Annotated in this window: 368 protein-coding genes, 9 pseudogenes and 1 riboswitch (1 of these 378 running past the window's edge); of the genes and pseudogenes, 183 read left to right on the plus strand and 194 right to left on the minus strand. The window is 70.9% G+C overall.

The genetic code is table 11. The features are described from left to right. Window positions 1-148: 148 nt before the first annotated feature. From OG230_RS00880 to OG230_RS00890, 3 genes are all read right to left on the minus strand, one after another. Entirely contained in the window at window positions 149-1,153 is a 1,005-nt protein-coding gene (locus tag OG230_RS00880; protein WP_328908179.1) for a MerR family transcriptional regulator, read from the minus strand. Between the two features lie 3 nt (window positions 1,154-1,156). Next, window positions 1,157-1,828: a HEAT repeat domain-containing protein gene (locus OG230_RS00885; RefSeq protein WP_328908180.1), complete on the minus strand. Its 672-nt coding sequence runs from the start codon at window positions 1,826-1,828 to the stop codon at window positions 1,157-1,159. A 273-nt stretch (window positions 1,829-2,101) separates the two neighbouring features. Continuing rightward, window positions 2,102-2,395 carry a hypothetical protein gene (locus tag OG230_RS00890; protein ID WP_328908181.1) on the minus strand — a complete coding sequence of 98 codons (294 nt, stop codon included), beginning with the start codon at window positions 2,393-2,395 and terminating at the stop codon, window positions 2,102-2,104. A gap of 468 nt (window positions 2,396-2,863) precedes the next feature. On the opposite strand from OG230_RS00890, the gene OG230_RS00895 reads away from it, so the two are divergent. Continuing rightward, entirely contained in the window at window positions 2,864-3,319 is a 456-nt protein-coding gene (locus tag OG230_RS00895; RefSeq protein WP_328908182.1) for a group II truncated hemoglobin, read from the plus strand. A gap of 439 nt (window positions 3,320-3,758) precedes the next feature. Further along, window positions 3,759-4,901 (plus strand): S1 family peptidase, encoded by a 1,143-nt coding sequence (locus OG230_RS00900; protein WP_328908183.1) that lies wholly within the window; start codon window positions 3,759-3,761, stop codon window positions 4,899-4,901. A gap of 101 nt (window positions 4,902-5,002) precedes the next feature. Here OG230_RS00900 and OG230_RS00905 read toward each other — a convergent pair whose 3' ends face one another. Next, entirely contained in the window at window positions 5,003-6,196 is a 1,194-nt protein-coding gene (locus OG230_RS00905; protein ID WP_328908184.1) for an FAD-dependent monooxygenase, read from the minus strand. Between the two features lie 99 nt (window positions 6,197-6,295). Here OG230_RS00905 and OG230_RS00910 point away from each other — a divergent pair, with 99 nt between their 5' ends. The 6 genes from OG230_RS00910 (at window position 6,296) to OG230_RS00935 (ending at window position 12,916) form a co-directional block, all read left to right on the plus strand. Continuing rightward, complete coding sequence (locus OG230_RS00910; RefSeq protein WP_328908185.1) at window positions 6,296-7,012, plus strand: TetR/AcrR family transcriptional regulator; 717 nt, start codon at window positions 6,296-6,298, stop codon at window positions 7,010-7,012. A gap of 210 nt (window positions 7,013-7,222) precedes the next feature. Then, window positions 7,223-7,630: a YciI family protein gene (locus OG230_RS00915; RefSeq protein WP_328908186.1), complete on the plus strand. Its 408-nt coding sequence runs from the start codon at window positions 7,223-7,225 to the stop codon at window positions 7,628-7,630. An 8-nt stretch (window positions 7,631-7,638) separates the two neighbouring features. Continuing rightward, window positions 7,639-8,793, plus strand: coding sequence for an RNA polymerase sigma factor (locus OG230_RS00920; protein WP_328911640.1), 1,155 nt, complete (start codon window positions 7,639-7,641; stop codon window positions 8,791-8,793). 199 nt (window positions 8,794-8,992) lie between these two features. Further along, window positions 8,993-9,853, plus strand: coding sequence for an ABC transporter ATP-binding protein (locus OG230_RS00925; RefSeq protein ID WP_328908187.1), 861 nt, complete (start codon window positions 8,993-8,995; stop codon window positions 9,851-9,853). Beyond that, complete coding sequence (locus OG230_RS00930; RefSeq protein ID WP_328908188.1) at window positions 9,850-10,830, plus strand: iron-siderophore ABC transporter substrate-binding protein; 981 nt, start codon at window positions 9,850-9,852, stop codon at window positions 10,828-10,830. Before OG230_RS00925 ends, OG230_RS00930 begins: the two co-directional genes overlap by 4 nt. Before the next feature lie 4 nt (window positions 10,831-10,834). Then, window positions 10,835-12,916, plus strand: coding sequence for an iron ABC transporter permease (locus OG230_RS00935; RefSeq protein ID WP_328908189.1), 2,082 nt, complete (start codon window positions 10,835-10,837; stop codon window positions 12,914-12,916). 55 nt (window positions 12,917-12,971) lie between these two features. Here the strand turns inward: OG230_RS00935 and OG230_RS00940 are convergent, their stop codons facing one another. Further along, window positions 12,972-13,631: a class I SAM-dependent methyltransferase gene (locus OG230_RS00940; protein WP_328908190.1), complete on the minus strand. Its 660-nt coding sequence runs from the start codon at window positions 13,629-13,631 to the stop codon at window positions 12,972-12,974. Window positions 13,632-14,057: 426 nt separating this feature from the next. Further along, a complete protein-coding gene (locus OG230_RS00945) occupies window positions 14,058-14,507 on the minus strand; it encodes a spore-associated protein (RefSeq protein ID WP_328908191.1) in 450 nt (149 codons plus the stop codon). Between the two features lie 233 nt (window positions 14,508-14,740). Between OG230_RS00945 and thpR the strand changes: the two genes are divergently transcribed. The 3 genes from thpR (at window position 14,741) to OG230_RS00960 (ending at window position 17,115) form a co-directional block, all read left to right on the plus strand. Continuing rightward, window positions 14,741-15,337 carry an RNA 2',3'-cyclic phosphodiesterase gene (thpR, locus tag OG230_RS00950; protein WP_328908192.1) on the plus strand — a complete coding sequence of 199 codons (597 nt, stop codon included), beginning with the start codon at window positions 14,741-14,743 and terminating at the stop codon, window positions 15,335-15,337. A gap of 290 nt (window positions 15,338-15,627) precedes the next feature. Next, entirely contained in the window at window positions 15,628-16,377 is a 750-nt protein-coding gene (locus OG230_RS00955; RefSeq protein ID WP_328908193.1) for a dienelactone hydrolase family protein, read from the plus strand. A gap of 114 nt (window positions 16,378-16,491) precedes the next feature. After that, window positions 16,492-17,115 (plus strand): SMI1/KNR4 family protein, encoded by a 624-nt coding sequence (locus OG230_RS00960; RefSeq protein WP_328908194.1) that lies wholly within the window; start codon window positions 16,492-16,494, stop codon window positions 17,113-17,115. Between the two features lie 44 nt (window positions 17,116-17,159). On the opposite strand, the gene OG230_RS00965 is transcribed toward OG230_RS00960, so the two are convergent. The 4 genes from OG230_RS00965 to OG230_RS00980 all read right to left on the minus strand — a co-directional run bounded on the left by OG230_RS00965 (window position 17,160) and on the right by OG230_RS00980 (window position 24,981). Then, a complete protein-coding gene (locus OG230_RS00965) occupies window positions 17,160-17,576 on the minus strand; it encodes a universal stress protein (protein ID WP_328908195.1) in 417 nt (138 codons plus the stop codon). A gap of 1 nt (window position 17,577) precedes the next feature. After that, on the minus strand, window positions 17,578-19,077 hold the full coding sequence (locus OG230_RS00970; RefSeq protein WP_328908196.1) for an APC family permease: 1,500 nt from the start codon (window positions 19,075-19,077) through the stop codon (window positions 17,578-17,580). 116 nt (window positions 19,078-19,193) lie between these two features. Next, window positions 19,194-20,414, minus strand: a complete 1,221-nt coding sequence (locus OG230_RS00975) for a saccharopine dehydrogenase family protein (RefSeq protein ID WP_328908197.1) — start codon at window positions 20,412-20,414, stop codon at window positions 19,194-19,196. A gap of 253 nt (window positions 20,415-20,667) precedes the next feature. Further along, window positions 20,668-24,981: a S8 family serine peptidase gene (locus OG230_RS00980; protein WP_328908198.1), complete on the minus strand. Its 4,314-nt coding sequence runs from the start codon at window positions 24,979-24,981 to the stop codon at window positions 20,668-20,670. Between the two features lie 91 nt (window positions 24,982-25,072). Here OG230_RS00980 and OG230_RS00985 point away from each other — a divergent pair, with 91 nt between their 5' ends. Continuing rightward, on the plus strand, window positions 25,073-26,032 hold the full coding sequence (locus tag OG230_RS00985) for a helix-turn-helix domain-containing protein (protein ID WP_328908199.1): 960 nt from the start codon (window positions 25,073-25,075) through the stop codon (window positions 26,030-26,032). A gap of 94 nt (window positions 26,033-26,126) precedes the next feature. Here the strand turns inward: OG230_RS00985 and OG230_RS00990 are convergent, their stop codons facing one another. Together OG230_RS00990 and OG230_RS00995 are read right to left on the minus strand one after the other, a co-directional pair. Next, window positions 26,127-27,512, minus strand: coding sequence for an MFS transporter (locus OG230_RS00990; protein ID WP_328911641.1), 1,386 nt, complete (start codon window positions 27,510-27,512; stop codon window positions 26,127-26,129). A 50-nt stretch (window positions 27,513-27,562) separates the two neighbouring features. Then, window positions 27,563-28,234, minus strand: coding sequence for a TetR/AcrR family transcriptional regulator (locus OG230_RS00995; protein WP_328908200.1), 672 nt, complete (start codon window positions 28,232-28,234; stop codon window positions 27,563-27,565). A 131-nt stretch (window positions 28,235-28,365) separates the two neighbouring features. On the opposite strand from OG230_RS00995, the gene OG230_RS01000 reads away from it, so the two are divergent. From OG230_RS01000 to OG230_RS01015, 4 genes are all read left to right on the plus strand, one after another. After that, complete coding sequence (locus OG230_RS01000; RefSeq protein ID WP_328908201.1) at window positions 28,366-29,247, plus strand: alpha/beta hydrolase family protein; 882 nt, start codon at window positions 28,366-28,368, stop codon at window positions 29,245-29,247. 86 nt (window positions 29,248-29,333) lie between these two features. Beyond that, on the plus strand, window positions 29,334-30,533 hold the full coding sequence (locus OG230_RS01005) for an NAD(P)/FAD-dependent oxidoreductase (RefSeq protein WP_328908202.1): 1,200 nt from the start codon (window positions 29,334-29,336) through the stop codon (window positions 30,531-30,533). 212 nt (window positions 30,534-30,745) lie between these two features. After that, a complete protein-coding gene (locus OG230_RS01010; protein WP_328908203.1) occupies window positions 30,746-31,642 on the plus strand; it encodes an RNA polymerase sigma-70 factor in 897 nt (298 codons plus the stop codon). A gap of 188 nt (window positions 31,643-31,830) precedes the next feature. Then, the gene (locus tag OG230_RS01015; RefSeq protein ID WP_328908204.1) at window positions 31,831-33,063 is read left to right on the plus strand and encodes a PP2C family protein-serine/threonine phosphatase; all 1,233 of its coding nucleotides are present in this window, start codon (window positions 31,831-31,833) and stop codon (window positions 33,061-33,063) included. Between the two features lie 29 nt (window positions 33,064-33,092). On the opposite strand, the pseudogene OG230_RS01020 reads toward OG230_RS01015, so the two are convergent. The 3 genes and pseudogenes from OG230_RS01020 to OG230_RS01030 form a co-directional block, all read right to left on the minus strand. Then, window positions 33,093-33,311: pseudogene (locus tag OG230_RS01020) on the minus strand (PaaI family thioesterase); the annotation flags it as partial. Between the two features lie 111 nt (window positions 33,312-33,422). Continuing rightward, on the minus strand, window positions 33,423-34,325 hold the full coding sequence (locus tag OG230_RS01025) for a GNAT family N-acetyltransferase (protein ID WP_328908205.1): 903 nt from the start codon (window positions 34,323-34,325) through the stop codon (window positions 33,423-33,425). Between the two features lie 288 nt (window positions 34,326-34,613). After that, a complete protein-coding gene (locus tag OG230_RS01030) occupies window positions 34,614-35,843 on the minus strand; it encodes a PQQ-like beta-propeller repeat protein (protein WP_328908206.1) in 1,230 nt (409 codons plus the stop codon). Window positions 35,844-36,360: 517 nt separating this feature from the next. On the opposite strand from OG230_RS01030, the gene OG230_RS01035 reads away from it, so the two are divergent. The 9 genes from OG230_RS01035 to OG230_RS01075 all read left to right on the plus strand — a co-directional run bounded on the left by OG230_RS01035 (window position 36,361) and on the right by OG230_RS01075 (window position 48,548). Then, complete coding sequence (locus OG230_RS01035) at window positions 36,361-37,323, plus strand: glycosyltransferase family 2 protein (RefSeq protein WP_328908207.1); 963 nt, start codon at window positions 36,361-36,363, stop codon at window positions 37,321-37,323. Beyond that, window positions 37,320-38,693 (plus strand): NAD(P)/FAD-dependent oxidoreductase, encoded by a 1,374-nt coding sequence (locus tag OG230_RS01040; protein ID WP_328908208.1) that lies wholly within the window; start codon window positions 37,320-37,322, stop codon window positions 38,691-38,693. The genes OG230_RS01035 and OG230_RS01040 overlap by 4 nt, the downstream gene beginning before the upstream one ends. After that, a complete protein-coding gene (locus OG230_RS01045; RefSeq protein ID WP_328908209.1) occupies window positions 38,686-40,104 on the plus strand; it encodes an aspartate aminotransferase family protein in 1,419 nt (472 codons plus the stop codon). Before OG230_RS01040 ends, OG230_RS01045 begins: the two co-directional genes overlap by 8 nt. After that, entirely contained in the window at window positions 40,101-40,472 is a 372-nt protein-coding gene (locus tag OG230_RS01050; RefSeq protein ID WP_328908210.1) for a hypothetical protein, read from the plus strand. Before OG230_RS01045 ends, OG230_RS01050 begins: the two co-directional genes overlap by 4 nt. Continuing rightward, on the plus strand, window positions 40,469-41,953 hold the full coding sequence (locus OG230_RS01055; protein WP_328908211.1) for a GMC family oxidoreductase N-terminal domain-containing protein: 1,485 nt from the start codon (window positions 40,469-40,471) through the stop codon (window positions 41,951-41,953). The genes OG230_RS01050 and OG230_RS01055 overlap by 4 nt, the downstream gene beginning before the upstream one ends. Then, the gene (locus tag OG230_RS01060; RefSeq protein WP_328908212.1) at window positions 41,950-43,191 is read left to right on the plus strand and encodes an MFS transporter; all 1,242 of its coding nucleotides are present in this window, start codon (window positions 41,950-41,952) and stop codon (window positions 43,189-43,191) included. The genes OG230_RS01055 and OG230_RS01060 overlap by 4 nt, the downstream gene beginning before the upstream one ends. Next, a complete protein-coding gene (locus tag OG230_RS01065; RefSeq protein WP_328908213.1) occupies window positions 43,188-44,957 on the plus strand; it encodes a glycoside hydrolase family 35 protein in 1,770 nt (589 codons plus the stop codon). Before OG230_RS01060 ends, OG230_RS01065 begins: the two co-directional genes overlap by 4 nt. Further along, complete coding sequence (locus tag OG230_RS01070; RefSeq protein WP_328908214.1) at window positions 44,957-47,341, plus strand: beta-galactosidase; 2,385 nt, start codon at window positions 44,957-44,959, stop codon at window positions 47,339-47,341. Before OG230_RS01065 ends, OG230_RS01070 begins: the two co-directional genes overlap by 1 nt. A gap of 142 nt (window positions 47,342-47,483) precedes the next feature. Then, window positions 47,484-48,548, plus strand: a complete 1,065-nt coding sequence (locus OG230_RS01075; protein WP_328908215.1) for a LacI family DNA-binding transcriptional regulator — start codon at window positions 47,484-47,486, stop codon at window positions 48,546-48,548. A 48-nt stretch (window positions 48,549-48,596) separates the two neighbouring features. Here OG230_RS01075 and OG230_RS01080 read toward each other — a convergent pair whose 3' ends face one another. Both OG230_RS01080 and OG230_RS01085 read right to left on the minus strand, forming a co-directional pair. Beyond that, complete coding sequence (locus OG230_RS01080; RefSeq protein ID WP_328908216.1) at window positions 48,597-49,844, minus strand: NAD(P)/FAD-dependent oxidoreductase; 1,248 nt, start codon at window positions 49,842-49,844, stop codon at window positions 48,597-48,599. A 130-nt stretch (window positions 49,845-49,974) separates the two neighbouring features. Beyond that, complete coding sequence (locus OG230_RS01085; protein WP_328908217.1) at window positions 49,975-50,943, minus strand: MerR family transcriptional regulator; 969 nt, start codon at window positions 50,941-50,943, stop codon at window positions 49,975-49,977. 145 nt (window positions 50,944-51,088) lie between these two features. Here OG230_RS01085 and OG230_RS01090 point away from each other — a divergent pair, with 145 nt between their 5' ends. From OG230_RS01090 to OG230_RS01100, 3 genes are all read left to right on the plus strand, one after another. Then, window positions 51,089-51,742, plus strand: coding sequence for an RNA polymerase sigma factor (locus tag OG230_RS01090; RefSeq protein WP_328908218.1), 654 nt, complete (start codon window positions 51,089-51,091; stop codon window positions 51,740-51,742). 9 nt (window positions 51,743-51,751) lie between these two features. Further along, window positions 51,752-52,243 carry a MarR family winged helix-turn-helix transcriptional regulator gene (locus tag OG230_RS01095; RefSeq protein WP_328908219.1) on the plus strand — a complete coding sequence of 164 codons (492 nt, stop codon included), beginning with the start codon at window positions 51,752-51,754 and terminating at the stop codon, window positions 52,241-52,243. Between the two features lie 150 nt (window positions 52,244-52,393). Beyond that, a complete protein-coding gene (locus tag OG230_RS01100) occupies window positions 52,394-54,523 on the plus strand; it encodes an MMPL family transporter (RefSeq protein WP_328908220.1) in 2,130 nt (709 codons plus the stop codon). 93 nt (window positions 54,524-54,616) lie between these two features. Here the strand turns inward: OG230_RS01100 and OG230_RS01105 are convergent, their stop codons facing one another. Further along, a complete protein-coding gene (locus tag OG230_RS01105; protein ID WP_328908221.1) occupies window positions 54,617-55,195 on the minus strand; it encodes a DUF4383 domain-containing protein in 579 nt (192 codons plus the stop codon). Window positions 55,196-55,288: 93 nt separating this feature from the next. On the opposite strand from OG230_RS01105, the gene OG230_RS01110 reads away from it, so the two are divergent. The 3 genes from OG230_RS01110 (at window position 55,289) to OG230_RS01120 (ending at window position 58,933) form a co-directional block, all read left to right on the plus strand. Further along, on the plus strand, window positions 55,289-55,981 hold the full coding sequence (locus OG230_RS01110) for an HAD family hydrolase (protein WP_328908222.1): 693 nt from the start codon (window positions 55,289-55,291) through the stop codon (window positions 55,979-55,981). Window positions 55,982-56,255: 274 nt separating this feature from the next. Then, window positions 56,256-58,403 (plus strand): RNA polymerase recycling motor ATPase HelR, encoded by a 2,148-nt coding sequence (gene helR / locus OG230_RS01115; RefSeq protein WP_328908223.1) that lies wholly within the window; start codon window positions 56,256-56,258, stop codon window positions 58,401-58,403. Between the two features lie 122 nt (window positions 58,404-58,525). Then, window positions 58,526-58,933: a hypothetical protein gene (locus OG230_RS01120; protein ID WP_328908224.1), complete on the plus strand. Its 408-nt coding sequence runs from the start codon at window positions 58,526-58,528 to the stop codon at window positions 58,931-58,933. A gap of 141 nt (window positions 58,934-59,074) precedes the next feature. Here OG230_RS01120 and OG230_RS01125 read toward each other — a convergent pair whose 3' ends face one another. After that, the gene (locus OG230_RS01125) at window positions 59,075-59,950 is read right to left on the minus strand and encodes a sigma-70 family RNA polymerase sigma factor (RefSeq protein WP_328908225.1); all 876 of its coding nucleotides are present in this window, start codon (window positions 59,948-59,950) and stop codon (window positions 59,075-59,077) included. Between the two features lie 87 nt (window positions 59,951-60,037). Here OG230_RS01125 and OG230_RS01130 point away from each other — a divergent pair, with 87 nt between their 5' ends. The 9 genes from OG230_RS01130 to OG230_RS01170 all read left to right on the plus strand — a co-directional run bounded on the left by OG230_RS01130 (window position 60,038) and on the right by OG230_RS01170 (window position 69,625). Continuing rightward, window positions 60,038-60,496 (plus strand): carboxymuconolactone decarboxylase family protein, encoded by a 459-nt coding sequence (locus OG230_RS01130; protein ID WP_328908226.1) that lies wholly within the window; start codon window positions 60,038-60,040, stop codon window positions 60,494-60,496. A 446-nt stretch (window positions 60,497-60,942) separates the two neighbouring features. Next, window positions 60,943-62,133: an MFS transporter gene (locus OG230_RS01135; protein WP_328908227.1), complete on the plus strand. Its 1,191-nt coding sequence runs from the start codon at window positions 60,943-60,945 to the stop codon at window positions 62,131-62,133. Window positions 62,134-62,231: 98 nt separating this feature from the next. Beyond that, entirely contained in the window at window positions 62,232-63,056 is an 825-nt protein-coding gene (locus OG230_RS01140) for an aldo/keto reductase (protein ID WP_328908228.1), read from the plus strand. A 115-nt stretch (window positions 63,057-63,171) separates the two neighbouring features. Beyond that, complete coding sequence (locus tag OG230_RS01145; protein ID WP_328908229.1) at window positions 63,172-64,182, plus strand: aldo/keto reductase; 1,011 nt, start codon at window positions 63,172-63,174, stop codon at window positions 64,180-64,182. A 46-nt stretch (window positions 64,183-64,228) separates the two neighbouring features. Further along, window positions 64,229-64,645, plus strand: a complete 417-nt coding sequence (locus OG230_RS01150) for an SRPBCC family protein (RefSeq protein ID WP_328908230.1) — start codon at window positions 64,229-64,231, stop codon at window positions 64,643-64,645. A 69-nt stretch (window positions 64,646-64,714) separates the two neighbouring features. Next, the gene (locus tag OG230_RS01155) at window positions 64,715-65,134 is read left to right on the plus strand and encodes a hypothetical protein (RefSeq protein WP_328908231.1); all 420 of its coding nucleotides are present in this window, start codon (window positions 64,715-64,717) and stop codon (window positions 65,132-65,134) included. A 177-nt stretch (window positions 65,135-65,311) separates the two neighbouring features. After that, on the plus strand, window positions 65,312-66,058 hold the full coding sequence (locus tag OG230_RS01160) for an SDR family oxidoreductase (protein WP_328908232.1): 747 nt from the start codon (window positions 65,312-65,314) through the stop codon (window positions 66,056-66,058). A 139-nt stretch (window positions 66,059-66,197) separates the two neighbouring features. Continuing rightward, entirely contained in the window at window positions 66,198-66,641 is a 444-nt protein-coding gene (locus OG230_RS01165) for an HIT family protein (protein WP_328908233.1), read from the plus strand. Between the two features lie 143 nt (window positions 66,642-66,784). Next, window positions 66,785-69,625, plus strand: coding sequence for a PDZ domain-containing protein (locus tag OG230_RS01170; protein WP_328908234.1), 2,841 nt, complete (start codon window positions 66,785-66,787; stop codon window positions 69,623-69,625). A gap of 84 nt (window positions 69,626-69,709) precedes the next feature. Here OG230_RS01170 and OG230_RS01175 read toward each other — a convergent pair whose 3' ends face one another. Beyond that, window positions 69,710-70,900 carry an MFS transporter gene (locus OG230_RS01175; RefSeq protein ID WP_328908235.1) on the minus strand — a complete coding sequence of 397 codons (1,191 nt, stop codon included), beginning with the start codon at window positions 70,898-70,900 and terminating at the stop codon, window positions 69,710-69,712. A gap of 133 nt (window positions 70,901-71,033) precedes the next feature. Further along, on the minus strand, window positions 71,034-71,612 hold the full coding sequence (locus tag OG230_RS01180; RefSeq protein ID WP_328908236.1) for a rhodanese-like domain-containing protein: 579 nt from the start codon (window positions 71,610-71,612) through the stop codon (window positions 71,034-71,036). Window positions 71,613-71,682: 70 nt separating this feature from the next. Between OG230_RS01180 and OG230_RS01185 the strand changes: the two genes are divergently transcribed. Continuing rightward, on the plus strand, window positions 71,683-71,961 hold the full coding sequence (locus OG230_RS01185) for a metal-sensitive transcriptional regulator (RefSeq protein ID WP_328908237.1): 279 nt from the start codon (window positions 71,683-71,685) through the stop codon (window positions 71,959-71,961). A 63-nt stretch (window positions 71,962-72,024) separates the two neighbouring features. On the opposite strand, the gene OG230_RS01190 is transcribed toward OG230_RS01185, so the two are convergent. From OG230_RS01190 to OG230_RS01230, 9 genes are all read right to left on the minus strand, one after another. Beyond that, window positions 72,025-72,768 (minus strand): sulfite exporter TauE/SafE family protein, encoded by a 744-nt coding sequence (locus OG230_RS01190; RefSeq protein WP_328908238.1) that lies wholly within the window; start codon window positions 72,766-72,768, stop codon window positions 72,025-72,027. Further along, window positions 72,765-72,911, minus strand: coding sequence for a hypothetical protein (locus tag OG230_RS01195; protein ID WP_328908239.1), 147 nt, complete (start codon window positions 72,909-72,911; stop codon window positions 72,765-72,767). The genes OG230_RS01190 and OG230_RS01195 overlap by 4 nt, the downstream gene beginning before the upstream one ends. A gap of 60 nt (window positions 72,912-72,971) precedes the next feature. Then, window positions 72,972-74,345, minus strand: coding sequence for an MBL fold metallo-hydrolase (locus OG230_RS01200; RefSeq protein WP_328908240.1), 1,374 nt, complete (start codon window positions 74,343-74,345; stop codon window positions 72,972-72,974). Window positions 74,346-74,557: 212 nt separating this feature from the next. Next, on the minus strand, window positions 74,558-75,136 hold the full coding sequence (locus tag OG230_RS01205) for a hypothetical protein (RefSeq protein ID WP_328908241.1): 579 nt from the start codon (window positions 75,134-75,136) through the stop codon (window positions 74,558-74,560). Between the two features lie 145 nt (window positions 75,137-75,281). Beyond that, the gene (locus OG230_RS01210) at window positions 75,282-77,270 is read right to left on the minus strand and encodes a SpoIIE family protein phosphatase (RefSeq protein WP_328908242.1); all 1,989 of its coding nucleotides are present in this window, start codon (window positions 77,268-77,270) and stop codon (window positions 75,282-75,284) included. 271 nt (window positions 77,271-77,541) lie between these two features. After that, entirely contained in the window at window positions 77,542-77,955 is a 414-nt protein-coding gene (locus OG230_RS01215; protein ID WP_328908243.1) for a (R)-mandelonitrile lyase, read from the minus strand. Window positions 77,956-78,005: 50 nt separating this feature from the next. Beyond that, window positions 78,006-78,848 (minus strand): SDR family oxidoreductase, encoded by an 843-nt coding sequence (locus tag OG230_RS01220; RefSeq protein ID WP_328908244.1) that lies wholly within the window; start codon window positions 78,846-78,848, stop codon window positions 78,006-78,008. A gap of 292 nt (window positions 78,849-79,140) precedes the next feature. Beyond that, on the minus strand, window positions 79,141-79,929 hold the full coding sequence (locus OG230_RS01225; protein ID WP_328908245.1) for an MBL fold metallo-hydrolase: 789 nt from the start codon (window positions 79,927-79,929) through the stop codon (window positions 79,141-79,143). Window positions 79,930-79,982: 53 nt separating this feature from the next. Beyond that, window positions 79,983-80,429: a DUF6223 family protein gene (locus tag OG230_RS01230; protein WP_328908246.1), complete on the minus strand. Its 447-nt coding sequence runs from the start codon at window positions 80,427-80,429 to the stop codon at window positions 79,983-79,985. Between the two features lie 229 nt (window positions 80,430-80,658). Here OG230_RS01230 and OG230_RS01235 point away from each other — a divergent pair, with 229 nt between their 5' ends. Next, complete coding sequence (locus OG230_RS01235) at window positions 80,659-81,783, plus strand: sensor histidine kinase (RefSeq protein WP_328908247.1); 1,125 nt, start codon at window positions 80,659-80,661, stop codon at window positions 81,781-81,783. Then, window positions 81,780-82,442, plus strand: coding sequence for a response regulator transcription factor (locus OG230_RS01240; protein WP_328908248.1), 663 nt, complete (start codon window positions 81,780-81,782; stop codon window positions 82,440-82,442). Before OG230_RS01235 ends, OG230_RS01240 begins: the two co-directional genes overlap by 4 nt. Before the next feature lie 173 nt (window positions 82,443-82,615). Here OG230_RS01240 and OG230_RS01245 read toward each other — a convergent pair whose 3' ends face one another. Next, entirely contained in the window at window positions 82,616-84,076 is a 1,461-nt protein-coding gene (locus OG230_RS01245; RefSeq protein ID WP_328908249.1) for a sulfatase-like hydrolase/transferase, read from the minus strand. After that, window positions 84,073-85,032, minus strand: a complete 960-nt coding sequence (locus tag OG230_RS01250; protein WP_328908250.1) for a TauD/TfdA dioxygenase family protein — start codon at window positions 85,030-85,032, stop codon at window positions 84,073-84,075. Before OG230_RS01250 ends, OG230_RS01245 begins: the two co-directional genes overlap by 4 nt. A gap of 519 nt (window positions 85,033-85,551) precedes the next feature. Here OG230_RS01250 and OG230_RS01255 point away from each other — a divergent pair. The 8 genes from OG230_RS01255 to OG230_RS01290 all read left to right on the plus strand — a co-directional run bounded on the left by OG230_RS01255 (window position 85,552) and on the right by OG230_RS01290 (window position 95,357). Then, window positions 85,552-86,757, plus strand: a complete 1,206-nt coding sequence (locus OG230_RS01255; protein ID WP_328908251.1) for an ROK family transcriptional regulator — start codon at window positions 85,552-85,554, stop codon at window positions 86,755-86,757. An 88-nt stretch (window positions 86,758-86,845) separates the two neighbouring features. Then, entirely contained in the window at window positions 86,846-86,929 is an 84-nt protein-coding gene (locus OG230_RS01260; RefSeq protein ID WP_328911642.1) for a putative leader peptide, read from the plus strand. 364 nt (window positions 86,930-87,293) lie between these two features. After that, window positions 87,294-88,886, plus strand: coding sequence for an ABC transporter substrate-binding protein (locus OG230_RS01265; protein ID WP_328908252.1), 1,593 nt, complete (start codon window positions 87,294-87,296; stop codon window positions 88,884-88,886). A 1-nt stretch (window position 88,887) separates the two neighbouring features. Further along, entirely contained in the window at window positions 88,888-89,832 is a 945-nt protein-coding gene (locus OG230_RS01270) for an ABC transporter permease (RefSeq protein ID WP_328908253.1), read from the plus strand. A 5-nt stretch (window positions 89,833-89,837) separates the two neighbouring features. Further along, complete coding sequence (locus tag OG230_RS01275) at window positions 89,838-90,740, plus strand: ABC transporter permease (protein WP_328908254.1); 903 nt, start codon at window positions 89,838-89,840, stop codon at window positions 90,738-90,740. Beyond that, the gene (locus tag OG230_RS01280; RefSeq protein WP_328908255.1) at window positions 90,737-92,593 is read left to right on the plus strand and encodes an ABC transporter ATP-binding protein; all 1,857 of its coding nucleotides are present in this window, start codon (window positions 90,737-90,739) and stop codon (window positions 92,591-92,593) included. The genes OG230_RS01275 and OG230_RS01280 overlap by 4 nt, the downstream gene beginning before the upstream one ends. Next, window positions 92,590-93,567, plus strand: a complete 978-nt coding sequence (locus OG230_RS01285) for a formylglycine-generating enzyme family protein (RefSeq protein ID WP_443051472.1) — start codon at window positions 92,590-92,592, stop codon at window positions 93,565-93,567. Before OG230_RS01280 ends, OG230_RS01285 begins: the two co-directional genes overlap by 4 nt. After that, the gene (locus OG230_RS01290) at window positions 93,564-95,357 is read left to right on the plus strand and encodes a sulfatase (RefSeq protein ID WP_328908256.1); all 1,794 of its coding nucleotides are present in this window, start codon (window positions 93,564-93,566) and stop codon (window positions 95,355-95,357) included. The genes OG230_RS01285 and OG230_RS01290 overlap by 4 nt, the downstream gene beginning before the upstream one ends. 189 nt (window positions 95,358-95,546) lie before the next feature. Here the strand turns inward: OG230_RS01290 and OG230_RS01295 are convergent, their stop codons facing one another. Beyond that, window positions 95,547-96,578: a saccharopine dehydrogenase family protein gene (locus OG230_RS01295; protein WP_328908257.1), complete on the minus strand. Its 1,032-nt coding sequence runs from the start codon at window positions 96,576-96,578 to the stop codon at window positions 95,547-95,549. 97 nt (window positions 96,579-96,675) lie between these two features. Here OG230_RS01295 and OG230_RS01300 point away from each other — a divergent pair, with 97 nt between their 5' ends. The 3 genes from OG230_RS01300 (at window position 96,676) to OG230_RS01310 (ending at window position 98,829) form a co-directional block, all read left to right on the plus strand. After that, window positions 96,676-97,623 (plus strand): GlxA family transcriptional regulator, encoded by a 948-nt coding sequence (locus OG230_RS01300; RefSeq protein WP_328908258.1) that lies wholly within the window; start codon window positions 96,676-96,678, stop codon window positions 97,621-97,623. An 84-nt stretch (window positions 97,624-97,707) separates the two neighbouring features. Then, entirely contained in the window at window positions 97,708-98,208 is a 501-nt protein-coding gene (locus tag OG230_RS01305; RefSeq protein ID WP_328908259.1) for an O-acetyl-ADP-ribose deacetylase, read from the plus strand. 150 nt (window positions 98,209-98,358) lie between these two features. Next, window positions 98,359-98,829 (plus strand): GreA/GreB family elongation factor, encoded by a 471-nt coding sequence (locus OG230_RS01310; RefSeq protein WP_328908260.1) that lies wholly within the window; start codon window positions 98,359-98,361, stop codon window positions 98,827-98,829. 80 nt (window positions 98,830-98,909) lie between these two features. Here OG230_RS01310 and OG230_RS01315 read toward each other — a convergent pair whose 3' ends face one another. Further along, on the minus strand, window positions 98,910-99,545 hold the full coding sequence (locus OG230_RS01315) for a DUF1345 domain-containing protein (protein ID WP_328908261.1): 636 nt from the start codon (window positions 99,543-99,545) through the stop codon (window positions 98,910-98,912). 303 nt (window positions 99,546-99,848) lie between these two features. On the opposite strand from OG230_RS01315, the gene OG230_RS01320 reads away from it, so the two are divergent. Continuing rightward, a complete protein-coding gene (locus OG230_RS01320) occupies window positions 99,849-102,131 on the plus strand; it encodes an FdhF/YdeP family oxidoreductase (RefSeq protein WP_328911644.1) in 2,283 nt (760 codons plus the stop codon). A gap of 28 nt (window positions 102,132-102,159) precedes the next feature. Here the strand turns inward: OG230_RS01320 and OG230_RS01325 are convergent, their stop codons facing one another. From OG230_RS01325 to moaA, 4 genes are all read right to left on the minus strand, one after another. After that, window positions 102,160-103,938, minus strand: coding sequence for an FUSC family protein (locus OG230_RS01325; protein WP_328908262.1), 1,779 nt, complete (start codon window positions 103,936-103,938; stop codon window positions 102,160-102,162). Window positions 103,939-104,029: 91 nt separating this feature from the next. After that, on the minus strand, window positions 104,030-104,476 hold the full coding sequence (locus tag OG230_RS01330) for a molybdenum cofactor biosynthesis protein MoaE (protein ID WP_328908263.1): 447 nt from the start codon (window positions 104,474-104,476) through the stop codon (window positions 104,030-104,032). A 49-nt stretch (window positions 104,477-104,525) separates the two neighbouring features. Continuing rightward, window positions 104,526-104,801 carry a MoaD/ThiS family protein gene (locus OG230_RS01335; RefSeq protein ID WP_328908264.1) on the minus strand — a complete coding sequence of 92 codons (276 nt, stop codon included), beginning with the start codon at window positions 104,799-104,801 and terminating at the stop codon, window positions 104,526-104,528. A gap of 132 nt (window positions 104,802-104,933) precedes the next feature. Next, window positions 104,934-105,929: a GTP 3',8-cyclase MoaA gene (gene moaA, locus OG230_RS01340; RefSeq protein WP_328911645.1), complete on the minus strand. Its 996-nt coding sequence runs from the start codon at window positions 105,927-105,929 to the stop codon at window positions 104,934-104,936. Between the two features lie 538 nt (window positions 105,930-106,467). On the opposite strand from moaA, the gene OG230_RS01345 reads away from it, so the two are divergent. The 3 genes from OG230_RS01345 to OG230_RS01355 all read left to right on the plus strand — a co-directional run bounded on the left by OG230_RS01345 (window position 106,468) and on the right by OG230_RS01355 (window position 110,794). Further along, window positions 106,468-108,759, plus strand: a complete 2,292-nt coding sequence (locus OG230_RS01345) for an FdhF/YdeP family oxidoreductase (protein WP_328908265.1) — start codon at window positions 106,468-106,470, stop codon at window positions 108,757-108,759. 209 nt (window positions 108,760-108,968) lie between these two features. Then, window positions 108,969-109,802: a formate dehydrogenase accessory sulfurtransferase FdhD gene (fdhD, locus tag OG230_RS01350; RefSeq protein WP_328908266.1), complete on the plus strand. Its 834-nt coding sequence runs from the start codon at window positions 108,969-108,971 to the stop codon at window positions 109,800-109,802. A gap of 62 nt (window positions 109,803-109,864) precedes the next feature. Beyond that, window positions 109,865-110,794: a LysR family transcriptional regulator gene (locus OG230_RS01355; RefSeq protein ID WP_328908267.1), complete on the plus strand. Its 930-nt coding sequence runs from the start codon at window positions 109,865-109,867 to the stop codon at window positions 110,792-110,794. Window positions 110,795-110,911: 117 nt separating this feature from the next. On the opposite strand, the gene OG230_RS01360 is transcribed toward OG230_RS01355, so the two are convergent. Continuing rightward, window positions 110,912-111,067 (minus strand): hypothetical protein, encoded by a 156-nt coding sequence (locus OG230_RS01360; RefSeq protein WP_328908268.1) that lies wholly within the window; start codon window positions 111,065-111,067, stop codon window positions 110,912-110,914. A gap of 51 nt (window positions 111,068-111,118) precedes the next feature. Further along, complete coding sequence (locus OG230_RS01365; protein WP_328908269.1) at window positions 111,119-113,623, minus strand: ATP-dependent Clp protease ATP-binding subunit; 2,505 nt, start codon at window positions 113,621-113,623, stop codon at window positions 111,119-111,121. 195 nt (window positions 113,624-113,818) lie between these two features. Between OG230_RS01365 and OG230_RS01370 the strand changes: the two genes are divergently transcribed. The 3 genes from OG230_RS01370 (at window position 113,819) to OG230_RS01380 (ending at window position 116,682) form a co-directional block, all read left to right on the plus strand. Beyond that, a complete protein-coding gene (locus OG230_RS01370; RefSeq protein ID WP_328908270.1) occupies window positions 113,819-115,093 on the plus strand; it encodes a YhgE/Pip domain-containing protein in 1,275 nt (424 codons plus the stop codon). Window positions 115,094-115,191: 98 nt separating this feature from the next. Then, window positions 115,192-116,106 carry a hypothetical protein gene (locus OG230_RS01375; protein WP_328908271.1) on the plus strand — a complete coding sequence of 305 codons (915 nt, stop codon included), beginning with the start codon at window positions 115,192-115,194 and terminating at the stop codon, window positions 116,104-116,106. A gap of 51 nt (window positions 116,107-116,157) precedes the next feature. After that, window positions 116,158-116,682 (plus strand): hypothetical protein, encoded by a 525-nt coding sequence (locus OG230_RS01380; protein WP_328908272.1) that lies wholly within the window; start codon window positions 116,158-116,160, stop codon window positions 116,680-116,682. A gap of 83 nt (window positions 116,683-116,765) precedes the next feature. Here OG230_RS01380 and OG230_RS01385 read toward each other — a convergent pair whose 3' ends face one another. From OG230_RS01385 to OG230_RS01410, 6 genes are all read right to left on the minus strand, one after another. Continuing rightward, window positions 116,766-117,830 carry a serine hydrolase domain-containing protein gene (locus OG230_RS01385; RefSeq protein WP_328908273.1) on the minus strand — a complete coding sequence of 355 codons (1,065 nt, stop codon included), beginning with the start codon at window positions 117,828-117,830 and terminating at the stop codon, window positions 116,766-116,768. 272 nt (window positions 117,831-118,102) lie between these two features. Beyond that, the gene (locus tag OG230_RS01390; protein ID WP_328908274.1) at window positions 118,103-118,846 is read right to left on the minus strand and encodes a glucose 1-dehydrogenase; all 744 of its coding nucleotides are present in this window, start codon (window positions 118,844-118,846) and stop codon (window positions 118,103-118,105) included. A gap of 85 nt (window positions 118,847-118,931) precedes the next feature. After that, window positions 118,932-119,363 (minus strand): DUF4240 domain-containing protein, encoded by a 432-nt coding sequence (locus tag OG230_RS01395; protein WP_328908275.1) that lies wholly within the window; start codon window positions 119,361-119,363, stop codon window positions 118,932-118,934. 85 nt (window positions 119,364-119,448) lie between these two features. Further along, window positions 119,449-119,853 carry a type II toxin-antitoxin system PemK/MazF family toxin gene (locus tag OG230_RS01400; protein ID WP_328908276.1) on the minus strand — a complete coding sequence of 135 codons (405 nt, stop codon included), beginning with the start codon at window positions 119,851-119,853 and terminating at the stop codon, window positions 119,449-119,451. Window positions 119,854-119,912: 59 nt separating this feature from the next. Then, on the minus strand, window positions 119,913-120,740 hold the full coding sequence (locus OG230_RS01405; protein WP_328908277.1) for a M55 family metallopeptidase: 828 nt from the start codon (window positions 120,738-120,740) through the stop codon (window positions 119,913-119,915). A gap of 88 nt (window positions 120,741-120,828) precedes the next feature. Then, window positions 120,829-121,197: a hypothetical protein gene (locus OG230_RS01410; RefSeq protein ID WP_328908278.1), complete on the minus strand. Its 369-nt coding sequence runs from the start codon at window positions 121,195-121,197 to the stop codon at window positions 120,829-120,831. 546 nt (window positions 121,198-121,743) lie between these two features. Here OG230_RS01410 and OG230_RS01415 point away from each other — a divergent pair. From OG230_RS01415 to OG230_RS01465, 11 genes are all read left to right on the plus strand, one after another. Further along, entirely contained in the window at window positions 121,744-122,658 is a 915-nt protein-coding gene (locus OG230_RS01415; protein ID WP_328908279.1) for a TauD/TfdA family dioxygenase, read from the plus strand. Between the two features lie 41 nt (window positions 122,659-122,699). Beyond that, complete coding sequence (glyA, locus tag OG230_RS01420) at window positions 122,700-124,070, plus strand: serine hydroxymethyltransferase (protein ID WP_328908280.1); 1,371 nt, start codon at window positions 122,700-122,702, stop codon at window positions 124,068-124,070. A 208-nt stretch (window positions 124,071-124,278) separates the two neighbouring features. Next, a complete protein-coding gene (locus OG230_RS01425; RefSeq protein ID WP_328908281.1) occupies window positions 124,279-139,134 on the plus strand; it encodes a non-ribosomal peptide synthetase in 14,856 nt (4,951 codons plus the stop codon). Then, window positions 139,134-143,711, plus strand: a complete 4,578-nt coding sequence (locus tag OG230_RS01430) for a non-ribosomal peptide synthetase (protein WP_328908282.1) — start codon at window positions 139,134-139,136, stop codon at window positions 143,709-143,711. The genes OG230_RS01425 and OG230_RS01430 overlap by 1 nt, the downstream gene beginning before the upstream one ends. Continuing rightward, window positions 143,708-145,030, plus strand: coding sequence for a diaminobutyrate--2-oxoglutarate transaminase (locus OG230_RS01435; RefSeq protein WP_328908283.1), 1,323 nt, complete (start codon window positions 143,708-143,710; stop codon window positions 145,028-145,030). Before OG230_RS01430 ends, OG230_RS01435 begins: the two co-directional genes overlap by 4 nt. 13 nt (window positions 145,031-145,043) lie before the next feature. After that, window positions 145,044-146,096: a cupin-like domain-containing protein gene (locus tag OG230_RS01440; RefSeq protein ID WP_328908284.1), complete on the plus strand. Its 1,053-nt coding sequence runs from the start codon at window positions 145,044-145,046 to the stop codon at window positions 146,094-146,096. Next, window positions 146,096-147,361, plus strand: coding sequence for an MFS transporter (locus OG230_RS01445; RefSeq protein ID WP_328908285.1), 1,266 nt, complete (start codon window positions 146,096-146,098; stop codon window positions 147,359-147,361). The genes OG230_RS01440 and OG230_RS01445 overlap by 1 nt, the downstream gene beginning before the upstream one ends. Window positions 147,362-147,365: 4 nt before the next feature. After that, window positions 147,366-147,557 carry an MbtH family protein gene (locus OG230_RS01450; RefSeq protein WP_328908286.1) on the plus strand — a complete coding sequence of 64 codons (192 nt, stop codon included), beginning with the start codon at window positions 147,366-147,368 and terminating at the stop codon, window positions 147,555-147,557. 10 nt (window positions 147,558-147,567) lie between these two features. Then, on the plus strand, window positions 147,568-148,293 hold the full coding sequence (locus OG230_RS01455) for a thioesterase II family protein (protein ID WP_328908287.1): 726 nt from the start codon (window positions 147,568-147,570) through the stop codon (window positions 148,291-148,293). Next, window positions 148,290-149,105 carry an alpha/beta fold hydrolase gene (locus tag OG230_RS01460; protein ID WP_328908288.1) on the plus strand — a complete coding sequence of 272 codons (816 nt, stop codon included), beginning with the start codon at window positions 148,290-148,292 and terminating at the stop codon, window positions 149,103-149,105. The genes OG230_RS01455 and OG230_RS01460 overlap by 4 nt, the downstream gene beginning before the upstream one ends. Before the next feature lie 25 nt (window positions 149,106-149,130). Next, entirely contained in the window at window positions 149,131-151,398 is a 2,268-nt protein-coding gene (locus OG230_RS01465; protein WP_328908289.1) for a M28 family peptidase, read from the plus strand. Between the two features lie 63 nt (window positions 151,399-151,461). Here OG230_RS01465 and OG230_RS01470 read toward each other — a convergent pair whose 3' ends face one another. Further along, a complete protein-coding gene (locus OG230_RS01470; protein ID WP_328908290.1) occupies window positions 151,462-152,706 on the minus strand; it encodes an MFS transporter in 1,245 nt (414 codons plus the stop codon). A 129-nt stretch (window positions 152,707-152,835) separates the two neighbouring features. Between OG230_RS01470 and OG230_RS01475 the strand changes: the two genes are divergently transcribed. From OG230_RS01475 to OG230_RS01500, 6 genes are all read left to right on the plus strand, one after another. Beyond that, a complete protein-coding gene (locus OG230_RS01475) occupies window positions 152,836-153,354 on the plus strand; it encodes an AAA family ATPase (protein ID WP_328908291.1) in 519 nt (172 codons plus the stop codon). Window positions 153,355-153,469: 115 nt separating this feature from the next. Further along, on the plus strand, window positions 153,470-154,069 hold the full coding sequence (locus tag OG230_RS01480; protein ID WP_328908292.1) for a hypothetical protein: 600 nt from the start codon (window positions 153,470-153,472) through the stop codon (window positions 154,067-154,069). Window positions 154,070-154,306: 237 nt separating this feature from the next. Further along, window positions 154,307-154,984 (plus strand): hypothetical protein, encoded by a 678-nt coding sequence (locus OG230_RS01485; protein WP_328908293.1) that lies wholly within the window; start codon window positions 154,307-154,309, stop codon window positions 154,982-154,984. Next, window positions 154,981-155,715: a hypothetical protein gene (locus OG230_RS01490; RefSeq protein WP_328908294.1), complete on the plus strand. Its 735-nt coding sequence runs from the start codon at window positions 154,981-154,983 to the stop codon at window positions 155,713-155,715. Before OG230_RS01485 ends, OG230_RS01490 begins: the two co-directional genes overlap by 4 nt. A gap of 319 nt (window positions 155,716-156,034) precedes the next feature. Then, window positions 156,035-156,466: a VOC family protein gene (locus OG230_RS01495; protein ID WP_328908295.1), complete on the plus strand. Its 432-nt coding sequence runs from the start codon at window positions 156,035-156,037 to the stop codon at window positions 156,464-156,466. 82 nt (window positions 156,467-156,548) lie between these two features. Then, entirely contained in the window at window positions 156,549-157,151 is a 603-nt protein-coding gene (locus OG230_RS01500) for a gamma carbonic anhydrase family protein (protein WP_328908296.1), read from the plus strand. A gap of 45 nt (window positions 157,152-157,196) precedes the next feature. On the opposite strand, the gene OG230_RS01505 is transcribed toward OG230_RS01500, so the two are convergent. Continuing rightward, window positions 157,197-158,120: an SMP-30/gluconolactonase/LRE family protein gene (locus OG230_RS01505; protein ID WP_328911646.1), complete on the minus strand. Its 924-nt coding sequence runs from the start codon at window positions 158,118-158,120 to the stop codon at window positions 157,197-157,199. A 109-nt stretch (window positions 158,121-158,229) separates the two neighbouring features. Between OG230_RS01505 and OG230_RS01510 the strand changes: the two genes are divergently transcribed. The 7 genes from OG230_RS01510 to OG230_RS01540 all read left to right on the plus strand — a co-directional run bounded on the left by OG230_RS01510 (window position 158,230) and on the right by OG230_RS01540 (window position 166,811). Then, window positions 158,230-158,667 carry an Lrp/AsnC family transcriptional regulator gene (locus OG230_RS01510; RefSeq protein ID WP_328911647.1) on the plus strand — a complete coding sequence of 146 codons (438 nt, stop codon included), beginning with the start codon at window positions 158,230-158,232 and terminating at the stop codon, window positions 158,665-158,667. Window positions 158,668-158,724: 57 nt separating this feature from the next. Continuing rightward, on the plus strand, window positions 158,725-160,380 hold the full coding sequence (locus OG230_RS01515; RefSeq protein WP_328908297.1) for a PucR family transcriptional regulator: 1,656 nt from the start codon (window positions 158,725-158,727) through the stop codon (window positions 160,378-160,380). A 192-nt stretch (window positions 160,381-160,572) separates the two neighbouring features. Beyond that, complete coding sequence (locus OG230_RS01520; RefSeq protein WP_328908298.1) at window positions 160,573-161,898, plus strand: MFS transporter; 1,326 nt, start codon at window positions 160,573-160,575, stop codon at window positions 161,896-161,898. A 166-nt stretch (window positions 161,899-162,064) separates the two neighbouring features. Then, entirely contained in the window at window positions 162,065-163,594 is a 1,530-nt protein-coding gene (locus OG230_RS01525) for an SDR family oxidoreductase (RefSeq protein WP_328908299.1), read from the plus strand. Window positions 163,595-163,668: 74 nt separating this feature from the next. After that, window positions 163,669-165,048 carry a cryptochrome/photolyase family protein gene (locus tag OG230_RS01530; protein ID WP_328908300.1) on the plus strand — a complete coding sequence of 460 codons (1,380 nt, stop codon included), beginning with the start codon at window positions 163,669-163,671 and terminating at the stop codon, window positions 165,046-165,048. Window positions 165,049-165,248: 200 nt separating this feature from the next. Beyond that, entirely contained in the window at window positions 165,249-166,505 is a 1,257-nt protein-coding gene (locus OG230_RS01535) for an ATP-binding protein (protein ID WP_328908301.1), read from the plus strand. Window positions 166,506-166,604: 99 nt separating this feature from the next. After that, window positions 166,605-166,811 carry a DUF5988 family protein gene (locus OG230_RS01540; RefSeq protein ID WP_328908302.1) on the plus strand — a complete coding sequence of 69 codons (207 nt, stop codon included), beginning with the start codon at window positions 166,605-166,607 and terminating at the stop codon, window positions 166,809-166,811. Window positions 166,812-166,852: 41 nt separating this feature from the next. Here OG230_RS01540 and OG230_RS01545 read toward each other — a convergent pair whose 3' ends face one another. Further along, window positions 166,853-167,452 carry a TetR/AcrR family transcriptional regulator gene (locus tag OG230_RS01545; protein ID WP_328908303.1) on the minus strand — a complete coding sequence of 200 codons (600 nt, stop codon included), beginning with the start codon at window positions 167,450-167,452 and terminating at the stop codon, window positions 166,853-166,855. A 138-nt stretch (window positions 167,453-167,590) separates the two neighbouring features. Here OG230_RS01545 and OG230_RS01550 point away from each other — a divergent pair, with 138 nt between their 5' ends. From OG230_RS01550 to OG230_RS01565, 4 genes are all read left to right on the plus strand, one after another. Further along, window positions 167,591-169,099, plus strand: a complete 1,509-nt coding sequence (locus tag OG230_RS01550; protein WP_328908304.1) for an APC family permease — start codon at window positions 167,591-167,593, stop codon at window positions 169,097-169,099. 6 nt (window positions 169,100-169,105) lie between these two features. Next, window positions 169,106-169,966, plus strand: a complete 861-nt coding sequence (locus OG230_RS01555) for a carbon-nitrogen hydrolase family protein (protein ID WP_328908305.1) — start codon at window positions 169,106-169,108, stop codon at window positions 169,964-169,966. A gap of 352 nt (window positions 169,967-170,318) precedes the next feature. Next, window positions 170,319-170,474, plus strand: a riboswitch (cyclic di-AMP (ydaO/yuaA leader). Window positions 170,475-170,476: 2 nt separating this feature from the next. After that, entirely contained in the window at window positions 170,477-171,298 is an 822-nt protein-coding gene (locus OG230_RS01560; RefSeq protein WP_328908306.1) for a transglycosylase SLT domain-containing protein, read from the plus strand. 105 nt (window positions 171,299-171,403) lie between these two features. Continuing rightward, window positions 171,404-171,904, plus strand: a complete 501-nt coding sequence (locus OG230_RS01565) for a GNAT family N-acetyltransferase (protein WP_328908307.1) — start codon at window positions 171,404-171,406, stop codon at window positions 171,902-171,904. 99 nt (window positions 171,905-172,003) lie between these two features. Here OG230_RS01565 and OG230_RS01570 read toward each other — a convergent pair whose 3' ends face one another. Beyond that, on the minus strand, window positions 172,004-172,876 hold the full coding sequence (locus OG230_RS01570; protein WP_328908308.1) for a PepSY domain-containing protein: 873 nt from the start codon (window positions 172,874-172,876) through the stop codon (window positions 172,004-172,006). 179 nt (window positions 172,877-173,055) lie between these two features. On the opposite strand from OG230_RS01570, the gene OG230_RS01575 reads away from it, so the two are divergent. The 5 genes from OG230_RS01575 to OG230_RS01595 all read left to right on the plus strand — a co-directional run bounded on the left by OG230_RS01575 (window position 173,056) and on the right by OG230_RS01595 (window position 177,615). After that, complete coding sequence (locus tag OG230_RS01575) at window positions 173,056-173,304, plus strand: DUF6296 family protein (RefSeq protein ID WP_328908309.1); 249 nt, start codon at window positions 173,056-173,058, stop codon at window positions 173,302-173,304. Between the two features lie 192 nt (window positions 173,305-173,496). Next, entirely contained in the window at window positions 173,497-174,258 is a 762-nt protein-coding gene (locus tag OG230_RS01580) for a DeoR/GlpR family DNA-binding transcription regulator (RefSeq protein ID WP_328911267.1), read from the plus strand. Continuing rightward, window positions 174,255-175,202 (plus strand): 1-phosphofructokinase, encoded by a 948-nt coding sequence (gene pfkB / locus OG230_RS01585; RefSeq protein WP_328908310.1) that lies wholly within the window; start codon window positions 174,255-174,257, stop codon window positions 175,200-175,202. Before OG230_RS01580 ends, pfkB begins: the two co-directional genes overlap by 4 nt. Window positions 175,203-175,286: 84 nt before the next feature. Beyond that, window positions 175,287-177,272, plus strand: a complete 1,986-nt coding sequence (locus OG230_RS01590) for a PTS fructose transporter subunit IIABC (protein ID WP_328908311.1) — start codon at window positions 175,287-175,289, stop codon at window positions 177,270-177,272. A gap of 70 nt (window positions 177,273-177,342) precedes the next feature. Further along, window positions 177,343-177,615, plus strand: a complete 273-nt coding sequence (locus OG230_RS01595; protein WP_328908312.1) for an HPr family phosphocarrier protein — start codon at window positions 177,343-177,345, stop codon at window positions 177,613-177,615. Window positions 177,616-177,693: 78 nt separating this feature from the next. Here OG230_RS01595 and lepB read toward each other — a convergent pair whose 3' ends face one another. From lepB to OG230_RS01625, 6 genes are all read right to left on the minus strand, one after another. Continuing rightward, complete coding sequence (lepB, locus tag OG230_RS01600; protein ID WP_328908313.1) at window positions 177,694-178,386, minus strand: signal peptidase I; 693 nt, start codon at window positions 178,384-178,386, stop codon at window positions 177,694-177,696. Between the two features lie 167 nt (window positions 178,387-178,553). Further along, window positions 178,554-178,868, minus strand: coding sequence for a hypothetical protein (locus tag OG230_RS01605; protein WP_328908314.1), 315 nt, complete (start codon window positions 178,866-178,868; stop codon window positions 178,554-178,556). A 145-nt stretch (window positions 178,869-179,013) separates the two neighbouring features. Beyond that, the gene (locus tag OG230_RS01610) at window positions 179,014-179,523 is read right to left on the minus strand and encodes a mycothiol transferase (RefSeq protein WP_328908315.1); all 510 of its coding nucleotides are present in this window, start codon (window positions 179,521-179,523) and stop codon (window positions 179,014-179,016) included. 56 nt (window positions 179,524-179,579) lie between these two features. Continuing rightward, the gene (locus OG230_RS01615) at window positions 179,580-179,813 is read right to left on the minus strand and encodes a hypothetical protein (protein WP_328908316.1); all 234 of its coding nucleotides are present in this window, start codon (window positions 179,811-179,813) and stop codon (window positions 179,580-179,582) included. Window positions 179,814-179,831: 18 nt separating this feature from the next. Then, window positions 179,832-180,506 carry a TNT domain-containing protein gene (locus OG230_RS01620; protein ID WP_328908317.1) on the minus strand — a complete coding sequence of 225 codons (675 nt, stop codon included), beginning with the start codon at window positions 180,504-180,506 and terminating at the stop codon, window positions 179,832-179,834. A gap of 115 nt (window positions 180,507-180,621) precedes the next feature. Further along, the gene (locus OG230_RS01625; protein WP_328908318.1) at window positions 180,622-181,062 is read right to left on the minus strand and encodes a nuclear transport factor 2 family protein; all 441 of its coding nucleotides are present in this window, start codon (window positions 181,060-181,062) and stop codon (window positions 180,622-180,624) included. 97 nt (window positions 181,063-181,159) lie between these two features. Here OG230_RS01625 and OG230_RS01630 point away from each other — a divergent pair, with 97 nt between their 5' ends. Next, window positions 181,160-181,732 carry a PadR family transcriptional regulator gene (locus OG230_RS01630; protein ID WP_328908319.1) on the plus strand — a complete coding sequence of 191 codons (573 nt, stop codon included), beginning with the start codon at window positions 181,160-181,162 and terminating at the stop codon, window positions 181,730-181,732. 28 nt (window positions 181,733-181,760) lie between these two features. Continuing rightward, on the plus strand, window positions 181,761-182,513 hold the full coding sequence (locus OG230_RS01635) for a 2-phosphosulfolactate phosphatase (RefSeq protein WP_328908320.1): 753 nt from the start codon (window positions 181,761-181,763) through the stop codon (window positions 182,511-182,513). Window positions 182,514-182,519: 6 nt separating this feature from the next. Here the strand turns inward: OG230_RS01635 and OG230_RS01640 are convergent, their stop codons facing one another. The 3 genes from OG230_RS01640 to OG230_RS01650 all read right to left on the minus strand — a co-directional run bounded on the left by OG230_RS01640 (window position 182,520) and on the right by OG230_RS01650 (window position 186,987). After that, a complete protein-coding gene (locus tag OG230_RS01640; RefSeq protein WP_328908321.1) occupies window positions 182,520-183,035 on the minus strand; it encodes a DinB family protein in 516 nt (171 codons plus the stop codon). 38 nt (window positions 183,036-183,073) lie between these two features. Continuing rightward, window positions 183,074-183,862 carry a DUF4389 domain-containing protein gene (locus tag OG230_RS01645; RefSeq protein WP_328908322.1) on the minus strand — a complete coding sequence of 263 codons (789 nt, stop codon included), beginning with the start codon at window positions 183,860-183,862 and terminating at the stop codon, window positions 183,074-183,076. Between the two features lie 173 nt (window positions 183,863-184,035). After that, window positions 184,036-186,987 carry a glycoside hydrolase family 48 protein gene (locus OG230_RS01650; protein ID WP_443051473.1) on the minus strand — a complete coding sequence of 984 codons (2,952 nt, stop codon included), beginning with the start codon at window positions 186,985-186,987 and terminating at the stop codon, window positions 184,036-184,038. A gap of 266 nt (window positions 186,988-187,253) precedes the next feature. Here OG230_RS01650 and OG230_RS01655 point away from each other — a divergent pair, with 266 nt between their 5' ends. Continuing rightward, window positions 187,254-188,792, plus strand: coding sequence for a cellulase family glycosylhydrolase (locus OG230_RS01655; protein ID WP_328908324.1), 1,539 nt, complete (start codon window positions 187,254-187,256; stop codon window positions 188,790-188,792). A gap of 16 nt (window positions 188,793-188,808) precedes the next feature. After that, the gene (locus tag OG230_RS01660; protein ID WP_328908325.1) at window positions 188,809-190,542 is read left to right on the plus strand and encodes a glycoside hydrolase family 6 protein; all 1,734 of its coding nucleotides are present in this window, start codon (window positions 188,809-188,811) and stop codon (window positions 190,540-190,542) included. A gap of 90 nt (window positions 190,543-190,632) precedes the next feature. Here the strand turns inward: OG230_RS01660 and OG230_RS01665 are convergent, their stop codons facing one another. Beyond that, a complete protein-coding gene (locus OG230_RS01665) occupies window positions 190,633-191,424 on the minus strand; it encodes a VanZ family protein (RefSeq protein ID WP_328908326.1) in 792 nt (263 codons plus the stop codon). Window positions 191,425-191,533: 109 nt separating this feature from the next. On the opposite strand from OG230_RS01665, the gene OG230_RS01670 reads away from it, so the two are divergent. Beyond that, window positions 191,534-192,034 carry a tetratricopeptide repeat protein gene (locus OG230_RS01670; RefSeq protein ID WP_328908327.1) on the plus strand — a complete coding sequence of 167 codons (501 nt, stop codon included), beginning with the start codon at window positions 191,534-191,536 and terminating at the stop codon, window positions 192,032-192,034. A gap of 244 nt (window positions 192,035-192,278) precedes the next feature. Here OG230_RS01670 and rpmG read toward each other — a convergent pair whose 3' ends face one another. Continuing rightward, window positions 192,279-192,443 (minus strand): 50S ribosomal protein L33, encoded by a 165-nt coding sequence (gene rpmG / locus OG230_RS01675; protein ID WP_328908328.1) that lies wholly within the window; start codon window positions 192,441-192,443, stop codon window positions 192,279-192,281. A gap of 365 nt (window positions 192,444-192,808) precedes the next feature. Between rpmG and OG230_RS01680 the strand changes: the two genes are divergently transcribed. Then, complete coding sequence (locus tag OG230_RS01680) at window positions 192,809-194,242, plus strand: PP2C family protein-serine/threonine phosphatase (protein ID WP_328908329.1); 1,434 nt, start codon at window positions 192,809-192,811, stop codon at window positions 194,240-194,242. Window positions 194,243-194,315: 73 nt separating this feature from the next. Here OG230_RS01680 and OG230_RS01685 read toward each other — a convergent pair whose 3' ends face one another. Continuing rightward, the gene (locus OG230_RS01685; protein ID WP_328908330.1) at window positions 194,316-195,809 is read right to left on the minus strand and encodes a DNA-binding protein NsdB; all 1,494 of its coding nucleotides are present in this window, start codon (window positions 195,807-195,809) and stop codon (window positions 194,316-194,318) included. 231 nt (window positions 195,810-196,040) lie between these two features. Between OG230_RS01685 and OG230_RS01690 the strand changes: the two genes are divergently transcribed. Continuing rightward, the gene (locus tag OG230_RS01690) at window positions 196,041-197,174 is read left to right on the plus strand and encodes an aminoglycoside phosphotransferase family protein (RefSeq protein WP_328908331.1); all 1,134 of its coding nucleotides are present in this window, start codon (window positions 196,041-196,043) and stop codon (window positions 197,172-197,174) included. Between the two features lie 126 nt (window positions 197,175-197,300). Here the strand turns inward: OG230_RS01690 and OG230_RS01695 are convergent, their stop codons facing one another. From OG230_RS01695 to OG230_RS01720, 6 genes are all read right to left on the minus strand, one after another. Next, window positions 197,301-200,387 carry a ThuA domain-containing protein gene (locus OG230_RS01695; protein WP_443051474.1) on the minus strand — a complete coding sequence of 1,029 codons (3,087 nt, stop codon included), beginning with the start codon at window positions 200,385-200,387 and terminating at the stop codon, window positions 197,301-197,303. 62 nt (window positions 200,388-200,449) lie between these two features. Further along, window positions 200,450-201,325 carry a sugar phosphate isomerase/epimerase family protein gene (locus tag OG230_RS01700; RefSeq protein WP_328908333.1) on the minus strand — a complete coding sequence of 292 codons (876 nt, stop codon included), beginning with the start codon at window positions 201,323-201,325 and terminating at the stop codon, window positions 200,450-200,452. Beyond that, the gene (locus tag OG230_RS01705) at window positions 201,322-202,527 is read right to left on the minus strand and encodes an ABC transporter substrate-binding protein (protein WP_328908334.1); all 1,206 of its coding nucleotides are present in this window, start codon (window positions 202,525-202,527) and stop codon (window positions 201,322-201,324) included. Before OG230_RS01705 ends, OG230_RS01700 begins: the two co-directional genes overlap by 4 nt. Then, window positions 202,524-203,531 carry an ABC transporter permease gene (locus tag OG230_RS01710; RefSeq protein ID WP_328908335.1) on the minus strand — a complete coding sequence of 336 codons (1,008 nt, stop codon included), beginning with the start codon at window positions 203,529-203,531 and terminating at the stop codon, window positions 202,524-202,526. The genes OG230_RS01705 and OG230_RS01710 overlap by 4 nt, the downstream gene beginning before the upstream one ends. Continuing rightward, the gene (locus OG230_RS01715; protein WP_328908336.1) at window positions 203,528-204,547 is read right to left on the minus strand and encodes an ABC transporter permease; all 1,020 of its coding nucleotides are present in this window, start codon (window positions 204,545-204,547) and stop codon (window positions 203,528-203,530) included. Before OG230_RS01715 ends, OG230_RS01710 begins: the two co-directional genes overlap by 4 nt. Next, a complete protein-coding gene (locus OG230_RS01720; protein ID WP_328908337.1) occupies window positions 204,544-206,031 on the minus strand; it encodes a sugar ABC transporter ATP-binding protein in 1,488 nt (495 codons plus the stop codon). The genes OG230_RS01715 and OG230_RS01720 overlap by 4 nt, the downstream gene beginning before the upstream one ends. Before the next feature lie 166 nt (window positions 206,032-206,197). Here OG230_RS01720 and OG230_RS01725 point away from each other — a divergent pair, with 166 nt between their 5' ends. Beyond that, entirely contained in the window at window positions 206,198-207,406 is a 1,209-nt protein-coding gene (locus OG230_RS01725; protein ID WP_328908338.1) for an ROK family transcriptional regulator, read from the plus strand. Between the two features lie 48 nt (window positions 207,407-207,454). Here OG230_RS01725 and OG230_RS01730 read toward each other — a convergent pair whose 3' ends face one another. Next, window positions 207,455-208,786, minus strand: coding sequence for an N-acetylmuramoyl-L-alanine amidase (locus OG230_RS01730; RefSeq protein ID WP_328908339.1), 1,332 nt, complete (start codon window positions 208,784-208,786; stop codon window positions 207,455-207,457). Between the two features lie 318 nt (window positions 208,787-209,104). Here OG230_RS01730 and OG230_RS01735 point away from each other — a divergent pair, with 318 nt between their 5' ends. Then, window positions 209,105-211,324: a terpene synthase family protein gene (locus OG230_RS01735; protein WP_328908340.1), complete on the plus strand. Its 2,220-nt coding sequence runs from the start codon at window positions 209,105-209,107 to the stop codon at window positions 211,322-211,324. Here OG230_RS01735 and OG230_RS01740 read toward each other — a convergent pair. The 8 genes from OG230_RS01740 to OG230_RS01775 all read right to left on the minus strand — a co-directional run bounded on the left by OG230_RS01740 (window position 211,306) and on the right by OG230_RS01775 (window position 219,491). Continuing rightward, window positions 211,306-213,534: a glycoside hydrolase family 95 protein gene (locus tag OG230_RS01740; protein ID WP_328911268.1), complete on the minus strand. Its 2,229-nt coding sequence runs from the start codon at window positions 213,532-213,534 to the stop codon at window positions 211,306-211,308. The genes OG230_RS01735 and OG230_RS01740 overlap by 19 nt on opposite strands. A gap of 280 nt (window positions 213,535-213,814) precedes the next feature. Then, the gene (locus OG230_RS01745) at window positions 213,815-214,315 is read right to left on the minus strand and encodes a hypothetical protein (protein ID WP_173310419.1); all 501 of its coding nucleotides are present in this window, start codon (window positions 214,313-214,315) and stop codon (window positions 213,815-213,817) included. Between the two features lie 112 nt (window positions 214,316-214,427). Then, entirely contained in the window at window positions 214,428-214,829 is a 402-nt protein-coding gene (locus OG230_RS01750) for an ACT domain-containing protein (RefSeq protein ID WP_328908341.1), read from the minus strand. 10 nt (window positions 214,830-214,839) lie between these two features. Then, the gene (locus tag OG230_RS01755; RefSeq protein WP_328908342.1) at window positions 214,840-215,457 is read right to left on the minus strand and encodes a CGNR zinc finger domain-containing protein; all 618 of its coding nucleotides are present in this window, start codon (window positions 215,455-215,457) and stop codon (window positions 214,840-214,842) included. 58 nt (window positions 215,458-215,515) lie between these two features. Continuing rightward, window positions 215,516-216,682, minus strand: coding sequence for a thiolase domain-containing protein (locus tag OG230_RS01760; protein ID WP_328908343.1), 1,167 nt, complete (start codon window positions 216,680-216,682; stop codon window positions 215,516-215,518). Continuing rightward, a complete protein-coding gene (locus OG230_RS01765) occupies window positions 216,675-217,727 on the minus strand; it encodes a thiolase domain-containing protein (protein WP_328908344.1) in 1,053 nt (350 codons plus the stop codon). The genes OG230_RS01760 and OG230_RS01765 overlap by 8 nt, the downstream gene beginning before the upstream one ends. Beyond that, complete coding sequence (locus OG230_RS01770) at window positions 217,728-218,675, minus strand: Zn-ribbon domain-containing OB-fold protein (protein WP_328908345.1); 948 nt, start codon at window positions 218,673-218,675, stop codon at window positions 217,728-217,730. 15 nt (window positions 218,676-218,690) lie between these two features. Next, window positions 218,691-219,491, minus strand: a complete 801-nt coding sequence (locus OG230_RS01775) for a crotonase/enoyl-CoA hydratase family protein (protein WP_328908346.1) — start codon at window positions 219,489-219,491, stop codon at window positions 218,691-218,693. Window positions 219,492-219,659: 168 nt separating this feature from the next. On the opposite strand from OG230_RS01775, the gene OG230_RS01780 reads away from it, so the two are divergent. After that, a complete protein-coding gene (locus OG230_RS01780) occupies window positions 219,660-221,276 on the plus strand; it encodes an acyl-CoA synthetase (RefSeq protein ID WP_328908347.1) in 1,617 nt (538 codons plus the stop codon). Between the two features lie 23 nt (window positions 221,277-221,299). On the opposite strand, the gene OG230_RS01785 is transcribed toward OG230_RS01780, so the two are convergent. Further along, window positions 221,300-222,835: an alpha/beta fold hydrolase gene (locus OG230_RS01785; RefSeq protein ID WP_328908348.1), complete on the minus strand. Its 1,536-nt coding sequence runs from the start codon at window positions 222,833-222,835 to the stop codon at window positions 221,300-221,302. Window positions 222,836-223,148: 313 nt separating this feature from the next. Between OG230_RS01785 and paaK the strand changes: the two genes are divergently transcribed. Continuing rightward, window positions 223,149-224,441, plus strand: a complete 1,293-nt coding sequence (paaK, locus tag OG230_RS01790; RefSeq protein ID WP_328911269.1) for a phenylacetate--CoA ligase PaaK — start codon at window positions 223,149-223,151, stop codon at window positions 224,439-224,441. Window positions 224,442-224,588: 147 nt separating this feature from the next. Beyond that, a complete protein-coding gene (locus tag OG230_RS01795; RefSeq protein WP_328908349.1) occupies window positions 224,589-225,467 on the plus strand; it encodes a S1 family peptidase in 879 nt (292 codons plus the stop codon). Window positions 225,468-225,525: 58 nt separating this feature from the next. Here the strand turns inward: OG230_RS01795 and OG230_RS01800 are convergent, their stop codons facing one another. Then, window positions 225,526-227,037 carry an acyl-CoA synthetase gene (locus OG230_RS01800; RefSeq protein ID WP_328908350.1) on the minus strand — a complete coding sequence of 504 codons (1,512 nt, stop codon included), beginning with the start codon at window positions 227,035-227,037 and terminating at the stop codon, window positions 225,526-225,528. Window positions 227,038-227,190: 153 nt separating this feature from the next. Between OG230_RS01800 and OG230_RS01805 the strand changes: the two genes are divergently transcribed. Beyond that, a complete protein-coding gene (locus tag OG230_RS01805) occupies window positions 227,191-229,602 on the plus strand; it encodes a penicillin acylase family protein (RefSeq protein ID WP_328908351.1) in 2,412 nt (803 codons plus the stop codon). A gap of 126 nt (window positions 229,603-229,728) precedes the next feature. Further along, on the plus strand, window positions 229,729-230,964 hold the full coding sequence (locus tag OG230_RS01810) for a GDSL-type esterase/lipase family protein (RefSeq protein WP_328908352.1): 1,236 nt from the start codon (window positions 229,729-229,731) through the stop codon (window positions 230,962-230,964). Between the two features lie 7 nt (window positions 230,965-230,971). Here the strand turns inward: OG230_RS01810 and OG230_RS01815 are convergent, their stop codons facing one another. Further along, on the minus strand, window positions 230,972-232,522 hold the full coding sequence (locus tag OG230_RS01815; RefSeq protein WP_328908353.1) for an acyl-CoA synthetase: 1,551 nt from the start codon (window positions 232,520-232,522) through the stop codon (window positions 230,972-230,974). Beyond that, on the minus strand, window positions 232,519-233,628 hold the full coding sequence (locus OG230_RS01820) for an NAD(P)H-dependent flavin oxidoreductase (protein ID WP_328911270.1): 1,110 nt from the start codon (window positions 233,626-233,628) through the stop codon (window positions 232,519-232,521). The genes OG230_RS01815 and OG230_RS01820 overlap by 4 nt, the downstream gene beginning before the upstream one ends. Before the next feature lie 197 nt (window positions 233,629-233,825). On the opposite strand from OG230_RS01820, the gene OG230_RS01825 reads away from it, so the two are divergent. Then, window positions 233,826-235,700: a serine hydrolase gene (locus OG230_RS01825; RefSeq protein WP_328908354.1), complete on the plus strand. Its 1,875-nt coding sequence runs from the start codon at window positions 233,826-233,828 to the stop codon at window positions 235,698-235,700. A 95-nt stretch (window positions 235,701-235,795) separates the two neighbouring features. Here OG230_RS01825 and OG230_RS01830 read toward each other — a convergent pair whose 3' ends face one another. Next, window positions 235,796-236,875, minus strand: a complete 1,080-nt coding sequence (locus OG230_RS01830) for a LacI family DNA-binding transcriptional regulator (RefSeq protein WP_328908355.1) — start codon at window positions 236,873-236,875, stop codon at window positions 235,796-235,798. Window positions 236,876-237,099: 224 nt separating this feature from the next. Between OG230_RS01830 and OG230_RS01835 the strand changes: the two genes are divergently transcribed. The 11 genes from OG230_RS01835 (at window position 237,100) to OG230_RS01885 (ending at window position 251,024) form a co-directional block, all read left to right on the plus strand. Continuing rightward, window positions 237,100-238,365 (plus strand): ABC transporter substrate-binding protein, encoded by a 1,266-nt coding sequence (locus tag OG230_RS01835; protein WP_328908356.1) that lies wholly within the window; start codon window positions 237,100-237,102, stop codon window positions 238,363-238,365. A 135-nt stretch (window positions 238,366-238,500) separates the two neighbouring features. Continuing rightward, the gene (locus OG230_RS01840) at window positions 238,501-239,343 is read left to right on the plus strand and encodes a carbohydrate ABC transporter permease (protein ID WP_328908357.1); all 843 of its coding nucleotides are present in this window, start codon (window positions 238,501-238,503) and stop codon (window positions 239,341-239,343) included. Further along, window positions 239,330-240,220, plus strand: a complete 891-nt coding sequence (locus OG230_RS01845) for a carbohydrate ABC transporter permease (protein WP_328908358.1) — start codon at window positions 239,330-239,332, stop codon at window positions 240,218-240,220. Before OG230_RS01840 ends, OG230_RS01845 begins: the two co-directional genes overlap by 14 nt. A gap of 54 nt (window positions 240,221-240,274) precedes the next feature. Further along, window positions 240,275-241,039 (plus strand): SDR family NAD(P)-dependent oxidoreductase, encoded by a 765-nt coding sequence (locus tag OG230_RS01850; protein WP_328908359.1) that lies wholly within the window; start codon window positions 240,275-240,277, stop codon window positions 241,037-241,039. Continuing rightward, a complete protein-coding gene (locus OG230_RS01855; RefSeq protein ID WP_328908360.1) occupies window positions 241,027-242,814 on the plus strand; it encodes a heparinase II/III domain-containing protein in 1,788 nt (595 codons plus the stop codon). The genes OG230_RS01850 and OG230_RS01855 overlap by 13 nt, the downstream gene beginning before the upstream one ends. Window positions 242,815-242,817: 3 nt before the next feature. Further along, window positions 242,818-244,803, plus strand: coding sequence for a hypothetical protein (locus OG230_RS01860; RefSeq protein ID WP_328908361.1), 1,986 nt, complete (start codon window positions 242,818-242,820; stop codon window positions 244,801-244,803). Window positions 244,804-244,807: 4 nt separating this feature from the next. Then, on the plus strand, window positions 244,808-245,410 hold the full coding sequence (locus tag OG230_RS01865; RefSeq protein WP_328908362.1) for a DUF624 domain-containing protein: 603 nt from the start codon (window positions 244,808-244,810) through the stop codon (window positions 245,408-245,410). Continuing rightward, window positions 245,407-246,489 (plus strand): right-handed parallel beta-helix repeat-containing protein, encoded by a 1,083-nt coding sequence (locus OG230_RS01870; protein ID WP_328908363.1) that lies wholly within the window; start codon window positions 245,407-245,409, stop codon window positions 246,487-246,489. The genes OG230_RS01865 and OG230_RS01870 overlap by 4 nt, the downstream gene beginning before the upstream one ends. A 47-nt stretch (window positions 246,490-246,536) precedes the next feature. Further along, entirely contained in the window at window positions 246,537-247,640 is a 1,104-nt protein-coding gene (locus tag OG230_RS01875; RefSeq protein WP_328908364.1) for an SGNH/GDSL hydrolase family protein, read from the plus strand. Between the two features lie 11 nt (window positions 247,641-247,651). Beyond that, the gene (locus tag OG230_RS01880) at window positions 247,652-250,045 is read left to right on the plus strand and encodes a polysaccharide lyase 8 family protein (RefSeq protein ID WP_328908365.1); all 2,394 of its coding nucleotides are present in this window, start codon (window positions 247,652-247,654) and stop codon (window positions 250,043-250,045) included. 4 nt (window positions 250,046-250,049) lie between these two features. Then, window positions 250,050-251,024: an acetylxylan esterase gene (locus OG230_RS01885; RefSeq protein WP_328908366.1), complete on the plus strand. Its 975-nt coding sequence runs from the start codon at window positions 250,050-250,052 to the stop codon at window positions 251,022-251,024. Window positions 251,025-251,041: 17 nt separating this feature from the next. On the opposite strand, the gene OG230_RS01890 is transcribed toward OG230_RS01885, so the two are convergent. Genes OG230_RS01890 through OG230_RS01900 form a run of 3 tightly spaced genes read right to left on the minus strand, consistent with a single transcriptional unit; the run spans window position 251,042 to window position 255,820 of the window. Then, the gene (locus OG230_RS01890; protein WP_328908367.1) at window positions 251,042-252,601 is read right to left on the minus strand and encodes a phytoene desaturase family protein; all 1,560 of its coding nucleotides are present in this window, start codon (window positions 252,599-252,601) and stop codon (window positions 251,042-251,044) included. A gap of 51 nt (window positions 252,602-252,652) precedes the next feature. Beyond that, the gene (locus OG230_RS01895) at window positions 252,653-254,905 is read right to left on the minus strand and encodes a serine/threonine-protein kinase (RefSeq protein ID WP_328908368.1); all 2,253 of its coding nucleotides are present in this window, start codon (window positions 254,903-254,905) and stop codon (window positions 252,653-252,655) included. 27 nt (window positions 254,906-254,932) lie between these two features. Then, window positions 254,933-255,820, minus strand: coding sequence for an oxygenase MpaB family protein (locus OG230_RS01900; protein ID WP_328908369.1), 888 nt, complete (start codon window positions 255,818-255,820; stop codon window positions 254,933-254,935). A 206-nt stretch (window positions 255,821-256,026) separates the two neighbouring features. Here OG230_RS01900 and OG230_RS01905 point away from each other — a divergent pair, with 206 nt between their 5' ends. After that, window positions 256,027-257,427, plus strand: a complete 1,401-nt coding sequence (locus OG230_RS01905; protein ID WP_328908370.1) for an MFS transporter — start codon at window positions 256,027-256,029, stop codon at window positions 257,425-257,427. Window positions 257,428-257,518: 91 nt separating this feature from the next. Here OG230_RS01905 and OG230_RS01910 read toward each other — a convergent pair whose 3' ends face one another. Next, on the minus strand, window positions 257,519-258,700 hold the full coding sequence (locus OG230_RS01910) for a 4-hydroxybenzoate 3-monooxygenase (RefSeq protein WP_328908371.1): 1,182 nt from the start codon (window positions 258,698-258,700) through the stop codon (window positions 257,519-257,521). A 168-nt stretch (window positions 258,701-258,868) separates the two neighbouring features. Here OG230_RS01910 and OG230_RS01915 point away from each other — a divergent pair, with 168 nt between their 5' ends. Continuing rightward, window positions 258,869-260,560, plus strand: coding sequence for an IclR family transcriptional regulator domain-containing protein (locus OG230_RS01915; RefSeq protein ID WP_328908372.1), 1,692 nt, complete (start codon window positions 258,869-258,871; stop codon window positions 260,558-260,560). Window positions 260,561-260,590: 30 nt separating this feature from the next. Here OG230_RS01915 and OG230_RS01920 read toward each other — a convergent pair whose 3' ends face one another. Further along, window positions 260,591-261,340: a TioE family transcriptional regulator gene (locus OG230_RS01920; protein ID WP_328908373.1), complete on the minus strand. Its 750-nt coding sequence runs from the start codon at window positions 261,338-261,340 to the stop codon at window positions 260,591-260,593. 58 nt (window positions 261,341-261,398) lie between these two features. On the opposite strand from OG230_RS01920, the gene OG230_RS01925 reads away from it, so the two are divergent. Next, a complete protein-coding gene (locus tag OG230_RS01925) occupies window positions 261,399-262,619 on the plus strand; it encodes an erythromycin esterase family protein (protein ID WP_328908374.1) in 1,221 nt (406 codons plus the stop codon). Window positions 262,620-262,658: 39 nt separating this feature from the next. On the opposite strand, the gene OG230_RS01930 is transcribed toward OG230_RS01925, so the two are convergent. Continuing rightward, the gene (locus tag OG230_RS01930; protein ID WP_328908375.1) at window positions 262,659-263,153 is read right to left on the minus strand and encodes a pyridoxamine 5'-phosphate oxidase family protein; all 495 of its coding nucleotides are present in this window, start codon (window positions 263,151-263,153) and stop codon (window positions 262,659-262,661) included. Between the two features lie 375 nt (window positions 263,154-263,528). Here OG230_RS01930 and OG230_RS01935 point away from each other — a divergent pair, with 375 nt between their 5' ends. After that, complete coding sequence (locus OG230_RS01935; protein ID WP_328908376.1) at window positions 263,529-264,245, plus strand: response regulator transcription factor; 717 nt, start codon at window positions 263,529-263,531, stop codon at window positions 264,243-264,245. A gap of 11 nt (window positions 264,246-264,256) precedes the next feature. On the opposite strand, the gene OG230_RS01940 is transcribed toward OG230_RS01935, so the two are convergent. The 7 genes and pseudogenes from OG230_RS01940 to OG230_RS01970 all read right to left on the minus strand — a co-directional run. After that, window positions 264,257-265,987, minus strand: coding sequence for a sensor histidine kinase (locus OG230_RS01940; protein WP_328908377.1), 1,731 nt, complete (start codon window positions 265,985-265,987; stop codon window positions 264,257-264,259). Window positions 265,988-266,005: 18 nt separating this feature from the next. Then, window positions 266,006-266,278 carry a universal stress protein gene (locus OG230_RS01945; RefSeq protein ID WP_328908378.1) on the minus strand — a complete coding sequence of 91 codons (273 nt, stop codon included), beginning with the start codon at window positions 266,276-266,278 and terminating at the stop codon, window positions 266,006-266,008. 72 nt (window positions 266,279-266,350) lie between these two features. Next, window positions 266,351-268,807, minus strand: coding sequence for a glycoside hydrolase family 65 protein (locus OG230_RS01950; protein WP_328908379.1), 2,457 nt, complete (start codon window positions 268,805-268,807; stop codon window positions 266,351-266,353). After that, a complete protein-coding gene (locus tag OG230_RS01955) occupies window positions 268,804-269,562 on the minus strand; it encodes an HAD family hydrolase (RefSeq protein ID WP_328908380.1) in 759 nt (252 codons plus the stop codon). Before OG230_RS01955 ends, OG230_RS01950 begins: the two co-directional genes overlap by 4 nt. Beyond that, the gene (locus tag OG230_RS01960) at window positions 269,559-270,236 is read right to left on the minus strand and encodes a helix-turn-helix domain-containing protein (RefSeq protein WP_328908381.1); all 678 of its coding nucleotides are present in this window, start codon (window positions 270,234-270,236) and stop codon (window positions 269,559-269,561) included. The genes OG230_RS01955 and OG230_RS01960 overlap by 4 nt, the downstream gene beginning before the upstream one ends. Window positions 270,237-270,250: 14 nt before the next feature. Continuing rightward, window positions 270,251-271,327 carry a zinc-dependent alcohol dehydrogenase family protein gene (locus OG230_RS01965; protein WP_328908382.1) on the minus strand — a complete coding sequence of 359 codons (1,077 nt, stop codon included), beginning with the start codon at window positions 271,325-271,327 and terminating at the stop codon, window positions 270,251-270,253. Between the two features lie 282 nt (window positions 271,328-271,609). Next, a pseudogene (locus tag OG230_RS01970) lies at window positions 271,610-271,845 on the minus strand (MFS transporter); the annotation flags it as partial. A 104-nt stretch (window positions 271,846-271,949) separates the two neighbouring features. Here OG230_RS01970 and OG230_RS01975 point away from each other — a divergent pair. From OG230_RS01975 to OG230_RS01985, 3 genes are all read left to right on the plus strand, one after another. After that, on the plus strand, window positions 271,950-272,408 hold the full coding sequence (locus tag OG230_RS01975) for a hypothetical protein (RefSeq protein WP_328908383.1): 459 nt from the start codon (window positions 271,950-271,952) through the stop codon (window positions 272,406-272,408). Window positions 272,409-272,488: 80 nt separating this feature from the next. After that, on the plus strand, window positions 272,489-272,611 hold the full coding sequence (locus OG230_RS01980; protein ID WP_328908384.1) for a hypothetical protein: 123 nt from the start codon (window positions 272,489-272,491) through the stop codon (window positions 272,609-272,611). A gap of 195 nt (window positions 272,612-272,806) precedes the next feature. Next, on the plus strand, window positions 272,807-273,892 hold the full coding sequence (locus OG230_RS01985) for a helix-turn-helix domain-containing protein (RefSeq protein ID WP_328908385.1): 1,086 nt from the start codon (window positions 272,807-272,809) through the stop codon (window positions 273,890-273,892). Between the two features lie 31 nt (window positions 273,893-273,923). On the opposite strand, the gene OG230_RS01990 is transcribed toward OG230_RS01985, so the two are convergent. The 3 genes from OG230_RS01990 to OG230_RS02000 form a co-directional block, all read right to left on the minus strand. Beyond that, entirely contained in the window at window positions 273,924-275,102 is a 1,179-nt protein-coding gene (locus OG230_RS01990; RefSeq protein ID WP_328908386.1) for an acyl-CoA dehydrogenase family protein, read from the minus strand. 100 nt (window positions 275,103-275,202) lie between these two features. Next, window positions 275,203-276,360 (minus strand): methyltransferase, encoded by a 1,158-nt coding sequence (locus tag OG230_RS01995; protein WP_328908387.1) that lies wholly within the window; start codon window positions 276,358-276,360, stop codon window positions 275,203-275,205. A 118-nt stretch (window positions 276,361-276,478) separates the two neighbouring features. Beyond that, the gene (locus tag OG230_RS02000) at window positions 276,479-276,691 is read right to left on the minus strand and encodes a hypothetical protein (RefSeq protein ID WP_328908388.1); all 213 of its coding nucleotides are present in this window, start codon (window positions 276,689-276,691) and stop codon (window positions 276,479-276,481) included. A gap of 304 nt (window positions 276,692-276,995) precedes the next feature. Here OG230_RS02000 and OG230_RS02005 point away from each other — a divergent pair, with 304 nt between their 5' ends. Continuing rightward, window positions 276,996-277,808 carry an endonuclease I family protein gene (locus OG230_RS02005; protein WP_328908389.1) on the plus strand — a complete coding sequence of 271 codons (813 nt, stop codon included), beginning with the start codon at window positions 276,996-276,998 and terminating at the stop codon, window positions 277,806-277,808. Between the two features lie 49 nt (window positions 277,809-277,857). Here the strand turns inward: OG230_RS02005 and glsA are convergent, their stop codons facing one another. Genes glsA through OG230_RS02020 form a run of 3 tightly spaced genes read right to left on the minus strand, consistent with a single transcriptional unit; the run spans window position 277,858 to window position 280,316 of the window. Continuing rightward, on the minus strand, window positions 277,858-279,210 hold the full coding sequence (glsA, locus tag OG230_RS02010) for a glutaminase A (RefSeq protein ID WP_328908390.1): 1,353 nt from the start codon (window positions 279,208-279,210) through the stop codon (window positions 277,858-277,860). A gap of 13 nt (window positions 279,211-279,223) precedes the next feature. After that, window positions 279,224-279,781: a hypothetical protein gene (locus OG230_RS02015; protein WP_328908391.1), complete on the minus strand. Its 558-nt coding sequence runs from the start codon at window positions 279,779-279,781 to the stop codon at window positions 279,224-279,226. Window positions 279,782-279,821: 40 nt separating this feature from the next. Beyond that, on the minus strand, window positions 279,822-280,316 hold the full coding sequence (locus OG230_RS02020; protein ID WP_328908392.1) for a DUF1269 domain-containing protein: 495 nt from the start codon (window positions 280,314-280,316) through the stop codon (window positions 279,822-279,824). Between the two features lie 137 nt (window positions 280,317-280,453). Between OG230_RS02020 and OG230_RS02025 the strand changes: the two genes are divergently transcribed. Next, window positions 280,454-281,569 (plus strand): baeRF3 domain-containing protein, encoded by a 1,116-nt coding sequence (locus OG230_RS02025; protein ID WP_328908393.1) that lies wholly within the window; start codon window positions 280,454-280,456, stop codon window positions 281,567-281,569. Between the two features lie 141 nt (window positions 281,570-281,710). Further along, window positions 281,711-282,115 (plus strand): hypothetical protein, encoded by a 405-nt coding sequence (locus OG230_RS02030; protein WP_328908394.1) that lies wholly within the window; start codon window positions 281,711-281,713, stop codon window positions 282,113-282,115. Between the two features lie 24 nt (window positions 282,116-282,139). On the opposite strand, the gene OG230_RS02035 is transcribed toward OG230_RS02030, so the two are convergent. The 7 genes from OG230_RS02035 to OG230_RS02065 all read right to left on the minus strand — a co-directional run bounded on the left by OG230_RS02035 (window position 282,140) and on the right by OG230_RS02065 (window position 291,008). Next, window positions 282,140-284,524: a phosphoketolase family protein gene (locus tag OG230_RS02035; RefSeq protein WP_328908395.1), complete on the minus strand. Its 2,385-nt coding sequence runs from the start codon at window positions 284,522-284,524 to the stop codon at window positions 282,140-282,142. A gap of 46 nt (window positions 284,525-284,570) precedes the next feature. Beyond that, on the minus strand, window positions 284,571-285,974 hold the full coding sequence (locus OG230_RS02040) for an NADP-dependent succinic semialdehyde dehydrogenase (RefSeq protein WP_328908396.1): 1,404 nt from the start codon (window positions 285,972-285,974) through the stop codon (window positions 284,571-284,573). Window positions 285,975-286,124: 150 nt separating this feature from the next. After that, complete coding sequence (locus OG230_RS02045) at window positions 286,125-286,610, minus strand: ATP-binding protein (RefSeq protein WP_328908397.1); 486 nt, start codon at window positions 286,608-286,610, stop codon at window positions 286,125-286,127. A 195-nt stretch (window positions 286,611-286,805) separates the two neighbouring features. Further along, on the minus strand, window positions 286,806-288,899 hold the full coding sequence (locus OG230_RS02050) for a xanthine dehydrogenase family protein molybdopterin-binding subunit (protein ID WP_328908398.1): 2,094 nt from the start codon (window positions 288,897-288,899) through the stop codon (window positions 286,806-286,808). A gap of 18 nt (window positions 288,900-288,917) precedes the next feature. Beyond that, window positions 288,918-289,928 (minus strand): FAD binding domain-containing protein, encoded by a 1,011-nt coding sequence (locus OG230_RS02055; RefSeq protein WP_328908399.1) that lies wholly within the window; start codon window positions 289,926-289,928, stop codon window positions 288,918-288,920. Next, the gene (locus OG230_RS02060; protein ID WP_328908400.1) at window positions 289,925-290,515 is read right to left on the minus strand and encodes a 2Fe-2S iron-sulfur cluster-binding protein; all 591 of its coding nucleotides are present in this window, start codon (window positions 290,513-290,515) and stop codon (window positions 289,925-289,927) included. The genes OG230_RS02055 and OG230_RS02060 overlap by 4 nt, the downstream gene beginning before the upstream one ends. 106 nt (window positions 290,516-290,621) lie before the next feature. Next, on the minus strand, window positions 290,622-291,008 hold the full coding sequence (locus tag OG230_RS02065) for a hypothetical protein (RefSeq protein WP_328908401.1): 387 nt from the start codon (window positions 291,006-291,008) through the stop codon (window positions 290,622-290,624). A 173-nt stretch (window positions 291,009-291,181) separates the two neighbouring features. Between OG230_RS02065 and OG230_RS02070 the strand changes: the two genes are divergently transcribed. Together OG230_RS02070 and OG230_RS02075 are read left to right on the plus strand one after the other, a co-directional pair. Then, window positions 291,182-291,514 carry a DUF6479 family protein gene (locus OG230_RS02070; protein ID WP_328908402.1) on the plus strand — a complete coding sequence of 111 codons (333 nt, stop codon included), beginning with the start codon at window positions 291,182-291,184 and terminating at the stop codon, window positions 291,512-291,514. A gap of 144 nt (window positions 291,515-291,658) precedes the next feature. Continuing rightward, window positions 291,659-292,483, plus strand: coding sequence for a VOC family protein (locus tag OG230_RS02075; protein ID WP_328908403.1), 825 nt, complete (start codon window positions 291,659-291,661; stop codon window positions 292,481-292,483). A gap of 2 nt (window positions 292,484-292,485) precedes the next feature. Here OG230_RS02075 and OG230_RS02080 read toward each other — a convergent pair whose 3' ends face one another. Next, complete coding sequence (locus OG230_RS02080; protein ID WP_328908404.1) at window positions 292,486-293,040, minus strand: DUF6328 family protein; 555 nt, start codon at window positions 293,038-293,040, stop codon at window positions 292,486-292,488. A gap of 216 nt (window positions 293,041-293,256) precedes the next feature. Here OG230_RS02080 and OG230_RS02085 point away from each other — a divergent pair, with 216 nt between their 5' ends. Beyond that, entirely contained in the window at window positions 293,257-293,643 is a 387-nt protein-coding gene (locus OG230_RS02085) for a VOC family protein (protein WP_328908405.1), read from the plus strand. A 92-nt stretch (window positions 293,644-293,735) separates the two neighbouring features. Here OG230_RS02085 and OG230_RS02090 read toward each other — a convergent pair whose 3' ends face one another. The 4 genes from OG230_RS02090 to OG230_RS02105 form a co-directional block, all read right to left on the minus strand. After that, entirely contained in the window at window positions 293,736-294,215 is a 480-nt protein-coding gene (locus OG230_RS02090) for a GNAT family N-acetyltransferase (protein WP_328908406.1), read from the minus strand. Between the two features lie 31 nt (window positions 294,216-294,246). Further along, the gene (locus OG230_RS02095) at window positions 294,247-294,651 is read right to left on the minus strand and encodes a J-domain-containing protein (protein WP_328908407.1); all 405 of its coding nucleotides are present in this window, start codon (window positions 294,649-294,651) and stop codon (window positions 294,247-294,249) included. A gap of 87 nt (window positions 294,652-294,738) precedes the next feature. Beyond that, on the minus strand, window positions 294,739-295,674 hold the full coding sequence (locus tag OG230_RS02100) for a hypothetical protein (RefSeq protein ID WP_328908408.1): 936 nt from the start codon (window positions 295,672-295,674) through the stop codon (window positions 294,739-294,741). Between the two features lie 138 nt (window positions 295,675-295,812). Next, window positions 295,813-296,610, minus strand: a complete 798-nt coding sequence (locus OG230_RS02105) for a tyrosine-protein phosphatase (protein ID WP_328908409.1) — start codon at window positions 296,608-296,610, stop codon at window positions 295,813-295,815. Window positions 296,611-296,931: 321 nt separating this feature from the next. Here OG230_RS02105 and mutA point away from each other — a divergent pair, with 321 nt between their 5' ends. The 5 genes from mutA (at window position 296,932) to rho (ending at window position 305,538) form a co-directional block, all read left to right on the plus strand. Next, entirely contained in the window at window positions 296,932-298,788 is a 1,857-nt protein-coding gene (mutA, locus tag OG230_RS02110) for a methylmalonyl-CoA mutase small subunit (RefSeq protein ID WP_328908410.1), read from the plus strand. Next, entirely contained in the window at window positions 298,788-301,028 is a 2,241-nt protein-coding gene (scpA, locus tag OG230_RS02115; RefSeq protein WP_328908411.1) for a methylmalonyl-CoA mutase, read from the plus strand. Before mutA ends, scpA begins: the two co-directional genes overlap by 1 nt. A 12-nt stretch (window positions 301,029-301,040) precedes the next feature. Continuing rightward, window positions 301,041-302,063 (plus strand): methylmalonyl Co-A mutase-associated GTPase MeaB, encoded by a 1,023-nt coding sequence (meaB, locus tag OG230_RS02120; RefSeq protein ID WP_328908412.1) that lies wholly within the window; start codon window positions 301,041-301,043, stop codon window positions 302,061-302,063. A 337-nt stretch (window positions 302,064-302,400) separates the two neighbouring features. Then, on the plus strand, window positions 302,401-304,062 hold the full coding sequence (locus OG230_RS02125) for an ABC-F family ATP-binding cassette domain-containing protein (RefSeq protein WP_328908413.1): 1,662 nt from the start codon (window positions 302,401-302,403) through the stop codon (window positions 304,060-304,062). Between the two features lie 339 nt (window positions 304,063-304,401). Continuing rightward, the gene (gene rho, locus OG230_RS02130) at window positions 304,402-305,538 is read left to right on the plus strand and encodes a transcription termination factor Rho (protein WP_328908414.1); all 1,137 of its coding nucleotides are present in this window, start codon (window positions 304,402-304,404) and stop codon (window positions 305,536-305,538) included. Between the two features lie 37 nt (window positions 305,539-305,575). On the opposite strand, the gene pgm is transcribed toward rho, so the two are convergent. From pgm to OG230_RS02180, 10 genes are all read right to left on the minus strand, one after another. Then, entirely contained in the window at window positions 305,576-307,222 is a 1,647-nt protein-coding gene (gene pgm, locus OG230_RS02135) for a phosphoglucomutase (alpha-D-glucose-1,6-bisphosphate-dependent) (protein WP_328908415.1), read from the minus strand. A 430-nt stretch (window positions 307,223-307,652) separates the two neighbouring features. Next, window positions 307,653-307,829 carry a hypothetical protein gene (locus OG230_RS02140; protein WP_328908416.1) on the minus strand — a complete coding sequence of 59 codons (177 nt, stop codon included), beginning with the start codon at window positions 307,827-307,829 and terminating at the stop codon, window positions 307,653-307,655. Window positions 307,830-308,189: 360 nt separating this feature from the next. Then, window positions 308,190-308,363 carry a hypothetical protein gene (locus OG230_RS02145; protein ID WP_328908417.1) on the minus strand — a complete coding sequence of 58 codons (174 nt, stop codon included), beginning with the start codon at window positions 308,361-308,363 and terminating at the stop codon, window positions 308,190-308,192. A 317-nt stretch (window positions 308,364-308,680) separates the two neighbouring features. After that, complete coding sequence (locus tag OG230_RS02150) at window positions 308,681-309,187, minus strand: DUF1877 family protein (RefSeq protein ID WP_328908418.1); 507 nt, start codon at window positions 309,185-309,187, stop codon at window positions 308,681-308,683. 146 nt (window positions 309,188-309,333) lie between these two features. Further along, window positions 309,334-309,951, minus strand: a complete 618-nt coding sequence (locus tag OG230_RS02155; RefSeq protein ID WP_328908419.1) for a peptidase inhibitor family I36 protein — start codon at window positions 309,949-309,951, stop codon at window positions 309,334-309,336. 70 nt (window positions 309,952-310,021) lie between these two features. After that, complete coding sequence (locus tag OG230_RS02160; RefSeq protein WP_328908420.1) at window positions 310,022-311,023, minus strand: helix-turn-helix domain-containing protein; 1,002 nt, start codon at window positions 311,021-311,023, stop codon at window positions 310,022-310,024. Window positions 311,024-311,162: 139 nt separating this feature from the next. Beyond that, a complete protein-coding gene (couO, locus tag OG230_RS02165; protein WP_328908421.1) occupies window positions 311,163-312,062 on the minus strand; it encodes a 4-hydroxyphenyl-beta-ketoacyl-CoA hydrolase in 900 nt (299 codons plus the stop codon). Window positions 312,063-312,108: 46 nt separating this feature from the next. Then, window positions 312,109-313,053, minus strand: a complete 945-nt coding sequence (locus tag OG230_RS02170) for a 3-hydroxyacyl-CoA dehydrogenase NAD-binding domain-containing protein (RefSeq protein ID WP_328908422.1) — start codon at window positions 313,051-313,053, stop codon at window positions 312,109-312,111. Then, complete coding sequence (locus OG230_RS02175; protein ID WP_328908423.1) at window positions 313,050-315,038, minus strand: acetoacetate--CoA ligase; 1,989 nt, start codon at window positions 315,036-315,038, stop codon at window positions 313,050-313,052. Before OG230_RS02175 ends, OG230_RS02170 begins: the two co-directional genes overlap by 4 nt. Then, entirely contained in the window at window positions 315,035-315,853 is an 819-nt protein-coding gene (locus tag OG230_RS02180; protein WP_328908424.1) for a crotonase/enoyl-CoA hydratase family protein, read from the minus strand. Before OG230_RS02180 ends, OG230_RS02175 begins: the two co-directional genes overlap by 4 nt. 85 nt (window positions 315,854-315,938) lie before the next feature. On the opposite strand from OG230_RS02180, the gene OG230_RS02185 reads away from it, so the two are divergent. Beyond that, complete coding sequence (locus tag OG230_RS02185) at window positions 315,939-316,409, plus strand: MarR family winged helix-turn-helix transcriptional regulator (RefSeq protein ID WP_328908425.1); 471 nt, start codon at window positions 315,939-315,941, stop codon at window positions 316,407-316,409. Window positions 316,410-316,530: 121 nt separating this feature from the next. Here the strand turns inward: OG230_RS02185 and OG230_RS02190 are convergent, their stop codons facing one another. Next, complete coding sequence (locus OG230_RS02190) at window positions 316,531-319,023, minus strand: tetratricopeptide repeat protein (RefSeq protein ID WP_328908426.1); 2,493 nt, start codon at window positions 319,021-319,023, stop codon at window positions 316,531-316,533. Window positions 319,024-319,138: 115 nt separating this feature from the next. Between OG230_RS02190 and OG230_RS02195 the strand changes: the two genes are divergently transcribed. Further along, window positions 319,139-319,573, plus strand: a complete 435-nt coding sequence (locus OG230_RS02195) for a DUF6892 domain-containing protein (protein WP_328908427.1) — start codon at window positions 319,139-319,141, stop codon at window positions 319,571-319,573. 17 nt (window positions 319,574-319,590) lie between these two features. Here the strand turns inward: OG230_RS02195 and OG230_RS02200 are convergent. Beyond that, window positions 319,591-320,503, minus strand: a pseudogene (locus OG230_RS02200) (IS982 family transposase). A gap of 70 nt (window positions 320,504-320,573) precedes the next feature. Between OG230_RS02200 and OG230_RS02205 the strand changes: the two are divergent. Continuing rightward, window positions 320,574-320,963, plus strand: coding sequence for a hypothetical protein (locus OG230_RS02205; protein ID WP_037743720.1), 390 nt, complete (start codon window positions 320,574-320,576; stop codon window positions 320,961-320,963). Between the two features lie 288 nt (window positions 320,964-321,251). Beyond that, a complete protein-coding gene (locus tag OG230_RS02210; protein WP_328908428.1) occupies window positions 321,252-321,632 on the plus strand; it encodes a hypothetical protein in 381 nt (126 codons plus the stop codon). A gap of 81 nt (window positions 321,633-321,713) precedes the next feature. Here the strand turns inward: OG230_RS02210 and OG230_RS02215 are convergent, their stop codons facing one another. After that, window positions 321,714-322,871, minus strand: a complete 1,158-nt coding sequence (locus OG230_RS02215) for a nuclear transport factor 2 family protein (RefSeq protein WP_328908429.1) — start codon at window positions 322,869-322,871, stop codon at window positions 321,714-321,716. Window positions 322,872-322,966: 95 nt separating this feature from the next. Here OG230_RS02215 and OG230_RS02220 point away from each other — a divergent pair, with 95 nt between their 5' ends. From OG230_RS02220 to xdhC, 8 genes and pseudogenes are all read left to right on the plus strand, one after another. Beyond that, the gene (locus tag OG230_RS02220) at window positions 322,967-323,974 is read left to right on the plus strand and encodes a LysR family transcriptional regulator (RefSeq protein ID WP_328908430.1); all 1,008 of its coding nucleotides are present in this window, start codon (window positions 322,967-322,969) and stop codon (window positions 323,972-323,974) included. 214 nt (window positions 323,975-324,188) lie between these two features. Further along, the gene (locus OG230_RS02225) at window positions 324,189-324,371 is read left to right on the plus strand and encodes a hypothetical protein (protein WP_328908431.1); all 183 of its coding nucleotides are present in this window, start codon (window positions 324,189-324,191) and stop codon (window positions 324,369-324,371) included. Further along, window positions 324,364-324,774, plus strand: coding sequence for a RidA family protein (locus OG230_RS02230; protein WP_328908432.1), 411 nt, complete (start codon window positions 324,364-324,366; stop codon window positions 324,772-324,774). Before OG230_RS02225 ends, OG230_RS02230 begins: the two co-directional genes overlap by 8 nt. 394 nt (window positions 324,775-325,168) lie before the next feature. Then, entirely contained in the window at window positions 325,169-327,121 is a 1,953-nt protein-coding gene (locus OG230_RS02235; RefSeq protein ID WP_328908433.1) for an APC family permease, read from the plus strand. A gap of 178 nt (window positions 327,122-327,299) precedes the next feature. Next, window positions 327,300-327,526, plus strand: a pseudogene (locus tag OG230_RS02240) (PucR family transcriptional regulator); the annotation flags it as partial. A gap of 626 nt (window positions 327,527-328,152) precedes the next feature. Beyond that, window positions 328,153-329,616, plus strand: a complete 1,464-nt coding sequence (locus tag OG230_RS02245) for a xanthine dehydrogenase small subunit (protein WP_328908434.1) — start codon at window positions 328,153-328,155, stop codon at window positions 329,614-329,616. Next, window positions 329,613-332,054: a xanthine dehydrogenase molybdopterin binding subunit gene (gene xdhB, locus OG230_RS02250; protein WP_328908435.1), complete on the plus strand. Its 2,442-nt coding sequence runs from the start codon at window positions 329,613-329,615 to the stop codon at window positions 332,052-332,054. Before OG230_RS02245 ends, xdhB begins: the two co-directional genes overlap by 4 nt. Window position 332,055: 1 nt before the next feature. Next, on the plus strand, window positions 332,056-332,865 hold the full coding sequence (xdhC, locus tag OG230_RS02255) for a xanthine dehydrogenase accessory protein XdhC (RefSeq protein WP_328908436.1): 810 nt from the start codon (window positions 332,056-332,058) through the stop codon (window positions 332,863-332,865). Between the two features lie 266 nt (window positions 332,866-333,131). Here xdhC and OG230_RS36355 read toward each other — a convergent pair whose 3' ends face one another. From OG230_RS36355 to OG230_RS02270, 4 genes and pseudogenes are all read right to left on the minus strand, one after another. Further along, on the minus strand, window positions 333,132-334,013 hold the full coding sequence (locus OG230_RS36355; RefSeq protein WP_443051476.1) for an SCO2400 family protein: 882 nt from the start codon (window positions 334,011-334,013) through the stop codon (window positions 333,132-333,134). After that, the gene (locus OG230_RS02260) at window positions 334,010-334,225 is read right to left on the minus strand and encodes a hypothetical protein (RefSeq protein ID WP_328908437.1); all 216 of its coding nucleotides are present in this window, start codon (window positions 334,223-334,225) and stop codon (window positions 334,010-334,012) included. Before OG230_RS02260 ends, OG230_RS36355 begins: the two co-directional genes overlap by 4 nt. 97 nt (window positions 334,226-334,322) lie before the next feature. Beyond that, window positions 334,323-334,676, minus strand: a complete 354-nt coding sequence (locus OG230_RS02265; protein ID WP_328908438.1) for a hypothetical protein — start codon at window positions 334,674-334,676, stop codon at window positions 334,323-334,325. A gap of 456 nt (window positions 334,677-335,132) precedes the next feature. Then, a pseudogene (locus OG230_RS02270) lies at window positions 335,133-335,320 on the minus strand (IS5/IS1182 family transposase); the annotation flags it as partial. Between OG230_RS02270 and OG230_RS02275 the strand changes: the two are divergent. Together OG230_RS02275 and OG230_RS02280 are read left to right on the plus strand one after the other, a co-directional pair. After that, a complete protein-coding gene (locus OG230_RS02275; protein WP_328911652.1) occupies window positions 335,234-335,653 on the plus strand; it encodes a hypothetical protein in 420 nt (139 codons plus the stop codon). The pseudogene OG230_RS02270 and the gene OG230_RS02275 sit on opposite strands and share 87 nt — an antisense overlap. 11 nt (window positions 335,654-335,664) lie before the next feature. Then, complete coding sequence (locus tag OG230_RS02280) at window positions 335,665-336,675, plus strand: hypothetical protein (protein WP_328908439.1); 1,011 nt, start codon at window positions 335,665-335,667, stop codon at window positions 336,673-336,675. Window positions 336,676-336,726: 51 nt separating this feature from the next. On the opposite strand, the gene OG230_RS02285 is transcribed toward OG230_RS02280, so the two are convergent. Both OG230_RS02285 and OG230_RS02290 read right to left on the minus strand, forming a co-directional pair. Continuing rightward, a complete protein-coding gene (locus OG230_RS02285) occupies window positions 336,727-341,094 on the minus strand; it encodes a S8 family serine peptidase (RefSeq protein ID WP_328908440.1) in 4,368 nt (1,455 codons plus the stop codon). A 441-nt stretch (window positions 341,095-341,535) separates the two neighbouring features. Then, window positions 341,536-342,279 (minus strand): nucleotidyltransferase domain-containing protein, encoded by a 744-nt coding sequence (locus OG230_RS02290; protein ID WP_328908441.1) that lies wholly within the window; start codon window positions 342,277-342,279, stop codon window positions 341,536-341,538. 11 nt (window positions 342,280-342,290) lie between these two features. Between OG230_RS02290 and OG230_RS02295 the strand changes: the two genes are divergently transcribed. Continuing rightward, entirely contained in the window at window positions 342,291-342,458 is a 168-nt protein-coding gene (locus OG230_RS02295; RefSeq protein WP_328908442.1) for a hypothetical protein, read from the plus strand. Window positions 342,459-342,484: 26 nt separating this feature from the next. Here the strand turns inward: OG230_RS02295 and OG230_RS02300 are convergent, their stop codons facing one another. The 3 genes from OG230_RS02300 to OG230_RS02310 form a co-directional block, all read right to left on the minus strand. Then, window positions 342,485-343,183 (minus strand): alpha/beta hydrolase, encoded by a 699-nt coding sequence (locus OG230_RS02300; protein ID WP_328908443.1) that lies wholly within the window; start codon window positions 343,181-343,183, stop codon window positions 342,485-342,487. 47 nt (window positions 343,184-343,230) lie between these two features. Continuing rightward, window positions 343,231-344,853 carry an alpha/beta fold hydrolase gene (locus OG230_RS02305; protein ID WP_328908444.1) on the minus strand — a complete coding sequence of 541 codons (1,623 nt, stop codon included), beginning with the start codon at window positions 344,851-344,853 and terminating at the stop codon, window positions 343,231-343,233. Between the two features lie 246 nt (window positions 344,854-345,099). After that, a complete protein-coding gene (locus OG230_RS02310; RefSeq protein WP_328908445.1) occupies window positions 345,100-345,429 on the minus strand; it encodes a putative quinol monooxygenase in 330 nt (109 codons plus the stop codon). Window positions 345,430-345,488: 59 nt separating this feature from the next. Between OG230_RS02310 and OG230_RS02315 the strand changes: the two genes are divergently transcribed. From OG230_RS02315 to OG230_RS02335, 5 genes are all read left to right on the plus strand, one after another. Next, on the plus strand, window positions 345,489-345,848 hold the full coding sequence (locus OG230_RS02315; RefSeq protein ID WP_328908446.1) for a MerR family transcriptional regulator: 360 nt from the start codon (window positions 345,489-345,491) through the stop codon (window positions 345,846-345,848). Window positions 345,849-346,038: 190 nt separating this feature from the next. Then, window positions 346,039-346,671, plus strand: a complete 633-nt coding sequence (locus OG230_RS02320; RefSeq protein WP_328908447.1) for a DUF2461 family protein — start codon at window positions 346,039-346,041, stop codon at window positions 346,669-346,671. Window positions 346,672-347,459: 788 nt separating this feature from the next. Continuing rightward, window positions 347,460-348,452 carry a dihydroxyacetone kinase subunit DhaK gene (gene dhaK, locus OG230_RS02325; protein WP_328908448.1) on the plus strand — a complete coding sequence of 331 codons (993 nt, stop codon included), beginning with the start codon at window positions 347,460-347,462 and terminating at the stop codon, window positions 348,450-348,452. A gap of 46 nt (window positions 348,453-348,498) precedes the next feature. Next, entirely contained in the window at window positions 348,499-349,131 is a 633-nt protein-coding gene (gene dhaL / locus OG230_RS02330; protein ID WP_328908449.1) for a dihydroxyacetone kinase subunit DhaL, read from the plus strand. Further along, window positions 349,128-349,538, plus strand: a complete 411-nt coding sequence (locus OG230_RS02335) for a PTS-dependent dihydroxyacetone kinase phosphotransferase subunit DhaM (RefSeq protein WP_328908450.1) — start codon at window positions 349,128-349,130, stop codon at window positions 349,536-349,538. Before dhaL ends, OG230_RS02335 begins: the two co-directional genes overlap by 4 nt. Window positions 349,539-349,773: 235 nt before the next feature. Here OG230_RS02335 and OG230_RS02340 read toward each other — a convergent pair whose 3' ends face one another. Next, window positions 349,774-353,268 carry a phosphodiester glycosidase family protein gene (locus OG230_RS02340; RefSeq protein WP_328908451.1) on the minus strand — a complete coding sequence of 1,165 codons (3,495 nt, stop codon included), beginning with the start codon at window positions 353,266-353,268 and terminating at the stop codon, window positions 349,774-349,776. A 208-nt stretch (window positions 353,269-353,476) separates the two neighbouring features. On the opposite strand from OG230_RS02340, the gene OG230_RS02345 reads away from it, so the two are divergent. Beyond that, on the plus strand, window positions 353,477-353,986 hold the full coding sequence (locus OG230_RS02345) for an NUDIX domain-containing protein (protein WP_328908452.1): 510 nt from the start codon (window positions 353,477-353,479) through the stop codon (window positions 353,984-353,986). A 386-nt stretch (window positions 353,987-354,372) separates the two neighbouring features. Here OG230_RS02345 and OG230_RS02350 read toward each other — a convergent pair whose 3' ends face one another. Together OG230_RS02350 and abc-f are read right to left on the minus strand one after the other, a co-directional pair. After that, window positions 354,373-355,545 carry a serine hydrolase domain-containing protein gene (locus OG230_RS02350; protein WP_328908453.1) on the minus strand — a complete coding sequence of 391 codons (1,173 nt, stop codon included), beginning with the start codon at window positions 355,543-355,545 and terminating at the stop codon, window positions 354,373-354,375. Between the two features lie 123 nt (window positions 355,546-355,668). Beyond that, window positions 355,669-357,354 (minus strand): ribosomal protection-like ABC-F family protein, encoded by a 1,686-nt coding sequence (gene abc-f, locus OG230_RS02355; protein ID WP_328908454.1) that lies wholly within the window; start codon window positions 357,352-357,354, stop codon window positions 355,669-355,671. 372 nt (window positions 357,355-357,726) lie between these two features. On the opposite strand from abc-f, the gene OG230_RS02360 reads away from it, so the two are divergent. After that, window positions 357,727-358,512, plus strand: a complete 786-nt coding sequence (locus OG230_RS02360; protein ID WP_328911271.1) for an SAM-dependent methyltransferase — start codon at window positions 357,727-357,729, stop codon at window positions 358,510-358,512. A gap of 11 nt (window positions 358,513-358,523) precedes the next feature. Here the strand turns inward: OG230_RS02360 and OG230_RS02365 are convergent, their stop codons facing one another. From OG230_RS02365 to OG230_RS02385, 5 genes are all read right to left on the minus strand, one after another. Beyond that, window positions 358,524-359,711 carry a glycoside hydrolase family 6 protein gene (locus OG230_RS02365; RefSeq protein WP_328908455.1) on the minus strand — a complete coding sequence of 396 codons (1,188 nt, stop codon included), beginning with the start codon at window positions 359,709-359,711 and terminating at the stop codon, window positions 358,524-358,526. A gap of 171 nt (window positions 359,712-359,882) precedes the next feature. Next, window positions 359,883-360,212: a DUF6191 domain-containing protein gene (locus tag OG230_RS02370; protein ID WP_328908456.1), complete on the minus strand. Its 330-nt coding sequence runs from the start codon at window positions 360,210-360,212 to the stop codon at window positions 359,883-359,885. A 136-nt stretch (window positions 360,213-360,348) separates the two neighbouring features. Continuing rightward, on the minus strand, window positions 360,349-361,389 hold the full coding sequence (locus OG230_RS02375) for an NAD(P)-dependent alcohol dehydrogenase (RefSeq protein ID WP_328908457.1): 1,041 nt from the start codon (window positions 361,387-361,389) through the stop codon (window positions 360,349-360,351). Between the two features lie 68 nt (window positions 361,390-361,457). Further along, window positions 361,458-362,234, minus strand: a complete 777-nt coding sequence (locus OG230_RS02380; protein ID WP_328908458.1) for an SDR family NAD(P)-dependent oxidoreductase — start codon at window positions 362,232-362,234, stop codon at window positions 361,458-361,460. Beyond that, entirely contained in the window at window positions 362,231-362,905 is a 675-nt protein-coding gene (locus OG230_RS02385; protein ID WP_328908459.1) for a TetR family transcriptional regulator, read from the minus strand. The genes OG230_RS02380 and OG230_RS02385 overlap by 4 nt, the downstream gene beginning before the upstream one ends. A gap of 343 nt (window positions 362,906-363,248) precedes the next feature. Here OG230_RS02385 and OG230_RS02390 point away from each other — a divergent pair, with 343 nt between their 5' ends. After that, window positions 363,249-363,770, plus strand: a complete 522-nt coding sequence (locus tag OG230_RS02390; protein ID WP_328908460.1) for a hypothetical protein — start codon at window positions 363,249-363,251, stop codon at window positions 363,768-363,770. A gap of 35 nt (window positions 363,771-363,805) precedes the next feature. Here the strand turns inward: OG230_RS02390 and OG230_RS02395 are convergent, their stop codons facing one another. From OG230_RS02395 to OG230_RS02415, 5 genes and pseudogenes are all read right to left on the minus strand, one after another. Then, window positions 363,806-365,011 carry a PP2C family protein-serine/threonine phosphatase gene (locus tag OG230_RS02395; RefSeq protein ID WP_328908461.1) on the minus strand — a complete coding sequence of 402 codons (1,206 nt, stop codon included), beginning with the start codon at window positions 365,009-365,011 and terminating at the stop codon, window positions 363,806-363,808. A gap of 43 nt (window positions 365,012-365,054) precedes the next feature. Then, window positions 365,055-365,306: pseudogene (locus OG230_RS02400) on the minus strand (DUF6191 domain-containing protein); the annotation flags it as partial. Window positions 365,307-365,442: 136 nt separating this feature from the next. After that, complete coding sequence (locus tag OG230_RS02405) at window positions 365,443-366,483, minus strand: NAD(P)-dependent alcohol dehydrogenase (RefSeq protein ID WP_328908457.1); 1,041 nt, start codon at window positions 366,481-366,483, stop codon at window positions 365,443-365,445. A 68-nt stretch (window positions 366,484-366,551) separates the two neighbouring features. Next, window positions 366,552-367,328, minus strand: a complete 777-nt coding sequence (locus tag OG230_RS02410) for an SDR family NAD(P)-dependent oxidoreductase (RefSeq protein ID WP_328908458.1) — start codon at window positions 367,326-367,328, stop codon at window positions 366,552-366,554. Beyond that, on the minus strand, window positions 367,325-367,999 hold the full coding sequence (locus tag OG230_RS02415; RefSeq protein ID WP_328908459.1) for a TetR family transcriptional regulator: 675 nt from the start codon (window positions 367,997-367,999) through the stop codon (window positions 367,325-367,327). The genes OG230_RS02410 and OG230_RS02415 overlap by 4 nt, the downstream gene beginning before the upstream one ends. A 343-nt stretch (window positions 368,000-368,342) precedes the next feature. Between OG230_RS02415 and OG230_RS02420 the strand changes: the two genes are divergently transcribed. Further along, window positions 368,343-368,864, plus strand: a complete 522-nt coding sequence (locus tag OG230_RS02420) for a hypothetical protein (protein WP_328908460.1) — start codon at window positions 368,343-368,345, stop codon at window positions 368,862-368,864. 35 nt (window positions 368,865-368,899) lie between these two features. On the opposite strand, the gene OG230_RS02425 is transcribed toward OG230_RS02420, so the two are convergent. The 5 genes and pseudogenes from OG230_RS02425 to OG230_RS02445 all read right to left on the minus strand — a co-directional run bounded on the left by OG230_RS02425 (window position 368,900) and on the right by OG230_RS02445 (window position 373,093). Beyond that, window positions 368,900-370,105, minus strand: coding sequence for a PP2C family protein-serine/threonine phosphatase (locus OG230_RS02425; RefSeq protein ID WP_328908461.1), 1,206 nt, complete (start codon window positions 370,103-370,105; stop codon window positions 368,900-368,902). Window positions 370,106-370,148: 43 nt separating this feature from the next. Next, window positions 370,149-370,400 (minus strand): annotated as a pseudogene (locus tag OG230_RS02430) (DUF6191 domain-containing protein); the annotation flags it as partial. 136 nt (window positions 370,401-370,536) lie between these two features. Beyond that, window positions 370,537-371,577, minus strand: coding sequence for an NAD(P)-dependent alcohol dehydrogenase (locus tag OG230_RS02435; protein WP_328908457.1), 1,041 nt, complete (start codon window positions 371,575-371,577; stop codon window positions 370,537-370,539). A 68-nt stretch (window positions 371,578-371,645) separates the two neighbouring features. Next, window positions 371,646-372,422 carry an SDR family NAD(P)-dependent oxidoreductase gene (locus OG230_RS02440; protein WP_328908458.1) on the minus strand — a complete coding sequence of 259 codons (777 nt, stop codon included), beginning with the start codon at window positions 372,420-372,422 and terminating at the stop codon, window positions 371,646-371,648. Further along, window positions 372,419-373,093, minus strand: coding sequence for a TetR family transcriptional regulator (locus tag OG230_RS02445; protein WP_328908459.1), 675 nt, complete (start codon window positions 373,091-373,093; stop codon window positions 372,419-372,421). The genes OG230_RS02440 and OG230_RS02445 overlap by 4 nt, the downstream gene beginning before the upstream one ends. 343 nt (window positions 373,094-373,436) lie before the next feature. Here OG230_RS02445 and OG230_RS02450 point away from each other — a divergent pair, with 343 nt between their 5' ends. Next, on the plus strand, window positions 373,437-373,958 hold the full coding sequence (locus OG230_RS02450) for a hypothetical protein (protein WP_328908460.1): 522 nt from the start codon (window positions 373,437-373,439) through the stop codon (window positions 373,956-373,958). A 35-nt stretch (window positions 373,959-373,993) separates the two neighbouring features. Here OG230_RS02450 and OG230_RS02455 read toward each other — a convergent pair whose 3' ends face one another. The 5 genes and pseudogenes from OG230_RS02455 to OG230_RS02475 all read right to left on the minus strand — a co-directional run bounded on the left by OG230_RS02455 (window position 373,994) and on the right by OG230_RS02475 (window position 378,187). Next, window positions 373,994-375,199, minus strand: a complete 1,206-nt coding sequence (locus OG230_RS02455; protein WP_328908461.1) for a PP2C family protein-serine/threonine phosphatase — start codon at window positions 375,197-375,199, stop codon at window positions 373,994-373,996. A gap of 43 nt (window positions 375,200-375,242) precedes the next feature. After that, window positions 375,243-375,494, minus strand: a pseudogene (locus tag OG230_RS02460) (DUF6191 domain-containing protein); the annotation flags it as partial. Window positions 375,495-375,630: 136 nt separating this feature from the next. Next, window positions 375,631-376,671 carry an NAD(P)-dependent alcohol dehydrogenase gene (locus tag OG230_RS02465; RefSeq protein WP_328908457.1) on the minus strand — a complete coding sequence of 347 codons (1,041 nt, stop codon included), beginning with the start codon at window positions 376,669-376,671 and terminating at the stop codon, window positions 375,631-375,633. A 68-nt stretch (window positions 376,672-376,739) separates the two neighbouring features. Beyond that, window positions 376,740-377,516, minus strand: a complete 777-nt coding sequence (locus tag OG230_RS02470) for an SDR family NAD(P)-dependent oxidoreductase (RefSeq protein ID WP_328908458.1) — start codon at window positions 377,514-377,516, stop codon at window positions 376,740-376,742. Continuing rightward, window positions 377,513-378,187, minus strand: a complete 675-nt coding sequence (locus OG230_RS02475; protein ID WP_328908459.1) for a TetR family transcriptional regulator — start codon at window positions 378,185-378,187, stop codon at window positions 377,513-377,515. The genes OG230_RS02470 and OG230_RS02475 overlap by 4 nt, the downstream gene beginning before the upstream one ends. Window positions 378,188-378,530: 343 nt before the next feature. Here OG230_RS02475 and OG230_RS02480 point away from each other — a divergent pair, with 343 nt between their 5' ends. Then, window positions 378,531-379,052 (plus strand): hypothetical protein, encoded by a 522-nt coding sequence (locus OG230_RS02480; protein WP_328908460.1) that lies wholly within the window; start codon window positions 378,531-378,533, stop codon window positions 379,050-379,052. Between the two features lie 35 nt (window positions 379,053-379,087). Here OG230_RS02480 and OG230_RS02485 read toward each other — a convergent pair whose 3' ends face one another. The 3 genes from OG230_RS02485 to OG230_RS02495 all read right to left on the minus strand — a co-directional run bounded on the left by OG230_RS02485 (window position 379,088) and on the right by OG230_RS02495 (window position 382,172). Further along, window positions 379,088-380,293, minus strand: coding sequence for a PP2C family protein-serine/threonine phosphatase (locus OG230_RS02485; RefSeq protein ID WP_328908461.1), 1,206 nt, complete (start codon window positions 380,291-380,293; stop codon window positions 379,088-379,090). Window positions 380,294-380,478: 185 nt separating this feature from the next. Further along, complete coding sequence (locus OG230_RS02490; protein WP_328908462.1) at window positions 380,479-381,255, minus strand: GNAT family N-acetyltransferase; 777 nt, start codon at window positions 381,253-381,255, stop codon at window positions 380,479-380,481. Then, complete coding sequence (locus OG230_RS02495; RefSeq protein ID WP_328908463.1) at window positions 381,252-382,172, minus strand: NADP-dependent oxidoreductase; 921 nt, start codon at window positions 382,170-382,172, stop codon at window positions 381,252-381,254. The genes OG230_RS02490 and OG230_RS02495 overlap by 4 nt, the downstream gene beginning before the upstream one ends. A gap of 695 nt (window positions 382,173-382,867) precedes the next feature. Between OG230_RS02495 and OG230_RS02500 the strand changes: the two genes are divergently transcribed. Beyond that, window positions 382,868-383,740: an RNA polymerase sigma factor SigF gene (locus OG230_RS02500; RefSeq protein WP_328908464.1), complete on the plus strand. Its 873-nt coding sequence runs from the start codon at window positions 382,868-382,870 to the stop codon at window positions 383,738-383,740. Window positions 383,741-383,901: 161 nt separating this feature from the next. Then, a complete protein-coding gene (locus tag OG230_RS02505) occupies window positions 383,902-385,158 on the plus strand; it encodes a sulfite oxidase (protein WP_328908465.1) in 1,257 nt (418 codons plus the stop codon). A 43-nt stretch (window positions 385,159-385,201) separates the two neighbouring features. Here the strand turns inward: OG230_RS02505 and OG230_RS02510 are convergent, their stop codons facing one another. Together OG230_RS02510 and OG230_RS02515 are read right to left on the minus strand one after the other, a co-directional pair. Beyond that, a complete protein-coding gene (locus OG230_RS02510) occupies window positions 385,202-386,104 on the minus strand; it encodes an NAD(P)-dependent oxidoreductase (RefSeq protein WP_328908466.1) in 903 nt (300 codons plus the stop codon). A 56-nt stretch (window positions 386,105-386,160) separates the two neighbouring features. Then, on the minus strand, window positions 386,161-386,805 hold the full coding sequence (locus tag OG230_RS02515) for an adenosylcobinamide amidohydrolase (RefSeq protein ID WP_328911272.1): 645 nt from the start codon (window positions 386,803-386,805) through the stop codon (window positions 386,161-386,163). Between the two features lie 389 nt (window positions 386,806-387,194). Between OG230_RS02515 and OG230_RS02520 the strand changes: the two genes are divergently transcribed. After that, on the plus strand, window positions 387,195-388,250 hold the full coding sequence (locus OG230_RS02520) for a PRC and DUF2382 domain-containing protein (protein WP_328908467.1): 1,056 nt from the start codon (window positions 387,195-387,197) through the stop codon (window positions 388,248-388,250). Between the two features lie 341 nt (window positions 388,251-388,591). Then, a pseudogene (locus OG230_RS36360) lies at window positions 388,592-389,641 on the plus strand (AAA family ATPase); the annotation flags it as partial. A gap of 528 nt (window positions 389,642-390,169) precedes the next feature. Here the strand turns inward: OG230_RS36360 and OG230_RS02530 are convergent. Further along, on the minus strand, window positions 390,170-393,988 hold the full coding sequence (locus OG230_RS02530; RefSeq protein WP_328908469.1) for a S8 family peptidase: 3,819 nt from the start codon (window positions 393,986-393,988) through the stop codon (window positions 390,170-390,172). 189 nt (window positions 393,989-394,177) lie between these two features. Then, window positions 394,178-395,197: a helix-turn-helix domain-containing protein gene (locus OG230_RS02535; protein ID WP_328908470.1), complete on the minus strand. Its 1,020-nt coding sequence runs from the start codon at window positions 395,195-395,197 to the stop codon at window positions 394,178-394,180. Between the two features lie 241 nt (window positions 395,198-395,438). On the opposite strand from OG230_RS02535, the gene OG230_RS02540 reads away from it, so the two are divergent. The 3 genes from OG230_RS02540 to OG230_RS02550 all read left to right on the plus strand — a co-directional run bounded on the left by OG230_RS02540 (window position 395,439) and on the right by OG230_RS02550 (window position 402,218). Further along, window positions 395,439-398,483, plus strand: coding sequence for an ATP-binding protein (locus tag OG230_RS02540; RefSeq protein WP_328908471.1), 3,045 nt, complete (start codon window positions 395,439-395,441; stop codon window positions 398,481-398,483). Window positions 398,484-398,574: 91 nt separating this feature from the next. Beyond that, complete coding sequence (locus tag OG230_RS02545; protein WP_328908472.1) at window positions 398,575-398,904, plus strand: sulfurtransferase TusA family protein; 330 nt, start codon at window positions 398,575-398,577, stop codon at window positions 398,902-398,904. Continuing rightward, entirely contained in the window at window positions 398,901-402,218 is a 3,318-nt protein-coding gene (locus tag OG230_RS02550; protein ID WP_328908473.1) for a S8 family peptidase, read from the plus strand. The genes OG230_RS02545 and OG230_RS02550 overlap by 4 nt, the downstream gene beginning before the upstream one ends. Before the next feature lie 75 nt (window positions 402,219-402,293). Here OG230_RS02550 and OG230_RS02555 read toward each other — a convergent pair whose 3' ends face one another. The 14 genes from OG230_RS02555 to OG230_RS02620 all read right to left on the minus strand — a co-directional run bounded on the left by OG230_RS02555 (window position 402,294) and on the right by OG230_RS02620 (window position 420,646). Next, window positions 402,294-403,226, minus strand: a complete 933-nt coding sequence (locus OG230_RS02555) for a carbohydrate kinase family protein (protein ID WP_328908474.1) — start codon at window positions 403,224-403,226, stop codon at window positions 402,294-402,296. A 13-nt stretch (window positions 403,227-403,239) separates the two neighbouring features. Next, complete coding sequence (locus OG230_RS02560) at window positions 403,240-406,815, minus strand: GH32 C-terminal domain-containing protein (protein ID WP_328908475.1); 3,576 nt, start codon at window positions 406,813-406,815, stop codon at window positions 403,240-403,242. Between the two features lie 74 nt (window positions 406,816-406,889). Beyond that, a complete protein-coding gene (locus tag OG230_RS02565; protein ID WP_328908476.1) occupies window positions 406,890-408,404 on the minus strand; it encodes a glycoside hydrolase family 32 protein in 1,515 nt (504 codons plus the stop codon). A gap of 2 nt (window positions 408,405-408,406) precedes the next feature. Continuing rightward, on the minus strand, window positions 408,407-409,435 hold the full coding sequence (locus tag OG230_RS02570) for an ABC transporter ATP-binding protein (RefSeq protein WP_328908477.1): 1,029 nt from the start codon (window positions 409,433-409,435) through the stop codon (window positions 408,407-408,409). Beyond that, the gene (locus tag OG230_RS02575; protein WP_328908478.1) at window positions 409,432-410,397 is read right to left on the minus strand and encodes an ABC transporter ATP-binding protein; all 966 of its coding nucleotides are present in this window, start codon (window positions 410,395-410,397) and stop codon (window positions 409,432-409,434) included. Before OG230_RS02575 ends, OG230_RS02570 begins: the two co-directional genes overlap by 4 nt. Before the next feature lie 3 nt (window positions 410,398-410,400). Then, window positions 410,401-411,348, minus strand: coding sequence for an ABC transporter permease (locus OG230_RS02580; protein WP_328908479.1), 948 nt, complete (start codon window positions 411,346-411,348; stop codon window positions 410,401-410,403). 25 nt (window positions 411,349-411,373) lie between these two features. Further along, the gene (locus OG230_RS02585) at window positions 411,374-412,351 is read right to left on the minus strand and encodes an ABC transporter permease (RefSeq protein WP_328908480.1); all 978 of its coding nucleotides are present in this window, start codon (window positions 412,349-412,351) and stop codon (window positions 411,374-411,376) included. 79 nt (window positions 412,352-412,430) lie between these two features. Next, on the minus strand, window positions 412,431-414,113 hold the full coding sequence (locus OG230_RS02590; RefSeq protein ID WP_328908481.1) for an ABC transporter substrate-binding protein: 1,683 nt from the start codon (window positions 414,111-414,113) through the stop codon (window positions 412,431-412,433). 70 nt (window positions 414,114-414,183) lie between these two features. Then, window positions 414,184-415,200 carry a LacI family DNA-binding transcriptional regulator gene (locus tag OG230_RS02595; protein ID WP_328908482.1) on the minus strand — a complete coding sequence of 339 codons (1,017 nt, stop codon included), beginning with the start codon at window positions 415,198-415,200 and terminating at the stop codon, window positions 414,184-414,186. Window positions 415,201-415,402: 202 nt separating this feature from the next. After that, window positions 415,403-415,666 (minus strand): type B 50S ribosomal protein L31, encoded by a 264-nt coding sequence (locus OG230_RS02600; RefSeq protein WP_328908483.1) that lies wholly within the window; start codon window positions 415,664-415,666, stop codon window positions 415,403-415,405. 95 nt (window positions 415,667-415,761) lie between these two features. Beyond that, entirely contained in the window at window positions 415,762-417,138 is a 1,377-nt protein-coding gene (locus OG230_RS02605) for an MFS transporter (RefSeq protein ID WP_443051477.1), read from the minus strand. Continuing rightward, window positions 417,135-417,788, minus strand: coding sequence for a winged helix-turn-helix domain-containing protein (locus OG230_RS02610; protein ID WP_328908484.1), 654 nt, complete (start codon window positions 417,786-417,788; stop codon window positions 417,135-417,137). Before OG230_RS02610 ends, OG230_RS02605 begins: the two co-directional genes overlap by 4 nt. 86 nt (window positions 417,789-417,874) lie before the next feature. Continuing rightward, window positions 417,875-418,762, minus strand: coding sequence for an ABC transporter substrate-binding protein (locus OG230_RS02615; protein WP_328908485.1), 888 nt, complete (start codon window positions 418,760-418,762; stop codon window positions 417,875-417,877). 111 nt (window positions 418,763-418,873) lie between these two features. Further along, window positions 418,874-420,646, minus strand: a complete 1,773-nt coding sequence (locus OG230_RS02620) for a glycoside hydrolase family 15 protein (protein WP_328908486.1) — start codon at window positions 420,644-420,646, stop codon at window positions 418,874-418,876. Between the two features lie 176 nt (window positions 420,647-420,822). On the opposite strand from OG230_RS02620, the gene OG230_RS02625 reads away from it, so the two are divergent. The 4 genes from OG230_RS02625 (at window position 420,823) to OG230_RS02640 (ending at window position 426,618) form a co-directional block, all read left to right on the plus strand. Next, window positions 420,823-421,629 (plus strand): SAM-dependent methyltransferase, encoded by an 807-nt coding sequence (locus OG230_RS02625; protein ID WP_328908487.1) that lies wholly within the window; start codon window positions 420,823-420,825, stop codon window positions 421,627-421,629. Continuing rightward, window positions 421,626-423,791, plus strand: coding sequence for a putative bifunctional diguanylate cyclase/phosphodiesterase (locus OG230_RS02630; RefSeq protein WP_328908488.1), 2,166 nt, complete (start codon window positions 421,626-421,628; stop codon window positions 423,789-423,791). The genes OG230_RS02625 and OG230_RS02630 overlap by 4 nt, the downstream gene beginning before the upstream one ends. 869 nt (window positions 423,792-424,660) lie before the next feature. Next, window positions 424,661-425,455: a polysaccharide deacetylase family protein gene (locus OG230_RS02635; protein ID WP_328908489.1), complete on the plus strand. Its 795-nt coding sequence runs from the start codon at window positions 424,661-424,663 to the stop codon at window positions 425,453-425,455. A gap of 302 nt (window positions 425,456-425,757) precedes the next feature. Continuing rightward, on the plus strand, window positions 425,758-426,618 hold the full coding sequence (locus tag OG230_RS02640) for a M12 family metallo-peptidase (protein ID WP_328908490.1): 861 nt from the start codon (window positions 425,758-425,760) through the stop codon (window positions 426,616-426,618). 28 nt (window positions 426,619-426,646) lie between these two features. Here OG230_RS02640 and OG230_RS02645 read toward each other — a convergent pair whose 3' ends face one another. The 3 genes from OG230_RS02645 to OG230_RS02655 form a co-directional block, all read right to left on the minus strand. Continuing rightward, the gene (locus tag OG230_RS02645) at window positions 426,647-426,964 is read right to left on the minus strand and encodes a cupin (protein ID WP_328908491.1); all 318 of its coding nucleotides are present in this window, start codon (window positions 426,962-426,964) and stop codon (window positions 426,647-426,649) included. Between the two features lie 64 nt (window positions 426,965-427,028). Next, window positions 427,029-428,135: a type III polyketide synthase gene (locus tag OG230_RS02650; protein WP_443051478.1), complete on the minus strand. Its 1,107-nt coding sequence runs from the start codon at window positions 428,133-428,135 to the stop codon at window positions 427,029-427,031. A 34-nt stretch (window positions 428,136-428,169) separates the two neighbouring features. Further along, the gene (locus OG230_RS02655; protein WP_328908492.1) at window positions 428,170-429,375 is read right to left on the minus strand and encodes a cytochrome P450; all 1,206 of its coding nucleotides are present in this window, start codon (window positions 429,373-429,375) and stop codon (window positions 428,170-428,172) included. A gap of 266 nt (window positions 429,376-429,641) precedes the next feature. Between OG230_RS02655 and OG230_RS02660 the strand changes: the two genes are divergently transcribed. The 3 genes from OG230_RS02660 to OG230_RS02670 all read left to right on the plus strand — a co-directional run bounded on the left by OG230_RS02660 (window position 429,642) and on the right by OG230_RS02670 (window position 434,951). Then, window positions 429,642-430,934, plus strand: a complete 1,293-nt coding sequence (locus tag OG230_RS02660) for a Dyp-type peroxidase (RefSeq protein ID WP_328908493.1) — start codon at window positions 429,642-429,644, stop codon at window positions 430,932-430,934. A gap of 125 nt (window positions 430,935-431,059) precedes the next feature. Beyond that, window positions 431,060-434,263, plus strand: a complete 3,204-nt coding sequence (locus OG230_RS02665; protein WP_328908494.1) for an alpha-L-rhamnosidase — start codon at window positions 431,060-431,062, stop codon at window positions 434,261-434,263. 97 nt (window positions 434,264-434,360) lie between these two features. Next, a complete protein-coding gene (locus OG230_RS02670) occupies window positions 434,361-434,951 on the plus strand; it encodes a YdeI/OmpD-associated family protein (protein WP_328908495.1) in 591 nt (196 codons plus the stop codon). Window positions 434,952-434,979: 28 nt separating this feature from the next. On the opposite strand, the gene OG230_RS02675 is transcribed toward OG230_RS02670, so the two are convergent. Next, window positions 434,980-435,396 carry an acyl-CoA thioesterase gene (locus tag OG230_RS02675; RefSeq protein ID WP_328908496.1) on the minus strand — a complete coding sequence of 139 codons (417 nt, stop codon included), beginning with the start codon at window positions 435,394-435,396 and terminating at the stop codon, window positions 434,980-434,982. Between the two features lie 283 nt (window positions 435,397-435,679). Here OG230_RS02675 and OG230_RS02680 point away from each other — a divergent pair, with 283 nt between their 5' ends. Then, window positions 435,680-438,697, plus strand: a complete 3,018-nt coding sequence (locus OG230_RS02680; protein WP_328908497.1) for a carbohydrate binding domain-containing protein — start codon at window positions 435,680-435,682, stop codon at window positions 438,695-438,697. A gap of 51 nt (window positions 438,698-438,748) precedes the next feature. Here OG230_RS02680 and OG230_RS02685 read toward each other — a convergent pair whose 3' ends face one another. From OG230_RS02685 to OG230_RS02730, 10 genes are all read right to left on the minus strand, one after another. Then, window positions 438,749-440,758 (minus strand): translation factor GTPase family protein, encoded by a 2,010-nt coding sequence (locus OG230_RS02685; protein ID WP_328908498.1) that lies wholly within the window; start codon window positions 440,756-440,758, stop codon window positions 438,749-438,751. Between the two features lie 136 nt (window positions 440,759-440,894). After that, on the minus strand, window positions 440,895-441,983 hold the full coding sequence (locus OG230_RS02690) for an aldose epimerase family protein (RefSeq protein WP_328908499.1): 1,089 nt from the start codon (window positions 441,981-441,983) through the stop codon (window positions 440,895-440,897). After that, entirely contained in the window at window positions 441,983-443,011 is a 1,029-nt protein-coding gene (locus OG230_RS02695) for a LacI family DNA-binding transcriptional regulator (RefSeq protein ID WP_328908500.1), read from the minus strand. The genes OG230_RS02690 and OG230_RS02695 overlap by 1 nt, the downstream gene beginning before the upstream one ends. Window positions 443,012-443,053: 42 nt before the next feature. After that, window positions 443,054-444,112 carry an ABC transporter permease gene (locus OG230_RS02700; protein WP_328908501.1) on the minus strand — a complete coding sequence of 353 codons (1,059 nt, stop codon included), beginning with the start codon at window positions 444,110-444,112 and terminating at the stop codon, window positions 443,054-443,056. After that, window positions 444,109-445,080 (minus strand): ABC transporter permease, encoded by a 972-nt coding sequence (locus OG230_RS02705; protein WP_328908502.1) that lies wholly within the window; start codon window positions 445,078-445,080, stop codon window positions 444,109-444,111. Before OG230_RS02705 ends, OG230_RS02700 begins: the two co-directional genes overlap by 4 nt. Continuing rightward, on the minus strand, window positions 445,077-446,687 hold the full coding sequence (locus OG230_RS02710) for a sugar ABC transporter ATP-binding protein (RefSeq protein WP_328908503.1): 1,611 nt from the start codon (window positions 446,685-446,687) through the stop codon (window positions 445,077-445,079). Before OG230_RS02710 ends, OG230_RS02705 begins: the two co-directional genes overlap by 4 nt. Before the next feature lie 104 nt (window positions 446,688-446,791). Then, window positions 446,792-447,877, minus strand: a complete 1,086-nt coding sequence (locus OG230_RS02715; RefSeq protein WP_328908504.1) for an ABC transporter substrate-binding protein — start codon at window positions 447,875-447,877, stop codon at window positions 446,792-446,794. 388 nt (window positions 447,878-448,265) lie between these two features. Next, the gene (locus tag OG230_RS02720; RefSeq protein WP_328908505.1) at window positions 448,266-451,544 is read right to left on the minus strand and encodes a LamG-like jellyroll fold domain-containing protein; all 3,279 of its coding nucleotides are present in this window, start codon (window positions 451,542-451,544) and stop codon (window positions 448,266-448,268) included. Window positions 451,545-451,762: 218 nt separating this feature from the next. Next, window positions 451,763-454,198, minus strand: a complete 2,436-nt coding sequence (locus OG230_RS02725) for a GH92 family glycosyl hydrolase (RefSeq protein ID WP_328908506.1) — start codon at window positions 454,196-454,198, stop codon at window positions 451,763-451,765. A 196-nt stretch (window positions 454,199-454,394) separates the two neighbouring features. Beyond that, complete coding sequence (locus OG230_RS02730; RefSeq protein WP_328908507.1) at window positions 454,395-454,988, minus strand: GNAT family N-acetyltransferase; 594 nt, start codon at window positions 454,986-454,988, stop codon at window positions 454,395-454,397. Between the two features lie 106 nt (window positions 454,989-455,094). Between OG230_RS02730 and OG230_RS02735 the strand changes: the two genes are divergently transcribed. From OG230_RS02735 to OG230_RS02745, 3 genes are read left to right on the plus strand one after another with little or no spacing between them, the layout of a single operon-like run. Then, the gene (locus tag OG230_RS02735; RefSeq protein ID WP_328908508.1) at window positions 455,095-457,455 is read left to right on the plus strand and encodes an FHA domain-containing protein; all 2,361 of its coding nucleotides are present in this window, start codon (window positions 455,095-455,097) and stop codon (window positions 457,453-457,455) included. 9 nt (window positions 457,456-457,464) lie between these two features. Beyond that, window positions 457,465-458,082, plus strand: coding sequence for a hypothetical protein (locus OG230_RS02740; protein WP_328908509.1), 618 nt, complete (start codon window positions 457,465-457,467; stop codon window positions 458,080-458,082). A 6-nt stretch (window positions 458,083-458,088) separates the two neighbouring features. Next, a complete protein-coding gene (locus OG230_RS02745; protein WP_328908510.1) occupies window positions 458,089-459,105 on the plus strand; it encodes a serine/threonine-protein kinase in 1,017 nt (338 codons plus the stop codon). A gap of 58 nt (window positions 459,106-459,163) precedes the next feature. Here the strand turns inward: OG230_RS02745 and OG230_RS02750 are convergent, their stop codons facing one another. Further along, window positions 459,164-460,453, minus strand: coding sequence for a streptophobe family protein (locus tag OG230_RS02750; protein WP_328908511.1), 1,290 nt, complete (start codon window positions 460,451-460,453; stop codon window positions 459,164-459,166). 146 nt (window positions 460,454-460,599) lie between these two features. Between OG230_RS02750 and OG230_RS02755 the strand changes: the two genes are divergently transcribed. After that, on the plus strand, window positions 460,600-461,373 hold the 5' portion of the coding sequence (locus OG230_RS02755) for a DUF6777 domain-containing protein (RefSeq protein WP_328908512.1). It continues 573 nt past the right edge of the window; 774 of the gene's 1,347 nt are visible here — the first part of the coding sequence; its start codon is at window positions 460,600-460,602; its stop codon lies off the right edge, out of view.

The following is a 461,373-nucleotide window of genomic DNA, read 5'->3' on the forward strand; positions in this document are numbered from 1 at the left end:
CGCACCACCCTCGACCTACCGGGCACCCAGGAAGGTGACTCCGTACATGGTGCGGCTGCCAACCGGCCGGTGTACGTCGCCGGGAGTGATCACTGCCGTCCGCCCCATGTCCGGTACCCCTTCGCCTCGCGGGCGGCGGGAGCGACCGTCACCGTCCGTCGCGCAGCTGAAGCAGGTACGTCGCAGTCAGCGCAACGGCACGGTCCGCGTCGTGCGACAGCTCTACGAGGGCCCGTGACGCCCTCGTCCCCGGGATGCCCGCAAGCGCCTGGGTCAGCCGTCCGCGGGCAGGCGCTTCAGCAGGGTCGGAGGCGAGGCACTCGACGAGCCCGGACGCGATCCGATCCGCCGTCGCCGTGTCGCTCGCCAGCACGCTCAGCGCATCGGCTGCGTCGGTGTCGTTCCGTCCCTCCACGATCATGTCGACGAGCATCGGAACCGCCTCGGTCACACCACGTGTCCCGAGCGCCAAGGCCGCGTACCCGCGGACCACGACGTCGGGGTTGGCGAGGGCATCCCGAAGCTGCGCGGTGGCCTCACCACCGGGCATCTCGGCGAGGGACTTAACGGCACGTTCCCGTACCGCCGCCACCGGTGAGCCGAGGCCCTCCGCCAGCAGTGCCGGGACGCCGTCATCCGATCGCGCCAGCGCCCATCGAAGGGCCCCGGCGACGTTCGGATCCGTCTCGCTCAGTGCCGCCTCGACCAGGGCCTCCACCGGCACCTGAACCTCGTCGACCGAGGAAAGGGCCGCGCGCTGGCGCGTGTCGGCGCTCTTCGACCCCAGCGCCTGGAGGAGCGCAACGACCTGGAGGACTTCCTCCCAGCCGGCCGGGTCTGCGGCATCGATCCGGCGCAGCCGCGTGAGCAACTCGTTCTCCGCAGCGATGCGTTCGCTTGTCTGACGGATGAGGTCGCCGACGAGCGCCGAGGGCACGAAGCCGGGATCGTCGAGCGCGCGCCCGATCTCACGCAGCGACAGACCCAGCGACCGCAGGCTCTCGATATGGAAGATCCGCCGGATGTCCTGCCCGGAATACTCCCGATAGCCGGAGCCCGTACGCCCCGAAGGACGCACCAGACCGAGCGACTCGTAATGCCGGAGCATGCGGGCACTGACCCCGGACCGTCGCGCCACCTCACCGATCAACACGCTCTATCGTCCCTCCTGGCCGGACCCTCCGAGGGCCACGACGCGCTTCGCCTCCTCGATCGCGTACTCGAATCCGGTGTCCGGGTCGCGCAGCAGCCGTTCCGTGGCAAGCGCATGCGCACGCGCGATCGGGTCAGGGGCCGCCGCGGCGGCAAGCAGAGCCGGCTCGATCACGTCACCCAGCGCGACCAGGGCCCGGCTGAGACTCAGCTGCGTCTCCCGCCCACCGCGTCCGAGCTGCGTCGCCAACACCATGGCCAACGCGGACTCCTCGCCTTCCGGTACGAGCACGACCGCGGCCCGCCAGGCGCTCCGCGCCACCTCGTCGTCGGCGTCGACCAGAACCGTCCGCGTGATGGCCGGCCACGCCTGCGGGTCCCCGATCTTGGACAGCGTGTGCAGCGCCTGGCTCCGTGCCTGCGCGCGCTTCGAGTGGACTTCGCGGAGCAGCTCGGGAAGGGTCATGGACACCGGGTGGCGGGTGAGCGCCCAGGTCAGCATGTCGCGGACGAAGAACTCGGGCTCGACCGCGCATCGCTCGACGAGCTTGTCCACGAAGCGCGGGTCGGGCGCCGTGCCGACCGCCAGAGCAGCCCGCAGCCGCACGTGTGAACGGTCGTCCTCCAACCCGTGGAGCGCTCGCGTCACATCCGTGTCCTGTCTCGTGACCATCATCGAGACCACCTCCTCGGCAAGGAGTGAAGACCCTGTCACCGTGTCAAGGTCAAACAGGTGGCTTCGCGAGGGGGTCCCAAGATTCTGTCGTCGGTGACGCTGCGCGGTGATCCACGGTTGGGTCCGCGAGCGGTGCAACGCTGCATCGACCGCCCGAAGCACCGGCGAGGTATCGCCACCCGCTACGAAAGGACCGCGACCCTCTACCTGGCCGGACTCCACATCGCGAGCATCTTCCTCTGGTCTGCCCGGTGGACCAGAAAAAACCCCGGCTTACTCGCTCTCCAGCGCCGTGCGCACAGCCTTGGAGTCAGCGCTCTTGGTCTCGTCGAGGTTGACCGCCTGATCGACGAGCCAGGTGCCGTGTTCGTCAGGAACGAGCCGCAGCGCGACGTGAACGGTCATGGCGAGCCGCTTGGAGTCCACCGTCATCCCCAGGCCGATTCCCGCCGGGTGCGGACCGAAGGCCGAGACCTCGACCGCCTCACCGGTGCGTACCCGCGCGTCCCGGTTGTCACCGGGTTTGGGCGCCGCAGTAGCTTCGACACACTCGGCGATGGAGTCCATTCCCCAACTCCGCCGCAGGCGTTCGGTCCGGGCCTCGCAGGCAGCCTCCCAATCATGGTCCAATTGAGCCTGCTGATAGGTCCGAGCGGCCTTGATAGCAGCCGGTGCACGCTCCTTGCTCCCACCGTCGCTCGCAGTGCCGTCGGACCCGCCGCAACCCGCCAGCGGCAAGGTCACCGCCATCACGAGCACCCCAGCAGCACATCGCACCCGAGCAGCCACGGCCTGTCCCCCTCACCTCTTGTCGGCCCTTCCAGAACCGGTAGGGGGGATTACAGCACAGGATCAAAGGCCGGTGATCCAAACGATTCTTCTTAGGCGCCCTGGCCGGGCAAGTCCCTTCCCGCCAGGTCGACTTCGCCGGTTTATGCTCGCATTCGAGTCGCTCTGCGGGTTGAATACGCAGAGCTTCGCGCGAAGGAAGCACCACGAGCAGACCAACGTGGCATCCACCCCAGAAGAGGCGGAATGACCGACAGTACGAAACCTCTGATCGAGGCCATCGGCGGCCTTGATGCGCTCCGCCGCCTGAGCAACACCTTCTATGACGGCGTCCTGGCGGATCCGTTGCTCGCGCCCGTCTTCGCCAACTTCAGCCGCACCCATACCGAACACGTCGCCGTCTGGCTCGCCGAGGTATTCGGCGGCCCGACCCGGTTCACCGACGAACTCGGCGGCCACCAGGCTCTGCTGCGCGCCCACCTCGGCCTGTCGATCACCGAGGAGCAGCGCGTGCGCTGGATGGAGCTGATGACAGCTGCCGTCGAGAAGGAACTCCCGGACGACGAACTGCTGCGGAGCCGTGTCATCGAGTACTTCGACTGGGGCACCAAGATCGCCCGCGAGGTGTCAGCCGATCCGGTCGGCACCGATGTCGGTGACCCCGGGCCCACGCCTCGATGGGGCTGGAACGGACTGGCCTGATTCTTTGCCCTCCGCTCTCCGGGTTGACCGAAGGTGCCGCCACCCCGGCCAACGCGGAGAGCGCACGCATGAACCTGGCCGGCCTTCCCGGCGCAACGGTCATGCCAGGGACGCGAAACGGCCCGCACCGGCGGCCCGCTGCGGATGGTCTTTGCCGACGGGCCCGGACGGTACGTCCGGGAAGGAGTTCGGTGAGGGGAGTGGCCGGGGCCGACGTAGCCGCCCCGGGCCGGTCGCCATCGGGCACGACGTCCACGGCGACGTCAGGCCGTGCGGGACCATGATCCACTCCTCCCTCACGCGGGCCCCGCCTGGGGTGACGCCGGCCATGCGACCGATTCTTGGTATGGACCTGACATTACATCGCCGCTAGCGTGACCTCCGGCGCTTCGTTGAGAGCGCTCTCAGCGCGTTCGACCCCCCACCTCTGGAGGCCCTCGTGAACCGCACAACCCCCCTGCGCGCCGCCGCCGCGGCTCTGTTACTGACCGTCGGACTCGGCGGCGCCCAAGTCGGAGCCGCCCACGCCACCCCCACCGCTGCCCCGCCCACGGCCTCGGCCGGACTGGTCGAAGCCATGGGCAAGGACCTCGGACTGACCGCGCCGCAGGCGGCGGAGCGGCTCCGCGCCGAGAAGGCGGCCGCAGCCGTCGAGCGGGACGCCCGGCAGGCCGCGGGCGGCGCGTACGGCGGATCGTGGTTCGAACCGGCCACGGGACGGCTCGTCGTCGGCCTCACCGACCGCACCGAGCAGGCCGACGTGCGCGCCCTGGGCGCCGATACCCGGATCGTCCGCCACAGCGCCGTCGCGTTGGACCGTGCCAAGTCCCGGCTGGACGCGCTCTCCGCGCCCGCCGGCGTGGCCGGCTGGCACGTCGACCCCAAGGCCAACAGCGTCGTCGTCACGGTCGTGCGTACCGAGCGGAACACGCCCGCCGTTCGGTCCTTCGTCGAGAAGGCCCGCGGCAACGGACCCGTCACCGTCGCGGAAACCGCCTCGGCGCCCCGTACGTACGCGGCAGGCACCGTCGGCGGCGACCCGTACTACACCGGCAACGTCCGCTGTTCGATCGGCTTCTCGGTGCACGGCGGGTTCGTGACAGCCGGTCACTGCGGGCAGGCCGGGGCTGCGGTGCGTGGCTGGGACGGGTCCGCCATGGGCACGTTCCAGGGCTCCTCGTTCCCCGACAACGACTACGCGTACGTGAGCATCCACAGCGGCTGGTGGACCGTACCGGTCGTCCTCGGCTGGGGCACGACCTCGGACCGGCTGGTACGCGGCTCCGCCGAGGCCCCCGTCGGCGCCTCGATCTGCCGCTCGGGCTCCACGACGCACTGGCACTGCGGCACCGTCCTGGCCAAGAACGAGACCGTCAACTACAGCCAGGGCGCCGTCCACCAGATGACGAAGACCAGCGTCTGCGCGGAGGGTGGTGACTCCGGTGGTGCGTTCATCAGCGGTGACCAGGCCCAGGGCGTCACCTCCGGCGGCTGGGGCAACTGCTCCTCCGGCGGCGAGACGTGGTTCCAGCCGATCAACGAGATCCTCGGCAGGTACGGCCTGACCCTCCACACGGCCTGACCGATGACCGGTGCACGGTCGCAGACCACGGCCGTGCACCGGGTGGACGACCCGCCGTCGCCGCCGCCACGCGCCACGTACCAGGGCATCGCCAGACCGATTCACCGGCCGACGCGGCTGGGCTCGACTGCGTAGTCGGGCAGGGACACCGTGCTGCTGACCCTCTCCCCCAGCCTGAGCATTCCGTTCAGGAACAACGGACGGGACAACACGGTGTTGCGGAACCGTATGCCGGCGGCCGTGGCGGGCGCGAGGAACTTCCCGGTGCGGTCGCCGCCCGCCTGGCACCCCCTGGCGTAATTCCGGAGCCTGCTCTCGTACCGGGCGAAGGCCACCCGGTGGTCGCCCTGGGCCCGCGCGAGTTCGCCGGCCAGCACGTAGGCGGCGACGACTGCGGTTCCCGTACCCATGCCACCGATCGTGGCGCCACAGGCGGCGTCGCCGACGAGGCACACGCGCCCGGCGGACCAAGTACCCACGTCCGCCCGGCTGATCGAGTCGAAGTACAGGTCGGGGGCCTGGGGCAGCGTCCCGAGCAGTCGGGGCACCTCCCAGCCGAGGCCGGAGAACGCGTTGCCGATCAGGCACTTCTGCTGTTCGACGTCGTGACGGTCGTACGACAGCTCGGACGCGGCGAAGACGACGAACGCCCCTGCCTGCGCCGGGTTCCGATGGTCGGCACCGACGGACACGAACCGCCCCGGAGCGTTGTGGCCGATCGAGCCCTCTCCCAGGCCGAAGTCGTTGGTCAGCTGCCAGGTGGCGGCGTAGTAGCCGAGGTGACTCACATAGTCCTCCTCCGGGCCGAAGGCGAGACGACGGACGTTGGAGTGGAGCCCGTCCGCGCCGATGACCAGGTCGAAGTCGCGCGAGGCTCCGTGTCGGAAGTCGACCCGCACGCCGGAGGAGCTCTCGGTGAGGCCGGTGATCGAGTCGCCGAAGATGTACTCGGTGCGCGGGAGGCTGTGTTCGTACAGCACATGCGCCAGATCACCGCGGAGCACCTCGATGTCACCGCCGGTGAACTCGGCCGGCAGGTGCAGCAGCGTGCGGCCGAGTTCGTCGACGAAGCGCACCGGGCTGCCGCCGGTCCGCATACGGCGCAGTTCGGGAATCAGACCCATGCGCTCCAACACGGTCAGGTGTGTTTCACCTCGGAAGTCGACGGCCTGACCGCCCTGGCGCAGGGCCGGGGCCAGTTCGACGACAGCGGGCTCGAAGCCGTGGCGTCCCAGCCAGTAGGCCAGTGCGGGGCCGGCGACACTCGCGCCGGAGATGAGGACTTTCCTGTTCATGGGCTCCCCCTTCTAAAACTGCGTCCGACGGACACTAATAATTACTGTGTACCTTAGACACAGTAATTTCGGCAAGGCAAGGCAGGAAGGACGGCAGAGATGGGTGGCGAGCACGCCGAGGTGGTGCGATTGCTGTGGGGGCCGCACCCCAAGCCGGCGCGGGGCCCACGGCCGAAACTCGACCTGGACCGCATCGCGCGGGCCGGGACCGAGATCGCCGACTCGGAGGGGCTGGCCGAGGTGTCCATGCAGCGCGTCGCCGCCCAACTGGGCGTGACCAAGATGGCGCTGTACCGGTACGTGCCGGGCAAGGCGGAACTGGTCGCCCTGATGGTGGACGCCGCGATCGGCCCCTACCCGGCAGCGAAGGCGCGGCTCGGTGGATGGCGAGAGCAGCTGGAGGAATGGGCCCGCCAGCTACTCACGGTCTTTCGCCGGCACCCCTGGACGCTGGACGCCATCATCGGGCCACGGATCCCGGGGCCTGGAGAGCTGTCCTGGGTGGAGCACGCCATCTCGGCCCTGGACGGCACGGGGCTGAACGGTGCCGAGCGGATGGACGCGGCCGTCCTGATGGTCGGGCACGTACGCAGCATCAGCCAGCAAGCCCGCGCAGCGGGCCCCGCAGCCAACCCCGAGGCTCACCTCGGCGCCGTCCTCGGCGATCTGATGCAGACGCACAGCGAGCGATTCCCCGCGCTCACCGAGGCCCTCGCGTCAGCAGCCCAGGCCGAGGGACAGGATCAGGCATGGGAGTTCGGTCTGCAACGCATCCTTGACGGCCTGGCCGCCCTCATCGACCAGCGCGCACGATAACCCCGGGCTGGATCGCTCCCGGCTCTTCCTGCCCGCCGCCGCACGGCGACAGCAGGCGTCACTCCTGGACCCGTATCAGTGAGGCAGTCGCGGCGGGTTCATCTGCGGAAGTCAGGAAGTTCGGGCGACGATGTCGAGAACCCGTAGCGGGCTCCGTCCCCGTAGTGAACGCGACCACAAGGGGTCGCATCAGTACCGAGGAGAAGCACCATGGCCAAGTACTTGCTGCTCAAGCACTATCGCGGCGCCCCGGCCGCGGTCAACGACGTACCCATGGACCGGTGGACGCCGCAGGAGATCTCGGCACATGTGCAGTACATGAACGACTTTGCGGCCCGGCTGGAGGAGACCGGTGAGTTCGTCGACAGTCAGGCGCTCACCCCTCTGGGGACCTTCGTCCGCTACGACGGCGAGGGGCGCCCGCCGGTCACCGACGGCCCGTTCGCCGAGACAAAGGACCTCATCGCCGGCTGGATGGTGATCGACGTCGACAGCTACGAGCGCGCCATCGAGCTGGCCGGGGAACTGTCGGCCGCACCCGGGGCGGGCGGGGAGCCGATCCATGAATGGCTCGAAGTGCGCCCGTTCCTGACCTCGTCGCCCACCATCACGGAGTGAGCTCTCCCGTGGACGGGGCCCTGCTCCGGAGCCTCACACCGGGCGTGCTCGGGATCCTCGTCCGCCGTGGTGCCGATTTCGCGGCGGCCGAGGATGCCGTCCAGGACGCACTGGTCGAGGCGATCCGCGTCTGGCCGGCCGACCCCCCTCGGGACCCGAAGGGCTGGCTGGTCACCGTGGCCTGGAACCGGTTCATCGACGCGACCCGGGCAAACACCTCCCGCCGCCGGCGCGAGGACCTCCTCGACCAGGAGCCCACGCCCGGGCCGGCGCCCACGACGGACGACACGCTCCAGCTCTACTTCCTGTGCGCCCACCCGTCACTGACACCGTCGTCCGCGGTCGCGCTCACGCTGCGCGCCGTCGGCGGGCTGACCACCCGCCAGATCGCCCATGCCTACCTGGTGCCCGAGGCGACCATGGCGCAGCGCATCAGCCGCGCCAAACGCATCGTCCGGGAAGTGCGGTTCGACCAGCCCGGCGACGTCGCCACCGTGCTGCGCGTCCTCTACCTGGTCTTCAACGAGGGCTACTCCGGCGACATCGACCTCGCCGCCGAGTCCATCCGGCTCACCCGGCAGCTCGCGGCCTCGATCGACCACCCCGAGGTCGCGGGGCTGCTCGCCCTCATGCTGCTCCACCACGCCCGGCGCGCCGGCCGGACCGCGGCCGACGGCAGCCTGGTGCCGCTGGCCGAGCAGGACCGCGGCCGGTGGGACACGGCAGCCATCGCCGAGGGCGTCGAGATCCTGCAGGCAGCCCTCGCCCGTGACCGGCTGGGCGAGTTCCAGGCCCAGGCCGCCATCGCGGCGCTCCACGCCGACGCGCCCACCGCCGAGGAAACCGACTGGGTGCAGATCGTCGAGTGGTACGACGAACTCGCGCGCCTGACCGACAGCCCGATCGTCCGGCTCAACCGGGCGGTGGCCGTCGGCGAGGCCGACGGGCCACGCGCCGGCCTCGCCGCACTCGCGGCCCTGGACAGCTCGCTGCCCCGCTACACCGCAGCGTCGGCGTACCTGCACGAACGGGCCGGCGACCTCGCGACAGCGGCACGGCTGTACGCCGAGGCGGCCCAGAAGGCAGCCGGTCTCGCCGAGCGCGACCACCTCACGCGCCAGGCCGCCCGGCTCAACACCCGCCGGTTCGCCGACGAGCCGTGACCGGGGTTCCCTCGGCGCGACACGGTCGAGGGAGTGGGGGCGAGGGGCTGTGCCAAGGGTGTGGAGTCATCGGGTCCCGGCGGCGGGACCGCGTTCGGTGCGCCCTCCACGAGCCTTTCGAAGTGTGGCGGGAATTCGTCTTGCGCTCGGTTCCCCAGGCGCCTTCCAACCGCTCATAAGGTTAGGCTAACCTTACGGCGTGATTGTTGGTGAAGAGATCTCCGCGGCCGGACGTGCCCGCGGTCATGAGCTGTCGGCCAGGGGTGTCACCGTGGCCTACGACGGTGTCGACGTCGTGCACGAGGCGTCGTTGACGCTGCGGCCCGGCGAAGTGACCGTCCTGGTCGGTCCGAACGGCAGCGGCAAGTCGACGCTCCTGCGTACGGTGGCCCGCCTGCAGCGCCCCAGAAGTGCCACGCTCGTCATCGACGCCGACACCGACGCGCTCGCCCTGAGCCCTCGTGAGTTCTCCCGGCACGTGGCCCTGCTGACGCAGGGCCGCCCCACGCCCAGCGGGCTGACCGTACGGGACCTCGTCGAGTTCGGCCGATACCCGTACCGGGGGCGATGGGGCAGGACGGACCCGGGTGGCCGGGAGGCGGTGGACCGCGCGCTCGCCATGACGGGTGTCGCGGAACTCGCCGAACGCGGCGCCGAACACCTCTCCGGAGGGCAGCTGCAGCGGGTGTGGCTCGCCGGCTGCCTCGCCCAGGAGACCGGCGTACTGCTCCTCGACGAGCCGACGACCTACCTCGACCTGCGGTACCAGGTCGAACTCCTCGACCTGGTCCGCGATCTCGCGGACGACCACGGCATCGCCGTCGGGGCCGTCCTGCACGACCTCGACCAGGCCGCGGCCGTCGCCAACCGGATCGTGCTCCTCAGCGCCGGCCGGATCACCGCCGACGGCCTCCCCGAGGACGTCCTCACACCACAACTACTGACCGATACCTACGGCATCCGCATCGAAGTGGACACCGACCCCACCACCGGCCGGCTGCGCACCCGCGCGATCGGTCGGCACCACACGCGCAGCGAAAGGCTCAACACCACCTCATGAGACGCCTCCTCCTCACCGCCGCAGCCGCCACCGCCGCGGCGCTCGCCCTGACCGCCTGCGGGACCACCGAGCCCGCCGCCGACGACGCGAAGAAGAAGACCGCCGAACGCATCACCCTCACCGACGCCTCCGGCGCGAAGGTACAGCTCGACGGACCCGCCACGAAGGTCGTCGGCACCGAGTGGAACGTCGTCGAGAACCTCGTCTCGCTGGGTGTCGACCCCGTCGGTGTCGCCGACGTCAAGGGCTACAGCACCTGGGACACCGCGGTCCCGCTCAAGAACGAGCCCAAGGACATCGGCACCCGCGGCGAGCCGAGCATGGACACCATCGCTTCCCTGTCACCGGACCTCATCGTCGCCACCAACGACCTGCCGCCGGCCGCCGTGAAGCAACTGCGGAAGATAGCCCCGGTCCTGGAGGTACGGGCCGCCGACGCCGCGGACCCGATCGGGCAGATGACCGAGAACCTCGACCTCATCGCGCAGGCCACCGGCACCACGGAGCAGGGCGAGACCCTCAAGAAGCAGTTCGAGACGAAGGCCGCCGAGGGCAAGAAGGCCCTCGCCGACGCGGGCCTCGGCGGCGCCGAGTACGCCTTCGCCGACGGCTACGTCGTCTCCAACCAGGTCTCCATCAGGCCCTACACCAGCGGCTCGCTCATCGGCGCGGTCAACGAGAAGATCGGCCTGAAGAACGCCTGGACCCTCAAGGGCGACGAAAGCTACGGACTCGCCACCACCGACGTCGAGGGCCTCACCAAGCTCGGCGACGTCCAGTTCGCCTACATCGGCAGCGACGGCGACAAGAACAGCACCCCGTTCGCCGGCGCCCTCGCCAAGGACTCCGTATGGACGTCGCTGCCCTTCGTGAAGAAGAACAACGTCCACCGGCTGCCCGACGGCATCTGGATGTTCGGCGGACCCGAGTCCATGGGCGCCTACATCGACTCCGTCGTCGAAGCACTGACGAAGTAACACCATGGCCGTCACCGCAACCACCCCCGTCACCCGTCCGCCGGCGGCCACGCCTCCCACGTCCCGGGCGGCCGCGGCCGCGGTGACGGCCGCCCTCGTCCTGCTCGTCGCGGGCCTCGCTCTCGCCGACATCACCCAAGGCACCGCCTCCGTCGGCGCACCCGAGGTCTGGAAAGCCCTGACCGGCCGCGCCGATCCCGCCGACGCGTCCGTCGTCATCGCCTCCCGCCTGCCCAGGATGACCGCCGGACTCCTCGTCGGCGCCGTCCTGGCCATGGCAGGCGCCGCCCTGCAGCAGATCAGCCGCAACGTACTCGCCTCACCCGACACCCTCGCGGTCAACGCCGGCTCCTACCTGGCCCTCGGCCTGACCACCGTCACCGGCCTCTCCCTCCCCCTGTTCGCCTCCTCCGGCATCGCCTTCGCCGGCGGCCTCGCAGCCGCGGCCGTCGTACTGGGTCTCTCCGGCCTGGGTACCGCCACCGTCCGTCTCGTCCTCGCCGGCAGCGCCCTCACCCTCGGCCTCACCGCCGTCACCGAAGGACTGCTCCTGCTCTTCCCCCGGCAGACCGAGGGCCTCTATCAGTGGAACCAGGGCAGCATCTCCCAGAACGGCTTCGACGGCGTCCTCCAGATGGCGCCCATCGCCCTCGCCGCACTCCTGGGACTGCTCCTCCTCTCCCGCCGGATCGACACACTGGCACTGGGTGAAGACGCCGCCCGCGGCCTCGGCGTCCCCGTGCGCGCCACCCGCATCACCGGTGTCGCACTCGCCGCACTCCTGTCCGCCACAGCCGTCACGCTCGCCGGCCCCATCGGCTTCGTCGGTCTGTGCGCCCCCGCTCTCGTACGTCCCCTCGCCCGCAGAGTCCGCGCCCTCACCCGGAGCCGTGCGAGCCTCCCCCTCACGGGCCTCACCGGCGCAGCGCTCGTCCTCGGCTCCGACGTCCTGCTCCGCGCGCTCGTACCCGCCGACATCGCGGTCGCCGTCCCCACCGGTGTCGCCACCAGCCTCGTCGGCGCCGTGTTCCTCATCGTGATGGCCACACGCGTCAAAGACACCACGCAACCCCCCGAAACCGACCGCGTGCGCATCAGAAGCACCGCCGTCCACCTCACCACCACAGCCATCCTGGTGGCCGTACTCATCGCCACCACCGTCGCCGGCGTCCTCCTCGGCGACACCAAACTCCTCCTCGGCGACGTCACGAACTGGGCCCAAGGCTCAGCGGGCCGCACCATCACGTTCATCCTGGACACCCGCACGCCGCGCGTCCTGGCCGCACTGCTCGCCGGAGCCGCTCTCGCCCTGGCCGGAACACTCGTCCAAGCCGTCACCCGCAACCCTCTCGCCGAACCCGGCATCCTCGGCGTCTCCGGCGGCGCCGCCCTCGGCGCCGTACTCCTCCTCACCACACTCCCCACCGCCGGCTCATGGACCATCGCCGGCGCCGCATTCGCGGGCGCCACGATCAGCTCCCTGATCGTCTTCGGACTCGCCGCACGCAACGGCTACCAACAGAACCGTCTCGTCCTCGTCGGATTCGGCGTCGCCACGGGGACGGGCGCACTCATCAGCCTCCTGATCGTCCTCACCGACCCGTTCAACGCCACGAAAGCCCTCACCTGGCTCTCCGGCTCCACCTACGGGCGGACCCTCCCCGACGTACTCCCCCTCGCGGCCGTACTCGCCGCCGCCACACTCTTCGCCCTGCTGCGCCGCACCGAACTCGACCTCATATCAACGGACGAGGACACCCCCAGGCTCCTCGGGCTCAACCTGAGCCGAGCCCGCCTCGCCTTCCTCGTACTCAGCGTCCTGCTCACCGCCACCGCTGTGGCAGCCGCCGGCACCATCGGCTTCGTCGGCCTCATCGCACCCCACGCGGCCCGAGCACTCATCGGTCGCCGACACACCCGCGTCCTGCCCACCGCCATGCTCCTCGGCGCCATCCTCGTCACCACCGCCGACCTCCTCGGGCGCACCCTCATCGCTCCCGCCCAACTCGGCGCCGGACTCATGACCGCCATCATCGGCACCCCCTACTTCCTCTACCTCCTCACCCGTACTCGCACCCGCACGTAGCACCTGGGGTGCGGTACCCGCCCGACACGCGCACGGCCACGCATCCTCTCTTGTCTCACGGCCGTTGTGGCTTCGAAGCGAGAAAGGTCGCCACCCTCCTCTTCGTCCCGTTGCCCGGCTCCTGCACCAACTGCGCGTCGACGACAAGACCGGCCCGGCCCAACAGCGCAGCAATGCGCTCGGCCGGCACCAAGTGGGACTCGTAGGACACCGGATGCCCCCCGTACGCCCGCTCCGGGCGCACGTGCTCGTCCTCTCCCACATGGCCGGCCAGCATGAGGTGTCCGCCCGGCGCCAGCGTGCGAGACAACTCCGCGAACACGACCGGCAACACCTCCGGCGGCGTGTGATGGGCGGAGTAATAGACCAGGATGCCGCCGAGCTCGTCGTCCCCGACCTCCAGCTCGGTCATCGACCCCACTCTGAAGGAAAGCCCCGGATACGCCTGCCGGGCCAGCGCGATCATCCTCGGAGAAAGGTCGATCCCGAATACGGGCACCCCCAGCTCCGCCAGGTACGCCGTGACCTTGCCGGGCCCGCACCCCAGATCCGCGACCGGCCCCTGCCCCGCCACGCGCACCGTCTCGGCGAACGCCGCCAGCATCGCGCGTGACAACGGATCCAACTCCGCAGGGTTCTTGACGAATTCCGCATAGTCGGCGGCAACGGTGTCATACGACTCCCGGACCGCGGCAAGGTAAGAGAGGTCAGTCACGCGGGCAACCCTAACGAGTCGCCTGCGCGGACAGTGGAGTTCCTTGCCGAGGCCAGGCCCCGGCGACCAGGGCCGACCGGACCCGTGTCGGCGGCATTCTCCTTCATGCACCTGTCCTCGAAGGCCATCAGGGTGATCACGCCGTCGTCCAGGGCCGCCGGAACGTCCGCGTCCGCAGCCGAGGTGTCGAGGTCTACTTGTCGACGAGTTCCTCGCTCGTCCGCCGGAAGACCGCCGAGCCCGGGACGGCTGATCCTCTCGGCCACCGGGCCGAGAGGATCAGTGTGCGGTTGGCGACAGGGCCTCCGGCCGCTGCGAGGTCCCGCGCCGCCTGCGACTCATGGCTGACTTCCCGGCAACCGTCGCCGGTTGTGCGGTCGTACTCCGGGTAGCCGCGGCGCGAGACCCCTCGGCCGGGTGATCAGGTCAGCGGATTTCGGTGACCCGGCTCTCCTTGCGCGCTGCGCAGTTGGAGTTCTCCACCGACACGTAGACGTTGGAGATATTGCCGCCCCAGCTCACGCAGTGGCCCTTGCCGTAGACGTAGGCCGGCCCCGCGTACGACGTGAAGTACCCGGAGTCCCCGGCGTACTCGTCGGTGTCCGGTACGTAGATGTACGTGGACATGTCCTTGGCCGTGCCCGGGTTGGCGCGAATGGTCGCGACGCAGTTCTTGCCGTTCGAGGAGTTGTACGTCAGGTAGACGGTGCCCAGCGAGCCGACGGGCACGGAGTTCACGGTCTTGTAGGAACTGCCACAGACCCCCTGCGGTGTGACGTTGGGTGCGGCGGAGGCAGTCGCGCCGAACACGGCCGTGGTTGCCGCCAGCAGCGTGGTCAACGCCCCGACAGCCGCGACATTACGCATGTTTCCCATATTTCCCCCTTGTGTCCCCGAGAGCGGTTTGCTCCCACTTGATGTGACCCCCGAGCGGCGGGGATGGTTGTGCCGGGTGTACACGGAGACGTCGCGTGTACGGATGGACCGGCGCCGTCCTGTCGCCGCCTGCCGAAACACCGCCCCCTCGACATCGCGAGACTCTCGACGCCTCTCCCCCACCACCCGGGCCGCCGTCGCCTCAACCAACCGGATGCGGTACGAAGACGGGTGTGAACGAAAAGATCCAGCCCGCGACCGTTCGCGTGTTCATCGCCCTCGCCCCACCCGACGACGCGAAGGAAGAACTGGCCCAGGAGCTTCGCCCCGCCTATGACACACATCCGGACATGCGGTGGAACCGCATCGAGGACTGGCACATCACCCTGGCATTCCTCGGGGAGCTGCCGGTCGAGACCGTTCCGCTCCTGCGCCCGCCTCTTGCCGGCCTCGCAGCGAACCACCAGCCCCTCTGTCTGGCGCTGCGCGGCGGCGGACACTTCGACGACCGGGTGCTGTGGAGCGGAATCGACGGAGACCTCGACGAGCTGCACAGGCTGGCCGCCGATGTACGTACCGCGGTCAGAGGCTGCGGTGTCGCCTTCGAGGATCGGCCCCTGCGCCCCCATCTGACCCTGGCCCGCGCCCGTCGAGGGGATCGCTCCTCCGCGGCAGAAATCGCCGAAGGGCTCGCCGGATTCACCGGCCGTCGTTGGCCCACCGAACGTCTGCACCTGGTCGCCAGCAACGACGGCCGGGGCCGTGGACCGATCCACTACCGCGACATCGCGGCCTGGGGCCTCGGCAACGGGATCTGCACCGAGTCCTGAACCAACCGGCCAGGGCCGACGAACAGCACTTCTCGATCCGGCAGCGCGCGGCGCCCCGAGGTCCCGACCGGGTTCCGGATGTCCGACCGGGCGGTGGTGGGGCGCTCTCCCTCCTTCCGGCGGCGAGGCGGCGCCGGAGAGGGCCGCCTTCCACGCATTTGGTCAAAGCCCTGCGGGTACGTGCGGGGGTAGGCGAAGATCAACTTCGGTCGGCATCTCCACCGTCCGTACCGATCTCACCCCTGATCGAGGCTGTGCCGTGGCATCAGTCCAAGGAAGGAAACCTCGCCATGCCCACCAAGACGCTGCTGATTCCCACCGCGGACGGCCAGGCCGACGCTTTCGCCGCCTTCCCCGATGACGGCGAGCGGCACCCGGGGGTGCTGCTGTACATGGACGCCTTCGGCGTGCGACCGGTGCTGCGGGAGATGGCCCGCGAACTGGCCGGGCACGGGTACTACGTACTCGTCCCGAACGTCTACTACCGCCACGGCCCGACACCGGTGATCGACCTTCCCGAGCACATCGACAAGGAGGCCCGGCCCGGGCTCTTCGCCCAGCTGATGCCGTTGTTCGAGGCGCACACCCCCGAACGTGCTCTGCGTGACGCCGACGCGTACCTCGCGTTCCTCACGTCCCAGCCCGAGGTCGGCGCCGGGCCGGTGGGCGCGATCGGCTACTGCATGGGCGCCGTCCTGGCCGTGCGTACCGCAGCGGCCCACCCCGACCAGGTGGCCGCCGTCGCCGGGTTCCATCCCTCCCCCCTGGTCACCGAAGCGCCCGACAGCCCGCACCGCGTCCTCCCCAAGCTCGCCGCCCGGGTCCACCTCGGCCTCGCCGAAGGCGACATGACACCCGAGTCCCTCAGCGAGCTCACCCAGGCCCTGCACGCCGCGGGTGTCGACCACACCTCCGAGGTCTACCCCGGCACCGTCCACGGCTTCACCATGGCCGACACCGACGCTCTCAACCCCGCGGCGCTGCAGCACCACTGGGACCGTCTGCTCGCCCTCCTCGGCAGCGCCCTGGCCAACGGCTGAGCTCTCACCCGGAATCCGCACCGCACCGCACTCACCACTTGCCGGTCGGTGAGCGTACGCAGTCGCGTCGTCGAGGATTCCGCCGACGGATCGCTCGCGTCTACCCTCACCTGTATGACGACCGATTGGATAGCGGAGGACCGGCGCATGGCACGGGGGCGGCGCTCCGACGCTCTCGGCTGTCCGCCCACGAGGCAGGTCGTCTCCCCGCCGCCGCTGTCCGAAGCGGAGGTCCGCGAAGCGGAGGCGGAGCTGGGCATCGCGTTCCCGGACCAGTACCGAGCGTACGTGCTCCGGGAGAGCGCCGGCGGCGCGGTGAACCGCCTGTGCCGAACCGCGGCGGGCTGGGGCTGGCAGGGGGACTCCAGGACCAACTACGACCTGCTCACCACCGACTTCCCGCATCCCGACTCCTACCGCGCCTTCGAGATCGAGCTGGACGCGCGCGAGCCTCGGACGCAGGACTTCCCGGACCACCATGCCTACCGAGCGGCGTGGGAGCAGTGGGACGCCGAGTACGGGGTGTTCCAGGAGCGCATGACGTCCGGCGCTGTATTCATCCAGGACAACGGGTGTGGCTTCTCGACCCTGCTCGTCGTCACCGGTCCGCACCGGGGCTCGCTGTGGTTCGACGGCCGGGCCACCTGCGACCTGATCCTTCCTCTGGACCTGGGCGGTCGGCCCGTGTCGTTCGTGGACTGGCTCGCTCGGGAGTCCATGGATCTGCTCGGCTGGTGAAAGCCGAGTCTTTGACGTGAGCCCGCCCGGAGCATCCGGGCAGCTCATTCCTCCGTCGGGACGCAGAGCACCGGCACCGTCGACAGATGCAGCAGCTTGTGCGGGGTGGAGCCGAGCAGGGCCCCGCGCATCGGGCTCTCGCCCCAGGTGCCCACGACGATGACCCTCGCCCCGTGGCGTGCGGCGGCGTCGATCAGCGCCTGTGCCGGATTCTTGTCGATGACCTCGACGGTGGCCGGTACGCCCGCCTCGTCGGCCGCCGCGAGGGCGTGCTCCAGTCCCGTATGCCCGGCCTGGCGGATGGCCTCGTAGTGGGACCTGTACTCCTCGCCGGCGGGGCCGGGGGGCGCCGCTCCGTAGACCAGGACGAGCCGCTCGTCGAACGCGGCGGCCACCTCGACCGCGATCCGCAGGGCGCGTGCGGCTCCGGGGGACTTGTCGTACCCGAGGACCACCGACATCTCAGGACTCCTTGCCGTGCACGAGGTCGGGATCGACCACACTCCGACGCTCGGTCCAGAAGACCGCGGACCGCAGCCGCCACACGACCATGAGCACCACACCGGCGATGCTGATGCAGATGCCGATGACGAGCGGCGGGCCGAGACCGAACCACGAGGTTCCGCTGTAGGAGTTCGCCGGGTCGGACATGTCCATCACCGACCGTACGAGCAGCCAGGTCAGCAGCCCGGCGCCGACCAGCGGGCCGAGACCGATGAGGACGAAGTTGCGCACGCTCTCGGTCAGATGGCGGCGGTAGTAGACCGCGCAGGCCACACCGGTGAGCGCGTAGTAGAAGGCGATGAGCAGGGACAGCGCCGTCAGCGAGTCGAAGAGGGCGTTCTCACTGATCTGGTTCACGACGACGTACCAGGCGATGGCGATGCCGGCCACCCACCACGTGCTCACGTCGGGGGTCCGGAACCGCGGGTTGATGCGCGCGAACTGCGTCGGCAGCGCGTGACGGCGAGCCATCGACAGCGCCGTGCGCGACGCCGGGATGATGGTGGTCTGGGTCGAGGCCAGCGCGGAGGTCGAGACCGCGAGCAGCACGACCCAGTCCCAGCCGCCCATCACCTCACCCGCGAGGAGGGCGAAGATGAACTCCTCCTCCTGGGCGTTGTCGGCCAGGTACGTGGTCCCGGCGAAGGCGACGACCGCGAAGCCGACGGACAGGTAGGTCACCAGCAGAATGACGGTCGACCACACACCGGCCCTGCCGGGAGCGCTGGCGGAGTCCTCGACCTCTTCGGTGAGATTGACGGCCGACTCCCAGCCCCAGTAGACGAAGACGCCCAGCAGCAGCCCGCTCGTGAGGGCGGCGCCGCCCGCCCCGAAGGGGTTGAGCCACTCGGCCGAGGGTTTGACGGAGTCGAACGACGTCGTACCGGCGTAGACGCGGTAGAGCGCCACGATCACGAAGACCAGCAGGAAGGCGACCTGCGCCAGGATGAGAACGTTCTGCACCTTGGCCGACAGCTCCGTCCCGATGACGCAGAGGCCCGTCATCACGAGGATCAGGAGCACGGCGAGAAGCTGGCGCACGAACTCGTTCTCCGCCCAGCTGTCGAGACCGAAGGCCAGCAGGCCGAAACTGACGGCGACATCCGCCAGAGACCCGATCACCAGAACTCCGGTCATCGCGATGGCCCAGCCGCCGAGCCACCCGGTCCACGGGCCCATCGCCCGTGTGACCCAGGAGAAGGTCGTGCCGCAGTCCTGATCGACCTTGTTCAGGTAGTAGAACGCGGAGGCGATGAACAGCATCGGCACGAACGAGGCGAAGAGCACTCCTGGGGCGTAAACGCCGACGAGGGCCACGATGGGACCGATGACGGCCGCCACCGAGTAGGCCGGGGACGTGGCGTTCAATCCGATGACCAGCGCGTCGACGAAGCCGATCGCGTTCGGCTTCAAGCTCGCCGGCGGTGCCGGTCGGGCAAGGTCCTCTGCCTCTGCCATGCTCCCTCGCTCCGGTCATGGGCCTGATGAAACGAGCGAAATATATCTAACCCATGCTATTTGGGCGCTTTCGTCCCCGCATGTCAGTCGGAAACACCCGGATGCCGTCCGGCACCTCACTGCTCGCGCATGCCCCACGGTGCGCCGTACTCCGTCAGCAGATCGAGGAACGGCCGCGGCGGCATGGCCTCGGGGCCCAGCACTCCGCTGCCGCTCCAGGTGCCGCACGCCATGAGTTCGAGGGCGGCGACGGGGTTGATCGCCGTCTGCCAGACGACGGCCTGGGAGCCGTACTCCCGCATGGACCACTGGTTGTCGACCACGTGGTACAGGTAGACCTCTCTCGGCCTGCCGTCCTTGACACCCTTCACCCAGGTGCCCGCGCACGTCTTCCCGTGCATCCGCTCGCCGAGTCCCGCCGGGTCGGGCAGACAGGCGGCGACGACGTCGCGGGGGGAGACCGCGACCCGGCCCGACCCGCTGTTCACATGGACGGGGTCCGTCCGGTCGAGGCCCAGCTTGTGGAGCGTACGGAGCACCCCGATGAACTCGTCGCCGAGACCGTACTTGAACGTGACCCGCCGGGCCTTCAGCCATCGAGGCACCAGAAGCACTTCCTCGTGCTCGACGTTGACGCACTCCACCGGCCCGATGCCTTCGGGGAAGTCGAAGACCTCCGGCTCGCTGAAGGGTGCGGTGGTGAACCAGCCCCGTCCCTCCTCGTACACGACCGGTGGGTTCAGGCACTCCTCGATGGTCGTCCAAATGCTGAAGGACGGGGCGAACTCGTAGCCCTCCACCACCAGATCGGCGCCGTCGCGGATGCCGATCTCCTCGATCTCGTCGAAGAGTTCGTCGGAGGCGTACCGGGCGAACACGTCCGAGAGGCCGGGCTCCACCCCCATACCCACGAGCGCGAGGCGGCCCGCCGCCTCCCATGCGGCGGCCCGTTCGAACTGCGCGTCCCCGAGCTTGACTCCGCATTCCTCGTACGGACGGGACGGGTGCGGCCGGGACAGGGACATCGCCATGTCGAGATAGTGCGCGCCGTGGGCCAGAGCAGCCTCGAACAGGGGCAGTACGAAACGGGGGTCGGTGGCGTTGAGCAGTACGTCGCAGCGGTGTTCCGCGAGGGCGGCCCGTACGGCCGCCGGGTCCGAGGCGTCCAGACGAGCGGCGGTGAACCGGTGCCCGTCGTCCCCGAGAGCCACGACAGCACTCTGCGCCCGACCGACGTCGTAGTCGGCGACCGTCATGTGTTCGAAGAACTGCCGACGGGCGGCGATCCTGGTGATCGCCGTGCCCACGCCTCCCGCTCCGACCAAGAGGACACGCATGAGTGCACCACTCCTTCGCCCTGCTGTTGCGGCAGTGGGCGCACCAGTGCCGTCCGATGGGGCGAGGACGGTAACAGCCGGACGGCCCGGCGGTGGGCAACCGTTCGGGCGATGTCCCCGGTCGGCTGACACCCGTGTTCCGGCGCGTAGTCCAGTTGGACCTGCGACCACGTGGCCGGTGACACCTGGTACGTCGCCACCTCTCACGCCGCCGGACGGGCTCGGAAGGCGAGCCCGTCCGGCGGCGTCCAGGTCAGTCGTCCAGCTTCAGGCGGTGGACACCTCCCAGGTTGGTGCCCACGAACAGGGTCTCGCCGCGGCCGTCCGTTGCCAGGGAGAGGACGTCCGTGTTCTGCAGGCCCTGGGAGATGCTCCGCCAGGTCCTGCCTCCGTCGGTGGAGCGCAGCACACCGCGTGGGCCGTACGGGACTTCGCCCGGATACCAGCGGCTCGTCGTGCCCGCGTACCAGGCGTCGTCGGCCTTGACGATGTCCGAGACCTGGAGGCGCAGTCCGCCCTCGTCGGCCTCGCGGAGCGTCCGTCCGCCGTCCGTGCTGTAGCGCAGGGACCGGCCGCCGACGATCATGCGGGAGCCGTCGAACTCGATGGCCGTGACGTCGCCTTCGGCGCTGCGGGTGACGGTGGCTCCGAAGTCGTCCGAGTAGTACAGGCCGCCGTAGCCGCCGAGCCAGATGCGGGACGGGTCGTCCGGGTCCGCCGCGATGGCCGCGTAGACGTCCCGGTGGTTGCGTTGGCTCTTCCAGTGGGCGCCGCCGTCGGTGGTGGTGTAGACACCGACCGCGTCGGGGCGCTGGAATCCGATGGCCACGCGGTCCGGATTCCTGGGGTCGACCATGAGCGAGGTCGCCCCGCCGGACAGGAGGCCCTTCTCCTGCCAGGTCCTGCCGCCATCCGTGCTCTTCTGCGCGAGGAGGCCCATCAGGGTCTCGAAGGTGCGCCAGAGGACGGTCGGATTCTTGGCGTAGGGCTGGACGAAGGAGACCCGGGTGCCCTGGGTGCCCTCGTACTCCCCCGCGCCCCATTCGGAGCTCTGCGTGGTGAGCCCGGTGCGGTACATGCCGGTCGAGGTGCCTGCCAGCAGTGCTCCGCCGGACACGGCGAGGGCCGGGATGCTTGCGCCCTGCACGCCGATGCGGCGTGAACCGGAGTCACCGGAGCGGTAGATACCGGAGGACGAGGCACCCACCGTGTAGGTGCCGTCGGCCCAGCGGTCGTAGTCGTACACCACCGCGCTGGAGCTCGGCTGCTCGACCGCGGTCCAGGTCCTTCCTCCGTCCCGGCTGATCTCACCGTCGCCGTTGCCGCTCACGATGTCGTAGTAGACGTCGCCCTGAGCGACCGTCACCAGGCCGCGGCCGTCGCGGTACGGGGCGGTCCACTGACGTCCGCCGTCCGCGCTGACGACGAGGCCGCCGCCCTTGCCCAGCACCTGGACGGCGACGAGCTGGTCGTCCGCGTCGAAGCCCGAGATGATCCTCGATCGGTCGGAGGGCACCGAGTAGATCTTCTCGGCGGGCGGCGGGGAGGCGCCGGACAGGCCGCGTACCACCCAGATGTCGCGGCCCGACCAGACGTACAGATCGTCGCCGCCGAAGGCGATCTTCTGGACGGAGCCGGGCAGACCGAAGGTCTCGATCGTCCAGGTCTCTCCGCCGTCCCGGCTGACGAGGGCCTGGCCGTCGTCGGTCTGGGCGACCAGGACCCGGGTGTCGCGGTCGGCCACCAGGTTCCTGTATACGAGGTCCGGGGCGCTCAGCCGCTGCCAGGTCCTGCCGCTGTCGTCGGTCCGCATGATGCCGCCCTGGTTGACGGTCCAGGAGAACGCGCCCAGCGCCGACCACCAGCGCTCGGGGTTCCGCGCGTCGACGACGACGGAGGGCTCGTTGACCGCGGCGCCCATGAACGGGGTGCGGTTCTGCTGCTTCCAGCTCCTGCCGCTGTCGGACGTGAACCAGGTGCCCGGCTTGCCGTACTGGGTCAGCACCGCCTGGCCCGGTTCGGACGGGGAGAGGGTGAGGCGGCCGTCGGCGCTGTTCGGGCCGATGGGCTGCCACTTCTTGCCGTGCGCGTCCTCGGAGGTCACCTCGAACGCGCCCTCGCCGTACGTGCGGACGCCTTCGGAGGTGGTGGCCCCGGTCGTCATCCGGTAGACGCCGGGGCTGTTGCCGACGACGTCGGCGACGTGGAAGTACGGGTCGGCGGTCGGCCGGGTCGTGATCGTGTACGGCTTGCCGCGGGGCGGGTCGACGGTGACCACCGGCGGCGCGGTGAGGGAGACGACCGGGGCGTAGACGTAGACCCTGGCCGGGCCGTCGGTCGGGTCGGGTGTGGCCTCGACGGACATCGGGACGGCCGCCATGAGGTACGGCACGGTCAGGTCCGGGCCGCCCTCGACGCCGACCGAGACGCGGCCCGAGTAGATCCTGCTGGCCTCCGGACGCACCTCGGAGACCGTGACCTGGACCTCGGTGCTGCCGCCGGCCGGGATGTCCACCCGCGCGGGCCGGACGGTGGCCTCGCCCGTCACCTCGACCTCACCGGTGACCGGTTCGTCGCCGCTGTTGTGCAGGGTGACGGTCCGGGACTCCTCGATCCTGCGCCCGTCCATGTCGGGCAGGCGGAACTCGACCGTCGCGGGCGAGGCGGTGAGCCGTACGTCGGCCGCGGCAGCCGTGTCGAGACGGCCGGCGCCCTGTGCGTACTCCTCGATCCCCTTGAGGTGTTCGGCGCTGCCGATGAGGCCGGCGACGAGGTCGGCGGGCGACCTCTCCGGGTGCAGCTGGCGCAGCAGCGCCGCGGAACCGGCGACGAGGGGGGATGCCATCGACGTGCCGGACATCCGCTGGACTCCGGGCTCCCACATCGATGTCGGGACGGTGGAACGTATCTCCACGCCCGGGGCCACGATCTCGGGCTTCAGGCCGAGTGTCGGGCTCGGGCCGCGGGACGAGAACGAGGCGATCTCGTCGGACGAGTCCCGGCCGCTGACGGTGAGTCGGGCGTCCGTGCCCGAGGCGGCCAGCGCGGCCAGGTCCTGGCCCTGGAACTGGTCGACGCCGAGGACGACGAGCTCGTCCATGCGGTAGTCGTCCCCGGACCCCTGTGTGCCGGGGCCGCTGTCCGCTCCGACCAGGACCTCGCCCGGCTTCGCGGCCAGGGACGTGCTGCCCGGCTCGATCAGCGCGGCGGCCGGGTCACTGCCCCGCTGGGACGATCCGGTCCCGATGCCTCCGCTGTCGGGCGGGGCGACCCCGCCGATCAGGGCGACGGCACCGCGCCGTTCGGCCTCCAGGTAGACCCGCTGGTCCTCGGCGTACAGGTCGGCCGGGGAGAGCGCGGGCGGCCACGCGTAGAGAACGGTCCTGCCCCGGACATCGCCCGCGGCCTCCCAGTCCTCCGGAGCGCCGAAGCCGATGTTGACGACGCCGCCGGTGACCGGCTGCTCCGGCGGGTTGGCCGAGGGCAGGCCGCGGTAGGTCGTCAGCAGCTCGCCCTGCCGGCCGTCCGCACCTTCCACGCGCGCCTCGGGGACCCGGATGCCGCTGGTCGAGGCACCGACCGCGAGGACGCCTTCGGCGGCGGCCGGTGAGCCGACGGTGTACATACCGGGGCCGCTGTTCCCCGCTGCGGCGACGACCACCGCACCGGCCGCGACGGCCTCGGTGGCCGCCCGGCCCAGCGGGTCGGTGCCGTCGCCGGGCCCGCCGAGGCTGAGGTTGATGATGTCGGCGCGGTTCGGGTTGGCGGGGTCGATGGCCGCCTCCATACCGGCGATGATGGCGGAGGTCTCGCCGTAGCCGCCGCTCATGACGCGGTAGGCGAGTATCGAGGCGTCCGGCGCCGCGCCGGTGACTCCGCCCTCGCTCGCGGCCCTGCCCGCCACGATGCCGGCCACATGGGTGCCGTGCTCGTCGCCCTGCTGCCCGCCGGGCATCGGATCGGCGTCGCCGTCGACGAAGTCGTGGCCGCCGACGACCTTGTGCCCCTTCCCGAAGCCGCCGCCGAGATCGGGGTGGGTGTAGTCGACGCCGGAGTCGATGACGGCGACGGTGACGCCCTTGCCGGTCACCTTCCGGCCGGCCGCGTCCTCGCGCTCCCACATCCCCGTGTTTCCGACGAGCTCGTTCGCATCGGCGGTCATGACCTTCATCCGGGTGTCCGGGTGGACGGCCTTCACGCCGGGAAGCTTCGCGAGCTCGGCCGCCTCGTCGGCCGTGACATCCATCGCCACCGCGTTGAGGAGCAGCCCCAAGGTGCGGACCTCCTTGGGCTCGACGCCCTTCTCGCCTGCTTCGGCGAGGAAGTCCTTCTGCCGGCCGGCGATCTTCGCGCGCTCGGCCTTCACCTCGGCCGGTGCGGCGTCACGGGCCGCGCCCCGGGGCGCTTCGAGCGCTGCGGCCCCGTCGAGTTCGACGATGACGCGCTGCGTGCCGGGTGCCGGAGCAGCGGCTTCGTCCGCTGCCGCACCGGGTACGGCTGTGAGCAGTCCTCCGAGCACCGCGGCGGTCAGGCCGACGTGTACGGATCTTCGATAAGCATTTCCCATGGATGAGGTCTTACGTCGACAGGTGAGGGTCGGACAACGATTCCCGGCGGCCCATTGCTGCCGCTGGCACAGTTGGGCCACCATCCCGTCCATGAACCAAGAACTGGCCGCGGTCGGTATCGATGCCTTCGACGAAAGTGTGTACCGGGCTCTGTTGGTACGACAGGCCGCGGTGCCGTCGGAGCTGGCCGACGGGCTGGACGCGTCGACCGAGCGAGTGGGCAGGGCCCTCGCGCGCCTCCACGACCGGGGGCTCGTGGGACGGTTGTCCGGGACGCGGCGCCGTTACGCCGCGATCGACCCGCAGCACGCGGTGCAGGCACTCGTCCACGCCCGCACCCTGGAACTGGGCCGGGTGAGGACCGCGGCGGTCGAGCTGTTCCAGGTCTTCGAGGCGGCCCAGCGCGGCGGTGCCGAGGAGGTCGAGATCATCACCGGCATCGAGGCGCTCGGCCGCTGGTTCGTGCGGCTCCAGCAGGAGGCGCGCGAGCAGGTACGGACCCTGGACCGCCCGCCGTACGCCCTCACCACGGCCAACCCGGTGGAGGAGACCGCGATGCGTCAGGGCGTCGTCTACCGCGCCGTCTACGCACCCGAGGCCCTGGAGTGGGCCGGTGTCCTGGACGACATCAAACGGCTGGTCGGCCATGGTGAGGAGGCACGGGTCCTGCCCGGGCTGCGGGTGAAACTGGCCATCGCCGACGACGATCTGGCACTGATGCCGCTCTCGCTCGACATGACGGACGTACGGGCGGCGGTCATCCGGCCCTCCGCGCTGCTGGACGCTCTGGTCGACTACTGGCGGCTGTGCTGGCGGCAGGCCGCACCCCTGTTCGGCGATGCGACGGGCGCCATGGACGACGCACCGGGCGAGGAGGACCGACTGGTGCTGTCCCTCCTGGTCAGCGGCCTCAAGGACGAGGCGATAGCCCGTCAGATGGGCTGGTCGGTACGGACGATGCGCCGCCGGATGAGCCGGCTGCACGAGCTGCTGGGCGCCACCAACCGCTTCCAGGCCGGAGTCATCGCGGCGCGCAGGGGCTGGCTGTGACACAAGGGTGCCGCCGGAGCGGTCCGGGAACCGGCCGCAGGGGCCGCACCGGCCCCACCGGCCCCACCGGCCCCACCGGCCGGAGGGAACCCGGTCATCGGGAGCGGGTGTCGGCCGGTGCGGTCGCTGTGCGCCGGACGTCGCGCGCCGGCCGAGACGGCAGCAGCAGGGCGGGGACCAGACCGAGCGCGGCAAGGGCGGCCAGGACCAGGAGGGCGGGGCCCATGGCCGGGCCGGACATGGCCAGGTCCACACCCGCGCCCGGGGGTGCTCCGGTGGGCGGTCTCAGCGCCATCATGCCGGCGGCGACGGCGATCCCGAGTGTCGGGCCGACGTTCATGGCGGTCTGTTTGAGCCCGCCGACGACTCCCGCGTAGCCGGGTGGCGCGTCGCCGACGACGGTCCCGGTGGCCGTGACCATCACGGCGGTGAACCCCGCGCCGAGTGCGGCGAAGGCTACGCCGGACACCGGCCAGGGGTCAGCCGGACCGAGCCGGGACAGGCCCACGACGGCGAGGACGACGAGGAGTTGGCCCGCGGTCGCGGTGCGACGGGGGCCGTACCGCCGGAGCACGGCAGCGGCGACAGGCGCACCGACGACCATCAGCGCGGTCATCGGGAGAACGCGCAGGCCGCAGGCGAGCGGGCTGAGCCCGAGACCGTCCTGCAGGAAGAACGTGGTCACGAACAGCGCACCGAACATCCCGCCGGAGGTGACCAGCAGGATGGCCATCGATGCCGCCACCGGTACCGAACGTGCCACAGCGGGCGGTACGAGCGGCTGCGCCGTACGACGTTCGTGCCTGACGAGCCCGGCCGCGAGGCCCGCGACGAGGACGAACCCGAGCACCGTCCGCGCAGCCGTCCATCCGTGTTCCGGTACACCGGCAAGTGTGTGGACCAGGACGGCCAGCGTAGTCGCGAAAAGGGCCGCGGTGGCGAGGCCGAACTGCGGCGCTCCGGTGCGCGGCGGCGTCGGCGCCCGGACCGCCAGCGTGAGCGCGGCAATGGCGAGCGCGACCGGGATGTTGACCAGGAACACGGCACGCCAGCCCAGATGTGCGACGAGGACGCCCCCGAGCACGGGACCGGCCCCCGCGGCCACGCCGATCGCGCTGGTACGGATGGCGACCGCCCCGGCGAGCCGGTCGGCGGGGTACACCAGGCGCAGGAGGGCGAGCGTCGCCGGCTGGAGGAGCGCGCCGAACACACCCTGGGCGATACGCAGGCCGATCACCCAGCCGATCCCGGGCGCGAAGGCGATTCCCGCCGAGGCCGCACCGAAGCCGAGCACGCCGACGAACAGCAGCCGCTGGTGTCCGTACCTGTCACCCAGGCGCCCGGCGATGACCAGGAACGCCGCCACCGCCAGCAGATAGCCGGTACTGGTCCACTGAACCTGCGTCACGTTCGCGCGGAGGTCCCGCTGCAGATCAGGCTGCGCCACGAGCAGCACCGTGCCGTCCAGCGCGACGATCATCGCGCCGGCCACGCCGGCCAGGAGCGCGGTGCGCGGTCGTAAGGTCGTCGTCACGGGGTCACCGGGCAGAGGTGAGCGTCCAGCACCGCCACGACGAGCCGGTCGAGTTGGCCGGACGGGCCGAGCGGGCCTTCGCCGGGCGCGGCGTCCGGCGAGGAGGTGTCCAGCACGAGTTGCAGACTTCCCCACCCCCACAGCTGGGCGATGCCGTGCAGGTTGGTCCAGAGCGCCACCGCCGTCACGGCCGGCTGCCGTGCGGGTCCGTGCGGTGTGCCGGACCCGGCCTCCGCGCTCTCCGCACGGTCACGGGTGACGAGTTCGACGATGTGCGCGAACAGCGGGAGAGTCGAGTCGCGCAGTCGCGGGGTGTCCGCTGCGTGCGTCTCGCTGTCGAGCAGATCGTGGCGGAACATCAGCTCGAACATGCCGCGGTGCTCCAGCGCGTACCGGAGGTAGGTCCGCGCGAGCGCCTGCAGTTGGCACCGCGGCGATGCCGCCCCGCCCGTCGCGGCGTCGAATCGGGCTCCGAGGTCCGCGAAGCCCCGACGGGCGATCGCGGAGAGCAGGGAGTGGTGCGTGGGGAAGTACCGGCGCGGAGCCCCGTGGGACACCCCGGCACGGCGTGCGATCTCGCGCAGCCCCAGCGAAGCGGCTCCCTCGGTCATGACGAGGTCCACCCCGACGTCGATCAGCCGTTCCCGAAGAGAGTTCTCACGTTCCATAGACAGTGTCTACCAGCCTGCTGTAGACACTGTCCAGGCCGGGTTCACGGGCAGGCGGGCGGTGACCCGCGACGCGCGATCGGCACCCCGCGACACGGCACCGTGACCGACCGGACCAGGGAGCAGACACCGTGACGGACACCGACCCCACGCCGGATCTCATCCGCGTCACCTTCCCGGACGGCAGCACGACCGACCTCCAGGTACACCGGACGGCGTCGCCCGATGCCGGGGTCGTTCTCTGCCTCCCCGCCATGGGCGTTCGCGGCGACTACTACCGCACGCTCGCCCGCACGCTCACCGAGCACGGATGCCATGTGGTGCTCGCCGACCATCGCGGAACCGGGCGCAGTTCGGTCCGGGCCTCCCGCCGGGTTTCCTTCGGCTACGCCGAGCTCCTGGAGACCGAACTCCCTGCCGTCGTCGACTCGGTCTGCAAGGAGTTCGGCGCCGACCGGATCGCCCTCGTCGGGCACAGCCTGGGCGGCCAGCTCGGGCTCCTCTTCGGCGCGGTGTCGGACCGGGTGAGCCACACGGTGCTCGTGGCAAGTGGCTCGTCCTGGTTCCGCAGGGTGCCGGGCATCGGCGGGGCAGGCCGGCTCCTCGGCCTGCAGCTGATCCTCGTGACGACCCTGCTGTGGGGATATCTGCCGGGATGGTTCCCCTTCGCGGGGCGGGAGGCGAGGCGGCTGGTGCGCGACTGGGGTCACGAGGGGCTGACCGGTCGCTACCGCGTCTCCCACAGCACCATCGACTACGAGGCCGCCCTGGCAGGGTCCACCGTGCCGGCACTCTTCATCACCTTTCCGGGGGACTGGTACGTCCCCGGCGCCTGTGCGTCGCACCTCGCCGCGAAACTCCGCTCGGCCCATGTGACCGAGCGGAGGATTCCGGCGCATAGCCTCGGCCTCTCACGGACCGACCACTTCCGGTGGGCGGCCCGGCCGCATGAAGTCGTACGCGAGGTCGTGGAGTGGCTGCGTACGACAGATCCTGCCCGCCTCCCGAAGTGATCTGGACCACGAAACGCCCTCAGGTGTCACAACGAACGGTGCCGCCGGTGTCTTGTGCGTGAAGCCCTTGAAGCGAAGGAGACACCATGACCGAGAACACCGATGTGGTCGTGATCGGCGGCGGATACGCCGGCGTCATGGCGGCCAATCGACTGACGCAGCGCGACGACGTGACCGTGACGCTGATCAACCCGCGCCCGAACTTCGTCGAGCGGATCCGGCTGCACCAGCTGGTGGGCGGGTCCCACGACGCGGTTGTCGACTACGCGAAGGTCCTGGCCGGGAGCGTCCGGCTGGTGGTCGACACCGTGACACGGATCGACGCGGCCGGACGCAGGGTGACGACGGCGGCCGGGAACACGGTCGGCTACGACTACCTGATCTACGCGGTGGGCAGCGGCAGCGCCGACCCGCGCGTGCCCGGAGCGGCCGAGTTCGCCTACCCGATCGCCGGCCTGGAGGAGGCAGAGCGGCTGCGGCCGGTCGTCGAAGCCGCACCCGCCACGGCGGCGGTGACGGTGGTCGGGGCCGGCCCGACCGGCATCGAGACGGCCGCCGAGCTGGCGGAGACGGGCCGCACGGTGACCCTTGTCTGCGGTGAGGTACTGGGCCCGTACCTGCACGCCCGGGGTCGGCGCTCGGTTGCCGGGCAGCTGGCCGGGCTGGGGGTGACCGTGCTCGAAGGGCCCGACGCGAGGGTGACGGCCGTGACGCCCGATGCCGTGCGCCTCCGCGACGGCCGCGAGCTGCCGAGCACGGTGACCATCTGGACCGCCGGGTTCGGTGTGCCGGACCTGGCCGGCCGCAGCGGGCTGAGCACCGACGCCCTGGGCCGCCTGCTCACGGACGAGACGCTGACGAGCGTGGACGACGCGCGCATCGTCGCGGCCGGGGATTCGGCGGCCCCGTCGGACCTGCCGTTCCGGATGAGCTGCCAGGCCGCGGTCCAGCTGGGCCCGCAGGCGGCCGAGACCGTGCTCAGCCGGATCGCGGGCGAGCACCCCTCACCCGTCGAGGTGGGCTTCGTCAGCCAGTGCATCAGCCTGGGGCGTCGCCGTGGCATCCTGCAGCTCGCCCGGAGGGACGACACCGCCAACAGGTTCTACCTCGGTGGCCGTCCGGGAGCGAAGGTCAAGGAGTTCATCTGCAAGAGCATCGTGTGGCAGCTGCGGTACGAGGCACGTCACCCCGGTGCGCGCAGCTGGTGGGTCAAGGACGCCAAGCGCCAGCAGCTCCTGCGGGCCAAGCGCGACGGGGCACCGGCCGCCGCCGAGCAGGCGGCCTAGGGCCTGCGCGGCCGGTCGGATCGACCGTCGACGGAGCGTGGACCACCGCTCGGCGTGCAACAGCCGTGCGCCGGGTGGTGTCCCGCTCCCTGGCGCGCCCGCAGGTCGGTGAGAATCGAACGGCTACCGCCGGACAGAACCGACGTTGCTGTGGACGCACGCTCAAGGCCCTCGGCAACCGGGGCAGGTCACGAAGGAAGGACCCCCCAGACATGAGCGACCACGCCACCGACCTGGCGACCGAGGCTTTCGTCGCCCATCGCAACCTGCTCTTCACCGTCGCGTACGAGATGCTCGGATCGGCTGCCGACGCCGAGGACGTCCTTCAGGAAACCTGGTTGCGGTGGGCCAAGGTCGACGTGGACGAGGTGCACGACCACCGCGCCTACCTGGTCCGGATCACGACCCGGCAGTCGCTCAACCGGCTGCGCACGATGCAGCGCCGCAAGGAGGCGTACATAGGCCCTTGGCTGCCGGAGCCGCTGCTCACCGCGCCCGACGTGGCCCAGGACGTCGAGCTCGCGGAGAGCGTGTCGATGGCTCTCATGCTCGTCCTCGAAACGCTGTCGCCGACCGAGCGCGCCGTCTTCGTGCTGCGCGAAGTGTTCGAGGTCGGCTACGACGAGATCGCCGCGGCCGTCGACAAGAGTCCCGCGGCCGTCCGCCAGATCGCCCACCGCGCCCGCCTCCACGTCGATGCCCGGCGCCCTCGCCAGGCGGTTTCCCCGCGCGAGACCCGGGCGGCTCTGGAGTCGTTCCAGCGCGCGCTGGAAACCGGTGACCTGCAAGAACTCCTCGACGTGCTCGCCACGGACGTCGTTCTGATGAGCGACGGCGGCGGCATCAAGCAGGCCGCGCTGCGGCCGATCGCCGGCGCCGACAAGGTGGCCCGCTTCATGATCGGTGGGCTCGGCAGGAACGAACGCCCGATCACCGTCGTACCCACCGTGGTCAACGGCAGCCCTGCCCTCCTCGTACACCTGGACGGCGAGATCGACGGCATCATGGCGGCCCGTGTCGAGGACGCCCGCATCACCGGCCTCTACTACGTCCGTAACCCCGAAAAGCTCAACCGGGTCGCATCCGAGACGCCGCTCACCCTGCGGTGAACACCGGTGGCGGAACGGTCACCGGGAAATCGGACACGAGGCCGGTGCGGCACGCCGCGGCCGGTGTCGCCCCCGGGAACCGGCTCCGGGGCGCACGAACGCGTTCCGGCGGCCCCGGCCGGGGAGCGGCTGTCGTGGCATCATGAAAACACCCACGATCGGAATGACGGCGCGCGGGCAGGTGGATCGTGAACGGACCGGTCATCGACTACGAGGCCGTCTTCCAGGCCCTGCCGGCCGCGGTCGCCCTGCTGACCCCCGACCTGGTGTACGCGGACGTCAACGAGGCGTTCCTGTCGATGGCCGGGCGCACCCGCGAGCAGGTTGTCGGCCGCTATCTGTTCGACGTCTTCCCCGACAACCCCAACGACCCCGAGGCGACCGGGGTGCGCAACCTCCGCGCGTCGCTGCAGCGCGTCGCGACCACCGGGGAGCGCGACACCATGGCGCTGCAGCGCTACGACGTGGAGGACTCCCACCGGCCCGGGGTGTGGCAGAAGCGGTACTGGAGTCCGGTCAACGCACCCGTCTTCGCCGCGGACGGGACCATGGTGCTGCTCCTGCACCGGGTCGAAGAGGTCACCGAACTCGTCCGGGCCCGCGACGCCCGGGGCGACAACGACCGCCCCCAGGCCCTCGAAGCCGAGCTCTACACGCGCGCCCGGGAACTGCAGAAGGTCAACGAACGCCTGCGGAAGGCCCATGCCCGCGAACGCGAGGTGGCCCTCCATCTCCAGCGTGCGATGCTGCCGCTGCCCCGGCCCCTCGGTCACCATCGTGCGGCCGTGCGCTATCAGCCCGCCACGGGGGCTCTGAACGTGTGCGGCGACTGGTACGACCTCGTCGACCTGCCCGGGGCGGATCGCACCACAGTCGCCGTGGGGGACGTCGTCGGCCACGGACTGCGCGCGGCCGGAGTCATGGGCCAGCTGCGCAGCGCACTGTCCGCGGCATCCCGGGTAGCCGAGGGGCCCGCTCAGGCCCTGGAAGTCCTCGGCCTGTACGCGCGGTCCGTCGAAGGGGCGGAATCGACCACTGCGGTGTCGGTCTTCATCGACTGGAGCAGGCGCACCCTCACGTACAGCAGCGCCGGCCATCCCCCGCCCGCGCTGGTGGCCCCGGACGGCGCCGTCACCTTCCTCGACGGGGCCACCGATCCCCCGCTCGGCGCCCGCCCCGAACACGTCGCCCGTCCCCAGGCGCGGGCCGCCTACGCCGAGGGCTCCGTCCTCGTCCTCTATACCGACGGACTCATCGAACGCCGCCACGAGGACATCGACACCGGCCTGGAGCGTCTCGCCGTCTCCCTCGCCCGCCACCGCGCCGCCACCCCCGACGCCCTAGCCGACGCTCTCCTGGAAGACCTCATGGCGCCTGCGGGTATCACCGACGACACCGCACTGGTCGTGCTGCGTCTGTGACGACCGGGGAGGCGAAGGAACCTGGTCAGGTCGTCGGGGAACGGCCTCTGCCACCAGCTCGAGAGCGTGTACGCCGCGTAGCCACCGGCGCTGTCGGCGATGGCACTGGTGGCGCCCGCATGGACGTAGCCGTGCTGCTGGGTCACCTCGGGGCGGGCCGGGAGCACGATGTGCACGCGGCCGGGCGCGATGCGGGCTATGCGCGCACCGAGGTGGCTCATCAGCCCCTGGCGGTCGAAGCTCTCCATGATGCGCTTCCGCACGTCGGGGGCGGCCTGTTCTTGTTGCGTCCGGGCTGGAGCGAGCTGCGGGGCTCGGGTTGTCACACCCCGAGCCCCCCAACGCCTCCTGTGTCCGGGTCAGATCAGATCGATGCGTTCCTGGGCGATGGGGTAGCCGACCCTCGCGAAGTGGGCGGCCATCGGAACGTTGGTCTGGTCGGTCCCGGCCACGATGCGGTCCACGCCCTCGTCAGCGAGCTTGTGCGTGGCCTCGACGAGCAGGTCATAGGCGTACCCGTGGCCACGCTGCTCGGGCACGACGCCGATGTAGCCGATGAGAGGGTCTCCGTAGTTGCGGGCGGGGACGCTCAGGCCGACGAGTTCCCCGGCAGGGTTGTAGGCAAGGCGCCACCACTCGCGCGGGCTGGGCAACCAGCGCAGATAGTCCAGTTCTTCCTGGGCGGCCACATCCAGCCCGGACGCGGCGACGGTTCGGCGCACGTGGGCGTCGAGACTGCCCTGGTGGATACGACGGAAGACGTCGAGGATCGCCGCGTCGTCGGGCTCGGGACGGAATTCGAGGCGGCCCGGTCGCGCGGGCACGCCGCAGTCCGGCGTCCAGCGGTAGCGGAACCGCTCGACCAGAGGAGACATGCCTGCGGCGACGGCCGCGTCGATCCGGGCCTGGGCCTGTTCCCGGACCGTCGGGACGTCGCGCCAGCCGGGCGGCAGCTTGAGCGAGTACTCGGCCCGCAGCGGCGAGGCGCGGAGCAGTTGTGCGGCCGCACCGGCGTCCGTGAAGTCGAACCAGTCCAGAGCGACCGGCTTGTCGTCCTTCGGCCCGGCCCACCAAGCTGCCCGCGCCACCACGGCGCCGTCGCGCAGGGCCACCCAGGTCCACTCGGGGCGGTATTCACCGGCGGCGGCCATCCCGCAGTAGGTGTCGCCGAAGGCGGCGAAGCCGACCAGGCCAGGATCGGGCAGGGATTCGAACAGTGCTTCCTCGCCTGCGGCAAGGGGGCGGATGACCAGATCGGTCATGTGAGGGGTCCTTCCGGGGAGCGACGCGCTCCCCTTCAGATCCTCGGCGTCCTCGGAACGGGGTGGGAGCACATGAGAGTCAGTCGGCTCACGGTTCCCACCTCCTTTTTGCGGTCGAGGACGCGAGCGGAGCGTAACAACGTGATCGAATGACCGACAACAGCAATTGGCCTGCCGCACGCACCACACCTCGACCCGCCGAACTGGTCCTGCGGTGCATCGGAACCGCGTCGACCGCTGTACCGATGTGCCCCGAGGCCGGCGTACCGCGCCCGCCCCCGCGCCGGGTCAGACCGCAGGCAATGCGTACAGCCGCTTCCCGTGCATCACCGCGAGCCGCTTGCCCGCCTCCACGACGTACCACTGCTGGATGTCCCCGGTGTTGTCGTTGTACGTCCAGCGCAGCTTCCCGGTCGCGGCGTCGAAGGCGTGCACGCCGCCCTCCTTGTCGAACTCGGTCGCGCCGTACAGAGTGCCGCCCACCTTGGCGAACTGCCATGCCTGCGTGGCCGTTTCCAGCAGGTCCTCGTTGTGCCAGATCTGCTTGCCCGTGCCGGGGTTCACCGCCCACAGGCCGCGCACACTGTCGGACGCGTAGAGCACTCCGTCGCACACCTGCGGGTCCTTGAACTGGCTGAACTCCTCCGTCGCGAGGGACCAGGGCTCCTTGCCCGTCGCCAGATCGAACGCCCGCAGCCGCTGCCCGTCCGCCACGATCACCAGGTCCTCGTGGACGGCGAAGCGGCGGTAGTTGGACTTCCCCATCTTCTTCGTCCACACCTGTCGGCCCGTCGTCGTGTCACGGACGGTCAGGTTCTCGCGGTAGTCCGTGTACACGAGGCGCTTGCCGACGACCGAGGCGGTGATGCCGTACTCCTCGGTGCCCGCGTCGCGCTTCTCGCTCCAGGCCACCTTGCCGGTGGTCGTGTCGATGGCGGCGATCACGTTCGTCGGCGCCGAGAAGTCCTTTTCCAGGATGCCCGCGAGCACGTAGACATGGCGGTCGTCGGCCGCAATCGGGCGCGGCTGCCGGTACGCCTTGCCCAGGCGGCTGCGCCAGGTCTCCTTGCCGGTGGCCGGATCGAGACCCACGATGTCACCGTCGTACTCGGCGCTGGAGAGGTAGAGCGTTCCGCCTCCGACGATGAGCCGGGCTCCGGGGGTCGTGATGCCGGCCCGCGACCACTTCTCCTTGCCGCTGACGACATCCCGTCCCACCAGGGGGTCACCCGACACGAGGACCACGTCCCCGACACGGGCGAGGGCCTGAATTCCGGCCAGATTGTCGTTCGCGGCGTCCGCCCGCCAGAGCGGCTCGGGCGCGGAGCCCGCCGGCGGCGTGGTGAAGTCGTCGCCCTTCCCGCCCCCGCCCGGCTTCGCGCCGCCCGCCGGCTTCTCAGCAGGGTCCTCGGGACCGCACCCCACTAGACCTGCCCCTATGACGGCGAGCCCGAGCCCTGCCCCGGCCAGTTCGAGTATCCGCCTGCGCGATACCGATCCACCCTCGCGTGTCCCCATGGCCCGCTCCCCCGCTTTCGTCCCACCGCGACGCCGTTCACCGGACGTCTTGTGCGCCGACAGGCTAGCCGTCGACTTTCGGCCGAACGCGCGCCGGTACATGATCGGGACAGGGCTGTGAAGCTCTCGTCATCGCGTGACAGCACCGCACGCGACCGCATGTCACGGAGATCCGACGGCCGCTGGACAGAGCGGCTCCGCGGGCGCCGTGACCTTGTCCGTCGTGCCGTCCAGGGGGCCGGCGTCGCGATACGCATCCCTGCACGGCACCCTTCCGGGCGCCCCATCGACGTCACGTCAGGTCTCGTACCCGCATGGCTGTTTGAGGACATTCTCTCGATCGCGGACCCTCTCGCCGAAGAAGGGCGCAAAGCAACGCACCCTCCCCCGTCCCTGCGTTCACGCTTCTTGACGCCGTAAAAGTTACCGGTAACATCAACGGCGCTTCGAGTGACCCTTCGTGTCCGACCGGTGCCCCATCGTCGGTACCGGCGACCAAGTGCAAGGAGTTCATCCTGTGCCACAGAAGAGGCAGACGTCCGGCATCAAGAAACCGAAGATCAGCGTCGTCGTCCCCTGCTACAACGAGATCGACGTCGTCCGGCACACCCACGCACGCCTGACCGGAACGCTGCGCCGGCTCAGCGGCTTCGACTACGAGCAGATCTACGTGGACGACGGCAGCGTGGACGGCACGTGGGAGGCCATCGAGTCGCTGGCCGGGACCGACCCGACCGTCCGGGCCATCCGGTTCAGCAGGAACTTCGGGCATCAGGCAGCGTGCATGGCCGGTCTGCGCGAGGCGGCCGGGGACGCGGTCGTCGTGATCGACGCGGATCTGCAGGACCCCCCGGAACTCATACCGGAGATGGCCCAGTTATGGCTCGACGGCTGGTCGGTGGTGTCCGCACGCCGGCGCAGACGGGACGGGGAGACCCTGTTCAAGAAGGCCAGTGCCTATGCGTTCTACCGGCTGCTCAACGCCATGTCCGACCACGCGCTCGCCCTCGACACAGGTGACTTCCGGCTGCTGGACCGGGAGCTGGTGGCGCACCTGAGCGACACCAGCGACAGGAACCTCTATCTCCGCGGCGCGATCAGCTGGTTCGGCTTCCCGGAAGCCAGCGTCGAGTACGACAGGAACCCTCGTCTGGCGGGGGAATCGAAGTACACCCTGCGCAAGATGTTCGCCCTGTCCCGGCGCGGACTGCTGGCCGGCTCGGTCACTCCGCTGCGGATGTCCACCTGCGTCGGCGCCGCCGCGCTGCTGGGCGGCCTGGGTGCCGCCGTGATCCGGCGTGACCCGAAGCTCCTCGTACGACCTGGGACCTTCGGCGCACAGACCCTCGCCATCGGCATCGTCGGTGAGTACCTCCACGCGGTCTTCCGCCAGGTGCAGGGACATCCCGACTACGTCGTCAAGGAACAGCTCGGCACGCCCTCACGCACCCTCACTGCCAAGGAGCGCATCGCCTCGTGAACTCCGACACCGAAGTACAGCTCGACCCCGTGGACGTCGTCATCGTGGGTGCCGGCTTCACCGGCCTCGCCGCCGCACTCGAACTCGCCGGTCAGGGGCGCAGTGTCCGCGTGCTGGAGCGGGACCCGGCCGTCGGTGGGCTCGCCGCGAGTTTCGACGTCGGCAGTCAGCGGCTTGAGCGCTTCTACCACCACTGGTTCTCCTCGGACAACGAGATGATCGCGCTCTGCGAGACCCTCGGGATATCGCATCTGCTGGAGGCCCACGAGACCCGCACCGGACTCTTCTACGCCAACTCCGTCTACCGGCTGTCGGCGCCCCTGGACGTCCTGCGCTTCGCACCCCTGCCGCTGAAGGACCGCATCCGGCTGGGGCTCCTCGCACTGCGCGCCCGCAAGGTGAAGCACTGGCGGGAACTGGAATCGCTCACCGCCGAGGAGTGGCTGGTGTCTCTGGGCGGACGGCGCGTGTACGAGGTGGTCTGGCGCCCCCTGCTGGAGGGGAAGTTCGGAAAGTACGCCGACCAGGTCGGTGCCACCTGGATGTGGACCAAGCTCCACCTGCGGGGCGGCAGCCGCACACGCTCGGGGCGCGAAACGCTCTACTACATCAGGGGAGGCTGCCAGGCCCTGCTGACAGCCCTCCAGGAGCACCTGGAGTCGATGGGGGTGGACATCCGCACCAGTACCCCGGCCGACTGTGTGCGGGTCGAGGGTTCAGGGGTCACGGGTGTGGAGGCGAACGGCGCGTTCCATCCCGCCCGTCAGGTCCTGCTCACCACCGCGCCCCAGCTGGCCGCCTCCCTGCTGGACCACAAGAGCGCCGACCACCCCGCGGTGCCCGAGCTGCTCCGCCGCTGGCGCGGAGTGGAGTACCTCGGCAACGTGTGCCTCGTCCTGGAGAACAACCGCAAGCTCTCCGACACCTACTGGCTGAACGTCAACGACCCCGACTTCCCCTACGTCGGTGTCATCGAGCACACCAACCTCGACAGCCCCGAGCGCTACGGGGGGAAGCACGTCGTCTACCTCTCCAAGTACCTGCCGACGGACGCCCCGCTGTACCGGATGTCCGACGACGAGGTCTTCGAGTACAGCCTCCCCCACATCAAGCGCATGTTCCCCGACTTCGACCGCAGCTGGGTGGAGCGCTACCACGTGTGGCACGCGGACCACGCGCAGCCGGTGATCACCCCGCACTACACACGGGTGATGCCGCCGGTCGAATCCGGGGTCAGGGGGCTGTACCTGTCGGGAATGGCCCAGGTGTTCCCCGAGGACCGCGGGACCAACTACGCGGTACGCGGCGGGCGTCGCGCCGGCCGCCTCGTCGCCGACCGGCACGCCTCCACCGGGAGCGACCATGTCTGAGCTGCTCACGCTGGACGACGCGGAGAACCTGACCACCGAGCAGGTCCACGACCTGTACCAGAGGTTCGTCAGCCGCAGCCAGGTCTCCCTCATCGGTTCCTTCGGCTTCGGCCGCGATCTGGTCGATCACGCGCAGGGCGCGTGGATCCATCTGCGGGACGGCCGCCGCATCCTCGACTTCACCGGTGGCGTCGGTGTGCTGAACCACGGCCACAACCACCCCCGGCTCCTCACGGCCCGGCGCCGCTTCCAGGAGGCCCGCCGGATGGAGGTGCACAAGAACTACTTCTCCCCGTACGTCGCCGCGCTGAGCCACAATCTGGCGGCGCTGCTCCCCGGCGACCTGAACATCAGCTACTTCCCCAACTCGGGTGCGGAGGCGGTGGAGGGCGCGGTCAAGCTCGCGTACAAGTACCACCGGGGCCGGCGCGGCACCGTGCTGCACACGGACATCGCCTTTCACGGGAAGCTCCTGGGCGCGGGCAGCCTGACCGCGTCCCCGGAGGTCCACTTCCCGTACCCGGGCATCCCCGGGACGGACACCTTCGGATACGACGACGTGGACTCCTTCCTCCTCGCCCTCGACCGGCACACCGACTCCACGGGCGAGAGCGACGTCTACGCCGTCGTGCTGGAGCCGTTCAGCGCCTCCAGCCTGCGGGAGTGCTCCGCCGCGTTCCTGCACGAGGTGCGGCGGGTGTGCACCGAACGCGACATCGTGCTGATCTTCGACGAGGTGTACACCGGCTGGGGCAAGACGGGTGCCCTGTTCCACTTCATGCACCATCCCGGGCTCGTCCCCGACATCGTGACGACGTCGAAGTCCTTCGGTGGCGGGAAGTCCTCGATCTCCGGCTACATCACCCGCGAGCCCCTCTTCCGCGCGGCCTACGACAACCTCGCGGACGCCACGCTCCACAGCACGACCTACTACGGGTTCGGTGAGGAGACCGCCACCGCTCTGGAGGCCGTGGCGATCGCGGTCGAGGAGGACTTCCCCGGCCGGGCCCGTGCGCTGGGCGAGCGCCTCGGCGACGGACTCGCGGGCATCGCGGCGCGGCATCCCCGGCTGGTCCGCGGGGTCAGGGGGCGTGGCGCCCTGCACGGGGTGTTCCTCAACCCGGGGCCCGAAGTCCCCGCCCGGCTGCGGGCCGCCCTGCCGAGCTCGTTGGCCAAGGACCCGCAGGCCCTGGCGAAGATCCTGACCGGGGCCGTGGTCGCCGCCCTGTACCGGGACCACGGTGTGCTGACGTTCTTCGGCTCCAACCGTGCCATCGCCCTGATCGCCTCCCCTCCCCTGGTGGCCCAGGAGGACGAGGTGGACCTCTTCCTCAACGCCCTGGACGAGGTCCTCGACCAGGGCGCGGTCCGGCTGGTCTCCGCTCTGGTGCGCGAGAAGGTGACGGGATGACCGTGACCGCCCGCGCCCTGGGCGCCTCCTCGCTCCCTGTCTGCTGGTCCACCGAGTTCGACGCGTTGAGCTCCCCGCAGGCCCGTGCCCTGGCCGTCGAGCACACCGTGGAGAGCCTGGACCGTATGCCGGCCCCGTACAGGTACGGCATAGCCGTCGCTCTCCGGCTGTTCCCGGTGGCTTTCCGCGTCGCGGCCGGGCACCGGCCCGCCACCGCCACACCGGAACAGGTACGCCGCGGGATGGCCCGCTTGCGCGGCCTGCCGGGCTACGGAGAGGTGCTGCGCGCCACCACCGCCCTGGCCCTGTACGGGGCGTTGGACGGGGCCGGCCACGGGACCCGGATCACGGAACGGGGGGCCCGATGAGGTTCCCGGCACGGCGGGCGGGAACCGTGCGCGAGGTCGAGTGCGACGCGCTGGTCGTCGGCTCCGGTGCGGGCGGCGCCGTAGCCGCCCTCGAACTGGCCCGTGCGGGGCGGGCGGTGACCGTACTGGAGGAAGGCCCCCGGGTCGCCACCCGGGACTTCGGCACCAGCACCCCGGCCGAGTCGATGCGCCGCCTGTACCGCAACGGCGGGGCCACCGCGGTCTTCGGCACCCCCACCATCGCGTACGGCGAGGCGCGGGTGGTGGGCGGCACCACCGTCGTCAACGGGGGCCTGCTCTGGGAACCGTCCTCTGCGCTGCTGGACCGGTGGGCCTCGCTGAGCGGGTACGGCGGGTATCGCGCCCCCGTGCTCGGAGCGCACTTCGCCGGAATCCAGCGCCGTCTGGGCATGATCGTCCAGGAGCACGGGGACGGTAACGAGGACTCCCGGCTGCTGGCGCGCGCCGCCGAATCGCTGGGCTGGCGCTGGCAGCGCCCCCAGCGGGTGGTCCGCGGCTGCGAGCACCGCAATCAGTGTGCGACCGGCTGCCCCAGCGGCGCGAAGCAGAGCATGGCGGTCACCTACCTACCGCAGGCCGAGGAGCTCGGCGCCCGCATCAGCCCCGGTGTGCGGGTGGACCGGATCGTTCACGGGCGGGGGCTCGCACGTGCCGTGGAGGCCACGGACGCGGAAGGGCGCGCGGTCCGCTACCGGCCGCGCACGGTGTTCGTGGCCGCGGGCGCGATCGGGACTCCCGTGCTGCTGCGGCGCAGCGGCATCCACGCCCGGACGGCCGGGCGGCGGCTGGCACTGCACCTCAACCTGAGGACGATCGCCCGGTTCCCCCGTGTCGTCGACGCGGTGCGCGGCACCATGTTCACCGCCCAGGTCCAGGAACACGCCGACCTAGGCATGCTCGTCATGCCGTCCAACCTGACGCCGGGCGGGCTGGGGGCGGCCCTGGCGGGGCGGGACCCGCGCACGGTGAACCGGCTCCTCGACGAGCGTGCGTATCTGGGGATGTTCACCACCCAGGTACGGATGCAGGGGCCGGCGGGCATCGCCGCGGTGGTCGGCCGCACACCGGTTCTGCGTCACGGCATGAACCGGTCCGACCATCACGCCCTGACGCTGGCCTTCCGCCGCACCGCGCGGCTGCTGTTCGCGGCGGGGGCCACCGAGGTACTGCCACCGACGAGTGCGGCCCCGCCCTTGCGAAGCGCCTCGGACGTGGAGGAGTACTGCGCCCGCGTGCGGCCCGGCGACTGGGAGCTGGTCTCCGTGCACGCCATGGCCGGCTGTCCCATGGCCCTGCCCGAGCGCGGCGGGGTCTGCGACGACATGGGCAGGCCGCACGGCTTCGCCAATGTGCACCTCTGCGATGCCGGCGTGCTGCCCGGGGCCCCCGGGATCAGCCCGCAGGGAACGATCATGTCTTTCGCCCACGAGATCGTGGGCCGCCATCTGGAGTCCGTATGACAGAGAAAACCGCACCGCACCAGGCTCCCGGGACCCCAGTGACGCACAGCGTGCCCGCGTTCAGCGGGGCCGCCGTGGTGGCATCCTGTATCGGCTTCGTGCTGATCGGGGCGCTCCAGGCGCTGTACGGACCGGCCATCCCGGCGTTCCGTACGGAGTTCGGGCTCTCCCCCTCCGGGGCCGGTCTGGGGCTCAGCGCACACTTCGTCGGTGGTGTCGCCGGCGTACTGGTCTTCGACCGTCTCTACGGACGGATCGGGAACCGCCGTCTCCTCGGTGGCTCCTACCTGCTGATGGCCGTCGGCGCCGCGGGCTTCGCGGTGGCGCCGAACTGGCCCGTGGGGCTGTTCGCCGCGCTGCTGGCCGGGCTCGGTTTCGGTGGGATCGACTACGGCCTCAACCAGCTCTTCGCCACCGGGTTCGGCCACCGCTCCACCGCGATGCTGAACATCCTCAACGCCCACTTCGGGGTGGGCGCCATCCTGGGCCCCGCACTGATCGGCCTGGTCGGCTCCGAGCACTACCCGGCGGTCTTCCTGGGCTTCGCGGCCCTCACCCTGCCCCTGCTCCTCTGTCTGCGCGGGGTCCGGGACCGAGCGGTGCAGCAGTCCACGGAGGGGGAACCGGGCGCAGCCCCGGCCGCACCTCGCGTCCTCGGCCGCAGTCTCGGCACCGTCCTGGCCGTCTTCGTCGTGCTGTACGTCCTGCACGTCGGCATCGAGGCCGGTGTCGGCGGCTGGGAACCCACGCACCTGGTCACGGTCGGATACGGGGCGGGCGTCGCGGCGACCGCCACATCCGTGTACTGGCTGATGATGACCGTCGGCCGGTTCCTGGTCGCGCCCGTGGCGCTCCGCTTCTCGCCGCAAGCCATCATCACCGTCTCCTGCGCAGGCATGACGGTGTGTCTGTTCGCGGCCGCCGTACCCGCACTCGCTCCTTACGCGTACGCGGGCGTCGGCCTCTTCATCGCACCGATCTTCCCCACCGCGCTGCCGTGGCTGATGGAGGCCGCTCCCCGCGCGCGCCGAGCTGGGGCCCTGGTCATCGCGGCCTCGATGGTCGGCGGAGTGGCCGCAGGACCGGCGCTCGGCAAGGTCATCGAGTGGGCGGGCATCCGGGCGGTTCCCCTGCTCCTGGCCGTCGTCTCCCTCCTGTGCCTCGCGGCCACTCTCTGGCTGATCAGCGCGACCCGTACCTCAACCGCCCTCCCCGCAGAAGGACACATCACGGCATGAGCCCACTCGCCACCACCGCCGACGGCTTCACGCTGCACGGCGAACCCTTCCGGATCATCTCCGGCGCCATGCACTACTTCCGTGTGCACCCGGACCAATGGGCCGACCGGCTGCACAAGGCACGGCTGATGGGGCTGAACACGGTCGAGACGTACGTTCCCTGGAACCTCCACCAGCCGACGCCCGGCACCCTCGACCTCGACGGTCCGCTGGACCTGCCGCGCTACCTGCGGCTGGCCCAGGAGGAGGGCCTGCACGTCCTGCTGCGGCCCGGGCCGTACATCTGCGCGGAGTGGGACGGCGGCGGGCTGCCCTCCTGGCTCACCTCGGACCGCGACATCGCACTGCGCAGCAGCGACCCTCGCTTCACGGACGCGATCGACGGCTACTTCGACCTGCTCCTTCCCGCGCTCGCCCCCTCCATGGCGACAGCGGGCGGCCCCGTCATCGCCGTGCAGGTGGAGAACGAGTACGGGGCGTACGGATCGGACGCCGCGTACCTGAAGCACCTGGAACACGCTCTGCGTTCACGAGGCGTCGAGGAACTGCTCTTCACCTGCGACCAGGCAGACCCCGCGCATCTCGCCGCCGGGAGCATCCCGGGCGTGCTCGCCACCGGCACCTTCGGCGGGAAGATCGAGAAGTCGCTGGAGCGGCTGCGCGCACACCAGGCGCAAGGGCCCCTGATGTGCACCGAGTTCTGGGTCGGGTGGTTCGACCACTGGGGCGAGCCCCACCATGTGCGCAGCGCGGACGACGCCGCCGCGTCGCTGGAGACGCTGCTGGCCTCGGGCGCCTCGGTGAACATCTACATGTTCCACGGGGGCACCAACTTCGGCTTCACCAACGGTGCCAACCACGAGCACACGTACAGCCCCGTCGTCACCTCGTACGACTACGACGCACCGTTGGCCGAGTCCGGAGATCCCGGCCCCAAGTACCACGCCTTCCGAGAGGTCATCGCCCGCCACGCGCCCGTACCCGATACGCCGGTTCCCGCCGCGGCCCCCAAGCTGCCCCCCACCGCCGTGACGCTGGGCCGGCGGACGCCCCTGCTGGGTCGCGCCGGTGACCTCGGCGTTCCCGTGCGTGCCCCGGAACCCCTGCCGATGGAGGCGCTGGGGATGCGCGCCGGCTTCGTGCTCTACCGCACCACGCTGCCCACCGCGGGCGACGGGGTCCTGCACTTCACCCATGGGGTGGGCGACCGGGCCCAGGTCTTCGTGGACGGGGCCCCGGCGGGCGTCCTCGAACGCGAGCACCACCAGGAGAGCCTGACCGTGCGCGTTCCGCGCGCAGGAGCCCGACTCGATGTGCTGGTGGAGAACCTGGGCGGGGTCAACTACGGGCCTCGCATCGGCGACGGCAAGGGCCTTCGGGGGCCGGTATCGTTCGCCGGCGTCGTCCTGCGGGAGTGGGACTGCCACTCCCTGACCCCGGACGGCCTCCGTCACCTGGCGCACGTCCCGCAGCACGAGGCGCAGGACGAGAGGCAGGCAGGCCCGGCCTTCCACCACGGAACCTTCCAGGTCGAAGCGCCCGCCGACACCTTCCTGGCGCTACCGGGCTGGACGAAGGGCCAGGCATGGATCAACGGCTTCGACCTCGGCCGCTACTGGAGCCGCGGTCCGCAGCGCACCCTCTACGTGCCCGGGCCCGTCCTGCGGGACGGAGCCAACGAACTGGTGCTCCTGGAGCTGGACGCCACGGTCACCTCGCAGGCCCTTCTGACCGACGTCCCCGACCTGGGAGTGGAGAAAACCTGATGCGAAACCACCTGCGGCTGCCGCCTCCCGCCGCCCCTCCGCTGTCGGGGCACCTGCCGTTCGAAGACGCGCCGGAGGTGAGCGACCCCATCGAGGTGACCAGCCGTTACCTCACGCGGGGCGGACGCCCCTGGTTCCCCGTCTCCGGCGAGTTCCACTTCAGCCGCTACCCCGCAGGGCAGTGGGAGGAGGAACTCCTCAAGATGAAGGCGGGCGGGATCACCGTCGTCGCCGCGTACGTGATCTGGATCCACCACGAGGAGATCGAGGGCCGTATCCGGTTCGACGGCGACCGCGACCTGCGGCACTTCGCCGAGCTGTGCGCCCGCCACGGTCTCGACTTCGTTCCCCGGATCGGTCCCTGGTGCCACGCCGAGGTCCGCAACGGCGGCCTGCCCGACTGGGTGCTCGACCTGGACTGCACACCGCGCACCGACGACCCCGTCTACCTGGCGCCCGTCCGGCGGTGGTTCGCGGCCATCGGCGACCAGTTGAGGGGACTCGACCGGGCCGGCGGCGGCCCGGTCGTCGCCGTCCAGATCGAGAACGAGCTCTACGACCAGCCCGGCCACCTGCTCACGCTCAAACGGCTCGCCCAGTCCTGCGGCCTGAGCGCACCGCTGTGGACGGCCACCGCCTGGGGCGGCGTCCAACTGCCGCCCGACGAGCTCCTGCCGCTGTACGGCGGGTACCCCGAGACCTTCTGGACCGAGGCACACGGCGGCTGGCCCGACACCTGCCGCAAGCACTTCTTCTTCACCCATCAGCGCGACGACGAGGGCATCGGCGCCGATCTGAGGCCCACGACCGTACGCGGCGGGGAGGGTCCGCCCACCGACCGGTTCCCCTGGGCCACGTGCGAACTCGGCGGCGGCATGGCCCACTCCTACCACCGACGGCCGCGGGTCGACGCGGCCGATGTGGCCGCGCTCGGACTCACCAAGATCGGCTGCGGATCGGTCTGGCAGGGCTACTACATGTTCCACGGCGGTACGAACCCGAGGGGCAAGCTCACCACCCTCCAGGAGTCGCACGCCACCGGCTATCCCAACGACCTGCCGGTCCTCACGTACGACTTCCAGGCTCCGCTCGGCGAGTACGGCCAGTACCGGCCCTCGTACCACGAGCTGCGTCTCCAGCACCTGCTGCTCGCGGACCTCGGGCACCGCATCGCGCCCATGGCCTCCGTCCTGCCCCAGGAACAGCCTGCCGGCCAGGACGACCGCACGACCCTGCGGTGGGCGGTGCGCTGCGACGCCGACGCGGGGTTCCTGTTCGTCAACAACCACCAACCGCACGAGCCGCTGCCCGCCCACCCGGACACCTCCTTCCGTATCGACTGGCCCGACGGCACCGAGCTCTCGCTGCCCAGTGCTCCCGCCACCGTCCCTCCGGGCGCCTCGTTCTGCTGGCCGCTCCGCATGCCGGTGGCGGGGGCACGACTGGACTGGGCGACCGCCCAGCCGGTCTGCCGGGTCGAGAACGACGGGCAGACCGTCCTCGTCCTCGCCGCCGTCGACGGCATCGCGCCCGAACTCGCCCTGGACGCCTCCACGGTGTCCTCGGTGAGCGCACCGAGCGGTGAGATCACCCAGGTCGACGGGCGCGTCCTGGTCACCGGTCTGGCGGCCGGCACCGACGCCCTGGTGGAGATCGAAACCGCCGACGGAGGCCGCGTCGGCCTGCTCGTTCTGGACGCGACCACGGCAAGGAGCGTCTACCGGGGCCGCGCCTGGGACGCCCAACGCCTGGTGCTGTGCCGGGAAGGGGTCGTCTTCGACGACGACGAGGTCCGCGTCCACAGCACTGCCGGGGAACCGTCCTTCGCCGTCTTCCCGTCCCCGCGGGAGCCGTTGAGCGCGACCGGCGCCCAGCTGCGCGCGGAAGCCGACGGAGTCTTCACCCGTTACCGGCTGGCCGCGCAGGAGCCTGCCACGGAGGCGCCCGCGCCGCTCGCCGTCCGGCTCACGAGGCCCGCCGGCCCCGTTCCGGCACCGGCGGCCAACGCCATGGGCCGGGCGAGCGCTCCCGACGACAAGGCCTTCGAGTCCTCGGCCGCCGAGTACCGCCTCGACGTACCGGACGCGCTCCTCGACCGGCCCGAGGGAGTACTCCTGCGGATCGACTGGACGGGCGACGTGGCACGCGCGTCCACCGGCGGGACGCTCGTCGCCGACCAGTTCCAGGCCGGGCAGCCCTGGGAGATCGGCCTGGACCGGGTGGACGCGGGCGCGGCGCGCGCCCACGGGATCACGCTGCGGATTCTCCCCATGCACGCCGAGCAGGACGGAGTGCACCTTCCGTCGGGGGCTGATCACCGGGAGGCCCGTGTCATCGGTGTCACGTGGAGCGCGGTGCGGGCCTGGCCGGTCCGCACGGGTTGAGCCGGTAGGTGAGCGCGACTCCCGGCGGGCCCGGCCGGTCCGCCGGGAGCCGAGCTCGTAGGTGAGCGCGTGGCCGTCCGGCCTATCCTTGATCCGGCCGGACGGCCATGCCCGACGACCGGTGCTCCCGAGGAGAACCACGATGCCCTCAGCCGCTCCCGGCAGACCCTCCCCGGCGGGCCGCAGCCGCCGCAGTTTCGCCGGAACGAAGCCGGTCATGGACGATGTCGCCCGGCTCGCGGGCGTCTCCAAGCAGACGGTTTCCCGCGTCCTCAACGAGAACCCGTCCGTGCGGCCGGACACGCGTACGCGCGTCCTCGCGGCGATGAACGAACTGGGCTACCGGCCCAGTTCGAGCGCTCGCTCGCTGGCGAGCGGCCGTACCCGGATACTCGGCGTGATCTCCTTCGACGCGGCCCGGCACGGCCCCGCCTCCATTCTCACCGCGATCAACCTCGCCGCTCGCGAGGCCGGTTATCTGATCAGTTCCATCGCGCTGCCGCTGTCGGACGCGCACACCGTGATGCAGGCCGTGGAGCGGCTGGCCGCCGAAGGAGCGGACGGTGTCATCGCCATCGCACCGCAGGAGCACACCGACAAAGCGCTGGCCGACGTCGCTCCCGCCCTCCCCCTGGTCACGCTGGAGAGCCACCTCGGCTCGGGCACCCCCGTCGTCACCTCGGATTCCGCCGCCGGGGCCCGCCTCGCGGTCGAACACCTGCTGTCCCTCGGCCACTCCACCGTCCGGCACATCGCCGGGCCGAGCGGCTGGCTCGCCGCCGAACAGCGCGTACTCGGGTGGCGCCGGGCTCTGGAGGCAGCGGGCGCGCCCGTCCCCGCCCCGCTCATCGGCGACTGGAGCGCGAGCTCCGGCTACGCCCTCGGCCGGCAACTCGCCTCCCAGCCGGATGTCACCGCCGTGTTCGCCTCCAACGACCACATGGCCCTGGGAGTTCTGCGAGCACTGCACGAGGCGGGACGCCATGTGCCCGACGATGTCAGCGTCATCGGCTACGACGACATCCCCGAAGCCCCGTACCTGCTCCCGCCTTTGACCACCGTCCACAACGACTTCGCGGAGTCGGGCCGCCGCGCCGTCCACCTGCTGTTGCAGCAGCTCCAGGGGAACGGGGAGAGCGGCGTCAGCTCGATCGTTCCGGTGGAGCTGATCGTGCGGGCCAGCACGGGACCGGCGCCCCGGGGCTGACGCGTTCCGTACGGGTCCACGCCGGGGTTGCGCCGACGGCGGACGAGGTCATCGGCGCGCCAGGTCGGCCAGTACCTCCCGTGCGGCGCGCGTACCCGATGCCATGGCTCCCTGCACCGATCCGGTCGCCCGGTGGTCCCCGCACACGTAGCGGTCCGGGGCGAAGCGGGTGGTGCGGCTGAGCGGCCAGGGCGGCACCATCGCCGGCAGGGCGTCCTTCACCGTGTACGTGGCGACGAGTGTCCAGGCGCTCGTGTCGGTGCCGTACAGCTCGGCCAGGCGCCCGCGCACCGCGGCTTCCCGGCCCGGCCGGTCGCCGTGCAGCACGGAGGTCGACACCAGGGAAACGCCCGGTGGAGCGTAGGTGGGCGTGACCTCGGTCAGGACACACGTGTTGAGGACGGCCGGACCGCTGTCCACGACCAGGGTAGGTTCGGCCAGGGGCGAGGTGTCGGCCGCGTGGTAGTACGTCGTCACCGTACGGCCGTCCGGAACCGGCAGGCCCGGCAGCAGGCGGGCGGCAGTCGGCCAGTCCGTGGCCACGACGACCGTGGACGCCGGCCGTTCGCTGCCGTCCTCGAGGAGCACTCCGGTGTCCGTCAGCGCGGCGACCGGTGTGCCGAGGCGGAGGGTGCCGTCGGGCAGACCGGCGGCGAGCTGGGCCGGCACCGCGCCGATGCCGTCGGCCGGCAGGCACAGGGTGCCCCGCACCATGCTCCGCAGGACGAGGTGGAAGAAGCGGGCGGAGGTCGTCAGCTCGTCCTCCAGGAACACTCCGGACAGGAAGGGCTTCAGCAGGTCCTCGATCGTCCGCGGCGAGATCCCGGCGCGGACGAGAGCGGCCGAGGTCGTGCGGTCGGGCCCGCGCTTGAGTGCGCCGGCGGGGAGCAGGCTGTCACGCGCGGCAAGGGCGGCGAGCGCGGCGAGGTCGCGTGCGGGGAGGACCCGCCCGGGCAGAAGGCTCGCGACGGCCCCCGGACGCCTGGTGGGATCTTCGATCCGCACCTGTCCGGCGAGGGTCCGGGCGAGGACTCCAGGGGTGAACGGCCGCAGGCGCAGGTTCCGCAGGACGAGGCGCCTCTTTGCCTGGGGGTAGGCGGTGTTGAAGACCTGGAAGCCCCGGTCCAGCAGGAAGCCGTCCTTGCGGTCGGTGCGCATACGTCCGCCGACGGCGTCGGAGGCTTCCAGCAACTGGACGCGCAGGCCGGCCCGGCTCAGGTCGAGTGCGCACACGATGCCTGCGAGGCCGGCACCGACGACGAGGGTGTCGGGCGGTGGACGCTGCTGATCGGTCATCATCCGTCTCCTTCACTCTTCGGCGGCTCTTCTTCTGCTCTTCTTCTGCTCTTCTTCTGCTCTTCGACCGCTCTTCTGTCGCTCTTCCTCCGCTTCTCTGCCGCTCATCCGCAGAAGAAGAACCTGATTCTCACCCGCGCACGACGGTTTCCAGGGCAGCCAGCGCTTCGGTGAGTCCCGAGGGCCGCAGCAGGCCAGGCAGCGCGCGCCCGGCCCATCCCGGGCCGAGCGTCAGAACGACCGGAGCCCTGCGGGCACCGCGGACGCCCCACTCCATGGCGGCCACATGCTGGGCAAGCGGCCGGCTCGCGGTCGTACGGGACTGGGCCCAGAGGCAGACGGCCGCGGGCCCGGTCCTGCGCACCGCCTCGACGAGCGCCTCGGCGGGCAGGGCCGCGCCGAACATCGTCACCGGCAGGCCACGTTCGGCGAGCGCGGCGGCGAGGACGTCCAGGGGAAGGGAGTGGTTCTCGCCCGGCACGCAGGCGAGCACCGTCGTGGCGCCCGAGCGCCCGGCCGCAGCCGGTGGGGCACACCGGCGCAGGACACCGGTGATGTGCCAGGACAGGAAGTGTTCGACCTCCACGTACTTTTCGCCGCTGCTCTCCCATTTGCGGCCGACGGCCTGGAGCGTGGGCATGATCACCTCGTTCCAGGCGGCCACCAGACCGTGGTCGGCGACCACCGCGGTGAGCAGTTCGTCGAGGGCGACGGCGTCCAGCCGGAGGGCGGCCCGGGCCAGTCCCCTGCATTCCTGGCGCACGGCGCCGAGCTGAAGACCGGTGCGGGCACGGCTGCGCGCCGCCTCGGGCCGTACACCGCGCGGTTCGGACGCGGCATCGGGAGGAAGGCCCTCCCGGGCCAGCCTCGCGGCCTCCGCGGGCGGCATGCCCGTGGTGGTCAGGGCGCACATCCGCTCGAGCAGGGCGATGTCCGCCGCGGTCCAGCGGCGGTGCTTGCCGTCCGTGCGCAGAGGCGGTCCGACCCCGTACCGGCGGTCCCAGGAGCGGATCGTCGTGGGCGCGACACCCAGTCGCCTGGCCACCTCGCCGGTCGTGAACCCGCCGCCTCGTCGCCCCGTCTCGTCAGGGAGTGTCACCCCTTCACCATACGACGCATAAACGATGCATGTTGCCTGCGTCGTTCGTGCCTCCAAAACTGGCCCTACGCGTGCAGGCGGCCGGTGCCGAAGGCAGAGAACCCCGGAGTCCCGCACCACCCGCCCGGACAGGAGGGACGAGACGATGCGTACCACCGGCAATGCCGCCGTACAGTCGCCGCCCTCCGACGCGACGCCGGGCGACCAGGAACTCGCCCGTAACTTCGTCGGCGCGGACGAGCGCGCCTTCGCGGCGGTCTACCGGCGCTGGAGGCCGCTCGTCCACGCCATGGCGAGCCGCTCCCTGGGCGACGCGCACGAAGCCGAGGACGTGACGCAGCAGGTCTTCCTCGCCGCATGGCGCGGGCGGTCCGGCTTCCGTCCGGAGCGCGGACCGCTCGGTGCCTGGCTCGTCGGCATCACGCGCCGCAAGATCATCGACGCGCTCGCGGCCCGAACCCGGCGCCTGCGGCTCGTCGACGCCGCCGCCCACACCCTGCTTCCGCTCCAGGAGACCGACCCCGCACCCGAGGCCGCCCTCAACCGCGTCCTCCTCGTCGACGAGCTGATCCGGCTCCCGAGCCACCAGCGCGAAGTGCTCCGCCTGGCGTTCTACGAGGACCTCACGCACATGCAGATCGCCGAGCGCACCGGCATCCCGCTCGGCACCGTCAAGAGCCACGCCCGCCGCGGGCTGCACCACCTGCGCCACCGGATCGAGCACAACCCGCCGGCGACGCGTGCGCGTGCCGGGAAAGGGGGTGCGCGCGGTCCGCTGAGCAGGCAGCCGTCTCTATAGGCTGAACGCGTGGCGAGCACCCGAAACACCCAGGCAGCGGACTCCGGCGATCAGGCCCCCGGGCATGAACTTCAGGCGTTCGCGGTGAAACTGCGACAGATGAACGGAGAGATCAATCGCATCGCGCACGCGTTCACCAACGATCAGGGACTGCACGCCACCGACGTGCAGGCGCTTGCCGCGATCCTGGATTCGGAGACGCCTCTCACGCCGGGCCTCCTGCGTACGCACCTCGGGCTCACCTCGGGTGCGGTCACCGCATGCCTGGACCGGCTGGAGAAGGCCGGGCACATCCGCAGGGTGCGGGAGAGCAAGGACCGCCGGGTGGTGCACCTCCACTATCTGCCGGACGCGCGATCGGCCGCTCGCGCTCATTTCATGCCACTCGCCAAGGCAACGGCCCGCGCACAGGAGAGTTTCAGCCCCGACGAGCTCGCGACGGTGCTGCGCTTCCTCGATGCGCTCAACGACGAGCTCGGCCAGGTGCACGAGGGACGCTGAGCAGCTCCCGTCCACGATCCGTCCCACGCGCCGGGCCGGAACACCGGGCGGCCGGGCGAGCAGCCACCCAGTAAAGGGTCGGTCAAGATCTCTCAATGATTGAGATAGTCTTCCATCAAGAGATCTAGAAATTCCTGACCCGGGAGTGCAATGTCCAGCTCCACACGTCTTGTGCGGTGGCTCGTGCCCGTAGCCCTGCTCATCGCCTGGCTCGGTATCGGCGGAACACTCGGCCCCTACGCCGGCAAGCTCGGCGAGGTCGCGACGAACGACCAGGCGGCCTTCCTGCCGCAGAACGCCGAGTCGACCAAGGTGATCGACGCGCAGGACGCCTTCCGCCAGGACGAGACGCTCCCCGCCATCGTCGTCTGGACCGCCGACGGCGACGGCGTGACCACCCAGCAGCGCGAAGCCGCGACCGCCGCCCTCGCCTCGCTCGACGGCGTACCCGGCACGGTGGGCACCCCGTCCGCGGCCATCCCGTCGAAGGACGGGCAGGCACTCCAGGGGGTCGTGCAACTGCGGACCGATCTCGGCGATCGGCTTCCCGTCGTACTGGAGAAGGCCGCCGAGGCGGCGGAACAGGTACCCGGCACCGTCGCCCGGATCGCCGGACCGGCGGCGAGCCAGGCGGACCTGTCGGACGCGTTCGCGGGGATCGACGGCCTGCTCCTCGGCGTCGCCCTCGTGACGGTCCTGGTCATCCTGCTCCTCGTGTACCGCAGCGTCATCCTTCCGCTGGTCATCATCATCGGCGCCGTCTTCGCGCTCGGCCTGGCGTGCGGCGTGGTGTACGTGCTGGCCGAGCAGAACGTCGTGCGGGTCGACGGGCAGGTCCAGGGAATTCTGTCCATCCTCGTGATCGGCGCCGCGACGGACTACGCGCTCCTACTCACCGCCCGCTTCCGCGAGGAACTGGAGCGCCACGAGGACCGCGTGACGGCCATGCGGGCAGCCGTACGCGAGTCGGCAGGCCCCATCGTGGCGAGCGCCGCGACCGTCGCGCTCGGTCTCCTCGCGCTGCTGCTCAGCGACCTCACCAACAACCGGGCACTGGGGCCCGTCGGCGCCATCGGCATCGTGTGCGCCGTCCTCAGCTCCCTCACGTTCCTGCCCGCCGCACTGGTGCTGCTCGGCCGCAGCGCGTACTGGCCGGCCCGCCCGAAGCCGGTCGGCGCCGCCGACGAGAGCGGCAGCGGTCGCGGTGTGTGGCCCCGGGTCGCGGCACTGGTGGACCGCGCTCCCCGCAAGGTCTGGGGCCTGACGCTCGCCGGGCTGCTCGCCTGCGCGGCCTTCGCGCCGACCCTCGACTCCAAGGGCGTCCCGCTGGACGAACTGTTCGTCAACGATGCGCCGTCCGTCGCGGCGCAGGCCGCGCTGGTCAGGCATTTCCCTGGTGGCTCGGGCAACCCGGCCGTCATCGTGGCCGACGCCGGGGCTGTCGACCAGGTGACCGCGGCGGCGGCCGGAACCGACGGTGTGGTGTCGGCGCTGCCGGTGACCGTCTCCGGCCGGCCCGGCGTCGGCGCACCGCAGGTGGCCGAGGGGAAGGTCCGCATCAACGCGACGCTCGAAGCCCCTGCCGACAGCGACGCGGCCAAGGAGACCGTCGCGCGTCTGCGGGACGCCGTGCACGCGGTCCCCGGAGCCGATGCCCTGGTCGGTGGGTACACCGCCCAGCAGTACGACACCCAGCAGACGTCAGAACGCGACCGGCTGCTGATCGTGCCCGTCGTGCTGGCGATCATCCTGGTCATTCTCGTGGGGCTGCTCCGCTCCCTCCTGATGCCGGTTCTGCTGGTGGCGACCGTGGCCCTGAACTTCCTGGCGACGCTCGGCATCTCCGCGCTGGTCTTCCAGGGTCTGTTGGGCTTCTCCGGCACCGACGCCTCGGTACCGCTCTACGGCTTCGTCTTCCTCGTGGCACTGGGCGTGGACTACAACATCTTCCTCATGTCGCGCGTCCGCGAGGAGTCGCTGAAGCACGGCACACGCGAAGGGGTGCTGCGCGGTCTCACGGCGACGGGCGGAGTCATCACTTCCGCGGGCATCGTGCTCGCCGCCACGTTCGCGGCCCTCGGCGTCATCCCGCTGGCCTTCCTCGTCCAGATCGCGTTCATCGTCGCCTTCGGCGTACTCCTGGACACGCTCGTCGTGAGGTCCCTGCTGGTACCCGCGCTGGTCCGGGACATCGGTCCGAAGGCATGGTGGCCCGGAGCCCTGAGCCGCCGGACGGAAGAGCCGGAACGGGAGGACGAGCTGATCGGCGCCGCACGCTGAGCGGCGGTCACACCCACGCTTCGGTGGCGCCACGAGCACAGCTCGTCGGCGCCACCTGGCGTGTACGGGCTCCCCTCCCCCGAGAAGGGCGGGTCAGGACTGTTCGGAGGGCAGCGGAGGCGGAGTGCGGGGCGCGCGCTCGGGAGACCGCTCGTCCGCGGCCGTCAGGGCTTCACCCATCCGTAGGCGAGGCCGTGACTCGTGGGCAGCCTGTTGCGGGTGCCGGCGCTGCCAGTACGGATTGTCGTGGGAGAGCTTGCTCGACACGCGACCGTACATTCCGAACGTGAGGATGATCAGCCCCATCACGAAGCTGAAGATCACGTTCGTCATCCCGAAGTCGAGGACGTTGGCGGGCCTGCCGAGCACGAAGATGTGAGCGAACCCGCTCAGCAGGAACAGCGCGCCGACTGCCATGTTGAGCGTGGAGGCGACGTTGCCGCCCACCACTGCTCCGGCGATCAGCGCGAGCCCCACGACGGTCGAGAGGACGCTGAGGGCGACGTTGGTCGTCATGCCTGCGATCCGGTCGCCCGCAGTATCGAACGGGCTCAGCGCGTCGGCGAAGCCGAGACACCCGAAGACGAGCAGGACGACCCCGCAGAACGCGGCGCCGTAGCGGTACACACGGGCCAGGTGGTGGTCCACCGGCAGTTCGTCTTGCAGCTTCATACCTCCGGTTCCCCTCGGACGAGGCTCACGGATGCACTCGGGTACGAAGCAGCGGCATTCCCCCGGGCAGGCAGGCAGCCTACGATCACGGACATGGTCAAGGGCGTGATGTTCGACTTCTCCGGCACCCTGCTGCGCATCGAGTCGACCGAGGAATGGCTGAGCGCCGTCCTGCCGGAGACTGCCGTCGCGACGTCGGGCAAGGACTTCACCCACTGGGTGCGGCAGCTGACGGAGTACGGGGCGCTGCCGGGCGGACCGCATCCCCTCCACGTTCCCGCGCACCTCGAAGAGCTCTGGCACGAGCGGGACCTGAGCGCCGATCAGCATCGCGCGGCCTTCACCGCGATGGCCCTGGAGACCGGACTGCCGAGTCCGGAGCTGGCCCACACGCTCTACGAACGCCACATGACGCCCGCCGCGTGGCAGCCCTACCCCGATACCGGAACGACGTTGCGGGAACTGCGCGAGCGCGGGATCCCGGTGGCCGTGGTCAGCAACATCGGCTGGGACCTGCGGCCGGTCTTCCGGGCCCACGGGCTGGACGAGTTCGTCGACACCTACCTGCTCTCCTTCGAGCTGGGCACGCAGAAGCCCGACCCGGGCATCTTCCGGGCCGCCTGTGACCGGCTCGGCCTGGCGCCCTGCGAGGTGCTCATGGTCGGTGACGACCGCACCGCGGACGGCGGGGCGGGCGCACTGGGCTGCCCGGTGCACTTCGTCGACCACCTGCCGGCGGATCAGCGTCCGGCCGGGCTCGCACCCGTCCTGGACCTGCTCGGCTGACGTACGCGCCGCTCGGCAGCACGTCGCGGCGCCCCACGAACGGGGTGGTGGATGCGCGCGGCCGAACATCCGACGCCGCCGCAGCGTGATCCGGTTGACGCGAAAAGTGTCCGTCCAGAGCGGACGAGAAGCGGGAAGGAGGAGTACCCACTCCTTTCCACTCTCAACATATAGCGCATGGGGGGCCTTGCCACAAGGCCCTGGTGATGCCGCACAATCTCCGCCGAAGCCGTGTGCGTAATGACGAACGAGCGACCTCAAACGGAGCTGATGAGTGACCCCTCTGACCACCGACGCGTTCGACCTTCCCGACCGTCTCTCCCCCAAGGCCGACCCGGCGCTGATCGCGGGCGACGAACAGCACTTCGCGGCCATCGCGGAGTGCCTCGAGGAGTCGATCGCCGATCTGTCCGAACGCCTCGATGCCACGCTCAGGAGCCCCGGCGGCGTGGGCCGGCAGGCGATGGACCGGGACGCGGAGGTCCACCGGCTGACCACGCGACTGCGCGCCCTGCGCCGCTTCGGCCTGGACTTGTGCCTCGGGCACATGGTCGGCGCCGACGACCCCGAGCCCGTGTACGTCGGGCGGCTCGGACTCAAGGACAGCCAGGGCCGCAGGCTGCTGCTCGACTGGCGCTCCCCCGCGGCCGAGCCGTTCTTCGGAGCCACCCACGGCAACCCGATGGGACTGGCGAGCCGCCGCAGGTACCGCTGGACGAGCGGCAGGATCAGTGACTACTGGGACGAGGTGTTCGCCTCCGACGGGTTCGTCGGGCACGCCGCGCTCGACGACCAGTCCGCCTTCATCGCCAGCCTGGGCAGCAACCGGTCGCCGCGGATGCGCGACGTGCTCGGCACCATCCAGGCCGACCAGGACGCCATCATCCGCGCGGGATCCCGCGGCGCCCTCGTCGTCGACGGCGGTCCGGGTACGGGCAAGACCGTCGTCGCTCTGCACCGCTCCGCCTACCTCCTCTACTCCGACCCCCGCCTCGGTCACCACCGGGGCGGCGTGCTGTTCGTCGGTCCGCACGAGCCGTACCTGGGCTACGTCGCCGACGTCCTCCCCAGCCTCGGTGAGGAGGGCGTGCAGACCTGCACGTTGCGGGATCTCGTCGCCGAGGGAGCCTCGGCGACGATCGAGCCCGATCCGGACGTGGCACGCCTGAAGTCGTCCGCGAACCTGGTGAAGGCGGTCGAGACGGCCGTCAGCTTCTACGAGGAGCCGCCCACCAAGGGGATGACGGTCACGACCCAGTGGTCCGACATCTGGCTGAGCGCCGGGGACTGGGCCGTGGCGTTCGAATCGGCGGGGCCCGGTGCTCCGCACAACGAGGCGCGCGACCAGGTCTGGGAGGAGCTGCTCACGATCCTGGTGGACAAGCACGACGGCGACGCCCCGGAGGATCTGCTGCGCAAGTCGCTGCATCAGGACAGGGAGCTGCTGGCGGCCTTCGACCGTGCGTGGCCGCTGCTCGAAGCGGCTGACGTCGTCGGAGACCTGTGGTCGGTGCCCGCCTACCTGCGGAAGTGCGCTCCCTGGCTCGGCCCCGACGACGTCCGGCGGTTGCAGCGCCGGAACGCCCAGGCGTGGACGGTGTCCGACCTGCCGATCCTGGACGCCGCACGGCAACGCGTCGGCGACCCGGAGGCCTCACGACGCAGGCGTCGGCACAACGCATCCGTCGCCGCGGAACGCGAGCACATGGCCCACGTCATCGACTCCCTGCTGGAGGCCGATGCCGACGGCGAAGGCGCGGTGACGATGCTGCGGGGACAGGACCTGAAGGACACCCTGGTCGACGGGACCGGATCGGCCGGCGCAGAACCGGACCTGCTGGCGGGCCCGTTCGCGCACATCGTCGTGGACGAGGCCCAGGAACTGACCGACGCGGAGTGGCAAATGCTGCTGCTCCGGTGTCCGTCCCGGAGTTTCACCATCGTCGGAGACCGTGCCCAGGCCAGACACGGGTTCACGGAGTCGTGGCGGGAACGGCTGGAGCGGGTCGGATTCGACCGGATCGACCTCGCGTCCTTGAGCATCAACTACCGGACGCCGGAGGAGATCATGGCGGAGGCCGAGCCGGTCATCAGGGCCGCGCTCCCGGACGCCAACGTGCCGAACTCCATCCGCAGCAGCGGTGTCCCCGTCGTGCACGGTTCCGCTGCGGATCGCGACCGGGTCCTCGGCACCTGGCTGGCCGCACATGCCGACGGGATCGCCTGCGTCATCGGCGACCCGACGTTCCGACCGACGTCCCGCGTGCGGTCGCTGACTCCGGAGCTGTCGAAGGGGCTGGAGTTCGACCTGGTCGTCCTCGTCGATCCGCAGGCGTTCGGGGAGGGTACCGAAGGAGCGGTCGACCGCTACGTCGCGATGACCCGGGCCACCCAGCAGCTCGTCGTTCTCACCAGTTCCTGATACCTGGCGGCCGGGGGCCTGGTCCCGGCCCGTTCGGTGCCCCGTGCCGACATACGCCGGCCCGCCACCGGCGTATGTCGGCTTCGGAGTCTGCCCGCCGGACCGGCGGGCAGTCTTCGTCCATGGAACTCCCCGCCGAAGCCGTTGCCGCGACCGTGCTGATCGAGGTCGTCAGGATCTCCGCCCTCCCGACCGAGAGCACACCGTGCCCCGGCAGCGTGGTCGCCCACTGGACCGGCAGCGAGGTGACCGACGCCCTCACCTTGATCGAGAGCCTGCCCGGCGGCGAGCAGCACCGCTGCGGCTTCTCGCCCGGGTGGGGCGTCCGGGCGTACGAGGACTCACTCGACCTCGTACTGTTCGAAGCAGCGTTCTGCTTCAGGTGCCACGAAGTCCGTATGCACGGAACGGCCGTGCCACCCGGGCTTGCCACGCAGTTCTTCGACGGTGACTCCCCCCGGGCCCAGGCCCTCCTGGCCGTCTTCCGCGCGGCAGCCCCGTACAGCACGAGCGGATCAACCCGTCCGTAGTAGCGACGGGTTCGCGCCTCCACGGCGCACGGCGGTGACCTGCCTGCGCCCCGCGCGTTCTCACGGGGAACAGCGACGGATCGCGCAGCGCCTTTGCGAGGGGATGGGCGGACATGGCTTCCGGCTGGGAATGGCAGACAGTCACACCGGGTCCGGCAGGTCCATGAGCGCGAGTTCGGCCGGGTCGACCACGGCCGTGATCATGGTGATGCGGCCGCCGGCGACGGTGAAGGCGAGCAGGGACAGCGGGGTGCCGTCCTCGTTCCAGGCGATGACGCCGGGGCGCCCGTTGACGGTCGCCGCTTGTCCGTGTGCCGCGCCGCCGGCCACCCGGGCGCGGCTGGCGACCTCGGTGGCCCCGATCGTGACGAACCGTCCGCCGGGGGTGTGGACGGTGAACTCCACCTCGGGGTGGAGAACTTCCAGCAGCCGCTCGAACCGACCCTCGCCGGCCGCGGCCAAGAACGCCCCGACCAGCTCGCGTTGCTGCTGTCGGTCGCTTGCCGACTGGCGCGCGGCCCGCACCTTTCTGCGGGCGCGGCTGGTGAGCATCTTGGTCGCGTCGGTGGACCTGCCGAGGATGGTGCCGATCTCCCCGTGGGGCACGGCGAACACGTCGTGCAGCACGAAGGCCAGGCGCTCGTCGGGGCGCAGCGAGTCCAGGACCGTCAACAGCGCCAGGCCCACCGAGTCGCCCAGTACCACAAGCTCTTCCGGAGCCGGGCCATCGTCGAGCGTCACGGTGAGTTCGGGCAGCTGGTCGTCGAGGGGGACTGTCGGGCGCGTGCGGCCCGAACGTAGGAGATCGAGGCTGATGCGGCCGACCACCGTGGTCAGCCAGCCACCGAGATTGTCGATGGCGTCGGCGTCCTGGCGGGACAGACGCAGCCACGCCTCCTGGACCGCGTCGTCCGCGTCGGCATGCGAGCCGAGCACGCGGTAGGCAACGGCTGTGAGCCGGTCGCGGTGCGCCTCGAATGCCTCGGCGATCGGATCGGCGGGATGGGTGCCGGACATGGTGTTACCTCCCTGGAAGCTGCTCCGTCATAGGGGTGACGGGCACCGGCCCCGCAACGTAACCCCGACCAAGGAGAGCACCCTGCCATGCAGAACCGACTGAAGAACAAGAACACCGACAACCCCGACGTGTGGAAGGCGGTCGGGCACCTGAAGAAGGCGATCGCCGCCGGTGGTGTCGACCCGAAGCTGCTCGCGCTGGTCCACCTGCGCGCCAGCCAGATCAACAGCTGTTCGGCGTGCGTCTACGCCGGTGTCGCCGGGGGGAGGAAGGCCGGTGACACCGACGAGCGGCTGCACAACGTAGCGGCGTGGCGTGAGGCGCCGTTCTACACCGATGCGGAGCGCGCGGCTCTGGCGCTGGCCGAGTCCGCCACCCGGCTGCAGGACGGTGCGGAGGGAGTCACCGACGAGGTCTGGGAAGAAGTCAACGCCCATTTCACCGAGGAGCAGATCGGCGCGATCAACCTGGAGATCGCGCTGACCAACTTCTTCAACCGGATCAACCGCACCATCAAGGAACCGGCCGGCCAGACCTGGGGCTGAACTCAGCGTGGCTGTCACCCACTGACCGCGCAGTGGTGACTGAGCTCGTCGGGAGATCGGCGCCTTGCCGGACATCTGTCTCTGTCGTTATGGGGCGAGGGTGCCGGCGGCCAGCTGCTGTTCGTAGCTGATCGGAGCCCCAGCTCCTCACCCGGGGCCGCCGCCGGTCCGCCCTCGGGGGTGCGCGGCCCGGGCACGGCGGCCCGCGCGGTCAGGTCCGGGTTGCGGAGCTGCGCGGCCTCCTGCGGGCGGTTCTCCCGGCGCCTGCCGAGCACCGAGGTGTTCGTCTGGCGGCTCAGCTCTGCCTTCATGCCTCCCCTGCCTCCCCGCAGTGCCGGAGTGGACCCCTTTACATGCGCATGAACATATACCGTGTTTGCAATAGCCAGCGTTCGCAACTATTGTCGACGCTTGTAAAGAGCTCCCGCACCTAAAGGAACGACGTCATGCCCCTAGCACTCCTGGCCCTTGCCATCGGGGCCTTCGGGATCGGGACCACCGAGTTCGTGATCATGGGACTGCTGCCCGAGGTCGCCGGCGATTTCGGCGTCTCGGTCCCCACCGCCGGATACCTCGTCACGGGCTACGCCCTCGGCGTCATGTTCGGCGCCCCCCTCATGACCGTCCTCGGCACCAAGATCACCCGTAAGCGGATGCTGATGCTGCTGATGGGCCTGTTCGTCGTCGGCAACGTGCTGTCCGCCGTCGCTCCGACGTTCGGCGTCATGCTGGCCGGCCGGGTGGTCTCATCGCTCGCTCACGGAGCCTTCTTCGGTATCGGTTCCGTCGTCGCGGCGGAGCTGGTGGCCCCGGAGAAGAAGGCCGGCGCCATTGCGACGATGTTCACCGGGCTGACCGTCGCCAACGTCGTCGGGGTCCCGCTGGGAACCTACGTCGGGCAGAGCGCCGGCTGGCGTGTCACGTTCCTCTTCGTGGCGGCTCTGGGACTCGTCGGCCTGGCCGGGATCGCCAAGCTGGTACCCGACCTGCCCAAGCCCGAGGGCGTACGGCTGCGCCATGAGCTGAGCGCGTTCAAGAACGTGCAGGTCCTGCTCGCCATGGCGATGACCGTTCTCGGCTTCGGCGGAGTGTTCGCCGCCATCACCTACATCGCCCCGATGATGACGCACGTCACCGGCTACGCGGACTCTTCGGTGACCTGGCTGCTGGTGCTGTTCGGCCTGGGCATGGTCGCCGGGAACCTGATCGGCGGGAAGTTCGCCGACCGCAAGCTCATGCCGATGCTCTACACGGCGCTGGGCGGACTGGCCCTCGTGCTGGCCCTGTTCACGGTCGGCGCCCACGACAAGACAGCCGCCGCGGTGTCGGTGTTCCTGATCGGCGCCCTGGGCTTCGCCACCGTACCGCCGCTGCAGAAGCGCGTCCTGGACCATGCCCACGGTGCCCCCACCCTGGCTTCGGCCGTCAACATCGGAGCCTTCAACGCCGGCAACGCGCTGGCCGCCTGGCTCGGCGGCATGGTCATCAGCGGCGGGCTCGGCTACACGTCCCCCAACTGGGTCGGCGCACTCCTGGCCGCCTCCGCCCTTGCCCTCGCCGTCCTGTCCAGCGCCCTGGAGAAGCGAGGGGCGGCGCACGAGACTACGGCGCCCCGGCAGCCCGTCGCCGTCCTCTGAGGGGCATTTCCCTCGGCATCGCCCCTCCACGCCCCCCGGGTCTTCCCTTCCTCGCATCACCGGATTTCACCCGCATCACCCCCGCAAGGAGACACAGCATGACCTCCATCCCCCACATCACCCTCAACAACGGCGTCGACATGCCGCAGCTGGGATTCGGCGTCTTCCAGGTCCCCGACGAGGAGACCACCGCCGCCGTGAGCACAGCCCTCGCGGCCGGCTACCGCAGCATCGACACCGCCGCGATCTACGGCAACGAGCGCGGCGTCGGCCGCGCGATCGCCGACTCCGGCATCAGCCGGGACGAGCTGTTCGTGACCACCAAGCTGTGGAACGCCGACCAGGGCTACGACAGCACCCTCACCGCGTTCGACGCCTCCCTGGACAAGCTCGGTCTCGACCACGTCGACCTCTACCTGATCCACTGGCCCACCCCGGCCCGCGACCTGTACACCGACACCTGGCGCGCCCTCGAAAAGCTGGTGGCCGACGGGCGCACCCGAGCGATAGGCGTCTCCAACTTCCAGCCCGACCACCTCCAGCGCCTCCTGGACCACACCGGAACCGTGCCGGCCGTCAACCAGGTCGAGCTGCACCCGGGGCTGCAGCAGAAGGAGCTGCGCGACTTCCACGCCCTGCACGGCGTCGTCACCGAGGCATGGAGCCCGCTCGCCCAGGGCGCACTGCTCAAGGACGAGGTGATCACGTCCGTCGCCGCCCGTCACGGCGTCACACCCGCGCAGGTCGTCCTGCGCTGGCACCTGCAGATCGGGAACGTGGTCATCCCCAAGTCCGTGACCCCGCAGCGCATCCGCCAGAACCTCGACGTCTTCGGCTTCGCGCTGACGGATGCCGACATCGAGGCCATCACCTCGCTCGACAGCGGCCTGCGCACCGGCCCCGATCCCGACACGCTCAACTGACCTCGGCTGTTCCCGGCGGGCCCGCCCCGGGCCCGCCGGGAAGGGCGGCGAGAAGGCCGCCGCGTACCTCCTTCCCCCCTTCCCCCCCCCACCCTTCGAACGTCAGGACACCCTCATGAGCCTTGGACACCTGCTCCCCTCCCCCCTCGGATTCGGCACGGCCCCGCTGGGCAACATGTTCCGCGCCATCCCCGACGACGAGGCCACGGCCACGGTCGAGGCCGCTTGGAACCACGGAATCCGTTACTTCGACACGGCACCGTTCTACGGTGCGGGCCTGTCCGAGATCCGGCTCGGCACCGTCCTGTCGCAGCACCACCGCGACAGCTACGTCCTGAGCACCAAGGTCGGCCGCGTCGTCCTGGACGAGGTGGAGGACCCGGCTGCCCGGCAACTGGGCGAGAAGGGCGGCCTCTTCGAGCACGGCCGCCCGAACCGGATGGTGAACGACTACACGGCGGACGCCACCCTGCGTTCCATCGAGGACAGCCTCAAGCGGCTCAACACGGACCGGCTGGACATCGTGTGGGTTCACGACGTGGCACAGGACTTCTACGGCGACGCGTGGCTGGCCATGTACGAGAGCGCCCGGACCGGCGCCTTCCGCGTCCTGGAGGGACTGCGGGAGGAAGGCGTCATCAAGGCATGGGGGCTGGGCGTCAACCGGGTCGAGCCCCTGGAGCTGACCCTGGACCTCGACGAGCCGAAGCCGGACGCGTTCCTGCTCGCCGGCCGCTACACCCTCCTCGACCACGACCGCGCCCTGCAGCGGCTGCTGCCGGCCGCCGCCGCCCAGAACGTCGACATCGTCGTCGGCGGACCGTACAGCTCGGGCATCCTCGCCGGCGGACAGCACTTCGAGTACCAGAAGGCCCCTGCGGACATCGTCGCCAAGGTGGAGCGCATCAAGGCGCTCGCCCGGACGCACGGCGTGGGGATCAAGGCAGCCGCTCTGCAGTTCTCCCTGGCTCATCCCGCCACCGTGGCGGCGATTCCCGGCGCCACCAGGCCGAGCCGCATCGCCGAGGACACCGCCGCGCTCACCGAGTCGGTACCCGCGGAGTTCTGGGCGGCGCTGCGCGAGGAGCGGCTGATCGCTCCCGACGCCCCCGTCCCGACCGCCTGACCCGCACCCGCCCCGCATCCACCTCGGCCCACCCCAGGAGACACCCATGGCTTCCACCGTCGCGTCCATCCGACTCCCCCGGTCGGCGGACCAGGTCTGGCAACTGATCGGCGGATTCGACTCGTTGCCCGACTGGCTCCCGTACATCCCGTCCAGCCGGCTCAGCGAGGGTGGCCGGGTCCGCAGCCTCACCAACCAGGAGGGCGGCGTCATCGTCGAACGCCTCGAATCCTTCGACAACACCGCCCGCACGTACACCTACTCCATCCTCCGGGCGCCCTTCCCCGTCGCGGACTACCGCTCCACACTCGCGGTGCACGAACTGCCGGGCGGAACAGGGGCGCGGGTGGAGTGGTCCGGAACGTTCACTCCTGTCGGTGTCGGCGGCGAGGAGGCGATCTCCCTCTTCCACGCGATCTACACCGACGGGCTCACCGCGCTCGAGGCCACGCTCACGACCTGACCGGCCGGCAGGTCCGGCCCACGGGGCTCGGCCTCGTCGTCTACCCTCGTCCCGGTCGAGGGGGTGGGGATGGAGCAGCCGGTCATCGAATCCGTCAGGTACTCCGCCGTGTGCCAGGACTGCGGTGCGGAGCTGGAGTGCTGGGGAACTCACGCCCTGGTGTACGGCGAGTTGCGATGGGACGTCGAGTCAGCCTGTTCCGCCTGCGGAAGTGCGCTGGCCGCGTGCGGTGGTGACCTGCCGGTCGAACGGAGGGATCAGATCCTCGCCGAGTACGGGCCCGCACGGCTCCAGGTGAGCAGTCCGCCGACGAAGAACGTCGTCGTCATGCGGGTGCTGCGGGCCGAGCTCGGCATTGACCTGATGAGCGCCAAGACCGTGTTGCACCGGGTGCTGGACGGTGACCACTCAGGAACGCTCCCCGAAATGGAACACCTGGCCCGCACCCTCCGGAAGTCCGGCATCGCCGCCGCGGCCGTGCGCCCTTGAAAGGCAACGCCGTCCGAGGATTCACGCCAGGGCATCTGCCAACACGGTGAGCCCTGCCTCCTCATGCCATTCACGGCACGGGTATCCATCACCTCTGCGTTAGGTTGCGGGCAATCCGCCCGTCCGGCGGCCCGTCTTCCTGTCCACACCGGAATGAGCGCAGAGGAGAGGTCCGGCATGCGGATCGCAGTAGCAGGCGGAACCGGGGTGGTCGGACGGTACGTGGTCGAGGAACTGGCCGCGGCCGGTCACGAGCCCGTGGTGCTGGCACGTTCACGAGGCGTGGACCTGGTCTCGGGTGCCGGGCTCGACGCGGCGATGCAGGACGTGGTGGCGGTCGTCGACGTGAGCAACAGGGCGACCACGAGCGGCAAGAAGGCGTGCGCGTTCTTCCGGACCGCCGGCCGTAATCTCCTGGGATCCGGAGCGCGGGCCGGGGTCCGCCACCACGTCGCGTTGTCCATCGTCGGAATCGACCGGGTCGACTTCGGCTACTACCGGGGGAAACTGGTCCAGGAGGACGTGGTGACGAACGGTCCGACCCCGTGGACCGTCTTGCGTGCCACGCAGTTCCACGAGCTCGCGGAGCAGACGCTCGACCGGGTGCCGAAACCGTTCGCCGTCGTGCCCCGCATGCGGACGCAGCCGATCGCGGCCCGCGAGGTCGCCCAGCACCTCGCGCAGCTCGTCGTGGCCCCGGCGCAGGGCAGGGCCGCCGACCTCGCCGGACCGCAGGTCGAGCAGTTCGTCGACATGGCGCGCCGCGTGCTGCGGGCCCGGCACGAGCGCCGCCTGCTGGTGCCGGTCACTCTCCCCGGCGCCACGGGTGCGGCCATGAAGGGCGACGGTCTGCTGCCGACCGGGCCGGGGCCGCGGGGCCGCCAGACCTTCGAGGAATGGCTTGCCCACCACGGCGATCAGTAGGTGCTCCGGGCGCCTCGACCGAGCAGCGGGGCGAGCTGCGGGCCGAGCAGCGGAAGCGGTGTGAAATTCCCTCGCGCCCGCACGACACTTCTGATGTGGTGATCGCTCCGTGGTAGGTGAACATGTGAGGGGGCGGCCCGTGGCAGGCGACGGATGCATCTTCTGTTCGGTGGTGCACGGTCGGGCGGACGCCAGCATCGTCCACGAGGACGATTCGGTGATCGCCTTCATGGATCTCCAGCCCGTCAATCCGGGCCACGTGCTGGTCGTTCCCAAGACGCACGCGGTGGGGCTCGAGGATCTTCCGGAGGACGTCGGTGTCCACGTCTGGAAGGTGGCGCACCGTCTGGGGCGGGCCCTGCGCCGGTCGGGTCTGCGGTGCGAGGGCGTCAACCTGCTGCTCGCGGACGGCGAAGCGGCCTTCCAGGAGGTCTTCCACGTGCACCTGCATGTCTTCCCCCGCTTCACCGGTGACCCCTTCCGCATCAGTGCCGACTGGCGCGTGCAGGAAAGGAAGCAGCTCGACGAGACGTCGGCCGCTCTCCGTAGCGGTCTCGCCGTCTTGGACACCTCTCAGTCCTGACGTCGACTGCCCGGCTTCTGGGAACCCACCCCAACTCGGCCGTACTCATTGACAGTCATCCGATGTATCCATAACTTCCCAGCAGACCTCCTCTGCTTTTCGCTTGAAGTCCATGCATACATCGGATTACTTCAGGAGTGCTAGTGAACGGGACGTCAGAGCCGCACCACAGAACACATGCCACCGCTCCCCGGCCGACCGTACGGGCCGTCACCTTCGTGACCGCCTGCGCGCTCGGGGCGGGCCTCGCTCTCGTCGCGGTCCCGCCCGCGGCGTCGGCCGCGACCGGGAGTGCGACCATTCATGTCGATCCGTCAGGCAGGGACGCGGGCCGTGGCACCGCGGCCCGCCCCTTCCGTACGCTGGAACACGCTCAGAAGGCCGCCCGGGACGTCGCGAAGCTCGGAACGCGTCCCGTCCAGGTCGTCGTGCACGGGGGCGTCTACCACCTCCCGGCCCCGCTGACGTTCACCTCCGCGGACTCCGGCACCGCCGACGCGCCCGTCCGCTACAGCGCCGCTCCTGGCGAGCGGCCCGTCCTCAGCGGCGGCCGGTCGCTCGCACCGAACTGGGTGCCGTACGCGGACGGGATACAGGTCGCCGACATCGGGAGCGGGCTCGACTTCGACGGGCTCTTCCTCGACGGCGTACGCCAGACGCTGGCCCGCTATCCCGACGTCGACCCGAAGACCGCCATTCTCGGTGGGTACGCGGCCGACGCGCTGTCCCCTCAGCGGGTGGCCCGCTGGAAGAACCCGACGACCGCCCTCGTCCGCGGCCTCCACAACGGCATGTGGGGCGGCAACTCCTTCAAGGTGACCGGCGTGGACGCCGACGGCAGCCCCACCCTCCGATGGGTGGGCGACAACAACCGGGGAAGCGGTCTGCACGCCACGTACCGCATGGTCGAGAACGTCTTCGAGGAACTGGACGCGCCCGGCGAGTGGTTCTACGACAAGCCGGCGGGCAAGCTCTACGTCCTCCCGCCCCAGGGCGCCGACCTCACGACGGCGAAGGTGGAGACGGCGGAGCAGGACGAACTGATCCGCGTCGAAGGCAAGGATGCGGCCACGCCGGTTCACCACCTCACGTTCGACGGCCTGACCTACACGCGCACCCACCGCACGCTCTTCGACCAGCCCTACGAGAAACTCCAGCTCGGCGACTGGGCCATCGCCCGCGCCGGCGCCGTCCACCTCAAGAACACCGAGGACGTGACGGTCAGCGGCTCACTCTTCGACCAACTGGGCGGCAACGGCGTCTTCGTCGACGGCTACAACAGTCGTACCACCGTGTCCGGGAACGAGTTCAGCCGTTCCGGTGCGACCGATGTGGCCGTCATCGGCAGCAGGGACGCGGTACGCGAACCCTCGACCTGGGACGCGATGCGTACCAGCATCACGGACACCACACCGGGTCCGCAGTCGGAGAACTACCCGCGCGACATCGCCGTCCGTGACAACTACATGCACGACAACGGGCAGTTCGAGAAGCAGACCTCGGGCGTCCAGATCTCGATGAGCCGTCGGGTCACCGTGGACGGCAACACCATCCACGACGGCCCGCGCGCCTGCGTCGACATCAACGACGGTACGTGGGGCGGCCACGTCATCGAGAACAACGACATCTTCAACTGCGTCAAGGAGACGTCCGACCACGGGCCGGTCAACGCCTGGGGACGCGACCGCTTCTGGCCGCTGGCCGCGGACGACGCCACGAAGAAGTCGTACGCCAAGCTCGACGCGGACACCACCGTCATCCGGCACAACCGGATCCGGCACTCCGAGCACTGGGACATCGATCTCGACGACGGCTCGTCGAACTTCCTGGTCGAGAACAACCTCCTGCTCAACGGCGGTGTCAAGCTCCGCGAAGGCTTCCACCGCACCGTCCGCAACAACATCTTCGTCAACGGCGGCGGGCACTTCCACGTCTGGTACGCCGACAGCGGTGACGTGGTGGAGAAGAACCTCTTCATCACCGGCGACCCCTACGACCTGATCCAGGTCGACATGGCGCGCAGCAGGCCCCGCATCGACAACAACCTCTTCTGGAACGACGGCAAGGCCGTCCCCGACATCGACGCCACCTGGCGAGCGAAGGGGCTGGACACCCACTCGGTGGTCGCCGACCCGAAGTTCACCGGAACCAGCCCCTTCACCGACCGGGCCAAGCTCGACTACACCGTCGCCCCCGACTCCCCCGCCCTGGCCCTGGGCTTCACCAACATTCCGATGACCGGCTTCGGCAGGGCGGGCTCCCCGACTCCGCCTCCGCTGGAGTGGCGTCTGCCCGCCACCCAGGACACCATGGACGCGCTGTCCGAGCCGCTGTTGGGGGCGCGGATCACCCGGATCTACTCGGACGAGATCAAGTCGTCCACCGGCCTCACCGACACCGACGGGCTCTACGTGCAGAGTGCGCCCGACACCTCCGACGCCTACCGGCAGGGACTGCGGGGCAATGACGTCGTCCGGGAAATCGACGGCCGGCCCGTCACGGATCGCAACAGCTTCTGGACCGCCTGGAACAGTACGGCGCCCGGTGGCCAGGTGACCCTGAAGATCTGGCGCAACCAGGCCGCCACGCAGCTCACCCTGCGCCGTCCCGACGACGGCGAGCAGCTCAACAACACGTCCGGTGTGGTCTACGCCGGCTCCGGCTGGGACTGGAAGAACGCTTCCCGGGGCGGCGGGGGCGGCTACCTCGACGACGTCCACGCCACTCAGACACCGGGCGACTCCTTCGAGCTGGCCTTCAACGGCACGGCGATCGACGTCATCACCCAGGTCAACACCGACGAGGGCGAGGTGGACCTCTATCTGGACGGCGCACTCGTGGCCACGATCGACAACCACAACGACACCCGTGTCCATCAGAAGACCGTGTTCAGCACGTCGGGCCTCAGCCCTGGTGTGCACACGCTCAAGGGCGTCATGAAGACCGGTTCGTACTTCATCGTGGACAGCTTCAGGACGCGCTGACCGGCGGTCGGGCAGGCTCCCGGCCGGAGCCGGGGGCCTGCCCGGCCGATCGTGTCGGCAGCGCCGCCGTGTGCGTACGAGGGCTCACGTCCTCGCCCGGACCGGCCGCCCGAGCAGGTAGACACCGGCGGTCGTGACCAGGACTGCCATGCACGCGATGAACACCAGCCCGGCGCCCTCCAGCCCGATCGGCTCCGAAAGGACCCCTACCCCGATCACCGGCACCGAGATGCCCGCGTACGCGACCACGAACAGCGTGGAGACGACCGCGGCACGGCGGTCCGCGGGAGATGCCCCGGCCACCGCGGACAGGGCGCCCCGGAAGGCCAGTCCCTGGCCGCAGCCGCCGACGAGCGCGCTCAGCACCACCAGTACGAGCAGGTCCCATGTCAGGGCGCCCGCGAGCAGCGCGAGCCCGGCGAGGAGACCGGCGCAGCCGAGCGGCAGGGAGCGCGCCATGCCGACCCGGCCGACCGCCAACTGCCCGGCGGTCGAGGCGAAGAAGGCGAGCGCGACGACCAGTCCGGTGACGGCACGGTTGTCGACGTCCAGGGACTGCTCCATGAACGCGGGGCTGACAGACGTGAACACGCCGAACAGCGCGAACCCCACGAACGAGGCGATCGCGGCAGGTCCGAACACCGCCCGCACCTGGGAGGGCAGACCGGGCCGCTGCGGCCGTACGCTGCTCAGCGGCCGCCGCTCGCGTACGGTCTCCGGCAGCCACAGCAGAACGGCGACCGAGCCCGCCACCAGCGCGAGGTGCACGAGGAACGGCAGGTACAGCGGCCAGGCCGCGTACTGCGACAGCACTCCGGCGAGCAAGGGGCCGCAGCCCAGGCCGCCCATGTTCGCGGCGGTCGCCACGAAGGTGGCCCGGGATCGTCCGCCCTGCGGTGCCAGCTCCAGGACGTACACCGTGGCCGCCCCGGTGAACAGCCCGGCGGACAGCCCCGAGAGCAGCCGCCCCGCGTACAGCCACTCCAGCCCGGTGGCGCACAGGAAACAGACGGCGCTCGCCGCCGCGAACCCCAGGCCCGACAGCAGCACCGGCCGCCGGCCCAGGACGTCCGAGGCATTGCCCGACAGCAGCAGCACGCCGATCACCCCGAAGGCGTACACGGCGTACACGACGGTCACCATGAGTTCGGAGAACCCGAACTTCTCCTGATAGAGGCCGTAGAGCGGGGTCGGCAGCGTGGTCCCCGCCATACACACGGCGAACACGGCCCCGGCGAGCAAACACTGGCGCCACCCTCGGCGATCACCGTCCATGCCGCGACGGTAACCCGCGAGCCGCCCCGTACCGACGCGGCGTGCCCGACACGCCGCCGGGCCGGGGAGGTGCGGCGGCGACGTCGGAGAGCGGATCGCCGGAGGGGGCGGGAAGCCGCGAAGGCGCCCCGGATCAGCCGGCCAGGCGCGCCAGCGTCTCCTGGAAGGAGGTGCTGTTCCTGGGAGGCCGGTTGTGGGGGAGCTTGGCCAGGAGGGCGGCCATCCCGCAGGTGTTGGTCACGCCGGAGAACACCAGTCCGGCGCCGACGGCCCCGGAGACCCAGTACGCCGGCGGCCAGACCGCACCGGCCAGGAAACCGACGAGGACCAGGGAGCCGGCGGCAAGGCGGACCTGCCGGTCCATGGGCCAGGTGGAGCGGGAGCCGGCGGGCCGCTCCACGGGGTGTCCCGCCGCCGCCCAGCCGCTGGTGCCACCGGCCAGGGTCGCCGCCTCGATGCCCAGGCGCGCGAGCTGGGCGCATCCCCGGGCGGAGCGGGCCCCGGAGGCGCAGACCACCAGCAAGGGAGTGCGGGCGCCTGCGTCCTTCAGCGCACGGGAGGCTTCGTCCAGCCGGTCCAGGGGGACGTTGTGGGCGCCGGGAAGGTGTCCGCCGGCGTACTCCCCGGGGGTGCGGACGTCGATGACGGTGAACTCGGCGAAGCGGGCCGATGCCTGGGAGGAGGTGACGGTGGTGGGGGTGGGGGTGGTCACGGAACATTGCCTCTCTGAGCGGGGTTGCCCTCCACGTACGATACCCAGAGGGGTATATGGAGGAGGTTGTGTGGAACTCGATATGACGGCTGACGACCTCAGGTCGGCGCTGAACCGCCTGCGGCGCGCCCAAGGGCAGCTCGCCGGTGTGATCCGGATGATCGAGGAGGGGCGCGACTGCGAGGACGTCGTCACGCAGTTGGCCGCCGTCTCCCGGGCGCTGGACCGGGCCGGGTTCTCGATCATCGCGACCGGGCTGCAGCAGTGCATGACCAGCGAGGACCCGGAGGTGCGGGACTCCGTACAGATGCGGGCCCGGCTGGAGAAGCTCTTCCTCTCCCTCGCCTGATCCCGAACCCGTGGGGATGCCGTCGGGGTCCGGACCCGGCGCCGACGGCACCCCCACGGTTCTTCACAGCAGCGCACCGACACCCATGGTCACGCCGACGGCGAGCAGCAGGCCGCCGAAGACGCGCTGGAGTGTGCGCGGCGTGAACTTCGCGGCCAGGCGCTTGCCGTCCCAGGCCCCCAGGACGGCCGTCGCGATGAAGGGCATGATCAGAGCCCAGTCCAGGGTGACATCGGTGGCCGCCCGGGCGGCGAGGGCCACGAGCGCGTTGGCGACGACGACCAGCAGGCTCGTCCCGACGGCCGCGCTCATCGGCACGGCGAGGACACCGACCAGGGCCGGTACGGCGAGGAAGCCGCCGCCGACTCCGAGGAATCCGGTGACCGCCCCGAGTCCGGCGCCCGCTCCCGCGGCCCGCCCCGCCGAGACGGTTCCGCCGCCTGTCGGCGTCGTACGGCTCAGCATGCGCGCCGCGGCCAGCACGGCCAGGGCGGCGAAGGCGAGCGTGAGCACCGTGGCGGGAATGTGCACGGAAAGCAGTCCCGCCGCGGCTGCCGGAAGGACTCCCGCAGCCGCGAACAGCAGGCCCGCCCGCCAGTTCACCGCACCCGCGCGCGCATGGGTCACGAGGGCGGCCAGCGACGTGACGACGACGATGACGAGGCCGGCCGTCGTCGCCTCGGCCGGGCTGAAGCCGAGCAGGTAGATCAGGGCGGGGACAGTGAGCATGCTGCCGCCCGCACCCAGCGATCCGAGCGCCAGGCCGACCAGGGCACCGGCGACCAGCGCCAGCAGCAGAGCGGTCATATGGCGCCGCCGTGGGCACGACAGACGTCCGGGACGGTGGCGCCGCCCGCGCGCCGGGCGAGGCCGGACGGCGCTGCCGTGTGGTGGGCGAGCGGGGTGTGACCGGCGGCGATGCGGTCGCCCCCGCGTCGGAGGAAGATCATCGTGCGTTCCTTAGGTGCTCCCGCGCACCGGGCACCGGCCCGGCCGCGAGGTCGGTGCGATCAGCGCCGGTCGGGGACGAGGAGCGTCAGGCCCGCGCTTGCGGCGGAATCGAATCCGTCGTCGACGGCGACGACGTCACGTCCGGCCGCATCCAGCACCGAGGCGGCGATGGCCGCGCGCATCCCACCGGCGCAATGCACCCAGACCGTGCCCGCGGGCACCTCGTCGAGGCGCTGGTGGACCTGGTGAACGGGAATGTGGACACTGCCCTCGATCCAGCCGCCCGCCCGCTCTCCGTCACGGCGCACGTCCAGCACCACCGGCCGCTCACCCCGCGCCGGCGCGGCAGCGAGGTCGGCGAATGACGCACGCGGGAAGGAGGCGAGCGTCTCCCCCTCGGCGGCCCACTCCGACGGTCCCCCGACAGCGGCGGCGGCCGGGCGGTCGATGCCCACCCGGGCCAGCTCCCGCTGGGCCCGCGCGAGGTCCTCGGCACTCTGCGCCAGGAGCGTGACGGGCTTGCCCCACGGGATCATCCAGGCCAGGTACGTCGCCAGCTGACCCTCGACTTCGAAGTTGAAGGCCCCGGCGACATGGCCTTCGGCGAACGCGACGCGATTGCGCAGGTCGACGACCCACTCACCGGCGGCCAGACGGCGCGCGATCTCGTCGGCTTCGGCCTGGCGCGGCGCGGTCAAGTCCAGCGGCGCGGGGCCTGCGGCATTGGCCGGACCCATGTGCGCGTAGTACGCGGGCACATCGTCGAGCCCGGCCAGCAGGTCGGCCACGAACGTCTCCACGTCCTGGACCAGCGCGGGGTTCGACGCCTTCTCCGCGCCGATGGTGCTGTGCTCGCCGCCGGCCTGCGAGGAGGAACAGAAGCTGCCGAAGCCATGCGTCGGCATGACGGCCACCGCGTCGTCCAGCTCGGCGGCCAGGCGGTGCGCGGAGGCGTGCTGCGCGCGCGCCAGCTGCTCGGTGAGCCGGGGCTCCACCAGGTCGGGGCGCCCCACGCTGCCGATCAGCAGCGAACCACCGGTGAACGCGGCGACCGCCCGCCCGCTCTCCTGGAGAACGTAGGAGGTGTGGTGCGGCGTGTGCCCGGGCGTCGCGACCGCCAGCAGCGCGAGGCCGTCCTCGACGGGCTCGGTGTCGCCGTCGGCCACCGCCACCCGTTCGTACGCGACCGAGGCCCCGGCGGGCACCAGGTAGCGCGCTCCCGTCAGCCGTGCCAGTTCCAGGCCACCGGTCACGTAGTCGTTGTGGACGTGTGTCTCGGCTACCGCGACGATCCGCACACCGCGCTCCGCCGCCGCGGAGATCACCCGGTCGATATCCCGGGGCGGGTCCACGACCACTGCGGCACGGGCTCCCCCGGCCAGGTAGCTGCGGTTGCCCAGACCCTCGGTCTCCAGGCTGTCGACAAAGAACACGGCACTCTCCCTCGCGATACGTTTACCCCCCGGGGTATTTGTCGTCTACCGTAACAGGGATACCCAGGGGGGTATTTCTCGGGGCGCGCCATGCCCTTGCCCCGACGGCGCCACCACGGGCGCCGAGCGCCTGGGGAGAGGAGGCGCGGGGAGCGTCACGCGCTCCGGAGCGCCCCGGGGAGGGGGGAAGGGACCGGATGCGGGCGCGTCCGTCAGCGCCCGGCGTCCATCGGAGGCAGTGCGGCGATGACCCGGTCCAGCGCCGGGACCGGGGCCGAGCCGTCCGTCACCACTTCGTGGCCCTGGTGGACGACGGCGATGGTCAGCCCGTCGGGAACGGCTTGCTCACCGAGGTTGATACGGGGCAGCTTCGCGAAGTCCGCGTCGGCCAGGGCGGCCTGGAGCGAGGCCAGCTCGGCGGGCCGCATCCTCCCCTTCCCCTGGGACTCCTTGCCGAGCGACAGCGTCGTGTACGACCCGTCGCCGTTGATGAGCATCGTCTCGTGCCTCCCGTCCATGCCTCCGCTGACGGTCACGGCAACGAGCAGCTCGTCCGCGGGGACGGGCGCCGGTGATACGGAGGCGGCGGGCGAGGACGCGGGGGCCGACGGCGTGGAGCCCGGTGCGCCGTCGGAGTCGGCCCCCGGACCGGCAGCGTCACGGGAGGCGCCGGGCGCGCGTCCGGAGGCGTCCGTTCCCTCGCCACCGCACCCTGCCAGCAGCAGGACGCCGGCCATCAGCGTCGCTCCGGCCACCATCCGGCCCGTACTCCGCTGCGTACTCGGCTTCATACGTCCCCCGGACTCCTGCCAGTTCTGGACTGGTGCGTGCACGGCGTGTCGGGCCAAGCCTCCGGCCTTTGGCGTCACGCGTCCACTGCCCCGGGCGAGGCGGACCGTGGATCCGGTGGCGGAGCCTGCCCGGACCCGACCGCCGTCACTCGGGCGGGTCGGCCCGGAAGGCGATCATCGCCGTGTCGTCGCGGTGGTCGGAGAGCTTCAGAAGGCCGTTCAGCAGGTCCGGCAGTGCGGTGTGCCGGAGCCGGGCGGCCTCCCCGGCGAGACGCAACTGGCCTTCGGCGAGTGTGACTTCAGGCGATTCGACGAGGCCGTCGGTATAGAGGAGGAGGGTGTCACCGGCTTCCAGTACGCGGGGATGGCTGGTGCGCGGGATACCGGGGTCGACGCAGAGGGGCAGGTCCTCCTCGGCCCCCGAAAGATAGAAGGGGTCTCCGTGTGCCGGGATCAGCAGCGGCGGCGGGTGCCCCGCGTTGGACCAGGTCATCTGCCACCGCCCGTCCCCCCGTCGGCGCAGGTGCGTATGGACGGCCGTCGCGAAGGGCGCGGCGTCCAGGCCCTCGGCGACCTCGTCGAACTGGGCGAGCACGCGCGCGGGTGCGGCGTCGGATCCGCAGCTGTAGGCCAGGGCGCGCAGCATGCTGCGCATCTGGGTCATCGCGGTGGCGGCGGTGAGGTCGTGACCGGCGACGTCACCGACGTCGAGGACCAGGGTGCCGTCGGGGAGGGTGAACACGTCGTACCAGTCCCCGCCGATCTCGTTGGCGGAACTGGCCGGCTGATAGCAGGCGGCCACACTCGCGCCGGGCACCGCGGGCGGCCGGGTGAGCTGCGCACGCTGGAGGCCGAGCGCGGTACGGCGGGCCTGCTGAAGGTCGAGGACCTTGCGGATGGGCTGCTGCGCATGGTGGAGGACCTCTCTCAGCAGCTCGGCCTCCGTGGCCCCGGGAGCCGGGCTGTCCCCGTTCGTGCTGGTGGCGGCGTACCCGAGGACGGCGCCGTCGACGACGAGCGGAACGAGCGTCACGCTCGTGGCTCCCGATGCGACGAGCCATCGCTCGGTGACGGCCGGGACCACGTCGGGCGGGATCGTGCCGTCCGCCGGAATGCTGAACGTGCGGGGTGTGCGCTTTTCCAGGACCTCACGCACCGTCCGGGTGATCTCCACGGTCTGTCCGAGGAGCGCGGGTGGGGCGGGGAGTCCGGGGCGGGTGACGGAGGCGACGCGGCGTGCGGTGACCCGGGCGTGCTCGGGCAGGGGCCACTCGTCGTGGGAGAGCAGCAGGACCAGGCAGGCGTCGGCGAGTTCGGGGACGACCACCCTCACCACTTCGCCGAACGCCTCGTCCAGGCTCGCCCCGGTGACCACGGCCACCTTCGCGAGCAATCGTTCACGCACCTGGGCACGCCAGGTGTCCTCGACGTCGGCGGTCGCGCCGATCCACTCGACGACGCGCCCGTCCCGAAGGACCGGAACGCCGCGCGCGGACACGTGCCGGTACGACGCGTCGGCAGCCCGCAGCCGGAAGACGCACTCGAACACGCCCTCCGCGCCCTGGGTCGCGGCGGTGCTCCAGGCACGGCCGAGCTTCTCGCGGTCGCGGGGGTGGACGTGGTCGTACCAACCGCTGTCGGCGCGCGGGTGCCACTCGACGCCCGTCAACTGCCCCCAGCCGGGGACGATCTCCTCCATGGCACCGTCCGCATGGATTACCCACACCATCTGCGACACGGCGGAGACCAGGGCCTCGTACCGCTGGAGCGCGCGGGTCTCGGTGGTGGTGTCCATCGCCACCACCAGAATCCCCTCGCCCTCTGCCGTGATCACGGGACTGCAGGAGTAGACGAAGTGGGGGACTTGCCAGGGCATTCCCTCATCGGGCTCCCGGGCACCGTTGACCTGGCGGGCCAGGCCCGTGGCGCGGACGTCGTCCAGCACGGACAGGAACCGCCCGCTGTCCGGATCCGGGAACGCCTCCCGCGCCGGCAGGCCGAGCGTCCGGGCGCCGAACATCCTGGTGAACGCCGCATTGGTGTAGAGCAGGCACCCCTCTTCGCCGACGACCACCGCCACCGCCGCGACGGTGTCGTCGAAGACCGCCGGATCGAGCCCCGGTACGCCGCTCATCCGGCGTCCACCACGGTGCGACGACGCACGGGGCGACACCGGCACGGCGGTGCACCCACCCGGACCTCTACAGACATCAGCACGCCCTTCGAAAGAGAATTCCTCCGAAAACACCATCATCTCGGCACCGGCGTCGAGAATCCCGGCAGCGCGCTGACAGGGCTGGGCGGAGCGGAGGGGAAGGGCGGGGCGGGGCAACGGGACGCCGAGGTCCGGGCGGGTTCCCCGGGCCCGACGCGCACGTGGGGCCCGGGGCGGGCGGTCCGCCCGGTCAGCGGCTCCGGGTGCGGGGGGCGCGGTACTGCTCGTCGGTGACCTTCTCCAGCCAGGTGGTCTCCGGACGGCCGTCCCCCGGGCCCTCCCACAGGGCGAGGTGCTGCATGAACCGGTCCTCGGTGGCGCCGTGCCAGTGCTCCTCGCCGGGCGGGCAGGTCACCGTCTCACCCGGGTGGGCCTCGAAGACCGTACCGTCGCGCGTACCGATCAGGGCGGCTCCGGCAACGACGTGCAGGGTCTGCCCGACGGCGTGGTGGTGCCAGGCGGTGTGGGCGCCCGGGGAGAACCGCACCGTGTTCGCGCGCAGGCGGGACGGCTCCTGGCCGGCGTGGATGACGTCGAACCAGACGTCTCCGGTGAACCAGTCCTCGGGGCCCTTGCCGGTGGGCTGGGGTTTGACGAACTCCACAGGTACTCCTCGTGTGATGGTGCGGGGCCGTGCGCGGGGCCCGCGGTGGATCAGGCGGTGTCGGCGTGGGCGAGGTCAAGGCCCAGTGCGCGGGAGGCGTTCGCCTGGTCGGCGAGCTCCTTGGCCTTGGCCTCGGCAGTGGGGATGGCGTCGTCGCCCGCCACGAAGCGCAGCGGCGGCTCGTCCAGGTCGACGAGCTTCAGCAGGGCGTCGGCGAGCTTGGCCGGGTCGCCGGCCTGCTGACCGTTCATCGACTGCCACATCGCCTTGGTGGTCCGGGTCCGCTCCGCGTAGTCGTCGATGGACAGTTCCGCCCAGCTGGTGGAGGCGTCCACGAGCAGCTCGGTACGGAAGAATCCGGGCTCGACCACCGTGGTGCGGATGTTGTAGGGCTCCACGTCGAAGCGCAGGGATTCCATCCAGCCCTCGACACCGAACTTCGCCGCGGCGTAGGCGACGCAGAACTCCTGGCCGACCAGACCGGCGATCGAGGAGAGCGTCACGATGTGGCCCGACCGCTGCTTGCGCATGACGGGCAGCACGGCGCGGGTGATGTTCATCGGGCCGAACAGGTTCGTCTCCATCTGGGCCCGCATCTGCGCGTCCGAGATCTCCTCGAAGTAGCCGGCCTGGAAGGTGGCGGCGTTGTTGATCAGGACGTCGATGCGGCCGAACCTCTCCACGGCGGCGTCGACCGCAGCCTGCGCGGCGTCCGGGCTGGTGATGTCGAGTGCGGTGACGAGCAGGTTCTCCTGCTCGCCGCCGAGCACCTCAAGGACGCTGTCCGGGCGCCGTCCGGTGGCGACGACCTGGTGGCCGGCGGCCAGGGCCCGGCGTGCGATGTCGGTGCCCAGGCCGCGGCCCGCACCGGTGACGAAGATGACCTTGCTCATGGAAACGGAAGCTCCTCCGACGGGGGTGGATCAGTGGTCCTGGACGGCGACTCCGGACGCCAGGATGGCCTTCGTCCGGCCGGCCGCGCCCCTGGCGTTGGGCCGGTCGGCGCAGAACGCCGCGTGGTGGCGGTCCTTTCCGAGCTCAGCCGCTCTGCCCTTCGGCCGCCACACCGACCACTGTCACACCGGCTTCGGATCATGAAAAGGGGAGGGATTCCTCCTGGGACAAGGTCATCCTGGGAAGGAACCTTCCCCCCCCCTTCGCACGGGTCCGTCCGTCTGCACCCGGTCAGAGCGCCACGAAGGGGCGGTTCAGGTGTGCGGTCGCCAGCACCGCGTTGCGCTCCGCCGCCGTCGTCAACAGGGCCGTACGGGAGGCGCGGGCCGCGTCCGAATCGCGTTCGTGGGCATAGGCGACTGCCGGGTTGCCCCATTGGACGGCGTGCACCAGCACGTCCCCGGTGACGATCACGTCGCGTCCCCCGGGCTGCTCCACCAGGACCGACTGGTGGCCGGGCGTGTGCCCGGGCGTGGGCAGCAGGGTCACTCCGCCTCCGAGCCGGTGCTGCCCGGACACCTCGTGCAGCTGCCCGCGGGCCCTCAACGGCTCGACCACCCAGTCCCACACCGCATCCGTACGGTCCAGGGCCTCGGTCTCGCTGCGCTGGACGATGTAGCGGGCCTGCGGGAAGAACGGTTCACCGGCTGCTCGCAGGGACCAGCCCACATGGTCCTCGTGCAGGTGGGTCAGCACGACCGCTTCCACGTCGGCTGCGGCGATGCCCGCCTCGGTGAGTGCTTCGGGCAGGCGTCCCGGTACCGGGCACCAGGGTGCTGCCGGGCTGTCGGCCGGTCCGACGCCCGCGTCGACCAGGACCCAGCGTCCGCCGGGTCGTGCGATCGCGAAGCACCAGAAGGACAGGTGCCACGCCCCATCGGGCCCCGCCGCATCCGGATCGAGGCCGGCCGCCCGCGTCCAGTCCGTCTCGTCCGCGTCCGGGAACGCCGACCGGGCCGGCTTGAAGAACGCGCCGGTGGCGTCAAGCAGCGCCCTGACCTGTCCCTGTCGTTCTCCCACGCCCGCTCCCCACGTATGTCGTCGACGCCACTCATTATGGTGGGGCCGGTCGGTCAGCCCGTGCGCCGGGAGCGTGCCAGAGTCGCCCTTCCCAGGGCGATGCCGATCAGCCCCAGCACGGCCGCGACGATGGCCCCGGCTCGTCCGTTGCCGGTGCCCAAACCCCCGGTGGAGGTGGCCAGATGCAGCACTGCGAGAGCCACTCCCATCAGCCCCAGCACCATGGACACGAGGGCACCGTCTCGCGCGGAGCCGAAGCCGGAGCCGGACCCGATACGACCGGCGGCGCGGGCCAGAGCCAGCCCACCGATGACCAGTCCGGTCAGCGCCACCAGCGCAGCCACGATGGCGCCCACGCGCCCCGAACCGCTGCCTACGCCGTCGGCGGCAACGGAGACGTGCGCGGCGGCGGGTGCGGTCAGTACGAACACCCCGAGCAAGGCGGCTCCGGTCACCGCGCCCACGCGTCGGGCCGTCGTCAGGGCTCGTGTCGAGTTCATGTCTCTCCTACTTTCGTGCGTCTCGTTTCCGAGGCCGGGATGTCCTCCGATCCTGTCGCCGGACGCACCGCCGGTCGTCCTGCGGGAGGACGCAATCCGCGCTGCGGCCGACGGCGCACCCGCCTGCCGCGTACGCGGCAGACGTCGGGAACGTACTGCGGGCGCGGTAGGCAACAGCTCGTCCCCCGGCGGGACTCCCCCGCGGCGGACCTCGGGCTAGGGTGCGCGCATGAGCACAGGACGGCCGCGGGTCCCGGCCGGTGTCACGGACTGGGTGATCGCGGTCGGCGTGGCGGCGGCGCTGTTGGTCACCGGCATGTCGGCGCAGCACTCCGCCGCACAACTCGACCTGATCGGCTACGCGTTGCTCGCAGCCGGCGGCCTCGCGCTGGCCGCGCGACGGCGGGCGCCGGTCCCCGTCCTGGCCGTCACCGGGCTGTGCGCGGTGGGCTACCAGGCGGCAGGTTTCGACGTCGCGGCCGTCGCGTTCCTGTTCGCGGTGTACGCCGCCGTGCGGGCCGGACACCGCGTGGCCACGGCAGTGGCGAGCGTGGCCCTGCTGGCCGCCCTCCCCCTGGCGGCTCTGGCCTCCCTGCACGACACGCGCGAGGCGTTCGCGCAGGCCCGGGGCGCCCTCGAACTGGCCTGGCTGATCGCAGCCGCCGCCGCGGGCGAGGCGCTGCGCCAGGCGGAGCGGCGGGCGGACGAGGCCGAGCGCACCCGGGAGGAAACCGCCCGGCGCCGCGCCGACGAGGAGCGGCTGCACATCGCACGCGAACTGCACGACTCGCTCGTCCACCAGATCTCGATCGTCAAGGTGCAGTCCGAGGTCGCGGTCCACGTGGCCCGCAAACGGGGCGAGGAAGTGCCGGAGGCTCTGCTGGCGATCCAGCAGGCAGCCCGGGAGGCGACCCGGGAGCTGCGGGCGACGCTGGAGGCACTTCGTGACGACGACAAGGCCCCGCCGCACGGTCTCGACGACGTTCCGGAACTGGTGGAGAGGGCTCGCATGACCGGTCTGGACACGGCGCTGACGATCGAAGGACTCCGACAGGACATGCCGGCAGCGGTGGACCGTACCGTCTACCGGATCGTTCAGGAATCGCTCACCAACATCGCCCGCCACGCCGCCGCGACGACCGCGTCGGTACGGATCGACTACGGTCCCGACGCCCTGACCGTACGAGTCGACGACGACGGCCGGGCCACGCCGTCCGCTGCGTCGACACCCGGCGTCGGGCTGCTCGGCATGCGCGAACGCGTCACCGCTCTCGGCGGCCGGCTGCACGCGGAGCCCCGCACCGGGGGCGGCTTCACCGTCCACGCGGAACTGCCCGTGGAGCGGACGCCGTGATCCGTGTCCTGCTGGTCGACGACCAGCCGCTGCTTCGCAGCGGATTTCGCGCGCTCCTCGACCTCGAGGACGACATCGAGGTGGTGGCCGAGGCCGGCGACGGGCAGGAGTGCCTGGCTCTGGCGAAGCAGCATCTGCCCGACGTCGCGCTCATCGACGTCCAGATGCCGGTGCTCGACGGCATCGAGGCGACCCGGCTCATCGCCGCCGACCCGGATCTGGCCGGGGTGCACGTCGTCATCCTGACCAACTACGGCTTCGACGAGTACGTCTTCCACGCTCTGCGGGCAGGGGCAGCCGGATTCCTCGTCAAGGACATCGTTCCGGAAGACCTTCTGCACTCCGTTCGTGTCGCCGCGCGCGGTGACGCCCTGCTCGCCCCGTCGATCACCCGCAAGCTGATCAACCGGTACGTCACGCAGCCGCTCCGTCCGGCCTCCGCGACGGGTCTGGAGGAGCTGACCGGCCGCGAACGCGAGGCCGTCGCGCTCGTCGCGCAGGGCCTGTCCAACGACCAGATCGCCGGCCGCATGGTGATCAGCCCCCTGACAGCGAAGACGCACATCAATCGGGCGATGACCAAGCTGCACGCCCGCGACCGGGCCCAACTCGTCGTGCTCGCCTACGAGTCCGGCCTTGTCGTGCCACCGAGCCGCTGAGCCGGCGAGTGGTCGAGGGGCAGCCTAGGGCCGGTCGTCAAACTTCCGTCTGCCGGCCGAACGACGGCAGTTTGACGACCGGCCCCAGCACGCGAGTTCGGCCACGAACCGCACCGCGCGCCGTGCGCAGCGGGAGAGTGACGGACCGGGCCATCCGGATGACCCGCTTCCCGTCAGGGACCGGCGCGGTGACCGAACGGCACCCCCTCCCAGGGCGTCTCCGCCGGGAACGACTCCGCTCGGCGCTGGCCCGGTGGGCGCGGGGCGGCCCGTTCGATCCGGGGTTTCACGTTCTCGACCCGCTGTAGCCAGTCCAGCAGCTCCAGGCGGAGCCCGTCGGCGACCTCCCGGTGCGAGGCGAGCCCGGCGAGGTTGTCCAGCTCGTACGGATCGGCGGCCAGGTCGTACAGCTCGGTCTCGGTATAGCGGTCCGCGTCGGGGTCGTTCCAGGCGTCCGCTCCCGGCGCCTCCACCGCGTACTTCCAGCGTGACGTACGTACCGCGCGGCCCACCCGGTCCTCGCTGATCTGGACGAACGCGGAGCCTGGCCGGCCGGGATCGCGTCCCCCGCCGGTCAGCGGCAGCAGGGAACGCCCCTGTACGCCGTCGGGTACCGCGATGCCCGCGGCCGTCAGCAGGGTCGGCATCAGGTCAACCGTGCCGACCGGCTGCCGTACGAGCCCGCCGCCGGTGAAGCCGGGGCCGGTGAGCGCGAGCGGCACACGGACGGACGCCTCGTGCGCCGAGCGCTTGTACTCGCTGTTGCGGGTACGGAAGTGGGACCCGTGATCCGCTGTCCACGCGAGCACCGTGTTCTCCGCGGTCCCGAGGCTCCGCAGCGCGTCGCGCAGCCGGCCCACCCCCTCGTCGACCCGCTTGATCTGGCCGAGGTACCCGGCCAGGTGCCGGTGGGCGCCCCCCTGGGGAGCGCCCGGTGCGAGCGCGGCCAGGTCGGGCGGCAGCCAGGTGCCCTCGTACCGCTCGCGGTAGCCCGCCGGGGCCGGGTAGTCGTCGGTGGGGTTCTGGTGGTGCGGCTCCAGCAGGGACAGGAAGAGCAGATACGGACGGTCGTGGTGATCGGCCACGAACCGGATCGCCGCGTCGAACAGGGCGTCGGAGCGGTAGCCGGGAAGCCGGACCGGCTCACCCTCCTCGTCGTACACCACCGTGCGGTAGGCGTCCGAGGTGAATTCGAGCCGGTCCGAGGCGAGCCACTTCTCGTAACCGCCCCGGCGGCCGGGCGGCACCGGGCCGTCCGGGCCGTCCTCGCCCGCCAGGTGCCACTTGCCGATGTAGCCGGTCGCGTATCCGGCCCGGGCGAACTCCCCGGCGAGCGTGGGGACGTCCTGCGGGAGTGGCAGACCGTTGCGGAACACACCCGCCGCCGTGGGGAAACGGCCGGTCTGCAGGGCCGAACGTGCCGGGGCGCAGACCGGGTTGGAGGTGACCGCCTGCTCGAACAGGGTTCCCTCGCGGGCGATCCGGTCGAACTCCGGAGTCACCCCCGCCGGATTGCCGTGCACACCGGCCGTGTCCCACCGCTGCTGGTCGGTGAGAACCACGATCACCTGGGGCGGTACTGCCCCGGCGGGCGGCACCTGCGCGCCGCCCACCGGGTCGGAGGAGCCGCTCATGCGTCGGTCTTCCCGGCCGCCGTCGCCGAGGCGCCGGAGGCGATGCCGAAGGCGGGGTCGGGCACCTCTTCGGGGCTGATCAGGGTGGAGGAGCGGCCGTCGACACCGACCGGGATGTCGCCGTCGATGGTGACGCGGCGGAGCTTGCGCTCGTGGGCGTCGGAGTCGTCCACGCCGTAGTGCTGCGTGGCGCGGTTGTCCCAGATGGCGACGTCGCCGGTCTGCCACTGCCAGCGCACGGTGTTCTCCGGGCGCTCGATGTGCGCCTGGAACAGGTCGAGGAGGGCACGCGAGTCGCGGCCGGTCAGCTTGCTGATGCGCTGGACGAAGTTGCCGAGGAGCAGGGTGCGTTCGCCGGTCTCGGGGTGGACGCGCACCACCGGGTGCTCGGTGAGGAACTTCGTCGAGGTGAACACCTTCTGGTACTGGGCGAGCGCCTCCGGGCGCGCCTCGGGGCGCAGGGCCACGTAGTCGTAGTCGTTGGAGTGGACCGCGCGCAGGCTGTCGGCGAGGACGCGCAGCGGCTCGGGGAGCCCGGAGTAGGCCGCCGCGGTGTTCGCCCAGAGGGTGTTGCCGCCGTACGGCGGGATGACGACGGCGCGCAGGATCGAGAAGGCCGGGTAGGCGGGCACGAAGGTGACATCGGTGTGCCACTGGTTGGCCCGGCCGCCGTGGTCGGAGTCGATGCCGAGCGAGTAGCGGCCGTCGGCGGACGGAACGGTGGGGTGGGCGACCGGCGTGCCGAGCAGGCGGCCGAACGCCTCGTGGCTGTCCTCGTCCAGGTGGTCCTGGCCGCGGAAGAACACGACCTTGTTGGCGAGCAGTGCGGCCCTGACGGCCGCGACCGTGCCGGGGTCGAGGTCGCCGCCGAGGCGCACGCCGGAGATGACGGCGCCGATCCGGCCGCCGACCTTCTCGACGGTGACGGTGGAGGCGGGAGCGGTGGTGGTCGACATGACGGGATTCCCTTCGGAGGCCACGGTCGTGGCAATTAATCTTGGAGAGGAAGTAATTGAGCCGAGCGGACGTCAGGTACGCATAAGAGACGGTGCGGAGCCGTGGAGTGGTGGAGTGATCTGCCGGATGGGCGCGGGCGGTGAGGCCGGAGCGGAATGTCAGGCGGCGGTACAGCGGCCCGGACACACCGGAAGCGCTGCGGGGCGGCCGGCGCGGGCGGGCCGCGCATCGGGAACGGCCGTCGCGAACATGCCTCGGAGACTTCCAGCGCCCCGCGGCGTACGTCAAGCACGCGTCCCCTCCCCCGACGGTGCCCCGCAGTGGTTCAATCGGCGCTTGCGCGGGGCCCCCGCCCTCTGCGTCGATGCACTGTCAAACTGCCTCTGACCAGCGTTTTCCACTGGAAGGCGGCATGGGGAAAGCGCCCTGCCCCGGAGCCGGGCGAGAACCCCGGTGCGATTTCACGCCGCCGTAATGTTGCGACCGCTCCGTGTCGCAGGACCCGAAGGAACGCCCCCATGACAGCTGCCCCGCAGATCTCCCGGACGACCGGTGACGGCCGTCGCGAGGCCAACGCCGCCACGGTGCTGCGTACGGTGCTCGATCACGGGCCTGTCGCGCGCCGGTCGATCGCCGCACTGTCCGGTCTGAGCCCGGCCGCCGTCTCCCGTCAGTGCACCGACCTCGTCCGCCTCGGCCTGGTACGGGAGTTGCCCGAGCTGGTGGAGAGCACCGGTGTGGGCAGACCTCAGATCCCGGTCGAGCTGCACACCGGGGAGACCGGAGGCCCGGTGGCGGGCGGCGTCCACATCGGCGTGCCCGGATCGACGTTCGGACTGGTGGACCTGCGCGGCCGGCTGCTGGCCCGCCGCGCGCTCCCGCACGACGGCATCGCCCCCGAGGACCTGCCGCGCCGGATCCTCGACGGACTGCGTGCCTTTCTGGCCGACTCCGGCCGGGGCCGGCATCTGCTGGGGGTGGGCGCCGCCCTCGGCGGCTGGGTGGATCCGGCGCTGGGGACGGCCGTGCGCCACGACGCGCTGGGCTGGCACCACCGGCCGCTCGCCACCGAACTCACCCGTGGCCTGGGCGGACTTGAGGTCCGGGTCGACAATCACGCCAGGGCGATCGCCCAGTCCGAGATCCTCTTCGGCAGGCCCGCCGCGCGCCGCAGTCTGGTCCACCTCTTCGTCGGCAATGTGGTCGATGCCGCGCTGGGCATCGCCGGGGTGGTCCACCAGGGTCCGGGGTCCGGTGCCGGGGACGTGGCGCATCTGCCCGTGCCGGACTCGACGGCCCTCTGCCCCTGCGGACGGTCCGGCTGCCTGGAGGCGACGGCTTCCAACACGGCTGTCGCGCTCACCGCCGTGCGGCGCGGAATCGTGCCCGAGCCCGACGTGTTCCTGGTGGTGGACGCGGCGGCTGCCGGTGACCGCCGGGCGGACCGGCTGCTGCGCGAGCGCGCCCGCGCGGTCGGACGGGCGGCTGCCCTGCTGCTCGACGTCCTCAACCCCGATCTGGTCGTGGTCACCGAGCACTCCAGCCTCGTCAACCCGGAGTACCTCGAGGAGATCCGGGGCGCGGCGGTCGATCTGTCGCACGTCTGCGAGGACCCCGAGCGGATCGTCAGTCCGTATGCCGGGACGGCGGTGCTGCCCGTCGCCGCGGGCACCATTCTCCTGAACCCGCTGTTCAGGAGCCCTTTGGCGAGCTTCGACCGGTAACCGTTCGCACGGGGACGGAGAACCGCCCGTTCCAGGATCCGGACGGAGCAGGTTGACCGTCCGGCGAAGCCGCTGTCATATTGCTCCCGTGAACCCGGACTTGCGCCTCGTCTCCCGCAGGCATGTCGACCTCTGTCGACAGGCCAGCGCGGTCTGTGCCGTCCACAACTGACCCGGGCCGACTTCCCGACGTGCCCTGCCGGGTGTCCTCAGCGCTTCGCCGACTCGGCACGCGTGGAGCGCCGCGCCCTGGCGGTCCACTGCCCCGGTTCCCCGCACCGCGTATCGGCCTGAGCCGTCGGCCCGGGCTCTCCCTCTTCTCGTCCGGCGGCAGCATCCGCACCCGTCCGTACTGATCCCGCACGCCCACTGAGCCGTACGACCCGGAGTCGTACGCCGCAGGAACCGTACGTCTTCCGAACCCGGCGCACCGCTCGGGTTATTACTCCCGCAGCGGAACCAATGCACGAATGCGCGCATTCTCACGGCCGCTACACCGTCCTTCGCCCTCCCTCACCGTCACAGGCAGGCTTTCGATGACCGAGCTGCACCCTTCCACGTCCACCGGACCGACCCGGCGCACCACGCTGCGCGCCGCGGGCGGCGGCGCCCTGCTTCTCGGACTGGGTCTGACGGGCTGCCGCTCGGCGGTCTCGGAGTCCTCGTCCGAGCCGAAGGGCGCCGGAGCAGCCCCCAAGCGCGGTGGCGTTCTGAGCGTCGCCATCAACAGCGACTTCACGCCCGGCCTGCTGTTCGCCCAGAGCGGGCAGTCCTACCAGCACCGGCTGATCTACAACACCCTGACCCGCTACGACGACCGGCTCAGCCCGCAGCCCGAGCTGGCCACCTCCTGGACGTACGCGAAGGACGGACGCAGCATCACGCTCCGGCTGCGCGACGACGTCACCTTCCACAACGGCCGCACGTTCACCGCTGACGACGTCGTCTTCGCGGTGAAGAACCTTCAGAACCCGGTAAGGGCAGCCCAGTTGCGCAGCACGGCCGCCGCGATCACCGGATTCGAGAAGCGTGGCGAGCACGAACTGGTGCTCAAGCTGGCGCATCCGGTGAACAACCTCTTCGACCTCTTCGAATTCATGATCATCACCGATCCGGACACGATCGAGGACGCTCTCACCGGCAAGAAGCTCAACGGCACCGGTCCGTTCGCGCTCAAGAAGTGGAGCCCCGGATCCGGTCTGAGTCTGACCAGGAACGACCGCTACTGGCAGCCCGGCCGCCCCTACCTGGACGGCGTCGAACTGCGGGTGATACCCCAGGCCGACGCGCTGGTCTCGTCCCTGCGCTCCGGTCAGTCCCAGCTCTCCTTCAACGTGCCCGGCAAGAGTCTCGGCACGGTCAAGAACGACCCCCGGCTCACCATCACCGACTACGACACGGGTTCCGGCGCCTCGTACATCGGCGTCAACACCGCGGTCGCGCCGCTGAACGACCGGACCGTCCGTCAGGCCATCGCCTGGGCCGTCGACCGCGACCGGATCCTCGCTCAGGCGCTCGGCGGATACGGTCTCGCCTCTGCCGCCCCCTGGCCCAAGTCCTCGCCCGCCTTCTCCGAGGCCCACCGCACCCACTACACCCACGACGCCGGCAAGGCCCGGGAACTGCTGAGGTCCGCCGGGCACCGCACACTCGAACTCCCCCTGCTGCACCTCGCGTTGCCCGGTGACACCGCGATCGCCGAAGCTCTTCAGTACGACCTGAAGCAGGTCGGGATCCACGTCACGCTCCAGCCCACCGACCCGGCCACCGGGCAGAAGAAGCTGATCTCCCAGGACATGCCGGCCCTGTGGACCATGGGGCACGGCTTCTCCCAGGTGCAGCCCTCCACCCTCGCCGTGAGCGCCTATCCGTTCAACGAGGCGAAGAACACCTCCAAGTACCGCTCGGCCGAGTACACCGAGGTCGTGCGGGAGGCATGGACGAAGCGCGAGTCGAGCGCGGCGGAGGCCAACGCCCTGCACGAGAAGATCTCCGGCATCCTGCTCGACGAGGCATTCATCATCGACCTCGTCGTCCGCGGACAGATCCAGGTGGCCGCCGACGGGCTGCACGGCGTGACCCTGAACAAGTTCTCGTATCTGAACCTCGACAACGCCTACCTGGCCTGACATGCGCGGCTACCTGCTCCGGCGGCTGCCGTCCGCCCTCCTCGTCCTGCTCGGGGCCTCGTTCCTGATCTTCGCGATCCTGCGGCTCGTCCCCGGCGATCCCGCCACCTCGCTCGCCGGCCCCGACGCCGACGCGGCGACCGTGGCCGCGATCCGCGAGCGGCTCGGGCTCGACGCACCCCTGCTCTCCCAGTACGCCCACTGGCTCGGCTCCCTGCTGACGGGCGACCTCGGGCCCTCGTACGCGATCGGGGGCCAGACCTCCGACCTGATCGGGGACGGGCTCGGCGCGACCGCCGAACTCACTCTGGCCGCACTGCTGTTGGTGATCGCGCTCGGTACGGCCTTCGGCATGCTCGGGGCCACCTCTCCCCGGCGCTGGGTCCGGACCTCGATCCGGGTGGTCACGACCGCCGCGCTGGCCGTGCCGCCCTTCGTCAGCGGCGTCCTCCTGGTGCTGCTGTTCGCCGTCGTCCTGGGCGTGCTGCCGCCGGGCGGCCGGGTCCCCTTCCTGACCGCCCCCGACCTCGCGGCGCAGTACCTGCTGCTGCCCGCACTCTGCCTGGCCCTGCCCAGCGCCGCCGTTCTCGGCCGCTATCTCAAGGACGGGATCGAACGCGCGCTGGCCGAGGACTGCATCCGCACCGCCACCGCGGCCGGAGTGACACCGCGCCGGCTGCTGTGGCGGCACGCCCTGCCGAACGCCCTCCCGCCCGTCGTCACCCTGCTCGGCATGCAGACCGGGCACCTGCTCGGCGGAGCCGTGCTCGTCGAGGCGATCTTCGCCTGGCCTGGACTCGGCCAGCTCGCCGAACAGGGCCTCACCCGCAGGGACTACCCCGTCGTCCAGGACCTCCTGCTGCTCCTGGTCGCCGTCTTCGTCCTCGTCCAGCTGCTCACAGACCTCGTGTACGCGTGGCTCGACCCCCGGATCAGGTGGGAGTAACCGCCATGACCTCGACCACCGGCCCCGACGCCGACCTCCTCACCGGCCCGCCCCCGGCCGCCTCCGCCCGTACGGCGCGCCGCCCGGCCGGCCGTCGTCACCCGTACCGCAGGGCCCTGTCCACGGCACGCGGTCGCACCGGTCTCGCCCTCGTCGGTGTGGTCGTGCTCGCCGGGCTGCTCGCACCGCTCCTCGCCGGGCACGGACCCACCGAGCAGAGCGGCCAGAGTCTTGCGGCCCTCGGCACGCCCGGACATCCGCTCGGCACCGACGATCTCGGCCGGGACCTGCTCAGCCGGTTCCTGTACGGCATCCGCGCCGACCTCGGCATCATCTCGCTCGCCGTCCCCGTCGGTGCCGTTCTCGGCTGCCTGTTCGCCCTCGTCGCCGCCGCGCACCCGGTCGCCGACACCGTCGTCCAACGGATCTTCGACCTCCTTCTCGCCTTCCCCGGCCTGATTCTCGCGCTCGCCGTCACCGCGATCCTCGGCCCCGGCCGGCTCCCCGTCGTCCTCGTCATCGCGCTCGCCGAGATCCCGGTCTTCGGCCGGCTGCTGCGCGGCGGAATCCTCGTCCAGCGGGAACGCGAGTACGTCACCGCCGCCCGGGTCGGGGGCAGTTCGGGCCCCCGGGTGCTGGTGCGGCACATCCTGCCCAACGCCGCTGACCCGCTCGTCGTCCAGATCGCCGTGTCGCTGACCGTCGCCGTCTTCATCGAGGGTGCGATGAGCTTCCTCGGCGTGGGTGTACGGCCGCCGGAACCCACCCTCGGAGCCGTACTGAGCCAGTCCATGCCCTATCTCGCCCAGGCCCCCCATTTCGCGGCGGGCCCTCTGATCACCGTGACCGCGCTCGTCCTCGGCCTGTCGCTCGTCGCCGAGGCGCTCAACCGGGAGATACGACGATGACCGCACAGGAGCTGCTGCAGGTCCGTAACCTCGGCGTCGAGTTCACCGCCCCGGACGGCTCGGCCCTGCGTGCCGTGCACGGAGTCTCGTTCGGCCTGCGTCGCGGCGAGACACTGGCCGTCGTCGGCGAGTCCGGCTCCGGCAAGTCCACCACCGCTCTCGCTCTGACGCGCATGCTGCCCGGCACCGGGCGCATCACCACCGGCTCGGTCCGGCTGGAGGGCCGGGACCTGGCCGCCGCCGGGGAGGAGGAGCTGCGGGCGGTGCGCGGTGCCCGCATCGGAATGATCTTCCAGGACCCGATGACGGCGCTGAACCCCGTCCTGACGGCCGGCCGCCATCTCGACGAGGTCCTGCGCGCCCACGGGAACCACGACCGGTCGGCGCGCCGGGCCCGTGTGGTGGAACTCCTCGACCGGGTCGGCATTCCCGATCCGCACCGCCGTGCGGACGACCATCCCCATCAGTTCTCCGGCGGCCAGCGTCAGCGCATCCTCATCGCCATGGCCCTGGCCGGTGAGCCCGACATCCTTCTCGCCGACGAACCGACGACGGCGCTCGACGCCACCGTCCAGGACCAGATCCTCACCCTGCTGGCCGACCTCAACCGGGAGACCGGCACCGCCCTGGTCCTCATCACGCACAACATGGGCGTCGTCGCCCGCGCCTGCGAACGTGTCCTGGTCATGTACGGCGGCACGGTCGTCGAGGACGGGCCCACCGCCGAGGTCCTCACCCGTCCTCGCCACCCGTACACCGCGGGTCTGCTCGCCGCTGTTCCTCGTCTGTCCAGCCCTTCCGGTACGCGGCTCACGGGCATTCCCGGCAGTCCGCCCGACCTCACACTGCTGGGTGAGGGCTGCGCCTTCGCCGACCGCTGCACGCTCGTCGAGGACCGCTGCCGTACCGGGACACCGCCGCTCACCCGGGTCGCGGACGGGGTCGCCGTGGCCTGCCTCCCCGCGGCCGGGCGCACCGCACCCCTGCCCACGCCCGCTCCGCCCACCCGCATCGACCGTCCCGTACCCGGGGCCGTCGTCCTGGAGGCCGAGGGGCTGCACAAGACGTACAAGCGGCGCGGGCTCCGCGGGCGCGGGCTCCCCGCGCTCGACGGAGTGTCCCTGACCCTCGCCGCCGGGGAGACCCTCGGCATCGTCGGCGAGTCCGGCTCCGGGAAGTCCACCCTGGCACGGGTCCTGGCACACGCCCATCCCGCGGACGGCGGCACGGTGCGGCTGCGGGGCGAGGACGTCACCCGGCCGTCGCGCCGCGAGCTGCACGCGGTGCGCCGCCAGGTCCAGATGGTGTTCCAGGACCCGTACGCCTCGCTCAACCCGCGGATGACGGTGGGCGAGATCGTCGCCGAGCCCCTGATCGCCTTCGGTACGGGCGACCGGAGCGAACGGGAGCGGCGCGTGGCGGAGCTACTGCGCCGGGCGGGGCTCGACCCGGCCGTCGCCGACCGGCATCCGCGCTCCTTCTCCGGCGGGCAGCGCCAGCGCATCGGCATCGCCCGCGCACTCGCCCCCGAACCGTCCGTCCTCATCTGCGACGAACCCGTCTCCGCGCTCGACGTCTCCGTCCAGGCACAGATCGTCGGGCTCCTCACCGATCTCCAGCGTGACCTGGGACTCGCGCTGGTCTTCATCGCGCACGACCTCGCCGTCGTGCGTCAGGTCAGCCACCGCATCGCGGTGATGCACCGGGGCCGGATCGTGGAGACCGGCAGCGCGGACGAGGTCTGCGAGAACCCCCGGGATCCGTACACCCGCGCCCTGCTGGCCGCGGTGCCGGAGCCCGTACCCCGGATCCCGGTGCTTCCGCCGGCCCGGAAGACGGGAGTTCCCGCGTGAAGGCGTGCTGCGCGCCGGGGCGCGCCTGCACGGGCGGAGCGGGTACGGAGCTGCTGGGCCTGCCCACCGTACGCCGGGTGGCTCCGGCGGACCTTCCCGCCGTACGCCACGGCGGCGAACCGTACGCTCCCGCGCACCGGGCGATGGCCGAACTGCCCGGTGGTGCCTTCCGGATGGGCGACGCCTTCGGCGAGGGGTACCACGCGGACCACGAGGGGCCGGTGCGCGAGGTGACCGTGGCGCCGTTCGCCATCGACACCACCGCCGTCACCAACGAGGCCTGGGCGGCCTTCGCGGACGCCACCGGATACCTCACCGACGCGGAGCGCCACGGCAGTTCCTTCGTGTTCCACCAGCTCCTCCACCCTGCGGCCGCGTCCCACGTCCTCGGGCAGGTCCCCGGTGCCCCCTGGTGGCTGGGGGTGGCGGGGGCGTTCTGGGACGCGCCGGAGGGTCCGGGTTCCGGGCTCGCGGACCGGGCCGACCATCCGGTCGTCCACATCTCGCACGACGACGCCCGCGCCTACTGCGACTGGGCCGGCCTCCGGCTGCCCACCGAGGCCGAATGGGAGTACGCGGCCCGGGGCGGCAGGGACGGCGCCCGCTATCCGTGGGGCGACGACTTCACTCCCGATGGACGCGAGATGTGCAACACCTGGCAGGGCCACTTCCCGCACCGCTCGGACCGGCCCGGGGGCCGTACCGGCACGGTGCCGGTGACCGCGTACGAACCCAACGGCTACGGCCTGTTCAACGTCTCGGGCAACGTCTGGGAGTGGTGCGCCGACACCTCCGGGCCGGGCGAACGTGTCATCCGGGGCGGCTCCTACCTGTGCCACGCCTCGTACTGCAACCGCTACCGGGTGGCCGCCCGCTCCCACAACACCCCCGACTCCTCGACCGGCCACGGCGGATTCCGCTGTGCCCGCGACCTCGCAGCGCCCCTCGCTCCGGAAGGACGTACCACCCCGTGAAGGCCGTCATGGTGATGTTCGACAGCCTCAACCGGCACCTGCTGCCGCCCTACGGCGCCGACTGGATCCACGCCCCGAACTTCCGGCGGCTGGCCGACCGGACGGTCACCTACGACACCTGCTACGCGGGCTCCATGCCGTGCATGCCGGCCCGCCGCGAACTGCACACCGGGCGACACAACTTCCTGCACCGGGGCTGGGGACCGCTGGAGCCGTTCGACGACTCGATGCCCGAGATCCTCAAGCGGCACGGCGTCTACACCCACCTCGTCAGCGACCACCAGCACTACTGGGAGGACGGCGGCGCGACCTACCACGGCCGGTACAACTCCTGGGAGTTCTTCCGGGGGCAGGAGGGCGACGCCTGGAAGGGGCAGGTGGCCGATCCCGAGGTCCCCGACGATCTGCGCGCCACCCGCAACGACCTGTGGCGTCAGGACTGGGTCAACCGCCAGTACCTGGACACCGAGGCGAAGCAGCCGCAGACCCTCACCTTCGATGCCGGGCTCGCGTTCCTGCGCACCAATCATGCCGAGGACAACTGGTTCGTCCAGATCGAGACCTTCGACCCGCACGAGCCGTTCTTCACCCAGGACCACTACAAGGACCTCTACCCGCACGACTACACGGGGCCGCACTTCGACTGGCCGGACTACAACCGGGTCACCGAGACGAAGGACCAGGAGGCGCACGCCCGTTACGAGTACGCCGCACTGCTCTCGATGTGCGACCACTCCCTCGGCCGGGTCCTCGACGCGATGGACGCGCACGACCTGTGGGACGACACGATGCTCGTCGTCTGCACCGACCACGGCTATCTGCTGGGCGAGAAGGGCTGGTGGGCGAAGGTCGTCCAGCCCTGGTACAACGAGCTGGTCCACACCCCTCTCTTCGTCCACGATCCGCGCCGCCCGGACCGGGCCGGAAGCCGCGACGGCACCCTCGTCCAGACCATCGATCTCGCGCCGACCCTCCTCGACTTCTTCGGCGCCGACCGCACTCCGGACATGCAGGGACGCCCGCTCCGGGATGTCGAACAGCCCCGGGACTCAGCCCTGTTCGGCATGTTCGGAGGCCATGTGAACGTGACCGACGGACGGTACGTCTACATGCGGTCCTGTCACGACGACCGCAACCGGCCCCTGTTCGAACACACCCTGATGCCCACCCGGATCCGGGGCCGCTTCACCCCCGAGGAACTCTCCGGCCTCACCCTCGCGGAGCCGTTCGCCTTCACCAAGGGCGTACGCACCCTCAAGATCGCCGCCCAGCCCTCACCCCTGCTCGGCCCCCAGCGGTTCGGCACCCTGCTCTTCGACCTGGAGAGCGACCCGCGCCAGGAGAAGCCGCTCGTCGACGACACCGTGGAGCTGCGGATGATCCGACTCCTGGTGGAGCGGCTGCGGGCGGGCGATGCGCCCGCCGAGCAGTACGAGCGACTGGGCGTCCCGCACGATCCGGAGGACGTCGGCGAGGTCCATCTGTTGGTGGCCGCCCAGCGCGAGGCCGGCGAAGCGGCCCGCGAACCCGCCCCGCGCTCGGACGAGTTCACCGAAGGAGCGCTGAACCTCCGTACCCCGCTGGCGCGGCTCCTGGCCGAACCCGCCGCCGCCGAGGCGATCCGCCGGATCGTTCCCGGGCTGCTCGACACCGAGCTGCTGACCGTCCGGGGCGGCGGCACCCTGCTCCAGATCGCAGGCTTCGCCGGGCACCCGGGGCGGAGTCAACTCACCGCGCTCGCCGACGAACTGGCGCGGCTGTTCCCGGCGCACGACGACGCCAGGCCCTAGGGCCTGTCGTCAAACTGCCGTCGTTCGGCCGAAGGCCGGGCCGCGCGGTGTCTGGTGCGTGCGATCGCAAGGCGCCGGGATGTCCTCGTAGCGGAGCTACTAGGACATGTCGGCAACGCCGCGAGCGTGCGTGCCAGACACCGCGCGGCAGACGTCAGTTTGACGACGGGCCCTAGACCGGGGTGGCCGTCAGCCCGGGAGTTCGACGGAGACGTGAGGCGCGAGCGAGCGCAGGAAGTCCGCCGCGTCGAACATCGCGCCGGCCGAGGCGACGCCCACCGCCCGCGTGTCTCCGGCCAGGATGCGCTGGACGGCCTCCACCACCAGGGGTGCCGTGACCGCGTAGATGTCCTGGCCGCGGGCCGTGGCACGCCGCTCGACACCGTCCGCCCGCACCAGGACGTCGACGACGAACATCTGGTCCGACCGCCCCAGCTCGTCGACCGCCTCCGGCGCGGGAGTATCCTGCCCGGCCAGGTCACGCGCGGCTTCGACGGCCATGTGGGTCCGGACCGCGGGCACCGCCAGGTGACTGGGGACGGTGACGACGTCGGCCATGGTGAACTCCGAGAACACCGCGCGCCGGCCCAGCGGCTCCGGGAACTCCCAGTCCTGCTGCGATGCCTCGTCGTCGTGGTACTGCAGCACGCCGTCCGCGAAGCGCACCCGGCGGCCCGCCCGACGCTCGTGGGACACCTGACCGGCGGCCCGGGTCCCCGCCGTGGGGTGCCAACTGGTCAGCCCGTACGCGACATCCACCGAGTCGGCGGCGGTCCACTCCCCCATCGCCGCCGTCACGAGCAGGTCGCCCAGACCGCCGTAGAAGGCCATCGCCGGCACCACGGCGGTCTCCGCCTTCCCGGCCGCTTCCGCGTAGTCGGCGAACACCGCGGCGTTCGCCTCGATCTCCGCGGCGACGTCGACGTACGGGATCCCCGCGCGCAGGGCTGCCTCGATGACCGGGCCTCCGGTCACCGCGAACGGCCCGGCGCAGTTGATGACAGCCGCCGCACCGGCGAGGGCACGGTCCAGCGCGCCCTCGTCGTCCACGGTGGCCGGCCGTACCTCCACGCCGGGATACTCGGCTGCCAGCTCCTCCAACTGGGCGGCGTTGCGGCCGGAGACGACAGTGGCGAGCCCACGCCTCCGAAGTTCGGCGACGACGAATCGACCGGTGTGACCTGTCGCCCCGTAAACCACTACTGCAGCCGTCGTGCTCATCGTGTTCCCCGTTCTCGTTGTTCCGATGAGTCCAGTCTGGGCGCGAAAGGATCAGACCGTGATGGTCCGGAAGGACAGCACCCGTACACTTTCGGACATGCCAACTGTCGCACTGCTGACGGCCGGTCACCTGCTGCACTTCGAACTGGCGGTGGCCTACGAGATCTTCGGCAACCCGCCGCGCGAGGCCACGCAGGGCTGGTACGACGTCCAGCTCTGCGGGCCAGGTCCGGTCCGGGTGGGCCCGTTCGTGGTCGAGCCCGACCACGGGCTCGACCAGGTGGCAGGCGCCGACACGGTGATCGTTCCCGCGTGCGTCGACATCGACGACCCGCCGCCGCCCGAGCTGATCGAAGCCGTGCGTGCGGCCCACGAGTCGGGGGCCCGAGTGGCCTCGCTGTGCACCGGAGCGTTCGTACTCGGTGCCGCGGGCCTGCTGGACGGGCGCCGGGCCACCACCCACTGGGCCCATGCGGCGGAGTTGAGCGCACGTCACCCGAAGGCCCTGGTCGATCCGGACGTGCTGTACACGGACAACGGCAGTGTGCTCACCGCCGCGGGCAAGGCCGCCGCCGTGGACCTCTGCCTCCACCTGGTCCATCTGGACCACGGCGCCGCGATAGCCAACTCCGTCGCGCGCCGGCTCGTCATGCCGCCCCATCGCCCGGGCGGTCAGGCCCAGTTCGTATCCACGCCCGTGCAGGTTTCGGGCGACCACGTGCTCGCCCACGTGCTCGCCTGGGTCCAGCAGCGACTGGACCAGCCGCTGACGGTGACCGACATGGCGCGGAAGGCGAACACGAGCCCGCGCAATCTCGGACGGCAGTTCCGCTCGGTGATGGGCCAGACTCCGATCCAGTGGCTCCTGACCCAGCGCGTGCGTCGCGCCCAGGAACTGCTGGAGGCCACCGACAAGAGCATCGAGTCGGTGGCGGTCGCGACCGGCATGGGCACCGCCACGACACTTCGGCGCCAGTTCAAAAGGGTCGTCGGGGTGCCGCCCGACAGCTATCGGCGCTCGTTCCGCAGCAAGGAACCCGCCTGACCGGGACGGGTACGGCGCCCGCGCGTTCACTCCAATGTCCTGCGCCGTCGACGGCAGCCGCCCCGCCGGTGGCATCATCGCGGCATGGCTGCGATCGAGATCGTGCAGGGTGACATCACACTTCAGGACACGGACGCCATCGTCAACGCGGCGAACGAGTCGCTGATGGGCGGAGGCGGTGTGGACGGCGCCATTCACCGGGCGGCAGGCCGACGTCTCGCGAGCGCGGGCGCCGCGCTGGCTCCCTGTCCACCCGGCGAGGCCGTGGCGACTCCGGCCTTCGACCTCGACCCGCCGGTCAAGCACGTCATCCATACCGTCGGCCCGGTGTGGAAGGGCGGCGCGCACGGCGAGGACGAGACCCTCGCCTCCTGCTACCGGCGCTGCCTGGAGGTCGCCGACGAACTGGGCGCCACGAGCATCGCCTTCCCGGCGATCTCCACCGGCATCTACGGGTTCCCGGCGGAACGGGCAGCCCGGATCGCCGTCAGGACACTCCGGTCCTCGCCGGCACACGTGGAACTGGTCAGGCTCGTAGCCTTCGACCAGCAGTCCCACGACCTGCTGACGTCCGCCCTCTCCTGACCGCTCCACGGGGCCCGTCCAGGGCCCCGTCCTGCGTCCGAAAGGCCCCGACCCGGCAGCACAATGTCCCGTTTAGACTGTTATCTTGCGAATGCACCCTATTAACCTGCGGCACTCACTCGTGACGCCCCTGCACGAACGGGATCTGGAATGACCGGTGGACCCGACCCCATCAGCGCCGTCGCCCGCGAAGCGTTCGAGCGGGACCTGACCGATCTGCGCGCCGAGCGCGAGAAGGTCGCCGCAACCTTGCGGGGCGGGCAGGAGGTGGGCGACCGGGGGGACGAGGCCGACGAACTCGAACGCGCCAACCAGCTCGAACACCTGGACACCCGCATCAGGGAGATCGAGGGGCGGCTTCACGAGGCCGCCGCGGCAGGGCCGCCGCGCACGGACGAGGTCGGCGTGGGCAGCACCGTGACGGTGCGGTTCGATGACGCCACCGAGACCACCGTCCAGATCGGCACGGTCACGGAGGAACTGGACCGGAGCATGGTCACCGCGGACAGCCCGCTCGGCAGCGCGCTGCTCGGCCGTCGCGCCGGGGACACCGTCACCTACGAGACACCCGACGGGCCCGCGAGCGCGGTCGTCCTGTCCCTCGGCGACGCGCAGGCGTAGCCGCACCGTTCGAGCCGTTCGCGACGCCGGCCCTGCGGACGTCCCGTCCGACCGCAGGGCCGGTCCCCCATAGGCCCCTGTCAGCGCGTGACGATCCCGGCGACGAGGTTGATGGTCGTGGCGAGGATGCTGGCGCCGAAGACATAGGACAGCAGGCAGTGGCGGAGAGCGACCGCGCGGATCGTCGACGTGGAGACATTGGTGTCGGAGACCTGGTAGGTCATTCCGAGGTTGTAGCTGAAATAGAGGAAGTCGATGTACCGCGGCCGGTCGTCGCTGTTGAAATCGATCCCACCCCCGGGTGAGCCGTAGTAGATGGACGCGTAGCGCGTGGCGTACATCAGGTGGAGCGCCGCCCAGGCCATGAACACACCGCAGAGCGCCGTCGCGGCAGCGGCGTGACTCAGATCCGAATCGCTGACCAGCAGCAGCACCACGATGCCGACCAGTCCGCACAGGGCGGACCCCACCACGGCGAGTTCCTCGGTGACGGGCCGGAACTCCTCCCGCCCGGCGTCGCGATGGGTGGTGGTGGCATCCATGGGCCACAGGACGAGCCACCCCGCCACGACGAAGAACGTCTCCACCGAGGCGATACCGGCGAGGACGCCGAGCGGTGTGTTGGTCAGCGCACCGACGACCACACCGACGGCCGCTCCGAGGACCGCCGAGGCGACGAGTCGGGGAACGGCGGAGAGCACCAGCCTGCGGATCATGGGGACCTCGGGAGTCTTGCCGCGACAGTGCGGAAGGGGGCTTCGGGATTCCGGTACGGCCACGGCCCCGAACAGGTACGCACGCCGCCGAACCCGGACACGGAAACCCGGCGAAGAGGACAGCTTCAGGGTATCCGCGCATCAATCGGGCGGCAGCCCGGCAGGTCCGGCCTCGGCCGCGAGCGTCGGGTGGCGCGCCGGGGTCGACGGACATACCTTGCCCGAAAGTGCCGTTTCATCACCCTGTGCCCGAATGGTGGAAGGTCGAGAGTCGTGAGCACCAACAGTGACGACCAGGAACAGATGGAGCCCCGCGTCGGCCCCACGCCCGCAGGGGATCCGGAGTTTCACCCGTACCACCACCCCGCCGCGGGCTGGGGCGCGGCCAAGAGCGTGAGCCGCTTCCTGGTGCGCGAGGGCGCGCTGGTGGACGGCCCACGGGCGATCATGCGGATGAATCACGAGAACAAGGGGTTCGACTGCCCCGGATGCGCCTGGCCCGACGACACCAAGGGGCTGCATCTCGACATCTGCGAGAACGGCATCAAACACGTCACCTGGGAGATGACCCGCAGGCGGGTCGGGCGCGAGTTCTTCGCCGCCCACTCGGTGACCGAGCTGTCCGGGTGGAGCGACTACGACCTGGAGAACCAGGGCCGGCTGACCGAACCGATGGTCTACGACCCCGATTCGGACCACTACGTCCCGATCAGCTGGAAGGACGCGTTCGAGGTCGTCGGCCGCGCCCTGCGTGAGCTCGACAACCCCAATCAGGCGTCGTTCTACACCTCCGGCCGTCTCGGCAACGAGGCCACGTTCCTCTACCAGTTGATGGCGCGTGAACTGGGCACGAACAACCTGCCGGACTGCTCCAACATGTGTCACGAGGCCAGCGGTCGCGCCCTTCAGGCATCCCTGGGCACCGGAAAGGGGACCGTCGACCTCAAGGACTGGGAGAGCGCGGACGCGCTCTTCATCCTGGGAGTCAACGCCGCGTCCAACGCGCCCCGGATGCTCACCGCCCTGGCCGAGGCATACCACCGTGGCGCCCAGATCGTGCACGTCAACCCGCTGGTCGAGGCCGCCGCCACCCGCACGATCGTCCCCCACGACTTCGTGGACATGGCCGTGTTCAAGACGACCCGGACCAGCACGCTGAACCTGCAGCCCCGCATCGGCGGCGACATGGCCCTGCTGCGCGGTATGGCCAAGGCGATCCTGGAGCAGTCCGCAACGGATCCCAAGGCTCTGGACCAGGAGTTCATCGACCGCCACACCGCCGGCTTCGAGGAGTACCGCGCGCTGTGCGAGGCCACGCCCTGGGAGGAGATCCAGAGCCAGTCGGGGCTGAGCCGCGACGACATTCTCAAGGCGGCGCGCGTGTACGGCGAGGCCGACCGCAGCATCGTCAGCTGGTGCCTGGGGCTCACCCAGCACGAACACGGCGTGGACACCGTCCGGGAGATCGTCAACCTCCTTCTGCTCCGCGGCAATCTGGGACGGGAAGGGGCGGGCCCCTCCCCCGTGCGGGGGCACAGCAACGTCCAGGGAAACCGCACCTGCGGCATCGATCACCGTCCCACCGACGCGTTCCTCGACCGGCTGGCCGAGGCCTGCGCCATCGACCCGCCCCGTGAGCACGGCCTGGACACCGTCCGTACGATCCCGGCGATGCACCGCGGCGAGGTGAAGGTGTTCGTCGGCATGGGCGGCAACTTCGCCCTCGCGGCGCCCGACACCCCGTACACCTACGCGGCCCTGCGTGCCTGCGAGCTGACCGTCCAGGTGAGCACCAAGCTGAACCGCAGTCATATCGTCCACGGCCGTCAGGCCCTGATCCTCCCCTGCCTCGGCCGTACCGAGAAGGACCACCAGCGCAAGGGCGTCCAGAGCACCTCCGTCGAGGACTCGATGAGCATGGTGCACCTGTCGATCGGCATGAAGCGCCCCGCCTCACCGCACCTGCTGTCCGAGCCGGCGATCGTCGCCGGGATGGCCCGCGCGGCCCTGCCCGGCAGTGCGACGCCCTGGGAGTGGTACATCGAGGACTACGACCGTATCCGGGACACCATGGCCAAGGCCCTCGACGGCTTCGAGGACTTCAACCGGCGGGTTCGCCTGCCCCTCGGCTTCCGCATCAAGCAGCCGGCCCGTGAACTGGTCTTCCTCACCCCGTCCGGGCGCGCCGAGTTCTCCGCAGCCGCCCTGCCCGACGTCGTTCCGGCCGCCGGCACCCTGGCCCTGGGCACGATGCGGTCCCACGACCAGTGGAACACCACCATCTACTCCGACAACGACCGCTACCGCGGGATCAAGAACCTGCGCACGCTCGTCTTCATGAACCGGGCCGACATGCGCGAGCGCGGTATCGACGACATGGGCCCCGTCGACATCACCAGCACGGCGAGGGACGGCAGTCAGCGCTCCCTCAACGGCTACCTCGCCGTCCCCTACGACATCCCCCGCGGCTGCGCGGCCGGCTACATGCCCGAGATGAACGTGCTGTGCGCGCTCAGCGACTACAGCACCCAGAGCGACCAGCCGATCATGAAGCACGTCAAGGTCACCATCGGCCCCGCCGCCTGAGCGGGGAGCGCACGGGCGGAGCGTCGCGTCATCGCCACCTGACGAGGCGCTCCAGGAGCTGGTAGGCGCGCTGCTCGGCGGCGGCGAGTTCGGCGGGATCGATCTCCGCGGGCCAGAGCTCGCCCGCCGCGGCGTCGTCGGCATCGCGCAACTCCACGACGGCTTCGGCCAGTTGGGCCTGGACACGCGGGAAGGACGATTCGGTACGCGTGACCAGGACACGCTCGGCACGGCCGGACACCTCCGTGCACGCGGCCAGGGCACGCTCCGCCCGCAGCGCGGCATGGTCATGGACCACCACCAGCGCACAGCCCAGTGCGACGACGATCCCGAGGACGCTGCTCAGCGCCCGGTCCTGGACGAGGGCTCCGGCGGGTGACGGAGCGGCCAGGTCGGTCAGCAGCAGCGCGAGCGGCGTGAGGAAGACGACGCCGAGACCGTAGTTGCGGGCCACGACGTACTCCAGCAGGAACTCCAGAAGAATGATCACGAGGACGAGCACGACCGGATCGGGGCGCACCGCCAGCACTCCGAGGGCGAGCATCAGCCCGGCGACCGTGCCCAGGGTCCGCTGGACGGCGCGCTGGGCGGCCGTACGGACATTGATCGAGTGCAGAACCGCGGCAGCGGAGATGGCCGCCCAGTAGCCGTGACCGAGGCCCAGCAGAAGGGCCGTCCCGCCGGCCAGTCCGGTGCCGAAGACCATGCGCAGGGCGGGTACGAGCAGGACCGGCACGCGATCGGGGCGGCCGTGGAGCCGCCCCGTCAGCAGTTCCGCGGCGCGCAGTTCCGTACCCCGCCGGGTGGTGGGGCCATCGGGAGACGGCTGGGGGCCGGCCACGGAGACCGTGCCGGTCCGGGCGACCTCGGCGGGGAGCGCCAGTTCGGGCAACACGCGCGGGGCCCCGCGGCGACGGCTCACGAGCAGGCGGACCTGGCGGCGCACGTGCCGCGCCAGGCCGGTGGGGTCCTCCGGCGGCCGGCGGGCGGAACCGATCAGCAGCGACCACGCGAGGTCGGTCAGGCGCACGCAGGTGTCGCCCCGGCCGCCCCGTTCGGCGGCGGTGGGAGGCATGAGACCCAGGGTCCGGTACGCCTCCAGAACGGCGGCGGTGGCCCGGTGCCTGACGAGGCCGCTTCCGTCCCCCGCCGCGACGGCGTCCAGCAGGTCGGCGAGCTCGCGCAGAGCCGTGGCCACGGCGAGACGCCGGGGGCGGTCCGGGTGGACGAACCAGCCCGACACCGCCAGCGCCCAGGCCACTGCCACACCGGATGCGGCCAGGGCGGTCTGGGGCAGGATGTCGCCCTGCGTCGGCGAGCCGTTGGCCGCCACGGCGAAGGAGAACAGCAGCAGCACCGCGCCCAGCCCGCTCAGACGTGCCGCGTCGCAGGCGAGTTTGGCGATCCCGGCGACCGCGGCCATGGCCACGACCACCACGGCGTCGGCTGCCCCGTCACGTGGCCCGGCCCACGCGGCAAGTGCCGAACCGCCGCCCACACACGCGGTCATGGCCACTGCGACCACGGCGAGCACGCGGGCACGGCGCGCATAGGGCAGGTTGCGGCCGAACGTGGTCGTGAAGGAGCCCAGCATGGCGTAGACGGCCAGGTCGGCCCGCCCCGCCAGCGCCAGCGGCAACGCGGGCAGAGCCATGGCGAGTGCGGCACGCAGAGCGAAGGACAGGGCTCCGTCCACACGCTGCAGAGCGAGGGCGCCACGCGGCGAGAGAGCCCTCCCCACGTGGCCTGCCGAGCGCCGCCGGCCACTCCCGGTCACAGCGGGGAGCGGAAGACGAAAACGGGGCATACGCGGTGTATATCACCTGGTTCCGCTGCGGATCGGGGCATGGAGCGCTCGATCCGCCCGGGCACCGGGCATGCGGTGGGCACGCCGTCGCTCAGCACGCGCCGACCCACTCCTCGGCGCCGTCCGAGAAGATCTGGTGCTTCCAGACCGGCACCTCGTGCTTCAGGTCCTCGACCAGGCGGCTGCAGGCGGCGAACGCCTCCGCGCGGTGCGGACAGGAAACGGCCACGATCACCGCGATGTCGCCGACGGCGAGACGGCCCGTCCGGTGAACGGCGGCGAGAGCGCGGACCGGGAAGTCGGCAGCGACCTTCTCGGCCACCCGGCGCAGCTCGTGCCCGGCGGCGGGGTGGGCGCTGTACTCCAGGGCCGTCACCGCCTTGCCGCCGTCGTGGTCGCGCACGGTGCCGACGAATGCGGCGGTGCCGCCCGCGGCATCGTCACCCACCGCGGCGTACACCTCGTCGAGGGAGAGCGGGGTGTCGCGCAGAGCGAGCAGGCGGATCGGAGGGCCGGAGGGCGCCGGAGCGGTGGTCATGAGGCGGTTCCTGAGTGAGAGGGACAGGGGACGCGGTGGGTTCGGGGCCTCAGCCGCCCGCGAACGGGGGCAGTACCTCGACCGTTCCCCCTGCGGCCAGACGGACCTGGGCACGGTCCCGGCTGCCGACCGCACGACCGTCCACCAGGAACGAGCAGCAGCCGAGCACCTGCGCGAAGCGCGGCCGGTCGGCGTGGCGGGACCGGGCCTGGTCCAGTGCCTCCTCGAGGGTGGCCGCGTGACAGGGCTCCTCCGACGTACCGGCCGCCGCCTTCGCCGCCGCCCAGTAGCGGATGGTGCCGGCCGGGGTCGTGGGTGTCTCCATGGGTGTACCTCCTGTGGTGCGTGCGCGTGGCTGCCGAGGGCGGGAGCCACGGGGCCGGTCCGAGGTACGTCCGTACCTCGGACCGGCCCCGCCGCCTCCCCCGCGCCCCCATAAGGGCTCTCGCCTCCTTCGTCAGCCTCCGATGGCCGACATGGGGCGTTCCGGTTGGCGGAACCCGGGACTGTTGATCGCGTGGCCGGGGCCCTTGCCCGCGACCGAGGACCGCCAGGCGGCTTCCAGTGCAGCGTCGTCGGCGCCGCCGCGGAGCAGAGCCCGCAGGTCGGACTCCTCGGAGGCGAAGAGGCAGTTGCGGAGTTGCCCGTCGGCGGTGAGCCGCACCCGGTCGCAACCGCCGCAGAACGGGCGGGTGACACTGGCGATGACCCCCACCACGGCGTCCGTGCCGGCGATCCGCCACTCCTCGGCGGGCGCGTTGCCCCGACGCGCCGCCGGAACGAGGTCGAAGCGCTCACCGAGGCGGTCGAGGATCTCCTCGGCGGTGACCATCCGGTCGCGGTCCCAGGCGCCCTGCGCGTCCAGCGGCATCGACTCGATGAACCGCATCAGGTAGCCGTTCTCGACGGCGAATGCGGCCAGGTCGGCGATCTCGTCGTCGTTGACTCCGCGTACCGGCACCGCGTTGACCTTGACGGGGGCGAGGCCCGCGGCGCGGGCGGCGCGCAGTCCGTCGAGCACGTCGGTGAGGCGGTCGCGCCGGGTGAGGGTGGCGAAGCGTTCGGGGCGCAGCGTGTCGAGACTGACGTTGACCCGGTTCAGACCGGCCTCGCGCAGGGCTGCGGCGCTGCGTACCAGGCCGATGCCGTTGGTGGTGAGGGAGAGGTCCGGGGCGGAGTCCAGGGCGGAAAGGCGGGCCACGAGGCCGGGCAGGCCGCGGCGCAGCAACGGTTCGCCGCCGGTCAGCCTGACCTCCGTGATCCCCAGGCGCTGCGTGGCGACGCCCACCAGTCGCACGACCTCGTCGTCGGTGACCACGTCGGCACGGGGCAGCCAGTCCAGGCCCTCGGCCGGCATGCAGTACGTGCACCGCAGGTTGCACCGGTCGGTGAGCGACACCCTCAAGTCCGTGTGGACCCGCCCGAATCGGTCCACCAGCGGAGGCGGGGCCACGGAAGGCCGCCCGCCGGCGTGGAGCCGGGGCGTCTCCGTCCTGACGGGGCCGTCGAGGGGGGCGGGCTGCGATCGGGGCACGGGGCCGCCTTCTTCCTCTGCCCGTGGGCAGTCCTGCGGTACGCGATCGGGGACGCCGGTGCGATGCCGTCTTCCGGACGGAAAGAGCGTTCGCGGCCCCAGGGGCAATTCCGAGCGGATACATCGGCCGGAATTCGGAACTCTTCCTCTCGACTTCCGATACCGAATTCATTGCTCATCGGTCACCATCGGCGCATTTCCCGAAGAAGTCAAAGAGGGCCCTTCGATGACGTGATCGGCGGTGGTTATGGCCGTACGGATGCCTGGTGAGCGCGGCGCGGTGCGGTAATAAGCCGCGCCTTTCAGCTCATCGGAGTTCCCTCTTTGACATTCCGTCGGGGCCGGACGGAAGCTGCTCCCGCAGCGGGAGCCGGCATTCCCGGACGGCGCGCTTCCATGCGCGAATACGCGGTGCACGACCCCGGCTCGTACACAGGAAAAAGGGGAAGACCGGATCATGAGCAGCATCGAGGACCCGACCGACGACCTGAGGGTCACCCCGCCCAAGACCTGGGCGACGGGTCTTCCCGCGGTGACGCACGCGCTCACGTACTCGCTCGGCCAGACGTCTCCGCGGCGCACCGCGCTGACGCTGCTGAACATCAACCAGCCCAAGGGCATCGACTGCCCGGGCTGCGCCTGGCCCGAGCCCGCGCCGGGCAAGCGGCACAGGAACGAGTACTGCGAGAACGGCGCCAAGCACATCAACGACGAGGCCACCTCACGGCGCGTCACCCGGGACTTCTTCCGCGAGCACTCGATCGCCGAGCTCGACTCCATGTCCGACTACTGGCTCAACCAGCAGGGCCGGCTGACCGAGCCCATGGTCAAGCGGCCGGGCGCCACGCACTACGAGCCGATCGGCTGGGACGAGGCGTTCGCCCTGCTCGCGGGGGAACTCCGGCGGCTGGACTCCCCTGACGAGGCCCTCTTCTACGTCTCCGGCCGGCTGAACAACGAGGCCGCCTTCCTCCTCCAGCTCTTCGCCCGCGCGTACGGCACGAACAACCTGCCGGACTGTTCCAACATGTGCCACGAGTCCAGCGGGTTCGCGATGCAGGAGACGCTGGGCACCGGCAAGGGCAGCGTGTCGCTGGACGACATCCACAACGCCGACCTGGTCTTCGTCGTGGGGCAGAACCCCGGCACCAACCATCCGCGGATGCTCTCCGCACTGGAGGAGACCAAGCGCAACGGCGGGCAGGTCGTGGCGGTCAACACGCTTCCCGAGGCCGGCCTGATGCGCTTCAAGAACCCGCAGAAGGCCCGGGGCATCATCGGCAGCGGTACGCCGATCGCCGACCAGTTCCTGCACATCCGCGCCGGCGGCGACCTCGCCCTCTTCCAGGCCCTGAACAAGATGCTGCTGGAGGCCGAGGACGCGGCACCGGGCACCGTGCTCGACCACGACTTCATCCGCGACAACACCGCCGGATTCGCCGACTTCTCCGCACACGCGCGGAAGGTCTCCTGGGAGGACGTCCTCAGGGCGACCGCGCTGTCCCGCGAGGAGATCCAGCAGGTGTACGAACGGGTCCTGGGCAGCAAGAAGATCATCGTGTGCTGGGCGATGGGGCTCACCCAGCACAAGCACGGGGTGCCCACGATCCGCGAAGTCATCAACTTCCTGATGGTGCGCGGCAATATCGGCAGGCCGGGGGCGGGTGTGTGCCCGGTGCGCGGCCACAGCAACGTCCAGGGCGACCGCACCATGGGCGTGTGGGAGCAGATGTCGCAGACGTTCCTCGACGCCCTGGGGCGCGAGTTCGGCTTCACTCCGCCCGACCGTCACGGTCTGGACGCGGTGAACGGCATCCGGGCCATGCACGAGGGCCGGGCCACCGTCTTCCTCGGCGTCGCAGGGAACTTCGTACGGGCCACCCCCGACAGCGACGTCACCGAGGAGGCGATGCGGAAGTGCCGGCTCACCGCGCACATCTCCACCAAGCTCAACCGCTCCCACACCGTCTGCGGCGACACGGCTCTCATCCTGCCCACCCTGGGCCGCAGCGACCGGGACATCCAGGCCGCGGGCGAGCAGTTCGTCACCGTCGAGGACTCCATGAGCGAGGTCCACGCCTCGCGGGGGAAGCTCCCTCCCGCCTCCCCCCACCTGCTCAGCGAGGTCGCCATCATCAGCCGGCTGGCGCGGCGCACCCTGGGGGACGAGCCGAGCATCCCCTGGGAACAGTTCGAGCGTGACTACGGCACCGTCCGGGACCGGATATCCCGCGTGGTGCCGGGGTTCGAGGACTTCAACGCCCGGGTGGCCGTGCCCGGCGGGTTCACGCTGCCCAACCCGGTGAACCAGGGGGTCTTCCCCACCCCGAGCGGCAAGGCCGTCTTCACCTGCAACGAGTTCACCATGCCGCATGTCCCCGAGGGACATCTGCTGCTGCAGACCCTGCGCTCGCACGACCAGTGGAACACCGTCTGGTACGCCCCGAACGACCGCTACCGCGGTATCCACGACGCCCGCCGCGTGGTGCTCGTCAACCCCGCCGACCTCGACGCCCTCGGCATCGCCGACGGAGACACGGTGGACCTGGTGAGCGTCTGGCACGACGCGAAGGAACGCCGGGCGGAGAACTTCCGGGTCGTCTCCTACCCCGCAAGCCGCGGCTCCGCGGCGGCCTACTACCCCGAGACCAACGTCCTCGTGCCGCTGGACAGCGTCGCCGACATCAGCAACTGCCCCACTTCCAAGGGCGTCGTGATCCGCCTGGAGCCGCGCCGCGACACCCCATAGACGGACCCGTGGCCCGCGACCGCGCGCCGGTCACGGGAGCGCCGTGACGGCGTGGGAGCTCCGCGGGAATCGCCGCAGGTCATACCGTCGGCCGTCGGCAGCCGCGCGGCACCGGCCGGACCACCGGCCCGCGGCCCGGCCGCCCCGTCGACGAACCGGCTCCATCCCCCGACCCCGTCGGAGCAGGGCTCCGAGGAGAGGAACGAACCATGGGACGCACGACCGTGCGGCGGCGCGTACTGCGCATCCGGGAGGGGGTGCCCTCGCACCGCCCCGACACCCTGGCCGCCGAGGAGCCGATGGAGATCCGCGTCGGCGGGCGCCCGCTGACCGTGACGATGCGTACGCCGGGGGACGACTTCGATCTCGCGGCCGGGTTCCTGGTCAGCGAGGGCGTGGTGCACGCCACCGAGGACGTGGCCGGGATCCGCTACTGCGCGGGCGCCACGGACGACGGCAACACGTACAACGTGGTGGACGTCGCCCTGGCCCGCGGAGTGGCCGCTCCCGACGCCTCGCTGGAGAGGAACTTCTACACCACGTCCTCGTGCGGGCTGTGCGGCAAGGCCAGCCTGGACGCGGTACGCACCACGGCGGCGTGGTCCGTCGGCGACGACGGACTGCGTATCGGACCGGACGTCCTGACGGCTCTCCCCGACCGGCTCCGGGAGGCACAGCGGGTGTTCGACAGCACCGGTGGCCTGCACGCCGCCGGCCTGTTCACGGCCGACGGCGAGCTGCTGTGTCTGCGGGAGGACGTCGGCCGGCACAACGCCGTGGACAAGGTCGTCGGACACGCCCTGCGGGCGGGGCTGCTGCCGCTGCGCGGAACCGTGCTGATGGTGAGTGGCCGGGCCTCGTTCGAGCTGGTGCAGAAGGCGGTGATGGCCGGTATCCCCATCCTGGCGGCCGTCTCCGCGCCGTCCTCGCTCGCCGTGGACCTCGCCGCGGAGAGCGGGCTGACCCTCGTCGGCTTCCTGCGCGGCGCCTCGATGAACGTCTACACCGGCGCCGAGCGCCTGGAGCCACTGCCGGTGGCCTGACGTGTCTCCGGTCCCGGTGGCGCCGACTGGCGTTCCGTCGGGCGGTCCGGTAAACCCGTGGGGTGCTGTTCCGTCAACTCGAGTACCTGGTGGCCCTCTCCCGGGAGCGTCACTTCGCCCGTGCCGCCCAGTCCTGTCACGTCTCGCAGCCCGCTCTCTCGGAGGCGATCCGCAAGCTGGAGGACGAGCTGGACGTACCGCTGGTCCTGCGCGGCCGGAAGTACGAGGGCCTCACGCCCGAGGGTGAACGCATCGTGGTGTGGGCGCAGCGGATCCTTGCCGACCGTGACGCCCTCACGAGCGAGGTCGGTGCCCTGCGCGGTGGGCTGAGCGGCAGGCTGCGGATCGGTGCGGTCCCGACCGCTTCCGGCGCCGTCGCGCAGCTGACGGGCCCGTTCTGTGCGGCGCACCCCCTGGTCACCGTCGAGGTCATAGCGAACCTCCAGTCGGCGGACATCCTCCGGCAGCTGCGGAACTTCGAGATCGACGCCGGAATCACCTATCTGCACAAGGGAGTTTCGGAGGGGCTGCAGGCCGTCCCGCTGTACGAGGAGCGGTACGTGTTGCTGACCGACGCCGCCGACGGCCTCGTGCACCGGACGACGGCGACCTGGGCGGAGGCGTCGCGGCTGCCGCTGTGCCTGCTCACCGAGGCCATGCAGGGACGCCAGGTCCTGGACGACCTGTTCGCCGAAGCCGGGGTGCTGCCCACGCCGCGGGTCGAGACGGATTCCGTGGCAGCTCTGTTCGCCCATGTCAGGGCGGGCCGGTGGGCCAGCATCGTGCCGCACACCTGGCTGCACGTCTTCGGTGTCCCGCACGGGATGCGGGCGGTACCGATGGCCGAACCGGCCCGGACGGTGCCGATGGGGCTGGTCGTCACGGCCCGGGAGCCGGGCCCGGTCATCGCCCGCGCCCTGACAGAGATCGCCCGCCACACCGATGTCGCCGCCGCCCTGGAGCGCCTCCCCGGAGACCCCGGGCCGCAGTGACGTCGCCGAGGGCGTGAGGCCGCCGGTCCGGACCATTCCCGCCATCACGGCGATGCGCCGGATGCCGGCTCGTGGCCGACATCCGGCGCAGGGCCGCGGTTCATCGCACGGGAGGCCCTAGGCGCCTTCCTCGGGCGGCAGGCCCACCTCTTCGCGGTCCTCCTCGACGCGTTCGTCGACCTCCTTCTCGTCCGGGCGCCTGGGCAGACCGCGTCCGTGTCCTTCGTCCGGGTCGCCTTCGACTTCCTTGTTGGACTTGTGGTGGTGGGCCATCGTTCTCTCCTTGCGTTGCCGGTGCGGTCGGCGCGTGTGCCGCGGCGTCCGTCAGGCTGCGTGTTCCTTCTCCGCGGCTTCGCTGCGGATGGTGCAGTGGAGGGAGTCGTCCTTCACGTCGGCGACGATCGTGTCTCCGGGCTCGGCCTCGCCGCCGAGGAGGAGCGAGGCGACGCGGTTGTCGAGCTCCGTCTGGATCGTGCGGCGCAGGGGCCGGGCGCCGAACTCCGGCTGGTACCCATGAGCGACCAGCAGCTTCTTCGCCGCCTCGGTGACCTCCAGCTTCATGCCCTGGGCATGGACACGATGCTTGCTGCGGTTCAGGAGGTGCTCGATGATCTCCGACAGGTCTCCCTCGGTGAGACTGTGGAAGACGATGATGTCGTCGATGCGGTTGAGGAACTCGGGCAGGAAGCGTCCCCGCAGGTCTCCCATCAGTTCGTCCTTGAGTTCGGCCGCGTCGCCCTCGTGCGCGAGGATGCGGTGGGCGCCGATGTTGGACGTCATGATGACGACGCAGTGCCGGAAGTCGACGGTGCGGCCCTGCCCGTCGGTGAGGCGACCGTCGTCGAGGATCTGGAGCAGCGTGTTGAAGACGTCGGGGTGCGCCTTCTCCACCTCGTCGAACAGCACCACGCTGTACGGGTGGCGCCGGACCTTCTCCGTGAGCTGGCCGGCTTCTTCGTAGCCGACATATCCGGGAGGCGCGCCGACGAGCCGGGCGACCGTGTGCTTCTCCTGGAACTCGCTCATGTCGAACCGGACCATGCGGTCCTCCTCGCCGAACAGCAGCTCGGCGAGCGTCTTGGCGAGTTCGGTCTTGCCCACCCCCGTGGGTCCGAGGAAGAGGAACGAGCCGACAGGGCGGTTGGGGTCCCCCATGCCCGCGCGGTTACGGCGTACGGCTTGCGAGACCGCGGTGACCGCCTCGTCCTGGCCAACGATCCGGGAGTGCATCTCCTCTTCGAGGTTGAGGAGTTTCTCCTTCTCGCTGGCCGTGAGCTGGGAGACCGGAATTCCCGTACGCCGGGAGACGATGTCGGCGATGTCGGCGGCCGTGACCGAGACGACGCCCTCGCGCCGCTCCTCGATGCCCGCGAGTTCGCCCTCCACCTCGGCGATCTGCCGCTTCAGGTCCGAAGCCTGCTCGAACTCCTCGCCGGCGACGGCCTGGTCCTTCTCGCGTCGCAGCTTCGCGAGACGGTCCTCCCGGCTGACGACCTCCGTGGAACGTCCGGCACTGCGCAGCCGTACGCGGGCGCCGGCCTGGTCCATCAGGTCGATGGCCTTGTCGGGCAGATACCGGTCGCTGATGTAGCGGTCGGACAGTTCCGCCGCTGCCGCCAGGGCTCCGTCGGCGAAGCGGACCTGGTGGTGGGCCTCGTACGCGTCCCGCAGCCCCTCCAGGATCAGTACCGTCTCCTCGACCGTCGGCTCCGGGATCAGCACGGGCTGGAAGCGGCGCTCCAGGGCGGCGTCCTTCTCGACGTGCTTGCGGTATTCATCGATCGTCGTCGCCCCCACCACGTGGAGCTCGCCGCGTGCGAGTGCGGGCTTGAGCATGTTGCCCGCGTCCATCGAGCCCTCACCCGTCGCACCCGCGCCGACGACGGTGTGCAGCTCGTCGATGAAGAGAATGATGTCGCCGCCGGCCGCCTGGACGTCCTCGATGACCTTCTTCAGCCGTTCCTCGAACTGTCCCCGGTACTGGGCGCCCGCCACCATGCCGGACAGGTCCAGGGAGACGACCCGCTTGTCCTTCAGGGTGTCGGGCACCTCGCCCGCCACGATGCGCTGGGCCAGTCCCTCCACGATGGCGGTCTTGCCGACGCCGGGCTCGCCGATGAGCACGGGGTTGTTCTTGGAGCGCCGCGAGAGGATCTCGACGGTCTGCTCGATCTCCTCGGAACGGCCGACCACCGGGTCGAGCTTCCCCGCCTTCGCCTCCTCGGTCAGGTCCCTGCCGAACTCGTCCAGGGTCGTGGACGGCTGCTTGCCGGCAGCGGCGCCGCCATCCGTGCGGGCCGCCTGGTCCGCGGCGCCCCGCATCTTCTTCACGTCGACGTCTTCCGCGCGCATGAACCGTGTGGCACCGGAGTCGGCGTCGTCGAGGAGCGCCCCGAGGATGTGTTCGGGGCCGATGTAGGACACTCCTGCCGCCTGCGAATGGCCGTAGGCGGTGGCGAGGGTCCGCTTCGCGGCCGGGGTCAGTCCGGGTTCCGAGGACGGCTCGCCGGACTCCCGGGGCAGCACCTCGGCGATCTGGGCCGCCAGCGTGTCGGGGTCCACACCGGCCTGTGCCACCAGCCTCCGCGCGGGCTCGACCTGCGTGGCCGCCCAGAGGAGGTGTTCGGTGTCGAGGTCGGACGTCCCGTCCTCGACGGCCCTGCGCGCGGCGAGATTGAGCAGTTCCTGCGACGACTCGGTCAGCAGCCGCCCGATCGGCACACGCTGCACCGCCGGGGGCGAGGACGCGGGTGACATTCCGAAGAACCTGTTCAACATGTCACTGAACGGATCGGACGAACCGAAGGGTGAATCGAACGCCATCGACATGCCGGCTCCAGGTGCGCGAAGGGGGTTCTCCCCACTGAAACGCCATGTCCACCGCTCCGCAAACGGAGTGGTGGCGGCCGACAGCCGGGAAAACGCCAGGGCCCCGGCCGGGTCGGCGTGGCGGCCGACACGCCCGTAATGCACATATACGGCCACTGAGCCCGGCTCGGGGGCCCGCCGGTCGACGATGGCCGCATGCCCTCCGCGATCCCCCCGAGCACCCGCCCCCCGCAGGTCCGTGCCGGCACCCTGGTGCGAAACGCCAAGCTGTGGCTCGTACCGGCCGTCCTCAGCGCACTGGTCGCACTGCTGCTCTCGCTCCTCTACATGGGCGGCATTCTCAGCCCGAGCGACAACCTGCACCGGCTGCCCGTCGCCCTCGTCGACGAGGACCGGGGCAGCCCACTGCCAGGACAGCAGGAGAACCTCGGGAAACAGATCACCGACTCGATCGCGTCGGCCGGTTCCGCGGACACCGTCCAGTGGCGCCGACTGGGAAGCGCTGAGGCGCAGGACGCGCTGGCCTCCGGCAAGGTCTTCGGCGCACTCGTCGTCCCCGAGAACTTCACCGCGTCCGTGGCGGCGCTCGCCACCGACCGGGCAACGGTCCGCCCAACGCTCACCGTGCTCACCAATCCCGGAGTCGGCAGCCTGGGCTCGTCCATGGCGGCCCAGATCAACCAGAACGCCGCCCACCAGGCGTCGCTGACCATCGGCAAGCAACTCTCCGCGGCCGGCGCCGTCCCGACGACCCGTCTGCTCCTCACGGACCCCGTGGCCGTGACCACCCGCGTCGGCCATCCCATCGGCCGGCACAGCGGTCTCGGGCTCACCGCCTTCTACTACACCCTGCTGCTGGTCCTGAGCGGTTTCATCGGAGGCAACCTCATTCACACCGGCGTCGACACCGCGCTCGGCTATACCGACAGCGAGATCGGCCCCTGGCACGCGCGCCGGCCGACCGTTCCCATCAGCCGCACCCAGACGCTGGTGCTGAAGATGCTCATGACGGCCGGGATCTCGGTCCTGACCACCACACTCGTCATGCTGGCGACGATCACGATCCTGGGGATGGACGCCACGCACCTGCCCCTGCTGTGGGTCTTCTCCTACTGCGCGACGGTCGCCATCGGCCTGGGCGTCCAAGCCATCAACGCCGCCTTCGGCGGGATCGGACAGCTCGTGTCCATGTTCGTCTTCATCGCCCTGGCCCTGCCCTCCTCCGGTGCGACCGTTCCGCTGGAGGCCACCCCCGGCTTCTACCGCTTCCTCGGCATCTTCGAGCCGATGCATCAACTCAGCGCCGGCGTACGCTCCATCCTGTACTTCGACGCCCGCGCCGACGCCGGACTGGAGCGCGCCTGGATCATGATCGCGGTCGGGTTCGTCGTCGCCTTCGTGTTCGGGTTCGCGATGACCCATTACTACGACCGCCGGGGACTGCGCCGCCTCACACCGCAGCCCGAGTGAGCCGGGGCGGCAAGGGCGCCCGTTGAGCTCGGCTCCGCACCACCGAGGAGCGTGTCGCGGGCCGCCGGGCGCGCGAGGGCCGTGCTTCAGTAAGCGCCATGCAGGACGCACCGACCGGCGGAAGCCGATCCGAGCCCGGCCACGTCGGGGAACAGACCAAGGAGGCCGACCGCAAGGGCGGCCCCGGGCATACGGTCCTGATCGCGCTTGTTCTCGCCGTGCCGGTCACGAAGGTCGCGTTCACGGTCGGTGGCGGCGGCGCGGCCCGAGACGTGTTCTTCGAGACCACTCACCACTCGGGCTCCACCCTGTGGCAGCGCTTCCAGGAGCTGGCCCACCTCATCCCGGGCCTGAGTATCTCGTTCACGGACGAGCGGACAGGCGACGACGAGGCCGGACAGGGAACGGTGCGCAGGGTGTGCCGGGGCGGCCTCCGGGACTTCGTCTCCCTTCTCAACTCCCAGGAGGGGGAATCGGCCCAGGCAGGGAATCCGGCCCACGCCGGCGTGATCGGCTTCAAGGAGGAGGACCCGGGGAGGACGGTCTCCGTCGAGGTCGCCCTGCAGTGGACCACCTCCGCCCAGGACCGTCTCCGCTCCTACGCGAACACCCATCGCACCTACGAGGGCGGCACGCACGAGCAGGGCTTCCTGACCGCACTCGCGGCACTGGTCGACACCCGCGCCCGGGAGAGGCGGCTGCTGCCGGAACACGGTGAGGCCCTGTCCGGGCACGACGTACGCGCGGGCCTGACCGCCATCGTCTCCGTCATGCACCACGATCTGCGGTTCGAGGGCGCCACCCGGACCCGGCTCGCCAACGCCGACGTGTACACCTACGTGGAGAAGGCCGTACGCGCACATCTGACGGACTGGCTGGACAACAACCCGGAAGAGGCCGACGTCATCCTGCGTCACGCCGTCGCGGCCGCTCTCGCACGGAAGGCATCGGGACGAGACGATGTACCTGCCTGGCGAGGAGACGCCTGTCACCGCTCCACGCCCGGCGACTGAGCACGTCTCCCGACGACGGCACCCGTTCACCACCACATCGAGGACCGACAGTTGACCCCGCACTCCCTGGCGTTCTACATGGACGTCGTCACCCACGGCACGGTGCTCGGCCTGAGCCCCACCGACTCCCCCGCCCGCGTCGGCGCCGTCCTCGGGGAGAAGTTCGCCGAGAACGACTTCGGCGGTGTCGCCCTGCACCGCGACTACGGCCTGGCGGAGTTCTACTGGCACAGGGATTCCGCCGGGGAACCCTGGTCGGGCCATCACTTCAGCCTCCAGGTGCACCGGCTCGCCCGCCGCGACCGAACGATCCCCGGCGAGGCACTCCGCGCCCGGTACGGGCGGTTCACTCCCCGGCTGCGGTTCGAGAAACTGCAACGCCTGTTGCAGCGGCGCGGCGTCTCCCTCCAGGAGATCCCGGAGATTCCGGCGAACGCGCCGTACTACCGGACCTTCTGGCAGCCCCGCTCCCAGGTGGCCGTCTCCTTCATCGGTATGCACGGCGAATACAGCACGCCGGGGCATCTCCGGGTCGGCGACGTCTACAAGATCGAGTCCCGTGTGTCGCCGGCGTAGGTGGGACATCGAATAGGACGGGACGATGCCAGGAGGGATGCCGGATCACGGGGCAGGCAGCCCGAGTGCGCGACGACGCATGGTCATGCCCCGCGGCAGAGGGCGTTGTCGATCAGGTCACGAAGGGCGTCCTCCTGGCGGGCCGCCGTGTCCGGATCCGCCGGCCGGCTGTGCGTGGAGACGGTGACGGTGCGTCGGCCGTCCGTCGTGGTGGCAGCCCGGACGACGTAGCCGAAGCCGCTCCCTCCGTGCCCGAGGTACCCACCGCCGCAGCTCAGCGGGGTGAGGAACAGCCCCAGACCGTCCCGCGTGCCTACGGGATGGCCGCTGCCCTCCGGCACGGGGACCGCTGTGCGCATGGCGGCGAGCGCGGCGGGCGAGAGGAGCCGTCCGCCGACGAGCGCGGCGAAGAATGCGTTGGCCTCGGCGGCGGTGCCGGTCATGGAGCCGTCGGCACCGCTGTCGAAGGGGCGGTAGGGGATGGTCGTGTCGATCAGTGGGCCGTCCCCGGTGAACTGCTGGTAGTTGGCCGCGTGCGGGTCCGGAAGGTGGGGCGAGGTGCCGGGCGTCGCGGTGCGCCGCAGTCCGAGCGGGCGCAGGATGCGGTCCTGGACCTCCTGCTCCCAGGTGCGCCCGGTGAGCTTCTCGATGATCATTCCGGCGAGCACGTAGTTGGTGTTGGAGTACGCCCAGTCCGTCCCCGGTGGGAAGTCGGGTTCATGCCTCATGGCCATGGCGACGAGCTGCGCGGGTAGGTAGGCGTGCCATCGGTTGGTGTAGTACGTGTGGGCGGTGGGATCGGGGAACACGTCGGCCGTGTAGTCGTACAGGCCACTCGTGTGCTGGAGCAGATCGCGGACGGTGACGGTGCGTCCGTCGTTGCCGGCGCCGGACACGACGCCCGGCAGCACCTGCTCCACGGTCCGGTCGAGTGTCAGCTGCCCCTCGTCCACGAGTTGCAGGACGACGGTGGCGACATACGTCTTGGTGATGCTCCCCAGACGCAGATAGCCGTTCTCGGGGACCGGACGGCTGCTCCCCAGCTCCCTGACACCGGAACGTGCCGTCACGGTCCCGTCGGGCGTCGTCAGACGGACCGATACCCCGGTGATGCCCGTATCCCGCAGCCGGTCGGCGTCGTGCTGCACAGCACGGTCCCCTGCCGGGGGACGTGGTGGAACCGCCGAGGTCGCGACGGCTGACGGCGCCGAGACGGTCAACGTCAGGACGGCTGCGGACACCCATAAGCGACGAAGTCTCATGCCCCGAGGCTAGGAACAGCACGCGTGACCGGACGATCCGGGCCACCCCCCGGAACGACGGGGGACAACCGGATGGACAGGGCCCGGGTGCGGGCGGCGACGCACCGCCCACGCCACGCTTCCGACAAGCCGGTTACGGCGTGATCCGAACGAGCGAACTAGATAATCCCGCCGTTCGCGCGGACGATCTGACCTGTCAGCCAGCGTCCGTCCGGTCCCGCCAGGAACGCCACGACGTCGGCCACGTCCTCGGGCCTGCCGAGCCGTCCGAGCGGAGTCACGGCGACGGCCCTCGCCAGCCCCTCCGGCGTATTGGCCGCTCTCAGGAGGTCGGTGTCGGTCGCGCCCGGCGATACGGCGTTGACCGTGATCCCGCGTGGGCCCAGCTCGCGTGAGGCGACCAACGTCAGCTGCTCCAGGGCGCCCTTGCTGGCCACGTAGGGGGCGTTGCCGGGTGCGGGACGGACGGTGTTGAGCGTGGAGATGTTCACGATGCGCCCGCCGTCGCGCATGTGCCGGGCCGCGTGACGCACGGTGAGGAACACCGACTTCGCGTTCACGGCCATGACTCTGTCGAACTCGGCCTCCGTCGTCTCGGCCAGGGGCCGCACGTCGATGTTGGTCGCGGCGTTGTTGACGAGGATGTCCAGGCCGCCGAGGCGGCGTTCGGCCGCTGCCATCAACTCCTCGGCGGCTCCGGGTTCGGCCAGATCCAGCTGGACGGCGGTGACGTTCCCGCCCTCCTTCTCCGCCTGCCGCACGACCTCGTCCGCCGCGTCCCGGCTCCGCGCGTAGTTGAAGACCACCTGCGCGCCGTCCCGCGCAAGCCGCAGCACGATGGCCCGGCCGATGCCCCGCGAGCCTCCCGTGACGACCGCTGCCTTGCCTGCGAGCACTGCCATGCTTCCTCCCTGCCCCAGGTGATGTGTGTCCGCCCCCGAACACCGCTGTCCGCCACCGGACTTCGAAGGTCACGCCCATCATCGGTTACGCGACGGTCCAGCCGTCGGCATTCGCGTACGACTCGTAGGAGTAGCGCGTCGTACGGTCCCACTCCTCACCGGTGACGCGCTCGTACGCCGTGTCCGGGACGTAGAGCAGCCCTTCGGCCCAGACGAGGTCATCGGCGTACGGGGCGAAGTGCACGGGGTCCTGGAGCACCCGCTCGTACATGGCGCGACCGGCGGCCACCACCGCTGCGCGCGTGTAGAGAAAGCTGTCGCCGGAGAGGTCCTTCCCGTACTCCCGGCGGTCCAGTCGGTAGAGCGCGCGCGACAACTGCTCGGCAAAACCGACGACCGCCGAGCGCGGTCCGGCAGAGAGGTGGGCGGTCAGGGCAGCGGCGAGAAGCTCGGCGTCCGGGTCCGGCACGTCGGGTGTACAGCGGTCGATGAGCTGCCAGAAGGTGTCGTCGTCCATACGGCAGATCATGTCGGACGGCTCTGACATCGGCCGGTCGACGCCTTGAGCGCTGCGGGCGCCGTCGCCTCGGTTCCTTCTCCGTCTACCCGAGGCCACCGGAACGCAGGGCGTCCGCAATCCGGCTGAGCTTCGCGCTTGTCGCCGGGGTCGGCTCATGCGCCTGTCCACCCAGACGGAGGGCCTCCTCGATCTCACCGAGTTTCGCCGAGGACAAGGTGCCTGCCTGCTCGATCAGGTCGTCCCGGGACACGGTGGTCAGCCATGTGCAGGGGGTGAATCCCGGACGCGGGAAGGCGATCCGCAGCACGCCCTCGAAGGGCAGTCCTTCGCCGGCGCCCACGGCCACCTCGACGCCCAGACCGCTGATGTCGACGCCGGCCGGAGCGACGACCTGCACCACCTGGATCCCGGGCCCGTCGTCGGCCGACAGCAGGACGACCGGCCGCCGCTCGTCGAACTCGACCCACCAGACTTCGCCACGTTGCACAGTTCTCCTCCTGACACAGAACGGCGGGCGAGCGCGCGGCACTGACTACAACGGGACTACTAGGCAGGCTTGATGGTGGCGAGCTGACCGAGCAGCAGGATCAGCCGGTACGCCTCGGCGAAGTCGGCGGCGGTGAAGGTGATCGTACGGCCGCCCTCGGCGCGTGAGACGCCTGGTACGAGGGTGGCCAGGTCCACCGTGGACGGGCTGTGGACGTCGACCTCGATGTCGACCGGGCCAGCCACGGTGAGCGGCGACATCCGTCCCCGCCGCACAAGGGCCTCGGCCGCGGACCGACGGAGGCGGTCCCGGGCCTCTTCGGGGTGCAGTGCGACGGCCGCGGCCTGGCCGAGTGCCTGTTTGACTTCGACGGTGACCGCGGAGGGGACCAGGTCGTGCAGCTCGGCGCAGGCGGCGTCGTCACCGCTGAGCAGCACCACCGGCACACCCAGGTGTCCGGCCATGGCGGCGTTGAGGCCGATCTCCCCCATGGACCGCCCCGCGACGCGCACGTCGAGGATCTCGCCGTTCATGGTGTGCGAGAGGACGGCCGGCCCACCGCCCGCCCGGGCGTGGTAGCCGACGAGCATGAGTGCGTCGGTGTGTTCGTCGAGCCCGCCGAGCATGCCCAGCGGGCGCGGCTTGCCGCGAACCAATCCGGCCCGTCGGTCGAGTTGCTCCGGCAGCACGTTGCGGAAGGGGCCGTGGGCGTCGGCCACCCACACCACGGCATCCGGCTCGGCGTCCAGGACACCGGCGATGACGGCGTTCGCCTCGGCCGTCATCAACGCCCGGCCGCGCTCGTAGTCGTAGCCGCTCGGGTTCGTCTCGGTCGGATGGACGACGCCCGAGATGCCTTCCATGTCGACGGAGATCAGCACCCTCATGGCTCCGGAGTCTACGCACACGCACGCGCCCCGCCAGGGGCTCGGCCCACGCGGCTCCGGTCAGTTGGCGGCCCCCGGCGGTCGCCCTCTACTTCTCGCGAAGGGCCCCGAAGACCCGCACCACCCACGCGTCGAGCCGGGCGCCGAACTCCGCGGCCCCGTCGATGCCGGCCGCCGGAAGCGATCCGCCGTCGTCGAGGCCGTCGTAGTAGTCCACGTCGGCCCAGCCGCCCCGGAACAACACCACCGACAACTCGGCGCCGTCCGGTCGCGAGATGTGTACGCCGACCGAGTCGGGGTCGTTCACGAGCGCCCGGTCCGTCTCGATCCGACAGGGCCATGGGACTTCTCCGTCCCGCCACGTCAGCCGACCCACTGTGAGGCCCGCGGCCACCCATCGCGTAGTCCGTTCGGCCATCACGACCGCCGCCTGGTCCGGATCGACGACACGCTCCATGAGCAGATCATGCCTCGGAACCCCCGTCGGCCGCAGTTCACAACGCTCCACGACGAAAATGCGGACGCGAAACCGGGCAGCCGACTCTGCGGTCAAGAACGTTTCACGTGCTGCAGGACGACGCTCGCCGGATCAAGCGAGCTCTCCCGGGCGAAGGTTTGCGAACCCTTTACGCACGACCCGAGGATGTTCATGAAATGCCTTTCCGAGCAGCCTTGGTGACGGTGCGTCAGACACCGTTGAGCTTTACCGATCCGAGCTCGGTGACTGCCCCCTCGACGCTCCCGCATCGGCCCCCGCACCACCGGGCAGCAGTGACCCCCACAGCGCACCACGGACGCGCACCCAGACAGGAATTAACCCGACATCACCGCACAAGACCAACTCTTCAACACCCAGAAAAAACATGACCCGTTCCGACGAAATCGGACCATACCGGCGCTCCGGAGAATGGGGCGACACGGTCTCAACTGCTCACCAACGGCGGCGTGAAACAGCTTTCTGAAAACCTTGCCCTCCGGCTCACCCTGCCGATACTCTCCGGCGGTGGTGATCGAACGTCAGAGCCATCGGACACGTGGGACCAACATGACTACTGCACCATTCTCGACTTCCGCTCTTTCCGCGCACCACGGCATGGTCATCGAGAGGGGCCACCTGCCCCTCACAGAACTCCCGCACGCCGACATCGCGGACTTGTTCAAGATTCACGGAACTCTGCTCTTCCGGGGATTCGAAGCGAGCGCCGAGGATTTCCGCGGGCTGGTGCAGAGGTTCTCATCGACTCTGTACTTCCATCAGAATCCCAATCGCGAAACGCTGTCCGACGACGGCGCCGTTCTCCTCGTCGATGCGCACCGCAACCCCATACCCGCGCACGCCGAAATGAGTTATTGTCCGCTGCACCCCGGTCTGCAATGGTTCTTTTGCGTGCAGCCCGCCGGTTCGGGCGGTGCGACGACGGTCTACGACGGCGTCGAGGCGTACAACCGGCTCGCGAAGGAAACGCGCGACCTGTTCGACGAGCACCGGCTGACGTGGCGGCTGCCGTTCCCGACGGGGCCGGAACATCAGGAGCGTGTGTTCGGGACGTCCGACCGCGGGGAACTCGAAGCGATGTTCGCCGACTACGAGGACTTCACGTACGAGTTCGACGAATCCGGGAACCTGAACTGGAATTACACGGTGTCGGCGGTGCCACAGGCCCCCTATGTCGACGCCCGCACACTGTGCAACAGCTACCTGGGCTCCGGCGCGATCGTCGCCTTCGAGGACGGCTCCCCCATACCGCAGCACTGCCGCTGGGACGCGCTGGACGCCACCGAGCAGGTGGCGGTCGATATCGAGTGGCAGGCCGGCGACATCGTCATGATCGACAACAGGCGCGTCATGCACGGCCGGCGCGGTTTCGAAGACCCGAACCGGAAGGTCGCCGCGATGTTGTCGCGACCGAACTTCTGAGCAGCCGTCCGCTTGCCACCCTCACAGTTTGGATCTTCCCTGTGCCCCAACACGTCGCAGGTCTGACCGAAGCGTCGGCTCCCCCCACATCACTGTCCTCCTTCTACGGACAGGCTCTCGACTCCCTGGAGCTCTCGGACCCGGTTCTGCACGGCCTGCTCGGGGACGAGCTCGACCGGCAGCGGGAGACCCTGGCGCTCGTCGCCTCCTGCAGCCCGGTGACGCCGGCTGCACTGGTCGCCGAGGGGAGCTTCTTCGCGAACGTCACGGCGGAGGGGTATCCGGGCCGGAGGTTCCACGCGGGGTGCGTGAACGTCGACAAGGTCGAACAGCTTGCGATCGACCGGGCGAAGAGCGCCTTCGGGGCCCGCTACGCCAATGTCCAGCCGCACTCCGCGAGCACCGCCAACCAGGTGGTCATGACCTCGCTGCTGCGCCCCGGGGACCCGATCCTGGGACTCGACCTCGACGCCGGCGGCCACCTCAGCCACGGCGCGTCCGTCAATGCCTCCGGGCGCGTCTTCGCGGCACACAGCTACGGGCTCGGGCCCGACGGGCTCATCGACTACGACGAGGTGCGGGCCGCCGCCCTGGAGCACCGGCCCCGGCTACTCATCGCGGGCACCACGGCCTATCCCCGTACGATCGACTGGGCGGCCTTCCGGGCGATCGCCGACGAGGTCGGGGCGTACCTGCTCGCCGACATCACCCACATAGCCGGCCTGGTGGTCGCGGGCCTGCACCCGTCGCCGATGGAGCACGCGCACATCGTGACGACGTGCACGCACAAGCAGCTCTACGGCCCTCGCGGCGGCCTGATCCTCCTCGGCGAGTCCGCGGACATGACGCTCCCGAGCGGCCGGACGCTGGAACAGACCATGCAGGCCGGGGTGTTCCCCCTCATCCAGGGCGCCCCCGTGGTGAACAGCATCGCGGCCAAGGCGTACGCGCTGGGTGCGGCCGGCACACCCGCCTTCACCGAGACGATGCACCGGGTGCGCACGCTCGCCTCCGAGCTCGCGGACGAAATGATTCGGCGAGGTATCCGCGTCATTTCCGGCGGCACCGACAACCACATCGTGGTGGCCGACGTCCTCACCTCGTTCGACATCACGGGCGTCAATGCCGAGAAGGCGCTCGAGGAGTGCGGCATCCTCGTCAACAAGAACCGGATCGTCGGTGACACCCATTCCGCTCGGGTGACGTCGGGTGTGCGTTTCGGGAGCAACAGCATGGCAGCGCGCGCTTTCGACAGCGAGGACGTCACGCAGATCGCCGGCCTCGTGGTCGAGATTCTGGCGGCCACGAAAAGCACGTCCCCCACGACGTACGCACTCGATCCGTCGGTCCGCGATCGTGCACAGGAGGAAGTCCAGGAGATCTGCCGCCGCCGTCCCATCATCGGGTACTGAGGCCGCCGGCGGGTGCCGAGACACCCGCCGCATTTCCTGCCAGCCGCTTTCTTCAGCAGTCAGCAATCAGCAGAGGGAGCCCAGTGGTCCGGGGCCGGCGATCATTCCGGCACCGCACTGAGCCGTGACCACGGAATACGTCGGGTCACGCTCCCCGCTCCCCCACCCCAGCCCGGCTCCCGAGCCCACGTCGATGCGAGAACGGTTCATGGACACACACAACTCTGTCGTTGACGTAATTCGCCGCAATGTTCGGGAGCGGGGCGCCGACGTAACCTACGAGTTCCTCGCGGAAAGCGGGGGAACCGACTCCAAGCTCAGCATTCTCGAAATCGACGCGCGTGCGCGGGCCGTTGCTGCGGCCCTGCTCAGGGAAGCCGCACCGGGTTCCCGGGTCATGCTGCTCTATCCGCCCGGCGAACTGTTCGTGGTCGGGTTCCTGGCGACGCTCTATGCCGGAATGGTCGCTGTTCCGGTCTATCCGCCCGACCCGATGCGTATCGCCCGCACACTGCCGCGGCTCCGCGCGGTCGTGCAGAATTCCGATGCGCAGATCGTGGTCTCCACGGAGCTGGTCCAGGCATTCACTGCCGAACTATTCGGCCAGGCACCCGAGTTGGCGCGTCTGCCCTGGCTGGTCACGGAGCAGGTGATGCTGAGCGGGGCCGACGACTGGCGTCAGCCGGTGCTCGCTCCCGACTCCGTCGCCCTCCTGCAGTACACGTCCGGATCCACGGGCTCGCCGCGCGGCGTCGTCGTGACGCACGCGAACCTGCTGTCCAACGGCGGCGCGATCGCCGAGAGTTTCGGTCTGACCCCGGACGACGTCACCGTGTCCTGGCTGCCCTTCTACCACGACATGGGGCTGCTCGGCGGCGTCCTTCAGCCGATGCTCTCCGGCATATCGAACGTCCTGATGTCGCCGCTCGACTTCATGCGCCGTCCCATGCGCTGGCTGGAGACGATCGCCGAGCGCGGGGCGACGGTCAGCGGTGGTCCCAACTTCGCCTTCGATCTCTGTGTCAACAAGAGCACCGAGGCCGAGCGGGCGGGACTGGACCTGTCGAACTGGCGGGTGGCGTTCTGCGGGGCGGAGCCCGTCCGGCACCACACGCTGCAGCGTTTCTCCGACGCCTTCGCCGGCAGCGGCTTCGACGCGTCCGCGCTGCTGCCGTGCTACGGGCTCGCCGAGGCCACCCTCTTCGTCTCGGGCAGCGCTCGCGGGAACGGCGCGGAGCGCGCCCGGATCGACCGGCAGGCCCTGGAGAAGGGCAGCGCCGTCACGCGCGCGGACGGCGACCACGTGGTGTCCTCCGGCCGTGTCGCCACCGGTCACGAGATCGCGGTGGTGGATCCCGAGACGCGCAAGCGCGTCGCACCGGGCGGTGTGGGAGAGCTCTGGGTCAGCGGCCCGTCCGTCGCCACCGGGTACTGGGGCGACGACACCGCGACGGCCGGCACCTTCGCGGCGCGTATCGACGGCGAGCAGCGCCCCTTCCTCCGTACGGGCGACCTCGGGTTCACCCGGGACGAGCAGCTCTTCGTCACGGGCCGCCTCAAGGAAATGATGGTGATCCGGGGCCGTAACCTCTACGCCCACGACATCGAGGAGACCGCTCTTCTCGCCACGCCGTGGGCACGTCCCGGCTGCGGTGCGGTGTTCTCCGTCGAGGTGGAGGACGGCGAGCAGTGCGTCGTACTCCACGAGGTCAAGGCGGACACACCCGCCGAGCAGCTTGCGCAGGCCGCCGACGCGATCGCCGCGGCGGTCCTGGACGAGTACGGCGTGGCGGTGGCCGACGTCGTCCTGCTGAGCCCGCGCAGTCTGGCGAAGACGTCGAGCGGAAAGATCCAGCGCCTGGCAGGCCGGGCGTCGTACGTCGACGGTCTGGTCGAGGGCGAGTTGTACCGCAGGGCCTCGGCCGGCGGTCCTGCGGCCGGGGACGTCACCTTCGTGTTCCCGTCGCGCGCGGAGCTGTTGGAACTCCCGCAGGACGAGCGGATCGAGGAGATCGAGCGGAGCCTGAGCCGCACCGCCGGGCGGCCCGGTGACATGCCCCGGGCCACCACCGTCGCCGAGCTGAACCTCGACTCCCTCGCCGCGGTGGAGCTCGCCTTCCGCATCGAGGAGCACCTGGGTACCGTCGTCGACCCGACCCTGCTGCTGCGGCCGACGGCGCTGCGCGAGGTGGCGGTCGCGATCGACGCCCAACTGGCCCTCGCACCCCGCCCTTCGGCGCTGCCCGCGGCGGCCGGGGGCGTCGCGCACACCGGCCCGCTGTCGGCCGGACAGGAATCGCTGCTCTTCATCCGTGAGCTGGAAGGCCCGGACTGCCAGCAGAACGTATCCGTCGCGGTCAGGCTGGCGGGCCCCGCCGACCTGGACGTCCTCGCGGCAGCGGTACGTCGGCTCGGTGAGCGGCATCCGATCCTGACCTCGCGCTTCGGCACCGACGGCAGCCGTCGCCGCCAGGCGATCGGCTCCGGCGGGGTGTTCGCGCTGGAGGTCACCGACCTCACCGGACTGCCGGAGTCCGCGCTCCACGCGCGGGCGGACGCGTGTGCCCTCGAACCCTTCGACATCGAGGGCGGCGACGTCGCCCGGGCCCGGCTGTTCACCGGCGTCGGCGCACCCGTCCTGGTACTGGCGCAGCATCACGCGATCACCGACTTCTGGTCCGTGGTGACGCTGCTCGACGAACTGTCGAGCGTCTACGGCAGCCTGCTGGCCGGGCGGACTCCGCAGCTGCCGCCGGCCGTCGGCTACGAGGAGTTCGTCCGCTGGCAGCAGGACTACGAGCGTTCGCCCCAGTGGCAGGACGACGAGCGGTACTGGCTCGACCTGCTGGCCGGTGAGGTGCACGCCCCGACGCTGCCCTACCAGGAACGCCCGCAGGACGACCAGGGCGTCGCGCAGCACCGCGTCACCGTCGCTCCGCAGCTGCTCGCCCAGCTGGAAGCGATCGCCAGGGAGTGCGAGACGACGCTGTTCTCGGTCCTGCTGGCCGCGTTCGAGGTCCTCGTCGACGCCCACAGCGGAGACGGCGAGTTCATCGTCGGAGCGACGACGACCGGCCGTCCCGAGGCACGCTTCCGCAACACGCTCGGCTACTTCGTCAACACGATCCCGGTACGTGCGGAGCCCTCCGCCCACGCGTCCGTGGCCGAGCTGATCCGGGGGACCGGGCAGCAGTTGCGCGAGTCCCTGAGCCACCAGCACTTCCCGTACAGCCGTCTGGTCGAACTGCTGCGGGCACGCGGCAACGCGTCCGCGGTGGTCAACGCGGCGGTCGTCTTCGAGCGCCCGCACAACGCGGTCGGGAACGACGTCACTTCGGTGATGTTCGGGGCCGGTACGCGGTCGGCGGAGCTGGGTGACCTGACGCTGGAGCCCTTCCCGGTCGGTGTGCTCGCCTCCCAGTTCGACATCACCCTGCACGCCGTCCCGGTCGACGACGCGCTGCTCGCCCATCTGCTGGTGCGCGCCGACCGGTTCGACCCGGCCTTCGCCGAGCAGTTGGCGCAGCAGTACCTCGATCTGCTCGGTCAGATCGCGTCCCGGCGCGAGGCGCCGGTCGGAGCGCTGCGTCTCGCCGGTGCGGCGCAGTCGCTCGCCCGCGCCGATGTCGCGGCCCGGACCGTGCCGGGGGTGACGTCGGTCCACGAGCTCTTCGAGGCGACGGCCGAGCGCACGCCCGAGGCCCTCGCGCTGGTCTCCGGGGACCTCGAACTCTCCTACGCGCAGGTGGAGAGCGCGGCCAACCGCCTCGCCCACGCGTTGCGGCGGGAGGGGCTGCGCCCCGAGGACACGGTGGGTCTGTGTCTGCGGCGCTCCCCCGAGCTCGTCGTCGCGATGCTGGCCGTCATGAAGTCGGGGGCCGCGTTCGTCCCCCTCGACCCCGGTCTGCCGCAGGCCCGCCTCGCGGACATGGTCAGCGACGCACGGTGTGCGCGCATCCTCTGCCACGAGGCGACCGCCGAGCTCGCCGGTGCGCTGGGCGCCACGATGCGTGTCGACGAGGAGGACGGCTCCGGAGCGCTCCTGCCCGACGACCGGCCCGCACTCACCGTCGGCGACTCCAGCCTCGCCTACGTCATCTTCACCTCCGGCTCGACCGGTCGGCCCAAGGGTGTGCAGATCGAGCACCGCTCGCTGCTGAGCTATCTGCGGTCCTTCCTCGACACGTTCGACGTCGTCGCCGGTGACCGCGTGCTCCAGTTCGCGCCCCTGACCTTCGACCCGTGCCTGGAGGAGATCTTCTCCACCTGGATCCAGGGGGCGACGCTCGTCCTGCGCGACGAGGCGGTGCTGGACTCGCCCGAGCACTTCTGGACCTGGTGCGAGGAGCAGCAGCTCACCCTGGTCGACATTCCCACGGCCTTCTTCCATGTCCTGGTCACCGCGCTCGACAGCGGCGTCGAGGTGCCGAAGGCCCTCCGCTCGATCCTCATCGGCGGTGAGGCCGCGCACCCCGACAAGCTCGCCCAGTGGTTCGCCGCCGATCGCGCGCACGTCTCCCTGTACAACCGCTGGGGCACGACCGAGACCACGGTCTGCTCCACCATCGCGCTGCTGGGTCCGGAGTCGGGCCGCGTCGCCCGCGCCCGGGACATCTCCGTGGGCGCCGACATGACCGACGCGGTCATCCATGTGCTCGACTCCTCCCTCGAACCCGTGGCCGACGGCGTGGTGGGCGAGGCGTACATCGGTGGCGTGGGCGTCGGACGTGGATACGCCTCGGCTCCCCGCAAGACGGCGGAACGATTCGTCCCGGACCCCTTCTCCTCGGCTCCCGGCCGCCGGCTGTACGCGACGGGCGACCTCGTACGCCGCTCCGCCGACGGCGAGCTCCGCTACATCGGCCGGGCCGACCAGCAGGTCAAGGTCCGCGGCTACCGCATCGAGCTCGGCGAGGTCGACGTGGCGCTGCGCCGCCACCCCGAGGTCGCCGAGGCAGCGGTCGTGGCCTCGCGGGCCTCGGGCGAGACGGAGCTGATCGCGGCCGTCACGGGCGACGGCATCGACGTCGAGGGACTGCGCGACTGGCTGCACCAGGAGCTCCCCGGCTACATGGTCCCGACCCGGCTGTTCGTCCTCGGCCACATCCCGCTGACCTCGAACGGCAAGGTCGACGCCGACGCGGTCCGCGAGCACGCGCACGCGGCGGCCCACTCGGTCGAATCGGCGGCCATGACCCCGGTGGAGACGAGGCTCGCGGCCGTCTGGCGCGAGGTGCTCGATGTCGCCGGCGTGGGACTCGACGACGACTTCTTCGCCCTGGGCGGGCACTCGCTGCGCGCGGCGGACCTCAACACGCGGGTGCGCAAGGAGTTCGGCGTCAAGCCGCCCCTGCGGATGTTCTTCGAGTCGGTCACCGTGCGCGCCCAGGCCGCGCGGCTGGCCGAGCTCGCTCCCGCCGACGCGGTCTCCGGCCGGGAGCTGCCGGCGCCAGTCGTCGCGGCCGAGCCGCGTCTGTCGCTCGGCCAGCGGCGGCTGTGGTTCCTGGAGAAGTTCGCCCCCGGTTCCAGTGCCTACGTGGTACCCGGCGTCCTGCGGCTGTACGGGGCCCTCGACCGCGACGTCCTCCGGAGCGCCCTGGACACGATCGTGTCCCGCCACTCCGCGCTGCGTACCGGTTTCCGTGACGAGGGCGGCACACCGGTGGCCTTCGTCCGCGAGGACCTCGCCTGCCCGTTCGAGATCGTCGACCGGACGGCGATCGCCCCGGTGCTGCGCGAGTCCGAACTGACCTCGCTGGCCTCCGCATACGCGCGCAGCGCCTTCGCGCTCGACGAGCCGCCGCTCGTGCGGGCGGCCCTCGTGGAGTTCGCGGACGACGAGTCGGCGCTGCTGCTCGCCTTCCACCACATCGTCTCCGACGGCCGCTCGATGGAGATCATCGCGGGTGAGCTGGCCGAGCTGTACGGCCGTCGCACACGGGGCGACGACGAGGTGCCGCCCGCGCTCACCTACGACTGCGCACAGTGGGCGGCCGACGAGAGCGCCCGGCTGGAGTCCGCCGACGGGCAGCGCGGCCTGGAGTTCTGGACGCGGCACCTGAGCGGCGCTCCGCGCGCGCTCGACCTGCCCGTCGACCGCCCCCGGCCGGCGCTGCAGACCTTCACCGGTGACCGGGTCCCGCTGGTCCTGAGCCCGGAGGACTCCGCTCTGCTGCGCGGCCTCGCGCGGGAGCAGCGGGCGACCGTGTTCATGGCACTCTCGGCGTGCATGGCCTCGACCCTGGCGCGGCTGTCCGGCCAGGAGCGTGTGGTCATTGGTGTGCCGGACGCGAACCGTCCGGACGACGGGGCGTACGACGACGTCGTCGGCTTCTTCGTGAACACCGTTCCGCTGTGCTTCGAGGCAGCGGCCGGCGACAGCGCCAGGAAGCTCGTCGACCGGGCGCGCTCGACGACGCTGGAGGCGATGGCGTGGAACTGGGTTCCGTTCTCCGCCATTGTCGAGGCGGTCGGCCACGACCGTGATCCGAGCCGGAGTCCGGTCTTCCAGGCGATCCTCGACGTCCGCAGCGGGGCACTGCCCACGCCGGCCATTCCCGGTCTGCGCGTGGAGACCGCGCCGTTGTACACCGGCACGGCGAAGACCGACCTGACCTTCGAGATCACGGACGACGGGGCCGCGCTGACGGGCTGGCTCGAGTACAACGCGGACCTGTTCCTGCCGGAGTCCGCCCAGCAGATCGCGCGGCTCTTCACCGAGACGGCGCGGGCGATGGCGCACGAGCCGGACCGCGGCATCTCGACCCCGGCCGCGACCGCGGTTCTCGCGCACTGGCCGGCGGTCACGGAGAGCGCGGACGTTCCCTGGGCGGCTGCCGCGGGCGAGCCGGACGAGACGTTCTGGGCGCGGTTCGACCGGGTGGCCGACGCCCGTTCCGGCGCGGTCGCGCTGGAGAGCGACGACCGCACGCTGACGTACGGGGACGTACGGACCCTGGTCGAGCGGATCGCCGGTGTCGTCGCACGACGGTTCGCGGTCGCTCCGGGCGATGTGGTCGCCGTGGCGGTGGAGCCGTCCGTCGAAGCCGTGCTCGCCGTCCTCGCCGTCCAGCGGTGCGGTGCGGCGTACCTGCCGATCGACCCCGCGTACCCGGCGGAGCGCAAGGCGTTCATGCTCGCCGACTCGGGGGCGCTCGGCACCGTGACCCGAGAGCTCGTCGAAGAGGCGCTCAGCGCGCCCGAGGTGGCGCATCCGCTGCCGGACGTCCGGCCCGATTCGGCCGCGTACCTCATGTACACCTCCGGCTCCACGGGCCGGCCCAAGGGCGTCCTGATCTCGCACCGCAGCCTCGCCAACCTGGCCCTCGCCCAGGCCGGTTGCTTCGGCATCACCGCGGATTCGCGGATGCTGCAGTTCGCCAGCATGAGCTTCGACGCCTCGGTCTGGGAGATCTTCCCGACGCTCGCCTCCGGAGGCACCCTGTGCGTCGTCGCACGGGACCACGCACTGGTCGGCGAGACCCTGGCGCAGGTCCTGGAGGACCGCGCCGTCACGGTCTGCCTGCTGCCGCCTTCGGTGATCGCCTCGCTCCCCGTCCGCGCGCTGCCCCGGCTCGAGACGCTCGTCTCGGGCGGGGAGGCGGCCCGCAGCGAGCTGATCGCGCGCTGGCAGCCGGGCCGCCGCTTCGTCAACGCGTACGGGCCGACCGAGGGCACCGTCGCGGTCACCGCGTCCGAGTGCCTGCCGAACCGTCCCGTATCGCTGGGATCGGTGCTGCCGGGCGCCACCACCTACGTCCTCGACGCCGCCCGGCGTCCGGTGGTGACGGGTGCGATCGGTGAACTCCACATCGGTGGAGCCGGGTTGGCACTCGGCTACCACAACCGGCCCGAGCTGACCGCGGCGCACTTCCTCCCTGACCCGTTCTCGGACGCCCCCGGTGCGCGTATGTACCGGACGGGCGACCTCGTCCGTCTGCGCGCCGACGGAACGCTTGACTACTGCGGCCGTTCCGACAGCCAGGTCAAGCTGCGCGGCTACCGGATCGAGCCGACGGAGATCGAGTCGGTGCTGCTCGCGGACTCCGCGGTGTCCGAGGCGGTGGTGAGGCCGATGGACGGGGTGCTGGTCGCCTACGTCGAGACCGCCGACCCTGCCCTCACGCCGGCCGTGTTCGCGGAGCGCTGCACGGCCGCGCTGCCCGCCCACATGGTGCCGGCCGCCTTCGTCGTACGCCCGGAACTGCCGCGTCTGCCGGGCGGCAAGGCCGACACCGGCCGGTTCGGACGCCCGCAGCGCGACGACTACGTCAGCGGCGGCTTCACCCGCCTCGCATCGGACACCGAGCGCACGATCGGCCGCATCTGGTCCGAGGTCCTGGAGATCGGGACGATCGGCAGCAGCGACGACTTCTTCGCGATCGGCGGGCATTCCCTGCTCGCGACGGTGATCACCTCCCGGGTGAGCGAGGACCTGGGCCGCGACATCCCGCTGCGGGCGCTGTTCGAGGCCCCCGTGCTGCGCGAGTACGCCGCCCTCTGCGAGAGCGCGCTGCCCGGCGCCACGGCGGGTGCCATCGCGGCCCACGCCTGTGGTGACGACGCACCGCTGTCACTCATGCAGGAACGCCTGTGGATTCTGGAGGAGCTCGAACGGGGCTCCGGACAGCCCGACGCGTCCAGCGGCCTGTACCACCTGGCCGGCGCGATCCGGCTCACCGGCGTCCTCGACGAGAGCGCGCTGCAACGGGCGGTCACCCGCCTGGTGGAACGCCACACGACGCTGCGCACGACGCTGTCGGACGACGGCGAGGCGCTGACCCAGCGCACGCACGACCACGTCGAGGTCAGCCTGTCCCGGTCGGCGCTGACGGCGGCCACCGCCGAACAACGCGCGGCCGAGGCGATGGACTTCGTGGCGCGCGAGGCGACGACCCCGATGGACCTGGCGACCGGACCGCTGCTGCGCGTGCGCCTGCTGGAGATCGAGCCCGACGACGCCGTTCTCGTTCTGACGCTCCATCACATCGTGGGCGACGGCTGGTCGATGGAGATCCTCAAGCGGGATCTCACGCACTTCTACACCGACGAGGTGAGCCGGGAGGTGATCGATCCACTGCCTCCGCTGGAGGTGACGTACGAGCAGTTCGCCCGGTGGCAGCGCCACCAGCTGGACTCGGGTGCGCTCGACGGGTCCGTCGCGTACTGGTGCGAGCAGCTCGACGGTCTGCCCCGGCTCAGCCTGCCGATGGCCCGCAAGACGTCGGAGCCCGCGACCGCGCGGGGCAACCGGGTGCGGGCGGAGATCCCGGCCGGCCTGCGCTCGGAGATCGAGCGGCTGGCCACGGGTTCCGGTGCGACGACCTTCATGGTTCTGGCCGCCGCGCTCCAGGTCACGCTGGGCCGTCTCGCCGGCCAGCGCGACTTCGCGATCGGTGTGCCCATCGCCGGCCGGCGCCACCGCGAGGTGGAGGACCTCATCGGCTTCTTCATCAACTCGGTGGTGCTGCGCGCCGATCTCTCCGAGAACCCGTCCTTCGCCGAACTGCTCGGACGGGTCCGGGCGTCGACGCTCGATGCCTACGAGCACCAGGACGTGCCGTTCGAGACGCTGGTCGGGAAACTCGCTCCGGAACGCGATCTGACCACGACCCCGCTGTTCCAGGTCTACCTCAACATGCTCAACATCCCGCAGCAGAAGGCCGGGCTGCCGGGCCTGGAGGTCAGTGCGTTCTCCGTGCCCGACCTGGGCGCCAAGTTCGATCTGACCTTCTACGTGGAGCCCGCCGGCGAGCAGCTCTCGCTCGACCTGGTGTACGCCGCCGACCGGTTCGACGAGCCGGTCATGGACGAGCTGCTCGCCCAGTGGGTCCGCGTCCTGGAACAGGCCGTCGCCGACAGCGGACAGGCCATCGACTCGCTGCGGCTGGACACCCCGACGGCGCGGCAGCAGCTGCCCGACCCGGCGGAGCCCCTGGACGGGACCTGGTTCGGTTCCGTCGTCGAGCAGTTCGAGAGCTGGGCGGCGCGCGAGCCGCGGCGCGTCGCCATCAGCGAACCGGGACAGGACCTCAACTACGGTGACCTCGCGTGGGGTACGTCGGCCCTGGCCGGCATCCTGTCGCAGAACGGCGTCGCCAAGGGTGACGTGGTCGCCATCTACGGCGAGCGGTGCGCCTCGCTCGTGTGGGCGATCCTCTCCGTCATGCGGACCGGTGCCTCGTTCGCCGTTCTCGACCCCAGCTATCCCGCCCACCGCATCGCCGACTGTCTGGCCGTGGCCAGGCCGACCGCCTTCCTGCAGCTGGAGAGCGCGGGGACCGTTCCGCTCGCCGTGGAGAGTGCCCTCCAGGAGCACGGGCTGCGATGCCGCTTCGAGCTTCCGACGAACCTCGACGACGCCCGGCACCTGCTCCCGCAGGGCCTGGAACCGCCGGAAGCCGTAGCGGTGGGGCCGCGGGACTGCGCGTACATCGCCTTCACCTCCGGATCCACCGGAAAGCCCAAGGGCATCCGCGGCTCCCACGGCTCCCTCACGCACTTCGTGCCGTGGATGGCCGAGACCTTCGGGCTGCGCGACACCGACCGCTACAGCATGCTGTCCGGGATCAGCCACGACCCGCTGCACCGCGAGGTGTTCACACCGCTGGTGACGGGGGCGACGATCTGCGTCCCCGCTCAGGTGGACGTCGAGACGCCGGGACGGCTGGCGCAGTGGTTCCGCACCCAGCAGATCTCGGTCAGCCACCTCACCCCGCCCATGGCGCGCCTCTTCGACCAGCTGACGATCGCGCCGGGCACCATGCCGTGGCTGGAGCGGGTCTTCTTCCTCGGCGACGCGCTCACCAGCCGCGACGTACGGGCCATCACCCGCATGGCGGGCTCGGCCACCTGCGTCAACCTGTACGGCTCCACCGAGTCGCAGCGGGCTGTCGGATACTTCGTCGTCCCGGCGGCCGACGGAGTCGCCGACGAGGACCCCGGGGTGACCTATCCGCTCGGGCGGGGCATGAAGGACGTCCAGCTCCTCGTCCTCAACGCAGCGGGGAACCAGGCGGGCATCGGCGAAGCCGGTGAGATCGTCATCCGCTCGCCGCACCTCGCCCTCGGATACGCCCACGACCCGGAGCTCAGCGCCGCCAAGTTCCTGCGCGGGCCGTTCACCGACCTGGAGGACGACCGTGTGTACCGCACGGGCGACCTGGGCCGCTATCTGCCCGACGGGTCCGTCACCTCGCTCGGACGGGCCGACAACCAGGTCAAGATCCGCGGCTACCGCGTCGAGATGGACGAGGTGCAGCGGGCGATGCGCGCCGTGCCCGGCGTACAGGACGCCCTCGTCGTCGCCCGGGAGGACGCGAGCGGGGAGACCTCCCTGATCGGCTACATGGTGACGAAGCCCGGCGCGAAGGTGGCCGGTCACGAGGTGAAGGCCGCCGTGGGCGCGCGCCTCCCGTCGTACATGGTGCCCGCGTTCGTCGTGCCGCTGGACGCGTTCCCGCTGACGCCCAACCGCAAGATCGACCGGGCGGCGCTCCCCGAGCCGTCCAGCCTGCCGGGAACGCACGAGGACGGGCAGCAGGCGGTGGTGTCCCCCACCGAGGAGCTGGTCGCCGGCGTGTGGCAGGACGTGCTGGGTGCTCCCCGCGTGCTGCCCGACGACAACTTCTTCAACCTGGGCGGGCATTCGCTGATGGCGACACAGGTCGTCTCCCGCGTCCGCCGGGTGTTCGGCTGCGAGATCGCGCTGCGCACCCTGTTCGAGAAGCAGACGGTCCGGCAGCTCGCCGCGCACATCGACTCCATAGCCGGTGGCACGACACCGTCCGCTCCGATCGTCGCCCTGCCCCGCACCGGTCCGCTCCCCTCCTCGTACGGGCAGGAGCGGCTGTGGATCCTGGACCAGCTCGAAGGCGAGACCGGGGCCTACAACAGCCCCACGGTCGTGCGGATGCGCGGTCCGCTCGACCGGGAGGCGCTGTCCGCGACGCTGGACGAGCTCGTCCAGCGCCACGAGGTGCTGCGGACGCGCCTGGTCATGAACGAGGGGACGGTGCAGCAGATCGTCGAGGACGGCGCGGGCATGACCATGCCGCTCGACTTCGTCGACCTGAGCGCCGAGCCCGCGGAGACGGTCGAGCAGCGCTGGCAGACCTGCGTCGAGGAAGCGGCGAAGACCCGCTTCGACCTCGGCCGGGCACCGCTGGAGAGGGCGACCCTCATCCGCGTCTCCGCCGAGGACCACGTGGTCGTCCTCACCGTCCACCACGTGGTGGCCGACGGCTGGGGGCTCCAGATCGTCGTACGCGACTTCGCGGCGCTCTACCGGGCGCGGTGCCACGGCACGGATTCCCCGCTTCCCGTGCTGGACGTGCAGTACGCCGACTGGTCGAGCTGGCAGCGGGCCCGCGTCGAACAGGGCGACTACGACGCGCAGCTCGACTTCTGGCGCGAGACGCTCGCGGAGGCTCCGTCGCTGCTGGAGTTCCCGGCGCAGCTGCCGCGGCCCGCGACGATGACGAACCGGGGCCGGACGGTGCGCCGCGTCATCTCCGGCGAGCTGGTCGACGGGGTCCGCCGGATCGGGCGCGAGCACAACGCGACGCTGTTCATGACGCTGCTCGCCGCGTTCAACTGCCAGCTGCACCGCTACAGCGGGGCGCAGGACATCGCCGTAGCCACTCCGGTGTCGACGCGTTCCGTCGAGATCGAGGACGTGGTCGGGTTCTTCGTGAACACGATCGTGTTCCGCAACCGGCTGTCGGGACAGGACCCCTTCACGGACCTGCTGGACCGCGTGCGCGCCACGACGCTGGCCGCCTACGCCAACCAGGACGTGCCCTTCGACCGGGTCGTGGACGCGCTGCAGCCCAACCGCGACCTGAGCATGAGCCCGCTGTTCCAGGTCATGTTCACGCTGCACAACGCTCCGTACTCGGAGATCGACCTCGGCGACCTCGTGCTGGAACGGCTGCACGCGCCGACCAGTACCGCCAAGTTCGACGTCAGTCTCGACCTCGCGGAGGACGCGGACGGCCTGCACGCGATGCTGGAACTCAACGCCGACCTGTTCGAGCCGGAGGCGGGCGAGCAGCTCCTCGACCACTTCGAGGCCCTGCTGACCAGCATCGTCGACGATCCGCGGAACACCGTGGCCGGGCTGGAGATCCGGCCGGCGGACGAGGCCAGGTCGCAGAACGCGCTGGCCACGGGGCCGGATGCCTTCACGCCGCCGGCCACGGCCGAGGCGCTGGAGCACTGGGCGCGGGTGACCCCGGACGCACCGGCCGTCATCGACGGCGACCGCGTCTGGAGCTACCGCGAGCTGCGCGACCGCGTGGCGGCGCTGGCCGAGCGGCTGTCCGGGGCGGCCACCACGGCCGAGCCGGCCGTCGTGGTGTGCGCGGAACGGTCCGCGCAGTACATCGTGGCCGCCCTCGCCTGCGGTGAGATCGGGGCGACGTACGTCCCGGTCAGCCCGGCCGTCCCCGACCGGCGGATCGCTTCGGTGCTGGAGCGGCTGGGTGAGGTCGTCGCCGTGACGGACGACGAGCAGTCGGCCCGGGTGGCCGCTCTGCTCGGCACCGGCGCACGCGACGGCTCCCACCTGATCCTCGACGAGGGCCCGGCCACGGCCGGGTCGCGGACACTGGGACTGCGGAAGCTCCACCCTCGTCAGCGCGCCTACGTCATCTTCACCTCGGGAACGACCGGTGAGCCCAAGGGCGTGGAGGTCGAACAGGCCGGTCTGCTGAACCACTTGGAGCTGATGGCCCACGAGCTGGAACTGTCGCAGGGCGACGTCGTCGCGCAGACCGCCTCCCAGTCGTTCGACATCTCGGTCTGGCAGATGCTCGTCGCCGTGATGCGCGGAGCGACGACGGTCGTCAGCCGTGACGACACCAGCCGCGACGCCGGAGCGCTGATCACGCTGGTGCGGGAGCGGAACGTCAGTGTGCTGCAACTCGTGCCCGGCATGATCAGGGCCCTTCTCGACCAGGCCGCGGAGGAGGACCTGCGCGGGCTGCGGTTCCTGATCGCGACCGGTGAGGCCCTGCCGCCGGACCTGTGCGCCCGATGGCTGCACCGTTTCCCCGGTATCCCGCTCGTGAACGCCTACGGTCCCGCGGAGTGTTCGGACGACACCCACCTCGTCGTCCTGACGCCGCAGCCCGCCGACCGGGCCGTCACGATCGGCCGCCCCGTCGCGGGTGTCACCAGCCATGTCGTGGACGCGGAAGGCCGGTCCGTGCCGTTCGGTGTGCCCGGCGAGCTGGCCATCGGCGGCCTCGCCGTGGGGCGCGGCTATCTCGGTGACCCGCGGGCCACCGCGGAGCGCTTCGTCCCCGATCCGCACTCCGCCGTCCCGGGGGCGCGGCTCTACCGCACCGGCGACCGTGCCCGCCTGCTGCGCGACGGCCGGCTGGAGTTCCTCGGCCGGCTCGACGACCAACTGAAGGTCCGGGGCTTCCGGATCGAGGCCGGTGAGGTCGAGACGGCCCTGTGCGAGCTGCCCGGGGTGACCGAGGCGGCCGTCGTCCTGCGTGACCTGGACGGGCAGTCCATCCTCATCGGCTGTCTCGGCGGCAGTGAACGCGACCCCGCCGTGGTCGCCGCCGCTCTCACCGCGCGTCTTCCGCGGTACATGGTGCCCAGCGGCTACGTGTTCGCCGACCGTCTGCCCCGTACCCCCAACGGCAAGATCGACCGCGCGGTGCTCCAGCGCGGGGACGTGGTGGTCGAGCGGGTGCGCAGGCACTTCGAGGAGCTCGCCACACCCACCGAACGGCTCGTGGCCTCCGTGTTCGCGGAGTTGCTCGACACGCCGAAGGTCGGCGCCCTGGACGACTTCTTCGTTCTCGGCGGTCACTCCCTGCTCGCCACCCGGCTGGTGTCGGAACTGGCCGCGCGTACGGACACCGAACTCGCGCTGCGCGCCGTCTTCGAGCAGGCGACCGTGCGGAGCATCGCGAGCGAGCTGGACCAGATGCAACTGCGGAGCCTGAGCGAGGCGGACCGGCTCGAACTCGAAGCACTCCTCGCCGGAGTGAGCGACGACGAGGCGCGTGCCCTGCTGGCTTCCGATGACGAGGGGAACGCGTGATGGCCCACACCGAAGCGGCACAGGGCTCGTTGGAGAACCTGTCCGACGCCAAGCGGGAGCTGCTGGCTTCGCTGCTGCTGGCGCGGGGCAGGAAGCGGGCCGCCGGACGGCTGATCCAGCCTCGCGACCCGGCTCGGCCGGCCCCGCTCTCGCGGGGTCAGGAGCAGCTCTGGGTCGCCGAATCCCTGGCGGACGGACAGCCGTTGTACAACGTCCCGTACGGGCTGCGGCTGCGGGGTGATCTGGAGGTGTCGGCCCTGCGGGCCGCGTTGGACGGAATCGTGGCCCGCCACGCCATCCTGCGCACCGTCTACCGCCGGCGTGACGACAGTGGCCTGGAGCAGATCGTCGAGCCGGCCGGGCCCGTCGCGCTGCCGGTGGAGGAGGCTGCCGACGAGGAGGCCGCGTTCGCCGCGGCGCAGCGCGAGGCGGCGGCGCCGCTCGACCTGCTCGACGGACCGGTGCTGCGCGGGCGTCTGTTCCGCATCGCCGCCGACGACCATCTGCTCGTCCTGGTGGTCCATCACATCGCCACCGACGCCTGGTCGGTGGGCGTCCTCCTGGAGGATCTCGCCGAGTTGTACGACGCCGCGCGCTCGTCACGTGAACACCGGCTGCCCGCGCTCGACATCGACTACGCGGACGCGGCGGCGCACGAACGCGGCCGGGAGCCCGCGGACTACGACGGTCTCGTCGGCATGTGGCGGGAGCGGATGGACGGGGTGAGTCCGCTGGCGCTGTCGCCGAGCGCCGACCCCGACACGTCCAGGACGGGGAACCGGATCCGCCGTCACTGGGGCGGCGGGCTCGGTCACGCGCTCCAGCGGGCCGCCGACGCGCGGCGCACGACCGTGTTCAACGTGATGCTGACGGCGTTCGCGGTGCTTCTGCACCGCTACACCGACACGTCCAGGTTCGCCATCGGTACGGTCATGGCGAACCGCGGCAGCCAGACGGACCGGCTGATCGGTTACTTCGCCAACACGGTGCCGGTCGTCGCCGATGTGGCGCCCGGGGCGGCCCTCTCGGACGTGCTCGCGGGTGTGACCCAGCAGTCCTTGTGGGCACGTGAGCACCAGATGCCCTTCGACGTGCTCGTCGACGGGATCTCACCCGAGCGTTCCCTGGCCGGGAGTCCTCTCTTCGAGGCCATGTTCGTGTTCAACAACGCGCCCGGCCACGAACTGCACCTGCCGGGGCTGACCCTGTCCCCCGCCCATCTGCACTCCAGCACGGCGAAGTTCCCCCTCGACCTGTCCTGCGCGGTGGCGGGCGACGACGTGATGGTGTCGCTCGAATTCGACGCCTCGGTGCTCGACGACGAGGCGGCGGAGCGCCTGCTCGGGCATTACCGGAGGCTGCTGGACGGCCTGTGCGAGAGTCCCGGACTGCGCGTGGACGACGTCGGCATGCTGACGCCGGCGGAGCATGAGCTGGTGGTCGGCACGTGGAACCGTACGGAGCAGGAGTTCCCGTCCGGGTCGACCGCGCACGGGCTGTTCGAGGAGTGGGCGGACCGCAGGCCCGGAGCCGTCGCCGTCGTGTGCGGCGAGGAGTCCGTCACCTACGGGGAGCTGGACGTACGCGCCAACCGGCTCGCCCACACGCTGCTCGCACAGGGCTGTGGGCGCCACGAACGCATCGGTGTGTGCCTGGAGCGCGGTACCGACCTCGTCGTCGCCCAGCTCGCCGTCGCCAAGATCGGCGCGGGGTACGTACCGCTGGACCCGGCGTATCCGCAGGAGCGCCTGCAGTGGATGCTGGCCGACTCGGGGGCGCGGTTCGTCATCGGCGGGACGGGCGCCGCGGTGGTCGGGGACGCCGGGGTGACGGCCGTCGAGGTCGCGTCCGCGGCCTCCTCCCCCGTGTCGCGCCCGGACATCGACGTACGGCCCGAGGACCTGCTCTACCTGATCTACACCTCGGGTTCGACGGGCCTGCCCAAGGGCGTCCTGCTCGATCACCGGGGACGTGTCAACAACTTCACCGACTTCAACCGGCGCTTCGGGGTCGGCCCCGGGGACCGGGTGTTCGGGGTGTCGGCGCTGGCCTTCGACATGAGCGCGTACGACGTCTTCGGCACGCTCATGGCCGGCGCGACCCTCGTCTTCCCGACGCCCGAGGACGAGCGCTCGCCCGATCGCTGGATCGAGGCGATCGAGCGTGAGGGGGTCACGGTCTGGCACTCGGTCCCCGCACTGTTCGGGCTGCTGATCGAGGAGGCGGAGGCCCGCACCGGCGGCCGGCTGCCGGTCCGGCTGGTGCTCCTCGGCGGGGACTGGATTCCGCTGGCGCTCCCGAACCGGGCGCGCGGGCACCTGAGCGAGGCGGCGCAGGTGGTCAGCATGGGCGGGGCCACCGAGGTGTCGATGGACTCGACGATCCATGTGATCGAGCGCGTCGACCCGCGCCGCCGGAGCATTCCGTACGGCGCCCCGATGGCCAACCAGACGGCGTACGTGCTCGATTCGACCCTGACCCCGCTGCCTGTCGGTGTCGCGGGCGAGCTCTACCTCGGCGGAACGGGTGTCGGCTGGGGCTACCACAACCGCGCCCGGCTGAGCGCCGAGCGCTTCCTGCCCGACCCGTTCGCCTCCGCTCCGGGAGCGCGGATGTACCGCACGGGCGACCGCGCCCGTTGGATGCCCGACGGCGACCTCGAACTGCTGGGGCGCATCGACTTCCAGATCAAGATCAACGGCTATCGCGTCGAGACCGGGGAGATCGAGGCGGCCCTCCGTGACCTGCTCGGCGGTGGCTCCTGCCTGGTGGCGGCCCACGGGGCACGCGACGGGGCGAAGACCCTGGTGGCGTACCTCGTCGCCGCGCCCGGAGCCGAGGGCCCGAGCGACGACGAGCTGGAGCGGGCTCTCTCGACCCGCCTGCCCCGGCACATGGTGCCGGCCGCGTTCGTACGCCTGGACGCCTTTCCGCTGACCGGCAACGGGAAGATCAACCGGGCTGCGCTGCCCGCCCCGGTCGTCACGGCGCACCGCGGGCGCGGAGCGGAGAGCGACACCGAGCGGACACTCGTGGCGCTGTGGCGCGAGGTGCTCGGCGTCGACGAGGTCCCCGTCGACGCGGGCTTCTTCTCGCTCGGCGGCAACTCCATCGCGGTCATCCGGATGGTGAGCGCCGCCCGGCGGGCGGGGCTGACGATCACCCCCCGGATGGTCTTCTCCCACCAGACGATCGAGACGCTGGCGAAGGCACTCGACGAGGACGACGCCCCCGCCGCCGAGAACACCCCGGCGCGACCGCGGGACACCCGCCTCGTGGCAACCCCCAGTCAGCGCCACATGCTGACGGTGCTGGAGAACGACTGGGTTCCGGGCCTGTACCGGATGCAGTCGACGACACAGCTGCCCTTCGCCGTCGACCCGGACGCGTTCACGGATGCCTGGCGGGCCCTCGCGCGACGTCACGCGTGTCTGCGTACCGGTTTCCGCCGGGCGGAGGACGGCACCTGGCTGCGCGTCGTGGCGGACGAGGTGGAGCCGGCCGTCGAGCTGCTCGACTGGAGCGGGCGCGACCCGGAGACGATCCCCGACGACCTCATCGCCCGTCTGGAGAGCGAGCGGGCGCACCCCGTCGACGTGGCCGCCGCCCCCCTGTGGCGGGTGTGGCTGGTCCGTGGCCCTTCCTCGTGGTGGATGGGGCAGGTACAGAGCTATCTGCTGGCCGACGGCTGGTCGAACCTGGTGCTCCTCGACGAACTGCTGGAGCTCTACCTCGCCACCGTCCAGGGGCAGCCGGCGCAGCTCCCGCCGGTCGTGGAACTCGGCGTTCTCGGCGACGGCTCGGACCTGGAGAAGGACACCGCGTTCTGGCGCCGGCAGCTCACGGGGGCACCGTCGACCCAGCTGGCCGCGGCGCCCGGACTGCTCGGTCCCTCGCGATTCTCCCGGCTGGCGGCACGGCTGGAACCAGCGGTGGGCGAGGCACTGCGGGCACGCGCCGCGGAGCACGGCCACACGTTTTCGACCTGGGTGTGCGCGGGCTGGGCCCTGCTGGCCGCGGCGCGTCTGGAGCGCACCGATGTCACCGTCGGTGTGGTGTCGGCCGGCCGCGACCGCGCGTACGAAGGAGTGGAGCGCGCGGTCGGGCTGTTCATCGCCGCCCTCCCGGTACGGGTCTCGGTCGACTGGGACGAGCCGCTGACGGCCCTGCTCGACCGCTTCCAGCTCGCCCGCGTCGAGGGCGCCGAGCGGACGTCGGTGGACACCGGGGTCCTTCAGCGGATGGGCGGGGACGACAGCGCTCTCTTCGACTCGGTCGTCGTCGTCGCCAACTACCCGGTGTCCTCGGCGCTGCGTGCCCAGCAGGAGACGGGCGGACAGCCGGGTACCGGGAGCGACGGCACCCGCAACCAGACCGAGTTCTCCCTGCGCCTCGACGTCACCGACGATGCCGAGTCCCGCATCGTCCTCTCGTACTACGGCGATCGCATCAGCGACTCCGAAGCCGGGCGCCTGCTCGACGACTACCTCGCGCTGCTGGGCGCCATGGCCGGCACACCTGCGTCCACCCCGGGCCAGGTCCGCCCTCCCCACCACCTGACTGGAGTCACCCGATGACCGAACTCGCGGCCCTGGCCGACCCGACCGAGGTGTTCGAGGCGCGTGAGTCCAACGCCCGCTCGTACTGCCGGGTGTTCCCCGCCGTGCTGTCCTCGGCCCGGGGAAGCACGGTGACCGACCAGGACGGTACGGAGTACCTGGACTTCTTCGCCGGAGCCGGAGCCCTCAACTACGGCCACAACCACGACCACATCAAGCGCCAGGTCGTCGACTACCTGTCGCAGGACGGGCTGGTGCACGCCCTCGACTTCCACACCCCGGCCAAGCGCGACTTCCTGGACCGCTTCGGCCGGGAGGTGCTGGAGCCGCGCGGGCTGCGCCACCGCGTGCAGTTCTGTGGCAGTACGGGCACGGACGCAGTCGAGGCGGCCCTCAAACTGGCCCGCAAGCACACCGGCCGGTCGAAGGTCATCGCCTTCTCCGGTTCGTACCACGGAGTGAGCCGGGGAAGCCTCGCGGCGACCTCCGACCTCTCGCTGCGCAAGGCCGCGGGCGTGCCGCTCGACGAAGTGACCTTCCTGCCCTTCCCCGTCGGGCCGGGCGGCCCGTTCCCGAGCGTGGCGCTGCTGGAGCGGTTCCTGACCGACGACCTGTCGGGCGTCGAGCTGCCCGCGGCGGTGATTCTCGAAGTCGTCCAGATGGAGGGCGGGGTCTACCGCATTCCCGACGCGGACCTGCGGCAGTTGCGCGAGCTCTGCGACACGTACGGCATCGTGCTGATCGCCGACGAGATCCAGGCGGGCTGCGGCCGGACCGGCGGGTTCTTCTCCTTCGAGCAGGCCGGTGTCGTCCCGGACCTGATCACCGTCTCGAAGTCGATCAGCGGCCTGGGGCTGCCGATGTCGCTCCTGCTCATCGGCGAGGGACTGGACGCCTGGGACGTCGGCGACCACCCGGGTACCTTCCGCGGCAACCAGTTGGCCTTCGTCGCCGCCTGCGCGGCTCTCGACCTGTGGCGGACGGCGGAGTTCACCGACCACGCCAGGGCGGGTGCCGAGCTGCTGCGCACGTTCTGGCAGGACAACACGCTCCCCGGCGTGGAGGTCCGGTGCGAGGGGCACGCCGTGGGAATCGACCTGAGCGCGGTCGGCGGAAAGGCCCTCGCGAACGCGGTGGTCGACGCGTGCTTCGAGCGCGGGCTCATCGTGGAGTCGACCGGCCGCGGCAAGGCCGTGCTGAAGCTGCTTCCCGCGCTGACCATGGACCTTGACGCGTTGACGCGCGGCTGCGAGCTTGTCCACGGAACGATTCGGTCCCTCCTTTCCCTCGCGCCCCGCCAAGAACTTTCGAACATTTCCGTCGCCGAGAACATCTAGTTCAGGAGGAACCATGACTGCCGTCAATCCGCCCCAGAAAGACGTGGCGAAGACCGGGACGATATTCGGTGACATCGACGTACGGGCCGATGCCATCGACCGGGTCCACCGTCCTTCGCCCGAGGACTTCAAGCGCGACTACGTGTACAAGCGCAAGCCCGCGATCATCACCGGTCTGATGGACTCCTGGCCGGCGATGGAGAAGTGGGGCTTCGACTACTTCAGGACCCACTTCGGGGACCTGGACATCCACGCCAACATCCAGAAGCTCGACTCGAAGCTGATCCTCGGTCATGTCGGCAAGTTCCAGCCGATGAAGCTCGGTGCCCTGCTGGACGACATCGAGAACAACACGGACCCGGACCGGGCGCACTATCTGCGCGCCTTCCCCGTCCACCGGATGATCGACCACTATCCGGGGCTCGCCGACGACTACGACCTGCTGGACCTGGTGCCGAACTGGGCGGACATCCGCCACCCCGCGCAGTGGAAGACGGGCACGAAGAACCCGGCACGGCTGCTCGGTCTGTTCCTCGCCAAGACCTTCCTCAACCGCGGGAGCAACAAGCCCGCGCCGCGCAGCACGGTGTCCTCGCGCGTCGCCGCGGTGATGTTCGTCGGAAGCAAGGGGACGGTCACCCCCTTCCACAGCGACGGCATGCAGACGGCGGCCTATCTCAACCAGGTCGTGGGCAGGAAGCGCTGCTACTTCGTCTCGCCCGACCAGCACGCGCGCCTGTACCCGCGGAAGTTCCGCCGTCAGTTCGGCATGGCCCAGGTCGACTACCGCCGTCCCGACCTGGAGCGCACGCCGCTCTTCCGCGACGTCGTGGTCGAGGAGACGATCCTCAACCCGGGCGAGACGCTGTACGTGCCCAGCGGCTACTGGCACGCGATCGAGGCCATGGACGCGTCGATCTCGTACAGCCACCAGATCGTCAACGAGGACAACGCGCTCGGCTGGCTGACGTGCATCCCCGAGCGCTATCTCGCGCAGGTGTACTTCAAGTCCCAGGGCGGTTTGCGCAACGTCACCGGGGCGAAGGACTGGGACGACTGGGCGTAGTGGCGACCATTCCGAGCACGGGCTCGAACACCGGTGCCGGTACGGGTACCGACACCGGGTCGAGCCTGCTGCGTGACCGTGACTTCCTGCTGTTCGCGGGCGGACAGGGCGCGTCCGCGCTCGGGGACTCCCTGAGCAAGACCGCCCTGCCCCTGCTCGTGCTCGCGCTCACCGGCTCGGGCCTGCACATGGGGATCATCGCCATGCTGTCGGCCCTGCCCATGCTGGTGCTGGGCATCCCGGCCGGTGCGTGGGCGGACCGGTTCGACCGGCGCCGCATGATGCTGTGGTCGGATGTCGGGCGCGCGCTGCTGGTGGCGTTGGTGCCACTGGCGGCGGCGCTCGGGATCCCCGTGGTGCCGGTCCTGTACGCGATCGCGGTACCCATCGGCGTCCTGTACGCCGTCTTCGAGGCGGCGTGCCTGTCCTGCGTCCCGTCGCTGGTCGGACGGGACCGGCTCGGCGAGGCCAACTCGCTTCTGTCGATCGGGAACGCGCTCGGCTACATGACCGGACCGGCCCTCGCCGGTGTGCTCGTGGCGGCGGTGGGCGGCGCGGTGACGCTGGGCGTGGACGCGGTGACCTTCGCCGTCTCCGCGCTCACGCTGATGCTGATCCGCCGTCCCCTCCAGATGGCGGTCGAGCGCGCGCCGGCCACGATGACGCAGGAGGTCCGGGAGGGGATGCGGTTCATCGTCTCCCATCGTCTGCTGCGATCGACGCTGCTCTACTGGGCGGCGATCACCTTCTTCACGTCGCCGGTCATCATCTGCGCCACGTACTTCATCCGCGAGGATCTCGGCTGGTCGCCGAAGGTCATCGGGCTGATCATCACGACGTACGCCTTCGGGGCGATCGTCGGAGCCGTGGTGGCCACGCGGCTCAAGCAGATGTCCGGCATGGTCATGCTCGGCGGCACGGTCGTCGGAGGCATCGGCCTGCTCGTCCTGAGCACCACGGCCTGGCTGCCGCTGACCCTGTGTGTCGCTCTGATCGTCGGCATGGGGGAGGCGCTGTCCGGCATCCTCTACACGACCTTGCGCACGCAACTCATTCCGGACGAACTCCTCGGCCGCGTGACGACGACCGCACAGGTCGCCACATTCGGCCTGAGACCGCTGTCCGTTTTCGTGGCAGGCATTGCCCTGGAAACGACGTCGGGTTCCCTCACCCTTGCAGCCATGGGCATATCGTGTCTGATCATCAGCATTGCCTTTGCGCTGCGCAGTTCGATTTTCTCCGCCACCGCATCTGTGACGAGGTAGGAAAATGACAGAGAACGCTCCCGAGACGCAGTACGCCGTCGTCCTGAACGACGAGGAGCAGTATTCGATATGGCGGAACGACCGCGAACTGCCCGCCGGATGGACCCGTGAGGGAAAGATCGGCAGCAAGGAGGAGTGCCTCGACCGCATCGAAGAGGTGTGGACCGACATGCGCCCCCTCAGTGTCCGGAGCTGAGGGAAGCCCTGTGTCCTTGCTCAGACGGCTCACGGCCGGCGAAGGAACCAGTCGCATCATCTGTCTGCCCTACGCGGGCGGCGGCGGATCGGTGTACGAGAGCTGGGCCAAAACGATTCCGCCCCACGTGGACCTGTGGGTTCCCGACCTCCCCGGGCGCGAACACCGGATGCTGGACGAACCGGTGGAGGACCTGCACGAGCTGGTCACGGCCCTGGCCGACGCGCTCGGCGAGGAACCGGGCGCAACCAGCCTGTTCGGGCACAGCCTCGGCTCGCTCGTCGCGTTCGAACTCGCCCGTGAACTGCAGGAACGCTCACTCCCCGTCGGTTGTCTGGTCGCGTCCGGGATGCCGGCGCCCCAGACGCTGACGCCCCGCCCACAGCCGACGGACGCTCAGATCCTCGCCGATCTGCGGCGGATGGGCGTGGCTCCCGAGGAGCTCTTCTCCCAGCCCGACCTCTTGGAGCTGCTCCTGCCCGGTCTCCGCGCCGACTACTCGATGGCGCTCGGTTACACGTACCGGAACGGGCCGAAGCTCTCCTCGGGGATCTTCGCCGTGGGTGGTACCGACGACGCGCACGTGCCCCTCACGGGGCTCGCGGCGTGGTCGGAGCAGACCCTCGCGGGCTGCGAGACCCGACTGTGGGAGGGCGGTCACATGTATCTCCTCGATCACGCCGAGGACCTTGCCGCCTTCGTCTCCACCTGCCATACACGTTCGCTAGGAGAATGACCATCAACGCACGTACTGTCGATGTCCCCGGTGGATCGCTGTTCACGACCCGCAGCGGCGAAAAGAAGCCCGTCGCCGTCATGGTCCACTCCGGGCTCGCACATTCGGACATGTGGCTGCCACTCATGAGCGCACTGGGCGACGACATTCCCGCCGTCGCCTATGACTGCCGTTGCTGCGGACGGTCGACGACGACGCTCGACGGCACGTTCTCGGACCATGCCGACCTGTCCTCGGTGCTGGACGCCTATGAAATGGAATCGGCGTTCCTGGTGGCGGAGTCACGTGGTGCGCGTATCGCGATCGACTTCGCTCTGGCCCATCCCGAAAGGGTGCGTGGGCTCTTCCTGCTGGCACCCGACGTCTCCGGGTACGACGCGCCGGTCGCCGACAACGAGCGGCCGTTGATCGACGCGGTCGGCGCCGCCGAGGACGCCTGGGAGGTCGAGGAGATCATCGCGCACGAGGTCCGGCTGTTCGTCGACGGCCCGGCCCGTGAACAGGACGCCGGACGCGACGCGTTGCGCACGTCGGTGGCCGAGATGCTGCGCCTGAACTACACGCAGCAGAAGGACACCCCGGACTTCGACTCGCCCGAGCCCGCGGCCGGCCGCCTGGCGGACCTCACGTGCCCGGTGCGGGTCCTCGTGGGTGACGAGGACACGACCGGCATGCGGGCTACCGCCGCCGAGATCGAGAGCGCGTGCGCCCAGGCCACGCTGCTCCGGGTCCCGGACGCCGCGCACGCCCTCACGCTGGAGCGTCCCGAGCTGGTCGAGCGCGAACTGCGCTCCTGGTGGCGGAACTTCTGACGATGAGCCGTTGGAAGGCGACCCCGTGACCTCACTCATATCCACCCTCCGCGCGCACCGCTTCACGACCACCTGGGCCGTGGTGTGCCTCCTGGTCGCGACGTCGTTCGTGCTGGCCCAGTGGGCCACCAGGCCCGCTCCCGACCGGGAGGCCGGCCGCGAGGCACTGGCCACGGCCGGGAGTCTGCAGGACCTCGGCGTCCGTACGGTCGGGAACAAGCCGCTGTCGGACGGCCTCGACCTCGTCGCGGGTGATCTCGACGAGATACCGGGCGTCGAGGTCGCCCGGCAGGACGCCTCCGGCACGTACCGCTTCCACGACCGCGATGTCGCCTACACCGTCGAGAACGTGATAGCCCGTCAGCCGGGTGACAGCGACGACGCACTCCTGGTCAACGTCCACATCGACTCGGCCTTCGAGGGGGTCGGGGCGGCCGACGACGCCGTAGCGGCCGGAGCGGTGATCCAGGCCGCACGGCAGCTCGCGGGCGAGGACCGGCACCGGACGGTCATCTACCTGTTCAACGGCGGCGAGGAGGTGGGACTGACCGGCGCGGACGCGTTCACCCGCCACCCGTGGGCGAAGAACGTCCGCTGGTTCCTGAACCTCGAAGCCGTCGGCTCGGCCGGTCTGCCCATCCTCTTCCACGCGGGAGAGAACGACGGAACACTCATCGACCTCGCCGGCAACACGCCCCGCCCCTACGGTTCGATCCTCGGGCAGTGGCTGTTCGGCGCGGGGCTGATCAACTCGGACACGGACAGCCGGGTGTGGCGCGGCAAGGGCTGGTCGGGCCTCGACTACGCGGTGTTCGAGGACGGTTACGCCTACCACACCCCCCTCGACCGGGTCGAACGCATCGGTCCCGGGGTGGCGCAGGCCCTCACCGATCTGACGACCCAGGTCGCCACGGACGTGACGAGCGCACCGGACGTCGGCGACAAGAAGGCATCCCCCTACTACGTCGACATCCTGTCGCGCTGGTGGGTGACCCTCGACCCCCTGGTCATGAAGATCTGGACGCTCGCCCTGCTGCTGGCGTCCGCCGCGCTGACGTGGTGGGCCCGCCGGACCTGGCGGATCGAGGCCGGCCAGGTCGTCGCCTCCACGGCCGCCGCCCTGCTGGGCGTCGTGATCGCGGTGCTCGCGGGCGGGCTGGCGGGCGGCGCCGAGTGGCTCCTTGCCGGTTCGCACGCCTGGTACGCGCGACCGTGGCTCGTCTACGTCGTGCTGCTCCCCCTCGCACTCCTCGGCGCTCTCCTGCCGCAGCTCCTGCTGCACCGCCGTCGTGTGCGCCGCGCCGCCGGGTCCGAGGGAGGGGCGCCGGTCGACGGGACACGCACGGCGCTGCTGGCCAACGCCTGCGCGCTCGCGGTACTGGGTGTAGTGACCGCCTGGCTCGGCATGGGTCCCGCGTACATCCTGTGGGCCGGTGCCACGCTCATGCTCGCGGCGACCGGCTGCGCCATGGCGCTGCGCGGCGCGTGGCGGGCGCTCCCGCTGGTCGTGGGTGCCTTCGTCCTGTGCGTGCTGATCGCGCAGTTCGCCCACAACCTGCTGGGACTGGCGGTCCCGATGATGGGACGCCTGCCGACCGCGATCGCGATGGACCCCGTCCTGGGCGTCGTCGCCGCGTTCGTCGCGATCCCCCTGGCGCTGGTCTTCGCGCCCTTCGTGTTCTACGCCGGCCATCTGCGCCGGTACGTGTTCGCCACGGCGGCGATCACCGTGTGCGGACTGGTGATCGCCGGTCTGTCGTCCCCGTACAGTCCCGAACGCCCGAAGCTCGTCTCCGCGTTCCACGAGCAGCGTGACGGGGGGGACGCCCGGATCGTGCTGGAGGGACGGGATTACCACACCCCGCAGGAGCTGGGAATCCTGGACCGGGTCGCGGACGAGACGGGCATGGCGGTACGGGGGGACTCGCTCGCGGCTCCGAAGGTGGACGTCCCGGCCGCGGCCGTCGACTTCGCGACGGACGGCCCGACCGAGCCGGTCACGGTCACGATCGGTGCCAATGAGGCGAGCCTGGTACGGATCACCGTGACGGGCCCGGGCCTGGCCGTCGACGACCGCTCCTTCGACGGCACCGAGGCGGTGGTCGACGTCGTGGGCCGGTCCAAGGGCTACACCGCGAAGATCGAGCGCACCGGGCCGGTGGAGATCACGGTCGACCAGGTGTTCCTGGACACCGCGAGCGCGGTCGACCACGTGCTGGCCGCGCTGCCGGACTGGGCGGTCGGCCACGGCAGGACCGTGGTCCAGCGCACCTTCGCCGATCCCCGGGAGTGACACGGCACCCGGTCCCCGGCCCGACCGGCCCGGGGACCGGGACCGTACGGGCCCGGCGGCGTGTCATGCGAGGCTCGCGGGCCGGCTCCCCTTGTCCTCGGGCTGCTTCTCGCTGCGCGGAAGCAGCAGCGGGGTGGCCAGGAGGAGGATGCCGGCGGCCGCGAGCGCGATGCGGGGGCTGGTGACGGCTGCCAGCAGACCCCACACGGCGGTCAGTGCCGCGATGGCGAGGCTGCTGCTGATCGACCAGGCGGCCAGGGTACGGGCGACCCGGCCGGGGTCGGTGTGGTCGAGCCGGTAGGTGGCCAGCACCGGGTTGAACACGGCGCAGGAAGCGATCAGGCCGAACTGGACGGCGATCACGAGGACGATCCCCGGGACACCGGGCTGGACGAACGCCAGTCCGAGTGACCAGCACGCACGCAGGGTCCCGGCGGTGCGGATCACCTGGTGACGGCCGAACCGCGCCACGAGCCGGTGCGCGAGGCGTGAGCCGACGAGGCCACCGATGCACGGGGCCGCGAACACGAGGCCGTACTGCCAGGGTGCGTACCCGAGGTGGTCCAGCAGAAGGACGGCGAGCAGCGGCTCGGAGGCCATGATCAGGCCGTTGACCACGATCGCGTTCAGGAACAGCGGGCGCAGCGCCGGGTGGGTGAGGATGTGGCGCCAGCCTTCGAGCACCTCGCCCGCCGACAGCCGGGGTCCACGGGTCCGCGCGGGAGGCGGCTCGCTCCCGCCGATGGCGCGGAGGCCCAGGGCCGAGAGCAGATAACTGACCGCGTCGGCGACCAAGGTCGTCACCGGGCCGAACAGCCCGATCGCGGCCCCGCCGAGCGGTGGCCCGACCATGGTCGCGGTCCAGGTCGTGGACTCGAAACGGCTGTTCGCGACGAGCAGGTCCTCGGCCGGCACGAGGCCCTTCAGATACGCACCGCCGGCCGCCTTGAAGGCGATGTCGGCCGTGGCCACGACGGCGGACACGACGAGGAGCTGGGCGAAGCCGAGCCGGCCGAGCGCGTACGCGGCGGGGACGCTCATCAGCGCCGCGAACCGGGTCAGGTCCATCGCCACCATGACCGGCCGTTTGCGGCGGAACTCCACCCACGGGCCGAGCGGCACCGCCACCACGGCCCCCACCGCCCGTCCCGCGGCGGCCAGCGCCGCCACCTGGGCCGGCCCGGAGTCCAGCACGAGGACCGCGATCAGGGGAAACGCACCGAACCCGAGTCCCGTGCCGTACGAGCTGACGGCGAACGACGCCCACAACCATCCGAACTGCCGACCCAGCACCCGCCTGTCCGCCACGCCCCACGCACCCCTCGCCCGATCCGAACACCCTGACACCGACCTCGTGCATCAAAGCGGGTGGTGGACGCCGGGACCAAACGGGCCGCCTCGACGGGGCCCGATCGCCCCGGCGGGTAGCCTTCCCGCGTGCATCGCATCCTCGTCGCCGGCATCAGTGGGGCAGGCAAGACCACCATGGCGCGGCTCCTCGCCGATCGGCTCCGGCTGCCGTTCCACGAGATGGACGCACTGCACTTCGTCGGCCCGGACTGGGAGACCAACCCGGACCTGCACGACCAAGTGGCCGCTATCGCGACAGGGCCGGGGTGGGTCTTCGACTCCTTCGGCTACCCCGAGGTCCGCGATCTGCTGTGGGAGCACGCCGACACGGTGGTCTGGCTCGACTACCCGAGAACGGTCGTCATGCCCCGCATCCTGCGCAGGTCCTTGCGCCGGACCCTGCGGCGCGAGCGGATCTTCGGCGGCAACAGGGAACGTCTGGCCGAGTGGTTCAGGCGGGACCACCCGGTGTGGTGGGCCTGGTCCCAGCACGCCACGCGGCGGTCGGAGATCGGCTCGCGCACCCGCGATCCCCGCTTCGCGCCGCTCCGCGTCATCCGCTTCGACTCGCCCCGGCAGGCCGACGCGTGGGCGAGGACGCTGTAGGCGGGCGGAACGCGCCCGCGCTGCGGGCCGGGTCGCTGGAACAGCCGGGCCGAGATGCCGGAGTCCTTCCCGGCGCATAGCTTTCACGTGACTCGTCACGTCACGGGAGGTGCTGATGTCCACCCCAGCCCTCCCTAACGGTGCAGCCCCGCAGGCCGCGCAGCGCTTCACTCGCTCGGCGCGACGTGCCGTTCTGGTCTGCGTACTCGGTACGGCACTCCTGCTCGCCGCGCTGTCACCCCCCGCGTACGCTGGACACCGCGCAGCCGTACCCTCCGTGGAGCTGGGGACGTCGAACGGTCTCTACCGGTACAGCTACTCCCTGGGGTTCCACCCCTTCACCAGCCCGCACGAGGTACGCGAACAGCTCACCGGACACTTCTGGCTGTTCCCGGTGAGCGGCGACTGCCCGTCCCGCATCCGCGCGGAGGACGAGTGCGACCTGCTGGGCGCGAATCCGGTGCGGGTGGAGAAGATCGCCTACGAGTACGTACAGATCGCCACTCTTCCCGGGCACGATCTCGGCGACGGCCTGCACATCCGCTTCACGTTCACGCAGAGCCTGGGCTTCCACTATCTCGTCGTGAGCGCCTGGCAGAACAAGCCGACCCGGTGCACCGAGAAGCGGCTGTGCAACATCGCGAGCCGGGTGGGCGCCTGGGTGCTCTGGAGAGTGCTCGCCGAAACGCTGACCGTATCCGCGTACGTCGCCTGACCTGACTCGGCAGACCTCCTCGCCCGGGGAACCCGATGCGGGGTACGGACGTCTGCCCGGCACGAACGCGAGGAACCTCCCCGCGGCTCGCCGCATCCACCGAGGCGGCCCCTGTGAGCTGGGCCGGACACTGCGACGCGTGCTTCTGGCGGCCACCGGGACGACGACCAGGAGCCGGCCGCGTCGCGGACACCGCCTGAACTCCGCGCTGTCAGTGGGGTCTGGTGAGATGTCTCCATGACTGTTCACCACGTGGCCCGACAGCTGCCGGACATCCCCGCGCTGCGCGACCTCTGCCGTGCGATGGCGATGGTGGAGGCGATACTCCGGCCGGACAGCCCGTACCGCCGCCACGGCTTCGACGCGCGCTGGACCGCAACGCAGGAACTGGCGTGGATGGACAACGGAGGGGGCGACGAGTACTCCGTCGTCTTCTCGTCGGCCGGTGCGTACATCCGCGGGTTCGACCACACATCGCCTCTGAGCCCGTACGTGGGGGACGAGCAGCCATGGCCCGGGATCTTCGACGATGTCCCGGAGCCGTTCCGGGCGCTCACCCGGCACCCCGCGTTCGGGCTCGACGACATCCCCCATGTGACCGCCTGTCTGTGGCGCGAGGCGGCCGACAGCCGGTGGCTGACGGGAGACGTCGACTTCGACACCACCTCCACCGTTCCGGACGGTGCCGAGTGGCTGTTCGCGTTCCTCACCGACGGCACTCCCGAGAACTACACGAACTGGGCGGAGGGGTACTACGACATCCCCGTCGACCAGGCGGCGGTACGGCACGTGTTCGCCCTGCGGCCCCTCACGCCCGAGGTGGTTTTCGCCCTGAACTCCGAGGTGACCCTGGACGCGCTCGGGGACCACATCGCCTCCATCGGCTATCCGCAGGGCGCGGGGCGCGACACATGAGCGGCGGGCCCGCGGATCCCGAGCGCGCGGCACGGCTCCGTCGGCTGGCCGCCGCGATCGACGAGCGGATCGAAGCCGAGTACGCCGACTCCACGTGCGCGTGGACGTTCGCATGGACGGACGGGCCGACGGCCGAGCAGGTACGGCGCGCCGCCCGGGATGCGGAACCGGACGCCGCCCAGGGGCTCCGGTACGTTCGTCGGCTCTCGGAGGATGCCGTCGCCCTCGGGGCGATCCGGCTCGCCGTCGCCGCCTCCCCCGCCGATGCCCGCCGCCGCCCCGAGATCACGCCACGCGCGGTCGAGGACTTCTGGCAGGACGTGCCGCTTCCAGGCCCGTCCACGGAGCGCGAGCGTGTGCTCGTCTACGCGGTGATCTACCAGGTACGGGACGACCACCACCGTAACGAGGCCGCCCCGGACGACATCTGCGGTCTGATCGGTGACCTGGGTCTCGCGCCGCTCCTCCGGCGTGCGGGAGGAGCACTGACTCCGGTGGAGACCCTGACGGACCACTACGCCCCGACGCACGCCCATCCGGCCTGGCGGTACCGGCTCGCTCCGATGACGGCCGAGGCCGTCGTCCAGGCCGTCCGTGACGACCCGAAGGCGTCCAAGGAGCTCCTCGCGGCGGCCCTGACGCTGCTCCCCGGACTGCCCGGCTCTTCGGGCGGCGGCGCCGCCACCGCCGAACTCCGGGCGCGTCTCCACCGCCTGGAGGGGACGAACTGAAAGAGATCCCGGCGCGGTCCGTCCCCGCGCGGAGCGTCAGCCGTTCACACGGACGCTGCGGGGCCGGCCGGCCCGGGCTCGCCCGGGCAGGGCTTGGGCGTCTGCCTCGCGGAACCCGGCACGCCCGACCATGACGCGCTGCCTCCGCCGAACGGTACGAGAAATGCCGGGGTGGATTGGTGTTTCGACGTGCGGGACGACTCTCTCGTGGGAGACGGTGGACCCGCCCCCGTGTCGGCGGTCGTGCTCCGCGCGGTAGCCACTTCTGGCGGGGCGATCCGTTCTGCCAGGCGCTCTGGCATTTCTGAGGAGACTCTCCATGAACTGGACTCTCGAGGTCATCCCGGTCCCCGTCACCGACATGGACCGCTCGAAGGCGTTCTACGCGGACCAGGTCGGCTTCAAGGTGGACCTCGACGACGAGGTCGCCCCGGGCATGCGCATCATCCAGCTGACCCCGCCCGGCTCGCGCTGTTCCATCGCGATGCTCCACGGGATGCCCGCGGCCCCCGGGATGAAGGAGATGGCGCCGGGCACGCTGCAGGGCCTCCAGGTCTGTGTCACCGACATCGAGGCGGCCCGTGCGGAACTGGTGGACCGAGGTGTCGACGTCTCCCCCGTCCGCCACGTCGGCGCCACCGGCTGGGAGGACGGCAAGGGCGAGACCTGGAACTCGTTCATGTCCTTCGAGGACCCGGACGGCAACGGCTGGGTGGTCCAGGAAGCCCCGTCGGAGCTGTCGGAACGCTGAGGGAGCGGGCGCGGCGAGCCCGGCCGTGTCCGCCCGGTGGAATCATGCGGCGCCGCGCCCCGCGGCGCGGCATGATCCCGGCATGCTGATCACCCATGAAGGCTGCTCGCCGACGGTCCATCCCACCGCCTATGTCGCCCCGACCGCGACCCTGTGCGGGGACGTGCGCGTCGGGGCGGGATGCCGGGTGCTGTTCGGGGCCGTACTCACCTCCGAGGGCGGGCCGGTGGAGGTGGGCGACGGCAGCATCGTGATGGAGAACGCCGTCCTGCGCGGCACCCGGCGCGATCCGCTGATCCTGGGACGGCAGGTCCTGGTGGGTCCCACCTCCTGTCTGACGGGCTGCCGGGTCGAGGACGAGGTCTTCCTCGCCACCGGCAGCCGCGTCTTCAACGGAGCCCGTATCGGGACCCGCTCCGAGGTGCGGATCAACGGCATCGTGCACCTGCGCACCGTGCTGCCCGCCGACTCGACGGTGCCGATCGGCTGGGTCGCCGTCGGCGACCCCGCACGCATCCTCCCGCCCGACGACCACGCCACGATCTGGGCGGTGCAGAAGGAACTGGACTTCCCCGGCTACGTGTTCGGGCTGGACCGCCCGGCCGACGGCGAGAGCCTGATGCCGGCCGTCTCCGAGCGCTTCGGGCGGGCCCTCGGCCGTCACCGCGACGACCAGGAGATCTGAACCCCGGCGACCCGCCCGGCTCTCCGCTCCGAGGACGCGTTCACATCATCCTCGTGCGGGCCCGCCGGCGACCCGGGGCAGGCCCGTCACGGCCATCACGAGCGAGTACAACGAGGTGGTCGCCGTGATGAAGAGCCGGTTGTTCTTCGGCCCGCCGAAGGCGATGTTGGAGACCGGCTCGGGCACGTGCAGCCGGCCGATGAGGGTGCCGTCCGGGTCGTAACAGTGCACGCCGTCGTCGAACGCGGCAGCCCACAGCCGTCCCTCGTCGTCCATGCGGATGTTGTCGAACCCGCCGTCGGTACGCTCGGCGAACACCTTCCCGTCGGAGAGCGTGCCGCCCTCAGGCACGTCGAAGACGCGGATCTGACGCGCACGCGTGTCGGCGACGTACAACTGCCGTTCGTCCGCGGAGAAGACCAGGCCGTTCGGCCCACCGAAGCCGTCCGCGACCCGGCGGACCTCGGCGGTCACCGGATCGATCCGGTAGACGTCGCAGCTGCCGAGCTCGCTCTCGGCCCGATATCCCTCGTAGTCGCTGGTGATCCCGAAGTCGGGGTCCGTGAACCAGACCGAGCCGTCGGAGCGTACGACGGAGTCGTTCGGGCTGTTGAGGCGCTTGCCCTCGAAGCGGTCGGCGAGCACGGTCACACGGCCGTCGTGCTCGGTGCGGGTGACGCGGCGGTTCCCCTGCTCACAGCTCACCAACCGGCCTTCGCGGTCCAGCGTGTTGCCGTTGATGTGCCCGGCCGGTGAGCGGAAGACGCCGATCGCGCCCGTCGCCTCGTCCCAGCGCAGGAGACGGTCGTTGGGGATGTCGCTCCAGATCAACTGCCGCCAGGCGGGCAGATAGAGCGGGCCCTCGGCCCAGCGGCAGTCGGCGTGGAGGCGCTCCAGCCGGACGTCCCCGTTGGTGCACCTGCCGGTACGGAAACGCTCGTCCAGGACCTCGTACAGATTGTTGACCATCTCGCCGGACACAGTCCACCCCTCACCCGCTGGAACCGAATGCCGTTCAGTACAACCTCAATATGCCAGAACCAGATATGGTGTGGCCATGGGGATGGTGAACGGAATCGTGGACGAGACCGACCGCGCGCTGATCGCGGAGCTCCAGCGCGACGCCACGCAGGCGTACGCGGCGCTCGGCGCGGCGGTCGGCCTCTCGGCGGGCGCGGCTCACGAGCGCGTACGCAAACTGCGGGAGCGCGGCGTCATCCGCCGGACGACGGTGGAGGTCGAACCGGCCGCACTCGGGCAGGGCGTCCTCGCTTTCGTGATGGTCGACTCGTCGGCCTGGATGGGTGATTCGGCCGCGGCCTTCGCCGCCATCCCCGAGATCCAGGAGGCGCACGTCATCGCCGGCGCGGCCTCGGTCCTGGTGAAGGTGCGCACGGGCACGACCGAGCAGTTGCAGCAGGTCCTGCGCCGGCTGTACGCCATCGAGGGCGTGAGCGGGACACAGGCGACCGTCGCGTTGGAGACCTTCTTCGAACGGCCGGTCTCCGCCGGCTGACGCCCCGGGGTGAGGGGTGCACGGGCCCCGCACAGCCGCTGCGCATACCCTGCGGCCGTGGAACAGGCCGAAGAGAACATGGGCAGCGCCGTCAGCACTCAACTGCGGCGGCTCGTCCAGGACATGGGTATCGACGCGACGTGGGCCGACCGCGGCCACGCCGACATCGTCGAGGTGGTCATCGCCGAGCCGGGGGAAGATCTGGCACAGCTGCCCGGCGCTCTCGTGCTGGCCGTCGGTGCGCGCGGCGCCGACGCGGTGGACGCCGTGCGGGCGGCGAGCGGGGCCGGGGCCGTTGCCGTGGCTGTCAGGGCCGGCGCGGACGGGCGGTTGCCGGAGCCGGTACGCCGGGCCGCCGACGAGGCCGGCATCGCCGCACTGGGCATTCCGGACGGCGTTCGCTGGGACCGGGTGGCGGCGGACGTCCGCGGCCTGGTGGAGGGCGCGGCGCGCGGCCCCGCGCCCGACCGCCGAGGCGACCTCTTCTCGCTGGCCCAGACCGTGGCCACCCTGACGCACGGTGTGGTCAGCATCGAGGACGGGGCGCACCGCGTCATGGCGTACTCGGACTCCGGTGACGAGGCCGACGAGCTGCGCCGCCGTTCCATCCTGGGGCGCACCTGCCCCGAGCCGTACCTCGCGATGCTCCGGCAGTCGGGGGTCTTCCGGCGGGTACGCGACGGCCAGGACGTCGTCCAGGTCGAGGCGCGGCCCGAACTGGGGGGACGCCGCCGGCTCGCCATCGGCATCAACGCCGGCAGCCGGCCGCTCGGCACGATCTGGGTGCAGGAGGGGTCCCGGCCGCTCGCCGACCGGTCGGACGAGGCGCTGCGCGGCGCCGCCCGGCTCGCCGCCTCGCAGTTGGTCGACCACTGGTTCCACGGCGACTCGGCCGCCCGTCTCCCGTCCCGTGCGGGCCTCGCGCACGGTCTGCTGACCGGCCGGTTCAACTCGGCCGCACTCGCCGCGCACCTGGGGATCGCGCCCACCGCCACGGCTGCCGTCGTCGCGTTCGATCTGCGGGAGCCCGGAAGCAGTGATGCCACCTGGCGGGACGCCCGGCGGGCCGAAGCGGCCGAGATCGTCTCCGTACACGCCGCGTCCTACCGGCGCAGCGCCCTCGTCGCGGAGGCGTGCGGGCAGATCTACGCCATGCTGCCCGAGTCGTCCGCCTGCCCGCGGGGGGACGACGGGGCGCTCACGCGCTGGGCCGAGGATCTGGTGGGGGCGCTGCGCCGCCATCTGCGCACCCCGGTCCAGGCCGTGGTCGCAGGAACCGCCGCGCGGCTCGACGACATCCCGGACGTGAAGCTGCGCGGTCACCACGGTCTGCGGGTGCTCGCCCGCACCCCGGACCGGCAGGTCGCCACCCACGGCGACCTGACCGCCTCCCTCATGGTGCGCGACGTGGTAGACCTGCTGGCCCGCAGCCCCGGCATCCGCCATCCCGCCCTGGAGGAACTGGCCGGCCACGACGCCCGCACCGGGACCGAGTTGTGCCGCTCACTCCTCCAGTACCTGGACGCCTTCGGTGACGTGGCGGCGGCGGCGAAGGAACTGAACGTGCATCCCAACACCCTGCGCTACCGGATACGCAAGGCGGTCACCCTGACCGGCCTCGACCTGGACGATCCGGAGCACCGGCTCGCCGCCGTACTCCAGTTGAGGCTGTCCCTGGCACCGCCGGGCACCAGCCCGTTCCCCGGCGGGTGACCGGGAGCGGCCGGCCGAGCCCGGTGACCGGTGTGGCCTGATTCCGGCAGGGGCGACTGTCCAGTCGTACAGCCGAGGGCGTCCATCCCTGTCCGGCCGGACAACCAACGGACGGGCGGCGGTGGTTAGGTTCACATCCCGTTCGCGTTCTGCGACGGCGAGCCTCCACCTCCCCGAAACCGGAGCAGACCCATGACCGAATCCGTCGGCACGCCCCCACGGACCGCACCCGTGGAATCCGCCGAATCCCCTGCCGGCATGCGGCGCATCGCCACCGCGAGCTTCATCGGCACGGCCATCGAGTTCTACGACTACTACATCTACGGCACGGCAGCCGCTCTCGTACTCAACGAGGCGTTCTTCCCCGAGCTCTCGAAGACCGCGGGCACCCTGGCCACCCTCTCCACCTTCGCCGTCGGGTTCGCCGCACGCCCCCTCGGCGCGGCGGTCTTCGGCCACTTCGGAGACCGCGTGGGGCGCAAGGCCGTGCTCGTCGTCTCACTGCTGATGATGGGGCTCTCCACCGGTCTGATCGGCCTCCTCCCCGGATACGCCACGCTCGGTGTCTGGGCTCCGGTCCTGCTGGTGCTGCTCCGGGTGGTCCAGGGACTCGGGCTGGGCGGCGAGTGGGGCGGCGCGGCACTCCTCGCCGTCGAACACGCACCGAAGAAGAAGCGCGGCCTGTACGCGGCGGCTCCCCAAATGGGCTCCCCCGTCGGCTACTTCTTCGCCACGGTGACGTTCCTGCTGATGTCGACCCTCCTCGACGACGCCTCGTTCGCGAGCTGGGGCTGGCGCATCCCCTTCCTGCTCTCCTTCGTCCTCGTCGCGGTCGGCCTGGTCATCCGGCTGAAGATCTCCGAGACTCCGGCCTTCTCGAAGGTGGTGGAGCACCGGGAGACGACCAAGGCCCCGCTGCTGGATGCCTTCCGCCACCACCCGAAGGAGATGCTGCTCGGCGCGGGCATGATCACCGTGGTGTACGTGATGTTCTACACGGCCGCGACGTACTGCATGACGTACACGACCGGCACCCTGGGCATCCCGAAGAACGACATGCTCGCCCTCACCCTGGTCGCCGTCACCGTGCTCGGCCTGTCCACGTTCTTCGTCGCCCGCTGGTCGGACCGGGTCGGCCGCCGCAAGCTGATCATCGCGGGCGCCGCCTTCGGTGTGGTCTGGGGTGCGGTGCTCTTCCCGCTCCTGGACACCGGCAACTACGTCCTGGTCGCGATCGCGCTGAGCGGCGCCCTGCTCTGCATGGGCATCATCTACGGACCGGCGGGCGCCTACATGCCCGAGCTGTTCGGCACCCGTATGCGCTATTCGGGTGCCGGGTTCTCGTACAACCTCGGTGGTGTGCTCGGCGGCGCCGCGGCGCCACTGATCGTCACGGCGCTGGCCGAGGCGTACAGCCCGTCGGTGGGCGGCTGGTTCATGAGTGCCATGGCCCTGCTCTCGCTGGTCTGTGTCCTCGCCCTCCCCGAGACCAGGGAACGCGACCTCGACACGGTCTGAACACCGACCGCCGCCCGCAGGGACGTCCCCTCCTCGTGCGGCTCCCGCGGACACGGCCCGTACCGGGACTGCGGTACGGGCAGTGTTCCGGGTACGCCCCGGGGAGCCGGACCGCCGCTGTACGGACACAGTGGACGGAGACGACATCAGCGGAAGCGGAGACGCCATGGAGAGCAAGGACACCGGGACCGGGCTGCGCTGTCTGGTGACAGGGGCGACGGGATACATCGGAGGCCGGCTCGTGCCCGAGCTGCTTGACGCCGGGCACCGCGTGCGCTGCCTGGCGCGTACCCCCGAGAAGCTGCGGGACCAGCCCTGGGCGGACAGGGTGGAGACCGTCAAGGGCGACGTGACCGACGCGGAGTCGCTGCGCGCCGGCATGCGGGACATCGACGTCGCCTACTACCTGGTGCACGCGCTGGGCACCGGCGCCGGTTTCGAGGAGAAGGACCGCGAGGCCGCGCGGACCTTCGGCCGGGAAGCGCGGACCGCGGGCATCCGGCGCATCGTGTATCTCGGCGGACTCACTCCCTCGGACGTCCCGGAGACGGAGCTGTCCCCGCATCTCCGCTCCCGGGCCGAGGTCGGCCGCATCCTCCTCGACTCCGGTGTGCCGACCACCGCGCTGCGCGCCGCCGTCATCATCGGCTCGGGGTCCGCCTCCTTCGAAATGCTGCGCTACCTCACCGAGCGGCTGCCGGTGATGGTCACGCCCAGCTGGGTGTCGACGAGGATCCAGCCGATCGCCGTCCGCGACGTCCTGCGCTATCTCGTGGGCAGTGCCCGGATGCCGGACGAGGTGAACCGCACCTTCGACATCGGCGGACCCGACGTCATCACGTACCGCGACATGATGCAGCAGTACGCGCGGGTGGCCGAGTTGCCGCACCGGCTGATCCTGCCGGTGCCGATGCTGAGTCCGGGGCTCTCCAGCCACTGGATCGGGCTGGTCACCCCGGTGCCCCGGTCGCTCGCCCGCCCGCTCGCCGAGTCGCTGCGCCACGAGGTGGTGTGCCACGAGCACGACATCGCCCGCTACGTCCCCGACGGGCCCGGGCAGCCCTTCTCCTTCGACACCGCGCTCGCCCTCGCCCTGCAGAGAGTCCGCGAGGCCAACGTGACCACCCGGTGGTCCTCCGCGTCGACGCCGGGCATTCCCAGTGACCCGCTGCCCACCGACCCGGACTGGGCGGGCGGCAGCCTCTACAGCGATGAGCGGGAATGCGACGTCGATGCCACGCCCGCGGCGCTCTGGCGCGTCATCGAGGGCATCGGCGGCGACAACGGCTGGTACTCGTTCCCGCTGGCCTGGGCCGTGCGGGGCTGGCTCGACCGGATGATCGGCGGCGTGGGACTGCGCCGCGGCAGGCGGGACGCGGCGCGGCTCAGGGTCGGTGACTCACTGGACTTCTGGCGGGTCGAGGAGATCGAGCCCGGGCACCTGTTGCGGCTGCGCGCCGAGATGCGCCTGCCGGGTCTGGCCTGGCTGGAGATGTACTGCGAGGAGGGCCCGAACGGACGGGCCCACTACCGGCAGCGGGCGGTCTTCCACCCGCGCGGGCTGCTGGGCCACGCCTACTGGTGGAGCGTCTCCCCGTTCCACGCGGTCGTCTTCGGCGGCATGGCGCGCAACATCGCACGCGCGGCCACCACTGCCACGCCACCCACACAGGTGAAATCCGCGGCACTTCGCTGAACCGCGCATCCGGGAGGCCCGGTGGAACAGAAGGGTGTCACTGTTCCGCTTCGAGTCCCACCAGAGGTGCCACCATGACCGTCGCAGTCGTCCTGTTCACGTCCAATCTGCGGCTGCACGACAATCCGCCCCTGCACACGGCCATCGGCGCGGCGGACGAGGTGGTTCCGCTGTTCGTCCTGGACGAGGACATCGCGGACTCGGGTTTCGGTGTGCCCAACCGTCGGGCCTTCCTCGCGGACTGTCTGCGCGACCTCGACGCCGGCCTCCGTGACCGGGGAGGACGCCTGGTGATCCGCTCGGGCCGGCCGGCCGAGGAAGTCTGCCGTGTCGCCGCCGAGGTGTCGGCCCACGACGTGTACACGGCCGCGGGAGTGACGGCGTACGCGCACCTGCGCGAGGAGCGGCTCCGCACCGCGCTGGAGGCGCAGGGTCGCCGGCTGCACGTCCACGACGGCGTGGTCACCGCCGTCGCCCCGGGCGCGGTGACCCCGACGGGCTCGGGTTCCGACCACTTCGCGGTGTTCACACCGTACTTCCGGCGGTGGTCCGGAGAACCGGTCCGGGAGGCGTTCCCGGCACCGCGTGCCGTACGCGTCCCGGACGGCCCCGGATCGGAGGCCGTCCCCTCCCGTACGGCCGTTCCGGGTGTCGCCGAAGGGCTGGCCCCGGGCGGCGAGACCGAGGCACGCAAGCGGTTCACCGCGTGGCTGAGGCACGGAATCACGGAGTACGAGGACCTTCACGACGATCTCGCGGGCGACGCCACCTCACGGTTCTCCCCCCATTTGCACTTCGGCACCCTCTCCCCCGTCGAAGTGATCCACCGGGCCCGCGCGGCGGGCGGTGCGGGCGCCGACGCCTTCGTACGACAGGTGTGCTGGCGGGACTTCCACCATCAGGTCCTCGCCGCCCGTCCGGCCGCCGCGCACGCCGACTACCGGGCTCGGCAGGACCGGTGGCGCACCGAGCGGTCAGCGGCCGACGAGATCGAGGCGTGGAAGGAGGGCCTGACCGGCTACCCGGTCGTGGACGCCGCCATGCGGCAGCTGCGTCACGAGGGATGGATGCACAACCGCGGACGTCTGCTCACCGCGAGCTTCCTCGCCAAGACCCTGTACGTCGACTGGCGGATCGGTGCGCGGCACTTCCTGGACCTGCTGGTGGACGGCGATGTCGCCAACAACCAGCTCAACTGGCAGTGGGTGGCCGGCACGGGCACGGACAGCCGGCCCAATCGCGTGCTCAACCCCGTACTCCAGGGCAAGCGGTACGACCCCGAGGGCGCGTACGTACGCCGCTGGGTGCCCGAGCTGAGCGGGATCGAGGGCGGTGCCGTGCACGAGCCGTGGAAGCTGACGGGGCTGGACCGCGCCCGGTACGACTATCCGGAGCCCGTCGTGGAGCTCGCCGAGGGGCTTGCGCGGTTCAAGGAGGCACGCGGTCTGTCGTGAGGCACCCGGAAGAGCTGCTCATGAGCCACCGGGGAAGCGGCCCGGAAGCCGCCGGGAGGGCTGCCCGTACCCGCGATCCCGCCGCCCGTACCGCATCCCTTTCGTACGACTGGGGCCGTGGTGTTGTCCTCGGTGGAGCACGACGGCCCGCCGCCGAGGATCTAGCGTCTCGGGAACCACCCCGAGGCGAGGAGCGGCACGTGAACTGGCTCATCCATGACTACCGCGAGGACGATCTGGCGGCGGTCGTCCATCTCATCGACACGACGGCGGACCTCGGCCAGGAGTCCGTCTTCCCGCTCGCCGAGTGCATCAGCGCCCTGACCTCCCGTCAGCCCGCGGTGGTCGCCGTCCACCGCGGCCGGCCCATCGGCGCGGCGCTGGCCCATGTGTCCGGCGGCCGGGCCTGGGTGATGCGGATCGCCATCGAGCCGGCCTGGCGCGGCCGGGGCCTGGCCAGCGCACTGCTGGTGGAGCTCGAACGCCGGCTGATCGAGGCGCGGGTGCGCCGCATCGCCTATGTGCTGGCGGAGGAGGAAATGCTGGGTGAGGGGCTGCGGAAGGCGGGGTACACGCGGCGGCCCGCAGTCGCCTACTTCGAGAAGGCAGAACCGGCCACGGGCACCCCGGCCGACCTCCTGACGGAGCTGGGCGGGCGGGTGCTGTCCGGTGACCTGTGGGACAAGGTGGCCGGCATGGAGGCGGAGAAGAGTCTCATCGAGCGCCGTGTCGTCATGCCGCTGGCCGAACCCGAGCGGGCGGCCCGGCACGGCGTCGTACCGCCCCGAGCCATCACCCTGTTCGGCCCGCCGGGCACCGGCAAGACCACCTTCGCCCGGGCCATCGCCTCGCGCCTCGGCTGGCCCTTCGTCGAGCTTCTGCCGTCCCGCCTGGCCGACGAGGGCAATCTCGCCGCCGCACTGCGCACGGCGTTCGCCCGGATCGCCGAGCTGGAACGGGTGCTGGTCTTCATCGACGAGGTCGAGGAGATAGCACCCGTACGCGGGGAGCGTCCGGAGCCCGGCATGCATGGCGTCACCAATGAACTCCTCAAGCTCATCCCCGGCTTCCGGGAGCGGGACGAGCGGCTTCTGGTGTGCGCCACCAACTCCATCCGGTCCCTCGACCCGGCCTTCCTGCGGCCGGGCCGGTTCGACTACCTCGTCCCGATCGGCACCCCGGACGCCGCGGCCCGTGCGGCGATCTGGTCGCGGTATTCGGCCCGGCGGGACGACGTCGACGTGGACGCGCTGGTCGCGGCGAGCGAGCTGTTCACCCCGGCCGACATCGAACACGCGGCCCGGACGGCGGCCCAGGCCGCCTTCGAACGCGACTTCGCCGAGGCCGGCGCGGATACCGGGGACTACCTCGCCGCCCTCGGCCAGTGCCGGCCGACCGTCACCCCGGCCGTCGTCGCCGAGTTCGCCGCCGACATCACCACGCACGCCCGGACCTGAGAGGACATGGGGCTGCTCGGCGCCATCGTGCCCCCGTACGGACCCGGCCCGTCGGCGCGTCATGACGGAGCGGGGCAGCTCGCCGGGCAGACTTTCCCCATGGCCAACGTAACGAAAGCAGTCCTCGAAGGCGGCCCCGACGATCTTCCGGAGCGGATCGTCCCCGTCGACGAACCCGGGCTCGACATCAAGATCCCGTTCCGCGGCGGGTACGAGCACTTCAAAGCGACGGACCGTCACGAGGAGACGGACAAGGGTCAGTTGCCCGTGTACACGTGGTGGGAGCGCACGGAGGTACCCGGCTGACCGCAGCCCGACCGATACGTTGCGGACACTCCCGACAGGCCCTAGCGCTCCAGTGCGCAGCCGGTGGCTGCCCGCGCATAGGAGTGCAGCGCGCTGATCACCTCCGGCCGCGACCGCCGGCCGGCAAGCACGTCCATCTGGTAGCCGTCCTCCATCGCCACGAAGTTCGAGGCGGTCATGCGCGTCGTGTCCGACAGCGTGAAGTGGCCCTGGGACTCGCCGAGCACCAGGATTCCCTGGTAGACCCCGATCTGGCGCTCCGTCAGAACGCTGTCGAGGGCAGCGGCCTTCGGGTCCCGCAGGGTGCGGGGCCAGTACTCGAAGAGAAGTCGTGGCAGCTGGTCCTGCGGGCCGGCTGCCACGCCGGACGCGATGCAGGTACGCAGCCGGTCCCGCGCGTCCGTGTGCTGCTCGGCAGCCGCGTCGCGGTCCCGGCAGAACCGCTCGATGGCCTGCTGGAAGGTCTCGTACATCAGCGCGTCGAGGTCTTCGTAGTAGTAGAGGACCGCCGCGGGCGTGACACCCGCCTCCTCGGCCACGTCCCGCAGCCGCAGCCCTTCGAGGCCCCGGCTCAGCAGTGCCCGTCCGGCGGCCTCGCTCAGCTGCGCCCGCCGCGCCTCCTGGTCCTTGCGCCGTGCCACCGCGCCCCTCGCTCTCTCATTCACTGAAGCAGAACGAAAAGATACCTCTCCAGGGCTTGACCGCGCCATCGGCGTTTCGTTAAATCACCGTTTAACGAATCGAGGTCGCCTCGTGCCACCTCCTCCTGGAAGGCAGTCATGACCACAGACGCCGTCGGGGCCGCACCGGAGCCCCCGCCCCACGCCCCACCACTGACCGAGAAGGGACTGCGGGGCGACTCCGTCGGCCTGCTCGCCACGGTCGCGCTCGGACTGGCCTCCGTGGCCCCGGCGTACAGCATCGCCATCACTCTGGGCCTGGTGACCCTGGTGGTCGGCGATCTCGCCCCCGCCGCCCTGCTCCTCGGCTTCGTCCCGATCCTGCTCACCGCGTTCGCCTTCCGGGAGCTGAACCGGGAGATGCCCGACTGCGGAACCACCTTCGTATGGAACACCCGCGTCTTCGGCCCCGCCTTCGGCTGGCTCGCGGGCGGCTGGACGGTCCTGTGCGCCACCGTCATCGCCATGACCGCGCTCGCCCAGGTCGGCGCGTCCGCCCTGCTCGGCTTCCTGGGCCTGGACGCGGCGGCCGGCAGCACCCCGGCCGTCACCGCCGTCGCGGTGCTGCTGCTCGCGCTGGCGGTCGCCGTCGCCTACCGAGGGATCCAGCTCGCCGCCCACGTCCAGTACGCGATGCTCGGGCTCCAGCTCGTCGCCCTGCTCGCGTTCGGCGTCACGGCGCTCGCCCGCGACGGTGCGGCCTCCCCGTCCCTGAGCTGGCTCGACCCCTTCGGCTTCGACAGCTTCGCGTCCTTCTCGGAGGCGGTCCTGCTGTGCCTCTTCATCTACTGGGGCTGGGACGCGCTCATCACCTTCAACGAGGAGACGGTCGACAGCGCGCGCACCCCGGGCAGGGCGGCCGTGACATCCACTCTGATCCTGCTCGTCACCTACCTGTTCACCGCCTTCGCCGCGGTCTCCTTCGCCGGCACCGGGAGCTCGGGGCTCGGACTGGGGAACGAGGAGACGGCCGCCGATGTCCTCACCGGTCTCGCGCCCGCGGTACTCGGCGACGGCCTGGCCTCACTGGTACAGCTCGCCATCGGGGTCTCGGCCGTCGGCGCCCTGCTGACGTGCACGGTCTCCACTCCGCGCGCCACGCTGTCCATGAGTGCGCACGGCGCCCTCCCCGCCGCCTTCGGCCGCATACATCCCCGCTTCCGGACCCCCGCATTCGGCACGGTGTTCTTCGGCGCCGCGGCGGCCGTCGTGCTGACTCTCCTCACGCTGGTCTCCGCGGACTTCCTCGGCGACGCCGTGCTCTCGGTCGGCCTGCTGATCGCCTTCTACTACGGCGTCACCGGACTCGCCTGCGCCTGGCACTTCCGCGGACACCTGCGCCGCTCCCCGCGCGACCTGCTCGTCAAGGGCGTCATGCCGGCCACGGGCGGCCTGATGATGCTGGCGGCCTTCCTGCGCAGTGCCTACGACATGCTCGACCCCGCCTACGGCTACACGTCCCTTGGCGGTGTCGGCGGAGTCTTCCTGCTCGGCGTCGGCTCCCTCGCGCTCGGGGCGGTCGTCATGCTCCTCATCCGCTCCCGCCACGCCCGCTTCTTCCACCACGGCCGTACGTCCGTCGTCACCCTGCCCGCCACGGAGAACTGAACACCCATGCGCACACTCGCCATCGCCGCCGTCCAGACCACCCCCGTACCGCACGATCTGCGCGCCACCTGGGAGCGCTTTGCCGACCGGGTACGCGCGGTGCGCGACACCTTTCCCCATGTGCAGCTCGTTGTCGTGCCCGAGCTGATGCTCGCCGCCGAGGCGCCGCTGCTCCAGGCCCGCGCCGACTGGATGCGGGAGGCCGCCGTGGCGATCCCGGGCCCGCTCACCGACCGCGTCTGCGCCCTGGCCCGGGAGACCGGTCTGTGGCTGATACCCGGCAGCCTCTACGAGCGGGCCGACGACGGGAACACGTACAACACCGCCCTCGCGGTCTCCCCGGCAGGCGAGATCGTGGCCCGGTACCGCAAGATCTTCCCGTGGCAGCCGTACGAACAGGCCAGCCCCGGCAGTGAGTTCGTCGTCTTCGACCTGCCCGGGATCGGACGTGCCGGCCTCGCCGTCTGTTACGACGGCTCGTTCCCGGAGACCGCCAGGCAGCTCGCCTGGCTCGGCACCGAGGTCATCCTCCAGCCCACGCTCACCACCACGCGCGACCGGGACATGGAACTGGTCTGCGCACGTGCCAACGCCTGGACCAATCAGCTCTACGTCGTCAATCTCAACGCGGCCGACCCTGCCGGTGTCGGCGCCAGCGCCATCGTCGACCCCGAGGGGACCGTGCGCCAGCAAGCGGGGACGGGCGAGGAGGTCCTGGTCGACGTCCTCGACCTCGACACCGTCGCCCGGGTCCGCGCGTACGGCTCCGCGGGACTCAACCGCCCGTGGGCACAGCTCGCCCGCTACGGCGAGCGGATCCACCTGCCGATGTACGGGGGAACGTTCCGGCCGACCCCGCACCACTGAGCCACACACAGCACGAAAAAATACACCAATACGGACTTTTCAAAGCATTCAACCCTGATGGCCCGTAGAGCACTTTTCGCCCGAATCGCGAAGACTCCCCACGGAGCAAATCACCCTTTTCGGACGCAGTGGCCAGCGTCACGTCCGGGATTTCCGAAGCGTCGGCGCCCCACCCGCATCCCTTCTGCGGGAAGAGAGTTGGCTTCGCGGTTCGGGTGAATTCATCGGCGATCCCGCTCATCGATCTTGTAAATGAATTGTGATCAGGAATTCGGGACTTGTCCCCTTCGGCATTTCTCGCCTACGGTCACCGTCAATCCGGATGGAACGCCGAATCCTGCCGCCGTCCGGAAAACCGGACCTACTCACGCCCGGCAGGAGCGGGGGACCCAGGTAAGTTGCCGATCCGTTATGCGGAACGGCTTGGGGTTAAGTCGCATGCACATGCGGCCAGGCATCTCCAGCCTGAACCCGACAGCTCACCTCGCAGGCGACGGAGAGGAATTCGCCATGCCCTCGATGGGTAAGCACCGTCGTGCCAAGTCCAGCCCCCTGACCCGCGGACTCGTCGCCGTGACCGCAGGTGGAGCCGTCCTCGCCCTGCCGGTGATCGGTGCGACCACCGCGTCCGCGGCGCCCGCGCAGTCGGTCTCCGCCGAAAAGGCAGTGGCTCCGGCAGCCGCTCCCGCCAAGGCAATTACCGCCCAGAAGGCCGGGATCACCAGCTATTCCGTCGTCAAGGGTGATTCCCTGCACAAGATCGCCGATGCGCATTCCCTGAGTGGCGGCTGGAAGAAGCTCTACAAGGACAACCGAAAGGCCATCGGCGGCAATCCGGGTCTGATTCACCCGGGCCTGGAGCTGACCGTGGGCGCCAAGGCCACGGCCAGGGCCTCCGGTTCGTCCTCCGACCGTGCCGCCGCGAGCAGCGACCGCGCCGACCGCTCCGAGCGTTCGACCACGCTGGCCGCGAAGACCGCCGCCCCCGCCGCCGCGAAGGCCACGACGTACACGAACGACCTCGACGGCTGGATCAAGGAGTCGCTCGCCGTCATGGCAGAGCACGGCATCCCCGGCACCTACGAGGGCATCCACCGCAACATCATGCGCGAGTCCTCGGGCAACCCTCAGATCGTCAACAACTGGGACTCCAACGCCGCCGCGGGCACCCCGTCGAAGGGCCTGCTCCAGGTCATCGACCCGACCTTCCAGGCGTACCACGTGCCCGGTACGTCCACGGACAGCTTCGACCCGGTCGCGAACATCACCGCCGCGTGCAACTACGCCGCCGACAAGTACGGCTCCATCGACAACGTCTTCGGCGCCTACTGATCCACCGGCACCGGCCGCGGTTCACGACTGCCGGGTGGCGAGGGTCCGACAGGCCCTCACCGCCCGGCAGTTCCGCGTCCGGGGCCGCCGTGGAAGACTCGCGCCATGCCCGAACTCCAGCTTCTTCGCCAGGACCACGCTGCGGCTCTGCTCGCCTTCGAGCAGGAGAACCGCGCCTACTTCGCCGCTTCGGTCCCGGACCGCGGCGACGAGTACTTCGCACGGTTCGACGCACGGCACAGCAGCCTCCTGGCCGAACAGGCCGAGGGACTGATCTACTTCCACGTGCTGGTCGGCGACGGTGGCGAGGTGCTGGGCCGGGTGAACCTGGTCGACGTGGCGGACGGCGCCGCCGACCTCGGGTACCGGATCGCCGAGAAGGCCGCCGGCCAGGGGCTGGCCACGAGCGCCGTCCGCCGGATATGCGTGCTGGCCGCCACGGCGTACGGTCTCACCGCACTGCGGGCCGCGACCACGCACGACAACCCCGGTTCCCAGGCCGTACTGGCCCGCACGGGGTTCGTCCGCACCGGCGAAACCGTACTCGGCGGCCGGCCGGGGATCGCCTACGCACGCTCGCTGGACGCGGAGGCACGGCTCGCCTGACACGGACGCCGGGGCCCACCGGCTCCACCGTTCCCCGGGCGGGCGACGAACCGGGGTGTCCGGCCCGCCACCGCCTGGGAAGGACTGCGCCGCCCGGCGTCAGTCGCTGTCCTTCTCCTCCTGGAGGATCTTGCCGTCGGCCGCGTTCACTTCGAACTCGGTCTTGTTCCAGTCCGCGTCGACCACGTCGACCGCCCAGACGAGGGTGTCGTTGTCGCCGGTGTCGAGGCCGATCGAGGTGACCGTGCCCTTCTGCTTGTCCGTGGCCACCTTGGCCGCCTGCTCGGGCGTCTGCTTCGCCTTGGCGATCCAGTCGGCCAATTCGCTCTTGTCGGCCGCGTCCTGATCGGTGTCCGCGGCCGTCTCGATCACCTTGCCGGTGACCGCGTCGATCCGGACGGTGTGCGCGGTTCCGTCCTCCTCGGCGACCTCGGCCACCCACTGCGGACCTGAGCCGCTCCCGCTCGGGCTGGGGCTGCCACTCGGCGAGGCACTGCCGCTCGGACTGCCACTCGGACTGGCCGTGCCACTCGGGCTGGCCGTGCCGCCGGGGCTCGCACTGCCGCTCGGCGAGGCACTCGCACTCGCGTCGGTGCTCCGGTCGGTGTCGTCGTCCAGGCCCTCCAGATCGAGCTCGGCCAGCTTGCTGCCCGGAACGGCCCCGACCGCGGTCGTCGCGGCCTTGTCGAAGGTGACCTTGGTGGCGCTGAGCAGCTTCTTGCGTGCGGCCTGGTCCTCGGTCGGCTTCGTCTTGCCGGACGGGCTGCCGGAAGGGCTCCCGTACGGGGAGGCCGTCTGCTTCGGGACGACCTTCGCGGCCTCCGATGTGGCCGCCCCGGTCTGGTCACGGCTCTCCTGCCCGCAGCCCGCGAGCAGCGCGGAAGCGACGACGGCGCACAGGGCGCCGCCGGCGACACGAAGGCTGCGGGCACGCGCGGACGCGGTGGCTTTTCGTCGGAATTCAAGGCTCATACACGCATCACTAGCCCCCTGACCGGCCGGTCATGTTGTCCTACCGGACGGGTCACCCGATCGAACGTGCGTCTCCTCCCGTTGGCGGCCCGCCCGCCCGGGCGCGCCGTGGGCGAGGGTGCGAAACAATGGGACACACGGACCACCGGCCCCTGCCGGTACCCGGTCGGGAGGCCCCCATGGATTACCCCGAGAGTTACGAGCTGATCTTCCAGACGTACGGCGCGGCGGACGACGTGGTGGTCGTCCGGATGAGCGACCGGTCCGGGGCGGGCGGATACCCCGTGTACGAGGACGAGACCGGAATCGTCCGCGCGGAGATCAGTGAACGCGGCGAAATACGCATGCTGGCCAGCGGCGGCCACCAGGCACCGGGCATCCCCCTGCTCGCGCGGCCCTTGAGCGAGGGATCACCCCGCACCCGCTGAGCGGACCGGCACACACCGCGGCGCCCTGCGCGTCGCGGTGCGCTGTGTGCTGTGTGCTGCCACGGCACACCCAGACACAACCGGAAGTCCGTTCATGCCCGCTCCATGCCCGAATCTGTTTACATTCCGGCACCCTGGACGTAACCTGAGCGCGAAACCACAGACTCGGGCATGAAACGGATACGAAACCACATGTACGCACCGGAGCGGCAGCAGGAAATCCTCCGCCTCGCCCAGGAGAGCGGACGCGTCGACGTGCTCTCCCTCGCAGAGGAATTCCAGGTGACCGCCGAGACCGTGCGGCGCGACCTCAAGGCGCTCGACCGGGCGGGGCTCCTGCGCCGGGTCCACGGCGGCGCGATTCCGGTGGGACGGCTCGGCTTCGAGCCCGACCTCGCCGAGCGCGACACCGTGGCCGCGGACGAGAAGGACCGGATCGCCGCCGCCGCCCTCGGCGAGCTCCCCCCGGACGGCAACGTGATCATCGACGCGGGCACCACGACGGCCCGGCTGGCCGCCGCCCTCCCGGTCGAGTCCGCCCTGACGGTGGTGACCCACGCACTGCCCGTGGCGGCCCGCCTCGCCGACCATCCCGGCATCGCGCTGCACCTGGTGGGCGGACGGGTCCGGCACCGTACCCGCGCGGCCGTAGACGCCTGGGCGCTGAGCGCCTACGCGGAGATCAACGCCGACGTCCTCCTGCTCGCCACCAACGGGGTATCCGCCGACGGCGGCCTGACCACCCCCGACCTCGCCGAGGCCGCGGTGAAGCGGGCCATGATCGCGGCAGCCCGGCGGGTCGTGCTCCTCGCGGACTCGGGCAAGTTCGGCCAGGAGCACTTCGCCCGCTTCGGCGATCTTTCCCACGTCGACCTGCTCATCACCGACACGGGGCTCAGCCCCGAGGACGCCCTCGCCATCGAGAGCCGGGGCACGGAAGTGGTACGCGCATGATCCTCACGGTCACTCCCAATCCGAGCCTCGACCGCACCTACGAACTGCGCGACCTCACCCGCGGCGCGGTCCTGCGCGCCACGACGGACCGCGTCGACCCCGGAGGCAAGGGCATCAACGTCTCCCGCGCGGTAGCGGCGGCGGGACACCGTACGGTCGCGGTCGCCCCCCTGGGCGGGCCCGAGGGCGCACTGCTCGCCCGGCTGCTCGGGGAGCACGGCATCGAGGCCGCGGGGGTGCCGATCGCCGGCAGCACCCGCGTCAACATCACGCTGGTCGAAGCCGACGGCACCCTCACCAAGGTCAACGCGAGCGGGCCCGCCCTCACGGAGTCCGAGGCCGAGACCCTGCTGGAGACGGTACGGACCCGGTCCTCGGACACGGACTGGATCGCCTGCTGCGGCAGTCTGCCGCGGGGGCTGCCCCCCGAGTGGTACGCGGAGCTGGTGGCACGCAGCCACCGGGCCGGAGCGCGGATCGCCCTCGACAGCTCCGGCCCCGCCCTGCTCGCCGCACTGCGCGAGCGGCCCGATGTGATCAAGCCGAACGCGGAGGAGCTCTCCGAAGCGGTCGGGCGGCCTCTCGCGACCGTCGGTGACGCGGTCAAGGCGGCGGAGGAGTTGCGCGGACGCGGGGCACAGGCGGTACTCGCCAGCCTCGGAGCCGACGGACAACTCCTGGTGGACCGGTCGGGGACGTACTTCGGCAGCGCCCGGGTGGACACCGTCCGCAGCAATGTCGGCGCCGGGGACGCCTCGCTCGCCGGCTTCCTGGCAGCCGGCGGCGCGGGCCGGTCCGCACTTGCGGCGGCCGTCGCGCACGGCGCGGCGGCGGTCCAGCTCCCCGGGAGCGTGATGCCCACCCCGGCCGACCTCGACGTCTCCTCGGTCGTCACGACCACGGACATCCCCCTGGACCGCGCGCTCACGGAGCCCGCGCGATGACGTCCGCATCCCTGTCCCCGGGTGAAAGCCCGCAGTCCCTGTCCCCCCAGCCGCCACGGCGGTCCACGAGCAAGGAGTCCCGCGATGAGTGAGCTCATCACCGCGGATCTGGTCGACCTCGATCTGTCCGCCGAGACGAAGGACGCCGCAGCGAGGTCTCTAGCCGAGCGGATGGTCACCGCCGGGCGCGTCACCGACCTCGACGGCTTCCTCGCCGACGTGGCCGCCCGTGAGGCGCAGATGCCGACCGGCCTGGACGGCGGCATCGGTATCCCGCACTGCCGCAGCGAGCACGTCGGCGCGCCGACTCTGGCCTTCGGGCGCAGCGGACGGGGCATCGACTTCGGTGCGCCGGACGGACCGGCGGACCTGGTCTTCCTCATAGCGGCGCCCGCCGGCGCCGACGACGACCACCTCACCATCCTCTCGGGCCTGGCACGCCGGCTGATGGACCCCGCTTTCACCGCCGCCCTGCGCGCGGAGGCCGATCCCGCCGCCGCGGCGGCCCTGATCCGCGGCGACGAGCCGGCCGCGGCGCCGGAGGAGCCGGTGCGGGAGACGGAGCCGGGCGGAGCCGGGCAACCCGAGGCGCCCGAACCGTTCCGGATCGTCGCCGTCACCTCCTGTCCCACGGGCATCGCGCACACCTACATGGCTGCCGAGTCCCTGGAGGCCGCAGCGCGCGCCGAGGGGATCCAACTCAGCGTCGAGACCCAGGGATCGGCAGGGTTCGAGCGGCTCGACCCGTCCGTCGTCGCCGCAGCGGACGCGGTGATCTGGGCACATGACGTCGACGTTCGCGAGAAGGCCAGGTTCGGCGGGAAGCCGATCGTCGACGTCGGGGTGAAGGCGGGGATCAACCGGCCCGCCGAGCTGATCGCCGAGGCCCGGCGCAAGGCCGCGCGGGGCGAGATCAGCGGGGTCGCCGACGACGGCTCGCGGCCGGAGGGGGCCGGATCCGGCGGCGGCAGCGCGCACTTCGGCGTCCGGCTGCGTACGTACCTGATGTCCGGGGTCAGTTACATGGTGCCGTTCGTCGCGGCGGGCGGGCTCCTGATCGCCCTGTCGTTCGCCATCGGTGGCTACGAGATCGCCAACGCGAAGTCCGTGGCCGACCACTTCGTCTGGGGCGAGGCCGACAGCTGGGCCGCGCTGCTCAACCAGATCGGCGGCGCCGCCTTCGGCTTCCTGGTCCCGGTGCTCGCGGGCTACATCGCGTACGGCATGGCGGACCGTCCCGCGCTCGTCCCCGGCTTCGTCGGCGGTGCCATCGCGCTCACCATCGACGCGGGGTTCCTGGGCGGCCTCGTCGCCGGTCTGCTGGCCGGTGCGGTGGTGATGGCGATCCAGCGGGTGAAGGTCCATCCCACGCTGCGCGGCATCATGCCCGTGCTGGTGATCCCCCTGGTCGCCTCGGCCGTCGTCGGATTCCTGATGTTCGTCGTCGTCGGCAAGCCGATCGCCTCGCTCCAGAAGGCACTCACCGACGCCCTCGACGGGCTCTCCGGTTCCAACGCGGTCATCCTCGGCGTCGTGCTGGGCCTGATGATGTGCTTCGACATGGGCGGACCGCTCAACAAGGTCGCCTACGCCTTCGCGGTCGGCGGGCTCGCCGACCCGACGCCCGGCAGCCTCAAGGTGATGGCGGCGGTCATGGCCGCCGGTATGGTGCCGCCGCTGGCGATGGCCCTCGCCACCACCGTGCGCGGCAGGCTGTTCACCCGCACCGAGCGGGACAACGGCCGTGCGGCCTGGGTGCTGGGTGCGTCGTTCATCAGCGAGGGTGCCATCCCGTTCGCGGCGGCCGATCCCCTGCGGGTGATTCCCTCGGTGATGGCCGGCGGTGCGGTCACCGGAGCCCTGTCGATGGCTTTCGGATGCACGCTGCGCGCACCGCACGGCGGCATCTTCGTCGTCCCGTTGATCGGCGGACCGTTCCTCTACCTGGTGGCGATCGCGGCAGGTACGGCGGTGGCGACCGCGCTGGTCGTCGTCCTCAAGGGCATGCGCCGCGCCCCGCAGGACCCCGCGCCCGCGGCCGATCTCCCGAAGGTGCCCGTGGCCGCCTGAGCGCGACCTGCCGGCCCGCCGTCCGGATGCACGGCTTCCAGTTCCGTACCCCACCCCACAGGAGTGACCCATGTACCAGTGCACCGTCGCCGTAGGTTCCCGCAGCGGACTGCACGCCCGGCCGGCCTCGTTGTTCGTCCAGGCCGCGGCCCGTCAGCCGGTCAAGGTGACCATCGGGCGGGAAGGAGAGCAGCCGGTCGACGCCCGCAGCATGCTCTCCGTGCTCGCCCTGGCGGCTCAGCACGGCGACCCCGTGGTGCTCTCGGCCATGGGTGACGGGGCCCGTGCGGCGGTCGACGAGCTCGCCGCCCTGCTCGCTCAGGACCTGGACGCCGGCGCCTGAACCGGCTTCCGGTCCGGCGCGGCCGTGCGTGACTCCTCTGCCTCCTGGCCGTCGACGGCCAGGAGGCAGAGGCGGATGTCAGCGGCCGAAGGTCGTGGGCACCGGCAGTGTGGCCCAGCGGGTCACCGGCCAGGCGACCACCACCGCACGTCCCACCACGTCGTCGACCGGCACCATGCCGCCCTCGGGGTCGTCCTGGTGGTAGCGCGAATCCCCTGACGCCTGACGGTGATCGCCCATCACCCAGACCCGGCCCTCCGGCACGGTGACCTTGAACTGACCGGCGTCGTCGGTGCTGCAGGGGGTGTTCCCCGGGAACACGTAGGGCTCGTCCAGCGCCTTGCCGTTCAGTTTCACCGGGCCGTCGCCCTTGCACTCCACGGTGTCCCCCGCCACGCCGATCACGCGCTTGATGAGGTCCTTCTCCTCGGCGGACGGCATCACCCCGACGAAAGCGAGCGCCTTCTGGAGCGCGTTGGGGGGCTCGGTCGGCACACCCGTCAGCCAGTTGGACGGATCGTGGAAGACGATCACTTCGCCGCGCTCGGGTTCGGAGCCGAACCAGGGGGTCAGTTTGTCGACGAGGACCCGGTCGCCCTTCTGAAGCGTGTTCTGCATGGATTCCGAAGGAATGGAGAACGCCTGCAGCAGGAAGGTCTTGATCAGCAGCGCCAGCAACAGCGCCACTCCGATGAGGACCGGGAGTTCCTTCCACAGGGGGCGCTGTTTCCTCGTGCGCGTCCTCGTCCGCCGTGCGCCCGTCAGCACCATCAAGCCGCTCCTCGCCCCGTGTTCGCCGCTGCCCGTGCGTGGGCAGGTCCCGGCTCACTCTAAGCGCGATCACTGTGAGGGAGGAGCGGATGAGGTGGTGGCCGAACTTTCAGGGGAACCTCCCCGGCACGGACTCACGGAGCCCGGGCATGATCCGAACGGAAAACCTAGGACGCGGCGGGCGGGGGTACGGGTTGCGCTGTGCCCGGCACATCGGGGACCGTGGCGCCTTCTCCGGCGCGCACCGCCTCTACCACCGACTGATGGAACGCACGGCTGGCCTCTTCGGTGGGGCAGCGTACGGGGCTGCCGGCCAAGGTGAACCAGTCCGAGGCGCCGCTGAACTGCACGGCCACTTCGGCCTCGCCGTCGGCCCATGTCGTATGGACGGTGAGATCGCCGCCCACGATTCCTGCTTCTTTGGTGCGGACTCCGCCGGCTCCCGCGAAGACCCCGCTGGTCGTCCATGAAGCCCAGCTCATGACGCGACGCCTTTCGGACAATGACAAGCCTGTCAAGGGGACTTCTCCGAGTATGACACCGCAGGTCGGAGCGTGCACGGGAGTGCCCCCGGGCCCTTGCGGCCCGGGGGCACCGGCGCCTCCTCGGGCCGGTCCGCCGGGCGCGTCACCGGCGTTCCAGCACTCCCCTGACGAATGCCGCCTGACCGGCGTGCTGGAGATCATCGGCCAGGACGCTCACCAGCCGGACACCCAGGGTGACCGGTGGTGACCAGTTCTCGTCCACGATCCGCTCCAGCGCCCTGCCGTCCAGTCCGCGGACGAATCCGACACTCTGCTCGTGCACCGCGTCGTAGTAGCCGAGGAGCAGTTCGACCGAGTCCACCCGTACCGCGGCGACCTGATCGCTGCTCTGGCCGTAGCCCGTCTCCCCTTCCGCGAAGGGCAGACCGAACCGGGAGACCCAGTCCTGGGACACCCACACCTGCTCGGTCCCTGCCGCGTCGGCCACGTGGTCGTCCTGAATGCGTGTGAGGTGCCAGACGAGCCAGGAGATCGAATTCGCCCCCTCGTCGATCCGGGCGTTGAGATCTTCGGGCGGGAGTCCTTCGACCGCCGTGTGCACCGCTTCCCGGATGCGCTCGAACGCGTCGGCCAAGATGCCTGCTGTGTTCATGCGACCACCATGGCCGGTGCCTCCCGGCGCCCGGCGTCCGACACGCGGCCCGCACATCACACGAGCAGCCCCAGGAGATGTGCGCAGGCCGTGCCCTCGTCCGGGTGCCGGGCGACGACTTCGTACGTGCCGCGTTCGTACGCCCCGGTCTCCCACACCGCGTCGGCCGACTTCCGCAGGTACAGGAAGTCGGTGGGTGTGGGAACCGGTTCGTGGACGCCCTCGATGCGGTAGTAGTCGTCGGGCACGCCCGCCGCCCGCAGCGCGGCCCGCAGCTGCAGGCGGTCCATGGTCGCCAGGGCCTCTCGTCAGACGCCGGCAGGCGTGAGGTAGTCGTGCTCCAGCAGCCACTTCACGTTCAGCCGCTGCCCCTCGCCCGGGTCGAGGAAGACCGCGTCGAGCTTGATCTGCTGACCGCCGCCGGGCTGCTCGAACCACGGCGCGATGCTGCCCTGCCAGACCCAGAACGGCTTGGCGACCTTGTAGACGCGGTAGTCGCAGGCGACGGCCGCGTCGCGGGTGTTGAGGCTCTGCGGGGGCAGCGCGCGCTCGGCGTACGCGTCCCCCGCCGGGGCCAGATAACTGCCGTACTCCGAGCCGAAGCGGTCCAGCCGCTGGCCCGTGCGGAGCTTGGCGGGCTCCTTGTCGAGCTCGCCGTTGACCTCGCCGAAGCCGTCGTTGGGCGGGTACTTCCAGCTCCCGGAGTCCGCCGGTCCTTCCCAGTACTTCTTCAGGAAGTCGGCGGGCGAGAGGTCTCCCGTCCTCTCGTAGCCGTTCAGCAGCGGGCCGACGGGAGCCTCCTTCTTCTTCGGGAGCCACTTCGGCCCGAGGCGTGCGTCGCCCTGGAACTCACCGGTGCAGGGGTCGTGCCGCGGCGCCGCGGGCTTGGTGTTCTCCTGGTGCTGCGCGGCGCTCGCGGCGGGCGCGCCGAGCAGCCCGGCGGTGATGCCGAGCGCGGCAAGTACGGTGCTCATACGGTTCATTGGCGTGACACCTCAGAAATTGATGATCAATCGGATAGCTGACGCAGGGTAACGTCCCGATCGCTCCAGGTGTCCGCACCATGCCGGAATCCGCCCCGAACGTGCGACCCCCGCCTCAGCCTCCCGCGGGGTCGGGCACGAGGCCGTCGGCGACCAGGCCGGCGAGGACGGCTTCGCCGAGTGCCCGGACGGCGGACTGGGGACGGACCATCACGGTGAACTCCTCGATCCGGCCCGCCTCGTCGAACTGGAGCAGGTCGATGCCGTGGATCTCCTTGCCGTTCACCGTCGCCCGGAAGACCAGGACCTCAGACGGGGCCTCGGCGCCACCCGCCGCGGTCTCCACCGCGCCGTCGAGCCGGCCGACGTAGCGGAAGTCCTCGAATGTCCGCAGCAGCACACCGAAGAGACCCATCACCATGGGCCTGCCTTCGAACGGGGTGAACTTCACCGGGCTGTTCAACCGGATGTCCTCGGTGAACAGGGATTCCAGGGCCGCCAGATCACGCTTCTCTACGGCGGCACGGAAGCGGTCCGCGGTGTCGGCAGTCGTCATGGCTGTCTCTCCTCGCACTCGACATACTCAAGAATCTGACTACTCAATTTCCAGACTATGATGCAGGGAAAACCGATACGGCGGAAGGGGGTGGCCCATGGCCTTGCGCCACGCCGTACTGGCGGCGCTGCTGGACGGCGAGTACAGCGGCTACCAGTTGGCCAAGGCGTTCGACATCGGCGTCGCGAACTTCTGGCACGCACTTCCCCAGCAGGTGTACGCGGAACTGTCGAGGCTGGAGCAGGACGGCCTGGTGTCCGGGCGGCAGGTGGTCCAGGAGACACGGCCCAACAAGCGCCTCTTCCAGGTCACCGACGCGGGACTCGCGGAGCTGGAGCGGTTCGCGGGTGCCCCGCCGAAGGCCGCGTTCATCCGGGACGACCTGCTCGTCAAGGTCCAGACCGTCGACCGGGTCGACGCGGGGCCCGTGATCCAACAGCTGGAGGAACGCGCGGCGGTCGCCGACGCCAAGATCGAGCTGTTCGGCACGCTGCTGCGCAAGCTCCGGGGACCTCTGGACGAGGAGGAGTTCCTCCTCGTCGGTGAACGGATCGGACCGTATCTGACCTGCATGCGCGGGCTCGCGTTCGAGCGGGACAACCGGGACTGGTGCCTGCGGACCGCCGACGTCCTGCGCGGGCGGAGCGGCCCTCACGACGCCTCGTCCTGAGGTCCGTGTTGCGGCATGATCGTCGCCCATGGAGAACTGGTGGGCGCAGACGGGGCACGGAGTGCGGTTCGACTGGGGACCTGTCGGTGCGGCCCGCCTGGCACAGGACGTCGGCTGCCTCGTGGTGGTCGACGTGCTCTCGTTCACCACGTCGGTCACGGTGGCCGTGGAGAAGGGGACCCTGGTCCACCCGTATCCCTGGCGTGACGAGAGCGCCCGGGTGTTCGCCGACCGGCTGAGCGCCGACCTCGCCGTGGGACGCAGCGCGGCCACGCCGACCTCGCCGTGGTCGCTTTCGCCGGCCGCTCTGCGCCGCGCACCGTTCACTCCGCGGCTGGTGCTGCCCTCGCCCAACGGGTCCACCATCGCCGCCGCCGCGGGCGCGTCCACGGTGGTCGCCGGGTCCCTGCGGAACGCGGACGCGGTGGGCCGCTGGCTCGCGGGCCGGGGTTACGGAACACCCGGCCGCCCGGTCGCGGTGATCGCCTCCGGCGAGCGCTGGCCCGACGGCAGCCTGCGGCCCGCGCTGGAGGACCTGCTGGGCGCCGGGGCCGTGATCGCCTCGTTGCGCACGCACGGAAGGGACCTGCTCTCGCCCGAGGCCGCGATGGCCGCCGCCGCGTTCGCCGGGACGGCGGAGATCGCCGGGGCGGTCTCGCACAGCGCCTCGGGGCGCGAGCTCGTCGACGGGGGATACGCCGACGACGTCGCCGTGGCGACGGAAACGGACGCGTGCACGGTGGTCCCCGTCCTGACGGACGGGGCGTTCACCGCCGCCTGACGGCTCTCAGGACCCCGTGGAACCGTCCAGTCGTTCACGCAGCAGGTCGGCGTGGCCGATGTGCCGCGCGTACTCCGCGATCATGTGGACGTGGACCAGGCGCAGTGAGTAGACCGTGCCGTTGTGGGTGAAGGTGTCGTCGAGCGAGGCGCCGGCGACCGTCTCGTCCGCCAGACGGATCTCCTCGACCAGGCGCGCGTGGTCGGCCTCGGCCCGCTCCGGGGCCAGGTCCTCGAAATCCGCGTCCTTGCCCTTCTCCGGCGGATACATCGGCGTCAGGGGAAGTCCGGCGAACCGGTCGCGGAACCAGGTGCGTTCGACCTTGGCCATGTGCCGCAGCAGACCGAGCAGCGTCAGGTTGGAGGGTTGAACGGTCTGCTCGGCGAGCTGGTCACCGGTGAGTCCCGCGCACTTGTTCAGCAGGGTGTTGCGGTAGTAGGCGAGGAATCCCTCAAGCGTCTCGCGCTCGTCGGCGACGAGCGATCCGGACGTCCGGGTGACTTCGGGTGCTGTCCATGTCATCGCGCGATCATGCCCGTCGACCGTGCGGTCGCGCGACCCTATTGACGCCGAGCGCTCTCGGTCCCGTTGTCGTCGGACGTCCAGGAGGTGGTCGAGGAGGCCATGCCGCCGAGGACACCGAAGACCAGGAAGAGGACGACCAGCGCCTTCGCGGCCCCGCTCATGACCAGCGGCCTGGTCGCGGAGCGGGTCTGCTGAGGCGTCACGGCGAGATCGTCGTCGCCGAAGAGACCCCGGGGATACGCCGGCGTGAGCATGAGGGCGTAGGCCGAGAAGCGCATGCTGTAGCGCAGCGTCGCCGCGGTCGCGTCGAAGAGCGGACGGGGCATCCGGCCGAGGATCAGCGTGATCACCCACCAGATGAACGACAGCGCGAACCAGCCGCCCATGGCGAGTCCCTGCACGATCGCCGCCGGAATCATGAGGAACAGACGGAAGAAGACGGCGAGCCGGTTGAGGTCCGTCGGGCGCACCTCGATCTGCACGGGGTAGTCCGGCGGCGGCGTGAAGGCGAACGGCGGATAGCGGTCGATGAGCAGCATCTCGCTCGCCGTGATCCGCATGTGGTAGCCGAGGTAGCTCTCCAGGTAGCCGAAGACCGGTTCGGGCAGCCGGCCCAGGACAAGGGCGGCGAACCAGCCGACGATCACCGTGAACACGGCAGCGATATAGAGGAAGAACAGCACGAAGAACTGCGGGATCAGCAGGAGCAGCCGGAACAGGACGGTGAGCCGGCGCTGACGCGTCGGCTCGATGATGTCGAGTACGGGCAGGAACTCACCCGGGTCCCCCGCGACGCGGCCCGGACTCCACTGACCGTCCGCCATGGCGCTCCTCCTCGGCAGGTGAGCCGCACGGCTTCGGCGCGTGCGGCGTCACCCCACGCTGGACGCGTGCGCGACGCCACGCAATCGGCGACGGGCCGAACGGGTGTCCGCCCGGGCGCCACGGGCGGGAACACGGAGGTGCGGGTCGCGGGCCCGCACCTCCGTACCGTCACTCACTCCAGGAGATCTCCGTACGCTCCCAGAGCCAGCGCGATGTCGGCCTGGGCCCAGAAGCGGTGGTAGGTGAAGACCGGAGCGGCTCCGCCGTCGAGATAGCTCTGGACCTTCGGCCAGTTCGGGTCGTCCTTGTAGAAGGACCGGATGGAGGCGAACGTCGAGTCGCTGTCGACGGTGTCGCCGTTGGGCATGGCGCCCGTCCAGCCGCCCGGCACGTACACCGGGTCGTCGAACCGGTTGTAGTCGGCGCGGGTCTCGGGGACGGCCACGCCCGCGTCGTCCTGGTAGTGCTCCCACATACCGTCGAGGAGCGCCTTCGCCGTGGTCTTCGCCGCCGCGTCGCCGGACTTGGCCGCGTAGTAGGTGAGCGTCCTGGCGTACGCCCCGGCCACCCCGACGTCGTTGGTGTAGTCGGCGACGGTGACATGGAGTCCGCTGTTCGCGCCGGGGCTCGACGCGTTCCAGGTGTCGGGCGCACCCGTCCACTTGAGGGTGGACGGAACCCGGTACGTACCGTCCGGGTTGATCGTGGTCTCCGACAGGGCCCAGTCGACCCACTTGTCGAGTACGGCCTTCGCTTCGGCGTCACCCGACTCGTGGTAGTACTCCGCGACGCGCTCCATGGACCATGCCTGGAAGCCGAACCACTGGTTGGACGGTGGGTCGTGGTAGACGGGCTTCTCGTCGTAGAACATGCCGTGGAAGGTCGGCGTGCCGGCCGGCGGCTGCGCGTAGCTGCCCTTCCAGCTGTTGGTCGCACCACCCGCGATGGCGCCTTCGTCGGACTGGAGCCACCGGTAGAACTCCAGCTGCCGGTCCAGGCTCTTCGCCCAGTCCTGCTGTCCTGTCGCCGACTTCGGCTTGAGATCGGGGACCGAGCTCAGCGCGTAGGCCGCCATCGGGTTCTGGTATCCGCCGTGCGCGTGGCTGCTCCCGATGCGCCAGGACCAGCCTGCCGCGGTGTCGGTCGCGCCGCCCCAGGCGTAGTACCAGGACATCAGATAGTGCGAGCTGTCCTTGCCCGTGCCCGCCGGGCAGGCACTCGGGCCGACACAGCCCCCGACCTTCTTGAAGTACTTGTCGAACATGGCGTAGCGCAGGTAGTCGCCCATCTTGGCCGCCTTGCCGACGGTCGCGGACACCTCGCTCGCCTTGCCCTGCTCCTTGGCCCACACATCCGCCCAGTAGGCGGCCTGCACGGCGCGGGCGTCGGCGTCCGGCGCGTTGGTGAACTTCCACTGCTTGGCGTAGGAGGCGTCCCCGGTGAACAGGTCCAGATAGCCGTTCCTGCCGCCGTAGGCGAACGTGTCGCAGGTCGGGTGGGTGACGGTCTCCCAGACCGACTCCTGCGGTCCGCGCTGGAAGGTGTTGACGTACGACGGTCCGGTCTCGTCCGGGCCGGCCGTGCACGTGCCGGGCGTGTTGCCGAAGCCGTAGACGTTGTCGACGTCCTGGATCCAGTGCATGCCGTAGATGTCGTCGGTTCCGTACGCGCTCTTCAGCTCACCCGCGATCGGGTCGGAGCCGGAGGTCACCGACGGGTCGAGGACGGCGGGGTACTGGGTCGGCTCGTCGTGTTCCGGCGCGTAGGTCGCGGGCTTCGACGCGTTGTAGAAGGAGTTGGTGGGCTGGTCGGCGTGCGTGGGGATCATGAACTTCTCCATGATGTCCCAGGCGCCGTTGAACTTCGTCCAGTCCCCGGTGATCTTCCCGTACATCGCCTGGAGCCAGATCAGATAGCTGTACGCCTCCGACGTCGTCTCGTGCCCGTGGTCGGGAGCCTCCACGATCAGCGTCTCGACGGAGTGGTAGGGAATTCCCTCCGGCGAGAAGTAGCCGTTGGCCGGGTCGGTGATCTTCCCGTACAGGTCGAGGAAGCGCGCGTCGTACGTCTTCGTGGCGGCCAGCTGCGTGACGGTGACCTCGGCCCCGGCGTGGCCGGGGGCCGTCACCGCGAAGGTCGCTGCGCCCGTGCCCGAACTGTCGGCGCTCACGGTCACCTTCTGCGCGGTGGACCAGTTCGACGGGGTGAAGGTGAGGCTCGCGCCACCGGTGACCGTCAGGCCGGAGTTGCCGGCGGTCCGGGCCACGGCGACCGTGACGGGGGCGGCAGGTGCGGTGGACAGGGAGACGCCGAAGGTCCCCGACGTGCCCTGGCGCACGCCGAGTTGGGAGGGCGTGGCGACGACCGCGGGACCGGCGACGACCGTGATGCCCGCAGGAGGCGACTCGGACGATCCGCCCAGGCTGTCGTGGGCCCGTGCGTAGACGGAGTGGCCGCCCGCGGAGAGTCCCGTGGCGTCGTAGGAGTACGGCGAGGTCGTGTCGGTGCCCAGCAGGGTCGTGTCGTCGTAGAACTCGACCTTGCTGATGGTCGCGCCGTCCGCGGCGGCGGCCGTCGCGGCGAGCGGCACCGGGTCGCCCGCGGTGAAGACCGAGCCCGCTGCGGGGCTGGTGAGGACCGCGATCGGCGGCTGGTGGGCGCCGGCGCAGGTCGTGCCGTTGACGGCGAATCCGGTGGGGGCGGTGTTCGTCCCGGTGTAGGTGAACTGCGCGCCCGTCGATACCGCCGCTCCCGGGGCGATGGTCCCGTTCCAGGAGGCGTTCGTGGCGGTGACGTTCTTTCCGGACTGGGACCAGGTACCGCTCCAGCCATTCGTGAGCGTCTGGTTGCCCGCATAGCTGTAGGTGAGGGTCCAGCCGTCGATCGGTACGGAGGCCCTGTTGGTGAGGCTGAGTTCGGCGGTGAAACCCGAACCCCAGTCATTGGCCCGGTAGTCGACGCTGCACTCGACCGCGGCGGCCTGGGCCGGAGTGCCTGCGGCTGCGGTCATGCCCAGCGGAAGGGCGAAAGCGGCGACGAGCGCCGTCCATAACCGGCGGGATGGTGTTCCGGTTCTACCGGATCTCCTGGGGACCCATGGTCTGTGTGCGCTTCCCGATGGCATGCGCAGGTTCCTCCTCGCGGCTCGGCGATATGGGGGGTGTGCGGGGTTGAACACAAGCCTTGAACCAGTGGGAGCGCTCCCAGCATGGGGAGGGGGAAAATGGGAGTCAAGAGAGTTGAAGAGTCGAATAAATTCGATTGCGAGAGATGAGAAGGGGTCTGTTGACCGACACGAGTTGACGCTCTAACGTCATGCCACACCAGTGGGAGCGGTTCCATCAGTCGACGTGCCGTAGGGGGCACGTCCGGTCTGTAAGGAGTCGCTTCATGCGACACCCCCCGCACGCACCGCATTTACGGCACGTGTTCCGCTTAGTTCTGGCAACTGTTCTCGCCACGGTCGGTATCGCCGTCGCCCCCGTGGTCACCGCCTCCGGATCCGCACCCGTCTGCACGGTGGAGTACACGACCACCGGTCAATGGGAAGGCGGATTCAAGGGGGCCGTCACGCTCACCAACCTGGGCTCCTCCATGAGCAGTTGGAGCCTGGGGTTCGATCTCCCCGGCGACCGGAAGGTCACGCAGGGCTGGAACGCACGGTGGTCGCAGTCGGGCAGTACCGTCACCGCGGCGAACGAGACCTGGAACGGCACGCTCGCGAACGGTGCGAGCGTCAGTGCCGGTTTCCTCGCCTCGGGAGCCGGTACGGGATCGGCACCAAGCGCGTTCACGCTCGACGGAACGCCCTGCGGTGGCGGCCCCGGTCCTGATCCGACCGATCCGCCCGACCCGACCGATCCGCCCGACCCGACCGATCCACCTGATCCGACCGATCCACCGGACCCGCCGGCCGGCCCGCCCGTGCTGACGGTTTCGGGCAACAAGCTCGTCGACGCGACCGGCACGACCCGGCGCATGCTCGGCGTCAACCGCTCCGGCGGAGAGTTCATGTGCGTACAGGGCCGTGGAATCTTCGACGGTCCGGTCGACGACGCCTCGGTGCGGGCGATCGCCGACTGGAATGCCAACACCGTCCGTATCCCCTTGAACGAGGAGTGCTGGCTTGGCCTGGACACCATAGATCCGCGCTATGCGGGCGACAACTACATCAGCGCAGTGAAGGACCTGGTCGAACGGGTCATCGCCCACGGCATGACACCGATGGTCGAACTGCACTGGACCTGGGGGCAGTACACCGGCAACTCGGCCGGCTGCTCCGACGTGCACGCCAGCTGCCAGAAGCCCATGCCCGACGCGCAGTACACACCGGCCTTCTGGTCCTCGGTCGCCTCGACGTTCAAGGACGAGCCGACCGTGGTGTTCGACCTGTTCAACGAGCCGTATCCGGACCGTGCGACGCCCACCCTCGGACAGGCATGGACCTGCTGGCGGGACGGCGGAACCTGCCCGGGCATCGGCTACGAGGTCGCGGGCATGCAGGACCTGGTCGATGCCGTACGGGAGACCGGCGCCGGGAACCTGATCCTGGCCGGCGGTATCGCGTACTCCAACGACCTCGGTCAGTGGCTCCAGCACAGGCCGGACGACCCGGCGGGCAATCTCGCCGCCGCCTGGCACGTCTACAACTTCAACGCCTGTGCGAACGAGGAGTGCTGGAACTCCACGCTCGCACCGGTCGCCGCCGAAGTCCCCCTCGTCGCGGGCGAGATCGGCGAGAACACCTGCTCCCACGGCTTCGTCGACCGGGTCATGCGGTGGTTCGACGACCGCGGTCTCTCCTATCTCGGATGGACCTGGAACACCTGGGACTGCTCCTCGGGCCCGTCCTTGATCAGCAATTACGACGGCACCCCCACCCCGTACGGAATCGGGCTGCGCGATCACCTGCGCGCCCTCGACAACTGAGGAAACGGAAACTCTCATGAGCCGCACGAGCCGCACCCCCCTCCGCCGGTCACGCACCGCCCTCATCGCGGCGGGAGCCCTGGTCGCCGCAGCAGCAGGCACGGCCGCAGCAGCCGTCCCCTCCGCGGCGGCCGCCGCCGGATGCACCGTCGACTACACGATCCAGAACCAGTGGAACGGTGGCTTCACCGCAGCCGTGTCCGTCACCAACACCGGCGACGCGGTCAACGCCTGGCAGCTGGAGTGGTCGTACGCCGCCGGCGAGCAGGTCTCCCAGGGCTGGAACGCCACCGTCACGCAGAGCGGTACGGCGGTGACCGCCAAGAACCTCTCGTACAACGGTTCTCTGACCACGGGTGCCTCCGCCTCCTTCGGGTTCAACGCCACCGGGAGCGGAAACAGCACCGTCCCCGCGACGTTCAAGCTGAACGGCGTCACCTGCAACGGAGGCCCGACCGACCCCACGGACCCGACCGACCCGACGGACCCGCCGGTGGGTGACCGCGTCGACAACCCGTACGCGGGCGCCGATGTCTACGTGAACCCCGAGTGGTCCGCCAAGGCCGCGGCGGAGCCCGGGGGCTCCCGCGTCGCCGACGAACCCACCGCTGTCTGGCTCGACCGCATCGCCGCCATCGAGGGCGTCAACGGGGGCATGGGCCTGCGCGACCACCTGGACGCGGCCCTCGCCCAGAAGGGCGACGGCGAGCTCGTCGTCCAGCTCGTCATCTACAACCTGCCCGGACGCGACTGTGCGGCGCTCGCATCCAACGGTGAGCTCGGCCCCGAGGAGATCGGCCGGTACAAGACCGAGTACATCGACCCGATAGCGGCGATCCTCGCCGACCCGAAGTACGCCGGTCTGCGCATCGTCAACACGGTCGAGATCGACTCGCTGCCGAACCTGGTCACCAACACCGGCAGCCGCCCGACCGCCACCCCGGCCTGCGACGTCATGAAGGCCAACGGCAACTACGTGAAGGGCGTCGGCTACGCGCTCAACAAGCTCGGCGACGCTCCCAACGTCTACAACTACATCGACGCCGGTCACCACGGCTGGATCGGCTGGGACGACAACTTCGCCCCGTCCGCCGACACGTTCAAGCAGGCTGCCACCGCCGAGGGCGCCACGGTGAACGACGTGCACGGATTCATCACCAACACCGCCAACTACAGCGCGCTGAAGGAGGAGAACTTCACCATCGACGACTCCGTCAACGGCACGTCCGTACGGCAGTCGAAGTGGGTGGACTGGAACCGCTACACGGACGAGCTGTCCTTCGCCCAGGCATTCCGCACCAAGCTGGTCTCGGTCGGCTTCAACTCCGGTATCGGCATGCTGATCGACACCTCGCGCAACGGCTGGGGCGGTACCGCCAGGCCCGCCGGCCCGGGGGCGTCCACCAGCGTCGACACCTATGTCGACGGCGGCCGTTACGACCGGCGCATCCACATGGGCAACTGGTGCAACCAGTCCGGGGCCGGCCTCGGCGAACGACCGCAGTCGGCGCCGGAGCCCGGCATCGACGCCTACGTCTGGGTGAAGCCCCCGGGTGAGTCGGACGGTTCCAGCAAGGCGATCCCGAACGACGAGGGCAAGGGCTTCGACCGGATGTGCGACCCGACCTACACCGGTAACCCCCGGAACGGCAACAGCATGTCGGGCGCGCTGGCGGACGCCCCGGTCTCCGGGCACTGGTTCTCCGCCCAGTTCCAGGAGCTCATGAAGAACGCCTACCCGGCGCTCTAGGGAACGGGCACGACCAGGGTCCTTCGTTCGGGATCATGCCGGACCCCGCGAGCCCGGCATGATCCGAACGAGAGGCCCGAACGAGAGGCCCTAGCTCCGGCGGCCGGGTCGGGGCGCTCCCCCGCTCCGACCCGGCCTGCGGTTCCGGATTCGGGCGATCAGTGCGCGGACACGGGCCGGAGCGGACCCGCTCCGGCCCGCTCCGGCCTTGGTCCGGGGCTTGGTGCGGGCCTTGACCCCGGCCTTGGCACGGGCCGTGACTCCAGCCTTGGCACGGGCCTTGGTCCCGACCTTGACACCCCCCTTCGTCCCCGCCTTGGCTCCGCCCTTGGTCCCGGCCTTGGGTGACGTCTTCGCCTTGTCCGGTCCGGCGGCGGTCGTCGCCTCCGTCGGGGAGGTCTCGCCGAGCGTGTGATACCGGTGGCTGATCCTGCGGCCCACCAGCAGATAGCCGAGCAGCGCACCGCTCGTATTGAGGATCACGTCGTCGATGTCGAACGCCCGGCCGGCGACGAGCGCCCCCTGCATGAGCTCGACGACCACCATGACCACCATGGTGAGGAGAACGATGCGGATCATGCGCAGCCGACGCTCCACCAGAATCGGCAGCAGCACACCGAACGGCATGCCCAGCAGGAGGTTTCCCCCCGCCTGCTTGCAGGCCCCGAGGAAGGTGTAGTCCTCGGCGTACTGTCGCAGGGACCGGCCGGGCCGAAGGTTCGAGGTCACGAGGTCTTCGGAGGCCGGCGACGGAGTGAGCGTCACCTGGGCCAGGACTACGGAGAAGGCCACCAGCCCGAGGACCGCCGCCACGAAAATCGATGCCCGGAGGAGTATCCGGCCCCACTGCCTCTCACCACTGCGTTCCGCCTCAACTGTCATGGCCGACGACTGCCCCGAAGTTCCTTGACCACACGCGCGGTCGGTCCCCGGCGGGGCGCACGCGGAAATTCGGACCGCCGGACCGGACCGGCCTGCGACGATGGGGCGCATGAGTGATCACAACAAGGACGAACTGCTGGCCGAGGCCGTGCGGCTGCGGGTGGAGGGCGACCCCGAACAGGCCAGGGAGCGTCTTCTCGCGCTCACCGCCGCCTTCCCCGACGCGGCCGACGTGGCCTATCAGACCGCGTGGGTCCACGACGTGCTGGGGCTGGAGTCCGAGGCTGTTCCGTACTACGCCCGGAGCCTCCAGCTTCCCGGTCTCACCGAGGAGGAACGCCGGGGTGCGCTCCTCGGCCTCGGCAGCACCTACCGCGTGCTCGGCCGGTACGGACAGGCCGTCGAGACACTCCGACGGGGAGTGTCGGAGTTCCCGGACGACGGGGCGATGCGCAGTTTCCTCGCCATGGCGCTCTACAACGTCGACGAGCACCATGAGGCGATGCGGATTCTGTTGCGGGTGGTGGCTTCGACGAGCACCGACCCGCATGTGGAGCGCTACCGGCCGGCCATCGAGCACTACGCGTCGGACCTCGACGCGACCATGTGACGCCGTCGGAGGCGTACGCCTTCGGGGGGGGCTTCCACCAGGGCAAAGGGAAGCCCCGGCCGGATCGGGGGAATCCAGCCGGGGCGGCTTGTGCGCGGGCACGGAAAGCCGTCGCCCTTGGGGCGGGCTCCGCTCACCCACATATATATGAACGGTAAACCATCCGGGTCCGTTCCCGGGAATCGCCACCCCCGGATGTGATCCAGAGCACCGGCAAGAACCGCCGCCCCGCACTACGTCCGGTTCAGCGGGCCTCGCGGAACACGACGTGCTGCCCCGCGGCCGGGTCGTACTTGCGCAGCTCCAGCCGGTCCGGGGTGTTGCGGCGGCTCTTACGGGTCACATAGGTCTGCCCCGTTCCGGCGGTCGACCGGAGGGTGACGACGGGCCTGGTCTCACTGCGTGCCATGGGCACCTCCAGAGTGCGTACACCGACCCCATTTCCTCGACGGGAATGGGTGTCGTTTTCGTTATGGTGGATTAACGCGGGACGAAGCACTCGCATTCCCCGGCGCATCACCCAGGGGCGCACGCGTGGCGGGAACGCCGCGCGGGCGTGCGCCTGGCCCCTTCCGCCCCGACCGGATCACCCTCAACGCCCCTTTATAGGCAAGGGTGTTCGGAACTCGCCCCCCTTCGGGCAGCCTATGGCATATGCCGGAAGCAAGAACGTATCGAGTGTTGCCAAACCCCTTACGGCCTCCCGCAGCCTGTGCGACAGTCGACTCGGCCCCCCCTTGAGAACTGGCCGCCGCGCCTGTATCGGAGTACGAGATGCCGTCCCATCTGTTCGCGGACCGCCCCGCCCCACAGCCTCCTGAGCGAGATGCCGTCGACGCGTTGATCCATCGCACCCGTCGGCTGCGCGGAGATGTGGACGCCGTGCGGCGGGACGCCGTCGTGACCGACGAGGACGACCCCCAGCTGCGCTGGCAGCGCGCGCTCTGCGATCTCGCGGTCCACCATCTCGATGACCTCGACGGACACCTGGGACAGCTCAGGGAAGGGCTGTCGGCGCAGGCCGCCGCGGAGCCGCAGCGGGCACCCGTACAGGAGACCTCCGGCGACGCGCAGACCGGCTCGCTCCTCAGCCGGGTCGGCAGCGCCGAATGGAATCTGCTGACCGACGAGGTCAGCTGGTCCGAGGAGCTGTACGAGATCTTCGGCAGGACCCCCGAGTCGGGCCCCCTGTCGCTCGACGAGCTGCCGTCCGCCCTCCTCCCCGAGGACCAGCCGCTCCTGACGTCGATGGTGACCGCCTGCCTGGTCGACGGAAAACCGATAGACGGCGAGTTCCGCATCCTGCGGAACAACGGCCATATGCGGACGCTGCACATGATGGGCGAACCCGTACTCGACGCGGACGGATGCACCGCCTCCATGTGGGCGGTCCTGCGTGACGTCAGTGAGCTGCGGCGCAGTCAGCGTGTCGTGGGGCGGACCCGCGACTCGGTGCGCCGCGAGCAGGACATGGCACGGACCGAACACCGGATGGCCGTCGAGATGCAGGAGGCCGTGCTTCCGCCGTGGCGCGGTTCGCTCCGCCTCCCGCGCCAGGGGCCGGGCGCGCTGGACGTCGCGGGCCACTACCTTCCGTCGGAGTCGAGCGCGCTGATCGGCGGCGACTGGTACGACGCGCTGGAACTGCCGGACGGCAGGACCCTGCTCACGGTCGGCGATCTCACCGGCCACGGCATCCCGGCCACGACGGCCATGGCGATGCTCCTCGGCGCACTGCGCGGCATGGCTGTGGCCGGGATCGAGCCCGGGGCCCTGATGGGCCATCTCAACCAGCTGCTCGAATCGACGGTGCAGCCGGCTCTGGGCAGCGCCGTGTGCTGCCGCTTCGATCCCACGACCGGCAGCCTCGCCTGGGCGCAGGCCGGGCACCCCGCGCCCTTGCTGTTCCGCGACGGAACGGGGCGTCCCCTGTCCCGGCCCGACGGCGTACTCCTCGGTGCGGCTTCCGGAGTCGCCTACGAGCAGGACGAGGTAGGCCTGCTGCCCGGAGACGTGCTGCTCCTGCACACGGACGGGCTGACACGTCGCAGGGACCGGGGTGCGGGCCCGGAGGCACTGCTCGGTCTGGCGCCGCGCTTCGCACAGGCCCGCACGGCGCAGGACTGTGTGAGAGCCGTTGTCGAGGAGTTCGGCGGGACCGAACGCCTGGACGACGCGTGTGTGATGGTTGCCCGCGTCGGAGCGTGAAACGCGGCGCGATCGCCGGTTTCCGCGCTGACGGGCAGGAGCGACCGGCGTCTCTCGTCGACGCCGTCCGGTCTCAGATCTGACTGCCCCTGGACTTCTTGAGCGTGCTCTGGGGCAGGGCCAGCTCGATCTCCTCGCGCAGATCCTCGATCTTCGCGTACCCCGCGAACTGGCCGGTGAGCCGGTACATCTCGCGCAGCCTGTCCCAGGTGCGGTGCGAGGAGGTCTCCCCCATCGACACCAGGGCGAGCCGTGCGTACCGGTCGGCCTGCTCGGGGTCGTTGGCGATGAAGCAGGCCGAGGCGAGCGAGATGTAGTCGAAGATCTTGGACCGCTGACGGCCGTTGATGCGGAGGTCCAGCGCCTGCTTGGCATGGCGCTGCGCGGTGGTCGCTGCCGACGGATCGTGCTCGGCGAGCGTGCGGAACGCGAGTGCCTGCATCCCGTGCATGTCCGCCTCGTCGAACATCTGCATCCAACTGGGCGGCGGGACGTCCCCCTTGTCCGAGACGAAGAGCTCCTCCGCCTCTCCGAGGGTGCGCCGCATGGCCTGGCCGCGGCCCATGGAAGCCTGGGCCCACGCCTCGATGGTGTGGAGCATGGCCCTGGTACGCGGGAGTGTCTCGTCGCCGGAACCCGACTTGGCGAGCTTCATCAGGTCCAGGGCGTCGTCGGGGCGGCCCAGGTGCACCATCTGGCGTGCCGCCCTGGACAGCGCCTCGCCCGCGCGAGGACGGTCACCGCCCTCGCGCGCCGCGTGGGCGGCGATGACGAAGTACTTCTGGGCGGTGGGTTCGAGGCCGACGTCGTGGGACATCCAGCCCGCGAGGACGGCGAGATTGGCAGCGACGCCCCACAGGCGGCGCTGGAGATGGTCGGGGTGGCGGTAGGCGAGCATGCCGCCCACTTCGTTGAGCTGACCCACGACCGCCTTGCGCTGGAGGCCGCCGCCCCGGGACGCGTCCCAGGCACGGAACACCTCGACCGAGCGCTCGAGAGCCTCGATCTCCTCGGAGCCGATGGGCGCCGCCTCGTACCGGTCGTAACCGGCGTTGTCGGCGTACATCGGATCGTTGAGCCGTGGTGCGTCGGCCGCCAGAGCGGGGTCGGTGTGCAGCCAGTCGTACATGGCGCCGGTGATGGCTGAGCCAGCGGCGAGCGCGGCGCCCGCGCCCACCAAGCCGCGTCGGTTGAGCATGAGGTCCATTCCCGTGAATTCGGTGAGGACCGCTGCCGTCCGTTCGGGCGCCCACGGAAGGCCGTCGGGATTCTTCTCCGTCCCGGCGTCCCGCCGTTTCCCCACACGCCCGCGCCGGCCGAACCCGAGGTCCTCGATGGTCACGACACGGCCGAGTCGCTCGGTGAACAGGGCAGCCAGCACTTCGGGCACCGGATCGCGTGGGGACTCCCCCATGTCGATCCAACGCCTGACCCGCGAGGTATCGGTCGCCAGTTGGAGGTGGCCCATGGCCGCCGCCTGTCGGTTCACCATTCTCGCGAGTTCGCCCTTGGACCATCCGGCCAGGCCGAACAGGTCGTTCAGGCGGGTGTTGGGTTCTCCGCTCACGTCAAGCCCCCAGGTTCTCGGCTGACTTGACACTAACCCCCTGGCAGATGCGGGTCGACTATTCGCCAGGGTTCGCCAGGGTGCGCCAGATGGTCTGCCACCCGCGGCCCGGTGTCAGGTAGGAAAGCGCCACCCCGCCCGGCAGCCCTAGGTACTCCCCAGGGTGCCGGACGGCCGCCGGCCGGGGCGGCGCACGTAACTTGTCGGCGCACGAAGGGATCTGTCTCGCCCATGTACACAGCATCGTCCTCCGTGTCCGCCCCGCCCCGCCCGCTCCGTCCCATGGGGGCGGGTGGCGGACCGTATCTCGACCCCCATGCCGCACCGGCGCCCGGCCTGGGTCGGATCCGGCGTCCGGCGGGGCTGGGTACGCAACCGCTCAGCGGAAGAATCGACTTGTCCGGTCCCCAGGGCGCGCAGCTGAGGATGGCCATCGCCTCGGTGCACCGCATCTGCCCCGAGTTCAACCCGGTACAGGTGCTGCGGCGCAGCGGCCGTTCGGTGCTGATCGTCGGCACGACCGGGCGCACCACCGCGGTGGCCAAGTGTTTACTGGACCACTCCCCCGCGTGGACGGAGCGGTTCCGGCACGAAATAGCTGCCTACCGCGCCTTCGTCCGTCATCGCCCACCGGTGCGGGCACCCCGGCTCATCGCCGCGGACCCGGAGAACTGCACGCTGGTGATCGAGCGCATGCCGGGACGGGTCGCGGCTCTGACGAGGCATCCGGTGGAGGCCCCGCCGAGGGCCGATGTGCGGGCGGCTCTCGGTGCGATCAACCGGGTCAACAGCTGGCGACCGCCGGCGGGCCTGTTCGAGGCACCGCTGGACTACGCCTCCCGGATCGCCCGCTATCACGAGTTGGGCCTCTTCACCGACCGTGACCTGGGTGATCTACAGAAGCTGCTGCACGGTCTGGCCCATGCGGGCGGCAAGCAGGGCATGGGCCAGTTCTGCCACGGCGACGCGCTCCTGTCGAACATCCTGCTGTCGCCCACCGGCCCCGTGCTCGTCGACTGGGAGCACGCCGGCTGGTATCTGCCGGGGTACGACCTGGCGACACTGTGGGCGGTGCTCGGTGACGCCCCGGTGGCGCGGCGCCAGATCAGTCAGCTGGCCCAGGTCAACGGCCCGGCGGCGCGTGACGCGTTCCTGGTGAACCTCATGCTCGTCCTGACGCGGGAGATCCGTACGTACGAGACCGCCGTGCAGCGGACCATGCGGGAGGCGCCGCCGGTGGGCGGCGGCCAGGACAGGCCGGGCGCTCTCTCCTCGGGCGAGGAGCAGCGGCTGCTGCTGCGCAGGCTGCACGACGACTGCGCGATGGCACGCCGGGCCGTGCGTGCCGCCGTGGGAACCCGCTGACCGCATCGACGGGGATGAGCGTGCTGCGGGACCGGTGCCGACACATCGGTTCCGCAGCACGCTGGTGTGCTGTCCGGGATCAGGCCCCGGGGCAGCCCTCAGGGGCTACGCGTCAGGGCCTGGCGGTCAGGGGCTCCTGAAGTCGACCGCGTCCACGTCGAACGAGTTGTTCTGCGGGGACGTGAAGACCACATAGAGCTTGTGGGTGCCCGCCAGTTCCTTGACCGGGACGGCCGTGGTCGCCTGATAGGTGTCCCAGCCGCCGGTGTTGGGGACGGGTGTGGTGGCGAGCAGGTCTCCGTCGGGGGCGTCCGCGCGCAGTTCGATCGCGCCCACGCCGTACGGCGAGGAGAGCGTGTAGCCGACGGTCGCGATGCCCTCCAGGCTCATCGGATCGAAGGCGACCCAGTCGCCGTCGGACACGTCCCCGATCCGTTTGCCGTTCTCGGCGCCGGCCTGCGAGACGATCCGGGTGCCTGACTGGGCGTCGTGGTATTCGGCCTGCTTGTGCTTCGGCTGGAGCACCGAACGCCCGTAGCCGGTGAGGGCGGAGACGCCGTCGCCGCCCTTGTCGGTGTACTTGGCGTTGAGTACGTAGGTGAGGTCGGCGCCCTCGGGGTGGCCGCCCAGATCACCGGTGTCCACGGTTCCCTCGCAGCCGGGGATGTCGGTGGTGGGGTGTTCGTGGTCGTCGTGGCCGAGGGCCGGATTGACGGTGACCTTGGTGCAGTCGACGGGGCCGTCCTCGGGGTCGGTGACGGTGACCTTGTACGGGATCTTGTCGCCGAACTCGATGAGCTTGCCGCTGACCGGGAAGTCGATGGTGACCTTCGGCGCGGTGTTGCCCGCGGTGACGGGGATGTTCGCGTAGCCGGACTTGCCGCTGGAGTCGGTGACCTTCAGCTGGGCGGTGAAGTCCCCCTTGGTGGTGTAGGTGTGACTGGCGTCGGCCTCCGTCGAGTCGTAGGTTCCGTCGCCGTCGAAGTCCCAGGCGTAGCTGAGCGAGTCGCCGTCGGGGTCACTGCTGCCCCGGCTGGAGAAGTCGACGCTCAGCGGGACGGGGCCGTCGGTGGCCGAGGCGGTGGCCTTGGCCACGGGAATGCGCTGCCCCTGGGCGTAGTCGATGCGGTAGAGGCCGGAGTCGTTGTTGCCGCCGCCGAAGGAGGAGCCCCATTCCAGGACGTAGAGCGAGCCGTCGGGGCCGAAGGTCATGTCCATGGGCTTGTTGAACTTCTGCGAGGACAGGAAGTCGTTGATCTTGAGCAGCTTCTCGTCCTTGTCGAAGCGGACTTCCTTGACGTAGTTGCGCGACCACTCGTAGAAGAAGCTCGCGCCCTCGAAGTAGGCGGGGAACTTCGTGGTGGAGGGGTTCTTCGGGTCGTAGTGGTAGACCGGGCCGCTCATCGGGGCCGATCCGCCGCTGCCGACCTCGGGGAACTCCGTGGACGCGCCGTAGCCGTACCAGATCTCCGGCTGCTGGATCGCCGGGAGTTCGGTCAGGCCGGTGTTGTTGGGCGAGGGGTTGACCGGCTTGGCGCAGTCGAACTTCGCGCCGACGACCTTGGTGTCCGGGTCGTAGGGTGCGTACGCCTGGTTGTTGCCGTGGCAGAAGGGCCAGCCGAAGTTGCCGGCCTTCTTGATGACGTTGTACTCGACGAGTCCCTCGGGCCCCCGGTCGGTGGTGGGCAGTCCGCGGTCGGGGCCGTAGTCGGAGGCGTGGACGTAGCCGGTCTTCGGGTCGACCGTGAAGCGGAAGGGGTTGCGGAAGCCCATCGCGTAGATCTCGGGGCGGGTCTTGGGGGTGCCCCGCTCGAAGAGGTTGCCCTTGGGGATGGTGTAGCCGCCGGAGTCCTTGGGCTTGATGCGCAGGATCTTGCCCCGGAGGTCGTTGGTGTTGCCGGAGGTGCGTGCCGCGTCGAGCATCTCCTTGCCCTCGCGCCAGTCCAGCGGGGCGTAGCCCTGCCAGTTCGGGTCGAGGTTGGGCGGGGTGTCGTCGCCGACGCCGAGGTAGAGGGTGCGGTCGGGGCCGAACTCCACGGCGCCGCCGGTGTGTCCGGGTTCGGGGAAGGTGCGGTCCCGGTAGGCGGGGACGTCGAGGAGCTTCTTCTCGCTGGCCGGGTCGAGGGTGTTGCCCTTGACCGTGAAGCGGGAGAGCCGGTTGACGTCCTCGGTGGCGCCGGCCGGGGCGTAGTAGAGGTAGATCCAGTGGTTGTCCTTGAACGCCGGGTCGAGTTCCATGCCGACGAGGCCGTCCTCGCCGCCCGAGTAGACGTCGAGCTTGCCCGCCGTGGTGGTGGCGTGGGTGGCGGGGTCGAAGATGTTCACTTCGCCGCTGCGCTGGATGTAGAAGACGCGGCCGTCCTTGGCTACGTCGAGCTCCATCGGGTCGGCGGTGTTGTCGTCGAGGGTGACCTTCTCGTAGCCGTTCCAGACGGTGCCGCCGCAGTCGCCGGGCTGGTTGTCCGCGGCCCACCGGAGACCACCGATGACGTGGTCACGGAAGGCGGGTTCGCTGTACGAAGGGGTGTCGTGGCCCATCGCGGTGGCCCAGACCTTGCCGCCCTCGGTGTTGCGGCACCAGGAGATGGGGTGGTCCGCACCCATCGCCGAGCCGCCGGGGTTGTACGTGGTCTCGTCGGCGGTGACGAGGACGTGGACGTCGCCGCGGGGGTTGGCGTCGAAGTTGTACCACTCCTCGGGGCGCTCCCAGCGTTCGGGGAGACCGGCGGTGGAGGGGTGGACCCGGTCGGCGACCTTGGCGGTTCCCTTGAGGACGCCGGGTGAGTGGGCGGGCATGTGGGCGCCGCCGTTGATGACCTCGTCCCACCAGGGGAACTGCTCCTCCACGCCCATGTCGAGGGTGTTGTGGAGGGCTACGATGCCGCCTCCCCCGCGTACGTAGGTCTGCATGGCCTCGCGCTGGGCGTCGGTGTCCCAGACCATGCCGGAGTTCTGGAGCATGACGATGGCGTCGAAGCCGGCGAGCTTGGCGTCGTCGAAGACGGTGGGGTCGGCGGTTTCGACGAGTTCGAAGTCGTTCTCGGCCGCTTCCTCCTTGAACATCTGGATGCCGGCGGGGATGGAGGAGTGCACGTAGCCGACGGCGCGGGTGAAGAGCAGGACGCGGAAGGCGGGGGCGTTGGCCGTGGTGGCGGCGGTGGCGGGCAGTGCGGTCAGCGCGAGGAGCAGTGCGCTCGCTAACGCGATGACCATCCGTCGTATGTCACGAGCATGACAGCTCACGATGGATCCTCTCTGCGGTGGGACGGTCCGGATCAGGGGGTGGTCGGCAGGGCCCGGCGCAGAAAGGCCAGACCGTCGGTGGCGATGGTGTCCTGGCTCGCGGCGAGCGGGCGCCAGACGGAAGCGGCGACCGCGATCGCGTCGTTGTGCGCGGTGAAGGACTCGATACAGAGCGGGCCCCGGTAGCCCGCCCCCAGGAGCGCGGCGAGGAAGCCGGGCCAGTCGAGGCTGTCGGCGCCCGGGGTGCCGCGGTCGTTCGCGCAGACCTGGACGTGGACGATGCGGCCCGCCGCGCGGTGGACGGCGTCGGGCAGGGAGCGCTCCTCGATGTTCTGGTGATAGGTGTCGAGTGCGATCCCGATGACGTCCTCCGGCAGTCCGGCCAGCGCGTCGAGCGTCTGGCCGACCGTGTTGAGGAGGCTCGTCTCGTACCGGTTGAGGGGTTCCACCGCGATGCGTACGCCCGCGTCCCGTGCGTGCGCGACGACGGGGGCGAGGTTCTCCCGCAACTCCTCGTACGCCGCGGCGCGTTCGGCCCGGTTCATCCGCCAGGTGCGACCGACCGCCGTGTACACGGGGCCGGCGACGGTCGGTGCCCCGAGGTCGTGGGCTGCGTCCACGCAGTGCCGGAGGTAGTCCTGGGTGACCTGGACGGTCCGCGGATCGGTGTGGACGAGATTGCGCTCCGGTGGCATCACCGCGATCACCGCGGCGGGCGCGAGGCCGGAGGCGCCGAGGAGTTTCGTCACGGCCGAGGGCTCCCAGTCCCGCACGTTCTCCAGCGGGATCTCGACACAGTCGAAGCCCCAACCCGACAGGCGCGGCAGGACGTCACCGAGTGCTTCGTACGTCACCGGGGAGTGCCAGATCCACGGGTTGGCCCCGAGCGGCAGTAAGGCGGAACTCACTTCGTGCCTCCCCACTTCTCCGGGAAGCCGGGCAGGTTCTCGCAGCCGCACATCGCGTAGTGCAGGGGCGGCATGCCGGGCTGCAGGTACTGGTCGAGGGTCTCCTCGGTGACCGTGGGCTGCGGCAGCTTCCACTCCTTGGGGACCTGTTGACCGTTCAGAATCCTCAGCGCCGCGATGACGGGCGTACGCCACTGGAAGGTGGGGTAGGACGGCGCGATCGCGGTGAGCTTCTTCTCCTTCCATGCCTGGAGGAAGTCCTGCTGGTCCTCACCGGTGATGGGCGGTACGTCCTTGCCCGCGTCCTCGAACGCCTCGACGGCGGCGACGGCGGTCGCGCCGGAGTCCATCCAGACACCGTCGATGTCGCCGTGCCGGGTCAGGGCGTCGGCGACGATCGACTTGGTCCTGGCCGGGTCGCCGTCGGTGAACTTCACGTCGACGACGTCGAGTCCGCTCTCGTCGAAGGCGACCTTCGCCGCGGACCAGCGGGTCTCCAGAACATCGACGCCGGGCGAGATCCGCAGGGCAAGGATCTTCCCCTTCGGCTTGACCTTCTCGACGAGGAAGTCCGCGGCGACCGCCCCGTATCCGTACCCGCCGACCGGATTGACGAAGGTGACCGCGCAGTCGCTCTCCACACCCCGGTCGAAGACGATGACGGGCAGTTTCGCGCACGCCTGCTCGACCGCCGGGGTGAGGGTCGCCGTGGTGTTCGGGGAGACGATCAGGGCGTCGCAGCCCTTGCCGGTGAGCTCCTGGATGTCGGAGATCTGCTTGTCGTCCTTGCCCTGCGCGTCCAGGACGGTGAAGTCGGTGATCTCCTTGTGCAGGCCGACCTCGGCCCGCATGTTCTTCAGGCCCACCTGACGCCAGGGGTTGAACACTCCGGCGTTGGAGAAGCAGAGGTGGACGGAGCCGGTGTCCTTCTTGTACGAGGCCGTGTCGACGAGCTCCGGCCGGAGCATCTGCTCCCACGGCTTGTCCGCGGGACCCTCGGCGGTCTCCTTGCCGAGTGCGATCTGCCGGTCGTACTCGGTCCGGTCGAAGAACTTCGACTGCGCACCGGTGCCGGCACCGCCGCCGCTCCCGGAGGCGGCGGGCTTGTCCGGTGGCGCGTCGCTCGTACAGCCGGCGAGGAGCGCGGCGCCGAGCAGGGCGGTGAGCGGGAGCAGGGAGTGTCGGGTCAGTCGGGTACTCATAGGGCTTTCCCTCCCGAGGATTCGGTGCGGCGGCGCAACCTGGACCAGTCGGCCGCGCCGAGTCCGACAGCGGCGATGACGATGACGCCTTGCACGGTGGATTCCAGGGCGCCCGAGACGCCCTGGAGGTTGAGCAGGGTGAAGAGGGCCTGGAGGGAGAAGGCTCCGGCCATCGCGCCGAGCACGGATCCGCGGCCTCCGCCGAGCACGACCCCGCCGAGGACGACGGCGGTGATGGCCTCGAACTCGTAGCCGCGGCCCGCCTGCGCGGACACTCCGGAGAATCCGCCGACGAGTACCGCGGCAAGCGCGGCGGCGGTGCCGGAGAGGACGAAAGCGAGGGTACGGGCCCGGGCGACCCGTACTCCGGAGAGCGCGGCGGCGCGTTCGCTGTCGCCGGTCGCGAGGAGCGTGCGGCCGAAGTCGGAGCGCATGAGCCGTACGGCGAGCAGCCCGACGGCGAGGCAGACCAGGACCGCCCAGGGCAGCCAGCCGAAGGCGCTGCCCCGGCCGAGCAGGCGGAACGCGGTGGGCAGTGCGCCGTGCGGGGAGCCACCGGTCCAGAAGAAGACGGCGCCTTCGAGGATCAGCATCATGCCGAGCGTGGTGATGAACGACGGGACGCGCAGCAGGGTGGTGATCAGGCCGCTGACCAGTCCGGCCAGGGCTCCCGCCAGCAGCAGGATCGCGGTGACGAGCAGCCAGGGGGCTCCGGGGAAGGATCCGTACAGTTCGGCGGCGACCACGACGCCCGCGGTGACGACGGCTCCGACAGAGAGGTCGAACTCGCCGCAGACGATGACCAGGTACTGTCCCGCGGCGAGGATCACGAGCGGGGCGGCGCGCTTGACGAAGGCGAGGAACCGGTCCGGCTCGTAGAAGCCGGGGTCGGTGAGGGCGAGGGCCACGAGGAGCACGGCGAGCAGGGCGTAGACGGGTGCGGCGGTGCCCAGGGCGCGCACGGCGCGGCGGCCGGCGGGCAGCGCCTCGGCTGTGATGGTCATGCGGTCCTCCCCAGCGGGGTGCGGCTGTGCCGGGCGTACAGGGCGACGGCGGCGATGATGACGACGCCCCGGACGACGTTCTTGAAGAACGGGTCGACCGCCAGCTGGTTGAAGACGCTGTCCAGGACGGCGAGGACGAGGACACCACCGAGGGTGCCGGCCACTCCCCCGCGTCCACCGGCCAACGCGGTTCCGCCGAGTACGACGGCGGCGATGGACTCCAGGTCGTAGCGGGCCTCGGTGCCGGCCCAGGGGGCTCCGGCGCCGAGCCGGGCGGCGAGGAAGAGGGCGGCGGCGCCGACGCAGAGGGAGCACAGGACGTGGGCGGCGACGACGGTGCGGCGGGTGCGGACGCCGGAGAGCCGGGCGGCGTGTTCGTCGCCGCCGGTCGCGTACATGTGGTGGCCGAGCCGCGTGCGCCGGGTGATCAGCCAGACGACGGCGGCGACCACGAGGAGCAGGAAGAGGGAGACCGGGACGGGCCCCATCCGGTCGTAGCCGAGGCGCTGGAAGGAGTCGGGTACCGCCCCTGCCGGCCCGGTGTAGTTGTCCTCGATCCAGCCGCGCAGGATGAAGGCGGTGCCGAGCGTGGCGATGAAGGCGTTGACCTTGAGGCCGGTGACGACGAGGCCGTTGGCGAGTCCGACGGCGGCGGAGAGGGCGAGCACGGCGAGGATCGCGAGGAGGACGCTCCCGTTCTCCATGGTCTCGGCGGCGACGAGCGTGCCCAGGCTGATGAGGTAGGCGACGGAGAGGTCGAGCGAACCGCTGAGGATCACCACGGACTGGCCGACGGCGACGAGGCCGAGGGCCACGCAGTTCTGGAGGATCGCGACGACGTTGGTGACGGTGAGGAAGTCGCCGCCGCGCGCGGCGACGACGATCCAGCCGAGGACGGTGACGGCGAGTGCGGCCAGCCAGACTTCGGTGACCGGGCCGGTGAGGCGCAGCCCGGTGGCCGCCTTCGCGGGGGTGCGGGACGCAGGGGGTTTCTCATCGGTGCGGATCGCGGTCATGCGGCGCCCTCCTGTGCACGGCCGCCGCCGGTCGCGACGCGCATGATGGCCTCCTCGGAGGCCCCGGCGGGCAGTTCGCCCGCGAGACGGCCTTCGCTCATGACGAGGACGCGGTCGCTCATGCCGATCAGTTCCGGCAGCTCGGACGAGATGATCAGGACGGCCAGGCCCTCGGCGGCCAGTTCCCGTACGAGGGTGTGGATGGCCGCCTTGGCGCCGACGTCGACTCCCCTGGTCGGTTCGTCGAACAGCAGCACTTCGGGGCGGGCGGCGAGCCACTTGGCGATGACGACCTTCTGCTGGTTGCCGCCGGAGAGGTACTGCGTCTGCTGGTCCTCGCCACTGGCGTGGAGGCGTACGCGCTCCAGCAGTGCGCTCACCTCCTGTCCGGCGGGTGGGCCGCCACGTGCGGGAACGGCCCGGGTGACGAGGAGGGCGTTGTCGCGCACGGACTGGCGAAGGGCGAGCCCTTCCGTCTTGCGGTCCTCGGTGACCAGGGCGATCCCGGCCCGGATGGCCTCACGGGGCCGGGTGGGCCGCAGGCGTCCTCCGCCGACGGTCATCTCACCGGTGGTGAAGGGGTCGGCGCCGAAGAGGGCCCGGGCGAGGGAGGTGCGGCCGGAGCCCTGGAGGCCGGCGACGCCGACGACCTCACCCGCCCGGAGCGTCAGATCGATGCCGGAGAGGCGGGCGTTGGCTCCGCCGGTGACGGTGAGCTTCGCCGCGCCGATGTCGGCGGGACGGGCCCGCGGCGGGTAGTAGGCGCCGAGGTCCCGGCCGACCATGGCCCGTACGACCTCGTCGGCATCGGTGTCCCGGGTGGTCAGGGTGGTGACGCGACGGCCGTCCTTGAGGACGGTGATGCGCTGGGAGAGGTCGAAGACCTCGGGTAATCGGTGCGAGATGTAGAGGATGCCGAGGCCGCGCTCGGCCAGTCGGCGTACCAGTGAGGCGAGTTGGGCGACCTCGTGGCCGGCCAGCGGGGCGGTGGGCTCGTCCATGACCAGGACGCGGACGTCGGAGGCGAGGGCCTTGACGATCTCCACGGTCTGCCGACGGGCCACGGACAGTTCATGGACGGGGGTACGCGGGGTGATGCCGGTCTCGTCGATCCGGGCCAGGAGTTCGGCGGTCCGGCGTTCCATGGTGCGCCGGTCGACGAATCCGCGGCGGGTGGGTTCGCGGCCCAGGAAGACGTTCTCGGCGACCGTGCGGTGGGGCAGGAGCGCGAACTCCTGGTGGATGATGCCGATCCCGGCGGCCTGGGCCTGCGAGGGGTGGCCGAAGGAGTGCTCCACGCCGTCGATCGTGATGGTGCCGGAATCGGGTGCGTGCTCGCCGGCGAGGATCTTCATCAGCGTCGACTTGCCCGCACCGTTCTCGCCCACCAGGGCATGCACTTCTCCGGCTTCGAGGTCGAGCCCCACGTCGTGGAGCACACGCACCCCGAGAAAGCTCTTGGACACGCCTTGCATCGTCAGCATCGAACTGGCTCCTCGGTCAGCGGTCTGCAGAGCAGAGTCGTGACAGACCTTTGACCTGTCAAGGAGTCAAGCACGTTTGATTAAAGGCGAGTTGGACCGGACTTATGTCGACGATCGAACAGAGCATGCCTTGTGAGCAGCGGAAGTCGTCCCTATGGTGACTGCCATGCCTTCGTCGTCGGATCGACATTCCTCCGCCGCTTCCCACTCGCCGGGCGAGGTGCTCGCGCTGATCAGTTCGGGGTCGGCCGCGACCCGTTCGGACATCGCGAGGATCACCGGCCTGGCGCGTTCGACCGTGTCCCAGCGCGTCGACGCGCTCATCGCCCACGGCTTCGTCGACGAGGACGCGGACGGTGGCTCGACGGGGGGACGGCCGCCCCGGCGGCTGGCCCTGAGAACCGCGGAACACGCGGTCGCGGGGGTCGACCTGGGGGCCTCGCACTGCCGGGTCGCCCTGATGGACATCGGTGGCACGATGCTGGCCGCGCAGGAGGATCCGCTGTCGATCGGCGACGGTCCGGCGTCCGTGCTGCGCCATGTGGAGCGGACGCTGCACCAGCTGCTGAAGACGTCGGGACGGGCGCCGGGCACCCTGCGGTCGATCGGGGTCGGGGTGCCGGGGCCGGTGGAGTTCTCCACGGGCCGTCCGGTCGATCCGCCGATCATGCCGGGCTGGCACCAGTACCCGATCCCGGAGTTCTTCGCCGCCCGGTTCGGGGTGCGTGCGCTCGTCGACAACGACGTGAACGTGATGGCGCTGGCCGAGCAGCGCCGGGCCTTCCCCGACTGCCGCTATCTGCTGTACATCAAGGTCGGGACGGGCATCGGCTGCGGGATCGTCGCGGACGGCCGGCTGCACCGGGGCGCGCAGGGCTGCGCGGGCGATATCGGCCATATCCGGGTCGCCGAGCTGGACGAACCGTGCCGGTGCGGGAACTCGGGCTGCCTGGAGGCCGTGGCGGGCGGCGCCTCACTGGCGGCGAAGCTGTCGGGGCTGGGGCTGGAGGCGACCTCGGGCAGCGATGTGGTGCGGCTGGTGAAGTCCGGCAACCGCGACGCGGTACGGATGGTGCGCGAGGCCGGGCGGGCGGTCGGTGAGGTCCTCGCGGGACTGGTGAACTTCTTCAACCCGGACACGGTGGTCGTGGGGGGCGCGCTGGCCGCCGTCCACGACCAACTGCTGGCAGGGGTACGGGAAGCGGTGTACCGCAGGTCGCATCCGCTGGCCACGCATGTCCTGCGGATCGAGCCGAGCCGGACGGGCGAGAACGCGGCGGCGGTCGGGGCGGGAATTCTGGCCATCGAGCACGCGCTGTCGCCCGCGCAGGTGGACCGGGAGCTCACGGGCATGCGGGCGCAGGGGGCGCCGTAGGCACCCCCCGCGCCGGGGCCGGACGCGCCCCGCATACCCGCCTCGTCGTCAGCGGGCCCGGACCACGTCCACGTCCGAGGTCTTCACGAAGCCGATGCGGTGGCCGATCTGCACCGTCACGTACGTCTCCCTGCCGCTGAAGTACGTGTGGTCGTACGGCAGCGAGGAGTCGATCGTCGGCGCGTAGTAGTAGCCGGTGGGTGCCTCGCCGCCGCCCGGGAACGCCTGCCCCGGCTTGATGGTGTACGGGAGTGCCGTGCCGACCCGCTGGCCGGTGAAGTCGGCCGGGTAGTCGGCCTTGTCCGGGTAGGCCACCCCGTACACCGGCACCTCGGTCTTTCCGGGCTTCGGCTTCACGACGTACCCGGAGGTCGGCGTGGTGACCCCGGCCCGGTCAGGGGTGCGGAACCATGCCTTCTGGCCGTACCACCAGATCGCCGTCCAGCCCTCGGCACGGTCGGCGACCACGGCCCGCTGAGTGGCGTTGATCTTGCTTCCCCAGTCGGCCGCGCAGTTGGTGCCGGGAGAGCCGTCGGGGTGCAGTCCGGGGTCGGAGAACAGCGGTGAGGCGGCGTCCGGCGCGGTGTGGAGCGGGACCGCGCTGCTGCCCTGGAGGGGCAGGTCGACGCCCTTCTCGCAGTCGCGGAACGCCTGCTTGTTGCTCTTGAAGTCCGCGCTGACGGTGACCAGTTCGCTCCGGGGCGACGCGGTCGGCACGGTCGGCCTGCCCAGGAGGGCCATGAAGCGGTTCCAGTCCCAGTACGGGCCCGGATCCCAGTGCATGTTCTTCGTGCCCGCCGTGCTCGTCGGCGGCACTCCGTCGTGGCCGATGATGTGCTCGCGGTCGAGCGGGATGTCGTACTGGGCAGCGAGGTGGCGCACGAGTTTCGCCGTCGACCGGTACATCTCGGGGGTGTACCACTTGGCGCCCTCGGCGGCGACGCCCTCCTGCTCGATGCCGATCGAGTGGGTGTTGAGGTACCAGTTGCCCGCCTGCCAGGCGACGTCCTTGTTCTTCACCATCTGCGTGACATGACCGTCGGCGGAGCGTACGACGTAGTGGGCCGAGGTCTGGTTGAGCGGGTTCTGGAAGATCCGGAGCGTCGTGTCGAAGTCCACCTCGGTGTCGTGCAGCACGATGAACTTGATCTTGTTGCTCTTCGCCCGGTCCGCCGTGTCGTAGTTCCCGTACGTCTCCTTGTCGGCCGGGTCACCCGTCTGCCGGTAGGCCGCGGGCACCCAGTCGCAGCCGAGGTCGCGCGGACACTCCGGCCGCACCTCCTCCGCTCCGGCCTGGGCCACCGGGGCCAGCAGGGCGACACCGAGCGCTCCCACCGTGGTCAGCGCGAGAGCGAGTCTGGTCCGTTGCTTGGACGTCATGACAACCCTTCTGGGAACCGGCGGTGGGCGCACACACTCTGTGGCGGCCGGTGATGGCGCGTCAAGTGTGGTGCGGAGCAGGCAGAACGAGCCACCGGACCAGACCACTGGCAGGTGGTCTGACCTGCGGCCGGAAAGATTGACCTGGGAGCGTGCCGGGTCCCGTTACCCGAGTTTTACGCGCCGCCCCGCGACCCGCCGGACTTGTGTGACTAATTTGCGTCGTGCGTGCCCCGGATGGCCGAGGGGTAGTGCTGGCGCGGACAGGACCGGTCCGCGTGGGCAACGCGCGGATGTACTCGGAAAGGCCGTACGCACATGGCACAGCCCTTCTCACTGCCGGACTTCTATGTTCCGTATCCGGCACGGCTCAACCCTCATGTGGAGGAGGCACGGCGTCACACCAAGGAGTGGGCGCGCGGGATGAAGATGCTGGAGGGGTCCGGCATCTGGGAGGAGAGCGATCTCGACGCCCACGACTACGCGCTGCTCTGCGCGTACACCCATCCCGACTGCTCGGCGGATGTCCTCTCGCTGGTCACCGACTGGTACGTGTGGGTCTTCTTCTTCGACGACCACTTCCTGGAGACCTTCAAGAGGACGCTGGACCGGGAGGGCGGGAAGCGGTATCTGGACCGGCTGCCCGCCTTCATGCCGATGGATCTGGCCGACGGCATGCCAGAGCCCGAGAACCCGGTCGAGGCGGGGCTCGCCGACCTGTGGGCGCGCACGGTGCCGGCCATGTCGGATGCCTGGCGGGCCCGGTTCGCCGAGAACACCGAGCACCTGCTGAACGAGTCCCTGTGGGAACTCTCCAACATGGACGAGGGGCGGATCGCCAACCCCGTCGAGTACATCGAGATGCGCCGGAAGGTCGGCGGGGCGCCCTGGTCGGCGGGCCTCGTGGAGTTCGCGGCGGATGCGGAGGTCCCGGCCCAGGTGGCCGGCTCACGGCCGCTCGGGGTGCTGCGGGACGCCTTCTCGGACGCGGTGCATCTGCGCAACGACCTCTTCTCGTACCAGCGCGAGGTGGAGGACGAGAAGGAGAACAGCAACGGCGTGCTGGTCCTCGAGCACTTCCTCGGGTGCACGACGCAGGAGGCCGCCGAGGCCGTGAACGATCTGCTGACCTCGCGGCTCCAGCAGTTCGAGAACACCGCGTTGACGGAAGTCGGCCCGCTCTGCGCCGAGAAGGGGCTGACGCCTGCCGAGTCGGCCGCCGTGTTCGCGTACACCAAGGGGCTCCAGGACTGGCAGTCCGGCGGGCACGAGTGGCACATGCGGTCCAGTCGCTACATGAACGGCGGCGGGGTGCCGGACGGGCCCGCCGATTCCGCCTGGGGCATGGCCGCCGCGTCGATCCGCTTCACCCCACGGGCGGAGACGGCCCGCCTGCGCAGCCATGCGCACGTGCCGTTCCAGCATGTCGGCCCGTCCCTGCTGCCCGAGTTCGACCTCCCGTACCCCCTCGCGCTGAGTCCGCACCTGGCGGGTGCCCGGGACCGGAACATCGCGTGGGCACGCCGGATGGGCATGCTCGACCCGGTGCCCGGACGGCCGGGGTCGCATGTCTGGGACGAGCGCCGGGCGCGCAACATCGACCTGCCGCTCTGCTCGGCGGGCATCGATCCGGACGCGACACCGGAGGAACTGGACCTGTCGTCGGCCTGGCTGGCCTGGGGGACCTACGGCGACGACCTCTACCCGGTGATCTACGGGCGTACCCGCGATCTGGCCGGGGCGTGGTCGGCCAACGAGCGGCTGCGGCTGTTCATGCCCCTGGACGGGACTCCCGTTCCCGAGCCCGTGGACCCGATGGAGCGCGGGCTCGCCGACCTGTGGGCGCGCACGGCGGGACCGATGGACGAGGCGTCGCAGCGCATGTTCCGCAAGTCGGTGGAAGACATGCTGGACAGCTGGCTCTGGGAGCTGGCCAACCAGGCGCAGAACCGCATCCCGGACCCGGTCGACTACATCGAGATGCGCCGGTTCACCTTCGGCGCGGACATGACGATGCGGCTGAGCCGGCTGTCGCACGGTGACCGGGTGCCCGCCGATGTCTACCGCAGCGGGCCGATCCGGTCGCTGGAGAACGCCGCCGTGGACTACGCGGCGCTGCTGAACGACCTCTTCTCGTACCAGAAGGAGATCGAGTACGAGGGCGAGGTGCACAACGCCGTCCTGGTCGTGCAGAACTTCTTCGGCGTGGACTACCCGACGGGGGTGTCCATGGTGCACGAGTTGATGCAGGGCCGCCTTCGGCAGTTCCAGCACGTCATCGAGCATGAACTGCCGCTTTTGTACGAGGACTTCGCGCTGGACGCGGCGGCACGCGAGATCCTCGACACCTATGTGCTCGATCTGCAGAACTGGATGGCCGGGATCCTGAACTGGCACCGCAACTGCGTCCGCTACTACGAGGCGGATCTGCGGTCGGGGACGGGCGGAGCCCCGTGGCACCTCAACGGCCCCACGGGGATCGGCACTTCGGCGGCCCGGGTGGTCTCCCTCCTGATGCCTCAGCCCGTGAATACGTAGCGTTCGCCCGCGCGAGCCTTGAAAGTCTTCTCGCCGCCGGTGAACAGGCCGCTTCGCAGGGTCAGTTCACCGGTGCGGCTCGCCGTGACGACGATCCGGGTGGCTTCACCGCCCGCCCAGGTGATGTCGACGGTGGCGCCGCCGCGCGCCCGCAGTCCCCGGACCGAGCCGTCCGGCCAGGCCGCGGGCAGCGCGGGCAGGATCTCCACGTCTCCGTACTGGCTCTGGAGCAGCATTTCGGCCATGCCCGATGTCGCGCCGAAGTTGCCGTCGATCTGGAACGGCGGGTGGGTGTCCCAGAGGTTGGGCAGGGTGGAGCTCCTCAGCTGTTCGGTGAGCATCTTGTGGGAGTGGTCGCCGTCCCTCAGCCGCGCCCAGAAGTTGATCTTCCATGCCTTGGACCAGCCGGTGCCGCCGTCGCCGCGTGCTCCGAGGGAGACCTTGGCGGCCTCGGCCCAGGGACTGCCGGGCTCGATCTGCCGTCCTGGGTGCAGGGCGAAGAGATGGGAGACATGGCGGTGGGTGTCGGCCGGGTCGTCCCGGTCGGTCTTCCACTCCTGGAGCTGTCCCCACGACCCGATACGCAGACCGGGGTCGAGCCGGTCGAGCGCCGCTTCCAGCCGGCCGCGGAAGTCGGGGGCGTCGCCGAGGACGCGGGCCGCCTCCAGGGTGCTGGTCAGCAGATCGTGGACGATCTGCTGGGACATGGCGGCGCCCGCCGTGAAGTCGCCGTGCTCCGGCGAGTAGCTGGGGGTGACGACGAGCAGTCCGTCACGGGGGTCGGGACGGAGGTTGGCCAGCCAGAACTCGGCCGCCTCCTTCATCACCGGGTAGGCGGTGGAGCGCAGATAGGCGGTGGAGCCGCCGAACCGGTAGTGCTCGTACATCTGCTGGGTGAGCCAGGCGGCGGCCTCCGGGAACCAGAAGGCGGTGGACCAGTCGTGGACACCGGTGAAGCCGTACGGGTTGGTCTCGTTGTGGACGACCCATCCGGCGGTGCCGAACATCTCCCGGGCGGTCTTCCGGCCGGGTGCGCGCAGCGCCTCCACATAGCGGTCGTAGGGAGCTGTGGTCTCGGCGAGGTTGGTGACCTCGGCGAGCCAGTAGTTCATCTGGAGGTTGATGTTGGTGTGGTAGTCCGCGGACCAGGGCGGGGTGGTGGAGTTGTTCCACACGCCCTGGAGGTTGGCGGGCAGCGAACCCGCCCTGGACGAGGCGATCAGCAGGTAGCGGCCGTACTGGAAGAAGAGCGCCTCAAGGGCCCGGTCGGCCGCGCTCGCGCCCCCCGTGTACCGGGTCAGCAACTGGTCGGTGGGCAGGTCGGGCAGATCCTGGCCGATGTCGAGGACGACCCGGCCGAAGAGCGCGCCGTGGTCGCGCACGTGCGTGTCGCGGAGCTTGGCGTACGTCTGGTCCGCGGCGGCGTCGACGGTGTCGGTGACGGCGGCGTGCGGGTCCTCGCCGCGGTAGGCGGGGTGGACGTCGGCGTAGTCGGTTCCCGCGGCGAGGACGAAGAAGGCGCTGTCGGCGTCCCGGACGGTGAGGGTTCCGTCGGCCCCCGCCGTGACGCTGCCGCCCTTGGTGCGCACCCGGATCTGGGCCTCGAATCGCAGCCCGTTGTCCTTGAGCGCGCCCCTGACGGTGAGCCGGTCCGCGGTGGCGGATGCGGTGAAGTCGCTGCGCGGCGAGGTGTGCCGCAGGGTGAAGGAGACCTGCCCCGGCCGGTCCGCGGCGAGCCGGCCGACGATCACGCCGTCGGGATGCGAGGCGAAGTACTCCCTGCTGTGCCGGACGTCGTGGTGCGTGTACGTGACGGTGGCCAGCGCGGTCGGCAGGTCGAGGGTGCGGCGGTAGGAGTCGTCGGGGGCGGCCGGTGCGTCCACCAGGTCGATGTGGAGGTCGCCGAGGACCTGGTAGGCGCCGTAGCCGCGGCGGGCCTGGCCGAGGGCGTCGGCCACGGTGTCCGGGCCGAGGGCGCCCTCCTCGTCGAGTCGCTGCTGGACGCCGGAGAGGGCATCGGGTCGCGGTGTGGTCCAGTTGCCGAAGTCGTACCCCTGGACGGAGCCCGGACCGCCCGTCCACAGGGTCTTCTCGTTGAGCGTGAGCCGCTCGGACGCCAGGGTGCCGAACACGCTCGCGCCGAGCGCTCCGCTGCCGATGGGCAGCGAGCCGCGTTCCCAGTCGGCGGCGGGGGTGCGGTACTGGAGCAGGAGTGCTGATGCCTCGGCTGCCTCGGCCGCTCCCACGGATTCATCGGATGTGACGGCGGCTGCGGCGGTCCCGGCATTTGCCGGAATTCCCAATGCCAGGGCGCTCGTTACACCGATTGCTGACTTCACTGTCGTGCGTCGCGTGATCCCGGATGTCATGCGCCCGACGCTAAAAGTCCGATGACTGTCCTGACAAGACGCATGACAAAGCCGCCTCTTGGACGGAGGCGGCTTGGGCTTGGACGGAAGCGAAAAGGGACGGGGCCCCGGCAGGGACGTTTCAGCCCTGCTGGAAGAGCTCCGCGGGGAGGGGCTTCAGCAGTGCGTACAGATCGTCGGTGATCGGCCGGTCCCAGCTGGCGATGGTGACCAGGACGCCGTCGCTGCGGTCGAACTGGACGCAGGAGATACGGCTCTCGGAGAGCTTGACGCGCCTGACGATCAGCAGGTTGTCGCCCTGCATGACCGGGGAGTCCTCGGTACCGGTCACCTCGACCGGCTCGTCGTTCTCCAGCGCGAGCAGCAGCTGGGCGACCTCGAAGGGGACCTGGCCCTCTTCGGTCTCGCGGGCGGGCGAGCCCTCGGGCAGATTGCCGATGATCATCGCCGGGCCGCGCCCGCCGAACAGGTCGTACCGCAGAAACACGCCCTGACAGGTGCCGTCGGGGGCAGGAAGCAGACCGGCGCCGAGGTTACCGGGCCAGTCCCCCGGATCCATGGCCAGGACGTCGAAGTCCGGGCCCGCGGGTGTGGCGGCGCTACGGCGGCGGAGGAAGGACATGCGGACATGTTACGTGTCCCGGCTCACGTTGCGGAGCCGGGCCCGGGCGCCGGGCGGCCGTGACCGGCGCTTTCGGGTGACGGCGGGCGGGACGGGCCGCACCTCGCACCGGTCAGGCGGACTCGGCGGCCAGTCGCTCCAGCACGCCCAGGGCCTCGGCCGCCCGCCCGTGGGGGACGAACACGTGGTCGTGGTGGTAGCCGGCGACCACGTTGCAGCTCAGACCGGCGTCCGTCAGGGCGAGGGCCACGGCAGCGGTCAGGCCGACGGCGTCCAGCGCCGAGTGGACCCGGAGGGTGATCCGGCCGGCCACGTAGTCGTGCGCCAGACCCGCCGCGTCGGCTTCCGCCTCCGGCAGGACCAGGGTCAGCCCCTCGCGCTCCCGCACCGTGACCACGGGCGAGGTGCCTGCGGGCACCACGCCGTCCGGCACCGTGGTGAACACGTAACGCCCCGGGTCGAGCTCGGGTCGCATGCTCTTCAGCAGGGTCCGCAGATCGCGCTCGCCAGTCATGGGCGCCAGGCTACGTCTGCGGCACGCGGTGCCGCTCGTGGTGGCGGGCCACCCGGGCGCGATTGCCGCAGGCCGGTTTGCACCACTCCTGTCGGGGGTGCTCCTTGAGGAAGTAGCGCACGCACCTCGGCGCGTGGCAGGCGCGCAGGGCGCTCCGGTCCGGCCCGGCGAGGAAGCCGATCGCCGCGCGGGCGAGCGTGGCGACCAGGGCCTCGGGCCCGGTGCCCGCGGCGGTGGCGGGACGGTCCGCGGCGCTCGGTTCGCCGCCTTCCGGCCACGCCAGGACCGTCACGGTGGGGACGGCCGCGGCGGCGGCGTTGAGCCGTTCCAGTGCCTCGGCGACGGGCAGCAGCCGCCGGGCGTCGGCAGGGCTCGGTTCTCCGGGGCGCACCGCGTACGCGAAGAGCGCGCGGACGGCCGCGCGCAGGGAGCGGACGGCCGCGAGGCCGGCCTCGTCGGCCTGCCAGTCGTCACCGGGGATCCCGCCCAGGGCATCGGGGTGCTCCCGCACCCACCGGGCGAGTCCCGCCGTGGTGTCCAGGTCGTCGGCGACGCCGCCCTGTCCGTCGTGGCGGATGGTGAGGGCGAGATCGAGGGCGAGCCGGGTGTCGGGACGGGTATCGGGCATGCCTCTAACGATAGCGTCGACCCCAACCGTTAGAAGCTGCCGCCCGGGCGGGCGCCGCTCAGCTCTCCGGGGGCTGCGAGCCGACGAGCCACATCGCGAAGAACTGCGCCCCTCCGCCGTACGCGTGACCGAGTGCCTTCCGCGCCCCGTCCACCTGGTGCTCGCCCGCCAGGCCGCGCACCTGAAGGGCGGCCTCCGCGAAGCGGATCATGCCGGAGGCTCCGATCGGGTTGGTGGAGAGGACCCCGCCGGAAGGGTTGACCGGCAGGTCGCCGTCGAGCTCGGTGACCCCGGACTCGGTGAGTTTCCAGCCCTCGCCCTCGGCCGCGAAGCCGAGGTTCTCCAGCCACATCGGCTCGTACCAGGAGAACGGGACGTACATCTCGACGGCGTCGATCTCACGGCGCGGGTCGGTGATGCCCGCCTGCCGGTAGACGTCGGCCGCACAGTCGCGGCCGGCCTGCGGCGAGACGAAGTCCTTTCCGGCGAACAGGGTCGGTTCGCTGCGCATCGCTCCGCCGTGCACCCAGGCGGGGGGCCGGGGCGACCGGGCCGCGCCGGTCCGGTCGGTGAGGATCATGGCGCAGGCGCCGTCGGACGAGGGGCACGTCTCGGAGTAGCGGATCGGGTCCCAGAGCATGGGTGCGGCCTGGACCTTCGCCAGGGTGATGTCCGGATCACGGATGTGCGCGTACGGGTTGAGCAGCGCGTTGCGCCGGTCCTTGTACGCGACGAGGGAGCCGACCGTGTCGGGCGCCCCGGTCCTGCGCATGTACGCGCGGACGTGCGGTGCGAAGAAGCCGCCCGCGCCGGCCAGCAGCGGCTGCTGGAAGGGGACGGGCAGCGAGAGGCCCCACATGGCGTTCGATTCGGACTGTTTCTCGAAGGCGAGGGTGAGGACGGTGCGGTGGACACGGGCGGCGACGAGGTTGGCCGCGACGAGCGCCGTCGAGCCGCCGACCGATCCCGCGGTGTGGACGCGGAGCATGGGTTTGCCGACGGCGCCGAGGGCGTCGGCGAGGTAGAGCTCCGGCATCATGACGCCCTCGAAGAAGTCGGGGGCCTTGCCGATGACCACGGCGTCGATGTCCGCCCAGCCCAGCCCCGCGTCCTCCAGCGCGCGCACGGCGGCCTCGCGGACCAGTCCGGCGATGGAGACGTCGTGCCGGGCGGAGACGTGCTTGGTCTGGCCGATGCCGACGACGGCTACGGGTTCCTCAGACATGGGCGCTCTCCCCTTCCAGTACGGCGACCAGGTTCTGCTGCAGGCAGGGGCCCGAGGTCGCGTGGGCGAGGGCCCGGTCGGACTCGCCGCGGTGGATGCGTGCGGCGGCCTCGCCGAGCCGGATGAGGCCGGTGGCCATGACGGGGTTGGCGGCGAGCGCGCCGCCGGAGGGATTCACGACGACGTCGTCGCCCAGTCCGAGCGCCCTGCGCAGCACGACTTCCTGGGAGGTGAAGGGGGCGTGCAACTCCGCTGTGTCCACGGGCCGTTCGAAGGCTCCGGCGCGTTCGGCCGCGAGCCGTGCGGACGGTGAGTCGGTCAGGTCGCGGACGCCCAGGGAGTGGGCCTCGATGCGGTGGTCGATCCCGCGGATCCAGGCGGGCCGGGAGCACAGGGCACGGGCGGTGTCCCCCGCGGCGAGGATCACGGCGGCGGCGCCGTCGCCGATGGGCGGGCAGTCCCCGGTACGCAGGGGTTGTACGAGGTAGTCGCCGGCCGGGACCGTGCCGGTGAGCTGGGCGTGCGGGTTGGCCGTCGCGGCGGTGCGGCTGCGGGCGGCGATCCCGGCCAGCTCCGGTTCGCCGGTGACTCCCTTGTCGATGAGCGCCTGTGCCTGGAGGGCGGCGAGCGCGACGGAGTCGGGCCAGAGCGGGGCGACGTAGTACGGGTCGAGCTGGCGGGTGAGGACGTCGCGGACCTCCCCGGGCGAGGACTTGCCGTAGGCGTACACGAGCGCGGTGTCCGCCGCGCCCGTGCGGATCTTCACCCATGCCTCGTAGAGGGCCCAGGCACCGTCCATCTCGACGTGCGACTCGGAGATCGGCGGGTGGGCGCCGACGCCGTCGAGGGCCATCGTGAAGGAGAACGCGCGGCCGGCGAGGTAGTCGGTGGAACCGGAGCAGGTGAAGCCGATGCTGCTCGCCTTCAGCCCGGTCGCGTCGAGGACCTGATGCAGGACGGGCATCAGCATCTCGACCTCGGAGAGTTCGTCGGTGCGCCGCCGGTGGTCGGTCTGCGCGAAGGCGACGATCGCCACGTCTCGCATCTACAGCAGCTCCTTGTACGCGTCGTAGTCGGCGTCGGGTTCGCCGGTGGGCCGGTAGTGGTCGGGGTGGCGGCTGCCCGGGGTCCAGACGGGTTCGACGCGCAGCCCCATGCGCACCTGGTCGTAGGGGATGCCCCCGATCCGTGCGTGCAGGGCGAGGTCGGCGCCGTCGAGGGCGACGTGGGCGTAGACGTAGGGCACGTCGATGGCGGCGTTCTTCGCCTTGATGTTGACGATGCAGAACGTGGTGACGGTGCCGCGCGGCCCCACCTCGACCCGTTCGTCGGTGGCGACTCCGCAGGTCGGGCAGGCGCCGCGGGGCGGGACGTAGACCTTCCGGCAGGCGGGGCAGCGTTCACCGACGACGCGCTGTCCGGCCAGCGCCTCCAGGTAGGCGCTCTGCGCGCGGCCGGGGAAGTACGTGTAGTCGAGACGGGCCGGTGCGACGATTCCGGTGACGGGGTCGGCGAACTCGCCGCTGTGCGGAGTGGGCCGCCCGGTTCCGCTCACGCCGTCGTACGGCTCGAAGCAGGCGATGTCCGTGATCGCGCCGGTGCGTTCCGGTGCCCAGCGGATGCGGACGCGCATGCCGGTACGGACCGCTTCGGGGCCGGGCGCGTCGAGGACGTGGAGCAGCGCCGTATCGGCGCCGTCGAGCCGGACGAGCACCCAGGCGAAGGGGGTGCCGAGCGGCTGGTCGCGGCGCGGTTCGGGGTTCCAGGCCCAGGTGGTGACCGTGCCGGTGGCCGCGACCTCGACGAGCTCGCCGATCTCCTCGGCGGTGACGGGGTCGTACTCGACGGGTGGGACGAGGACCTTTCCCCGGCCGGTGCGCACACCGAGGACGGTGCGTTCGCGCAGTCCGGTGAGGAAGGCGCTCTGGACGGGGCCCAGGGATCGGGTGAAGGGGAATTCGACCACCAGCGGTGCGCTGAGGACTTCGGGCACGGTTGTCTCCTTGGCTCAGGAGCGCCGGTAGACGGGCGGGCGCTTCTCGGCGAAGGCGCGGGCGCCTTCCTTGGCGTCGTCGGTGGCGAAGACCGGCCAGCCCCGCTTGAGTTCGGCGGCCAGGCCCTCGCTCTCGGTCATCTCCGCGGTCTCGTACACCGACGCCTTGACCGCCTCGACCGCGAGGGGTCCGCAGGCGTTGATCTGCTCGGCGACGAGGAGTGCCTGCTCCAGGGCGGTGCCGTCCGGCACGACCCGGCCGATCAGGCCGATGCCGGCGGCTTCCGCCGCGCTGTACGGGCGGCCGGTGAGGAGCATTTCGAGCGCGTGGGTGCGCGCGATCTGGCGGGGCAGGCGCACAGTGGAGCCGCCGATGGGGAAGAGCCCGCGCCGGACCTCGAAGAGGCCGAAGGTGGCGCCCGCTCCGGCGATGCGGATGTCGGTTCCCTGGAGGATCTCGGTGCCGCCCGCGACACAGTGGCCCTCGACGGCGGCGATGACGGGTTTGCGCGGGCGGTGGTGGCGCAGCATCGCCTTCCAGTGCAGATCGGGGTCGGCCTTCATCCGGTCCCGGTACTGCTCGCCCTCCATTCCCTTGCCCGCGAGGGCCTTGAGGTCCATGCCGGCGCAGAAGGAGCCGCCCGCACCGGTGAGGACGACGGAGCGGATCGTGTCGTCCTCGTCCGCCGCGAGCCAGCCGTCGTACAGCCCCACCAGCATCGGCAGCGAGAGTGCGTTCTTCGCCTCCGGCCTGTTCAGGGTGAGTACCAGCGTGGCGCCCTCGCGCCGCACGGTCAGGTGTTCCGTACCGCCCATTGCCTGCCTCCCGTCTCAAGACCTAGAACAGGTTGCAGTAGGAGGGGCCGCAGTTCAATAGTTTTCTGACAGTCAGTCAGATTACTTCTACGCCCCCTCTTCCCACTTGCGCCGGTCGGCGCTCTAATGACCGCCGAGTCGTCAGTCACCCCGGGGTCAGGAGGAACGGTGGAGTACAACCTTGCCGACCTGTTCGAGTCGGTCGTGGACGCCGTCCCGGACCGTGAGGCGCTCGTCTACGTCGACCACCCCGGCACCGGCGCCGAACGTCGCCTCAGTTACGCCCAGTTGGACGCGGCGGCCAATCGGATCGCCCACCATCTGATCGACGCGGGCATCCGCCCCGGCGAACATCTGGGCCTGCATCTCTACAACGGCATCGAGTACCTCCAGACCGTGCTGGCCTGCCTCAAGGCCCGCATCGTGCCAGTGAACGTCAACTACCGATACGTGGAAGAGGAGTTGGTCTACCTCTACCGGGACGCGGATCTGGCGGCGCTGGTCTTCGACGCCGAGTTCGACGAGCGGGTGACGGCCGCCGCCCCGCAGGCCACGAAGCTGCGCCACCTCCTGCGCGTCGGCGCTTTTGCGGCGGACGCTCCGGGCACCGTCGACGCCGTGCCGTTCACCGAGGCGGAGGCGGCCGGCTCGCCGGACCGCGGGTTCGCACCGCGCTCGGCCGACGACCAGTTCATCATCTACACCGGCGGGACCACCGGCATGCCGAAGGGCGTGATGTGGCGCCAGGAGGATCTGTTCTTCTCCGGGCTGGGTGGTGGCGCTCCCACGGGCGAGCCGGTGAAGACCCCCCAGGAGCTGGCCGAGCGGGTGGCCGCGGGCGGCGAGGGCATCACCTTCTTCCCCACGCCCCCGTTGATGCACGGCACGTCCACGCTCACCGCGTTCATCGGTTTCAACTTCGGCCAGCGCGTCGTCGTGCACCGCAGGTTCGTCCCGGAAGAGGTGCTGCGGACGATCGAGAAGGAGAAGGTCACGAGCGTGTCCCTGGTCGGCGACGCGATGCTGCGCCCGCTGATCGACGCGCTCAAGGGGCCCCTGAAGGGTGTCGACTGCTCGTCGATGTTCTCCGTCTCCAGTTCGGGCGCGATCATGTCGGACTCGGTCCGCGCGGAGTTCCAGGCCCTTGTGCCGACGGTGATGCTGCTCAACAACTTCGGCTCCTCGGAGTCCGGTTTCAACGGCACCGCGACGGCCGACTCGGGACCGGAGAAGGGCTTCCGGGTCCAGGTCAACTCCCGTACCGCCGTGGTCGATCCGGCGACGTACGAGCCGGTGGCACCCGGTGAGCCGGGGCGGATCGCCCAGCGCGGCCATGTGCCGCTCGGCTACTACAACGATCCCGCCAAGACCGCCGAGACCTTCTTCCGGAAGGGGGAGGAACGGTGGGTACTGCTCGGTGACATGGCGACCGTCGACGACGACGGCATCGTCACCGTCCTCGGGCGCGGTTCGCAGTGCATCAACACCGGTGGCGAGAAGGTCTATCCGGAGGAGGTCGAGCAGGCGCTCAAGGCCCATCCGGACGTGTACGACGCGCTGGTCGCCGGAGTCCCGGACGCCCGGTGGGGCAATCGCGTCGCGGCGGTTCTGCAACTGCGCGACGGAGCGGGTCCGTTGGACCTGGAAGCCGTACAGACGCACTGCCGCACCCGGCTGGCCGGATACAAGATTCCGCGCAGTGTCGTGCTCGCCGACCGCATCCGGCGGTCACCGAGCGGCAAGGCGGACTACCGGTGGGCCAAGGCGGTCGCGGCTCAGGCCTGACGGGCCGGGCGCGGGACGCCGTTTCACACCGTGCCGAAGGATCTCAGCGCCGCGACGAACTCCTCCGGTCCCGCCTCGTGCACGAGGTGTCCCACATCGATGGTCACGAAGGTGCTGCCGGGTATCCGCTCCGCCATCCAGGCGAGCTGTTCCTGGTCGACATGACTGCGCGCACCGCCGCCGATGACGAGCGTCGGCGCGGTGATCTCGGCGAGACGTTCACGTCCGGCGGGATCGGGGTCGTTGAGCTGGGCGTCGATGGACGGCACGACCGGCCAGTCGAAGTCGAGCTGCCCGTCGGGCCGTTCGGCGGGGGGCCGGGGCGGGTCCAGCGGGAGGAGCAGCGGGGCGTCCTCCAGGACGAGTCTGCCGATCAGTCCCGGCTCCCGCTCGGCGAGCAGACAGGCCGCGACGCCGCCCATCGAGTGTCCGACGACGGTGGCGCCGGAGAGATTGCGGGCCTCCAGGAACGCGTGGAGGTCGTCGCGGAAGAGCTCGAAGGAGTACCGGCCCGGCCAGTCGCTGAGGCCGTGTCCGCGGAAGTCCAGGGCGTACACCCGGTGCTCCTCGGCGAGCCGCTCGGCGACGAGCGTCCAGTCGCGGCTGCTTCCGCCCCGGCCGTGGACGAGCACGACGGGCGGGGCGGCCGGTTCGCCCAGGACGCGGTAGGCGAGCCGGATGCCCCCGGCCTGCACGCTGTGCACGTCCGGGTCGAGGAAGGCGGTGACGGTGCGGACGAAGGCGCCCGGGTCGTCGACCCAGGGGTAGTGCCCGGCACCCCGCTGCACGACGAACTCGCCGCGCGGAAAGAGGGCGGCGAGTTCCGTGGCCCGGTCGGGGCTCGGCCCCCCGTCGTACTCCCCCGCGAGAACGAGCACCGGAACGGTCAGGTCCCGCAACGCGGCGACCGTGCGCGCCGGATCGAGGGCGCCCGCGCCGTAGAAGTGCCGCTGCGCCTCGTGGCCGGTCTGCCCGGCGGCCGAAGCCGCGTGGGCCCGGGCCGCCTCGTCCCACCGTCCGTACGCGAACGGTTCGACGGCGGAGCGCACGTCGTCCACCGCGCGTCCGGCCGCGGTCTCGTCGAGCGCCGCCCGTGCCGCCGCGTACCAGGGCTCGTGACCGCGCAGCTCGGCCGCCTCGCGCCGGTCCTGCTCGGTCACCTCGACGCCGACGGCTCGGGTTCCGGGTGTGACGAGCGTGAGGGTGCGCAGGCGGTGCGGGTACCGGGCCGCGTAGAGCACCGCCAGGTCTCCCGAGGCGCAGTGCCCGAGCAGATCGATCCGCTCGTGGCCGAGGTGTTCCCGCAGGGCCTCGACGTCGTCGACGAGGCGGTCGCAGCGGTACGTCTCCGGGTCGGCCGGGGCCGGGGAGTCACCGGTGCCACGCAGATCGAGCAGGACGAGCCGCCGGGTGGCCGCCAGTCCGCCGAGGTCCCCGAGGCAGGCGCTGGCCCGCATGGGTCCACCGGGCAGGCAGACGAGCGGGCACGCCTCCGGGCCGCCCTCCCCCACGAGGTGGTAGGCGAGTTCGGTCCCGTCGTACGCACGGAAGATCGGCATGCGTGCCATCCAAACAGGCAGGCCACGCGCGCGCAGCCGGCCGGGGCGCCGGGCCGGGCGAAATGCGCGGTTCCGGACGCGCTGTCCAGGCACGTCTGCCCGTAGCGAATCAGGCGGGGCGGTGGCCGCCCCGCAGCGGCGGCGCCGCTCCCGTGCCCCGCTCCCCCGGCCCGGCCTCACGGAGCCCGGTTTCCGGCGCCCCGGCACAGCTCGACCGCGTCACCCCCCTTGCCATCCACCGGGGTGGCCTGAATTACTGCTCCCAGGGGATCGACCGAATGATCGGTCGTCCGTTCGGGAGAGGAATATGAGCATGTCGGCACTGCTGGACGCCTCGGAACGACTCGGCCGCGACGAGCTGGAGGCGTTGCAGCTGGAGCGGCTCCGCGCCACGCTGCGGCATGCGTACGACAACGTCGCCTTCTACCGGGCCGCCTTCGACAAGGCCGGGATCCGGCCCGAGGACTGCCGGACGCTCGCCGACCTCGCCCGCTTCCCCTTCACCGCCAAGGCCGATCTGCGCGAGAACTATCCCTTCGGGATGTTCGCCGTGCCGGAGGAGCAGGTGCGGCGCATCCACGCCTCCAGCGGGACCACCGGGCGGCCCACGGTCGTCGGGTACACCGACCGGGATCTGGACACCTGGGCGGACGTCGTCGCCCGTTCGATCCGGGCCGCCGGGGGCCGGCCGGGCCACAAGGTCCATGTGGCGTACGGATACGGGCTGTTCACCGGCGGCCTCGGCGCGCACTACGGGGCGGAGCGGCTCGGCTGCACGGTGATCCCCGCGTCCGGCGGGATGACCGCCCGCCAGGTACAGCTGATCCAGGACTTCCGGCCCGAGATCATCATGATCACGCCCTCCTACATGCTGACGCTCCTCGACGAGTTCGAGCGCCAGGGCGTCGATCCGCGCACCACCTCGCTGAAGGTCGGCATCTTCGGCGCCGAGCCGTGGACCGAGGCGATGCGCCGCGAGATCGAGGAGCGCTTCGCGATCGACGCGGTCGACATATACGGGCTGTCCGAGGTGATGGGCCCCGGGGTCGCGCAGGAGTGCGTGGAGACCAAGGACGGGCTGCACATCTGGGAGGACCACTTCTATCCGGAGGTCGTGGACCCGTTCACCGGTGAGGTCCTGCCGGACGGCGAGGAGGGCGAGCTGGTCTTCACCTCGCTCACCAAGGAGGCCATGCCCGTGATCCGGTACCGGACCCGGGATCTGACCCGCCTGCTGCCGGGGACCGCGCGGGTCTTCCGGCGCATGGAGAAGGTCACCGGGCGCAGCGACGACATGGTGATCCTGCGCGGAGTGAACCTCTTCCCGACCCAGATCGAGGAGATCGTGCTGCGCACGCCCTCGGCGGCTCCGCACTTCCAGCTGCGGCTGACCCGTGAGGGCCGGCTCGACGCGCTGACCGTCCGCGCGGAGGCGCGGCCGGAAGCGACACCCGAGCAGCGCACGGCCGCCGCCGCGTCCATCGCGGCGGCCGTGAAGGACGGGGTCGGTGTGTCCGTCGCGGTGGAGATCGTCGACCCCGAGACGCTGGAGCGGTCCGTGGGCAAGCTGAAGCGGATCGTGGACCTCAGGGACGCCATGCGGTGAGCGACCGCGGGCAACCGTTCGTCACTTCCACCTCGCCCGCCGTCTTGTGCACGCACGGCCGCGTATCCATACTCACTCGCAGCTCTTGTCAGGAACACACCAGGGCCCACCACCCATCGGGCCCAGATGCTCCCAGAAGGAGATCACGTGAGGATCCTGCACTCCAGTGCCCGCACCGGCATCGCGAGACGAACCGGCCTGGCCGCCGTCGCCACCGGTCTGCTCGCGGCCACCGCACTGACGCTGCCGACCGCGGAGGCGGCTGCCCCGCGGACCACCAGCGCCACCCTCGCCCAGGTCGACCAGGCCGTACTCAACGCCGACGTCGGTGGCACCGCGTGGCACGTGGACAAGGCCACGGGCAAGGTCGTCGTGACGGCCGACAGCACCGTGTCCGAGGCCGGCATCGCGAAGATCAAGAAGGCGGCGGGCGCCGACGCGGGCGCGCTGCGGATCGAGCGCACCGCCGGGAAGTTCACCCAGCTCCTGGGCCCGGGCGACGCCATCTACGGCAGCGGCTACCGCTGTTCGCTCGGCTTCAACGTCGTCAGCGGCGGTACGTACTACTTCCTCACCGCCGGCCACTGCGGCAACGTGGCCAACACGTGGTACACCAACTCCGCCCAGAGCACCCTGATCGGCGCCACCACCGGCTCCAGCTTCCCCGGCAACGACTACGCGCTGGTCCGCTACGACAACGCCTCGCTCAGCCACCCCGGCGGCTACACCGCGGCCAACGCCTACGTGGGCGAGGCGGTCAAGCGCAGCGGCTCCACCACAGGCACCAGGAGCGGATCCGTCACCGCGCTCGACGCCACCGTCCACTACAGCGGCGGCGGCACCGTCCGCGGAATGATCCAGACCAACGTCTGCGCCGAGCCGGGGGACTCCGGTGGCGCGCTGTACGACGGCACCAAGGCCCTCGGTATCACCTCCGGCGGCAGCGGCAACTGCTCCGTCGGCGGTACGACGTTCTACCAGCCCGTGCCCGAAGCGCTCGCCAAGTACAAGGTCTCCTTGTACTGACGCGGGCCGGGCCGGCCGGGGTGCGCATCCCCGGCCGGCCCGGCGACCGGCCCGAACGTCAGGACACGCCTCCGGCGAACCGGTCCCGCAGCTCACGCTTGAGGATCTTCCCGCTGGCGTTGCGCGGGAGTTCGTCCACGAACAGGACCCTCTTCGGGGCCTTGAAGTGGGCGAGCTTCTCGCGGGCGTGCTCGATCAGTTCACCCTCGGTCGCCGCGCAGCGCAGGACGACGACGGCGGTGACGGCCTCGATCCAGCGCTCGTCGGGCAGTCCGACGACCGCGGTCTCGGCGACCGCGGGATGGGTGTAGAGCGCGTCCTCGACCTGGCGGGACGCGACCAGCACACCACCGGAGTTGATGACGTCCTTCACCCGGTCGACGACGGTGTAGAAGCCCTCCGCGTCGCGCACGGCGAGGTCGCCGGAGTGGAACCAGCCGTCACGGAACGCCTCCGCGGTCTCCTCCGGCTTGTCCCAGTAGCCCTGGCACAGCTGCGGGGAGCGGTAGACGACCTCGCCCGCCGTCCCGTCGGGGACCTCCTTGCCGTCCTCGTCGACCACGCGTGCCTCGACGAAGAGCACCGGCCTTCCGCAGGAGTCCATGCGGCCCTCGTGCTCGTCGGGGCCGAGGACGGTGGCGAGCGGGCCGATCTCGCTCTGACCGAAGCAGTTGTAGAAGGCGAGGTCCGGCAGCCGTTCCCTGAGACGTTCCAGGACGGGCACCGGCATGATCGACGCCCCGTAGTACGCCTTGCGGAGCGCGCGGAGGTCGCGGGTGGCGAAGTCCGGATGGTTGGCGAGGCCGATCCAGACGGTCGGCGGGGCGAAGAGGCTGTCCGCGCGGCCGGCCTCGACCAGATCGAAGATCCGGCCCGCGTCCGGGCCGTCGAGGATGGTGTTCTCGGCGCCGACCGCGAGATACGGCAGCAGGAACACATGCATCTGGGCCGAGTGGTAGAGCGGCAACGAGTGCACCGGCCGGTCGGTGGCGGCGAGTCCGAGGGCGGTGACGGCGCTGACGTACTCGTGGACCAGCGCGCCGTGCGTCATCATCGCGCCCTTGGGCAGGGCGGTGGTGCCGGAGGTGTACAGCAGCTGGACCAGGTCGTCGGCGCCCGGCTCGCGCTCCGGCGTGAAGGGGCGGGGCGTCCCCAGCAGGTCCAGGAGCGAGTCCGGTGCGTCGCGCAGCGCGCGTACGGGGCGGGTGGCGGGGAGCCGCCCGGCGAGCCCGGGGTCGGTCAGGACCAGGGAACTGCCGGACTGGTCGAGGATGTACGTCAGATCGTCGCCGGTGAGGTTCTGGTTGACGGGGACGTGGACGAGTCCGGCCCGTGCGCAGGCGAGGTAGCCGATCAGATAGGCGTCGGAGTTGTGCGCGTACGCGGCGACCCGGTCGCCGGGGCGCAGTCCGTGCTCGCCGGTCAGGACGGCGGCGGCGGTACTGATCGCGGCGTCCAGTTCCGCGTAGGTCCAGCTCCGGTCCGCGTACCGCACGGCGGTGCGTTCGGGGGTGCGCCGTGCACTGCGGGTCACGACGCCGTCGACTGTGCTGCTGCGTACACCTGTCATGGCGTGATCCTGGGCGGCCCTGCTCCGGTGGTCAAGTACCCGGGATACCGACCAGACGGTTGACAGGTACATGGGTGTGCTGGCTGAGTGGCGCGTGGCTGCCCGGAGGACCCGGGCAATCTCCTTTCTCACCCGCACAGTTGGGAGGACCCTTTGCCCCTCCGTAATCGTCTGAGACTTCTCGCGGTCTCCGGTCTCGCCCTGTTGACCGTCTCGGCCTCGCTGCCGCCGGCCGCGGCCGGCGCCTCGCAGAGCCGGCATCCGTCGGGCGGCGGGCTGTCCGCCGTCATCCGCTACACCGAGTACGGCATCCCGCACATCGTGGCGAAGGACTACGCGAATCTGGGCTTCGGCACCGGCTGGGCGCAGGCGGCCGACCAGGTGTGCACGCTGGCCGACGGGTTCCTCACGGTGCGCGGCGAGCGCTCGGCGCAGTTCGGCACGGACGCGGCGCCCGACGGCTCGCTGTCCTCCGCGACGAAGAACCTCTCCAGCGACCTGTACTTCCGCGGGGTACGGGACAGCGGCACCGTGGAGAAGCTGCTGAAGCTGCCCGCTCCGCAGGGGCCGAGCCGTGCCGCGAAGGAGCTGATGCGCGGCTGGGCGGCCGGGTACAACGCGTGGATCGAGCAGAACCGGATCACGGATCCGGCCTGCCGGGGGGCCTCCTGGGTGCGACCGGTCACCGAACTCGACGTAGCCGTACGGGCGTTCGCGCTGGCGGTGCTCGGCGGCCAGGGGCGCGGCATCGACGGGATAACGGCGGCCCTGCCGCCCTCCGCCGCACCCGCCCCGCCCGGTGTGACGCCCGGTGAGGCGGCGGACGCCGCGGAGCGTCTGCTCTCCACGCAGAACGCGGACATGGGCTCCAACGCCGTGGCCTTCAACGGCGCGACGACGGCGAACGGACGCGGGCTGCTGCTGGGCAATCCGCACTACCCGTGGCAGGGCGGGCGCCGGTTCTGGCAGTCCCAGCAGACGATCCCCGGCGAGCTGAACGTGGCGGGCGGCTCGTTGCTGGGTTCGTCGACCGTCTCGATCGGGCACAACGCGCACATCGCGTGGAGCCACACCGTCGCGACGGGCGTCACCCTCAATCTGCATCAGCTGACCCTCGATCCGACGGACCCGACCGCCTATCTGGTGGACGGCACATCCGAGCGGATGACGAAGCGCACGGTCACGGTGCCGGTGAAGGACGGATCCCCGGTGACCCGCACCCAGTGGTGGACCCGGTACGGGCCGGTCGTCACCTCGCTCGGCGCGGGGCTGCCGCTGCCGTGGACGACGACGACCGCGTACGCGCTCAACGACCCGAACGCGACGAACATGCGCGCGTCGGACACGGCGCTCGGCTTCAGCAGGGCGCGCAGCACCGCCGGCATCGAGGCCGCGTTGCACCGTACGCAGGGACTGCCCTGGGTCAACACGGTGGCCGCGGACTCCTCCGGGCACTCCTTCTTCTCCCAGTCGCAGGTGCTTCCGCGGATCACCGACGACCTGGCGCAGCGCTGCTCCACCGCCCTGGGCAGGGCCACCTACCCCTCGTCGGGACTCGCGGTGCTCGACGGGTCGAGGAGCGACTGCGCGCTCGGCTCCGATCCGGACGCCGTGCAGGCCGGCATCTTCGGCCCGGGGCGCATGCCGACGCTGAAGGACACCTCGTACGTCGAGAACTCCAACGACAGCGCGTGGCTGACGCACGCCGCGCAGCCGCTGACCGGCTACGAGCGGGTCTTCGGCACGATCGGCACGACGCGGTCCATGCGGACGCGTGGGGCGGTCGAGGACGTGACGGCCATGGCGGAGAAGGGGCGGCTGACGGTGGCGGACCTCCAACGCCAGCAGTTCGCGAACCGGGCGCCCGCCGGTGATCTGGTCGCCGCCGACCTGGCGGACGCCTGTGCGGCGCTGCCGGGCGGGGTGGCGACGGGCAGCGACGGGACACCCGTCGACGTCTCGGCCGCCTGCCCCGTCCTGCGGGACTGGGACCGGAGCGTGAACACCGACAGCCGGGGCGCGCTGCTGTTCGACCGCCTCTGGCGCAAGGCCGCGGCGGTGCCCGCGGCCCAGCTCTGGAAGGTGCCCTTCTCCCCCGGTGACCCGGTCCGCACACCGCACACCCTCAACACCTCGGCTCCGGGCGTCACCGCGGCGCTCGCCGACACGGTGAAGGAGCTGCGGGCCGCCGGAATCGCTCTGGACGCGCCGCTCGGCGGGCACCAGTTCGTCGTACGGAACGGCAAGCGCGTGCCGGTCGGCGGCGGTACGGAGTCGCTGGGCATCTGGAACAAGACCGAGCCCGTGTGGAACGCGGCGGCCGGTGGCTACACCGAGGTGTCGGCCGGCTCCAGCTACATCCAGGCGGTCGGCTGGGACGGCAGCGCGTGCCCGGTGGCGCGCACCCTGCTCACGTACTCCCAGTCCTCGAACGCCCGGTCGCCGCACTACAGCGACCAGACGGAGCTGTTCTCCGGTGAGCGCTGGGTGACGTCGCGCTTCTGCGAGAAGGACATCGCCCGCTCACCGGAACTGCGGGTGCTGCGGGTGCGCGAGGGCCGGTAGCCGTTCGCCGTTGGTGGGGGCCTGTCCGGTTCCGGACCGACGGGCAGGCCCCCGGGTCCCGCGCCGCTCGCCGCGCGCGGGCGAATTCACTTGCGGACCGGCTGTCCGCTCGTCCAGCCTGACGTCATGAGCTCTCAGCACGACCCCGCCCCCGGATCCACCTCGCCCGGGGCGAGGGAGTACGTCACCACGCCCGTCACCGCCGGTCTCCTGCGCGGCGCGATCGATCTGGAACACACCGAGCGCGGTGTCCTGCCGCACCGGTTGCCGGCCTGGGCCCGCGCACAGTTCCCCGACGGCCAGGTGGCCATGGCGGAGTCCCAGCCCTCCGGTGTCCGGGTGGTGTTCCGCACCCGCGCCACCGTCGTCGAACTGGACACGCTCCGTACGAAGATGGCCTACCGGGGCGCGCCGCCCCGCCCGGACGGGGTGTACGACCTGCTCGTCGACGGCCGCCCGGCCGGGCGGACCGACGCGACCGGCGGCAACGTCCTGCTGGTGGACATGGCCACCGGTGCCATGGAGGCCCAGGCCGGACCGGTCGGCACCATCCGTTTCGACGGTCTGCCCGGGCGGTCGAAGGTCGTCGAGATCTGGCTGCCCTGGAACGAGATCACCGAGCTGATCGAGCTGCGCACCGACGCCCCCGTGGAGGCCGTTCCGCTGGAGGGCCGCACGGTGTGGCTCCACCACGGCAGTTCGATCAGCCACGGTTCCGACGCGGCGAGCCCCACCACGACCTGGCCGGCGCTGGCCGCCTCGCTCGGCGACGTGGAACTGATCAACCTCGGTCTGAGCGGCAACGCCCTGCTCGACCCGTTCACCGCCCGCGCCCTGCGGGACACCCCCGCCGACCTGCTCAGCGTCAAGATCGGCATCAACCTGGTCAACAGGGACCTGATGCGCCTGCGCGCCTTCACTCCGGCGGTCCACGGCTTCCTCGACACGATCCGCGAGGGGCATCCCACCGCGCCGCTGCTGGTCGTCTCGCCCATCCTGTGTCCCATCCACGAGGACACTCCGGGCCCCTGCGCTCCGGACTTCAGCGACATCGGCGAGGGCAGGCTCCGGTTCGTCGCCGCGGGCGACCCAGCGGAAACGGCCGCCGGAAAGCTGACGCTCAACGTCATCCGGGACGAACTCTCCCGCATCCTGAAGCAGCGGGCGGCCGACGACCCGAACCTGTACTACCTCGACGGCCGCGAGCTCTACGGGGAGGCGGACTTCGCGGAGCTGCCGCTGCCCGACCAGCTCCACCCGGACGCCGCAAGCCACCGCCGCATCGGCGAACGCTTCGCGGCGCTGGCCTTCGGCGACGGCGGCCCGCTGGGCGGACCGGGCGGGCATCCGCAGGCGGACTGACGAGGGGTCACATCGCGCGGGTGTGTCCCTCCCAGTACGGCTCGCGCAGGCGACGCTTGTAGAGCTTGCCGTTGGGGTCGCGGGGCATCGCGGCGACGAAGTCGACGCTCTTGGGGCGCTTGTACCCGGCGAGCCGTTCCGCGCAGTGGCCGAGGATCTCGGCGGCGAGTCCGTCGCCGGGCTCCCGTCCCTCGGCCGGTTCGACGACCGCCTTGACCTCCTCGCCCCAGTCGGCGTGCGGGATGCCGAAGGCCGCCGCGTCGGCGACCGCGGGGTGGGTGAGGAGGGCGGCCTCGATCTCGGCCGGGTAGATGTTGACGCCGCCCGAAATGATCATGTCGATCTTGCGGTCGCGGAGGAAGAGGTAGCCGTCCTCGTCGAGGATGCCGAGGTCCCCCACGGTGAAGAAGTCGCCGATGCGGTTCTTCGCCGTCTTGCTCTCGTCCTTGTGGTAGCTGAAGCCGCCCGTGCTCATCTTCATGTACACGGTGCCGAGTTCACCGGCCGCGAGGCGGTTGCCCTCGTCGTCGAAGACGGCGAGTTCGCTGATGGGCCAGGCCCTTCCCACGGTGCCGGGCTTCTTCAGCCACTCGTCCGCCGTGGCGAACGCGCCGCCGCCCTCGCTCGCCGCGTAGTACTCCTCCACGCACCGTCCCCACCAGTCGATCATGGCGCGCTTTACGTGGTCCGGGCAGGGGGCGGCCCCGTGGATGGCGTGCCGCATGGCCGACACGTCGTACCGCTCCCTCACCTCGGTGGGAAGCGCGAGCAGGCGGTGGAACTGGGTCGGGACCATGTGGGTGTGGGTACAGCGGTGTACGTCGATGGCCCGCAGCATCTCTTCCGGGGCCCACTTGTCCATCAGGACGAGCGGGTGGCCGATGTGCAGGGAAGCGCCCGCGAACTGGAGTACGGCCGTGTGGTAGAGCGGCGAGCAGACCAGGTGGACGTTGCCGTCGAAGGGCCTGATGCCGAAGATTCCGAGGAAACCGCCGAGGTGACTCTCCTCGGGGAGCCTGCCGGACAGCGGCCTGCGGATCCCGCGCGGCCGGCCCGTGGTGCCCGAGGTGTAGTTCATGACCCAGCCCAGGGTGCGGTCCCCGGGCGGACTGTCCGGCTGTCCGTCGAGCAGTTCCTCGTACGGGCGGAATCCTTCCGCCCCGCCGACGGCGAAGCGGTGGCTCGCGGGGAGTCGCGCCTCGTCGGCCGCGGCGGTGGCGGCCTCGGCGAAGCGCTCGTGGGCGATCAGCACCTTCGCGCCGGAGTCGGAGACGATCCAGGCGATCTCCGGGCCGACGAGGTGGTGGTTGACCGGGACGAGGTAGAAGCCGGCCTGGGTGGCGGCCAGGTAGGCGGCGAAGAACTCGGCGCCGTTGGGCAGGACGACGGCGAACGCGTCGCCCCGGCGCATGCCCGCGGCGCGCAGTCCGTGGACCATACGGTTGGCCGCGGCGTGCAGCCGGCCCGCCGTCCATTCCTCGCCGTCGGGTGCGACGAGGACCGTACGGTCCGGATCGGCGGTGGCCTGGGCCCAGAAGCCGTTGGGTGGCTGGTTCACCGGTCGCTCCGTCCTGCGATGCGGTTGATGCGGTCCACGGCGCGTTCGAAGCCGCGGGTCAGGTCGTCGAAAACCGCCTGCACACTCCGTTCGGTGTTCATCGATCCGACGATCTGGCCGACCGGTGTGCCGAGCAGGGACCCGACCTCGTACTTCTGGATTCTCGACACGGCGTCCGCGACGAGGAGGCCCTGGAGCGGCATGGGCAGGGTGCCGGGTCCCGCCTGGTCGTCCCAGGCATCGGTCCATTCGGTGCGCAGCTGACGCGCGGGCTTCCCGGTCAGCGCGCGGGAGCGGACGGTGTCGCCGGAGCCCGCTTCGAGGAGCTTCCGGGTCAGTGCGCGGGAGTGGAGGTCGGCTTCCTCGGTGGTGAGCCAGAGGGAGCCGAGCCAGACGCCCTGGGCGCCGAGGGCGAGTCCGGCGGCGATCTGTTCGCCGCCGCCGATGCCCCCCGCGGCGAGCACGGGAAGGGGGCCGACGGCATCGACGACCTCGGGGACCAGCACCATGGAGGCGATCTCGCCGGTGTGGCCGCCCGCTTCGTATCCCTGGGCGACGACGATGTCGATGCCCGCCTCGGCGTGGCGCCGGGCGTGCTTGGCGCTCCCGGCGAGAGCGGCTACCAGGATGTCGTGCGCGTGGGCGCGGGCGATGACGTCGGCGGGCGGGGAGCCGAGGGCGTTGGCGAGGAGTTTGATCGGGTAGTCGAACGCCACGTCGAGCTGGTTGCGGGCCACTTCCTCCATCCAGCCGGTGATGCGCCACCCCGACGCCTCGCCCTCGGCCAGTTCGGGTACCCCGTGTTTGGCCAGGGTCTCCTGGACGAACCGGCGGTGCCCCTCCGGGATCATCGCCTCGACATCGGCCTCCGTCACCCCCTCCACCTTCTTGGCCGGCATGACGACGTCGAGGCCGTACGGCTTGCCGTCCACATGGGCCGTCATCCAGTCGAGGTCGCGCGCCAGGTCGTCGGGGGCGGTGTAACGCACCGCTCCGAGTACACCGAGTCCGCCCGCTCTGCTGATGGCCGCGGCCACTGCGGGGAACGGCGTGAAGCCGAAGATGGCGTGCTCGATCCCCAGATTCCTGCTCAGCTCCGTCTCCATGGGCGGCAGGATGCCGCAGCGGAGCGGGCGAGGGAAGAGCTTTTCTGACGCCATGTCAGATTCTTTGTTCCGCCAGGGGCGTACGGGGCGCCGGAGGTGACAGTAATCTCTGCGGCGGCAGGAAGTTTCACTGCCGGACGAGATTGAGAAAGTTACTTTCACGCAGGTGCATCTACAGGGTGGGAGAGGGGTTCCGGATGACCGAGGACGCGAGGGAAGCGACGGACGCGGGAATCAGCCGCAGGAGGCTGGGCGGCGGGATACTGGCACTGGGCGGCGCGCTCGCCCTCGCCCCGATCCCCTTCGCGGGGACGGCGGTCGGCGCGCAGCGGAACGCGGGAGCGTCCGGCGTACTGGCGTCGGACCCACGGGCGGAGGCCGGTACGGGCATGGGATCAGGTTCGGGGTACCCCACGCTGCGACGCGGTTCCGCCGCGCGCGCCGGACTGCTGCAGGAACCGCTGGACCAGCTCGTCGCCGATGCCGAGACCTACCTCGCCGACTCCCCCAAGCACCCCTGGTACGCGGGCGCGGTGCTGCTCGCCGGACGGGGCGGGACGGTGGCGCTGCACCGTCCGATCGGCAAGGCGGTGCGCTACGCCGCGTACGACGAGAAGACCGACAGCGGGGTGGAGTTCCCGGCGGACCAGCAGATCCCGATGGCCGAGGACACCGTCTTCGACCTGGCGTCGGTCTCGAAGCTGTTCACCTCGATCCTGGCGGTGCAGCAGATCGAGCGGGGCGCGCTGGAGCTGGAGGCGACCGTCGCCTCGTACCTTCCCGACTTCGCGGGCGGCGGCAAACAGGACGTCACGATCCGTCAGCTGCTCACGCACACCTCGGGCTTCCGCGCCTGGATCCCGCTCTACAAGGAGCCGACCCGGGAAGGAAAGCTCCAGCTGCTGTGGAAGGAGGTACCGGCCAGTGCGCCGGGTACCGCGTACCTCTACTCCGACCTCAACCTGATCTCGCTCCAGCTGGTCCTGGAGAAGCTCACCGGCCGCACCCAGGACGTCCTGCTCCGCGAGGAGATCACCGCTCCGCTCGGGATGCACCGCACCCGGTACAACCCGCCCGCCTCCTGGAAGCCGAAGATCGCCGCTACCGAGGACGCCAGGCTGCCCTGGTCCGGTCTGGACCGCGGACTCGTATGGGGCGAGGTCCACGACGAGAACGCGTTCAGCCTCGACGGGATCGCGGGTCACGCGGGCGTCTTCTCCTGCGCCTGGGACCTGGCGATCCTCGCCCGTACGCTCCTCAACGGCGGCGTCTACGGCAGGTCCCGCATCCTGTCCGAGGACTCGGTGGAACTGCTGTTCACCGACTTCAACACCGCGTTCCCGGGGGACGAGCACGGTCTCGGCTTCGAGCTCTACCAGCACTGGTACATGGGCGCGATGGCCACACCGCGCAGTGCGGGGCACACCGGCTTCACGGGGACCAGCCTGGTCCTGGACCCGACGACGGACTCCTTCCTCATCGTCCTCGGCAACTCGGTCCACCCGGTGCGCAGCTGGCGGTCGGGAAGCGCGCCCCGGGTGGCCACCGCCAACCAGATGGCGCGGGCCGTCGCCGTGTCCCCCGCCGCGGGACGCACGGCCTGGTTCTCGGGAATGGCGAGCACCACGACCGCCACGCTGTCCCTGCCCGCGCTGCGGCCGGTTTCGGAACGGGTCCGGCTGAGCTGCGCGCTGTGGTGGGACACCGAGCCCGGCTCCGACGGGCTGTACCTGGAGGCGTCGGCGGACGCGGGGACGAGCTGGCAGCCGGTGCCGTTCACGACGCAAGGCCTGGGCGGGGAGCACGGATCGGCTCCCGAACCGCACCCGACGGGCACCGTCTCCGGGTGGTCGGGCCGGGTCTGGCACCGGCTCGACGCGGACCTGGCGTCCTGGCGCGGGACGGAGGTGCGGCTGCGCTGGCGGTACGCCACGGACCGTCTGTACGTGGGGCGCGGTGTGTACGTGGACTCCGTCCGGGTCGAGGACGGTGAGCGCACGCTATTCAACGAGGCGCGACCGAGCGACGCGCGGCGCATCGAAGCCGTGGGATGGACGGCGTCGGCCGACTAGGGTCTTTCGTTTGGATCAGGCCGGATCAGGGAGCGGGGCACGACCGGGCCCCGCCCGGCGACGGGGATGCGGGCCCTGCCTGCGGGCCCGCGCCCTCACGCCACCGGCTCGGGCGTCTGCGCCGGTACCGTCACCGGTGCCGGCGCCGTCGACTCCCGTACCACCAGGCGGGGGCGGATCAGCAGGGAACGTCCGGCCACGGGCGCCGAGTCGATCCGCGCGCGCAACTGCTGGAAGGTCTCCGCCGCCATCTCCGTCAGCGGCTGGCGGACCGTGGTGAGCGGCGGTTCGAAGAGATCGGCGAGCAGGATGTCGTCGAAGCCCACCACCGAGACGTCCTGCCCGGCGGTGCGCCCGGCGTCCTTGGCGCCCCGGCAGATACCGATCGCGCACATGTCGTTGATCGCGACGAACGCGGTGGGTGGCCGGGGCCGGGAGAGGAGCTCCCGGGCGGCTCTGCGTCCCAGCTCGGCGGCGTCCTTGTCACCGAACTCGGTCGTATCGGCGCCCGGCCAGACGATCGCGTCGGCCGGGTCGAGACCCGCCGACTCCAGCGCCGCCCGGAAGCCGCGCAGGCGCTCGCGCCGGTTGACGCTGTTGACGGAACCCGAGACGAACGCCAGCCTCCGATGGCCGAGTTCGATGAGATGACGCGTGGCGAGCTCGGCGCCCATCGCGTTGTCCACGCTGATGCTGGCCAGCGACGGCGGGTCCCCTGCCTGCGCCGTGCGGTCGAAGGCGACCATCTTCAGGCCGCGGCTGAGCAGCGGCGCCACGTGGTCGAGCGAGGGCAGTGAGGAGCAGAGCACCACTCCGCTCACCCCGTCCGCGAGCAGTTCCTCGCCGTACTTGAGCTCGCGGGCCGGGTCGCGCTCACTGTTGCAGAGCAGCACGTGATAGCCCTCGGCGAGCGCGATCGCCTCCAGCTCGCGGGCGAGGGAGCCCCAGAAGGGGTTCGCCACGGACGGCACGATGAGACCGATGACCTTGATCCGGCCGGTGCGCAGCATCCGTGCCGCCCGGTTCGGCCGGTAGCTGAGCTGTTCAATGGCCTGTTCGACGCGGGCCAGGGTGGCCGCTTGCATACGGTCGGTACGCCCGTTGAGGACGTTGGAGACCGTGCTGGCGGATACCCCTGCCGCCGCCGCGACCTGATGGATCGTTACCCCGCTCATGCCACCTCCGGTTCGGAACGCACTACGACTCTAGTGTACCGATTTACTGAACTCACTCCACCGGTACACCCGTTAACATCCCTGAAAATTCTTGTGCATCAGCTGTTGACGTCACTCTCACGGCGTTCTTAGCATCAGTGCATCGATTTACCAGCGCTTCCCAGCCATACCTGGGGTGACATGACTGGATCGATCCACTGCCTCCACCTCAAAAGGGGTGTCCCATGGAACTGAACAGACGATCGGTGCTCGCTGTCATCGGCGCCGGCACCGCTGCCGCCCTCACGGGTTGCGGCACCGGCTCCACCACGTCCGGATCTGCCGACGGTCCGGCCGAGGGCGAGATCACGCTGCTCACCCCGATCTTCGAAGGCTCGGACGGCAAGACCCTGCTGGAGGAGAAGATCCTCGGCGGGTTCCGGAAGAAGTATCCGGACGTCAAGGTGAACGTGGACTACACCACGTACGCCCAGCTCAACGAGAAGATCACCACGGGCCTCGCGGGCGGGCTGCTGCCCGACGTGCTCATGATGGGTGTCGGCTGGATACCCCCGTTCGCCGCCAAGAAGGCGATCGCCGAGCTCCCGGAGAAGCTGGCCACCGCGCACGACTACGAGGAGCGGGTGCTCGACCCGTCGCGGCACGACGGCAAGCTGTACGCCCTGCCCGTCGTCCTCGACACCCGCATCGTGGTCTACCGCAAGGACCACTTCGCCGAGGCCGGCATCAAGAAGACCCCGGCCACCTGGGCCGAACTGCGCGCGGTCGCGAAGCAGCTGACGAAGGACGGCCGGGTCGGTTTCGACCCGTTCTCCATCGACCTGCGCCAGTGCTGGGAGACCTTCCTCTTCGCCAACGGCGGTCAGCTGTTCAGCGAGGACGGCAAGAAGGTGCTGTTCACCGACTCCCGCGGGGTCGAGGCGCTCCAGTTCTTCAAGGACCTGGTCAAGGACGGTTCGGCCGACTACTCCAAGAAGACGGACGCCGGCTCGCCGTCGAACGTCCAGACCGGCAAGGCGTCGATGATGATGTCGACCAGCGCCCTCTGGAAGCAGGTCTCCGAGCAGAACCCGGAGCTGATCGAGGGCGACAAGCTGGGTGCGTTCATCCTCGCCAACCGCCGGCCGGCGATGCTCCAGGGCGGCACGCTCGTCTCCCGCTCCGCAAGCTCCAAGCACCCCGCGGCGGCCCTCGCGCTCGTCGAGTACCTCGCGACCCCCGAGTCGATCCTCGGTGCGGCCGAGCAGCGCGGTTCGGTCCCCGGCCTGCGGGACCTCAACGACACGGGCTACGTGAAGGAGAACCAGTTCGTCGATCTCTCGCTGCAGAGCCTGGAGCACGCCGTCTCCGAGGGCGGCACCGCGGCCTGGATGGAGATCCGCGAAAAGATCAAGCCGACGCTGGAGCCCGCGATCGTGGGCAACCAGTCGGCCAAGGACGCCATCGCGGAGCTCGGCCGCCTCGCCGAGGCCGCGATCGGCCGGATGTAAGGACCCGTACCTGTGGGAGCGACATCCGTGGTGAAGGCACGGCCCGCGCGGCCTCCTTCACTCCCTGAGAAAGCGGCGCCGAAACGCACGGGCCGGACCCCCATGGGTCCGGGCCGGCGCAGGCGCCGGGCAGGCATGCTCATGGTGGCGCCCGCGCTGCTGCACGCCTCGCTGTGGATCGGTCTGCCGGTCGTGGCCTCGGTGGCCCTGGCCTTCACGAAGTACGACGTGCTGACGGCGCCGCAGTTCGTGGGCCTGGACAACTTCCGGGACATGCTGGACGACGCGGTCTTCCGCAAGTCCATCGTCAACACCATCATCTACACCTTCTTCACCGTGCCGTTCGGCATGCTGCTGGGACTGCTGCTGGCACTGGCCCTGCACACCGGCCTGAAGGCGCGCGGCATCTTCCGTACCGCGGTGTTCCTGCCGCAGGTCACGGCGACCGTCGCGATCGCCCTCGTCTGGCTGTGGATCTACAACCCCGGCAACGGGCTGCTCAACGCGCTGTTGTCGTTCCTCGGCATCGACGGTCCCGCCTGGCTCTCCTCGACCACCTGGGCGATGCCCTCGGTGATCCTGGTCGGCGTCTGGCAGGGCATCGGCATGAAGATGCTCATCTATCTGGCCGCGCTGCAGTCCCTGCCGAAGGAACTGTACGAAGCGGCGTCCGTGGACGGCGCGTCCAAGGTGCGGCAGTTCTTCTCGATCACGCTGCCCCTGCTGAAGCCCGCCACGTTCTTCGTGCTCATCACCTCGATGATCAGCGCGTTCCAGTCGTTCGACCAGATCTACATCCTCACCGACGGCGGCCCGGCCAACAGCACCACGATGATGACGTACGAGATCTACAAGTCCGCCTTCCGGGAGTTCCGCGTCGGGTACGCCTGTGCGCAGTCACTGGTGCTGTTCGTACTGCTGATGGGCTTCACCCTGGTGAACCGGCGGATCATGGGAGGCACCCGTGGCCACAGCTGAGATCCACGCACGGCGCAAGCCCGTCTCCATCGGACGGATCGCGCTCTATGTGACGCTCTCCGTGATCTCCCTGCTGATGGTGGTGCCGTTCGTCTGGATGGTGCTCACCTCGCTCAAGACGCCGGTGGAGATCGCCTCGCAGGACGCCGGACTGCTGCCGGAGCACTGGGAGTTCGGGAACTATCTCGACGCCCTGAAGGCGGCGCCGTTCGCGACGTACGCCCGCAACAGCTTCATCATCGCGATCAGCCACACGGTGCTCAACGTGCTCGTGGCGTCGATGGCGGGTTACGCGCTGGCACGGATCAAGTTCCGCGGCAGCGAGGTGATCTTCTACCTCTTCATCGCGGCGCTGATGATCCCGACGTACACCAAGGTGCTGCCGGAGTTCCTGATCGTCCGCTTCATGCCGCTGGCCGGCGGGAACGACATCCTCGGCCAGGGCGGCAGCGGGTGGCTGGACACCTGGTGGGCGCTCATCATCCCGGGCGCGGTCACCCCGTTCGCGGTCTTCCTCTTCCGGCAGTTCTATCTGGACCTGCCGGTGGAACTGGAGGAAGCCGCGCGACTCGACGGGCTGGGCGAGTTCCGCATCTACGCCCGGATCATGACGCCGCAGGTCAAGCCCGCGCTCACCACGGTGGCGCTGCTGACCTTCGAGTCCTCGTGGAACAACTTCCTCTGGCCGTTGCTGGTGACCCGCACCGACAGTCTGCGGGTGATCCAGGTGGGGCTCTCCGTCTTCAAGACGGAGAACGGCACCCAATGGCACTTCCTGATGGCCGGCACCACGCTGGCCACCCTGCCGATGGTGCTGCTCTTCCTCATCGGACAGCGCTACTTCGTGCAGGGCTTCGCAACCGCCGGTCTCAAGTGACCGGTGCCGGTCCTCCTGCGACCGGCACATTTAATGATCGAAAGGGCTTCACCCATGTCTGCTGATCTCAACGGCTCCCGCGCACTGGTGACGGGGGCGGGCCACGGCATCGGCCGTGCCATCGCCGTCGCCCTTGCCGAGGCCGGCGCCGATGTCGCCGTCCACTACCACTCCTCCGCCGACGAGGCCGCGCAGACGGTCTCCGCGATCGAGGCACTGGGCCGCAGGGCGAAGGCGTTCAAGGCCGACGTGACGGTGACCTCCGACGTGGACCGCCTCGTCGAGGAGGCGGCCGGCTTCCTCGGCGGCCTGGACGTCCTCGTCTGCAACGCCGGTCATCTGATCGGCCGCGCGAAGATCGCCGAGATGAGCGACGACCACTTCGAGCAGGTCGTCTCCGTCAACCTGACCTCGGCCTTCCGTACGGTGCGGGCCGCGCTCCCCCACCTCACGAAGTCGGCCGCCGGCCGCATCATCACGATGTCCTCGCTCGCCGCGCACAACGGCGGCGGCCCCGGCTCGGTCGCGTACGCCGCCGCCAAGGCCGGCATCCGCGGTTTCACCAAGGGCCTCGCGAAGGAGCTGGCCGGCACGGGCGTCACTGTCAACGCGGTCGCTCCGGGCTTCATCAAGGGCACCGCCTTCCACGACACGTTCACGGCGCCCGAGGCACAGCAGTCCATGGAGGCCGGCATCCCGGTCGGCCGGGCCGGCACCCCCGAGGACGTCGCGTCCGCGGTCGTCCACCTGGCCTCGCCGGCGTCCGGATTCCTCACGGCCACCACGGTCGACATCGACGGTGGCGTATGGCCGCGTTGAGGCGGATCGCGCGCGAGCGCGGCGGCTGGTGGCACGCGTACGTCTGCCCCGCGCACGGGGTGGAGCTCGACCACGGCGACCTGCTCGCCGGGGTCTTCCCGGACGGCGGTGCGCGGTGCGCGCACGGCTGCCGGGTGGACGACGAGGCGGTGCGCGGCGCCTGGCTGGTGCTGTCGCACCAGGCGTGGGCGCGGCACCTCCGGGTGCTCGCCCACCGGGGCGAGCGCGTGGAGACGGTCGCGCGGCTCGTCGAGTACGCCGGTCTGTACGCGGAACTCGCCACCGGACGGCACGGCGAGGCGCAGACCTGGATGCTGCGTGGCCGGCTCTTCCACCAGGCACTGACCGACGCCATCTGGGCGGTGAACATCGGGCACACGGTGATCACGCTCGCCGAGAAGGGCACGGACGAACTGCACGCGGTCCTTCCGCTGCTGGACGAGCTGGAGCGGGCGGCACTGGACGCCCGCGACGTGCTGACCGGTAAGGGCCAGCTCGCGTCGAACTACACCGCGTGGCTCAACGCGGCCGGTGTCGCGGCGAGCCGGGCGGCCTCGGCCGTCCGCGGCCGGGACTGGGACGGCGGCGAGCGGTGGCTGGAGGGCGACCACGGGCTGTACGCGCATCTGCGGGTCGCGGTGGCCGAGGACGGCTGGGAGTGGGAAGGCAGCACCTACTACCACGGGTTCGTACTGCGGGCCGCGCTGCTCGCGCTGCGCTCCACCGACCCGGCGGACATCCCGTCCGACGTGGTGGACGTGCTGGCCGGGATGACGGACGTCCTGGCGACGATCGCGACGCCGGGCGGCATCCTGCCCGCGCTCCACGACGGGCCGTATCTGCGTGACCCGCTGGCCCTGGAGTGGCTGGAACTGGTGGCACTCGCACAGCAGTTGGTGCCCGCACCGGCGCTGGAAGCGGTGGCGGCACGGGCCCGTGCCGAGCTCGGTGCGGCGGACGACGGGCTCGACGGCGAGCTGGGCGGCTGGTTCGCCGGCCCGCCCCGCGACGGACGTCCGTCCCCCGCCCCGGTCACGGTGTTCGCGCAGGCCGGATACGGCGTGCTGCGCGGCGCGGGCATCCACGCCCTGCTGGACTTCGGTCCGCACGGCGGCTCGCACGGCCATCGGGACAAGCTGTCGCTGTACCTGTACGGGGACACCACCCCGTGGCAGCCCGATCCGGGCCAGGTGCCCTACGCGCACGCGGAGTTCCGAGATCTGTACGCCTCGACCCTCGCCCACCCGACGTTCCGGGTGGACGGCGCCGAACAGGCCGAGTGCACGGGCACGCTGCTCGCCTCGGACGCCGGCTCGGTGACCGCCGAGGTGACAACGGCGTACGAAGGGGTGCGGGCGGTCCGGCGCATCGCCCTCGGTAGCTGCTATCTGGTGGACCTGCTGACGGTGACGGGGCAGGAGTCCCGCCGTGTCACGGCGCAGCTGCGCCCCGGCACCGCGCTGGATGTCCAGCTACAGGCCGAGGGTCCGGTGCGCACCACCTGGTACGGCGAGGAGACCCTGCACGGCTGGCACACGCACACGAGCGGCGTGCCGGTGCGTCCGGTGACGGCACCGGGCCCGGGACCGGCCGACGACCCCCAGCGGACGCGGACCCGGGTCGACTTCAACGCCGACGCCGATCGGGTCATCTTCGCCTCGGTCTACCAGGCGGCGTCCGCGGGACCGGCGGTGAGCGCGGTACGGCTGGACGGCGAGGAGCTGACGGTGCAGCTGGCGGACGGCACCGCGGCACGATTCAGGACGGAGGGCTGACCCTTGCTGCTGTCGGCGACCCCGCCACCCGGAGCGCGCCCCGCCCAGGAGACCCGGCTGTACGAGGAGGCGGCCCGTCATCACGGGCTGACCCCTCCCCGTACCCACCCCCTGGCCAGCATCACCTGGCTGGGTCCGGCGGCCTCCAACCCGGCGCTCGCCTACCGGGTCGGCGGCGACCGGGCCCATCTGACGGAGAGCATCCGCTGGATCGAGGCGGCGGTCAGGCTGCCGCACTGGGGCAAGGCCCATATGCCCGACCACGATCTGGACGCGGGCTGGCTGCTGCACCATCTGTCGCTCGTCCACCGGTGGATCGGCGACGACCTGCCGGACGGGCTGCGGGCGCTGCTGCGGTACAAGCTGCTGCTCCAGGGCCGGCGGATGTACGAGTTCGCGGTGGCGAGCGAGGGCCGCTGGTGGTCGTCCTCGTACTGGCAGAACCACAACTGGATCTGTTACGCGGGTCTGGCGACGGCCGGTTACGTGCTGGGCAAGGAGGAGTGGACCGAGCGTGCCAAGGACAACCTCGGCCGGGTCCTGGACCTGATGCCCGAGGACGGCTCGCACGCCGAGGGCGTCGTGTACTGGCGCTACGGGGTCCCGTTCCTGGCGGCCCACCTGGACCTCCTCCAGGAGGCCGAGGGCATCGACTGGTGGGGGCGGGGCGGTTTCCTCTCCCGGACCTTCCGCTACCGGCTCCACCAGACGGCTCCTGGCTTCGCCTTCAACATCGACCACGGCGACTGTCACGACCGGCGCAGCGGCCACAGTGCCGGGCTCTACTACCGTCTGGCCGCGCAGTACGGCATCGGCGAGGCCCAGTGGATGGGTGATCTGGCCTCGGGCGAACTGCTCTGGCAGGAAGCGGCCGAGAGCGGTGTGCGGCCGGGAATCCTGCCGGAGGCGTATCTGGAGTACCTCTGGTACGACCCGGCGGTGCAGGCCGTGCGGCCCACCGAGACCCGGGCGTTCTTCCCGGATCTGGGGCTGCTCGCGGCCAGGACCGGCTGGGACGCGGACGCCACGCTCGTCTCGTTCAAGGCGAGTCCCGGCGGCGGTCACAAGGCGTGGGAGACCGCGGAGAAGCACCGCGCGGAGCTGGGCTGGGAGACCCTGAACCAGGGTCACCACCACCCGGATTCGGGTTCCTTCGTGCTGGTCTCGCAGGGCGCGTTCCTCGCGGTCGACGAGGGCTACAGCAACCGCAAGCGGGCCTCCCACCACAATCTGCTCCTGGTGGACGGCCAGGGGTACGCCGACGAGGACCGCTACCACGTCTACAAGGACATCCCGTTCGAGCGGCAGGCCCGCCAGCGCGATGTGCTGGTGGACGCCGGGAGCGGGTGGGCGCACTCCACCGCGGAGATCGCCGCGATGTACGAGGAGGGTCTGGGGGTCCGGCGCCTCGACCGTTCCCTGGTGTTCACCCCGGCCGGGCGGCTGGTGCTGCTCGATCTCGCCGAGGCGGTCGAGGGGCGGGAGTGGACGTTCCTGCTCCAGACCGACCGGCCGACCGAGGCACGGCCGGACGGCACCCGGCTGATCCGCTCGGGCAACGCCGTGGCCGTGGTGCGGCAGTTCGCACCGCCCGGCGGGACGGTGTCGTCCGGGGTCACCGAGGTGGAGGCCAACCCGACGTCCAGCACGCCGGAGCTGCGCCTGACCCGCACGCTGCACACGCTGCGTGCGACGACGGTCCGGTCGTCCGAAGGCCACTTCCTCACCACGATCACCCCCGGTGCGTCGTGCCGGGCCGAACAGGCCGACTGCTCGGAGGGACACGGCGTCACCTTCGAGGACGGGGAGGAGACCGTGCTGCTGTCCCCCGTCGCACGCCGTATCCGCACCGGCACGGTCGAGGCCGACGCGGCGGCCGTGCTGCTCACCGCGACCGGTGCCCCCTACGTCGTGGGGGCCACACGTCTGGCGCTGAACGGCCGGGTACTTCTCGACGTCCCGGAGCCGTACACAGGAAAGGTCGGCTGAAACCATGCAGGCAACCCTCTCGTCCGGCTGGCCGACGCTCCTGCGGCGGCTGGAGTTCGTGGCCTACCCGGCCGCCGCGGGCGCCGCGTTCGCGGTGCTGTCGCTGGGGGTGGTGACCTGGCTGCCGGCGCTCGCCGCGATGGGCCATGCCCTCCAGCGGTGGCGCGAGGAGGGGGACAGCCGCTGCTTCACGAACGCGCTCTCCGCGTTCCCCGGGTACTGGCGGGCGCTGTGGCGGCACGGACTGCTGTCCACCGTCGCGTCGGCCGTCCTCGCGGCCAACATCGTTCATCTGCTGGGCCGTTCCGAGCCGTGGACGTTCATGGTGCTCGCCGCGCAGGTGGGCATCGCCGCCGCGCTCGTCATCCACCATGTGGCGCTCGCCGCCCAGGCCGGTCTGGCGCCGGAGGGCTCGGTCCGTTCCTGGTCGCTCGGCGCGCTGTCGCTGGGCTTCGGATCGGCGGCCCGTGGAACCGCTCTGCTCGGCGCGGTGGTCTCCGCCGTGCTGCTCTCGCTCGTCGTACCGCTGGGGCCTCTGCTTCTCGGCCCCAGCATCCCCGTACTGCTCGCTCTGTCCTTCGCAGATCCCAGGAGGCACACCCCATGAGGCATCACTCGCTCACCGTTCTCACCGCCGCGCTGGCCGCGGGCATCGCGCCGCTCGCCTTTCCCGTCCCCTCGGTCGCGGCCGAGGCGGCCACCTCGTACTACGTCGCGCCGTCCGGCAGCGACGCCAACGCCGGTACGTCGGCGGGTGCCCCGTTCGCCACGATCCAGAAGGCCATGGACGTGGCCCCGACGGGTGCGGTGGTGAACCTCGCGGCGGGAACGTACCGCCAGGACGTGGTGACCAAGCGCGCCGGGGTCACGCTCACCGGCCCGTCGAACGCGATCGTCAAGGGCGCCGGCGACGCCCGGATCATTCAGGTCCAGCACGACTCGACGACGCTGAGCGGCTTCACCGTGGACGGGCTGCACGGCTCGTCGACCGACGTCTCGGGCTACCGCCTGAAGCTCATTTATGTCATGAGCACGACTCCCGGTAACGGGGTGGGGGCCCTGCACATCACGGGCATGACGCTCAAGAACGCCGCCGACGAATGCCTCCGGCTGCGCTACCTCGTCACCGGCGCCGAGGTGAACGACAACACCATCACCAACTGCGGGGTCGCCGACTTCAAGTTCGCCGGGGGCGGCAAGAACGGCGAGGGCATCTACCTCGGTACGGCGCCCGAACAGCAGGGCGCCAACGGGGCCCCGGACGCGGCGGCCGACATCAGCCGGAACAACCGCATCCACCACAACACCATCGCCACCCAGGGCAACGAGTGTGTCGACGTCAAGGAGAACTCGACCAACAACTACGTCGAGTACAACGACTGCAGCGGCCAGAAGGACGCCAGCTCGGGCGGGCTCGACGCGCGTGGCAGCGGCAACATCTTCCGCTACAACACCGTGCACGACAACGTCGGCGCCGGTATCCGGCTCGGCGGTGACACCGCCACCGACGGCATCGACACCAGCGTCTACGGCAACACCATCACGGGCAACGCCGGGGGCGGCATCAAGTTCATGCGCACCCCGCAGGGCCCGGTGTGCACCAACACGATGAGCGGCAACACCGGCGGCAACGCGGTGGGGACGTACGCGAGCGAGTACGACCCGACCGGTGCGTGCCCGCAGTGAACGGCCGGAGACCCGCGAGACGCGGGATTCTGACGGCGGCGGCGGGAATGGCCGGCGTGGCGGCGGTGGCCGTGGCCGCCCCCGGCGCACAGGCGGCCGAGCGTTCCGGGGCGGCCGCCTCGCGCTGGACCACGTCCTGGGCAACCGCCCAGACCGCGCCGACGGCCACCGACACGGTGGCGAGCGCGGGTCTGACCGACGGCGTCCACACGGCGGCCGTCCGGCTGACCGCGGGCGGGCAGGTGCGGCTGCGGTACGGGAACGCGTTCGGCGCCGTGCCGATCCTCGTCGGTCCGGTCACGGCCGACGGGCGGCCCGTGACCTTCGGCGGTCTGCCGCAGGCGTGGCTGGCCGCGGGCGCCTCGCTGACCAGCGACACCGTCGAGGGACTGCGGCTCCCCGACCGGGCGAAGCTCACCGTGGAGACACGGCTGCCCGGGCCCACCGGGCCGCTGTCCTTCCACCGCAACACGCACGCCTCGCACACGGTCGACGGGGTGCGCACCACCTCCGTGTTCCTGCTGAACGGCGTCGAGACGACGGGCGCCGCAGGGCCGGTGCTCGCCGTGCTCGGCGACTCCATCGCCGAGGGCGTGGGCACCCCGGACGACGCCGATCAGCGCTGGCCCGACCAGCTGGCCGCCCGGCTTCCCGGCTCGGCGGTCGCCAACCTCGGGATCAGCGGCAACCGGCTGCTGCTGAACGACGCCCGGTTCGGGCCGGGCGGACAGGCCCGCTTCGACCGGGACGTCCTCTCGCTGCCGGGGCTGCGGACCGTCCTCGTACACCTGGGCATCAACGACCTCCAGCAGCCGCCCAGCCAGACCGACCCGGCGCTCGTCCTGGCCGGCTACCGCCAACTGGTGCTGCGCGCCCACGGCGCGGGGCTGCGGATCGTCGGCTCCACCATCGCCCCGTTCGAGGGGTGGATCCGCTGGACGCCGGAGCTCGAGACGGTCCGGCAGCAGATCAACCGTGTCGTGCGCACCGGCGGGGTCTTCGACGCCCTCGCGGACTTCGACGCCGCGCTGCGCGACACCTCCCGGCCCTCACGCATGCTGCCCGCGTACGACAGCGGCGACGGTCTGCATCCCAACCCCTCCGGTCATGCCGCGCTCGCCGCGGCCGTCGACCGCCGACACCTCCTGTGAAGGCACCGATCATGAACCCAGGCACCACCCGGCGTACCGTCCTGGCCACGGCAGCCGCGCTCGGCGCGGCCGTCGCCCTGCCCCTGTCCCTCTCCGCGGGCACCGCACACGCCTCCGCGGGCGACGCCGCCGCGCTGCGCGGTCGCTGGCACACCCTGCTCACCGGCGGCCCCGGACTCGACCTGGCCGACGAGCGGATCGCCGCGGCCGTCGCCCGGATCGGCAGGGCCGCGACCACCGCGGCGAAGGGCCTCGACCCGACCGCCACCGGCGGCCTGTTCCCCGACCTGACCAGCACCACGCTCTCCAACCACGTCACGACGTCCTTCAAGCGGCTCGCCACGATCGCGACCGCGTGGGCCGTCCCCGGCACCCCGCAGTACGGCGACACCGCCCTGCGCGATCTGCTGCTCGGCGGGATCGACTGGATGCTGACGAACCGTTACGGTCCCGGGCACACCCGCTTCGACAACGACTGGGACTGGGAGATCGGCTCGGCCCTCGCGCTCAGCGACGCCACGGTGCTCCTGTACGACACCCTCGGCACGGAGCGGCTGACCCGGATCACGACGGCCGTGCTCCACTACACGCCCGACCCCAACCTGTGGCGCGCCGACCGGCAGATCGCCACCGGCGCCAACCGGGTGTGGATCTCCACCGTGGTCGCCGTCAACGCGGTGCTGCGCGACGACGGCGACGCCCTGGCCCGGGTCCGTGACGCTCTTTCGGACGTCGAGGGTTCGGGGGCCAACAGTGTCCTGGCCTTCAACGACGCGAGCGCCGCGGCAGCGGGCACGGGCGAGGGGTTCTACTCCGACGGCTCGTTCCTCCAGCACTACAAGCACCCGTACACCGGCGGCTACGGCAAGGAGCTGCTGAACAACCTCTCCCGGCTGCTGAACCTGCTGGCCGGTACGGAGTGGACGGTCACCGACCCCGATCTCGACAACGTACGCGTCTGGGTGGACGAGGGCTTCGACCCGCTGCTCGCCCGGGGGGATGTGCTGGCATCGGTGTGCGGACGGGAGATCGCCCGCCCCAGCAAGCAGGGCCACGCCTCGGCCCAGACGGTCATCGAGGCGGTGCTGCGGCTGATCCCGGGCTTCCCCGGTGAGACCGCCGAGCGCTTCACGGCCCTGGTCAAGCAGTGGATCGCCGAGGACACCTACCGGGACTTCCTCGCCGTCACCGACCTCGCCTCGCTCGTCGCCGCACGTCAGGTCATCGGCTCCGCGGTCCCCGCGCGCGGCCCGCTGGTCGCGCACAAGCAGCACCCCCGGATGGACAAGGCGGCGCACCACCGCCCCTCGTTCGCCCTCGGCATCTCCGCGTACTCCACCCGGATCTACAACTACGAGTCGATCCAGAACGAGAACCTGCACGGCTGGCACCTCTCCGACGGCATGGTGCTGCTGCACACGGACGACCTCGGGCACTACAGCGAGGACTACTGGCCGACCGTCGACCCGACGCGGCTGCCCGGCACCACCGTCCTCGCCGGCCGGCCCGCGGACGCGGCCGGACAGCGCACCACCAGCACGGCGGACTGGGCGGGCGGCGCGGCGCTGCCCGGGACGACACTCGGCGCGTACGGCATGGAGCTGCGGGCGTACGGCAGTTCGCTGCGCGCCCTGAAGAGCTGGTTCTGCCTGGACGACGTCATCGCGTGCGTGGGCTCCGGCATCACCGCGGACGCCGGGACGGCCGAGACGGTCGTCGAGAACCGCAAGCTGCGCGACCCGGCGGCGGCGCTCCTCGTCAACGGCACGGCGGCACCCTCCGGTGCGGGCTGGTCGGCCCAGCTGGACAAGGTCCGCTGGCTGCACCTCGCCGGTACCGGAGGCTACGTCTTCCCCGAAACGGTCACGCTCAAGGGTCTCCGCGAGGACCGCACCGCGACCTGGCGGGAGATCAACCTCAAGTACGGCACGGACACACCGGTCACCCGCCCCTATCTGACGCTGTGGCAGGACCACGGGACGGCGCCGGCCGGAGCGGACTACTTCTGGCTCCAGGCACCGGCCGCCTCCGCCGAGCGCACGCGGCTGTGGTCGGCCGCCCCGCCGGTGAAGCTGGTGGCGCGGACCACCGCCGTGCACGCGGTGCGCCGCTGCGCGGACGGGCTCCTGGCCGCCAACTTCTGGGCCGCGGGTGCGGCGCAGGAGCTGACGGCCGACGGGCCGGCCTCGGTCCTGGTGCGCCCGGAAGGGAAGACCGTGACGGTCTCCCTGTCCGATCCGACGCAGCTGCGGTCCGCCGTCACCGTCGAGCTGGCGGGCCGTTTCACGCTCGCCTCCGCGGACCCGGGCGTGAGCGTCGTGCCCGTCACGAACGGCATCCGGATCACCGCCGACACCGCGGGCCGGTTCGGCTCGACTCTCAACCTCACCCTGAAGAGGAGCTAGACACTTGCTGTTCGACATGCCCCTGGAGCGGCTGCGCGAGTACCGGCCGGAACCGGAGGAACCGGCCGACTTCGATGCCTTCTGGGAGAAGACCCTCACCGAGACGGCACTGCACGACCTGGACGCCAGGTTCGTCCCGTACGACGCCGGACTCGCGACCGTCGACGTCTTCGACGTGACGTTCCGCGGGTGGGGCGGCCAGCCGGTGAAGGCATGGCTGATGCTGCCGCGCGTGCGCACGGGCCCGCTGCCCGCCGTCGTGCAGTACATCGGCTACAACGGCGGCCGTGGCATCCCGTACTCCTGGCTGACCTGGAGCTCGCTCGGGTACGCCCACCTCATCATGGACAACCGGGGTCAGGGCGGCGGCGGCAAGAACACCGCGGACACCCCGGACATCTATCCGGAAGGCCACGGCTCGTCGTCCCCGGGATTCCTCACCCGCGGGATCGAGGACCCGTACCGGCACTACTACCGCCGGCTCATCACCGACGCGGTGCGGGCCGTGGACGCGGCGAAGGCCCACGAGGCCGTCGACGCCTCACGGGTCGCGGTCCTCGGCGGCAGTCAGGGCGGCGGGCTCGTGCTCGCCGTCGCCGGGCTCAGGGACGACCTGGCGGCGGCCGTCGCCGACGTGCCGTTCCTGTGCCACTTCAGGCGCGGTTCGCAGATCACGGACGCGGGACCGTACTGGGAGGTCGCCCGCTGGCTCTCCGGCAACCGCTTCCGGGTCGAGGAGGCGATGGAGACCCTGTCGTACTTCGACGGCGTCAACTTCGCGGCGCGGGCGACCGTCCCCGCATGGTTCTCGGTCGGGCTGATGGACAAGATCTGCCCGTCGTCGACGGTGTTCGCCGCCTACCACCGGTATGCGGGGCCCGCCGAGATCGAGGTGTTCGCGTACAACGGCCACGAGGGCGGCGCGGAGTACGACCTGCCGCGCAAGATGGCGGCCCTGCGCGGGGCGTTCGGCCTCTAGGTCGACTCAGGCGGGTGTCACCGGCCCAGCGCCGCCATCGCGGCGTTGTGGCCGGGGACCCCGCTGACCCCGCCGCCGCGCACCGCCCCCGCTCCGCAGAGCAGCACATTGGCGTGCGCGGTCTCGACTCCCCAGCGGCCGGTGGATTCGGTCGCGTAGGGAAAGGCCAGGTCCCGGTGGAAGATGTGGCCACCGGGCAGCCGCAGTTCCTGTTCCAGGTCGAGCGGCGTCTTCGCCTCGATGCAGGGTGCGCCGTTCTCGTCGAGGGCCAGACAGTCCACGACGGACTCGTCCAGGTGGGCGTCGAGTTCGGCGAGAGTCGCCTTGAGCAGCTCGGCCCGTGCCGTGTCGTTGTCCGCGGTGAAGAGCCGCGCGGGGGCGTGCAGACCGAACAGTGTGAGGGTCTGGTAGCCGCGGGCCGCCAGCCCGGGTCCCAGGATCGACGGGTCGGTCAGCGAGTGGCAGTAGATCTCGGAGGGCGGCGCGGCGGGCAGCCGCCCCTGCGAGGCGTCCCGGTAGGCGTCGGCGAGCTGTCCGTACCCCTCGGCGATGTGGAACGTGCCGGCGAACGCGTGCTTCGGGTCGACGGCGTGGTCGCGCAGGCGCGGCAGCCGGGTGAGCAGCATGTTGACCTTCAGCTGCGCGCCCTCGGCCGGGGTGGGCGGCTCTTCGCCGAGGAGGCGGGCGAGGGCCTGCGGTGACGCGTTGACGAGGACGCGCCGGGCCCCGATCACCTGCTCCGTGCCGGCCGAGCGGACGGTGACCTCCGCCTGCGTCCCGTCGGTCTCGATGCCGGTGACCTCGTGCGCGGTACGGATCTCGGCGCCCGCCTCCCGGGCGGCGCGGGCGAGGGCGTCGGTGAGCGCGCCCATGCCGCCCACCGGTACGTCCCAGTCGCCGCTGCCGCCCCCGATCACGTGGTAGAGGAAGCACCGGTTCTGGATCAGGGACGGGTCGTGCGCGTCGGCGAAGGTGCCGATCAACGCGTCCGTGAGTACCACTCCCCTTACGAGGTCATCGGTGAAGTTCTCCTCGACCGCGACGCCGATGGGCTCCTCGAAGAGCATCCGCCAGGCGTCCGGGTCGTCGATCCGGGCGCGCAGCGCGTCCTTGGCGGGCAGCGGTTCGGTGAGCGTCGGGAACACCCGCTCGGCGACCCTGCCCGTCATGGCGTAGAAGCGCTGCCACGCCGCGTACTCCTGGTCTCCGCCGGTGAGCGCGGCGAAGGAGTCCCGGGTGCCGTCCCCGCCGACCAGCAGCCCGGTGGGCCTGCCGTCGCGTACGGCAGGGGTGTACGAGGAGACGGTCCGCTTGCGTACGGCGAAGTCGAGGCCCAGGTCCTGGACGATCTTCCGGGGCAGCAGGGAGACCAGATACGAGTAGCGGGACAGGCGGGCGTCGACTCCGGCGAAGGGGCGGGTCGAGACGGCCGCTCCCCCGGTGGTCCCGAGGCGTTCCAGGACGAGGACGGACTGTCCGGCGCGGGCGAGGTAGGCGGCGGCGACCAGACCGTTGTGGCCGCCGCCCACGATCACGGCGTCGTAGCGGTGCTGCGCGGGGGCGTCTTGTTCGGGCATGCACCTTCGTAACACGGGACGATCACCCCTGACCAGAGGTGGCGCCCCTACCTATCGGGGTGGCGCTCCGCGCGCCTGGCGCAGGGCGGCGACCCGGCGGTACAGCTCGACCGCTTCGGCGCCCCGGCCCAGCTGCTCCAGGCAGTGCGCCTCGTCGTTGCGGCTGGCCAGCGCGTCGGGGTGGTCGGCGCCGAGTACCCGGGCACGGGCCTCGGCGACCTGGCGGTACACGGTGAGCGCGTCGGCCCAGCGGCCGAGCCAGCCGAGGCCGACGGCGACCTCGCGCCGGCTGATGAGGGTGTCGGGGTGGTCGGGGCCGAGGGTCCGCTCGCGGATCGCGCACACGTCGCGCGATTCGACGAGGGCTTCCTCCCAGCGGGCCATCCGGCCCAGGTTGACGCCGAGTCCGTGGCGGGCGCGCAGGGTCTCGGCGTCGGCCGGCCCGCTGACCCGGGTGCGGTCGCCGACGAGCGCACGGTAGAGCTCCAGCGCCTCCGCGCTGCGCCCCAGCCGGCCGAGGCTGATGCCGACCTCGTAGCGGGCGGAGAGCGTGTCGGGATGGTCGGAGCCCAGCGCCGCGGCGCGGGCCTGCGCGACCTCGCCGTACGTCCGCAGGGCCTCCTCCCAGCGCCCCAGCCGGCCGAGGGTGTAGGCCACTTCGTACAGGGTGACGAGCGTGTCGGGATGCGTCGTGCCGAGCAGCCGGGCACGGGCGGACGCCACGTCGCGTGCCATCCGGTACGAGTCCTCCAGGCGTCCGAGCCGGCTCAGGTTGAACGCGAGGTTGTGACGGCAGCGCAGGGTGTCCGGGTGGTCGGGCCCCATGGTCCGTTCGCGGGAGGCGAGCACGGCCGCGTACACCTGATGGGCCTCGAAGTGCCGTCCGAGCTGGCCCAGGACGTACGCCGTCTCCTGGCGGGCGGCGAGGGTCTCCGGGTGGTCGGGGCCGAGGGTGCGTTCGCGGCCGTCGGCGACGCGGCCGAACTCCCGCAGGGCGTCGCCGGCGCGGCCCGTGCGGCTGAGCGTGAACCCGACCTCGTAGCGGCTGGAGAGGGTCTCGGGGTGGTCGGGGCCCAGCGCGTGTTCGCGTTCGGCGGCGACGGCTCGGTGGACCTCGCCGGCCTCCTCCCAGTGGCCCAGGCGGCCCAGGTTGAGGCCGGCGCTGTGGCGGTTGGCGAGGGTGGAGAGCAGTTCCGGCGAGGGCGTGGGCCGCTCGCCGCGGACGGCGGGGAAGCCGCCGGGGAGGGCGCGCAGGTCGGTGCCGGTCGTCCACTCGCCGGTCAGGCCCGCCGAGTGGTCGGGCAGCGGGAGACCGGCGCTGACCGCACCGGTCGCCTTGTGACCCGTGGTCATGTCACGCGTCCACGAAGGAAGTCCGGGCGGACGGGCGGAGGGGTGCGCGACGAGGACGGGCGGGGCGAGGCGGACGTGGCCGGACACCTGGGGCTGTTCGCCCGTTCGCCCCCGGATGATGCGCCGCCGCAGGTCGCCCGCGTCGGTGGGGCGTTCCTCGGGGGTCTTGGCCAGCAGGTCGAGGACGACCCGGTCGAAGAAGCCGGGGAGGTCGGCGCGGTGGGTGCGCAGCGGCTCGGGCCGGGTGTCGCGGTGCCCGACGAGGACGGCCCAGGCGTCGTCCAGGTCGAAGGGGGGCACGCCGGTGGCGATCTCGTACAGCACGCAGCCCAGCGAGTAGAGGTCGCTGCGGTGGTCGATGTCGCCGCCGCTGATCTGCTCGGGCGACATGTAGTGCGGGGTGCCCATGGCGATGCCGGTGCCGGTGAGTTTGGAGGTGAAGCCGATGTCGTGGCCCAGCCGCGCTATGCCGAAGTCGCAGATCTTCACTGTGCCGTCGGCGAGGCGCATGATGTTGGCGGGCTTGAGGTCCCGGTGCACGATGCCCTGCTGATGGGTGTAGCCGAGGGCGTCGGCGACCTGCTCCGCGATGTCGACGACGTCCGGCACGGGCAGCGGGTGCTGTTTGTTGTCCTCCAGGAGCTGGCTGAGGTTGCGCCCGTCGAGGAGTTCCATCACGAGGTAGAGGACGCCCTCGTGTTCACCGAAGTCGTGGACGACGGTGACTCCGCGGTGCTGGAGCGCGGCGGCCACCCGGGCCTCGCGGCGGAAGCGCTCGCGCAGGATCCGGGTGAAGGACTGGTCGTGCTGGGGCCCCATGGGTTTGAGGCATTTGACGGCGACGTGGCGGCCGAGCGACTCGTCCTGGGCCCGCCACACCTCGCCCATGCCCCCGCGCCCGATCAGATCGAGCAGCCGGTACCGGCTCTGGATCAGCCTGGTCTCCGCCATCGCCTGCTGTCGCCCCCGTCGCTTCGCCTACCGCTGCGCCCTCCCCGGCCCGTCCAGTATGGCGGCCTGTCTGCGGAGTTTGTACGAGGCCGGGCGACTGTCCGCACCGAGCCGGTCCATCGCTTTCAGAATGTGCTGGGGCGGCAGTCGCCAGCGCAGCCGGGCGGGGACGCAGCGCAGCGCGGCTCCGGCGGCGCGCAGACGGCGGTCGACGGTGTGCGGGGACGGGGCCGGTCGGCCGTACAGCTCGTGGGCGTACGGAGGCAGTGACTGGTAGGCGAGTGCCGCGACGCGCCGCCACAGCAGTGCGCGCGCCGGGACCAGCAGGGCAGGGACCGGCGGGCTGCGCAGGAAGTCGTCGACCTCGGCCGCTTCGGCTCCGGCGGCGAGTTCGGGCCCGACCCGTTCGAAGTACGCGGCGAGCTGCGCGGTGGTGGCGGGGACGTCCTCGGGGTCGAGGCCGACGAGCCGTGCGCCCACGCGTTGTTCGGCGATGTAACGGTCGGCCTGTGCGGCGGTGAGCGGGAAGCCGGAGCGGCGTTCGACCTGGACATAGGAGTCGACTTCGGCGCAGTGCACCCAGAGGAGCAGTTCCGGTTCGTCGACACCGTAGACCTCGCCGGTCGCCGGGTCGGTCGCCTTGAGCAGGCGGTGAATCCTGCGGACCCGGGCACCGGCCTTCTCGGCGGCCTCCGTGGTGCCGTAGGTGAGGGTGCCGACGAAGCCGGCCGTGCGCATGAGCCGGCCCCAGGCGTCGTTGCGGAAGTCCGAGTTCTGGATGACACCGCGGACGGCGCGCGGATGGAGTGCCTGGAGATAGAGGGCGCGTACTCCGGCGACCCACATCATCGGGTCTCCGTGCATCTGCCAGGTGACCGATTCGGGGCCGAAGAGCCCAGGGTCCGCGTCCTTCATCGGCTCGCACCTTCCGCTCGGCGGACCGGTAATGGTACGGCGCATCACTCTCCCGCGGGAGGCGGAATCACGGCGTCCAGGTCATTGACACCGGTCCGTGGCGACCCGACACTCGTGCCAGCCATCATGTGAATGGATTTTCACCAGGCGAACACACTCACGTGCAGCAGGACTCCCGCACTCAGGCCCCCACCCAGGGACACACCATGACGACTTCTCCCCACAAGCCCGGTACCCCCGGAGCCCCACCCGGTGACGGACGGAACCCCCACACCTTCCGCACCGTCGCGCCGGTGCTGGCGCTGTGCTGGCTGGCCGTGTTCTTCGACGGCATGGACGTGAACATCTACGGCGCCGTGATGCCGCACATGCTGGACGACCCCGGGCTCGGACTGACTCCCGCGAGTGCCGGGACGATCGGCAGCTGGACCACCTTCGGCATGCTGATCGGGGCGCTCACCGCCGGGAACATCACCGACTGGCTGGGCCGACGGCCCGTGCTCGTGGCCAGCATCGTCCTGTTCTCCGCCGGTTCGGCGGTCTGCGCCCTGGCCGGGAGCCCGGAGGTCTTCGGCGCCGGGCGGTTCGTCGCCGGGCTCGGGCTCGGCGGACTCATGCCGCTCTGCCTGGCCATGGTGCTGGAGTTCGCCCCGCCGCGCAGGGCCGCGCTCACCACCGGGCTGCTGATGACCTCGTACCACGCGGGAGGCATGGCGGCGACGGGACTCGGCCTGACGGTGGCGCCCGCCGCCGGCTGGCGCTGGGTCTTCTGGGCGGGCGTGCTGCCCGCCGTGGTCGCGGTGCCCCTCCTTCTGAAACTGCTGCCCGAGTCGCCCGGTGTCCTGCTCGCCCGCGGTGACCGCGCCGGGGCCGAGGCCGTCGCCGACCGCTTCGGGCTGACCCGCCCGACTCCCGTGGCGGCCCCGGCGGCCGGGGCGAAGGGCCGTCTCGACGCGATACGGGCCCTGTTCCGCCCCGAGTCCCGGTGGGCGACCCCGCTGCTGTGGGTGGCCTCCTTCTGCGGACTGCTGCTCGTGTACGGCGTGTCCACGTGGCTGCCGACGATGATGCGGGCCTCGGGATACGGCCTCAGCTCGTCCGTCAGCTTCCTCCTCGTGATCAACGCGGGCGGCATCGTCGGCATGCTGATCGCCGGGCGCACCGCCGACCGCTTCGGCGCGGTGCGTGTCTCGGCACTTTGGTTCGTTCTGACGGCGGCCGGCGCGCTGCTGCTCAAGTCGCATCTGCCCCTGGGCGTCACCTATGTCGTGGTGGCCGTGACCGGGATCTGGCTCTTCAGCGCCCAGGTCATGGTCTACGCCGCCACCAGCACCGTGTACCGCGACAGCGAACGCGCGGCAGGGCTCGGCCTGGTGACCGGCGTCGGCCGCACCGGCGCGGTCGTCGGTCCGTGGCTGGTCGGCGCACTCGCCACGAACGGCAACCAGAGCTGGGGCTTCACCACGTTCGCACTCGCCGGCCTCCTCGGCGCCACCGCGATCGCCCTCGTACCCCTCGCGGTTCGCTTCGGGACCCGGGTCCCGGGCTCCCGCGGGAAGGCCGTCACCACCGAGGCGCCGGCACCCGCGGGCGCCTCGGAGAACTAGGGCCTGTCGTCAAACTGCCCTCGTACCCCTCGCGGCAGACGGAAGTTTGACGACAGGCCCTGGGACGCGTGGCAGAGAAGTCCGCGCGGGGTCAGGCGAGCGGGAGACCCGTGTAGTTCTCGGCCAGCTCGGCGGCGGCGTGCGGTGATGTGGCGATCCGGTCGAGCTGGGAGAGCTGCAGCCTGGTGTCGAACCCGGACTGCTCGGGGTCGGTGTGGAGGGTCGTCGTCATGAAGTACGAGAAGTGCTCGGCCCTCCACACACGGCGCAGGCAGGTGTCGGAGTAGGTGTCGAGCTGCTCCGTCGATCCGGTGCTCCGCAGGTGCTCGAACGCACGCGCCAGGACGATGACGTCGGCTGCGGCGAGGTTGAGGCCCTTGGCGCCGGTGGGCGGCACGATGTGGGCGGCGTCCCCGGCCAGGAAGACCCGGCCGTACCGCATTGGCTCGGTCACCGAACTACGCATCGGCAGAACGGACTTGGCGGTGACGGGTCCGCGCTTCAGTCGCCACTCGGGGTCCGCGTCGAGGGCGAAGCGGGCGTCCAGCTCGTCCCAGATCCGTTCGTCGGACCAGTCGGCGGGGTCGGTGCCGTTCGGCACCTGGAGGTAGAGGCGGCTGACCTGCGGGGAGCGCATGCTGGCCAGGGCGAACCCGCGCTCCGAGTGGGCGTAGATCAACTCGTCGTGGACGGGCGGGGCTTCGGCCAGGATGCCCAGCCACGAGTACGGATAGGTCCGCTCGTACGTCGTACGGACGTGTTCCGGCACCGCGTTGCGCGCCACCCCGTGGAAGCCGTCGCAGCCGACGACGTAGTCACAGGTCAGGGTCTGCTCCCGGCCGTCATGGGTGTAGCGGATCACCGGCCGCTCGGTGTCGGCGCCGTCCACCGCCTGGACCTCGGCCCCGAAGAACAGCGGTCCCCCTTCGGCCAGTTGCAGGGCGATCAGGTCCTTGACCACCTCGGTCTGGGCGTAGACCCACACCCGGCGGCCATCGGCGAGGGAGGGGAAGTCGACACGGTGGGCGCGGCCGTCGTAGCGCAGCTCGATGCCGTCGTGCACCAGCCCTTCGCGGTCCAGGCGCGCCCCCGCTCCGGCCGAGCGCAGGACGTCCACGGTGGCCTGCTCCAGGATCCCGGCGCGCTGGCGCTGTTCGACGTAGGAGCGGTCGCGGGACTCCAGGACCACGCTGTCGATGCCTGCGTTGTGGAGCAGGCGGGCAAGCAGCAGGCCCGAAGGGCCGCCGCCGATGATTCCGACGGTGGTGCGCATGGGTTCTCCTCGTCGCGGACTACTGTTGTTCGCAGGGTGAAATTTATTTCACGAGAGCGTAGGCTGAGTCTGCTCGCAGCCCGTTTACCTGTCAACGGTTCCGGGCCCCCGCGTCCCTCACCTCCGCCTGTTCATTACGGTGGGCCGAAAGCCAGCGACGGAGAGCCCATGCCCTCGACACCCACCCCACCGGCGCCCGCCGCACCCGCGCCCGGCAGCACGCCGCCCGCCGAAGCCGTCACCCCTCTGGTGCGCGGCGTCACGGTCCTGCGCCGGCTCACCGAGGCGGACGGCACGCTGAGCCTCAGCGCACTGGAGCGCTCGACCGGCCTGGCCCGCTCCACGGTCGACCGGGTCACCGCGACCCTCGCGCGCATGGGGTACGTACGCCTCGACGGCCGCGACGCCCTCCTCGCGCCCCGGCTCATGGAGCTGGGCAACGCGTATCTGTCCGCTCTGCGTCTGCCCGCGCTGCTCCGCACGCACGCGGACGCGCTCGCGGACACGCTCGACGAGTCGGTGTCCCTCGCGGTGGGCGACGGGGACGGCATCCGCTTCATCCACCAGGCGACCCGCCGTCGCGCCATGTCCCTGAGCTTCCGCATCGGCGATCTGCTGCCCGCCGAACGCACCGCGCCGGGACCGCTCTTCGCCACGGCGTGGGACGAGCGGGACTGGGCCCGCTGGCGGGAGCGCCGGGCAGCCGATCCGGCGGACCACGGGTTCCCCGCGGTGCCGCCCCGCGAGGACCCGGCGGCCGGCCAGGACCTCGCCCGGCACGCCGAACGGGCGCGGGAGCAGGGCTGGTTCCTCGACGACCAGCTGATCGAACCCGGCCTGGTCGCGCTCGCCGTCCCGGTGCACGGCACCGACGGCAAGATCGCCTGCGTGGCCAGCGTGGTGAGCCACACCAGCCGGCACAGCGCCGAGTCCCTGCGCGACACCGTCCTTCCCCGGCTGCGCGCCACCGTCGGGGCGATGGAGCACGAGCTGCTCTCCGCACCCGGCCCCACGGCCGCCGCGCCGCAGCCGCCGTCCGGACTCGCCTCCTGGACGGGCGATTCCAAGCGCGAACTGGGCCGGGAGTTCATCGAGTCCCTGGCCCGGGGGCTGACCGTCCTCACCGCGTTCGGCGAGGGCCGGGACGAGCTGTCCCTCTCCGCCGTCGCCGAGGCCACCGGTCTGGCCAGGGCGACGGCCCGCCGCGCCCTGATCACCCTGGAGCACCTGGGCTACGTGACCGTGCGGGAACGCGCCTTCCGCCTCACGCCCCAGGTCCTGAACCTCGGCTTCCCGCCGCTCTCGCGCACCACGCTCGCCTCCATCGCGCAGCCCCATCTCGCCGCTCTCACCCGCCGGGTGCACGACTCGGCCTCCCTGGCCGTGCTCGCGGGGGACGAGATCCAGTACACGGCACGCGTCGCGACCAGCCGCATCATGAACGTCAACATCACCGTGGGGACCCGTCTGCCCGCCTATCCCGCCTCCCTCGGCCGCGTGCTGCTGGCGGGGCTTCCCGACGGGGAACGCGCGGCATGGCTGGCCCGGGCCGATCCGGCACCGCTGACCTCGCGCACCGTGACCGGGCACAGGGAACTCGCGGCGGTCCTGGAGCGGGCGGGACGCGAGGGCTACTCCCTGGTCGACGAGGAGCTGGAGGAGGGGCTGCGAGCCGTCGCCGTACCCGTACGCGACGGAGCCGGCCGGGTGGTGGCGGCAGTCAACGTCGCCATGCACAGCAGCCGGCGCACGCCCGAGGAGTGCGTCTCCGAGGTCCTCCCGGAGCTCCGTGCCACGGTGGCCGCCATCGAGTCGGAGCTGCACATCACGGGGCGGTTCACCCGGGTCCCGGTCGCCTGACGCCCTCGCCCCGCCGGCACCACCGCGGTCTCATCCCCGCCGGTGGAGGTACGCGTCCAGCTCCCCGGCCCCCGTCAGCATCGCCCGGCCGCGGGCGGACAGCCGACCGCGCCAGTCGCGCAGGGCGGCGTCCAGCGGCTCCAGCCCGCCGGCCGACCGGACCTGGGCAATCAGCGGGGCGATCCGCTCCAGCAGGTAGCCGCCCCGCCTGAGCTGATGGGCCAGCCGGGCGTCCCGTACGTCGGCCTCGTCGTAGACGCGATAGCCGGTCCGCGGGTCGCGGCGCGGGCTCACCAGCCCGGCGCGCTCCCATGCGCGCAGCGTCGCGGGCCGGATGCCGAGCTTCCCGGCCAGCGGCCCGATGAACGTGCCACCGGGCCCGGACTGCGTGGCCCGCCCGGAACCCGCACCGGGCTCGGCCGCCGTGCTGGGCTCCAGGTCACGGAGGGCGCTCTCCACGGCCTGGAGGGTCCGCCGGTCGTCGAGCAACTGGGCGTGGCTCTCGTCGATCAGGCGGAACGCCTCGTCGTCCTCGCCCTCGTTCACCGCCCGCATGATGGCCGTCGCCGTCCGATGGCCGTGACCGGGCACCAGCGCGAGAAACGCGCGCAGGGCCCCGGCGTGGAGCGAGGTGTAGGTGCGGTAGCCGTGGGCCGTGCGGTCGGCGGCCGGAAGGATGCCGGCCTCCTCGTAATTCCTGACCGCCTGCGTGGACAGACCGTGCCCGCGCGCCAGATCGATCGGCCTGAGTCTCACACCGCTTTGAAGGTTTCGTCCCACGAAGCCGATGATATCGCGCGAAAGTTTCCACCGAAGGTTCAACGATAGCGTTCAAGGCATGGCTACCGACATCGAGGAAACCACCCATGCCGTCGAGGCTGCCGCCGTCATGCGACTGCTTCCGGCCCGGCCCCGGATGCTCGCGCTGGGCGAGCCGACCCACGGCGAGGACACGCTGCTCGACCTGCGCAACGAGCTCTTCCGGCAGCTCGTCGAGCAGGAGGGCTACGGGACGATCGCGATCGAGAGCGACTGCATGACGGGCCTGCTCGTCGACGACTACGTCACCTCGGGCACCGGCACGCTCGACGCGGTCATGGAACACGGCTTCAGCCACGGCTGGGGCGCCTCCGCGGCCAACCGCGAGCTAGTGCGCTGGATGCGCGCCCACAACGACGACCGGCCCGCGTCCGAGCAGCTCCGGTTCGCCGGTTTCGACGGCCCGCTGGAGACTGCCGCCGCCGCAAGCCCCCGGCAGGCCCTCACCGCACTCCACGGCTGCCTCACGGCCCTGGTGGACGCGGACCTGCTCCCCTGCACCGCGGAGACACTCGACCGCCTGCTCGGCGCCGACGAACGGTGGACCGATCCCGCCGCGATGTGGGACCCCTCCCGGTCCGTGGGGCAGTCGGCCGAGGCCAAGGAGCTGCGGCTGCTCGCCGACGATCTGGTGGCGCTGCTCGACGCGCACACCCCGCACCTGATCACGACGGCCTCGCGGGACGACGGGGACCGGGCGCGCCTGTACGGGCGCACGGCGACCGGCCTGCTGCGCTACCACCACTGGATGGCCGACGGCTCATCGGCCCGCCTGGCCCGGCTGGTGGGCCTGCGGGACCAGATGATGGCCGACAACCTCCTCGCCGTCGCCGCCCGGGGCCCGGTACTCGTCCACGCCCACAACTCCCATCTCCAGCGGGAGAAGAGCACGATGCGGATGGGCGGGATGCCGTTGGAGTGGTGGAGCGCCGGTGCGCTGGTGAGCGCCCGGCTCGGCGAGGAGTACGCCTTCGTGGCCACGGCCCTCGGCACGATCCGGCACCAGGGAGTGGACGCGCCGCCGCCGGACACCGTCGAAGGACTCCTGTACGCGCTCCCGGAGGAGCGCTGCGTCATCGACCCCGCACGGCTGTCCACCGCCCTCGGCGACACGCTGCCCGCGCCCCGTGTGTCCCCTTGGTTCGGTTACGCCCCGCTCGACCCGGCGCACCTGGCGGGCAGCGACGGCATCGTCTTCGTGAAGGACGTCCCGCAGACCCCGTGCGACGCTCAGCAGTAGAGCCGTTGACGACCGGGGGTTCGCCTGGATCAGGCCGGATCAGCGAGCCCGGCCTGATCCGAACGAGGCGCTGCCCTCACGCAGGCGGAACCCCGTGACGAGGTCGGGGCTGATCCGGACAGCGCCCGATGCGGTGCCGGCAGCCCAGGGCTGCAGGAGGTGCGCGTACCGCTCGATCTCGCCAGGTTCGGTGACCGCGGTCGCGTAACCGGTGGCGACCACGCTCCACCCCAGGTGGTCACCCGGATCGATGTCGTCGGCCTCGTAGGCGACGACCACGGCTGTGCCCTCCTCGGCGGAGAGCAGGGCGGCGAGCGTCGATCCGTCCTGGACGCGGACGATGATGTCGCCGGCATCGAGCACGTGGTTGACCGGGCGCACGGCGGGCAATGCGTGCCGGGTGAAGACGATCCGGCCCAGTTCGACGGTGCCGAGCAGGTGCAGCGCCTCGTCGGCACCGAGCTCGTCCATCTGCCGTCCCGGGATGCCCGCGGCAGGCGGACCGGCGGTCGCAGCGACCGGGTGGTTCTTCATCGTGGACGTCCTTCGTCGGGCGGGCAGGCCATCTGCTGCCAGGATCTCCGGCGAGCCGGGGGACAGGCATGGGCCGGTCGGACCCCGGACGGGACCACAGGACCCATGCCCGGGGACGGCGGGCAGGCCGAGACCGAAGACGGACTCGACAGGAGGCCGTTCAGCGGAAGTCTCCGCTGATCACCTCCGTACTCCGGGCGGTCGAGGGTGTCATGGACGTCCGTATCGAACTGGACGGAGCCGTCACCGCCTGAGGAAGGGAACCGCTGCCGGAGTCCGGTGCGTGGTCCGGCTGTCCCGCCCACCCGGTGCGTTGCGCACCGTGCTGGGATAATGCGGAAGGCAGGACACGCACGCACCGAACCAGGGGCCGCCATGTCCGACGATCCGAACGTCTCCGCCGAGGCACCGATCAAGGTGTTCCTGCTCGACGACCACGAGGTCGTCCGACGGGGGCTGCGCGACCTCCTCGACGCCGAGCCGGACATCAGCGTCGTGGGCGAGGCCGGCACGGTCGCGCAGGCGCTGGCCCGCGGTCCGGCCCTTCGCCCGGATGTCGCCGTACTCGACGTGCGGCTGCCCGACGGCGACGGCATCACCGTCTGTCGCGAGCTCCGCGCACGGATGCCGGGCCTGGCCTGTCTGATGCTGACCTCGTTCGACGACGAGGACGCCCTGCTGGACGCGATCATGGCCGGTGCGGCCGGGTACGTGCTGAAGCAGATCAAGGGCTCCGACCTGGTCTCCGCCGTACGCACGGTCGCCACCGGGCAGTCCATGCTGGACCCCGCGACCACCGCGCGGCTGATGCGGTCCCTGCGCACCCCCGAAGCGGCGAAGGAACCGGGGGACGACCCCCTGGCGGCCCTGTCCGAACGGGAGCGGGCCGTCCTCGAACTCATCGGCGACGGCCTCACCAACCGGCAGATCGCCAAGCGGCTCTATCTGTCCGAGAAGACGGTCAAGAACCACATCTCACGGCTCCTGGGCAAGCTCGGAGTGGAGCGACGGATCCAGGCCGCGGTGATCGTCGCCCACGTGCACGAGCACGATGCCGTACACGAGCACGATGCCGGGACGGCACAGCGGTAGGACGGCGACCGTCACCGCACGGGCGGGACCACGGGTACCCGCCATTCCAGGCGCGTGCCCCGCTCCCCGTCGCCCCGTGCCGCGACCTCCATCCGGCCGCCCAGCCGTTCGGCACGTGCGGCCAGGTTCCGCAGCCCGCTGCGCCGGCCTCCCTCGGGCAGGCCGATGCCGTTGTCGGTCACGGTGACGGTCAGAGTCCCGTCGGCGGCGGCGATCGCGACCTCGGCCCGGGTGGCCTGGGCATGGCGGGCGACATTGGTGAGGGACTCCCCCACCACGGCCAGGACCTCGTCCGCGACGGCCGACGGTACGTCGGTGTCGATCAGCCCCTCCATGCGCAGGGCCGGGGCGAATCCGAGAGCCGCTGCGGCCTCGTCCAGGGCCTGGACCGTGCGGGAACGCAGCGTGGACGCCTCGCCGGGGGTGTCGTGCTCGCGGAGTCCGAAGATGGTGGACCGGATGATCTTGATGGTGGCGTCGAGGTCGTCCACGGCGCGGGAGAGGCGTTCGGACGCCTCGGGGTGGTCGACGAAGCGCTGGGCGCTCTGGAGTGTCATCCCCGTGGCGAAGAGACGCTGGATGGCCAGGTCGTGCAGGTCGCGGGCGATGCGGTCGTGGTCCTCCAGCAGGCTCATCTGCTCGGCGTCGCGACGCCGGTCGGCAAGCTCCAGCGCAAGGGCTGCCTGACCCGCGAACCCCGGCAGCGCGGCGACCTCCGCACTGGCGAACACGGGGCGGCCGTGGCGCCGGGCCAGGATCAGGACGCCGCTCAGCTTCTCCTCGGTGCCGACGGTCACGGCCACCGCAGGACCGAACCCCGCCCACCTCTCCGGCTGTACGGTGACGCGCGCGTCGGTCGCCACGTCGGGGACCGTGATCAGGCCGTCGCGGGCCGGCACGGCCTCGGCCAGGGTGCCCCGGGTGCTGGGCAGGACGATCCCGCGATGCGCCTCGGCTCCCTCCCCGAGGGCGAGCGAGCCGCGCAGTTCACCGGCGGAGCCGAGCAGATAGAAGACGCCCATGTCCGCGCCGGTGATGTCCTTGGCCCGGTCCAGCATGCCCTCGAGAACCTCGTGCTCGGGCGCTCCCGAGAGCAGGGCGCTGGTGATGTCGGAGCCGGCCTCCAGCCAGCGCTCGCGCAGCCGGACCTCCTCGAAGAGCCGGGCGTTCTCGACGGCGATGCCGGCCGCGACGGCGAGGGTGGACAGGACTGCTTCGTCCTCGGCGTCGAACTCGGCTCCGCCGTGCTTCTCGGTCAGATAGAGGTTGCCGAAGACCTCCTCGCGGACCCGGATCGGGACACCCAGGAAGGAGTGCATCGGCGGGTGATGGGCCGGGAAGCCGTACGAGGCGGGATGCTCGGACAACTCCGACAGCCGGAGCGGCTCCGGGTGGCGGATCAGCTCGCCGAGGATGCCGTGGCCGGAGGGCAGGTCGCCGATCCGGGCGCGGAGCTCGTCGCTGACGCCCACGGGAAGGAACTCGGCCAGCTTCTTGTCGGTCCCGATCACGCCGAGGGCCCCGTACTCCGCGTCCACGAGTACGACGGCGGCTTCGACGATGCCCTGCAGGACCTGGGGCAGGTCGAGTTCCCGGCCGACCGACATGACGGCCTCCAGCAGGCCGTTCAGCCGGTCGCGCGTGCCCCTCACCTCGTCGATCCGCACCTGGAGTTCGTCGAGCAGCTCGTCCAGCCGCAGTCGCGGAACACCGCTCGGGGCGGGCCGGTCGCCTGCGCTCATGCCCCACCTCCTGCCGCCCTACCCGGCGGGCCCGTCCGGTCGGATGATGACGGTCGGGCACGGGGCGTGGAGCGCCGCCTGCTGGCTCACCGAACCGAGCAGGGCCCGGCGGAAGCCACCGCGACCACGGCTGCCCACGACCAGCATGTCCGCCCCCTCTGCGGCGTCCACCAGGGCCTGGGCCGGGTTGCCGCGCACCAGGCTCTCGTGCACCCAGCGCAGTGCGGCCCGGGACGAGGGGGACCCGTCGACTCCCACCACGATCCGGGGAGCCTCCTGCTGCCTGTCCATCCCGATTGCACCCTTCCGACGACTGGTACATCCACAGTGTGCGAACGCGGAACGCGGCGCCACGCGAGACGGTCAGGGCCCCCGCTCCCCCTGTCCGGCGTCCGGGCCGCCGGAGGGCGGCCCGCCGTGGCGGCCCTCGGGCAGCCGGAACCATCGCTCCTGGCCTGCCGCGACACGTTCCTGACGGCCGCCGGGCAGCACCAGGGTCACCGGGGCCAGGAGCGACGACGGGACGCTGAGGCCGAGCCGGCCCGGCTTGAACCGGATCCGGATGTCCGGGTGTCCGAGGTAGCAGACCGAGAACGAGGAGGCGGGCACCTCGGAGAGTGCCACCGGGGTGACGTGCAGGCCGTCGTCGCGGAGCTCGAGTCCGACGATGCCGCGCTCGACGAGGTCGAGGGTGCCTCCCATGGCTCCCAGGTGGATCCCTTCGCCGGTGGTGCCGCCCTGGACGTCGGTGATGTCACTGAGCAGGGCTTCCTGGCAGTAGCGCCAGGCGTCCGGGCCCTGCTCCCGGGCGAGGACCCAGCCGTGCACGAGGCTGCTGAGCGTGGAGCCGTGGCAGGTGCGGCGCAGGTAGTGGGCCACTGTCCTGCGCCAGAGCTCGTCGTCGAGGCGGTGCCCGAGCCGGCCGAACAGTTCGCCGAGTTCCGAGGGGCGGAAGAGGTACCCGAGCATGAGGGTGTCGGCCTGCTTGGACGCCTGGTACCGGTTGGGTGTGTCGCCCTCGGCCTCCAGGATGCGGTCCAGGCGGCGGATGTCGTGGTAGCGGGCGCGGTAGCCGTCCCAGTCGAGCTCGGCGAGGTCTCCGTAGCCGTGGAACTGGCTGATCACGCCGTGATGGAACGGCACGTACAGGCGGTGCGAGACGTCCTCCCAGGAACGGAGGTCGTCGGGGCCGATGCCGAGGTGTGTGAGGAGCTCGGCGCGTCGGGCTGCCGGGAGTTCCCCGTACAGGTCGAGTGCGCGGGCGAGCACCCACGCGGCGGTGACGTTGGTGTAGGCGTTGTCGTCGATGCCGGGTCCGGCGGCGTCCGGGTAGGCGTCGTGGTATTCGTCCGGGCCGACGACGCCGCGGATCCGGTAACGGCCGAGGCCGGTGTCCCAGGCCGCCGCGTCGGCCCAGAAGAGGGCTGTGTTCAGGAGGAGTTCGGCGCCCGGGCCGTGCATGAAGCCGATGTCGCCGGTGGCCTGCCCGTATTGCCACACGTTCCAGGCGACGGCCGAACCCACGTGGTGCTGGAGGTCGGAGTGGTCCGGCAGCCAGCGGCCGGAGTGCGGGTTGAGGTGCAGCTTCTGGGTCTCCTCGACTCCGGAACTGCCGCTCTGCCACGGGAACATCGCGCCCCTGCCCCCGGCCCGACGGGCGGCCTCACGGGCCGCGGCCAGCCGCCGGTGCCGGTACATCAGCAGGGCCCGAGCGGTCCCGGGGAGGTGGCGGGTGAGGTAGGGCAGCACGAACAGCTCGTCCCAGAAGACGTGTCCCCGGTACGCCTCGCCGTGGAGGCCGCGGGCCGGGACGCCGGCGTCGAGCTCCGCGGTGTGCCGGGAGAGGGTCTGCAGCACGTGGAAGGTGTGCAGGCGCAGCACCTCTCCGGTGTCGCCGGGTACCTGCAGCTCCCCTTCGCTCCAGAGGCGCCGCCAGGACGCCCGGTGGGAGGCCAGCAGGGGGGAGAAGTCCGGGGCGTGCGCGGCGCATTCGATGCTCCGCCGTACGGGGTCGGACAGAGGCCGGTCGAGCGAGGTGCACAGGGCGGCGGTCTTCACGACGACGACGGGGGCGGCCCGTTCGATCGGCAGGGCGAACGTCTGTGTGGCGGTGGTGGCCGTGCACGTCCTGTCGGCGGGCGCCGGAGGGCGTGCCGACGTACGGACCGCGAACCCGATCCGTATCCGGGAGGCAGTGGTGGTGCAGCTCAGCCAGGCGGTGCCGTCCGCTTCCACCCCGGCCCGGTGCTCGGCGAGATGCTGTCCGGCCAGGGCCCGGTAGCGCTCGACTCCGGAGTTGGTGACGTCTCCGTCGAGCACGGACGCGACCTCGATCCTGCCGCGCCAGCCGTACGCCCTGAACGCGGTGTTCTGGGCCGCGAGATGCGGGTCGCCCATGTGGACCAGGCGGGTGTGGGTGACTCCCAGGCGGCGGCCCTCGGCATCGCCGTACAGCAGGCGGCGGACGAGCGTACCGGCGCGCAGGTCGAGCGCGACGTGGCTGTGGCGCAGAGTGGGGTGATCCGGCGTGAGCCAGTCGCCGGGCGGTGCTCCCTCGGGCAGACAGCGGTACCGCAGGGCGGTCCAGTCCGGAAGGCGGACCAGGTCCTCGTTGGAGACCGTTCGTCCGCCGACGGAGGAGGTGAGGCGGTCGTAGCAGCCGGCGAGGTAGGTGGCCGGGTAGTGGATGGTGTCGGCGACGGTCTCGGGGGCTGCTCCGCGGGTGGCGAAGCGGCCGTTGCCGAGGGTGCACAGGGACTCGACCAGCCGCTCGGTCCCGGGGTCGTAGCGGTGGTACTCCCAGCGCCAGGGTCTGTTCACGGGCGGTCGCCTCCGAGTGCGGCGGACAGTCCACCGAGGTCGGGGAGGACGAGATGGGCGCCGTGTGCGCGCAGGGCGTCCGTCATCCGGGGGTCGCCCTCGCGGTTGAGCCCCACCACCAGGCGGAAACCCCCTCGGTGCCCCGCCTCGACGCCGACGAGGGCGTCGTCCACCACCGCGGTGTGTGCGGGGGTGGCGCCGAGGCGGCCGGCGGCTTCGAGGAAGAGGGCGGGGTCGGGTTTGCCCGGCAGGGCGAGTGCGGCTGCGTCCCGGCCGTCCACCACCTCGTCGAAGCAGCCGATCAGACCGGCGGACCGCAGGAGGGCACGGGCATGCCGGGAGGCCGAGACGGCCGCGCACCGGACCTCCGTCTCCCGCAGGCGCCGGAGCGCGGGCCGGACGTCCTCGAAGCCGGCGACGCCGTCGGTCCGCACCGCGCGGGTGAAGATCTCCTCCTTGCGGGCGGCGACCGCGTGGACGGTGGCGCATCCGGGCGGATCCTGCGGCGTTCCTGGAGGGAGGCCGATGTGGCGGGAGCCGAGGAAGGCCCGTACGCCGTCGAGCCGGGACCGGCCGTCGACCAGGTCCCGGTAGTCGCGTACGGCGTCGAACGGGCGCGGCCGTTCCCCGGAGGCCGAGGGCCGCCACGCGCGGAGGCAGCCGTCGAAGGTCTCCTTCCAGGCGGCGGCGTGGCGGACTGCCGTGGCCAGGAGCACACCATCGGTGTCGAACACGACCGCACGCAGGTCGTTCATGAGTCGTGCACCACGCGACGGCCGGTGATCCGGACGGGGGTGAGCTTCATCCAGTGGTTGCGCGGGCCGCCGGCCCAGGGCTCGGACCGCGCCGCGGCGTCGAGGTGGTGAAGCCGGTCCGGCTCCGTGACGGCCGCCAGTTCACCCACGGCGAGCACACTCCAGCCGCCGGCCGTCACGTCGTCGATGTTGTCGATCTCGAAGGCGGCCTCGGTCCCTGCCGCTCCGGCCGCGACGGACCCCGCAGAGGTACGGAAGGTGATGTCGGGGCCCGCGACGAGGTAGTTGACGGGGAGGACGGCCGGGCCTTCGGCGGTGAACACCGCGAGGCGGCCCACGCCGTGCGTGTTCAGCAGCCGGCGGCAGTCGGCCTCGTCCAGGGATTCGAGCGCGGTGTCGCGCCGGGCGGTGGCCCGGCCGGCGACGAGGTCGGCGTTCGTGCCGACCAGGTCGTCGACAGTGATGCCGAGGGCGTCGGCCACCCGGACGAGAGTGCCGATGGCGGGACGAGCGGCGTGTTCCTCCAGGTAGGCGATGTAGGTGCCGTCGACATCGGACTGCCGGCCCAGTTCCTCGCGGCTCAGGCCGAGGGCGTCGCGTCGGGCTGCCAGGCGGCGGCCCAGGTCGGTGCGTCCGGTCGTCTCGCCGGACTGCCGCGGTGGGGGGCTCGGCATGCTCTTCACGGCACTCACTGCTCCTGGGGCGGTACGGCGACCGTGTCGTGCTGGGGTCCGCCGAGCACGACCTTGAGGGCGCCGGTGTCGCGGGCGCGGGAGAAGACGTCGTACGCCTCCTCCATCCGGTCCAGCTCGAAGCGGTGGGTGATCAACTCGGCCCCGGGCAGACGGCCGGCGGCCGTCATGCGCAGCAGCATGGGGGTGGAGTAGGTGTCGACGAGCCCGGTGGTGATGGTGACGTCCTTGATCCACAGGTCTTCGAGGTGGAGGACAGCGGGCTTGCCGTGGACGCCGATGTTGGCGACCCGGCCGACGGGTCGCACCATCCGGGTGCACATCTCGAACGCCTCGGGCACACCGACGGCCTCGACGACCACGTCCGCCCCGAGTCCGTCGGTCAGGTCCTCCACGAGCCGCTCGGGCTCCTCGTCCGCGCTGACGGTGGCATCGGCACCGAGCTCGCGCGCGGCGGCGAGCCGGGACGGGGCGAGGTCGACGGCGACGATCCGCCCGGGGCTGTGCAGCCGCGCGGTGGCGATCACGGCCAGCCCGATCGGTCCGGCACCGACCACGACGACCGTGTCGCCCGGGCGCACGTTCCCGTTGAGCACGCCGACCTCGTACGCGGTCGGGAAGATGTCGGCGAACAGGACGGCGTCGGGGCCGGCCAGGGTGCTGGGCAGAGGGTGGACGGAGAGGTCCGCGAAGGGGACGCGTACGTATTCGGCCTGGGTGCCGTCGATGGTGTGGCCGAGGACCCAGCCGCCGCCCCCGCGGCACTGGCCGTAGTGCCCTTCGCGGCAGAAGCGGCACCGGCCGCAGGCGGAGATGCAGGAGACCAGGACGCGGTCGCCGGGGCGGACACTCCGGACGTCACCGCCGGTCTCGACGACGGTGCCGACGGCCTCGTGGCCCAGGATCCGGCCGGGCTCCACCTCGGGTACGTCGCCCTTGACGATGTGCAGGTCGGTGCCGCAGATGGTGACGGCGTCGACCCGGACGATCGCGTCGGCGGCGTCCTTGACGGAAGGGTCCGGGACGTCCTGCCAGGAGGTCTCTCCGGGCCCGTGGAAGACGAGGGCCTTCATGGCGCGGCCTTCTCTCTGTGTGCCGTACGGAAGGGGTCACCGCCAGGGTGTGCCCGCGCCCCTCCGTCCCGCTTGGGCCGGTCGGCCCCTGCCGAGGACCGGTCGGGTCCCTCCTGACAGGCCGTTCCGGTCCGATGACGAAGACCGGCACCGGTCCCGCGAGGAAGCTGCCGCGATGTCCCGGTGGGACCCCGTCCCCGGCCCGCAACCTCGTCGGCTGCGGACTCTTCCAGGGTGTCGCGGACCTGCGCCGCCGCAACCGGGCCACGCTGCACGTCTCACGGCGAGGCTGCCCCAGAGGGCGGCCGGGCGTGGGGTGCGAGAGCGGTGATGGCCGCCGGGGAGACGGCGAGGCCGAAGCCCGTGAAGAGTTCGAAGCGGGCGAGGGTACGTCCCAGGGCATGGGCCGGGGCGAGGCAGACCACGGACACCGCGGCGACGGCCGGGGCGCCCCAGCCGTGTCCCAGGGAAGTGGCCGCGAGGAAGCCGAGGTAGGACACGGTGAGTACCACGCCGGACTCCGGCGTCACACGACATGGCCCCGGTGTTCCGTAGGACCCTGGCTGTCAGTGGCCGTTGGGATACTCGGCGGACACGGCACACCCAGGAGGACCCAGTACCCATGACCGACAAGCAGCAGGCACCGACCGCCGCCGAGCTTCACGAGCTGATGAAGGAACTGCACACTGTGCAAGGACGGGTGCAAGACACCTACCTGCGGCTGTGGTCAGCTCCGGAGACATGCGATGTCGCCTACCAGATCGAGGACGCGGCCGGAGACATCCGCCGCGCCTGGGAGGCGCTGGAAAGGATTTCAGGAAGCTTCACCCGCGTCTACGTCATTCCTGGAACCGAGAGCCTGTGCGGAGTGCCGTGGGGTGTCTGCCCGGACCACGGGAACACCCTTCGCGTCAGAGGCAGGAAAACCTGGTGCACGGTTGCGGAGTGCTCACACAAGTGGGCCTACGACAAGCTCAGCAACCCATGCGCCGAGCCCGTGACCGAAACGGTCACGGACGCTCGTGGAAAGTCGTTTCTGGCCTGCCGGGCACACGCGAGGGACGCGGAGAAGCGGTTGTAGGGCCTCGCCGGTCCGGTCCGGTCCGTGCTGGCTGACTGCAGCCTGAGGCGTCGGCTACCCGGCGGCGTCTGTGGGAGGAGTTGCAACGGGTCCGGGACCGGCTCAACCGTGAGGGCACGCTGCCGGTCCACGGCGCCCGCGTCACCATCACTCCCGACGGTGAGACGACCCTGACCCGCGGGTCCTGGTCCGTCACCCTGTAGCCAGGATCAGCCATCGGCCCACCGCGGGCATGCACACCAGGCCCACGACGACGCCGATCGTCATGGCGACGCCGGATCTTGGTGGTGGCTGGCATGGCGTCAACGGTGCGGGCGTGCCTCCGCACCGGGTGCGTCGGTTGACGGACACCGTCAACCGACGACGTCAGCGGCCGTCCGGTCGGTGATGATGAGGGGGTGACCTTGAGGATCGACATCAGCGAACTGCCGCCCGAGCGGCTGCGGTTCGTCGCCTCCCCGCTGGCAGAACTGACCGCGATGCTGCACGTCCTGGCAGAACCGGGCCATCATCCGCAGTTCTCCGACTGGGCCGCGGACGTCCGGGCGGGGATGCGGCCGGAGCTGGCCGAGCGGTTGCGGGAGGCGGAGTTCCTCTGGCGTTCCTCACAGGCCGACTTCCTGCTCCCCGCGCGGCCCCGGCCGACCCTCGTCGAGGAGCTGGACGACGTGGACCGGATCGACGACGAGTCGTACGTGACCGCCGCGCTCGGCACGACGTGCGGCAGCAAACGGGTCCCCGTCGCCTCGCCGTCACCGCTCACCGACGCGACCGCGCGCCGGCGGGCCCTGCACCTGGCCCAGGCCCGTGGCGCACGGCAAGAGGCATTCTCGGAGCGGCTGTTGGCGGATCCGTCCGCGGTACGGGAGCGGGTGCGCCACACCCTCGAACAGTGCGCCGACGCCTTCTTCGACACCGCCTGGACCAGCGCAGCCGCGCAACTCGCCACCGACCTGCGCCTGAAGAACGACCTGCTGAGGCGCCAGGGCATCGGGGCGGCCCTCGCATCGGTCTCCGGCTCGGTCACCCTGTCACCGGACGGCGACCACATCGTCGTGGACAAGCTGCAGGACAGGGCGACCGCCGCCCACACCAACGGGGTCACTTTCATCCCCAGTGTCTTCGGCCGCCCGCACCTGGTGGTGGTCCACGCGCCCGGTTGGCAGCCGGTGGTCCAGTACCCCGTCGCCGAGCCCGGGCCGTCCGAGCCGGTGTCGCTGGAAACGGTCACCCTGCGGCTGGAGGCTCTCGCCCATCCGGTACGGCTGCGCCTCCTGCGCACCCTGGCCCGCGGCCCGCACACCACCGGCGAGCTGGCCCACACCTGGGAACTCTCGCCCCCGGAGGTGTCCCGCCACCTCGCCGTCCTGCGCCGCGCGGGCCTGCTCACGGCCCGACGGCACGGCCGCTACATCCGCTACACCCTCAATCTGCCCGATCTGTCGGCGCTGGGCGCCGACCTGCTGGCGGCCGTTCTGCGCTGAGCGCGTGCGGCCTTCCCGGCACGCGGGGCGCTCACCGCCTGACCCGTGGCATCCCCAGACCGATCCAGGAGATGATCTCCCGCTGGATCTCGTTGTTGCCGCCGCCGAAGGTGAAGATGACGGCCGACCGGTAGCCGCGTTCGAGTTCCCCGTGCAGGACCGCACCGGCCGAACCCTCCTTGAGCGGGCCCGCCGAGCCGACGATCTCCATGAGCCAGGCATAGGCGTCCCGGCGCGCCTCGGAGCCGTACACCTTCACGGCCGACGCGTCGTGCGGGGTGAGGGTGGCGTGCTGGAGTGCCGACACCATCTGCCAGTTGAGGAGCTTCATGGCGTCCAGGCGGGTGTGCGTGCGGGCCAGCCGGGAGCGGACCCAGCCGAGGTCGATGACCCGGCGGCCGTCGGCCAGCTTCGTTTCCGCGGCCCAGCGCTGGACGTTGTGGAGCGCGCGTACGGCCATGGTGCCGTGGGCGGCGAGTGTCACGCGTTCGTGGTTGAGCTGGTTGGTGATGAGCCGCCAGCCCTTGTTCTCCTCGCCGACGCGGTGGGAGACGGGGACCCGGATGTCCTCGTAGTAGCTCGCGGTGGTGTCGTGCGAGGCCAGGGTGTTGATCACCGTGCAGGAGTATCCCGGATCGCTCGTCGGCACGAGCAGCATCGTGATGCCCTTGTGCGGCGGGGCGTCCTGGTCGGTGCGCGCGGCGAGCCACACCCAGTCGGCGGTGTCGCCGTTGGTGGTCCAGATCTTCTGCCCGTTGACGACGTACTCGTCCCCGTCGCGCACCGCCCGCGTCCTGAGGGCCGCGAGGTCGGTGCCGGCCTCGGGTTCGCTGTAGCCGATCGCGAAGTCGATCTCGCCCGCGAGGATCTTCGGCAGGAAGTCCGACTTCTGCGCGTCGGTACCGAACTGCATGATCGTGGGGCCGACGGTGTTGAGGGCCATCAGGGGCAGTGGTACGCCCGCCTGCGCCGCCTCGTCGAAGAAGATGAACTGTTCCACCGGGGAGAGACCGCGTCCGCCGTACTCCTTCGGCCAGCCGACGCCGAGCCAGCCGTCGGCGCCCAGGCGGCGGACCGTCTCGCGGTAGAAGCGCTTCTGCGCGGCGGGCTCGGCGTACCGCGCGTAGGCGTTGTCGGGCACCAGCGCGGCGAAGCAGGTGCGCAGTTCCTCGCGCAACCGCTGCTGCTCAGGCGTGTATTCGAGGTGCACGGCCCCTCCAGGTGTCTCGCGGTCGCGTCGCCCGTGTGCGGCGGCGCACACAGTAGAACGTGTTGCAAGAATCCGGAAGGGCCGCGGAGCCCGACGGCTGTCAGCGCTTGACGGCGCGCAGGACCACGAACTTCGGGTCCCCCGCGATGGTGGTGCAGTTGCCGAAGATCCGGCGCAGCAGGACGTGGTAGCTGAGGTGCCGGTTGCCGACCACCCACAGCTCGCCGCCCTGCCGCAGTGCGGTACGGGCTCCGACGAACATGTTCCGGGCGGTGGCGTCGGTGGTCGCCTGGTGGGAGTGGAACGGCGGGTTGTTGAGCACGAGGTCCACGCTCCCCCGCTCCACACCGTCCAGCCCGTCGCCGACGACGAAACCGGCCTCCGCGTCCGGGCCGAGGTTGTCCCGGAAGGTCTCCTCGGCGGAGGCGACCGCCAGATACGACTCGTCGACGAAGGTGACCGCGGCCTCGGGGTTGGCCAGGGCCGCGGCGACTCCGAGGACACCGTTTCCGCAGCCGAGGTCGACGACGCGGTCCGGGCCCGTCCGCGCGGGCATGTGGTTCAGGAAGAACCGCGTGCCGATGTCGAGCCGCTCGGCGCAGAAGATCCCGGCGTGGTTGGTGACCGTGCGCCCGGAGGCGATACCGACGTCGGCGGGCAGGTCGTAGCGGTACGGCCACGGGCTGGGCGTGCGGGACAGCTCGGGGTCCGGGGTGCAGAAGATCAGCCTGGCCTTCTTCACCGCCAGGGAGGTGCGGGTCGGCCCGATGATCCGCTCGAAGAGCTTGAGCGTGGAGGTGTGGATCTCCTTGACCATGCCGGTCCCGATGACCACGGTCCCGGCGTGGACGGCGGGCGCCAGGCGGTGCAGCTGGTCCTCCAGGAGCGCGAGGCTCTTGGGTACCCGCACCAGCAGGACGTCGATCCGGTCCGGCGGGGTGTCGAGGGCCGACAGGAGTCGCACGGAGTCCTCGCCGGCGCCGCTCCGGGCGAGGTTCGCCAGGGTGGCGCGCTGCGCGAGGTACGAGTCGGTGATCTGCACGGGACCGTGCTCCGCGAGCACGGTGGTCAGCGCGCCCCAGCGGTCGCCCACCACGGCGACGGTGCCGGACAGGTCGACCGGCGCGGCGTCGTCGATCCCCTCCAGCTGCCGCAGCAGGTACTCATCGGCGGCGTCCCACGCACGGAACGGGTCGCGGGGGTTCTCGGGGAAGCGGGCGAGGTCGAATCCGCCCTGTGACGTCGTCAAACGATTCATTGTGCACTCAGGCTAACCGAGTGTCCGGGGAGCGCCCCACACACTCCCCGTCCACGGCGGCGGCGCGGCCCGCCCGGACCCCGGCAGCCTCCACCTGCCGGAGCCCTGCGGACGCCGCCTACGGAAGCCGCTTGTCGATCGCCGCCCGGCCCTCAGCGGCGATCCTGCCTCGTGCCCACTTCAGATTCTCCGGGGTGAGGTCCCGCCCGGAGGCGAGGACCAGATCCTCGGCGCTCGGATGGTCGCTCCCGCCGCTGTGCAGCAGGCGGTCGGGAGTGACCCCCCGGACCTCCGGCACGGTCACAGATACGGATTCGGGCTCTTCGCTCATGCCGCCTCCTCGTCCTTGCGGCAATTCTCGCGCCGCGCGGGCGTCACCGCATCCGATGCCCGCGGACCCTTGCGCGCAGGGCGATCCGGCCCCGGGAAGGGCACCCGGCAGGGGCACGAGCAGCGGTGACGGAACTCTCGGCCACACCCCCACTTGACCTGCACATGATGGGTACGCAGCGTTCACACACCGGGCACGGTGCGTGTGGAAGGCTCCCGGCTGAGCAGCCTTCGCACGACCACCGCGACCCGCGCCCCACAGAAGCGGATCCGCGGTGCCACCGTTTCCGGAGAGGACACCCCACATGTCCGTTCGTCCCCGTATCTACGCGCGTCCACTGCTGGCCGCCATGGCCTCCGTCGCCGTGCTCGCCGGTACCGCCGCCGCGGCGCCGGCCGCCCCGGCCCAGGCCCGCACGGCCTCCGCGGCCCTCGACGACACGTACTACCAGGCCGCACTCGGCAAGACCGGCCCCGAGCTCGAAGCCGCCCTGCACACCATCATCAGCAGCCAGACCAAGCTGACCTACAGCCAGGTGTGGGACGCGCTCAAGGACACCGACGAGGACCCGGCCAACTCCTCGAACGTGATCCTCCTCTACACCGGCCGCTCGCAGTCCAAGAACGAGAACGGCGGCGACGCCGACCAGTGGAACCGCGAGCACGTCTGGGCCAAGTCGCACGGTGACTTCGGCACCGCGACCGGCCCCGGCACCGACATCCACCACCTGCGCCCTGAGGACGTCTCGGTCAACTCCACGCGGGGCAACAAGGACTTCGACAACGGCGGCAGCCAACTGGGCGAGGCTCCGGGCAACTACACCGACAGCGACTCCTTCGAACCGCGCGACGCCGTGAAGGGCGATGTCGCCCGCATGATCCTGTACATGGCGGTGCGCTACGAGGGCGACGACTCCTTCGCCGACCTCGAACCGAACGAGAACGTGAACAACGGCTCGGCCCCGTACATCGGCAGGCTCTCCGTACTCAAGCAGTGGAACCAGGAGGACCCGCCGGACAGCTTCGAACAGCGCCGCAACGACGTCGTCTTCGACCGGTACCAGCACAACCGGAACCCCTTCATAGACCACCCCGAATGGGTCGAGGCCATCTGGTAGCCGGACCACCCGGCCGCCCGGTCCGTACGGGTCGGCGGCCGGCACCGGCTCAGTCGTCCTCCGCGAGGGCGTGTGCGCAGCGTTCGACGGCCTCCTCGCGGGAGGCGAAGCGCGGCAGGTCCTGGCCGGTGCGCTCCCGGGTGAGACCCGGCGGTCCGAGCCGGCCGTCGGGGTCGACCACGGCAGCGCGCCGCCCGTCGGACGCCAGCCGGGCCAGTCCCGCATGCAGCATGGCGAGCGCCACGCTGTCGATGCCGGTCACCTCGCGCAGGTCGAGCACCACCGATCCGGTCCGCTCCGGACCGGAGTCGTCCAGGGCGAACAGCACCCGTTCCGCGGCGGTGAAGTCGAGCGCGCCCTGAGCGGCGACGACACCCACCCGCTCGCGCAGGGCGCGCTCGCGCCGCCCCGCCGGCGCGGTGGGCAGGTCGTCCGCGGTGGTGGCCAGTGTGACGGTGGATCCGGGGAGCGCCGGGTTGTTCATGAGGTGGAGCCCGAACCGAAGCGAGAGTTCGACGAGCGCGGCGTGCCCGCGCACCGACGTGCCGGTCGAGTCCAGCGGCGGACTGTACGCGGCGAGTCCGAAGCGCGCCGGTCCGGCGGCGATCAGACCGCCCGACACCCCGCTCTTGGCCGGCAGCCCGACCCGGAGCAGCCAGTCGCCGGACGAGTTGTACATCCCGCAGGTGGCCATGACCGCGAGGACCTGCGCCGCGACGGCCGGCGTGACGACGGCTTCGCCGGTGACGGGGTTGACGCCGCCGTGGGCGAGGGTCGCCGCCATCGTGGCGAGGTCGACGGCCGTGGCCCGTACGGCGCACTGCCGGAAGTACGTCTCCACCGCCGCCACCGGGTCGAAGGGGAGGGGCCCTGCGCTGCGGATCAGATAGGCGAGCGCCCGGTTCCGGTCCCCGCTCGTGGCCTCGGATGCGTACACCTCCTCGTCCACGTCGAGGTCCCGGCCGGCGAACCGGCCGAGGCACCCCAGGATCCGGTCGAACGCCGACGCACCCGGGATGCCGGGGATCAGCGCGGTCGTGACGATGGCGCCCGCGTTGACCATGGCATTGGCCGGCCGGCCGGTCCGCGGCTCCAGGCTGATGGCGTTGAACGCCTCTCCGCTGGGTTCGGCGTTCACCCAGCGGCCCACCTCGTCCAGGCCGAGCAGGGACAGGGCCAGGGCGTAGACGAAGGGCTTGGAGACGGACTGCAGGCTGAAGGCGACGTCCGCGTCACCGGTGCTGTAGCGATGGCCGTCCATACTGACGAGGGCGAGCCCGAAAGCGTCCGGGTCCGCCTGGGCCAGCCGGGGGATGTAGTCGGCGGGACGCCCCTCCCGGACTCCGGCGAACCGGCGGTGCAGTTCGCCGAGCGCGTCGGTCACCGCGTCGGTGGCGCTCACCCGGGCCGGGCCCTCAGCCGCGCTCGGCCTGGGCGACCCGGGGGAACGTCTTGACGCCCGCGGCCTTGCGACTGGTGGCCTGCTTGCTGACGGTGCGGCCGGGCGGTGCGTCCTCGAAGCCGACGACGGCGGAGTCCAGGACGTCCCCGTTCGCGTCCACGAACTCCACGCGGACGGCGTAGAAGGCTTCCTGGTCGGTGGAGTTGGTGACCCTGACGAGAGCGCTGCGGAAGGTCTCGGACGCGGAGACCGGCTGGCCCGTCACCGAGACGTCCTGGACCGCGTTGCCCCGGCCGTCGGCACCTTCGAGGAGCTCGGTGGCCTCGGCCCTGACCCGTTCGAGCTCGGCGGAGACGGACGCCTCCAGGCTTTCCTGGGTCTGCGGGGTCGCCGAGGCGGAGGGCGAGGCGACGGAGGGAGAGGCGGGCTGCTCGGGAGTGAGCGTACGGACGCTGGTGGACGTGCCTTCCGAGCTGGTGTCGCTGTCGCAGGCGGTGGTCCCGCCGACGATCGCCGCAGTGAGCGCGGCGGGGACGAGGAGGCGGGCCGCGAGGGGCCGGTTCGGTTTCACAGACACTCCGTCTTCGGTGTGGGGGTGAGCGGGGAGGGGGTCATTCCGCTTCGTCACCGAAGATGTCGCGGAGTTTCGCCTCGCGCGCGGTGTCCAGGTTGCTGTGCAGCAGTTCGGCGCCGTCCCCCGGAAGCGCGCTGCTGATCCGGTCGGGGACCTCGTCCGTCGTGAGCAGGAACAGCGCCGAAGTACCGGGGGTCACCTGCTGCTTGACCTCCGCGATGAAGTCGTCGTCGATGCCGATGTCGGCGAGTTTGCCGCCCAGCGCGCCGGCCGCGGCACCGATGGCCGCGCCGAGGAGCGGCATCAGGAAGATGAGCCCGAAGAGCATGCCCCAGAACGTCCCGCTCAGCGCACCGGCACCCACCAGGTTGCGCAGCTGCTTCGTCCGGGGCTTGGGCCGGTCGGCAGGCCAGGTCACCACGGCGGCGTCGAGGATCTTGACCAGCCCCTCCTTCTGGAGCGACTTCAGCGTCGTCTCGACGTTCTCCGCGGCATCCGCCGAAGGGAACTTCCACACGGTCAGCGTGGACATCGCATGCACCTCCATGTCACAAAACGACCAACTCGCTCATATTAGGTTCAACCGATATGAATTGACTCGTCGAATCACCCGCTCCTCCCGGGAGCGGAAGACCTGCACCTCGGACACGAACCCCCTGGGAGGGAACGATGGATACGGACGCCCTGACCACCGGCCTGCTGCAGGACCTGCGGGCGACACGGCCCTATCCGGCCCTGTCCCTGACGATGCCGACCCACCGCCGCGCGCCTGAGAACGCCCAGGACGCCGTCCGGCTGCGCAACCTGGTGGCGGAGGCGTCGAACCGCCTGGAGGCCGACCCGGACGTGTCGCGCGAGGTCCGGGCCGCCATCAAGGAGCAGCTGGACCGGGCGGTCGCCGAGGTGGACCCGCGCCGGGCGCTCGAATCCCTCGTCGTACTCGCCACCGCCGACGAGTACCAGATCTGGCAACTGCCGCGTACCGCACCCGAACGTGTGATCCTCAGCGACACCTATCTCACCCGGAACCTGGTCGCCGCCAAGGCCCAGGCGACGCCGTTCTGGGCGTTGACCGTGTCCGCGGAGCACGCCACGCTCTGGAGCGGCACGACGGACGCGGTCCACCAGGAGGAGCGGTCCGGATTCCCGCTGAAGGCTCCGCACGAGGCGCCGAACCCGCAGCGCGAGGAGCGGATCGGCGACACCCCCAGCACGTTCAGCAACGAGGACACCCGCCAGTTCCTGCGCACCGTCGACGAGCAGCTGCGCACGCTGCTGGCCGCCGATCCCCGCCCGTTGTACCTGGTGGGACTCGCCCCCGCGCTCGCGATGCTGGACGAGGTGGGCGAGGCGTCGAAGTCCGCGGCCGGCCGGGTCACCAAGGGCGCGCCGGCCGACACGGCACCGGCCGAACTCCTCAAGGAGCTGCGTCCCGCGCTCGACAGCCACCGCAAGCGGACCGCCGAGGAGATCGAGGGCAGGCTCGACGTCGCCCGCGGCAGCCGCTCGTTCGCCGGCGGCCTCGACGAGGTGTGGGCCGCGGTACGGGAGGGCAGGGCCGGCCTGGTCGCGGTGGAGGAGCACTTCCAGACGACCGTCGAGGTCACCGACGAGCACCTGGAGCCGGTGGCCCCCGGAGCCGTCCAGGGAGCGACCGGCGACATCCGCGAGGACATCGTCGACGAGCTCATCGAAGCGGCCCTGAACAGCGGTTCCGAGGTGGTGTTCCTGGCCGACGACTCACTCTCCGAGCACGGAGGGATCGCGGCGGCACTGCGGTACTGAACGCGGGGGCAACGGGAGTACCCGCACGGCGAACGTGTGACCTCGCGTGTCCCTGCCGGGTGATTATGTTACTTATATCTAGGTTTGACGCTCCACGGCCCGATCCCATCGGTCGGGCCCGCAGACGAAGGAGCGTCATTCATGGATCGCTACAGGCGGGTTACGGCTGCTGTCGTGACGGCGGCGGCGGTGCTCGCGGGCGCGGGCGGGGCGGCAGCCTCGTCCGACGTTCCCGCGCCGCAGGCCGGGCCGAGCGCCGGGAAGCAGACCGCACGCCCCGCGCTGAGCGCGAAGGCGACCGTGGACACCGTCTCGGCCTGGCAGGAGTTCCGGGTCCACGGCCCGGCCCGGCAGATCCCGGCGGGCACCCGGGTCACCCTTCAGCAGAAGCAGGGCAGCCGATGGGTGTCCCTGCCCGCCTCGATGAACACCAACCGCGACCACACGTACAGCCTGCGCGTGCTGCTCGGCCTCAAGGGCGAGAACGCGCTGCGCATCGTCGGTGGCGGCGCGGTCTCGCCCGTCGTACGCGTGACCGTGCGCTGAGCGCCCCGAAGGGACGCACGGGTGTCAGCCGTCCCAGGTCCAGTCCGCGACCTCCGGCAGGTCCGTGCCGTGTTCACGAATCCAGGCGTGGTGGCGCGTACGCGCGTCCGCCATGGCCTGGCGCACGGCGACGGCACGGACGCCGAGGCCGGGCACCCGGTCGATGACATCCATCACCAGCCGGAAGCGGTCGAGGTCGTTGCGGACCACCATGTCGAAGGGCGTGGTGGTGGTGCCCTCCTCCTTGTAGCCCCGTACGTGCAGTTGGGCGTGGCCCGTGCGGCGGTAGACCAGACGGTGGATCAGCCAGGGATAGCCGTGGTACGCGAAGATCACGGGCCTGTCGGTGGTGAACAGGGCGTCGTACTCGGAGTCGGGCATCCCGTGCGGATGCTCCCCGTCCGGCAGCAGCCTCGTCATGTCGACGACGTTGACCACCCGCACGACCAGTTCCGGCAGGTGCCTGCGCAGCAGACTCGCCGCGGCCAGCACCTCCAGCGTGGGTACGTCACCGGCACAGGCGAGCACCGCGTCGGGTTCCCGGCCGCCGTCCTCCGTACCGGCCCACTCCCACACACCGGCCCCACGCGCGCAGTGGGCGCGGGCCTCGTCGAGGGTCAGCCAGTCGAAGCCCGGCTGCTTGCCCGCCACGATCACGTTGACGTAGTCCCGGCTGCGCAGGGCGTGGTCGGCGACGGAGAGCAGGGTGTTGGCATCCGGCGGCAGATAGACACGGACGACCTCGGGACTCTTGTTGAGGATGTGGTCGACGAAGCCGGGGTCCTGGTGGGAGAAGCCGTTGTGGTCCTGGCGCCACACGTGCGAGGTGAGCAGGTAGTTCAGTGAGGCGACGGGCCGGCGCCAGGGCAGCCGCCGCGAGGTGCGCAGCCATTTGATGTGCTGGTTGACCATGGAGTCGACGATGTGGGCGAACGCCTCGTAGGAGGAGAACAGTCCGTGGCGTCCGGTCAGGAGGTATCCCTCCAGCCAGCCCTGGCAGAGGTGCTCGGAGAGCACCTCCATCACCCGGCCGTCGCGCGCGAGGTGTTCGTCGACCGGGAGTACCTGCGCCTGCCATGCCTTGCCGGTGGCTCCGTAGAGGGCGTCGAGCCGGTTGGAGGCGGTCTCGTCCGGGCCGACGACACGGAAGTCCCGGCGCCCGGCCGTAGCCGCCATGATGCCTTCGAGCAGGCCGCCCAGGACACCGGTGGGCCCGTGGAGCGTGGCACCGGGCCTGTCGACCGGCACGGCGTGGTCGTCCAGGTCCGGGATCGGCAGATCCCGCAGCAATAGACCGCCGTTCGCGTACGGGCTCGCCCCGAGCCTGGCCTCGCCCTCGGGAACGCAGCCGAGGACCTGCGCGCTCGGGCGCCCCGCCTGGCCGAATAGCTCTTCCGGCCGGTACGAGCGCATCCACGCCTCCAGTTGGCGCAGGTGGTCGGGGTCGTCCCGGACTCCGGGCAGCGGGACCTGGTGGGCGCGCCAGGTTCCCTCCACCGGCTGCCCGTCGACCTCCGCCGGGCCGGTCCAGCCCTTCGGCGTACGCAGCACGATCATCGGCCAGCGCGGGCGCTCGGTCGCGCCCTCGGTGCGCGCGGCGCGCTGGAAGGCGTGGATGCGGTCCAGGGCGAGGTCCATCGCGCTGGCGAGCTCACGGTGCACGGTGGCGGGGTCGTCACCGGCGACGTGGAGCGGGTCGTGGCCGTAGCCGCGCAGCAGCGCGTCGAGTTCGCTCTCCGGGATACGAGCGAGGACCGCCGGGTTGGCGATCTTGTACCCGTTGAGGTGCAGGATGGGCAGGACCGCCCCGTCGTGCACCGGGTCGAGGAACTTGTTGGAGTGCCAGGACGCGGCGAGCGGCCCGGTCTCCGCCTCTCCGTCGCCGATGACGCAGGCGACCAGCAGGTCCGGGTGGTCGAAGGCCGCGCCGTAGGCGTGGGAGAGGGAATAGCCGAGTTCCCCGCCCTCGTGGATGGAACCGGGGGTCTCCGGGGCGACGTGACTGGGTACACCGCCGGGAAAGGAGAACTGCCTGAAGAGCAGCTCCATGCCGGCGGCGTCACGGGTCACGTCGGGGTACGTCTCCGAGTAGCTCCCTTCCAGCCAGGAGTTGGCGAGGACCGCGGGTCCGCCGTGGCCGGGTCCCCAGATGCAGAGCGCCTGCTGCTCGCGGGCCCTGATGATCCGGTTGAGGTGGGTGTACACGAGGTTGAGCCCGGGTGAGGTGCCCCAGTGCCCCAGCAGGCGTGGCTTGATGTGCTCCGGGGCGAGGGGCTCCTCCAGCAGCGGGTTGGCCATCAGATAGATCTGGCCGACGGCCAGGTAGTTGGCCGCGCGCCAGTGCGCGTCGAGTGCCGCGAGTTCCTGGTCGGACAGCGGTGCCGATGACGGCACGGGGGCGTCGCGCATGCGGTGACTCCTCGGCAGGGAGGCGGGCAGGACCGTCGGCGCTCCGTCAGGCGCCGTACCAGACCGTGGTGATGTTGCAGAACTCACGGATGCCCTCGCCCGCCAGCTCCCGCCCGTAGCCGGAGCGCTTGACTCCGCCGAAGGGCAGCGCGGGGTGCGAGGCCGTCATGCCGTTGAAGAAGACGCCACCCGCCTCCAGGTCGCGCACACAGCGGGCCATCTCGTCCGCGTCCTGCGTCCACACGTTGGAGCTCAGCCCGAAGGGGGTGTCGTTGGCGAGGGCCAGGGCTTCGTCCAGGTCGGCGGCCCGGTAGAGCGTGGCCACCGGACCGAAGGTCTCCTCCTGGTGGATACGCATCGCGGGTGTGATGCCGGACAGGACGGTCGGGCTGTAGAACCAGCCGGCGTCCAGGCCGCCGCCGAGCCCCTGGGGCCGGCCACCGCCGCACAGGGCGGTGGCTCCGTGGCCGACCGCGTCGTCGACCAGCTCCTCCAGGTCGGTGCGCCCCTGCTCGCTGGCGAGCGGGCCGATGTCGGTGCTCTCCTGCGCCGGGTCCCCGACGGTCAGTGCGCGCATGCCCGCGGTGAAGCGCTCGGCGAACGCGTCGTACACCTCGGTGTGGACGATGAACCGTTTGGCCGCGATGCAGGACTGCCCGTTGTTCTGCACCCTGGCGGTGACCGCGGTCGCCGCGGCCTTCTCGATGTCGGCGGAGGGCAGGACGACGTACGGGTCGCTGCCGCCCAGTTCCAGGACCGTCTTCTTCACCTCGTCGCCCGCGACCGAGGCGACCGAGCGGCCCGCGGGTTCACTGCCGGTGAGCGTCGCCGCGGCGACGCGGGGGTCGCGCAGGATCGCCTCGACCGCCCCCGATCCCACGAGCAGGGTCTGGAAGCAGCCCTCGGGGAACCCGGCCCTGCGGAAGAGGTCCTCCAGATAGAGGGCGGTCTGCGGGACGTTCGACGCGTGCTTGAGCAGGCCGACGTTGCCGGCCATGAGAGCGGGGGCGGCGAATCGTACGACCTGCCAGAGCGGGAAGTTCCACGGCATGACGGCGAGGACGGCGCCCAGCGGGCGGTAGCGGACATAGGCCCTGGAGGCGCCGGCGTCGCGCACATCGGCCTCCGACGGGTGTTCGTCCGCGAGCAGCCGCTCGGCATTGGCCGCGTACCAGCGCATCGCCTTGGCGCACTTGGCCGCCTCCGCACGGGCGGCCTTGACCGGCTTGCCCATCTCGGTGGTCATGATGCGTGCGATCTCGTCCTGGTCCTGGTCCAGGAGATCGGCGGCCCGGTTCAGCAGCTCGGCCCGTGAAGCGAAGGTGGTGGTGCGGTGCCGTCGGAACGCGCTGTCGGCGGTGGCGAGCCGGCGCTCGATCTCCTCCGGCCCCAGCGCGTCGAATGACTTGATGGTCTCGCCGTTCGCGGGATTGACCGTCGCGATGGGCATGGCAGTGGCCTCCTTGCGTGAGTACTTCGACCGTGCCGCGCCGCGCTCCACCGCGCAAACGCGCCCCCTGACACACGTACCCGGCCGGCGCGGATCACGCGTGCGGTGTGCACGCGGTCCGCGCCGGCCGGGTCGTCACCGACAGCGCTGTCATACGAGGACGGGGACGGACAGTTCCCCGATGACGGGAATCGGCAGTTCCCGCGCTTCGCGTCCGCCCGGCAGCGGCGGATGCGGCACCAGTTCGGTGCTCCGCGGCGCCTGGGCGTATCGGGTGAACCAGACAACCTTGCCCTCGGTGGTGCGGCAGGTGCCCCAGCTGTCGCTCAGGGCCATGACGCGGCTGAGGCCGCCGCCACCGCCGCTGAGCAGCTTGGGCATCTCACGGCCGTTGTCGGTCACGGACACCGTGAGGTGCCGGCCGGTCCAGCGGAGCTCGACGACGGCCTTGTTGTCGTCGCCGACATGCCGGTGGACGTTCGTCAGAAGCTCCTCGGCTGCCCGGCACACCGGCCGGACGTGCAGTTCGAGACTCCAGTGACGAAGGTGTGCGGCGACAATGCGCCGCAGCTGGGAAACGCGCTCTGCCGATACGTGCAGTTCGACCTGATAGTGCCGGTCGAGTGGAACGGTCATCGTCGAGGCTCCTCACCGCGAGGCCCACATGCTTCAACCCTGTTGAACAACGACCCCCGAACACGAAGCGTGAGCAGTCATCACTTCTGGGTCACTCATTAGGGTGACCCGGAGGGGCCGATACCGCAACAAATGGGCGGTTGCCGCAGGTGAGAGGTCCGGGCCCGCCCCTGAAGGGCGGCCGAACGGACGCGTTCACAGGTAGGGCAGCAGCTTGTCGGGGGTGAGCGGCAGCGCCCGCAGCCGGGCGCCGGTGGCATGGCGCACGGCGTTCCCGATGGCGGCGGCGGTACCGACGATGCCGATCTCTCCGATGCCCTTGCTGCCCATGGGGTTGAGGTGCGGGTCGTCCTCCTCGATCCAGTGCGCGCGGATGTCGGGGACGTCGGCGCAGACCGGCACGTGGTAGGAGGCGAGATCGCTCTCCGTGAAGTCGCCGAACACCGGGTCCATGGTGCTGCCCTCGGTCAGGGCCATGCCCAGACCCATGACCATGCCGCCGATGAACTGGGAGCGTGCGGTACGGGCGTTGAGGATGCGCCCGGCGGCGTAGACGCCGAGCAGGCGGCGTACCCGGACCTCACCGGTGAGGGAGTCGACCGCGACCTCGGCGAACTGCGCGCCGAACGCGTGCCGTGCGTACGGCGGCTCCTCGGCCGCCTCCTGCCCGGTGTCGGCGGTGACGGTGATCCCGCCCTCCGGAACCGGTCCGGCGCTTTCGGCCAGACGGCCGGCGAGTTCCGTGGCCGCCTTGTGCACGGCCCACCCCCAGGAGGCCGTTCCCGCGGAGCCCCCGGCGAGCGGGGCGCCGGGGAGTTCGCTGCTGCCGATCTCGATGGCCACGTTCTCCACCGGCGTGCCCAGCGCCGAGGCGGCGATCTGGGCGAGGACGGTCCGGGCGCCGGTACCGATGTCGGTGGCATTGGTCCGGACGCGGTAGGAGCCGTCGGGCGCCGCGTGGGCCGAGGCGGTGGAGCCGTTGACGAGGACGGGGTACGTCGCCGCGGCCACGCCCGTACCGATCAGCAGCGGCCCCTCCTCCCGGACCGCCGGCTGCCGGTCGCGGCCGTGCCAGCCGAACCGCTCGGCGCCCTCGCGCAGACAGGCCGCGAGGTTGCGGCTGCTGAACGGCAGTCCGCTGTCCGGCTCGGCCGCCGGTTCGTTGCGCAGGCGGAGCTCGATGGGGTCGACCCCCAGGACGCAGGCCAACTCGTCCATGGCCGACTCCAGCGCGTACATGCCCGACGCCTCCCCCGGCGCGCGCATCCAGGACGGGGTGGGGACGTCGAGAGCGACCACCCGGTGCACGGTACGGCTGTGGGGCGAGGTGTACATGGTGCGGGCGGGCACGGCGGCCTGCTCGACGAACTCCTTGACGGTGGAGGTGTGCGTGATGATCTCGTGGGCCAGGGCGGTGATCACTCCGTCGTCGTCGGTGCCGAGCCGCACCCGTTGCACGGTGGGCGCCCGATGGCCGACCAGCGCGGCCAACTGCTGCCGTGGCAGCGAGAGTTCGACCGGCCTTCCGGTGTGCCGGGCCGCCATGACCGCCAGCACGACCTGGGGGCGCGGGGTGCCCTTCGATCCGAATCCCCCGCCGACGTGCTCGGAGACGACGGTGACCTGTTCCGTGCCGAGCCCGAACATCCGGGCCAGGCTGTCGCGCACCTTGGTGGAGCCCTGACTGGAGTCGTGGACGGTCAGACGGCCGTCGGCCCACTGTGCGGTGGAGGCGTGCGGCTCCATCGGGTGGTTGTGGAGCGCCTCTAGGGTGTACGTCGAGTCGATACGGATCGGGGCCGCCGCGTACGCCCCGTCGAAGTCCCCGCGTTCACGGACGGCCGGGTGACCGCCGTTGGCCTGTTCGGGGGTGTAGAGCCCCGGGTGGTCCTCGGTGAGGACGACGTCGTGCCCGCCGGTCGCGTATTCGATCCGGACCGCCCGGGCTCCGGCGCGGGCGGCTTCGAGCGTGTCGGCGACGACGAGCGCGACGGGCCAGCCGCGGTGCGGGACACGGTCGTCCTGGAGGACCGCGAGGATCGGGTCGTCGGGCTCCTCCAGGCGCGGCGCGTTGTCGTGGGTGAGGACGGTATGGACGCCCGGGACGGCGAGCGCCTCGGCCGTGCGGATCGCGGTGATCCGCCCGCGGGCGATCGTGGCGGGCACGGGCCATGCCCGCAGACAGCCGGGCGGGGCGTGTTCCGCGGCGTAGCGTGCGGCACCGGTGACCTTGTCACGGCCCTCGCGGCGGACGACGGGCGCGCCCGTGGGCTGGGGGGCGTGGCTCATGCGGGAGTCCTCGGTTCCTCAGGTGCGGGGGGTGCCGGGCGAAGCCGCCCGGGCGGTGAGCTCGGCCAGCGCGCCGACGGCCAGGCTGCGGGCGAGGTCCACCTTGAAGGCGTTGCCGCGCAGGGGCCGCGCCGCGTCGAGTTCGGCCCGTACCGCCCGTACGAAGGTGTCGTGGGTGGCGGGGGCGCCGCGCAGCACCTCTTCGGCGGCCCGGGCGCGCCATGCCCGGTGGGCCAGGCCACCGAAAGCGAGCGTCGCATGGCCGATACGGCCGTCGCGCACGCTCAGCACGGCGGCGACGGAGGCCAGGGCGAAGGCGAACGAGGCGCGGTCACGGGCTTTCCGGTAGAGGGAGACCGTGCTGTCCGGGACGGGCGGCAGCACCAGTTCGGTGATCAGCTCGCCCGGCCGGATCACCGTGTCCTGGTCGGGATTCTCACCCGGCAGCCGCTGGAAGTCCGTGACGGGGACGATCCGTTCACCGTCGGGCCCGTGCAGGTGGACGGTGGCGTCGAGGGCGGCGAGCGCGACGGCCATGTCCGAGGGGGCGACGGCGACGCACTGTGCGGAGTACCCGAGGACGGCGAGGTCGCGGTGGGTACTCTCCCGGGCCGAGCAGCCTTCGCCGGGAGTCCGCTTGTTGCACGGTTTGGAGAGGTCCTGGAAGTACGGGCAGCGGGTCCGCTGGAGCAGGTTTCCGCCGGTGGTGGCCGCGTTGCGCAGCTGGCCGGACGCACCCGCGAGCAGGGCCTGCGACAGCGCGGGCCGGAGGGTGCGGACGGCCGGGTGCGCGGCGAGGTCGCTGTTGCGTACCGTCGCGCCGATCCGCAGGCCCCCTTCGGAGGTGGCGGTCACCCGGTCCAGGGGCAGGTGGCCGACGTCGATGAGCAGATCGGGTGTCTCGACGCCGAGTTTCATCAGATCGACGAGATTGGTGCCCCCGCCGAGGAACCGGGCCCCCGGGTGTCCGGCACAGGCACGGACCGCCTCCGTCACGGACGCGGGGCGCAGATAGGCGAACGGCTTCACGGCGCGACGTCCTCGATGGCCTCGACGATGTGGGGGTAGGCACCGCACCGGCAGAGATTGCCGCTCATCCGCTCGCGGATCTCGTCCCGGTCGAGGGAGACGGCCGGGACGGGCTCCCCCTCGTACGGAGCGGCCGGAGAAACCTGGGAAGTGACATGGGAGGGAAACCCCTCGGCCGCTTCGCCGAGCATGCCGACGGCCGAGCAGATCTGGCCCGGGGTGCAGTAGCCGCACTGGAGGGCGTCCCGTTCCAGGAACGCCTGCTGGAGGGGGTGCAGACGGTCTCCGTCGGCCAGCCCTTCGACCGTGGTGACCTGGGCCCCGTCCTGGGCCACGGCGAGCAGGAGGCAGCTGTTGACGCGCCGCCCGTCGACGATCACGGTGCACGCGCCGCACTGGCCGTGGTCGCAGCCCTTCTTGGCGCCGGTGAGTCCGAGGTGGTGGCGCAGGGCGTCCAGGACGGTGGTGCGGTGATCGAGTGTCAGGGTCCGCGCGGTCCCGTTGACGTGCAGTGTGAGCGTCGACCGGTCGCCGGGCGCTTCCCGGACCTGCCCGGTGCCGCCCTCCCCGGGGCTGGTGGGATCCATGCGCGAGCACCTTCCGGATCTGAGGCGTTTGTCCTGGTTACTACCAGACATGCCGCAGTCCCGCGCAGGACCGGAACGGCCCCGTCGGCATCAGACATCGTTCGGACTACCGGTTGGCCAGCTTCAGCCGCACTTCCTCTTCCTGGTCACCGGCCGCGGTTCCGACGACCCGCACGGCGAACGCTTCGGCGAGATGCCGACGCAAGCGGTCGACCGCCCAGTAGCCGCCCTGCACATCCATGAGCACGGGCGCGGCCAGCGGTGCGGGGACACCCGCGGCCCGCGTCTCGCTCACGTCGACGGTCGCGAACCACACGGTCGGGCGCGTCTCCGACGCGTCCCGCGGTTCGTCCTCCGCCGCACGGTCGGAGTCGAAGGAGCGGCGCAGTACGTCGAACACGGTCCGCGCGTCCTCCTTCGTACATCCCGTGACCGCGACCACCACGTCCCGGCCTTCTTGATGGACGGGTGCCTGCTCTGCCCTGCTGTTCACGTGATTCCTTCCGGTCGGGCCCGGCTGCTCCCCCCTCCAGGCTCACCCCGCAGGCGGACGACTGCGACACGAACGGAGCGCGCGAACGAAACACATTTCTTTGCAGATGGTCACAAAACGTGAATTAACGCTGATATCGGACTGGGTACGGACCTCCGGGGTATGCGGCAAGCATGGACGTAACGAACGGAGCCCAGAGTTCCTTCACCCTCGCCGACAGCGCCGGCGCGATCGGCGTCGTCATGCCGATCGTCGGGATCGCCGTGGTGGCCCTGCTCATCGGCGCCTTCTGGTGGGGCAGGCGGCGCAGGGACGAGCAGCCGCCCGCGCCGCGCCCCGATGAGCAGCCGCTCATGCCGGACCACCGCACCCACATCGAGGAGGCCGGGAAGCACGGTTCGGACCACTTTCCCGAGGACGGGCGCGGACTCTCCCCGTACGCGCTCGGCGACCACGGCAACGAGGTGATCCCGCCCGACACGGAACCGCCGCGCGAAACCCGGTGACCCGGAGTCCGGCGGGGCCGTCGCGGCGGACGGCCCCGCCGGACCGTCCCGGTCGCGTGTTGCGGGAGTGGCCACGTGCGATGAGGCTGGTTCTGGCCCCGCGGCAGCACGACACGCCGCAGAACCGACGGAGGCAGTGGGACCATGACCGGAAGCGAACCGCGGACGAGCTGGGCGGCGGCACCACTGACGGGGCCCTCCGCACCGTGCTGGGTCAACCTGATGACCCGCGACCTGGATGCCGCGCAGTACTTCTACGGCGCGGTGCTGGGCTGGACGTTCCGGCCGGGCCGGCTGGGCCGGGACTTCTCCGTGGCGCGCCGCGGAGGTGTTCCGGTGGCCGGGATCGTGGCGGGGGCGTCGGCCTACCAGGTGGCCGTGGCGTGGATTCCGTACTTCTCCGTCGAGAACGCCGACGTGGCCGCATCCCGTATCCGCGAGCGCAGCGGGACGGTCGCCGTCGGACCCCTCTCCTTCGGCAAGGGACGCGGAGCCCTCGCCTCCGACCGCGACGGCGCGGTGTTCGGCATCTGGGAACGGACCGAGCGGAGCACCTCTCCCCCGGCCTCCGACGACCATTCCCACGCCTGGCTGCGGCTGCGGACGAGAAACGCCTTCGACGCCGCGATCTTCTACGGCGAGGTACTCGACTGGGCCAGCGGCAAACCCGGCTGCTGCGAGGTGGCCTACGTGAAGGACGAGGTCATCGTGCGGTGCGGGGGACGGCCGCTCGCCCGCATCAGCTCCGGCGCGGTCGAGGCGGCTCCCGACCCGCTGGTGCGCCCGCACTGGCAGGTCCAGTTCCCCGTCGAGGACGTGGACGCGACCGTGAAATCCGCGGTGGAGCACGGTGGAGCACTCGTGGAGCGGCGTCCGGTGCACCAGGGCGACGAAGCGACCCTGCGGGACCCGGACGGCGGCCTCTTCACCGTGACGGACGTCGCGACACCGGACGTCGCGGAGGACTGAGATCAGCGGTCCCCGCCGGAGTCCTCGGGCGACCGCGGCTCGGTGCCCTGGGCCCGCGCCCGGAGCGGAACCACGAACCAGCACACGAAGAACCACAGCGCCATGGCCCCCACGAGCCACAGGGCAAGCGAATTGTGCAGCGCGAGCCTCAGGATGAGGAGCAGCGCCGAACACATCGTGCAGAACAGCAGCCCGAGCCCCACGACGGTCACCCGCGAGGCCCAGACGACCGTCTGCGGCTTCACCCGGCGCCCGGTCAGCAGCCGATGGTAGGAAACCGGCCCGATCAGCGCGGCCACCGTCGCCGATCCCAGCAGGACGGTCACCACGTAGATCGCGCGGTCGGCGTCCGAGAGCGTGGTGAACCGGGGCTGGAAGACCACGGCGAGCAGAAAGCCGAACAGGATCTGTACGCCGGTCTGGGCCACCCGCAATTCCTGGAGCAGTTCGCTCCACTGCCGGTCGGCCCGCTCCTCCTGGGTCTCCTCACGGCCCGTCGTCCTGCGCGGGCTTTCGTCACCAGGTCCGTCGTCGCCACCGCTCGATGTAGATGCCACCGAATGCCTCCGTCTCTGGGCCACGCATTCCATGGTGCAATCCATGGTGGCACTCGACTGCCCCCGCACCACACGTCGAACCGGCCGAATACGGCCATGCCGCCTCGACGGCACGGGAATGTCTGCTTAAGATCGTCCGCAGGGCATCGCGCGTCGGTCACCGGCCGGGTGAGGCGTGGAGGTAGCCCGTGAGATGCCTGTAGGAGGCATTCCACAGTGTCGATCAAGCTGAATCACACCATCGTCCATTGCCGGGACAATCAGGAATCCGCCGATTTCCTGGCGCGCATTCTGGGGCTGGAAGCCGGCGAGCGATGGGGCCCCTTCGTCCCGCTGTCCCTCGCGAACGACGTCACTCTCGACTTCGCGGCCATTCCCGCCGATTCGATCACCTCGCAGCACTACGCCTTCCTCATTTCGGAGGCGGAGTTCGACGCGGCCTTCGCCCGCATCCAGGAGCTGGGAATCCCGTACTACGCGGATCCCCATCAGAAGGTTCCCGGCGAGATCAACCGCAACGACGGGGGACGGGGCGTGTATTTCCCCGATCCGAACGGCCACGGCATGGAAATCCTGACGGTGCCCTACGGCGGCTGGTCGTAGCCGGCACGCCGTGAGCCGATCGTGAGCGCAGGGGCCCGGCCGGACCCGTGACAGGGCCCGGCCGGGCCCCTCCCCGTCTCCGCACCGGCGGATCAGCCGATGGCGAGCATCAGCTCGGGCCGGTCCCACATCACGGCGGGCGGACTGGCCAGGACGGTTCCGGCAGGTTCGGCGCCGATGCTGCGGTAGAAACCCTCGGCCGGCGGGTGCGAGACGATGCGTACGCCCGTCAGACCGGCACGCCGCGCCTCCTCCTTCAGGTGTCCGGCGAGCACGCGCCCGATGCCGAGCCCCTGGGCCTCGTCGGCGACGAACATCAGGTCCAGCTCGGGGGGCGAGAGGACCAGCGCGTAGAAGCCGAGCACCCGGTCGGTGGCGGTGTCCGCGGCCACGAACACCTGGTGCGTCTCGATGTAGTCGGGGCCGAGACGGTAGCCCTCGACCATGGGGGCGTAGGGACCTTCGTACGCACGCGAGGTCCGGACGAGGCGGGTCAGCCGCTTGGCGTCCCGCGCGGTCGCCCGCCTGACCGTCACGGCCCCGCCGCCCGACTCCGTAACGCTTGATCTCATAGAGCGAGTATTACCTATGCGGCCCGCACCCTCAGCCCTGGTCCCGCGCGCCTCGCCAGTCCCGGACGGCGGCGTCGATGTCGAAGGGCCCGAGGTTGAGCGGCGGCCCCTCCGGCGGCATCCGGAGCGCCTCGTGGATCTCCTCGTTCACCTCGGTCAGGATCCGCCGCACCTCGGCCTCGGTCCTGGCCCGGGACACCGCCTCGACGGCGTCCTCCGCCCGCTTCCGCAGGGCCAGTGCCGGCGGGAGCACCGAGATGCCCTCGCGCTGCATCTTCGCCTTGATCCACCACGCCTCGTCGTACGGCCGCTCAAGGCCGGGGAGCGGCTTGCCGAAGCCGGGCAACTGGGAGACGTCACCACGCTCCTCGGCTTCGCGGATCTGCTTGTCCACCCACGACTCGAAGCTGACTCCCGGCGGTTTGCGCTCGGTCACCATGCACCCCTCTCAGGATTCCCGGCCCCTGATCACCGTGTGCGGGACCCGGTTCCCTCACGATACCCAGAGGCGGTATCCGGTCCTTCAGTGGTCCGCCGCGGCGGCCTCGACGGTGAACGACGCGGTGCGGACCTTGCCCTCGTGCTGGAAGTCGAGGAAGAGCCGGTACGTGCCGGCGCTGGGCGCCGTCGCGGTGAACGAGACCTCCGGGCCGGGTCCGCCCTCGTTGGGGTGGACGTGGAGGTAGGCGAGGTCGCCGGAGCGCAGGGCCACGAGGTGCCCGAACGCGCCGAGGTAGGGCTGGAGATCGGTGACGGGCCTGCCGTCCTTGCTGACGGTCAGGGTGAGTTCACCGGACCGGCCGGCGCGCAGCCCGCCGCCGAGGGCGACTTGGTAACCGTCGACTTCGGCGACGGCGCGGACGGGCGGCATCTTCGCGGGCCGGAAGTCCCCGGACACCGCCAGATCCGCACCGAGCGTGTGGTTGGTGCCTCCCGCGCCCCGGGGAGTGAAGTCGGCGAAGGCGCGGTAGCCGCCGGCCGCGGGCAGTTCGACCTCGGTCGACCAGGTGCCGTCGGCCTCCCGCACAGGATGCAGATGGCGGAAGGTCGTGAGGTCGCGCGAGGCCACGATGAAGTGGAGCTCCTTGCCGTGCTCGCGTCGGTAGTCGGTGACGTTGTCGCCGTGGTCGTCCTTGATCGCGAACCGGATCTCGCTGCGGTCACCGGCTGCGACCGTAGGAGTTTCGAGCGCCAGGGTGTATCCGCCCTCGGAGATCTCCAGGCCGCCCGCGGCGGCCTTGGCCGCGCTCTTCTCCGCCGTCCCACCTCCCTCCTGATGCCCGCCGTGACCGTCGCCGTCGGTCTTCTGCGGCTCCTTCCCCTGCCCGGGGTGCTGCTGCCCCGCGTGCTGCGACGGGGCGTCGAACACGGGGTCGGCACCCATGCCGACCCCGTACGCGGTGCCGAAGGTCGCGGCGAGTGCGGCGGCGAAGGCGGTGATCTTCAGTCCGGTGTTCATGGCGGTCTCCCCAGAGATGACGGGTCTGCTTCCGACACCCATCAACATACCCCCTGGGGGTATCAAGTCAAGCCGGATGTGTCGTCCTTTCCGCCCCACCCCTGACGAGTCCGGGAGGGGCGGCGTTCATGTGCGGGGTCAGGCGGGCACGGCGAGGTCGGCGCGCAGCCGCTCCACCACCGGCCCAGGCAGCCGCAGCCCGTCCCGTATGTAGCCGTCGAGCCCGCCCCAGCGCTCGTCCACGGCATCCAGCGCCGCGTCCAGGTAGCGCGGACGTACCTCGACGATCGCGGAGACGATCTCCGGGGAGCCCCCCGCGTCGAGGAAGCCCTGGACGTACGGCGCGAAGGCGGCCCGGACGGCCGGATTGACGGCCAGGAACTCCGCCCGCACGGCCTCTCTCGACGCGCCCGCGATCAGCAGGACCAGCGCGGCGGCCCAGCCGGTACGGTCCTTGCCCGCCGTGCAGTGGAAGAGGACCGGCCTGGCCCGCGGATCGGCCACCGTCTCCAGAAAGGCCCGGTAGGCAGCCGCGGCGCCCGGCGAGAGCACCATCTGCCGGTACGTCTCCGCGAACAGGTCCTCGGCCCTGCCACCGCCGAGGACCTCCTCCGCGCCTGCCGGGTCGGAGAGCAGCGCCTTGATCCGGGCGGGTGCGACGCCGGGCTTGTCCCCGAGGACGTCGGCGACGAAGAGGCGGGCACCCGAAGGCAGCCGGTCGGGGGCCCACTGCCGCTCGTCGGCGGTACGCAGGTCGACGACGGTACGGATGCCGAGCGCGGCCACCGCCATGTCGTTCTCGGTGTCGAGGTCGCTCAGCTGCCCCGAGCGCAGCAGGATCCCCTGCCGCACTCGGCGATCGTGCGCGAGGGCGATGCCACCCAGGTCGCGCAGATTGAAGACGGTGGAGGCCGGGACGGCCCGGGCGGTCTGCACGATGATCTGCCTCTTTCCCGACGAACTGCATAAGCCAGGATCAACGTCGCATGCAGTACGAAAATCGACAAAGGAAAACGCCGGGACCCTCCCAGGAGCCCGTCATTCATGGATACTCAGGGATGAATGGGAAGACTTTCCACATAATAGACATCGCAGCGCCGGTTGCCCTCGCTGAGCGCGGCGGCCGGGTCATGCCGCCCCCGCGCCACGGGCGCACCGGATACGCCACGGTCCGTAAAGGATCAAGTACGTCCCTGGGAGGGCAAGGTCACAGCCGGTGCCCCGCTGCGGCTCACATGCCTGCCCTAGCATCTGAGCATGACGGTCCTGCCTGCTGACGGGCTCCCTCTGGCCGCCGAGTTCCCTGACCCTTCCCACGAACAGTGGCACCGCCTTGTCGAAGGCGTGCTCCGCAAGTCGGGCAAGGAAGTCTCGGGCACGGCCGCTGAGGAAGCACTGTCCACCGCACTGGAGGACGGGCTCACCACCCGCCCCCTGTACACCTCGAACGACACCGCGCCCGGTACCGGTTTTCCCGGCTTCGCGCCCTTCACCAGGGGCGGCAAGGCCGAAGGGAACACCACGGGCGGCTGGGACGTGCGCCAGCGCCACACGCTGACGGACCCCGCGCGCCTGAACGAGGCGGTGCTCGCCGATCTGGAGAACGGCGCCACGTCCCTGTGGCTGACCGTGGGCGGGCCCGCCGGGATTCCGGCCTCCGGTCTCGGCCGCGCCCTGGACGGCGTCCTTCTCGACCTGGCCCCCGTCGCACTCGACGCGGGCGGCGAATTCGAGCCCGCCGTACGGGAGTTGCTGCGGCTCAACGAGGCGCAGGGCGTGCCGAAGGAGGCCGTGCGCGGCAGCCTCGGCGCGGACCCGCTGGGCCACGCGGCGCGTACCGGCACGGAGCCGGACTTCGACGCCGCTGTCCGCTGGGCACAGGTCTGCGACCGCGAGTACCCGGGTCTGCGCGCACTCTCCGTGGACGCGTTGCCGTACCACGAGGCGGGCGGCTCGGCCGCCGAGGAGCTGGGCTTCGCGCTGGCGACCGGCGTCGCCTACATACGGGCGCTGACCGGGGCGGGACTGTCCGTCGAGGCGGCGTTCGCACAGCTGGAGTTCCGGTTCGCGGCCACCGCGGACCAGTTCCTGACCATCGCCAAACTGCGGGCCGCACGTCTGCTCTGGGCCCGGGTCGCCGAGGTGTGCGGCTCCCCGGACGCCGGCGCGCAGCGGCAGCACGCCGTGACCTCGTCGGTCATGATGACGCGTCGCGATCCCTGGGTGAACATGCTGCGGACCACGCTGGCCTGCCTCGGGGCGGGTGTCGGCGGTGCGGATTCCGTGACCGTGCTGCCGTTCGACCACGCGCTGGGTCTGCCCGACGCGTTCGCGCGGCGCATCGCCCGCAACACCTCGACGATCCTGATGGAGGAGTCGCACCTCGCGCGGGTCATCGACCCCGCGGGCGGCTCCTGGTACGTGGAGCGGCTCACCTCCGAACTGGCCGCCGCGGCCTGGGAGTTCTTCCAGGAGATCGAGCGGGCGGGCGGCCAGGCCGCCGCCCTGCGCTCCGGAGCGGCCGGTGAGCGGCTCGCGGCCACCTGGGCGGCCCGGAGCAGGAACCTGGCGCGTCGCAAGGAACCCGTCACCGGGGTCAGCGAGTTCCCGAACCTCGCCGAGCACCTCGTGGAGCGTGAGGCGCCCGCCGCCGCTGCCCCGGGCGGTGGTCTGCCGAAGGTCCGCAGGGACGAGGCGTACGAGGCGCTGCGGACCCGGTCCGATGCCCACCTGACGTCCTCGGGCACCCGCCCCACCGTGTTCCTCGCGGCGCTGGGCCCGGCCGCGACGCACACGGCGCGGGCGTCGTTCGCGTCGAACCTCTTCCGGGCGGGCGGCATCGAGCCGGTCCACGAGCCCGTCTCCGTCGACGCGTCGACGGTCGCCGACGCCTTCGCCGCCAGTGGGGCGACGGTCGCGTGCCTGTGTTCCAGTGACGCGCTCTACGCCGAACAGGCCGGACCGGTCGCCGCCGCACTGAAGGCGGCCGGCGCCGAGCAGGTGTTCCTCGCGGGACGCCCCGGCGAGTACACCGGCGTCGACGGCTACGTCTTCGCCGGCTGCGACGTGGTCGCCGTCCTCTCCTCCGTACTCGACCGCATGGGAGTGGCGTGATGCAGAACCCCCGGACCACCCCCGGCACCGCTGCGGGAAGCCCCGTCCCCGACTTCTCCGAGATCCCGCTGTCCGGCGGCGACGCCCCGGAGGCGTCCGCCGACCGCTGGCGCGGCGCGGTGAAGGAGGCGACCGGTCTGTCCGACGACGGTCTCCTCTGGGAGACACCGGAAGGCATCGCGGTCAAGCCCCTGTACACGGACGAGGACGTGGAGGGTCTCGACTTCCTCGGGACGTACCCGGGCATCGCCCCGTATCTGCGTGGCCCCTATCCGACGATGTACGTCAATCAGCCGTGGACCATCCGGCAGTACGCGGGATTCTCCACCGCCGAGGAGTCCAACGCCTTCTACCGGCGCAACCTCGCCGCCGGGCAGAAGGGACTCTCGGTCGCCTTCGACCTGCCGACCCACCGCGGCTACGACAGCGACCACCCGCGGGTGACCGGTGACGTCGGCATGGCGGGCGTGGCCATCGACTCGATCTACGACATGCGGCAGCTCTTCGACGGCATCCCGCTGGACAAGATGTCGGTGTCCATGACGATGAACGGCGCGGTGCTCCCCGTCCTTGCGCTGTACATCGTGGCCGCCGAGGAACAGGGCGTACCGCCGGAGAAGCTCGCCGGGACCATTCAGAACGACATCCTCAAGGAGTTCATGGTCCGCAACACCTACATCTACCCGCCGGGTCCGTCGATGCGGATCATCTCCGACATCTTCGCGTTCACCTCGCAGAAGATGCCCCGGTACAACTCGATCTCCATCTCCGGCTACCACATCCAGGAGGCCGGCGCGACGGCCGACCTGGAGCTCGCGTACACGCTGGCCGACGGGGTGGAGTATCTGCGGGCCGGACGCGACGCGGGACTGGACGTCGACGCCTTCGCTCCGCGCCTGTCGTTCTTCTGGGCGATCGGCATGAACTTCTTCATGGAGATCGCGAAGCTCCGGGCGGCACGGCTGCTGTGGGCGAAGCTGGTCAAGGAGTTCGAGCCGAAGAACGCCAAGTCCCTCTCGCTGCGCACCCATTCGCAGACCTCCGGGTGGTCGCTGACCGCGCAGGACGTGTTCAACAACGTCACGAGGACCTGCGTGGAGGCGATGGCCGCCACCCAGGGGCACACCCAGTCGCTGCACACCAACGCCCTGGACGAGGCACTCGCCCTGCCGACGGACTTCTCGGCGCGGATCGCCCGCAACACCCAGCTCCTGCTGCAGCAGGAGTCGGGCACCTGCCGGGTCATCGACCCGTGGGGCGGCAGCGCGTACGTGGAGAAGCTCACGCACGACCTGGCGCAGCGGGCCTGGCAGCACATCGAGGAGGTCGAGGCGGCGGGCGGTATGGCCAAGGCCATCGACGCCGGCATCCCCAAGCTCCGGATCGAGGAGGCCGCGGCCCGTACGCAGGCGCGGATCGACGCCGGGCGCCAGCCCGTCATCGGGGTCAACAAGTACCGGGTGGAGACCGACGAGAAGATCGACGTGCTCAAGGTCGACAACTCCTCCGTCCGCACCCAGCAGATCGAGAAGCTGCGGCGGCTGCGCGAGGAGCGCGACGAGTCTGCCTGCCAGGAGGCGCTGCGGGCCCTCACGGACGCCGCCGGCCGGGAGCCCGGTCCGGGTCTCGACGGAAACCTGCTGGCGCTGGCGGTCGACGCGGCCCGCGCGATGGCCACGGTCGGTGAGATCTCGGACGCGCTGGAGAAGGTGTACGGCAGGCACTCGGGCCAGATCCGTACGATCTCCGGGGTGTACCGCAAAGAGGCAGGAGAGTCCCCCGCCGTGGACCGCACGCGCACGCTGGTCGACGCGTTCGAGGAGGCGGAGGGCCGCCGTCCGCGCATCCTCGTCGCGAAGATGGGCCAGGACGGACACGACCGAGGCCAGAAGGTGATCGCCACGGCCTTCGCGGACCTGGGCTTCGACGTCGACGTCGGCCCGCTCTTCCAGACGCCGGGCGAGGTGGCGCGGCAGGCGGTCGAGGCGGACGTGCACATCGTGGGCGTCTCCTCACTGGCCGCCGGGCACCTCACCCTCGTACCGGCGCTCCGCGAGGAACTGGCCGCCGAGGGGCGCGAGGACATCATGATCGTGGTCGGCGGCGTGATTCCGCCGCAGGACATCGAGGCGCTGCACACGGCGGGCGCCACCGCCGTGTTCCCGCCCGGCACGGTGATTCCCGACGCGGCCCACGACCTGGTCACGCGGCTCGGTGCCGCGCTCGGCCACGAGCTGTGAGCCGCTGACCGGATGCCTCCCACGATCGACATCGACAGCTATGCGGAGGGGGTGCTCGACGGGAAGCGGGCGTACATCGCGCGCGCCATCACTCTCGTCGAGTCGACCCGACCCCAACACCGGGCCCTGGCACAGCAGTTGCTGAGCCGACTGCTGCCGCATGCGGGCCGGGCGCGGCGCATCGGCATCAGCGGCGTGCCCGGTGTGGGCAAGTCCACCTTCATCGACGCGCTGGGCACCATGCTCACGGACCTCGGGCACCGGGTCGCGGTGCTGGCCGTCGATCCCTCGTCCACCAGGACCGGCGGTTCCATCCTGGGCGACAAGACGAGGATGGAACGGCTGGCCGTGGACGCCCGCGCGTTCGTACGCCCCTCCCCGAGCGCGGGAACGCTCGGCGGGGTGGCCAAGGCCACCCGCGAGTCCATCGTGGTGATGGAGGCGGCCGGCTACGACGTCGTCCTGGTGGAGACGGTCGGGGTCGGCCAGTCGGAGACGGCGGTCGCCAACATGGTCGACACCTTCCTGCTGCTCACCCTGGCCAGGACCGGCGATCAGCTCCAGGGCATCAAGAAGGGCGTCCTGGAGCTGGCGGACGTCATCGCCGTCAACAAGGCCGACGGCCCCCACGAGCGCGACGCACGATCGGCGGCGCGCGAGCTGGCGGGCGCGCTGCGGCTCATGCATCCGGCGGACGCCGCCTGGACTCCCCCGGTGCTCACCTGCAGCGCCCGCGAGTCGAGCGGCCTGGACACGCTGTGGGAGCGGCTGGAACAGCACCGCACCCTGCTCGACTCCACGGGCCGACTGACGGCGAAGCGCCGGGAGCAGCAGGTCGACTGGACGTGGGCGATGGTGCGCGACGAACTGCTGGACAGCCTGCGCAACCACCCGGCGGTACGTGAGCTGTCTCCGGCGCTCGAACAGCTCGTACGCGAGGGCGAGTTGACGGCCACACTCGCCGCCGAGCAGATCCTCGGCGCGTTCCGCGGCGGCCCGTCCGGGTCCGGTCCCGGAACGGTCCCGACCGCCTGAGCCGAGCAGGGCCGGCCTCCGAGGAGGCCGGCCCTGCTCGCGGTATATCCCCTGCGCGGTCTCCGCGCTTCAGGTACAGTCGTCGGGTCCTGTTGTCTCCGATAGAGGTGGACGTTGCGCATCTGAGGTTCGCGATCATCGCGCCGTACGGCACTCGCCGTACGCCCGTCACGCTGTAGCCGGCTTCTTGCCGCCCGTGACCCTGCGTGGATGCGACCTCGGTGCTTGGGCCGTCCTCACTTCTCGGAGGTCCGCACTCCCCTTTTCCCGGTTCGGTCGCCGCGTGGTGCTCGCATACGAAGCCCCCATCCCTGCGTCTGCGACTGCGAGAACCCACATGACCCATCCCATCGCGCCCAGCGCCGCCGTGACCTGCTCCTCCCTGTCGTTCCGCTGGCCGGACGGCACGCCCGTCTTCGACGGGCTCTCCCTCGGCATCGGCCGCGGCAGCACCGGTCTGGTCGGTACGAACGGTTCGGGCAAATCCACCCTGCTGCGGCTGCTGGCCGGCCGACTGCAGCCCTCCCAGGGGTCGGTGAGCGTCACCGGCAGCGTCGCCTACCTCCCGCAGAACATCACCCTCGACACGTCACTGCGCGTGGACCAGGCCCTGGGCGTCGCCGAGCGGCGCGCCGCGCTGCGCGCCATCGAGGCAGGAGACGTGGACGAGGCCCATTTCGAGACCGTCGGTGACGACTGGGACGTCGAGGAACGGGCCCTGGCGACCCTCGGCTCGCTCGGACTCGGCGAGGTCGGGCTCGACCGCACCGTGGGCGAGCTGTCGGGCGGCGAGACCGTACTGCTGCGCCTGGCCGCTCTCCTGCTGGAGCGCCCAGAGGTGCTGCTCCTCGACGAGCCGACCAACAACCTCGACGTGTTCGCGCGCCGCCGGCTGTACGAAGCCGTCGGCTCCTGGCGCTCCGGTGTGCTGGTCGTGGTCAGCCACGACCGTGAGCTGCTGGAGCGCGTGGACCGGATCGCCGAGCTGCGCTCGGGTTCGGTGAACTGGTACGGAGGCGGCTGGTCCGTCTACGAGGAGACGCTGGCCACCCAGCAGGAAGCGGCCGGGCGGATGCTGCGCGCCGCCGAGGCCGATGTGCGCCGGCAGAAGCGCGAACTGGAGGAGACCCGGATCAAGGTGGCCCGCCGCGAGCGGCACAGCAAGAAGATGGACGCCCAGCGCAGGGCTCCGCGCATCGTCGCGGGCGAACGCAAACGGTCCGCGCAGGAGTCGGCGGACAAACTCCGCGGCGTGCAGGAGGACCGGCTCGGCGAGGCGCGCGAGCGGCGTGAGGAGGCCGCGGACGCGATCCGGGACGACGCCGAGATCCGGGTGAACCTTCCGCACACCGCCGTACCGACCGGACGCACCGTCCTGAGGCTGGACGCGCTGCGCCCCGGGTACGGCAGGCTGCGCGAGGGCACCCTGCAGGTGCAGGGGCCCGAGCGCATCGCACTGGTCGGCCGCAACGGAGCGGGCAAGACCACGCTCCTGCGCACCCTCACCGGAGAGCTCACCCCGCTGTCCGGGGAGGCCAGGACACACGTGCCCCTGCGGTTCCTGCCGCAGCGGCTGGACGTGCTGGACGACGAGCTGAGCGTCGCCGCGAACGTGGCCCGCATGGCTCCCGGCGTCACCGACAACCACATCCGCGCCCAGCTCGCCCGCTTCCTGTTCAAGGGGGCACGCGCGGAACAGACCGCGGGCACGCTCTCGGGCGGCGAACGCTTCCGTGCCGCACTCGCCGCGACGATGCTCGCAGCTCCGGCTCCCCAGCTGCTGATGCTGGACGAGCCGACGAACAACCTGGACCTGGCCAGCGTCCGGCAGCTGACGAGTGCGCTCGGTTCCTACGAGGGCGCGCTCCTGATCGCCAGTCACGATCTGGCGTTCCTCGACTCGGTCGGCATCACCCGCTGGCTGTTCCTCGGGGAAGAGCTCCGGGAGACCTCGGCCGACGAGGTCCGCGAGCTCCTCGAATCACCCGAGGCCGACTGAGACACCGGGGAGGGAAGGCCGGGGCGGGCGGGGCATCCAGGGAGTCAGCCAGGGTGCGCCCGTCCCGGCATCGGCCGTCGATCAGCGCCCTTCCTCACCCACCGCCTACAGCGGACCGTGCTACAGTGCGATTGGCACGTGTGTACGCCCCTTCGTTCCGGGCGCCGGTGCCGTTCTCGTTCCACTCGCTGTTGCGCCCGTCCTTTCACGACCGGCGATCCAGCTTCTCGTTTCTCTCCGTCCGGCCCGGGCTCTCATTCCCGCGTACGGGGCGTGATTCCACCGCCTCCGCCGTTCGCCGGACTCCCATTTCGCCATGTCCGCGAAAGGACCTCTCTCATGACCAGCACACTCGAACGCCCCGTCGTCCAACAGGACGAGCCCGTACGCACCGCCGGTGTCCTCGACACCGCGCAGAGCGGAAACGGTGTCCTGCGCACCGACGGCGGCCACACCTCCCCCGGCGACATCCAGGTGTCGTCCTCCCTGATCCGCCGTCACGGCCTGCGCAGAGGCGACGTCGTCGAAGGAACCTGCGACAAGCCCCGCGCCCTGAGCCGGGTCGACCGCGTCAACGGCCTTGAGCCGCACGCGCTTCGGGCCCGTCCGCACTTCCGCGACCTCACCCCGCTGCACCCCCGGGAGCGCCTCCGTCTGGAGACCCCGGCGGGCGGCCCCGCGACACGCCTCGTCGACCTGATCGCGCCGATCGGGAAGGGGCAGCGCGGACTGATCGTCGCGCCGCCCCGTACCGGTAAGACGGTGCTCCTCCAGCAACTCGCCGCAGCCGTGGCCACGAACCACCCGGAATGCCATCTGATGGTGGTCCTCCTGGACGAACGTCCGGAAGAGGTGACGGACATGCGCCGGTCGGTACGGGGCGAGGTGTACTCCTCCACCTTCGACCGGCCCGCGAAGGAGCACATCGCCCTCGCCGAGCTCGCCGTGGAACGCGCCAAGCGCCTCGTCGAGCAGGGCCGGGACGTGGTGATCCTCCTCGACTCCCTCACCCGGCTCTGCCGGGCCCACAACAACGCGGCGGGGGCGGGCGGCCGGACACTGAGTGGCGGCGTCGACGCCTCGGCCCTCATGGGACCCAAGCAGATCTTCGGCGCGGCGCGCCTGGCAGAGGAGGGCGGTTCCCTGACCATCCTGGCGACCGCGCTCGTGGAGACCGGTTCCCGGGCCGACGACTACTTCTTCGAAGAGCTCAAGAGCACCGGCAACATGGAGCTCCGGCTGGACCGCTCGCTCGCGGAGAAGCGGGTGTTCCCGGCCGTCGACATCGCGGCGTCCGGCACCCGCCGCGAGGAACTGCTGCTGTCCGCACCGGAGTCGGCGGCGGTACGGGGGCTGCGGCGCGCGCTGCGGTCCAGGGACGGGCAGACCACCGAAGCGCTGCTCGCCAAGATCCGCAGCACCCCGGACAACGCCGCCTTCCTCCGGCAGGTGCACCAGACCGTTCCCGGCGCCTGAGCGCCGCGGCACCTCCGGGGCGCCGCGGCGCGTGGGGTCATCCCGCGGCGTTCAGCGCGGCGGAGACCAGTGCCCGGGCCTCGTCCTGGACCTCGGCCAGGTGATCAGGGCCCTGGAAACTCTCGGCGTAGACCTTGTAGACGTCCTCGGTGCCGGAGGGACGGGCGGCGAACCAGGCGCTGTCGGTGCAGACCTTGAGGCCGCCGATGGCCGCGCCGTTGCCGGGCGCCTCGGTGAGGACGGCCGTGATGGGCTCACCGGCCAGGGTGTCCGCGGTGACCTGCTCCGGGGAGAGCCCGGCCAGGACCGCCTTCTCCTCACGGGTCGCGGGGGCGTCGACGCGGGCGTACGCGGGATCGCCGAAGCGCGCGGTGAGCTCGTCGTAGTGCTGGGAAGGGGTGGACCCCGTGACGGCAGTGATTTCGGAGGCCAGCAGGGCGAGCAGGATGCCGTCCTTGTCCGTGGTCCACACGCGGCCGTCGCGGCGCAGGAACGAGGCTCCTGCCGACTCCTCGCCCCCGAAGCCCAGACTGCCGTCGAAGAGCCCGTCGACGAACCACTTGAATCCCACCGGCACCTCCGTCAGCGGGCGGCCGAGATCGGCGGCGACCCGGTCGATCATGGAGGAGGAGACCAGGGTCTTGCCGATGCCCGTGCCCGCCGGCCAGCCGTCGCGGTGGGAGTACAGATAGCGAATGGCGACGGCGAGATAGTGGTTCGGGTTCATCAGCCCGCCGTCGGGGGTGACGATGCCGTGCCGGTCGGCGTCGGCGTCGTTCCCGGTGGCGATGGTGTACGCGTCGCGCTGGGCGATCAGTGAGGCCATGGCGTACGGGGAGGAGCAGTCCATGCGGATCTTCCCGTCCCAGTCCAGCGTCATGAAGCGCCAGGTGGGGTCGGCGAGCGGGTTGACCACCGTGAGGTCGATGCGGTGGCGTTCCGCGATGCGCCCCCAGTAGGCGACCGAGGCACCGCCGAGCGGGTCCGCGCCGATGCGGATGCCCGCGTCACGGACGGCGTCCAGGTCGAGGACGGCGGGCAGGTCGTCCACGTAGCCGGAGAGGAAGTCGTGCCGTCCCGTCGTGTCGGCGGCCAGCGCCCGGGCGTACGGAACACGACGGACCTCCTTCAGCCCGCCCTCGATGAGGGTGTTGGCCCGGTCCTGGATCCACGACGTGGCGTCCGAGCCGGCCGGCCCGCCGTTCGGCGGGTTGTACTTGAATCCGCCGTCGCCCGGGGGGTTGTGCGAAGGGGTCACCACGATTCCGTCGGCGAGGCCGTCGGTGCGGTTCCGGTTGTACGTCAGGATGGCGTGCGAGACGGCCGGTGTCGGGGTGTAGCCGTCGTCCGAGTCGATCAGGACCGTGGCGCCGTTGGCGGCCAGGACCTCCAGTGCGGTCACCCGGGCGGGTTCGGACAGCGCATGGGTGTCGGCGCCGAGGAACAGCGGGCCGTCGGTGCCCTGGCGCGTCCGGTAGTCGCAGATGGCCTGGGTGGTGGCGGCGATGTGGTCCTCGTTGAAACCGGCCGCGAGCGCGCTCCCGCGGTGGCCCGAGGTGCCGAAGGCGACGCGCTGACCGGCCTCCGCCGGGTCGGGGTGGACGGCGTAATAGGCCGTCACCAGCCGTGCCACGTCCACCAGATCTCCTGGCTGTGCCGGCTGTCCGGCCCGTTCGTGCACCATCTGATCTCCTCGGTCTCGGTCGCCCGTCTCCCGCTGCCGGTGCCGCGGTGACGGTCCGCCGACAGCTGTTCCGCCTGATTCTGCCCTCCGGCCCGGCGGCCTCCAGCCGGGCATGGCCGGAATGCCCTGTCTTTCGGGTCTTGACCGGTTCCCGCGGCAGCCCGACAGTGAGGTACGGCCTCGGCCGTACGGGACAAGGGTGGGGGCGGGGGCTCATGCAGCTGCTCGACGTGTCCGGCTACGCGGTGCGCTCGGCCGTGATCATGATGCGGCGGAAGGACACACCGCTGACCTTCGTGCTCGTCCCGATGGTCCATGTCGCGTCCCCGGCGTTCTACGCCCGGGTGCAGAGGCGTCTCGCGGCATGCGACCTGATCGTGCTGGAAGGAATCAAGGGGAAGTCCTGGCGGGCGTCCATGCTGCTGCTGGCCTACCGGTTCGCGCCCCGAAGGCGCCGCAACGGGCTGGTGGAGCAGACCTCGGCGAACGTACTGCCGCCCGGAGTACCGGTGCTGTGCCCGGACGTGAGCGCGGTCGAAGCGATGGACGAACTGCGCAAGCTGCCGCGCTGGCTGTACTGGCCGCTGCTGCTCTCGGCCCCGGTCATGGGGCTGGTCTTCGCGCTGCGCGGACCACGCGCCTTCCTCGATCCGGATCTGACGTCGAGGACCTGCCGTCCACGGCCCGTGCGGAGTGGCTGGCGGACAGCGAGCTGGAGCACGCGCTGCTCGAACGGCGTGACGCGCAGTTACTGGCCGCCCTGGCACGGATACACGAAGACCGGTGGCAGGAGCCGATCACCGTGGCCGTCGCCTACGGTGCGGCGCACATGCCCGCGGTGGTCTACGGCCTGCTGGACACGTACGGGTACCGTCCGCGCGACGGCGAATGGTTCACGGTCTACGTGGCCGAGCACTGACCGGGGTGCATCCGGCACCCGCATCCGGCTTCCTCGGCGAACGCCCACTCACCCGGACGTCCGTCGGGCCCTCGCTTCCGCTTCCGCTGTCCGGCCTGCGGCCTCGTAGCGGCGGCCTTCCGCCTTGAGCTGTTCGTCCCCCAGGGCGGCGCCGTCCGCCTTGAGTATCGCGCCCTTCGCCCTCATGACCTTGGCTCGGATGAGCTCCGCGTGCCTTCCCATTTCTTGCCTGTTCCTCCCTCGGCCGGTGCCGAAAATGCCGTGTGCGGCTGCGTTCGTGTCGGGGATGTCGTGCCACGCTCAGACGACGCGCGGCGCGGGCGGCAGCTGCGCTCCGCCCGGCGGACGAGCGGCCGCATGTGCGCACCGCCGATCCTGTACGAGGGCTCGGGGCCCGGCTCGTTCGCTTCTCATCATGCATCCGAATTGCGCCATACGGTAGGCGTTTCCTGAATGTCGCAATTGAAACACGCACACCACGACCGGCTCGCAGCCCGCCCCGGACCCGACACCGCCGGGAGCCGGAGCTCCAGCCGTCCTCAGTACCAGAACGCCTTGACGACGCCCCTTCCTGCGGTCGAGGTGCGGTGGTAGAAGCCGCGCAGGGCGGTGTGGTGCTGGTGGTAGATGCCTTTGACGTCCTCGTCCGCCCATCCCGGGCCGAACGCGGCGCGGAGCCGCGGGCCCGCCGATTCCCAGAGGGTGTCGAACGAGATCTCCGTGAGAAAGGCCGCCGCCCGCCGCGTCTCTTCCGGTGCGAGGCGGACGAACGGCGGCTTCCTGTCGGCCGGGGTGTGGTGGACGACGTCACCGCCGAAGACGGGCAGCTCCCAGGTGCCGTCCCGCCCCTCGGGGAGGCCGCCGGCCGCCTCGTAGAGTTCGTGGACGGAACCGAAGTCCTTCTCGATGGACTCCGCGATACCCGCGTCGTGCTCCGCCCGGCGGACGTCCCAGTCCCAGGCCGCCCCCATGAACTCCTCCAGCCAGGCGTGATCATGTCGGATCTCGGCGTGCTCGACGGCGCGCAGATGCATATGGAAGGTCATGGCCCACCCCTCGTACCGAGTGGCCCGGCGTGCTCGGGCCGTCACGGCTCGGAGCGTATCTCCGTGCACTGACAACGGGGTCGGCCGTCCTTCGCTCCCATGAGTCCGTCAGCGGCGCACCGATCACGGCGGGCCGGGCGCGGGCTTCAGCAGGGGCTGAGCCAGTACACCCAGGTCCAGTCCGCGTACCGGTCCTCGCTGTAGCCGCCCGGCGAGGTCCAGCCGAGATACCCGTTGGCGTCGTAGAACTTCGCCGTCAGCGCGGCACGTTGGTTGTTGATCCACGAACCGGTCCCGGACCAGTAGATGCGGACGGGATAGTCACAGGTGAAGAGGCGCAGCTCAGTCCCGGTGAAGTCGGGCCCCGAGTAGGCGCACACGTACGTATAGGGACAGGACGCCGCGGCGCCGGCGCCGCCCGCCGCGCCGAGGTCGCGTGCACGCTTCTCGCCGGGCAGCGCGAGTATCAGCTCTCCCCCGGGCACACGGATCTTGTTCGCGGCCACCTGCGTCCCGCCCCACTTGGCCGCATCGGCGTCGGCTCTCGCCTGGAGTGACGCGGCCTCGGTCCTGCTCAGCCCGGCGGCTTCGGCCTGGGCGGAGAAGTCCGGGGCGGCGACGGTGCCCACGCGTGCGCGGTCGTCGGCGCTTGCGGCTCCGGCGGTACCCGCCGTGGCCCCGCATGCGGCCAAGGCCGCCATCAGGGCGATGACGACCCGTCGCACGCCGGCGAATCTCCGAATGCGCTGCTGGTTCCGTTTCACGTAACTGCTCCTCCGGTCGGAGTTCCCCCCATGGGAACGGCCCCACTCTGCTTTCCGCACAGGCTGCTGGTCATTGGCCGCGCGCGCAGCGATCCTTGGCATCGAGCGCACGGCGCCGGTACTCGCCCGGAGTGGTCCCGTGGAAGGAACGGAACGTCCGGCTGAACGACGCCGCGTTCTCCAGGCCCCACCGTGCCGCGATGTCGTGCACCGGCAGGGTCCGCAGCCGTGGTTCGGCGAGGTCGGCGGCGCAGTTCTCCAGCCGCTGCCTGCGTATCGAGGCGGCCACGGTCTCCTGGCGCAGCCGGAAGAGCTGATGCAGCAGCCGGACGGAGATGTGGTGGCGCGCCGCGATCACACCGGGCGCCAGGGCCGGGTCGGCCAGGTTGTCCCGTACGAACACGTCGATCCGTGCCAGCAGCAGTTCGTGACGCGTCTCCGGCGCCAGGCACTCCTCCGCATCGAGCCGGTGGGCGAGGAAGCCGGTGGCCAGGCCGAGCACCGTGTCGCCGAGGCGCACGCGGCTCCGCTCGTCGAGCGCCGGCGCCTCCGCCAGCAGCGAGCCGAGAAAGTCCGCGAGCACTCTGCCCATGCCGTCGTGCGTCGGCAGGCCGTGCGCGAGGACGCGGGCGATCCTGGCCTCGGGCAGCGGGACGAGTGCGCGCGGCACATGGAGAATGAGCGCGCGCGAGACTCCGGACGTGGGGCCGCCCGCGGCCTCACCCCTGTAGGGCCGGGACGAGGTCCAGAGGGTGATGTCCCCCGCATGGAGCCGGGTCGTGTGACGCTCCTGCGAGAAGCCCATCACCCCTTCGAGGATCAGGGTGAGTTCGTACACCTCGGGGTCCGACCGCCGAATCAGCTCCGCCGTGCGTTCCGACCGCAGCGCGGGAAAGGTGATCTGCGTCAGCTGGAGCCGCCCCAGGTCGAGCGAGCCGACGCTCGCCACGAAGTCGGCCGCGAAGTCGCTGGTGATCCAGGTGGGCTCCACCCCCTGCCAGACGGCGTCCCGCCACCACTCGAACCGCTGCTCCTGCGGTAAGTGCACCGTGTCGAACTCCGTGAACGCCATTCGGTTCTCCCCCCTGGGCGGCACGTGTGTGCCTCGCACACGGTGGCGCGCGTTGTGCACGGTGCACAACGCCGCCCGTTCGGCCGTGCGGGGGTCTGTGGCCGAGAACTCGCGCCGGGGCGGAATCCGGCCGAGGCGACTACACGCGGTCCGCCGGGAGGCCGAGGACTCGCAGGGCGTTCTCCTTCAGCAGGAGAGGCCTGACCTCGTCCTTGATCTCCAGCTTCGCCAGATCGGCGAACCACCGGTCCGGGGTGATGACCGGGAAGTCCGACCCGAAGAGCACCTTGTGGCGCAGGGGGCCGTTGAGCTGCCTGACCAGTTGCGGCGGGAAGTACTTCGGCGACCAGCCGGAGAGGTCGATGTACACGTTGGACTTGTGGGTGGCGATGGAGATCTGGACGTCGACCCACGGCACGGCCGGGTGGGCCATCACGACGGTCAGCCCGGGGAACTCCGCGGCCACGTCGTCGAGCAGCAGCGGATCGGAGTACCGCAGTTTGATGCCGCGTCCGCCGGGGAGTCCGGCGCCGATCCCGGTCTGACCGGTGTGGAACAGTGCGACGGCACCGAGTTCCTCCAGCGCGGCCCACAGGGGGCGGAAGGCTGGATCGTCGGGCGCGAACGCCTGGAGGCCGGGGTGGAACTTGAAGCCCCGGACGCCGTACTCCTCCACGAGGCGGCGGGCCTGCCGGACGGCCACCTCCCCCCGGTGCGGGTCGACCGACCCGAAGGGGATGAGGACATCGCTGTGCGCGGCTGCCCGCTCGGCGATCTCCTCGCTGGACAGGGGCGGGTGGCCGAGACCGGTCCGCGCGTCGACGGTGAAGACGACGGCGGCGAGGCCGCGGGCACGGTAGTAGGCGGCGAGGTCGTCGACGGTGGGCGTGCGGTGGTGGTCGCCGCGGAAGTACTCCGCCGAGGCGTCCATCAGCTCCTGGTCGAGCGAGAGGTGACCGTGGTGGTCCGCTTCGACGTGGGCGTGCATGTCGAGAGCGGTGATGGCCGCGGTGTCGATCCGGGGCGTGTAGACGGGCATGGGAGGTCCTTGCGTAGCGGGGGGGGGCGGGGTACGGATCGGCCGGTCAGGGAAGGGCGGTGCGGGAGCGCTTCTGTTCCAGCAGGGTGAGGAGCAGGTCGTCGCGCTCCGCGACCATGGCCGCCTGGTCGATGCCCGTCAGTTCGTCGTCGACGCCGGCGACCAGCCGGGCGGCGAGCTCGTCGGTGAGCCGGACCGGCCGCAGATCGTCCATCCACGCCTGCGCGGGCGGGCCCAGGTGCCGGAGCAGGTGGGCCATGCCGCCCGGGCCGCCGGAGAGGTGCTGGCCGACCAGCGGGCCGAGGAGCGCCCACCGCAGGCCGGGACCGTACGCGATGGCCGCGTCGATGTCGGCCACCGTGGCCGCTCCACGCTCGACCAGGGAATACGCCTCCTTCCACAGCGCGGCCTGGAGCCGGTTGGTGACATGGCCCGGCAGCTCCTGGCGGACGTGGATGGGCCGCTTTCCCAGCTCCCGGTAGAAGGCCGTCGCGCCGGTGACCGCCTGCTCGCTGGTCCGCCCGCCGGGGACGACCTCCACCAACGGGATCAGATGCACCGGGTGGAACGGATGCCCCACGAGCACCCGCTCCGGGTGCTCCTCGCACATCTCCTGCAGCAGGGACGGTTCGAGGCCCGAGGAACTGCTCGCGATGACCGTGCCGGCCGGAGTCGCGCGATCGAGAGCGGCGAAGAGGTCCTGCTTGAGGTCGATCCGTTCGGGGCCGTTCTCCTGCACGAACGACGCCTGCGCGACCGCCTCTTCGAGGTCGTCCGTGAAGGTCAGCCGTTCCTGGGAGGACCCCTCGGCGAGGCCGAGCCGGACAAGGGCGGGCCAGAGGGTCTCGAGTCCGGAGCGCAGTCGCTCCTCGGCGCCGGGAGCGGGATCGTGGGCGGTGACCTCGCGGCCGTGGGCGAGGGCAAGGGCCACCCAGCCGGTGCCGATCACACCCGTGCCGACCACCGCGACGGGTCCTCGGGGAGCGGTCACGTGGCAGCTCCCCGGTGGGCGCGGGCGAACGCCACGAAGCCGTCCAGCGCGGAGTGGTCCATCAGGGCGCCGGGCGAGGCCACGTCGGCGGGCGCGGCGCCGCGGACGATCTTCTTCACCGGCACTTCGAGCTTCTTCCCGGTACGGCTGTACGGCACCGCCGGGACCTCGACGATCCGGTCCGGGACGTGCCGGGGCGAGAGCGCGGCGCGGATCGTCCGGGCGAGTGCGGCCCGGAGCGCGTCGTCGACGCGCACTCCCTCGGCGGGGACGACGAAGAGGATCAGTTCGCCCATGCCGCCGTCCGGGTCCTCCAGGTGGATCACGACGCTGTCGGCGACCTCTCGGACGTCTTCGAGGACTCGGTAGAACTCGGCGGTCCCCAGGCGCACGCCTCCCCGGTTCAGGGTGGCGTCGGAACGCCCGGTGATGACGACCGATCCGTCCGGGGAGAACCGGCACCAGTCGCCGAACCGGAAGACGTCGGGGTAGGTGTCGAAGTAGGCCGCGCGCAGCAGGGACCCGTCCGTGTCGCCCCAGAAGCCGACGGGCATGGACGGCATCGGTGAGGTGATGACCAGTTCGCCGAGATCGCCGACGACCGCGGTGCCGTCCGGGTCGAACGCCTTGGCGTCGACGCCGAGGCTCGCACCCGACATCTCGCCCGCCCAGACCGGTTGCAGGGGCGATCCCTGGACGAGGCCGGTGCAGACGTCGGTGCCCCCGCTGCCGACGTTGAGGAGGACCTCGTCGCCGAACTGCTCGGCGACCCACCGAAAGCCCTCGGTCGGGAAGGGGCTCCCGGCGACGCCCAGTTGGCGGAGACGGGAGAGGTCGAACTCCTCGGCGGGACGGACGCCCTCCTTGCGGCAGGCCATCAGAAAGCCGGGACTCGCCCCCATCAGGGTGGCGCCCGTCTCCGCGACGAGCCGCCATTGGTACCGCAGGTCGGGGTGGAGCGGGTTGCCGTCGATCATCACCAGACCGGAGCGGACGGTGAGCGCCGACACCAGGGTGTTCCACATCATCCAGGCGGTGGTGGTGAACCACAGCAGCCGGTCGTCCGGGCCGAGGTCCCAGTGGAAGCGGTGGTTCTTGAGGTGTTCGAGAAGGATGCCTCCGTGACCGTGCACGATCGCCTTGGGCCGCCCGGTCGTGCCCGACGAGAAGAGGATGCAGAGCGGGTGGTCGAAGGGGACGGGCTCGAACGCGAGCGGCTCGTCGGTGTCGGCGGTCAGCGCGGCCCACGCCGTGGATCCGTCGACGGAGAGCGGGCCGTACGGTACGTGGACGACGTGCTGGAGCGTCGGCAGGGCGGCCCGGATCTCGGCGACCTCGGCCCGCTTGTCGATCTGCTTGTCCCCGTAGGTGTAGCCGGCGACGGTGAGCAGCACCTTGGGCTCGATCTGGGCGAACCGGTCGACGACGCTGCGCGTGCCGAACTCCGGTGCGCAGCCCGCCCAGACCGCGCCGAGGCTCGCGGTGGCGAGGAAGGCCACCAGCGCCTCGGGGCAGTTGGGCAGATAGCCGGCCACGCGGTCGCCGCGTCCGACGCCGAGATGCCGCAGTCCGGCGCTCACCCGCCGTACCTGGTCGGCGAGTTCGCCGAAGGTGAGCTCCACCGGCTCGCGGGTCTGCGACACCGCGAGGACCGCGGTGGTGTCGGCGTCCTCCGCCGTCCCGAAACAGTGCTCGGCGTAGTTGAGGGTGGCCCCGGGGAACCAACGGGCTCCCGGCATGGACCGGTCGTCGAGGACCGCGGTGTAGGGCGTGTGGGCCTTGACCTCGAAGTACTGCCAGACGCTCTCCCAGAAGTCCTCCAGGCTGTCGACCGACCAGTGCCGGAGTTCCTCCCAGCCGGCGAGGTCCACGTCCTTCTCGGCGCGCAGCCATCGGAGGTAGTGCTGCACCCGGGCGTCGCGGGCCGCGTCAGGCCGTGGCACGTGGAGGATCTCGGGCTCCGGCGGGGTGGAGTGCGTCGTCATCGGTTCTCCTCCGTGGTCGCGGACGAGCCGGCGCCGACCTTCGCGGCCCGGCCGGCCAGGAAGTCGGCCATGCGCTGCTTCGCCTCTGCGCTGCTCTGGGCCACACCGGCCATCAGGGACTCCAGCAGCAGTCCGGTCTCCGGATCGGCGTCGGCGATCCTCGGAAGGGCGTGCAGGACGGCATAGTTGGTCACCGGTGAGTTGGCCGCGATCCTCTCGGCGAGTTCGAGTGCGCGGTCGAGGCCCTCGCCCGGCTCGGTGAGGTAGTCGGCCAGTCCGGCCGCGACACCCTCCTGCGCGGAGAGCACCCTGCCGGTGAGCATCATGTCGGCCATGCGCTGGGCGCCGACCAGCCGGGACACACGGACCGACGCGCCGCCTCCGACGAAGAGACCGCGCGCCCCCTCGGGGAGGGCGAAGAAGGCCGTGGACTCGGCGACCCGCAGGTGTGCGGCGCCGGCGAGTTCCAGTCCGCCACCGACGACGGCGCCCTTCAGCACGGCGACGACCGGCAGGCGGCCGGACTCGATCCGGCCGAACGCCTCGTGCCACATCCGGGAATGGCGGAACCCGCCGACCGCGTCGCGCTCGCCGAGCTCACCGAGATCGAGGCCGGCGGAGAAGTGGTCCCCGTCGGCGGCGAGGACGACCACCTCGGCCCATTCGGGGGGATCGGCGAAGAACCGGCCGATGGCCTGGACGGTGACGTCGTCGAGCGCGTTGCGCTTGGCGCGGCGGCTGAGGGTGAGGACCGCGACGCCACCGTTGCGGTCGAGGCGGAGCGAGGCGGGGAGATCACATTGCTGGAGGCTCACGACGGATCCGATCAACAGGAAACCTGATGATGCGACTCTGCGTCATCGACAGGAAACCTGTCAATGCATGTGAGAGAATCGGCCCATGCCGCTTTCCGCACGCACGTCGCCGTCCCTGCTCTACGCCGTCAAGCGGCTCGAACTGGTCATCCGTGCCGAGCTCGACGAGCTGTTGCGGGGCTCGGGCGTGACGACGCTTCAGTACACCGCCCTCACCGTCCTCGAACACCGCGACGGCGTCACCGCCGCCCAGCTGGCCCGCGACTCGTTCGTGACACCGCAGTCGATGGCCGACATGCTCCGGCTCATGGAGGGTCGCGGCCTGATCCGCCGGGCCCCCAACCCGCAGAACAGACGCGAGGTACTGATCTACCTCGCCGACGAGGGCACGTCCTTCCTCGCGAGGTACGCCGCACCGGCCGCCGCGATCGAGGAGCGGCTCGTCGCCCCGCTGACCGGGGAGGAAACCGCCACGGTGCGCCAGGCGCTGAGCGCGATGTGGGCGGCCCTGCGCACTCCCGAAACGGCCACGGACGAGCACGCCGGGTCCCGGTGATCCCCTCGACCGGCCGTACGTCACGACGGGCGCCCCACCCTCGTACGGGCTCGCCCGCGGGCAGGCTTCCAGAGAGTGCGTGCCGGACGCCGCAGACCGGACGGGACGTCGCGGACACGACCTAGGAACTCGGCTCCAGGACCGAGAGCAGAAGAGCGACATCGGCGTCACCGCCACCTGCCGCCCGCCGAAGCACGTACCGCAGTTCGGGCAGATCCGCCGGCTCCGTGAGAACCGTGGCGAGGGCGATCGCCGCGGTGGCGTCGCCGTCGGCTGCCGCACGCCGCCATTCCACGGCAGCCTCGCGCGGACGACCCATGACGCTCAGCACCTGCCCGAGGTGGAAACGGGCCACCCCGAAACCGGATTCCGCGGCCAGGCGGAACAGGTGCTCCGCATCCGCCGGCCGCTCCTGGCCCTTGAGCAGGAGCGCCAGGTTCAGCAGAGCATGGGTGACTCCCCCGTCGGCGGCTCGGCGGTACAGCGGCTCGGCGAGCTCCGGGCGCCCTTCGTCGCGGTGAAGATTCGCCAGGTTGTACGCGGCTCGCGCGTCGCCCCCATCGATCGCCCGGTGGAACCACTGCCTGGCCTCATGGAGTCGCCCCATCGCCTTCAGCGCGTTGGCGAGCCCGAAGGCCGCCTCCGGATCGCCCACCTCGGTCCGCCGCCGCAGGAGTGGCTCGGCCTCCTCCCACCGGCCCACCTCCCCCAGCAGCAGCGCCCAGTTGAGAAGGCCGTCCGAGTCCCCGGACGCCTCGGCGCGCGCGTAGGCGGCCATGGCCTCCTCGGGCCTGCCCAGGTCCGTGAGCAGCACACCCAGGTTGAACTCGGCGTCGTCGGCGCCGCCCATGGCGGCACTGCGCAGGCAGACCTCCGCCTGAGCGAACTCACCGCGCTCCCTGAGGAGCAGCCCCAGGTTGTTCCACGCCATCGCGCGCCCGAGCACGCCCGCTTCCCTGTACGCGTCGGCCGCTTCGTCGAGGCGGCCGGTCCTGCTCAGCAGGTTTCCGAGGTTCAGGAGGACCGTGCCGTCGGTGAGGTCCGCTTCCGACCGGAGCACGTGCCCGGCCTCCTCGTAACGACCGAGATCCGTCAGGACGACGGCGAGGTTGTTCGCGGCGCGACGGATGCCCGCGTCCGCGAGCATCCGCCACAGCACGACCCCGACGGACGGATCCTCCTCAGTGGCGTTGATCGCCACTCTGAACGCTCCGTCCAGGTCGGGCACGCCCAGCACGGCCTGGAACCAGGTGGAGGCCGGTACCGGAACGGCCGACTGCCGTGCCGCGTCGACGAGATGCGGATGGGCCTCCCAGGAACCGTCCCCCGCCGGGAGCAGCATGCTGCTGACGCCGCAGCGGACCTTCGTCGCCCAAGCCAGGGCGTCCCCAGCCGACTCCGGCCTCAGAAGGGCACCGCCACTTCGCGCCAGGTAGGGCACGTGGGCGTCGAGCAGGAGCTCGGTGGGGAGCGGTCCTTCGAGGCCCGCACGGACTAGGTCGATGCCCGCCCACGTCAGAGCGGCACCACGAGGCCGCCCGCCCGCGCGGTCGGCCAGCCTGAGCTCGTGCCAGAGCCTCGGCCCCGCGGCCAGGTACTCGGCGACCCCGATGGCGGGATCGACCTCGGCCGCGCTTGCCACGCGCCGGTCCCGGGACGCGCGGGCCCTGCCTCGTTCGGCGGCGGTCCAGCGCCGGTCGAGCACGAGAGGCTCCATGCGGCGCACCACTTCGGAGCCCCGCGACGCCTCGTAGGCGGCCCCGCTCAGAGTGGCGAGCACGGCAGTGCCCGTACGGCACAACTCCGCGAGCACAGCAACGGTCGGCCCGGCGTCCTGGAGGTAGGGCTGCAGGTCGTCGAGCCACAGCACACACGGTTCGCCGCTCGCTCCGATGGCGGCAACCGCCGCGTGCACCTCGGCGGGAAGCGTGGGCCTCACGAAACGATGGGCCGGCAGCTCGGAGTGCATGGCCCGGTGGAGACTCCGGGTCTTGCCGGCTGCGGAGTCCCCCACCACCAGGACTGCGCCGCCCGTCTCCCCGGCCCGCCGCACCCGGACCCGCAGGAGGGCATCGATGTCTCTCGGTACGTAGTCGGGAACCCCGTCGGCGTCGCTGCGGTGGACACCGGCATCGAGCGGTCCGACCTCCCTCACCAGGGGCCAGGCCATCGGCCCGCGCCATGATTCCCCGCCCCGGAAGACGCGTTCGACGGCCGGGTACCGGACGGTGTTGAGCTCCAGCCAGTGCAGTCCGTAGAACGACAGCGGAAACGCGTACGCCTCACGCAGCGCGTCGAACCACTCCCGCTCGCCCGGCGTGAAGTCGAGCGGCGCGACGAGCGTCCAGGATGCGGGGCCGCTCTGCCCGGCGCGGTCCAGCGACTTCCGCACCTGACTGCGTTGCGAGGAGCCCAGCCTGCGGCCGAAAGCCTTGATCTGGAAAACGTGCCGCCCACCGTCGGGATGCGGGAGGAAGGCATCCACTCCCCGGTCCCCGCCCGCGCCGTCGACACGCACCAGACCGGGATGAACCAGCCCCAGCAGAGTCGCCACTCCTGCCTCGAATGCGTACGGTTCCTCAGCCAATGCCCGCCACTGCGACCTTGCACCCATACGCGGATTGTCCGGCGTCCGAGCCGGGAATGTGGGCGAGCCGACGGAATGGCCCACTCGGGCGCGGCCGGTCCCGGACGGAGGGGCTGTCAGCGCCGACTGATATGCATGAGCCATGACCGCTTTCCGTGATTTCAACTTCAAGCTCCTCGTCGTCGAGAAGCTCATGTACTGGGACGAGACTCTGATCCCGGCCTTCAGCATCAGGGAGCACATGCGTGCGCGCGGTGTCGAGGACCTCGACACCTACGTCGAGGAGAACGAGCTGGAGTACACCGTCCTCGACGAGGCCCGCGCCTACTTCGAGGCGCTTGAGATCCCGGCCGAACTGCTCGCCACGGTGAATGAGTTGACGTTCGACGGCGGGCACCAGGTCTTCATGGAGTGCGCTCCGGTCTGGGACGGTGAGGACGACCTCTTCGACCTGCACGGCCTCGACGATCTCGATCTGCTGCCGAACCTCAAGCTCTTCACCGGCGGGCGGGCGCTGAAGAACATGGTCCCTGCCGGGCCGGAGATGCTGGCGGCCAGGGGTATCACGATGCGCTAGATGATCTATTCCAAGGGTCAGTGATCGTAGGCGATCAGTGATCGTAGGACGGTTTGTCCGGTGGCGTCGTTGTGCCAGATCGCGGCGGTCAGCGCGAGGATGCGTTGCATGACGCGGGCTATGACACCTCCGGGTGTGCGCCCTCGGTGCCGTTCGAGGTCAAGCTGTCCCTTGAAGGTCTCGTTGATCAATTCGATGACCTGTCGCAGCGGCTTGAACAGGGCTGCGCCAGGCCGCTCCCGTTCACCTTTACGGGCAGGCCGCAGCAACTGGACTCCATGCTCGGACAGTTCGCGTTCGAAACCACGGCCGAAGTAGTTCTTGTCGCCGATGAGAGTCTGTCGGGGGCGCTCTCGCAGAAGCTCGCCTTCGGCTCCAGGAGGTCAAGGAGGGTCTCGCGTTCGTCGGCCTTGGCCCGGTTAGGGCGAAGGCGATGGGCGGGCCCTGAAGGGTGCAGACCAGGTGCAGGCGCAGGCCCCAGAAGAAGCGGCTGTGGCTGGCGCAGTAGCCGTATTCGGCCCAACCTGCCAGGTCGGAGCGTTTGACGGTCTCGCGGGAGCGGCCGCATTCCCACGGGGTGGAGTCCACGACCCATACGTCGTCGCTCCACACCGAGGTGGTGGTGGCCAGGGTCCGGTTGAAGCTTCGCATCAGACCGGCGGCCTTGCGCAGCCGCTTGTTGTAGCCGGGCTGCTGGGGCAGGTAGGGGAAGACGTGGCGCAGGTGGGCACGGGCATGGCGGAGCCATTTGGCCTCGGAGGTGTAGCCGAGTATGGCCTGCATCGTGGCGAGGGTGACCAGTTAGGCATCGCTCAGGCGGGGCGTAATGCCGACCGACGGGCGCCACGGCGCCAGGTCGGGATGCTCCTTCAGCATGTCGTCGGTCGTCGCATAAAGTGCTGTCGCGAGGGTGTCCACGTCGTTCGTCACAAAACGATCTTGGACACCCTCGTTCTCGTCTACGCAGGCACCCCTTGGACCACACCACCAGGAGGAACCAGTGTCATACCCGCAACTGCTCACCCCCGAGGAGAAGCTCGCCGACGCGAAGAAGCTGTTGAGCCTCCCGCGTATCGTCGTGATCTGCGGCTCCACCCGCTTCATGACCGAGATGAACGAGGCCGACCTGCGGGAGACCAAAGCCGGAAAGATTGTCGTCAAACCGGGCTGTGACATGAAGTCGCCGCACGAACTTTGGTCCGATCCCGTCGAGGCCGAGGCGCTGAAAGTTCGACTCGACGATCTGCACCGAGCGAAGATCCGGCTCGCTGATGAGGTGCTCGTAGTCGGCGACTACATCGGAGACAGCACCCGAGCCGAAATCGCCTACGCCCGGTCGCTGGGCAAGCCCGTGCGGTTCACGCACCCCGAAGTCGACCCTGACGCCTGACCGCCCGCTGCCACCTCGACAACCAGGGCCTGCAGCCCGCCACCTGACCGTCTCGCGGTGGCTTCGGCCGCCGCCCACCCCACACCCTCCGCAGGCACCCCTTGGAATTGATCATCTAGGAGTCGCTCCTCCCGGACGCACAGGGCGCAGCCACGGGGCGTACCACCCGGCCGTGATCATTTGAAGACCCGCCTGACGCCGTCGACCGAGCCCACCCTGGCGGCTGCCCTTGGTCTTGGTCTTGCCGACGGCCGTGGCGGGGCAGTCGGGCAGGGGTAGCGTTCTGGCATGACGTCAGCGCCGCCCCTGTTTCCCCCGTATCCGATCCGTGGCGTGTGCGTGCTGCATCAAAGGCAGAACTGCGCACCGCATTTCGCGGGCATCGTGGTGGATTTCGAGCCCGCGGCCGAAGGCTTCTCCTTCGAGGTGGCCCAGGGGCTGTCGGTGGAATACGAACCTGCCGAGGACCTGCCGCGCTTCTTCGCGGCAGCCGCCGCGGGGATCGAGGAACAGTTGGGCCTGCCCGAGCACGGCAGCGTGACCGCCGCTCGGGTGGTGCTGCGGCGCGCCCGCGCCGACACGTTCGGCTCCCACGAACTGGCGTTCAGAATCGCGGGCTACCTCGCCGCTCGCAAGGCTTTGGGGATTGCGGGGGTGCCGCGACTCTGAGCGGCACCCCTCGCGACGCCAGCTCCTCACGCCTGTTCACCGACTGTTCCGGCCGATCGTCCGAGCGGCTTCCCCACCCTCTCAGGAGTGCCGGTGGTAAGCCTTGTTGGCGATGCGCCAACTGTCGTCGACGCGGACCAACAGGAAGATGTCGGTGAAGGTGTCCGCGCCGTGCGAGAGCGTCATGGCTGCGGTCGCGACGGTGCCGTGGACGTCGATGGTGTCGATGCGGCGGGAGCGGGTCGGTTCATCCGGGGCCGGCCGGCCGTGGAAGAGAGCGCAGTACTCCTCCAGGGGCCACGAGACGACTGCGCCGTCCCGGATTCCCTCGATGTGGGCGGTGGGCAGGAAGGCGTCGTGGAAATGGGCGGGGTCGCCGGTAGCGTGACCGCGGATGTAGGCACGGAGCGGTTCGAGCACGGTGTCCTCCATAGCGGGGACCGTGGCGGCAACCGCGATGTCGGCCTCAGGGTCGGCAGTCGGGTCGGCCAACTCGGCTGCGCTGCGCAGGGGGGTGTTCGACGCGGCGGCCAGCAGAGCCATGTCCTTGGCCAACGCACCCCTCGTGAACTCGGCCATGCCAGCGGCGGACTGGCCGACGAGGAAGGGGCGTTTGCGGGCCACGAGCCCGCCGAGCTGGCCGAGTTCGAGAACGTCCAGCACCTTGGTACGGGGCAGGCCGAGGGCGTCGGCTTGACGCAGCGCATCACGCAGTGCGAGGACGGCGCCGGCGAGGCTGCTGTTGGCTATCAACTTGAGCGCGGCGGCGGTGGCGGCGTCGTCAACGCGCCGCACGGTGCCCAGCGTCTCCAGAACCGGTCGTACTCGATCGAGCGCGTCCTGCTCGGCGGCGGCAAGAATCTGCAGGGCGCCGGCCGCGGCGGCCGGCACAGAGCCGAGCAGGGGCGCGTGGACGTAGGACGGGCCGAGGTGCCGGGCCAGCTCCGCCGCTTCGGCGGGGGCGATGGTGCTGGTGTTCAGCACGATCGTGTCCGGTCGCAGCGAGTCACGGACCCCGTCGAGGACCTGTCGGCAGGCCGAGCCGTCGAACAACGCCATGAGCACGAGGTCGGCCGCAGCCACCGCCTCGTTCGGATCGCCGGTCGTCTTGACGGCGCCCGACGTGCGCCCGGAGCGTGTCCAGCCGACGACGTCCCAGCCCTCGGCAGCGAGGCGTGTCGAGATCGCGTCGCCCATACGCCCCAGGCCGAGGACGCTGATCATGTGCGGTGTGGTCATGCGGGCCAGCGTGGTGCACCTCGACGGATGCGACAAGCGCAGATTTCGCAGACCGGACCTGCGGTGCTCGCATACCTGCTGGACATACTGGTGTCATGGACTTGACTGTGTGGCGGACCTTCGTGACCGTGTGCCGACTCGGGTCGCTCTCGGCGGCGGCCACCGAGCTCAGTCACACACAGTCGGCCGTCTCCCGACAGATCGCCGGGCTGGAGCGGCAGCTCGGGGTGCCTCTGATGGAGCGCCATGCGCGCGGTGTGCGTCCGACGCCGGCCGGCGAGGTCTTCCGGAGCCACGCCCTGGCCACGCTCAACGAAGCCGACCGCGCCGTTCGCGCCGCTCGAGACGCTGGTGACGGGGCGTCCCATCGGCCGCTGGCCGTCGGTGCCACACCCTCTCTTGCCGCAGGGATCGTCCCCGAGGCCATCCGGAGCCTGCTGGAGCGAACCGGATCCATCCGGTGGAGCCTGCTCCCCGGCCTGAGCGCACAACTGCACAACCGTGTGATCGCCGGCGATCTCGACCTCGCTGTCGTCACCGATGCACCACCAGGGCTCCCCGATGACCCGCGGGTCGAGCGACGGTTCCTCGGGCTGGACGACATGGTCGTCGTCCTGCCCGTCGGTCATCCGCAGGCCGGGCGCGGCCCGGTGCACATTCGGACGCTGGCCGACGAGACCTGGGTCGAGGACAACGACGGCTCGGCGGCGCTCCTGCGCCGGCACGCCGCCCGCGCCGGAGTCAGCGCCCGCATCGATCTCGCCGCGGCCGATCTGCTCGGCAAACTGGCCCTGGTAGCAACCGGCCACGCCATCGCGCTGATACCCGGGGTACTCACCTGCGCGCTGCGGACCGACGTCACCGCGGTGGCCCTCGCCGATCCCCCGACTCGCGGGATCTACTCGATCACACCACGCCGCGACCCCCACCCCTCGGCAGCGCCCCTCCTCGAACAGCTCGCCGCAGCCTTCACCGCGGTCCTTCCGGCCCAAGCCGCTGACCAGCCGACCGAGACGGACGCCGATGCCGCTGGAGGCGTCCCTCCGCGCGACGAGGGCCGTCCAGTTGGTTCCGGTGGACGAGTCCTTCGACTCCGTCCGTGATCTCCACGACCAAGCCGAACGGCAGCACCTCGGTGATCCGGCCCGCCCGCCCAGTACGTCCTCCGCACGGGGCGGGCGTGCCCTCTGCGTGTTCAGCAGGTCAGGAGAGCCCGATCCGGTTCATGGGTATCCGCTGGTAGCCGGGGAGCCGAGCGGTGATCTGGTCGTCGTTGCCCAACTCCTGAGCTGGAAGCGACAATTGATGACTGACGTGATGAGTGACATCGAGGCAGGGGAGGCCACCGTGGATGCGCTTGATGCTGTGGATGACGGTCTGGTTGCTGAACCGGTGGTCCGGACCTGGTCGCCGACCTCGGGTTGCTGCGGAGTGCTTGCCGGTGGGGAAATTGCGGTGCGTGCCGGCACCATGCTGGTTCATGCTCGGGGACATGACTGAGAAGATCACCCGCATCAACCCCGAGCAGCTACATGAGACACCCGGCTACCACCACATCACCGTGGTGGAGACAGGCCGTACGGCCTATCTGGCGGGGCAGTGCCCACTTGGCCGGAACGGTGACCTCGTCGGTTCCGGTTCCCTCGAGACACAGGTCGACCAGGTTGTCGCGAACGCGCTCACTGCCCTGGCAGCGGTGAGTGCCCGGCCGCAACACGTGGTGCGGTCAGTGATCTACGTGCGGAGCGATGAGAGGGATGTTCTCGGAGACGCGTGGCGTCGACTCACCGACTCCGCCCTCGGTCCGGCGTTCACTACCGCCAGCACGCTCTTGGGCGTCTCCCAGCTGGGCTTTCCCGGACAGCTCGTCGAGGTGGATCTCACCGTCGCACTGCCTGACTGACTTCGAACGGCGTCTCCAATGGGTAGCTCGGCTGGGCATTCGCCGGACGCTGGGGATGCCTTCGTCTGATCATGCGCTCCGACCAAGGTGCACGTGACCACGACGAAGGCCGTGAGGGCGAGTCTGCTGCCTGATGCTGCTGCAAGGGAAGCGTTCGCGGAAGCGTCACGCTCGCCGCGCGTCTACGACCCGAAGGGCGGCCGGCCGCCGAAGCACGGGCCGGAGTTCCGCTTCGCCAAGCCTGCTCATCATGGCTGGGAAGTGGCCCCGGGGTTTGCGCTGGGGTGTGGTCCCGAGGGGCAGTGTCAGGGAGGAGGGGGCCTGGCGAGTATGTGTGAGTGCCTGCCGGTGGTGCCTACACGGTCCTGGAGTAGCCGCCCGTTCTGATGGTCTCATGACCCTTGATCGGCCGATGTACCGCGTCAAGCGGCGGCTCCTTGGCAAGCCGCTCACCACAGAACGTGTCAGTGAGGAGAAACTGAGCAACCGGACGGCGCTCGGTGTGCTCGCGTCCGACTGCATCAGTTCGTCGGCCTACGGCTCCGAGGAGATGCTCCGGGTCCTCGTGCCGGTCGTCGGAGCGACCGCCTTCACTATGGTCATGCCGGTAACCGGTGCGATCCTGCTGGTGTTGCTGCTTTTGACGCTCTGCTACAGCGATGTCGTCACGATCTACACCCGGGCCGGTGGCTCTTATGTGGTGGCCCGGGAGAACTTCGGGCCGAACGTCGCTCAGGTCGCCGCCGTGGCCCTGCTGGTCGACTACGTCGTCACCGTCGCCGTGCAGGTGTCGGCCGGTACGAACGCGCTGATCTCACTCGCCCACCTGGCCGGCAACGGCTGGACGGGGCTGGACCATCTCCAGTTGCCGGTCTCCGTAGCGGTGATCGTGATGCTCGCGTACGGGAACCTGCGCGGAGTCCGCGAGGCGGGCCGGATGTTCGCGCTGCCTGCGTATCTCTTCATCGCCGCAATGAGCCTGGTCTTCCTCGTCGCGGCGGTGCGCGCACTGACGGGCGAGCTGCCGCATGCTGACCTGAATGCTCCTGGTGTCGTGCCTCTGGGGACTCCCGGCGATGGCTGGCTCTACGGTGCGTCGCTCTTCATCGTGCTGCGTTCCTTCGCCAACGGCGGCTCGTCCCTTACCGGACTCGAAGCGATCTCGAACGGCATCTCCGCCTTCCGCGAACCGCAGGGCCGCAACGCCCGGCACACCCTCATCACCATGAGCTGCGTACTCGCCGTCCTGGTCCTGGGCGTCTCCACCCTCGCGCATTTCACCCATGCCGTCCCGTACACCGACGGGACCCCAACCGTCATCGCACAGGAAGCAAGGCTCGCCTTCGGAAACGGAACAGTAGGGACGATCGGGCTGGTCTTCGTCCAGCTGGCGACCGCACTGATCCTCTACACCGGTGCCAACACCCCCTTCACCGGGTTCCCGTTACTGGCCAGTTTCGTCGCACAGGACCGGTTCCTGCCGCGGGTGCTCACCCGGCGCGGGCACCGGTTGGCCTTCTCCAACGGCATCGTCACCCTCTCCGCTCTCTCGCTGGCCCTGTTGCTCGTCACGGGCGCCAACGTGGACAAGCTCGTGGCCCTTTACGCGATCGGCGTGTTCACCGCCTTCACCATGGCCGGGGCCGGCCTCACCGCGTACCACCTGCGCAGGCGTGAGCCCCTGCGCCGGGTGAAGATCACGGTCAACGCACTCGCGGCGATCGTCTCCGCCGCCGTCGTGCTGATCTTCGCCGTCACGAAATTCACCGAAGGCGCCTGGCTGGTCGTCGTGGTCTTCCCGCTCGGGGTCTGGCTACTGATCCGGATCAACCGCGAGTACCGGCGCGAGGCCACGGCCCTGGAACGGCTGCCCCCGGGCGCGGACCGGCCGCGAACGCGTCGCCACCATGTGTTCGTCCTCGTCGAGACGCTGGACCTGGCCACGCTGAAAGCCTTGCGCTACGCCCACGAGCTGCGGCCCGACACCGTCCGGGCAGTGCACTTCGCCATCGACGAGGCACACGCACGCCGTCTGTCCGCCCTCTGGGCGTCGACGTCCGCGACGTCGGTGGAGCTGGAACTGGTGGATTGCCCCGACCGCCGGCTGCGTCACGCGATGCGGGAACTGGCTGTCCGGACCACACAAGAGGGGAACACGTCCCTGACGGTGCTCGTGCCCCGGCGGATGTACGCCAACGCCCTCGGCAAACTCCTCCACCGGGGCACCGGCGAGAAGATGTCGAGAACGCTGGAGCAACTGCCGCACGTTGCGGTCACGATTCTGCCGTTCAACGCATCGCACGCCATGCAAGCTCTGGAGTCGGATCGCCTGCCCGACATGGACTGAGGTGGGGCTGCGCGGGGTCCTTCCCCCGGCCCTGGCCGAAGTCGCCTGCCGCCGCTCCCGGAACGCCTGAGGAGCGGACCCTGTGGACGTTCTTCCGGAGCGAACTTCCCCGAACTACGGGTCGTGGGGGAGGAATCCGACGAGCCGATGGCGCTTGTGGGCATCCGGCGTGCGATCGATCGAGCAGGCGGTGGCGGCTACGCGGAGGCCGGCCGCCCGGCAGGCGAGCGAAAGCCTGCGTCTGCAAGGACAGTTGATTGACCGTCTGCTTTCGGGTCAGCGCGGCGACTCCGCGCACACCCTCGGCGAACGCGCTGCCCGCATCGGCTGGGAGTTACCCGCCACCATGCCGTCGGCGTACTGATCCGGCCGGCCCGGGAGGCCGTCCCCCACGGTGGGCCAGGACGACGAATGATCGCCATGTGGGGGCGGGGGCCGATGCCGGCGCTGGGAGTTGGTGCCGGGATTGTTCTCGGACCCGCCGCGCAAGAACTGTTGGGCGCCGGGCCGAGCCGCCGGGCATGCCACCCCCGATGGGCTGCGGCACCCGTTGGTCGGGCCAAGTGGGACGCCGATGTGGCCCACGCGGCGCACTGGTTGTCGACGAAACCGGTGATACCGGCAATACGCACCACGGCTTGACCGATGGGCCTGCGGCACCGTAATTTCGAGCGAACCAACTCGTGAGCTGTTGAAAGGAGGCGAAGTCGGATGTCGATCATCTCCGACCTGCATCGCCTCGCTCAGCAGGCCGCCTGGGTTCCGGGTCGTGTAGCACACGGCTGCTGAGCAGCCCCCTTCCCTGTGCCCGTTTTGCGGGCCCCTGGCACACGGCTGCTGAGCAGCCCCTTCCTGGCGTACCCGATCGAGGGGCCCCAGCACCTTCCGACCCTCTTTTGCCTCCTACGGCACGTCTTCGCGTTGCGTGCTGTTTGCGCTCCGGATTTTCGAGCTGCGCCACTGAAATAGAAAGCTCCTGAAATGGCGACTAGCATCATCAGATTGACCTGGCACCGAAATGAGGTTGCGCCGTGGTAGCAGCGCGGATCACGGTCAACGGGAAAGAAACACCGATTTCACCGGCTGCGCCCTGCACCACGGTGCTGGATTTTCTGCGCGAGCGCGGCCTCACCGGCACCAAGGAGGGCTGCGCCGAGGGTGAATGCGGCGCCTGTTCGGTCCTGGTGGCCCGTCCCGGGGTGAACAAGCCCACCGACTGGGTGGCGGTCAACGCCTGCCTGGTGCCGGCCGCGGCACTCGACGGTCAGGAGGTCGTCACCTCCGAGGGCCTCGCCACCGCCGGCGAACCCGGCATGCCGCCCACGCTGCACCCGGTGCAGGAGGAGATGGCGGTCCGTGGCGGCTCTCAATGCGGCTACTGCACGCCGGGATTCATCTGCAGCATGGCCTCCGAGTACTACCGACCCGACCGCTGCGCGCACCCGGACTCGGCAGACAGCGCCGACGCCGAGCACGGTCCGAACGGCTTCGATCTGCACTCGCTGAGCGGAAACCTGTGCCGCTGCACCGGGTACCGCCCGATTCGAGATGCCGCGTTCGCCGTCGGTACGCCCACCGAGAACGATCCCCTGGCACAGCGTCGCGAGCAGTCCCCGCCCGCACCGGTTGCCACCGTATACACCCAGGGCGACAGCGCGTTCCTGCGGCCGAGCACCCTGACCGAAACGCTCCAGCTGCTGCGCGAGCGGCCCGACGCCGTGGTGGTCGGCGGCTCCACCGACTGGGGAGTGGAGGTGAACATCCGTTCTCGCCGGGCGAACTGCGTGGTTGCCATCGACCGACTGCCCGAACTGCGCGAGCTGCGAGCCGAATCCGACTACATCGAGATCGGGGCAGCTCAGACCCTCACCGAGATCGAACGCCGCCTCGACGGCAGCGTCCCGCTGCTGGCAGAGCTGTTCCCGCAGTTCGCATCGCGGCTCATCCGCAACAGTGCGACCCTCGGCGGCAACCTGGGTACCGGCTCCCCGATCGGTGACAGCCCGCCGGTGCTGCTTGCACTGGAGGCGTCGGTACTGCTCGCCGACGCCGACGGTGAGCGCGAGGTCCCGCTGGCGGAGTACTTCACCGGCTACCGGCAGAGCGTGCGCCGTCCCGGCGAGCTGATCCGCGCGGTGCGCATCCCGCTGCCGCTGTCGCCGGTCGTAGCCTTCCACAAGATCGCCAAGCGGCGCTTCGACGACATTTCCAGCGTGGCGGTCGCTTTCGCGCTCGACATCGAGGACGGGATCGTCCGCAAGGCACGCATCGGCCTGGGCGGCGTGGCCGCCACCCCGATCCGCGCCCTCACCACCGAGGCGGCCCTGGAGGGCAAGCCGTGGGCGGCGGAGACCGTCGAGGCCGCGGCCCAGGTGCTGCAGGCCCAGGGCACGCCGATGGACGATCACCGCGCCAGCGCCAGGTACCGCTCCGCGATGCTCGGCCAGAGCCTGCTGAAGCTGTACGCGCAAACCACCGAGGCGGTGTCGTCATGAGCCATTTGTCCGAGCGCCCCGAAAAGCCTGTCGTCGGCGTTTCGATGCCGCACGAGAGCGCCAACCTGCACGTTACCGGCACCGCGCTCTACACCGACGACCTCGTCCATCGCACCAAGGACGTGCTGCACGCCTACCCGGTCCAGGTCATGAAGGCCAACGGCCGGATCGTCGCGCTGCGCACCGAGCTCGCGCTCGCCGTGCCCGGCGTGGTCCGCGTGCTGACCGGTGCCGACGTACCCGGCGTCAACGATGCCGGAATGAAGCACGACGAACCGCTGTTCCCCGACGAGGTCATGTTCAACGGCCACGCGGTCGCCTGGGTGCTCGGCGAGACCCTGGAGGCGGCCCGGCTCGGTGCGGCGGCTGTCGAGGTGGAACTCGACGAACGGCCTTCCCTGATCACGCTGCAGGACGCGATCGCGGCCGAGAGTTTCCACGGCGCCCGGCCCGTGATGCTGGCCGGCGACGTCGACGCCGGCTTCGCCGACTCCGCGCACGTGTTCACCGGAGAGTTCCAGTTCTCCGATCAGGAACACTTCTACCTCGAGACGCACGCGGCACTGGCTCATCTCGACGAGGGCGGGCAGGTGTTCATCCAGAGCAGCACCCAGCACCCCTCGGAGACACAGGAAATCGTCGCGCACGTGCTCGGCCTGCACAGCCACGAGGTGACCGTGCAGTGCCTGCGGATGGGTGGCGGCTTCGGCGGCAAGGAGATGCAGCCGCACGGTTTCGCGGCCGTCGCCGCGCTCGGTGCCAAGCTGACCGGTCGGCCGGTCCGGGTGCGGCTCAACCGCACCCAGGACCTGACCATGTCCGGCAAGCGCCACGGGTTCCACGCCACGTGGAAGATCGGCTTCGACGCCGAAGGCCGCATCCAGGCCCTGGACGCCACCTTGACCGCGGACGGCGGCTGGAGCCTGGACCTCTCCGAGCCGGTGGTGGCCCGCGCGCTGTGCCACATCGACAACACCTACTGGATCCCCAACGCCCGCGTCGCCGGTCGCATCGCCAAGACCAACAAGGTCTCCAACACCGCCTTCCGCGGCTTCGGAGGACCGCAGGGCATGCTGGTGATCGAGGACATCATGGGCCGGTGCGCGCCGCTGCTCGGCCTGGACCCGATGGAACTGCGGGAGCGCAACTTCTACCAGCGGGGCCAGTCGACGCCGTACGGACAGCCGGTCCGCCAGCCCGAGCGGATCTCCGCCATCTGGCAGAAGGTCCAGGACAACGCGGGCATCGCCGATCGGAAGCGCGAGATCGCGGCCTTCAACGCCGCGCACCCGAACACCAAGAGGGCGCTCGCGATCACCGGCATCAAGTTCGGCATCTCGTTCAACCTCACCGCCTTCAACCAGGCCGGTGCGCTGGTGCTGATCTACAAGGACGGTTCCGTCCTGATCAACCACGGCGGTACCGAGATGGGCCAGGGCCTGCACACCAAGATGCTGCAGGTGGCCGCGACCACACTGGGTATCCCGCTGCACAAGGTGCGGCTGGCCCCGACGCGAACCGACAAGGTGCCCAACACCTCTGCCACCGCCGCGAGTTCCGGGGCGGATCTCAACGGTGCGGCGGTGAAGAACGCCTGCGAGCAGATCCGCGAGCGGCTGTTGCAAGTGGCCGGCACCCAGCTGGGTGCACATGCCTCGGATGTGCGCATCGTCGAGGGCGTCGCGCGTGCCCTCGGCAGCGACAAGGAGCTGACCTGGGACGACCTGGTGCGCACCGCGTACTTCCAGCGGGTTCAGTTGTCGGCGGCGGGTTTCTACCGGACCGAGGGTCTGCACTGGGACGCGAAGACGTTCCAGGGCTCGCCGTTCAAGTACTTCTCCTACGGCGCCGCCGCATCCGAGGTGGAGGTGGACGGTTTCACCGGCGCGTACCGCATCCGGCGGGTGGACATCGTGCACGATGTCGGCGACAGCCTGTCCCCAGGGATCGACATCGGTCAGGTCGAGGGCGGCTTCGTGCAGGGCGCGGGCTGGCTGACGCTCGAGGACATGCGGTGGGACACCGGTGACGGGCCGAACCGCGGACGGCTGCTGACCCAGGCCGCGAGTACGTACAAGCTGCCGAGCTTTTCGGAGATGCCGGAGGAGTTCAACGTCACGCTGATGGAGAACGCCACCGAAGAGGGCGCGGTGTACGGGTCCAAGGCGGTGGGTGAGCCTCCGCTGATGCTGGCGTTCTCGGTGCGAGAAGCGTTGCGGCAGGCCGCCGCTGCCTTCGGGCCGCGCGGGGTCAGCGTCGAGTTGGCCTCGCCCGCAACGCCGGAGGCGGTGTACTGGGCGATCCAGGCGGCTCGCCAGGGCGATGATTCCCGGAACGCTCACGCCCGCAACGGGTTTGCCACCAACGACGACGCCGGAAGCGGGCACGCCGCCGACGGCAGGATCCGAACCGACGCGGATGCGTTGAGCGGTGCCTGACATGACGTGGATCGCCGCGGTCGCACGGTTGCGAGCACGCCGGGCGTCCGGCGTGCTGGTGACCGTCGCGACCGTGCGCGGTCATGCCCCGCGCGACGCCGGTGCGAAACTCGTCGTGGGGCAGACCGAGACATGGGGCTCGATCGGTGGCGGAAATGTCGAGGCCGTCGCGATCGATCGGGCCCGGGAGCTGATCGCCGCGTCCAAGCCGGAGCCGGAGCTGATTGATTTCGCCCTGAACGACAAGGTGGCCAACCAGCATGGCGTGCAGTGCTGCGGCGGCACGGTCTCGGTGTTGCTCGAACCGCTGCCGGTGGTAAGGGCGGTGGCGATCTTCGGCGTCGGGCACGTCGGGATGGAACTGGCGCGCATCCTGGCACGTCAGGACATCGATCTCCATCTGATCGACAGCCGCTCCGAGATCCTCAGCGAGGGGCGGCTCGACGTGCTGGCAGGCGCGGTGGCGCAGGTGCATGTGCATCACACGCCGCTGCTGCCCGAGGAGGTGCTGGCGGAGTTGCCGCGCGGCACCCACATCCTGATCATGACCCATGATCACGCCGAGGACGCCGCTCTGTGCGACGCCGCCCTGCGCACCACCCATCTCGGCTCCATCGGGCTGATCGGGTCGGCAGCCAAGTGGGTGCGGTTCCGCAAACGCCTCGCCACCGAGGGGGGTTTCGACGAGGCCACCATCGATCGGATCAAGACCCCGATCGGGTTGGCGGACATCACCGGCAAGGAACCCGCGACAATTGCCGTGAGTGTCGCAGCCGATTTGCTGCGCACTTTCGAAGCCGAGGAGAACTGACTCTCCGACCGGATCGACCGGGGTGCCCCGTGCTCATGCGAACGCACACCTGCGGGGCACCCTTTCGGCACGACTGTGCCCGTCACTTCAACAGGTATCGCCCTCACCGGGGCAGGAGCCGGTTCGAGGTCCTGTTTCCGGCACTACGCCACGTTGCCGATGCGGTGCAGCAGGACCTGGGCTTCGTAGCGGGGACTCACGGGCTCTGCCTCCTCTGCTCTATCGACTGGGGCTGTTGCTCAGGGAGCGGCCGGGCGTCGGCAGGATCAGCCAAGGCACACCATGAGCACGCATACCTCCGTCGGCGACGCCGATAGCAATGCGGGATTGGTCCTGGACGCGCTCGGCTGCGTGCTGTCGGCGGTCGCGGGCGCTGGCGCTGGCGGCTGCTGATCCGTAGTCGCATCGGAGCGCTCGGCTGTGTCGCCGACGGACGGGGTGGTGTTCTGCGGCTGCGGGGTCGACGCCGCAGCGGGCCCGGGAAGCGCGGCTTCATCCGGCCGGGCGGTCGGCGGCACCGTGCGGGGCGGGGCCGCGAGGGACTGCTGTCGCGGGGCGCTGGCCGTCGGCGGCTGCGGCTGCGGCTGGGAAGGGGCGTGTGACGACCGGTGAGTGCGCTGAGTCGTGGCTGGGGTGGACACCGAAGGGTTCTGCTCAGGCGTCTGGCCTTCCACGGCACCCATACTCCGCTGGTCCGGCGCTGTGGCTGCCTTTGGCTGGTCCGTTGAGTGCCGGTCCATCGTGGCTATGGTCAGGCCACCTCCGACGAATGCGACAGCGCTCGCGACCGCTGCACGGCGCTTGTTCTTCTTCCAGCGGGCCAGCTGGCGACGGCGTGCCGCCCGCCCCTGCTGCCCGGGCGACGGGCCCTCGACGTCGGCGGTGAGAGCGTACGGGCCCGCGTCCGTAACAGCATTGCCCTCTGCCTCGTTGCCCAGGGGTCTGTCGTGCCACGCGCCGGAGACCGGGGATTCCCGGTGAGGGCTGGTGGCAGGCGGGGCGATGTCCGGGGCGTAGGCGCCACACCCGGGACACACCAGGGCGCCGTTGAGATGCCGACGGCACGAGGAGCAGTAATCCATCTGAGGTCTTCCGGTCTTCCTGAGCGGACTGGCGCCGTCGGCCCGACTGGGCCACGGCCTGGTCATCGTTCGCACTGCGGATGCCGTCCCGCGGCGGCTCTGATGTTGTCGTCGCGGCGATGGGCTTGCTGGGCCGCATCCCGTCCAGTCAGTAGCGCTGCTGCCTGATGCTGCACGTGATCGGCCGCCAGTTGAGCTTCGGCGACGACGTCACCACATTCGTGTACGAGGTCCTCATAAATCGGCAGGTGATCGTATTCAGTGGAGGTGCGTGTCACAGTCGGTCCTTCGGCTACCGCCACTTCCCGGCGTGATCGTTGGCGAGGAAGGCGCAGGTGGCAGCGGTTCGTGGCGATTGATAAGGCCGGTCCCTTGTCAGGCTTGATTGAGCCGGGCAGCAATCCCATGGCCGATCAGCAAATACACTGCGGCCGGAAGACCATAATTGAGGGCAACACGTAGACCCTCTGTGTCCATCGTGAAAATGTCCTGCGCCCACCAGGCCAGCCAGCCCGCCGTTTCCCGCACGAACTCGACGAACACATTCGCCTGGTTCGCGTCGAGCAGGAACAACAGGATCCACAGACCGAGCAGACCTGCAGCGATGTCGGCGATCGTGCAGACGGTGATGGCCGTGCGCCGCGTGGCGGTTTGGCGCTGCGCGGGGCGGTCCGGGCGCAAAGGCTGATTGTGCGTCTGGTATCCGGTAGCCGGGTCGATGTTGCTCACAGAAAATCCGATCGACGTAGTGCCATGTCGGCGCGCTCGCTCCAGGTGTCGATTTTCAGCCCGGGCCCTCGCCCCGCTTCCTCCTACTTCTGCGTTCCGCACGCGCTGCCTGTTACACCACCGCCCGCGACAACTCATATATGGCTTCCTATTCCGGTACGTGCGCAGATGTTCGTGCACGAGGGCTCATTTCGGGATGGAAGCGAGGAGGTCGTTCAGGGGTGCCAAAACGACCCCCGGCCCAGCGTGTGCGCAATTCGTGAGCAAGTCATGATGGTGGCAAGTGGGGGACTTCATAAGGATGTCGGTCTCGCGACCATCTCCATCCCCGGTGATACTTCTGACGTGCGGCACGCTGTGAGGAGCGACCCCCTGCGGGGGTCATGCCCCCCCCGTTACCGGGTCTGCCCCTGCCTCCATAGCGCCGCACCAGAGTGGGCCCCGTGGCATCCGCCACGGCAGTCCGTTCGCGTCCGAAAGGACGTGGATCTTGGAACCCGGCTTGCCCCGGTCCACAGGGCTCGGACCTGTGACCTCGCCCCTTCTTCAGCCCGGACGTGCGCGGAGTCGAGCAGGGCTCGGGACAGATCGAGCAGGCCGGCGTCGCCCAGGCGGTGCAGGATCACCTCGTGCAGTCGGCCCCACTGGACGAGATCGTCACTCGTAGCATCCAACGCGCCGCGTGGTTCCAGACACTCCCCCAGCCCCTTCGCGAGGCCTGCGCCGCGGCATGGTGCCGTCATCGCGAAGCTCACGGAGTGTCCCTCGGAACCGGCCTCTCGACCGATCGCGTCGAGCACGCGATGGCGCTGCCGGACACCGGGGCGTTCAGAGACGAAGCCTTCCTCGACCAGGTGGACATGCAACTGCCCGGCTTCGCCGTCCGAACGTGGTCGAGTGTCTGGCGAACCTCAGGCCACGGCATCAAGAAGAGCAGCGGCGCCACAGTGGAACTGTCCGGCAGCCCCGGGCGATAATGTCGAGCATCATGGATATCGACCCCGCCATACAGATCCCACCCGGGTCGTTGTCCGGCGTCGGTCTTACGGATGCCCCGGAATCTGTGTACCGAGCGATCGTCTCGCAGCTGGCGATCCAACCGGATCAACTCGTCGAGGCCACTGGGCTGACCGCCGATTCCGTCACCGCGTCCATCGAGACACTCATCTCCCGTGGCCTGGTCACCGCCAGCGGCGGCTCGCTCACCGCTGTTTCCCCCTTGCTGGCTCTTGGCGACCTGGTCGCCAAGAGCGAGAGGGACGCCAGAATGGCCCGCGCGGCGCTGGACGAACTCGCCGATCATCATCGGTCGATCCGTCAACAGGAGGAGTTCCGCGGCCTCGAGGTGATCCACGGACGCGCGAACATCGGCGACTGGATCAATCATCTGATGCGCGCCACCGAACGAGAGCTGCGGTTGTTCGCCAAACCGCCCTTCGGAGTGGTCGGTGTCGCGGAAACCGACTCGGAGAAGGAGTTGGCCGTCCGCGGGCTGGCCGAACGGGTGATCATCGAGCGGTCGCTGCTCGACGAACCGGAGGCGGAGCAGGATCTGCTGGCATCCCTGGACCGCGGCCAGCAGATCCGATTGACCGAGACGCTGCCGAGCAAGTTGCTGATCGCCGATGATTCGATGGCCCTGGTGCAACTCGACGAAGGCGGTCCGTCCCACGATGTCGTGGTGGTGGTGCGGCCCGGCGGTCTGCTCACGTCCCTGACGACGCTGTTCGAGTCGTTGTGGGAGCGTTCGATCCAGCTGCGGGAGGCTCCGGGACGGCGGATCGAACCGTATCCGGCGTCCGAGGACGCCCTGGACGATCCCATGGATCGGAAGGTGTTGACCTTGTTGCTCGCCGGGCACACGGACGGGGTGGTGGCGACCCGGCTCGGCGTCGGGCTGCGGACGGTTCAGCGTCGGGTCCGGCGTCTGATGGACATGGCCGGCACCGACTCCCGGATCCTTCTCGGCTGGTACGCACGCGACCGTGGCTGGCTCTGAGTCGCCTCAGGCCGGCCACGGTCGCGGCTGGTACAGAAGAGCTGTTCGGACCTATTCGGCGATCAGATCCGGAATGTGCAGCAGAACAGTGCTCGACGAAGAGCCGTTGGGTCCGCCCTCGCCGTAGATCATCAGATCGTGCTGGTCGTTGATGCCAAAGGTGTAGGTCGGCAGGAACCAGTCATTGCCGGGAATCATCGACGACAGATCCCACAGCCGGCCCTGCGGATCCCACAGTGCCGCGACCTCGAAGTCGGGCTGCAGTTCCACCGTGCCGAGGATCCAGCCGTCGGTGGTGATCTTCTCCGCCGTGGCGTTGAATCCGTAGTCCGGCAGGCGTTTCATGCCGGCCGACGGCGTCCAGACGAACGCGTCGTCCCCGCTGGCGCCGACCACCGAGCCGGCCGCGTTGATCCCGACGGCCACCGAATTGAACTGCCCCGAAAGGGTGCCGAGATTCGTGATCTTGCCGGTCGAGGTGTTCCAGCTGACGGCCCGTTGCGCACCTTCGGTGGTGAGCGACGACCCGACCGCAGTCCCCTGGGCGTTGATCGCCCTCGGCTGGGTTTCCGTGGTGTTGGCCGACAGCTGATCCAGTTTGGCGAATCCGCCGGTCTTGGTCCAGCTGAACGGGTCAACGTAGGTGTGCCCCTGACTGTTCTCATCCCGATACGCAAGGCTCGCGAACCCGACGACGGTGCCTTCGTCGCTAATGCCGGTGGCGTAGCCGCTGCTGTACGCCTTCTCCCGCCACTCCGGCAGCCCGAGATCGGTCACATCGCCGTCGGCCGCCCACGTTGCCGGACGGTCGTTCTCCCCCTTGTAGTGGAGCATCCCGGCCGCTTCCTTACGCTCGTTCATGTCCAGCGCCGAGCCGTACGCGCCCGTGCCGAGGTTCAGGTCGGTGAAACCCGCGTCCTTGGTCCAGGTGGTCGGCGTCGTCTTCGCGTTGACCTGTCGATCGCCGGCGACCACGCCGTTGTTGGTGAGTTTCGCGCCGACGAACGGCTTCTCCCACTTCAGCGCCTCCAGCTTCGGCGCGACGACGCTGTTGATCCGGACCTTCGCAGCACCCACGATCGTGCCGTCGGAGTTCGCGACTCGGACGCGGCCGATGACGGGCTCGGTCGTCTGGGTGACCGCGCTCAGGTCGATGTCGGCGGCCACCGGCATCGACTGCCCCGGCCTCAGCAGGGACGCTTCGTCGGACTTGGCAACGATGGTGCCGATGCCGCGGGAGAACATCTCCTCGTGATAGTCGAAGGTCGCCGGCCCCGATGGGACGTTGGCGCCGGTCACCACCACGAAGTAGGTGCCGGGCGCCGGATCATCCAGGACGATCTGCTCGACACCGGGCCCGATGTTCATGCTGGTGCCCGCGATGCCGCGGGCACCGACGATGTACATGTCGAGATCGGCATCGTCGGCGCGGGACGTCAACGCCACGTCCAGTCGCGTCGACTGCCGCGGCACGTCGACACGATTCGCCGTGAGCTGTCCGTTGGATACGGTGGAGAACAGGTTCCTGACGAACCCGAGCTCACCGTCGGTGGCGTGGAGCTTCGCCGTGCCCCAGGTGTTCGTCCCGGTGAACTGGACCGACTCCTTCTGGTGCACGGTGGCCGACTTCAGGGTCGTCACGTCCGGCGCGAACGACATTCCCTGCAGGGCGACCGTCGCGGTAAAGGGGTTGTCAGCAACGCTCGAGGTCCGTCGCGCTTCGACCACGAACTCCCAGATGCCCGCCTTCGGACGCAGCACGGCCCTGGATTTCGCATCACAGCCGGCCGGGTCGGGATAGCCGGTGTAGCAATGATCGCTGGCATTGGAGTCGGCCGGGATCCCGTCGGGATCGATGGGCAGGACTCGCATCTGGCTGCCCTTGGCCTGTCCCGCCAGGTTCAGTTGCAGGGCCTCGACACCTTCCGGCACCGCAACCAGGAACGAGTTCGTTCCGGTGCGGCCCAAGGTTCCGGCCCTGCTGACCTGATACGTCGGGCCGCTCAGCGGTTCCGCGGCCAACACGGTCACCGCTACGAACCGGTCGATGCCGACCGTAGTCGGATCGTCGATGGTCATGATCGCACTGTGCACGCCGGTCGTCTTCGGAGTCGCGGTCACCGTCACCGTGCTCGAGGCGCCGAGAGTCGACGACAGGGTCTTCGGTGACCGGAACGTGCCGTCGTTGCCGACCCAGCCGATCCGGCTCGTGGTGTGCCCTGCCTTGCCGTTGGTCCTGGTCACCGTCACCCGGTACGACTTGTCGGTGCCGACCGGCTGGCCACCCGCCCCGGGCAGGCACCGGTTGTAGATCCCGGCACCCTTGTTCGGCGTGGCCAGATTGCCTGAAAGCGCCGTGCACACCGGGGCGGAGATGTCGAAGTTGCTGGTCCGCACGCCCTTCGAAAGCTCATTCCAGGCTGCCGGGATGTTGACCAGCCCGGCACCCTGGGCGGTGGTCGGCACACCGTGGATCGGCGTCGCCGTTCCGGTGAGCACCGAGCGGAGCGCCGTCGGACCGGCTTCGACGTCCCGGGACTTCGCCGCCGACAGCAGCAGGGTCGCGGCCCCCGTCACCTGAGGCGCTGCCATCGAGGTTCCATTCATCATGCCGTAGCCGACCGGCAGCGAGTAGCCCGCCTCCGGCACGGCCTGTCCTTCCAGCCAGCCGGGGATCGAGGAGATCGCCGCTCCCGGGGCGCTGACCGCGGGTGCGAGCGCACCGTCCTCGGACGGGCCGTGCGAGGAGAACCCGAACAGGCCTTGCGGTGCATCGACCGCGGAACCGTAGTTGGCCCACCAGGTTTCCTTGCTCACCGACGCTGCGACAGCCAGCACCGAGGAGGAGACGGACGGGGAGCCGACGGTGTTGGTGCCCGCGCCCTCGTTACCGGCCGCCACCACGATCTGCACGCCGAATCCGCTGGTCAGCTTGTTGTACAGCTGGGATATCACGTCGGATCCGTCGTTGAGCGCCGGCAACCCGCCGATCGAGAGGTTCACCACGTCGACGCCGCGATTGACGACGAGGTCGATCATCCCTTCGGTGAGCGCCGCCTCGGTGCAGCCGCCGCCCCAGGTGCAGGCCCGGGACGAGACGATCTGCGCGCCGGGAGCCACACCGTGCATCGCGCCGCCGAGCAGAGATGTGCCGGCGATGATCCCGGCGACGTGCGATCCGTGCGACCCCGACGGCAACCCGATGTTCACATAGTTCATCACCTTGCCGACGTTGCTGCCGCCCAGTGGCGACAGGTCGACGTTGTCGCGGTAGTCCACGACGAACGGAATCCGTTCGGTGACAGCGGTCTGCGGATCCTCGGTGCCGAAATGGCCGGTCTGCCGTTCCTGGCCGTAGGGCAGCATCGCCGGCGTATCGGTGAAGTCGTGGTCGCCGTCGGAGTCCACCCACACCCGGTGGGTCTGCGGGTCGTACAGCACGCCGAACCGGTCGTTGGCACTGCGGTTGTTGTTGAGGTCACCACCGAAATCGCTCTGGGTGGTGGTCATCTCGTAGAACAGGCCGAGTTGGAACTTTCCTTCCGGGGCCGTCCAGGTGGCCCCGGCGTAGTCGAACCGGGGACCCGTCACCGCCTTGCTCATCTGCACCCAGGTTCCGTCGCCATCCGTCACCGGATCGGTGGCCGTCACCCAGTCGACCACCTTCGGCCGACCGTCGCTGGTCTTCTGCAGGGCTGGGTGATCGAGGTCGACGCCGGTGTCGAGCACCCCGACGGTGATGCCGCGTCCGTCCCACTTATGGTTTGCCGCAACAAAGTCGGTGGCCCCGATGTCGTTGACCGGCAGGTACGGATTGTCAGCAGGGGTGGTCGCGTTCGGCGCCGCCGGGTGAGCGGCGCCGGCCTTGGCGTCGACCGGGCTGACGGCGTTGCCCAGCTGCGGGCTCGGCACGCGGTAGGTCTTGTCGAGATCGATGGCCTTCACCACCGGGAGCGCAGCCAAGCTCTGTACCTTGCCGGTCGGCACGGTGGCCCGGACGTATCCGATCTCCGGCTGGATCTTGCCAACTGTCCCGCCGGCTTTGGCGACGGCGGCGGACACCTCGTCGGTGTTGCCGGAGTTCGCGAGAAGCATCACCGTCACGGTCTTGGCCTTGGTGGCCTGCGCCTGCTGCAGCACCTGGGTGTCGTGGGCGCCGAGCTTCTCCGAACTCCTGCCGGCGGGCGCCGTGGCGTCCAGCGGCTGGAATCCCTTGTCGTCCGTGGGTGGTTGATACGGATCGCTGTCAGCGGGCGACGTCGCGGAAAAGGGCACCCGAGGGCTGCTGGTCGCCGGACCGTCGCCACCTGGACCGTCCGGTGCCGCGGCGGCGATGGTCGGTTGCCCGATGCCGAGTGCCGCGGCGGCCATCACTGCGGTGCCGATGATGATGAGTGAGCGGGGTCGCCGTCGTCTCATATTGCTCCTTCGGGTTCCGTTGCCGGGCTCGGTCGCGGGCCCGTCCTGGAAACCTCGCAGTTGGAACAGGCACGCAGCAATGACCAGTGCCCGGCGGACGTCTGACATGGCGGCCTTCCGCCACGACCCGGGAATGCAGGACGAGAAAAACGGCGGCGAAGGTGGCCCAGGACAGGAGGAACTCGAACGACTGGCTCGAGAAGTTCCCGCCGATGACGTCGGGAATCAGGCCGAACACGCTGCGCGTGTTCCGCACCAGCCACACGGCAGCGAGCAAGGAGTGAGCTTCCTCCGCTTCGACGGACACCATGGGTGTGGTGGTCAGGCTGCGAGTGCGGTCTCGTACTCGCCGGGGCTGAAGTAGCCGAGGCCGCCGTGCAGTCGGTGCACGTTCGGCTCACCCGCAAGGGCCCCGGTCCGACTGGGCGAAGCTGAACGGCGTCAGGTTCCGCTTGCTTCGTATGCCTGCCACCGATGCGAGTACCCCTCTCGCAGTGGACCGCCGATCAGATCCAGGAGCTCCCTGACCGCGACTGTCAACGGGGTTGGATCAGCCCGTTCTGCCACAGCCTGGTATCCGTCCAGCAGCGCCGTGCCCAGATCTGGGTCCGCCGCAACGAGCCGGCGGGGCAGCCATTTGCCGATTCCTGTCCACGCGCCATGGTGAGCAGTGACGAGTCCGGCAGCTTCCCGAACCACATGATCAGCAATGACAAGTTGCTCGTGGCGGCTGGTGCGCGGGGTGTCAACCAGGTCGTCGAAGTAGCAGGTCAATACATAGCGGCCGTGGCGCCACTGCTCTGCTGTCAGGGCCGGTGGGCCCTGGGCGACGACCTCCTCTGCCAGCTGACGAGTCCGGGCCACATGCCCGTAGGGGTCGGTCAGCGTTACCCCTTGGGCATAGACGAAGACCACGGTCGCCCGGCGGCGAGCACGGTCCCAGTCGAAGAACTTGGGCAATTCCCCCACGGAGTTGAGGAACAGTTCTGCAAGGCGTCCTTCGTGGCGGATCACCTCTCGGCCGCTTCCAGCAGGGTCCGGAAGGAGGACACCGATGTCGAGGTCACTGGTGGGAGTGGAACGGCCTTGGGCGGCTGACCCGGCGAGAACAGCCCCGAGCGCCTGTGGGAACAGTTCGCCTACCAGGCGACCAGCCTGAGCCAGCGCAGCTTCTTGATCACTCATGGGCATTCATCGTGCCAGGCCAAAGACCTCGTCTCCAGACCCAGGCAGCCGAGGCTCGCTGTCTGATGCGCCAGGACGGCACTCGTCGGGACTCGCTGTTCTACAGCGGGCTGGTGGATGAGTGGCCTGCCGTGCGCGACAGGCTGCTCACCAGGATCGCGGCCAAGTCCACCGCCTGATCGCACAGGTGCCTGCACCTGCGCCATCAACGGGCGGTTGTGACTCCTTCATCGGGCCGGCGCGGGGTGTTGGCGGCGAGCAGCTCCTGCAGGAGTTCGACGATGAGATCGGGCTGTCCTACGAACGGGGAGTGGCCCGTCTGCCACTCGCGCACGTAGGTGCAGCGCCAGGCCATCTTCTGCTGCAGGACCGGGTCGATGGCCCGGTCCTGCGTGCAGACGATGTAGGTGGAGGGAGCGTGCTTCCAGCTGTGGCGTTCTGGGATGCCTCGCCCGCAGCCGGAGGCTTGCGCACGCAGCAGGCCAACCGCCCAGGCGGCGAGAGGTTCGGGACAGTCGCCGTAGAGGGTGCCCGCAGCCCGGTCGGGGTACAGGCTGGTCGAACCGTCGGGCTCAGGGTTGATCGCGTCCTGGAGCTGCGGGGACGCGCCACCCAGAGTGGCCGCGCTCTCGCCGACATCCGGCACGAAGGCCGCCAGATAGACCAGGTGTCCCGCCCCGCGGAGCCCAGTGATCACTGACCCGCCGTAGGAGTGACCGAGCACGATCGGAGGCTCCGGTAGCGCGTCGATGACTGCCTGGACCGCGGCTGTGTCAGCCGACAACGAGCCCTTGTGGAGCTCGGGAACGACGACCTCGGTGCCTGCGGTGCGCAAGGGTTCTGCCACCAGGGCGAAGTGTTCGGGGCGGTGATACAGGCCATGAACGAGCACCACGGCGGCCAATGCGCGCGTCTCCTCGGGTCGGTGTCAGACGAGTGATCCACGGTGGGTCAGCCGTATCGCTGCAGCAGTCCGTCCACGTACGCCTCCAGCCGTTCTGCCAGCACATCGGACGTCAGATCGTGCCGGCCCAGTTCACGCCACGGTCCGGCCAGTTTCGCCGCGTCGGGGCAGTAGTGCAGGGCGTCGAGCAGCCGCCAGTACAGGTGGTCGAGGTTACTGGCGAGGCCGCGGCCGCCGTGTGCCTCGTACCGCTCGCGGAAGTCCAGCCCGTACGCCGGCCCGTGCAGCAGCGCGAGCGCGGTCGAGCAGTGCGCCACGTCCAGGTCGGCAGGTCCCCACGAGGTCTCGACCCAGTCCACGACTCCGGTGATCCGCAGCTCGGGACCGGCTCCCGTGAAGAGTACGTTCCCGGGATGGAAGTCGCGGTGCAGGAAGCAGCCGTCGTACGGCGGCGGGTCGCGGCGGATCACGTCGACGGCCCGCTCCCACAGGGGGCCGTCCGGGGTGCGGACGCGTTCCGGGGACGTCCACGCCTGGTACGTGCGCGGCCTTTCGTCCGGTACGACGCTGTGGATGCTGACCAGCTGGGCCGCGAGCAGGTCCAGGCGCCGGTCGAGGTCGTCCTCGTCCACGCGGACGCGGCCGGGCAGCGCGGACATCAACAGGGTCGGGTGGTCGCAGTGTTCGGCCGTGGCGTCCACGGCGACGAATTCGGGCGCCGGGATGCTCTCCTGCCCGGTGAGCAGCGTCAGGACGGACGCCTCGCGGGCCAGCAGCCCGGGCCCGTGGTGGCGGAAGAACGGCTTTACGAAGGTCCGTTGCACCAGGGCAGTGCCGTCGTCGAGCGTGAGTCGGCGCATCTGGGAGCTCCAACCACCGGACAGGAGGCTCAAGCCGGTGACCTCGCGGCCGTTGCCGAGCTGCTTGGCGACCCACGCATGCGTAGCTGACCAGCCCTGGTCGTCGAGGCCGGTCAGCACCGCCTCCACGAACTCCCGCCGGTCCTCGCTGTGATCGCGGAACCACATCCCCAGCTGGTGCTGTGCGTCCGGAAGGTCGAACCGTGTGTACTGGGAGCGGGCGGCCAGCGCGTCCTGTACGGACTCGGTCACCGCGGCCGGGATGACCGCGTCCGTGCCCGGTACGGCGAGCACCGCCCGGCCCTCGTACGCCCGCAGCACCTGAAGCGCGGACGCCTCCCGCCAGCTGTCCGGCCGCCGGATGGTCCCGCTGAACCGCCCGTTCCCTTCCTCGAAGGGCACGTCCCAAGCCGCGGCGGTGTATACGGCGGGCGCGCACAGCCCCAGCGCCGCCACCCGATCCCCGTAGTGGGCGACGAGATCCGCCACGGTCTGCCCGCTCATGCTGAAACCCACCAGGACCAGCGGCCCCTCCGCCCCGCCATACGCGTCGATCACCGCGACGGCCTGCTCGAACCGTCGCCGCAGGCTTGACTCACTGAGCCTTCCGGTGCTTTCGCCGTGCCCGGAGAAGTCGAAGGCGACCCCTCGGCAGCCGTGGGCCACGAACTCCTGTACCAGCGGGAGCAGTCGCTCCATGCTGCTGCTGCCCGCGCCATGCAGCACCACGGCGGTGACCCCGGAGGGGTCACCGCCGTATACACCGCTGAGCCGTTCACCGTCGTGGTCGTGCGTGAAGTCGAAGAGCATGCCCCCTATTCACTCACGCCGTGGCCTTCGTCTTCTGGGAGTATCACCGCCGGCACCCGACCCCTGGTCGTCATCTGTTCGGGGATGGGAAGGTTTGAACGTCAGGCCACGGCATCAAGAAAAGCACCACGCGATGGCGCTGCCGGACACCCGGGCGTTCAGAGACGAAGCCACCTTGCTTCGATCGTGGGGTTTGAGCCCTGCTCCACCCCGTTCGCCGCACAGGGCCGGTCGTGGGCATCCGCCTCATGCCAAATCGGGTTCTGCCTCGGCGTACGGGCTGAGCATGGTGTCGAAGTAGCCCTCCGGGGCTTCCTCCAGGAAGGTCAACAGATTCTCCAGGAAGGCGCGCAGCGGGGGCGTCGCGTTGTGCCGGTCCAGGTCTTCCTGGGAGCGCCAGACCTCGTACAGGAAGAAGCGGCCGTCCTCATGCTCGTGGAGGTGATACTGCAGGTTGCCGGGCTCTTGCCGGGTGGGTTCCACGAAAGAGGAGAGGATGCGCCGGACCTCGTCCGCGCGCTCCGGCCTGGGGCGCAGGAAACCGTAGAGGGCTATGGGGCGACCTGTGTTCGTCATGATCCTCACGCTAAGATCTCACACCAGTGTGAGATTCAAGGGGATGTGAGGAGCACCACATGAAGATCGGCGAGCTCGCCGCCACAACGGGTACCTCCGTCCGACTACTGCGCTACTACGAGGAGCAGGGCCTCCTGGAGCCCTACCGCCTCGACAGCGGCCACCGCCGCTACGGCGACAGCGCCCCCGCCGTCGTCCGGCGCATTCGCGCGCTGCTGGATGCCGGCTTGCCGACCCGCGTCATCCGCGACCTGCAGCCGTGCATTCGCCAAGACGGCACGGTCGCCGGATGCAAGCTGGAGACCCTCCAAGAACACCTCGAGGGTCTGGACGACCGGATCTCCGCGCTGTCGGAAACCCGCACCTCCCTGGCCGGGCTCATCTCCGCCACCCAGGCCCGCGAACAGATGCTCGTTTAGGGCGGCCTATCGCCGACGTCCGCGAAGGCCAACTCGTTTGAGAGCGATGCCACATCGCAGTCTCAAGCCAACCGGCAGGCCCACAGGTCAGAAGCCCCGCCGCAGCACCTCCCTCCCTTGTCTGGGGTTACGCCTTCCTACCCGTCTCACTCTCCGCGCGCACGGATCATGGGTGAGCTATCCTGCGCGCATGCGCGGACAGTTCACCGGCTGGCCGGAGCAGGCCATGGACGTGTTGTGGCAGCTCCAGGGCGAACCGACCCACGCGACCCGCGAGCGCTATCGCGCGGACCGCGAACGCCTGGTCCGGCAGCCGATGATCGCCCTGCTCAACGAGGTCGCGGACACCGACCCCCGGTACGAGGACTTCTCCGTCTGGCACTACCGCACCGACTCCTGGTGGTGGCAGCACCAGGGTGCGGTGATCCGGCTCGGCCGCAAGATCGAGATCGGTCTCCGGTTCTCTTTGGACGGCCTGCGGATCCAGGGCGCCTGGTGGTACCCCGATCCCGGCCAGGTGGACATGTTCCGCAAAGCCGTGGCCTCCGAGGGGAGCGGCCACGAACTGTCCGCCATCGTCGAGGACGTGCGGAAGAAGGGCTACGACATCTCCGGGGACGTGATGAAGCGCCCCCCGCGCGGCTATCCGACGGACCATTCCCGTACGAATCTGCTGCGCCACCGTTCGCTGATCGCCGCCCGTCCCCTCGGCTGCGAGGAGTGGCTGCACACCCCCGAGGCGGTCGACCGGGTCCTCTCGGCCGCCGCCGACCTGGACGCCCTGCTGATGTGGCTGGTCCGCCACGTGAAGCGCGCCGCCTGACATCACGAGGGCACCACGCGGCACAGGAGGAAGAAGTAGTGGCGGCGTGCGCGCCGGTCGACTGGGCGAGACAGCCTCGGCGACCAGCTCGGGGAACTCACCGCCATCGCCGGGAGTCAGTACCGGAACCACCTGTACTGACAGCCCGAGGAGGGGACGACACTCCTGCACACGGGCAGGAGCCGGCCCCTTTTCCTGCCGCACGAGTGCGGATTCCCCAGGAAGGGGAAGTCGCTGCGAAGGTCGGCGTGGGGCCGCAGCCCGTCGTGGGGCACGGCACCGTTGCTCAGCTGGGCGATCCCCATGGTGATGACCTCGTCGGCGAGGATAAGGCCGTTGGGGAATCCTTCGACGCTTGTGCAGTCGCACGCCGGAAGGTCGGGGAGCAGTCCCTCCGCGAGAGTGCCAGCCTGGTCCCTGGGGTGGCCCGCGGGCTCGCAGACGAAACCGGGCACGTCGGCGACTGAACAGCCCGCGCCACTGGCAGCCCGTGAATCACACACGCCACACAGGCCCGCTCCAGTAGTGGCCCGTTGCACTCCCAGCGATCGGTCGTCAGGATGCACGGGACGACAGCAAACCATCCCGTCGCCTGCGACCAGCCACCGTCCACGCCTCCACCGTTCAGTGACGACCCGTCAGTAAAGTCGGCACTGAGTCAGCATCAGTCCCGCCAGAACACGCCTTCGAGGGTCACGGACCGTCAAGATCAACAACCCGCGCCCTGACGTCTGACCTGCAAAAACCCTGGTCAGAGCCCACTCTTATAGCCTTGCTGGGAGATACCGTTGAGAATGCTCATCAACGTCCCCGAGACCGTCGTCGCCGACGCGCTGCGCGGCATGGCCGCCGCCCACCCCGAGCTGACCGTGGACGTCGAGGGCCGCCTGGTGGTGCGGCGTGACGCGCCCGTGGCCGGGCGGGTGGGTCTTGTGTCCGGGGGCGGGTCGGGGCACGAGCCGTTGCACGCCGGGTTCGTCGGGCCCGGGATGCTTGCCGCGGCCTGTGCCGGGGAGGTGTTCACGTCGCCCGTGCCGGATCAGATGGTGCGGGCCGCCGTCGCCGTGGACAGCGGGGCAGGGGTGCTGTTCGTCGTCAAGAACTACACCGGTGACGTGCTCAATTTCGCCATGGCGGCCGAGCTCGCCGAGGACGAGGGCGTGCAGGTCGTCCAGGTGCTGGTCGACGACGACGTGGCCGTGGTCGACAGTTCGTTCACGGCAGGACGACGGGGTACGGGAGCGACCCTGTTCGTCGAGAAGATCGCCGGGGCCGCCGCCGACGAGGGAGCTCCCCTGGAGCAGGTGGCGGCGATCGCCAGGCAGGTGAACGAATCGTCCCGGAGCTTCGGCGTGGCGCTCAGTGCCGTGACCACACCGGCCAAGGGCAGCCCCACCTTCGATCTGCCGCCGGGTGAACTGGAGCTGGGGATCGGGATTCACGGCGAGCCGGGGCGGGAGCGGCGCCCGATGATGACCTCCGGGGAGATCGCCGACTTCGCCGTGAACGCCGTACTCGACGACCTTCGGCCCAACGGGCCGGTGATCGCCCTGGTCAACGGAATGGGTGCGACGCCCCTGCTGGAGCTGTACGGGTTCAATGCCGAGGTGCAGCGCGTCCTCACCGAGCGCCACGTGGCCGTCGCTCGTACGCTCGTCGGGAACTATGTGACCTCGCTCGACATGGCCGGCTGCTCGGTGACGCTCTGCCAGGTGGACGAGGAGCTGCTGCGGTTGTGGGACGCGCCCGTGCAGACGCCGGCCCTGCGATGGGGCCGTTGAACCGCGCTTGCGCCCGTGGATCACGCTTGCCGGACAAGGAGATGATGTGCTCGACTCCGCATTCTTCCGCCGCTGGATGGCTGCCACGGCCGTTGCCGTCGACCGTGAGGCGGACCGGCTGACCGAGCTCGACTCGGCGATCGGTGACGCCGACCACGGCAGCAATCTGCGGCGCGGGTTCGCTGCGGTGACGGCCGCGCTGGAGAAGGACTCCACGCCGACCCCGGGGGCCGTACTCATGCTTGCCGGACGGCAGTTGATCTCTACGGTCGGCGGGGCGTCAGGGCCCTTGTACGGGACGCTGCTGCGGCGTACGGGAAAGTCCCTGGGCGACGCGGCCGAGGTGTCACCGGAGCAGTTGGCCGAGGCGTTCGGGACCGGCGTCGCGGCGGTGGGTCAGCTGGGCGGTGCGAAGGCCGGTGACAAGACCATGCTCGACGCACTGCTGCCGGCGGCCGACGCGCTGGGCATGTCGTTCGCCGCGGCGCGGGAGGCGGCGGAGGCGGGTGCGCTCGCCACCGTCCCGCTGCAGGCCCGCAAGGGCCGGGCGAGTTATCTGGGTGAGCGGAGCATCGGGCATCAGGATCCGGGAGCGGCGTCGTCCGCGCTGCTTGTCGCGGCGCTCGCCGAGGCGATCGCACCGCGCGCGCACGGCGAAGACGGCGGGGGCGGCGCATGAGTGCCCCGCAGCAGGTCGGGATCGTGCTGGTGTCGCACAGCGGGGCGGTGGCCGAGTCGGTCGCCGAGCTCGCGCGAGGTCTCGCGGCGGGCGGGGCGACGGCGCCCGTAGCCGCTGCCGGGGGCACACCCGGCGGTGGTCTCGGAACAAGCACGGAGCTGATCGCCGAGGCCGCCCGGTCGGTCGACGGCGGCGCCGGCATCGCGGTGCTGGTCGACCTGGGGAGCGCGGTTCTCACGGTGAAGGCCATGCTCGCCGAGGGTGACGAACTGCCGGAAGGCGCACGCCTGGTCGACGCGCCGTTCGTCGAGGGCGCGGTGGCCGCCGTGGTCACCGCCTCGGCCGGCGGCGACCTGGCAGCCGTGGAGGCGGCGGCCACGGAGGCGTACGACTACCGCAAGGAGTAGGGCGGCAGGACGAGGATCGTCGAGTGGGCCAGCCGCGCCCGGCGGATCGCGGAGTGTGCGGTGCGTGGTGTGCTCCGTTCGCGGGGGTGATCCTGCGGTGCGGAGACCTGTCCGAGCGGTCGCGGGTTCCTGGCGAGAAACGTGCCGGACGCCGTTCCTGGCTAGGAACGGCGCCGGGCGCCGGGCCGGGGTGGATGGTGTTTGGTCCTCCCCCGCCCGGCGCCCGGCCGTTGTGTCACGCTGCCGAGGCGGCCTCCGCAGCAGTGATGGCGATGTCCACCCGGCTCGTCGTACCGTTGACCGTCACCGCGAGCGTCACCGTGCCCGGGCGCAAGGCCGTGAGGGTGCCCGTGGCGGGGTCGAGTACCGCCACGTGGTGTCGGCGGGCTCCCGACTCGCGGCCGATGTGGACGTTCGGCGAGGCCGTCCAGTCCGCGCTGAGCGGGAACGCGACCGGGACCGCACGCGCGCCCTGGGTGACGGTCGCCCCGACCTCGGCGCGCTCGCCCGCGGCGAGGGCGGCGGGGGCGTCGAGCGCGAGGGCGTCGACATGGGCGCGGGTCTGCGCCGAGACCCAGTCGGGGGCGCCCTGCCACGGCCGGTGACGCGCCGTCTCCTGCTCCTCCGGGGTGACGCGGTCGGCCCCGATGAGGGACCAGCCGGTGAAACCGCCCTCGTCCGCCGGGCCCGCCGGTGCCTTGCCCGCGTTGCCGTTGATCAGATACGGAACACCGTCGACGTGCGAGGCGTGGAACACCCCGACGTGGCTGCCGATGAGGGCCGCTCCCTTGCCGGTCGTACGACGGAAGTCGGCGAGCCACCGTTCGACGAGGGCGGCCTCCTTGCGGTCGCCGAGCTGGCTGCCCTTCTGCACGGTCGGATCGCGCGGCGGTACGTGCTCGATCAGCATGACGGAACCGATGCCCGTGTCCTGCGCGGCAGCGTCCAGTTGTTCCCGCAGGTGCTTGATCTGGCCGAAGCCGCCGCCGCGCAGGCTCAGGCTGGAGGTGTCCAGCGTGATGACCCGGGTGCCCTTGTGGTCGAAGGTCCGCTGGGCCGCTCCGAATTCACCGACGAAGTTGTCGATCTTCCCGCCCATCACCTCGTGGTTCCCCGGTACGTAGTACCAGGGCAGCGAGTCCCCGAGTTCCTCGGTGAGGATGCGGCGGGCGAAGGCGAGGTCGGCGGGCGACCCCTCGTCGACGAGGTCCCCGTTGACGACGAGGAAGTCGGGTGCCGCCGCCTTGATCTCGCGCAGGGTGCGGCGGGCCTGGGCGACGATCGCGCTGTTCGGTTCGCGGGCGACGAACTGGGCGTCCGACATCACCGCGAACTGCCAGTCCCTGCGCTGGGTCACCGCCGCCGGGTCGATCAACGGGTCGTCGGTGGCGGGCTGTTCGGGGAGGGTGACCGTGGGCGGCACCTGGGCGGCCAGGTCGTCGATGACGATCTCGCCGGTGTACTGCCGGGCCGCCGCCGTCTCGGCGAGATAGAAGCGGAACACGGTCAGGGGCATCGCGATGCCCGGCGGTACGGCGAAGGTGACCTGCCGCCAGCCGGTCCAGGTGATGTACGGGCCCCGCAGCAACTGGTCGGATCCCGCGGCGTCCTTGAGGTGCAGGGTCGGCCAGGCGCCGTTGCCGTCACCCTTGATCCACAGCGTGTACGACTGCGGCTGCCCCGGCACGGCGATCGGCTGGGGCGGGGCGGCGTAGGCGGCGCGGGTGGCCGTGGACTGGGTGAAGTCGTAGCCGATCCTCAGCCCGGTGCCGGTGTGCCCGTCGGGTGTCGCGGCGAGGAAGCCGCTCGCACGGGCCTGGCTGAACTTCCACGACGCGGCGTCGTCGAAGGAGGAGACGGCCTGTTCGGTGAGGCCGACGCTGACGGCGAGGGCTGTGGTGGTGCCCGCGACGGTCGCCCGGATCTGTCCCGCGCCGCTGCCGGTGCGGGAGGTGACGGTGAAGGCGCCCTGGCCGTCGTCACGGACGTCGAACAGCGCGTGGTCGTAGTCGAGGTCGACGTCACGGGGTTCGACGGGGGCGCTGGTTCCGTGGGCGTCGAGGCCGACGATGCCGAAGGCGCCGGTGGCATCCGCGTCGGCGAGCCCGACGCGGCGGGTGGTGGGCTGGATGCGGGCGAGCCGGTCGAGCACGGTCAGCCGTGTGCTGCCGCGGGCGGCACCGTTCCGGGCGACGACCTCGGTCGTCCCGCTGCGGCGTGCGGTGAAGAGGCCGGTGCTGTCGGCCTTGCCGACGGCCGCGCTCACGGCGTTCCAGCGCGGGGTGCCTGCCGCGGGGCCGTAGGTCTCGTCGTATCCGTCGGCGGTGAGCTGCCGGGTCAGGCCGGGGAAGACCCGCTCGGGGTGTCCGCCCCGGACGGGGTCGTCGCCGGGCGCGGCGCCTCCCGGTGTGCGGGTCTCCACCCAGAATCCGGTGAGCCGGCCGCTGCCGTCGGGCGCGGTGAGGGCGAGGCCGTTGGGGACGGTGCGTTCGGAACCGTCGGACGGGCTGTTCTCCACCTGGAGCGCATCGCTGCCGGGCTCGCGCGCCACGAGCGTCGAGGAGCCGCCGCCGTCGAGGTTGAGTGCGCTGTACGAGCCCGCGCGCCGCATCATCGTCGCGAGTTCGGTGAGCGTGACGCCGCCGCTGTCGGCCTGCCGGCCGTCGACGGTGATCACCTGCATCGTGCGGCCGTCCTTGGAGAAGCCGACGGCGGTACGGGGCGCGGCGGTGTTGTTGCCGCCGCCCTCGTGGTTCTGGGCGACCCCGTCCACGACGAGGAGTTCGCGGCCCCCGACGGCGGTCCGCGGCACGGGTCCGCTGTCGGTGCGGGCGCGGTACTCCAGCGACACCGGGTCGCCGGGACGCAGGGCGGCCAGCAGGGCGGCGCCCGCCTCGCGGCCGACGAGCACCGTGGTGCCCTCGGGGACGGGGCCCGATCCCGGGGCGTGCGACACGGAGACGACCTTGCCGTCCCGTACCGCCGCTTCCGCGACGGGCGTCGCGGCGTCGACGGTCAGCGCGCGGTCGGCGCTTCCCCAGGCCGAGGTGTACGCGCCCACTCCCCCGGGCGGCACGTTGGCCGCGTTGTACGCGGTCAGCGGGTGGTGGCCGGACGGGAGGGTGAGGGTTCCGTCGAAGTACAGCTCCAGGACTCGCCCGGCGCTCTCCGGACCGAGACCGACCGCGCGGTGGATGCCGGGGGCCGGGGAGTGGACGGGCACACCGTCCTTGATGCCGGGTCCCTGCGGTGCGCCGGTCTGGTTGATGTCGAAGAAGTCCGCGTTGATGGCGGCGACGGTCCGGCGACCGCTGCCGGGATCGTGCGCTGCGGCGAGCTCGGAGACCGTACGGCGCTCCGCGACCTTGCCCGTCGAAAGGTAGTCGGCACGCACTCCGCTGCCGTCGAGGTCGACGGAGAGGCTGTCGACCCGCAGCCACTTGTCCGATTCGAGGCGGTCGTACGAGGTGAGGTGCACGCCGGGGGCGACCGGGCGGGAGGTGCGCGCGGTCTCGATGCCGTCGCCGTCCACGACGGATTCCGTTGCCACGCCTGCCGCGTTGCTCGCGGCCGGCGGGGCGATGGGCCGCAGGACTTCGGCGGCGTTCGCGGGACGGGGGTCCGGGTTCGGGTCGGCGACCGCGGGGGTGATCGCCCCGGCCACGGTCGCGGACACCGTCGCGAGCAGCACGAGCGACCGCACCACGGTGCCGGATCTGCAGATTCCCACAAGTCCTCCTGGGGTGGGGCAGGTTACGCGCGCAGTAAGCGCTGTCGGCGGACAGCATGGCCGCACGCGGAGCGACGCACCAGAGGGCAACGGGGACAACAGGGGAAACAGTTCACGGCGGCCCGGTGATCAACATGATCATCCGAAATACCTCGCGCCAAGGCGTGCTGAGTGGCGTTGCCCGGTTCCCGCCAGCAGACTTGACGACATGTCGACGGGCAAGCGTAGTGCGGGACTTCTCCTCTTCCGGGTCGTGGACGCGGAAAACGCCCCGGACGTGGAGGTTCTCCTCGGCCACATGGGTGGCCCCTTCTGGGCAGGCCGGGAGGCGGCGGCCTGGTCGGTGCCCAAGGGCGAGTACACCGACGGGGAGGAACCGGAGGCCGCCGCCCGCCGGGAGTTCACGGAGGAGCTGGGGCTTCCCGTTCCCGAGGGCGGGTGGGTGGCGCTCGGTGAGATCCGCCAGGCGGGCGGCAAGACGGTGACCGTATGGGCGGTGGAGGGGGAGGTGGATCCCGCCCTGGCCGTACCGGGGACGTTCACCATGGAGTGGCCGCGCGGCTCGGGCGTGCAGCGGGAGTTCCCCGAGATGGACCGCTTCGCCTGGTGCACTCCCGCCGAGGCCGCGGAGCGGCTCGTGGTGGCCCAGCGTGTCTTCCTCGACCGGCTGAGGCGTCATGTGCGGGGCGGGGACGCCCACCCCGCAAGCCCGGCGTGATCGGAACGAGAGACGGGTCTGGTGCTCGGATGCGTTGCGTGCGGGCGGTGCACCGAGCTGCTCGATCGCATTCCTGAGCTCCGCGGACGCACCGCGAACGCACCGCGAACGCTCCGCAAACGCTTGTCGATCACCCGCCGGTGGCCCCGCTACCGGCGGCCCTGCTCCGGTGTCCGGTCCGGCTGCGACCGCTCTGTCCCCGCCCGCTGTGCGTCGGTCGACGGCGCGACGCCCGGACGTACGCTGCCGTGGCCCAGGCAGCAGCAGGAGCGGGGTGGCTCCACACCGTCGGTGACGGGCCGGCGCTGCCACGTGCTGACTGGGCTCGGTGCACTCTGCGTACGGCGCCGTCCGCCGGAGGAACGGCTCGGGCTCCCGCCTCCTGCCTACCGCTTGCGCAACAGCGCGCAGACGAAGTTCTCCTCCACGGTCCGCAGCCGCTCCAGCAGTTCCGGCTTGTTCGTCTTGTTGACCTGGGTGGTGAGGGAGACGGTCAGCGACCGCTTTCCGTCCGGGGTGGCTGCGACCAGCTGCGTGTAGCCGGGGAAGTTACCCGTGTGGCCGTAGACCACGCCGCACCGGGTGGTGTACCGGAAGATGGCCAGACCGGCCTTGTTCCTGCCGGGGCCCGCGGGTTCGGATGCGCCGTTCACCCAGTTCAGCTGCTGACGGCGTGTCCGGTCTGAGATCAGCTTTCCGCCGGCGTAGCCGCGGATGAAGGCCGTCATGTCCTTCGGCGTCGAGAGGATCCCGCCCGATGCCCACACACCCGACGCACTCAGTGCCTCGCTGACGTCCTCGGTCGGGTTCGGCGGGGTGACGTCGTAGCCGTGCATGTACGGCTCGGGCATCCGGTAGCCCTGCGGCAGACTGGTCCTGCGCAGCCCCAGCGGGCGGTACACGAGCCGGGCGAGCAGATCTTCGTAGCGGCAGCCTGTCGCCGCCTCCGCCATCAGCGCCACGGCGATGTTGTCGGAGTTGGAGTAGGCGTACCGGGCACCCGGACGGAACGCCAACGGCTCGTCGGCCACGAAGTCCAGCAGTCGGCGGGAGTCGAAGTGGCGCCGCGGGTTCTCGGTCACCAGGTCCAGGAACTCCTGGTCGGTGGTGTAGTCCGGCAGTCCGCTGGTGTGGTTCAGGAGCTGCCGCAGCGTGACCCGGTGCCATGCACGCGGCAGCCACGGAAGCACCTTTCCGATGGTGTCGTTCAGACGCAGCTTCCCGCGGTCGACGAGCTGGAGGGCGACCGCACCGCTGTACGCCTTGGCCGTACTGGCGATGCGCATCTGGTCGGTGACCTGGATCGGACGATCGGTGCCGGTCTCGGCGACACCGGCCCGGTAGACCTCGGTGCGTGACCCGCGCTTGAGGACTGCGATCGCTCCGGGCGGTCCGCCGGGCGCGGTGGTCAGTTCCTGCAACTGCCGTCGCAGTGAGCGGTTGTCGTAGGCGGTGGCGTCCGCGGCCTGGGCCGGGGCATGCACCAGCCCGGCCGTGCAGGCAGCGGCCAGAAGAGCGACAAGGGGCAGGCGGACCTGTGGGGAGCTGGGAACCGGCACGGGAGGACTCCTGAGACGTGAGTGCGGTGGGAGTCCCACCTTCACCCGTCACTCAGGAACCTGCGCGCGGCTCTGCTCCAACCAGCCGAGAGCGGTAAGCGGGCGACGCCGCAACGAGAGGGCCTAGGTGACCGGCCGGCCCTCCCGCAGTTCGAGCCGTTCGCCGGTGAACCGGCCGCGGAAGCTGCGGTCGTGGGAGACCACGACGACGGCTCCCCGGTACGCGGCGAGGGCCGCTTCCAGCTCCTCGACGAGCGTGAGCGCGATGTGGTTCGTCGGCTCGTCCAGGACCAGCAGGTCGGCGGGCCTGGTCACGAGGCGGGCGAGGGCGAGCCTGCGCTGCTGCCCGACGGAGAGGGCGGCGACGGAGACGTGCAGGTCATCCGCGCGGAACAGACCGAGAGCGAGCAGGTCCTCCTCGTACTCCTCGGGCAGTCCCGGCCGGCCCGCGGCGAACGTCGAGAGGAGGGAGCGGCGGGTCAGCCTGGCGGGGAGTTCCTGCGGCAGGTAGCCGATCCTGGCCCTGCGCCGGACCGTGCCCGTGTCCGGTGCCAGGTCCCCGGCGAGCACCCGCAGCAGCGTGGTCTTGCCCGCGCCGTTGGGGCCGGTGACCAGGAGTCGCCGACCCGCCGTGACGCGCAGGAACGGCAGGTCGAGGCGGTCGCCGACGGCGACGGATTCGAGTTCGGCGACCGGGGCCGGTTCGCCCGGGGACTCCGTGTCCGTGCCGCCGGCGAGGACGGGCTCGCCCGTGAAGACCAGGGGCCTCGGCGGGGCGGGCACGGGATCGGCGAGCAGCGCGTCGAGCCTGGTCCTGGCCGCCCTGACCTGCCCGGACAACTTGGCCTCGTGGGACCGGCGGTGCTTGCCGAAGCCCTCCCCGGGGTCACGGCCGCTTCCGTTGAGACGCCGTCCCGCCGCGCCGACGAGCTCTTCCGTACGGGCGACGTCGGCCAGCCACTCCTGGTGCTCCTGGACCCGCCGTCGGCGGTCGGCGGCCTTCGCAGTGCGGTAGGCGGCCCAGCCGTCCCCGTACCGGGCGACGCCGCGCAGGTCCCTGTCGACCTCCAGGATCACGGTGGTGATCCGCTCCAGGAACGCCCGGTCGTGGGTGATGACGACGAGGGTGCCGCGGTGGGCGAGGAGATGGTCCTCCAGCCAGCCGACGGCACTGCTGTCGAGGTGGTTGGTGGGCTCGTCGAGCAGCAGCAGTTCGGGGGCGGCGGCCAGCACGCACGCGAGTGCCAGCCTGGACTGTTCACCGCCGGAGAGGGTGCCCAGCGCACGCTCGCGGCCGAGATGGACGAGGCCGAGACCGTGCAGGGCCGCGTCGACCCTGGAATCCGCCCGGTATCCGTCGCGCTGCTCGTACGCGGCGAGCAGGTCCCCGTACGCTTCGAGCTCGGCTTCCGTGGGCTCCTGCGCGGACAGCGCGGCTTCCGCCTCACTGATCCGGCGCTCCAGCTCGCGCAGTTCGGCGAGCGCCGCGTCGATCGCGTCCCGCACGGTGTCGCGGGGGCCGAGGCCGAGGGTCTGGGGCAGGGTCTGGGCGAGGTAGCCGACGGAGCCGGGGAACCGGACGGCGAGTTCCCCGCTGTCGGGGGTCTCCTTCCCCGCGATCAGCCTGAGCAGGGTGGATTTGCCGGAACCGTTCTCCCCGATGACACCGGCCTTCTCTCCGGGGCGGACGGTGAGCGAGACCCCGTCGAGGACGGACCGGTCCCCGTAGCTCTTGGAGACGTCCTTCAAGGTCAGCTGACCACGGTCGCGGGTGGGGTGCTCGGGCGCGGTGGGGTGCTTGGGTGACATGGGTTCTTTCCCTGGGTGACTGCGGGGCGGTGATGCCGGAGGGCAGGAAGGAGCGCACGCCCTCATGACCGGCGGGTCATGGCGCGACGCACGGCGTCGCGTCGGCGGCGTCCTGGCCGGGAGTCAGCGAAAGAAGTAGTACGAACCCATGGGGCCATCCTATCCGCATGTGCGTCCGCGCCTCCGCGGGCCGCTCTGCGGGCTCCGCGCACAGGATTCCGTACGCACGGTGAACACCTGGTCGGCACAGGGGAGTTCATTGATCCACACCCGTGCGGCAGGGTTAGGTTGTGGGAGTCACATCGGGACGGCACCGGGAGAGAGAGTCCAGTGAGCAGCGACGCACCGCACAGCGGGACCGCCGAGCAGATCATGCAGCGCATCGACACGACCCGCCCCCACACGGCCAGGATCTGGAACTACTGGACGGGCGGCAAGGACAACTATCCCGTCGACCGCGAGGCGGGGGACCAGATCCGCAAGCTGCACCCCGGCATCGGTGACTACGCGCGTGCCGACCGGCTCTTCCTCGGCCGTGCGGTGCGCCACCTGACGGCCGAGGCGGGAATCCGGCAGTTCCTGGACATAGGTACGGGCCTGCCGAGCGCGGAGAACACGCACGAGGTGGCCCAGCGGGTGGCACCCGAGTCCCGCGTCGTCTACGTGGACAACGACCCGCTCGTGCTCGCGCACGCCAGGGCGCTGCTCACCAGCAGCCCCGAAGGGGCGACCGACTATCTGGACGCCGATCTGCGCGATGTCGACGCGATCCTCGACCGGGCGTCGCGAACGCTGGATCTCACCCGGCCGGTGGCGCTCATGCTGCTCGGGGTGGTCATCTTCATCGAGGACGACGAGGAGTCCTACGCGGTGGTCCGCCGCCTCCTGGACGCGCTGCCGGCCGGGAGCCATCTGGTGCTCTCGCACACCGTGACCAGCCCGTCGATGCCCGACGTGGACGCCGCGGTGGCGTTCTGGAACGAGCACGGCACGCCCCGGCTGACCCAGCGGACACCGGAGGCCGTCGCCCGCTACTTCGACGGACTGGACCTCCTGGAGCCCGGAGTGGTCTCGTGCTCGCGGTGGCGCCCGGCCGAGGAAGCCGGCCCGGCGCCCGCGGAGGTCGCGATGTTCGGAGCGGTGGGCCGCAAGGGCTGACACCGCCGGTCTCACTGCTGGGCGAACCGGACCAGTTCGAGGGCCTGTTGGGGGAACCAGGCGCCCGCGGCCGGGTCGGTCGTGCCGCGCTCCGGGTCCTGGGGGCCGGCCGTTCCGCGCAGGCACAGTCCGTCCGACTCCCCCGGGGTCTTGATCCAGAGGACGGCGTCGTGGAGCGGGTCGGCCGTGCGCGTGGTGGGTCGGGCGCCCAGGCCGCGGTCCGGCGGATTGCACCAGTCCTGGGGGTCGGTGTACTTCCCTGCGGGCGGGGTCCAGGGGCCGCGGCCGTTACGGCTGGAGTCGGTGACGTAGTGCTTCATCAGGGCTGGATCCGTACGGACGTTGGAGTCCAGCCAGGACTGCGCGTCGGCGCGCGGCCACCACTGGTTGGGGCAGGCGGCGCTGTCCCCGCCGTCCTCCACATAGGCGAGGCAGGACGAGATCAGCTTTCCGTACCAGGTGCTCGCCTCGTCGGTCTGGTAGTTGGAGGCGTTGGTGTAAAAGCCGGTCGCCCTGGCCACGCCGCCCGCGACGAGGCGCGGCACGATGCTGTTGACCGAGTGCCAGGCCGGGTGACCGGTGTCGAGGTAGACCTTCGTACGGGCGAGGCTCCCGAAGGTGTCGACCGCGTAGTTGATCTCGGTGTAGCGGGCGGCGGTCTTCGTGCCCTCGGCATCGTCCTGGCCGCAGTCGGCGGGGAGCAGGGCGAGCGAATCGGGTTCCAGGACGATCATCGCGTCGTGGCTGCCGATGCCGCGGGCCACGGCCTCCGTCCAGGCCCGGTATTCGGCGGTCGTGGAGGCGCCGCCGCCCGAGTAGTTGGCGCAGTCGCGGCCCGGAACGTTGTAGAGGGCGAAGACCGGGACGGAGCGCTGCCGGCCCGCCTCCCCCACCACGCGTCGTGCCTCGGCCTCGACCTCCGCGGGAGTCTGGTCGCCGTACCAGACGGCGTGCGGCGTGCGGACCATGGCCAGGATGCCTGCCGCGTCACGCAGTTGACCGTCCCGTACGAGGTCGCGTACCTGCCGGTACGCGTCCGGGTTGGCGTCCGGGGTGTACAGGCGGGTTCCGGAGTCGTCGGCCGGCCGGGTTCCGGCACTGCCGCCCGAGCCGTCCGCTCCGGCGGCCGGAACGGCCAGCAGCAGGGCTGCGGCCAGGGCGAGTGGCATGGCTCTGAGCAGAGTTGCTGTGCTGCGCATGGGTCATCCCTCGGTCACGGCGGGCGCGCGGGCGAACGTGCGGGAGCGCTCCCACGAGGGTCGCGGAGGGGCATGCCTGCGTCAAGACTGCTGCGTCATACGTCATCACGTGAGGACGGAGGGGCGAAGCCCGTAGCGGCTCCCCGGTGAGGGCGGCGGCGCCGGGAACGCTCAGCTGCCGGGGCTCGCCGGGGCGCCGGGGACGCGGATGACGGCGAGTCCGCCGTCCAGGTCCACGGTGGAGTGGGGCGGGGCGCCGTCCTCCTCGTCGTCGCGCATCAGGAGCGCGCTGCGGCGCTCCTTGAGCTCGCTCTGCTTGCCGGGCGAGAAGGTGGCGTGCAACTGCTCGAAGCCCGTCGCCGACACCTGGCCCCTGCGGGCGCTGTTGCGCCATGGCAGCATGCCGGCCCGCCCCGCGCGGAGCAGGATCTGGTCGACGAAGGCGAGCAGGGTGAGCCCGATGACCAGTCCGGGCAACGTCATCAGCACGGCGAATTCCATGGCGCCAGTGTCACCGACGGCCCGGACCCGGCGGAAGCGGGTGTCGCGCACGGGCTCGGGGCCACACGACCGGGAACGTCGAAGCGGGCCGTCGCTCACCTGCGACGGCCCGCACGGCGGGAGGTGGCTCCCGGTGTCAGCCGTTGGGGAGGATCACGGCGCGACCGTTGATCTGGCCGGCGTGGAGCCGCTCGTAGGCGAGCGGCGCCTCGTCGATCGAGTACGTCTCGACGTGGACGTCGACGGCCCCGGCGTGGGCGAGGTCGAGGACTTCGGCGAGCTCCTTGCGCGAGCCCCAGTACGGCGCGGTGACGGTCGCTCCGTACGGCAGCACACCGAAGCCGACCGGGAGGGTGCCGCCACCGATGCCGACGATGGTGACGTCGCCGTCGACGCGGGCGACCGCTCCGGCCGTCTTCACGGTGGGCGGCGCGCCGACGAAGTCGAGGACGACGTGCGCCCCGTTCCCACCGGTCATTTCGAGCACCTTGGCGGCGGCGTGCTCGTCGGACAGGACGGCCTCGTGGGCTCCCACAGTCCTGGCCAGGGCGAGCTTCTCGTCGCTGACGTCGAGCGCGATGACCCGCGCCGAGGTCATGGCGCGGAGGAGCTGGATCGCGACGTGGCCGAGGCCGCCCGTGCCGATGACGACCGCCGTGGCACCGGGCACCAGCTTGGGCATCGAGCGCTGGATCGCGTGGTACGGGGTCAGGCCGGCGTCGGTGAGCGGCACCGTCTTCACCGGGTCGAGGTCGCCGATCGGCACCAGGTGGCGCGGGTTGTCGACGATCATGTACTCGGCCATGGCACCGGGGGCGCCGAGGCCGGGCGGGACGATGCCGAGCTCCTTGGCGCGCAGGCAGTAGTTCTCCTTGCCCTCGGCGCAGTTGACGCACATACCGCAGCCCCAGGGACCGTAGACGGCCACCGAGTCGCCGACCGAGAATCCGCTCACTCCGTCGCCGAGGGCGGCGACGGTGCCGACTCCCTCGTGCCCCAGGGTGAGGGGCAGCGGGAAGGGGAGCTGTTCGGCGGGCCAGCTCATCACGGCGATGTCGGAGTGACACACCCCGGCGGCGGTGACCTTCAGCAGGACCTGCCCCGGGCCCACCTCGGGGTCGGGCACGGTGACGACCTCGGGAGCGGCACCGACGGTGCGGTACTGAACGGCTTTCATGGGGTTCTCCTCAGTCTTTCCTTTTACTCATTGCTCGCCCCCCGGCCCCCGTTCGCCACTCGGGGCGGTCATGCGGCGGAGTAGCCGCCGTCCACGAGGTGGTAGCTGCCGTGGATGAACGACGCGCGGTCGGAGAGCAGGAAGGCGGCGAGTTCGGCCACTTCCTCGGCCGTGCCGAGCCGTCCGGCCGGGTGCAGCGAGATGAGGTGCTCGCGGGCCGGTCCCTCGGTGTTGCGCAGCAGCGGGGTGTCGATGAAGCCGGGGCCGACCGCGTTGATCCGGACGTTCTGGGCGGCGTATTCGAGGGCCGCCGACTTGGTGAGGCCGACGACGCCGTGCTTGGCGGCGACGTAGGCAGGCGATCCCGCGAAGCCGTTGGTGCCGAGGATCGACGCCATGTTGACGATGGCGCCGCCGCCCGCGGCGACGATCGCGGGGAGCTCGTAGCGCAGCGAGTGGAAGACACCGCTGAGGTTGGTCGCGACGACCCGGTTCCAGTCCTCGATCGCGTACTCGCCGGTGGGGGCGGACGGGCCGCCGATGCCCGCGTTGTTCACGGCGAGGTGCAGGGCGCCGAACGTCTCGACGGCGAAGCGCACACCGGCTTCGACGGAGGCGGGGTCGGTCACGTCCATGGCGACGGCCGCGGCCTTGGCGCCGGCGGCTTCCAGTTCCGCAGCTGCCTTACGGGCGCTTTCCTCGTCGTAGTCGGCGATGACCACGGCCGCGCCGCCGGCGGCCAGTCGCCCGGCCAGCGCGAGGCCGATGCCGGAGGCGCCACCGGTGACGAGGGCCGTGCGGCCCGCGAACTCGGCTTCGGCGACGGTGGGGGTGTCGGTGCTCATGAGATGTCGTTTCCTTCCGTGGTGCTGTGGTGCTGCTCCGCCCCGGCCGGCTGCCTCGTGAGCAGATCGCCGGCGAGGGCGTCGAATGCCTGGACGACCAGGACGGGCAGATCGGCGGGAGCGCCGCCGCGCACCCAGGCGGCCTGGGCGGCGAGGAGCGCTCCCGCCCCGGCCGCGACCGTGACGGCGGGACGGATGTCCTGCCGAGGGTCGACGCCCATCCGGTCGGCGATGATGGCGACCGACTCCTCCTGGGCGTCCACCCGGATGTGGTGGAACGCCGCGTAGAGGGTCGGCTCCTCCTCGGCCACGACCAGCAGGTCGAAGATCCGGGGACGGCGGTGCCAGGGTTCGGCGGTGGTGTCGCCGAGCCAGTCGAGGACCGCGCGCCGGTAGGCGGTGAGCGGGGGTTCCTCGGCGGGTCGGGCTCGCAGGGCGTCGTTGATCCGGCCCCCGTCGCCTCGCAGCGAGTCGAGGACGGCGACTTCCTTGCTCGCGAAGTACCGGCTGAAGGTGCGCCGGTCGACGTCCGCGCGTTCCGCGATCTCCTCGACCGTCACGTTCTTCAGGCCCCGGTCGAGTACGAGCTCGAAAGCTGCCTGCGCCAGCGTGTCCCGGGTCCGGCGAGCCTTGCGGCTGCGCCTCTCCGGGGCCTTCCGTTCCGCGTTCATATGTGCACCGTACACCCAAAAATGTCCCGACGCGACAGAAGTCTCGTCGGGACATCCCGAGGTGCGACACGAGCCCTCCGCCCGGATCGAACCGGAGGCCACGAGCGCGATCCGCGACGGAAGCACCTCGGCGCCGCCGCACCCTGACGCACGCCAGGCCACTGACCTGCGCATTCACGAGCACATCGCCACAGTGGCGCCATCGACGACGCAAGCGGCGCCACATATGGCAACGCAGTGGTGCCATTCATGTGCCATGATGGCACCACTGGCAGCGCACCACTCGGCCACGCAGGCCGAAGGGTGCGCGATTCGCGGAGTGAGCCATCAAAGGGGTCGGGTCATGGAGACAACACAGAGCCAGGAGCAGGCGGCCCCGGGCGCCATCACCGCCTTCGCCCGCTTCGTGCTCTGCGGCGGCGGGGTGGGGCTCGCCTCCAGCTTCGCCGTGGTGGCCCTCGCCTCCTGGATTCCCTGGGTCCTGGCCAACGCCCTGATCACCGTGGTCTCCACGCTCCTGGCCACCGAGCTGCACGCCCGCTTCACCTTCGGCGCGGGCGGACGCGCGACCTGGCGCCAGCACACGCAGTCGGCCGGGTCCGCGGCAGCTGCCTACGCGGTGACCTGCGTGGCGATGTTCGTCCTGCAGCACCTGGTGGCAGGGCCCGGTGCGGTGCTGGAGCAGGTCGTCTACCTGTCCGCCTCCGCGCTCGCCGGAATCGCCCGGTTCGCGGTGCTGCGCCTCGTCGTCTTCGCGCGGAACCACGCGCAGGGCGCTGCCACCCGCACCACCCCGCCCGTGCCCACGACGGTGGCCCGCACCTCGGCCCCGGCCGAGGCCGCGGCGCTCTGCCGCGCCGCCTGACCGGCTCCGGACCTTCTCGGGGCCGGGCCCACGGCCTAGGGAGTGTCCGCGGTCAGCAGCCCGTTCGCACGCGGCAGTTCGGGCTGCCGCGTGCGGTGCACGGTCGCCCCACGGAGGGCGAGCACCGCTATGTCGTCGCGGCGGACCCCGCCGGTGAACGCTTCGAGGTCGGTGCGGAGCGCGTCCAGGACCTCGCGGGGGCCCCAGCGCACCCAGCGGTCCAGACGTTCGTCCAGCGGGTAGAAGGCGCCCGACGCGTCGCGCGCCTCGGTGACGCCGTCCGTGCACACCAGCAGGGTGGCGCCGGACGGAAAGTCGAACCACTCGGCGGTCCGTACCTCGGGGCTGAGTTCCGCCATGCCGAGCGGCACGGAGGTCCGCCGGAGCCGGACGACGCGGGCCTCCCCGTCGTGGAGCATCCGCGGCGCGATGTGACCGCAGTTGACGGCCTCCACCCGGCCGTCGGAGTCGAAGCCGAGGATCAGGGCCGTCACGAAGCGTTCGGTCTCACCGGCCTGGGCGGAGGTGGCGTTGTGCCGGACGACCGCGTCCTCCAGTGCGTCGGCGACCCCGGTGAGCGCCGGCTCGCGGAAGGCGGCTTCGCGGAAGGCGCCGAGGGCGGCGAGGCCCGCTCCCATCGCGGCCAGGCCCTTGCCCTGCACATCGCCGATGATGACCCGGGTGCCGTGCGGCGACTCGACGACCTCGTAGATGTCTCCGCCGACGAGACGATCCTCCTCGATGGGCTCGTAGAGTCCATGGGCGAAGACCTGGTCGGTCAGGACGGGCAGCGGGCGCAGGATCTGCCGCTGGAGCGCTCCGGCGGCGGTCCGCAGCCTCGCGAGCTCGACGGCGTGGCGGATGCGCATGGCGCAGGACCCCACACCGAGGCCGCAGGCGAGCACGGAGAATCCGATGCTGAGCGCAAGAGCCCAGAAGGTGTCGCCGATCAGGAGACGGGAGACGACGATGACAGCCGTGACCCAGAGGGCGACCGACACGGTCTGACGGACCGTGCAGAAGACCGAGGCGAGTGCGGGGGCGACCACCAGCAGCGGAATGACCTGGAGGTCGGCGCCTATGAGGTAGTCGAGGACCACGACGAGGACGGTGAACACGGCCACGACGCCGGTCAGCGCGCGGTTCCCGATGCGGGACGCACCGGCTGCCGCCTCCCTCGCGTCCAGTTCCGCCGGCCGGGGCACGCGTCCTGTCGTACGACGCCTGATTCCCGTGGTCACTCGCACCTCTCCCATCTCCTGTCGTCCACTCCGTTTCCACTCGCGGGGCGCCGTCCTCCTCGTCGTCGCGCATCAGGAGCGCGCTGCGGCGCTCCTTGAGCTCGCTCTGCTTGCCGGGCGAGAAGGTGGCGTGCAACTGCTCGAAGCCCGTCGCCGACACCTGGCCCCTGCGGGCGCTGTTGCGCCATGGCAGCATGCCGGCCCGCCCCGCGCGGAGCAGGATCTGGTCGACGAAGGCGAGCAGGGTGAGCCCGATGACCAGTCCGGGCAACGTCATCAGCACGGCGAATTCCATGGCGCCAGTGTCACCGACGGCCCGGACCCGGCGGAAGCGGGTGTCGCGCACGGGCTCGGGGCCACACGACCGGGAACGTCGAAGCGGGCCGTCGCTCACCTGCGACGGCCCGCACGGCGGGAGGTGGCTCCCGGTGTCAGCCGTTGGGGAGGATCACGGCGCGACCGTTGATCTGGCCGGCGTGGAGCCGCTCGTAGGCGAGCGGCGCCTCGTCGATCGAGTACGTCTCGACGTGGACGTCGACGGCCCCGGCGTGGGCGAGGTCGAGGACTTCGGCGAGCTCCTTGCGCGAGCCCCAGTACGGCGCGGTGACGGTCGCTCCGTACGGCAGCACACCGAAGCCGACCGGGAGGGTGCCGCCACCGATGCCGACGATGGTGACGTCGCCGTCGACGCGGGCGACCGCTCCGGCCGTCTTCACGGTGGGCGGCGCGCCGACGAAGTCGAGGACGACGTGCGCCCCGTTCCCACCGGTCATTTCGAGCACCTTGGCGGCGGCGTGCTCGTCGGACAGGACGGCCTCGTGGGCTCCCACAGTCCTGGCCAGGGCGAGCTTCTCGTCGCTGACGTCGAGCGCGATGACCCGCGCCGAGGTCATGGCGCGGAGGAGCTGGATCGCGACGTGGCCGAGGCCGCCCGTGCCGATGACGACCGCCGTGGCACCGGGCACCAGCTTGGGCATCGAGCGCTGGATCGCGTGGTACGGGGTCAGGCCGGCGTCGGTGAGCGGCACCGTCTTCACCGGGTCGAGGTCGCCGATCGGCACCAGGTGGCGCGGGTTGTCGACGATCATGTACTCGGCCATGGCACCGGGGGCGCCGAGGCCGGGCGGGACGATGCCGAGCTCCTTGGCGCGCAGGCAGTAGTTCTCCTTGCCCTCGGCGCAGTTGACGCACATACCGCAGCCCCAGGGACCGTAGACGGCCACCGAGTCGCCGACCGAGAATCCGCTCACTCCGTCGCCGAGGGCGGCGACGGTGCCGACTCCCTCGTGCCCCAGGGTGAGGGGCAGCGGGAAGGGGAGCTGTTCGGCGGGCCAGCTCATCACGGCGATGTCGGAGTGACACACCCCGGCGGCGGTGACCTTCAGCAGGACCTGCCCCGGGCCCACCTCGGGGTCGGGCACGGTGACGACCTCGGGAGCGGCACCGACGGTGCGGTACTGAACGGCTTTCATGGGGTTCTCCTCAGTCTTTCCTTTTACTCATTGCTCGCCCCCCGGCCCCCGTTCGCCACTCGGGGCGGTCATGCGGCGGAGTAGCCGCCGTCCACGAGGTGGTAGCTGCCGTGGATGAACGACGCGCGGTCGGAGAGCAGGAAGGCGGCGAGTTCGGCCACTTCCTCGGCCGTGCCGAGCCGTCCGGCCGGGTGCAGCGAGATGAGGTGCTCGCGGGCCGGTCCCTCGGTGTTGCGCAGCAGCGGGGTGTCGATGAAGCCGGGGCCGACCGCGTTGATCCGGACGTTCTGGGCGGCGTATTCGAGGGCCGCCGACTTGGTGAGGCCGACGACGCCGTGCTTGGCGGCGACGTAGGCAGGCGATCCCGCGAAGCCGTTGGTGCCGAGGATCGACGCCATGTTGACGATGGCGCCGCCGCCCGCGGCGACGATCGCGGGGAGCTCGTAGCGCAGCGAGTGGAAGACACCGCTGAGGTTGGTCGCGACGACCCGGTTCCAGTCCTCGATCGCGTACTCGCCGGTGGGGGCGGACGGGCCGCCGATGCCCGCGTTGTTCACGGCGAGGTGCAGGGCGCCGAACGTCTCGACGGCGAAGCGCACACCGGCTTCGACGGAGGCGGGGTCGGTCACGTCCATGGCGACGGCCGCGGCCTTGGCGCCGGCGGCTTCCAGTTCCGCAGCTGCCTTACGGGCGCTTTCCTCGTCGTAGTCGGCGATGACCACGGCCGCGCCGCCGGCGGCCAGTCGCCCGGCCAGCGCGAGGCCGATGCCGGAGGCGCCACCGGTGACGAGGGCCGTGCGGCCCGCGAACTCGGCTTCGGCGACGGTGGGGGTGTCGGTGCTCATGAGATGTCGTTTCCTTCCGTGGTGCTGTGGTGCTGCTCCGCCCCGGCCGGCTGCCTCGTGAGCAGATCGCCGGCGAGGGCGTCGAATGCCTGGACGACCAGGACGGGCAGATCGGCGGGAGCGCCGCCGCGCACCCAGGCGGCCTGGGCGGCGAGGAGCGCTCCCGCCCCGGCCGCGACCGTGACGGCGGGACGGATGTCCTGCCGAGGGTCGACGCCCATCCGGTCGGCGATGATGGCGACCGACTCCTCCTGGGCGTCCACCCGGATGTGGTGGAACGCCGCGTAGAGGGTCGGCTCCTCCTCGGCCACGACCAGCAGGTCGAAGATCCGGGGACGGCGGTGCCAGGGTTCGGCGGTGGTGTCGCCGAGCCAGTCGAGGACCGCGCGCCGGTAGGCGGTGAGCGGGGGTTCCTCGGCGGGTCGGGCTCGCAGGGCGTCGTTGATCCGGCCCCCGTCGCCTCGCAGCGAGTCGAGGACGGCGACTTCCTTGCTCGCGAAGTACCGGCTGAAGGTGCGCCGGTCGACGTCCGCGCGTTCCGCGATCTCCTCGACCGTCACGTTCTTCAGGCCCCGGTCGAGTACGAGCTCGAAAGCTGCCTGCGCCAGCGTGTCCCGGGTCCGGCGAGCCTTGCGGCTGCGCCTCTCCGGGGCCTTCCGTTCCGCGTTCATATGTGCACCGTACACCCAAAAATGTCCCGACGCGACAGAAGTCTCGTCGGGACATCCCGAGGTGCGACACGAGCCCTCCGCCCGGATCGAACCGGAGGCCACGAGCGCGATCCGCGACGGAAGCACCTCGGCGCCGCCGCACCCTGACGCACGCCAGGCCACTGACCTGCGCATTCACGAGCACATCGCCACAGTGGCGCCATCGACGACGCAAGCGGCGCCACATATGGCAACGCAGTGGTGCCATTCATGTGCCATGATGGCACCACTGGCAGCGCACCACTCGGCCACGCAGGCCGAAGGGTGCGCGATTCGCGGAGTGAGCCATCAAAGGGGTCGGGTCATGGAGACAACACAGAGCCAGGAGCAGGCGGCCCCGGGCGCCATCACCGCCTTCGCCCGCTTCGTGCTCTGCGGCGGCGGGGTGGGGCTCGCCTCCAGCTTCGCCGTGGTGGCCCTCGCCTCCTGGATTCCCTGGGTCCTGGCCAACGCCCTGATCACCGTGGTCTCCACGCTCCTGGCCACCGAGCTGCACGCCCGCTTCACCTTCGGCGCGGGCGGACGCGCGACCTGGCGCCAGCACACGCAGTCGGCCGGGTCCGCGGCAGCTGCCTACGCGGTGACCTGCGTGGCGATGTTCGTCCTGCAGCACCTGGTGGCAGGGCCCGGTGCGGTGCTGGAGCAGGTCGTCTACCTGTCCGCCTCCGCGCTCGCCGGAATCGCCCGGTTCGCGGTGCTGCGCCTCGTCGTCTTCGCGCGGAACCACGCGCAGGGCGCTGCCACCCGCACCACCCCGCCCGTGCCCACGACGGTGGCCCGCACCTCGGCCCCGGCCGAGGCCGCGGCGCTCTGCCGCGCCGCCTGACCGGCTCCGGACCTTCTCGGGGCCGGGCCCACGGCCTAGGGAGTGTCCGCGGTCAGCAGCCCGTTCGCACGCGGCAGTTCGGGCTGCCGCGTGCGGTGCACGGTCGCCCCACGGAGGGCGAGCACCGCTATGTCGTCGCGGCGGACCCCGCCGGTGAACGCTTCGAGGTCGGTGCGGAGCGCGTCCAGGACCTCGCGGGGGCCCCAGCGCACCCAGCGGTCCAGACGTTCGTCCAGCGGGTAGAAGGCGCCCGACGCGTCGCGCGCCTCGGTGACGCCGTCCGTGCACACCAGCAGGGTGGCGCCGGACGGAAAGTCGAACCACTCGGCGGTCCGTACCTCGGGGCTGAGTTCCGCCATGCCGAGCGGCACGGAGGTCCGCCGGAGCCGGACGACGCGGGCCTCCCCGTCGTGGAGCATCCGCGGCGCGATGTGACCGCAGTTGACGGCCTCCACCCGGCCGTCGGAGTCGAAGCCGAGGATCAGGGCCGTCACGAAGCGTTCGGTCTCACCGGCCTGGGCGGAGGTGGCGTTGTGCCGGACGACCGCGTCCTCCAGTGCGTCGGCGACCCCGGTGAGCGCCGGCTCGCGGAAGGCGGCTTCGCGGAAGGCGCCGAGGGCGGCGAGGCCCGCTCCCATCGCGGCCAGGCCCTTGCCCTGCACATCGCCGATGATGACCCGGGTGCCGTGCGGCGACTCGACGACCTCGTAGATGTCTCCGCCGACGAGACGATCCTCCTCGATGGGCTCGTAGAGTCCATGGGCGAAGACCTGGTCGGTCAGGACGGGCAGCGGGCGCAGGATCTGCCGCTGGAGCGCTCCGGCGGCGGTCCGCAGCCTCGCGAGCTCGACGGCGTGGCGGATGCGCATGGCGCAGGACCCCACACCGAGGCCGCAGGCGAGCACGGAGAATCCGATGCTGAGCGCAAGAGCCCAGAAGGTGTCGCCGATCAGGAGACGGGAGACGACGATGACAGCCGTGACCCAGAGGGCGACCGACACGGTCTGACGGACCGTGCAGAAGACCGAGGCGAGTGCGGGGGCGACCACCAGCAGCGGAATGACCTGGAGGTCGGCGCCTATGAGGTAGTCGAGGACCACGACGAGGACGGTGAACACGGCCACGACGCCGGTCAGCGCGCGGTTCCCGATGCGGGACGCACCGGCTGCCGCCTCCCTCGCGTCCAGTTCCGCCGGCCGGGGCACGCGTCCTGTCGTACGACGCCTGATTCCCGTGGTCACTCGCACCTCTCCCATCTCCTGTCGTCCACTCCGTTTCCACTCGCGGGGCGCCGTCCTCCTCGTCGTCGCGCATCAGGAGCGCGCTGCGGCGCTCCTTGAGCTCGCTCTGCTTGCCGGGCGAGAAGGTGGCGTGCAACTGCTCGAAGCCCGTCGCCGACACCTGGCCCCTGCGGGCGCTGTTGCGCCATGGCAGCATGCCGGCCCGCCCCGCGCGGAGCAGGATCTGGTCGACGAAGGCGAGCAGGGTGAGCCCGATGACCAGTCCGGGCAACGTCATCAGCACGGCGAATTCCATGGCGCCAGTGTCACCGACGGCCCGGACCCGGCGGAAGCGGGTGTCGCGCACGGGCTCGGGGCCACACGACCGGGAACGTCGAAGCGGGCCGTCGCTCACCTGCGACGGCCCGCACGGCGGGAGGTGGCTCCCGGTGTCAGCCGTTGGGGAGGATCACGGCGCGACCGTTGATCTGGCCGGCGTGGAGCCGCTCGTAGGCGAGCGGCGCCTCGTCGATCGAGTACGTCTCGACGTGGACGTCGACGGCCCCGGCGTGGGCGAGGTCGAGGACTTCGGCGAGCTCCTTGCGCGAGCCCCAGTACGGCGCGGTGACGGTCGCTCCGTACGGCAGCACACCGAAGCCGACCGGGAGGGTGCCGCCACCGATGCCGACGATGGTGACGTCGCCGTCGACGCGGGCGACCGCTCCGGCCGTCTTCACGGTGGGCGGCGCGCCGACGAAGTCGAGGACGACGTGCGCCCCGTTCCCACCGGTCATTTCGAGCACCTTGGCGGCGGCGTGCTCGTCGGACAGGACGGCCTCGTGGGCTCCCACAGTCCTGGCCAGGGCGAGCTTCTCGTCGCTGACGTCGAGCGCGATGACCCGCGCCGAGGTCATGGCGCGGAGGAGCTGGATCGCGACGTGGCCGAGGCCGCCCGTGCCGATGACGACCGCCGTGGCACCGGGCACCAGCTTGGGCATCGAGCGCTGGATCGCGTGGTACGGGGTCAGGCCGGCGTCGGTGAGCGGCACCGTCTTCACCGGGTCGAGGTCGCCGATCGGCACCAGGTGGCGCGGGTTGTCGACGATCATGTACTCGGCCATGGCACCGGGGGCGCCGAGGCCGGGCGGGACGATGCCGAGCTCCTTGGCGCGCAGGCAGTAGTTCTCCTTGCCCTCGGCGCAGTTGACGCACATACCGCAGCCCCAGGGACCGTAGACGGCCACCGAGTCGCCGACCGAGAATCCGCTCACTCCGTCGCCGAGGGCGGCGACGGTGCCGACTCCCTCGTGCCCCAGGGTGAGGGGCAGCGGGAAGGGGAGCTGTTCGGCGGGCCAGCTCATCACGGCGATGTCGGAGTGACACACCCCGGCGGCGGTGACCTTCAGCAGGACCTGCCCCGGGCCCACCTCGGGGTCGGGCACGGTGACGACCTCGGGAGCGGCACCGACGGTGCGGTACTGAACGGCTTTCATGGGGTTCTCCTCAGTCTTTCCTTTTACTCATTGCTCGCCCCCCGGCCCCCGTTCGCCACTCGGGGCGGTCATGCGGCGGAGTAGCCGCCGTCCACGAGGTGGTAGCTGCCGTGGATGAACGACGCGCGGTCGGAGAGCAGGAAGGCGGCGAGTTCGGCCACTTCCTCGGCCGTGCCGAGCCGTCCGGCCGGGTGCAGCGAGATGAGGTGCTCGCGGGCCGGTCCCTCGGTGTTGCGCAGCAGCGGGGTGTCGATGAAGCCGGGGCCGACCGCGTTGATCCGGACGTTCTGGGCGGCGTATTCGAGGGCCGCCGACTTGGTGAGGCCGACGACGCCGTGCTTGGCGGCGACGTAGGCAGGCGATCCCGCGAAGCCGTTGGTGCCGAGGATCGACGCCATGTTGACGATGGCGCCGCCGCCCGCGGCGACGATCGCGGGGAGCTCGTAGCGCAGCGAGTGGAAGACACCGCTGAGGTTGGTCGCGACGACCCGGTTCCAGTCCTCGATCGCGTACTCGCCGGTGGGGGCGGACGGGCCGCCGATGCCCGCGTTGTTCACGGCGAGGTGCAGGGCGCCGAACGTCTCGACGGCGAAGCGCACACCGGCTTCGACGGAGGCGGGGTCGGTCACGTCCATGGCGACGGCCGCGGCCTTGGCGCCGGCGGCTTCCAGTTCCGCAGCTGCCTTACGGGCGCTTTCCTCGTCGTAGTCGGCGATGACCACGGCCGCGCCGCCGGCGGCCAGTCGCCCGGCCAGCGCGAGGCCGATGCCGGAGGCGCCACCGGTGACGAGGGCCGTGCGGCCCGCGAACTCGGCTTCGGCGACGGTGGGGGTGTCGGTGCTCATGAGATGTCGTTTCCTTCCGTGGTGCTGTGGTGCTGCTCCGCCCCGGCCGGCTGCCTCGTGAGCAGATCGCCGGCGAGGGCGTCGAATGCCTGGACGACCAGGACGGGCAGATCGGCGGGAGCGCCGCCGCGCACCCAGGCGGCCTGGGCGGCGAGGAGCGCTCCCGCCCCGGCCGCGACCGTGACGGCGGGACGGATGTCCTGCCGAGGGTCGACGCCCATCCGGTCGGCGATGATGGCGACCGACTCCTCCTGGGCGTCCACCCGGATGTGGTGGAACGCCGCGTAGAGGGTCGGCTCCTCCTCGGCCACGACCAGCAGGTCGAAGATCCGGGGACGGCGGTGCCAGGGTTCGGCGGTGGTGTCGCCGAGCCAGTCGAGGACCGCGCGCCGGTAGGCGGTGAGCGGGGGTTCCTCGGCGGGTCGGGCTCGCAGGGCGTCGTTGATCCGGCCCCCGTCGCCTCGCAGCGAGTCGAGGACGGCGACTTCCTTGCTCGCGAAGTACCGGCTGAAGGTGCGCCGGTCGACGTCCGCGCGTTCCGCGATCTCCTCGACCGTCACGTTCTTCAGGCCCCGGTCGAGTACGAGCTCGAAAGCTGCCTGCGCCAGCGTGTCCCGGGTCCGGCGAGCCTTGCGGCTGCGCCTCTCCGGGGCCTTCCGTTCCGCGTTCATATGTGCACCGTACACCCAAAAATGTCCCGACGCGACAGAAGTCTCGTCGGGACATCCCGAGGTGCGACACGAGCCCTCCGCCCGGATCGAACCGGAGGCCACGAGCGCGATCCGCGACGGAAGCACCTCGGCGCCGCCGCACCCTGACGCACGCCAGGCCACTGACCTGCGCATTCACGAGCACATCGCCACAGTGGCGCCATCGACGACGCAAGCGGCGCCACATATGGCAACGCAGTGGTGCCATTCATGTGCCATGATGGCACCACTGGCAGCGCACCACTCGGCCACGCAGGCCGAAGGGTGCGCGATTCGCGGAGTGAGCCATCAAAGGGGTCGGGTCATGGAGACAACACAGAGCCAGGAGCAGGCGGCCCCGGGCGCCATCACCGCCTTCGCCCGCTTCGTGCTCTGCGGCGGCGGGGTGGGGCTCGCCTCCAGCTTCGCCGTGGTGGCCCTCGCCTCCTGGATTCCCTGGGTCCTGGCCAACGCCCTGATCACCGTGGTCTCCACGCTCCTGGCCACCGAGCTGCACGCCCGCTTCACCTTCGGCGCGGGCGGACGCGCGACCTGGCGCCAGCACACGCAGTCGGCCGGGTCCGCGGCAGCTGCCTACGCGGTGACCTGCGTGGCGATGTTCGTCCTGCAGCACCTGGTGGCAGGGCCCGGTGCGGTGCTGGAGCAGGTCGTCTACCTGTCCGCCTCCGCGCTCGCCGGAATCGCCCGGTTCGCGGTGCTGCGCCTCGTCGTCTTCGCGCGGAACCACGCGCAGGGCGCTGCCACCCGCACCACCCCGCCCGTGCCCACGACGGTGGCCCGCACCTCGGCCCCGGCCGAGGCCGCGGCGCTCTGCCGCGCCGCCTGACCGGCTCCGGACCTTCTCGGGGCCGGGCCCACGGCCTAGGGAGTGTCCGCGGTCAGCAGCCCGTTCGCACGCGGCAGTTCGGGCTGCCGCGTGCGGTGCACGGTCGCCCCACGGAGGGCGAGCACCGCTATGTCGTCGCGGCGGACCCCGCCGGTGAACGCTTCGAGGTCGGTGCGGAGCGCGTCCAGGACCTCGCGGGGGCCCCAGCGCACCCAGCGGTCCAGACGTTCGTCCAGCGGGTAGAAGGCGCCCGACGCGTCGCGCGCCTCGGTGACGCCGTCCGTGCACACCAGCAGGGTGGCGCCGGACGGAAAGTCGAACCACTCGGCGGTCCGTACCTCGGGGCTGAGTTCCGCCATGCCGAGCGGCACGGAGGTCCGCCGGAGCCGGACGACGCGGGCCTCCCCGTCGTGGAGCATCCGCGGCGCGATGTGACCGCAGTTGACGGCCTCCACCCGGCCGTCGGAGTCGAAGCCGAGGATCAGGGCCGTCACGAAGCGTTCGGTCTCACCGGCCTGGGCGGAGGTGGCGTTGTGCCGGACGACCGCGTCCTCCAGTGCGTCGGCGACCCCGGTGAGCGCCGGCTCGCGGAAGGCGGCTTCGCGGAAGGCGCCGAGGGCGGCGAGGCCCGCTCCCATCGCGGCCAGGCCCTTGCCCTGCACATCGCCGATGATGACCCGGGTGCCGTGCGGCGACTCGACGACCTCGTAGATGTCTCCGCCGACGAGACGATCCTCCTCGATGGGCTCGTAGAGTCCATGGGCGAAGACCTGGTCGGTCAGGACGGGCAGCGGGCGCAGGATCTGCCGCTGGAGCGCTCCGGCGGCGGTCCGCAGCCTCGCGAGCTCGACGGCGTGGCGGATGCGCATGGCGCAGGACCCCACACCGAGGCCGCAGGCGAGCACGGAGAATCCGATGCTGAGCGCAAGAGCCCAGAAGGTGTCGCCGATCAGGAGACGGGAGACGACGATGACAGCCGTGACCCAGAGGGCGACCGACACGGTCTGACGGACCGTGCAGAAGACCGAGGCGAGTGCGGGGGCGACCACCAGCAGCGGAATGACCTGGAGGTCGGCGCCTATGAGGTAGTCGAGGACCACGACGAGGACGGTGAACACGGCCACGACGCCGGTCAGCGCGCGGTTCCCGATGCGGGACGCACCGGCTGCCGCCTCCCTCGCGTCCAGTTCCGCCGGCCGGGGCACGCGTCCTGTCGTACGACGCCTGATTCCCGTGGTCACTCGCACCTCTCCCATCTCCTGTCGTCCACTCCGTTTCCACTCGCGGGGCGCCGTCCTCCTCGTCGTCGCGCATCAGGAGCGCGCTGCGGCGCTCCTTGAGCTCGCTCTGCTTGCCGGGCGAGAAGGTGGCGTGCAACTGCTCGAAGCCCGTCGCCGACACCTGGCCCCTGCGGGCGCTGTTGCGCCATGGCAGCATGCCGGCCCGCCCCGCGCGGAGCAGGATCTGGTCGACGAAGGCGAGCAGGGTGAGCCCGATGACCAGTCCGGGCAACGTCATCAGCACGGCGAATTCCATGGCGCCAGTGTCACCGACGGCCCGGACCCGGCGGAAGCGGGTGTCGCGCACGGGCTCGGGGCCACACGACCGGGAACGTCGAAGCGGGCCGTCGCTCACCTGCGACGGCCCGCACGGCGGGAGGTGGCTCCCGGTGTCAGCCGTTGGGGAGGATCACGGCGCGACCGTTGATCTGGCCGGCGTGGAGCCGCTCGTAGGCGAGCGGCGCCTCGTCGATCGAGTACGTCTCGACGTGGACGTCGACGGCCCCGGCGTGGGCGAGGTCGAGGACTTCGGCGAGCTCCTTGCGCGAGCCCCAGTACGGCGCGGTGACGGTCGCTCCGTACGGCAGCACACCGAAGCCGACCGGGAGGGTGCCGCCACCGATGCCGACGATGGTGACGTCGCCGTCGACGCGGGCGACCGCTCCGGCCGTCTTCACGGTGGGCGGCGCGCCGACGAAGTCGAGGACGACGTGCGCCCCGTTCCCACCGGTCATTTCGAGCACCTTGGCGGCGGCGTGCTCGTCGGACAGGACGGCCTCGTGGGCTCCCACAGTCCTGGCCAGGGCGAGCTTCTCGTCGCTGACGTCGAGCGCGATGACCCGCGCCGAGGTCATGGCGCGGAGGAGCTGGATCGCGACGTGGCCGAGGCCGCCCGTGCCGATGACGACCGCCGTGGCACCGGGCACCAGCTTGGGCATCGAGCGCTGGATCGCGTGGTACGGGGTCAGGCCGGCGTCGGTGAGCGGCACCGTCTTCACCGGGTCGAGGTCGCCGATCGGCACCAGGTGGCGCGGGTTGTCGACGATCATGTACTCGGCCATGGCACCGGGGGCGCCGAGGCCGGGCGGGACGATGCCGAGCTCCTTGGCGCGCAGGCAGTAGTTCTCCTTGCCCTCGGCGCAGTTGACGCACATACCGCAGCCCCAGGGACCGTAGACGGCCACCGAGTCGCCGACCGAGAATCCGCTCACTCCGTCGCCGAGGGCGGCGACGGTGCCGACTCCCTCGTGCCCCAGGGTGAGGGGCAGCGGGAAGGGGAGCTGTTCGGCGGGCCAGCTCATCACGGCGATGTCGGAGTGACACACCCCGGCGGCGGTGACCTTCAGCAGGACCTGCCCCGGGCCCACCTCGGGGTCGGGCACGGTGACGACCTCGGGAGCGGCACCGACGGTGCGGTACTGAACGGCTTTCATGGGGTTCTCCTCAGTCTTTCCTTTTACTCATTGCTCGCCCCCCGGCCCCCGTTCGCCACTCGGGGCGGTCATGCGGCGGAGTAGCCGCCGTCCACGAGGTGGTAGCTGCCGTGGATGAACGACGCGCGGTCGGAGAGCAGGAAGGCGGCGAGTTCGGCCACTTCCTCGGCCGTGCCGAGCCGTCCGGCCGGGTGCAGCGAGATGAGGTGCTCGCGGGCCGGTCCCTCGGTGTTGCGCAGCAGCGGGGTGTCGATGAAGCCGGGGCCGACCGCGTTGATCCGGACGTTCTGGGCGGCGTATTCGAGGGCCGCCGACTTGGTGAGGCCGACGACGCCGTGCTTGGCGGCGACGTAGGCAGGCGATCCCGCGAAGCCGTTGGTGCCGAGGATCGACGCCATGTTGACGATGGCGCCGCCGCCCGCGGCGACGATCGCGGGGAGCTCGTAGCGCAGCGAGTGGAAGACACCGCTGAGGTTGGTCGCGACGACCCGGTTCCAGTCCTCGATCGCGTACTCGCCGGTGGGGGCGGACGGGCCGCCGATGCCCGCGTTGTTCACGGCGAGGTGCAGGGCGCCGAACGTCTCGACGGCGAAGCGCACACCGGCTTCGACGGAGGCGGGGTCGGTCACGTCCATGGCGACGGCCGCGGCCTTGGCGCCGGCGGCTTCCAGTTCCGCAGCTGCCTTACGGGCGCTTTCCTCGTCGTAGTCGGCGATGACCACGGCCGCGCCGCCGGCGGCCAGTCGCCCGGCCAGCGCGAGGCCGATGCCGGAGGCGCCACCGGTGACGAGGGCCGTGCGGCCCGCGAACTCGGCTTCGGCGACGGTGGGGGTGTCGGTGCTCATGAGATGTCGTTTCCTTCCGTGGTGCTGTGGTGCTGCTCCGCCCCGGCCGGCTGCCTCGTGAGCAGATCGCCGGCGAGGGCGTCGAATGCCTGGACGACCAGGACGGGCAGATCGGCGGGAGCGCCGCCGCGCACCCAGGCGGCCTGGGCGGCGAGGAGCGCTCCCGCCCCGGCCGCGACCGTGACGGCGGGACGGATGTCCTGCCGAGGGTCGACGCCCATCCGGTCGGCGATGATGGCGACCGACTCCTCCTGGGCGTCCACCCGGATGTGGTGGAACGCCGCGTAGAGGGTCGGCTCCTCCTCGGCCACGACCAGCAGGTCGAAGATCCGGGGACGGCGGTGCCAGGGTTCGGCGGTGGTGTCGCCGAGCCAGTCGAGGACCGCGCGCCGGTAGGCGGTGAGCGGGGGTTCCTCGGCGGGTCGGGCTCGCAGGGCGTCGTTGATCCGGCCCCCGTCGCCTCGCAGCGAGTCGAGGACGGCGACTTCCTTGCTCGCGAAGTACCGGCTGAAGGTGCGCCGGTCGACGTCCGCGCGTTCCGCGATCTCCTCGACCGTCACGTTCTTCAGGCCCCGGTCGAGTACGAGCTCGAAAGCTGCCTGCGCCAGCGTGTCCCGGGTCCGGCGAGCCTTGCGGCTGCGCCTCTCCGGGGCCTTCCGTTCCGCGTTCATATGTGCACCGTACACCCAAAAATGTCCCGACGCGACAGAAGTCTCGTCGGGACATCCCGAGGTGCGACACGAGCCCTCCGCCCGGATCGAACCGGAGGCCACGAGCGCGATCCGCGACGGAAGCACCTCGGCGCCGCCGCACCCTGACGCACGCCAGGCCACTGACCTGCGCATTCACGAGCACATCGCCACAGTGGCGCCATCGACGACGCAAGCGGCGCCACATATGGCAACGCAGTGGTGCCATTCATGTGCCATGATGGCACCACTGGCAGCGCACCACTCGGCCACGCAGGCCGAAGGGTGCGCGATTCGCGGAGTGAGCCATCAAAGGGGTCGGGTCATGGAGACAACACAGAGCCAGGAGCAGGCGGCCCCGGGCGCCATCACCGCCTTCGCCCGCTTCGTGCTCTGCGGCGGCGGGGTGGGGCTCGCCTCCAGCTTCGCCGTGGTGGCCCTCGCCTCCTGGATTCCCTGGGTCCTGGCCAACGCCCTGATCACCGTGGTCTCCACGCTCCTGGCCACCGAGCTGCACGCCCGCTTCACCTTCGGCGCGGGCGGACGCGCGACCTGGCGCCAGCACACGCAGTCGGCCGGGTCCGCGGCAGCTGCCTACGCGGTGACCTGCGTGGCGATGTTCGTCCTGCAGCACCTGGTGGCAGGGCCCGGTGCGGTGCTGGAGCAGGTCGTCTACCTGTCCGCCTCCGCGCTCGCCGGAATCGCCCGGTTCGCGGTGCTGCGCCTCGTCGTCTTCGCGCGGAACCACGCGCAGGGCGCTGCCACCCGCACCACCCCGCCCGTGCCCACGACGGTGGCCCGCACCTCGGCCCCGGCCGAGGCCGCGGCGCTCTGCCGCGCCGCCTGACCGGCTCCGGACCTTCTCGGGGCCGGGCCCACGGCCTAGGGAGTGTCCGCGGTCAGCAGCCCGTTCGCACGCGGCAGTTCGGGCTGCCGCGTGCGGTGCACGGTCGCCCCACGGAGGGCGAGCACCGCTATGTCGTCGCGGCGGACCCCGCCGGTGAACGCTTCGAGGTCGGTGCGGAGCGCGTCCAGGACCTCGCGGGGGCCCCAGCGCACCCAGCGGTCCAGACGTTCGTCCAGCGGGTAGAAGGCGCCCGACGCGTCGCGCGCCTCGGTGACGCCGTCCGTGCACACCAGCAGGGTGGCGCCGGACGGAAAGTCGAACCACTCGGCGGTCCGTACCTCGGGGCTGAGTTCCGCCATGCCGAGCGGCACGGAGGTCCGCCGGAGCCGGACGACGCGGGCCTCCCCGTCGTGGAGCATCCGCGGCGCGATGTGACCGCAGTTGACGGCCTCCACCCGGCCGTCGGAGTCGAAGCCGAGGATCAGGGCCGTCACGAAGCGTTCGGTCTCACCGGCCTGGGCGGAGGTGGCGTTGTGCCGGACGACCGCGTCCTCCAGTGCGTCGGCGACCCCGGTGAGCGCCGGCTCGCGGAAGGCGGCTTCGCGGAAGGCGCCGAGGGCGGCGAGGCCCGCTCCCATCGCGGCCAGGCCCTTGCCCTGCACATCGCCGATGATGACCCGGGTGCCGTGCGGCGACTCGACGACCTCGTAGATGTCTCCGCCGACGAGACGATCCTCCTCGATGGGCTCGTAGAGTCCATGGGCGAAGACCTGGTCGGTCAGGACGGGCAGCGGGCGCAGGATCTGCCGCTGGAGCGCTCCGGCGGCGGTCCGCAGCCTCGCGAGCTCGACGGCGTGGCGGATGCGCATGGCGCAGGACCCCACACCGAGGCCGCAGGCGAGCACGGAGAATCCGATGCTGAGCGCAAGAGCCCAGAAGGTGTCGCCGATCAGGAGACGGGAGACGACGATGACAGCCGTGACCCAGAGGGCGACCGACACGGTCTGACGGACCGTGCAGAAGACCGAGGCGAGTGCGGGGGCGACCACCAGCAGCGGAATGACCTGGAGGTCGGCGCCTATGAGGTAGTCGAGGACCACGACGAGGACGGTGAACACGGCCACGACGCCGGTCAGCGCGCGGTTCCCGATGCGGGACGCACCGGCTGCCGCCTCCCTCGCGTCCAGTTCCGCCGGCCGGGGCACGCGTCCTGTCGTACGACGCCTGATTCCCGTGGTCACTCGCACCTCTCCCATCTCCTGTCGTCCACTCCGTTTCCACTCTTCCTTCCAGTGGACCGGGGGGCGGGACGCCTCGTCATGGGCCTAAGGGCCCTCGGGGCCGGGCAAAGGTCCCGGGGCACGCCGCAGCGGGACCTTCGGCCCGTGGTTCCGGGCCGAAGGTCCTGTGCCGCGGGTCACTTCGTTCAGCGCCGGGCGGCCGTGCGGGTTCCGTCCTCCCGCCCGAGGGCGGGCAGGGTGTGCGGTACGAGCGCCGAGAGGAACGCCGTCCGGCGGCGCAGTCCGAAGCCGAGCGACTCGTAGAGCCGGATCGCGTTGGTGTTGGACGCCGCGGCGTGCAGGAACGGCGTCTCGCCGCGCTCCCTGATGCCGTGGGCGACCGCACGCACGAGGCGGCCTGCGAGTCCCTGCCCGCGCACGGACTCGTCGGTGCAGACGCCACTGATCTCGGTCCAGCCCGGCGGGTGCAGCCGCTCCCCCGCCATCGCGACCAGCACCCCGGAGCGGCGGATGCCGAGGTAGGTGCCGAGCTCGACGGTGCGTCGGGTGAACGGGCCGGGCCGGGTGCGCTCGACCAGTTCGAGCATCTCGGACACGTCGGCGGGGCCGAGCGGCACGGCCTCCGGATCGGGGGCCGCGGACACGGTTTCGTCGACGAGCTGGACCCCCTCCGCGTGGAAGACGATCTGCCAGTCGGCGGGGGGCGGCTCCCGGAAGGCGGTGAGCGTCACGGAGGAGCCGGGTCCGGCGAGCGCGGCGACATCGGCCCAGTCCCGGGCGTCCGGGTCGTCGGGCAGGGCCAGCCACGGGGTGACGTCGGGCGGGTAGCGCAGGATGCGGCCACGCCGCTCGGCGAAGCGGGCGTGGGGACCGGTCAGCGAGGACCGGGCGGGGTTGTCCAGCGGGTGACCGGCCGGCCCTCCGGGCCGGGCCCCTCCCGCGAGGGCGTCCGCGGAACTCATGGAGCCACCTCGATCACGATCTTGCCGCGTGCGTGTCCGCTCTCCACCGTACGCAGAGCCTGACCCGCTTCGGCGAACGGGAAGGTCTGCGTCACATGGGCGTGGAGGACGCCCTCGACGACGAGCCGGGCCACCTCGTCGAGCACGGCGGCGTTCCGGGCCCGGCGTACGGCCGCTCCGCCGAGCTCGACCACCAGCTGCTTGCCTCCGGCGCTGATCAGCTTCGCGCGGTCCCGGACCAGACCGGCCGCGACGGTCAGATCGTCGCCGCCGGCCAGGTCGTAGACCGCGTCGACGCCCTCGGGGGCGGCGGCCCGGATGCGCTCCGCGACGCCCGGGCCGTACGGCACGTGGACGGCTCCGAGCGACTCGACGAGGTCCTTCTTCGCGGCGCTCGCGGTGCCGACGACCCGGACGCCGAGGTGGTGGGCGAGCTGTACGGCGGCGACCCCCACGCCGCCGCCCGCCCCGGTGATCAGGAGGGTCGATCCGGGGGCCGGGTCGAGCTGACGCACCCCGTCGTAGGCGGTGGCCGCGGCGACCGACAGGGCCGCCGCGTCCGTGAACGACAGCGCGTCCGGCTTGTGGGCGGTGACGGCGACGGGCATCAGGGTGTACTCGGCGTATCCGCCGGTCAGCGGGCAGCCGAAGACCGCCTGCCCGGGGGCGAACCCTTCCACGCCCGGCCCGGTCGCCACCACGATTCCGGACGCCTCGCTGCCGAGGACGGCGGGCAGGACGGCGGGGGCGCTGCCCGGCCGCGTGTACCCGTCGCGCAGCTTCCAGTCGACGGGGTTGACGCCGGCCGCCCTGACGGCGACGAGCAGTTCGCCGGGGCCCGGCTCCGGCACGGGCAGATCGGCGAAGGCTTCCGCCTCGGGTCCGCCGTGCCGGGTGAATACGTACGCCTTGGCCATGAGTTCCCTCGCTCCGGTTCGTCTCGTCGGCTGCCCGGCGGGGCGGCCGGCGGCCCGGCAGCCGCAGGGCGACACCAGCGGCAAGTCCGTTCGCCGTGCACGTATTCCCGGGGCGGCGGACTGTTCATGCGCACGCAACGGTTGGCGCGGACGGGGGCCCGGTGCGTGCGGCGCTGGCCGAAAACCTCAGCCGACGGGTCCGGACCGGGCTGGAGCCTTGGGTGAGGTGCCCCTGGTGGCGGACTACGTCCCGTACCTCCTGGGGGCCGGGGACTCCGCCCGCTTCTCGGGGCCGAGCAGCCACCACCACGCCGCTGACGACTCCCCCGCCGTCACGCACACCGTCGTCACCCACCCCCGCAACTGCCCCTCCCGCCCTGCCTCGCACGCCCCGCCGGGGGCCGGACATCGAAATCAACTCAAAGAGCGTGGAATACCGGCCGGTCGGGCTCCACGCACTCGCCGTCTGTGGCACTCTGGAGCCGACCGCCCCACCGGGCTCCCCCGTACCGGTGGGGCGGTTCTGTGGTCTCCCGGCCAAGCGCGGCCCCTACTACGGCACTTCGCAGCCGGTAGCAGCGATTACCGGCCAAAGAGCGCGCATCCCCGGATCACCTCCCTCCGTTACGCATGACCGCTGCGGTCGGGGGCAGACGGATAGACCTCATGGCCAACAACCAGGGGAGCGTGACGAGATGACGGCGCAGACTGCGCGGGCCGCCGATGCGCGAGCGACCGGGGCCACGGACGAGCTGCCGTGGATCGAGGATGCCGGGAAGATCGCTCCGAAGGACGCACGCGAACTGTCGAGGCTCTTCTTCGATCGCCTGCAGGTTCTCGAAGAGGGCACCGCCGAGCACCAGTACGCGCGCAACACCCTCATAGAGATGAACCTGTCCCTGGTCCGCTTCGCCGCGGGCCGGTTCCGCAACCGCGGCAGCGGCGACATGGAGGACATCGTCCAGGTGGGGACGATCGGCCTGATCAAGGCCATCGACCGCTTCGACCTGTCCCGCGAGGTCGAGTTCACGTCGTTCGCCGTCCCGTACATCGCCGGAGAGATCAAGCGCTTCTTCCGCGACACCAGCTGGGCCGTCCATGTGCCCCGGCGCCTGCAGGAGTTGCGGGTGGACCTCGCCAAGTCGAAGGAGTCCCTGTCGGGCGACCTCGACCGCGAACCCACGGTCCATGAGCTCGCCGAGCATCTGGGGATCGAGGAGGACGAGGTCACCGAGGGCATCGTCGCCGCCAACGGCTACACCGCGGGGTCCCTGGACATGCCGACCGACACGTCGGAGTCGTGGAAGCTCAGCGCGGGCGGGCGCACCTTCGCCGATGTGCTGGGCGAGCCGGACCCGGCCATGGAGAGCGTCGAGAACCTCCATGCCCTCGCGCCGCTGCTCTGCGAGCTCGACGAGCGCGAGCGCCGCATCATCGACATGCGTTTCGGCCAGGAGATGACGCAGGCGCAGATCGGTGAGGCGCTCGGCATCTCCCAGATGCATGTCTCCCGGCTGCTCAGCCGCATGCTGGGCAGGCTCCGCAGCGGAATGCTCACCGAGGACTGAGCGCCTCCGGGCAACGGGACGTCATCTGTTGCGGCAGCATGTCAATCGTGTGGCCAAATCCCTATGGAGTGACGGGAGTTATTCATAGCGAACGGTGAGGTGGGCAGTCTTGTACCGCCCGGCACCTGACTGTCCCGCTTCCGTCTCCCCCTGGAGTGCTCATGAGTTCCGTACCGCCGTCCGAAGCCGCCTACGACCGGATACGGCTGCGGCAGTGGACCCGTGGCCGTGCCAGATCCGCCGGGGTCGGCCGGCGCGATCTGCTGAAGCTCGTGGCGGCTGCCTCGGCGGCGGGGTCGCTGGCCTCGGTGGCCTCGCCCGCCCACGCGGCGGGTTCGCTTCCGGGCGTGGTGAAGCCGCTGCCGCCCGAGCTGTTCACCCTGCGCGGCACGAACGCCGAGACGAACTTCGCGGCGCTGCGTGACACGGGTCTGCTCACGCCCGCCGACCGGTTCTTCGTCCGCAACCACACCGCGACCCCCCGGATCGACGCCGCCGACTGGCGCCTGAAGGTCTGGGGCGACGGGCTGACCGGCGGGCCGGTGGAGTTCTCGTACGCGGATCTGCTCGCCCTTCCCTCCGTCAGCCGTACGGCGTTCGTCGAGTGCGCCGGCAATGCCCGCAGTTTCTACGCCTCGCAGCAGAACCAGCCGGTCACCGGCACCGCGTGGACCCTCGGGGCGATCGGCACGGCACGCTGGCGCGGGGTCCGGCTCGCGGACGTGCTGCACCGCGCGGGCATCGGCCGCGACGCCGTCGACGTCCTGCCCCGCGGGCTGGACGGCGAGGTCGTCAGTGACGGCATCCAACTGGGCCGGGTGCGCAGGCCGTTGCCGGTGGCGAAGGCGCTGGACGACGTGCTGCTGGCCTACGAGATGAACGGGGAGCCGCTGCCGCCCGACCACGGCTTCCCGGTCCGGCTGATCGTGCCCTCGTGGGTGGGCATCGCGAGCATCAAGTGGGTCGGCGACATCGAGGTCAGCGCCCAGCCGCTGCTGTCCCCGTGGAACACGACCCTGTACCGGCTGTTCGGCCCCGCGCATCCGCCGGAGGGCAGCGCTCCGCTGAGCCGGCAGACCCTGAAGAGCGCGTTCGAACTCGCGCAGGGGGCCACGTTCACCGCGCACCGGCACCAGGTGCTGACGGGCCGCTCCTGGTCGGGCGGCGCACCGGTGCGCTCGGTGGAGGTCAGTACGGACGGTGGTACGCGGTGGCACCGGGCGCGGCTTCGGGACGAGCCCCGGCAGGGCAGCTGGGTCCGCTGGTCGGCCGACTGGGTTCCCGCCGAGCCGGGGCCCGCCGTGCTGCTTGCGCGAGCGACGGACCGCTCGGGCCGCAGCCAGCCGGAGGTCTCGGTCCACAACACCCAGGGCTATCTCTTCGACGCGGTCGTGCGCCATCCGGTGACCGTCGTCTGAGAGCCGCCCGTGCCGGTGCTCCGCAGTACGCGGGACGCGTCCACTATTCGGCGCGTCCCGCGTAGTACGTGGCGATCATGTCCTCGGCCCCGTGTCCGGCCTCCTCCGCGCGGGCGAACCGTGCGGTGGAGGCGGCGACCAGATCGAGCTTCACCCCGGCGGCCCCGGCCGCTTCGAGGATGAGGCGGGAGTCCTTGAGCGCCGTGGACAGGGCGAAGCTCGCCGTGAGGTCCCCCGAGAGGACCGCGCCGGCCTTGGCCTGCAGATACGGGGTGTCCAGCGGGCCGCCCTTCATGGCATCCAGGAACACCTGGGGAGGCACGCCCAGTCCGTCCGCGAGGTTGAGGCATTCGGCCACGCTGCTGACCAGGTTGATCACCCAGGTGTTGACGACCAGTTTCAGCCGTGACGCCGCTCCGGGGTCCTCGCCGAGCCAGAGGGTGCGCTGCCCGATCGCGTCGAGGACCGGCCCCACGACGGCCCTGGCCGAGGAGGGCCCGGAGACGAACACCGTCAGCTTGCCCTGCTCGGCCGGCTGCTTGGTGCCGGCGACCGGAGAGTCCAGATAGACGAGCCCCAGCCCGGCGGCCCGGTGCGCCAGGTCCGTGGTGACGTCGGGGCCGACCGTGGAGCTCTGCAGCCAGATCTGGCCGGGCCGGAGGCCGGGGGTGGCCGCCGTCAGGGTCTCGGCGACGGACCGGCCGTCGTTCAGCACGGTGAGGACGACGTCGGCACCGCGCACGGCGTCCTCCGCGGTGTCCGCGACGGTGGCGCCCGCGCCCGCGAGGGGCCGGGCCCTGTCCTGGGTGCGGTTCCACGCGCGGACCTGGATGCCGGCCCTGAGCAGGCTGCGGGCCATGCCGGAGCCCATGATTCCGGTACCGAGGACCGCGACGGTGGGCTTCCCGGGAACGGCGCCGGGCGAGGGGGCGGGAGCGGCTGTCATGCGGAGGTTCCTTCCATCGGCCGCGCCGGGGAGGAGCACGGCGCGGCGGGCAGGACTCAAGACTGCCGCAGCGCGCTCTCCAGAACGGCGCTGTGCACGGCCCTGGCGAGTCGCGACCCCCAGGGCGAACGCGGCCCGGCGAAGGGCTCCGCCGGATCGTCGCCCGGTTCCGGCGCGGCGACGCACACCGCGTCGGTGGGGGTGCCCGAGCAGTCGAGACCGGCGTCCAGGAGCGCCTGGACCTTGGCCTCGGTGGCGGTCGCGACGGCGTTGACGAGTGCGGCGTCGGAGAGGGCGACGGGAAGGGTCACGACGATGTTGACGGTGCCCGGCCGCGGCGGGCCTCCGCCCTCGTCCGGGGCGGCGGCCCATCCCCGTACGCCGAGTCCGGCGGTGACGGTCGCGGTCACTCCCCCGTCGGCCGCCACGGTGCGGGCGGTGACGTCGGCGGCCGTCATCAGGCCGGCGCCGGGGCCGGTGAGCGCCTCGTCGGCGGCGATCTCGGCGAGATGACGGTCCGGGTCCATACGGGGATAGCCACCCGGGACCTGCGCGTTGAGAATCCAGGCGCGGGGACCGATTCCGCCGCCGAGGACGGCGCTGCTGCAGACCCGCCATCCGGGGCCGAGCCGCCAGACCAGGTGGTGGAGACGGTGGCCGTCCTCCTGGCGGGCCAGGAGCTCACCGCGTTGTTCCGGCACGAGGACGCGTACGGAATGGATGGTGCACCCCCGGTGGCACGGCGTGACGAGGTCGTCGATGGCCCGTCGATCATAGGCGCGCACGAAACGCGCCCGGAGCCGGGCGCGGACGCGTGGCCGGAACCGGCCCGGACCTGCACCGTCCGCCCGGCCACCCTGTCCGCCCCCCGGGCGAGGAGAACCCCGGGCGTCACCCGTTCGGCCTAATGGTGGCGGGGGCCCCGCAACGGCCCGGCACGGGGCCGAGGCCCACGCGCCGGGCCTCTGACGTGTCGACCCCACCGGCCGGGAGGTTGCAGCGTCCATCCGGGTGAGGCGCGATGGAAGCCGGGCGCGCCTTCCCTGCTGGACCCACCCACAGGACGCGTCCGGGCGAGGAGGAATCGGCCATGGGAGCCGCAGACGGTTTCACGGATTCCGCAGAGCTTGACGGTCTGAACGTCTACGACAACGAGGGCGAGAAGGTCGGAAGCGTGGGGCGGGTGTACGTCGACGACGTCACGGGCAAGCCCGACTGGATCACGGTCAAGACCGGCATGTTCGGCATGAAGGAGAGCTTCGTACCGCTCGCCGGAGCCCGCCGGGTCGCCTCCGACCTGCACATCTCTCATCCGAAGGACAAGGTCAAGGACGCCCCGCGGGTCGACGCGGACGCCCACCTCTCCGTAACGGAGGAGGAGGAGCTCTACCGCCACTACGGCCTCACGCGGAAGACGACCGCCAAGCCCGGAGGATCGGCGGCTATGGGGACCGGTACGGGCCCCGGAGCTCCGACCGTGGCCGGAACCGGCACGATGGGCGCGGCCGGAGCGGCGGGTGCCGCGGGAACCGCAGGCGCTGCGGGCGCTGCGGGGACCACCCGCGCCACCGGAACCCCCGCAGCGGGTGCCGGCAGGACGACGACCGCGGGCACGGCCGGGACGGCGGGAGCAGGAGCCGGCGCCGGTGCGGGCAAGCACCGTGACACCCCCGCGACGACGGGGCGTCCGCTCGTGGGCGCCGGGGCCGAACGGTCCGCGACCGACCGTGGCGGCAAGGACGAAATGATCCGCTCCGAGGAGCAGCTGCACGTCGGGACGGAGGAGTACGAGAGCGGAAAGGCGCGCCTGCACAAGTACGTGGTGACCGAGAACGTCACCCGCACCGTGCCCGTCTCCCACGAGGAGGTACGCGTCGTCCGCGAGCCCATGCGGCCGGGCGAGAAGTCCGCCGGGACGTCGAGCTTCGGCGAAGAGGACGTCGAGGTCACCCTCCACGCGGAACGGGCCACCGTCCGCAAGGAGGCCGTGCCGGTGGAACGTGTCCGCCTCGAAACCAACAGGGTCACCGAGCAGAAGGAAGTCTCCGCCGAGATCCGCAAGGAGAAGATCGACTACGCGGACGGGAAGGACATGGGCAGCGGCAAGGACACGGGCGGCGAGTTCGGTCAGGGACGCCGCCGCTGACCCCCTGTACGCGACGGACCGACGTACACCGCAAGGCAGGGGGCGGACCCGCGGCATTCGGGTCCGCCCCTTCGTCGTCCTCCCAGTGAGCCGCTTCGCCGCAGGACCCGACCGGCAACGGGTAATGGGCGGGTAACGAGGTCTTCCTACCGTGTCGCCGCATCATGGTCCGGCTCACGGAGGGGAATCCGGTGACCCTGTCAGTGGCGGAGACCGTCACCATCCGAGTGCTCGGTGGCTTCCGGGTGGAGTGCGGCGGCCGGGCGTTGCCCCCCGGGCGGTGGTCCCGGCCCAGTGCGCAACGGCTCCTCAAGGCCCTGGCGGTGGCGGACGGGGCCCGGATGCACCGCGCCCGGCTCGCAGCGCTGCTCTGGCCGCACGCGGACCGCGCTTCGGCGGCGCGGAGTCTGCGGGTGGCCCTGCACGCGGTGCGGCGTGCCCTGGAACCCGGCCTGGGTGCCGGGGCCCCGTCCTCGTACGTCGTGTCCGGTGAGGACGGTTCGGTGGGTCTGGCGGACGGGCGGGTGCGGGTGGACCTGGCCGTGATCCGTGAGGCTGCGGCCGGGCGCCGGACGGATGAACCGTGCGCGCTGGTACGCCTGTTGCTGCCCGAGGTGCTGCCCGACGACGGCGACGAGACCTTTGTGCGGGCGGCTCGGAGCAGCCACCGGGAGTTGCGGCGCGCGCTGGCGGTCGGCTGCGCGGAGCAGGGGACGGACACGTCGGGGCGCGTGAACGAGGTACTGAGTGCGGTCCTCCGTGCCGACCCGCTGGCGGCGGACGTCTGCCGCGCGCTCCTGCGGCGTCTGATCGCGTCGGGCCGCCACGGAGAGGCCGTTCAGCATTACCACGCGTACCGCGAAGCTCTGGTCGACGCCTGCGGCACGGAGCCGGACCGGCCCCTGCGCGATCTGTTCGCGCGGGCTCTGGCCGTAGCGGCGCCCGCCCCGCCCCCCGTCGCCGAAGCGCTGGAATTCGTGGGCCGGGAGGCCGAGTTGGCCCTGCTCACCGCCCTGCCCCGGCCGGACCGCCCGTCGGTGGTGGAGCTGACGGGTGAACCCGGAATCGGCCTGTCGCGGACCTTGTCCGAGGCCGCGGCGCGGCTGCGCGGAAGCGGAGCCCATGTCCTGCACGCGTCGGGGAGCCGCACGGACGAGGGCGGCGGGTACGAGGCCGTCCTCGCGCCGGTCGATGACTTCGTGGGGCGGCTGGACGCGGCCGGCCGCGCCTCGGTCGCGCTGGCACACCCCGCTCTCGCCGCCGTACTGCCGTCCCTGTACGGGGACATGAAGCGGACGGACGACGCGGGTGTCACCGACCTGTGCGCCTTCGTGACCGCCCTGGCCCGGTCCCGCCCCGTCGTCCTGCTCCTGGACGATCTGGACCGGGCCGGGCCGGCCGCCGCGCGCCTGCTGCGCCGGCTGACGGCACGTTGCGCGCGGCTGCCGGTGAGGTTCGTGGTGGCGAACCGGAGCGGGAAGCGCGGATGGCCGGGCCGCACCGGTGCACACCGGCTCGCGCTCGGCAGGCTGAGTGAGGCGCAGTGCGCGCGACTGGCGGGTGGCGGCGACGCGGGACACGAGATGTTCGCTCTCTCGGGGGGCAATCCCCTGTGCGTGATGGAGGTGATGCGGGGCGGGGAGGATCTGGTCGGCCGGCGGCTGGGCAGGGAGTCCTGGCAGGTGCGCGAGGTGGTGGAGCTGATCGCGCGGCACCCGCGGGGTCTGTCGTTGGCCGCTCTCACCCACGAGGCCGGCCAGGGCGCGCGTGCGCGCTTTCTGACCGGCCTCGACCAGGCGTTGCGCCTGGGTTGGGTGCGCGCCGCTCCTGGCGGCACGGGCAGCGTCTACACACTGGCGCTGCCTGCCGGGCGTGCGGTGGCTGCCGCCCGCGCGGGGCGGACGGCAGCCGGTGCGCGGTTACTTCAGGGCGTAGGCCCGGGTGATCGTCTGGACGGTGCGGTTGCCCGCCTCGTCCCGGACCTCCGCCTTGACGGAAACGAATCCGTTGGTGGCCGCGAGGTCGGCGTTCCGGTAGGAGGCCCGGAAGGAGTTGCCGTCGACCCGGTCGACGTCGACGGACTTCCAGGTGGCGCCGTCGTCGTAGCTGACCGAGACCTTGGCTCCGGCCATCTTCGTGGAGCCCTCCCAGCCCTTGGAGCGGGAGGCGTCCACGGTGAAGGAGTAGCTCTGGCCGGCGGACACCCGGTTGAGGATGTCGGTGTTCATCCCGTAGTCGAGCAGGACGACCGGCAGTGCCTCACACGTGGTGGCCTTCGGGACGGTGGCGGTGCAGTTGTCCACCTGCATCTCTGTCGGAGCGGCGGACGTGAAGCCGTACTCGGTACGGACCTTGGTGCCGAGGTTGACGCCGGTGTAGTCCGTGGACCGGGTGTTGTCGTCGACGAACACGTAGTCGGCCTTCTCCTTCACCAGGAGCTGGGTGGTGTCGGTGATGCGCTCGCCGTTGCGGTAGTAGCTCCAGGCGCGGGCCCGGTTGCTCTTCAGGTAGTGGTCGGCATCCGAGTCGCCGCCGAGCTGGCCACCGAAGACCGTGCCTGCGTCGGTGCGGCAGAAGTTGCAGATGTACTGGGTCCAGTTGGACGGGTGCATGGCCGGCTCGAACCAGGCCTCCTCCGTCACCTGGCCCGGCCGGTAGCTCCTGGACGTCTCCTGCATACCGGCGGGATGATCCGTCCGGGCCATGACGTTCTGGCCGTACGTCACCGAGGACGCGGCGCGCACGTAGTCGTCACGCTGATGACCCTGCTGCAGGAACTGGGCGGAGCGGAACGACGTCATGGGGTACGGGCCCCAGGAGTGCATCGTGTAGTAGCCGACACGACCGGCACCGTCGCTGTGGAACGAGTTCTTGATCTTGGCGAAGTCCCCGGACCGGGCAGGGACGGCGAGGTTCGCCGGAATGCCGTTGTTGAAGTCCCACTGTCCCGCGTAGGAGTAGCCGGACTCCTCGACGCCCTTCAGCGCGACGGTCGTACGGCCCTTGGCCAGGCTTGCCGCGAGCTTGGCGCCGTCGGCGTGGCTCGTGGCGATGTAGGGGACCGTGACGCCGAGGATGACGATGCCCTGCGGGGAGTCGTCATTGGGGGCCAGGACGATCGCGGAGGCTCCGGCCTTCTCGACGGACTTGACGAGCGTCGAGCTCTCGGCATAGGTGGAGTCGACGTGCAGCAGAGCGGCCTTGCCCGCGAGGTCCTTGCCCTCGAGGTCGGCGGCAGAGCCCGATCCGACGTCGATGACATCGAAGGACTTCGTCCCGTCGAAGCGGTTGAGGTAGCTCGACGTCTTCGCGCTGATGGCAAAGGAGTCGGGCCGGGTGACGGTCGCCCGTACCAGCGGTTCCCGCCGGCTCTGGTAGAAGGAGGCCCACAGCTCGCCCGTGGCCGGCTTGGCGCTCGGAATGGCGCCGAAGCGCTGATCGGACCAGTTGACGAGGCCCGCGACACCCGACATGGACCGCCGCTTGGTGGCCGAGGTCCTGGTGAGCTGCTGCGAGAACTCGGAGTTCTCCAGCGCCCTCTTCTCGTCGGGCGTGACGATCCGGAAGTCCGTCGCCTTGGTGGCGTCGACCGTGGCGCCGCCGTCCCCTTCGGTGAGGTCGATCTCGGCTACGTTGAACAGGTCGGTGGCGTACGCCTCGCTGGATGTGCCGATGCCTGCGGTGCTGAGCTGTCCCGTGACGGTGTACTTCCCGACGGGCAACCGCAGTTCCTGGTGCCCCCCAACGAAGGTGAACGACGAGAAGTAGTCGTTGTCCAGGCCCATGACCAGGTACCGGACGGACGGCGACGAACCGCCTCGGCGGTCCTTGAAGTCGAGGCTCAGACCGTACCGCTTCGCCTCCGTGGTGAAACCGACGACGGTGTGGGCGGTTGCGCCTTCCGGGGTGGTCGCGGTGATCCGGCCGGAGTACTCGCCGACGGCGACGCCGTTCGGGTCGAGTACGACGGGCACCTCGGCGGTGCCGTTCGCCGGGACCGTGACCGGCTGCGCGGGCAGGGTGAGGGCCCCGGCCGGCAGGGTGCCGCTGACCTCGGAGGCGAGGGTCACCGTGGTGTCGGTACCCGTCGGGTTGGAGAGGGTGACCGTGCGGGTCTCCTTCTCGTAGGCCCCCTCCTGCCACTCGACCAGACCGAAGTCACCGCTGCCGGACAGCTCCAGCTTCGGGTCGAGTGCGGCCGGGATGTCGACGCGGCCGTTGCCCTGCTGGTACGCCGTGTAGCCGGGTGCGGGCTTGGCGTGCGCCGTCAGGGCGTTCTTGATGCGCTGCCCGGACCAGTCGGGGTGACGCTGGGCGAGGATGGCGGCGGCGCCCGAGACGTGCGGCGCGGCCATGGAGGTGCCGTTCAGCGAGGTGTAGTACTCGTTCACCGGCGTGCCGAGGGAGGTTCCCGCGGCGCGCGCGGCCACGATGCCGACGCCCGGTGCGGTGATCTCCGGCTTGATGGCGTAGTCGCCCTTGCGCGGGCCCCGGCTGGAGAAGCCTGCGAGGACGTCGGACTTGTCCACCGCGCCGACGGTGAGGGCGGAGTCGGCCGTACCGGGGCTGCCGACGCTCATCGCGCCGGGTCCTGAGTTGCCCGCGGAGATCACGAAGAGGGTGCCGGTGGAGGCGCTGAGCCGGTCCACCGCCTCGGTCATCACGTCACCACCGGCCGTGGCGGGGCCGCCGAGGCTCATGCTGACGACGTCGGCGCCCTCGTTGGCGGCCCATTCCATCCCGGCCAGGATTCCGGAGTAGCCACCGGAGCCCGAGTTGTCGAGGACCTTGCCGATGATCAGGTCGGCGGCGGGGGCGACGCCCTTGAGCCTGCCGTCCGCGTTGGCGCCGCTGCCCGCGATGGTGGCGGCGACGTGGGTGCCGTGGCCGTTGCCGTCGTTCACGGGCAGGCCCGGGACGAAGCTCTCCGTCTTGGTGATCCGGTCCTTGACGTCGGCGTTGTCGGGGTCGATGCCGGTGTCGAGGACGGCGACCTTGGCGCCTGCACCGTCGTACCCGGCAGCCCACGCCTCGGGGGCGCCGATCTGCGGCACGCTCTTGTCCAGGGTCGCCTTGGCCTTGCCGTCGTACCAGAGCCGGTCGACCTTCGCGGCACCGGGAACGGTGACAGCCTTCCCCTTGGCGGGCTTCTTGCTGACGGGCTTGACGGACTGCCAGAAGGCCCTGGCCCCGTCCTTCTCGACCCGTACGCCGGCCATGTCCAGCCGGTCGATGACCGGGCCCCGGTCGCTCGCCGGCAGGGCGTCCGCACGCTGCTTCAGCGCGCCCGCCGAGAGCTTCTCGTCGTAGGAGACGATCACGGGCATCGCCTCGGACGTGGCGTCGCCGTAACCGTCCTTGATCAGCTGCGTCACGTTGAACAGGCGCTTGTCGACCGCCCCGGAAGCGACGGCGTCGCTCGCGTCCGAGGGGATGACGAACAGATCGCCGTCGGGCCCGGCGAACGTCTCGAAGTGCTTCGACGTGCCCGTGGCCGCCCGGGCGTCCACGGACTGCTTGCCGTCCGCCCCGGTGGTGACCGTGACGGTGTCGCCGGTGACGAGGGTGATGTCGACGGTCGTGCCGGCCCGGGTGGCGGGCTGCACGATTCCGGTCGCGGACGGTGCCGCCTGGGCACCGACCACACCGGTGAGGCCGGGCAGGGTGGCACTGACGGCGACGACCACGGCGGTGGCCAGCAGTCGTCTCCGGTTTCTCCCTCGCGAAGGGTGCTGCACGTGCTCCTCCTAGATCGGGGGCGATGGCGCGCCGCGGAACGACAGCGAAGATGGGATGACTTCGTGTCATGTACAGGTACGGCGTCGCAGTCCGGGACGCTACAACCGGCTTCGTACGGCACAGAAGGGCAGGTGACGGCGCATTGGTGCCAGCGTCACCTAAGAGCCAGCGCGGCGACCGCCCTCACCTCATCTGCCGCCGTCCTGGGGCGACGCGTGCCGGATCCACCCCCGCTGCGCCGCGTACCAGCCCAGTTGCATGCGCGTCGCCGCACCGGCCCGGTCCATCAGGGCGCGGGCCCGGCGGAGCACCGTGCGTCTGCCGAGCCCCAGCTGTCTGGCGATCCCCTCGTCGGTCATTCCGCTGAGCAAAAGCGTGAGAAGCCGCACGTCCGCATCGTCCAGTTCCGACCCCGTCGCGTCGGGCGATCCGGCGACGGGAGCGAGCGGCAGCCCTGTCGCCCAGAACTGCTCGAACAGCGCGATCAGCCCGTCCAGCAAGGGGCTGGGCCGGACCAGTACGGAGCCGCGGTGCCCCGCGAGGCCGTCGCCGGGCGCGGGCAGGATCGCCACTTCACGGTCAACGATGACCATCTTCATCGGCAGCCTGGGGGCGGAACGCGCCTCCTCGCCCGCGTCGACGTACCGGCTGATCCTGACGAGACCGCCGGGGCCGTCCAGCGCACGGCGGTCGTACACCGTCCGGTAGCGCACACCCGCCGAAAGCTGCTCCATCTCACGGTCGTTGGAGAGCGTCCCGAGGTCACCGACGAGCGACGTGTAGGGCGGCACGTCGAAGATGAGGACCTCGTCACGGGCCTTGCTCTGGATCTGGTCGATGCGCTGGGCGACCGCCGCGTCCGGAGTGAACTCCACCGGAATCCGGTCGGTCTCCTGCTGCCTCGCGGTGGTGCGGTACGCGGCGGCGAGCTGTCCCATCGCCGCACGGGCGGTGTGCAGTTCCTGCATACGGCGCAGCAGCAGGACCTCGCCCGCGATGTCCGGGGGCGAGGCGATCACCCGGGGCCGTGCGTCCTGCGTGTGGCTGAGCAGGCCCTGCTCCGCCAGGCCCGTCAGCGCCGCCTCGATCTGCTCGGCCGACAGCCCGGTCAGGGCCGGGAGCCGCTCGGTCCGGCACGGCCCCTGCCGCACCAGTTCCGCGTAGATCCGGGTCTCTTCCTCGGTCAGTCCCAGAGCTTCGAACACCACGATCCTTCCCTTGGCGGCACGGTCGCCCCAGATTCGCCGCCCTGCGGGACGTACGGAACCACCTGATCCGGCGTCCGAGCGGACAGTAACGCCGCAGTAACGCTCAGCCTGTAGGCAGTTGTCGTACAGGTGACAGCTGATCGCTAAGGTGTGCGCCATGCCAGGTACGGCCGACTCCCCGCACGCACCGGGACTTGCCCTGCACCTCCTCGGGGGATTTGCAGCGATTCGGGACGACGGGGTGACCATTCCCCGGAGGTGGCGACGGAGCACGGCCCAGACCCTGGTGAAGCTGCTCGCGGTGGCCCCGGCCCAGCGGCGTCACCGCGAGGAGGTCATGGATCTCCTGTGGCCGGACACGCCGATGGCGGCGGCAGTACGGAATCTGCGCGTCACCCTGCATGCCGCACGCCACGCTCTGGAGCCCGAGCTGGCGCCGCGCGTCCCCTCCGCCTACCTCGTGGCGGAAGGTGATCTGCTCTTCCTCGCGCCGGAACGGGTGCGGGTCGACGCCGACGAGGCGGAGGAGGCGGCACGCGCGGCGCTCGCCGCGGGCGACGCCGACGCGCTGGAGGCCGCGCGCCGGACGCTGGAACAGGAGCTGCTCCCGGAGGACAGGTACGCCGACTGGGCCGCCGAACGCCGCCGCCGTATCGACGTCCTGCGCGAACAGCTCGTACCGGCCCTGGCGGGGCGGCTGTTGGCCGACGGGCGTACGGACGACGCCGTGGGACTGCTCCGCGAGGCGGTGGACCGGTCCCCCGCCGACGAGGCACTGAATCTGCTGCTCGCCCGCACCTGGTACGACATGGGCCGCCCTCGCCAGGCCATCCGCCAGTACCACGCGTGCCGCGAGGCGCTCGCCGAGGAGTTGGGAGTCCGTCCCGGCGCCGAGCTGGAGGCGCTGCACCGGACGGCGCTGGGCGCGCTCGACGCGCTGGGCTCCGTACCGGCGGCCAGTGCCGTGCCGGAGCCCGCACCGCTGCCCCCGGCCATCCGGCGCCCCGAGCGGCTCCCGCTCTTCGGCCGCGAACGCCCTCTCGCGCTCCTGTCCGCGCACGCCTCGGCGGCCGGCGGTGACACCCGGCTCGTCGTGGTGCGCGGGGAGGCGGGTATCGGCAAGACCCGGCTGGTCGCGGAGGCCGCCCGGCAGGCGGCGGCGCAGGGTGTCCGGGTGCTGTGGGGCACCAGTCACGAGGCCGAGGGGCAGACTCCGTACGGGGTGTTCGCGGACGCCCTCGACGGTCATCTCGCGGGCTGCGGCACCGAGGAGCGGTCCCGGGTGAGTGCCGAACATCCCGGGCTGGCCGCTCTGGTGCCCTCCCTGGGTGGCGGGCCGCCCGCCGCGGGGAGCCCGGAGGAGCAGCGTGCACGGCTGTTCCGTGCCGTGGCCGGGGTCCTCACCGATCTCGCGGCGGCCCGCCCCGTGCTCGTCGTCCTGGACGATCTGCAGTCCGCCGACCCCGGGTCGCTGAGCCTGCTCCACCACCTCGTGCGGACCACGCAGACCAGGCGCTGGCGCTTCATCGCCACCTGCCGCGACGAGAGCCTTCAGCCGGACGACGTACGGCAGCAGGTGCTCGACGGCATCCTGCGGCAGCGGATGGCGATGGAGATCGATCTGCTGCGGCTGAGCCGCAGCGACTGCTCCGGGCTGGCCGCGGCGGCGGCCGGGCTCGGCGGGCGCACGCAGGACCGGCGCACGGCCTCGCGCATCTTCCGACTCTCGCTCGGAAACCCGCTGTTCGCGCTCGAACTGACCAGCGACCCCGAGGCGGACCTGGAGCGCATGGTGCCGCGGCAGCGCACCACCGCGGAGCCGCGCGCCGAGGCCGTTCCGGACAGCATCCGCCGGCTCGTCCGCAGCCGGCTGGCCCGGCTGCCCGGCAGCGCGAGACAGACGCTCGCCGCCCTGTCGCTCGCCGGCGGTACCGCGGTCTCGCTCGCCGAGCTGGAGCCGGTCGTCGCCTCCGGTCTGCACCCTCCGCTGCACGGCCCCGAGATCACGGCCGCGCTCGACGCCGCCGTCGGTTCGGGGCTCGTCGAGGAACGCGACGTCGTCCTCGGCGGCCGTCCGGTCCTCGGCTACGCGTTCCGCCACCCCCTGGTGCGCCTCGCGTGCACGGAGCAGCTGGGCAGGGCCGCGCGACGGCGGATCCACCAGGCGTACGCGGACACGGTGCTACGACTGCGGCCCGACGCCGTGGACACCATCGCCTTCCACATGACGGTGGCGGACGACGAACGGGCGCCGGTCTACCTCCGGGCCGCCGCGGACCGGGCGGCAGCCCTGTACGCGAACGACAGCGCCTGCGACTACTACCAGGAGCTGGTCACCCACCTCGACGCCACGGACCGGGCCGCGGCGTCCGAGGCGCGGCTGGCCTGGGGTCAGGTGCTGCGCCGCGCCGCGCGCTATCAGGAGGCCGAGGAAGTGCTGCGCAGGGCCCTGGCGGACATGGAACCGGCCGGCGACCTCGGCGGAGCGCTGCAGGCCGCCGTGTCGCTCGCCGAAGTGCTCGGCCGGGCCGGACGCCCGCTCGACGGCCTCGACGTGCTCCGTGCGGCACCCGTGCATGGCCGGTCGGCCGTCGAGGACCGCGTCGCCCTGCACCTGGCCGTCGGTGCGCTCACGTTCTACGCCGGCCAGTACGAGGAGACGTTGACGGCGCTGCGCCGCGCCGAGCTGGAGACGGCCCGGCTGCCCGAAGCGGAACAGGACCCGTTGCTCTCCCGGATGTTCACGATCCGGGCCGCCGCTCTGATGGTGTCCGGGCAGGTGCGCGAGAGCCGTGGAGCGGCCGAGGCGGCGCTGCTGACGGCCGAGCGCGCCGGCGATGCGGCCCTGCTCTCCAGCGCGCTCTCGGTCGTGGGCGAACTGGCCCGGGAGGAGGGCCGGACGGAGGCGGCGCGGGACTACGCGCGACGCGCGGTGTCGAACGCCCGCCGTACCGGAGACCCCACGGTCCTCGCCTTCGACCAGTGCAATCTGGCGGGCGCCGAGCTGCTGACGGGTGAGCGTGCTCGGGCGACGGCGCTGGCCAACGCGGCGGTCCGGCTGGCCCGTTCACTGGGGACCTCGTGGGTGCTCCCGTACGCCCTGGTGGGGCTCGCCGAGGTCGACCTGCGCTGCGGGCGCCTGGCGGAGGCGGACACGGCGCTGGCCGAATGCGCCGATGCCGTGTCGCTGGCGCGCGACCCGCAGGTGCTCGAAGGAATGCGGCGGCTGGAAGAGGAACTCGCCGCCGCGCGGGCCACCGGGAAGGCCCTGCCGGCGCCACGGTAATTCGTGGGTAACACCGGTTTTCTACGGTCTGGCCAGCCCTGGAACACCAGGGAATGCGTGCCCCGTGTTCCAGCCCCGAGGAAACGTACCCATGTCTGCTTCCGCCCCCGACGCGCCGTCCGGCACCGGTCCGAACGACTCGGTCCGCGCCGTCGTCGACGCGGGCGGCGAGCCCTGGGCCCGCATCCTCGGTCTGCTGGAACGGCGCTGGTGCGAGCTGCCCGTGGGCAGCGTGCTGGAACTGCACAGCGCCAACCCTCAGGTCCGTTCGTCCCTCCGCGGATGGTGCCGGCTCACCGGCTCCACGCTGCTCACCGAGGAGGAGACGGGCGACGTGAGTGCGTACCGCATCAAGCTGCCGCCGCCCCCCGTGCACGGCACGCCGACACCGTTCCCCCTCCCGAAGCCGGAGTCCCCATGAAGCCCCTTGCTCGCGCCAGACTCGTGGCGGCGGTCACCGTCGCCGCCCTGTGCTCGCCGGCCGTACTGCCGACGGCGACCGCCGGGCCCGCACCGGAGCCGACCGTCTCGGCGTTCGGTGCGTCGGTGAGCCGCACGGTCACCCTGATCACGGGTGACCGGATCACGGTCACCACCACGCCGGACGGCCGGAAGTCGTACAGCGCGGTGCCCGCCGCGGACTCGGCCCCGGGCACGGTCCTGGCCCGCACGGACATCGACGGCGACGCGTACTTCTACCCGAGCGACGTGATCGGCAAGGTCGGTTCCCTCCTGGACCCGCAGCTGTTCAACGTGGACGGTCTGGTCCGCGACGGCTACGACGACTCCCGCGTCGACGCGCTCCCGCTGATCGTGCGGCGCACCGGCGCCGACCGTCCGGAGGCGCTCGAAAGCGACGGACTGATGCCCGCCAAGCGGGACTTCCACGCGCTCAGGGCGAGCACGGCGGTCCTCGACAAGGACGACGCGGCCGAGGTCGGTGAAGCCCTCGACAGCAAGCACGCGCTGGACGGCGTCAAGAGCATCTGGCTCGACGGCAAGGTGCACGCGGACGCGCTGGACCGCAACCTCACCCAGATCGGCGCCGACAGCGCCTGGCAGGCCGGCCGTACCGGCAAGGGCGTCAAGGTCGCCGTGCTGGACACCGGCGCCGACCAGACGCATCCCGACCTCGCGGGCCGGATCAGCGAGGCCAGGGACTTCTCCGGCAGCGGTAGCACGCTGGACAAGAAGGGCCACGGCACGCATGTCGCGGCGACCGTGGCAGGCAGCGGCGCGGGCGCGCCGGGCCTCCGCTCCGGTGTCGCACCGGACGCCGACCTGATCATCGGCAAGGTGCTCGGCGACGACGGCTCCGGTTCGGACTCGTCCGTCATCGCGGGGATGGAGTGGGCCGTCGCGCAGGGTGCCAAGGTCGTCAACATGTCGCTGGGCAGCGGCCCGACGAACGGCCAGGACCCGGTCACCCAGTCGCTCGAAGCGCTCGCCACCTCGTCCGGCACTCTGTTCGTGGTGTCCGCGGGCAACGAAGGTCCCAACATCAGCACCGTGTCCGCCCCCTCGATCGCCCCGCACGCGCTGTCGGTCGCCGCAGTCGACTTCGCGGGCGGCACCGCCTCCTTCTCCAGCCGCGGCCCGTCGTTCAACGGAACGGTCAAGCCCGAGATCGCGGCCCCCGGTGTCAACGTCGTCGCGGCACGCGCCACGGGCACGAACATCGGCACGGTGCAGGCCGACCCGGCGTACACCGCCCTGTCGGGTACGTCGATGGCTGCCCCGCACATCGCGGGCGCCGCGGCCCTGCTCGCCCAGGAGCACCCCGACTGGACCCCGGACCAGCTGAAGCACACCCTGATGGGCACCACGACGGCTCCGCAGAGCGGTCAGTCGCTGTACGACGTCGGCACCGGCGTCGTGAACCTCCCTGCCGCCCTCAAGCAGACCGTCGTCGCCGACACCGGCGCGCTCGACTTCGGGCGCCTGGACGTGACCGACGGCACCGCGACCCGCACCGTGAAGCTCACCAACAAGGGCACCGCGGCCGTCACTCTCAACCTCACCGGCACGCTGGCCGCTGCCGGTTCGACGCCTCCGGCCGGCATGCTGGAGCTGTCCGCCTCCTCCATGACGCTGGGCGCCGGTGAGACCTCCGAGGTCACCCTGACCGTCGACGCCGCGGGTACTCCGACCGGTACGTACAGCGGAGCGCTGACGGCGCTCCCCGCCGACGGCGGCCAGGCGCTGCGCATCCCGCTGCTCCTGGACCGGGCACAGTCCGTCAAGGTCACCACGCTCGACCGCGCGGGCAACCCCGCACCCGCCCAGATCTCCCTGCTCAACGCGGAGAGCGGCGCCTCCATGAACGCGGAGATCCCCGCCGCGGGCACCCGTGACGTGCGGGTCCCCGAGGGCAGCTACATGGGCCTGGCGATGATCCGCATGATCATCGACGGCACCCCGCAGATCGCGATCGTCAGCGCCGACCTCAAGGCCGGCACGAACGAGATGGTCTTCGACGCCCGCAAGGCCCGTCGCTGGACCGCCTCGGTCGAAGGCAAGGACACCCGCCCCGAGTTCATGCTGGGCAACCTGTCCCGCACCACCGACGACGGTAAGTACGGCATCCGTCACAGCATGCTGGCCGGCGGTGCGTACGGGGCCTTCCCCAAGGACGCGCTCTGGATCACGCCGACCACTGAGGCGCACCTCGGCAAGGTCGCCTTCAACGAGCGCTGGCGGCTCGCCGACGCCGACAGTGACAACACCGTGGGCGACACGTCCGCCCTCTACGACGCGGCGTACGCCCGGGACGAGGTCGCCGACAACCCCGAGCGCCGGCTGACCCGCGGTGAGATCGAGAAGTTCGCCAAGGTCCGCACGACGTACCGGGGCATGAACGAGAAGATCCGCATCCAGGAGGGCAGCACGGTCTACGGGACCGGACTGAACGGCCTCAACACGTCCTCGCCGTCCTACCTGACCGTCCCGCGCGAGCGCACGGAGTACATCCAGGCCGAGGACAGGACATGGCTGCGGTTCACCTACCGCAACCAGGGGGGCGTGGCGATGAACTACTCGCCGGCCCAGTTCACGTACCAGCCGGGCACCTCCTCGAAGTACACGTGGTTCGCCGGACCGTTCTCGGTGCGCGCCGCGGGTCAGACCACCGGTGCCCGTCTCCAGTTGAAGGTTGACGACGCCGTCATCCCGAAGGGGTTCGCTCCGATGCTCTCCGACTTCAACTCCCCGCAGCGCACGCAGTCCACGACCGCCCTCTACCGCAATGGCACGCTGGTCGCCGACCGCGGCTCGCTGATCGACAAGACGTTCGAGGACGCCGACAAGGCGTCGTACGAACTCCGCCGCACCTACACCTCGGCCGGGATCTTCCCGCTGGGCGGTGAGGCCGCCTCCAAGTGGACCTTCACCGCGGGCGGCACGGGTGAGGCGGCGACCCCGGTGGACCTCCTCAACGTGTCGTTCGACGCGCCGCTGAACAACCTCAACCAGGCGCGCGCCGGCCTCCCGCTGCCGGTGAGCGCCGACATCACGGGTGCGGTCGAGGGCCTGCGCAAGGTCCGCGCGTGGGTCACCGCCGACAACGGTGTGACCTGGAAGCCGGTCCTGATCCTCGGACACGAGGGTGCGTACCAGTTCCTCGCACCGCCGTCCGCGCTCACGTCCGGTGGCTTCCTGGGCCTCCGCGTGATGGCCGAAGACGGGCGGGGCAACACCGTGGACTCGGCACTCCCCCGGGCGATCCCGGTCGTCTGACTCCGCACGGCATGACATGACGGTGCCACCGTCCCCGGGGAGGGGGCGGTGGCACCGTCATGTTCCGGACCCGGATCAGAACCGGTCGAGCGCGGCCTTCAGTTCCGCCGCGTCCGGCGGATTGGCACCGGCCCGTGCGACGGTGACGGCGGCCGAGGCCGCCGCGTGGCGCAGCACCTCGGTCACGCTGTCCGCGTCCACGGAGCGCAGCCGCTCGCGGCCGTCCGCACCGAGGAGTCCGAGCGAGGCGAGTGCGTGCAGCGTGCCCGACATGAACGCGTCGCCCGCTCCCACCGTGTCGACGACGTCGGTGGGAAGCGCCTCGACCGTGGTTCGTCCGCCGGGGAGGACCGCGAGCGCGCCGTCGGCCCCGCGGGTGACGAGGACGAGGGCGGGCCCGGTGGCCTGCCAGCGTGCGGCGACCGCTTCCGGGTCCTCCCCCGGGTACAGCCACTCCAGGTCCTCGTCACTGGCCTTGACCACGTCGCTCAGCGCGACGCACCGCTCGACCCGGCGTACGGCCGTGTCGTGATCACCCATCAGTTCCGGCCGCACATTGGGGTCGTAGCTGATGGTCGCCTCCGTCCGCGCGGACTCCACGGCACCCAGCACGGTGGCCGCGCCCGGCTCCATCACGGCGGCGATGGACCCGGTGTGGACGTGGTGGTGCCGCTGTCCGAGGCGGGTCCGTGCGAGCGTCCAGGTGATCTCGAAGGTGTACGTGGCCCGTCCCCCGCCGTCCAGGGTCACGGCGGCGGACGGGGTGGGCACGACGGCACCGTCGGTACGCACCCGTACGCCGGCAGCTGCCAGATGGTCCCGGATCAGCCGCCCGTTCTGGTCGGATCCCAACTGGGTGAGCAGAGTGGCGCTCCGGCCGAGCCGGGCGAGTCCGAGGGCGACGTTGGCCGGGCTGCCGCCCGGGTGGACCTGGTCGGCCGCACCGGGGAGCCGGACGATGTCGGCGACGCATTCGCCGATGACCAGCACATCGAGTCTGTCGAGCATGGGGTGGGTCTCCCTAGAGTGCGGTGACGAAGGTGTCCTGGTAGGAGGTGCGGCCTCCGAACACATTGAGCCCGATCCTGCCGCTTGCGAAGCGGGTGTCCGTCGTGTCGATGACCGGCCGGCCGTCGACGAACACCTCGATCCGGCTGCCGAGGGCCCTGATCCGCAGGGGCAGGCTCGATCCGGCGCGCAGGAGCAGCGGTACTTCGGCGAGTACGGCCGACTGCCCGCCCTCCTTACGGAACAGCCGTGCCGTCCGCAGGTTCGGGTCGAGGTTCACCGCGTATCCGTCGGCCGCGTCGGCCGAGGCGCGCAGCAGGACGGAGCCGGCGCCGGGGGTGCCGTCGGGGCCGCCGAACCGCACCAGTGCGGTCAGTTCGAGGTCCGCGTACTCGGTGGCGGACACGGCGGTCGAGTCCCGGTCGAAGGCGCCCGTGCGGCCCGCGCCGGTGGTCTCCCAGTGCCCGGCCGGGACGACGGTGAGGTCGCCGAGTCCCCCGGTGCGGAATTCGGCGCCGCCCGGCGCCGGGGCCGGAGCCGGGACGGTGCCCGTCACCCGGAACACGTCTTTCAGCCCGTGGACGGTCAGTTCGACGATCCGGGCGGATCCTCCGGTGGCGTAGAAGGCCGTGCCCAGGTCGTCCGGTCCGGGGAAGAGGAGGCTGCTGATGGTGACCTGTCCGTCGCCGCCGAACACCTCGACCGAGGAGCTGTCCATGAACAGGCGCAGGCGCAGCCGCCGTTCGCCTCCGGCCGTGTCGAGCGGCAGCGGGGCGACGGTCCGGCCGGCGAAGTGCTCGGTGAAGTCTCCGACGCCGGAGCGGGTGCGGTCCACGAACAGACGCTGGGCGGCGACGTCGTAGCCCACGACGGTCCGCCGGTCTCCTCCGGTCCGCAGCCGGAGGCCGAATTCGGTGGCGGCTCCGGTGTCCGGCAGGGCGATCTCCGCCTCGATCTCGTACGAGCGCCCCCGTATCGCCGCGAGCGGGTTGGCGGACTCCGGCAGCACGGTGACCTCGCTGACGGTGGTGCTGCCCGAGCGCAGCGTTTCGAGTTCGGCGGCCGGGCGCTGGACAAGTCCCCCGCTGGAGAGGGTGAGTTCGCGCGGGATGCTCAGCGCGCCGTTCCACTCGCCGGTGGGTGCGCTGAACGCGTAGTCCCAGTTGCTGAGCCAGCCGAGCTGGACCCGGCGTCCGTCGGGCAGCCCGGCGAAGGTCATGGCCGCGTAGTAGTCGCGGCCCGCCTCGGCGCGCAGGGGGGTGCCGGCCGTGTTGGTGGTGGTGAAGGCCGCGCCGTCCCAGTCGCCGAGGAAGTACTCCGCCGCCGATCCGTCGGTCGCCCGCACCGCTCCCGTGGAGAGGGTGAGCACCCAGCGCACCTGGTCCGCCTGGCCGTCGACGGGCAGGGGGAACAGGTCGGGGCACTCCCACACTCCGCCGACGACCCAGTCGCCGTAGCCGAAGGAGGAGCGGTGGGTCCAGTGCAGCAGGTCGGTCGAGGTGTGGAAGCGGACGTGGTCGCCGCCGGACACCACCATCACCCACTGACCGTGCTCCTCGTCGCGGACCACCTTCGGATCGCGGAAGTCCCAACCTCCTTCCCGTCCACCGGGGTTCGGCACGACGGGCTCGGTGCCGTACCACTGCCAGGAGCGGCCACGGTCCCGGCTGAAGGCGGCCCGCACCGACTGGTTGCCGCCGGGCTTGTCCGGGTGGTAGCCGGTGTAGAAGGCGAGCAGCCCGGAGCCGCCCCCGAAGAGTCCGCTGACGTCGTCGGCGTCGACCACGCACGACCCGGACCAGGTATGGCCGAACTCGGAGACGGGAAGGGCGACGGGCAGGGCACGCCAGTGCAGGAGGTCGGTGGACACGGCGTGCGCCCACTGGCCCGCGTCCTGGTGGAAGAGGTGGTACTCACCCTCGTACCGGACGAGTCCGTTGGGGTCGCTCGTGCGCGAGGCGAGCTGGGTGTAGTGGTATCCGGGACGGTAGGAGTCCGTGTAGTACGTCTGCGGGGTACGGGCCCGGACTTCCTGGAAGAGGGCCGTTCCCCCGGTCGCGGCCAGGGCCACGGCGGCCCCGTCGGTGCGGGCCGCAGTGGCGGTCAGGACCTGGATCCCGTCCACGGTGACCGTCAGGTCCGCACCCAGGGCGCGGAGTTCCGTCCGGTAGGTGGAGCCGTCGACGAACGGGCGTACGGGGGGTGCGGCCTGGGCGAGTACGCGTCCGTCGGCGCGGTCCACGAGGCGTACGCCGCTCGCGTCGAGGCGGGCCTCGTACCCGCCCTCGCCCGTTGCGCCGGTGCGGACCACCAAACCCGCGGTGGCCGCCCCGGCCAGGAGGACGTCGGCGCTCAGCAGCGCGTCGCCGCCCGGGAAGGGCGCCGTGCGCAGCGCGACGGCGCCCTCGCCCCGGATGCCGCGCAGGTCCGGGGTCCAGCTGCCGGCGACGTCCGACCAGCCCTGAAGATCCGTCACCGGGCCGGAGGCAGCGACGTTCTCGAAGGCGGCGGAGCCGTTGTACACCTGGACCCCGAGCTGCCCGGCGCCGTGGGTGGCGTCCTCGGCCGTGATCACCGGGGCGTAGCCGTCCGGGGTGATGAAGTCGGTCTGCCAGCGGACCGTGAGCCGCTTGCCGTCCGCCCGGACCATGAGCCGGTACACCCTGCCCACCTCGACGGGTGTGCTGTGGGTGCCGAGAGTGGTGTCCCCGTCGATGCGGTAGAGCCGCAGCCGGTTCTGGTTGGGGTCGATCTGCACCCCGTATCCGGAGGTGCCGCCCGCGTCGGTGCGCAGCAGGAGGGAGGCGACGGCGTACGGATCGTGGATCTGGACGTCAGCCTGGTACACGGTGTCGTGGACGCGCGTGTCCGCGACCGCACGGGTGTTGGTGTCCGCCGGCGCCGTGGCGAGCCAGCCGAATGCGGTGGCCTTCCAGGTGCCTCCGGTCGTGGTCCAGCCGGTCGCCGTGGTGGTGACGGTACGGATGCCCGGTGCGCCGAAGAGCACGGTCCCGTTGTAGGCGTGCAGGCCGGCGGCTCCGTGCGCGTAGGCGGTGTCCCGTGCGGTGAGGAGCTGGGCGCCGTCGACGGATACCGTCAACTCCGGGCCGTCCAGACGGACTTCGAGGAGGTAGCCGGTGCCCGGGTGGGCAGTGAACGCGGCGGGCGGCGCGAGGTCGCGGCCGGTCGCCAGGTCGAAGAGGCGGACCCGGCCGAGGTTGGGGTCGAGGCTCGCCGCGTATCCGGCCGCGCCGTCGTCGGAGGCCCTGACGACCAACGAGCCGACGGCGTAGGGCGATCCGGGATCCACGGTGACGCGGGCCACGTAGGCGGCGAGGGTTCCGACACGCTGCTCGGACAGGGCGAGGGCGTTGAGGTCGGCCCCCGTCACCACGCGTCGGCCGCCGTCGGCGGTACGGGACCAGGTGCCGGTGACCGCGAGCGGATCGGGGATCGCCGCGAGGTCACCGGGCAGGGCGGCCAGGAGGTTCGCGGCCCGTGCGGAGGCCACCGCAGGGCCGGTGCCGGTCAGCGGGGTCAGCAGAGCGAGACCGGCCGTGGACAAGAGCGCACGTCGAGAGAGGGACATCGTCGTCTCCTGTGATCGAGCGGGTGGGATTCCGTCCGGATCAGGCCGCCGGGCCCGATCCGGACGGGAGGCCCTCAGGGCCAGAGCGGGCGGGGGCCGTCGAAGACGGCGGCCATGCGCCAGGCGTCGATCCGCTCCACCGCGACCTCGCCGGCCGCGGCGACGGCCACGCCCAGCGCGTCGGGGAGGGTGGGGTAGACGCGGGCGGCCAGCGCCCGGCCGTTGGCGAAGATCTCCAGTGCGGAATGGTCGACGAGAACCCGCAGGTCGACCGCTCCGTCACCGTTCAACGGCAGTTCCCCGTAACGGGGTTCGGTGTCCACCGACGGGTCGAGGCTGCTCGCCTCGCGGCGCAGTCGCAGGGTGCCGGTGCCGTCCTCGGCCCGCGCCACCTCGATCACGGTCCGCTCGGAGCCGTCGGCGGACTCCCGCACCACGAGGCGCGCGAGGGCTCCGGGAGCGAGCCTCAGCGTCACCTCGATGTCCAGCTGGTCGCCGTTGATGCCGTCGAGCCGCATGTGTACGCCGTCGGGCACCGTGAGCGGGCCGGTCCGTACGGCGTCGCGGCGCAGTCGCGCGAGTTCCGGGACGGGGGCCTGGACCAGGCTGCCGTCCGTGCCGAGGGTGACGACGCGGGGCAGGGACATCACTCCGCACCAGCCCGCCTCGGCCATGGCGTCCTCGTCGCGTCCCTCCTGGAGCCAGCCGAACATGACGCGGCGGCCGAGGGCGTCCCTGGTGGACTGCGGGGCGTAGAAGTAGCGCTGCCCGTAGTCGAGCCGGTGCAGGGCACGGGGGACGAACGTGTCGCCCTCGTACGTGCCGGTCCAGTACAGCGGGTAGTGCGTGGTGCCCTCGTCCCAGGCGGAGAAGGCGAGGATGTCCGTCCCGTCGAGCCGGAAGAGGTCGACGCACTCCCACATGGTCCCGGTCCAGTCGAGGTCGGCGGCCGTGCCGGTGCCCGCGTCGCCGGTGAGGAGCGGGCCGACGTACCGCCAGTCGCGCAGGTCCTCGGACTCGTACAGGAAGGCCGTGCCGCCGGTGCCGCGGATCCCGGAGCCTACGAGGTGACGCCAGACACCGTTCTCCTGCCAGACGCAGTGGTCGCGGAACGCGGTGAGGTCGCCCTCCGGCGGGGCGGCGATCACCGGGTTGCCGGGGTCCTTGCGCCAGCTGCGCAGATCGGGCGATCCGGTGGCCACGCACGGGAGTTCGCGCTCTCCGTGCCGGCCGGAGTAGACGAGGGTCGGGGTGCCATCGTCGTCGACGAGGACTCCGGACCAGCAGCCGTCGCGGTCGGGGCCCTCGGTGCCGGGGACCAGGGCGACGGGTTCGTCGGTCCAGGTGACCAGGTCGCGGCTGGTGGCATGGCCCCAGTGGATGCGGTGGTGGGCGGCGGCGAGGGGGTTGTACTGGTAGAAGAGGTGGTAGACGCCGTCCCAATGGGCCAGCCCGTTGGGGTCGTTGAGCCAGCCGCCGGGAGCGGTGAAGTGGAAGCGGGGCCGGTGCGGGTCGAGGACGGCACGCTCCGCCAGGCCCTTCGGCGCGTCCTCGTGGCGGGCGCGGGGCAGGGTGAGGTCGTGGGTCATGATCAGGCGTTCTCGGTTTCCGGGGTGGCCGCGGTCAGGACGCGGCGCGCGGTGGGCGTGGCGGGGGCGTACAGATGGCAGCGCACCCAGTGCGGCTGCCCGTCGTCCTCGCCGACGACATGGCGGACGGGCTCGGTGCGGCTGCACGCGCTCTCGTCCTCGTACGGACAGCTCTCCGGTGTCAGGACGGCGGCGCGCAGCCGGGCCCGCAGGACCGGGTCGTACGGCGCGGTCCGCTCGGGGTCGGGCACGGCGGAGAGCAGGAGCCGGGTGTACGGGTGGGCGGGCCGGTCCATCAGGGCCAGCGAGTCGCCGCCCTCGACGAGTTCACCGGCGAACAGCACCTGGGTGGTGTCGGCGACGTAGCGGGCCGAGGCCAGGTCGTGCGTGATGTGGAGCATGGAGAGGGAGTGCTCGTCGCGCAGACGCCGCATCAGGTTGAGGATGCCGACGCGTACGGAGACGTCGAGCATCGACGTCGGTTCGTCGGCGAGGACGAGCCGGGGGTCGACGGCCAGGGCGCGCGCGATGGCGACGCGCTGGCGCTGGCCGCCGGAGAGCTCGTGCGGATAGGACTGGAGCATGTCCTCGGTCAGCCCGACCGTGTTCATGAGTTCGCGCAGTTCGCCCTCCCCCGCGGGACGCCCGTGCACGAGCAGGGCGCGGCGCAGGAAGTGCTCGACGCGGTGGACGGGGTTGAGGGAGCCGAAGGGGTCCTGGAACACCATCTGGACCGCACCGCGGTAGGCGCGCGAGGCGCCCCGCTTCTGGGTCCTGAGCACGTCCTGCCCGTCGAGCAGGATCTGCCCGGAGCTGGGCTGTTCCAGCCGGGCGAGACAGCGGGCGAGCGTGGACTTGCCGCTGCCGGACTCGCCGACGAGGGCGACGATCCGCCCGTGCGGGATGTCCAGGTCGACGGAGTGGAGGGCCCGGTGGCGGTCGCGGGAGAAGAGGCCGCCCATCCGGAAGTCCTTGGTGAGTCCGCGCACGCTCATCAGCGGGGCACGGGTCGTGGTGGCCGTGGGCGTCATCGTGCCTCGCCTCCGATGGTGCGGGCGACGAACCGGCCGGTGGCCACCTCGCGCAGGTCGGGAATGTTCGTCGAGCAGTCGGAACGGTCGGCGGGACACGCGGTGTGGAAGCCGCAGTTCTCGCCGGTGCGCGGGGTGTCGGCGAGGCAGGTGAGCTCGGTCCGGGGACCGGTCAGCGGCGGGAACGCGTTCATCAGCGCCTCGGTGTACGGGTGCAGCGGCGCGGCGAAGATCTCCTTCGCCGGGGCGAGTTCGACGAGCCGGCCCCCGTACATCACGCCCATCCGGTGGGAGAGCTCGACCATGAGGGACATGTCATGGGTGATGAACAGGACGGAGAAGCCGAGCTCGCGCTGGAGGTCGCCGATCTGCGCCATGATCTCCTGCTGGACCACCACGTCGAGTGCGGTGGTCGGCTCGTCCATGATGAGCAGGGACGGTTTCAGCGCGACGGCCATCGCGATGACGACGCGCTGGCGCATCCCGCCGGACAGCTGGTGCGGGTAGGACTTCAGCCGCGCCGGGTCGATGCCGACGAGTTCGAGGAGTTCGGCGGAGCGCTCCCGTGCGTGGCGCTTCCTCGTGCGCTCGTGGGTGGTGAAGATGTCACCGATCTGCTCGCCGATGGTGAGGACCGGATTGAGCGAGTTCATCGCGGACTGGAACACCATGGCGATCTCGCGCCAGCGGAAGGCCCGCAGTTCCTTCGCGTCCATCGCGAGGATGTCGCGGCCCTTGAACGTGATCGATCCGGTGATCCGGGCGGGCGGCTTGAGCAGGCGCATCACGGCATTGGCCACGGTCGACTTGCCGCAGCCGGACTCCCCCGCGAGACCGAAGATCTCGCCGGCCCCGATGGTGAACGAGACGTCGTCGGCGCCGACGACACTGCGGCCGTCACCGCCGTACTCGACGCGGAGGTTCTGTACGTCCAGCACCGGCTGGTGAGAGAACGAGGTCATCGTTCAGCCCTTCTTCCGGGACGTCGTGGCGGGAGCGGCGCGGCGGGCGCGCAGACGCGGGTTGGTGATCTCGTCGACCGCGTAGTTGGCCATCGCGAGGGCGAAGGCGACGAGGGCGATGCAGAGGCCGGAGGGGACGAACACCCACCAGGCGCCGGTCATCAGCGCACCGTCGTTGCCCGCCCAGTAGAGGTTGGTGCCCCAGCTGACGACGCTCGCGTCGCCCAGGCCGAGGAACTCCAGACCGGCCTGGGCGCCGATGCCGAAGATGACGCAGCCGAGCAGGGTCGTCATGACGACGGACGCCATGTTCGGGAGGATCTCCCGGAACATGATCCGCAGGGGGCGTTCGCCGGTGACGACGGACGCGGCGACGAAGTCCTTGCCGCGGATCGACTTGGCCTGGGCGCGCAGGACCCGGGCGGAGCCGGCCCAGCCGGTGACGACCAGGACGAGGATCACCGTCGCGGTGCCGGGCGGCATGAACGCGGCGAGGATCACCAGCAGCGGCACGCCGGGCACCAGCAGGAAGATGTTGGTGACGAGGGACAGGACGTCGTCGACGATCCGGCCGAAGTAGGCGCAGGCCATGCCGACGAGTACGGCGAGCGCCGTCGCCGCCAGGCCGACCGAGAAGCCCACGAACAGCGAGCTGCGCGCACCCCACAGGGTCAGGGCGAGGACGTCCTGCCCCTTGGCGGTGGTGCCGAGGAGATGCTGTGCCGAGGGTGCCGACGCACCCCGGCCGTTGATGGTCGAGGGGTCGCCGGGGGCGAGCAGCGGGGCCAGGAGGGCGAGCAGGACGAACAGGGCCAGGACGACGGCCCCGAACAGCGCCTTGCGGTTGGCGAGCAGGGCGCGCAGGAGACCGGTGCGGCCACGCCTGGGCGGGGCGGCGGGCGGCGCGGACGGTGGTGCGGCCTGTTGCGTGCGGGAGTCGAGGACACTCATGGGGGTCTTTCTCCTTCTCAGCCGCTCAGCGGACGCGCACACGCGGGTCGAGACGGACATAGACGAGGTCGACGAGGAAGTTGGCGACGAGCACGGCAGCGGTGATGGTGAGGAAGATGCCCTGCATCAGCGGGTAGTCGAGGCCCTGGACGGCGGCGAGGAGCTGGAAGCCGACGCCCGGGTAGGCGAAGACGACCTCGGTGAGCAGCGCGCCACCCACCACGAAACCGAGCGCCATGCCGAAGTTGGTGACGGAGGGCAGCATCGCGTTGCGTGCGGCGTACCGGAACATGATCCGGGCGGGTGTGAGGCCCTTGGCCTCGGCCATGGTGATGTAGTCCTCGGCCACTGTCGCGATCATGGTGTTGCGCATGCCGAGCATCCAGCCGCCGATCGACACGAGGACGATCGTCAGCGCGGGGAGCACGAGGTGCGTGGCCGCGTTGGAGAGGAACGCCCAGGACAGTTCGGGAGTGAAACCGACGTCGAAGGCGTGGCGCATCGGGAACCAGCCCAGCGTCATGCCGAACAGGTAGAGCGCCCCCATGGCGAGCCAGAAGTACGGGAACGAGCCGGCGAACACGAGCAGCGGTGGGAACACCGAGTCGAGGACGCCGCCGCGGCGCCAGGCGGCCAGGATGCCCAGCAGGTTGCCGATGACGACGGCGATGACCAGGGAGGTTCCGCCGAGCAGCAGGGTCCAGCCGATCTGGGAGGCGATGACCTCGGAGACGGGCGTCGGGAAGCGGGACAGCGAGATGCCCATGTTCCCCGTGCAGACGTCCTTGACGTAGTCGATGTACTGCTCCCACATCGGCCGGTGGTCGAGGCCGAAGAGCCGGCGGATCTGTTCGATCTGCTCCGGCTGCATCTGGCTCTGGGAGCGGGCGAACATACGGGAGACGGGGTCGCCCGGCATGAAGCGGGGCAGCAGGAAGTTCAGGGTGACGGAGGCCCAGAAGGCGAGCAGGTAGAAGCCCAGGTTGCGCAGGAGGTAACGCACCGGTCCCTCTTTCGGTTCTGTGAGGGGCCGGTGGCCCGCCGCACGGTCGGCGTCGGCGGGCCACCGGAGTGACGGGATGTCAGTGCTTGACGGGCTTCAGGCTCGTCAGGACGAGGACGGTGGTGTCGCCGCGGTTGGTGAGCGTCGCGTACGGGTCGTCCTCGGTGGGCCAGCCGGTGAAGCGGCTGTCGGTGTACGCGCCCCACTCCGGGCCGGGGAAGAGCGGCACGACGGGCGCCTTCTCGGCGAAGAGCTTCTGCAGGGCGGTGAGTTCGGTCCGCTGTCCGGCGGCGTCCGGTTCGGCCGCGAACGCGTCCAGCAGGGCGTCGGCCTGCTTGTCGCCGAAGCGGTGGTAGTTGCTCAGTGCCCTGGTCCCGACGGGCTCGACCGTCTCGGTGCCCATCGTGGTCCGGTAGAACTGGTAGGGCGTGGCGCCGTTGTCGCTCCAGACGATGCCGGTGTCGTAGTCACCCGTCTCGTAGCCGCTGACGACCGCGGCCCAGTCGGGGGACTTCACGGTGGCGGCGACGCCGATCCCGGCGAGGTTCTGCTTGATGATGTTGGCGACGGACAGCCAGTCGGAGGAGGCGGAGCCGACGGAGATGTCGAAGGCGAACGGCTTGCCGTTCTTCAGCTTGCGCTTGCCGTCGGCGCCCTTCGGGTAGCCCGCGGCGTCGAGCGCCCTGCCCGCGGCCTTCGCGTCGTACGTCGTCCAGGTGCAGGAGCCCGCGACGGTGGCGTCGCGCCACTTGTCGTACCCACCGGACAGGCCGGTGCAGTCGGCGGGCCCGGTGTAGCCGTTCATGCCGACCTCGGTGACGCTCTCGCGGTCGACGGCCTGGCTGAGGGCCTTGCGCACCGCGGGGTCGTCGAACGGCGCCTTGGTGGTGTTCATCGTCCAGTTGATCATCGACCCGGTCTTCGGGTACCAGTACGCGTTGTGCCGCGGGTCCTTGGCGACGAAGCTCTTCTTGATGTCCGGGATGAACGACTGGGTCCAGTCCGCCTCACCATTGACGAAGGCCAGGTTGGCGCTGTCGTTGCCGCTGAAGCCGAGGACCCGGATGCCCTCGATCCGCTGCTTCTTCGGCTGCCAGTACTCGGGGTTCCTACGCAGCTCGTAGGACTGGCTCTGGAAGTTGGCGACCTCGGTGTACGGGCCGGAGCCGACCGGCTCCGGGTTGGTGTTCTTCGCCGGGTCCTTGACCTTCTCCCATACGTGCTTGGGCACGATGACCTGCTTGCCGAGCTCGAAGACTCCCGGCGAGTAGGGCTTGGTGAGGGAGAAGACGACCGTGTCCGCGCCCTGTGCCTTCACCGTCCTCAGGAACTCGTAGCCGCCGAGCAGCTTCTTCTGGAGGCCGAAGGTGTACGCCACGTCCTCGGCGGTCAGCGGTTTGCCGTCGGACCACTTGACGCCGTCGCGCAGGGTGAAGGTGACGGTCTTCCCGTCCGGGGTGGTCTCCCAGGAGGTGGCCAGCCACGGGGTGGCCTTGCCGTCGGCGGGGTTGTAGACCAGCATCGCCTCGTACACGGCCTGGGTGGTCAGCGGTGCGACGACCTGGCCGGGCGCGAACGGGTTGAAGTTGCGGGTGAAGGTGGCGAAGTCCTCACGGGGAATGGTGAGGAGCTGCTTGCCGGAGGTGTCCCCCGCGGCGTTCGGGCCGGCGCCGCTGCAACCCGAGAGCAGCAGGGCCGCGGCGGCGAGGGGGGCGACGAGCGCGGCCGTCCGGAAGCGCCGGGCACGTATCGACGGTGCCATAATGGTGTCTCTTCTCTCTCTTCACATTGACCGAAGACGGGTGAGGAAATCCCGTCGGGCTGATTCGCAGTCAGACCGACGAGCGTTCGATCAGCGGGCAGTCGACCGTCACCTGTGTGGTGGTGAGCGGCTGTCCCGCTGTGAGAGCGCCGAGCATGTCGACGCCTCTGGCTCCCATGAGTTCGAACGGCAGGGCGACCGTGGTGAGGCCGGGCCGCAGATAGGCGGCGATGAGCTCCTGGTTGTCGAATCCGATGACGGCGATGTCGTCCGGGATCCGAAGTCCACGTTCCTTGATGGCGTCGTAGGCGCCCATCGCGGTCCGGTCGTTCCCGCAGAACAGCGCGGTCGGCCGGTCGGTACGGTCCAGCAGTGAGCAGGCGGCGGCGTATCCGCCGTCGGCGGTGGCGTGGCCGGGTACGACCAGGCTGTCGTCGACGTCGAGACCGGCCTCGCGCAGCGCCTCCTCGTAGCCCCGGCGCCGCCCGACCGCGGCCGGGATGCCGGTGTCGAGGTTGATGAATCCGATGCGCCGGTGGCCGGCGTCGAGGAGTCGCCGGGTGGCGGTGTATCCGCCCGCGACCTCGTCCGGGACGACGGAGGGCAGTGCGCCGTCCGCGTCGAAGCAGTTCACCAGGACGACGGGTACCTCACGCGCGGCGGGCGGCAGTTTCACGGCACGGTGCCAGGTCGTGGCGTACAGCAGCCCCTCGGCCCGCTGTTCGAGGAGCTTGTCGAAGGCGGCGGCCTCCATGGCGGGGTCGGTGTCCCCCGCGGTGATGAGCAGGAACTTCCCGTCGGCCCAGGCCCGGTCCTGCGCCCCCTTGATCACGTCGACGGCGAAGGGCGCGGTGACGATCTCGGTGATGAGTCCGTACCACTCGCTGCGCTTGGCGGCGAGCGCCCTGGCCCCGGCGTTCGGCCGGTAGCCGAGCTCCTCGATCGCGGCACGGATGCGCGCCCGGGTCTCCTCGGGGATGGCGGCGTCGGCGCGGCCGTTGAGGACGAAGGAGACGGTCGTGCGCGAAACGCCCGCCCGCTCGGCCACCTCGCTCATCGTCACGCGACGCGTCCTGCTCGTGGCCACTTTTCCTGCTCCCTGCGTCCCGCCGACAGCGGACCGTGCTCGGTTACGCGCTTTAGTAACGCGCGTTAGTACGATGTTGCACGCAAGTTACGAGCGGTTGACCAGCTGTGTCAAGAGGTCCGGCAGCCAGAATCTCCCGGCGCTCGCGAAGAGCACCGGGAGATTCCGGTCCGCAGGGGGCCGCGGGGAGCCGCGGGCGGGCTCAGGAGGCGTCCTGGGCCCCGCCCTCCCCGAACCGCCGCTCGAACTTGGCGACCTGCCCCTCGGTGTCGACGACCCGGGCCTTGCCGGTGAAGAACGGGTGGCTCTCGGCGGAGATCTCCACGTCGATCACCGGATAGCTGTTGCCGTCGTCCCAGTCGATCGTCTGCTCGCTCGACGCGGTGGACCTGGTCAGGAAGGCGTAACCGGCGGACCGGTCACGGAAGACCACGGGGCGGTACGAGGGGTGCTTGTCCTGCTGCATGCCTGCTCCTGGGAACGTACGGTTTCGGCTCCGGCCAGCCTCGCCAACGGGAGCGGGCCGCGCGATCGCACGCGTCCGTACGGGGGGTGTGCGGCTCAGCCCGCCACCACCTCCGGGGCGGCGGTGTCCGCCACCGGGCGGCTCTCCCCCGCGTCCTCGGCAGGCCCGGTCCGACGGCTCCACAGGAGGGCCGCGGCCAGCAGGACGACGGCGGCCGACAGCCACGGCAGCGGCCCGGCCGGAAGCGCTCCGGCCGCCAGCCCGGCCGCGGCACCGACCAGCTGCAGCGAGAGCGACTGCACGGAGAGGGCCGTGGCCCGGCCCGAGGGACCGACCCGGCGGTGCAGCAGCTCGTTCTCGCTGGGCCCCGCCGCCCCGAGTCCCAGGTACACCAGCCCGTATCCGGCGGCGGCCAGGACCACCGAGGGAGCACCGGCCGACGTCACGGTGGCCCCGAGCAGCAGGAGGCCGGCGGAGACCGCCGCGAGGCTCACCAGAACGGCACGCTCCCCGCTGCCGGCGAGCCGTGCGACGAGCGGCGCGAGATGGCTGCCCAGCGCGGAGCAGACGAAGCCGGCGGAGGCGAGTCCGGCGAAGAGCACCGCACCCGACTCGGCGGCGCCGGTCAGCTCGGCCGCACGGCCGGGGGTGAGGAGTTCGATCGTGGCCAGCGCGGTGCCCGCCGCGCCCGCGCTCAGCAGGATCCGGCGGATCAGGACGTCGCGGGTGCCGAGCCGCAGCCCGTCCGCGATCGTGGCCGGGACGCCGCGCAGCACCCCGCGCAGGGTGACCGGCACCCTCGGCGGTTCGGGCAGCGCCACCAGGACGTAGAGCACGAAGACGATCTCGACGACCGCGCCCAGGAGCGCGGGCACGGAGAGCGGAAGGACGAGGTCCGAGGTGTACGTGCGCAGCCGGTCGGCCAGCCCGGGGACGAGCCCGATCAGCCAGGGCAGGGCTCCGCCGAGGAGGGTGCCGACGGCGAGCGCGGCCGAGGTGGCGGCGCTGCCGCGGGCCAGGCCGGTACGGAGGTCGGCCTCGGGCCCGGCGTGCGCCTGGACCGTGTCGACGTACCAGGCTTCGGCCGGTCCGCTGGACAGGGCACGGCCCGCACCCATGAGGGCCATGCCGAGCGCGAGCACCCAGGCGGCCGTGCCGAGGCCGAAGAGGGTGAGGGCCCCGAGGTTCAGGACTCCGGCGGCGGCCAGGACGGTCCGGCGGCCGATGACGTCGGAGAGTCCGCCGGTGGGGAGTTCGAGAACGGCGGCGGTGAGGGAGTGCGCGGCGAAGAATCCCGCGACGGCGGCGAGCGACATGCCGCGCTCGGTGAAGAGCAGGACCTGGGGGGCGATGGTCAGCCCCAGGGGCAGCCAGAACAGGAACGACACCGCGACGAAGCGGCGCCGCGCGGCGCGCTCGCCGGATATCGCGGCCGGGCCGGTTCTCCGGGCGGACCCCGGCTTCGCGCTCACGAGGCGCTCTCGTCGTCCGCGTCGGACGCCCGGCCGGTGTCGGCGGGACCTCCGGACTCGGCGCGGCCGCCGCCGGCCAGGGGCAGTCCGGCGGTGACCAGGACGACCTGCTCGGCCCTCGGGTCCGAGGCGTCGCGCGCCGTCAGTTCGGCGAGCTTCGCGTCGAAGGCGGCCCACAGCTCGACGAGGGACTCCGGCGTGAGCCGGGGCAGCAGGTCGCCCACGTTCGAAGGTTCCCGCCACTCCGGACCGAGGCGTCCGGACTCCATGTCCGCCTCGTGCTGGACGAGCGACTGCTGCAGGTGCTCGATCTGCCGGCGGCGCAGCACGCCGAGCGCGGCCCGGCTGCCGGGGGTCGCGTGCATCGCCTCGTTGCTCCACGAGGTGACGGAGTGCACGGACTTCCAGCGGCGCTCGCGGCCGTCGCGGTGTTCCGCCTCGGCGACGAAGGCGTACTTGGCCAGGACCCGCAGGTGGTAGCTGGTGGAGGCGGACGTCTCGCCCGTCCTGGCCGCCAGCTCGCTGGCGGTGGCCGGCCCGTGCTGCCGCAGAAGCCCGAGCAGCCGGATGCGCAGGGGGTGGGTGAGTGCCTTCAGGGCCGCCGCGTCCTGCGCGGGATCGAGTACGCGGTGCTGCTCGTCGCTGTCCATGGCGGCAGCTTAGAGCGGCTCCAACCCTTTCCCAAAGTGTTTTTGCAAAACTTCTTTGGGGAAGTTCGGGAAGCCTTCGGCCGGGCTCAGCCCTCGCCGGCCACCGCCTCCAGGGCGTCCGCGACCAGCGTCAGAAAGCGGGCATGGGCCCGGGGACTGCACAGGGGCTCGGGGTTCCAGGGCACGACGCGCGCCGCCTCCCACAGCTCCGGCCCCCCGGGTCCCGCGACGAACGTGCCGACCGGGATGGCGTTGGACCTGACGTCCCCGAGGACGAGCTGGGGCCGCAGCTCCGCCGCCTGCGCCCGGCCGACGGTGGACCAGCTGGCACCCGGCCCCTCGGCCGGCTCGATCATGTTCACCCCGAGCTCGGCCAGCACCCGCAGTTCCGGCCACATCCCGGGCCGCGCGAGGTGCACCTCCTCCCGTCCGGCCGGTGAGAGTGCGAGCACCCGGGGCCGGTCCTGCGCGGCGCCCGCGACCGCGCGCAGCCGCTCCCGGGCGGCAGCAGCCTCGTCGTCCGCGGCCGGAGCGGCCTCACCGCCGAGTGAGCGGGCCAGCTCGGCGAACCGGTCGCCGGTCGCGGCGAAGCCTCGGGCCCGGCCCACGTCGATCACGACGACCGGGACCTGCTCCTCCAGATGCTTGGCGGTCTCGGGAGCGATCCCGTAGACCTGTCCGCCGCCGTAGGACACGGCGACGACCAGGTCCGGCGCTCCGCGCAGCAGGGTCTCGATGTCCAGCGCACCACCCGCGCCGAGGTAGTCGACCGTGTCCAGCGGCAGCGTGCCGGCCTTCGCCAGGTCGGGCGCGGGGCCGTCGTGGCCCGAGCCGAAGATGCCCTCGGGCCGTATCCCGTAGTCCCAGAGGGTGGCTCCGGCCTGGATGTACGCGAGGATCCGGGCTGGCGTGCGTCCGGCAGCCGACACCTGCCCCCGGTCGTCGGAGAACCGCCATGCGCTCTGTTCCGTCACGTCATTCGCCCCTCTGCACCGGCTCCCCGGCCCCTCGCCGGGCTCGCACAGCTGTACCTGCCCAGCCGATCGACGTCACACCCCTCGGTGGACGGCCCGGCAGGGCAGGTCTCAACGACCCGATTCCGCAAGGGTGAACGCGGTGTTGACCAGAGCGACGTGAGTGAACGCCTGGGGTGTGTTGCCCAGTTGGCGCGCGGCAGTGGGGTCCCACTCCTCGGAGAGCAGACCGAGGTCGTTACCGGCCGCGACCGCCCGGCCGAAGAGTTCCCGGGCCTCGGCGGGGTGTCCGGTGGCGGCGAGTGCGTCGGCCAGCCAGAACGAGCAGGCGAGGAAGGTCCCTTCGGAGCCGGGCAGGCCATCGGTCGCCACGTCCGGCACGTAGCGGCGGACGAATCCGTCCTGGACCAGTTCGTCGCGGACCGCCGCGACGGTACGCACCACCCGGGGGTCCCACGGCGGCAGGAAGCCCGACTTGACGACGAACAGCGTCGCCGCGTCCACCTCCTGCCCGCCGTAGTGCTGGACGAAGATCCCCCGCCCCGGGTCGTACCCGCGCGCGCAGACGTCGGCGTGGACGGTGTCACGCAGCGCACGCCAGCGGGCGACGGGGGCCGGGAGCCCGGTCACCTCGGCCATCCGTACGGCACGGTCGGCGGCCACCCACGCCATCACCTTGGAGTGCACCCAGTGCCGGCGCTTCCCCCGCCCTTCCCACAGCCCTTCGTCGGGGTCGCTCCAGTGCAGCTCCAGGTAGGACATCAGGCTGCGGACCAGACCCCACACATGACGTTCCATCGGGATGCCCGCGCGCAGGGCCAGATAGAGGGTGTCGATGACCTCCCCGTACACATCGAGCTGGAACTGCTCGACGGCCGCGTTGCCGAACCGCACGGGTGCCGATTTCTCGTAGCCCGGAAGCCAGTCGGCGACCGTCTCCGGCAGCCGGCGCTCGCCGCCCACCCCGTACAGACTCTGCAGGTCCCCCGGGTCCCCGGCCACGGCCCGCACGAGCCACCGCCGCCAGGCGGCGGCCTCGTCGCGGAAGCCGCCGCGCAGCAGCGCCGACAGCGTCATGCTGGAGTCGCGCAGCCAGCAGAACCGGTAGTCCCAGTTGCGTACGCCCCCGGCGCTCTCCGGCAGGGACGAGGTGACCGCCGCGACGATCCCGCCGGTCGGGGCGTAGGCCAGCGCCTTCAGTGTGATCAGGGAGCGCAGGACGGGATCCCGCCACTCCCCCTCGTAACGGCACCCCTCCGCCCACCGCTCCCACTCCCCCAGGGTGTCGCCCAGCGCCCGTTCCACGTCGATGCGCGAGCCGTTCGGCAGGTGCGAGGGCTGCCAGGTGAGGACGAACGGGACGCGCTCGCCCTCCCGGACGGTGAAGTCGGAGCAGGTGACGGTGGAGCGCCCGTAGGTGTGCACCCCGGGCGGGACACGCAGCCACGCGGAGTCGGGGCCCGCGACGGCCACGCGGTGGTGGGCCGTGCGGCGCACCCAGGGGACGATGCGGCCGTAGTTGAAGCGCAGACAGAGCTCGCCCCGCATCTCGACGGTGCCGCGGACTCCTTCGACGATCCGCATCAGCCGGGGCACGCCGTTGCGGTGGGGCATGAAATCGGTGACCCGTACGGTGCCGTCGGCGGTGTCCCACAGCGTCTCCAGGACGAGTGTGTCGCCGCGGTACCGCCGTTCGGTGCACTGCCCGGCACCCACCGGGGCCATCCGCCACCGCCCGTGGTCCTCGTCGCCGAGCAGCGCGGCGAAGCAGGCGGGTGAATCGAAACGCGGCGCGCAGAACCAGTCGACCGAACCGTCCGTGCCGACGAGCGCCGCAGTACTGAGATCGCCGATGAGGGCGTAGTCCTCGATGCGACCGGGCATGTGCGACCCCCTTGACCTTCTCTCATTCTCCGGTGCCGGGGCGATCTCCGCACGGGGCCGCGCGGCCGGGCGCACGGCCGGCCACGCTCCGTGAGTGAGGTTGCGGCCGAGGTGCGATCGTTGGAGGCTCGTTCTGGAGGCCCGGAATCTCTGCCTTCCGGTAAGGGGTACGTCCAATGACGCACGAGCAGTGGGTGCCGAAGGGGGCCGACCGGGAACGGCCCAATGTGGCGCGTGTCTACGACTGTTACCTGGGCGGCTCGCACAACTTCGCCGCGGACCGCGAGATGGCGCGCAAGGCCGTCGAGATGTGGCCCGACCTCCCTCTGATCATGCGCAGCAACCGGGCCTTTCTCCAGCGTGCCGTGCAGTTCCTCGCCCGTGAGGGCATCACCCGCTTCCTCGACATCGGATCGGGGATCCCGACGTTCGGAACGGTGCACGAGGCCGCGCGGGAGATCCGTCCCGAAGCCCAGGTCGTCTACGTGGACATCGACCCCGTGACCGTCGAGCACAGCCGGCTCATCCTGCGGGACGACCCGCAGTGCGAGGTGGTGCGTGCGGACATGCGCGACCCGGGGCGACTGTTGTCCGAGCCCCCCGTGGCCGCGTTGCTGAGTGCCGGTGAGCCGGTGGGAGTCCTGCTCGTGGCCGTCCTCCACTTCGTGACCGACGAGGAGGACCCGGAGGGAATCGTCCGGGTCCTGCGGGACGCGCTGCCGGCCGGCAGCGCACTCGTCCTCTCCCATGCGTCGGACGAGGGCAGGCCGGACCGCGCGAAGGAGCACCAGGACCTCTACAAGCAGTCGACGATGCCGCTGACGATGCGCTCCAGGAGCAGCATCGCCGCGCTCTTCGACGGCTTCGAGCTGGAGGACCCCGGGCTGGTCTTCCTCCCCGAGTGGAAGCCGGCGGACCCGGCCTCGGTAGGGCCTCATCCGGAGAGGATGACAGGTCTGGCCGGAGTGGGGCTCCTGCCATGAGTGCTCCGCCGGCCGGGCGGGGCAGGGAATCCCCCGATTCCGCCGAGGCCGCACCCGAGGACGACTCCTCGGCCCGCTTCGCTGCGGAGTGGGCCCAGCTCCTGAGCGAGGGGCACGGCGCCGCCGTGCGCCCCGGTCTGCTGCGTCATCTGGTGACCGGGACGACCGAGCTCCTGCTGCGCGCCCACCGTGACGACCCGTTCGATGCCTCGAAGGCGGCGCGGGTCGGTTCCCTGCTGGTGCAGCACCAGTTCACCGATCCGCAGCTGATGGCGCGCGCCGTCGAGCTCCTGCAGGACTGGCCCGCCGGCGACGACCGCGGAGCCGCCCTCACCGGCGCCTTCGCGGCCGGCTGGGCGACGGCGCTGCGCGACCGTACGCTGCACGACCAGGAGGGCGTGCACCGGGCGTCCGATCAGGCACGCACGGGCGCCGAGAAGGCGCTGTACGCCTCGGAGGCCCGGTTTCGGGCCGTGTTCGAGAACGCCGCGATCGGCATCGGGATCGGCGACCTGGACGGCAACATCCTGGCGGTCAACACCGCGCTCCAGGAGATGTTCGGCGCACGGGCCGAGGACATCCGCAAGCTCAGCGTCGACGTACTGGTCCACCCCGAGGACAACCCCGGCGTGTGGGAGTCCTACCGCCGGCTCATCGACGGCGAAGTGGACAGTTTCCAGTGCGACAAGCCGTACTACCGCCAGGACGGCGAGGTGGTGTGGACCCACCTGGTCGTGTCCCTGATCCGGAACGAGGACGGCCACCCCCGCTATCAGGTGGCGATGCTGGAGGACATCACCGACCGCCACCGTCTCCAGGAGCGGCTGCACTTCCAGGCCACGCACGACCCGCTGACCGGGCTGCCGAACCGGAGGGCGTTCTTCGACCGGCTGGAACAGGTCTTCACCTCGCCGGAGAAGGCCGGCCGGTTCGGGCTCTGCTCGGTGGACCTCGACGGGTTCAAGAGCATCAACGACAGCCTCGGCCACGAGACCGGCGACCGGCTGCTGAGCGCCGTGGCGCAACGGCTCCAGGTCGCCCTGACACCCCTGGGCCACATGCTGGCGCGCCTGGGCGGCGACGAGTTCATCGTGCTGGTGGAGAAGTGCCGCGGCCGGCAGGAGGCGGCGGCCGTGGCCCAGACCGTCCTGGCCGCGCTCACCGCACCGTTCCTGATCGACAGCCAGAAGCTGGCGGTCCGGGCCAGCGTCGGCGTCGTGGAGCAGGCCGTGTCCGCCACCAGCCCCGGTGCCGCGATGCGTGCCGCGGACCTGACGCTGTACCGGGCCAAGAGCGAGGGACGTGGCCGGTGGACGTTCTTCGACCCGCAGCGCAACGCGGTCGCGGTGAACCAGTACGCGATGTCGGTACGTATCCCGCTGGCCCTGGACCGCGGCGAGTTCTTCATCGACTACCAGCCGCTCTGCGCGCTCACCGACGACTCGCTGGTCGCCGTCGAGGCGCTGGTGCGCTGGCGCCATCCGGAGCTGGGCGTCCTGGGCCCCGACGAGTTCATCGCGACCGCCGAGGAGAGCGGGCTGATCATCCCGCTGGGGCGCTGGGTCCTGACACAGGCATGCGAGCAGGCCGCGCGGTGGACGGAACGGTTCGGCGCCGCGGCGCCGCGGATGAACGTCAATCTGGCCGTACGGCAGGCCCGGAACTCCTCGCTCGTCTCGGACGTCGACCGCACGCTGCGGGTCACCGGTCTCGACCCCGCGCGGCTCCAGCTCGAGATCACCGAAAGCGTGCTGCTCGGCCCCAGGGACCCGGCGTTGCGGGCGTTGAACACCCTGGTCGACATGGGCGTCTCGCTGACCGTCGACGATTTCGGAACCGGCTGGTCGAACCTCGCCTATCTGCGGGACCTGCCGGTGTCGGGACTCAAACTGGCCGGTTCCTTCGTCACGGACCTGCACCCCGGCGCGGACAGCGACCACGTGGGCTGGCGGATCATCAGCGGCCTCGTCTCGCTCGCGCACACGCTCGGGCTGACCGTGACGGCCGAGGGCGTCGAAGCCGCGGCGGATGCGGAGCGGCTCCGCACCATGGGCTGCGACTGGGCGCAGGGCTGGTACTACGGCCGCCCTGCCGGGCCCGGGGAGATCACGAAGCGGATCGCCAGGGGCGGCCGGGACACACCTCCCGGGGCGAAAAGTTAGTAAAGAGTGCTAAATGCTCTCAAACCCCCTTGACCTGACGTCGTACCGGGTCGACCATGGAGATCTGGCATCGTGCACGTTGCGGACACCGGCTTCCGGTCACCGTACGCACGGTTCATTTGCCAGTTGTGGTGGTCGACGCCTCAGGCGTCCGAGACCGGCCCGGCGCTCAGCGCCCGAAGGCCCGGCGAGCGGATCCGCTCCTCTCGCCCCGCAGCCTCGAAGGCCGCTCTCCACTTTCGGTTCCAGGGGGTGTCCGGCGAAGGGTGTGCCGTCCGTACAGGCTCCCCGCCGTCGTCCCCTCACCAGCACGGGCCGCGCCACGGCCTCCCAACACCGTAGCCACGCCCGCAACTTCCCGTTAGGCAGCACCCATGCGTTCCTTCCCGCCGCCGGAACGGGGCAGTGCCCCGGACCGCCGGCCCGAACAGCGCGCGACCGGGCCGCCTCCGGCCCGGCGCCTCGTCAGTCCGGCGGTCCCGGACCACCGCCCAGCCCCCAGGACGTCTCCTGGTGCGGGCGAGCGGTGACCGGCCCGGACCGGCGCATTGCCCACGGCCTGTCCTCGCTCTGCCGCCCGCGATTCGCCGTACACACCCGCCCACTTCGCCGGCCCCACCAGGAAGCGCCCGATGAGCTCCGCTCACCAGGCGGCACCGGTCAGGTCGCACCGGGCGGAGTCGTGTTGGCGTTGGTGCGACCGCATCGACACCCGCTCGGGCCGGGCCCGTAGCCTGCGGCTCCGAAAGAGACCTCGCAGGCCGGCGCCCCCGCACCGGTCGACGCCGCCCTCCGGGGCAGGCGGTTTCCCCTTCGGCACCGCCTGCCGCCCGAAGCTCTCGCGCTCCGGGCATCAAGAAGGACTGATCATGAGCGTCGTTCCCGTCTTCGCCTACCATTCGGTGGCTCGCGAACCGGCTTCGTGGATCGCTCCGTTCTCGGTGACACCGCGCACGTTCGCCGAGCAGCTCGACAGGATCGCCGACGCCGGGGTCTCCGTCGTACCCCTGCGGCAGCTCGTGGCAGCGCTGCGGGGCTGCAAGCCACTGCCCGAGCAGTCCGCCGTACTGACCTTCGACGACGGATTCGCGGACTTCTACTGGACCGTCGCCCCCATGCTCGCCGAGCGTGGGCTCCCCGCGACGCTCTACGTCACCACCGGCGCCGTGCACGCCCCCGGCGCAGGCCCCGAGGGAAGTCTGCTGCCGCCCGCCGACATGCTGAACTGGCGCCAGATCGCCACCCTGGACGCCCTCGACATCGAGATCGGCGGCCACAGCCGTACGCACGCACAGCTGGACATCCTGCCCGCGGCGCGGGCGCGCCACGAAGTGGCCGACAGCAAGCGGCGCCTGGAGGACGTGGTCAGCCACCCGGTGAGTTCCTTCGCCTACCCGCAGGGCTACCACAGCGCGGCGGTGCGCCGCGCGGTGCGGGAGGCCGGCTGGAGCTCGGGGGCTGCGGCCGGTGGCGCGTTCAGCTCCACGACCGACGACCCGTGGCGGATCTCCCGTCTGACGGTCCGCGCCGACACCGGTCCGACGGAGTTCGACCGCTGGGTCCATGGCGTGGGCGCCCCGGTCGCAGCGCCGCGCGAGTCCCTGGGAGTCAAGGGACGACGCCTCTACCGAAAGGCCAGGTTCATGACCGGCCACTATCCCTGAGCGCTCCGCCCCACCGCCATCACACCCTCTGAGCCCCGCCCGGTACGCCGCGGGGCCCTTTGTCGTACCCCGCGCGCGCACGAGCGGCTAGAGGCCCAACTCGGGCACGGATGCGACCGGTTGAGCGGTGGCGGACCAGGGTGACGCATGCCGCGCGGCCCGGTCGCCGGTCGGGGTGAATTTCACTCGTTCCACGCCCGCACACAGGCGCACCCCCTCACCACCTGTTAGACATGAGCAACCCGGCGTGATCATCATGCTTCGATGCCACCCCTCCCGTCGTGCCGAGAAGGGACCCCCGCATGCCGTCGACCGCCCTGAGGATCGCGCTGACCGCGACCGTCGGAGCCTCGCTCTGCGCCATATCCCCCTCCAGTCCCCCGGCGGACCGGAAGTCCGCGGCCCCGGCGCCCGCCGCGGGCCGGGCGGGCTGCCCCGTCGTCGACGTGCTGGTGGCCTACACACCCAAGGCCGCCGCCCACGTCGGCGGACAGCATCGCGTGTCCGCGTCCGCACAACAGATCGCCGCCCGGATGAACCGCTCGCTCAAGCAGAGCGGGGTCTGCGGCTCGATCCGGATCACGCACGCCTACACGGCGACGGGGTACGACGGCTCGGAGGACTTCGCCCCGGCACACCAACGGCTGAAGGACAAGGACGATCCGACGCTCGGCGGGCCGGCGCACCGCATGCGCGAACAGCACGCGGCGGATCTGGTCGCCGTCATCGTGAACCGGCGGGAGAAGGGCGGGGGCATCGCGGACTACACGGCCACGCTCGGCGAGTCCTCCAGCGAGTTCGCCTACTCGGTCTCCGACGTCCAGGGAATCGCACTGGACTCGGTCAGTCACGAGATCGGGCACAACCTGGGCCTCGCCCACGACCGGACGACGATGGCCACCGATCCGGAGGGGGCGATGAAGGTCAGCGAGGACCGGCCGTACAACACGGGCTGGATCACCCCGGACCGCAAGTACTACACGATCATGGCGTACGGGTCCTCGTGCGGTGACTGCACCGGGGTCGGGCAGTTCTCCAACCCGGACAGGAACTGGCGCGGACAGCCCCTGGGCGACGCGTCAAACGACAGTGCGCGGGCGCTTCGCGAGACGCTGCCCGTGGTCGCCCGCTACCGCGCCTCCCCCGGCCCGTTCGGCCGGTAGGGGGCTCCGCACCGCCGCGGGGGCGGGATCAGTCGTTCACCGCGGTGAGCAGCACCACGGCGTCCTCCAGGGCGAGCAGTCCGTGCCGCTCCTGGGGGATCGGGTGCAGCGCTCCGGCGGCGAGCTCCACGTCTCCGGAGGCGGCGGTGAGGCGGACCGCGCCGCGCAGCACCTGGAGGGACGCCGCGGGCGGTGCGTTGTGTTCGTCGAGGGCCGACCCGCCGGTGAGGGCGATGACCGTCTGCCGCAGGGTGTCCTCGTGCAGCAGGAGGTGGGCGCTGCGGCCGTGCGCGGAGGTACGGGCCGTGGCCAGGTGCTCGACGGCGAGGGCGTTCAGATCGTCCATATTCCCACTGTGCCACGAGGCCGGGCCGCGTGTTCTGCCGCGCGGCCCGGCCTCGTGCGTCGCGTCAGAGTCCGGCGGCCAGTGACAGGTCCGCCAGGTCGGCGTCCGCCGCGTCCGCCAGGCTGGTCCCGACCCACCGTCCCAGTGCCGTCTCGGCGGTGATGCCTGGGCCGAAGCCCGCGATGAGCCCCTGACCGAGCTCCGCCACGCCGCCGTCGTCGAACAGCCTGGCCAACGCGTCGAAGACCACGGAGCTGGCGATATTGCCCCGCTCCGTGAGCGTCGCCCGGCTGTAGCGGAACATCTCCGGTGGGAGATCCAGGTAGTGGCAGAGATCGTCGAGAATGCGCGGCCCGCCTGCGTGCACGATGAAGAAGTCCATGGCAGGCACGGTCCAGCCGTGCTTGTCGACCAGATCCTGCAGCACCGGGGCGAGCATTTCCATGGTGCCGGGCACCCGCTTGTCGAGCAGGAAGTGGAATCCCGTGTCGCGTACCGCGTAGGAGATCCAGTCCTCCGTGCCCGGCACCAGATGGGAGCCGTTGCGCTCCAGACTCATCCCGGTGCCGCCCTGACCGCGCACGACGGCCGAGGAGATCGCGTCGCCGAAGAGCCCGTTGGAGAGCAGTGAGCCGACTCCGATGTCGGTCGGCTGGTAACAGAGGGAACAGAACTCGCAGGACACGATGAGGACGTTGGCGTCCGGGTACGCCGTGCAGAAGTCATGGGCCCGGTTGATCGCCGCCCCTCCGGCCGCGCACCCGAGCTGGGCGATCGGGAGCTGTCGCGTCTCGGCGCGGAAGCCCATCGTGTTGATCAGCCAGGCGGTGAGCGAGGGCATCATGAAGCCTGTGCAGGACACATAGACGATCATGTCGATCTCGGCCGGTTCCACTTCGGCGTACGCGAGGGCCTGCCGTACGACCTCCGGTACCCGGGTCTTGGCCTCGGCCTCGTACAGCCTGTTGCGCACCTCGAAGCCGGGGTGGCGCAGTGTCTCCTCGATCGGCTGGACGATGTGCCGGGTCTGCACACCGGTGTTCTGGATGAGCCTCAGCACCAGCTCGCGCTGCGGGTGGTCGGCGTGGGTCTCCCGGGCCAGGTCCAGGGTCTGCTGCATCGTGATGACGTTCTCGGGCACAGCGATGGCCGGTCGGCACAGGGTCGCCATGGATTCTCCTCGTTCTCGGATGCGGAGGCTCTCGTCACCAGGTGACGGGCAGTGCGAGGGGGTAACGCCAGATGGACGTGGTGTTCCAGCGGATTTCCTCCGGCGGAACGTCGAGGCGCAGGGCCGGGAAGCGTGCGAGCAGCGATGTGAAAGCCACCTCCAGTTCCATCGTGGCCAGCGGCGCACCCAGACAGTGGTGCGCGCCCCAGCCGAAGGTCATGTGGGGGATGGACGGCCTGTCCGGGTCCAGCTCGTCCGGACGTTCGAACTTGAGGCCGTCCCGGTTGGCGGTGAGGTAGGAGACGTGGACGACGTCGCCGGCCCGGATCGGGACGCCGCTGAGCTCGACGTCCTCCAGGGCGATGCGCGGGATGCCGACGCCCTTGCGGAAGGGGATGTACCGCAGCAGTTCCTCGATCGTGCGGGGCAGCCGGTCCGGCGCGGCCCTCAGCGACTCCAGGAGCGCCGGCCGGGTGAGCAGCGTGTAGGCGATGTTGCCGAGCTGGTACGTCGTGGTGTCCTGGCCGGTGATGAGCAGCACCATGGCCATGACGGCCAGCTCCTGGTCGTCGAGGAGTTCCTCGCCGTCCCGGGCCGTGGCGAGCGTGCTGATCAGGTCCTCGCCGGGCGAGCGGCGCCGCTCCGCCGTCAGTTCGGTGAAGTAGGACCGCAGTTCGGCCTTGGCGCGGACCGCGTTCTCACGGCCCGCCGCGCCCATGTTCATCATGGTCAGCGCATGGGCGCGCAGCCAGGGGCGGTCCGCCTCGGGGATGTCGAGTGCTTCGCAGATGGTGATCAGCGGAAGCGGCGCGGAGACGCGTGCCACGAAGTCGGACGGGTTGCCGTCCTTCTCCATCTCGTCCAGGAGCTGGTCGACGATGCCCTGGGTCCGGGCGCGCATGTGGTCCACCCGGCGCGGGGTGAAGCTCTTCGCCACCAGGCTGCGCAGCCGGCTGCTGGCCGGTGGGTCCATCAGGTTGATGGACTCGGCCTGCACGATGGGTTCCGGGGTCATCCGCGGGAAGTCCCTGCCGAGTACGGCGCTGCGGCTGAAGCGCCGGTCGGTGGTGACGGTGCGGACGTCCTCGTAACGGGTGACGAGCCATGCCTCGCCCTCTCCGTACGGCATACGGATACGGGCCACGGGCTCTTCGGTGAGCAATTCCCTGAGTTGAGGGTCGAAGTCGAGCTGTTGCGCGTAGTCGAAGGGGCAGCTGCGCACAGTTTCCGTGTTCTCCACCGAGGTTCTCCCAAGGACCGGTCAGGGAATTCAGGGATGCCCGCTCCGGGGCCGGGAGCGGACCTCCCGTGTGTCCCCGGTCACGCAGAGAAACATGTCACTCACACTCAGTAATCAGCCGATCAGAGGGTGATCATGAGGAACAGCGGGGCCGATGGGCCGAGCGGCCCCTACACACACGGATGAACTTCTGCTCCTCGACCCCCTTACCGGGTACAGCACCAGGAACAAAGCACCAGGCCACCAGACCCGGACGAGGCGCGCTCATGGCTGACATCGACGACCGAGGAACCCAACGGCCCCCTCTCCGGCGGGGGCGCCGGACCTTCATCGTGGGAGCCGCCGGCCTGGCCGGCCTCACGGCGTCGCCCCCGCGCGCCGCCGCCCTCGCCGCCGGCGCCACGGATGCCGTCGGCCCGCCGGAGAGGGCCGGAACGACCCCTGCGGACGGTTCACCGGAGAGGGGTGGCGCCGCCGCCGCGGGCCGCATCCCGTTCCACGGTCGGCACCAGGCGGGCATCCTCACTCCGCAGCAGCCGTTCGCCGCGTTCGTCGCCTATGACGTGCGCTGCGAGAGCCGGAAGGATCTGGCCACCCTCCTCCAGAAGCTGACCCGGCGGGCCAGGGCCCTCACCGCCGGCCTCACTCCGGCCGACCCGGCCGTGGCCGCCGTCAAGGGCCCGCAGGACCGCCTCACCATCACCGTCGGCGTGGGGGCCTCGCTGTTCGACGAACGCTTCGGGCTGGCATCGAGGAAGCCGGCGGGCCTGGACCCGATGCCCGCGTTCCGGGACGACCGGCTCGACGAGGCGTCCTGCCACGGCGACCTGTCCGTGCAGATCTGCGCGCAGCATCCCGACGCGGTCCTGCACGTGATCCGGGACCTGGCGCGCGAGACGCACGGGATGCTGCGCACCCGGTGGCGGGTCGACGGCTTCCTCAATCCTCCCCGGCCCGCGGGCGCCCCCCGTACGTTCATCGGCTTCAAGGACGGGATCGCCCACCCCGACCTCCGCTCGTCGCGCGCCGCGGACCGGCTCCTGTGGCTCGGCGCGTCGGCGGGCGGCCCGGCCTGGACCCGGAACGGCTGCTTCCAGGTACTCCGGACCATCCGGCTGCACGCGGAGGCCTGGGACAAGGTGCCCACGCGGGAGCAGGAGAGGATCCTCGGCCGCAACAAGGCCACCGGCGCCCCCCTGACCGGCCGGAAGGAATCGGACCTGCCCGCCTACGAGGCGGACCCGGACGGCCTGCGGATTCCGCTCGACTCCCACATCCGGCTGGCGAACCCGCGTACGCCGGAGACCGCCGACTCACAGATCCTGCGCCGCAGTTACAACGTCGACCGGGGTCTCGCGCCGGACGGCACGCTCGATCTGGGCCTGCTCTTCTGCTGCTACCAACAGGACATCGTCCGGCAGTTCGCGGCGGTGCAGAAGCGCCTGGAGGGGGAGCGGTTCGCGGACTTCACCACCACCACGGGCGGCGGGTACTTCTTCACCCTGCCCGGGATCAGGGACCGCGAGGACTGGTTCGCCTCGGGGCTGCTCAGCGCATAACACCCCCATGAAAGGTTTCAACCCCGCCCTTCAGTTTCGCCTCATTCTCTTGACACACCCCATCCGCAACTCTAGCTTCACCGCGTGAATCGATTCATCGTCGAGTCGCACATCGGAGCCGCGCTGTGATCAGCAGAAGACGACTGCTCAGCACCACCGCAAGCACCGCCCTCGGAACCGCACTGGCCGCCTCGTCCGTTCCCGGAGCCCGCGCTTCCGAACGGGGAACAGCCGGCGCGGAAGCGGTGCGGGTCACCGAGCCGAGCGTGGAGTACGTACGCCACCCACTGGGCCTCGACACCCCGCATCCCAGGTTCAGTTGGCCACTGGCGTCGGACCGCCCCGGCCGGCTGCAGAGCGCGTACCGGTTACGGGTGGCCCGCAGTGTCCAGCGCCTCACCTCCCCCGACGTCTGGGACAGCGGGAAGATCGCGTCGGACCAGTCGGTCCTGGTGCCCTACGCGGGTCCCGCGCTCACGTCCCGTACGCGCTACTACTGGTCGGTCCGCGTCTGGGACGACGAGGGCAGGGGCTCCGAGTGGAGTGAGCCGTCCTGGTGGGAGACCGGGCTGCTGGACGCCTCGGACTGGTCCGCGCGGTGGATCGGCGGGCCGGCCGCGCTCATCGGCACCCCGGCGCTGGACGGCGCCTCCTGGATCTGGTTCCCCGAGGGAGATCCGGCCACCAGCGCACCGGCTGCCACGCGTTGGTTCCGCGGCCGGGTGGATGTTCCGTCGGGCGTCACGCGCGCCCGGCTCGTCATGACGGCGGACGACGGCTTCACGCTCTGGGTGGACGGCCGCGAGGTGGCCCGCACCGAGCCCGACAGCGCGGAGGACAACTGGCGCCGCCCCGTCCTGAGCGATGTCACCGCCGAACTCGGCCCCGGCGCCCATGTGATCGCCGTGTCCGCGACCAACGCCACGACGGGACCGGCCGGACTGCTCGGTGTGCTGGAACTGACCACCGCCGACGGCGTGCGGACCGTCGCCACCGGCGCCGACTGGAAGGCGGCCGACCGGGAACCGGACGCGCAGTGGCGGTCCCCCGGCTTCGACGACGCCGCGTGGCCTGCCGCCAAGGTCCTCGCACCGTGGGGCTCCGGCCCCTGGGGCAGGGTCCAGGTGACGCATTCCCCCGCCGTCCAGCTGCGCCAGGAATTCCGGCTGGGCCGCAAGGAGGTCGCGCGGGCCCGGCTGTACGCGACCGCGCTCGGCCTGTACGAGGTGTTCCTCAACGGCAGGAGGGTCGGCGAGGACCGGCTCGCACCGGGCTGGACCGACTACGACAAGCGTGTCCAGTACCAGACGTACGACGTGACCGGCCTGCTCTCCACCACGGGCGCCAACGCGCTGGGAGCGACGCTCGCGACGGGCTGGTACGCCGGGAACATCGGGTGGTTCGGACCGCACCAGTACGGAGAACAGCCCGCCCTGCTGGCCCAGTTGGAGGTCACCTACACCGACGGCTCGACGGAGCGCGTGGTCTCGGGTGCCGACTGGCGTACGGCGACCGGACCGGTGACGGCCGCCGATCTGATGTCGGGCGAGGAGTACGACGCCCGGCTGGAGACCGAGGGGTGGACGCGCCCCGGCTTCGACGCGTCGGGGTGGACGGCGGCCGACACGGTCGAGGACGTGTCCGTCCCGCTCGTCGCGGGCGTGGACGGCCCCTCACGCGTCGCGCGGGAACTGACCGCCCGCGAGGTGACCGAACCAGAGCCCGGCGTCTTCGTCTTCGACCTCGGACAGAACATGGTGGGCACGGTCCGGCTCTCGGTCTCCGGCCCGGCCGGAACGGCCGTACGGCTGCGGCACGCGGAGGTCCTCAACCCGGACGGGACGCTCTACACCACCAATCTGCGCACCGCCCGCGCCACGGACACGTACACCCTCAAGGGAGGCGGCCCCGAGACCTACGAGCCGCGCTTCACCTTCCACGGCTTCCGCTACGTCGAGGTGACGGGCTGGCCCGGCAGGCCGCCGCTCGACGCGGTCGTGGGACGCGTCATCCACACCTCCGCGCCGTTCACCATGGACTTCGCGACCGACGTTCCCCTGCTCAACCAGCTGCACAGGAACATCACCTGGGGGCAGCGGGGGAACTTCCTCTCGATCCCCACGGACACCCCCGCACGGGACGAACGGCTCGGCTGGACCGGTGACATCAACGTCTTCGCTCCCACCGCCGCGTACACGATGGAGTCGGCGCGCTTCCTCACCAAGTGGCTCTGGGATCTGCGCGACGGACAGGCCGAGGACGGGGCCTTCACGGACGTGGCGCCCTACATCGGCCCGGTCGGCAAGGGCGTGGCGGGCTGGGGCGACGCCGGTGTCACCGTGCCGTGGGCGCTGTACCAGGCGTACGGCGACGTCAGGGTGCTGGAGCAGTCCTGGGCCTCGATGCTGAAGTGGCTGGACTACCTCAGGGCGCACAGCAGCGGGCTGCTGCGCCCCGCCGAGGGGTACGGCGACTGGCTCAACATCGAGGACGAGACCCCCAAGGACGTCATCGGAACGGCCTACTTCGCCCACAGCGCCGATCTCGTCGCCAGGACGGCGGAGGCGCTGGGCAAGGACCCGGCACCGTACCGGACCCTGTTCGGCCAGGTGCGCGAGGCGTTCCGCTCGGCGTACGTCTCCGCCGACGGGCGGGTGAAGGGAGACACCCAGACGGCGTACGTGCTGGCCCTGTCCATGAACCTGCTGGCCGGGAACGAGCGGGGGCCGGCGGCGAGCCGTCTCGTCGCCCTCATCGAGGCGAAGGACTGGCATCTGACGACCGGCTTCCTCGGTACGCCCCGGCTGCTGCCCGTCCTGACCGAGACCGGCCACACGGACGTCGCGTACCGGCTGCTGCTCCAGCGGACGTTCCCGAGCTGGGGCTACCAGATCGACCGGGGTGCCACCACGATGTGGGAGCGCTGGGACTCCATCCGGCCGGACGGCAGCTTCCAGGACGCCGGGATGAACTCCTTCAACCACTACGCGTACGGCTCGGTGGGTGAGTGGATGTACGCGAACATCGCGGGCATCGCCCCCGGCGGCCCCGGGTTCCGGAAGGTAATCGTCCGGCCGCGTCCGGGCGGCGGGGTCACCGAGGCGCAGGGCCGGTACGACTCGCAGTACGGACCGGTCGTCACCCACTGGAGGACGGGGGCCGACGGCTTCCGGCTCAGCCTGTCCCTGCCCGCCAACACCACGGCCGAGGTGTGGGTGCCGGACTCCGGAGGCGCGGAGGTCGTCCACGGTTCCGCGCGGTTGCTGCGGAGGGAGGACGGCTGCGCCGTCTACACCGCCGGGTCGGGTACGCAGCGGTTCGCCGCCTGACACGCGGGCGAAGGGCGCCCATCAGGACAGCAACTGTCCTGATGGGCGCCTAGCGTGTCCTGTGACGGCGACACCTCGGTCCCCCAGGAGGCGGCACGTGCACACGGACGCAACGGAGTCGGCGGCCCCCGAGACGCGGTTCTTCGAACGGGCCGCCGAGCTGGAGTCCTGGCTCGACGCGCACCACGGAACGCGGTCGGCGCTGTGGATCAGGATCGCCAAGAAGGCGTCGGGCATCGTATCGGTCGGTCCGTCCGAGGTCATCGACGCCGCGATCTGCTACGGCTGGATCGACGGACAGCGCAAGTCCTGCGACGAGACGTACTACCTCCAGAAGATCACGCCCCGCCGGCCCAGGAGCCTGTGGTCCCTGGTCAACGTCCGCAAGGTCGAGGCCCTGACAGCGGCTGGGCGGATGCGGGAGCCGGGCCTCGCCGAGGTGCGGGCGGCCCGGGCGGACGGGCGGTGGGCCGCGGCGTACCCCTCGCAGAGCGAGGCGACCGTGCCCGCCGATCTCGAAGCCGCGCTGGCGGGCGACGCGACGGCGGCCCGCCGCTTCGAGCAGCTCGGAAAGTCGGACCGCTACCTCGTGATCCTGCGCCTCGTGACGGCGCGGACACCAGCCGTCAGGGCCGCCAGGCTCCAGCGGATGACGGAGCGTCTGGCGGCGGGCGAACCGATTCGCTGAACGGGCCCGCGCGCCGCCGCGCCCGGCCTCAGGCGCCGAGCAGCTCCGGGTTGTCGGCCAGCGAGGCGAGGTGGCCCCCGGGGTCCGCGATCAGCCTCCGGGCGGTGAGGTCGAGCATGCCGCCCACCCCCGTGATCTCGGCGGCGACGGTGCCGTCCTCCTTGATGATCTGCTGCGCGATCCGGAAGGTCTTGCCGGACCCGTAGACGAACGCGCAGGTCACCCGGACCTTGTCCCCACCGCGCAGCTCGCTGGCGTACTTCACCGTCACTTCCAAGGCCACCGGGCCCACCCCGGTGGCCAACAGCTTCTCCTGCGGCACGCCGGCCTCCCGCAGCAGCTCCCACCGGGCATGTTCGGCGTACTGGAGATAGACGGCCTGGTTCAGGTGTCCCTGGGTGTCGAGTTCGTAGCCACGCACTGTCACGTCAACAAAAAAGGTCATGAACACGGGAACGCGGATGGCCATTCCGTCATTCCTGGACGGGTCACCCAGCTCGCCGCCGTCACGGCGTCAGAACTCTTTACGAAGCTGTCATGCACGGGTAACTTCCTGATCGCAAAAGATTGCAGCAACATTCTGACAGCGCTTGCTGTCGGGACGCATTGCTCGCCCGAACCCCGAGGCGCGTCAGGGTTCTCCGGCGGGACACCCGCTGCTGCTCACGGAGCAGCAGCGCTGTCGGCAGCCGCGGTCCACCCGCCCGCGGCACTCCCCTGGAGACATCATGAAACGCACCCCTCACCGGCTGCTGAGACGCCCCCTCGCAGCAGCCGCGGCAGCCGCCACGCTGCTGGGGCTCCTCACCGCGCTGCCGCGGACGGGCCCCGACTCCGCCGTGCCCGTCGCCTCCGCGGAGTCCACGGCGACCGTCTTCTACTACACGAAGACCAGGAACTGGACGGCGTACAACCTCCATTACGCACCGGACGGCGGGTCCTGGACCACCGTGCCCGGTGTACGGATGGAGGCCGCATGCACGGACTGGGTGAAGCAGACCGTCCCGCTCGGCAGCGCGGCGGGCCTGGCCGCGACCTTCACCAACGGGTCCGGGGTCTGGGACAACAACAACGGCGCCAACTACGCGCTGGGCACCGGGAACATCACGGTGAAGGACGGGGTGATCGCCCACAGCGACCCGTGCGCGGGCACGGACCCCGACCCGGATCCCACCCCCGGTACGGGGAACACGGCCTCCGTCTACTACTCGACGGCCACGGTCGGCTGGACCACCACCAATCTGCACTACCAGCCCACCGGCGGCGCCTGGACCACCGTCCCCGGCGTGGGCATGGAGCCCGCCTGTACCGGCTGGGTCAAGCGCTCGGTGGACCTCGGTCCGGCCACCGGGATGCAGGCCGCCTTCAACAACGGCAACGGCGTGTGGGACAACAACAACGGCGGCAACTACACGATCCCCTCCGGCCTCACCACGGTGAAGGACCGGCTGGTCACGGCCGGCGCGAAGGACCCGTGCGCCGCCGAGGTGCCGGACACCGAGGCCCCGACCGCCCCGTCGAAGGTGACGGCCGACGCCGACGGGGTGTCCGTCGTGCTGTCGTGGGACCCGTCCACCGACGACCGCGGGGTGACGAAGTACCAGGTGACGCGGACCGGCGGCACCAGGGGAACCGTGGTCACCGACATCGGCTCCACCGTCCACTCGGACACCGGCCTGGAGGAGCGGACGGCCTACACCTACACCGTCAGGGCCGTCGACGCGGCGGGCAACGTCTCGGCCGCCTCCGCCCCGGCGACCGCCACCACGGGCGAGAAGCCCACGGCGCCCGCTTCCGGCACCCCGCTGGGGACCGACCCCCGCAAGGACCCGATCTACTTCGTGCTCACCGCGCGCTTCAACGACGGGGACAGCGCCAACAACCGGGGCGGAAGCCAGCACACCAAGTCGGGCAACGCGGCCAACAACGACCCGATGTTCCGCGGTGACTTCAAGGGCCTCGTCGAGAAGCTCGACTACATCAAGGGCCTCGGCATGTCGGCCGTCTGGATCACCCCGGTGGTGCTCAACCGGTCCGACTACGACTACCACGGCTACCACGGGTACGACTTCTACGAGGTCGACTCCCGGCTGGAGTCGGCCGGAGCCTCGTACCAGGACCTCATCAACGCGGCCCACGCCAAGGGCATGAAGATCTACCAGGACGTCGTCTACAACCACTCCTCGCGCTGGGGCGCCAAGGGCCTGTTCACGCCGGCGGTCTACGGCGTGCGGGACACCCAGTGGAGCTGGTACTACGACGAGAAGAACGAGGGCTTCGAGTACGACGGTCTCACCGTCGAGACCAAGTCCGGGAAGTCCTACTACAACGGCGACCTGTGGTCCACGGCCGAGCCGTCGGGCAACACCTGCGTCAATTGGGGCAAGCCCACCCAGTACACCTCGCCCGAGGGCTACCGCATCTACAACTGCCAGTGGCCCAACCCGACCTCGGGCATGTTCCCGAAGGCGTACTACCACAACTGCTGGATTGGGAACTGGGAGGGCGAGGACTCGCGCAGCTGCTGGCTCCACGACGATCTCGCCGACTTCAACACCGAGAGCGCGCCCGTCCAGAACTATCTGATCGGCGCCTACAACAAGTACATCGACATGGGGGTCGACGGCTTCCGCGTCGACACGGCCGTCCATATCCCGCGCACCACCTGGAACCGGCGGTTCCTGCCCGCGATCCAGGAGCGCGTCACCTCGCGGTTCGGCGCCGAGGCCGCGAAGAACTTCTTCGTTTTCGGTGAGGTGGCGGCGTTCGTCAACGACAAGTGGAACCGCGGCTCGGTCAATCACTCCGCGCAGTTCTACACGTGGAAGGAGCGCAAGGAGTACAGCGCGGACGACGAGAAGGCCGCTCTGGAGATGTACGACTACGAGCAGCAGCAGGGCACGGGAGCGCAGCCGGTCTCCGACAACGCGTTCCTGAACGGCAACGCCTATCACGTCCCGGACCACAGCAGGTTCTCCGGGATGAACGTGATCGACATGCGGATGCACATGAACTTCGGCGACGCCAACAACGCGTACAACAACGGCAAGGACTCCGACGACAGTTACAACGACGCCACGTACAACGTCGTCTACGTCGACAGTCACGACTACGGCCCCAACAAGAGCAGCGAGCGCTACGCGGGCGGCACCGACGCCTGGGCGGAGAACATGTCCCTGATGTGGACGTTCCGCGGCATCCCCACGCTGTACTACGGCTCGGAGATCGAGTTCCAGGCCGGAAAGAAGATCGACTGCGGCCCGACCTGTCCGCTGGCGACCACCGGCCGCGCCTACTTCGGGGACCATCTCGCGGGCAGCGTGGAGGCGTCGGACTTCAGCAAGGTCGCCTCGGCCACCGGAGCCGTCGCCACCACACTGGACAAGCCGCTGGCCAAGCACGTACGGCGGCTCAACGAGATCCGGCGCGCGATACCCGCGCTCCAGATGGGCCAGTACTCCACGGAGGGCATCACCGGCTCGATGGCGTACAAGCGCCGTTACACCGACGCGGCGAGCGGCACCGACAGCTTCGCTCTGGTGACGGTCAGCGGGGCTGCCACGTACGCGGGTATTCCGAACGGCACCTACAAGGACGCCGTCACCGGGGACACGCAGGTCGTGACGGGCGGGACGCTCGCGGTGCCCGCGCCCGGCAAGGGGAACCTGCGGGTGTACGTCCTCGACCTCGGCGGCAGGAACGCCGCCCCGGGGAAGATCGGGACCGCGGGCGCGTATCTGAAGTAGCCCACGGACCAGGGGCGTCGGTGCGTGCCCCCGCGGGCACGCACCGACGTTTCAGGCCCCGGCTGCCACCCGCCGCAGGGTGCGCAGCAGGTACTCCTTGCGGTGCAGCGGATCGTGGTCCGTGCGCGGCCGTTCCGGCGCCGGGCCGACGACCGGACGGTACTGCGCGAACGCGGACTCCAGCACGCCCTCGCCGCGGGTCAGTTCGGGCAGCAGCTGCTGGAGCCCGTGCACCTGCGCGGCCGGGATCTCCCCTTCCAGCACGCAGACCGCACCGCTCATGTCCGGTGTGCCCGGGACGGCGCGCAGCCGGGCGAGCACCGGCACCAGCGGACCGAAGGTGTCGGCGGGAAGCTCGATGCGGAAGTGGTGCATCGGCTCGTACACCGTGGTGCCCGCCCGCCGCAGTGCACTCATCAGCACCAGCGGAGTCAGATTGCGGAAATCCCCGGCGGTGCTCGACATCGACTTGTCGAACACCGCATGGGAATGGCTCTGCCTGGGCCAGTAACCGGAATGTGTCATGGTGACGACGCAGTCGGTGACCTGCCAGCCGTGAATTCCCTGATGCAGCGTGGCCATGACGGTTTCCTCCACCGCCCTCATGAAGGAGTACGGCATGGAGCCGAGCTCCACCTCGCGCCGGAATTCCACGCCTGCGCCGATCGGCGCCGGGTCCACCCGGAGGCCGACGGTGGCGAGGAAGGGATTGGGATCCTTGTCGATGATCTCGAATGCCGCACCGGAACCGACGGGCCGTTCCAGACAGATGGTCGTGGTTTCGCGGAAGGTGACGTCGACACCGAAGTCGTCCGCGAGCGTGGCCTGGATGACCTCCTTCTGGACCTCGCCGTAGAGCGATACGGACACCTCCTGCCTGAGGTCGTCCTGGCGCAGATCGATCAGCGGGTCCTGTTCGGCGAGCCTGGTCAGCGCGAGGTGCAGCGCTCCACGGTCGGCCCCGCGGCCGGGGACCACGACGGTCTCCAGGGTCGGCGGGGCGAAGTGGTGCCGCACCGGCTCCGCCGCCGCCTCGCCGATCGTGTCGCCGATCCGGATGTCGCCGAGTCCGTGGATCGTGCCGATCCGGCCGGCGCCGACGGACGCGCTGCGGACCTCGGCACCGTCGTCGAAGACGTTGATCGCGGAGACCTTGCCCTCGCCCTCGCGGCCGTCGCCTCCGCGGAACCGGAGCACGTCACGGGTGCGCACCGTGCCCGAGACCATCCGGACGTACGCCGCCTTCTCGCCCGCCGGACCCCGGTCGATCTTGAACACGGTGCCGGACGCGGGGCCCCGCGGGTCCCCGTGTGCCGTGGGCAGCAGCTCGGTGATGCCGGCGATCAGTTCGGGAACGCCGGCACCGGTGGTCGCGGAGCCGAAGAACACCGGGTGCGCGAGCGCCTGCCCGGTCTGTACCGCCAGTGCGTCGCGGAGCCTGCGGTACGTGACGGTCGCCGGGGCGTCCACGTACGCACCGAGCAGTTCGTCGTCGCGCCGGGTCAGCAGATCGGCCAGTGCGGCGGTGAACGCGGGGTCCGCCTCCGTGAAGGACGGGCTGCGGGCGTCCCGGGTGCCCAGCCCCTCGGCACCGGTCATGGCGACGACGTCCGGGGACAGCCGCTCGGCGATGCTGTCCAGCACGGCTTGGTACCGGGCTCCCGTGCGGTCGGTCTTGTTGACGAAGACCAGGGTCGGGATGCGCAGCCGCCGCAGTGTCCGCATGAGGACGCGGGTCTGCGCCTGGACACCTTCCACGGCGGAGATGACGAGGACGGCCCCGTCGAGCACGCCGAGGACCCGTTCCACTTCGGCGATGAAGTCCGGGTGGCCCGGTGTGTCGATCAGGTTGACCGCGACGTCGTCGACGACGAAGGAGACGACCGCGGACTTGATCGTGATGCCGCGCTGTCGTTCCAGCGCCAGCGAATCGGTCTGTGTGTTCCCGTCGTCGACGCTGCCGATTTCGTCGATGACTCCGGCGGCGTGCAGCAGCCGCTCGGTCAGGCTCGTCTTACCGGCGTCGACATGCGCCAGAATTCCCAGGTTCAACGTGTGCACGGAGCTTCAGGTCCTTGAGAGAGGGGTCAATTCCTGTCTGGGTGGACACAGAAGCTCGGCGCATCAAAATCTCCGTGGGGTCGGTACGAACGATGCCGGGATTACAGCAGGTGCCCGCCGCGGCGGGCAACCGGATTTACGGGTGCGCGCCGCGCAGATGCGGGAAACGCCATTCGGTGCGGCTGCGCATCGTTTCTCCGGGCCGCAGCACGGTGCTGGGGTGGTCCGGCCGGTTCGGCGAGTCCGGCAGGTGCTGGGTCTCCAGGCAGACCGATCCGTGCCGCTCGTGCCGACGGCCCGCTCCGTCGGTGAACGCTCCGTCCAGCTGGTTGCCGGTGTAGACCTGGATGCCCGGCTCGGTCGTCCACACCTCCATGGCCCGGACCGCACCGGGTGCGGTGAGGCGTGCGGCCCTGCGCAGGCCCCCGGTCCGCCCGGGGCCGGGGTAGCGGAGGATCCAGCAGTGGTCGAAGCCGCCCGCCAGCCGGAGTTGGTCGTCCCCGAGCCCCAGCAGATCACCGAGGGCCTGTGGTTCCGTCAGGTCGAACGGGGTGCCCCGGACCTCGGCCGCGGGGCCCTCGGGGATGCCCTCCGCGTCGACCGGGAGGTAGCTGTCGGCGTCGACGGCGAGGGTGTGCCCGGGGATGTCGCCCTCCCCGCCCAGGTCGAAGTAGGCGTGGTTGGTGAGGTTGACGACCGTCGGCCGGTCGGTCGTCGCCGTGTAGTCGGCGGCGAGGGTCCCCGCACGGTCGAGGCTGTACGTCACGCCGACGTCCAGCGCTCCCGGGAATCCCATGTCGCCGTCCGGGCTGTGGAGGGTGAGCCTGAGCGCGACGGCCTCGTCGGTGGCGTCCGCGGTGGCCTCCCACACCTTCGTGTGGAAGCCCTCGGGGCCGCCGTGCAGGGCGTGACCCCGGTCGTTGGCGGGGATGTGGTGGGTGGCACCGTCCAGGGTGAACCTGCCGTGCGCGATGCGATTGGCGTAACGGCCCACGACCGCACCGAAGTAGGGATTGGCCGCGGTGTAGTCGTCGAGCGTGGCCAGGGACCGGACGACCGAGGCTCCGGCCCCCGTGGTGCCGGGCACCGTGAGGCGGTGGAGGACTCCGCCGTACGTGAGGATGTCGGCCCGGACCCCCGTTCCGGAATCCAGGGTCCAGAGGTCGACGTCCGTACGGCCGTGGGCGGAGCCGAACGGTGTTCGGTGCGCGCTGGGGCGGGGCATCAGCGCTCCTCGGCGGTGCGGCCGGGTGCGGTCGACTCGCGGACCACGAGCCGGTATCCGGGGCGGGGCCGCCGGGGTTCGGCGACCGGTTTGCCCGAGAGCCGTTCGACGAGGCTGTCGACGGCCAGCCGGGCGATGGCTTCCTTGTCCGGGGCGATGGTGGTGAGTGTCGTGGCTCCGTACCGGCTCTCCTCGATGTCGTCGAAGCCGACGACCGCGATGTCGTCCGGAATGCCCAGCCCCCGCTCGGTGAGGGTCCGCATCGCTCCGATGGCGATGAGGTCGTTGTAGGCGAATACGGCGTCGGGCCGCTCCCCCCGGTCCAGGAGGGAGGCCATGGCCGCGGCTCCGTCCTCGCGGCCGTAGCCGTCGGTGACCACGACCAGGGACTCGTCCGGTTCGATGCCGGCGGCGGCCAGCTCCTCGCGCCAGCCGTGCAGCCGCAGATGGGCGGGCTGGCGTTCGCGGCCGGTGCGCGAGCCCAGGAAGGCGATGCGCCGGCGACCGCTGTCGAGGAGGTGCCGTACGGCTTCGCGGGACGCGGCCACGTTGTCGATGGCGATGTGGTCGTACGGCGCCTCGTACTCGCGCTCGCCCAGCAGGACCAGCGGCGCCGTCTCGGTGCGCGCCATGAGGTCCTCGGTCTCCAGATGGATGGGGCTGAGGATCAGACCGTCGATCACATGGGACCGGAAGCCCTGGCTGACCAGCAGCTCCTTCTCCCTGAGGCCGGCGGTGTGGTCGACCAGGACCGTGTAGTCGTGCCGGGCCGCCGCGTCGACGACGGCTCCGGCCAGCTCCGCGAAGTACGGGTTGCCGAACTCGGGCACGGCGAGGGCGATGATGCCGGTACGGCCCTTGCGCAGATGGCGCGCGGTGAGGTTCGGCCGGTAGCCGAGCTCGTCGATCGCCTGCTGCACCTTGGCCCGCATCTTGGGTGTGACGTGCTGATAGTTGTTCACCACGTTCGACACGGTCTTGATGGACACGCCCGCCCGTTGTGCAACGTCCTTGAGGCTGACGCCCACGGCACTCCTTGGCTTGGATTGGTTCTGTTCGGCCCGACCGGCTCAGGTGGTTCTGCGACCGCGCGCCAGATAGCGCTGGGCCACCACGACAACGATAAGGAAGCCGCCGCTGACCACCGATTGGTACGAGGAGTTGAGCGAGCCGATCTGGTTGATCAGGTTCTGGATGACGGCGAGCAGCAGGACGCCCCAGAGGGTGCCGCTGATCGATCCGGCCCCGCCGATGAGCAGGGTCCCGCCGATGACGACGGCGGAGATCGCGTCGAGCTCCATGCCCACGCCGACGATGGTGACGCCGGAGGACAGCCTGGCCGCGTTCAGCGCCCCGGCGAGTCCGGCGAGCAGTCCGCTGAGCGTGTACACGAGGATCTTGGTCCGGGCGACGGGGAGGCCCATGAGGGTGGCCGCGTCGCTGCTGCCGCCGACGGCGAACAGGGTCTGTCCGAACGAGGTGCGCTGCAGGAGGAGCCCGCCGGCCCCGAACAGCACCAGGGCGACGAGGATCGGATACCCGAAGCCCCAGACGCTGCCCTGGCCGAGTTCGGCGAACGCGGACTCCTTGGGCACGAGGTAGGTGGTGGCGCCCTCGTCGGTGAGGGCGAGGAGCATGCCGCGGGCCGCGAGCAGGGTGGCGAGCGTGACGATGAAGGGTGCCATCCCGGCGCGGGCGATCAGGAAGCCGTTGAGCAGCCCGATCGCACCGCAGACCACCAGCGGCACCAGCAGCGCGGGCAGGAGGCCCCACTGCGAGGCCCAGGCGGCGAGGACTCCGCCGAGGGCGAAGACGGAGCCCACCGAGAGGTCGATGCCGCCCGTGATGATGACCAGGGTCATGCCGAGCGCGACCACGGCGAGGAAGGACGCCTGTACGGTCACGCCCCGGGCGTTGTCGAGGGTGGCGAACGTCGGGTAGACGAACGAGGCGACGAGCACGACGGTCAGCAGGACCGCCAGCACGCCCTGGCGCTGGAGGATTCCGGCGAGGCGCTGCGCGGGTCCGTCTCCGGAACTCCGGACGGGGCGGGGCTTGCCGTCCCCGGTTGCCGGGGTCTTCCTCGGGGCGGGGATTCCGGCCACGGGGGCGGGTGTGGTTTCGTTCATCGGGACCGACGCTCCCGGGCGACGTAGACGGCGGCGATGATGATGGCCGCCTGGGCGATCTGTGCGGTGGAGTCGGGCAGGTCGTGCTTGACGAGGGTGGCCCGAAGGAGCTGCATCAGCAGGGCTCCCGCGACGGTGCCGAGCACCCGGATGGAACCGCCGTTGAGCGGTGTGCCGCCCACCACGACCGCGGTGATGGCGGAGAGTTCCATGAGGGTGCCGAGCGAGGAGGGGTCGCTGGCGGTGAGCCTGGCGGTGGCGAGGATGCCGGCGAGCGCTGCGAGCACGCCGCAGAGCACGTACACGCCGATCAGAACGCGTCTGACGGGCAGTCCGGCGAGTGCGGCGGCGGACCTGTTGCCTCCCACGGCGACGATCTGGCGCCCGAAGGTGGTGCGCTGCACGAGGAAGGCCACCGCGACGGCCAGCACGCCGGCGATGAGCACGACCAGCGGGATCCCGAGGAACGAACCGGTCCCGAGCGAGAGCAGGTCGGGGTTGACGATCTGCTTGAGCTGTCCGTCGGCCATGACCAGGGCCAGGCCCCGTCCGCCGACGAACAGGGCGAGGGTGGCGACGATGGGCTGGAGCCCGATGAGGGAGACGAGGGTGCCGTTGACGGCGCCGACGACCGCTCCCGCGAGCAGCGCGACGAGGAGGGCGGGCACGAGCCCGTATCCGAGGTAGAGCGGCAGCAGGGCGGCGGCCAGCGCCATGGTGGAGCCGACGGACAGGTCGACGCCCTCGGTACCGATGACGAGGGCCATGCCCAGGGCGACGATGACGATGGGGGCGACCTGGACGAGCTGGGTGCGCAGGTTGTCGGCGGTCATGAAGTGCTCGGTGAACAGCGCGTTGAAGACGAGCACGACCGCGACGGCGGCGTACACCCCGTACTCCTGGTACCAGGCGGGATCGCGCAGCCGCGCCAGGGCGCGGGCGGGCGGGGTCAGTGTGGCCTGGGTCATCGGGGGTCCTCCTGAGCGGCCGGGGCCTTCTCCTCGGGCGCCGGTGTGTGGTCGGCGAGGACTTCGAGCAGCCGGCTCTCGGCCACCTCGTCGCCCGCCAGTTCGCCCGCGACGGTTCCGCCGCGCAGGACGACGATGCGGTCGGCGCCCTCGATGAGCTCCTCGATGTCGGAGGAGATGAGCAGGACGGCCAGTCCCTCGCGGGCGAGTTCGTCGATGAGGCTCTGCACTTCGGCCTTGGCGCCGACGTCGATGCCGCGGGTGGGTTCGTCGAGGAGCAGGACCTTGGGTTCCAGGCACAGCCAGCGGGCGAGGAGCACCTTCTGCTGGTTGCCGCCGGAGAGTTCGCCGACCTTCTGCTCGGGGCTCGACGCCTTGATCCGCAGGCGCTTCATGAAGAGGTCGACGATGCGGTCCTGCTTGGCGCGGGAGACGACCCCGGCGCGGGAGAGCCTGGGCATGGCGGCCAGCACGATGTTCTCGCGCACGGAGAGGCCGGGGACGATTCCCTCGGCCTTGCGGTCCTCGGGCAGCAGGCTGATGCCGGCGCGAATGGCCGCGGCCGGGGTCGGACGGCGCAGGACGCGGCCGTCGACACTCACTTCTCCCGCGTCCAGATGCAGGGCGCCGGACAGCGCCTTGGCCGTCTCGCTGCGGCCGGAGCCGAGGAGTCCGCCGAGGCCGAGCACCTCGCCCGCGTACAACGACACCGACACGTCGTCGAGTCGGTGCCGACTGGAGAGGCCGGTCGCGGTGAGCACGGGCGTACGGGCGGCGTCGTGTCCGCCCGCCGCGAAGCTGGTGAGGCCGGAGCGGCGCACCTCGGCCAGGTCGCGGCCGAGCATCATCGAGACGAGCCGCATGCGGTCGAGTTCCGCCAGGTCACCGGTGTGGATGTGGCGGCCGTCGCGCAGGACGGTGACGCGGTCGCAGATCCGGTAGAGCTCGTCCATGCGGTGGCTGACGTAGAGGACGGCGATGCCCTGGTCGCGCAGGTTCCCGATGACCCGGAAGAGGGTCTCGACCTCGCGCGGTTCGAGCGAGGAGGTGGGCTCGTCCATGATGACGACCTGGGCGTTGACGGAGACGGCGCGGGCCAGGGCCACCATCTGCTGGGTGCCGACTCCCAGGGTGTGCAGGGGCTTTCGCGGGTCGGCTCGGACGCCGAAGCCGTCGAGCAGTTCGGCGGCCTCGCGGTGCATCCGGCCGAAGTCGATGAGTCCCAGGCGGTTCTTGGGCTCGCGGCCGAGGAAGATGTTGCGCGCCACGCTCATCAGCGGGACGAGGTTCACCTCCTGGTAGATCGTCGAGATGCCCGCGTGCTGGGCCTCGAAGGGCCGGGCGAACCGTACCGGGTCGCCCGCCAGCCGCAGTTCGCCCTCGTCGGGCCGGTACACCCCGGTCAGTACCTTGATGAGGGTGGACTTGCCGGCGCCGTTCTCACCCACCAGCGCGTGGGTCTCCCCTGCCCGCAGCGAGAAGGAGACCTGGTCGAGGGCGACGACGCCTGGGAAACGCTTGCTCACCGAGCGCGCTTCGAGCACGGCGGGGGCCGCGGGCGGATCGGGTGCCTCCGGTATCCGCGATTCTGCTTCGGGTGGTGCCATGGGTCCTGGCCTTCCGCTGTTCCGTTCCGAGGGTGGACGCGGGCCCACGGCCGCCGTGACCGGTGAGGGGTCACGGCGGCGGTGGGCCGGGGATGCGGTGCGGGTCAGTACGCTCCGCCGAGCGATGCCTCGGCGTTCGTCGCGTCGTACGCCCGGTCGGAGATGATGACGTTCTCGGGGATCTCCTCGCCCGCGTAGAACTTCTGGGCGGTGGCGAAGGCGAGCGGGCCGAACCGCGGGTTCGACTCGATGACGGCGTTGTACTCGCCGTTGACGAGGGCCTGTACGGCGTTGCGGGTGCCGTCGACGGAGACGATCTTGACGTCGTTGCCGGGCTTCTTGCCCGCGGCCTTGAGCGCGGTGACGGCGCCCAGGCCCATCTCGTCGTTCTCCGCGTAGACGGCGGTGATGTCGGGCTTGGACTGGATGAGCTGCTCCATGACCTGCTGGCCCTTGTCGCGGGCGAACTCGCCGGTCTGCTGGGCCACGATCTCGATGCCCGGTGCCTTCGCCGCGATCTGGTCGACGAAGCCCTTGGTGCGGTCGGTGGTGACGTTGTTGCCGGAGGCGCCGAGGAGGATGGCGACCTTGGCCTTGCCGCCGGTCGCCTCGATCATCGCGTCGGCGGCGCGCTTGCCCTGCTCGACGAAGTCGGAGCCGAGGAACGCGACATAGTCCTTGCAGGCGGTGGAGTTGACCTTGCGGTCGATGGTGAGGACGGGCACCTTCTTGGCCGCCGCGGCCTTGAGCGCGGGCTCCAGCCCGTCGGAGTTGAGCGGCGCCACGATGAGGAACTGGGCACCCTGCGACAGCATGTCCTGGATGTCGCTGATCTGCTTGGAGAGCTGCGACTGCGCGTTGGTGGTGAGCAGCTTCTTGACGCCGATCTTCTTGGCCTCGTCCTTGATGGACTGCGTCTCGGCGATACGGAAGGGGTTGGCCTCCTTCTCCGACTGGGAGAAGCCGACCACGGCGTTCTTCAGGTCCAGCTTCGGCCCGCCGTAGGACTGGAGCGAGCAGCCGGCTCCGGAGGTGCCTTCGGGGGTCTTGGCCGCCTGGGCGCCCTGGCTGCTGTCACCGCCCGCGTTGTCGGAGGTCTCCGACTTGGAGCAGCCGGAGGCGGCCAGCGTGGCGGTGGCGGCGAGCAGGCAGGCCACGGCGAGGGTACGGGATCGGCGCTTGATGATCATGCGCGGAACGCTCCTTGGCGGGATGACGGCACGCCGTTCGGCGTGGGGTCGGGGTGGGGCCGGACGATGCATCGGCCGCTCGGCGGCCGGTGCCGGTGAAATTCTCAGGAACCCGCTCCGAGCTGCGACAACTGCGGCCACGGGGGCCTGCGTAGCCTGTCGGCGACTCGGTTTACAACGTTATATATGCGGTGTGGCACAGGCGGCAAGAGCGTGGCCGCGCGTTTCCAAAATGTGTCGGGCCGTCGTGGGACGGGCGGCTCGACCCCAACTTCCGGGCAGCCGAGGGGCGTTGCGGCACGCCGGCGTACGGCCCGTCCGCGGCACGACGGCCCGGCGGCGGGGCTTGACCGCCGCCGGGCCTCTCCTCGTGTCCGGGCCCGGAGCCCTACGGCTTCTCGCCGTCGTGGAGCGCGCTCACCTCCTGCGCGGTGAGCGCCTTGTCGTACACCCGGACCTGGTCGACGGAGCCGTTCCAGAAGTCACCGTTCTGACCGGCGTACTTGGCACGGCCCACGGAGAGCGGGCCGGTGCTGACGTCGGCAGGCCCGGCGGCGGCGGTGGCCGCGAGCTCACCGTCGACGTACAGCTTGATCTCGTCGCCGTCGCGCACGCCCACGAGGTGGTACCACCTCCCCGTGTCGGGCTGCATCTCCACCCGGGCCCGGTGGCCGCCCGGCGTGCTGAACGCGAACGCGCCCTGCCCGTACTGGAGATAGAAGGGATTCTCCGTGCGCCGGCCGTCCTGGCTGACGACGGTCGCGTAGTTGCCGGGGAGCGTGTCGGCCGACGCCCAGGCGGACACGGAGTAGGAGCCGGTGGTGTCGACGACCGGGCCCGCGGTCTCGGCGTACTGTCCCTGGCCGTCGAACCTCAGCCCGGAACCCTTCACGCCCTGGGTCCACGACGTGCCCGGCGTGAGGGCGAGCGGGACACGGTTCGGACCGCTGTCGGCCGCGGTGGTGCCCCCGTTCTCGTCCAGCGACCAGCTCGCTCCGCCCTTCAGGGCATCGCGGTCACCGGCCGCCGCACCGGCGGCGATGACCTCCTGGTTGATCCGGCGCACCTTGGCGGCGTCGACCTTGATCTCACGGCGGTCGTAGGTCCACATCCCGTTGAGCTCGTTCTCCAGGTCGCTGACCTGGGTGTAGACCGAGCCCGACAGTTCGGCGTTGGCCGCCGCCAAGTAGTACGTACGGGTGTTGTCGACGTACTTGGCCGTCAGGGCGTCCTTGTCCGCGACCCCGCTGTAGATGGCCGCGGGAGCGCCCGGCCACATGTGCCCGGGGGTACGGAGCGTGAAGCCGCCGTGCTCGCCGTCCATGGCGGCCCGGTGGTCGGGGAACGGCGCCTCACGGTTGAGGTAGTCGTGGTGGTCGATGATCTCGCCCTTGCCCGAGTCACCCTTGGACGAGCAGCAGTTGACGCCGCTGTGCGCGTTGACGACGCGGGACGGGTCATCGGCCTTGACCGCCTCGGCGATCTTTCCGGTCTCGGTGCGGTCCCACTCGCCCCAGCCCTCGTTGAAGACGATCCAGCCGCCGATCGAGGGGTGGTTGTGCAGCTGCTTCATCATCTCCTCGCCCTGGGAGAGGAAGGCGTCCTTGCCCTGGTCGTTGCTGATGTCGCTGGAGACGAAGTCCTGCCACACGAGCAGGCCGAGGCGGTCGGCGTGGTAGTACCAGCGGGGCGACTCCACCTTGATGTGCTTGCGCACGGCGTTGAATCCGAGGTCCTTCTGCGCCTTCAGGTCGAAGGTGAGCGCCGCGTCGCTGGGCTGGGTGTGGAGACCGTCCGGCCAGAAGCCCTGGTCCAGCATGGCGAGGGAGAAGAACGGCTTCCCGTTGAGCACAAGCTTCTGGTAGCCGCCGACCTTGGCGACCTTCAGCGAGCGCATACCGAAGTAGCTGTCGACGGTGTCCGTCGACCGGCCGTCGGTCAGGGTCACGTCGAGGTCGTAGAGGTACGGGTCATCCGGGGTCCACAGGTGCTTGCCGGCCACGGGCAGGCTGAGTTCGCGGTTGGCCGGTCCGGTGACCGTACCGACGACCTTGCCCTTGGCGTCACGTGCGACGGCCTTGATCCTGGCTCCGGCCGAGGCGTCCTCGGAGTTCACCGTCAGGGCGAGACGGCCCGTGTCGATGTCGGGGGTCGTCGTCAGCGAGTCCACCGCCGCCGGAGCGACCGGCTCCATCCAGACGGTCTGCCAGATACCGGAGGACGGGGTGTACACGATGCCGCCGGGGCGCGTGGACTGCTTGCCCTTGGGCTGGTTCGGACCGGTGACGTCGGTGACGGCGACGATGATCTCCTGAGGACCGCCCCGCTTGACCGCGTCCGTGATGTCGGCGCTGAATCCCGTGTATCCGCCGGTGTGTTCGGCGACCTTGGTGCCGTTGACCCAGACCGCCGCCTTGTAGTCGACGGCGTCGAAGTTGAGCTTCAGCCGCTTGGACGTGCTGCCGGTGCCGACGGACCAGTTCTCCGGAACGGTGACGAGCTTGCGGTAGAACATGTGGTCCTCGTGCCGCTCCAGGCCCGAGAGCTGGGACTCCACGGGGAACGGCACCGTGATGCGCTCACCGAGGGTCTTGCCGAAGACGGGCTGCTCGCCCTCCTTCGCCCCGGCGAACTCCCAGGGCCCGTTGAGGTTCTTCCACCGGTCACGCACCTGCTGCGGCCGGGGGTACTCGGGCAGCGGGTGGGCACGGTCGATCGTGTCGCCCCAGCGGGTGGTCAGCCGGTGGGTGGAAGCGTTCCTGGCCGTGCGGCTGATCTCCGGTACGGTTTCGCCGCCCACCCGAAGGCCGCCCTCACCGTCGTACGCGAAACGGACCTGCTGCCCCTTCTGGACGGGTGCGGCCAGGGTGACGATCAGGGCCCTGGGGTTGTCGGACACCTTGACCACCTCCTTCACCGGCATCGGCGAGGTGTCCGCCTCGATCTTGAGGTGGTCCTTCACGCCGTCCACGGCGCCGACCTCGCCCTCGAAGGTCGCCTGGAGCTTCAGGCCGTCCTCGGCGACGTCGAGCCCCACCGGGTAGACCTCGAAGTCGGACGGCGGGGTGAACGCGGACTCGGGCACGATCTGCTTGGCGAGCTTCGCGCTCGACCAGCGCAGGAACATGTTGGCGCCACCGGTGTCCTGGAACATCTCCAGCCGGAACTCGTGCGGCTCGCCCGCGGCCAGCGCGACGGGCCGGCTGGTCTGCTCGACGTCCCAATCGGGCTGCCAATGGTCGATGACAACGTTGCCATCGACGAAAAGTCTGAAGCCGTTGTCGCCGATGGCGGCGAACGTGTACTCCCCGGTTTCCGGAGCTTCGATCTGTCCGGTCCAGCGGGCCGTCGTGTGCTCGGTCCTGCCGGTGGCGGACTCGAACGCCCCCGTGAGGCCGGGGAAGTTGATCTCCGGGTCGAGCGCGACTCCGCCGAGCTCGGCGAAGTCGCGGGCGCCCGGCGCCGACATGCTGAAGTACTCGCCCTTGAGGCCGTGCACCTCGGTCGACGGGTCATCGGCGGCGAACGTGGCGGCAGTTGCCGCGGCGGCTGCGGAGACCGGCGCGGCAACGGCGGCGGGGACCAGGGTGGCCCCGACGGGCAGCAGCAGCGCTGCTGTGCACGCCAGGGCTCTGAACAAGGCTCGTGGGCGTGGTAGTTCTCGCATCAAGACGTCGTCCTCGTCTGAGAAGCCGGGTGCCCCGGACCTGCGGGGCACTGCACATAGTCGAACATTGAGCCACAGCCCCAAACGCTTAACAATGGTCGTGCACGCAGAATTTTCAACGATATAAATTTGTGGCCGCCCGGCACGCGCCGAGACGGGCCGGCCCCCGTCGAGCGGCGCGTGCCGCTCGACGGGGGGCCGCGCCCACCCGGAAGCGCTTACTCGGGCAGTCCCGACGCACCGCTCGCCCAGGCGGTGTTGGGGCTCTCGGACAGCTGGTGGCTCACCGTTCCCCCACGCGTGAGCAGGGAGGCGTCCGTCCAGGAACGGTCGCTGGGACGGCCGTTGACCTCGACCGACTCGATGTACGGGTGGGTGGCACCGGCCGCGGGTGCGCTGATGCGGATGTCCCTCCCGCGGGGGCGGTCGATCACCGCGTCCGGGAAGAGCGGAGCGCCCAGCAGCATGGTGGCGCTGCCCGGTGTCTGCGGGTACAGACCCAGCGCCGAGAAGACGTACCAGGAGGACATCGTGCCCAGGTCGTCATTGCCGGGGAGGCCGGCGGGGCCGGTCCCGTAGACGGTGTCGAGGATCTCGCGCACCGTCTCCTGGGTCTTCCACGGCTTCCCCAGCGCGTTGTAGAGCCAGGGCGCGTGGATACCCGGCTCGTTGGTCGGGTCGTACCGCAGGGCGTCGCCGCCCTTGACTGACCAGGAACCGTCGGCCTTGTGGAAGAAGGCGTCGAGCCGCTGGGCGGCGACGTCCCGGCCGCCCATCGCGGCGGCCAGGCCCTGGACGTCCTGCGGGACCATCCAGGTGTACGTGGCGCTGGTGCCCTGCGCGAAGCCCCGGTCGCTGCCGGGGCTGAACGGAGTCACCCAGGAGCCGTCGAGGTTGCGTGCCTGGATGTAGCCGTGCGTGCCCGCACCGTCGGTGGCATCGGGGTTGAACACGTTGCGCCACCAGCGCCCCCGCTCCTCGAACGCCGCTGCCTCCTCGTCCCGGCCCAGCAGCTTCGCCCACCGGCCGAGCGCGGCGTCGGCGACCGCGTCCTCCAGGGTCTCCGCCGCACCTCCCCAGCAGTGACAGGCGTCCTGCGGCGCGTAGTGCGACTCCAGGTACTGGGCCAGGTTGGGACGCTGGCCGGTGCACTGACCGGGACACCCCGCGTCCGAGAGGCCGTCGGCGACCGGCACGGTCGCCTGGCGGGCCAGGGACTCGAAGGCGCCCTCGTAGTCGAAGTTCCGCACGCCCATGGCGTAGAAGGTGGCCAGGGTCGCCGCCGAGGGATCACCGGTCATGACGTGCGTGGCCCCGTTGACGTGCACCCAGCGGTCCCACACCCCGTTGTTCTGCCGGGCGAAGTTGTAGAGCGACTGCGCGAAGTCACCGGCGATCTCGGGCTTCAGCAGGGCGAGCAGCTGGATCTGGGCCCGGTACTGGTCCCACCCGGAGAAGTTGCTGTACTGCGCCCGTTGACCTCCGCCCACCCGGTGCGGCACGCCGTCCATGCCGGGGTAGCGGCCGTCGGTGTCGCTGATCAGGTTGGGCTGCATGAGCGAGTGGTAGAGCGCGGTGTAGAAGGTGGTGCGCTGGGCGGTGCTGCCGCCGCCGATGCGCACGGAGCCCAGTTCCCGGTCCCAGGTGCGGGCTCCGGCCTCCGCGACGTCGTCGACGCTCGCCGCGGGCGCGATCTCCTGGCGGAGGTTGGCCTCGGCGCCCGCCTGACTGACGTAGGAGATCCCGATCCGCATCCGGACGTCGGTGTCGGCGCTCGTGTCGAAGCCCACCCAGCCGCCGGAGCCCCGGCCGGCCCGGTCCGCCCCGGTCGCGTACCCCTCGCCCCCGCGGCCCGTGGTGGCGCCCGGTGCGAGCGTGCCGTCCTTCCAGGTGCCGGTGGAGGCGAAGTCCCGGTCGAAGGAGGCGCTGAAGTACAGACGGTAGTAGCTCTTGCGGTTGTTGGTGCCGCCGTTCGCGCGCCGGCCACAGAACGCGCCGGTGAGGACCGAGCCGGTCACCTTGCGGTGCGCGGTGTCGATCTCGACCTCGGCGTCCTCGCTGCCGTTGAGGGAATTGGACACCCGGAAGAGCAGGTTGGCGGGCTTGCCCGCGGGGAATCCGAAGTCGGCCACACCTGCCCGGCGGCTCACCGCCAGGTCCGCGGTGGCGCCGGAGGCCAGCCCCACGGAGTAACGGCCGGGCACCGCCGTCTCGTTGTCGTGCGAGAAGTCGGCGGCGTAGACGGCGTCCTTGGTGTCGGCGGACGGCGAGGAGGTGACGTCACCGACGAACGGCATGATCGGAACATCGCCTGCGGCGCCGGGGTTGCACCCGGCTCCGTTGACATGAGTGAGGCTCAGGCCGCGCATACGGGTCGCGCCGTACTCGTAGCCGTTGGCCGCCCCGGTGCTCGTCTGGTCGCCCCTGGTGCTGGTCGGGGACCACGCGATCATGCCGTACGGAAGCGTGGCACCGGGGTAGGTGTTGCCTCCGTTCGCGGTGCCGATCAGCGGGTCGACATAGGAGGTCGGACGCGTGAGGAGCCCGGTGGCCCCGGCCGCCGGTGGTGTGACGGCAGCGGCGAGCGCTCCGGTGAGGATCATGGCGGCTGCTCGCGCGCCGAAGCGCCTCGCCGCGGACGGTCTTGGGGGCATGTCTCGCTTCCCTTCGCTCTGACAACGTTGTCCACGAGGCGTCCACGACCCCGGCACACGTTGATCGATTCGCCGCCGAGCGTAGATCCCCGCGGCGTGCGAGGGAATGCCGGAGACGGCCCGTCCGGTGAACGAGCGGTGAACCGCCGCCGCGCGACCGTCCGGCGGCGGGCACCGGGTGCCCGCCGCTCAGGCGTCAGAGCCGGGCGCCGAGGCGCTTCTTGGCCTCGGGCCACTCGTCGGCGAGCAAGGAGAAGTAGACGGTGTCCCGCCAGGTGCCGTCGTGGCGCCGGCGATGGCGGCGCAGCACCCCTTCGCGCTGGGCACCGAGGCGGGCGATGGCCTCCTGCGACCGGTGGTTCAGATGATCCGTCTTCAACTGCACGCGCCCCATGCCCAGTTCCTCGAAGGCGTACGTCATCAGGAGCAGCTTCGCCTCGGTGTTCACTGCCGAGCGCCAGAACGCGCGTCCGTACCAGGTCCAGCCGATCTCCAGCCGTTCGTCGGACGGGCTGATGTCGAGGAACGAGGTCCAGCCGATCGCCCGGCCGCTCGCGCGGTGGATGACGGCGTACGGCACGTACGTACCGTTCGCGGCGTCGTCGAGCAAAGCCCGCATCGTCCCGGCGAGTTCGTCCTGCGACTGCGGCGTCGGGTCGCCCAGCCAGCGCCAGACCTCGTCGTCGCGGCCACCGGCCGCGAAGAGGTCTTCGGCGTGGTCCATGGCCAACGGCACGAGCGTGATGTGGCGACCGGTCAGGGTGACGGGCGCGGGTATCCGTGCAGACATGATCTCAGCCTATCCCAGTTCGGACTAGCCCTAAAACATTTATGCACTAATGCAAACGAGTCTCCCGAGCGCGCGCATGTCCGGTGCCCTGACTAGACTTTCGAGCATGGGACAGCGGCCTGTGGCGGCGACTGCGCCCGAGCTCGTCCTGGAAACCGATCAGGGTTCCACGGTGATGAGACCGGGTCGGGACTATCACGTCGGCCGCGACCCACTGAGCGACATCGTCATCGACGACATCCGGGTCTCCTGGCACCACGCGGTGCTGCGGCCCGAGGCGGACCACTGGCTGCTGGAGGACGAGAACAGCACCAACGGCACGTACACCGAGGGTCGTCGCATCCATGAGTCGGGCGTCGGTCCCGGCAGCGTGATCCGCTTCGGCAACCCCGCCGACGGTCCGCGGGCCCTGCTCGTCGGCACCGAGCCGCCGGCCCCCGTCACCCCCGCACCGGAACGGCCGTCCGCCGTCTCGATGCCCGGCGCGACGGGCACCTTCCGGCAGCCGACGACCGTGCGCCCGCTCCCCGCCCGCACCGTACGCATCGGCCGCGGCAGCGACAACGACCTGGTCATCGACGACCTGGTCGTCTCGCGTCGGCACGCCGAACTCCGCGCCCTCGCCGACGGTACGTACGAGATCGTCGACCTCGGAAGCCACAACGGCACCTTCCTCAACGGAGCGCCGGTGGTGGACCGGGCACCCGTCGCGGCCGGGGACATCGTGGGTATCGGCCACTCGGCGTTCTGTCTGGTCGGCGACGAACTCCAGGAGTTCGTCGACACCGGTGAGGTCTCGCTCGACGTGCAGGACCTGGCCGTCACCGTGGACCGGGGCCGCAAGACCCTCCTCGACGAGGTGGCGTTCCCCGTCGGCGAGAAGTGCCTGCTCGCGGTGGTCGGCCCCAGCGGCGCCGGGAAGTCCACCCTGCTCAACGCGCTGACGGGGCTGCGCCCCGCCGACCGGGGCAGGGTCCTGTACGACGGCCGTGACCTCTACCGCGACTTCGCCGAGCTGCGCCAGCGCATCGGGCTCGTGCCGCAGGACGACATCCTGCACGCACAGCTGACCGTGCGCCGCGCCCTCGGGTACGCCGCCGAGCTGCGCTTCCCCCAGGACACCGCCGCCTCCGAACGCGAGGCACGGGTCGCCGAGGTCATCGGCGAACTGGGCCTGGAACAGCGCGCCGACCAGCCGATCCATAGCCTCTCGGGAGGTCAGCGCAAGCGGGTGAGCGTGGCCCTGGAGCTGCTGACGAAGCCCTCACTGCTCTTCCTCGACGAACCGACGTCGGGCCTCGATCCCGGCATGGACCGTTCCGTCATGCACATGCTGCGCGGCCTCGCCGACGACGGCCGTACGGTCATCGTGGTGACCCACAGTGTGCTCAGCCTGGACGTCTGCGACCGGCTCCTCGTCCTCGCACCGGGCGGGCGCATCGCCTACTACGGTCCTCCGGACGACGCCCTGGCCTTCTTCGGCTTCGAGCAGTGGCCGGAGGCGTTCGAAGCCTTCGAGAACGACCGCGACCGCGACTGGGCGGGGCAGTACCAGGAATCCACCTTCCACCGCCAGTACATCCTCAACGCCACGGCCCAGCCGCATCTGCCGGAGGTCCCGGCCGCCGCGGCCGTCGCACCTCCGCCGAAGACCAGGAACTGGGGCGGCCAACTGCGCACGCTCGTGCGCCGGTACGCAGCCGCCCTGAGCGCCGACCGGACCTTCCTCGTCATCATGATCGCCCTGCCGTTCGTGATGGGAGCGATGGCCCGTGCCCTGGCAGGCAGTGAACTGACCCAGGAAACGGCGATGAACGCGCTCCTCATCCTCTGTGTGGGCGGTGTGCTGACCGGCGCCGCCAACGCGGTGCGGGAGCTGGTCAAGGAACGGGTGATCTATCAACGGGAGCGCGCGGTCGGGCTTTCCAGATCCGCGTACCTGATGTCCAAGGTCGTGGTGCTCGGCATCATCACGGTGCTGCAGGCCGTCGTGCTGACATTGGTGGGTCTGGTCGGCGTCGATCTCAACGCACCGGGCGGCAAGGGAGTGCTGCTGCCACCCCTGGTGGAGATCACTCTGGCCGTCGCCCTGCTCTCCTTCACCGCGATGATGCTCGGACTCCTCGTGTCCGCGATGGTGCGCAAGGAGGAGGTGACCATGCCGTTGCTGGTCCTCCTCGCCATCGTCCAGGTCGTGTTCTGCGGAGCGCTGCTCAAACTGGACGGGGTGATCGGGGTCGAGCAGCTGGCGTGGCTGGTGCCGTCCCGGTGGGCCCTCGGCGCGATGGCCGGAACCATCGACCTCCACGCGATCGTGCCGGGGAAGCTGACGTCCGATCCCCTGTTCGAGCACTCCGCCGGGGTGTGGCTGCTCAACATGGGCATGCTGGTCGTCCTCTCGCTCGTCTTCGGCTATGTGGTCGCGAAGCTCCTTCGCCGCCACGAACCCGCCATCATGCGGAAGTAGGGGCGGCCCATGGCGACTCCGGAGTTCCGCCCGACCCATGTCGTCCCCCCGGACGGAATGCCCGCCTGGGAGGCTCCCGACGTGTCCCGGCCGACCGCGCCGCTCGACCCACTGCTGCCCGTGCAGCTCCTCGACCGGCGGGGCGACTGGGGGCTCATCGCATGCGCCAACGGGTGGTCCGCGTGGATCGACGGCAGACTGCTCGTCGCCGTACCGCAGGAGCCGCCGGCCGCCCACCAGCAGCTGGCGCGCACGGCGGACCCCGGGCCCCTGCTCGCCAGGATCGACGAGGCGCTCCACCAGTACCGGCGCGCGGCGCAGGAGCTGGCGGACGGTCGCCTCGACGGCGAGAACTTCCGGGTCCGCACCCAGGGGCTGCGGGTCGGCGTGATCGTCGACGGCGAGGCGGTGTGGCTGTACGACGCGGAGCACGAGCGCTGGGTGTACTGCGACGGCAAGCAGCTCAGTACGTACGCGGCGTCCTCGGGCCCCGGACCGGGAACGTCGGCCGGCGACTCCGGTACGGGACGGGCACGGGACGCGGGGCCGGAGCCCACCCGGGTCGTCTCCGACGCGGGTCCGGCCACGGGCCCTTCCGCAGGACCCCCGACGCAGTCGGCACGGTGACCTGCGATGACTCCTCCGCCGCCTCCTTCGCACGAGGCCGACCTTCCGGCCGGCAAGCCGCAGGACCTGCTGGGGAAGCAGATCGCGGACTACCGGGTGGAGAGCGAGATCGGCCGGGGTGGCATGGCCGTCGTGTACCGCGCCAAGGATCTGCGGCTGGACCGCACGGTCGCCCTGAAGCTGCTCGCACCGGAGCTGGCGCGCAACGACACGTTCCGGCAGCGCTTCACGCACGAGTCACGGGTGGCCGCCGCGATCGACCACCCGCACATCGTGCCGGTCTTCGAGGCGGGCGAGACGGAGGGGCTGCTCTACATCGCCATGCGCTTCGTCGCCGGACAGGATCTGCGGGTCCTGATCGACCGCCGGGGCCCCCTGCCGCTCACCACCGCGCTCCGGATCGCCGCACAGGTGGCCTCGGCACTCGACGCGGCCCATGACCACGACCTGGTCCACCGCGACGTCAAGCCCGGCAACATCCTGGTCGCGGCCGGCACGGACAGCGACCACCCGGAGCACGTGTACCTCACGGACTTCGGGCTGACGAAGAAGTCGCTGTCGCTGACCGGGTTCACGACCGTGGGCCAGTTCGTCGGCACGCTCGACTACGTGGCCCCTGAACAGATTTCGGGGCGCCCGGTGGACGGCCGGTGCGACGTCTACAGCCTCGCCTGCGTCGTCCAGGAGACACTGACCGGCGCCCCGCCCTTCCGGCGGGACGACGACATGGCGCTGCTCTGGGCGCACCAGTACGACCCCCCGCCGCCACTGAGCGAGGAGCGTCCCGGGCTTCCGCCCGCGCTCGACGCCGTACTGGCGAAGGCACTCGCCAAGAGCCCGGACGACCGCTACGACTCCTGCGTGCGGTTCGTCGCCGCGCTGCGTGCCGCGGCTGCGGGAGTCGGCCCGGACACGCATCCGCCGACCCGGGTGGACGTCGGCCCGGCCCCCCGGCTCGGCTCCGTCGAACCCCCTCCCCCGCCGCCGCGCTGGGCCCTGCCGGTCTTCCACGAGAGGTTCTAGGGAGTGTCCGCAAAGTATCGCCGGCCAGACGAGACTTTGCGGACACGACCTAGGGACCCTAGCGCGCGCCGTCCTGGAGGGTGTCCGTCTCGCCCCGGCGGTGGAATCGGGAGGCGAGCAGGCCGCCGAGGAAGCCGGTGACCGCGCCCCAGAGGAGGGCGATGCCGAGCGCCGACCACAGCCGCGGACGCAGGAGCACGTCTCCGCCGAGCCCCCCGCCCACGTCTCCGAGGCCCAGCAGCGAGAGGCCCAGGTGCGCGGAGACCCGGGCGACCAGGCAGATGAACAGCACCGTGACGGTGAGCGCCACCGCCATGTGCGCGGCGTGCTGCCAGGCGCGCGTACGGGCCGGTGAGCGGATGGCCATGAGGAAGGCGGCTGCGAGGACGGCCGCCGCGGCGACGACGACCAGCCACCACGCGCGGCCGTCCTGTTCGGCGAGCGTCCGGACGTCGAGCGTCGAGATGTCCGGTGTACGGAGCACCGAATCGAGCATCTGGGGCATCGGCAGTCCGAACGGGCCGTCGACCTTGCCCTCCCAGGACACGCCGAGTCCCAGGGTGAACGCGAGCCACACCAGGTTCGGCAGCCCCAGGAGGATCACCGCGAACGTCTCGGCGGGGTGTCCTCGCGTCACCGCGACGACGAGTCCGGCGACCACGCCCACCACCACGTACCCGAGCAGCAGCACCACCATGGCATGGGCCGCGGGCCGCACCGGCTCCTGGAAGCGCACCAGCCGGGCGGGGAGCGGGGCGCCTCGCGACACCAGCAGGGCCAGCAGGAGGACACCCGCCAGCCACACCAGACCGACGACCAGGGTGAGGAAGATGTCGGCCCGGAACCCGACCCGGGGCGTGGCGTCGAGTGCGTCGATGAGGCCGCCCGTCGGGTCCTCGACCGGGAGGGTGAAGGTCTGCCTGGCCAGGAGCGAGAGCGCGAGGAGGGCGAGGAGCCAGAGCGCCGCGACCCGGGCGGCCCAGCCGCCCAGCTCCCGGGTGCCGGCGACGGCCCGGTGGCGCAGCGGCCTGAGGAATCCCGCACCGACGCCGAGGGCGCCGACGAGTGTCACCGACAGCGGCAGCACCGAGAGGTCCGCGTTCGTCTCGGCGAGGGCCCCGGCGTCGCCGGAGACCGCCACGGAGCCGCCTGCGGCCATCACGACGACGGCCGCGACGACGCGGGGGAAGGCGCCGCCGGGGAGGTCACCCGCGCCGGCGGCCCACAGTCCGAGGGCCGCCGCGACGATCATGGCGACCATCCCGGCGAGCACGGCCACGAGGGCGTCGGTCCAGCCGTGCGCGGGGCGTGGCGCGTCGTTCCTGTCGGTGCTTCGCGGGCTGCTCACGGTGACACGCTAAGCATGGGCTCGGGCGCTCCGCCCCCTGGTGTGGGCCGACCGCGTCCGCTTGCGGGCAGCCGGGGTACAAGGCACACAATGAGGACTATGCGTATGTAAGTGGGACTGGTTTCTGACCTTGGGAAGAAGAGCCCGTGAGTGAGCAACCGCAATCGTCCGGCCGTCCGACGGGACCCCCCTCCGGCCCGCTGTCGGAACCCTCGCAACCCGGTCCGACCCCGCCGCCGGATACCCCGACCGGTCCGCCGCCCGGCCCGCCCAGCGGCGGTGAGCTGGGGGCTCCCGGCTCCTCCGGCGGTCACGGCGGCGGAGGAGCGTCGGGGGGCGGCGGCTCCGGTGGCGGCGGCGGTGGTCCGGGCGATTCCGGCGGTGGCGACGACCGCCCGCCCGGCGGTTCCGGTGGCGAGCGGGCCTGGTGGCGGTCGGCCCCCCGTGTCGCCATCATCGCCACGGCGATCGTCGCGGCCGTCGTGCTCACCGTCGTGCTGACCCGTCCCGACGGGGGTACGAAGGCGGGCGGCGAGGTGTTCCTCCAGTCGGCCGGCTCCTCCGGTCAGGACCCGTTCACGGAGTCCACGGCCGAGAAGGAGGAGCAACCTCCCTCGACACCGACCGCTGTGCCGAGTTCCTCGGCGTCCGCGCAGGCCACCCGTGTGGTGAAGGGTTCGGCCCCCGGGCTGTACGGCGGCACGCGCAAGACGGCGAGCTGCGACGTGGAGAAGCAGGTGTCCACGCTCTCCGCCGCACCGGACAAGAACCGGGCGTTCGCCTCGGCCCTGAGCATCGAGCCCTCCGGGGTTCCGGGATATCTCCGCTCGCTCACCCCCGTGCAGCTGCGCATGGACACCCGGGTCACCAACCACGGTTACAAGGACGGCTCGGCCACCCCGTACCAGGCGGTGCTGCAG

The sequence above is a fragment of the Streptomyces sp. NBC_00234 genome (assembly GCF_036195325.1).
In the GTDB taxonomy this organism is placed as follows: domain Bacteria; phylum Actinomycetota; class Actinomycetes; order Streptomycetales; family Streptomycetaceae; genus Streptomyces.

Bases quoted from the DNA above. Each gene is read 5' to 3' on its own strand.
- OG230_RS00885 (WP_328908180.1), bottom strand. From the start codon at position 1,828: ATGATGGTCACGAGACAGGACACGGATGTGACGCGAGCGCTCCACGGG.
- OG230_RS00890 (WP_328908181.1), bottom strand. From the start codon at position 2,395: ATGGACTCCATCGCCGAGTGTGTCGAAGCTACTGCGGCGCCCAAACCC.
- OG230_RS00895 (WP_328908182.1), top strand. From the start codon at position 2,864: ATGACCGACAGTACGAAACCTCTGATCGAGGCCATCGGCGGCCTTGAT.
- OG230_RS00905 (WP_328908184.1), bottom strand. From the start codon at position 6,196: ATGAACAGGAAAGTCCTCATCTCCGGCGCGAGTGTCGCCGGCCCCGCA.
- OG230_RS00910 (WP_328908185.1), top strand. From the start codon at position 6,296: ATGGGTGGCGAGCACGCCGAGGTGGTGCGATTGCTGTGGGGGCCGCAC.
- OG230_RS00915 (WP_328908186.1), top strand. From the start codon at position 7,223: ATGGCCAAGTACTTGCTGCTCAAGCACTATCGCGGCGCCCCGGCCGCG.
- OG230_RS00930 (WP_328908188.1), top strand. From the start codon at position 9,850: ATGAGACGCCTCCTCCTCACCGCCGCAGCCGCCACCGCCGCGGCGCTC.
- OG230_RS00935 (WP_328908189.1), top strand. From the start codon at position 10,835: ATGGCCGTCACCGCAACCACCCCCGTCACCCGTCCGCCGGCGGCCACG.
- OG230_RS00945 (WP_328908191.1), bottom strand. From the start codon at position 14,507: ATGGGAAACATGCGTAATGTCGCGGCTGTCGGGGCGTTGACCACGCTG.
- OG230_RS00955 (WP_328908193.1), top strand. From the start codon at position 15,628: ATGCCCACCAAGACGCTGCTGATTCCCACCGCGGACGGCCAGGCCGAC.
- OG230_RS00960 (WP_328908194.1), top strand. From the start codon at position 16,492: ATGACGACCGATTGGATAGCGGAGGACCGGCGCATGGCACGGGGGCGG.
- OG230_RS00965 (WP_328908195.1), bottom strand. From the start codon at position 17,576: ATGTCGGTGGTCCTCGGGTACGACAAGTCCCCCGGAGCCGCACGCGCC.
- OG230_RS00970 (WP_328908196.1), bottom strand. From the start codon at position 19,077: ATGGCAGAGGCAGAGGACCTTGCCCGACCGGCACCGCCGGCGAGCTTG.
- OG230_RS00975 (WP_328908197.1), bottom strand. From the start codon at position 20,414: ATGCGTGTCCTCTTGGTCGGAGCGGGAGGCGTGGGCACGGCGATCACC.
- OG230_RS00980 (WP_328908198.1), bottom strand. From the start codon at position 24,981: ATGGGAAATGCTTATCGAAGATCCGTACACGTCGGCCTGACCGCCGCG.
- OG230_RS00985 (WP_328908199.1), top strand. From the start codon at position 25,073: ATGAACCAAGAACTGGCCGCGGTCGGTATCGATGCCTTCGACGAAAGT.
- OG230_RS00990 (WP_328911641.1), bottom strand. From the start codon at position 27,512: ATGATCGTCGCGCTGGACGGCACGGTGCTGCTCGTGGCGCAGCCTGAT.
- OG230_RS00995 (WP_328908200.1), bottom strand. From the start codon at position 28,234: ATGGAACGTGAGAACTCTCTTCGGGAACGGCTGATCGACGTCGGGGTG.
- OG230_RS01005 (WP_328908202.1), top strand. From the start codon at position 29,334: ATGACCGAGAACACCGATGTGGTCGTGATCGGCGGCGGATACGCCGGC.
- OG230_RS01010 (WP_328908203.1), top strand. From the start codon at position 30,746: ATGAGCGACCACGCCACCGACCTGGCGACCGAGGCTTTCGTCGCCCAT.
- OG230_RS01025 (WP_328908205.1), bottom strand. From the start codon at position 34,325: ATGACCGATCTGGTCATCCGCCCCCTTGCCGCAGGCGAGGAAGCACTG.
- OG230_RS01030 (WP_328908206.1), bottom strand. From the start codon at position 35,843: ATGGGGACACGCGAGGGTGGATCGGTATCGCGCAGGCGGATACTCGAA.
- OG230_RS01045 (WP_328908209.1), top strand. From the start codon at position 38,686: ATGTCTGAGCTGCTCACGCTGGACGACGCGGAGAACCTGACCACCGAG.
- OG230_RS01050 (WP_328908210.1), top strand. From the start codon at position 40,101: ATGACCGTGACCGCCCGCGCCCTGGGCGCCTCCTCGCTCCCTGTCTGC.
- OG230_RS01055 (WP_328908211.1), top strand. From the start codon at position 40,469: ATGAGGTTCCCGGCACGGCGGGCGGGAACCGTGCGCGAGGTCGAGTGC.
- OG230_RS01060 (WP_328908212.1), top strand. From the start codon at position 41,950: ATGACAGAGAAAACCGCACCGCACCAGGCTCCCGGGACCCCAGTGACG.
- OG230_RS01065 (WP_328908213.1), top strand. From the start codon at position 43,188: ATGAGCCCACTCGCCACCACCGCCGACGGCTTCACGCTGCACGGCGAA.
- OG230_RS01070 (WP_328908214.1), top strand. From the start codon at position 44,957: ATGCGAAACCACCTGCGGCTGCCGCCTCCCGCCGCCCCTCCGCTGTCG.
- OG230_RS01075 (WP_328908215.1), top strand. From the start codon at position 47,484: ATGCCCTCAGCCGCTCCCGGCAGACCCTCCCCGGCGGGCCGCAGCCGC.
- OG230_RS01080 (WP_328908216.1), bottom strand. From the start codon at position 49,844: ATGACCGATCAGCAGCGTCCACCGCCCGACACCCTCGTCGTCGGTGCC.
- OG230_RS01090 (WP_328908218.1), top strand. From the start codon at position 51,089: ATGCGTACCACCGGCAATGCCGCCGTACAGTCGCCGCCCTCCGACGCG.
- OG230_RS01100 (WP_328908220.1), top strand. From the start codon at position 52,394: ATGTCCAGCTCCACACGTCTTGTGCGGTGGCTCGTGCCCGTAGCCCTG.
- OG230_RS01105 (WP_328908221.1), bottom strand. From the start codon at position 55,195: ATGAAGCTGCAAGACGAACTGCCGGTGGACCACCACCTGGCCCGTGTG.
- OG230_RS01110 (WP_328908222.1), top strand. From the start codon at position 55,289: ATGGTCAAGGGCGTGATGTTCGACTTCTCCGGCACCCTGCTGCGCATC.
- OG230_RS01120 (WP_328908224.1), top strand. From the start codon at position 58,526: ATGGAACTCCCCGCCGAAGCCGTTGCCGCGACCGTGCTGATCGAGGTC.
- OG230_RS01125 (WP_328908225.1), bottom strand. From the start codon at position 59,950: ATGTCCGGCACCCATCCCGCCGATCCGATCGCCGAGGCATTCGAGGCG.
- OG230_RS01130 (WP_328908226.1), top strand. From the start codon at position 60,038: ATGCAGAACCGACTGAAGAACAAGAACACCGACAACCCCGACGTGTGG.
- OG230_RS01135 (WP_328908227.1), top strand. From the start codon at position 60,943: ATGCCCCTAGCACTCCTGGCCCTTGCCATCGGGGCCTTCGGGATCGGG.
- OG230_RS01140 (WP_328908228.1), top strand. From the start codon at position 62,232: ATGACCTCCATCCCCCACATCACCCTCAACAACGGCGTCGACATGCCG.
- OG230_RS01145 (WP_328908229.1), top strand. From the start codon at position 63,172: ATGAGCCTTGGACACCTGCTCCCCTCCCCCCTCGGATTCGGCACGGCC.
- OG230_RS01150 (WP_328908230.1), top strand. From the start codon at position 64,229: ATGGCTTCCACCGTCGCGTCCATCCGACTCCCCCGGTCGGCGGACCAG.
- OG230_RS01155 (WP_328908231.1), top strand. From the start codon at position 64,715: ATGGAGCAGCCGGTCATCGAATCCGTCAGGTACTCCGCCGTGTGCCAG.
- OG230_RS01160 (WP_328908232.1), top strand. From the start codon at position 65,312: ATGCGGATCGCAGTAGCAGGCGGAACCGGGGTGGTCGGACGGTACGTG.
- OG230_RS01175 (WP_328908235.1), bottom strand. From the start codon at position 70,900: ATGGACGGTGATCGCCGAGGGTGGCGCCAGTGTTTGCTCGCCGGGGCC.
- OG230_RS01190 (WP_328908238.1), bottom strand. From the start codon at position 72,768: ATGACCGCTCTGCTGCTGGCGCTGGTCGCCGGTGCCCTGGTCGGCCTG.
- OG230_RS01195 (WP_328908239.1), bottom strand. From the start codon at position 72,911: ATGATCTTCCTCCGACGCGGGGGCGACCGCATCGCCGCCGGTCACACC.
- OG230_RS01205 (WP_328908241.1), bottom strand. From the start codon at position 75,136: ATGAAGCCGAGTACGCAGCGGAGTACGGGCCGGATGGTGGCCGGAGCG.
- OG230_RS01210 (WP_328908242.1), bottom strand. From the start codon at position 77,270: ATGAGCGGCGTACCGGGGCTCGATCCGGCGGTCTTCGACGACACCGTC.
- OG230_RS01220 (WP_328908244.1), bottom strand. From the start codon at position 78,848: ATGAGCAAGGTCATCTTCGTCACCGGTGCGGGCCGCGGCCTGGGCACC.
- OG230_RS01230 (WP_328908246.1), bottom strand. From the start codon at position 80,429: ATGAACTCGACACGAGCCCTGACGACGGCCCGACGCGTGGGCGCGGTG.
- OG230_RS01235 (WP_328908247.1), top strand. From the start codon at position 80,659: ATGAGCACAGGACGGCCGCGGGTCCCGGCCGGTGTCACGGACTGGGTG.
- OG230_RS01245 (WP_328908249.1), bottom strand. From the start codon at position 84,076: ATGAGCGGCTCCTCCGACCCGGTGGGCGGCGCGCAGGTGCCGCCCGCC.
- OG230_RS01250 (WP_328908250.1), bottom strand. From the start codon at position 85,032: ATGTCGACCACCACCGCTCCCGCCTCCACCGTCACCGTCGAGAAGGTC.
- OG230_RS01255 (WP_328908251.1), top strand. From the start codon at position 85,552: ATGACAGCTGCCCCGCAGATCTCCCGGACGACCGGTGACGGCCGTCGC.
- OG230_RS01265 (WP_328908252.1), top strand. From the start codon at position 87,294: ATGACCGAGCTGCACCCTTCCACGTCCACCGGACCGACCCGGCGCACC.
- OG230_RS01270 (WP_328908253.1), top strand. From the start codon at position 88,888: ATGCGCGGCTACCTGCTCCGGCGGCTGCCGTCCGCCCTCCTCGTCCTG.
- OG230_RS01275 (WP_328908254.1), top strand. From the start codon at position 89,838: ATGACCTCGACCACCGGCCCCGACGCCGACCTCCTCACCGGCCCGCCC.
- OG230_RS01280 (WP_328908255.1), top strand. From the start codon at position 90,737: ATGACCGCACAGGAGCTGCTGCAGGTCCGTAACCTCGGCGTCGAGTTC.
- OG230_RS01295 (WP_328908257.1), bottom strand. From the start codon at position 96,578: ATGAGCACGACGGCTGCAGTAGTGGTTTACGGGGCGACAGGTCACACC.
- OG230_RS01300 (WP_328908258.1), top strand. From the start codon at position 96,676: ATGCCAACTGTCGCACTGCTGACGGCCGGTCACCTGCTGCACTTCGAA.
- OG230_RS01305 (WP_328908259.1), top strand. From the start codon at position 97,708: ATGGCTGCGATCGAGATCGTGCAGGGTGACATCACACTTCAGGACACG.
- OG230_RS01310 (WP_328908260.1), top strand. From the start codon at position 98,359: ATGACCGGTGGACCCGACCCCATCAGCGCCGTCGCCCGCGAAGCGTTC.
- OG230_RS01315 (WP_328908261.1), bottom strand. From the start codon at position 99,545: ATGATCCGCAGGCTGGTGCTCTCCGCCGTTCCCCGACTCGTCGCCTCG.
- OG230_RS01320 (WP_328911644.1), top strand. From the start codon at position 99,849: ATGGAGCCCCGCGTCGGCCCCACGCCCGCAGGGGATCCGGAGTTTCAC.
- OG230_RS01325 (WP_328908262.1), bottom strand. From the start codon at position 103,938: ATGCCCCGTTTTCGTCTTCCGCTCCCCGCTGTGACCGGGAGTGGCCGG.
- OG230_RS01330 (WP_328908263.1), bottom strand. From the start codon at position 104,476: ATGACCACCGCTCCGGCGCCCTCCGGCCCTCCGATCCGCCTGCTCGCT.
- OG230_RS01335 (WP_328908264.1), bottom strand. From the start codon at position 104,801: ATGGAGACACCCACGACCCCGGCCGGCACCATCCGCTACTGGGCGGCG.
- OG230_RS01345 (WP_328908265.1), top strand. From the start codon at position 106,468: ATGAGCAGCATCGAGGACCCGACCGACGACCTGAGGGTCACCCCGCCC.
- fdhD (WP_328908266.1), top strand. From the start codon at position 108,969: ATGGGACGCACGACCGTGCGGCGGCGCGTACTGCGCATCCGGGAGGGG.
- OG230_RS01360 (WP_328908268.1), bottom strand. From the start codon at position 111,067: ATGGCCCACCACCACAAGTCCAACAAGGAAGTCGAAGGCGACCCGGAC.
- OG230_RS01365 (WP_328908269.1), bottom strand. From the start codon at position 113,623: ATGTCGATGGCGTTCGATTCACCCTTCGGTTCGTCCGATCCGTTCAGT.
- OG230_RS01370 (WP_328908270.1), top strand. From the start codon at position 113,819: ATGCCCTCCGCGATCCCCCCGAGCACCCGCCCCCCGCAGGTCCGTGCC.
- OG230_RS01375 (WP_328908271.1), top strand. From the start codon at position 115,192: ATGCAGGACGCACCGACCGGCGGAAGCCGATCCGAGCCCGGCCACGTC.
- OG230_RS01390 (WP_328908274.1), bottom strand. From the start codon at position 118,846: ATGGCAGTGCTCGCAGGCAAGGCAGCGGTCGTCACGGGAGGCTCGCGG.
- OG230_RS01395 (WP_328908275.1), bottom strand. From the start codon at position 119,363: ATGGACGACGACACCTTCTGGCAGCTCATCGACCGCTGTACACCCGAC.
- OG230_RS01405 (WP_328908277.1), bottom strand. From the start codon at position 120,740: ATGAGGGTGCTGATCTCCGTCGACATGGAAGGCATCTCGGGCGTCGTC.
- OG230_RS01410 (WP_328908278.1), bottom strand. From the start codon at position 121,197: ATGGAGCGTGTCGTCGATCCGGACCAGGCGGCGGTCGTGATGGCCGAA.
- OG230_RS01425 (WP_328908281.1), top strand. From the start codon at position 124,279: ATGGACACACACAACTCTGTCGTTGACGTAATTCGCCGCAATGTTCGG.
- OG230_RS01430 (WP_328908282.1), top strand. From the start codon at position 139,134: ATGGCCCACACCGAAGCGGCACAGGGCTCGTTGGAGAACCTGTCCGAC.
- OG230_RS01435 (WP_328908283.1), top strand. From the start codon at position 143,708: ATGACCGAACTCGCGGCCCTGGCCGACCCGACCGAGGTGTTCGAGGCG.
- OG230_RS01440 (WP_328908284.1), top strand. From the start codon at position 145,044: ATGACTGCCGTCAATCCGCCCCAGAAAGACGTGGCGAAGACCGGGACG.
- OG230_RS01450 (WP_328908286.1), top strand. From the start codon at position 147,366: ATGACAGAGAACGCTCCCGAGACGCAGTACGCCGTCGTCCTGAACGAC.
- OG230_RS01460 (WP_328908288.1), top strand. From the start codon at position 148,290: ATGACCATCAACGCACGTACTGTCGATGTCCCCGGTGGATCGCTGTTC.
- OG230_RS01480 (WP_328908292.1), top strand. From the start codon at position 153,470: ATGTCCACCCCAGCCCTCCCTAACGGTGCAGCCCCGCAGGCCGCGCAG.
- OG230_RS01485 (WP_328908293.1), top strand. From the start codon at position 154,307: ATGACTGTTCACCACGTGGCCCGACAGCTGCCGGACATCCCCGCGCTG.
- OG230_RS01490 (WP_328908294.1), top strand. From the start codon at position 154,981: ATGAGCGGCGGGCCCGCGGATCCCGAGCGCGCGGCACGGCTCCGTCGG.
- OG230_RS01495 (WP_328908295.1), top strand. From the start codon at position 156,035: ATGAACTGGACTCTCGAGGTCATCCCGGTCCCCGTCACCGACATGGAC.
- OG230_RS01500 (WP_328908296.1), top strand. From the start codon at position 156,549: ATGCTGATCACCCATGAAGGCTGCTCGCCGACGGTCCATCCCACCGCC.
- OG230_RS01505 (WP_328911646.1), bottom strand. From the start codon at position 158,120: ATGGTCAACAATCTGTACGAGGTCCTGGACGAGCGTTTCCGTACCGGC.
- OG230_RS01520 (WP_328908298.1), top strand. From the start codon at position 160,573: ATGACCGAATCCGTCGGCACGCCCCCACGGACCGCACCCGTGGAATCC.
- OG230_RS01525 (WP_328908299.1), top strand. From the start codon at position 162,065: ATGGAGAGCAAGGACACCGGGACCGGGCTGCGCTGTCTGGTGACAGGG.
- OG230_RS01530 (WP_328908300.1), top strand. From the start codon at position 163,669: ATGACCGTCGCAGTCGTCCTGTTCACGTCCAATCTGCGGCTGCACGAC.
- OG230_RS01540 (WP_328908302.1), top strand. From the start codon at position 166,605: ATGGCCAACGTAACGAAAGCAGTCCTCGAAGGCGGCCCCGACGATCTT.
- OG230_RS01550 (WP_328908304.1), top strand. From the start codon at position 167,591: ATGACCACAGACGCCGTCGGGGCCGCACCGGAGCCCCCGCCCCACGCC.
- OG230_RS01555 (WP_328908305.1), top strand. From the start codon at position 169,106: ATGCGCACACTCGCCATCGCCGCCGTCCAGACCACCCCCGTACCGCAC.
- OG230_RS01560 (WP_328908306.1), top strand. From the start codon at position 170,477: ATGCCCTCGATGGGTAAGCACCGTCGTGCCAAGTCCAGCCCCCTGACC.
- OG230_RS01565 (WP_328908307.1), top strand. From the start codon at position 171,404: ATGCCCGAACTCCAGCTTCTTCGCCAGGACCACGCTGCGGCTCTGCTC.
- OG230_RS01570 (WP_328908308.1), bottom strand. From the start codon at position 172,876: ATGAGCCTTGAATTCCGACGAAAAGCCACCGCGTCCGCGCGTGCCCGC.
- OG230_RS01575 (WP_328908309.1), top strand. From the start codon at position 173,056: ATGGATTACCCCGAGAGTTACGAGCTGATCTTCCAGACGTACGGCGCG.
- OG230_RS01580 (WP_328911267.1), top strand. From the start codon at position 173,497: ATGTACGCACCGGAGCGGCAGCAGGAAATCCTCCGCCTCGCCCAGGAG.
- pfkB (WP_328908310.1), top strand. From the start codon at position 174,255: ATGATCCTCACGGTCACTCCCAATCCGAGCCTCGACCGCACCTACGAA.
- OG230_RS01590 (WP_328908311.1), top strand. From the start codon at position 175,287: ATGAGTGAGCTCATCACCGCGGATCTGGTCGACCTCGATCTGTCCGCC.
- OG230_RS01595 (WP_328908312.1), top strand. From the start codon at position 177,343: ATGTACCAGTGCACCGTCGCCGTAGGTTCCCGCAGCGGACTGCACGCC.
- lepB (WP_328908313.1), bottom strand. From the start codon at position 178,386: ATGGTGCTGACGGGCGCACGGCGGACGAGGACGCGCACGAGGAAACAG.
- OG230_RS01605 (WP_328908314.1), bottom strand. From the start codon at position 178,868: ATGAGCTGGGCTTCATGGACGACCAGCGGGGTCTTCGCGGGAGCCGGC.
- OG230_RS01610 (WP_328908315.1), bottom strand. From the start codon at position 179,523: ATGAACACAGCAGGCATCTTGGCCGACGCGTTCGAGCGCATCCGGGAA.
- OG230_RS01615 (WP_328908316.1), bottom strand. From the start codon at position 179,813: ATGGACCGCCTGCAGCTGCGGGCCGCGCTGCGGGCGGCGGGCGTGCCC.
- OG230_RS01620 (WP_328908317.1), bottom strand. From the start codon at position 180,506: ATGAACCGTATGAGCACCGTACTTGCCGCGCTCGGCATCACCGCCGGG.
- OG230_RS01625 (WP_328908318.1), bottom strand. From the start codon at position 181,062: ATGACGACTGCCGACACCGCGGACCGCTTCCGTGCCGCCGTAGAGAAG.
- OG230_RS01630 (WP_328908319.1), top strand. From the start codon at position 181,160: ATGGCCTTGCGCCACGCCGTACTGGCGGCGCTGCTGGACGGCGAGTAC.
- OG230_RS01635 (WP_328908320.1), top strand. From the start codon at position 181,761: ATGGAGAACTGGTGGGCGCAGACGGGGCACGGAGTGCGGTTCGACTGG.
- OG230_RS01640 (WP_328908321.1), bottom strand. From the start codon at position 183,035: ATGACATGGACAGCACCCGAAGTCACCCGGACGTCCGGATCGCTCGTC.
- OG230_RS01645 (WP_328908322.1), bottom strand. From the start codon at position 183,862: ATGGCGGACGGTCAGTGGAGTCCGGGCCGCGTCGCGGGGGACCCGGGT.
- OG230_RS01650 (WP_443051473.1), bottom strand. From the start codon at position 186,987: ATGCCATCGGGAAGCGCACACAGACCATGGGTCCCCAGGAGATCCGGT.
- OG230_RS01655 (WP_328908324.1), top strand. From the start codon at position 187,254: ATGCGACACCCCCCGCACGCACCGCATTTACGGCACGTGTTCCGCTTA.
- OG230_RS01660 (WP_328908325.1), top strand. From the start codon at position 188,809: ATGAGCCGCACGAGCCGCACCCCCCTCCGCCGGTCACGCACCGCCCTC.
- OG230_RS01665 (WP_328908326.1), bottom strand. From the start codon at position 191,424: ATGACAGTTGAGGCGGAACGCAGTGGTGAGAGGCAGTGGGGCCGGATA.
- OG230_RS01670 (WP_328908327.1), top strand. From the start codon at position 191,534: ATGAGTGATCACAACAAGGACGAACTGCTGGCCGAGGCCGTGCGGCTG.
- rpmG (WP_328908328.1), bottom strand. From the start codon at position 192,443: ATGGCACGCAGTGAGACCAGGCCCGTCGTCACCCTCCGGTCGACCGCC.
- OG230_RS01680 (WP_328908329.1), top strand. From the start codon at position 192,809: ATGCCGTCCCATCTGTTCGCGGACCGCCCCGCCCCACAGCCTCCTGAG.
- OG230_RS01690 (WP_328908331.1), top strand. From the start codon at position 196,041: ATGTACACAGCATCGTCCTCCGTGTCCGCCCCGCCCCGCCCGCTCCGT.
- OG230_RS01695 (WP_443051474.1), bottom strand. From the start codon at position 200,387: ATGGTCATCGCGTTAGCGAGCGCACTGCTCCTCGCGCTGACCGCACTG.
- OG230_RS01705 (WP_328908334.1), bottom strand. From the start codon at position 202,527: ATGAGTACCCGACTGACCCGACACTCCCTGCTCCCGCTCACCGCCCTG.
- OG230_RS01710 (WP_328908335.1), bottom strand. From the start codon at position 203,531: ATGACCATCACAGCCGAGGCGCTGCCCGCCGGCCGCCGCGCCGTGCGC.
- OG230_RS01715 (WP_328908336.1), bottom strand. From the start codon at position 204,547: ATGACCGCGATCCGCACCGATGAGAAACCCCCTGCGTCCCGCACCCCC.
- OG230_RS01720 (WP_328908337.1), bottom strand. From the start codon at position 206,031: ATGCTGACGATGCAAGGCGTGTCCAAGAGCTTTCTCGGGGTGCGTGTG.
- OG230_RS01725 (WP_328908338.1), top strand. From the start codon at position 206,198: ATGCCTTCGTCGTCGGATCGACATTCCTCCGCCGCTTCCCACTCGCCG.
- OG230_RS01730 (WP_328908339.1), bottom strand. From the start codon at position 208,786: ATGACGTCCAAGCAACGGACCAGACTCGCTCTCGCGCTGACCACGGTG.
- OG230_RS01735 (WP_328908340.1), top strand. From the start codon at position 209,105: ATGGCACAGCCCTTCTCACTGCCGGACTTCTATGTTCCGTATCCGGCA.
- OG230_RS01745 (WP_173310419.1), bottom strand. From the start codon at position 214,315: ATGTCCTTCCTCCGCCGCCGTAGCGCCGCCACACCCGCGGGCCCGGAC.
- OG230_RS01750 (WP_328908341.1), bottom strand. From the start codon at position 214,829: ATGACTGGCGAGCGCGATCTGCGGACCCTGCTGAAGAGCATGCGACCC.
- OG230_RS01755 (WP_328908342.1), bottom strand. From the start codon at position 215,457: ATGCCCGATACCCGTCCCGACACCCGGCTCGCCCTCGATCTCGCCCTC.
- OG230_RS01760 (WP_328908343.1), bottom strand. From the start codon at position 216,682: ATGTCTGAGGAACCCGTAGCCGTCGTCGGCATCGGCCAGACCAAGCAC.
- OG230_RS01765 (WP_328908344.1), bottom strand. From the start codon at position 217,727: ATGCGAGACGTGGCGATCGTCGCCTTCGCGCAGACCGACCACCGGCGG.
- OG230_RS01775 (WP_328908346.1), bottom strand. From the start codon at position 219,491: ATGGGCGGTACGGAACACCTGACCGTGCGGCGCGAGGGCGCCACGCTG.
- OG230_RS01785 (WP_328908348.1), bottom strand. From the start codon at position 222,835: ATGCCGATCTTCCGTGCGTACGACGGGACCGAACTCGCCTACCACCTC.
- paaK (WP_328911269.1), top strand. From the start codon at position 223,149: ATGTCGGCACTGCTGGACGCCTCGGAACGACTCGGCCGCGACGAGCTG.
- OG230_RS01800 (WP_328908350.1), bottom strand. From the start codon at position 227,037: ATGACAGGTGTACGCAGCAGCACAGTCGACGGCGTCGTGACCCGCAGT.
- OG230_RS01810 (WP_328908352.1), top strand. From the start codon at position 229,729: ATGAGCTCTCAGCACGACCCCGCCCCCGGATCCACCTCGCCCGGGGCG.
- OG230_RS01820 (WP_328911270.1), bottom strand. From the start codon at position 233,628: ATGGAGACGGAGCTGAGCAGGAATCTGGGGATCGAGCACGCCATCTTC.
- OG230_RS01825 (WP_328908354.1), top strand. From the start codon at position 233,826: ATGACCGAGGACGCGAGGGAAGCGACGGACGCGGGAATCAGCCGCAGG.
- OG230_RS01830 (WP_328908355.1), bottom strand. From the start codon at position 236,875: ATGAGCGGGGTAACGATCCATCAGGTCGCGGCGGCGGCAGGGGTATCC.
- OG230_RS01835 (WP_328908356.1), top strand. From the start codon at position 237,100: ATGGAACTGAACAGACGATCGGTGCTCGCTGTCATCGGCGCCGGCACC.
- OG230_RS01840 (WP_328908357.1), top strand. From the start codon at position 238,501: ATGCTCATGGTGGCGCCCGCGCTGCTGCACGCCTCGCTGTGGATCGGT.
- OG230_RS01850 (WP_328908359.1), top strand. From the start codon at position 240,275: ATGTCTGCTGATCTCAACGGCTCCCGCGCACTGGTGACGGGGGCGGGC.
- OG230_RS01855 (WP_328908360.1), top strand. From the start codon at position 241,027: ATGGCCGCGTTGAGGCGGATCGCGCGCGAGCGCGGCGGCTGGTGGCAC.
- OG230_RS01865 (WP_328908362.1), top strand. From the start codon at position 244,808: ATGCAGGCAACCCTCTCGTCCGGCTGGCCGACGCTCCTGCGGCGGCTG.
- OG230_RS01870 (WP_328908363.1), top strand. From the start codon at position 245,407: ATGAGGCATCACTCGCTCACCGTTCTCACCGCCGCGCTGGCCGCGGGC.
- OG230_RS01875 (WP_328908364.1), top strand. From the start codon at position 246,537: ATGGCCGGCGTGGCGGCGGTGGCCGTGGCCGCCCCCGGCGCACAGGCG.
- OG230_RS01880 (WP_328908365.1), top strand. From the start codon at position 247,652: ATGAACCCAGGCACCACCCGGCGTACCGTCCTGGCCACGGCAGCCGCG.
- OG230_RS01890 (WP_328908367.1), bottom strand. From the start codon at position 252,601: ATGCCCGAACAAGACGCCCCCGCGCAGCACCGCTACGACGCCGTGATC.
- OG230_RS01895 (WP_328908368.1), bottom strand. From the start codon at position 254,905: ATGGCGGAGACCAGGCTGATCCAGAGCCGGTACCGGCTGCTCGATCTG.
- OG230_RS01900 (WP_328908369.1), bottom strand. From the start codon at position 255,820: ATGAAGGACGCGGACCCTGGGCTCTTCGGCCCCGAATCGGTCACCTGG.
- OG230_RS01905 (WP_328908370.1), top strand. From the start codon at position 256,027: ATGACGACTTCTCCCCACAAGCCCGGTACCCCCGGAGCCCCACCCGGT.
- OG230_RS01910 (WP_328908371.1), bottom strand. From the start codon at position 258,700: ATGCGCACCACCGTCGGAATCATCGGCGGCGGCCCTTCGGGCCTGCTG.
- OG230_RS01915 (WP_328908372.1), top strand. From the start codon at position 258,869: ATGCCCTCGACACCCACCCCACCGGCGCCCGCCGCACCCGCGCCCGGC.
- OG230_RS01925 (WP_328908374.1), top strand. From the start codon at position 261,399: ATGGCTACCGACATCGAGGAAACCACCCATGCCGTCGAGGCTGCCGCC.
- OG230_RS01930 (WP_328908375.1), bottom strand. From the start codon at position 263,153: ATGAAGAACCACCCGGTCGCTGCGACCGCCGGTCCGCCTGCCGCGGGC.
- OG230_RS01935 (WP_328908376.1), top strand. From the start codon at position 263,529: ATGTCCGACGATCCGAACGTCTCCGCCGAGGCACCGATCAAGGTGTTC.
- OG230_RS01940 (WP_328908377.1), bottom strand. From the start codon at position 265,987: ATGAGCGCAGGCGACCGGCCCGCCCCGAGCGGTGTTCCGCGACTGCGG.
- OG230_RS01945 (WP_328908378.1), bottom strand. From the start codon at position 266,278: ATGGACAGGCAGCAGGAGGCTCCCCGGATCGTGGTGGGAGTCGACGGG.
- OG230_RS01955 (WP_328908380.1), bottom strand. From the start codon at position 269,562: ATGAACGACCTGCGTGCGGTCGTGTTCGACACCGATGGTGTGCTCCTG.
- OG230_RS01960 (WP_328908381.1), bottom strand. From the start codon at position 270,236: ATGCCGAGCCCCCCACCGCGGCAGTCCGGCGAGACGACCGGACGCACC.
- OG230_RS01965 (WP_328908382.1), bottom strand. From the start codon at position 271,327: ATGAAGGCCCTCGTCTTCCACGGGCCCGGAGAGACCTCCTGGCAGGAC.
- OG230_RS01975 (WP_328908383.1), top strand. From the start codon at position 271,950: ATGACCGACAAGCAGCAGGCACCGACCGCCGCCGAGCTTCACGAGCTG.
- OG230_RS01995 (WP_328908387.1), bottom strand. From the start codon at position 276,360: ATGAATCGTTTGACGACGTCACAGGGCGGATTCGACCTCGCCCGCTTC.
- OG230_RS02000 (WP_328908388.1), bottom strand. From the start codon at position 276,691: ATGAGCGAAGAGCCCGAATCCGTATCTGTGACCGTGCCGGAGGTCCGG.
- OG230_RS02005 (WP_328908389.1), top strand. From the start codon at position 276,996: ATGTCCGTTCGTCCCCGTATCTACGCGCGTCCACTGCTGGCCGCCATG.
- OG230_RS02020 (WP_328908392.1), bottom strand. From the start codon at position 280,316: ATGTCCACGCTGACCGTGTGGAAGTTCCCTTCGGCGGATGCCGCGGAG.
- OG230_RS02025 (WP_328908393.1), top strand. From the start codon at position 280,454: ATGGATACGGACGCCCTGACCACCGGCCTGCTGCAGGACCTGCGGGCG.
- OG230_RS02030 (WP_328908394.1), top strand. From the start codon at position 281,711: ATGGATCGCTACAGGCGGGTTACGGCTGCTGTCGTGACGGCGGCGGCG.
- OG230_RS02035 (WP_328908395.1), bottom strand. From the start codon at position 284,524: ATGCGCGACGCCCCCGTGCCGTCATCGGCACCGCTGTCCGACCAGGAA.
- OG230_RS02040 (WP_328908396.1), bottom strand. From the start codon at position 285,974: ATGCCCATCGCGACGGTCAATCCCGCGAACGGCGAGACCATCAAGTCA.
- OG230_RS02045 (WP_328908397.1), bottom strand. From the start codon at position 286,610: ATGACCGTTCCACTCGACCGGCACTATCAGGTCGAACTGCACGTATCG.
- OG230_RS02050 (WP_328908398.1), bottom strand. From the start codon at position 288,899: ATGAGCCACGCCCCCCAGCCCACGGGCGCGCCCGTCGTCCGCCGCGAG.
- OG230_RS02060 (WP_328908400.1), bottom strand. From the start codon at position 290,515: ATGGATCCCACCAGCCCCGGGGAGGGCGGCACCGGGCAGGTCCGGGAA.
- OG230_RS02070 (WP_328908402.1), top strand. From the start codon at position 291,182: ATGGACGTAACGAACGGAGCCCAGAGTTCCTTCACCCTCGCCGACAGC.
- OG230_RS02075 (WP_328908403.1), top strand. From the start codon at position 291,659: ATGACCGGAAGCGAACCGCGGACGAGCTGGGCGGCGGCACCACTGACG.
- OG230_RS02090 (WP_328908406.1), bottom strand. From the start codon at position 294,215: ATGAGATCAAGCGTTACGGAGTCGGGCGGCGGGGCCGTGACGGTCAGG.
- OG230_RS02100 (WP_328908408.1), bottom strand. From the start codon at position 295,674: ATGAACACCGGACTGAAGATCACCGCCTTCGCCGCCGCACTCGCCGCG.
- mutA (WP_328908410.1), top strand. From the start codon at position 296,932: ATGACGGTCCTGCCTGCTGACGGGCTCCCTCTGGCCGCCGAGTTCCCT.
- scpA (WP_328908411.1), top strand. From the start codon at position 298,788: ATGCAGAACCCCCGGACCACCCCCGGCACCGCTGCGGGAAGCCCCGTC.
- meaB (WP_328908412.1), top strand. From the start codon at position 301,041: ATGCCTCCCACGATCGACATCGACAGCTATGCGGAGGGGGTGCTCGAC.
- OG230_RS02125 (WP_328908413.1), top strand. From the start codon at position 302,401: ATGACCCATCCCATCGCGCCCAGCGCCGCCGTGACCTGCTCCTCCCTG.
- rho (WP_328908414.1), top strand. From the start codon at position 304,402: ATGACCAGCACACTCGAACGCCCCGTCGTCCAACAGGACGAGCCCGTA.
- pgm (WP_328908415.1), bottom strand. From the start codon at position 307,222: ATGGTGCACGAACGGGCCGGACAGCCGGCACAGCCAGGAGATCTGGTG.
- OG230_RS02140 (WP_328908416.1), bottom strand. From the start codon at position 307,829: ATGACCGGGGCCGAGAGCAGCAGCGGCCAGTACAGCCAGCGCGGCAGC.
- OG230_RS02145 (WP_328908417.1), bottom strand. From the start codon at position 308,363: ATGGGAAGGCACGCGGAGCTCATCCGAGCCAAGGTCATGAGGGCGAAG.
- OG230_RS02150 (WP_328908418.1), bottom strand. From the start codon at position 309,187: ATGACCTTCCATATGCATCTGCGCGCCGTCGAGCACGCCGAGATCCGA.
- OG230_RS02160 (WP_328908420.1), bottom strand. From the start codon at position 311,023: ATGGCGTTCACGGAGTTCGACACGGTGCACTTACCGCAGGAGCAGCGG.
- couO (WP_328908421.1), bottom strand. From the start codon at position 312,062: ATGCCCGTCTACACGCCCCGGATCGACACCGCGGCCATCACCGCTCTC.
- OG230_RS02175 (WP_328908423.1), bottom strand. From the start codon at position 315,038: ATGACGACGCACTCCACCCCGCCGGAGCCCGAGATCCTCCACGTGCCA.
- OG230_RS02185 (WP_328908425.1), top strand. From the start codon at position 315,939: ATGCCGCTTTCCGCACGCACGTCGCCGTCCCTGCTCTACGCCGTCAAG.
- OG230_RS02190 (WP_328908426.1), bottom strand. From the start codon at position 319,023: ATGGGTGCAAGGTCGCAGTGGCGGGCATTGGCTGAGGAACCGTACGCA.
- OG230_RS02195 (WP_328908427.1), top strand. From the start codon at position 319,139: ATGACCGCTTTCCGTGATTTCAACTTCAAGCTCCTCGTCGTCGAGAAG.
- OG230_RS02210 (WP_328908428.1), top strand. From the start codon at position 321,252: ATGACGTCAGCGCCGCCCCTGTTTCCCCCGTATCCGATCCGTGGCGTG.
- OG230_RS02215 (WP_328908429.1), bottom strand. From the start codon at position 322,871: ATGACCACACCGCACATGATCAGCGTCCTCGGCCTGGGGCGTATGGGC.
- OG230_RS02220 (WP_328908430.1), top strand. From the start codon at position 322,967: ATGGACTTGACTGTGTGGCGGACCTTCGTGACCGTGTGCCGACTCGGG.
- OG230_RS02225 (WP_328908431.1), top strand. From the start codon at position 324,189: ATGAGTGACATCGAGGCAGGGGAGGCCACCGTGGATGCGCTTGATGCT.
- OG230_RS02230 (WP_328908432.1), top strand. From the start codon at position 324,364: ATGACTGAGAAGATCACCCGCATCAACCCCGAGCAGCTACATGAGACA.
- OG230_RS02235 (WP_328908433.1), top strand. From the start codon at position 325,169: ATGACCCTTGATCGGCCGATGTACCGCGTCAAGCGGCGGCTCCTTGGC.
- xdhB (WP_328908435.1), top strand. From the start codon at position 329,613: ATGAGCCATTTGTCCGAGCGCCCCGAAAAGCCTGTCGTCGGCGTTTCG.
- xdhC (WP_328908436.1), top strand. From the start codon at position 332,056: ATGACGTGGATCGCCGCGGTCGCACGGTTGCGAGCACGCCGGGCGTCC.
- OG230_RS36355 (WP_443051476.1), bottom strand. From the start codon at position 334,013: ATGACCAGGCCGTGGCCCAGTCGGGCCGACGGCGCCAGTCCGCTCAGG.
- OG230_RS02280 (WP_328908439.1), top strand. From the start codon at position 335,665: ATGGATATCGACCCCGCCATACAGATCCCACCCGGGTCGTTGTCCGGC.
- OG230_RS02285 (WP_328908440.1), bottom strand. From the start codon at position 341,094: ATGAGACGACGGCGACCCCGCTCACTCATCATCATCGGCACCGCAGTG.
- OG230_RS02290 (WP_328908441.1), bottom strand. From the start codon at position 342,279: ATGAGTGATCAAGAAGCTGCGCTGGCTCAGGCTGGTCGCCTGGTAGGC.
- OG230_RS02305 (WP_328908444.1), bottom strand. From the start codon at position 344,853: ATGCTCTTCGACTTCACGCACGACCACGACGGTGAACGGCTCAGCGGT.
- OG230_RS02310 (WP_328908445.1), bottom strand. From the start codon at position 345,429: ATGACGAACACAGGTCGCCCCATAGCCCTCTACGGTTTCCTGCGCCCC.
- OG230_RS02315 (WP_328908446.1), top strand. From the start codon at position 345,489: ATGAAGATCGGCGAGCTCGCCGCCACAACGGGTACCTCCGTCCGACTA.
- OG230_RS02320 (WP_328908447.1), top strand. From the start codon at position 346,039: ATGCGCGGACAGTTCACCGGCTGGCCGGAGCAGGCCATGGACGTGTTG.
- OG230_RS02335 (WP_328908450.1), top strand. From the start codon at position 349,128: ATGAGTGCCCCGCAGCAGGTCGGGATCGTGCTGGTGTCGCACAGCGGG.
- OG230_RS02345 (WP_328908452.1), top strand. From the start codon at position 353,477: ATGTCGACGGGCAAGCGTAGTGCGGGACTTCTCCTCTTCCGGGTCGTG.
- abc-f (WP_328908454.1), bottom strand. From the start codon at position 357,354: ATGTCACCCAAGCACCCCACCGCGCCCGAGCACCCCACCCGCGACCGT.
- OG230_RS02360 (WP_328911271.1), top strand. From the start codon at position 357,727: ATGCAGCGCATCGACACGACCCGCCCCCACACGGCCAGGATCTGGAAC.
- OG230_RS02365 (WP_328908455.1), bottom strand. From the start codon at position 359,711: ATGCGCAGCACAGCAACTCTGCTCAGAGCCATGCCACTCGCCCTGGCC.
- OG230_RS02370 (WP_328908456.1), bottom strand. From the start codon at position 360,212: ATGGAATTCGCCGTGCTGATGACGTTGCCCGGACTGGTCATCGGGCTC.
- OG230_RS02375 (WP_328908457.1), bottom strand. From the start codon at position 361,389: ATGAAAGCCGTTCAGTACCGCACCGTCGGTGCCGCTCCCGAGGTCGTC.
- OG230_RS02380 (WP_328908458.1), bottom strand. From the start codon at position 362,234: ATGAGCACCGACACCCCCACCGTCGCCGAAGCCGAGTTCGCGGGCCGC.
- OG230_RS02385 (WP_328908459.1), bottom strand. From the start codon at position 362,905: ATGAACGCGGAACGGAAGGCCCCGGAGAGGCGCAGCCGCAAGGCTCGC.
- OG230_RS02390 (WP_328908460.1), top strand. From the start codon at position 363,249: ATGGAGACAACACAGAGCCAGGAGCAGGCGGCCCCGGGCGCCATCACC.
- OG230_RS02405 (WP_328908457.1), bottom strand. From the start codon at position 366,483: ATGAAAGCCGTTCAGTACCGCACCGTCGGTGCCGCTCCCGAGGTCGTC.
- OG230_RS02410 (WP_328908458.1), bottom strand. From the start codon at position 367,328: ATGAGCACCGACACCCCCACCGTCGCCGAAGCCGAGTTCGCGGGCCGC.
- OG230_RS02415 (WP_328908459.1), bottom strand. From the start codon at position 367,999: ATGAACGCGGAACGGAAGGCCCCGGAGAGGCGCAGCCGCAAGGCTCGC.
- OG230_RS02420 (WP_328908460.1), top strand. From the start codon at position 368,343: ATGGAGACAACACAGAGCCAGGAGCAGGCGGCCCCGGGCGCCATCACC.
- OG230_RS02435 (WP_328908457.1), bottom strand. From the start codon at position 371,577: ATGAAAGCCGTTCAGTACCGCACCGTCGGTGCCGCTCCCGAGGTCGTC.
- OG230_RS02440 (WP_328908458.1), bottom strand. From the start codon at position 372,422: ATGAGCACCGACACCCCCACCGTCGCCGAAGCCGAGTTCGCGGGCCGC.
- OG230_RS02445 (WP_328908459.1), bottom strand. From the start codon at position 373,093: ATGAACGCGGAACGGAAGGCCCCGGAGAGGCGCAGCCGCAAGGCTCGC.
- OG230_RS02450 (WP_328908460.1), top strand. From the start codon at position 373,437: ATGGAGACAACACAGAGCCAGGAGCAGGCGGCCCCGGGCGCCATCACC.
- OG230_RS02465 (WP_328908457.1), bottom strand. From the start codon at position 376,671: ATGAAAGCCGTTCAGTACCGCACCGTCGGTGCCGCTCCCGAGGTCGTC.
- OG230_RS02470 (WP_328908458.1), bottom strand. From the start codon at position 377,516: ATGAGCACCGACACCCCCACCGTCGCCGAAGCCGAGTTCGCGGGCCGC.
- OG230_RS02475 (WP_328908459.1), bottom strand. From the start codon at position 378,187: ATGAACGCGGAACGGAAGGCCCCGGAGAGGCGCAGCCGCAAGGCTCGC.
- OG230_RS02480 (WP_328908460.1), top strand. From the start codon at position 378,531: ATGGAGACAACACAGAGCCAGGAGCAGGCGGCCCCGGGCGCCATCACC.
- OG230_RS02490 (WP_328908462.1), bottom strand. From the start codon at position 381,255: ATGAGTTCCGCGGACGCCCTCGCGGGAGGGGCCCGGCCCGGAGGGCCG.
- OG230_RS02495 (WP_328908463.1), bottom strand. From the start codon at position 382,172: ATGGCCAAGGCGTACGTATTCACCCGGCACGGCGGACCCGAGGCGGAA.
- OG230_RS02500 (WP_328908464.1), top strand. From the start codon at position 382,868: ATGACGGCGCAGACTGCGCGGGCCGCCGATGCGCGAGCGACCGGGGCC.
- OG230_RS02505 (WP_328908465.1), top strand. From the start codon at position 383,902: ATGAGTTCCGTACCGCCGTCCGAAGCCGCCTACGACCGGATACGGCTG.
- OG230_RS02510 (WP_328908466.1), bottom strand. From the start codon at position 386,104: ATGACAGCCGCTCCCGCCCCCTCGCCCGGCGCCGTTCCCGGGAAGCCC.
- OG230_RS02520 (WP_328908467.1), top strand. From the start codon at position 387,195: ATGGGAGCCGCAGACGGTTTCACGGATTCCGCAGAGCTTGACGGTCTG.
- OG230_RS02545 (WP_328908472.1), top strand. From the start codon at position 398,575: ATGTCTGCTTCCGCCCCCGACGCGCCGTCCGGCACCGGTCCGAACGAC.
- OG230_RS02550 (WP_328908473.1), top strand. From the start codon at position 398,901: ATGAAGCCCCTTGCTCGCGCCAGACTCGTGGCGGCGGTCACCGTCGCC.
- OG230_RS02555 (WP_328908474.1), bottom strand. From the start codon at position 403,226: ATGCTCGACAGACTCGATGTGCTGGTCATCGGCGAATGCGTCGCCGAC.
- OG230_RS02560 (WP_328908475.1), bottom strand. From the start codon at position 406,815: ATGTCCCTCTCTCGACGTGCGCTCTTGTCCACGGCCGGTCTCGCTCTG.
- OG230_RS02565 (WP_328908476.1), bottom strand. From the start codon at position 408,404: ATGACCCACGACCTCACCCTGCCCCGCGCCCGCCACGAGGACGCGCCG.
- OG230_RS02570 (WP_328908477.1), bottom strand. From the start codon at position 409,435: ATGACGCCCACGGCCACCACGACCCGTGCCCCGCTGATGAGCGTGCGC.
- OG230_RS02575 (WP_328908478.1), bottom strand. From the start codon at position 410,397: ATGACCTCGTTCTCTCACCAGCCGGTGCTGGACGTACAGAACCTCCGC.
- OG230_RS02580 (WP_328908479.1), bottom strand. From the start codon at position 411,348: ATGAGTGTCCTCGACTCCCGCACGCAACAGGCCGCACCACCGTCCGCG.
- OG230_RS02590 (WP_328908481.1), bottom strand. From the start codon at position 414,113: ATGGCACCGTCGATACGTGCCCGGCGCTTCCGGACGGCCGCGCTCGTC.
- OG230_RS02600 (WP_328908483.1), bottom strand. From the start codon at position 415,666: ATGCAGCAGGACAAGCACCCCTCGTACCGCCCCGTGGTCTTCCGTGAC.
- OG230_RS02610 (WP_328908484.1), bottom strand. From the start codon at position 417,788: ATGGACAGCGACGAGCAGCACCGCGTACTCGATCCCGCGCAGGACGCG.
- OG230_RS02620 (WP_328908486.1), bottom strand. From the start codon at position 420,646: ATGCCCGGTCGCATCGAGGACTACGCCCTCATCGGCGATCTCAGTACT.
- OG230_RS02625 (WP_328908487.1), top strand. From the start codon at position 420,823: ATGACGCACGAGCAGTGGGTGCCGAAGGGGGCCGACCGGGAACGGCCC.
- OG230_RS02630 (WP_328908488.1), top strand. From the start codon at position 421,626: ATGAGTGCTCCGCCGGCCGGGCGGGGCAGGGAATCCCCCGATTCCGCC.
- OG230_RS02635 (WP_328908489.1), top strand. From the start codon at position 424,661: ATGAGCGTCGTTCCCGTCTTCGCCTACCATTCGGTGGCTCGCGAACCG.
- OG230_RS02640 (WP_328908490.1), top strand. From the start codon at position 425,758: ATGCCGTCGACCGCCCTGAGGATCGCGCTGACCGCGACCGTCGGAGCC.
- OG230_RS02645 (WP_328908491.1), bottom strand. From the start codon at position 426,964: ATGGACGATCTGAACGCCCTCGCCGTCGAGCACCTGGCCACGGCCCGT.
- OG230_RS02650 (WP_443051478.1), bottom strand. From the start codon at position 428,135: ATGGCGACCCTGTGCCGACCGGCCATCGCTGTGCCCGAGAACGTCATC.
- OG230_RS02660 (WP_328908493.1), top strand. From the start codon at position 429,642: ATGGCTGACATCGACGACCGAGGAACCCAACGGCCCCCTCTCCGGCGG.
- OG230_RS02675 (WP_328908496.1), bottom strand. From the start codon at position 435,396: ATGACCTTTTTTGTTGACGTGACAGTGCGTGGCTACGAACTCGACACC.
- OG230_RS02680 (WP_328908497.1), top strand. From the start codon at position 435,680: ATGAAACGCACCCCTCACCGGCTGCTGAGACGCCCCCTCGCAGCAGCC.
- OG230_RS02690 (WP_328908499.1), bottom strand. From the start codon at position 441,983: ATGCCCCGCCCCAGCGCGCACCGAACACCGTTCGGCTCCGCCCACGGC.
- OG230_RS02700 (WP_328908501.1), bottom strand. From the start codon at position 444,112: ATGAACGAAACCACACCCGCCCCCGTGGCCGGAATCCCCGCCCCGAGG.
- OG230_RS02705 (WP_328908502.1), bottom strand. From the start codon at position 445,080: ATGACCCAGGCCACACTGACCCCGCCCGCCCGCGCCCTGGCGCGGCTG.
- OG230_RS02710 (WP_328908503.1), bottom strand. From the start codon at position 446,687: ATGGCACCACCCGAAGCAGAATCGCGGATACCGGAGGCACCCGATCCG.
- OG230_RS02715 (WP_328908504.1), bottom strand. From the start codon at position 447,877: ATGATCATCAAGCGCCGATCCCGTACCCTCGCCGTGGCCTGCCTGCTC.
- OG230_RS02720 (WP_328908505.1), bottom strand. From the start codon at position 451,544: ATGCGAGAACTACCACGCCCACGAGCCTTGTTCAGAGCCCTGGCGTGC.
- OG230_RS02725 (WP_328908506.1), bottom strand. From the start codon at position 454,198: ATGCCCCCAAGACCGTCCGCGGCGAGGCGCTTCGGCGCGCGAGCAGCC.
- OG230_RS02730 (WP_328908507.1), bottom strand. From the start codon at position 454,988: ATGTCTGCACGGATACCCGCGCCCGTCACCCTGACCGGTCGCCACATC.
- OG230_RS02735 (WP_328908508.1), top strand. From the start codon at position 455,095: ATGGGACAGCGGCCTGTGGCGGCGACTGCGCCCGAGCTCGTCCTGGAA.
- OG230_RS02740 (WP_328908509.1), top strand. From the start codon at position 457,465: ATGGCGACTCCGGAGTTCCGCCCGACCCATGTCGTCCCCCCGGACGGA.
- OG230_RS02745 (WP_328908510.1), top strand. From the start codon at position 458,089: ATGACTCCTCCGCCGCCTCCTTCGCACGAGGCCGACCTTCCGGCCGGC.